At 41.8% G+C, this 461373-nt stretch carries 453 protein-coding genes, 1 tRNA gene, 1 other RNA gene, 3 pseudogenes, 2 riboswitches and 1 other annotated feature (1 of these 461 cut by a window edge); of the genes and pseudogenes, 128 read left to right on the forward strand and 330 right to left on the reverse strand.

Annotated features, from left to right (window positions below; translation table 11 throughout):
- Positions 1–35 precede the first annotated feature (35 nt).
- The 7 genes from malK (at position 36) to GKC25_RS14130 (ending at position 9021) form a co-directional block, all read left to right on the forward strand.
- Positions 36–1637: a malate sensor histidine kinase MalK gene (gene malK, locus GKC25_RS14100; RefSeq protein ID WP_187704120.1), complete on the forward strand. Its 1602-nt coding sequence runs from the start codon at positions 36–38 to the stop codon at positions 1635–1637.
- Positions 1630–2337: a response regulator gene (locus GKC25_RS14105; protein ID WP_034659808.1), complete on the forward strand. Its 708-nt coding sequence runs from the start codon at positions 1630–1632 to the stop codon at positions 2335–2337. Before malK ends, GKC25_RS14105 begins: the two co-directional genes overlap by 8 nt.
- 394 nt (positions 2338–2731) lie before the next feature.
- Entirely contained in the window at positions 2732–3814 is a 1083-nt protein-coding gene (locus tag GKC25_RS14110; protein WP_034659810.1) for a BMP family lipoprotein, read from the forward strand.
- Between the two features lie 159 nt (positions 3815–3973).
- Positions 3974–5509, forward strand: a complete 1536-nt coding sequence (locus GKC25_RS14115; protein WP_034659811.1) for an ABC transporter ATP-binding protein — start codon at positions 3974–3976, stop codon at positions 5507–5509.
- Positions 5502–6548 (forward strand): ABC transporter permease, encoded by a 1047-nt coding sequence (locus GKC25_RS14120; protein ID WP_003212654.1) that lies wholly within the window; start codon positions 5502–5504, stop codon positions 6546–6548. The genes GKC25_RS14115 and GKC25_RS14120 overlap by 8 nt, the downstream gene beginning before the upstream one ends.
- Entirely contained in the window at positions 6549–7508 is a 960-nt protein-coding gene (locus tag GKC25_RS14125) for an ABC transporter permease (RefSeq protein ID WP_187704121.1), read from the forward strand.
- A gap of 175 nt (positions 7509–7683) precedes the next feature.
- Positions 7684–9021 carry a 2-hydroxycarboxylate transporter family protein gene (locus tag GKC25_RS14130; RefSeq protein WP_003213451.1) on the forward strand — a complete coding sequence of 446 codons (1338 nt, stop codon included), beginning with the start codon at positions 7684–7686 and terminating at the stop codon, positions 9019–9021.
- 72 nt (positions 9022–9093) lie between these two features.
- Here GKC25_RS14130 and GKC25_RS14135 read toward each other — a convergent pair whose 3' ends face one another.
- Complete coding sequence (locus tag GKC25_RS14135; protein ID WP_012011099.1) at positions 9094–9303, reverse strand: hypothetical protein; 210 nt, start codon at positions 9301–9303, stop codon at positions 9094–9096.
- Positions 9304–9522: 219 nt separating this feature from the next.
- Here GKC25_RS14135 and GKC25_RS14140 point away from each other — a divergent pair, with 219 nt between their 5' ends.
- The 7 genes from GKC25_RS14140 to mnhG are packed head-to-tail and all read left to right on the forward strand — an operon-like array spanning position 9523 to position 15293.
- Positions 9523–11928 carry a Na+/H+ antiporter subunit A gene (locus tag GKC25_RS14140; RefSeq protein WP_342689834.1) on the forward strand — a complete coding sequence of 802 codons (2406 nt, stop codon included), beginning with the start codon at positions 9523–9525 and terminating at the stop codon, positions 11926–11928.
- Complete coding sequence (locus tag GKC25_RS14145) at positions 11925–12356, forward strand: Na(+)/H(+) antiporter subunit B (protein ID WP_034317176.1); 432 nt, start codon at positions 11925–11927, stop codon at positions 12354–12356. The genes GKC25_RS14140 and GKC25_RS14145 overlap by 4 nt, the downstream gene beginning before the upstream one ends.
- Positions 12356–12697, forward strand: a complete 342-nt coding sequence (locus tag GKC25_RS14150) for a Na(+)/H(+) antiporter subunit C (protein ID WP_003213576.1) — start codon at positions 12356–12358, stop codon at positions 12695–12697. The genes GKC25_RS14145 and GKC25_RS14150 overlap by 1 nt, the downstream gene beginning before the upstream one ends.
- Positions 12690–14168 (forward strand): Na+/H+ antiporter subunit D, encoded by a 1479-nt coding sequence (locus tag GKC25_RS14155; protein WP_034659818.1) that lies wholly within the window; start codon positions 12690–12692, stop codon positions 14166–14168. The genes GKC25_RS14150 and GKC25_RS14155 overlap by 8 nt, the downstream gene beginning before the upstream one ends.
- Positions 14169–14174: 6 nt before the next feature.
- Positions 14175–14654, forward strand: coding sequence for a Na+/H+ antiporter subunit E (locus GKC25_RS14160; RefSeq protein WP_034659819.1), 480 nt, complete (start codon positions 14175–14177; stop codon positions 14652–14654).
- On the forward strand, positions 14654–14935 hold the full coding sequence (locus GKC25_RS14165; RefSeq protein ID WP_008345849.1) for a Na(+)/H(+) antiporter subunit F1: 282 nt from the start codon (positions 14654–14656) through the stop codon (positions 14933–14935). The genes GKC25_RS14160 and GKC25_RS14165 overlap by 1 nt, the downstream gene beginning before the upstream one ends.
- Positions 14919–15293, forward strand: a complete 375-nt coding sequence (mnhG, locus tag GKC25_RS14170) for a monovalent cation/H(+) antiporter subunit G (RefSeq protein ID WP_003213369.1) — start codon at positions 14919–14921, stop codon at positions 15291–15293. The genes GKC25_RS14165 and mnhG overlap by 17 nt, the downstream gene beginning before the upstream one ends.
- Positions 15294–15399: 106 nt before the next feature.
- On the opposite strand, the gene GKC25_RS14175 is transcribed toward mnhG, so the two are convergent.
- The 6 genes from GKC25_RS14175 to degQ all read right to left on the reverse strand — a co-directional run bounded on the left by GKC25_RS14175 (position 15400) and on the right by degQ (position 20274).
- On the reverse strand, positions 15400–15789 hold the full coding sequence (locus GKC25_RS14175; RefSeq protein ID WP_034659822.1) for a hotdog fold thioesterase: 390 nt from the start codon (positions 15787–15789) through the stop codon (positions 15400–15402).
- 23 nt (positions 15790–15812) lie between these two features.
- Entirely contained in the window at positions 15813–16454 is a 642-nt protein-coding gene (locus GKC25_RS14180) for a response regulator transcription factor (RefSeq protein ID WP_058013793.1), read from the reverse strand.
- An 80-nt stretch (positions 16455–16534) separates the two neighbouring features.
- Positions 16535–18847, reverse strand: a complete 2313-nt coding sequence (locus GKC25_RS14185) for an ATP-binding protein (protein WP_095285837.1) — start codon at positions 18845–18847, stop codon at positions 16535–16537.
- Between the two features lie 56 nt (positions 18848–18903).
- The gene (comX, locus tag GKC25_RS14190; protein WP_081311380.1) at positions 18904–19071 is read right to left on the reverse strand and encodes a competence pheromone ComX; all 168 of its coding nucleotides are present in this window, start codon (positions 19069–19071) and stop codon (positions 18904–18906) included.
- Positions 19068–19982: a polyprenyl synthetase family protein gene (locus GKC25_RS14195; protein WP_034659828.1), complete on the reverse strand. Its 915-nt coding sequence runs from the start codon at positions 19980–19982 to the stop codon at positions 19068–19070. Before GKC25_RS14195 ends, comX begins: the two co-directional genes overlap by 4 nt.
- A 151-nt stretch (positions 19983–20133) precedes the next feature.
- Positions 20134–20274, reverse strand: coding sequence for a degradation enzyme regulation protein DegQ (gene degQ / locus GKC25_RS14200; RefSeq protein ID WP_003213123.1), 141 nt, complete (start codon positions 20272–20274; stop codon positions 20134–20136).
- A 505-nt stretch (positions 20275–20779) separates the two neighbouring features.
- Between degQ and GKC25_RS14205 the strand changes: the two genes are divergently transcribed.
- Positions 20780–21133, forward strand: a complete 354-nt coding sequence (locus tag GKC25_RS14205) for an inner spore coat protein (protein ID WP_095285836.1) — start codon at positions 20780–20782, stop codon at positions 21131–21133.
- A gap of 33 nt (positions 21134–21166) precedes the next feature.
- Here GKC25_RS14205 and GKC25_RS14210 read toward each other — a convergent pair whose 3' ends face one another.
- The 9 genes from GKC25_RS14210 to GKC25_RS14250 all read right to left on the reverse strand — a co-directional run bounded on the left by GKC25_RS14210 (position 21167) and on the right by GKC25_RS14250 (position 27543).
- On the reverse strand, positions 21167–22393 hold the full coding sequence (locus GKC25_RS14210; RefSeq protein ID WP_034659830.1) for an EAL and HDOD domain-containing protein: 1227 nt from the start codon (positions 22391–22393) through the stop codon (positions 21167–21169).
- Positions 22394–22531: 138 nt separating this feature from the next.
- The gene (locus GKC25_RS14215) at positions 22532–24001 is read right to left on the reverse strand and encodes a nicotinate phosphoribosyltransferase (RefSeq protein ID WP_034659831.1); all 1470 of its coding nucleotides are present in this window, start codon (positions 23999–24001) and stop codon (positions 22532–22534) included.
- A 17-nt stretch (positions 24002–24018) separates the two neighbouring features.
- Positions 24019–24570 (reverse strand): cysteine hydrolase family protein, encoded by a 552-nt coding sequence (locus GKC25_RS14220; protein WP_095285834.1) that lies wholly within the window; start codon positions 24568–24570, stop codon positions 24019–24021.
- A 60-nt stretch (positions 24571–24630) separates the two neighbouring features.
- Entirely contained in the window at positions 24631–25038 is a 408-nt protein-coding gene (locus GKC25_RS14225) for a YueI family protein (protein ID WP_034659833.1), read from the reverse strand.
- 27 nt (positions 25039–25065) lie between these two features.
- Positions 25066–25314 carry a YueH family protein gene (locus tag GKC25_RS14230; protein WP_034660684.1) on the reverse strand — a complete coding sequence of 83 codons (249 nt, stop codon included), beginning with the start codon at positions 25312–25314 and terminating at the stop codon, positions 25066–25068.
- 96 nt (positions 25315–25410) lie between these two features.
- The gene (locus GKC25_RS14235; protein WP_095285833.1) at positions 25411–25632 is read right to left on the reverse strand and encodes a spore germination protein; all 222 of its coding nucleotides are present in this window, start codon (positions 25630–25632) and stop codon (positions 25411–25413) included.
- Between the two features lie 98 nt (positions 25633–25730).
- Positions 25731–25952 carry a spore germination protein gene (locus GKC25_RS14240; protein WP_034659837.1) on the reverse strand — a complete coding sequence of 74 codons (222 nt, stop codon included), beginning with the start codon at positions 25950–25952 and terminating at the stop codon, positions 25731–25733.
- 66 nt (positions 25953–26018) lie between these two features.
- Positions 26019–27122, reverse strand: a complete 1104-nt coding sequence (locus tag GKC25_RS14245; protein WP_034659839.1) for an AI-2E family transporter — start codon at positions 27120–27122, stop codon at positions 26019–26021.
- 184 nt (positions 27123–27306) lie between these two features.
- Positions 27307–27543: a YuzF family protein gene (locus GKC25_RS14250; RefSeq protein ID WP_003213721.1), complete on the reverse strand. Its 237-nt coding sequence runs from the start codon at positions 27541–27543 to the stop codon at positions 27307–27309.
- A gap of 182 nt (positions 27544–27725) precedes the next feature.
- On the opposite strand from GKC25_RS14250, the gene GKC25_RS14255 reads away from it, so the two are divergent.
- On the forward strand, positions 27726–29210 hold the full coding sequence (locus tag GKC25_RS14255) for an esterase/lipase family protein (protein WP_106038223.1): 1485 nt from the start codon (positions 27726–27728) through the stop codon (positions 29208–29210).
- Here GKC25_RS14255 and GKC25_RS14260 read toward each other — a convergent pair.
- The 8 genes from GKC25_RS14260 to GKC25_RS14295 form a co-directional block, all read right to left on the reverse strand.
- A complete protein-coding gene (locus tag GKC25_RS14260; protein WP_060597222.1) occupies positions 29207–29740 on the reverse strand; it encodes an HD domain-containing protein in 534 nt (177 codons plus the stop codon). The genes GKC25_RS14255 and GKC25_RS14260 overlap by 4 nt on opposite strands.
- A gap of 287 nt (positions 29741–30027) precedes the next feature.
- Entirely contained in the window at positions 30028–30771 is a 744-nt protein-coding gene (locus tag GKC25_RS14265) for a (S)-benzoin forming benzil reductase (protein WP_034660685.1), read from the reverse strand.
- 98 nt (positions 30772–30869) lie between these two features.
- Positions 30870–31355: a type VII secretion protein EssA gene (gene essA / locus GKC25_RS14270; RefSeq protein WP_034659843.1), complete on the reverse strand. Its 486-nt coding sequence runs from the start codon at positions 31353–31355 to the stop codon at positions 30870–30872.
- Positions 31345–34257 (reverse strand): type VII secretion protein EsaA, encoded by a 2913-nt coding sequence (esaA, locus tag GKC25_RS14275; RefSeq protein ID WP_187704124.1) that lies wholly within the window; start codon positions 34255–34257, stop codon positions 31345–31347. The genes essA and esaA overlap by 11 nt, the downstream gene beginning before the upstream one ends.
- Positions 34254–38729, reverse strand: a complete 4476-nt coding sequence (essC, locus tag GKC25_RS14280; RefSeq protein WP_034659845.1) for a type VII secretion protein EssC — start codon at positions 38727–38729, stop codon at positions 34254–34256. The genes esaA and essC overlap by 4 nt, the downstream gene beginning before the upstream one ends.
- 51 nt (positions 38730–38780) lie before the next feature.
- Positions 38781–40094: a type VII secretion protein EssB gene (essB, locus tag GKC25_RS14285; protein ID WP_034659846.1), complete on the reverse strand. Its 1314-nt coding sequence runs from the start codon at positions 40092–40094 to the stop codon at positions 38781–38783.
- Positions 40095–40108: 14 nt separating this feature from the next.
- Entirely contained in the window at positions 40109–40348 is a 240-nt protein-coding gene (locus GKC25_RS14290; RefSeq protein ID WP_003213579.1) for an EsaB/YukD family protein, read from the reverse strand.
- A 95-nt stretch (positions 40349–40443) separates the two neighbouring features.
- Positions 40444–40737, reverse strand: coding sequence for a WXG100 family type VII secretion target (locus GKC25_RS14295; RefSeq protein ID WP_003213769.1), 294 nt, complete (start codon positions 40735–40737; stop codon positions 40444–40446).
- A gap of 406 nt (positions 40738–41143) precedes the next feature.
- Between GKC25_RS14295 and GKC25_RS14300 the strand changes: the two genes are divergently transcribed.
- From GKC25_RS14300 to GKC25_RS14310, 3 genes are all read left to right on the forward strand, one after another.
- The gene (locus GKC25_RS14300; protein ID WP_034659848.1) at positions 41144–42373 is read left to right on the forward strand and encodes a PucR family transcriptional regulator; all 1230 of its coding nucleotides are present in this window, start codon (positions 41144–41146) and stop codon (positions 42371–42373) included.
- A 110-nt stretch (positions 42374–42483) separates the two neighbouring features.
- Positions 42484–43620 carry an alanine dehydrogenase gene (gene ald / locus GKC25_RS14305; protein ID WP_034659850.1) on the forward strand — a complete coding sequence of 379 codons (1137 nt, stop codon included), beginning with the start codon at positions 42484–42486 and terminating at the stop codon, positions 43618–43620.
- Positions 43621–43734: 114 nt separating this feature from the next.
- Entirely contained in the window at positions 43735–44331 is a 597-nt protein-coding gene (locus GKC25_RS14310) for a biotin transporter BioY (RefSeq protein ID WP_187704125.1), read from the forward strand.
- Between the two features lie 69 nt (positions 44332–44400).
- On the opposite strand, the gene GKC25_RS14315 is transcribed toward GKC25_RS14310, so the two are convergent.
- The 3 genes from GKC25_RS14315 to GKC25_RS14325 form a co-directional block, all read right to left on the reverse strand.
- A complete protein-coding gene (locus GKC25_RS14315) occupies positions 44401–45177 on the reverse strand; it encodes a sporulation protein (RefSeq protein ID WP_034659852.1) in 777 nt (258 codons plus the stop codon).
- 177 nt (positions 45178–45354) lie between these two features.
- Positions 45355–46683 carry a Na+/H+ antiporter family protein gene (locus GKC25_RS14320; RefSeq protein WP_034659853.1) on the reverse strand — a complete coding sequence of 443 codons (1329 nt, stop codon included), beginning with the start codon at positions 46681–46683 and terminating at the stop codon, positions 45355–45357.
- A gap of 141 nt (positions 46684–46824) precedes the next feature.
- On the reverse strand, positions 46825–48315 hold the full coding sequence (locus GKC25_RS14325; RefSeq protein ID WP_095285826.1) for a leucyl aminopeptidase: 1491 nt from the start codon (positions 48313–48315) through the stop codon (positions 46825–46827).
- A gap of 327 nt (positions 48316–48642) precedes the next feature.
- Between GKC25_RS14325 and GKC25_RS14330 the strand changes: the two genes are divergently transcribed.
- On the forward strand, positions 48643–49119 hold the full coding sequence (locus tag GKC25_RS14330; RefSeq protein WP_034659857.1) for a divergent PAP2 family protein: 477 nt from the start codon (positions 48643–48645) through the stop codon (positions 49117–49119).
- A gap of 42 nt (positions 49120–49161) precedes the next feature.
- Here GKC25_RS14330 and GKC25_RS14335 read toward each other — a convergent pair whose 3' ends face one another.
- From GKC25_RS14335 to GKC25_RS14350, 4 genes are all read right to left on the reverse strand, one after another.
- Positions 49162–49806, reverse strand: coding sequence for a 3D domain-containing protein (locus tag GKC25_RS14335; protein ID WP_034659858.1), 645 nt, complete (start codon positions 49804–49806; stop codon positions 49162–49164).
- A 99-nt stretch (positions 49807–49905) separates the two neighbouring features.
- Positions 49906–50226 carry a YuiB family protein gene (locus tag GKC25_RS14340; RefSeq protein WP_034659859.1) on the reverse strand — a complete coding sequence of 107 codons (321 nt, stop codon included), beginning with the start codon at positions 50224–50226 and terminating at the stop codon, positions 49906–49908.
- A gap of 81 nt (positions 50227–50307) precedes the next feature.
- Positions 50308–50433 (reverse strand): YuiA family protein, encoded by a 126-nt coding sequence (locus GKC25_RS14345; RefSeq protein WP_159049984.1) that lies wholly within the window; start codon positions 50431–50433, stop codon positions 50308–50310.
- 137 nt (positions 50434–50570) lie between these two features.
- Positions 50571–51788: an NAD(P)/FAD-dependent oxidoreductase gene (locus tag GKC25_RS14350; RefSeq protein ID WP_161937191.1), complete on the reverse strand. Its 1218-nt coding sequence runs from the start codon at positions 51786–51788 to the stop codon at positions 50571–50573.
- A gap of 391 nt (positions 51789–52179) precedes the next feature.
- On the opposite strand from GKC25_RS14350, the gene yumC reads away from it, so the two are divergent.
- Positions 52180–53178 carry a ferredoxin--NADP reductase 2 gene (yumC, locus tag GKC25_RS14355; RefSeq protein WP_034659862.1) on the forward strand — a complete coding sequence of 333 codons (999 nt, stop codon included), beginning with the start codon at positions 52180–52182 and terminating at the stop codon, positions 53176–53178.
- 47 nt (positions 53179–53225) lie between these two features.
- On the opposite strand, the gene GKC25_RS14360 is transcribed toward yumC, so the two are convergent.
- Positions 53226–53432 carry a hypothetical protein gene (locus tag GKC25_RS14360; protein ID WP_012011136.1) on the reverse strand — a complete coding sequence of 69 codons (207 nt, stop codon included), beginning with the start codon at positions 53430–53432 and terminating at the stop codon, positions 53226–53228.
- A gap of 203 nt (positions 53433–53635) precedes the next feature.
- On the opposite strand from GKC25_RS14360, the gene GKC25_RS14365 reads away from it, so the two are divergent.
- Positions 53636–54040, forward strand: coding sequence for a hypothetical protein (locus tag GKC25_RS14365; protein ID WP_187704126.1), 405 nt, complete (start codon positions 53636–53638; stop codon positions 54038–54040).
- Between the two features lie 121 nt (positions 54041–54161).
- Here GKC25_RS14365 and erpA read toward each other — a convergent pair whose 3' ends face one another.
- From erpA to GKC25_RS14380, 3 genes are all read right to left on the reverse strand, one after another.
- Positions 54162–54524 (reverse strand): iron-sulfur cluster insertion protein ErpA, encoded by a 363-nt coding sequence (gene erpA, locus GKC25_RS14370; RefSeq protein ID WP_012011138.1) that lies wholly within the window; start codon positions 54522–54524, stop codon positions 54162–54164.
- Between the two features lie 73 nt (positions 54525–54597).
- Complete coding sequence (dapF, locus tag GKC25_RS14375; protein ID WP_187704127.1) at positions 54598–55452, reverse strand: diaminopimelate epimerase; 855 nt, start codon at positions 55450–55452, stop codon at positions 54598–54600.
- Between the two features lie 270 nt (positions 55453–55722).
- Positions 55723–55959 (reverse strand): YuzB family protein, encoded by a 237-nt coding sequence (locus GKC25_RS14380; RefSeq protein ID WP_003213414.1) that lies wholly within the window; start codon positions 55957–55959, stop codon positions 55723–55725.
- A 255-nt stretch (positions 55960–56214) separates the two neighbouring features.
- On the opposite strand from GKC25_RS14380, the gene GKC25_RS14385 reads away from it, so the two are divergent.
- Entirely contained in the window at positions 56215–57282 is a 1068-nt protein-coding gene (locus GKC25_RS14385) for an NAD(P)/FAD-dependent oxidoreductase (protein ID WP_034659868.1), read from the forward strand.
- A gap of 51 nt (positions 57283–57333) precedes the next feature.
- On the opposite strand, the gene GKC25_RS14390 is transcribed toward GKC25_RS14385, so the two are convergent.
- Together GKC25_RS14390 and GKC25_RS14395 are read right to left on the reverse strand one after the other, a co-directional pair.
- Positions 57334–57564: a hypothetical protein gene (locus tag GKC25_RS14390; RefSeq protein WP_034659869.1), complete on the reverse strand. Its 231-nt coding sequence runs from the start codon at positions 57562–57564 to the stop codon at positions 57334–57336.
- A 100-nt stretch (positions 57565–57664) separates the two neighbouring features.
- On the reverse strand, positions 57665–57994 hold the full coding sequence (locus GKC25_RS14395; RefSeq protein ID WP_034659870.1) for a YuzD family protein: 330 nt from the start codon (positions 57992–57994) through the stop codon (positions 57665–57667).
- A gap of 121 nt (positions 57995–58115) precedes the next feature.
- On the opposite strand from GKC25_RS14395, the pseudogene GKC25_RS14400 reads away from it, so the two are divergent.
- Positions 58116–58415 (forward strand): annotated as a pseudogene (locus GKC25_RS14400) (NifU family protein).
- A gap of 49 nt (positions 58416–58464) precedes the next feature.
- Here GKC25_RS14400 and GKC25_RS14405 read toward each other — a convergent pair.
- The 6 genes from GKC25_RS14405 to yutH all read right to left on the reverse strand — a co-directional run bounded on the left by GKC25_RS14405 (position 58465) and on the right by yutH (position 66136).
- A complete protein-coding gene (locus GKC25_RS14405; protein WP_187704128.1) occupies positions 58465–60435 on the reverse strand; it encodes a S9 family peptidase in 1971 nt (656 codons plus the stop codon).
- A gap of 103 nt (positions 60436–60538) precedes the next feature.
- Positions 60539–61471 (reverse strand): homoserine kinase, encoded by a 933-nt coding sequence (gene thrB / locus GKC25_RS14410; RefSeq protein ID WP_034659872.1) that lies wholly within the window; start codon positions 61469–61471, stop codon positions 60539–60541.
- Positions 61468–62529: a threonine synthase gene (gene thrC, locus GKC25_RS14415; protein ID WP_024423361.1), complete on the reverse strand. Its 1062-nt coding sequence runs from the start codon at positions 62527–62529 to the stop codon at positions 61468–61470. Before thrC ends, thrB begins: the two co-directional genes overlap by 4 nt.
- Entirely contained in the window at positions 62529–63830 is a 1302-nt protein-coding gene (locus GKC25_RS14420) for a homoserine dehydrogenase (protein ID WP_034659873.1), read from the reverse strand. Before GKC25_RS14420 ends, thrC begins: the two co-directional genes overlap by 1 nt.
- A gap of 208 nt (positions 63831–64038) precedes the next feature.
- Positions 64039–65022: a 2-hydroxyacid dehydrogenase gene (locus GKC25_RS14425; RefSeq protein WP_187704129.1), complete on the reverse strand. Its 984-nt coding sequence runs from the start codon at positions 65020–65022 to the stop codon at positions 64039–64041.
- 85 nt (positions 65023–65107) lie between these two features.
- A complete protein-coding gene (gene yutH / locus GKC25_RS14430) occupies positions 65108–66136 on the reverse strand; it encodes a spore coat putative kinase YutH (RefSeq protein ID WP_034659875.1) in 1029 nt (342 codons plus the stop codon).
- Between the two features lie 114 nt (positions 66137–66250).
- Between yutH and GKC25_RS14435 the strand changes: the two genes are divergently transcribed.
- Positions 66251–66751, forward strand: coding sequence for a phosphatidylglycerophosphatase A family protein (locus GKC25_RS14435; protein WP_034659876.1), 501 nt, complete (start codon positions 66251–66253; stop codon positions 66749–66751).
- A gap of 42 nt (positions 66752–66793) precedes the next feature.
- Here GKC25_RS14435 and GKC25_RS14440 read toward each other — a convergent pair whose 3' ends face one another.
- The 3 genes from GKC25_RS14440 to GKC25_RS14450 are packed head-to-tail and all read right to left on the reverse strand — an operon-like array spanning position 66794 to position 68315.
- Entirely contained in the window at positions 66794–67567 is a 774-nt protein-coding gene (locus tag GKC25_RS14440; protein WP_095285818.1) for a TIGR01457 family HAD-type hydrolase, read from the reverse strand.
- A gap of 18 nt (positions 67568–67585) precedes the next feature.
- On the reverse strand, positions 67586–68020 hold the full coding sequence (locus GKC25_RS14445; RefSeq protein ID WP_034659878.1) for a DUF86 domain-containing protein: 435 nt from the start codon (positions 68018–68020) through the stop codon (positions 67586–67588).
- Positions 68021–68039: 19 nt separating this feature from the next.
- Positions 68040–68315 (reverse strand): YutD family protein, encoded by a 276-nt coding sequence (locus tag GKC25_RS14450; RefSeq protein WP_003213192.1) that lies wholly within the window; start codon positions 68313–68315, stop codon positions 68040–68042.
- A 120-nt stretch (positions 68316–68435) separates the two neighbouring features.
- Here GKC25_RS14450 and GKC25_RS14455 point away from each other — a divergent pair, with 120 nt between their 5' ends.
- Positions 68436–69071: a YhcN/YlaJ family sporulation lipoprotein gene (locus GKC25_RS14455; RefSeq protein ID WP_034659879.1), complete on the forward strand. Its 636-nt coding sequence runs from the start codon at positions 68436–68438 to the stop codon at positions 69069–69071.
- A gap of 39 nt (positions 69072–69110) precedes the next feature.
- Here GKC25_RS14455 and lipA read toward each other — a convergent pair whose 3' ends face one another.
- Positions 69111–70007: a lipoyl synthase gene (gene lipA / locus GKC25_RS14460; protein WP_034660686.1), complete on the reverse strand. Its 897-nt coding sequence runs from the start codon at positions 70005–70007 to the stop codon at positions 69111–69113.
- 327 nt (positions 70008–70334) lie between these two features.
- Here lipA and GKC25_RS14465 point away from each other — a divergent pair, with 327 nt between their 5' ends.
- Entirely contained in the window at positions 70335–71279 is a 945-nt protein-coding gene (locus tag GKC25_RS14465) for a M23 family metallopeptidase (protein WP_226509505.1), read from the forward strand.
- A gap of 35 nt (positions 71280–71314) precedes the next feature.
- Here GKC25_RS14465 and yunB read toward each other — a convergent pair whose 3' ends face one another.
- The 4 genes from yunB to GKC25_RS14485 all read right to left on the reverse strand — a co-directional run bounded on the left by yunB (position 71315) and on the right by GKC25_RS14485 (position 74814).
- Positions 71315–72079: a sporulation protein YunB gene (gene yunB, locus GKC25_RS14470; RefSeq protein WP_034282711.1), complete on the reverse strand. Its 765-nt coding sequence runs from the start codon at positions 72077–72079 to the stop codon at positions 71315–71317.
- 75 nt (positions 72080–72154) lie between these two features.
- Positions 72155–72460: a YunC family protein gene (locus GKC25_RS14475; protein ID WP_034659881.1), complete on the reverse strand. Its 306-nt coding sequence runs from the start codon at positions 72458–72460 to the stop codon at positions 72155–72157.
- A 67-nt stretch (positions 72461–72527) separates the two neighbouring features.
- On the reverse strand, positions 72528–73901 hold the full coding sequence (locus GKC25_RS14480) for a bifunctional UDP-sugar hydrolase/5'-nucleotidase (RefSeq protein WP_342689835.1): 1374 nt from the start codon (positions 73899–73901) through the stop codon (positions 72528–72530).
- Positions 73902–73962: 61 nt separating this feature from the next.
- Positions 73963–74814, reverse strand: a complete 852-nt coding sequence (locus tag GKC25_RS14485) for a DUF72 domain-containing protein (protein WP_034659883.1) — start codon at positions 74812–74814, stop codon at positions 73963–73965.
- 321 nt (positions 74815–75135) lie between these two features.
- On the opposite strand from GKC25_RS14485, the gene GKC25_RS14490 reads away from it, so the two are divergent.
- Positions 75136–76296, forward strand: a complete 1161-nt coding sequence (locus GKC25_RS14490) for a PucR family transcriptional regulator (protein WP_268496153.1) — start codon at positions 75136–75138, stop codon at positions 76294–76296.
- Between the two features lie 60 nt (positions 76297–76356).
- Positions 76357–76497, forward strand: a pseudogene (locus tag GKC25_RS14495) (oxalate decarboxylase); the annotation flags it as partial.
- Between the two features lie 56 nt (positions 76498–76553).
- Here GKC25_RS14495 and GKC25_RS14500 read toward each other — a convergent pair.
- Both GKC25_RS14500 and GKC25_RS14505 read right to left on the reverse strand, forming a co-directional pair.
- Positions 76554–77744 carry a tetracycline resistance MFS efflux pump gene (locus tag GKC25_RS14500; protein WP_034659885.1) on the reverse strand — a complete coding sequence of 397 codons (1191 nt, stop codon included), beginning with the start codon at positions 77742–77744 and terminating at the stop codon, positions 76554–76556.
- A 157-nt stretch (positions 77745–77901) separates the two neighbouring features.
- Positions 77902–79137 carry a pyridoxal-phosphate-dependent aminotransferase family protein gene (locus tag GKC25_RS14505; RefSeq protein ID WP_095285817.1) on the reverse strand — a complete coding sequence of 412 codons (1236 nt, stop codon included), beginning with the start codon at positions 79135–79137 and terminating at the stop codon, positions 77902–77904.
- A 169-nt stretch (positions 79138–79306) separates the two neighbouring features.
- On the opposite strand from GKC25_RS14505, the gene GKC25_RS14510 reads away from it, so the two are divergent.
- Positions 79307–80185: an endonuclease I family protein gene (locus GKC25_RS14510; RefSeq protein WP_187704132.1), complete on the forward strand. Its 879-nt coding sequence runs from the start codon at positions 79307–79309 to the stop codon at positions 80183–80185.
- Between the two features lie 15 nt (positions 80186–80200).
- Here the strand turns inward: GKC25_RS14510 and GKC25_RS14515 are convergent, their stop codons facing one another.
- From GKC25_RS14515 to GKC25_RS14545, 7 genes are all read right to left on the reverse strand, one after another.
- The gene (locus GKC25_RS14515) at positions 80201–80944 is read right to left on the reverse strand and encodes an IucA/IucC family C-terminal-domain containing protein (RefSeq protein ID WP_187704133.1); all 744 of its coding nucleotides are present in this window, start codon (positions 80942–80944) and stop codon (positions 80201–80203) included.
- A 21-nt stretch (positions 80945–80965) separates the two neighbouring features.
- Positions 80966–82003 (reverse strand): FecCD family ABC transporter permease, encoded by a 1038-nt coding sequence (locus GKC25_RS14520; protein WP_034659892.1) that lies wholly within the window; start codon positions 82001–82003, stop codon positions 80966–80968.
- Positions 81996–83012, reverse strand: coding sequence for a FecCD family ABC transporter permease (locus GKC25_RS14525; RefSeq protein ID WP_034659893.1), 1017 nt, complete (start codon positions 83010–83012; stop codon positions 81996–81998). The genes GKC25_RS14520 and GKC25_RS14525 overlap by 8 nt, the downstream gene beginning before the upstream one ends.
- A gap of 71 nt (positions 83013–83083) precedes the next feature.
- On the reverse strand, positions 83084–84040 hold the full coding sequence (locus tag GKC25_RS14530) for an iron-siderophore ABC transporter substrate-binding protein (RefSeq protein ID WP_342689836.1): 957 nt from the start codon (positions 84038–84040) through the stop codon (positions 83084–83086).
- 296 nt (positions 84041–84336) lie between these two features.
- Entirely contained in the window at positions 84337–84765 is a 429-nt protein-coding gene (gene psiE, locus GKC25_RS14535) for a phosphate-starvation-inducible protein PsiE (RefSeq protein WP_034659895.1), read from the reverse strand.
- Between the two features lie 37 nt (positions 84766–84802).
- A complete protein-coding gene (locus tag GKC25_RS14540; RefSeq protein ID WP_342689837.1) occupies positions 84803–86110 on the reverse strand; it encodes a HAMP domain-containing sensor histidine kinase in 1308 nt (435 codons plus the stop codon).
- Positions 86097–86792 (reverse strand): response regulator transcription factor, encoded by a 696-nt coding sequence (locus GKC25_RS14545; RefSeq protein ID WP_034659899.1) that lies wholly within the window; start codon positions 86790–86792, stop codon positions 86097–86099. The genes GKC25_RS14540 and GKC25_RS14545 overlap by 14 nt, the downstream gene beginning before the upstream one ends.
- A 252-nt stretch (positions 86793–87044) precedes the next feature.
- On the opposite strand from GKC25_RS14545, the gene GKC25_RS14550 reads away from it, so the two are divergent.
- Positions 87045–88250, forward strand: coding sequence for a DUF418 domain-containing protein (locus GKC25_RS14550; protein ID WP_187704135.1), 1206 nt, complete (start codon positions 87045–87047; stop codon positions 88248–88250).
- A 71-nt stretch (positions 88251–88321) separates the two neighbouring features.
- Here the strand turns inward: GKC25_RS14550 and GKC25_RS14555 are convergent, their stop codons facing one another.
- A complete protein-coding gene (locus GKC25_RS14555) occupies positions 88322–89254 on the reverse strand; it encodes a helix-turn-helix transcriptional regulator (RefSeq protein WP_187704136.1) in 933 nt (310 codons plus the stop codon).
- An 84-nt stretch (positions 89255–89338) separates the two neighbouring features.
- Here GKC25_RS14555 and GKC25_RS14560 point away from each other — a divergent pair, with 84 nt between their 5' ends.
- Complete coding sequence (locus GKC25_RS14560; protein WP_187704137.1) at positions 89339–89989, forward strand: FMN-dependent NADH-azoreductase; 651 nt, start codon at positions 89339–89341, stop codon at positions 89987–89989.
- A 169-nt stretch (positions 89990–90158) separates the two neighbouring features.
- Here the strand turns inward: GKC25_RS14560 and GKC25_RS14565 are convergent, their stop codons facing one another.
- The 23 genes from GKC25_RS14565 to GKC25_RS14675 form a co-directional block, all read right to left on the reverse strand.
- Positions 90159–91775, reverse strand: a complete 1617-nt coding sequence (locus tag GKC25_RS14565; RefSeq protein ID WP_187704138.1) for a type I restriction-modification system subunit M — start codon at positions 91773–91775, stop codon at positions 90159–90161.
- A gap of 18 nt (positions 91776–91793) precedes the next feature.
- The gene (locus tag GKC25_RS14570) at positions 91794–93023 is read right to left on the reverse strand and encodes a restriction endonuclease subunit S (protein WP_187704139.1); all 1230 of its coding nucleotides are present in this window, start codon (positions 93021–93023) and stop codon (positions 91794–91796) included.
- Between the two features lie 41 nt (positions 93024–93064).
- Entirely contained in the window at positions 93065–96121 is a 3057-nt protein-coding gene (locus tag GKC25_RS14575; RefSeq protein WP_187704140.1) for a type I restriction endonuclease subunit R, read from the reverse strand.
- 4 nt (positions 96122–96125) lie between these two features.
- Complete coding sequence (locus GKC25_RS14580) at positions 96126–96698, reverse strand: restriction endonuclease subunit S (protein ID WP_187704141.1); 573 nt, start codon at positions 96696–96698, stop codon at positions 96126–96128.
- A gap of 429 nt (positions 96699–97127) precedes the next feature.
- Positions 97128–98525: a Fe-S cluster assembly protein SufB gene (sufB, locus tag GKC25_RS14585; protein ID WP_034659904.1), complete on the reverse strand. Its 1398-nt coding sequence runs from the start codon at positions 98523–98525 to the stop codon at positions 97128–97130.
- A gap of 17 nt (positions 98526–98542) precedes the next feature.
- Positions 98543–98989, reverse strand: coding sequence for a Fe-S cluster assembly sulfur transfer protein SufU (gene sufU / locus GKC25_RS14590; protein WP_008347017.1), 447 nt, complete (start codon positions 98987–98989; stop codon positions 98543–98545).
- A complete protein-coding gene (locus GKC25_RS14595) occupies positions 98979–100199 on the reverse strand; it encodes a cysteine desulfurase (protein ID WP_095285806.1) in 1221 nt (406 codons plus the stop codon). The genes sufU and GKC25_RS14595 overlap by 11 nt, the downstream gene beginning before the upstream one ends.
- Positions 100199–101512 carry a Fe-S cluster assembly protein SufD gene (gene sufD / locus GKC25_RS14600; protein ID WP_187704142.1) on the reverse strand — a complete coding sequence of 438 codons (1314 nt, stop codon included), beginning with the start codon at positions 101510–101512 and terminating at the stop codon, positions 100199–100201. Before sufD ends, GKC25_RS14595 begins: the two co-directional genes overlap by 1 nt.
- A gap of 18 nt (positions 101513–101530) precedes the next feature.
- The gene (sufC, locus tag GKC25_RS14605) at positions 101531–102316 is read right to left on the reverse strand and encodes a Fe-S cluster assembly ATPase SufC (protein ID WP_003213654.1); all 786 of its coding nucleotides are present in this window, start codon (positions 102314–102316) and stop codon (positions 101531–101533) included.
- Positions 102317–102527: 211 nt separating this feature from the next.
- Complete coding sequence (locus tag GKC25_RS14610; RefSeq protein WP_162839378.1) at positions 102528–102665, reverse strand: hypothetical protein; 138 nt, start codon at positions 102663–102665, stop codon at positions 102528–102530.
- 215 nt (positions 102666–102880) lie between these two features.
- Positions 102881–103249 (reverse strand): carboxymuconolactone decarboxylase family protein, encoded by a 369-nt coding sequence (locus GKC25_RS14615; RefSeq protein WP_003212803.1) that lies wholly within the window; start codon positions 103247–103249, stop codon positions 102881–102883.
- Between the two features lie 103 nt (positions 103250–103352).
- Positions 103353–104174, reverse strand: coding sequence for a methionine ABC transporter substrate-binding lipoprotein MetQ (gene metQ, locus GKC25_RS14620; protein ID WP_342689838.1), 822 nt, complete (start codon positions 104172–104174; stop codon positions 103353–103355).
- 14 nt (positions 104175–104188) lie between these two features.
- Entirely contained in the window at positions 104189–104857 is a 669-nt protein-coding gene (locus tag GKC25_RS14625) for a methionine ABC transporter permease (protein ID WP_099727008.1), read from the reverse strand.
- Positions 104850–105875 carry a methionine ABC transporter ATP-binding protein gene (locus tag GKC25_RS14630; protein WP_268495244.1) on the reverse strand — a complete coding sequence of 342 codons (1026 nt, stop codon included), beginning with the start codon at positions 105873–105875 and terminating at the stop codon, positions 104850–104852. Before GKC25_RS14630 ends, GKC25_RS14625 begins: the two co-directional genes overlap by 8 nt.
- 154 nt (positions 105876–106029) lie before the next feature.
- Positions 106030–106138, reverse strand: a riboswitch (SAM riboswitch).
- Between the two features lie 102 nt (positions 106139–106240).
- Positions 106241–106582 (reverse strand): SCP2 sterol-binding domain-containing protein, encoded by a 342-nt coding sequence (locus GKC25_RS14635; RefSeq protein ID WP_034659911.1) that lies wholly within the window; start codon positions 106580–106582, stop codon positions 106241–106243.
- A 120-nt stretch (positions 106583–106702) separates the two neighbouring features.
- Positions 106703–107005 (reverse strand): thioredoxin family protein, encoded by a 303-nt coding sequence (locus tag GKC25_RS14640; RefSeq protein WP_187704144.1) that lies wholly within the window; start codon positions 107003–107005, stop codon positions 106703–106705.
- 12 nt (positions 107006–107017) lie between these two features.
- Positions 107018–107362 (reverse strand): toprim domain-containing protein, encoded by a 345-nt coding sequence (locus tag GKC25_RS14645; RefSeq protein ID WP_034660691.1) that lies wholly within the window; start codon positions 107360–107362, stop codon positions 107018–107020.
- Between the two features lie 128 nt (positions 107363–107490).
- On the reverse strand, positions 107491–107727 hold the full coding sequence (locus GKC25_RS14650; protein ID WP_034659913.1) for a YusG family protein: 237 nt from the start codon (positions 107725–107727) through the stop codon (positions 107491–107493).
- 43 nt (positions 107728–107770) lie between these two features.
- Positions 107771–108154: a glycine cleavage system protein GcvH gene (gene gcvH, locus GKC25_RS14655; protein ID WP_008347039.1), complete on the reverse strand. Its 384-nt coding sequence runs from the start codon at positions 108152–108154 to the stop codon at positions 107771–107773.
- A 66-nt stretch (positions 108155–108220) separates the two neighbouring features.
- The gene (locus GKC25_RS14660; RefSeq protein ID WP_034317446.1) at positions 108221–108577 is read right to left on the reverse strand and encodes an arsenate reductase family protein; all 357 of its coding nucleotides are present in this window, start codon (positions 108575–108577) and stop codon (positions 108221–108223) included.
- A gap of 111 nt (positions 108578–108688) precedes the next feature.
- Entirely contained in the window at positions 108689–110470 is a 1782-nt protein-coding gene (locus tag GKC25_RS14665; RefSeq protein ID WP_034659914.1) for an acyl-CoA dehydrogenase family protein, read from the reverse strand.
- A 14-nt stretch (positions 110471–110484) separates the two neighbouring features.
- A complete protein-coding gene (locus tag GKC25_RS14670) occupies positions 110485–111660 on the reverse strand; it encodes an acetyl-CoA C-acetyltransferase (protein WP_034659915.1) in 1176 nt (391 codons plus the stop codon).
- Between the two features lie 12 nt (positions 111661–111672).
- On the reverse strand, positions 111673–114060 hold the full coding sequence (locus tag GKC25_RS14675) for a 3-hydroxyacyl-CoA dehydrogenase/enoyl-CoA hydratase family protein (protein ID WP_187704146.1): 2388 nt from the start codon (positions 114058–114060) through the stop codon (positions 111673–111675).
- 199 nt (positions 114061–114259) lie between these two features.
- Between GKC25_RS14675 and GKC25_RS14680 the strand changes: the two genes are divergently transcribed.
- Genes GKC25_RS14680 through GKC25_RS14690 form a run of 3 tightly spaced genes read left to right on the forward strand, consistent with a single transcriptional unit; the run spans position 114260 to position 115034 of the window.
- Positions 114260–114397: a YuzL family protein gene (locus GKC25_RS14680; protein ID WP_003212904.1), complete on the forward strand. Its 138-nt coding sequence runs from the start codon at positions 114260–114262 to the stop codon at positions 114395–114397.
- Between the two features lie 26 nt (positions 114398–114423).
- Positions 114424–114675 carry a hypothetical protein gene (locus GKC25_RS14685; RefSeq protein WP_223249598.1) on the forward strand — a complete coding sequence of 84 codons (252 nt, stop codon included), beginning with the start codon at positions 114424–114426 and terminating at the stop codon, positions 114673–114675.
- A gap of 11 nt (positions 114676–114686) precedes the next feature.
- Positions 114687–115034 carry a spore coat protein gene (locus GKC25_RS14690; RefSeq protein ID WP_034659918.1) on the forward strand — a complete coding sequence of 116 codons (348 nt, stop codon included), beginning with the start codon at positions 114687–114689 and terminating at the stop codon, positions 115032–115034.
- 32 nt (positions 115035–115066) lie between these two features.
- Here GKC25_RS14690 and GKC25_RS14695 read toward each other — a convergent pair whose 3' ends face one another.
- The 3 genes from GKC25_RS14695 to GKC25_RS14705 form a co-directional block, all read right to left on the reverse strand.
- Positions 115067–115318 carry a YusU family protein gene (locus GKC25_RS14695; RefSeq protein WP_066030425.1) on the reverse strand — a complete coding sequence of 84 codons (252 nt, stop codon included), beginning with the start codon at positions 115316–115318 and terminating at the stop codon, positions 115067–115069.
- Between the two features lie 72 nt (positions 115319–115390).
- Positions 115391–116221 carry an ABC transporter ATP-binding protein gene (locus GKC25_RS14700; RefSeq protein ID WP_003213584.1) on the reverse strand — a complete coding sequence of 277 codons (831 nt, stop codon included), beginning with the start codon at positions 116219–116221 and terminating at the stop codon, positions 115391–115393.
- A 147-nt stretch (positions 116222–116368) separates the two neighbouring features.
- The gene (locus GKC25_RS14705; RefSeq protein ID WP_187704584.1) at positions 116369–116815 is read right to left on the reverse strand and encodes a YusW family protein; all 447 of its coding nucleotides are present in this window, start codon (positions 116813–116815) and stop codon (positions 116369–116371) included.
- A gap of 113 nt (positions 116816–116928) precedes the next feature.
- Between GKC25_RS14705 and GKC25_RS14710 the strand changes: the two genes are divergently transcribed.
- Positions 116929–117771 carry an oxidoreductase gene (locus GKC25_RS14710; RefSeq protein ID WP_106038198.1) on the forward strand — a complete coding sequence of 281 codons (843 nt, stop codon included), beginning with the start codon at positions 116929–116931 and terminating at the stop codon, positions 117769–117771.
- 45 nt (positions 117772–117816) lie between these two features.
- Here GKC25_RS14710 and GKC25_RS14715 read toward each other — a convergent pair whose 3' ends face one another.
- Positions 117817–119187 carry a S1C family serine protease gene (locus tag GKC25_RS14715; RefSeq protein WP_034659926.1) on the reverse strand — a complete coding sequence of 457 codons (1371 nt, stop codon included), beginning with the start codon at positions 119185–119187 and terminating at the stop codon, positions 117817–117819.
- Positions 119188–119523: 336 nt separating this feature from the next.
- Between GKC25_RS14715 and GKC25_RS14720 the strand changes: the two genes are divergently transcribed.
- Both GKC25_RS14720 and GKC25_RS14725 read left to right on the forward strand, forming a co-directional pair.
- Positions 119524–120201 (forward strand): response regulator transcription factor, encoded by a 678-nt coding sequence (locus GKC25_RS14720; protein ID WP_034659928.1) that lies wholly within the window; start codon positions 119524–119526, stop codon positions 120199–120201.
- Positions 120198–121529 carry a sensor histidine kinase gene (locus GKC25_RS14725; protein WP_034659929.1) on the forward strand — a complete coding sequence of 444 codons (1332 nt, stop codon included), beginning with the start codon at positions 120198–120200 and terminating at the stop codon, positions 121527–121529. Before GKC25_RS14720 ends, GKC25_RS14725 begins: the two co-directional genes overlap by 4 nt.
- Positions 121530–121549: 20 nt before the next feature.
- On the opposite strand, the gene spxO is transcribed toward GKC25_RS14725, so the two are convergent.
- The gene (gene spxO, locus GKC25_RS14730; RefSeq protein ID WP_095285802.1) at positions 121550–121714 is read right to left on the reverse strand and encodes an anti-adapter protein SpxO; all 165 of its coding nucleotides are present in this window, start codon (positions 121712–121714) and stop codon (positions 121550–121552) included.
- A gap of 192 nt (positions 121715–121906) precedes the next feature.
- Here spxO and GKC25_RS14735 point away from each other — a divergent pair, with 192 nt between their 5' ends.
- On the forward strand, positions 121907–122785 hold the full coding sequence (locus tag GKC25_RS14735; RefSeq protein WP_034659930.1) for a TetR/AcrR family transcriptional regulator: 879 nt from the start codon (positions 121907–121909) through the stop codon (positions 122783–122785).
- Positions 122786–122863: 78 nt separating this feature from the next.
- On the opposite strand, the gene fumC is transcribed toward GKC25_RS14735, so the two are convergent.
- Both fumC and GKC25_RS14745 read right to left on the reverse strand, forming a co-directional pair.
- The gene (gene fumC / locus GKC25_RS14740) at positions 122864–124258 is read right to left on the reverse strand and encodes a class II fumarate hydratase (RefSeq protein WP_034659931.1); all 1395 of its coding nucleotides are present in this window, start codon (positions 124256–124258) and stop codon (positions 122864–122866) included.
- 89 nt (positions 124259–124347) lie between these two features.
- Positions 124348–124515, reverse strand: coding sequence for a YvzF family protein (locus GKC25_RS14745; protein WP_003213147.1), 168 nt, complete (start codon positions 124513–124515; stop codon positions 124348–124350).
- Positions 124516–124628: 113 nt separating this feature from the next.
- Here GKC25_RS14745 and GKC25_RS14750 point away from each other — a divergent pair, with 113 nt between their 5' ends.
- Genes GKC25_RS14750 through GKC25_RS14765 form a run of 4 tightly spaced genes read left to right on the forward strand, consistent with a single transcriptional unit; the run spans position 124629 to position 128658 of the window.
- Entirely contained in the window at positions 124629–126053 is a 1425-nt protein-coding gene (locus GKC25_RS14750; RefSeq protein WP_034659932.1) for a spore germination protein, read from the forward strand.
- Complete coding sequence (locus GKC25_RS14755; protein ID WP_034659933.1) at positions 126040–127134, forward strand: GerAB/ArcD/ProY family transporter; 1095 nt, start codon at positions 126040–126042, stop codon at positions 127132–127134. The genes GKC25_RS14750 and GKC25_RS14755 overlap by 14 nt, the downstream gene beginning before the upstream one ends.
- On the forward strand, positions 127131–128249 hold the full coding sequence (locus GKC25_RS14760; protein ID WP_187704147.1) for a Ger(x)C family spore germination protein: 1119 nt from the start codon (positions 127131–127133) through the stop codon (positions 128247–128249). Before GKC25_RS14755 ends, GKC25_RS14760 begins: the two co-directional genes overlap by 4 nt.
- A 40-nt stretch (positions 128250–128289) precedes the next feature.
- Positions 128290–128658, forward strand: coding sequence for a hypothetical protein (locus tag GKC25_RS14765; RefSeq protein WP_034659936.1), 369 nt, complete (start codon positions 128290–128292; stop codon positions 128656–128658).
- Positions 128659–128705: 47 nt separating this feature from the next.
- On the opposite strand, the gene GKC25_RS14770 is transcribed toward GKC25_RS14765, so the two are convergent.
- The 20 genes from GKC25_RS14770 to GKC25_RS14865 form a co-directional block, all read right to left on the reverse strand.
- A complete protein-coding gene (locus GKC25_RS14770) occupies positions 128706–129341 on the reverse strand; it encodes a response regulator (protein WP_034659937.1) in 636 nt (211 codons plus the stop codon).
- Positions 129338–130402, reverse strand: coding sequence for a two-component system sensor histidine kinase LiaS (liaS, locus tag GKC25_RS14775; RefSeq protein WP_034659938.1), 1065 nt, complete (start codon positions 130400–130402; stop codon positions 129338–129340). The genes GKC25_RS14770 and liaS overlap by 4 nt, the downstream gene beginning before the upstream one ends.
- Entirely contained in the window at positions 130399–131190 is a 792-nt protein-coding gene (liaF, locus tag GKC25_RS14780; RefSeq protein ID WP_187704148.1) for a cell wall-active antibiotics response protein LiaF, read from the reverse strand. The genes liaS and liaF overlap by 4 nt, the downstream gene beginning before the upstream one ends.
- A 3-nt stretch (positions 131191–131193) precedes the next feature.
- A complete protein-coding gene (gene liaG / locus GKC25_RS14785; RefSeq protein ID WP_034659940.1) occupies positions 131194–132063 on the reverse strand; it encodes a LiaG family protein in 870 nt (289 codons plus the stop codon).
- A 111-nt stretch (positions 132064–132174) separates the two neighbouring features.
- Positions 132175–132837 carry a stress responsive protein LiaH gene (liaH, locus tag GKC25_RS14790; RefSeq protein ID WP_034659941.1) on the reverse strand — a complete coding sequence of 221 codons (663 nt, stop codon included), beginning with the start codon at positions 132835–132837 and terminating at the stop codon, positions 132175–132177.
- A gap of 15 nt (positions 132838–132852) precedes the next feature.
- A complete protein-coding gene (locus GKC25_RS14795; RefSeq protein ID WP_034659942.1) occupies positions 132853–133245 on the reverse strand; it encodes a membrane protein in 393 nt (130 codons plus the stop codon).
- A 166-nt stretch (positions 133246–133411) separates the two neighbouring features.
- Positions 133412–133981: a cob(I)yrinic acid a,c-diamide adenosyltransferase gene (locus tag GKC25_RS14800; RefSeq protein WP_034659943.1), complete on the reverse strand. Its 570-nt coding sequence runs from the start codon at positions 133979–133981 to the stop codon at positions 133412–133414.
- A 124-nt stretch (positions 133982–134105) separates the two neighbouring features.
- A complete protein-coding gene (locus GKC25_RS14805) occupies positions 134106–135392 on the reverse strand; it encodes a heme ABC transporter ATP-binding protein (protein WP_187704149.1) in 1287 nt (428 codons plus the stop codon).
- Positions 135389–136447, reverse strand: a complete 1059-nt coding sequence (locus GKC25_RS14810; protein ID WP_187704150.1) for a FecCD family ABC transporter permease — start codon at positions 136445–136447, stop codon at positions 135389–135391. Before GKC25_RS14810 ends, GKC25_RS14805 begins: the two co-directional genes overlap by 4 nt.
- The gene (locus tag GKC25_RS14815; RefSeq protein ID WP_187704151.1) at positions 136413–137363 is read right to left on the reverse strand and encodes an ABC transporter substrate-binding protein; all 951 of its coding nucleotides are present in this window, start codon (positions 137361–137363) and stop codon (positions 136413–136415) included. The genes GKC25_RS14810 and GKC25_RS14815 overlap by 35 nt, the downstream gene beginning before the upstream one ends.
- Before the next feature lie 176 nt (positions 137364–137539).
- Positions 137540–138928, reverse strand: a complete 1389-nt coding sequence (locus tag GKC25_RS14820) for a glycoside hydrolase family 28 protein (RefSeq protein ID WP_034660694.1) — start codon at positions 138926–138928, stop codon at positions 137540–137542.
- 20 nt (positions 138929–138948) lie between these two features.
- Positions 138949–140442: a UxaA family hydrolase gene (locus tag GKC25_RS14825; protein WP_187704152.1), complete on the reverse strand. Its 1494-nt coding sequence runs from the start codon at positions 140440–140442 to the stop codon at positions 138949–138951.
- Positions 140439–141896, reverse strand: a complete 1458-nt coding sequence (locus GKC25_RS14830) for a tagaturonate reductase (RefSeq protein WP_342689839.1) — start codon at positions 141894–141896, stop codon at positions 140439–140441. Before GKC25_RS14830 ends, GKC25_RS14825 begins: the two co-directional genes overlap by 4 nt.
- Before the next feature lie 59 nt (positions 141897–141955).
- Positions 141956–142966 (reverse strand): LacI family DNA-binding transcriptional regulator, encoded by a 1011-nt coding sequence (locus GKC25_RS14835; protein ID WP_034659952.1) that lies wholly within the window; start codon positions 142964–142966, stop codon positions 141956–141958.
- A 68-nt stretch (positions 142967–143034) separates the two neighbouring features.
- On the reverse strand, positions 143035–144471 hold the full coding sequence (gene uxaC / locus GKC25_RS14840; RefSeq protein WP_187704154.1) for a glucuronate isomerase: 1437 nt from the start codon (positions 144469–144471) through the stop codon (positions 143035–143037).
- A 137-nt stretch (positions 144472–144608) separates the two neighbouring features.
- Positions 144609–146363 (reverse strand): HAMP domain-containing sensor histidine kinase, encoded by a 1755-nt coding sequence (locus GKC25_RS14845; protein WP_066030418.1) that lies wholly within the window; start codon positions 146361–146363, stop codon positions 144609–144611.
- Between the two features lie 3 nt (positions 146364–146366).
- Positions 146367–147089 carry a response regulator transcription factor gene (locus GKC25_RS14850; protein WP_034659958.1) on the reverse strand — a complete coding sequence of 241 codons (723 nt, stop codon included), beginning with the start codon at positions 147087–147089 and terminating at the stop codon, positions 146367–146369.
- A 176-nt stretch (positions 147090–147265) separates the two neighbouring features.
- Complete coding sequence (locus GKC25_RS14855) at positions 147266–148081, reverse strand: ABC transporter ATP-binding protein (protein ID WP_060597288.1); 816 nt, start codon at positions 148079–148081, stop codon at positions 147266–147268.
- 19 nt (positions 148082–148100) lie between these two features.
- Positions 148101–149123: a FecCD family ABC transporter permease gene (locus GKC25_RS14860; RefSeq protein ID WP_034659961.1), complete on the reverse strand. Its 1023-nt coding sequence runs from the start codon at positions 149121–149123 to the stop codon at positions 148101–148103.
- Positions 149124–150176 carry a FecCD family ABC transporter permease gene (locus GKC25_RS14865; RefSeq protein WP_034659963.1) on the reverse strand — a complete coding sequence of 351 codons (1053 nt, stop codon included), beginning with the start codon at positions 150174–150176 and terminating at the stop codon, positions 149124–149126. It abuts the gene before it with no gap.
- Positions 150177–150435: 259 nt separating this feature from the next.
- Here GKC25_RS14865 and GKC25_RS14870 point away from each other — a divergent pair, with 259 nt between their 5' ends.
- Complete coding sequence (locus GKC25_RS14870) at positions 150436–151374, forward strand: iron-hydroxamate ABC transporter substrate-binding protein (RefSeq protein ID WP_342689840.1); 939 nt, start codon at positions 150436–150438, stop codon at positions 151372–151374.
- Between the two features lie 35 nt (positions 151375–151409).
- Here GKC25_RS14870 and GKC25_RS14875 read toward each other — a convergent pair whose 3' ends face one another.
- From GKC25_RS14875 to GKC25_RS14885, 3 genes are all read right to left on the reverse strand, one after another.
- Positions 151410–152816 carry an amino acid permease gene (locus GKC25_RS14875; protein WP_034659967.1) on the reverse strand — a complete coding sequence of 469 codons (1407 nt, stop codon included), beginning with the start codon at positions 152814–152816 and terminating at the stop codon, positions 151410–151412.
- A 192-nt stretch (positions 152817–153008) separates the two neighbouring features.
- Positions 153009–153187, reverse strand: a riboswitch (Lysine riboswitch).
- 121 nt (positions 153188–153308) lie between these two features.
- Complete coding sequence (sspJ, locus tag GKC25_RS14880) at positions 153309–153452, reverse strand: small acid-soluble spore protein SspJ (protein WP_034659969.1); 144 nt, start codon at positions 153450–153452, stop codon at positions 153309–153311.
- Between the two features lie 82 nt (positions 153453–153534).
- Positions 153535–153963: a MarR family winged helix-turn-helix transcriptional regulator gene (locus GKC25_RS14885; protein ID WP_034659971.1), complete on the reverse strand. Its 429-nt coding sequence runs from the start codon at positions 153961–153963 to the stop codon at positions 153535–153537.
- Positions 153964–154134: 171 nt separating this feature from the next.
- On the opposite strand from GKC25_RS14885, the gene GKC25_RS14890 reads away from it, so the two are divergent.
- From GKC25_RS14890 to modB, 4 genes are all read left to right on the forward strand, one after another.
- Positions 154135–154626, forward strand: coding sequence for a metal-dependent hydrolase (locus tag GKC25_RS14890; protein WP_187704157.1), 492 nt, complete (start codon positions 154135–154137; stop codon positions 154624–154626).
- Between the two features lie 125 nt (positions 154627–154751).
- Positions 154752–156602 carry an LTA synthase family protein gene (locus GKC25_RS14895; RefSeq protein WP_187704158.1) on the forward strand — a complete coding sequence of 617 codons (1851 nt, stop codon included), beginning with the start codon at positions 154752–154754 and terminating at the stop codon, positions 156600–156602.
- Between the two features lie 151 nt (positions 156603–156753).
- Positions 156754–157530, forward strand: a complete 777-nt coding sequence (modA, locus tag GKC25_RS14900) for a molybdate ABC transporter substrate-binding protein (RefSeq protein WP_034659976.1) — start codon at positions 156754–156756, stop codon at positions 157528–157530.
- Entirely contained in the window at positions 157530–158195 is a 666-nt protein-coding gene (gene modB, locus GKC25_RS14905; protein WP_106038192.1) for a molybdate ABC transporter permease subunit, read from the forward strand. The genes modA and modB overlap by 1 nt, the downstream gene beginning before the upstream one ends.
- Positions 158196–158224: 29 nt before the next feature.
- Here modB and GKC25_RS14910 read toward each other — a convergent pair whose 3' ends face one another.
- From GKC25_RS14910 to GKC25_RS14955, 10 genes are all read right to left on the reverse strand, one after another.
- Positions 158225–159187: an ABC transporter permease gene (locus GKC25_RS14910; protein ID WP_095285786.1), complete on the reverse strand. Its 963-nt coding sequence runs from the start codon at positions 159185–159187 to the stop codon at positions 158225–158227.
- The gene (locus GKC25_RS14915; protein WP_095285785.1) at positions 159162–159824 is read right to left on the reverse strand and encodes an ATP-binding cassette domain-containing protein; all 663 of its coding nucleotides are present in this window, start codon (positions 159822–159824) and stop codon (positions 159162–159164) included. Before GKC25_RS14915 ends, GKC25_RS14910 begins: the two co-directional genes overlap by 26 nt.
- Before the next feature lie 110 nt (positions 159825–159934).
- On the reverse strand, positions 159935–160438 hold the full coding sequence (locus tag GKC25_RS14920; protein WP_095285784.1) for a hypothetical protein: 504 nt from the start codon (positions 160436–160438) through the stop codon (positions 159935–159937).
- Positions 160439–160667: 229 nt separating this feature from the next.
- On the reverse strand, positions 160668–161513 hold the full coding sequence (locus GKC25_RS14925) for an aldo/keto reductase (RefSeq protein WP_034659979.1): 846 nt from the start codon (positions 161511–161513) through the stop codon (positions 160668–160670).
- A 69-nt stretch (positions 161514–161582) separates the two neighbouring features.
- Complete coding sequence (locus tag GKC25_RS14930) at positions 161583–162452, reverse strand: ROK family protein (protein ID WP_034659981.1); 870 nt, start codon at positions 162450–162452, stop codon at positions 161583–161585.
- Positions 162453–162515: 63 nt separating this feature from the next.
- Positions 162516–164531, reverse strand: coding sequence for a Na+/H+ antiporter (locus GKC25_RS14935; protein ID WP_034659982.1), 2016 nt, complete (start codon positions 164529–164531; stop codon positions 162516–162518).
- A 322-nt stretch (positions 164532–164853) separates the two neighbouring features.
- Positions 164854–165465, reverse strand: a complete 612-nt coding sequence (locus tag GKC25_RS14940; RefSeq protein WP_003212961.1) for a trimeric intracellular cation channel family protein — start codon at positions 165463–165465, stop codon at positions 164854–164856.
- Between the two features lie 146 nt (positions 165466–165611).
- Entirely contained in the window at positions 165612–166025 is a 414-nt protein-coding gene (locus tag GKC25_RS14945; RefSeq protein WP_003212957.1) for a disulfide oxidoreductase, read from the reverse strand.
- A complete protein-coding gene (locus GKC25_RS14950) occupies positions 166022–166708 on the reverse strand; it encodes a DsbA family protein (protein WP_034660697.1) in 687 nt (228 codons plus the stop codon). The genes GKC25_RS14945 and GKC25_RS14950 overlap by 4 nt, the downstream gene beginning before the upstream one ends.
- A gap of 142 nt (positions 166709–166850) precedes the next feature.
- On the reverse strand, positions 166851–168950 hold the full coding sequence (locus GKC25_RS14955; RefSeq protein ID WP_095285782.1) for a heavy metal translocating P-type ATPase: 2100 nt from the start codon (positions 168948–168950) through the stop codon (positions 166851–166853).
- A 428-nt stretch (positions 168951–169378) separates the two neighbouring features.
- On the opposite strand from GKC25_RS14955, the gene GKC25_RS14960 reads away from it, so the two are divergent.
- From GKC25_RS14960 to GKC25_RS14970, 3 genes are read left to right on the forward strand one after another with little or no spacing between them, the layout of a single operon-like run.
- Complete coding sequence (locus GKC25_RS14960) at positions 169379–170122, forward strand: metal ABC transporter ATP-binding protein (protein WP_034659984.1); 744 nt, start codon at positions 169379–169381, stop codon at positions 170120–170122.
- Positions 170122–170994: a metal ABC transporter permease gene (locus GKC25_RS14965; protein WP_034659985.1), complete on the forward strand. Its 873-nt coding sequence runs from the start codon at positions 170122–170124 to the stop codon at positions 170992–170994. The genes GKC25_RS14960 and GKC25_RS14965 overlap by 1 nt, the downstream gene beginning before the upstream one ends.
- 13 nt (positions 170995–171007) lie before the next feature.
- The gene (locus tag GKC25_RS14970) at positions 171008–171946 is read left to right on the forward strand and encodes a metal ABC transporter substrate-binding protein (protein ID WP_034659987.1); all 939 of its coding nucleotides are present in this window, start codon (positions 171008–171010) and stop codon (positions 171944–171946) included.
- Between the two features lie 239 nt (positions 171947–172185).
- On the opposite strand, the gene GKC25_RS14975 is transcribed toward GKC25_RS14970, so the two are convergent.
- Positions 172186–172734 (reverse strand): hypothetical protein, encoded by a 549-nt coding sequence (locus GKC25_RS14975; protein WP_034659988.1) that lies wholly within the window; start codon positions 172732–172734, stop codon positions 172186–172188.
- 89 nt (positions 172735–172823) lie between these two features.
- Between GKC25_RS14975 and GKC25_RS14980 the strand changes: the two genes are divergently transcribed.
- Entirely contained in the window at positions 172824–173432 is a 609-nt protein-coding gene (locus tag GKC25_RS14980; protein ID WP_342689841.1) for a TetR/AcrR family transcriptional regulator, read from the forward strand.
- A gap of 16 nt (positions 173433–173448) precedes the next feature.
- On the opposite strand, the gene GKC25_RS14985 is transcribed toward GKC25_RS14980, so the two are convergent.
- The 20 genes and pseudogenes from GKC25_RS14985 to GKC25_RS15080 all read right to left on the reverse strand — a co-directional run bounded on the left by GKC25_RS14985 (position 173449) and on the right by GKC25_RS15080 (position 192723).
- A complete protein-coding gene (locus GKC25_RS14985; protein ID WP_034659991.1) occupies positions 173449–174381 on the reverse strand; it encodes a response regulator in 933 nt (310 codons plus the stop codon).
- A complete protein-coding gene (locus GKC25_RS14990; RefSeq protein WP_095285779.1) occupies positions 174378–175694 on the reverse strand; it encodes a sensor histidine kinase in 1317 nt (438 codons plus the stop codon). The genes GKC25_RS14985 and GKC25_RS14990 overlap by 4 nt, the downstream gene beginning before the upstream one ends.
- A 116-nt stretch (positions 175695–175810) precedes the next feature.
- A complete protein-coding gene (gene aspA / locus GKC25_RS14995; RefSeq protein WP_034659994.1) occupies positions 175811–177256 on the reverse strand; it encodes an aspartate ammonia-lyase in 1446 nt (481 codons plus the stop codon).
- A gap of 16 nt (positions 177257–177272) precedes the next feature.
- Positions 177273–178550, reverse strand: coding sequence for a cation:dicarboxylate symporter family transporter (locus GKC25_RS15000; RefSeq protein ID WP_003213370.1), 1278 nt, complete (start codon positions 178548–178550; stop codon positions 177273–177275).
- A 175-nt stretch (positions 178551–178725) separates the two neighbouring features.
- Complete coding sequence (locus GKC25_RS15005) at positions 178726–178860, reverse strand: hypothetical protein (protein ID WP_262417031.1); 135 nt, start codon at positions 178858–178860, stop codon at positions 178726–178728.
- Entirely contained in the window at positions 178857–181292 is a 2436-nt protein-coding gene (locus tag GKC25_RS15010) for a heavy metal translocating P-type ATPase (RefSeq protein WP_342689842.1), read from the reverse strand. The genes GKC25_RS15005 and GKC25_RS15010 overlap by 4 nt, the downstream gene beginning before the upstream one ends.
- 81 nt (positions 181293–181373) lie before the next feature.
- The gene (copZ, locus tag GKC25_RS15015) at positions 181374–181580 is read right to left on the reverse strand and encodes a copper chaperone CopZ (RefSeq protein ID WP_095285778.1); all 207 of its coding nucleotides are present in this window, start codon (positions 181578–181580) and stop codon (positions 181374–181376) included.
- A gap of 84 nt (positions 181581–181664) precedes the next feature.
- Positions 181665–181970: a metal-sensing transcriptional repressor gene (locus tag GKC25_RS15020; protein ID WP_034659999.1), complete on the reverse strand. Its 306-nt coding sequence runs from the start codon at positions 181968–181970 to the stop codon at positions 181665–181667.
- A gap of 101 nt (positions 181971–182071) precedes the next feature.
- Complete coding sequence (locus GKC25_RS15025; protein ID WP_034660001.1) at positions 182072–182527, reverse strand: DUF6376 family protein; 456 nt, start codon at positions 182525–182527, stop codon at positions 182072–182074.
- 254 nt (positions 182528–182781) lie between these two features.
- On the reverse strand, positions 182782–183753 hold the full coding sequence (locus GKC25_RS15030) for a diguanylate cyclase (RefSeq protein WP_342689976.1): 972 nt from the start codon (positions 183751–183753) through the stop codon (positions 182782–182784).
- Positions 183748–184381: pseudogene (locus tag GKC25_RS15035) on the reverse strand (histidine kinase N-terminal 7TM domain-containing protein); the annotation flags it as partial. The gene GKC25_RS15030 and the pseudogene GKC25_RS15035, both read right to left, overlap by 6 nt.
- Before the next feature lie 1113 nt (positions 184382–185494).
- Entirely contained in the window at positions 185495–186415 is a 921-nt protein-coding gene (locus tag GKC25_RS15040; RefSeq protein WP_034660005.1) for a terpene synthase family protein, read from the reverse strand.
- Between the two features lie 256 nt (positions 186416–186671).
- Positions 186672–186851 carry a tryptophan RNA-binding attenuation protein gene (locus GKC25_RS15045; RefSeq protein ID WP_080869546.1) on the reverse strand — a complete coding sequence of 60 codons (180 nt, stop codon included), beginning with the start codon at positions 186849–186851 and terminating at the stop codon, positions 186672–186674.
- A gap of 519 nt (positions 186852–187370) precedes the next feature.
- Positions 187371–187733, reverse strand: a transfer-messenger RNA (tmRNA) gene (gene ssrA / locus GKC25_RS15050).
- Positions 187734–187909: 176 nt separating this feature from the next.
- Positions 187910–188380: an SsrA-binding protein SmpB gene (gene smpB, locus GKC25_RS15055; protein WP_060597311.1), complete on the reverse strand. Its 471-nt coding sequence runs from the start codon at positions 188378–188380 to the stop codon at positions 187910–187912.
- Between the two features lie 139 nt (positions 188381–188519).
- A complete protein-coding gene (gene rnr / locus GKC25_RS15060) occupies positions 188520–190862 on the reverse strand; it encodes a ribonuclease R (RefSeq protein WP_095285776.1) in 2343 nt (780 codons plus the stop codon).
- 19 nt (positions 190863–190881) lie between these two features.
- Complete coding sequence (locus GKC25_RS15065) at positions 190882–191628, reverse strand: alpha/beta hydrolase (protein ID WP_034660008.1); 747 nt, start codon at positions 191626–191628, stop codon at positions 190882–190884.
- Between the two features lie 124 nt (positions 191629–191752).
- Positions 191753–191986 carry a preprotein translocase subunit SecG gene (gene secG / locus GKC25_RS15070; RefSeq protein WP_003212746.1) on the reverse strand — a complete coding sequence of 78 codons (234 nt, stop codon included), beginning with the start codon at positions 191984–191986 and terminating at the stop codon, positions 191753–191755.
- A gap of 186 nt (positions 191987–192172) precedes the next feature.
- A complete protein-coding gene (locus GKC25_RS15075) occupies positions 192173–192463 on the reverse strand; it encodes an AbrB/MazE/SpoVT family DNA-binding domain-containing protein (RefSeq protein ID WP_003213714.1) in 291 nt (96 codons plus the stop codon).
- A gap of 26 nt (positions 192464–192489) precedes the next feature.
- Positions 192490–192723, reverse strand: coding sequence for a helix-turn-helix domain-containing protein (locus tag GKC25_RS15080; RefSeq protein WP_024426059.1), 234 nt, complete (start codon positions 192721–192723; stop codon positions 192490–192492).
- A gap of 152 nt (positions 192724–192875) precedes the next feature.
- Here GKC25_RS15080 and GKC25_RS15085 point away from each other — a divergent pair, with 152 nt between their 5' ends.
- The 3 genes from GKC25_RS15085 to GKC25_RS15095 all read left to right on the forward strand — a co-directional run bounded on the left by GKC25_RS15085 (position 192876) and on the right by GKC25_RS15095 (position 194215).
- Positions 192876–193280, forward strand: coding sequence for a helix-turn-helix domain-containing protein (locus tag GKC25_RS15085; protein ID WP_034660010.1), 405 nt, complete (start codon positions 192876–192878; stop codon positions 193278–193280).
- A 130-nt stretch (positions 193281–193410) separates the two neighbouring features.
- A complete protein-coding gene (locus GKC25_RS15090; protein ID WP_106036510.1) occupies positions 193411–193812 on the forward strand; it encodes a helix-turn-helix domain-containing protein in 402 nt (133 codons plus the stop codon).
- An 82-nt stretch (positions 193813–193894) separates the two neighbouring features.
- Positions 193895–194215, forward strand: a complete 321-nt coding sequence (locus tag GKC25_RS15095; RefSeq protein WP_034660013.1) for a winged helix-turn-helix transcriptional regulator — start codon at positions 193895–193897, stop codon at positions 194213–194215.
- Positions 194216–194296: 81 nt separating this feature from the next.
- Here the strand turns inward: GKC25_RS15095 and GKC25_RS15100 are convergent, their stop codons facing one another.
- Genes GKC25_RS15100 through GKC25_RS15115 form a run of 4 tightly spaced genes read right to left on the reverse strand, consistent with a single transcriptional unit; the run spans position 194297 to position 197754 of the window.
- Entirely contained in the window at positions 194297–194986 is a 690-nt protein-coding gene (locus tag GKC25_RS15100) for an ABC transporter permease (RefSeq protein WP_034660014.1), read from the reverse strand.
- Positions 194987–195007: 21 nt separating this feature from the next.
- Positions 195008–195925 carry an osmoprotectant ABC transporter substrate-binding protein gene (locus GKC25_RS15105; protein WP_034660015.1) on the reverse strand — a complete coding sequence of 306 codons (918 nt, stop codon included), beginning with the start codon at positions 195923–195925 and terminating at the stop codon, positions 195008–195010.
- A gap of 13 nt (positions 195926–195938) precedes the next feature.
- The gene (locus GKC25_RS15110) at positions 195939–196592 is read right to left on the reverse strand and encodes an ABC transporter permease (RefSeq protein WP_003213477.1); all 654 of its coding nucleotides are present in this window, start codon (positions 196590–196592) and stop codon (positions 195939–195941) included.
- A gap of 13 nt (positions 196593–196605) precedes the next feature.
- On the reverse strand, positions 196606–197754 hold the full coding sequence (locus tag GKC25_RS15115) for a betaine/proline/choline family ABC transporter ATP-binding protein (RefSeq protein WP_034660016.1): 1149 nt from the start codon (positions 197752–197754) through the stop codon (positions 196606–196608).
- A 269-nt stretch (positions 197755–198023) separates the two neighbouring features.
- Between GKC25_RS15115 and GKC25_RS15120 the strand changes: the two genes are divergently transcribed.
- Positions 198024–198560: a GbsR/MarR family transcriptional regulator gene (locus GKC25_RS15120; protein ID WP_034660700.1), complete on the forward strand. Its 537-nt coding sequence runs from the start codon at positions 198024–198026 to the stop codon at positions 198558–198560.
- A gap of 56 nt (positions 198561–198616) precedes the next feature.
- Here GKC25_RS15120 and GKC25_RS15125 read toward each other — a convergent pair whose 3' ends face one another.
- Positions 198617–199249 carry a MarC family protein gene (locus GKC25_RS15125; protein WP_106036509.1) on the reverse strand — a complete coding sequence of 211 codons (633 nt, stop codon included), beginning with the start codon at positions 199247–199249 and terminating at the stop codon, positions 198617–198619.
- 154 nt (positions 199250–199403) lie between these two features.
- On the opposite strand from GKC25_RS15125, the gene GKC25_RS15130 reads away from it, so the two are divergent.
- Both GKC25_RS15130 and GKC25_RS15135 read left to right on the forward strand, forming a co-directional pair.
- The gene (locus GKC25_RS15130) at positions 199404–199793 is read left to right on the forward strand and encodes a hypothetical protein (RefSeq protein WP_223249907.1); all 390 of its coding nucleotides are present in this window, start codon (positions 199404–199406) and stop codon (positions 199791–199793) included.
- A 49-nt stretch (positions 199794–199842) separates the two neighbouring features.
- Positions 199843–200307 (forward strand): GNAT family N-acetyltransferase, encoded by a 465-nt coding sequence (locus tag GKC25_RS15135; protein WP_080869547.1) that lies wholly within the window; start codon positions 199843–199845, stop codon positions 200305–200307.
- A 22-nt stretch (positions 200308–200329) separates the two neighbouring features.
- Here the strand turns inward: GKC25_RS15135 and GKC25_RS15140 are convergent, their stop codons facing one another.
- The 13 genes from GKC25_RS15140 to GKC25_RS15200 all read right to left on the reverse strand — a co-directional run bounded on the left by GKC25_RS15140 (position 200330) and on the right by GKC25_RS15200 (position 213844).
- On the reverse strand, positions 200330–200611 hold the full coding sequence (locus GKC25_RS15140) for a hypothetical protein (RefSeq protein ID WP_034660018.1): 282 nt from the start codon (positions 200609–200611) through the stop codon (positions 200330–200332).
- Positions 200608–200976 (reverse strand): hypothetical protein, encoded by a 369-nt coding sequence (locus GKC25_RS15145; RefSeq protein ID WP_106038187.1) that lies wholly within the window; start codon positions 200974–200976, stop codon positions 200608–200610. Before GKC25_RS15145 ends, GKC25_RS15140 begins: the two co-directional genes overlap by 4 nt.
- On the reverse strand, positions 200973–202370 hold the full coding sequence (locus tag GKC25_RS15150; protein WP_106038186.1) for a hypothetical protein: 1398 nt from the start codon (positions 202368–202370) through the stop codon (positions 200973–200975). Before GKC25_RS15150 ends, GKC25_RS15145 begins: the two co-directional genes overlap by 4 nt.
- Positions 202342–203109 (reverse strand): ATP-binding cassette domain-containing protein, encoded by a 768-nt coding sequence (locus GKC25_RS15155; protein WP_034660021.1) that lies wholly within the window; start codon positions 203107–203109, stop codon positions 202342–202344. Before GKC25_RS15155 ends, GKC25_RS15150 begins: the two co-directional genes overlap by 29 nt.
- Positions 203110–203167: 58 nt before the next feature.
- On the reverse strand, positions 203168–203437 hold the full coding sequence (locus GKC25_RS15160) for a hypothetical protein (RefSeq protein ID WP_034660022.1): 270 nt from the start codon (positions 203435–203437) through the stop codon (positions 203168–203170).
- A gap of 257 nt (positions 203438–203694) precedes the next feature.
- Entirely contained in the window at positions 203695–204987 is a 1293-nt protein-coding gene (gene eno, locus GKC25_RS15165) for a phosphopyruvate hydratase (RefSeq protein WP_003212752.1), read from the reverse strand.
- A 29-nt stretch (positions 204988–205016) separates the two neighbouring features.
- Entirely contained in the window at positions 205017–206552 is a 1536-nt protein-coding gene (gene gpmI, locus GKC25_RS15170; RefSeq protein ID WP_095285774.1) for a 2,3-bisphosphoglycerate-independent phosphoglycerate mutase, read from the reverse strand.
- Positions 206545–207306 carry a triose-phosphate isomerase gene (gene tpiA / locus GKC25_RS15175; RefSeq protein WP_034660024.1) on the reverse strand — a complete coding sequence of 254 codons (762 nt, stop codon included), beginning with the start codon at positions 207304–207306 and terminating at the stop codon, positions 206545–206547. Before tpiA ends, gpmI begins: the two co-directional genes overlap by 8 nt.
- Positions 207307–207336: 30 nt before the next feature.
- The gene (locus GKC25_RS15180) at positions 207337–208521 is read right to left on the reverse strand and encodes a phosphoglycerate kinase (protein ID WP_034660025.1); all 1185 of its coding nucleotides are present in this window, start codon (positions 208519–208521) and stop codon (positions 207337–207339) included.
- Between the two features lie 213 nt (positions 208522–208734).
- Complete coding sequence (gene gap, locus GKC25_RS15185; protein WP_012011304.1) at positions 208735–209742, reverse strand: type I glyceraldehyde-3-phosphate dehydrogenase; 1008 nt, start codon at positions 209740–209742, stop codon at positions 208735–208737.
- 31 nt (positions 209743–209773) lie between these two features.
- Positions 209774–210811, reverse strand: coding sequence for a sugar-binding transcriptional regulator (locus GKC25_RS15190; protein WP_034660026.1), 1038 nt, complete (start codon positions 210809–210811; stop codon positions 209774–209776).
- 314 nt (positions 210812–211125) lie between these two features.
- Positions 211126–212511, reverse strand: coding sequence for an amino acid permease (locus tag GKC25_RS15195; RefSeq protein WP_060597718.1), 1386 nt, complete (start codon positions 212509–212511; stop codon positions 211126–211128).
- 139 nt (positions 212512–212650) lie between these two features.
- Positions 212651–213844: an ornithine--oxo-acid transaminase gene (locus GKC25_RS15200; protein ID WP_066030356.1), complete on the reverse strand. Its 1194-nt coding sequence runs from the start codon at positions 213842–213844 to the stop codon at positions 212651–212653.
- A 209-nt stretch (positions 213845–214053) separates the two neighbouring features.
- Here GKC25_RS15200 and GKC25_RS15205 point away from each other — a divergent pair, with 209 nt between their 5' ends.
- Positions 214054–215496 (forward strand): sigma-54 interaction domain-containing protein, encoded by a 1443-nt coding sequence (locus GKC25_RS15205; protein WP_106038184.1) that lies wholly within the window; start codon positions 214054–214056, stop codon positions 215494–215496.
- Between the two features lie 27 nt (positions 215497–215523).
- On the opposite strand, the gene GKC25_RS15210 is transcribed toward GKC25_RS15205, so the two are convergent.
- Both GKC25_RS15210 and rpoN read right to left on the reverse strand, forming a co-directional pair.
- Positions 215524–216261 carry a FadR/GntR family transcriptional regulator gene (locus GKC25_RS15210; protein ID WP_106038183.1) on the reverse strand — a complete coding sequence of 246 codons (738 nt, stop codon included), beginning with the start codon at positions 216259–216261 and terminating at the stop codon, positions 215524–215526.
- Between the two features lie 172 nt (positions 216262–216433).
- Positions 216434–217732, reverse strand: a complete 1299-nt coding sequence (rpoN, locus tag GKC25_RS15215; RefSeq protein ID WP_187704163.1) for an RNA polymerase factor sigma-54 — start codon at positions 217730–217732, stop codon at positions 216434–216436.
- Positions 217733–217802: 70 nt separating this feature from the next.
- Between rpoN and yvfG the strand changes: the two genes are divergently transcribed.
- Positions 217803–218018, forward strand: a complete 216-nt coding sequence (gene yvfG / locus GKC25_RS15220; protein WP_003213121.1) for a protein YvfG — start codon at positions 217803–217805, stop codon at positions 218016–218018.
- Between the two features lie 24 nt (positions 218019–218042).
- On the opposite strand, the gene GKC25_RS15225 is transcribed toward yvfG, so the two are convergent.
- The 19 genes from GKC25_RS15225 to GKC25_RS15315 all read right to left on the reverse strand — a co-directional run bounded on the left by GKC25_RS15225 (position 218043) and on the right by GKC25_RS15315 (position 238344).
- The gene (locus tag GKC25_RS15225; protein ID WP_187704164.1) at positions 218043–219368 is read right to left on the reverse strand and encodes an MATE family efflux transporter; all 1326 of its coding nucleotides are present in this window, start codon (positions 219366–219368) and stop codon (positions 218043–218045) included.
- Between the two features lie 62 nt (positions 219369–219430).
- Positions 219431–220246 (reverse strand): ABC transporter ATP-binding protein, encoded by an 816-nt coding sequence (locus GKC25_RS15230; RefSeq protein ID WP_187704165.1) that lies wholly within the window; start codon positions 220244–220246, stop codon positions 219431–219433.
- A 13-nt stretch (positions 220247–220259) separates the two neighbouring features.
- Entirely contained in the window at positions 220260–221075 is an 816-nt protein-coding gene (locus tag GKC25_RS15235; protein ID WP_187704166.1) for an ABC transporter ATP-binding protein, read from the reverse strand.
- Between the two features lie 4 nt (positions 221076–221079).
- Positions 221080–221913, reverse strand: a complete 834-nt coding sequence (gene nikC, locus GKC25_RS15240) for a nickel ABC transporter permease subunit NikC (RefSeq protein ID WP_034660032.1) — start codon at positions 221911–221913, stop codon at positions 221080–221082.
- On the reverse strand, positions 221910–222854 hold the full coding sequence (nikB, locus tag GKC25_RS15245; protein ID WP_095285770.1) for a nickel ABC transporter permease subunit NikB: 945 nt from the start codon (positions 222852–222854) through the stop codon (positions 221910–221912). The genes nikC and nikB overlap by 4 nt, the downstream gene beginning before the upstream one ends.
- An 18-nt stretch (positions 222855–222872) precedes the next feature.
- Positions 222873–224495 (reverse strand): nickel ABC transporter substrate-binding protein, encoded by a 1623-nt coding sequence (nikA, locus tag GKC25_RS15250; RefSeq protein ID WP_187704167.1) that lies wholly within the window; start codon positions 224493–224495, stop codon positions 222873–222875.
- A 149-nt stretch (positions 224496–224644) separates the two neighbouring features.
- Positions 224645–225823: a DegT/DnrJ/EryC1/StrS family aminotransferase gene (locus tag GKC25_RS15255; protein ID WP_187704168.1), complete on the reverse strand. Its 1179-nt coding sequence runs from the start codon at positions 225821–225823 to the stop codon at positions 224645–224647.
- The gene (locus GKC25_RS15260; RefSeq protein WP_106036505.1) at positions 225823–226509 is read right to left on the reverse strand and encodes an acetyltransferase; all 687 of its coding nucleotides are present in this window, start codon (positions 226507–226509) and stop codon (positions 225823–225825) included. The genes GKC25_RS15255 and GKC25_RS15260 overlap by 1 nt, the downstream gene beginning before the upstream one ends.
- Positions 226472–227065 (reverse strand): sugar transferase, encoded by a 594-nt coding sequence (locus tag GKC25_RS15265; protein ID WP_034660037.1) that lies wholly within the window; start codon positions 227063–227065, stop codon positions 226472–226474. Before GKC25_RS15265 ends, GKC25_RS15260 begins: the two co-directional genes overlap by 38 nt.
- 20 nt (positions 227066–227085) lie before the next feature.
- Positions 227086–228600 carry an MATE family efflux transporter gene (locus GKC25_RS15270; protein ID WP_187704169.1) on the reverse strand — a complete coding sequence of 505 codons (1515 nt, stop codon included), beginning with the start codon at positions 228598–228600 and terminating at the stop codon, positions 227086–227088.
- Positions 228601–228628: 28 nt separating this feature from the next.
- Positions 228629–229657: a polysaccharide pyruvyl transferase family protein gene (locus tag GKC25_RS15275; RefSeq protein WP_080869549.1), complete on the reverse strand. Its 1029-nt coding sequence runs from the start codon at positions 229655–229657 to the stop codon at positions 228629–228631.
- A 5-nt stretch (positions 229658–229662) separates the two neighbouring features.
- Positions 229663–230685: a glycosyltransferase family 2 protein gene (locus GKC25_RS15280; RefSeq protein WP_095285765.1), complete on the reverse strand. Its 1023-nt coding sequence runs from the start codon at positions 230683–230685 to the stop codon at positions 229663–229665.
- Positions 230686–230712: 27 nt separating this feature from the next.
- A complete protein-coding gene (locus GKC25_RS15285; RefSeq protein WP_034660042.1) occupies positions 230713–231816 on the reverse strand; it encodes an EpsG family protein in 1104 nt (367 codons plus the stop codon).
- Positions 231817–231830: 14 nt separating this feature from the next.
- Positions 231831–232961 carry a glycosyltransferase family 1 protein gene (locus GKC25_RS15290; RefSeq protein WP_187704171.1) on the reverse strand — a complete coding sequence of 377 codons (1131 nt, stop codon included), beginning with the start codon at positions 232959–232961 and terminating at the stop codon, positions 231831–231833.
- The gene (locus tag GKC25_RS15295) at positions 232954–233793 is read right to left on the reverse strand and encodes a glycosyltransferase family 2 protein (RefSeq protein WP_095285763.1); all 840 of its coding nucleotides are present in this window, start codon (positions 233791–233793) and stop codon (positions 232954–232956) included. The genes GKC25_RS15290 and GKC25_RS15295 overlap by 8 nt, the downstream gene beginning before the upstream one ends.
- Before the next feature lie 2 nt (positions 233794–233795).
- Positions 233796–234935 carry a glycosyltransferase family 4 protein gene (locus tag GKC25_RS15300; RefSeq protein WP_034660045.1) on the reverse strand — a complete coding sequence of 380 codons (1140 nt, stop codon included), beginning with the start codon at positions 234933–234935 and terminating at the stop codon, positions 233796–233798.
- Positions 234901–236775 (reverse strand): polysaccharide biosynthesis protein, encoded by a 1875-nt coding sequence (locus tag GKC25_RS15305; protein ID WP_034660046.1) that lies wholly within the window; start codon positions 236773–236775, stop codon positions 234901–234903. Before GKC25_RS15305 ends, GKC25_RS15300 begins: the two co-directional genes overlap by 35 nt.
- Before the next feature lie 164 nt (positions 236776–236939).
- Positions 236940–237623: a CpsD/CapB family tyrosine-protein kinase gene (locus GKC25_RS15310; RefSeq protein ID WP_034660048.1), complete on the reverse strand. Its 684-nt coding sequence runs from the start codon at positions 237621–237623 to the stop codon at positions 236940–236942.
- Positions 237613–238344: a YveK family protein gene (locus GKC25_RS15315; protein WP_342689843.1), complete on the reverse strand. Its 732-nt coding sequence runs from the start codon at positions 238342–238344 to the stop codon at positions 237613–237615. Before GKC25_RS15315 ends, GKC25_RS15310 begins: the two co-directional genes overlap by 11 nt.
- A 258-nt stretch (positions 238345–238602) precedes the next feature.
- On the opposite strand from GKC25_RS15315, the gene slrR reads away from it, so the two are divergent.
- Positions 238603–239073 (forward strand): HTH-type transcriptional regulator SlrR, encoded by a 471-nt coding sequence (gene slrR, locus GKC25_RS15320; protein ID WP_034660051.1) that lies wholly within the window; start codon positions 238603–238605, stop codon positions 239071–239073.
- 88 nt (positions 239074–239161) lie between these two features.
- Here slrR and GKC25_RS15325 read toward each other — a convergent pair whose 3' ends face one another.
- From GKC25_RS15325 to GKC25_RS15340, 4 genes are all read right to left on the reverse strand, one after another.
- Positions 239162–239386 (reverse strand): phage holin, encoded by a 225-nt coding sequence (locus GKC25_RS15325; protein ID WP_034660052.1) that lies wholly within the window; start codon positions 239384–239386, stop codon positions 239162–239164.
- Positions 239387–239525: 139 nt separating this feature from the next.
- On the reverse strand, positions 239526–240431 hold the full coding sequence (locus tag GKC25_RS15330) for an iron-hydroxamate ABC transporter substrate-binding protein (protein WP_034660709.1): 906 nt from the start codon (positions 240429–240431) through the stop codon (positions 239526–239528).
- Between the two features lie 17 nt (positions 240432–240448).
- Positions 240449–241450, reverse strand: a complete 1002-nt coding sequence (locus tag GKC25_RS15335; RefSeq protein WP_034660053.1) for a FecCD family ABC transporter permease — start codon at positions 241448–241450, stop codon at positions 240449–240451.
- Positions 241447–242475 carry a FecCD family ABC transporter permease gene (locus GKC25_RS15340; protein ID WP_170938418.1) on the reverse strand — a complete coding sequence of 343 codons (1029 nt, stop codon included), beginning with the start codon at positions 242473–242475 and terminating at the stop codon, positions 241447–241449. Before GKC25_RS15340 ends, GKC25_RS15335 begins: the two co-directional genes overlap by 4 nt.
- Before the next feature lie 322 nt (positions 242476–242797).
- Here GKC25_RS15340 and GKC25_RS15345 point away from each other — a divergent pair, with 322 nt between their 5' ends.
- Entirely contained in the window at positions 242798–244207 is a 1410-nt protein-coding gene (locus GKC25_RS15345; protein ID WP_034660057.1) for a polysaccharide deacetylase family protein, read from the forward strand.
- 15 nt (positions 244208–244222) lie between these two features.
- Here GKC25_RS15345 and abc-f read toward each other — a convergent pair whose 3' ends face one another.
- From abc-f to GKC25_RS15390, 9 genes are all read right to left on the reverse strand, one after another.
- Positions 244223–245782 carry a ribosomal protection-like ABC-F family protein gene (gene abc-f / locus GKC25_RS15350; protein ID WP_342689977.1) on the reverse strand — a complete coding sequence of 520 codons (1560 nt, stop codon included), beginning with the start codon at positions 245780–245782 and terminating at the stop codon, positions 244223–244225.
- A 334-nt stretch (positions 245783–246116) separates the two neighbouring features.
- A complete protein-coding gene (locus GKC25_RS15355; RefSeq protein ID WP_034660059.1) occupies positions 246117–246887 on the reverse strand; it encodes an ABC transporter ATP-binding protein in 771 nt (256 codons plus the stop codon).
- Positions 246881–247699 carry an ABC transporter ATP-binding protein gene (locus GKC25_RS15360; RefSeq protein ID WP_342689844.1) on the reverse strand — a complete coding sequence of 273 codons (819 nt, stop codon included), beginning with the start codon at positions 247697–247699 and terminating at the stop codon, positions 246881–246883. The genes GKC25_RS15355 and GKC25_RS15360 overlap by 7 nt, the downstream gene beginning before the upstream one ends.
- Positions 247662–248549 carry a nickel/cobalt ABC transporter permease gene (gene opp1C / locus GKC25_RS15365; protein WP_095285780.1) on the reverse strand — a complete coding sequence of 296 codons (888 nt, stop codon included), beginning with the start codon at positions 248547–248549 and terminating at the stop codon, positions 247662–247664. The genes GKC25_RS15360 and opp1C overlap by 38 nt, the downstream gene beginning before the upstream one ends.
- 5 nt (positions 248550–248554) lie before the next feature.
- Entirely contained in the window at positions 248555–249484 is a 930-nt protein-coding gene (gene opp1B, locus GKC25_RS15370) for a nickel/cobalt ABC transporter permease (protein ID WP_034660061.1), read from the reverse strand.
- Positions 249485–249499: 15 nt separating this feature from the next.
- Entirely contained in the window at positions 249500–251131 is a 1632-nt protein-coding gene (gene nikA / locus GKC25_RS15375) for a nickel ABC transporter substrate-binding protein (protein ID WP_095285759.1), read from the reverse strand.
- Between the two features lie 122 nt (positions 251132–251253).
- The gene (locus GKC25_RS15380; protein ID WP_342689236.1) at positions 251254–252423 is read right to left on the reverse strand and encodes a macrolide family glycosyltransferase; all 1170 of its coding nucleotides are present in this window, start codon (positions 252421–252423) and stop codon (positions 251254–251256) included.
- A gap of 168 nt (positions 252424–252591) precedes the next feature.
- On the reverse strand, positions 252592–253482 hold the full coding sequence (locus GKC25_RS15385) for an ABC transporter substrate-binding protein (protein ID WP_223249916.1): 891 nt from the start codon (positions 253480–253482) through the stop codon (positions 252592–252594).
- Positions 253483–253854: 372 nt separating this feature from the next.
- Positions 253855–253930: transfer RNA gene (locus GKC25_RS15390), tRNA-Arg, on the reverse strand.
- Between the two features lie 252 nt (positions 253931–254182).
- On the opposite strand from GKC25_RS15390, the gene clpP reads away from it, so the two are divergent.
- The gene (gene clpP / locus GKC25_RS15395) at positions 254183–254779 is read left to right on the forward strand and encodes an ATP-dependent Clp endopeptidase proteolytic subunit ClpP (RefSeq protein WP_034660066.1); all 597 of its coding nucleotides are present in this window, start codon (positions 254183–254185) and stop codon (positions 254777–254779) included.
- A 59-nt stretch (positions 254780–254838) separates the two neighbouring features.
- Here the strand turns inward: clpP and GKC25_RS15400 are convergent, their stop codons facing one another.
- Positions 254839–255417, reverse strand: a complete 579-nt coding sequence (locus GKC25_RS15400) for a TIGR00730 family Rossman fold protein (protein ID WP_034660067.1) — start codon at positions 255415–255417, stop codon at positions 254839–254841.
- Positions 255418–255554: 137 nt separating this feature from the next.
- Here GKC25_RS15400 and GKC25_RS15405 point away from each other — a divergent pair, with 137 nt between their 5' ends.
- The gene (locus GKC25_RS15405; protein WP_034660068.1) at positions 255555–255896 is read left to right on the forward strand and encodes a MazG nucleotide pyrophosphohydrolase domain-containing protein; all 342 of its coding nucleotides are present in this window, start codon (positions 255555–255557) and stop codon (positions 255894–255896) included.
- A gap of 28 nt (positions 255897–255924) precedes the next feature.
- Here GKC25_RS15405 and GKC25_RS15410 read toward each other — a convergent pair whose 3' ends face one another.
- Positions 255925–257547 carry a SulP family inorganic anion transporter gene (locus tag GKC25_RS15410; RefSeq protein ID WP_342689845.1) on the reverse strand — a complete coding sequence of 541 codons (1623 nt, stop codon included), beginning with the start codon at positions 257545–257547 and terminating at the stop codon, positions 255925–255927.
- Positions 257548–257584: 37 nt separating this feature from the next.
- Positions 257585–258166, reverse strand: coding sequence for a beta-class carbonic anhydrase (locus GKC25_RS15415; protein ID WP_034660712.1), 582 nt, complete (start codon positions 258164–258166; stop codon positions 257585–257587).
- A gap of 553 nt (positions 258167–258719) precedes the next feature.
- Between GKC25_RS15415 and GKC25_RS15420 the strand changes: the two genes are divergently transcribed.
- Positions 258720–259697 (forward strand): D-glycerate dehydrogenase, encoded by a 978-nt coding sequence (locus GKC25_RS15420; protein ID WP_342689846.1) that lies wholly within the window; start codon positions 258720–258722, stop codon positions 259695–259697.
- 184 nt (positions 259698–259881) lie between these two features.
- Positions 259882–260370, forward strand: coding sequence for a ribonuclease (locus tag GKC25_RS15425; protein ID WP_034660072.1), 489 nt, complete (start codon positions 259882–259884; stop codon positions 260368–260370).
- 50 nt (positions 260371–260420) lie between these two features.
- Here GKC25_RS15425 and GKC25_RS15430 read toward each other — a convergent pair whose 3' ends face one another.
- The 17 genes from GKC25_RS15430 to GKC25_RS15510 all read right to left on the reverse strand — a co-directional run bounded on the left by GKC25_RS15430 (position 260421) and on the right by GKC25_RS15510 (position 276115).
- Positions 260421–261164, reverse strand: a complete 744-nt coding sequence (locus tag GKC25_RS15430) for an arylamine N-acetyltransferase family protein (protein ID WP_034660073.1) — start codon at positions 261162–261164, stop codon at positions 260421–260423.
- 39 nt (positions 261165–261203) lie between these two features.
- On the reverse strand, positions 261204–261461 hold the full coding sequence (locus GKC25_RS15435) for an HPr family phosphocarrier protein (RefSeq protein ID WP_034660075.1): 258 nt from the start codon (positions 261459–261461) through the stop codon (positions 261204–261206).
- 26 nt (positions 261462–261487) lie between these two features.
- Positions 261488–262438 carry a DNA-binding protein WhiA gene (whiA, locus tag GKC25_RS15440; protein WP_034660076.1) on the reverse strand — a complete coding sequence of 317 codons (951 nt, stop codon included), beginning with the start codon at positions 262436–262438 and terminating at the stop codon, positions 261488–261490.
- Positions 262439–262455: 17 nt separating this feature from the next.
- Positions 262456–263415 (reverse strand): gluconeogenesis factor YvcK family protein, encoded by a 960-nt coding sequence (locus GKC25_RS15445; RefSeq protein WP_034660077.1) that lies wholly within the window; start codon positions 263413–263415, stop codon positions 262456–262458.
- A complete protein-coding gene (rapZ, locus tag GKC25_RS15450) occupies positions 263416–264303 on the reverse strand; it encodes an RNase adapter RapZ (RefSeq protein WP_034660713.1) in 888 nt (295 codons plus the stop codon).
- 39 nt (positions 264304–264342) lie between these two features.
- On the reverse strand, positions 264343–264807 hold the full coding sequence (locus tag GKC25_RS15455) for an 8-oxo-dGTP diphosphatase (protein ID WP_003213484.1): 465 nt from the start codon (positions 264805–264807) through the stop codon (positions 264343–264345).
- 357 nt (positions 264808–265164) lie between these two features.
- Positions 265165–266115 (reverse strand): thioredoxin-disulfide reductase, encoded by a 951-nt coding sequence (trxB, locus tag GKC25_RS15460; protein ID WP_034660715.1) that lies wholly within the window; start codon positions 266113–266115, stop codon positions 265165–265167.
- Between the two features lie 233 nt (positions 266116–266348).
- Positions 266349–267731 carry an NlpC/P60 family protein gene (locus tag GKC25_RS15465; RefSeq protein ID WP_034660078.1) on the reverse strand — a complete coding sequence of 461 codons (1383 nt, stop codon included), beginning with the start codon at positions 267729–267731 and terminating at the stop codon, positions 266349–266351.
- A 363-nt stretch (positions 267732–268094) separates the two neighbouring features.
- Positions 268095–269555 carry a tetratricopeptide repeat protein gene (locus tag GKC25_RS15470; RefSeq protein ID WP_034660079.1) on the reverse strand — a complete coding sequence of 487 codons (1461 nt, stop codon included), beginning with the start codon at positions 269553–269555 and terminating at the stop codon, positions 268095–268097.
- Between the two features lie 130 nt (positions 269556–269685).
- On the reverse strand, positions 269686–270315 hold the full coding sequence (hisIE, locus tag GKC25_RS15475) for a bifunctional phosphoribosyl-AMP cyclohydrolase/phosphoribosyl-ATP diphosphatase HisIE (RefSeq protein WP_034660080.1): 630 nt from the start codon (positions 270313–270315) through the stop codon (positions 269686–269688).
- Positions 270312–271070, reverse strand: coding sequence for an imidazole glycerol phosphate synthase subunit HisF (gene hisF / locus GKC25_RS15480; RefSeq protein WP_034660081.1), 759 nt, complete (start codon positions 271068–271070; stop codon positions 270312–270314). Before hisF ends, hisIE begins: the two co-directional genes overlap by 4 nt.
- Positions 271067–271804, reverse strand: a complete 738-nt coding sequence (hisA, locus tag GKC25_RS15485) for a 1-(5-phosphoribosyl)-5-[(5-phosphoribosylamino)methylideneamino]imidazole-4-carboxamide isomerase (protein WP_034660082.1) — start codon at positions 271802–271804, stop codon at positions 271067–271069. The genes hisF and hisA overlap by 4 nt, the downstream gene beginning before the upstream one ends.
- On the reverse strand, positions 271801–272439 hold the full coding sequence (gene hisH / locus GKC25_RS15490) for an imidazole glycerol phosphate synthase subunit HisH (RefSeq protein WP_034660083.1): 639 nt from the start codon (positions 272437–272439) through the stop codon (positions 271801–271803). Before hisH ends, hisA begins: the two co-directional genes overlap by 4 nt.
- Positions 272439–273023, reverse strand: coding sequence for an imidazoleglycerol-phosphate dehydratase HisB (gene hisB / locus GKC25_RS15495; protein WP_034660084.1), 585 nt, complete (start codon positions 273021–273023; stop codon positions 272439–272441). Before hisB ends, hisH begins: the two co-directional genes overlap by 1 nt.
- Positions 273020–274309: a histidinol dehydrogenase gene (gene hisD, locus GKC25_RS15500; RefSeq protein WP_034660085.1), complete on the reverse strand. Its 1290-nt coding sequence runs from the start codon at positions 274307–274309 to the stop codon at positions 273020–273022. The genes hisB and hisD overlap by 4 nt, the downstream gene beginning before the upstream one ends.
- The gene (gene hisG, locus GKC25_RS15505; RefSeq protein ID WP_003213329.1) at positions 274306–274947 is read right to left on the reverse strand and encodes an ATP phosphoribosyltransferase; all 642 of its coding nucleotides are present in this window, start codon (positions 274945–274947) and stop codon (positions 274306–274308) included. Before hisG ends, hisD begins: the two co-directional genes overlap by 4 nt.
- Positions 274940–276115, reverse strand: a complete 1176-nt coding sequence (locus GKC25_RS15510; protein WP_034660086.1) for an ATP phosphoribosyltransferase regulatory subunit — start codon at positions 276113–276115, stop codon at positions 274940–274942. The genes hisG and GKC25_RS15510 overlap by 8 nt, the downstream gene beginning before the upstream one ends.
- A gap of 233 nt (positions 276116–276348) precedes the next feature.
- Here GKC25_RS15510 and GKC25_RS15515 point away from each other — a divergent pair, with 233 nt between their 5' ends.
- A complete protein-coding gene (locus GKC25_RS15515; protein WP_034660087.1) occupies positions 276349–277143 on the forward strand; it encodes a C39 family peptidase in 795 nt (264 codons plus the stop codon).
- A gap of 217 nt (positions 277144–277360) precedes the next feature.
- On the opposite strand, the gene GKC25_RS15520 is transcribed toward GKC25_RS15515, so the two are convergent.
- From GKC25_RS15520 to hprK, 7 genes are all read right to left on the reverse strand, one after another.
- Positions 277361–278002, reverse strand: coding sequence for an NAD(P)-dependent oxidoreductase (locus GKC25_RS15520; protein ID WP_106038163.1), 642 nt, complete (start codon positions 278000–278002; stop codon positions 277361–277363).
- A gap of 85 nt (positions 278003–278087) precedes the next feature.
- Positions 278088–278516, reverse strand: a complete 429-nt coding sequence (locus GKC25_RS15525; RefSeq protein ID WP_003213266.1) for an Rrf2 family transcriptional regulator — start codon at positions 278514–278516, stop codon at positions 278088–278090.
- A gap of 69 nt (positions 278517–278585) precedes the next feature.
- Positions 278586–279104 carry an acyltransferase gene (locus tag GKC25_RS15530; RefSeq protein ID WP_034660089.1) on the reverse strand — a complete coding sequence of 173 codons (519 nt, stop codon included), beginning with the start codon at positions 279102–279104 and terminating at the stop codon, positions 278586–278588.
- 1 nt (position 279105) lies between these two features.
- The gene (ppaX, locus tag GKC25_RS15535; protein ID WP_342689847.1) at positions 279106–279756 is read right to left on the reverse strand and encodes a pyrophosphatase PpaX; all 651 of its coding nucleotides are present in this window, start codon (positions 279754–279756) and stop codon (positions 279106–279108) included.
- Entirely contained in the window at positions 279753–280697 is a 945-nt protein-coding gene (locus GKC25_RS15540) for a nucleoside recognition domain-containing protein (protein WP_034660091.1), read from the reverse strand. Before GKC25_RS15540 ends, ppaX begins: the two co-directional genes overlap by 4 nt.
- 19 nt (positions 280698–280716) lie before the next feature.
- Complete coding sequence (lgt, locus tag GKC25_RS15545) at positions 280717–281541, reverse strand: prolipoprotein diacylglyceryl transferase (RefSeq protein WP_034660093.1); 825 nt, start codon at positions 281539–281541, stop codon at positions 280717–280719.
- 11 nt (positions 281542–281552) lie between these two features.
- Positions 281553–282485 (reverse strand): HPr(Ser) kinase/phosphatase, encoded by a 933-nt coding sequence (gene hprK, locus GKC25_RS15550; RefSeq protein WP_003212943.1) that lies wholly within the window; start codon positions 282483–282485, stop codon positions 281553–281555.
- Positions 282486–282662: 177 nt separating this feature from the next.
- Here hprK and nagA point away from each other — a divergent pair, with 177 nt between their 5' ends.
- Genes nagA through GKC25_RS15565 form a run of 3 tightly spaced genes read left to right on the forward strand, consistent with a single transcriptional unit; the run spans position 282663 to position 285328 of the window.
- Positions 282663–283853, forward strand: a complete 1191-nt coding sequence (gene nagA, locus GKC25_RS15555; RefSeq protein WP_342689238.1) for an N-acetylglucosamine-6-phosphate deacetylase — start codon at positions 282663–282665, stop codon at positions 283851–283853.
- Positions 283853–284578, forward strand: a complete 726-nt coding sequence (gene nagB / locus GKC25_RS15560) for a glucosamine-6-phosphate deaminase (protein ID WP_034660097.1) — start codon at positions 283853–283855, stop codon at positions 284576–284578. Before nagA ends, nagB begins: the two co-directional genes overlap by 1 nt.
- A gap of 24 nt (positions 284579–284602) precedes the next feature.
- On the forward strand, positions 284603–285328 hold the full coding sequence (locus GKC25_RS15565) for a GntR family transcriptional regulator (RefSeq protein ID WP_187704176.1): 726 nt from the start codon (positions 284603–284605) through the stop codon (positions 285326–285328).
- Between the two features lie 33 nt (positions 285329–285361).
- On the opposite strand, the gene GKC25_RS15570 is transcribed toward GKC25_RS15565, so the two are convergent.
- From GKC25_RS15570 to GKC25_RS15590, 5 genes are all read right to left on the reverse strand, one after another.
- Entirely contained in the window at positions 285362–289219 is a 3858-nt protein-coding gene (locus tag GKC25_RS15570) for a metallophosphoesterase (protein ID WP_342689848.1), read from the reverse strand.
- A 93-nt stretch (positions 289220–289312) separates the two neighbouring features.
- On the reverse strand, positions 289313–289699 hold the full coding sequence (locus tag GKC25_RS15575; RefSeq protein ID WP_024423577.1) for a phage holin family protein: 387 nt from the start codon (positions 289697–289699) through the stop codon (positions 289313–289315).
- On the reverse strand, positions 289700–289894 hold the full coding sequence (locus tag GKC25_RS15580; protein ID WP_034660102.1) for a PspC domain-containing protein: 195 nt from the start codon (positions 289892–289894) through the stop codon (positions 289700–289702).
- 6 nt (positions 289895–289900) lie between these two features.
- Positions 289901–290992 carry a DUF4097 family beta strand repeat-containing protein gene (locus GKC25_RS15585; protein ID WP_034660104.1) on the reverse strand — a complete coding sequence of 364 codons (1092 nt, stop codon included), beginning with the start codon at positions 290990–290992 and terminating at the stop codon, positions 289901–289903.
- An 11-nt stretch (positions 290993–291003) separates the two neighbouring features.
- Positions 291004–291339 (reverse strand): DUF4870 domain-containing protein, encoded by a 336-nt coding sequence (locus GKC25_RS15590; RefSeq protein ID WP_034660105.1) that lies wholly within the window; start codon positions 291337–291339, stop codon positions 291004–291006.
- Between the two features lie 195 nt (positions 291340–291534).
- Between GKC25_RS15590 and GKC25_RS15595 the strand changes: the two genes are divergently transcribed.
- Positions 291535–291765 (forward strand): hypothetical protein, encoded by a 231-nt coding sequence (locus tag GKC25_RS15595; RefSeq protein WP_034660106.1) that lies wholly within the window; start codon positions 291535–291537, stop codon positions 291763–291765.
- Positions 291766–291991: 226 nt separating this feature from the next.
- Here GKC25_RS15595 and uvrA read toward each other — a convergent pair whose 3' ends face one another.
- The 3 genes from uvrA to GKC25_RS15610 form a co-directional block, all read right to left on the reverse strand.
- Positions 291992–294868 (reverse strand): excinuclease ABC subunit UvrA, encoded by a 2877-nt coding sequence (gene uvrA / locus GKC25_RS15600; RefSeq protein ID WP_342689849.1) that lies wholly within the window; start codon positions 294866–294868, stop codon positions 291992–291994.
- A gap of 7 nt (positions 294869–294875) precedes the next feature.
- Positions 294876–296861 (reverse strand): excinuclease ABC subunit UvrB, encoded by a 1986-nt coding sequence (uvrB, locus tag GKC25_RS15605; protein WP_034660110.1) that lies wholly within the window; start codon positions 296859–296861, stop codon positions 294876–294878.
- Between the two features lie 294 nt (positions 296862–297155).
- A complete protein-coding gene (locus tag GKC25_RS15610; protein WP_012011392.1) occupies positions 297156–297401 on the reverse strand; it encodes a CsbA family protein in 246 nt (81 codons plus the stop codon).
- A 284-nt stretch (positions 297402–297685) separates the two neighbouring features.
- On the opposite strand from GKC25_RS15610, the gene GKC25_RS15615 reads away from it, so the two are divergent.
- From GKC25_RS15615 to GKC25_RS15640, 6 genes are all read left to right on the forward strand, one after another.
- Positions 297686–300217, forward strand: a complete 2532-nt coding sequence (locus GKC25_RS15615; protein WP_034660114.1) for a PEP/pyruvate-binding domain-containing protein — start codon at positions 297686–297688, stop codon at positions 300215–300217.
- A 90-nt stretch (positions 300218–300307) separates the two neighbouring features.
- Positions 300308–300880: a TetR/AcrR family transcriptional regulator gene (locus tag GKC25_RS15620; RefSeq protein WP_034660115.1), complete on the forward strand. Its 573-nt coding sequence runs from the start codon at positions 300308–300310 to the stop codon at positions 300878–300880.
- Between the two features lie 40 nt (positions 300881–300920).
- Entirely contained in the window at positions 300921–302255 is a 1335-nt protein-coding gene (locus GKC25_RS15625) for an MFS transporter (RefSeq protein WP_095285737.1), read from the forward strand.
- 277 nt (positions 302256–302532) lie between these two features.
- Positions 302533–303516, forward strand: a complete 984-nt coding sequence (locus GKC25_RS15630) for a YncE family protein (protein WP_034660118.1) — start codon at positions 302533–302535, stop codon at positions 303514–303516.
- Positions 303513–304199 carry a response regulator transcription factor gene (locus GKC25_RS15635; protein ID WP_034660119.1) on the forward strand — a complete coding sequence of 229 codons (687 nt, stop codon included), beginning with the start codon at positions 303513–303515 and terminating at the stop codon, positions 304197–304199. Before GKC25_RS15630 ends, GKC25_RS15635 begins: the two co-directional genes overlap by 4 nt.
- Positions 304196–305611, forward strand: a complete 1416-nt coding sequence (locus tag GKC25_RS15640; protein WP_034660120.1) for a HAMP domain-containing sensor histidine kinase — start codon at positions 304196–304198, stop codon at positions 305609–305611. Before GKC25_RS15635 ends, GKC25_RS15640 begins: the two co-directional genes overlap by 4 nt.
- Positions 305612–305822: 211 nt before the next feature.
- Here the strand turns inward: GKC25_RS15640 and GKC25_RS15645 are convergent, their stop codons facing one another.
- Positions 305823–307172: an amino acid permease gene (locus GKC25_RS15645; RefSeq protein WP_034660121.1), complete on the reverse strand. Its 1350-nt coding sequence runs from the start codon at positions 307170–307172 to the stop codon at positions 305823–305825.
- 75 nt (positions 307173–307247) lie between these two features.
- Positions 307248–307472 (reverse strand) — a binding site (T-box leader).
- A 90-nt stretch (positions 307473–307562) separates the two neighbouring features.
- Positions 307563–308237, reverse strand: coding sequence for an NAD(P)H-dependent oxidoreductase (locus GKC25_RS15650; protein WP_034660122.1), 675 nt, complete (start codon positions 308235–308237; stop codon positions 307563–307565).
- Positions 308238–308466: 229 nt separating this feature from the next.
- On the opposite strand from GKC25_RS15650, the gene GKC25_RS15655 reads away from it, so the two are divergent.
- Complete coding sequence (locus tag GKC25_RS15655; protein ID WP_034660123.1) at positions 308467–308832, forward strand: winged helix-turn-helix transcriptional regulator; 366 nt, start codon at positions 308467–308469, stop codon at positions 308830–308832.
- A gap of 10 nt (positions 308833–308842) precedes the next feature.
- Here GKC25_RS15655 and GKC25_RS15660 read toward each other — a convergent pair whose 3' ends face one another.
- The 3 genes from GKC25_RS15660 to GKC25_RS15670 all read right to left on the reverse strand — a co-directional run bounded on the left by GKC25_RS15660 (position 308843) and on the right by GKC25_RS15670 (position 312245).
- The gene (locus GKC25_RS15660; RefSeq protein ID WP_034660124.1) at positions 308843–310030 is read right to left on the reverse strand and encodes a PDZ domain-containing protein; all 1188 of its coding nucleotides are present in this window, start codon (positions 310028–310030) and stop codon (positions 308843–308845) included.
- Between the two features lie 68 nt (positions 310031–310098).
- Positions 310099–310452 carry a swarming motility protein SwrAA gene (locus GKC25_RS15665; protein WP_007500014.1) on the reverse strand — a complete coding sequence of 118 codons (354 nt, stop codon included), beginning with the start codon at positions 310450–310452 and terminating at the stop codon, positions 310099–310101.
- A gap of 344 nt (positions 310453–310796) precedes the next feature.
- Positions 310797–312245: a S41 family peptidase gene (locus GKC25_RS15670; RefSeq protein ID WP_034660125.1), complete on the reverse strand. Its 1449-nt coding sequence runs from the start codon at positions 312243–312245 to the stop codon at positions 310797–310799.
- A 153-nt stretch (positions 312246–312398) separates the two neighbouring features.
- Between GKC25_RS15670 and GKC25_RS15675 the strand changes: the two genes are divergently transcribed.
- Positions 312399–313139, forward strand: a complete 741-nt coding sequence (locus GKC25_RS15675) for a sulfite exporter TauE/SafE family protein (RefSeq protein ID WP_034660126.1) — start codon at positions 312399–312401, stop codon at positions 313137–313139.
- A gap of 50 nt (positions 313140–313189) precedes the next feature.
- Here GKC25_RS15675 and GKC25_RS15680 read toward each other — a convergent pair whose 3' ends face one another.
- The 5 genes from GKC25_RS15680 to GKC25_RS15700 all read right to left on the reverse strand — a co-directional run bounded on the left by GKC25_RS15680 (position 313190) and on the right by GKC25_RS15700 (position 317743).
- On the reverse strand, positions 313190–314455 hold the full coding sequence (locus GKC25_RS15680) for a murein hydrolase activator EnvC family protein (RefSeq protein ID WP_034660127.1): 1266 nt from the start codon (positions 314453–314455) through the stop codon (positions 313190–313192).
- Between the two features lie 111 nt (positions 314456–314566).
- The gene (ftsX, locus tag GKC25_RS15685) at positions 314567–315457 is read right to left on the reverse strand and encodes a permease-like cell division protein FtsX (protein ID WP_034660128.1); all 891 of its coding nucleotides are present in this window, start codon (positions 315455–315457) and stop codon (positions 314567–314569) included.
- Entirely contained in the window at positions 315450–316136 is a 687-nt protein-coding gene (gene ftsE / locus GKC25_RS15690) for a cell division ATP-binding protein FtsE (protein WP_034660129.1), read from the reverse strand. Before ftsE ends, ftsX begins: the two co-directional genes overlap by 8 nt.
- A gap of 380 nt (positions 316137–316516) precedes the next feature.
- A complete protein-coding gene (gene cccB, locus GKC25_RS15695; RefSeq protein WP_034660130.1) occupies positions 316517–316846 on the reverse strand; it encodes a cytochrome c551 in 330 nt (109 codons plus the stop codon).
- Between the two features lie 48 nt (positions 316847–316894).
- A complete protein-coding gene (locus GKC25_RS15700; protein WP_342689850.1) occupies positions 316895–317743 on the reverse strand; it encodes a YitT family protein in 849 nt (282 codons plus the stop codon).
- Positions 317744–317932: 189 nt separating this feature from the next.
- Here GKC25_RS15700 and GKC25_RS15705 point away from each other — a divergent pair, with 189 nt between their 5' ends.
- Positions 317933–318667 carry an alpha/beta family hydrolase gene (locus GKC25_RS15705; RefSeq protein ID WP_034660132.1) on the forward strand — a complete coding sequence of 245 codons (735 nt, stop codon included), beginning with the start codon at positions 317933–317935 and terminating at the stop codon, positions 318665–318667.
- A 16-nt stretch (positions 318668–318683) separates the two neighbouring features.
- On the opposite strand, the gene GKC25_RS15710 is transcribed toward GKC25_RS15705, so the two are convergent.
- The 24 genes from GKC25_RS15710 to GKC25_RS15825 form a co-directional block, all read right to left on the reverse strand.
- The gene (locus tag GKC25_RS15710) at positions 318684–320477 is read right to left on the reverse strand and encodes a M3 family oligoendopeptidase (protein WP_106038111.1); all 1794 of its coding nucleotides are present in this window, start codon (positions 320475–320477) and stop codon (positions 318684–318686) included.
- A gap of 124 nt (positions 320478–320601) precedes the next feature.
- Positions 320602–321703 (reverse strand): peptide chain release factor 2 gene (prfB, locus tag GKC25_RS15715; protein ID WP_106030559.1). Its coding sequence is split into 2 segments (ribosomal slippage): positions 320602–321630 and positions 321632–321703, totalling 1101 coding nucleotides; the frame shifts between segments, so codons are not numbered across the junction.
- 67 nt (positions 321704–321770) lie between these two features.
- A complete protein-coding gene (gene secA / locus GKC25_RS15720) occupies positions 321771–324296 on the reverse strand; it encodes a preprotein translocase subunit SecA (protein WP_342689851.1) in 2526 nt (841 codons plus the stop codon).
- A gap of 186 nt (positions 324297–324482) precedes the next feature.
- A complete protein-coding gene (hpf, locus tag GKC25_RS15725) occupies positions 324483–325046 on the reverse strand; it encodes a ribosome hibernation-promoting factor, HPF/YfiA family (RefSeq protein WP_034660135.1) in 564 nt (187 codons plus the stop codon).
- Between the two features lie 190 nt (positions 325047–325236).
- Positions 325237–326922 (reverse strand): methyl-accepting chemotaxis protein, encoded by a 1686-nt coding sequence (locus GKC25_RS15730; protein WP_187704182.1) that lies wholly within the window; start codon positions 326920–326922, stop codon positions 325237–325239.
- Between the two features lie 33 nt (positions 326923–326955).
- Positions 326956–327336, reverse strand: coding sequence for a hypothetical protein (locus GKC25_RS15735; RefSeq protein WP_034660137.1), 381 nt, complete (start codon positions 327334–327336; stop codon positions 326956–326958).
- A 13-nt stretch (positions 327337–327349) separates the two neighbouring features.
- Entirely contained in the window at positions 327350–327691 is a 342-nt protein-coding gene (fliT, locus tag GKC25_RS15740) for a flagella biosynthesis regulatory protein FliT (RefSeq protein ID WP_034660138.1), read from the reverse strand.
- Entirely contained in the window at positions 327688–328092 is a 405-nt protein-coding gene (gene fliS / locus GKC25_RS15745; protein WP_106036481.1) for a flagellar export chaperone FliS, read from the reverse strand. The genes fliT and fliS overlap by 4 nt, the downstream gene beginning before the upstream one ends.
- A gap of 17 nt (positions 328093–328109) precedes the next feature.
- Entirely contained in the window at positions 328110–329624 is a 1515-nt protein-coding gene (locus GKC25_RS15750; protein ID WP_187704183.1) for a flagellar hook-associated protein 2, read from the reverse strand.
- A gap of 20 nt (positions 329625–329644) precedes the next feature.
- Complete coding sequence (flaG, locus tag GKC25_RS15755) at positions 329645–329986, reverse strand: flagellar protein FlaG (protein WP_034660141.1); 342 nt, start codon at positions 329984–329986, stop codon at positions 329645–329647.
- Between the two features lie 153 nt (positions 329987–330139).
- Complete coding sequence (csrA, locus tag GKC25_RS15760; RefSeq protein ID WP_003212955.1) at positions 330140–330364, reverse strand: carbon storage regulator CsrA; 225 nt, start codon at positions 330362–330364, stop codon at positions 330140–330142.
- The gene (gene fliW / locus GKC25_RS15765) at positions 330358–330792 is read right to left on the reverse strand and encodes a flagellar assembly protein FliW (protein WP_034660142.1); all 435 of its coding nucleotides are present in this window, start codon (positions 330790–330792) and stop codon (positions 330358–330360) included. Before fliW ends, csrA begins: the two co-directional genes overlap by 7 nt.
- 28 nt (positions 330793–330820) lie before the next feature.
- Positions 330821–331399: a DUF6470 family protein gene (locus tag GKC25_RS15770; protein WP_034660143.1), complete on the reverse strand. Its 579-nt coding sequence runs from the start codon at positions 331397–331399 to the stop codon at positions 330821–330823.
- 48 nt (positions 331400–331447) lie between these two features.
- Positions 331448–332359 carry a flagellar hook-associated protein FlgL gene (flgL, locus tag GKC25_RS15775; RefSeq protein WP_034660144.1) on the reverse strand — a complete coding sequence of 304 codons (912 nt, stop codon included), beginning with the start codon at positions 332357–332359 and terminating at the stop codon, positions 331448–331450.
- Between the two features lie 9 nt (positions 332360–332368).
- Positions 332369–333889 (reverse strand): flagellar hook-associated protein FlgK, encoded by a 1521-nt coding sequence (gene flgK, locus GKC25_RS15780; protein WP_095285727.1) that lies wholly within the window; start codon positions 333887–333889, stop codon positions 332369–332371.
- Positions 333890–333904: 15 nt separating this feature from the next.
- A complete protein-coding gene (locus GKC25_RS15785; RefSeq protein ID WP_034660146.1) occupies positions 333905–334387 on the reverse strand; it encodes a flagellar protein FlgN in 483 nt (160 codons plus the stop codon).
- Between the two features lie 18 nt (positions 334388–334405).
- Positions 334406–334669: a flagellar biosynthesis anti-sigma factor FlgM gene (gene flgM / locus GKC25_RS15790; protein ID WP_003213252.1), complete on the reverse strand. Its 264-nt coding sequence runs from the start codon at positions 334667–334669 to the stop codon at positions 334406–334408.
- 79 nt (positions 334670–334748) lie between these two features.
- Entirely contained in the window at positions 334749–335168 is a 420-nt protein-coding gene (locus GKC25_RS15795) for a TIGR03826 family flagellar region protein (RefSeq protein ID WP_034660147.1), read from the reverse strand.
- Between the two features lie 56 nt (positions 335169–335224).
- A complete protein-coding gene (locus tag GKC25_RS15800; RefSeq protein WP_187704184.1) occupies positions 335225–335911 on the reverse strand; it encodes a ComF family protein in 687 nt (228 codons plus the stop codon).
- Positions 335908–336201: a late competence development ComFB family protein gene (locus tag GKC25_RS15805; protein ID WP_060597398.1), complete on the reverse strand. Its 294-nt coding sequence runs from the start codon at positions 336199–336201 to the stop codon at positions 335908–335910. The genes GKC25_RS15800 and GKC25_RS15805 overlap by 4 nt, the downstream gene beginning before the upstream one ends.
- A gap of 66 nt (positions 336202–336267) precedes the next feature.
- Positions 336268–337647, reverse strand: a complete 1380-nt coding sequence (locus tag GKC25_RS15810) for a DEAD/DEAH box helicase (protein ID WP_316250400.1) — start codon at positions 337645–337647, stop codon at positions 336268–336270.
- Positions 337648–337767: 120 nt separating this feature from the next.
- Positions 337768–338610 (reverse strand): DegV family protein, encoded by an 843-nt coding sequence (locus GKC25_RS15815; RefSeq protein ID WP_034660152.1) that lies wholly within the window; start codon positions 338608–338610, stop codon positions 337768–337770.
- A 217-nt stretch (positions 338611–338827) separates the two neighbouring features.
- Positions 338828–339517: a two-component system response regulator DegU gene (gene degU, locus GKC25_RS15820; protein WP_008348273.1), complete on the reverse strand. Its 690-nt coding sequence runs from the start codon at positions 339515–339517 to the stop codon at positions 338828–338830.
- Between the two features lie 64 nt (positions 339518–339581).
- Positions 339582–340757, reverse strand: a complete 1176-nt coding sequence (locus GKC25_RS15825) for a sensor histidine kinase (protein ID WP_003213166.1) — start codon at positions 340755–340757, stop codon at positions 339582–339584.
- 221 nt (positions 340758–340978) lie between these two features.
- Between GKC25_RS15825 and GKC25_RS15830 the strand changes: the two genes are divergently transcribed.
- Both GKC25_RS15830 and GKC25_RS15835 read left to right on the forward strand, forming a co-directional pair.
- Entirely contained in the window at positions 340979–341647 is a 669-nt protein-coding gene (locus tag GKC25_RS15830; protein ID WP_012011434.1) for a YigZ family protein, read from the forward strand.
- Positions 341632–342723 carry an LCP family protein gene (locus tag GKC25_RS15835; RefSeq protein ID WP_034660153.1) on the forward strand — a complete coding sequence of 364 codons (1092 nt, stop codon included), beginning with the start codon at positions 341632–341634 and terminating at the stop codon, positions 342721–342723. Before GKC25_RS15830 ends, GKC25_RS15835 begins: the two co-directional genes overlap by 16 nt.
- Positions 342724–342758: 35 nt before the next feature.
- Here GKC25_RS15835 and GKC25_RS15840 read toward each other — a convergent pair whose 3' ends face one another.
- The 14 genes from GKC25_RS15840 to GKC25_RS15905 form a co-directional block, all read right to left on the reverse strand.
- On the reverse strand, positions 342759–343826 hold the full coding sequence (locus GKC25_RS15840; RefSeq protein WP_034660156.1) for a glycosyltransferase family 4 protein: 1068 nt from the start codon (positions 343824–343826) through the stop codon (positions 342759–342761).
- 134 nt (positions 343827–343960) lie between these two features.
- The gene (gene tuaH / locus GKC25_RS15845) at positions 343961–345151 is read right to left on the reverse strand and encodes a teichuronic acid biosynthesis protein TuaH (RefSeq protein ID WP_034660717.1); all 1191 of its coding nucleotides are present in this window, start codon (positions 345149–345151) and stop codon (positions 343961–343963) included.
- A gap of 25 nt (positions 345152–345176) precedes the next feature.
- Positions 345177–345932, reverse strand: coding sequence for a teichuronic acid biosynthesis protein TuaG (gene tuaG, locus GKC25_RS15850; protein ID WP_045210160.1), 756 nt, complete (start codon positions 345930–345932; stop codon positions 345177–345179).
- Positions 345933–345956: 24 nt separating this feature from the next.
- Positions 345957–346634, reverse strand: coding sequence for a teichuronic acid biosynthesis protein TuaF (gene tuaF / locus GKC25_RS15855; RefSeq protein WP_095285725.1), 678 nt, complete (start codon positions 346632–346634; stop codon positions 345957–345959).
- 72 nt (positions 346635–346706) lie between these two features.
- Positions 346707–348164 (reverse strand): teichuronic acid biosynthesis protein TuaE, encoded by a 1458-nt coding sequence (gene tuaE, locus GKC25_RS15860; RefSeq protein ID WP_342689852.1) that lies wholly within the window; start codon positions 348162–348164, stop codon positions 346707–346709.
- 39 nt (positions 348165–348203) lie between these two features.
- A complete protein-coding gene (locus tag GKC25_RS15865; protein ID WP_034660160.1) occupies positions 348204–349133 on the reverse strand; it encodes an NAD-dependent epimerase/dehydratase family protein in 930 nt (309 codons plus the stop codon).
- 14 nt (positions 349134–349147) lie between these two features.
- Positions 349148–350485, reverse strand: coding sequence for a UDP-glucose 6-dehydrogenase TuaD (gene tuaD, locus GKC25_RS15870; protein WP_034660163.1), 1338 nt, complete (start codon positions 350483–350485; stop codon positions 349148–349150).
- A gap of 79 nt (positions 350486–350564) precedes the next feature.
- The gene (gene tuaC, locus GKC25_RS15875) at positions 350565–351749 is read right to left on the reverse strand and encodes a teichuronic acid biosynthesis protein TuaC (protein WP_034660165.1); all 1185 of its coding nucleotides are present in this window, start codon (positions 351747–351749) and stop codon (positions 350565–350567) included.
- Positions 351746–353197, reverse strand: a complete 1452-nt coding sequence (gene tuaB, locus GKC25_RS15880) for a teichuronic acid biosynthesis protein TuaB (RefSeq protein ID WP_034660166.1) — start codon at positions 353195–353197, stop codon at positions 351746–351748. Before tuaB ends, tuaC begins: the two co-directional genes overlap by 4 nt.
- 18 nt (positions 353198–353215) lie before the next feature.
- A complete protein-coding gene (locus GKC25_RS15885; protein WP_034281119.1) occupies positions 353216–353875 on the reverse strand; it encodes a sugar transferase in 660 nt (219 codons plus the stop codon).
- Positions 353876–354074: 199 nt separating this feature from the next.
- Positions 354075–354647 (reverse strand): hypothetical protein, encoded by a 573-nt coding sequence (locus GKC25_RS15890; RefSeq protein WP_034660168.1) that lies wholly within the window; start codon positions 354645–354647, stop codon positions 354075–354077.
- A 233-nt stretch (positions 354648–354880) separates the two neighbouring features.
- Complete coding sequence (locus tag GKC25_RS15895) at positions 354881–356371, reverse strand: N-acetylmuramoyl-L-alanine amidase (RefSeq protein WP_034660719.1); 1491 nt, start codon at positions 356369–356371, stop codon at positions 354881–354883.
- Between the two features lie 23 nt (positions 356372–356394).
- Positions 356395–358503, reverse strand: coding sequence for a SpoIID/LytB domain-containing protein (locus tag GKC25_RS15900; protein ID WP_106038102.1), 2109 nt, complete (start codon positions 358501–358503; stop codon positions 356395–356397).
- 24 nt (positions 358504–358527) lie between these two features.
- Positions 358528–358851: a hypothetical protein gene (locus tag GKC25_RS15905; RefSeq protein ID WP_024423640.1), complete on the reverse strand. Its 324-nt coding sequence runs from the start codon at positions 358849–358851 to the stop codon at positions 358528–358530.
- Between the two features lie 182 nt (positions 358852–359033).
- On the opposite strand from GKC25_RS15905, the gene GKC25_RS15910 reads away from it, so the two are divergent.
- Complete coding sequence (locus GKC25_RS15910) at positions 359034–359954, forward strand: LytR family transcriptional regulator (RefSeq protein WP_034660171.1); 921 nt, start codon at positions 359034–359036, stop codon at positions 359952–359954.
- Between the two features lie 123 nt (positions 359955–360077).
- Here the strand turns inward: GKC25_RS15910 and GKC25_RS15915 are convergent, their stop codons facing one another.
- Together GKC25_RS15915 and wecB are read right to left on the reverse strand one after the other, a co-directional pair.
- Entirely contained in the window at positions 360078–361430 is a 1353-nt protein-coding gene (locus GKC25_RS15915; protein WP_106038609.1) for an IS1182 family transposase, read from the reverse strand.
- Between the two features lie 128 nt (positions 361431–361558).
- Complete coding sequence (gene wecB / locus GKC25_RS15920) at positions 361559–362698, reverse strand: non-hydrolyzing UDP-N-acetylglucosamine 2-epimerase (protein WP_034660172.1); 1140 nt, start codon at positions 362696–362698, stop codon at positions 361559–361561.
- A 272-nt stretch (positions 362699–362970) separates the two neighbouring features.
- Between wecB and galU the strand changes: the two genes are divergently transcribed.
- Complete coding sequence (galU, locus tag GKC25_RS15925) at positions 362971–363852, forward strand: UTP--glucose-1-phosphate uridylyltransferase GalU (RefSeq protein ID WP_034660174.1); 882 nt, start codon at positions 362971–362973, stop codon at positions 363850–363852.
- Positions 363853–363878: 26 nt separating this feature from the next.
- On the opposite strand, the gene tagH is transcribed toward galU, so the two are convergent.
- Positions 363879–365480 carry a teichoic acids export ABC transporter ATP-binding subunit TagH gene (gene tagH, locus GKC25_RS15930; protein WP_034660175.1) on the reverse strand — a complete coding sequence of 534 codons (1602 nt, stop codon included), beginning with the start codon at positions 365478–365480 and terminating at the stop codon, positions 363879–363881.
- A gap of 19 nt (positions 365481–365499) precedes the next feature.
- Complete coding sequence (locus GKC25_RS15935; RefSeq protein ID WP_034660176.1) at positions 365500–366327, reverse strand: ABC transporter permease; 828 nt, start codon at positions 366325–366327, stop codon at positions 365500–365502.
- 309 nt (positions 366328–366636) lie between these two features.
- On the opposite strand from GKC25_RS15935, the gene GKC25_RS15940 reads away from it, so the two are divergent.
- Positions 366637–369174, forward strand: a complete 2538-nt coding sequence (locus GKC25_RS15940) for a glycosyltransferase (RefSeq protein WP_342689853.1) — start codon at positions 366637–366639, stop codon at positions 369172–369174.
- A 127-nt stretch (positions 369175–369301) separates the two neighbouring features.
- Here the strand turns inward: GKC25_RS15940 and GKC25_RS15945 are convergent, their stop codons facing one another.
- The 3 genes from GKC25_RS15945 to tagD form a co-directional block, all read right to left on the reverse strand.
- Positions 369302–371557: a CDP-glycerol glycerophosphotransferase family protein gene (locus GKC25_RS15945; protein WP_187704191.1), complete on the reverse strand. Its 2256-nt coding sequence runs from the start codon at positions 371555–371557 to the stop codon at positions 369302–369304.
- A gap of 48 nt (positions 371558–371605) precedes the next feature.
- Entirely contained in the window at positions 371606–373072 is a 1467-nt protein-coding gene (locus tag GKC25_RS15950; protein WP_095285716.1) for an alpha-glucosyltransferase N-terminal domain-containing protein, read from the reverse strand.
- A 97-nt stretch (positions 373073–373169) separates the two neighbouring features.
- Positions 373170–373559, reverse strand: coding sequence for a glycerol-3-phosphate cytidylyltransferase (gene tagD / locus GKC25_RS15955; RefSeq protein ID WP_008343212.1), 390 nt, complete (start codon positions 373557–373559; stop codon positions 373170–373172).
- 369 nt (positions 373560–373928) lie between these two features.
- Between tagD and GKC25_RS15960 the strand changes: the two genes are divergently transcribed.
- Positions 373929–374699: a WecB/TagA/CpsF family glycosyltransferase gene (locus GKC25_RS15960; protein WP_034660181.1), complete on the forward strand. Its 771-nt coding sequence runs from the start codon at positions 373929–373931 to the stop codon at positions 374697–374699.
- 11 nt (positions 374700–374710) lie between these two features.
- The gene (locus GKC25_RS15965; RefSeq protein WP_342689854.1) at positions 374711–375898 is read left to right on the forward strand and encodes a CDP-glycerol glycerophosphotransferase family protein; all 1188 of its coding nucleotides are present in this window, start codon (positions 374711–374713) and stop codon (positions 375896–375898) included.
- Positions 375899–375915: 17 nt separating this feature from the next.
- On the opposite strand, the gene GKC25_RS15970 is transcribed toward GKC25_RS15965, so the two are convergent.
- From GKC25_RS15970 to GKC25_RS16025, 12 genes are all read right to left on the reverse strand, one after another.
- Positions 375916–378546 (reverse strand): glucosaminidase domain-containing protein, encoded by a 2631-nt coding sequence (locus GKC25_RS15970; RefSeq protein WP_342689855.1) that lies wholly within the window; start codon positions 378544–378546, stop codon positions 375916–375918.
- 125 nt (positions 378547–378671) lie between these two features.
- The gene (gene manA / locus GKC25_RS15975) at positions 378672–379622 is read right to left on the reverse strand and encodes a mannose-6-phosphate isomerase, class I (RefSeq protein WP_342689856.1); all 951 of its coding nucleotides are present in this window, start codon (positions 379620–379622) and stop codon (positions 378672–378674) included.
- 146 nt (positions 379623–379768) lie between these two features.
- A complete protein-coding gene (locus tag GKC25_RS15980; RefSeq protein WP_106038253.1) occupies positions 379769–380590 on the reverse strand; it encodes a carbohydrate ABC transporter permease in 822 nt (273 codons plus the stop codon).
- Positions 380587–381558, reverse strand: coding sequence for a carbohydrate ABC transporter permease (locus tag GKC25_RS15985; protein WP_170938414.1), 972 nt, complete (start codon positions 381556–381558; stop codon positions 380587–380589). The genes GKC25_RS15980 and GKC25_RS15985 overlap by 4 nt, the downstream gene beginning before the upstream one ends.
- Before the next feature lie 55 nt (positions 381559–381613).
- Positions 381614–382879 carry an ABC transporter substrate-binding protein gene (locus GKC25_RS15990; protein ID WP_034660188.1) on the reverse strand — a complete coding sequence of 422 codons (1266 nt, stop codon included), beginning with the start codon at positions 382877–382879 and terminating at the stop codon, positions 381614–381616.
- Between the two features lie 101 nt (positions 382880–382980).
- Positions 382981–384399: a response regulator transcription factor gene (locus GKC25_RS15995; protein ID WP_095285710.1), complete on the reverse strand. Its 1419-nt coding sequence runs from the start codon at positions 384397–384399 to the stop codon at positions 382981–382983.
- On the reverse strand, positions 384393–385835 hold the full coding sequence (locus tag GKC25_RS16000) for a sensor histidine kinase (RefSeq protein ID WP_095285709.1): 1443 nt from the start codon (positions 385833–385835) through the stop codon (positions 384393–384395). The genes GKC25_RS15995 and GKC25_RS16000 overlap by 7 nt, the downstream gene beginning before the upstream one ends.
- On the reverse strand, positions 385832–386809 hold the full coding sequence (locus GKC25_RS16005) for a sugar-binding protein (RefSeq protein WP_187704586.1): 978 nt from the start codon (positions 386807–386809) through the stop codon (positions 385832–385834). The genes GKC25_RS16000 and GKC25_RS16005 overlap by 4 nt, the downstream gene beginning before the upstream one ends.
- Before the next feature lie 91 nt (positions 386810–386900).
- Entirely contained in the window at positions 386901–387356 is a 456-nt protein-coding gene (locus GKC25_RS16010; protein ID WP_034660191.1) for a GNAT family N-acetyltransferase, read from the reverse strand.
- Between the two features lie 118 nt (positions 387357–387474).
- Positions 387475–388074 carry a bifunctional 4-hydroxy-2-oxoglutarate aldolase/2-dehydro-3-deoxy-phosphogluconate aldolase gene (locus GKC25_RS16015; protein ID WP_034660192.1) on the reverse strand — a complete coding sequence of 200 codons (600 nt, stop codon included), beginning with the start codon at positions 388072–388074 and terminating at the stop codon, positions 387475–387477.
- Positions 388046–389062, reverse strand: coding sequence for a sugar kinase (locus GKC25_RS16020; protein WP_187704196.1), 1017 nt, complete (start codon positions 389060–389062; stop codon positions 388046–388048). Before GKC25_RS16020 ends, GKC25_RS16015 begins: the two co-directional genes overlap by 29 nt.
- An 85-nt stretch (positions 389063–389147) precedes the next feature.
- Positions 389148–390158, reverse strand: coding sequence for a LacI family DNA-binding transcriptional regulator (locus tag GKC25_RS16025; RefSeq protein WP_034660194.1), 1011 nt, complete (start codon positions 390156–390158; stop codon positions 389148–389150).
- A 262-nt stretch (positions 390159–390420) separates the two neighbouring features.
- Here GKC25_RS16025 and kduI point away from each other — a divergent pair, with 262 nt between their 5' ends.
- The 5 genes from kduI to GKC25_RS16050 all read left to right on the forward strand — a co-directional run bounded on the left by kduI (position 390421) and on the right by GKC25_RS16050 (position 395844).
- On the forward strand, positions 390421–391248 hold the full coding sequence (kduI, locus tag GKC25_RS16030; RefSeq protein ID WP_066031644.1) for a 5-dehydro-4-deoxy-D-glucuronate isomerase: 828 nt from the start codon (positions 390421–390423) through the stop codon (positions 391246–391248).
- A gap of 4 nt (positions 391249–391252) precedes the next feature.
- Positions 391253–392026 (forward strand): 2-dehydro-3-deoxy-D-gluconate 5-dehydrogenase KduD, encoded by a 774-nt coding sequence (kduD, locus tag GKC25_RS16035; protein WP_106038255.1) that lies wholly within the window; start codon positions 391253–391255, stop codon positions 392024–392026.
- A 105-nt stretch (positions 392027–392131) separates the two neighbouring features.
- Positions 392132–393598, forward strand: a complete 1467-nt coding sequence (locus GKC25_RS16040; protein ID WP_034660198.1) for a spore germination protein — start codon at positions 392132–392134, stop codon at positions 393596–393598.
- Between the two features lie 3 nt (positions 393599–393601).
- Positions 393602–394702, forward strand: coding sequence for a GerAB/ArcD/ProY family transporter (locus GKC25_RS16045; RefSeq protein ID WP_034660200.1), 1101 nt, complete (start codon positions 393602–393604; stop codon positions 394700–394702).
- Positions 394699–395844, forward strand: coding sequence for a Ger(x)C family spore germination protein (locus tag GKC25_RS16050; RefSeq protein WP_034660201.1), 1146 nt, complete (start codon positions 394699–394701; stop codon positions 395842–395844). Before GKC25_RS16045 ends, GKC25_RS16050 begins: the two co-directional genes overlap by 4 nt.
- 12 nt (positions 395845–395856) lie before the next feature.
- Here the strand turns inward: GKC25_RS16050 and GKC25_RS16055 are convergent, their stop codons facing one another.
- Together GKC25_RS16055 and GKC25_RS16060 are read right to left on the reverse strand one after the other, a co-directional pair.
- The gene (locus tag GKC25_RS16055; protein WP_106038351.1) at positions 395857–397254 is read right to left on the reverse strand and encodes a bifunctional glycosyltransferase family 2 protein/class I SAM-dependent methyltransferase; all 1398 of its coding nucleotides are present in this window, start codon (positions 397252–397254) and stop codon (positions 395857–395859) included.
- Between the two features lie 137 nt (positions 397255–397391).
- Entirely contained in the window at positions 397392–398756 is a 1365-nt protein-coding gene (locus tag GKC25_RS16060) for a sugar porter family MFS transporter (RefSeq protein WP_095285705.1), read from the reverse strand.
- Between the two features lie 271 nt (positions 398757–399027).
- Here GKC25_RS16060 and GKC25_RS16065 point away from each other — a divergent pair, with 271 nt between their 5' ends.
- Both GKC25_RS16065 and GKC25_RS16070 read left to right on the forward strand, forming a co-directional pair.
- Positions 399028–399993, forward strand: a complete 966-nt coding sequence (locus GKC25_RS16065) for an LCP family protein (RefSeq protein WP_034660205.1) — start codon at positions 399028–399030, stop codon at positions 399991–399993.
- 256 nt (positions 399994–400249) lie between these two features.
- A complete protein-coding gene (locus GKC25_RS16070; RefSeq protein WP_170938413.1) occupies positions 400250–401131 on the forward strand; it encodes a Cof-type HAD-IIB family hydrolase in 882 nt (293 codons plus the stop codon).
- 56 nt (positions 401132–401187) lie between these two features.
- Here GKC25_RS16070 and GKC25_RS16075 read toward each other — a convergent pair whose 3' ends face one another.
- The 5 genes from GKC25_RS16075 to pgsB all read right to left on the reverse strand — a co-directional run bounded on the left by GKC25_RS16075 (position 401188) and on the right by pgsB (position 405516).
- Positions 401188–402411: a C40 family peptidase gene (locus GKC25_RS16075; protein ID WP_034660208.1), complete on the reverse strand. Its 1224-nt coding sequence runs from the start codon at positions 402409–402411 to the stop codon at positions 401188–401190.
- A 106-nt stretch (positions 402412–402517) separates the two neighbouring features.
- The gene (locus GKC25_RS16080) at positions 402518–402688 is read right to left on the reverse strand and encodes a hypothetical protein (RefSeq protein ID WP_003213661.1); all 171 of its coding nucleotides are present in this window, start codon (positions 402686–402688) and stop codon (positions 402518–402520) included.
- Positions 402685–403851 (reverse strand): CapA family protein, encoded by a 1167-nt coding sequence (locus tag GKC25_RS16085; protein WP_034660209.1) that lies wholly within the window; start codon positions 403849–403851, stop codon positions 402685–402687. Before GKC25_RS16085 ends, GKC25_RS16080 begins: the two co-directional genes overlap by 4 nt.
- A gap of 18 nt (positions 403852–403869) precedes the next feature.
- A complete protein-coding gene (pgsC, locus tag GKC25_RS16090) occupies positions 403870–404319 on the reverse strand; it encodes a poly-gamma-glutamate biosynthesis protein PgsC (protein ID WP_012011488.1) in 450 nt (149 codons plus the stop codon).
- Positions 404320–404334: 15 nt separating this feature from the next.
- Complete coding sequence (gene pgsB, locus GKC25_RS16095) at positions 404335–405516, reverse strand: poly-gamma-glutamate synthase PgsB (protein WP_034660210.1); 1182 nt, start codon at positions 405514–405516, stop codon at positions 404335–404337.
- A 747-nt stretch (positions 405517–406263) separates the two neighbouring features.
- Between pgsB and GKC25_RS16100 the strand changes: the two genes are divergently transcribed.
- From GKC25_RS16100 to rbsB, 9 genes are all read left to right on the forward strand, one after another.
- The gene (locus GKC25_RS16100) at positions 406264–407745 is read left to right on the forward strand and encodes a spore germination protein (protein WP_034660212.1); all 1482 of its coding nucleotides are present in this window, start codon (positions 406264–406266) and stop codon (positions 407743–407745) included.
- Complete coding sequence (locus GKC25_RS16105; protein WP_034660213.1) at positions 407735–408832, forward strand: GerAB/ArcD/ProY family transporter; 1098 nt, start codon at positions 407735–407737, stop codon at positions 408830–408832. The genes GKC25_RS16100 and GKC25_RS16105 overlap by 11 nt, the downstream gene beginning before the upstream one ends.
- Positions 408822–409964, forward strand: a complete 1143-nt coding sequence (locus GKC25_RS16110; RefSeq protein WP_034660214.1) for a Ger(x)C family spore germination protein — start codon at positions 408822–408824, stop codon at positions 409962–409964. The genes GKC25_RS16105 and GKC25_RS16110 overlap by 11 nt, the downstream gene beginning before the upstream one ends.
- Before the next feature lie 117 nt (positions 409965–410081).
- Positions 410082–411068 (forward strand): LacI family DNA-binding transcriptional regulator, encoded by a 987-nt coding sequence (locus tag GKC25_RS16115; protein ID WP_034660215.1) that lies wholly within the window; start codon positions 410082–410084, stop codon positions 411066–411068.
- Positions 411065–411943: a ribokinase gene (rbsK, locus tag GKC25_RS16120; protein ID WP_095285702.1), complete on the forward strand. Its 879-nt coding sequence runs from the start codon at positions 411065–411067 to the stop codon at positions 411941–411943. The genes GKC25_RS16115 and rbsK overlap by 4 nt, the downstream gene beginning before the upstream one ends.
- On the forward strand, positions 411940–412332 hold the full coding sequence (gene rbsD / locus GKC25_RS16125) for a D-ribose pyranase (protein WP_034660217.1): 393 nt from the start codon (positions 411940–411942) through the stop codon (positions 412330–412332). Before rbsK ends, rbsD begins: the two co-directional genes overlap by 4 nt.
- Before the next feature lie 15 nt (positions 412333–412347).
- Positions 412348–413829, forward strand: a complete 1482-nt coding sequence (locus tag GKC25_RS16130; RefSeq protein WP_034660218.1) for a sugar ABC transporter ATP-binding protein — start codon at positions 412348–412350, stop codon at positions 413827–413829.
- 1 nt (position 413830) lies between these two features.
- Positions 413831–414784, forward strand: coding sequence for a ribose ABC transporter permease RbsC (rbsC, locus tag GKC25_RS16135; RefSeq protein ID WP_034660219.1), 954 nt, complete (start codon positions 413831–413833; stop codon positions 414782–414784).
- Between the two features lie 13 nt (positions 414785–414797).
- On the forward strand, positions 414798–415715 hold the full coding sequence (gene rbsB, locus GKC25_RS16140) for a ribose ABC transporter substrate-binding protein RbsB (protein ID WP_060597459.1): 918 nt from the start codon (positions 414798–414800) through the stop codon (positions 415713–415715).
- A gap of 37 nt (positions 415716–415752) precedes the next feature.
- On the opposite strand, the gene GKC25_RS16145 is transcribed toward rbsB, so the two are convergent.
- Together GKC25_RS16145 and alsR are read right to left on the reverse strand one after the other, a co-directional pair.
- Entirely contained in the window at positions 415753–416370 is a 618-nt protein-coding gene (locus tag GKC25_RS16145; protein WP_151275716.1) for a flavin reductase family protein, read from the reverse strand.
- 54 nt (positions 416371–416424) lie between these two features.
- Positions 416425–417321 (reverse strand): acetoin biosynthesis transcriptional regulator AlsR, encoded by an 897-nt coding sequence (gene alsR / locus GKC25_RS16150; RefSeq protein WP_034660223.1) that lies wholly within the window; start codon positions 417319–417321, stop codon positions 416425–416427.
- A 150-nt stretch (positions 417322–417471) separates the two neighbouring features.
- Here alsR and alsS point away from each other — a divergent pair, with 150 nt between their 5' ends.
- From alsS to GKC25_RS16175, 5 genes are all read left to right on the forward strand, one after another.
- A complete protein-coding gene (gene alsS, locus GKC25_RS16155) occupies positions 417472–419172 on the forward strand; it encodes an acetolactate synthase AlsS (RefSeq protein WP_034660224.1) in 1701 nt (566 codons plus the stop codon).
- A 35-nt stretch (positions 419173–419207) separates the two neighbouring features.
- A complete protein-coding gene (gene budA / locus GKC25_RS16160; RefSeq protein WP_034660225.1) occupies positions 419208–419978 on the forward strand; it encodes an acetolactate decarboxylase in 771 nt (256 codons plus the stop codon).
- A 153-nt stretch (positions 419979–420131) separates the two neighbouring features.
- A complete protein-coding gene (locus tag GKC25_RS16165; protein WP_034660226.1) occupies positions 420132–420608 on the forward strand; it encodes an Lrp/AsnC family transcriptional regulator in 477 nt (158 codons plus the stop codon).
- 7 nt (positions 420609–420615) lie between these two features.
- On the forward strand, positions 420616–421206 hold the full coding sequence (locus tag GKC25_RS16170) for a chromate transporter (protein ID WP_034660228.1): 591 nt from the start codon (positions 420616–420618) through the stop codon (positions 421204–421206).
- Positions 421206–421739, forward strand: coding sequence for a chromate transporter (locus GKC25_RS16175; RefSeq protein WP_060597737.1), 534 nt, complete (start codon positions 421206–421208; stop codon positions 421737–421739). Before GKC25_RS16170 ends, GKC25_RS16175 begins: the two co-directional genes overlap by 1 nt.
- Before the next feature lie 35 nt (positions 421740–421774).
- Here the strand turns inward: GKC25_RS16175 and GKC25_RS16180 are convergent, their stop codons facing one another.
- Together GKC25_RS16180 and GKC25_RS16185 are read right to left on the reverse strand one after the other, a co-directional pair.
- Positions 421775–423094 (reverse strand): UDP-glucose dehydrogenase family protein, encoded by a 1320-nt coding sequence (locus GKC25_RS16180; RefSeq protein ID WP_034660229.1) that lies wholly within the window; start codon positions 423092–423094, stop codon positions 421775–421777.
- A 116-nt stretch (positions 423095–423210) separates the two neighbouring features.
- Positions 423211–423354, reverse strand: coding sequence for a hypothetical protein (locus tag GKC25_RS16185; protein WP_003214884.1), 144 nt, complete (start codon positions 423352–423354; stop codon positions 423211–423213).
- A 186-nt stretch (positions 423355–423540) separates the two neighbouring features.
- On the opposite strand from GKC25_RS16185, the gene GKC25_RS16190 reads away from it, so the two are divergent.
- Together GKC25_RS16190 and GKC25_RS16195 are read left to right on the forward strand one after the other, a co-directional pair.
- Positions 423541–425148 carry an SWIM zinc finger family protein gene (locus GKC25_RS16190; RefSeq protein ID WP_095285696.1) on the forward strand — a complete coding sequence of 536 codons (1608 nt, stop codon included), beginning with the start codon at positions 423541–423543 and terminating at the stop codon, positions 425146–425148.
- Complete coding sequence (locus tag GKC25_RS16195) at positions 425135–427912, forward strand: DEAD/DEAH box helicase (protein ID WP_187704201.1); 2778 nt, start codon at positions 425135–425137, stop codon at positions 427910–427912. Before GKC25_RS16190 ends, GKC25_RS16195 begins: the two co-directional genes overlap by 14 nt.
- 70 nt (positions 427913–427982) lie before the next feature.
- Here the strand turns inward: GKC25_RS16195 and GKC25_RS16200 are convergent, their stop codons facing one another.
- The 3 genes from GKC25_RS16200 to GKC25_RS16210 all read right to left on the reverse strand — a co-directional run bounded on the left by GKC25_RS16200 (position 427983) and on the right by GKC25_RS16210 (position 430542).
- Positions 427983–428771: a PAS domain-containing protein gene (locus tag GKC25_RS16200; protein ID WP_034660232.1), complete on the reverse strand. Its 789-nt coding sequence runs from the start codon at positions 428769–428771 to the stop codon at positions 427983–427985.
- A gap of 152 nt (positions 428772–428923) precedes the next feature.
- Entirely contained in the window at positions 428924–429784 is an 861-nt protein-coding gene (locus tag GKC25_RS16205; protein WP_216454710.1) for a Cof-type HAD-IIB family hydrolase, read from the reverse strand.
- Between the two features lie 401 nt (positions 429785–430185).
- Entirely contained in the window at positions 430186–430542 is a 357-nt protein-coding gene (locus GKC25_RS16210; RefSeq protein WP_034660233.1) for a hypothetical protein, read from the reverse strand.
- 117 nt (positions 430543–430659) lie between these two features.
- On the opposite strand from GKC25_RS16210, the gene GKC25_RS16215 reads away from it, so the two are divergent.
- Positions 430660–431070 (forward strand): YwpF-like family protein, encoded by a 411-nt coding sequence (locus GKC25_RS16215; protein WP_003215215.1) that lies wholly within the window; start codon positions 430660–430662, stop codon positions 431068–431070.
- 27 nt (positions 431071–431097) lie between these two features.
- Here GKC25_RS16215 and mscL read toward each other — a convergent pair whose 3' ends face one another.
- Together mscL and fabZ are read right to left on the reverse strand one after the other, a co-directional pair.
- Positions 431098–431493, reverse strand: coding sequence for a large conductance mechanosensitive channel protein MscL (mscL, locus tag GKC25_RS16220; RefSeq protein WP_187704202.1), 396 nt, complete (start codon positions 431491–431493; stop codon positions 431098–431100).
- Positions 431494–431619: 126 nt separating this feature from the next.
- Positions 431620–432054, reverse strand: coding sequence for a 3-hydroxyacyl-ACP dehydratase FabZ (gene fabZ, locus GKC25_RS16225; protein ID WP_012011512.1), 435 nt, complete (start codon positions 432052–432054; stop codon positions 431620–431622).
- Positions 432055–432272: 218 nt separating this feature from the next.
- Between fabZ and GKC25_RS16230 the strand changes: the two genes are divergently transcribed.
- Positions 432273–433328, forward strand: a complete 1056-nt coding sequence (locus tag GKC25_RS16230) for a tetratricopeptide repeat protein (RefSeq protein ID WP_034660235.1) — start codon at positions 432273–432275, stop codon at positions 433326–433328.
- A gap of 14 nt (positions 433329–433342) precedes the next feature.
- Here GKC25_RS16230 and GKC25_RS16235 read toward each other — a convergent pair whose 3' ends face one another.
- The 4 genes from GKC25_RS16235 to spoIIID all read right to left on the reverse strand — a co-directional run bounded on the left by GKC25_RS16235 (position 433343) and on the right by spoIIID (position 436620).
- The gene (locus tag GKC25_RS16235) at positions 433343–434161 is read right to left on the reverse strand and encodes a flagellar hook-basal body protein (protein ID WP_034660236.1); all 819 of its coding nucleotides are present in this window, start codon (positions 434159–434161) and stop codon (positions 433343–433345) included.
- Between the two features lie 30 nt (positions 434162–434191).
- Positions 434192–435031 carry a flagellar hook-basal body protein gene (locus GKC25_RS16240; RefSeq protein WP_034660237.1) on the reverse strand — a complete coding sequence of 280 codons (840 nt, stop codon included), beginning with the start codon at positions 435029–435031 and terminating at the stop codon, positions 434192–434194.
- A gap of 124 nt (positions 435032–435155) precedes the next feature.
- Positions 435156–436157, reverse strand: coding sequence for a cell shape-determining protein Mbl (gene mbl, locus GKC25_RS16245; RefSeq protein ID WP_012011515.1), 1002 nt, complete (start codon positions 436155–436157; stop codon positions 435156–435158).
- 184 nt (positions 436158–436341) lie between these two features.
- Positions 436342–436620, reverse strand: a complete 279-nt coding sequence (gene spoIIID / locus GKC25_RS16250; RefSeq protein ID WP_008343327.1) for a sporulation transcriptional regulator SpoIIID — start codon at positions 436618–436620, stop codon at positions 436342–436344.
- Between the two features lie 338 nt (positions 436621–436958).
- Here spoIIID and GKC25_RS16255 point away from each other — a divergent pair, with 338 nt between their 5' ends.
- The 3 genes from GKC25_RS16255 to GKC25_RS16265 all read left to right on the forward strand — a co-directional run bounded on the left by GKC25_RS16255 (position 436959) and on the right by GKC25_RS16265 (position 439279).
- Positions 436959–437372, forward strand: a complete 414-nt coding sequence (locus tag GKC25_RS16255) for a MarR family winged helix-turn-helix transcriptional regulator (protein ID WP_034660239.1) — start codon at positions 436959–436961, stop codon at positions 437370–437372.
- A 15-nt stretch (positions 437373–437387) separates the two neighbouring features.
- Positions 437388–438575 carry an MFS transporter gene (locus GKC25_RS16260; RefSeq protein WP_342689857.1) on the forward strand — a complete coding sequence of 396 codons (1188 nt, stop codon included), beginning with the start codon at positions 437388–437390 and terminating at the stop codon, positions 438573–438575.
- A gap of 104 nt (positions 438576–438679) precedes the next feature.
- Positions 438680–439279: an undecaprenyl-diphosphatase gene (locus GKC25_RS16265; protein ID WP_034660243.1), complete on the forward strand. Its 600-nt coding sequence runs from the start codon at positions 438680–438682 to the stop codon at positions 439277–439279.
- 37 nt (positions 439280–439316) lie between these two features.
- Here GKC25_RS16265 and GKC25_RS16270 read toward each other — a convergent pair whose 3' ends face one another.
- Positions 439317–440705 carry an MFS transporter gene (locus GKC25_RS16270; RefSeq protein WP_106038268.1) on the reverse strand — a complete coding sequence of 463 codons (1389 nt, stop codon included), beginning with the start codon at positions 440703–440705 and terminating at the stop codon, positions 439317–439319.
- Between the two features lie 177 nt (positions 440706–440882).
- Here GKC25_RS16270 and GKC25_RS16275 point away from each other — a divergent pair, with 177 nt between their 5' ends.
- From GKC25_RS16275 to GKC25_RS16295, 5 genes are all read left to right on the forward strand, one after another.
- Complete coding sequence (locus GKC25_RS16275) at positions 440883–441770, forward strand: transporter substrate-binding domain-containing protein (protein WP_187704203.1); 888 nt, start codon at positions 440883–440885, stop codon at positions 441768–441770.
- A gap of 40 nt (positions 441771–441810) precedes the next feature.
- Positions 441811–442488 (forward strand): amino acid ABC transporter permease, encoded by a 678-nt coding sequence (locus GKC25_RS16280; RefSeq protein WP_078061638.1) that lies wholly within the window; start codon positions 441811–441813, stop codon positions 442486–442488.
- 10 nt (positions 442489–442498) lie between these two features.
- Entirely contained in the window at positions 442499–443239 is a 741-nt protein-coding gene (locus GKC25_RS16285; protein WP_034660250.1) for an amino acid ABC transporter ATP-binding protein, read from the forward strand.
- Between the two features lie 193 nt (positions 443240–443432).
- A complete protein-coding gene (locus tag GKC25_RS16290; RefSeq protein ID WP_034660251.1) occupies positions 443433–444641 on the forward strand; it encodes an ammonium transporter in 1209 nt (402 codons plus the stop codon).
- Between the two features lie 18 nt (positions 444642–444659).
- Positions 444660–445007, forward strand: coding sequence for a P-II family nitrogen regulator (locus tag GKC25_RS16295; RefSeq protein WP_034660252.1), 348 nt, complete (start codon positions 444660–444662; stop codon positions 445005–445007).
- A gap of 81 nt (positions 445008–445088) precedes the next feature.
- On the opposite strand, the gene GKC25_RS16300 is transcribed toward GKC25_RS16295, so the two are convergent.
- The gene (locus GKC25_RS16300; RefSeq protein ID WP_095285690.1) at positions 445089–445985 is read right to left on the reverse strand and encodes a peptidoglycan DD-metalloendopeptidase family protein; all 897 of its coding nucleotides are present in this window, start codon (positions 445983–445985) and stop codon (positions 445089–445091) included.
- Between the two features lie 116 nt (positions 445986–446101).
- On the opposite strand from GKC25_RS16300, the gene GKC25_RS16305 reads away from it, so the two are divergent.
- The gene (locus GKC25_RS16305; protein WP_186314900.1) at positions 446102–446611 is read left to right on the forward strand and encodes a GNAT family N-acetyltransferase; all 510 of its coding nucleotides are present in this window, start codon (positions 446102–446104) and stop codon (positions 446609–446611) included.
- A gap of 32 nt (positions 446612–446643) precedes the next feature.
- Here GKC25_RS16305 and GKC25_RS16310 read toward each other — a convergent pair whose 3' ends face one another.
- Genes GKC25_RS16310 through GKC25_RS16320 form a run of 3 tightly spaced genes read right to left on the reverse strand, consistent with a single transcriptional unit; the run spans position 446644 to position 449526 of the window.
- On the reverse strand, positions 446644–447174 hold the full coding sequence (locus GKC25_RS16310) for a TlpA family protein disulfide reductase (protein WP_060597477.1): 531 nt from the start codon (positions 447172–447174) through the stop codon (positions 446644–446646).
- On the reverse strand, positions 447171–447725 hold the full coding sequence (locus tag GKC25_RS16315; protein ID WP_187704204.1) for a MauE/DoxX family redox-associated membrane protein: 555 nt from the start codon (positions 447723–447725) through the stop codon (positions 447171–447173). Before GKC25_RS16315 ends, GKC25_RS16310 begins: the two co-directional genes overlap by 4 nt.
- Position 447726: 1 nt before the next feature.
- The gene (locus tag GKC25_RS16320; protein WP_095285689.1) at positions 447727–449526 is read right to left on the reverse strand and encodes an ABC transporter ATP-binding protein; all 1800 of its coding nucleotides are present in this window, start codon (positions 449524–449526) and stop codon (positions 447727–447729) included.
- Positions 449527–449623: 97 nt separating this feature from the next.
- On the opposite strand from GKC25_RS16320, the gene GKC25_RS16325 reads away from it, so the two are divergent.
- A complete protein-coding gene (locus GKC25_RS16325) occupies positions 449624–450133 on the forward strand; it encodes a thiol:disulfide interchange protein (RefSeq protein ID WP_034660262.1) in 510 nt (169 codons plus the stop codon).
- A gap of 45 nt (positions 450134–450178) precedes the next feature.
- On the opposite strand, the gene GKC25_RS16330 is transcribed toward GKC25_RS16325, so the two are convergent.
- On the reverse strand, positions 450179–450583 hold the full coding sequence (locus tag GKC25_RS16330) for a hypothetical protein (RefSeq protein ID WP_034660263.1): 405 nt from the start codon (positions 450581–450583) through the stop codon (positions 450179–450181).
- Between the two features lie 527 nt (positions 450584–451110).
- On the opposite strand from GKC25_RS16330, the gene GKC25_RS16335 reads away from it, so the two are divergent.
- From GKC25_RS16335 to rpsN, 4 genes are all read left to right on the forward strand, one after another.
- Positions 451111–451533, forward strand: a complete 423-nt coding sequence (locus GKC25_RS16335) for a DUF5362 family protein (protein WP_034660265.1) — start codon at positions 451111–451113, stop codon at positions 451531–451533.
- A gap of 143 nt (positions 451534–451676) precedes the next feature.
- Positions 451677–451826: a 50S ribosomal protein L33 gene (gene rpmG, locus GKC25_RS16340; protein ID WP_003214771.1), complete on the forward strand. Its 150-nt coding sequence runs from the start codon at positions 451677–451679 to the stop codon at positions 451824–451826.
- An 82-nt stretch (positions 451827–451908) separates the two neighbouring features.
- Positions 451909–453105, forward strand: a complete 1197-nt coding sequence (locus GKC25_RS16345) for a GTP-binding protein (RefSeq protein WP_034660726.1) — start codon at positions 451909–451911, stop codon at positions 453103–453105.
- Positions 453106–453121: 16 nt separating this feature from the next.
- Positions 453122–453391, forward strand: coding sequence for a 30S ribosomal protein S14 (gene rpsN / locus GKC25_RS16350; protein WP_025093900.1), 270 nt, complete (start codon positions 453122–453124; stop codon positions 453389–453391).
- A 253-nt stretch (positions 453392–453644) separates the two neighbouring features.
- Here the strand turns inward: rpsN and moaA are convergent, their stop codons facing one another.
- Entirely contained in the window at positions 453645–454652 is a 1008-nt protein-coding gene (gene moaA, locus GKC25_RS16355; protein ID WP_034660268.1) for a GTP 3',8-cyclase MoaA, read from the reverse strand.
- A 10-nt stretch (positions 454653–454662) separates the two neighbouring features.
- Entirely contained in the window at positions 454663–455451 is a 789-nt protein-coding gene (gene fdhD, locus GKC25_RS16360) for a formate dehydrogenase accessory sulfurtransferase FdhD (protein WP_106030610.1), read from the reverse strand.
- 134 nt (positions 455452–455585) lie between these two features.
- Between fdhD and GKC25_RS16365 the strand changes: the two genes are divergently transcribed.
- Positions 455586–456851, forward strand: a complete 1266-nt coding sequence (locus GKC25_RS16365; RefSeq protein ID WP_309416082.1) for an L-lactate MFS transporter — start codon at positions 455586–455588, stop codon at positions 456849–456851.
- Between the two features lie 82 nt (positions 456852–456933).
- Positions 456934–459282, forward strand: coding sequence for an FdhF/YdeP family oxidoreductase (locus GKC25_RS16370; RefSeq protein ID WP_268495916.1), 2349 nt, complete (start codon positions 456934–456936; stop codon positions 459280–459282).
- 52 nt (positions 459283–459334) lie between these two features.
- Here the strand turns inward: GKC25_RS16370 and GKC25_RS16375 are convergent, their stop codons facing one another.
- From GKC25_RS16375 to spoIID, 3 genes are all read right to left on the reverse strand, one after another.
- On the reverse strand, positions 459335–460009 hold the full coding sequence (locus GKC25_RS16375) for a VWA domain-containing protein (RefSeq protein ID WP_034660275.1): 675 nt from the start codon (positions 460007–460009) through the stop codon (positions 459335–459337).
- Between the two features lie 82 nt (positions 460010–460091).
- On the reverse strand, positions 460092–460790 hold the full coding sequence (locus GKC25_RS16380) for a VWA domain-containing protein (protein WP_080869567.1): 699 nt from the start codon (positions 460788–460790) through the stop codon (positions 460092–460094).
- A 323-nt stretch (positions 460791–461113) separates the two neighbouring features.
- A protein-coding gene (gene spoIID, locus GKC25_RS16385) for a stage II sporulation protein D (RefSeq protein WP_034660277.1) crosses the window boundary here: on the reverse strand, positions 461114–461373 show its 3' end. It continues 766 nt past the right edge of the window; only the last 260 of its 1026 coding nucleotides appear in the window; the start codon falls outside the window, past its right edge — the gene reads right to left on this strand; it ends in the stop codon at positions 461114–461116.

Consider the following 461373-nt stretch of genomic DNA (forward strand, 5'->3'; position numbering starts at 1 on the left):
CTATTACGAAAAAATCGTGCGTTAGGGGTATACTCGTGAAAAAAACATTAAGACTGCAAACACGGCTGACGATTTTTGTTTGTATCGTTGTCCTGATCTCCCTTTGTATCACATTCTTTACGATCTGGTCGGAAACAGCTAAGAACATTCATCAGCAGGAACGTGACATCGCCCTCTCCACTGCCAAAATGGTCGCAGAGGCTCCGATCACAGCGAAATCATTAGAAGAAAATCGATCATATTCAGCATTGCGTCAATATACAACAAGTGTTCAGCGAATCACCAAAACCGAATTCGTTGTCGTGATGGATATGAACGGTATTCGAAAAACCCATCCAAATCCGCAGAAGATCGGGAAGCGGTTTGCTGGCGGTGATGAAAAACCAGCATTACAGGGTAAAGAACATATTAGTACGGCTTCTGGAACACTTGGCAGATCCATGCGTGCTTTTGTTCCTGTTTATGATCAAGATGGAAAGCAGCTCGGGGCTGTGGCAGTAGGGATTACGTTAAAGGAAATTGACTTGATTATTCATCAAAGCTTACTTCCGCTCTACTTCGTCATATCGCTCAGTCTTCTTTCTGGTATCATCGGAGCACTCATTGTGGCACGAAAAGTGAAGAAGATTATGTTTGGACTAGAGCCAGATGAGATCGCCACACTATTAAAAGAACGAAGCGCCATGCTAGAATCAACAAAAGAAGGGATTCTTGCCGTCGATCAGCACGGTAAAATCAAGCTAGCCAATGCTGAAGCCAAACGGCTCTTTCATAATATGGGCATTATGGTTGACCCTAGAGAACAAGATGTTCAGGCTCTCCTCCCTTCAAGCGGTTTAAAGCAAGTCATTGAAACACGCAAGCCGCTGCTTGACCGCGACGTGAGAATGAACGGACTGGAGCTTGTCTTTAACGAGGTCCCGATTACGGTAAAAGGCGAGATTGTCGGGGCAATCGCCACCTTCCGTGACAAAACAGAAGTCAAACACTTGGCTGAGCAGCTGAGCGGGGTCAAAATGTATGCAAATGCCCTCCGTGCCCAGTCACATGAATTTATGAACAAGCTTCATGTCATTTTAGGATTGGTTCAGCTCAAAAACTACGATGACCTTGGCACCTATATCAAAGATATTGCGATATATCAGCAAACGGAAACAAATGAAATCATCAACCATGTGAAAAACTCTGTTTTAGCAGGATTTTTACTAGGAAAACAAAGCTACATCAGGGAACAAGGCGCGACCTTAGAAGTCATATGCAGCACACAAGTCCCAAATTCAGAGGACCCAGCAGTGACGCATGATCTCATTACCGTGATTGGCAACCTGTTAAATAACGCACTCGATGCTGTTTCTCATACTGAGACGAAAAACATCTCAATCTCATTCCGATACGTCCAGGAGCAGCTTCATATTGAGATTACGGACACAGGTGTTGGTCTCACAAAAGATGAACAAGACATCATGTTTGATCAAGGCTTTTCAACTAAAGGAGAAGACAGAGGATTCGGTCTCTACTTTGTTGACCAAAGCATCAAAAAAATGAACGGACACCTGATTGTCACGAGTGAAAAAGGAGAAGGAACGACCTTTAGTCTCCGCATTCCGTATAAACAAAAGGAGGATTCACATGATTAATGTGTTAATAGTAGAAGACGACCCAATGGTTGGGGAGCTGAACAAACGCTACCTGACCCAAATCGACGGCTTTGAATTAAAAGGGATTGCCACCTCTTTTCAGCAGGCACTGGACATCTTAAAAACAGAAGCCATTCACCTTGTACTGCTCGATATTTATATGCCTGGACAAAATGGACTGGTCCTATTATCAGAAATACGCAAGCAAAATCATTCTGTTGATGTCATTGTCATTTCAGCTGCCAATGAAGTCGACGTGATCCAGCAAACGATGCGAAACGGGGCTGTTGATTATTTAATCAAGCCATTTGAGTTTGAACGTTTCCAATCAGCGCTCTCAGAGTATAAACGTAAACACGCCTTGTACCAAACGATGAACAGCATCTCGCAAAATGATTTAGATGCGAAGCTCTTTCATAAAAAAGCAGAGACAGAAAAAGTCCTTCTGCCAAAAGGCCTGACCAAAAGCACACTCAAACTCATCTGGACAAGTATTCAATCATTCGGTCATCAAGCTTTCACGACCGAAGACCTAGCGAATCATACAGAAATCTCTCAAGTCTCCATTAGAAAATACTTGAAATTCCTTGAGGACATCGAAGTAGTTGATGTCGAAATGGCATACGGGACAATTGGACGTCCTGTTTTCCAATATAAACTCAGTACAACAAATATGAATTTGATTCAGCAATATCTATAATTTGACACATCTGACCTTTTACAGAGGCCAGATGTTTTTTTATGGCACACGATGTCACAAACCCCTTGATATCAGCGGTTCCACTGTAGTAGAGCACATCACAAAAGCGGCATTATATCATATTTCAGCAGATAAAAAGACATCGTATTTAGCCTTTTAACATTTTTTTAAAAATAAAACAAATTTCTATTTATTTATTCGATTGGAAATGATAAATTATGATTGATTAGTTCAACGAGATATAAGTCTGATGTCTTACATCTTCTCTCCTTCCCTCCATAAGTTTCAGGAGAAAGCAGGATAAAATACCCTATTCAGAAGGGTGAGAAGAGGTAGAACGGTCTTTTTTCGCGAGACTTTTCTGAAACTTTTAAATTTTATAGGGGGTTATGTTTTGAAGAAGCGCAAAATTGGACTAGCATTGTCCTTAGTCGTAGCAGCAGGAACCATCCTTGGAGCATGCGGCAACTCTGGCTCAAACAGCGGTGAAAGCAAAAAAGATAAAGATCAATTCACTGTTGCAATGGTAACTGATGTCGGTGGTGTCGATGACAAATCGTTTAACCAATCAGCTTGGGAAGGTTTACAAGCTTTTGGGAAAGACAACAATTTAAAAAAAGGTAAAAACGGCTTTGATTACTTACAATCTAAATCAGACGCTGACTATACAACGAACTTAAACACACTTGCTCGTGAGAAATTCGACCTGATTTATGGAATTGGTTTCTTAATGCAAGATTCTATTAGTGAAATCGCAGATCAACGTAAAAATAATCACTTTGGTATTGTTGATGCAGTTGTGAAAAAAGACAACGTAGCCAGCATTATGTTTAACGAAAATGAAGGATCATTCCTTGTAGGTGTTGCGGCTGCTCTTTCTACAAAATCGAACAAAATCGGTTTTGTTGGCGGCGTTGACTCTGAATTAATCAGAAAATTCGAAGTTGGATTCCGTGCAGGCGTTGAAGCAGCTAACCCGAAAGCAAAAGTGGAAGTGAAATATGCTGGTGCATTCGATAAAGCAGACATCGGTAAAGCAACAGCTGAAAGCATGTACAAATCTGGCGTCGACATCATTTATCACGCAGCTGGCGGTACTGGAACTGGTGTCTTCACAGAAGCGAAAAACCTGAAAAAAGCTGATCCTAACCGTAAAGTTTGGGTTATTGGTGTAGATAAAGACCAGTATGACGAAGGAAAAGTACCTGGAACAAAACAAAGTGTCACTCTTACTTCTATGATTAAGAAAGTAGACACAGCGGTACAAGACTTAACGACGAAAGCAAAAGAAGGTAAATTCCCTGGCGGCGAAGTGATCACATACGGTCTGAAAGAAGGCGCTGTTGACATTTCTCCATCTCAGGACAACCTTGACAAAGATGTATTGAAGAAAGTAGAAGAATGGAAACAAAAAATCATCAAGGGTGAAGTCAAAATCCCTGCAACACGTGATGAACTAAAAGATTTTAAAGCTTAATTTGAGCATCGGGATAAGCGCGCCTTATCCCCTTGCCTCTCCTTTACCTCCTCTTTATTCGTAAAAGGTGGTAAAAGAAAAGCTGCAGCCTCGTTTTGCAGCTTTTCTTTTGCTAGTTTTTATCTTCATCAGCACCCTAAAAAAGGAGCGGTTAAACCTGTGGATTATGTCATTGAAATGTTGAATATACGCAAAGAATTCCCTGGCATTGTAGCAAACGACAACATTACGCTGCAGCTGAAAAAGGGCGAAATTCATGCGCTGCTTGGTGAAAACGGCGCTGGAAAATCAACGCTTATGAACGTGCTTTTCGGTCTTTACCAGCCTGAAAAAGGTGAAATCAAGGTTCACGGAAAACCTGTAACCATTTCTAGCCCAAATGATGCAAGTGATTTAGGCATCGGTATGGTGCATCAACACTTTATGCTCGTCGATACATTCACCGTCGCTGAAAACATCATCTTAGGAAAAGAGCCTAAGAAGTTTGGAAAGATCGACAAAGAACAAGCCATACAGCAAGTACAAGAGCTTTCTGACCGCTATGGTTTAAAAATAGACCCTGCCGCAAAAGTATCTGACATCTCTGTCGGCATGCAGCAGCGTGCAGAAATCTTAAAAACACTTTACCGCGGCGCTGACATTTTGATCTTCGACGAACCAACAGCCGTCTTAACACCTCAAGAAATCAAAGAACTCATACAAATTATGAAAAACTTAATCAATGAAGGCAAATCCATTATTTTAATTACCCATAAGCTGAAAGAAATTATGGATGCCTGTCACCGTGTGACCATTATCCGAAAAGGCCAAGGCATTCGTACACTTGATGTGGAAAGCACAAATAAAGATGAACTTGCGAGCCTCATGGTCGGTCGTGAAGTTTCATTTAAAACAGACAAAAAAGACGCCTCCCCTGCTGAGGAAGTGCTTCAAATTCAAGACCTTACGGTAAAAGACGCGCGAGGAATTGAGGCAGTCAAACATCTCAACCTCTCAGTGAAGGCTGGCGAAATTGTCGGAATTGCTGGAGTAGATGGCAATGGTCAATCTGAATTAATTGAAGCCATTACTGGTCTAAAAAAATCAGAGTCTGGCACGATCATGCTAAACGGGAAAGCCATTCAAAACCTTCCGCCTCGGAAGGTGACCGAATCTGGAATTGGACATATTCCTCAAGACCGTCATAAACACGGACTGGTGCTTGATTTTTCAATTGGAGAAAATATTTCCTTACAAACGTATTATCAGCGCCCATACTCAAAATTTGGCTTGATGAATATGAAAAATATTTACCAAAAAGCAAAACGAATCATTGCTGAGTATGACGTAAGAACACCGAGTGAATATACAGAGGCACGCGCCCTGTCAGGCGGGAACCAGCAAAAAGCCATTATTGGCCGAGAAGTTGACCGCAATCCTGATTTATTAATTGCCGCTCAGCCGACACGAGGACTTGATGTTGGTGCAATTGAATTTGTTCATAAGCGTCTGATTGAGCAAAGGGACTCAGGGAAAGCCGTCCTGCTCATCTCCTTTGAGCTTGATGAAATTATCAATGTCAGTGATAAGATCGCTGTTATTTTCGAAGGCAGCATTATTGCCATCGTTGATCCAAAAGAAACAACAGAGCAAGAGCTTGGTCTATTAATGGCTGGAAGTACGCAACAGGAAGTGGGGAACGAAGCAAATGTCTAATCGCTTAACAAATCTGCTAATTCCGCTTATAGCCATTGTACTTGGTCTTTTTGTTGGGGCCATTATTATGCTGGCAAGCGGTTATAGTGTCATCGAAGGCTATGGCGCCCTTTGGAATGGCGTCTTCGGTGAAACCTATTATATGGGAGAAACCATCAGACAAGTTACACCTTACATTTTATCAGGACTTGCTGTTGCTTTTGCATTTCGGACTGGTCTCTTTAATATCGGTGTAGAAGGTCAAATGCTGATTGGCTGGGTAGCTGCTGTATGGATCGGTACAACTGTCCATGCACCTATGTATATCCATCTGCCGCTTGCCCTCATCACCGCAGCTGCTGCTGGTGCATTATGGGGCTTTATTCCTGGGTTTTTAAAGGCTCGTTTTTATGTTCATGAAGTGATTGTCACGATCATGATGAACTACATTGCCCTTCATGTTACAAATTATCTGATCTCAAATGTCTTAACAAATAATAAAGATAAAACAGAAAAAATCGATGCCACTGCCTCGCTTCGCTCTGGTTTCTTTGAACAAATCACCGATTTCTCCCGGATGCATAATGGTATTTTTGTTGCCATTATTGCTGCGGTCGTGATGTGGGTCATTATTCAAAAAACCTCTAAAGGCTTTGAATTGCGGGCTGTTGGAATGAACCAGCAGGCCTCCCATTATGCCGGTATGAACGTTCGCCGCAATATCATTTATGCGATGCTCATTTCAGGTGCTTTTGCAGGTCTTGCAGGCGCAATGGAAGGTCTTGGTACATTTGAATATGCTTCAATTAAAGGCTCTTTTACCGGTGTAGGTTTTGATGGAATCGCCGTCGCTTTATTAGGTGGAAATACTGCTGTTGGTGTTGTTCTTGCTGCGCTGCTGCTTGGTGGATTGAAGGTCGGTGCTTTAAATATGCCGCTTGAATCTGGCGTACCGACTGAGGTCGTTGATATTGTCATAGCGATCATTATTCTTTTCGTCGCCTCAAGCTATATTATCCGTCTTGTGATGAACCAAATGAAGAAAAAGGGGGGAAAATAAGTGGGATTTCTGCAAATTCTTGAAATCATCGTCCCAGCAACACTTGTCTATGCTGCACCACTTATTTTAACCGCTCTTGGAGGCGTCTTTTCAGAAAGATCAGGTGTTGTGAATATCGGTCTTGAAGGTTTGATGGTCGTCGGAGCATTTTCTAGTATTATCTTTAACTTATTTTATGCTGATACGTTTGGGGCCTTGACCCCGTGGCTTGGGCTCCTCGTCGGTATGGCAATTGGCGGATTGTTCTCTTTGATTCATGCAGTTGCGACCATTACATTCCGGGCTGATCAAACGGTCAGTGGTGTTGCTATTAACATGCTGGCACTTGGCGCTACACTGTTTGTCGTGAAACTCATTTACGGGAAAGCACAAACAGATAAAATTACAGAGCCTTTCTATAAAGGTGATATTCCCCTTTTAAGTGACATTCCGATAATTGGCGATATATTCTTTAAAGATGTTTATTATACGTCCATACTGGCATTAGCGCTTGCGGTTGTTGCTTGGTTTGTTTTATTTAAAATGCCGTTTGGTCTTCGTCTTCGTGCAGTCGGAGAACATCCAATGGCTGCTGATACAATGGGAATCAAAGTGTACTGGATGCGCTATATCGGCGTCTTTATTAGTGGACTGTTTGGTGGTCTTGGCGGAGCTGTTTATGCGTCGACCATCGCACTTGATTTCTCACATGCTACCATTACTGGACAAGGCTTCATCGCACTAGCTGCGCTTGTCTTCGGTAAATGGCACCCATTCGGCGCAATGGGCGCTGCTTTATTCTTTGGATTTGCTCAAAGTTTAAGCATCATTGGCTCTCTCCTGCCGCTATTCCAAGATATACCGAACGTGTATATGCTTATTGCACCATATGTGCTTACCATCCTAGCACTCACTGGCTTCATCGGCCGGGCAGATGCACCGAAAGCACTTGGGACCCCTTATTTAAAAGGAAAACGATAAATACGATGTATGATCAATCCTCTGAAGGACAAACTACCTTCAGGGGATTTTTGTATGATAAAAACATAAAAACTCCTGTTTATTTTACTTTTATTACACTTAATTTAGTTTAATAAATAGATGAGTGTCACAGAATCTTCTACAATTGAGTCAAATAGCATTTGGGGGTGTTTATGTGGCTAATACACAACAATTGAAATCGATTACAGACGATTCTGACAATAATAAAAGCGTTTTCCGTAAGATCATGTCTTGGAAAATTGGTGTTATTGACTTACCTGTGTATTTAGTACTTGCAGCGATTATTTTAACTGCCGCTTATTTTAATAAAATTCCAGCAAATATGCTTGGTGGTTTCGCTGTTATTATGATTTTGGGGATTTTCCTTGGAGATATAGGACAACGTATTCCGATCTTAAAAGATATTGGTGGACCGGCGATTCTTTCTTTATTCGTACCATCGTTCCTGGTCTTTTTTCATGTTCTGAATCCGAACTCGTTGGAAGCGGTTACGTCTCTTATGAAAACGTCGAACTTCCTTTACTTCTATATTTCTGCTCTTGTAGTAGGTAGTATTCTTGGGATGCAGCGAACTGTATTAGTACAAGGCCTTATTCGTATGTTTGTTCCTCTTGTTGCAGGTACAATTGCAGCTGTGACTGCTGGAATTCTTGTTGGTCTTTTAGTTGGTTACACACCGCATCATTCGTTCTTCTTTATTATTGTTCCGATTATTGCCGGTGGTGTTGGTGAAGGAATTTTGCCATTATCTATTGCTTATTCACAAATTCTTGGTGTATCAGCAGAGTCATTAATTTCTCAATTAATTCCTGCTGCCGTCATTGGAAACGTCATTGCCATTATCTGTGCTGGCGCAATGAAGAAGCTTGGTGAAAAACGTCCTGAACTAAACGGGAATGGCCGTCTTGTAAAATCAAAAGAGGCAAATGAAATTTTTGAACAGCCTGATATGGATCCAAAAGTTGATTTCGGGTTAATGGGTGCTGGTGTACTCGTTGCTTGTACAACGTTCATTTTTGGTGGTTTGTTAGAAAGCTTTGTTCATATTCCAGGTCCAATCTTAATGATTGTTCTTGCCGCTTTAATCAAATACTTAAACGTGATGCCTCAGCATCTGCAAGATGGCTCACAGCAGTTCTACAAGTTTGTATCAAGAAGCTTTACATGGCCGCTTATGGTCGGTCTAGGGATTCTATACATTCCACTTGATGATGTTGCAACAGTGATTTCTATTCCATTTGTTTGTGTATGTATCGCTGTCGTTCTTGGAATGGTTGGTTCAGGTTACTTCGTTGGGAAATTGATGAACATGTACCCAGTAGAATCTGCGATTGTGACAGGCTGTCACAGCGGACTTGGCGGTACTGGTGACGTTGCGATCCTTTCAGCTTCTGGAAGAATGGGTCTGATGCCTTTCGCACAAGTATCTACACGTCTTGGCGGAGCAGCAACTGTGATCTGCGCAACAATCTTACTTAGAATGTTTACTTAATCAAACAATAAAAAGCATGGGCTCTATTACGGGCACATGCTTTTTTTATATTTCTTTTCTCCTATAAGGGTTTTATTCTTCGGCAGAGACCACGCGTATATATTCTCTTGGCTGGAATGGATATTGTCTTGCCTCTTGATAGGTCATATAGAGAAGATGTTCTGAAAACAACGGCCATTCACTTTCCGCCTGCCACCTTTTTTGATCATTTCGTTCTATGAAGAATGCTCCTCCTAAAATCGTGCAGAATATGCTTAAGCTGATGCCCGCTTTTAGTTTCATGTAATCAGCTCCTTTAAGAAAAGCATGTACGAAATACAAAACAATATACAATGAGTTTCATTTTTGATAAAATATTTTTTGTGGTCAAAAGAACTCAAAACAAATACAGTTTGCTGTAAATCAGTTCAAACCAATGCACTATGTCTGTATTTACGCTATAATTTTATTTACCAGTTCTTTAGAACGTGAATTTATATTGATTGAAGGAGGTTTATTTTCTTGCAGCTTATTCACTTCGCCATCCTATCGCCTTTTTTGCTTGCGTTTGTTGTGCCTTTTCTTTTTAAATACGTAAAGCGTATACATACAGGGTGGTTTGTTCTTATCTTGCCTATTCTATTATTTAGCTATTTTGTCCAGATGATTACGATGACATCAAATGGACGAACGTTATTTTCACAGGTCGAATGGATTCCTTCTCTAGGAATGAATTTCACTGTGTATGTAGACGGTCTTAGTTTGTTATTTGCGCTATTGATTACAGGTATTGGCGCACTTGTCGTCTTGTACAGTATTTTCTACTTATCAAAAGAAAAAGAACAGCTTGGCTCTTTCTATACGTATTTGTTAATGTTTATGACCGCTATGCTCGGTGTCGTTCTATCTGACAACATGGTGGTTCTTTACTTGTTTTGGGAGCTGACGAGTATTTCTTCCTTCCTCTTAATTGGGTATTGGTATAAGCGGGAACGCTCTAGATATGGAGCAACCAAATCACTGCTGATTACCGTTTTTGGCGGATTAGCTATGCTCGGTGGTTTTATCCTCCTCTATTTGATTACTGATTCATTTAGTATTCGTGAAGCAGTCAATCAGCTTCAGCTCATTATGGCATCACCTTACTTTATCCCTGCCATGATTCTGATCTTACTTGGTGCCTTTACGAAATCAGCGCAGTTCCCATTTTATATCTGGCTGCCTGATGCAATGGAAGCACCTACCCCTGTGAGCAGTTATCTGCATTCTGCTACGATGGTGAAAGCTGGTATTTATCTTGTTGCCCGCTTCAGTCCAATCTTTGCTATTTCAGAGGTGTGGTTTTGGACCATATCCATCGTTGGACTTGTGACATTATTTTGGGGATCATTCCACGCCGTTCGTCAAAACGATTTAAAAGCCATTCTTGCCTTTTCTACCGTTAGTCAGCTCGGGATGATTATGCTTATGCTGGGTGTAGGAGCAGCTGCAATCCATGAAAACAACCCCGCCTTTTTCGGCGCGGCCGTTCTCGCTGCGATCTTCCATTTAATTAATCATGCCACGTTTAAAGGCAGTCTCTTTATGGCGGCTGGTATCATTGATCACGAAACAGGCACTCGTGACATTCGGAAATTAGGCGGTTTAATGACCATCATGCCGATTACCTTTACGATTACGTTAATCGGTACATTCTCAATGGCTGGACTCCCGCCATTTAACGGCTTCTTAAGTAAAGAGCTGTTTTTCACAAGTATGCTGCGTATTTCTGAGATTAACTTTACAGATATTTCGACATGGGGCGCTATTTTCCCAGCGATTGCTTGGCTCGCTAGTGTCTTTACGTTCATTTACAGTATGATGCTTCTCTTTAAAACATTTAGAGGCAATCTTCAGTTAGATCAATTAGAAAAAAAGCCGCATGAAGCACCGATTGGTATGCTCATCCCGCCAATTATCCTTGCTGCACTTGTGGTCACCTTTTTCTTCTTCCCAAATATTCTAGCTTATTCTGTCATTGAACCTGCGATTGCAGCCATTATTCCCGATGCGATTGATCCAGGAAAACAGTTTGTTGTCAAAATTGAAGCATGGCACGGCTTTCAGCCAGAGCTTTATATGACAATAGGTGTTGTAGCTTTAGGGATTATCGGATATTTGACGTTGTCGAAATGGCGTCCAATGTACAACATATTTAAGGAGAAATGGTCATTTAACTCCTTATATGACCGTTCACTGATCGGCTTAGAAAAAGGCTCCTATCGCCTGACGAACAGTTATATGACCGGTTTCCTTCGTGATTACCTTGTCTATGTGTTTGGGTTCATGATTATCGTGCTTGGGAGTGTCATGTTTTATCAGAATGCCTTCTCATTTAATATGGAGCATGCTGCTCCAATCGGCACGTACGAGGTCATTCTGTCATTAGTGATGATAGCAGCAACCCTCACGACTGTGTTTGCTCGTTCTCGCTTAACAGCCATTATCGGGCTAGGTGTCATGGGGTATACGCTGTCACTATTTTTTGTTATTTTCAGGGCACCTGACCTTGCCCTCACCCAGTTAATTATTGAAACAATTTCTGTGGCACTGTTTTTACTTTGCTTCTATCACTTGCCAAAGCTGAGCATGAAGCAAAAAACAAGGAAATTTAAAATGACCAATCTCATTATTTCAGTAGGTGTTGGTGTCATTGTGACATGCCTTGCTTTCGCTTCAACAAGCAATCAGTCACTTGATACGATTGCGTCTTACTTTATTGAAAACAGCTACAAGCTTGCAGGCGGAGACAACATTGTCAATGTCATCCTTGTTGATTTTAGGGGCTTTGATACACTCTTTGAAATTACCGTACTTGCCATTGCGGCACTCGGTATTTATGGATTATTAAAGGCACAAGGAAAACGGAAGAGAGGCGTGCGGCGATGAGGAAGATTGATACGAATGATATGCTCTTACAAGTCACAACAAAAATCACAGCATTCATCATCCTGCTTTTTTCCCTTCACTTATTTCTTGCGGGACATAACAATCCTGGCGGGGGGTTCATTGGCGGCCTGATGAGTGCTGGGGCTGTCGTTCTTCTGCTTTTAGCCTATGATCTGAAAACAGTGAGACGTATTCTGCCCTTTAACTTTATTTATGTTGCAGCGACCGGGCTGCTCGTCGCGATCCTGACGGGTATGGGATCATTTCTATTCGGTGCACCTTTTCTATCCCATGCATTTGATTATTTCCAACTGCCGTTTTTAGGGAAAACAGAACTGGCGACAGCCGTACTGTTTGATATCGGTGTGTATTTGGTTGTTGTCGGTGTCACCATGACCATTATTCAAACGATTGGAGAGAAGGAATAATGGAATTTCTAATGTCTATTATCGTCGGTATAATTTTTATGGCGGCGACCTATTTAATGCTTTCAAAAAGCCTTCTGCGGGTCATCGTCGGTACTGCTGTTTTGAGTCACGGCGTCCATTTGCTTCTTTTAACAATGGGCGGCTTAAAAAAAGGAGCTCCTCCTATTTTAAAAGAGGGGCTCACATCCTATGTAGATCCATTACCACAAGCATTAATTTTAACAGCCATTGTCATTGCTTTTGGTGTGACATCCTTTTTACTTGTCATGGCCTTCCGTGCCTTCCAAGAGCTGCGAACAGATGACATGGATCAAATGAGAGGAAATGATCAGCATGAATAATCTCGTGATCCTGCCTATTTTAATTCCATTATTAGCTGCTACACTATTGATCTTTATGAATAAGAACATCATGCTGTCAAGAGGCTTTAGTGTGTTTGCTTCGCTCTCAGCCATTGTCTGTAATGTGTATTTAGTCCAAACCATTTTTACAAATGGGATTCAAACCCTCTATTTAGGAGGCTGGAAAGCACCATTTGGGATTGCCCTTGTGGCCGATCAGTTTGCTGCGCTCCTTGTGCTGACCGCTTCCGTCGTTGGGCTAGTGACAGTTCTTTTCTCCTTTCAAACGATTGGGAAGGAAAAGGAGCGGCTGTTCTATTACTCTGGCGTGCAGTTTTTGTTAGCTGGCGTAAGTGGGGCCTTTTTAACAGGCGATATTTTCAACCTGTTTGTATTTTTTGAGTTACTGCTAATGGCGTCTTACATGCTCATTGTGTTAGGCGGTTCAAAGCCTCAGCTTCGTGAATCACTCAAATACATTGTGTTTAACATCATCTCATCGGCTTTATTTATCGTCGGTGTCGCTTGTTTATATGCAGTCACTGGTACACTGAATATGGCTGATTTAAGTGTGAAGATCGCTGAATCAGGGCAAACAGGATTAATCACTGTCATTTCCATTCTGTTCCTCATTGTATTTGGCTTAAAAGCTGGGATCTTCCCGCTTTATTTCTGGCTGCCAGGATCATATCATGCACCGCCAGCGGCTATTTCTGCTCTATTTGGCGCACTGCTGACAAAGGTTGGCTTATATGCGATTGCCAGAGTCTTTACGTTAATTTTTATACATGATACAGGGTTTACACATACACTCATGGCTTGGTTTGCCGCTCTAACAGTGATATTCGGTGTGATTGGCTCTATTGCTTATTCTGATGTGCAAAAGATCGTGATCTATAACATTGTCACAGCCGTGGGGGTCATTTTGTTTGGGATTGCAGCCAATACACCTGCCTCACTCCAAGGGGCCATTTATTATCTCATTCATGACATGGTGATTAAAGGCGCTTTATTTATGCTGGCAGGTGCACTCTTCGTGTACGCTGGCACAAACCACTTGAAAAAGATGGGCGGGCTGATTCAATCTCAGCCTTTACTAGGGTGGATGTTTTTCATTTCGGCTTTATCACTGGCAGGAATTCCGCCGCTGAGTGGTTTTGTTGGAAAGCTAAAGATTGTAGAAGGTGGTTTTTCTGCTGGACACATGACCTTTTCTATCCTTGTCTTACTGTCCAGCCTTCTTGTCCTTTATTCGATTATGAGAATCTTCATGCTCGCATTTTGGGGCGAGGAACAAGATATGCGAAGAAGGAAACCGTCGATTAAAGGAATGGTGTACCCTGGCGTACTGCTTGTGATCTTGTCGCTTGCCATTGGGTTAGGGACAGAGTTCATTGCCCCTTATATCAATCAAGCAGCGGAAATGCTATCAACACCAGAAAAATATATTCAAGCTGTGCTGAAGGAGTAGATGAACATGGCCTTTCAAATATTACTAAACGCTCTCCTCGCCTTTACATGGATGTTTATGAATGATACTTACAGAGCCGCAGACTTTGTATCAGGCTTTGTACTAGGGATGGTCGCCATTTTTATGTTTCGGCGATTTTTCCCGCAGCGTTTTTACGGCTATGCCCTTTTTGCGATTTTCAAGCTCGTATTGATTTTTATTCGGGAGCTGCTTCTTGCCAATTTAAGTGTATTAAAGACCGTATTATCTCCAAAGCTCACAATTAAGCCCGGTATTTTCGCCTTTCGTACGGACTTGAAAACGGATTGGGAAATCACCATACTGGCTAACATGATTACATTGACACCAGGTACACTCGTCATTGATATTTCTGATGATCGTTCAATTTTGTACATTCATGCGATGGATATTGAAGATGCAGAAAAAGCCATTCACGATATCCGGGTTTCATTTGAAAAAGCGATTCAGGAGGTGAGTGGTAAGTAATGGAGCTCATATTACAAATGTCACTTGGCATTCTTGCACTGTCCACCCTTCTTTTTGTTATACGGGTTATCAAAGGTCCCTCTATTCCTGATCGTGTAAGTGCACTTGATGCGATAGGAATCAATTTAATTGGGATGACAGCCATCGTTTCCATTTTGCTGAAAACGACAACGTTCTTTGAAATTATTTTACTGCTCGGTATCCTTGCCTTTATCGGCACTGTCGCTTTTTCCAAATTCCTTGAGAAAGGGGAAGTGATTGAAAATGATCGTCATCGCTAAAGCTATTGTCATTTTCTTTATCCTGCTTGGCGCCATCCTTTGTCTCATTTCAGCCATTGGCGTTCTTCGCCTGCCAGATGTTTATACACGAATGCATGCTGCATCAAAAGCATCGACACTTGGTGTTGTCCTCATATTAGTTGGGGTATTCTTTCACGAATGGTTTCTTGCAGGCATTATTTCTGCGAAGATTCTACTTGGGATTGTCTTTATCTTTTTAACAGCTCCGGTCGGTGCACACTTGATCGGAAGAGCCGCCTACAATACTGGAGTCAAGATGGACAAACGAAGTGTACAAGATGATTATGGTGGTTTTCGTAACTTCGTGATTAAACGAAAAGAAGACTCGTACTTATAAACCGAAAGAAGGACCTCACATGTGAGGTCCTTCTTTTATTTCTATAAAAAAACATTTTATGGATCAATCCAACCTAAAAAAAGCTTCCGCTGCACCGGGAGCTTTTTTATATGCGATCAATGACAGCAAGTGTGCATCTTGACGTACAGATGTGCCGGTCCCGATCATCTTTAATATCAATTTGAAATACCATTGTACGGCGCCCTACATGTACAGGAACAGCCGTCGCTGTCACTACTCCATCACGTACAGATTTTAAATGATTGGCATTGATTTCAATCCCTGAGCAAACTTGCTGAGTTAAGTCTAAATGAGCCGCAGCCCCCATGCTTGCCACTGTTTCTGCTAGAGCAGCAGATGCTCCTCCGTGCAGCAGTCCAAATGGCTGTTTTGTTCTGTGATCGACTGGCATTGTCGCCACGCATCGTGACTTATTACACTCTACAATCTCAATCCCAAGTGCCTCAAGCAGTGTATTTGATCCACTCACTTCCATCAGGGTTCTCTCCCTTCACACTTTTACAGCACACTTTCAGATTTTGCAATTAACACCGCTTCGGTTCGAGAGCCAACATTCAGCTTATTAAAGATGGACGTCAAGCTGTATTCAATCGAGCGTTTGCTCAAATGAAGCACATCGGCAATCTCTTGGTTCGTGTATCCTTTTTCCACTTCTCTGAGGATCAAACACTCTCGCTCTGTTAACAGCTCATGATCGGTCTGCTGCGCCTGTTCTGGCTTTTCTTGCTGCTGTGAAATTAATTTCTTTAAATAGGATAGCTGAATGACAACTTCTCCTTGCAATGTGCGGTGTATGTATTCAATAATTTTGTCTTTTGTCTCTGTTTTACTAATTGCACCGTGCAATCCAGCCCGAATGGCCTCTTCAAAATAATCATCTACTTCATACCCTGTATAAATGATAATTTTCACTTGCTGGTTGGTTTCTAGAATTTGTTTCGCAATGTCCATTCCATTGATATCCCCGAGATTTAAATCCATCAAAATCACATCATAGATGGAAAAGTCATGCGTCTTTAAAAAGGCGGCTTCTGCATCAGGACTTAAACAATCGACTGATAGCTGCTGATCTGATTCTAATATGCTTTTTGTCCCTTCCATGACAGCCGGATGATCATCAATGACCAATATCTTCTTCATGTCTTCCTCCCTTTAAATCACTCACTTCCATTTTATATAAAAGACTTGGCAGATGCCAAGTCTTATTCCTTAATAAATCGTTACAATTCCATTTCAATTTTCACCTTCAGTCCTTTTTCTGGGGCTGTGTGAATGTGAAGCTTCCCATTTAACGCCTTGACTCGTTCTCTGATTCCCGAGAGGCCCATGCTCATGGTGTGCTGATCAAGATGGCTTGCATCAAAACCGACTCCATCATCCTCGTAGTGAAGAACAACCTGATCTTTAATACAAATCAGCATCACTAACACTTGAGTGGCTTGGGAGTGCTTCAGGGCATTGGATAACAGCTCCTGAACAATTCGGTAAATATTCAGCTGTGAATCAATATCAATGTCCAGTTCTTTATCAAAGCGTGTTGTATTCAGCCGGATATGAAACGGTGCTTCCTCCTGAATTTGAGAAGTCAGCTTCGACATCGCCTTGACTAAACCTAAATCGTACAGCAGCTGCGGCCGAAGTTCATGACATGTTTCTCTCGTGGTTTGAATCACCTTAGACATTTGTTCATTCCATGAGATAAGCGATTGTTCAATAGACGTTGGGCATTGATCGTTTTGGAAATTCGTTAAAAACATCTCTGACTGTCTTTTCAGCGATATCAAATCCTGCAGCACGGAATCATGAAGATCCCTCGCTAAATCGGAGCGCTGTTTTTCTTCCATCGCAAACATGACTTTTTTCAGCCAAGCAGGATTCGCTTCACGCTGCTTCAAATCTTCAAGATGCTCCATCAATTCTTCGATCTTGACGACATTTTCTAAACTGACACTTGTATAAAAAGCCAATGTTTTCAGCCAAGAAATCTCATCACGCGTCAATTTCGGTGTCTGTAAATTGGATAAACAGCAAATCATAAACGAGTGACCGCCCCGCTCGCCAATTTTCATCATAAACCCTTTATCAAGCTCAATGATTTTCCCGACTTCCCCTAAAATATCCTGAAATTGATCCACATACTCTTTCCATAGATTGCTATCACCTGAAGATTCATCAATCTCTTCAATCTGTCCATCTGGCTTCACTTCAAGCACAAAGGCTTTATTAACAACAAGCACTTCTAAAATGGTGTATTTCAAATGATACAGCACTTGATGAAGTGATGACGCCTCACGAATAAGCTGCGTAAATTTAAACACGCTGTCCTGGTAATTATGCTTCTCTGAAAAACGCTTCAGACGAAAACGGAAATCTAGAATTTCTTTGAAATAGAAAACAGCCAGCATGAGCGCGTAGGTGATTAATGCGAGCTTCAGTGTGTACTTCAAATCTTCTGGTTTTTGCAGAATATAAAACGTGACAACAACAAAAATGGTCGGTGTGATGGCTAGAAAGCCATAGTACCTCAGTCTGCTAATCAAAAAATCCATATTGTAAAGTTTGTTCGTCATGAATTGGTAGACGAGAGAAAAAGGAATTAACAAAACGATTGATGTCAGAATAAAAGGATCAATCAAATACTTATCAAAAAACACATAGGGAATAACAAAAAAGAGAATGAATGGACTGAACGACAAAACATTCATAATGGCAAAAAACTTTAAAACTGAACCATGTGCTGTTTTTTTATATTTCTTCATTCCTCTGACTATTAAATAAAGAGCTACTAAAACTGTTCCGAAAAAAAACAGCAAACTGATACTAGGAACATATTTTCTCAATTCAGATGACACCGAAACCCCGCTATGTACGGCAAGGTTAAAAATAGGGATCAAATATAAGTACCTGATGAGCTTTGGATTCGTTAAATGCACATCAAATTCCTTGAAATATTGATAGATAAAATGAATATATAAGATAGACACACTTGATAAACACAATAAGAGAACATAATGGCTAAATCTATCACCAATTCCTGACGTACCTGCACTCAGATACCCAATACAAATTGACAATAAGAATAAAATTAATAAAAATGCAGATTTTCGTTGCGGTTCTTTGTTAATTTTAATAATAAAAAAGATACAGAATAAGCATATTGAATATAGAAGAAGAGGGATTAAATAGACAAATAAGCTTTCGCGACCAATCAACGTCTTATTTTTAAGTGATATGATTTGGTTGCCTCTTTGTATATCAATTCTTTGTACATTTCTAAGCTTACCATTGATCATGTGGTCTTGAATTAAATTAGATTGTCCGTTTATCTTTAGTATAATATCTCCTTCTTTTAACCCCGACGAATAAGCTAAAGAAAGATATTCAACGTCAACAACTTCCGTTTGACCGTTTTCATTCTTTTCTACACGTGCACCATTAAAAATATCAAATACATAGATATATGAAATATAGATCACAAATAAAAAAGATAAAAATACAAGAAACGTGGACAATTTTGTATAGGTAAGCTTCATTTTTAAAACATCCTTAAGAAAGATCATTAAATCATCATACAGGTTTGAACTTTAAATTAATACTCCCAGATGTATTTTGCATTCATGTATTCTTTTTTTACCCCCTGTATAATGGCTGCAGTTGTTTGTGCATCAGCATGAATTAAGCTTGCATTTCCAGATATCAATTCATCGACCACACCTGGGTTTTTTATTAGATATGCAATGATATTTTGAATGTTCAATCATTGCCCTCCTTTGTCATAAATGCATACAATTGTTCCTTATTTGTTTTAGGTAAATCAAGTTGTTCAATCCCTTGCCTCATTTTTAACAGCATAATCTCTCTCATTGATACCATGTACTGAGTCAAACCAGCTTCAAGTAATTTCTGCTTCAGCTGAAATGACTTTTGTTCTGACTCATCTAAACGACCGGAAAAGAACGTAAGAAGCTCTTGACTGGCATCGTTAAAACCTCTTTGTAAATAGCTAAATGCCAGCGTTTGTTTTTTTAGAAAATCTCCGTTTGTTTTCGAAAATAACGCAAAAAAATCGTTACTGATCTGTTCAGCAACACCATAACATATTGAATATGATTCCACAGTTGAGTTGATTTTTCTCGTCGCTAAATAAACACCCAGTACACTAGAAAGAGCTGTTAATGATCCTGATTTTTTCCTTAACACCTCTACACACTCTTCTTCTGTTTCATGCATATGACGCAAATCCTCATGTTGTCCTTCCATTGACCATTTGATGAGTTGGAACAGTTTCTCAATTAGTTGAGAATCATTTTCACCTATTGATATGATGAATTGGGTACTCAGCGTATACAAATACGTAGAAGCATTGATGGCCACTCCTTGGTCGACGTTCATCCAAGGATACGAATCATTGTCCTGATCTTCAATATCATCTAATATATCGGCTGATAAGATGAGAAGTTCAATCCCTGCTGACAATTGTGTAATCGCTTGCTTGTCTTGTCCGCCAAATGCCTCATAATGCTTGTAAGCCAATTGCCCAAAGGGAAATTCATTCTTTCTATCTGTAAATTCTAGAAGCAGTTGTTGTAAATCCTTCTGCCTGACTGCATGTTGAATAAAATCAGACATATTCTGCTTGATTTTTGTATTCTCTAGATAGTTTAGCATACTCGCTCTTGTACCTCACCCTTCCGCCTTTTATTTTACTAAAAAGACATGAGCAAATGTCCACTGACATCACTATTTAACAATTATATAATAATATATCCTTTTTTTGTATGTATTTGGATAAAAAAAAGACTTGATGATTATCAAGTCTTTAAGAAATTTTCACATATTCATATTTGTCGTATTGATCAATGCTTTTGTTAATGTTATGAAGAGAAGCCGTTGTTTCTCTAATTTCGTTTTCAAGTTTCCATAATAATTGTTTAAGTTCTTCGATTTCATACTTTTCCATCGATTCCACTCTCCTTTTTTGGAAGATCAATGTATTTGTGTATGGTGATTGGGTCATAAGTATTTGATCTGCTACTAACAGTGTAAATGTAATTGAGTATTTTTTCACCGAAAAGTATGCACAAAATGTGTGCGTGATACCGCAAAATTCAATAGGTCTTTTTTCATCATTTTCTGACTTTTCAAATCATACTTTTATCTCAATTTCAAAGGAACTGCGTCATTTTTGCGACAAGAATAGGCATCATTCGTCACACTTTTCTCACATCAGAACGTATGATCCCATCCATATCCTCGGTTTTGCGTGTTATAGGTCAGACGACAGACCCTATTGTGGACACCGCAATTTTTTGGCGACATTCACCGAAATTGACCGCAAAAGTACCTATTTTTATGTTGGATTTATAAAGATAGAAAGATCATTTTGATTCTTTATTCTGATTTTCTACATACATTTAAAACAGATATCCGTCCAATTTCACGTCAATGAGAGAAGAGGTGACCATATGTTTTACTATGTTCCTTATCCTGCTTTGCAGGTCCCCGCAATGAGCCATGCATCCCCGCGCACACCTATGACTTTTCCTCCAGTAGATGCCCACTCGTTTCAACGAGCCGCAAAAGAATCAGCCCGACTTGTTGCTGATGCTTCACTCATTACACAGCAGATTTCCAGCTCGCTTTCATTTGCACAGCGCATCATGGAGGCTGCTGAGCGCTCTGATTCGACAAGTGTCATCCGAATGCTGAAGCAAATCGGTGTGAAAAGTGGCATTGACATCCGCTTTAGTCCAGAAGGCATTCGTATCTACTTGTCTCTCGCCTCTAGCAGACTTTTTCTTCTTTTACAGTGGGCATAACAAAAAAAGCCGCTCTGACGTGAGCGGCTTTTCTTAAGATTCAAACATTTTATGACACCATTCAATGGCTTCTATATAACAGCCGTAGGCTTCTTGCTTCGGGAGTTCCCCATTTAACATCTCATCATCCCATTCATTTCGTTCAATCCGTTTGGCTACACCTAGCACAAATGAATAATCATTTTCATAGCCAAGCAGTGCCTCACCAACTTCATCAGAAAGCGGCAGCTCTTTCACAAGTTCTGTAATATCTGCCCTGACAAGCGTATCAATGAGAGAAAACATACCTGTCAGCATATAAGAGGCTGGGTGCTCTCGTTCAGTACGACTCGCAATCAGTTCACACGTTTTCGCCCGAATGAATGACATTTTGATAATTTCTTTTTGGCTTGAGTTGGCTTGGACATTCAGTTCTTTAAATGAAAGAATAAAGATCCAGCGCCGAATTTCATTAAACCCAAGCAGGATAATCGCCTGCCGGATACTTTTGATTTGATAAAGACGTCTCATGCCGCCTGAATTCAGCATTTTTAATAATTGATATGACAGCGAAAGGTCACTTTCAATAAAATGGGTCACGACCTGGATATTCGGCTGTTCCTTGCTCAGCTCATTTAAGAGCTGGTGGTACGCATGGAAGCTGGTCGATAATGCTCGTCCTGATATGACACGAGGCTCGCTAAAGAAATACCCTTGAAACAAATGGAAGCCGGCTTCTAGCGCTTCTTCATACTCTCTTCGCGTTTCCACCTTTTCTGCAAGGAAGCGAAGTCGATATTTTTTATACGTATGTAGAATATTTCTTCGTTCTTCCGATGTGGTCTTCAGAAAGTCAATTTTTAAAATATCAATGCAATAGAGGAGTTCGTCAAGCAACTTGTCACTAAAATGTGTTCCGCTTAGAAAAAAATCATCAAGTGCAATCGTATATCCCCATTTTTTTAACTGCTTACATCTCATAATAAGTGCCGGGGTAATCGGTACATTTTCTAATATCTCGATTACAAGCTGATGTGGATCAAAATAGGTGAGCAGATCAGACGAAAGTAAGCTTTCGGTGAAATTAATGTAGCATCGTTTGCCCTCTGTCAATGTTTCGATACCGATATTTAAAAAGCTATTTATAATGAGGTCCGTTGTCGCTTGGTCACCGTCTTCAGCGCTATATGTATTGGTTTCACTATCTCTATAAAGCAGCTCATATGATACGACTTGTTCTTTTCTGTTAAAAATAGGCTGTCTCGCAACAAACACCCTCAACTGCTCCAATCCTCCTTTATGCAATGACAAACAAGATGTGCTTTCAGTATACCAAATGATTGTGCTTATGGTTCACTTTGAATCGGTCAAAAAATAAAAAAAGAGATCACCCGGCTTGATGATCTCCTTTTCTTCCAATTAGCTTTCATAAAGCTCTTTTTTAATTTTATTTTTCACGTCATGGATAAACTGCATCTTGTTATCCCAGCATTTTTGACTCAAATCGACTGGATATTCTTCTGGTTTGCTGATTCGTTTATATTCCTCCCAGAAAAGTCCGAGGCTATCCTGCACATAGGCTTGAATCGTTTGAATATCCGGATTGTCATATACAAGTTTTCCTTGTTCGAAAATAGGGACATGAAGATCCTTAGCCACAAAGTTTGTAACAAATTTGCTGATAAATGTATGCACAGGGTGGAACATTTTCAGTTTATCCTCACTATGAACATCTTCCTCTTCGAGCGCAATGTAGTCACCCTCAGAATGATGATTCAATTGATTGATGATGCGGTACACACGTTTACGTCCTGGTGTTGTCACTTTCTCTGGGTTAGACGAAATTTTAATGGTATCGTTCATTTTTCCATTTTCTTCAATAGATACGAGTTTATACACTGCACCAAGAGCTGGCTGATCAAATGCTGTGATCAGCTTTGTCCCAACACCCCACACATCAATTTTGGCACCCTGTGCTTTTAAATTCATGATGGTATGTTCATCAAGATCGCTCGATGCAATGACTTTTGCATCATGGAATCCTGCATCATCCAGCATCGTTCTAGCTTTTTTAGACAAGTATGCAAGGTCACCGCTATCAAGTCTGACACCAATAAAGTTGATTTTGTCTCCGAATTCTTTCGCTACCTTAATGGCATTCGGAATACCGGATCTCACGGTATCATACGTATCGACTAAAAAGACACAGTCTGTATGGGTTTCAGCATATTTTTTAAATGCCGTATATTCATCGCGGTATGCTTGTACAAGCGCATGGGCATGAGTTCCTGACACTGGAATGTTGAAGCGCTTCCCAGCACGAACATTACTTGTCGCCTGGAAGCCGCCGATGAGTGCCGCTCTTGCTCCCCACATCGCTGCATCCATTTCATGCGCACGTCTTGTTCCGAATTCTAGTGCTGTCTCATCTTCAATGATTCCTTTAATCCGAGCCGCCTTTGTTGCGATCAGTGTTTGGAAATTCACGATATTCAGCAAGGCTGTTTCGATTAGCTGCGCTTCTACAAGCGTTGCCTCGATGCGCATAATCGGTTCATTTGCAAAGACAATTTCGCCTTCACGCATTGAATGAAGTGTTCCTGTAAAGGACAACCCGCTTAAATAATCAATGAAATCGCTTTTATAACCGAGTTCATCTTTTAAATACGCTAGATCACTTTCGGTGAAGGAGAAGTCCGATAAATATTCAATCGCTTTCTCTAAACCAGCAAATACAGCGAAGCCATTGTCAAATGGAAGCTTTCTGAAGAAGAGTTCAAAAACTGCCTTCTTCTCATGAATGCCGTCTCTCCAATACGTTTCTGCCATGTTAATTTGATAAAGATCTGTATGTAGTGATAAACTGTCGTCAATAAACCGATGCTCCAACTTCCATTCTCCTTCCCTTACTTAACCACTTTCGCACCAAGCGACTGCTCAAAGTGAGAAAGTGCCCACTCGTGCCCCGCTTCATTAAAACTCGCTACAGCATTCTGGTGAATCACAAGTTCGAAGCCTTTATTGTACGCATCAACAGCTGTATGAAGTACACAAATATCGGTACATACGCCGGCTAAATGAAGTTCAGTGATGCCGCGTTCGCGCAGTTTCATTTCTAATTGAGTGCCTGCAAAAGCAGAGTATCTTGTTTTTTCCATATAGTAGACATGTTTTAAATGTTTTGACGTGTGAAATAGTGAACTTAGTTTGCCATAAAGTTCAATTCCCTTTGTCCCGCGAATATTATGGGGCGGAAATAACTTTGTCTCTGGATGATAAGGGTCTTGCTCTTCATGATGATCGACTGCAAAGACGACAAAGTGTCCTTCATCAATAAACGAAGAAGTGATCTCTGTGATCTTAGGCTCAATCGCCTGTCCAGGCTTTCCGCATGTCAATTTTCCATCGTCTGCAACAAAATCAACGGTATAATCAATACAAACCAATGCTTTGCCCATCCGCATCTCTCCCATATGCTCTTTTGACTCATTATAGCCTATTCATTTCACTAGGGAAACCTATTCAACAGATTCGTGAGAAAAAGCCTTCTGAAACAGCTCATCTTCTATATAGATGTGCTCTTGATTGACCGCATTTGATAGCTCTATCACAAGACCAAAAGGAGAATGCGCCTCATAATGATTCACCACTTTAAAGGAACATCCAGCGGCATTAGCCATTTTCACATATTGAGAATAAGATGCATAGGACAACTCACCATTTAAAAGAACAGTGGCCTGACGGTTGGACTTTAATACTTGTTCGACCTCTTGATACGGTTTATTTCGTAATACCTGTCCCTTTGTCAGGGCGAGAAGCGCTCGTTCCCTTAATGAACCGAGAAACATTCTTCGTTCATCGGGTTTTGTTTCAGCATGTCCAAATATTCCTTGCTGCAAATAAAAGTCTACGGATTCTTCTTTCATCGCTGTTTTCACTCCTGGTTTTAAAATTTACATTTCTGTGACCCAGTGCACAATCTTTAGTGCAAGCTCACGGGCTTCGTCTGTTTCTGCTCTTTCCATTAAGGATTGCTCGAGCGTATGGATCAGCTGCTCTTTTTCGTCCTCGTACGCAATGGATATACTCCATTCAATGTCAGGTACGGCAACAAGCGTTTTATATTCTTTTTTATTTTCATGTAAATATACATTGTAGGTCTTTGGTTGCCGGCTTGTGATGTGTGCTTTTCTAATTTTCATTTGACTCTGTTCACACCTCTTTTTTCTTCTTACATCCATATCCATTGTACCATAAAAAAAGACAGCTTCTGAAAAGGAAATCCCTTTCAAAGCTGGCTACGCATTGAAGCTCTTTTGCTGACTAATAAGATTTAAATCCCAAACAAATGTGACGTTTGGACTGTTAAAAAATTGGACGAGGTCCCCTGCATGATAGGTACCTGAACCACCGGCGGAGTAATCAACACTTTTTGGCGAAATGGGAAAAACACCGCCGAAATGTGCCGCCCCATTTCCGTACACACGATCTATATGAATAGGTCCAACAATCGCTGGCATTGTCCACCACCTTTTCTATCCACATCATTTGCCCAGCTCAACAATACGTGTATCACAAATAAAAAAAGACAGCTGATATTTGATCACCAGCTGTCTTTCTATGCATTAAATGATTGAGGCTGGTCAAACAATGTGAAGTCCCAAAGCATCGTCGCATTAGGATCACTTGTAAGAGACATATAATCACCTGAATTAAAGGCTCCCGCCCCGCCAGTGGAGTGGTTTACAGCCAAAGGGGCAATGGCCAGTACATCACCGAAAGTAGCTGCACCGTTTCCTCCTAATGACTCGATATGAATAGGTCCAACGATTGCAGGCATCAGAATCTCCCCCTATCTGCTTATGTCAACCATCTTATGCAAAAAGGGAAAAGTTGTGCATCTGCCCTATACGTTTAAATGCTGTTCTTTACGAGACCGCTGACGCAGCTGAACCAATCTGACAATATTTAGGGTGATCGCTTTGAGCAGTGCATAGACAGGGACTGCAAAGATCATGCCAAGGATTCCCCCAAAGCTTCCTGCACCAATTAACAGCAGGATAATGGTCAAAGGGTGTGTGTTAAGGCGTTTCCCAATGATCAATGGAGAAATGACATTTCCGTCAATTTGCTGAACGACAAGAATCACAATCACTGTCACCACTGCTTTTCCAGGCGAATCAAGAAAGGCAATCAGCACAGCTGGTGCCGCGCCAAGATATGGTCCAAGGTACGGAATCACATTTGTGACCGCAATGATAATGCCAAGAATAAGCGCATATTTCACACCAATTAATAAGTATCCGATAAAACAAGCCACTCCAACAAATAAACAGACAACAATCTGCCCCTGTATGTAAGCCGCAAGTGTGTCGTTTAATTCTTTAAAAATTTTCAACCCTTCCTTACGGTAAGGCATTGGCAAAAATTGAACGAGCTTGTCCGGAAACTTATGCCCGTCTTTCAGCATATAAAACAAAATGAACGGAACTGTGATGACGGCTAAAGCGATATTGGCAATCACGCCAAACACAGCAGACATACTTGAAGCGATATTTTCCGGCAAATCTTTTAATGTCGAAACGATCGTCTGTTCAAATTTTGAGACAGACACATAATCTTGGTTCATCATCCAAGTAAATGTTTTAGAATGCGAAAAGTCATTGATAAACTTCTGCATGTCCGTCACATAACCAGGGAAGCTTTTGACAAGTCCACCGACCTGCGAGACAATCACCGGTCCAGCAGCATTGACGATGAACGTGATGAGTCCAATGAACAAGAGATAAATGATCAGGATAGCGAGTGTCCTAGGAATTTTCTTGGACAAAAATCGAACAATTGGATTAAAGATGAAAAAGAGAATACCCGCCAGTAAGATGGGGACAAACAGTGTTGATGCAAATAAAATAATCGGCTGAAATAAAAACGAAACCTTAGTTGATACATAGACAATGAGTAAAACAAGTAATATTTGGAATGTCCAAAAATGAACTTTAGATTTTAACAAAGATGCTCCTCCTGTTACGTATTGATCTTATTAAAAAACTACTATTCAACCCACCTTCTGTCAACTGCTTCTTGTTTTAGAACCTCATTTTTTGAAAAAAAAAGAACAATTGGTATATCATGCACTTTTTCCAGATATACATTCTATAAGCATGAAAAAAAGCAGACATCTATGCGTCTGCTTGTTACACTCTTTCACTGTGATCAGGCATCACCGACACGATTTGCTGGATCCGCACATAAAAAACTGATTTCGCCCCCGCTTCAATCACAATATGATCCGGCATAACTTCCTTCAATTTCCCACGCACCGTATCTTTCACTGTTTGCACAATTAATCTCATACCGACCACTTTCTGCAATGTTTGATAAACATATGGATCAACTAATGAAACAAGCTGTGGACTTCCTTGTTGTGCCATCCTACCTGCCCCTTTACTTGTGTATTTACCCACAGCGTATGCATGAACCCATGTGAATGTCACTCAGGGCAAACCCACAACATTAATACCATATTTTTACAAATAGTGCGTTTTTACATTTTTTAGAAGTATAATAGATTGGTGCTGCCAACAATTTAAATCATTCGAAGAGGTGAATTGTCTTGAAAAAACTCATCTGTATTGTTGCTGTCATGCTCTTTCTATCCTCTGCAAGTTATGCGTATGCAGGCACAATTGGAGATCCACCTGGGACGCCGGGGAAGTGGTTTAAAGGAGAAGAGCCCGTTCAAAAAGACGAATCAAAACCACCACTTGTTTTTGTTCATGGCATTAACAGCTCCTCCTCCACTTGGTCCGATCGAAACGATATGGCAAAGCAGGCTGTTCTGAACGGATACGAAAGCGCATTCATAGATTTGCATCCAGATCAGGACATGAAAAAGAACGGCAAACTATTAGCAGAAAAGCTCAAAGAAATCTATGATGCGTTTGATAGAAAACTCATTGTGATTGGTCATAGTAAAGGCGGGGTCGATACACAGTCCGCACTGGTGTATTTCAAAGCCCATCCCTATGTGGAAAAGGTCATTACTCTCGGCTCTCCTCATAACGGGACACCGCTTGCGGATCTAGCGTATAGCAAGGGCGGAAGCTGGCTCGCGCAAATTCTTGGACAAAAAAGCGACGCGCTTTATTCTTTGCAAACCGGTCTGATGGCGGCTTTTCGAAGTGAAACCGACCAGCTGGAGGCGTTTCCCAATAAATATGTCACCTACTCTGGCTCGGAATGGGGAACATTTGGCGGTGTGCTGTATTTAGGCGGCATGTATTTAAAGAGCTTTGGTGCAAATGATGGCGCCGTCACGGTAAACAGCACAAGACTATCGTATGCAAACAATATTTTAACAGGAAAATGGGATCATCATTCAATCAAAAACGGCACAAGTATGTTTCCTGTGTTCCAGCATCAGCTTCTGGCAAATGTCGCAAGCGCTGAAAATGAAAATAAAGAGGAACAAGAGCCCGTTTCTGCTGAGCTGAATACAGATGTTTATGTGAAAGGTGGAGAAAGTGAAAAGGATAAAACAGAAGCGTTCTATGTAGAGGAAGGAACGAATGGCTTATCGATTCAGTGGTTAAATGAAAGGCAGGAGACGCGGCCAGAAATCATCGCCCCAAATGGAGACGTCTTAACAAACCTTAAGACATCGGAAGCATCTTTCCCATATGAAGGCGCATATTCACACCATGTGCAAATCAATAAGCCCGTTCCTGGAAAATGGACGATTCGATCGAATTCAGGAAAAAAGGCTCCTTATCTGCTGCTTGTATCCTTTGATTCACCATTAAATGAAGAAATTAAAGCAGCTGCATCGAAGTCAGGGGATGCATCAACCCATTCAAGCGGTCTGATTAAACGGTTAAGCAAATCAGTGGAAACCAATTACTTTAAAGATGCACAAAAGGATCATCCACTGAAAACAAGTACCTCATCAGCCATTCAATTGAAAAAAGAAGGTGCTTATTCCGTCACGGTGCATTACACCGGACTCACTACGTCAGGAACATCTGCGTTTAACCGTACCGTTATTCGCACGTTGTATGTCGATCAGCACGGAACGATTCATGGAGACATTCCATACTAAACAGAGCGTTTCATGGGCTGGAGTGCCTGCTGCACTTTCTGATCCAAATCGGCAATCTTTTTCATTGCCAATGATTCGTCTATTTGTCTGTAATGGTGGTGTCCGCCAGGCTCTTCATCCATTTCATCTGCTTTCTTCACAATTTGCTGGAGTGTGTCCTTATGGAGGTCGCCCTCTGGCAAATATGAATCCGTATGAAGCAGAATCGCAAGTGCAATATCTTTGGCTGCTTTTGGTTCCTCCCCGAGCCGTATGAGCAGTTTGTGTGCCCGCTCTGCACCTTTAATGGCATGAATATCATTTCTTCTATATGTCTCGTAATCCCATTCTCCGCCGGCTGTATACCATTCATAGTGGCCGATATCATGCAAGAGTGCTGCTTTCACAGCCAGATCTGGGTTAATTCCCGCCTGCATCGCCAGCTTGAATGCGTGATAAGCACAAGCAATCGCATGGGCTTTTCCTGAACGATTTAAATACTTTTGAGCAACTGGATGGGTGTAAACATCCATTAATGTAACCTTTCTCATGGAAACCCCTCCTTATCTATATTTTTAGCATCCTAACATATTCTGAAAAGAAACTCAAATGTTCTGTTATATTTTCTATGAGTCTCAAGATTAGCTTATGTCAAATCAGCTGGTTTTGCTTGTACAAGACGAAAAAAAGCAGTCGTGATGACTGCTTTTTTCTTCTTTACAGTGTGATATGAAAACCCTTGAAGTCTAGCTGGCGCGGAGCGAATTTGAGATTCGTGAGCACCGGCATGCAGGACTGACACCGAATGCGAGGGTTTGTCTTCACGCTGCTACAGTCGTTATGACTGCTTTTTCACATACTCACGTGCATCGTATACGCATCCGCCAGCTGGATCATCCGCTAAAAGATCGAGCAAAATACCTGCGACTTCATCTGGACTCTTCAGCGTGCCTGTTTCATATAATTGCTGAAAACGGTCAATTTGTTCGAAGTCCTGTTTTGATGACTTCCGAATCTCCCCCTGCATATCTGTATCAATGGTGCCGGGGGAAAATGAAAACGTGTTGATTGGATACGCCTCGTCCTGCTGTTCCTCATGCAAAGTCCTCATAAACATATCAAGTCCTGCCTTTGAGCTGCAATACGCACTCCAGCCTTTATAAGGGTTTTTCGCCGCTCCAGAAGAAAGGTGAACGATCGTTTTCTTTCCGCTATATGATTGAGTCTGCTTGGTAAAAACATGGCTCAGCAAAACAGGGATGACAAGATTCAACGTATAATGCTGATGAAGCGTATCCTGTCCGCCTTGCCCCACACGTTTGATAGGTGTCACCATGCCTGCATTATTGACGAATAAGATGTCATCAGCAGCTGCCAGTGTTTGCGGCGTGAGACTATCTTGAAGCCATTTGGCTGCTGCTTTCTCATCTGTCAGGTCGACCTGTGTATGTGTGAGCTCCGGATGGTAAATCGGCGATGCACTTCTTGCTGCCGTATACACATGGTCCCCGCGTGAAAGCAGCCGGTTCACAAGTGCTAGACCAAATCCTTTTGATCCGCCTGTAACGATTGAAATTCGAATGACAATCTCCTCCCTTGATAACACTATTTTACGTAGTGGAACGGTATGACATCAAGCAATCTGCATAAGAAAAGCCTGCCTCTTTTCAAAGAGACAGGCTATTTCTTTTCAGCCTTCACATTCACCTTAGGAATCAGAATGAACATCACGACAATGCCAAAGACGATTAAGAAACCAAAGATGATCGGAAGCAGTGCTGATGTCTGCTTCTTGTGATCATCGCCAGAAGGTGCTGATACAGCGGCATCACGAAAAGAGATATTCATCTCTTCCATCATGTGAGCTGATGTTTTGGGCGGGTTCTCTTTTAGATCACTGAAAAGCTGCGGAGAAAGAGACCCTCCCGGAGTTTTAGGCGGTTCAGCAAAATGAATGTCTGTTTTGACTGTTGATGTCTTTTTGCTTTGTTCGTATTTCGTTTGATCCCTCAATATACTTGAGTTAATATTGAGTTCTTTTTCCTGATATTCATTCGGCTTGACATTTGTATCCGTATCTTCACCAGCAGCGAAAGCAGCAGGAATGAGGAGAAAAAGAGACATGACACCAAGTGCCACCCCTTTCACGAACAGATTAAGCCTCATGAGTCATATCACGTTCCTCCGTTTTATCTTTCCATAGCTTTGTCACAAGCGGGATGGCCATGAAGAGGACAGTTAAAATCACTAATCCTATAACACCCATTCCAAAGTGATCTCCATTTCCATATTGGATGGACAGGTACACGTCTGTCACTGGATTTATGAAATGGAAATTCGGCATCACCAAATCAATTAATGGTGCGACAAAGAAGAAAATAAGCGCCGTTGCTGCCATCCATCCGGCAATAGAGCCGAAAAGGAACGCCGTGCGAATAAAGGCGGAACAAGCCACTAATAGTAAAATCGTGAAAATGGACCACTGAATCGCTTGATCATCTGCAAGCTTGTAAATGTTCAGTCCAAACAAGCTGATCATGAGTCCGACTAATAGATTTAAGATGCCAAACAGTGCACCTTTAACCAGCATCGGAGCTGCCGCATAATACGAGCTGAAAAAGCCAATTAACAAACTGCTGATCATCACAATGACCAAAATGACCACTGGCGGTACAGTCTGCGTTTTTTCTTCCGGCACATCACCGCTGATTTTCAGCGGATTGGCTAAGTGGTTATACACATAGTTGCTGTTGCCTTGATCACTCAATGTGTTTCCTAAAATACCCTTCAAATCTTGCTGAACAAGCTTCGTAGAGTTGACATTCTTGCTCCAGTTTTCATTCAGCGTATCCGCTTTTTCTTGAACTGTTGTCACACTCTCTTCAATGTTATTCGTATAATCCGCCACCCCTTTTTGGCGGTCGGTTAACGAACTCATATTTTCAGAAAGACGAAGCACTTCCTGACCAATTGAATCCTGTGCACTGACAACAATTGAACTGCCTGCAAGGTCTGCCGTATACACTGCATCTCCTTGATCAGCCATTTGCTCCGCAACATTGTCCGCACTTTCAGAGATTGTATTTAATTCCTGTTCCATGCTTGCCTGCTGAGTCGAAATGTATTCTGCATAGCCATCTGAAAACTTCTGCATCTCATCAATAAAAGTAGACACATCATCGTTTGACGTCAGCATTTGTTTTTTGAGCGTATCCCAGTTTTCTGTTTCCTCTTTTTTGATGGAGAGGATGGATTCGATTTCATCTGATTTGGTATCGACCAAAGATGATGGCTCCTTCTTTGGATAGAAGCTGTTAAGTAATGCTTCATACTGCGCTAATTCATTTGAATACTTTAATAACTCAGATGCATTTTCTGAATTTGTATTAAAATCCTCAAGTTTATCCATTTTCGATGTATATTGATTTAATGGAGATTTAGTTGTATCTATTCGTTCTAATTTTCTTGTAATAGCAGATTCTTGTTTGATAATGGTTTTCTTTATATCGCTTATGTTTTTATTGTTGCTAGTTTCTATTCTTATTATTTTTTCTTCTAGTTTGTCTATTTTACCTGTTAAAGATTTTAATTCTTTACTCAAAAGATCGACTTTTCCTTGTAATTGATCATTATGAGCTGTAGTTTTCTCCTCAATATTCTTTTTCACTTCTTCTAATTTTAGGGATAGTGCTTTTAGTTGCTCTTTTGATTGAACTGACGTTGATTTGGTTTCCCCAGTTTGTTTTGGATTTTCTTCACTATTTTCTGGAGTAGGTGTTATCGTTTCTTCATTTTCTGACAACTCATCTGCCACTTGATTTATTTCTGTTGAGATTTCAGTTAATTTCATAGTCTCTTCTTCAAGATCTATTTTCAAATCGTCTGTCGAGTCTTGAGGGTCTTCATCTTGATTATTCGAATCCTCATTCGGATCCTCTGAAGGTTTCTCTGCATTAAGCAGTGCATTTCTTGAAGCTTTCAATTGCTCTTGCAACGGAGTAATTTTATTCCCTATGTATGCAAGATATTGAGCTTCATAATTAATAATCAGTTCTTCCTGAGACGTCTTCACAAGTTCCGTTAATCCCGTTGATTGCTTAGGAATAGCGTCTTCTCTCGACTTTTGAACAGATTGAATGGCGCTGTCAGTTGTGTTCAGCTGACTTTGTACCCCGTTGATGTCTGTTTTTAGTCCACCCATTTGATCACTAAAGCGGCGGGCATTTTGGTTTTGAATATCAGCAAGCTGTTTGAGCCCTTGCTGGATTTGTTTTTGACTTGTCGATTGCGCTTTGATCAAGAGATCCTTTTGTTTGTCTTGATACTGCTGGTATTGATCGACTGCTTTCACAAAGTCCTTTAACTGGTTCTTTGCTTCTTCTGTTGTACTCAAACCGTCTTTATACTGTTTCTGTGAATCGGTCATCGCATTTTTTAATTCTTCTATTTGTTTCTTCTGCTGCTGAACGGCATCTGATAGTTTGTTTGAGTTCGGCTTATAGAAATTATACATTGTGTTTTGGAATTCGACTTCTTTGCCGACAATATGCTCAAACTCTTCTCTAACATTGCCGATTTCCTGTGATACAAAACTCCAGTATAACGTTGACATCTGTTCATTCATTTTCTTTTGCGCATTTTCCAGCTCTCTTTGCACTTTCTCTTTATTGACTGAATTGAGCTGGTCTTGAATAGAAAATTGAATGGATGCCTTTTCAGGGTGGTCTTTATCATAGCTGAGCACATTTTTAGAGAAATCAGACGGAATATAGAGGACAGCGTCATACTTTCTGTTTTTCAGTCCATTTTCCGCCGCACTGCGATTCACTACGGTCCATGTATAATCTGGACGCTCTGATAATGCTGCCACGACATCCTGTCCGAAACGAGCGGTGTTTTCACTTTCGCTCGCTCCCATATCTTCATTGACCACAGCAATATTACGTGTGGCATTCTTTTTCTGTTTTGCCGGGTCATCTCCAATGAGGTGGAAAAATAAAACCGGCAGAACAAGAATCAATATCATGGTCGATACGATTTTGATGGAGCTTTTTTGCTGCTCTGTCATTGAACACTCTTCCTTTCTACCGCACATAAAGGAACCTGGATTTTCTTCTCTTTCCCGTTTTCAACCAAATACCCGAACCCTGGCTGAATGTCTGGTTCTTGTCTTGCATATGGAAGCGGTATGATGTTTTGCTCTGATTTTTTCATGAGTAACATGGCATGACGAACTTGTTTAATTTCGTTTGTGAGTGCATCATAGCCTTTACTGAATTCGGTATGATTCCCTGATGCGATCAGGCTAAAGCCTAGGTGTGCATATGACTTCATGAAATCAGCCAATTGATCTTGAAGACGCGGATCGATCGTCTGCTGAAAACGCGTAATGCCATCAATCACAAGCACAATTTGAGGGAACGACAACTGATCGGTCTCTCCCCTGCGTACAGCTTCGACGTACATCTCTTCCCGCACCTTGAATAAACGGTCTATTTCCTCTGCCCATTCAGTGATATCATCTTTTGTTTCAAGGTAATCGATATTCTCTTCCTTTGCATAATGGGAAAGACCCCGATCAATCGAATCAAACACGGCCAGCTTCTCAGGTCTTGCTGCTAAAAGCTGATCAAGCATCAGTTTTGTCACATTTGTTTTCCCTCGCTGCGTTTGACCGATGATGAGGCAGTGTTTATTCTTTTTCAAGTCAAAGTAAACAGGTGCAACAGATTCCTCATCTAGTCCGACTGGAATGTCATACGGCTGTTTTTGTTCTTCTAAACGACTCTCCAGCTCCCAAATGGTCAGTTTATCAGGAAGCATTGGCACAGGCTTTGGTTTTTCAGCTGATTCAAAGCGATCATGAAGAAGCTGTATCTCTTCTTTCAAATGCTCAAACAGTTCGAGATCGTTCTCTCCTTCAACTGGCAGGAACATTTGCGCAAAGTAAAGCTCTTCTTTATTGATAATGACTCGTCCTGGAATCGGTTCTAAGCTGAATTTCGGTCTGCCAATAATCGAATACGCCTCTCCTTGATCCATTAAGTAATGAACAACCTTTGTTTTCAGGTTATTCATAAGAGATTGGCGGACTGCGTTTACCCGAGTCGCTGTAATCAAGAAGTAAATTCCTAATGATTGTCCATCACGGCTCAGCTGGATAAATTCAGATTCAAGTTCATGCATTTCGTCTTTGACAATGTCAAAGTTGTCGATCACGATGAAAATGAACGGGAGCTTTTTCTCGTTTAAGGCGTTGTACATTTTGATATGACTCATTTCTTGCTGCCTGAATAACCGCTTGCGGTATTCAACCTCTTCCCGCAAACGCGTCATTGACTTTTGAATCTTTCTCATTTGATCCATTAAGAAATAATCCGCCGTGTGCGGCAGCTTGGCTAACGGAAGCAATGTCCCGTTTCCGAAGTCATAAATATACGCATGCCATTCTTCAGGTGAATATCTCTCCGCAAAGCTCATGAGCAGTGTTGTCGCAGCAAGTGATTTGCCGTAGCCGGAGGAACCGAAGATGCCAATGTTCCCATCTTCCATCATTTGATAAGAAAGTGGATGCTGGCTTTGCTGATCTGGCTCATCGACAAGCGCAAAATGGAAGACATGCTCTTCACTCGACGCATAACGTGTTTTTGGAATCCGTTCTTCAAGCGGTGGAAGCCATGGACTTGGAAGCTTCTCAATCCCAAGCTCCTGCTGCATACGTTCAATTTCATCCACAACAGCAGAAATCTCCGATACTGTCTCTTTCTTCACTGCCGGCTCTGTACTTACCCCTGATAACGGAATGAGTCCAGTATCTGTCACAATGGCAATGTCATCTTCTGATCCGTAGCCATCTTCCATATATGGCGCACCGCTCCAAGCTGATTGGAACAATTCATAAATTTCATTGTTTCCCACTTGTAAGTAGCCGCGGCCTGTAACGGTAATGGACGCCGCATCACTATTTTTCAATATTTCCTTACTGTCTGACGCATCTTGTACTTTTAGTGCGACCTTAAAGCGGGAGTTACTCCAAATCTGATCATCGATGACCCCGCCTGGCTTTTGGGTAGCCAAAATGAGATGGACCCCGAGGCTTCGGCCGATACGTGCAGCACTGACAAGCTCCCTGATAAAGTCCGGCTCTTCACTTTTTAATTCAGCAAACTCATCAGAGATTAAGAATAAATGAGGCATTGCCTGTTCAGCCTTTTTCTCCTTATAGAGCTTCGTATAATCATTGATGTGATTCACATGATATTGATCAAACAACCGTTGTCTTTTCTTCAATTCACTTTTAATTGAGGCAAGCGCTCTTTCACTAAAGTTTTTGCTGCCTTCAATATTGGTGATGGTGCCAAGTAAATGAGGAATATTTCGGAACGGCTGCGCCATTCCGCCTCCTTTATAGTCAATCAGCAGGAAAGCGACTTCATGCGGGTGAAAGTGTACAGCGAGCGATAAAATGTACGTCTGTAAAAATTCACTTTTCCCTGATCCTGTTGTTCCCGCCAACAGGCCGTGCGGACCGTGTGCTTTTTCATGCAGATTCAGATCCACAATGTCATTTTTCCCTTTATAACCGATTGGCACAGATAGTGATTTGGCCGTTTCTGATGTGAGCCATTTTTCACGAATACCAATCTCGTCTACCTGTTTGGCATGAAAAAGGTCAAGGAAGGAGACCGTTTCAGGAATCGAATTGGTCATGCCAACTTGATGATCTAATGTTCTCAGCGTTCTGGCAAACAGCTCATTGTCCCCGCGCTCATGTGTATCAAGCTGAAATGGAATTCGGACGGCTTTCTTGTGCTGAATGAGAATGTCTCCTTCTTCTTCGTTAATATAACGGACAAGCGTCGAGATATTTTCAGCTAAGCTTTCCTTTGTTTCAGCAGCAAAAATAATTGAGATGCCAAGGTCTGTCCGGCTGCCTTCTAAATATTCTAAAATCACATGTTCAGCAATAAGCTCGTGATTTGTCACGATAAACACAAAGTGAGGCGTAAAGATTTTTTTCTCTTTTTCTTCTTCTAAATCACGTTCACGTAAAATTTCATAAATCGAGGACAACAGCTGATCGCGTGTTTGTTCGTTGTAAATAAACCCTTTGCCGTATGTATGAGGCAGCTGGAAATGCGGAAGCCACTTCATCCATTCCCAATTCTCATACTCCTGCTCATGAAAGATAAAGACAAATCTCAAATCGTGATAGCTGTGCGAGAAAGCAAGCTGTCCAACAAGCTGATGAAGCTCCTTTTTCACAATCGCTGGCTTTCCAATCAAGCCTGTTGGGCCATCTGCAAGACCAAATGTAATGGGTACATCCTTCACTTCACGATAGACCTTTTGCATGTGCTGCGTTTGTTCCATTAAGTCATCCATGTCACGATTGGCCATATCGCCGCCGCTCATCGATAATTCATAGCTTGATGGGACTGCACCCGTCCCAAGACGCAGCTGCAAGAAATCGTCACTCACAAGTGTTTTTTCCCAAATTCGGCCGCTAATTTCTGACGTTAAGTACTTCATTTGTTCAAATGACGGATAATGATACGTCAAAATATATTGCTGGCGGTCGTAGAGCTCTTGCAGCTCTTTTCGTTTATTTTCTAAGTATAGAGAATAGACTCGCTGCCGTTTCTCTTCCCGTCTTTTGCGTTGTGATTTCTCTTTAAAGTATTGAACGGACGATGTGATTAATGTCATGATAAACATCGCCATCGACACGACGATAAAGATCCCGCGCGGCTGGACAAGAGCGACAATCCCCATCACAAGAAGCATCACAAGCGGCGGAAGGACAACAAGCCAAAGCCCTCTGCTGTTATTTTCACTCTCCTGCGAAGGAAAGCTAAAGGATACCCGGTCATCTGGCAGGTCATAAATTAAACGAGGTGTTCGTCTATATAAAGGATATTTTTGTTTTGTTTCTGTGCTTGGTGCTCTTGTTTTTTCCAAACGTGTTTGAAATGGTTCATATGCAGTCACCTGCAATAAATCATCATCTTTCAATGTCACCGTTAGAAAGTTCCAGAACAGTTCATCTCCAGTATAAACCTTCTCTGGACCATGGATTTTTTTCCCGTTCACATAAATCGTCTCGTCCTGAGGCATGACATACCAAGTTCCTTCGATCTTCTCCAAAGTAAACTGGCTCGCATCTTGAAACATGGAATGCGCTTGTTCTTTCCACACATCGATCTCATCTTTGTTCTCACGTGAAAAAGACAGCTCGACTCTATTTCCTAGGTAATAAATGTGTTGGTCATGATGTGCTTCCATTAACATAAGTGTAAGTGATCCAAGTTTATATGGTTCATGTAGAAGTAATGTGCCTTTCTTCCCTTCACCCTGATAAATGGAAAAGCCATCATTCGGTTCATCGGGAGATAAACGGATGACCCCTTCATCAAACGAAAGTGTAGGGATTGTCACCGTATGCTCTATTTCAGGTCCAATCACAGCTTCTCGATTGAACTGCTCGTCTAAACGGACGGTTTGATAATCCTCCTCATAAAAAACCCAAAGAAGACTCAAACGCTCCACCTCCTCATGGGACAGCAGCAACTGTCAGTTGTATCGAAAGAATTATTTTTTCTCATCTTTTTTCGTCTGAGAGGTTTTCTTTTTCGCTTCAGATTCTTTCTCTTTTTTCTCTTGATCGGCTTTTGACTGCTCTTTTTGTTCAGCTGTTTCATCTGTTTGGCTTGCGCCCGAGGAGTCGTTGGTGCTTGTCTCCGTTGTTTCTTTTTCTTCATATTTCGCCATTTCCTTAATAATCGGGTCTAGCTGTTTTTGTTTTTCTTCTGCAGTAAGACTGTCATCGTTTTGAATGTCATTGCGGTAGGCGACGAGTGCCGTGAATATGTACCGGTCGTCTCCAAGTACACGTGCAATATCAAGTGCTTCCTTGCTATTGCCTTGTCCAATATGAATCCAGAAAAGGAAATATTGAGGATCAGTCTGTAATGTGTATGTATCTGTGATTTCTTTTTTATGCTGATCGAGTAACAGGTTGCCTTGATTCGTTTGTACATACGAAATGGCCAGTTCATATTGAAGAGAGACCGGCATTTGATTGGCTGAATATTTTTCTAACGTATCCACCACTTGGCTGTACTGTTTGTTGAGATAATATTTGTTTGCCTCGACATACGCTTCGTGTTTCGGCATCGCAAAAAAGAAGGTGTATATGGTGTACACCAAAGCAGGGATTAATAGGACAAGCAGACCTAGCCCGATATATCGTTCGATCTTCCATTTCTTTTTCGGAATGGTTAATAGCGTTTTCTCTTTCGTTTCAATCGCTTCGATTTTTTGCTGAGTGAGGGCAGACAATTCTTCCAGCGACTGCGTTTCAACGATTTCTTTTGCCAGTTCAGATAATTTCAGCGTCTCACTGTATGCCACATATTCCTGAAACTGATATTCATGGTCCACCACTCGAAGAATGACGGCTTTGACTTCTTTTAATAAACGATGGTCATCCGTTTCATATGGCGGGATGCTTTCTTTGACCCCGTAATGCAAAAATGCAGGAGCTAAGCCTTGATGAAAAACAATGTTTTCAGGAGAAACAATAGGATGCAGCCGCTTCACGTCGTGTTTGCAAACTGCATCGACAAGCTGGTATGAAAAAATCCATTTGCTTTTTTCATCCTTTGCATGGATGAAACGAAATTCCTGATAGGCAGGAGGCGGTTGAATAGAAATGATGACCTCATCTTCAGTTAATTGAATCTCTTTTTTGAATGAAGGATTGATGTCTTTGATCGGTGCCGCTTCTAAACCGTCTAAGAGTTTAATTGTCTCTCTTTGAAAAATGAAGCTGTAGGCGCCACCCTCTTTTTTCATAACTGCTTCTAATTGTTCTTCTAAATAGGAACTCTTTTTATCTGCCATTTACAAAAGTCCTTTCATAGTATTTCCAGCCTGTCTCCTGTGGTGATTCCACAGTCTGACAGCTTATATTCGCCTGAAAACACAGCTTTCTTATTGACTACTCGCACCCAGCCGCCTTCTCGCTTAGGAAGTGAGATTTGTTTTGCCTGCCAGGCGATATGGATGACTTGTTTAATATGTAAATAATTTGATAGTCTCAAATCAAACACACTGCCATCATAATTTTTTAAGTCGATGGTAATATCGATATACACAAATTTCCACCTCACAAAATAGAAAGAGCGCCGGCATCCATTGACACACTCGGCGCTTTTTCTGCTTTTCACACTTAGAAAGGAAATCCCTTTGATTAGCCGCGGATTTGGCTTGCGATGTCTTGGTCAGTGCTTTCAAGTGTATTTGCCGTTTGATCAAGCTGATTGCTGACATCTGTTAGTAGATCAGACATTTTGATGAATGAAGGCTTTAACTGCTCGTATTGATCAGCAAATGCTTCACTAGAAGCACCTTCCCACATTCCTTTTAAATCAGAGATCATTCTATTTAGACGATCAACTTGGTTTAACACTTCTTGACTTTCAACACCATATTGCTTAGCGGTCGCTCTTAGTTCTTCTGGGGTTACGCGAATAATTCCTGACATATTCCTCATTACCTCCCGTGCATAGCCGCCATATAATGGGCTAATCCACTTATTTTTTGACGTTATTATTATAAAAACAGAAATGATACACAGTCAAACAAATCTGTTTTTATTTTACAAAATGAGTCTATAGAATTACTGTTTTTTCGCTTTTTATCTAGTATTTAACATTTTTTTGGTCATATATTCTTAATAAGTGTAGACACACTTCACTGAATCTTTCCGCCTATTGATTTTTTACTACGTTATTATTGTACTATTTCTTTTTCGCCTTCATTCAGCATCGATGTGCTTGCTTCTCTGGGCTTTCTCTTTTTTTAAATTTATGGCATTTTGTTATTGATTTACGTACCTCTTTCTCTTCATAATGTAAGTACGTGAAATATTCGAAAAAGCAGGGGTTTTTATGACAAAAAAGACAGATCCATTCAAGTATAGTCTTGATCGTTTAGAGGATGTGGCAGACCAAATTAGTGATGTGCTCAATTGCCCTATTACTATAGAAGATACGCATCATCGATTGTTGGCCTATAGCACTCATAATGATTTTACTGATCCCGCCAGAACTTCAACCATTATCTCCCGCCGTGTACCGGAAAAAGTCATTAATCGGCTTTGGAAGGACGGTATCATTCCTACACTCCTTAAAACAGACGAACCGCTTCGTGTCCCTCAAATTGCAGAGGTGGGTTTATCTAGCAGGGTTGCCATTTCAATCTGGAAGGACAAAGAAGTACTCGGTTTTATCTGGGCGATTGAGTCCACACAGCCTTTTTCAGAAGAAGAAATGGACCTTCTGAAGATGGCAGCACATGCTGTTAAAAACAAATTACTTAACTTACAAATTCGCAAAACGAAAACAGAAGAACGCAATCAGGAGCTTTTCTGGAAGATGCTCACAGGTCATATTCATGAAAAGGATGAGATGCTAGACCTATTTTTAAGACTTGGCATCAGATGTCCAGACACGTATGCCATCATCATCTTCCGCCTTCGTGACGAACTCACAGAAGACACAGAAAAAAAGCTATCTTACCTGCTTGAAACAACGCAGCAAGTCCAAGTGCTGTTAACAACTGTTGATTTTCACGAATTCATTATTCTTGTCTCACCCAAAACGGAACACCCGCTGCACGATATTAAACAATTCACAAGCGGCATGCTGCAGCAGCTGTCTGACCGTTATCATATCCATCACGTTCAAGCAGCGATTGGTGGAATTTACGATAACATCTCTTATATTCAGCCTTCCTATAAAGAAGCACTGGCTGTATTAAAAACAAAAGAGCGCTTTCCTGTTGAAACCGAACGTTTACACAGTTTTTCTGAACTTGGTATTTATCAATATTTAGATGTCCTCGCTGAAAAACGAAGGGGCTCATCTTACTCCAGTTATTCTTTATCAAAGCTGGAAGATTACGACCTGAGGCATCATTCCAACCTAGTCGAAACCCTTGAACGATTTATTGACTGTGACAGCAATGCCAATATTGCCGCAAAGCAATTAAACATCCACATCAATACATTGAATTACAGATTAAAACGTATTACAGACATTGCAGAAATAGATTTAAAAAACATGAATGAGAAAATGACCATATACCTTGATATGAAGCTAAAAAACGTCCATTTGTGAAATTTCACAAAGAGGCGTTTTTTTATTTTTTATTTCAACCGAAGCATTTTTTAAACATTCAGGATACACTAGACATACAATATGAATAGATAAGCATGGGAGGAATAAACATGATCATCGGCATTCCGAAAGAGATTAAGAACAATGAAAACCGAGTGGCATTAACACCAGGAGCAGCTTCTCAATTACTTTCAGCTGGACATCAGATTTTAATTGAAACAAACGCTGGTTTTGGAAGCGGATTCACTGATGACGATTATGTATCTGTTGGTGCAGAAATTCTTGATCAAGCGAAAGATGTGTGGGCATCTTCTGATATGATCATGAAGGTAAAAGAACCATTACCTGAGGAATATTCATATTTCAGAGAAGGACTCATCTTATTTACGTACCTGCATCTTGCCGCAGAGCCCTCCTTGGCTGAAGCTTTAAAACAAAAAGGCGTCACAGCTATTGCTTATGAAACAGTAACGGACGGAACATCACTCCCTCTCTTAACACCTATGTCTGAAGTGGCGGGCAGAATGTCCGCTCAAATCGGTGCACAATTTTTAGAAAAGCCAAAAGGCGGTAAAGGCATCTTGCTCGCAGGCGTACCAGGGGTATCAAGAGGGAAAGTCACAATTATAGGCGGCGGTGTTGTTGGAACAAACGCAGCGAAAATGGCGATTGGGCTTGGCGCAGATGTCACTCTTATTGACGTAAACGCAGAACGCTTGCGTCAGCTGGACGATCAATTTGGTCATCAAATGAAAACGTTAATGTCTAACCCAGTAAACATTGCTGATTCAGTCAGTGAGGCAGACCTTCTCATTTGTGCGGTGCTGATCCCAGGTGCCAAAGCACCAACGCTTGTGACGGAAGAAATGGTGAAGCAAATGAAGCCTGGTTCCGTCATAGTAGACGTAGCGATTGACCAAGGCGGCATTGTCGAAACAATAGATCATATCACAACACATGATCAGCCTACTTATGAAAAACACGGTATTTTACATTATGCAGTTGCCAATATGCCTGGAGCAGTTCCACGGACATCAACTGTTGCTTTAACGAATGTCACCGTTCCCTACGCACTGCAAATTGCTAATAAAAGCGCTGCAAAAGCCATTCAAGAAAACAAAGCCATCGCAGAAGGTGTCAATGTCATGAACGGACATATCACATATGAAGCCGTCGCTCGTGATCTCGGCTATGATTATGTGCCTGTTCATCAAGCGATCGATGCGTCTTCTATGACAGAAGCTTAATACAGACCCGCCCTTTTCATGGGTGGGTTTTTTGTTAACCAATAATAAAAACAGGTTGACAAATACTTCTCATCCCCTTAATCTATTTGTACAGATAAGACAGGGGGAAACATCATGCAACAGAAAACAAGAACCGCTGATTTTGTGCTAGTCGGAATGTTTGCTGCACTCATGGCTATTGGAGCCAATATCACATCCATTGTGCCGTTTTTGCAGGTCGGCGGAATTCCACTTACAATGCAGCCGTTTTTTTGTGTACTTGCTGGTCTCTTGCTCGGCAGACGGCTTGGCGCATTGGCTATGATTGTATATGCCTTAGTTGGAATTGCTGGTGCACCTGTATTCGCACAGTTCTCAGCGGGCTTTGGGGTTATTTTAGGCAAAAGCGGTGGTTTTGTATTATCGTATATTCCTGCTGCCTGGCTAGCTGGATTCATTTTAGAAAAAAGAAAAAATCCTGGCTTTGGCCGCTTTTTGCTTGCATCTATTGCAGGTACGACCGTCATGTATGTGATCGGAACGACTTATACGTACCTCGCATTAAATGTGTGGCTGAATGCACCCATTTCCTATCAAACCACATGGTTCTTTATGATCTGGTTTATGGTGAAAGACTACGCATTGACCATATTACTTGCGATGCTGGCACCTAAAATTTATCGCTCTGTATCAAAAGCCACATCCTTTCGAAAACAACAAGCTGCGTCATAAGTGCAGACATCATCTTCAAGTGGATCATAGAAAAAAGAGCCTGTCTTCCTTCAAGCTCTTTTTTCATCATTACTCAGCGTATTGATCTATGATTTCTTCTAGCATTCCTTCAAGCGCTTCTACATCTTCAAGATCTGATTGACTGAAGCGGTAGCGTACAAGCTGTTCTCCGTCATTATACATTTCCTCCAGCCACCCTCGCAGGCCTCTTGCTCTGCGGTCGACTTCGAAAATAACGTCTAATCCATTCTCATCTATCAAAAAAATCAGCTCTAACTCATCAAGCATATAGCGATAGTAGTCTGATGTCGGAATAAACTCAAATTCTTGAACAAATGGCAGACGACGCTGGAAGTAAGGTGCTTGTTCACAGTCCGCTTCGTTCAAGTGGAAGCCTAGATTTCTAGTGGCTTCCAGTATATTTTTCACCCAAGGATGTGCTTCAACAAAAATACGGTCATAGTCAGATTTATCGATTCCGCCTTGGATATCAAGGTCTGTCACCACTGCAATTTCTACTTTTCCGATAGTCATCGGGGTATCAATAGGAAGAATAAATGAAAACGGAAATTCATGCTTTTCGCCAGGCTGGATGATGAAAGAATCCGTCACCCGTAAAGAATAGATGTTCACATATTTTCTACGCTCTTCATCATCTTGCACAATCACATATTGCGTTTGAATCTTGACATCGATATAGCGGATGTCCTGAGAGATTTTCCCGCCCTTTGCATGGACAGTTCCCCTTACCTCTTGTCCTGGATAATAAGCGTTTTTCTCCAAAATGGTATCTACTTTCGCTGCACCAATCCCAGCACTTGCCGCTAGCTTTTTAAAAAATGACATCTCTCATCTTCCCCTTTTCATTTTTATCAGCATATATACGTAAGAAAGAGGAAGAAAGATTCATTTAATTCATACTTTTATCCTAATTATTTTTTCACCTTTGGACAGCAAAAAAATGGAGAAAACATCACAAAAAAGCTTATAGAAAAAACAACGTTTTTCTACAAGCTTTTTATGTTAAAGAATAATTGCCGCAATCCAGCCGAACAGGACAAGCGGTACATTATAAAATACGAATGTTGGAACACAAGTACCCCAAATGTGGTGATGCTGTCCATCCATATTCAATCCAGATGTCGGTCCAAGCGTACTGTCACTTGCAGGAGAACCTGCATCCCCAACAGCCGCAGCTGAACCGATAATTGCAATTGTCGCCATTGGGCTAAACCCTAGGTGTAAACAAAGTGGAACAAAGATGGTCGTAATAATTGGAATCGTTGCAAATGATGATCCGATCCCCATTGTAACAAGCAGACCCACAAGCAGCATTAAAATTGCCGCGAGGCTCTGGCTGTTGCCGATAAATTGTGAAGATGCTTTAACAAGCGTTTCAATGTCTCCTGTTTTGGTTAAAACGTTGGCAAATCCAGCCGCAACAAGCATGACAAAACCGATAAATGCCATCATATTCATTCCAGATGTAATCAGTTGATCTGCTTCATCGCGTTTCATCATTCCGGTCACAAACAAGACAAGCAGTCCTGCAAGTGCACCGAAGATCATACCTTCCACGCCAAGGCTTTGAGACAGATAAAGCTGGACAATCAATGACACGAGGATGGCAAGACCAGCAAAGAATAGACTTTTTTTCGTATACGCTGATTTCTCTACATCTGTAATGTCGCGATCCTCATATACTTTTGGCTTACGATACACGAAAAGGGAGACGATCAATCCTAGGACCATCCCCCCAACAGGGATCAGCATTGCATATGGAATATCTGCTAAATTCACAGCTAGACCTGCATCCTTCATATTATCACGGAGCATTCCGTGGAAAATCTGTCCAAAACCGACTGGAAGTAAAATATATGGTGCAGTGAGTCCGAAGGTCATGACACACGCTAGCAGTCTGCGGTCAATTTGAAGCTCGTTAAACACTTTTAATAATGGCGGAATTAAGACCGGAATAAAGGCAATGTGAACAGGAACGACGTTTTGTGAAAAACAAGATACGATCAAAATCACAAGAATGATCAGTACTTTTGATAATGTTTTTCTTCTTGAGTCGCCTTCTTTTCCTAGAAGCTTCACCGCTCCTTCAACCATGGCATCTGGAAGACCCGTTTTTGTCAGCGCCGCAGCAAATGCCCCTAAAAGTGCATAGCTAATGGCAACTGTCGCATTTCCTCCGAGCCCGTCAGTAAAGGCTTCCACTGTTCCTCCCAGGCCTAACCCACCTGCAAGTCCGCCAGCTAAAGCACCGAGTGCCAGCGCAATCACGACATTGACCCGCAGCAAGCTTAATATCAACATTAAAACAACCGCTAAAACAACTGCATTCATGGTGAAACCCCCGAAATCCTTTAGTTTACTAATGTAGTAGATAATTAAAGTACCAACGTATGTTACCATAGAAAATTTTCTTCGTCAAATGGCGTATGTCCTACATAAAAAAAGCTCCGCCATTTGGCAGAGCCTGATCCTTTATTTCTTTCCTTCAAATCGTTCCACAAATGTGGCCAATGACCGTACCATCACACCTGTCGCCCCTGTTGGCCCAAAGCATGAAGGCTTTTCTGTTGTTGCTGTTCCTGCAATATCTAAGTGAACCCAAGGCGTATCCTCAGCGAATTCACCAATGAATGCTCCTGCCATGATCGCATGACCATCGCGGCCTGGTGAGTTATTGAGATCCGCCATTTTGCTGTTTCGTACGCGCTTTTTATCTTTTTCAGTGATTGGCAGCTGCCAAATCATTTCACCGCATTCTTCTGATGCCTCTTTAAACTGAGCATATAGTTCATCGTTATTCGTCATGACGCCTGTTGTCTCATTTCCAAGTGCCACAATGACCCCGCCTGTTAATGTCGCCACGTCTACAAGGACAGAGGCACCGTGCTGCTTCGCATATGTCACCCCATCTGCTAAAACAAGACGGCCTTCTGCATCCGTGTTCAGCACTTCGATTGTTTTACCGCTAAGTGACACAATGACGTCATCCGGTTTCATTGCGTCAGCTGAGATCATATTGTCTGTCGAGGCAATGACAGCAATGACATTTTGCTCTGGGCGCAGTTCACCGATGATTTCCATGGCGCCTAAAACAGAGGCTGAACCGCCCATATCTGTTTTCATCCCAACCATACTGGCTCTTGGCTTTAAAGAATAGCCACCAGTATCATACGTGATACCTTTACCGACAAGCCCGATGACGTCTGTCCATTCTTCCTTGCCTTGATATTTCAATACGATGAGCTTTGGCGGTTCGGTTGAGCCTCTATTGACGGCTAAAATACCGCCCATTCCGAGCTCTTCCATCTGTTCTTTATCTAAAATTTCAATCTCAAATTCGTATTTATACGCAAGCTCTGCCGCGTACGAAGCCAGATCAGAGGATGTGAGCATGTTCGGCGGCATATTCACAAGAGTACGGGCCGAATTGACGGACTGTCCGTAGACCTCGCCCACTTTCAGACTCGCCTGAATTTCAGCTGTATCATGCTCCGTCGTCGCATAAACAAACTCGATAAAGCGATCCGGTTCATTTGTTTTATGTTTAAAATCTTGTAATTCATATGTAGCTAAAAGGCAGCTTTCAGAAAGGGCATGGGCTGCATCTTGGGCAGGCAGATCCTTTCCAATAAACGTGTCCAGCAAGACCGAAACCGCTTGCTTTTTATCTTGATGGAGCTTTTTAAATAAATGGGCAAACCCTTCTTTTGCCTCTTCAAACGTGTAATCTGATTCCTTCCCAAGTCCGACAAAATAAATGCGTTTGATGCCTGTCTCAGGGGATGGGAAAAACTTCGAAAGCTGATTTCGTTTAGATGAAATATCGCCTTCTTTTAATAATTCAGTGATTCTTCCTTCAAGTAATTCATCCATTTCTTTTGCTTTTCCTGATAATTGGCTCTTTTGAAAAAGTCCGATCACCAGTGTATCTTTATGCTGCAATTCATTTGTCGAGAAAAACATATTTATCACACGCTCCTTCAATGAACTCCATTTTTCACATTGGAACTTCTATTATATCAAAATTTACGTGCCTATACGATCATTGCCAGTCTGTCTTTACTTAATGAACATTTATATTTTCACACGCGGAAGGGCATCATGAAAAAAGCGATGAAAATTTGTGCAGCCCGCCTGCATTCTCCTCGTTCCACATCTACTTTCTTTAATGTTATAATTGAACATGGACTTGGCAGCATTTGATACTGCTATCATTTTTTCATCTTACTAGGGTACACAGTCCATCATTTCGCACCATATTTTTTCTTACAGAGAGGATGTTTCTTGTTCATGAGCGTACTGATGAATTTTCCGCTGCTTGCCAGCCTTGCAGCCATCTTTTTTGCTCAATTTGTAAAAGTACCGATTCAATTTATCATTTCTAGACGACTAGATTGGTCGCTCATTACAAGCACAGGCGGAATGCCAAGTTCACACTCCGCAGCCGTAACAGCACTCTCAACAGCAGTGGCTTTAGAGCACGGGCTAGATACATCTATCTTTGCCATTTCCGCCATCTTTGCCATTATTACCATGTTCGATGCGACAGGTGTGCGCAGACAGGCAGGAGAACAGGCGACTGTACTTAACAAGCTGGTGACAGATTTTAACCGATTTGTTTCTGAAGCAAAGAATTTCCCGAGTGCGGAAGAAAAAGAAAAGCAAAAGAAATTAAAAGAGCTTCTTGGTCATAAGCCGATTGAAGTCTTCTTTGGCGGCTTAACAGGGATCTTACTGACACTCATCTTAGATTATTACTTCATGTAGAAGCGAAAAAAGCTTTGGACCTAAAACTTGTCCAAAGCTTTTTTATTCTTTATTGGCTTGAAACTGCTGACGGAACACTTGCATTGATTCTGCTTCATTGAGCTGGTTTAAGTCTTTTTCCGTTAACGTCCCTTCGCCCTTTTTGATGATATACACATCAAGCACTTTTTTACCCCATTCTCTATACACATCATCTACGGTTTCATAGTATAAATCAAGCTTATGACCTTTAATGGCTTTTCCCGTATCTGCGACCACTCCGTAGCCATAGTTTGGGATAAACAGCACGGTTCCAATCGGAAAGACTGATGGGTCTGCTGCCACAGTTGAATATAAGTCACGTTTCACTTTGACGCCTGAATATGTAATGCCATATGCATGGTGTTCCTTCGTTTTACCTGTTGATTCCACACCTGCTGTATAACCTGTGGCGACAACCTTTTGCTTCGGGTAATCGTTCCAATTAAACGCTTCTTCGAGAGAAACAGCCCGCAAGTCATCACTTTTGAGTGCCATCGTTTCCCTTTTTTGCTGTTGGAAAAAAGAAGATACTTGCTTAACAGGATCAGTCTCTTTCACCCAGACAGCTAAATCACTTGGTTCAACTCCAGATATGCCCGTAAAGCTTGTCAAGAGAGCAAGCATGAAAAGGGCTGTCATGAACAATCGTTTCATCCATGTTTTCATCTTTATTTGTCACTCCTCTACCCATCTATTTGTTTCCAAACAAAATGGAAACTATGCAAAGGAGAAACAAAAAAACCCACTTGCATGTCTACAAGTGAGTTAAAACATTTGATACCCTCTTTTTCGAAGTGCATTGATGACAAAACCTGATGCAATTGCACCAATCAGACCGCTTAACAAGATAATGATATCTGCCGCAGCGAGAGAGACAATGCGTTCTCCTATCCCTGAAAAAGCAATGCCCGGTTCTCTGACATAAGCGATCATCTTTTGATTATTGATAATGAAAAGGCATACAATTGGATATAAAATAGCCATAATCCATGACATTCTCAGCAGCATATTGAGCAAAAAGCCAATGCCGAAGAATAACACGAAAAATAAAATAACTGAAATGATAACGACTGGTAAACTGATCACTTCATCTCCACCCCCAAATATCCCATCATTAGTTTAACTTGGAAATAGAGATGAAGTCAATCAATGGAAAAAGCAGATGGATTAAAGCTTCTTTCCTGTCCCTTTACATTCCTCACATGTTTCAGATCCGCCGAGCAATAGCTGAAAATACCCTTTCCCCGAACAATATTGACAGGTGGATTTTTTTTCTTTTGTTTGTGCATTCATATTGCTCACTCCCTTAATCTAAATTTTCTGATAATTCATCATAACATACTTTGCTGCCGATGACCAAGTAAGAAAATATGCCATACGTCATAAAAAAAACGTGTATCACGAGGATACACGTTTTTGTCTATTAAGGTTTAGAAGAACTTGAATTTTCCTTTTTTCAGAACAAGTCCTGGGCCGCCAACCATGAATAAAGAACGGTTGTCGATGATTTTCTTCATTGCAGAAGCTTTTGTTCCTTGAAGTTTTTTACCAAACGCAACACCTACAGCGTCGTGTTCACCAAGAGAAGCAACTGTTCCTTTGATGTCTGGCTTAAAGCTTTCAAGAGAACCACCTTTAACTAGTGCTGCAAGGTTTTTCGCTACTGTTTCACCTTGCTGCATCGCGATTTGTGCAGTTGGTGGGTATGGACGGTTGATTTCTTCATTGATGATCAATGAACAGTCACCGATGATGAATACATCATCATTTTCTGGTACACGAAGATCTGGAGACACTTTTACGCGGCCGCGCATGTTTTCAAATCCAGCTTCTTCAACGATTGGGTTACCGCGTACACCAGCAGCCCAAACAACAGTTTCAGCTTTGATTTCTTCTGTATCATCGTCTTTTCCAACAATGATGCCTTCAGGCGTACATTCTTTGATCGCTGTACCAATTTTGAACTCAACACCTTTACCTTGAAGGTAGTTCATTGCATAGTCGATCAATTCAGGATCGAATCCTGGAAGAGCTGTTGGTGCAGCTTCTACACAGATGATACGTACGTCTTTTTGATCAATATCATACTCTTTGCAAAGCTCAGGCACACGGTTTCCAAGCTCACCTAGGAACTCAATACCTGTGAAGCCTGCACCGCCGACAACGATTGTCAAGCGCTCTGGACGTTTTTCAGCTTCCGTATTATACGTCGCAAATTGAAGCTCAATGTGCTCACGAAGCTGACGAGCAGAGTTGATATTAGAGATTGAGAATGCATATTCTTTCAGTCCTGCAATACCAAATGTTTCAGGAACAGCACCAAGTGCAACAACAAGGTAGTCGTAAGAAAGTTCGCCATCTGATGTCACAACTTTCTTTGCTTCCTTATTAATGCTTTCAACTGTTGCTTGTACAAAGTTGACACGGGAACTGTTAATCACATCTTTGATTTGATAACGACAGCGGTCATGATGAAGTGTACCTGCACTTGCTTCATGTAACCATGTTGTTTCGTAATGATAATTATGCTTGTTCACAAGAGTAATGTCCGCATCATTTGTGCCAAGCTGTTTTGTTAATCTTGTTACAGTCATTAATCCGCCATAACCTGCACCTAATACAACGATTTTCGGTTTATTCACTGGAATCACATCCACCTTTTTTAAATTTGCTGTAAAACGGATAAAGAATTACATATTGCTATTCTCAACCGCTTTCCGGCATTTTATGAAATTTAAACAAAAAAATAAGTATGTGAAAATCTGAACTTTCACCTACATAAAACGAAAGCATTTGACCGTATCCGACAAAAATTCATAAAAAATTAATATTTAGTTCCCTTAACAATAATAGCGAGTTCTGCTCCAATTTTCAAGGCTTTAAACTGAAAATCCTTATGATAAACGGTCTTTCTCGCTTTTTCCTCTTTTTCAAAGCTTCGGCATCAAAAAACGACAAGTTTTTCAAAACAAGTCAAACGACGATATGTGGTATGATATGATATAGTGATAACAATTTTCATTTGGGAGGATTAAAGGAATGCAAGAAGATTCTAAGGTATATGACATTACCGTTATCGGGGGCGGCCCAGTTGGATTGTTTACTGCGTTTTACGGAGGCATGAGACAGGCAAGTGTGAAAATCATTGAAAGCCTTCCTCAGCTCGGCGGTCAACTATCCGCTCTTTACCCTGAAAAATACATTTATGATGTGGCTGGTTTTCCAAAAATCCGCGCACAAGAATTAGTTGATAACTTAAAGGAACAAATGGATAAATTTGATCAAACCATTTGCTTAGAGCAAGCAGTTGAAACAGTTGAAAAGCAGGCAGATGGTATCTTTAAACTTGTGACAAATCAAGAGATTCATTATTCTAAAACGATCATCATTACAGCTGGTAACGGTGCATTCCAACCGAGAAAGCTTGAGCTAGGTGCAGCAGAATCATTTGAAGGAAGCAACCTGCATTACTTCATTAATGATCTGAACCAATTTGCTGGCAGACGTGTGGCCGTTCTTGGCGGCGGAGACTCTGCAGTAGACTGGGCACTAATGCTTGAACCTATCGCAAAAGAAGTATCCATTATTCACCGCCGCGATAAATTCCGCGCCCATGAGCACAGTGTAGAAAACCTGCACAATTCGAAAGTCAATGTAGTGACGCCATTTGTGCCAACTGAGCTCATTGGTGAAGACCGCATTGAACAGATTGTGCTCGAAGAAGTCAAAGGCGACAAAAAACAAGTGCTTGATGTAGACGACGTGATCGTCAACTTCGGTTTTGTTTCCTCCCTTGGTCCAATTAAACAATGGGGTCTTGAAATCGAAAAGAACTCGATCGTCGTGAAATCCACAATGGAAACAAACATTGAAGGCTTCTATGCGGCAGGAGACATCTGTACGTATGAAGGAAAGGTCAAATTGATTGCAAGCGGATTTGGTGAAGCACCAACGGCTGTCAACAATGCGAAAGCCTACATGGACCCGAAAGCCCGTGTACAGCCTCTTCATTCCACAAGCTTATTTGAAAACAAATAAAAGCGGATCAAAAAAAGGAGTTCCCACTAGCGGAACTCCTTTTTCGTTTATTTAAAAACCCCAATATAGGCATTCGCCATTCCAAGTACCATTGCAGCAAGCAGCACCACAACAATCCCTGCCACAACCAAAATCACCCGATCCTTCACACGTTCCTTTTTCGGAAGCGGCTTCTCAATCCCGCAAGCTGGACACGTTTTGGAACGATACGGAATCAGTTCATGACAGTTCCTGCAATTGATTTGTTCACTCAAACCTCAGCAACCTCTTTTCTACCTACAGTTTATGTTTGGTTCTCATGATACTCTTTTCCAGTGGAAATAGCCAGTTGTGAGAGCAAGCTGTAACAAAATTGAGCGATTTATAAATTGTTGAAGAGATAATGGCATCAATGAAGGTTTCATCTGATCAACCGATATAGGAAATAAAGAAGATCATATGAAGGATAGGTAGAAAGATGTTAAAGCGTTTATTGATCATCAGTTTGAGCTTATTACTGATGATTAGTGGCTCAGTAGAACTGTTTGCAAAAGACTATAACAAACATTATGCTCAGTTCGCAGCAGGATTGAATATTGATGTTGATCAACTAGGACCTTTTTTAAAGCATGTGCCCACTTCAATTTTAGATTCTGGTTTGAGTGATGAAGAAATCAAACAGATACTCTCCAAAGTTCAAAAAATGAATAAAAACAATGAAACGAAAAAAATGGGCACTTTTGAAGTGATGTACCATGAAAAACTCGCAAATATTAAAATTGTGATTGAAGTCCATGTGGAAGATGGCAATAAAGTGTTTAGCACCCAAGAGTTGGTGGATGGCCTGGATAAAGAACTGTTGAAAATAGAAGAAGCAATATGAGAAAGAGACACTGAATGAGTGTCTTTTTTTGGTTGATTTTCCTCATCAAAAAAGCCTCCTCGATCGTGTTGTTTACAAAAACAAACGAACAAGAAGGCTTATCTTAATCCATGATCAGTTGTTAACACTCTTCCGGCGTACCGGTATTCGTTGCTGTTCTGAAAGAAGAACCGCATCCGCATGAAGCAATGGCGTTCGGATTGTCGATGGTGAAACCGCCGCCCATTAGTGATTGTTTGAAATCAATGATGGTGCCGTTCATGATATCAAGGCTTTCGGAGTCGACAAGGACCTGGATGCCTTGCTGTTCGAACTGCGTGTCTTTCTCTGAAACTTCATGGTCAAAGCCCATGCCGTATGAAAGACCGCTGCATCCGCCGCCTTTTACGCCCACTCGCAGGAACGCATTTTCTTCTTCATGTTCTTTCATCATATCTTTAATCTGCAGTGCAGCAGCTTCTGTAATGGTTACTGGTGTACTCATGATCATCCCTCCTTTTGACTGGATGTTTCTTTTCAATTATAAACGTGATGGTGCCTTTTCTCAAATAAATGGTTTACAGATAAAATGTGCCGTCACAAATCGTTTCAGCAGGCCCTGTCATGAGCACATGGTCGTTGTCTTTCCAGCGAATGATGAGATCTCCGCCTGCTAAGTGAACCGTCATGTCCGTTTCTTTTTTCGCCTGTCCATTCACAATCGTGGATACAGCCGCAGCGCAAGCTCCCGTTCCGCAGGCTTGAGTAATGCCAGACCCTCTTTCCCACACACGAAAATGCAGTTCTGTTTCACTGACCACTTCTACAAATTCTACATTGACGCCTTCTGGGAACATGTCATGCTTTTCGATGATTGGCCCAATTGTATCAAGCGGTGCCTTTTCAATGTCCTCTAAATAAAAAACGATGTGCGGATTTCCCATTGAAACAGCCGTTCCATTTAAGGTTGTCGTGCCAAAATCAAGCGTTTCATTAATCGTTGTGCTGGCTGGTTCACCAAGCATCGGCATCGCTTCTTTTTCAAAACGAGGTTTTCCCATATCTACTGTCACTAAATGAACGTAATCATCTTGTACATGAACGGTCGCTTCAACAAGTCCTGACAATGTCTCAATCTGGAACGTTGTGTCAGTTACGATTTGATGCTCATACACATACTTTGCGACGCAGCGCAGACCGTTGCCGCAGTTTTTTCCCTCTGATCCATCATTGTTGAAAATGCGCATTTTCACAGGTGCAACATCTGATGGGCAAATAAGGATCATTCCGTCTGAACCGATTCCAGTATAAACAGAAGAAACCCGGATCGCTATCTCTGATAGCTGCTCTTCTGGAAGCTGTTCCTTCATCTGATTGACGTATATATAATTATTTCCTAATCCGTGCATTTTCGTGAATTGAAATGATGTCATGAGCTTCCTCCAAAAATGTTGTTTCTTTATAGTATAAAAGGAGTCGATTCAGGAGACAATCTTATCATCCCCCGTTTTTCATACATAGAAGCTCTTTGCTGCCATGGCAAAGGGCTTTTATTATGCATATGCCTCTTTTTCTCTCGTGTGATGCTTCATTTTGATGATATTTTATTAGCATAACATATTGGATGCGCTTTCTATTTATTCTCCTTAAAAATGGAAGCTTAAAGTGTGAAAAAAATGCACCTCATGACCCATGTGGTGCATTTAAAACATCTCATTTTCCTCTATAAAAGCATAAATACGCTCGACTAGCTGCTCTGCATTTTCTCCTGAAACAAATTCTCCATTCACGAGTGCAAATGGGGAGTCCATACATTTGCCGCAATAGCTTAAACAGCCGTATTCCATAACGTCTAGGTTTGGGTCTTTATCAAGCTTCTCTTTTGCTTCTTGAGACCCTTGTGCAAGATTACTTACACAAAATTCGATCAGTGGGAACACTTTGCTTCACCTCACATTGCCTTACCATCCTACCGAAATTCCTTCTATTAGTCAAAACATGAGCTTCATCTGTATCGTTACGCCTATTCCTCGTAAAATGTTTTACTATTTAGGACTAACTAATGAATATGTAGGTTATTTTGAAACAATTATTGTGGTTTCACAGTAAATTCGATATAATTTTATTTGGTATTTTAACTTAAAGTTTTTTAGTATAAGTGTTTTTCAATGTCTACGGGGAAAAGGAGAATCGTCATGAAAAATTTAGTCTTGATCGGCGGAGGTTACGGGAATATGCGGGTTCTCCACCGCTTATTGCCAAATCAATTACCTGATGATGTTACTATCACATTAGTTGATCGAAATCCTTACCACTGTTTAAAAACAGAATATTATGCACTCGCTGCTGGAACAATCTCTGATCATCACATCCGAGTATCTTTTCCAGAGCATCCGAAGCTGGATATTCAATATGGGGAAGTAGAAAAAATTGATATTGAAAACAAACAGATCTTATTCAGCGACCGTGAACCCATTCCTTATGACGACACGGTGATTGGACTCGGCTGTGAGGACAAGTATCATAATGTCCCTGGTGCGAAAGAACATACATACAGTATTCAAACCATTGATCAGTCAAGACATACGTATAACAAATTAAACAATTTGGGTGCAGGTGCAACGGTTGGTATCGTCGGTGCTGGACTTAGCGGGGTAGAGCTAGCCAGTGAATTAAGAGAAAGCCGTGCTGATTTAAACATTATTCTTTTTGACCGAGGAGAGCTGATTCTATCAAGCTTCCCAAAAAGATTAAGTTTATATGTGCAAAAGTGGTTTGAAGAAAATGACGTAAAGATCATTAACTGTGCCAATATTACGAAGGTTGAAGAAAGTGTTGTTTACAACCATGATGACGCCATTGAAGCAGAGGTCATCGTATGGACAGCAGGCATTCAGCCAAGCAAAGTGGTACGGGAGATGGATGTTGAAAAAGACGCACAAGGCCGCGTCGTATTAACACCTCATCACAATCTCCCTGGAAATGAGCATGTCTATGTCGTGGGTGATTGCGCAAGCTTGCCGCATGCCCCAAGTGCACAGCTTGCCGAGGCGCAGGCAGAACAAATTGTCCAATCTCTGCAAAAACGCTGGAAAAACGAGCCGCTTCCTGAGGCTTATCCTCAGTTTAAGCTAAAAGGTGTCTTAGGATCTTTAGGGAAAAAAGCCGGCTTTGGCTTAGTAGCAGATCGTCCACTTATTGGCCGTGTACCAAGACTTCTAAAATCCGGACTCCTTTGGATGTACAAGCATCACAATGGCTAACATCATGTGAATTTTTTCTCAAAGCTCCTTCATGACGAGGGAGCTTTTTTTCTATGAAACGGCATGTGCCGATGAACGGGTCAATTTGATCGGAGCAAGGGCAAGGATGCTGTCTTTACGAAAGGTTCTCATCGTCTTTTTCGATAAACAATACGCTTGGATAAGCTGGTCTGTTTGACGGTGGACAATGATTTTACGCTTCGTGCACTCTCCGTTTTTCTTCATATAAATCATCTCAATTGGTAATTGCTGATGAAGAGATTGTTTCAGTAAATAATTCATAATGCTCACGCTCCTTTCATTTGATTATAATCGAACAAGCGTTCCTTTTCAACCTAAAAAGGAACGCTTGTTCTGTTTGTTTTCTCAAAAAAAGAACAGTTTATTCACTGCTCTCCTTGTATCCGTATTTCTCCATTTCTTGATAAATGTCTTTTAATTTTGGATTGCCCTCTCCAACAATTTGATTCTCCACTAAGACAAGCGGATAAAAGAATTCATCATCAAGAATTCGTTCAGATAATTCTTTTTGGCGTTCGTTTTCTGGCGGGTGCTCAATATCAATATATGTGATGCGAAACGGCTGATTCGGATATTTTCGTTTTAACGCTGCATCTAACCACTCAAATGTGTCTTTTGAAGAAGGCAGATTCACGCAGCTAGCGCACAGTACATCTCTTCCATATACATAAAGATCAACGGTTTGATTCATTTGGCAAGCCCCCTATTCTTTCTTTATTTTAGCTGAATTTTCTGTATGAAAAAAGTCAAAATCACTTTTTGTTTCAAGATGAGATTGTGCTATAATGAGAAGGAAACTTTGAAACCAATCAATAGATTTTTATCGTCCAGATGAATATAATGGTGATATGTTGTGAAAGGAGCGATTATATCTAATGACTGAAGTCGAAATGAAAGACCAAGTACAGGAAGTACTGGACAAACTTCGTCCATTTCTATTACGTGATGGTGGAGACTGTGAGCTTGTAGACATTGAAGATGGCATTGTGAAATTACGTCTTCTTGGTGCATGCGGCAGCTGCCCAAGTTCAACCATTACATTGAAAGCCGGTATTGAACGCGCATTATTAGAAGAAGTGCCTGGCGTTGTAGAAGTTGAACAGGTTTTCTAATTCATATATGACATGAAAACGACCCGAATTCGGGTCGTTTTTTTCATTATTAACTTAACTTCTCTCTAAACCAGTCCTTCATAAAGGTCAGTCTTTGAATACGCTGCCCCGGATGGCCGCTTCTGGATAAATCATGAGATGCCTTCGGGAATTTGACGAGCCTTGTGTCTTTCCCAAGCTCCTTCAGTGCTACAAAAAGCTGTTCTGCTTGATCAACTGGGCAGCGATAGTCTTCATCGCTGTGCAAGATGAGAAGCGGCGTCTTCACCTGCTTCACATACTTTAGCGGCGAACGATCCCATAGCTTATCGGCCGAATCATAAATATCCCCATCAATCTGCCATCTTGTGAAGTAATAACCGATGTCACTAATGCCATAAAAGCTAATCCAGTTTGAAATGGACCGCTGTGTGACGGCTGCGCGAAAGCGGTCGGTTTGCCCGACAATCCAGTTGGTCATAAAACCGCCATAGCTGCCGCCTGTTACTCCGAGCCTCGTTTCATCAAGGAAATCATAGGCTTTGAGCACATGATCAACAGCCTGCATGACATCCTTATAATCAACGCCACCATAGCTTCCTCTCACACGGTCGCTAAACATCTGTCCGTATCCATGACTGCCATGAGGATTGATATACACGATGGCATAGCCTTCAGCAGCGAGCATTTGAAATTCATGAAAATACGTATAACCATACATCGCATGCGGTCCACCATGAATCTCTAAAATGAGCGGATATTTCTTCCCGTCTTCCATTTGGGAAGGCTTCATAAACCAGCCATGCACCTCATCACCTTCTTTTGACTGAAACGAAAATGGCTCTGGTACCGATAGGACATGCTCCTTAAGAAAGGTGTCATGCTCGAACGTGATTTGCTTTAGATCCGCCTCCCCTAATGTCAGCTCATACAGCTCACTTGGTGAAACGTGCGTAAGCCGGCTGAGCAGCAATTTGGATTCATCTGGATGAAGGCTGAAGTTTGTAATATGTTCTTCCTCTAATCGAACAGGATAGGCTAAGCCTTCAACGGAGAAATAATAAATCCCTGTACTGCCTTGATCAGAAACAAGCGCATAAAATCCCAGGCTATCCTTTGTCCACTGCGGAAGCTGATTGGCTTCGCCCATGACGCTATCTCCTGCCATACAGTTGCCCACATACATATCAAGCATTTCTGACAGCTGAACTACTTTTTCTACCTTCAGATCATACAGCCATAATGCTGGGAAGGTAGCATTTTGAAATTCGCGCTCATGTCCGATATACACGAGGCTCTCTCCATTTGGAGAAAAAGACACGGTGGAATAAGCGCCAGCTGATTGTGTGATTTTCTTTGTCGTACTGTCCTCTAATGACAGGAGGCACACGTCACTTATGTAAGGTATCTGAGGATTTGATTGAATATAGGCAAGCCATTTCCCGCACGGAGAGACCGTGTGACTCACATGATGATGATGCCCGCTCGTGACAGCCTCTACCTCTCCTGAGTGGGTATCCACTTGAATGATCTGCGTGAAACGCCCATCTAAATAACCTCTGCCATCAGCTTTATAGGTCAAATCATCATATACCGCAGGAGCGAAATCATCTCGCTCTTCCTTTTTTTCATCATGAACAGATTCTGATTGTTTCAGTGACACAGCCGCATAAATGAAAGCTCCATCTGGTGAAAAGACAGGATGAGATACCCCGTATGGAATCGCCGTTAAGGTGCGCACACCGCCTCCCTGACTCTGAATCAGTGCCAGCTGAGGAACTTCCTTTGGCTTTTGCAAAATAAAAGCAAGCTGCCTGCTGTCTTTTGACCACACTGGCTGATGATGCTTTCCATCCTCAAATGTCCATTGTGACAGCTCCTCTGTCTCTTCATCTCGAACCCATAAATGGATGTTGTAATCATCTTTTTTCTCATTCACCGTGACTTTTGTAAAAACCGCCTTTTTTCCATCTGGTGAATAAACCGGATGAGAAACAGAAACAATCTTCGTTAAATCTTCTGCCGTCATCAATTTCTTCATGAATGTATCTCCCCCTTTTACGCATAAAAAATAGTTCGATCCTCTAAATAATAATCCCTGCTTCATCCTATAAAAACAAGGATAAAAAAAAGAACGTGCATTTTTACAGCACGTTCTTTACTTGATTGACAGGATCATGCTCCACGACAACACCTTCTACCGGTACCGTCAGCAAATCTACTTCGCAATGCGGGAAGTTTTGGGCAAGCTGCTTTTTCAGCGCTTCTCCCTTCCCTTTTTCAACTAAGGTTAAGATCGTCGGTCCAGCACCGCTTAATGCCGTTCCATACGCTCCTTTTAGCGAAGCGACATGCTCTACCTTCGACAGCTCTGGGACGAGCATTGTGCGGTAAGGCTGATGAAATAAATCCTTATTCATCATTTCTCCAACAAGCGGCCAGTTCTGCGTCATTAATGCCGCTACAAGCACGTTGCTCACAGCACTCGCACTGACAGCATGTTTATAGGAAAGATCCTCTGGCAGGACATCACGGGCATCCTTTGTCAGCACTTCATAAAAAGGAATCACGACGACAACATCTATATCCACATGCTGCACTTTGACGGCATGTGTCTTGTCTTCTTCATGAAGACCAATCAGTAAACCGCCGAATAAAGAAGCACCCGCATTATCTGGATGACCTTCTACCTCACTTGCAAAAAAGAGCTTTTGATCATCTGTCATATTTAATTCGAGAAGCTGATTGGCCAGCTCAATGGCTGCCACAATTGCAGCAGCACTGCTTCCCAGCCCCCGTGCCAATGGAATATCACTCCACACTTTGACATAAACAGGCGGGAGTGTTTTTCCAAAGTGATCTGCGACCTTTTTGGCTGTTTGATAAATTAGGTTGTCGGTGCCTGATGGAATCCCGGACACGACATCTGTTTCTGCTTCAAACAGCCAGCTATCATGGTCATAGACCGATAGCTTTAAATAGCGGCTGAGCGCCATTCCAACTGAATCAAAGCCTGGTCCTAAATTGGCAGTGCTTCCCGGTACTGTGATTGTAAAAAGCATGGAGGCTTTACTCATACGCGCGCGGCCTTTTCTAAGTGTTCAAGAATTTGATCTTCATCTGCATCGAGTGTGACCGGCTTGATTTGTGAAATATCAATTGCCGTATTCGGATCTTTCAATCCGTTGCCTGTTAATACCGCAACAACTTTACTGCCTGGCTTGATTTCTCCGGATTTCACCTGCTTTAGCACACCTGCGATAGACGCACAAGAGCCCGGTTCTGCAAACACGCCTTCTTCACGTGCAATCAATTGATATGCATGAAGAATTTCCTCGTCAGTCACTTCATCAATCTTTCCGTTTGATTCATCTGCGGCTGCCACAGCTTGCTTCCAGCTCGCTGGATTTCCGATACGGATGGCAGTTGCCACTGTTTCTGGCTGTTCAATCACTTCATTTCGTACGATTGCTGCTGCACCTTCTGCTTCAAAGCCGCGCATGACTGGCAGTCCAGTTCCTTTTTTCTCATGGTATTCCTTGAAGCCTTTCCAGTAGGCGGTGATGTTCCCTGCATTTCCAACAGGAATCGCCAGTACGTCCGGGGCCGAGCCTAGCTGCTCACAGATTTCAAATGCCGCAGTTTTTTGTCCTTCAATTCGGTACGGATTGACAGAGTTAACGAGAGCAATCGGCGCTTTTTCACAGATGCTGCGGACGATTTTCAGCGCATCATCAAAGTTGCCGTCAATCGCAATGATCTCTGCTCCGTACATCACAGCCTGTGCAAGCTTCCCGAAGGCAATTTTCCCGTCTGGAATGATGACGATACATTTCATATCAGCACGGGCTGCATAAGCCGCTGCCGCCGCAGAGGTATTCCCTGTCGAAGCACACATGATCGTATCATTGCCTTCTTCTTTTGCCTTTGCAACAGCCATGACCATTCCACGATCCTTGAAAGAGCCTGTTGGATTGACGCCTTCTGTTTTCACATGAAGCTCAATCCCCAGCTTTTCCGAAAGTTTGGCAAGGTGGATCAGCGGTGTATTCCCTTCATTTAATGTTAGTTTTGGTGTTGATTCGTTTACTGGTAAGAATTCTTGGAATTCCTCAATAAGTCCATTCCACTTCATCAGCTTAAACCGTTCCCTTCTACTCGGTACGTGCTCTTCACTTGAACCACCACGTCGAGATCGTTTAATTTTTGCAGGATATTTGAGAAATCTTCTTCTGAGGTCCGGTGTGTAATAATCACAATTTCAGCCAGCTCATCATGCCCTTTCACAGGAAGCTGAAGGATCTTTTCAAAGCTGATGCCTCTTTCAGAAAAAATAGATGTAATGCGGGAGAATGCCCCGACTTGATCTCTGACATGAATTCTTAAGAATTGCTGAGCAAATACTTCCGATGGCGATTTGATCTTTTTCTCAAACTGCGGTGCGATAAATCCGCTTCCGTTCACGCCAAGGCGCATGTTTTTCATCACTGCGACTAAGTCTGATACAACAGCTGTTGCCGTTGGGAGACTTCCTGCTCCAGGGCCGTAAAACATCGTTTCTCCTACAGCACTTCCATAGACATACACCGCATTGAATTCATTGTTGACCGATGATAGCGGATGGTGATCAGGGAGTAAGGTTGGCTGGACACTGACTTCCACTTTCTCTCCGTCCCGCTGGGCAATTCCGATCAGCTTCATTGTGTAGCCAAATCGTTTACTGAAATTAATGTCTTCATCAGAAACGTCAGAGATGCCTCTGACCTTCACATCCTCTAATTCCACATTCATGGAAAAACCGAGTCTTGCAAGAATCGCCATTTTCCTTGCTGCATCAAGTCCTTCTACATCAGCTGTCGGGTCTGCTTCTGCAAAGCCAAGATCCTGCGCTTCTTTTAAGACATCTTCATATGCGCTTTTATCGACGTTCATTTTCGTTAAAATAAAATTCGTTGTACCGTTCACAATCCCCATCATCTTCGTAATTCGGTCAGAGGCCAATCCTTCCTCCAGCGTACGCAGAATCGGAATTCCTCCGGCGACACTTGCTTCATAATAAAGATCACAGCCATTTTCTTTCGCAACATGTAAAAGCTCTGTTCCGTAAAGCGCCATTAAATCTTTATTGGCTGTAATGACATGCTTCTTCTCATTTAACGCATCTATTAAATATTGTTTTGTCTCTTCAATGCCGCCCATCACTTCAATAATGACGTCGACCTCTGGATCTCTAATCACATCGTATACTTCAGTTGTGAAGACCTCTCTTGCCACATCCACATCTCTCTTTTTATCGGGATTGCTCACAAGCACTTTTTGTATTAATACCGGACAGCCGATCTGGTGCATTAATTTATCCTGGTGATCTTGGATAATCTTGACGACACCGCTCCCCACTGTTCCTAATCCTAATAGTCCAACTCGAATTGCCTTCACCTGAAATTCCACCTTTCTCCGTCAATGTCCTCTCTAAAAAGACATTTGTTAACCTAACACAGACATTCAATGTACACACATTATAAAGGGGTATCCTCATTTTGACAAGGTAATAAAATAAGAGATTGTCAGAATGAAACCGCTTAACAGCTATTTATATCAAGATTCTATATTTTCAAAATATTTTTGTCAGAAAAGCTCCCGAAACTCAGGGAGCCTTATATGATGAACGAACCGGCGTTTTGGCTTGCTGACCTTGTAAGATAAGCGCAATATTTTCAGCACACAAACGCATCATCGTTTTTCTCGTTTCGACACTTGCACTTCCAATATGAGGGAGAACCGTGACGTTAGATAATGTTGTTAACGGATGAGACGGGCTGACAGGCTCCTGTCTAAATACATCCAGACCGGCTCCGGCAATTTTTCCTGTCGTGACCGCCTCATATAAAGCATCCTCATCCACAGTCTGTCCTCTTGATACATTAATAAAATAGGCTGAGTTCTTCATCAGATCAAATGCTTTTTCATTAAACATGTCTTTTGTTTCCGGGGTTAAAGGGGTCAGACAGACGATGAAATCAGACTGCGTAAGCAGTTCCTCAAATGGCGCATAAGTCACGCCGAGCTGCGCTTCTGCCTCTGGCTTTCTTGACCGGTTATGGTACAGCACCTTCATGTCAAAGCCTGCTGCCCGCTTGGCAAGCGCTGTTCCGATGCTGCCCATGCCAACAATTCCAAGGGTTTTGTGATGAATATCAGCGCCGGCAAGAAGAAGAGGCCCCCAGCCTGTCCAATTTCCTTCCTTAATCCAATCACTCGCCTCGACAATCCGTCTAGCTGACGCCATCAGAAGGGCAAAGGCTAAATCAGCCGTGGATTCTGTTAATACATCCGGTGTATGACAAATAGTGATATTGCGCTTTTCAGCGGCCTCAAGATCAATATTGTCATAGCCAACAGCAAGGTTTGCGATCACCTTAACATTTGGAGTTTTTGATAAAAGGGCTTCATCTACTTGATCTGACAGCATGGTGAGAAGCGCATCCGCTTGAGCTGCTTGTTTTTCTAATTCTTCTCTTGGACATGGCTCATCCTCGCTCGGCCACATCTCAATATGAGCGACTTCTTTTAATGGTGTAAGTGATGCTTCATCCAGCTTTCTTGTGATATAGACATAAGGTTTCGGCAAGAAGAACACTCCTTTGATTGATTTCTTTAAGCATAACGAAAAACGCCTCAAGAGAAAAGAGACGTTTCATCTGTTCACTGAAACTTCAAATCCGTGGACCTGTGATCCAGCCAACTGCCGGTATCGGGCTCTCGCCGCTTCGCATGGCACTCATTTCTTGAAAGACCTTCAGAAAGTATTCATAGCGATTGGCATCATTTAGGACGTAATCTAACCGCTCTTCATAATATGATTTTTCATTTTCTCCTGACATGTAGTAGCCTTCCACAATTTCAAAATAATGAAGCGGGAACAACAAGCGGCTGTATAACAAACGCTTAGAAAAGGAAGAAAGAGGTGTCACCTGCTCATATTGATGAAGAAAGGAGAAGCCTTCTTCAATTAAATCTTCCTTATGCTGCACAAAGGTTTCTCTTAAGTATTCGGCAATATCTCGGGTTGGATGATCAAAGACCCAATCTACAGGTAAACGAAGCGGCTGCTCATGCGGCCAAGTCCTCCGCGAAAAACGCTGGTGGCAGACAGTGCCCGAGTCACATTCCCTCGGTTCATCATCCAGCTCAGTATCCACTAAATATTGAATGGCGTTTTCCGTTAATCCAAGATAATACGGAAAGGATTCGATGAATTTTTTTTCAAATCGTTCCAGTGGTTTTTGGTGCATTTGCTGCATCCAAAAGCCTTCAAGCTGATCTAACCGTTTTGCCCACAATTCCTTCCAGGCTCCCACACGTTTTGTTTCAGATACCTCATATGGAAATCCTCTTCCCCTGACATGAAAGGCCGCCAGCTCTGATGCCTGCTGAAACGATCTGCTTGAGATCGGCGGTGCTGCCTTTAATAAAGCATACAGCTCCTTTCCATGAGTAAAGGTGGGCTTCTCTTCATTTGTTAATTCAAACACAGCGACGTATGGGTCTCCGGCATTCAGTAAATACTGACTGATATGATACAGCTCTGTGAGTTCTTCTTCTCGCAAATGAGACACAGGAACAATGATAAAGAGAGCCTCCGACGTTTGAAAGCTCTGATAACTGCCATATGGCATAAATTGACGCACATCAATACCAAATGTGTGATAAATGGTTTCTTTCATGTTTTCACCTGCGTTCATATGATCGTCTCTTATCATATCGTAGTCGCAGGTTGAGGGATTTATGAATACTATTTACTATCCGAAGCTTTTTACACGTTGTGGACCAAATTACGAGGATTGGGTGAGGAATATATGCCGCATCATCATGAGATGAACGAAGTAGAAAAAACAGCAAGACGCCGTTTACAAGAACGAGGCGTATCCATTCAAGATATAGCAGACCTTGTCTACTTTTTACAGGAAAAATATCATCCTGGCTTAGACATGTCAGAATGCATCCACAATGTGGAGCGTGTCATCGCAAAACGAGAAGTCCAAAATGCGATATTAACAGGCGTCGAACTAGACGTACTAGCCGAGCAAAAAAAGCTAACCGAGCCGCTTCAGTCCATTTTAGAAACAGACGAAAGCCTGTATGGTGTTGATGAAATTCTATCCTTTGCTATCGTCAATATTTATGGTTCGATCGGCTTTACGAATTACGGATATATCGATAAAGAAAAACCAGGGATTCTCGGGAAACTCAATGATAAATCCACAGGCGAGTGCCACACCTTTTTAGATGACATTGTCGGCGCCATTGCTGCTGCAGCATCAAGCAGGCTTGCACATAGTACGAGAAATGCGGAATAAAGCAAAAAAGAGGACGCGCGCGTAACGCTTGTCCTCTTTTTTTTATGATAATCGCTCAATCCACTCGGTTAATGAATCAATGACATAGGTTGGCTGTTTGTCATACTTCTGAAGCAGTTCTTTTGTTGTCACGCCTGTATGAACGAGTAATGTGTCCATTCCTGCATTCATCCCTGCCATAATATCCGTATCATAGTTATCACCCACCATAAGCGTCTCAGACAGATCGGTCCCGAGCACCCTCATCGCTTGTTCCATGATGATGGATTCTGGCTTCCCGATAAACGTTGGCTGGACCGTAGTGGTGACGGTCAGCACAGATGTTAATGAGCCGTTCCCTGGCAGAAGCCCTCTTTCTGTTGGTATGGCGATGTCTCCATTTGTTGAGACAAATTGTGCGCCTTGACGGATGGCAATCGCACCTACTGCGAATTTTTCATATGTAATGTCTCGGTCAATTCCAACAACAACGAAATCAGCGTCTTCCTGACCGAACATTAGCCCTTTTTCTTCAATGGCCTGCTTGATTCCTTCTTCACCGATGACGTAAACAGACGCGTCTTTCTTTTGCTCGGCAATATAATTGGCTGTCGCCATACTTGTTGTAAAGACTTGTTCTTCAGTTGCTGGAATATCGAATGAAACAAGCTTTTCTGCTACCTGCTTCGGCGTGCGTGACGAGTTATTCGTGACAAACAAGTAAGGAATGTTTAGCTCATTTAACTTTTGAACAAATTGACCTGCTTCTTCGATCTTTTCTGTTCCTTTATACATTGTTCCGTCTAAATCAATTAAGTAGCCTTTGTATTTCATGATGCTCACAACTCCAATGGATTATTTAAACGCTGATACTGGGCCAAGCTCCTGCTCCAAGTAGGTACGGATGCGGCTTGGGAAAACCTCTAGCGCATGCTCAACCTCGCTGATCACCTGCAGCAAGTCGTGATGAACCACTTCCTGGTATTGCTGCACAAGTGTTTTGCGGCACGAGACAAGCTTTTTCAGCTGACTGCCTTCCTCTTCGGGTACAACCTTTTCATCAACAAGAATATCCATGATGTCATCATAGCTTCCTGGATCACGCATAATAAAGCCATCAATCATATCATTTCCCGTATCAAGAATACATTCGACAAGCAAATGAACAATTCGTTCCAGCGCTTTTTTCTCTAGTGGACTTGTCCATGTTTGATGACTGCGCATCAACTCATATTGCTCCTCGAAAAAACGCAATGTCTCTTCAATTTTTTTTCTGTCTACGAAATACATCATGACGCTCCCCTTTGCGTTATTTTCTGATTCGTTTTAAGACAAAATAGGCACAGCCAAAATTACAGTATTCATAAATGTATTCATCGAGTGTGCTGATTTTTGTATCAAATGTGGCCTTTTGGTTTTGGTCATCAAAGAACCCCTTCAGTCTCAGCTGATTGTAGCCCCAGTCCCCCACAATATAATCATACTTATTTAAAATATCTGAGTACCTTGCTTTAAACGCTTCTTCATCAAAACCGTCTTTAATATCTCTTACAAGATCAAAAGTAGCATTCTGAATGACGATCATCTTCTCACCTCTTTTTAAACGATCCATCTTTAATGATAATTCATTGGAAGAACTCCATCAATTGCTAAAGCATGTTTTTTCCGTTTTAGCCGAAGCTAAAGAAAAAAGGAGGTCACATTTATGAAGAAACAACTGACAGCCGCGATTCTCCTCAGCATGCTTTTAGGCGGGTGCGGCTTTCAATCAGGTATGAACCGGCAAGTGGATGAAGATTCTTCAAGTAAAACCATCCGTCTATCGGATCGTCATGAAGGAAATAATTCCAACATGCCAGAAGCAGACACAAACAGAGCAGGATATGTTCGTTATCAGCGCCAGCAAGTAACGGATCAGAAAGAAAGAACACCTGCTTTAAATCGCGAGCATCTTGCCCACGTCATTACAAGTTTAACTGTGCAGCTCCCAAACATCAAAGATGCAGCCACACTTGTGACAGATGAGGATGCACTGATTGTATATCGAACAGGAAACAAAAACCGGGATGAATCTGCCGATCAAGTAAAGAAAACGGCGGTTTCTGTACTCCCTCGTTATTATCATGTATACGTCTCTGATAATCCAGAGCACTTTCAATCCATTGCCAATTTTTCACGTCTTCAAACCAATTCACGTGATTTTGATCAAATTTTAACCAAAACGATTCAACAAATGAAATATTCCCCTCAAGGTGGAGATATTTCTACGAAAGAAGATGCAAATGGTATGACGAATTCCGACCGTACCATGAGAAGAAACGCCCCTTACGGCCAAAATTAATATGAGAAAAAACGCCAGAGAGCTCTGGCGTTTTCTTTGTTATGCTTGCGCCTGACGCTTTTTAGACGCTTCGTTTACTTGTTCATCTGCATGGTAGGAAGAGCGCACAAGCGGCCCAGCTTCACAATGGCTAAAGCCTTTTGACATCGCAATTTCCTTCAGCTCTGCAAACTCATCCGGATGGTAGTATTTTTGAACTTTCAAATGCTTTTTCGAAGGTTGTAAATACTGACCAATCGCCATAATATCCACGTTGCTCGCAAGAAGATCATCCATGACTTCAATGATTTCTTCCTTCGTTTCACCTAGTCCAATCATAATGCTTGATTTCGTTGGAATGTCGGGCTGCATTTCTTTTGCGCGGCGCAAGAATTCTAATGAACGATCATATGTAGCACGCGCACGAACCCTTGGCGTTAATCTGCGAACTGTTTCAATATTGTGATTTAAAATGTCAGGACGTGTGTCCATTAACGTCTTCAAATTATCGTAATTGCCGCCCATGTCTGAAGGGAGAACTTCAATTGTCGTAAATGGGCTTTTTCTTCTAATTGCACGAACGGTTTCAGCAAACACACCTGCTCCGCCATCCTTTTGGTCATCCCTTGCAACCGCTGTTATGACAGCATGCTTTAAGTTCATCAAAGCCACTGAATCTGCCACGCGTTCTGGCTCTTGCAGGTCAAGCTCAGTTGGGAGTCCAGTTTTTACCGCACAGAAACGGCATGCGCGCGTACAAACAGATCCAAGGATCATAAATGTAGCGGTTCTTCTCACCGCCCAGCATTCATGAATATTCGGACATTTTGCTTCCTCACAAACGGTATTCAGGTTGTTTTCCCGCATCATTTTTTTCAAACCGGTATAGTTTTCATTCGTATTCAGCTTAATTTTAAGCCAGTCCGGTTTTCTTACGTGCTCTTCCTTCTTTGCCAATTCCATCATCTCCATATGAATTCGTTAAAGGTGCATCTACAAAAATCTTCCTGCTATATACGATGGATGCAGCTAAGAAGCTGCAAAAAATTGAATCTTCGGCCTAAAGCCTTTTCTTTAGACACTTTAACATAGTACAGATTGAACAACAAGGGAATGAGCTGCAAAAATACCCAAAAGCCTCCTAAAAAAATCAGAAGAAAATTACTAACATTTTCTTCTTATGAAATAGGGTGATCTAACCACACTAAACGGTAGAAGACGATGCTTGATGAAAGGAGATGGACGTTTGTGAAAGTGGTTTTAGCCATCATGATCGCTCTTTCAATGCTCCCTTTACCTGTTCATGCACAAGGGGAAGGCAAGCAGCCAGATGTACTGAAGCAGCGAATGGCACTATACGAAAAAGTCGCCATCACGACACAGGTTCCATGGTATGTACTTGCTGCGGTTGATCAGTATGAGCACAATATTCGAAAAAGCAGAAGAGATTTACCGAAACAAAAAGGCATCATTGGTATCTACATTCCCCGGGAAATGTGGATCGGCCCTGAAAACCCGAATCAGCAGGATACCTCTCCTTTAAGCATTAAAGTGTTTGATGGAATTGGACTTGATGGAAACGGGGATGGAAAAGCGAACAGCGATGACGATGAGGATGTATTATTCACGTTTGCTCAATACTTGCTTCACTACGGCAGCAGCATTGATCAATTAAAAATTGCTTTATGGGACTATTATGGACGAGATCAAACCGTTGGAATTATTTCATCTTTTATGAAGCTATTTCAGCACTACGGCCATCTTGACCTCGGAAAGCATGCCTTCCCTCTTCCGGTCGGAGCTGACTACAGCTACCGGAGTACATGGGGAGATGCGAGAGGGTTTGGCGGCAGAAGAATTCATGAGGGCACGGATTTATTTGCCCATTATGGACTTCCCGTTCGTGCGACATCGTATGGCGTGATTGAAATGAAAGGCTGGAACCGCTTTGGCGGCTGGCGGATTGGTATTCGAGACATTCATAATCATTATCATTACTTCGCTCATTTAAATGGCTTTGCAAAAGGACTCAAAACAGGTCAAATTGTTGAACCCGGACAGGTCATTGGATCTGTCGGAAGCTCCGGTTATGGCCCCCCAGGCACAGCAGGAAAATTTCCGCCGCATCTTCACTATGGCATGTATAAAGACAACGGCAGAACTGAATGGTCATTTGATCCATACCCTCATTTAAGGGCGTGGGAAAGAGCTGAGCGGAAACGCAAATAAAAAAACAGCCCAATCATTCCTTGGGCTGTTTTTCATTATTCTTTCTTCTCCTTTTTCTCTGGGAGAACAATCGATGGAGCGCCTGAGTTTGTTCCGCTGCCATTGTAATAATCTGGTACGTCCCCTTGAACGGCTTGTATGGAGACGGGAACTGAGTTCTTGACCACGATTGTTTCAGATGCAAACGGGATGATGACTCTCACCTTGACTTCGATTAGAACACTAATATCAATTAAGGCATTATTGATGCCATAGGGCTTAATGTTTTTTTCAACGTCCGTATGCGGGTCACCAATGACACTAAAGCGTACAGGCACTTTTGGCCCTAGATTGGCGATGAGTGCATTTCCGGACGCTTGCCCAAGCGGAATGTTATATATAATGCCGTCATGTCCATCTGTTTGATCCTTTAACGCTTCTTTTGCCTCTTTTTGAAAGTTCCCCTTTTCAATGTCCTCTAAATTTTTTTGAAGATGACGTGACAGGTCAGCCATTGCTTTCGATGTTGCCTGCGCATTAAAATCGATGGTCGTTACTTTTCCGTTCTCACTTGTATTCATGACCACCATATCCTTCATATTCTCCTGATCGTCTGCAAAGTCTTGAACAGAATATTGGATCAGATGATTAGCGATACGCTCTGTTTCTAGTTCAGCAATGTGAATAAGGGTTGGTTTAATTGAACGGTTAATAAAAAATAGACTAATGACGGTTGAGAGTACAAAGAATAAGATTGCAAGCAGCATGACGTATCGAAATGGCAAAGGGCCCTTTTTATAGGGGCGATAACGGCGGTTCATTCTCAATAAAAAATCCCCCCTTCTCCACTACAAGTGTATGCAGACAGGCGGGGGGATAGGAATCATCTATCCATTTTATTTCACCATTTTTAATAATGCGTCTCTTCCATTGGTTCCAGCTGTAATGCCTAGCGCTTCTGCGGCGTATGTCACAGATTCTAAAGGGGCATCAAGCAATTGCTCAATGGTTCTCACACCAACTGCTCTCCCTGCGATAATTCCTCTATCTGCAAGCTTTTCATTTAAGAGCCCGACATCCAGTGCACCGCACATAATATACCCATGTTCATTTGTTACCGCCATAAAATTCGTCTTCGGCAGTTTGACGGTGACGGCTGTAAAGGAATGTCCATCAATTTTAATAGGTGTTAAATTCACCAAATCCCTTCACTCCTCTCATCACAATCTATGTGACAAGAGGGCGAGTGTTGTTAGGCTAAAGCGGATTTCATGTGGTTTCCTTCAGGCGCCAAGTAAGCACATCACGTAGAAATTCCGGCATGAAATATTCAATGTGTTCATGGTCACGGATATGAGGAAATAGAGAGCCTAATGTATACATATCGACTGTGCCAACCGTATAGGAAGCGTCCTTTTTGATCAATTGATCATGTACAAAGACATCCTTTACCCGTTTGGTTTCGCCTTCTTCTACTGTATAGGTGAGGCCGCTATACAGCATTTTCCCCATCAGCTCACCTCTAAAGCCGAAGCCCTTGATGCGCAGCTGTTCCATTTTTTCTTCACAGGCACGCCGAACGGTTTCGATGAGCTGTTGACCGGTAAGCGTCACCCGAATGGGATTAATGGGATGCGGGCAGATTCGGTGGACTTCTTCTCTTGTCACGATTCCTGCCTCTAATGAATCAAGCACCATACCTGCATTCATCATGCCGATATCTGCCCCGCACCAATCTTTAATGGCATCTGTTAAGAGCTGCGGAAGCGGGGATTCATCAAACCACTTCGTTTCTAACCTTGACTCAATCGCTGTTACTTTTTCCTGCATGAGGGCTTTGGCTCTTCTTTCTGCTTGCTGTAAGGTAGTGATGGCTTCATCTGATTCACTGATCAGCTGATCCACTGACTGCACCGTTGCTTTTTTCTCGATCAGCTCTTTGCGCGCTATGTCAATTGTCAGCTCGACACAGCCAATATAATGCCCATACTTTTCAGCGCATGCAAGCAGCACCCCATTGTCCATTTCACCCTGCTCTAACAAATGATGCGTGTGTGAGCCTAGGATGATGTCGATGTCAGGAAAATCACGGGCGACCTCCCGATCATGGATGATACCAAGATGGGATAAGAGTACAATGACATCTGCCTGTCCCTTCACTTCCTGCAGTATGTCCCGTATGCTGTCAAACGGATCTGTAATGTCCCAGCCCAGCTTTTCATAGACGGGTGTATACGCAATGGTCACGCCTAAGAGACATATTTTCAGTCCGTTTTCCATTTGGATCATATGATAGGGCTTTGCCCACGATGGCCTTTTGCCTTTCTCAAATAAATTAGACAGAACCACTGGAAATTGTGCATGCTCGTACAATTGATCGAGTTGATCATGAGGCAGCGTAATGCCTTCATTATTTCCAATCGTGACCCCATCATAGCCAAGTTGATTGAGAAGCTTGACGTTTACCTTTCCAAAATCAGCTTCTGACACAAGGTTCACTCGGTCCATATGGTCGCCAATATCAAACAAGAGCATCTGATCGTGAACTTGACGCTTTTCCTCAATATAAGCTGCGATTTTTGGCCAGTTCTCAAAGTGGCTGTGCAAGTCGTTTGTATGATATAACCATAGCTTCTGCAGCATGTTGATCTCTCCCTCAAGTTGTCACTGAACCGTCATTCAGGTTGAAAGCCGCAGCTCTCAATTAACTAAATAAATCTAACTGCTTCGGAGAAAGGCTTGAATACGTAATATCCAGCAAATCAATCATCTGCTGGCCATTCGCCGCTGCATCTCCGCCGGAGTTATTATTAAACACGACATAGACATCTTTTGATTGCTGATGCAGAATGTCGAGATTCTTTTTCCACTCTTTTAATTCAGCTTCATTATATAAATATAAGTATCGCACTTCACGCCAATTCTCATGGTCTGCTGGGTGAAGCCAGCCTTGTTTATTTCTTCCGTGAAAACGGACCAATGTTTTATCACGGTGCGTAGCTTGTATGACTGGCGGAATGGAGCCTTCTCCAACTTGCGGCTCATCACAAACAGAATGAATCCATCCTTCTTTTTCCATAAAGGACAAGGTCTGCTCATAAAATTCATCTGAGAACCATGTGCGGTTACGGAATTCGAGGGCACATGGAATGTCACCCATCTTCTCTTTACACCATCTTAAATAGTGGACGTGCTCTTTTTTGCAATCAAACCATGGTGGAAATTGAAACAAAACCATGGCAAGTTTCCCTTCTCGAATGAGCGGAGTTAATGAAAGAATAAATGCGTCAAACATCTCTTCCTTCGAAGCAAACGGAATTTCGCCCCTCTGATGCCCGGTCATTCCTTGATATGCTTTCACGACAAATTGAAAGGTATCTGGCGTATCCTTGATCCACTTTTCATGATTACGCTCAGGCTGAACCGCATAAAAGCTGGCATCCAGCTCCACAATGGGAAACGTTGACGAATAGTGAAACAGCTTTTGAGCGCTGCCGATTTTCGGCGGATAAAGACTGTCATGGTCTCCCCAGCCAGTTAATCCGATATAAATCATGTTTCTCACCTCTTGCCACTCTCATGTATAGACGGCTTCCTCACATGAAAGCCTTTTTCTCTTGTGATACCCATATTTCTGAAAGAAATTCTTCTGTCTACAACATATCATATTTGCCCGTAATTCTGAATGAAGATGACTGACGGTACGTGATTTTGTCCTGACGCTCTGTTTGTTTGTGATATTAGTTGACAACTTTCTATCTAAAATGATTTGAGCTGATAACATAAATTGCATATCAGAGAAGTTAACAGTGATTGTCCATTTATTTATTCATCTTCACCAAGAGCTTTAGTTCTCAATAAAGGAGACTTAGTGGATATGAACATAGACGATAACCAGTTTGAAGCATTGCAAAAAATCGCCGAAAGGATTCACAAGCCTGTCTATTTGTGTAACCAGCATGGACGTATTCTCTGCAACTCGCACACCATGATCACGAGCCCAGATTGGATTCGCATTCTCCCCTTTTTCCAAAGAAGGACACCCCATTATTTTTCGATGATATATGCGAAGCAAACCTTTTCCGTCTTTCCGATTGATCTAACCGAACAAACATGTGAGTATGTGGTCATCCCTTCCTTCATTCCTCCGCTGGATGAAACACTGCAAGTCTTCATTGCACAAGCAGTAAACGAAATCTCAATTGCGCGAATGAGACAATATACTGCCCAGCAAACGGCCAAGCGTGCAAGAAATGAAGGGTTTCGCAGATGGATAGAGGGTGCATCGTATTCTCAGCAAGACGCTGCATACATTGCGAAGACGTTTGGATTAAACGTAGAAAACAGCTATCTATGTATGATCTGTCAGCTTGATCATTGTCATGAGACCACTCATTTTTTGAACCAGCAACTGATGTTAGATCAAGTCGTTGATCTACTTGACAGCGCACTTCCAAGCTCTCCTTTTCCTTCCTTTCTGTTTGTCAAAGGTGATATGGGCATTGTATTAATGGAAGAGACAGGCAGTTGGTCAAAGATGAGTGGCAGACTCCTCTCTTTTTTGAAACAGTTGCAGATGCTCGTTAGCATACAAGCGAATCACACCATTTCCTTTGGCGTGAGCTTGACTAGTTGTCGCACCACCCATCTGTCTGAGGGCTACAGTGAAGCATTAGAGGCTCTTCAAGCCGGACATCTCTCGTCGCAGGCGGAATATATTCAGTTCTATCAGGCAAAGGATGTGCCAGATTTATTGAAGCTTATTCCAAGAAAGGATTTAGTCACGTTTCACCAGATGCACCTTCACCCGTTATATGAAGCTGGTCAAAACCTCCTCCACACCTTATCTGTCTATTTAGAAACGCATTGCCACATTTCAGAAACAGCGAAACGTTTGTCTATTCATCGCAACACGGTCATTTATCGATTGGAGAAGTGTGAGGAGCTGCTTCGGATCAGCTTAAAAGACCCTGAAGCCACATTAAGGCTGCGCTTAGCATTACGTATTCAGATGCTTCTCTCACCCCATCCTGATTGAATGTTTTCTTCCGAAGCTTCATATAGTTTGGAGGAGAAAAGTGATACACGAGGAGGCAAAAATCGCTTTGCAGATATTTCGTTGAATCAGTGGATGGCCTTATCCCCTGCTCAATTAGTGAAAGAGCATTTACATGTAGATGATGCCATGATTCGTGCGCTTCATAAAGAAAAATCACCTGTCGTTACATATAAAAGGTGATGACCATTATAATAAAACCGATCAATCTGTGCTGATCGGTTTTTTATAAACAAATTTTAAGAAATTGCAGAAGTATGCTGCACTTTTTTCCCCCACACGATGGATGCAATGAAGCTTATGCAAAGCACCAATGTTCCGAGCATAAAAGGAAACTCAATATTCACATCAAATAAAATCCCAGCAAGGCTCGGTCCGACAATATTGGCAAGGCTCATAAAGGATGTATTAAGGCCGCCAGCTACTCCTTGCTGATTACCTGCCATTTTGGACAGCAATGTATTGAGAGCTGGACGAACAAATGAAGTAGCCGACAAAAATAAAATAGAGCCTGTAAAGATCAGCCAAAAGGACGGTGCAACACGGCAGACGATGAGCATCAAAGCCGCTCCTAGCAGTGCATAACGCACGACGCGCATTTCACCAAATCGTTTCACACAGGCATTCACCAACGCACCTTGGACAAGCACGCCAGCAAGACCCGCAACCGTAATCACAAACGCAATATCCTTCGGTGTAAATCCATGTTTTTGGTCTACATATAAGCCGAAAATCGATTCAAAGTGAATGATGCCAAAATTGAGGACAAACGCCAATATAAACAAAAAACCGTAGGATGTCTTTAAAGCTTGCATCATTTGTACAAAAGGGTTGAAATGAATGTCTTTGTTTAACCGCGCTTCTTCCTGCTTTTCCTTTGTTAAAGTTTCAGGTAAAAACAGGATGGATAACAGGGTAGAAAGAGCTGCAAAGGAACCTGCGATGAGAAAAGGAAAAGCGATCCCATACTCGACCAAATAGCCGCCTACGCCTGGTCCAATAACAAAGCCTAACGTCATTGCTGCACTAAATAGCCCCATTCCTTTCCCTCGGTCCTTCTCACTTGTGATATCAGCAATGTATGCAAACATGGCTGGCATGAGTAAAGCTCCGGCCGCACCGCCTAAAAAACGTGATACAAACAGCATCCACAGCTGATCAGCAAATGCAAAAATAAACTGGGCAATGGTAAAGCCGGCAATCCCGGCAATGATCAATTTTCTACGTCCAAATCGATCGGTCAGTGCGCCTGCAACCGGTGATAAAGCAAATTGTGTAAGACCTGTTGCAGCGACAAGAAAACCGAGTGTTTTTCCTGTTGCGCCAAAGGCTTCAATATAACTTGGCATGACAGGGACAATGAGGCCAAAGCCAAGCATGGCAATAAAAATATTGAGCATCAAAATGTATAATCTGCCCATTTTCTTCATATCAAAAAACCTCTTTCTGCAAAATAAATGAAAATGATGTCAAAAACTCAGAACTTCTTCAGTATAGCGATATCACTGTCTATAAGTCTAGTTTTACAAAAATTAGTTTTCTTTTCCAAATAAAAAATACCCGCAAATAGCGAGTATCCGTATGACTTTATTCACCTTGTTCATAGATAGAAAGAGCCGCCTGAAGCCCTGCTCCGCAATGGATGGATGCACCGTGTTTGATTAGAATCGCTTCCAGTCCTGCTAACACAAACAGCACGTTTTCTTTTCTGCAGCTATAGCCCATTGTGCCAATTCTCCATATACGTCCGGCTAGCGGTCCAAAGGAGCTTGCGATTTCAATGCCAAAATGCTTAAGCAGATCGGCACGTACCGCTTCTCCATCAATACCACTTGGAATCTCAATACATGTCACAACTGGCATTTTACAATGTGGATCCCCGAACAATTCAAGTCCCATCGCTTCAAGACCTTTCATCAAGGCTTTCTCGTGATATGCGTGCCTTTGAAAACGCTCAGACAGTCCTTCTTCCAGCACAACACGAACCCCTTCACGAAGTGCATAGAGCATCGTTGTCGCTTCTGTATGATGATTTAATCGTCTAGGACTCCAATAATCCTGGAGCTGGCTGAGATCAAAGTAATTGCTTTTAATTGGAGAAATATCCATTTGCTCCTGCAATTCATCCTGTGTCGCAATTCCCTTTTCCACTTTCTTTCTCGATTCAACGACAGCTGCAACCCGGTCATTATACGTGATAGGTGACATGCCTGATGGAACAGACAAGCACTTCTGCGTACCGCCAATCGCCGCATCAATCTTCCATTCGTCCACTTTCACCTGGGTACCGCCAATGGTTGCTACAGCGTCTACAATGAACAGTGCATCGAGTTCTCGGCACGCTTCACCAATTTGCTCAAGCGGCTGCAACCGCCCCGTGGATGTTTCACCATGGACCATCGCGACGATTCTAGGCTTGACCTGCTTCATTTCCTGAATGATATCGCTAGGATCAAAAACCGTTCCCCATTCACATTCCATTGTATGTACCTCAGCACCATAGCGCTGTCCTATTTCAATGAGCAGATGACCGAAGCGGCCAAAGACAGGCACAAGCATCGAATCTCCCGGCTCAATGACACTGGCAAGCACAGCTTCAAGCCCTGAACGAGACGTGCCGTCAATCGGAAAAGCCCATTCATTTTCTGTTTGGAAAAGCGACCGCAATAAGGTCATCGTTTCATTCATGATATGTGTAAATGCTGGATCAAATTGACCGAGAATTGGGGTACTCATCACACGGAGCACTCTCGGGTCTACTTCAACAGGTCCTGGTGTCATAATCGTTCTTGAAGGTATTTGCAGTTCTTTCACGTTATCCATCCTTTCCCTTGCTGCCATCCTATATGCCCACTTATACAGTAATGCTGTTAAAATAGCAATCTCTTTTCCTACGAATTCATTACATGAAATTTACGATAAATCCATTTATTTCTTTCTGACAATATGATAGAAATAAAGAGAATACATTCCCTATTAAGGAGGAAATCGAATGAAGAGAACCTTATTTGGAACTGTGGCTGCCGGAATCATGATATTCGGCACGTTAGCCGCCCCGCTGCCTCCAGCTGCGAATGCTCAAAGCTTTACTCTGAATGAACCGAGCCAAACCATCACATTTTCCCCGTTACAGCTTCAAAACGAAACATCTGCACAACAAGCGAAAACAGCCGCTACAAGTCAAATCGATTCCTATTATCAATCTGCTAATGGCAAATCAGGACCCGCTCTAAAGAAAGCTTTACACGATATTATTGATGATCATAAGCAGCTATCCTACAGCCAGGTTTGGGATGCCTTAAAGAAAACAGATGAAGACCCAAAGAATCCAAGCAATGTGCTCTTGCTCTATAGCGGTGTCTCTCGCTCAAAGCAAGCGAATGGCGGAAATGTTGGCCAGTGGAACCGGGAGCATGTCTGGGCTAAGTCACACGGCAATTTGGGGACAAGCCAGGGTCCAGGTACAGATCTCCATCATCTGCGGGCAACAGACGTACAAACGAATAGCACACGAGGAAATTTAGATTTTGATCTGGGCGGAAATGAATACAAGGGAGCACCGGGTAATTTCTACGATAGCGACTCATTCGAACCTCATAGCCGGGTGAAAGGGGATGTGGCAAGAATGCTCTTTTATATGGCGGTGCGGTACGAGGGCGATGACCGCTTTCCAGATTTAGAATTAAACGACAAAGTGAATAATGGAAGCGCCCCTCTCCATGGCAAAATGTCCGTACTTCTCAAGTGGCACAAACAAGATCCAGTCGATCAAATCGAACGGAACCGCAACGAGATCATTTATGAAACGTATCAGAACAACCGCAATCCCTTTATCGATCACCCAGAATGGGCAAGCGCGATTTGGGAATAAAAAAGAAAGGCACTGCTATGAACAAGCAGTGCCCTTCTTTTTTTCAAGCGGACAGACAAGACAATAATCGAGACTCTCCGATTTTTTCTCGAGCTTATAATACATACAGCAGGTCTTTCGGTCGGATGTTTCTAGTAAACTGTCATCTAAGTTTAAGCTGTGATGAAATGGATTTTGTTTTGCTCCGAATACATCACCAGCCGCTTGCTTCAGATACAGATAATCCTCCCGCACGCGCTGCTTCACCGCAGACTCTTCGGCTTCCCGCATCATGCTGCGATAAAGAGAATTGATACGAACCGCTACATTTTCCCACAAAATGGAGTACGGAAGTCTTGAAGTGCGCTTCAGCACGTCTAAAAGAGGTGTAACACACTCCGTAAACAGCGCATGCACAGCCTGCTCTCTCCATTCATGCCGATCTCCTTCTAGTGGAACAAACGAACACAATGACTCATCAATTTCAATTTTCCGATCCTCTCTAAAGGCACATGCCTCCGGTGAAAACTGATAGACACCGTCATACAGCGTCATCATGTACAAAGAGGAACTGACGGCTAAGTAGGCATAACGCTTTGAAAACATCGACGCTGCTACCGCCACATTCGGTGCATGCATGGCTTCCTTTTCAGCCTCTAATAAACGCAGGACAGATGCTTCTGAAAAAAGCGCAGCAAGTGTGCGGTCAGATGTCATTGGTCCATTTGTGATGTGTACCCCGAAATCAAGTAATTCTCTCTCAACCCACTCTGGCCTCATATCAAAACCTCCATCTTTCGTTTATCGATTTCGCTGCTGGTATAACAAATAAATAAAGAACGGTGCACCAATTGCAGCCGTGAATACACCTGCTGGTACATCTAACGGTAGAAAAGCCGTTCTAGCTACTAAATCTGCCAGCATCACGAGAATACTCCCAACAAGCGCAGATGCCGGCACCAGCGCAATGAAGGAGCGGCCGATGATCATCCGTGCGACATGCGGCGCCATCAGTCCAACAAATTCAATGCCGCCTGCAAAGGCAACAGCAATCCCCGCCAATGTCACACTCATCAGCAGAAAGAATAACCGTTTTGCCTGCACTTTTACCCCGAGACCTGTTGCGAGATCATCTCCAAGCTCCTTCACATTCATCGTTCTTGCTAACACCATGACAATCGGTAAAATGATCATGACCCAAGGAAGCATCGACGTGACGTCCTTCATCGTAGAACCATATAAACTGCCCGTCAGCCAAATATATGACTTTGTCGTCGTCATCGTATCACTAAGAACAAGAGTAAACGTCACACACGCCTTCATTATGGCAGAAATCCCGATGCCCATTAGGACAAGTGTGATCGGCTTAACCCCTTTTTTCCATGAAAGCAAATAAATCAGACACGAAACAGCAAAAGCCCCTGCAATCGCCCATAAGGATTGATACGCAATAGGCACAGTGCCCATCCAAAAAACAATAAACATAATCGCCCCGAACGAAGCACCACTCGTAATCCCAATGATGTCAGGCGATGCAAGCGGATTGCGGATTAATCCTTGCAAAATAAGCCCTGATACCGCAAGCGCGGCCCCCACTAAGACAGCCAGCAGTGTTCTTGGAATCCTCAGCGTATTGAGCACAAAGGTGTTTCCCTCTCCCTGACCGATTAAATGAAGCAGCACATCCATCGGCTGAATAAACCGGCTGCCCATACAGAGACTGAGAATAAATAATCCAAAAGCAACGGCCGTCAATAAAAGTAAAATCAAAAACGTCCGCTTTGAAAATTGAAATGAAATGCGCCCGCCCTTTGAACGCACTGTATATGTTTTAGCCACCTGTCTTCAACCCCTTGCGCACGAGATAAACAAATAGAGGCGCTCCTGCTACCGCCGTCATGACACCAATCGGCACTTCCTGCGGCATGATCAGAAAACGAGCCGCAAGGTCTGCGACAAGTAAAAGCGACGCCCCCACAACGGCACAATACGGCAGTACCCAGCGGTGGTCAGGTCCAACAAGCTTTTTCACAATATGCGGCACTAGAAAACCAACAAACCCAATCGATCCTGCGACAGCGACGGAACCACCCGCTAAAAAGACGACGAGAACTCCCATCGTGATTTTCAGCACCAGCGTACGCTGGCCAAGTCCCTTCGCAATATCATCTCCTGACAAAAGGACATTGATGGAGCGTCCAAGAAGCAGCGCCACAACTGTTGCACCTAAAATATAAGGCAAAACAGGCAGCAGCATATCAATGCTTCTTCCAGACACTGAACCCGCCATCCAGAACAGGATGCTTTGAATCGACTGTTCATTCACGATTAAAAGACCTTGTGTAAAGGACGCAAACAGTGCAGATATCGCCGCACCTGCAAGGACAATTTTGACCGGTGTCAATCCATCTCTTCCAATAGAGCCCAAGAGAAAAACGAGCATCCCTGCAATCGCAGCACCTAAAAAGGCTGTCCACATATAGCCTGTTAATGACTCTGTTGAAAAGAAAACAATTGAAATGACGATAAAAAATAGTCCACCTGCATTAATGCCTAACAAATCTGGCGCCGCAAGCGGATTTCTCGTTAATGCCTGCATCAGTGCACCTGAAATGGCTAGACTTGATCCAACAACCGCTGCAATTAAAGCTCTTGATAATCTGGATGTCATGACAATGACACTGTTTGGATCCGATTCATCAAAATGAAGAAACGCATGGATGGTGGCTTTGAGGGAAATAGAGGTTTGCCCAAGAGAAATGCTGAGCATAAAAAAGACCAACATCAATACGACGAATCCAGCAAACAGCAGCGCCTTGCTCGAATCCTTTTTTAGTAAACTTCTCATCTGATTCCCGCTTTCAATCTGTTATGGAAAAAAGGAGAAAATGGTTTTTCACATTTTCTCCTCTGCTATCCTTATTTATCAATTCCTAGACGATCATAAATATCATCAAGCATCATGTTTGCAGCAGTGATACCGCCTGCCATGTTCCAAGTGATTTCATCAACTTTATGCACTTGTTTCGCTTTCACTGCGTCAAGCTGCTTCCATAAAGGATGACTTGTCCACTCTTTATATGCTTTTTCAACCGCTTTATCCTGATCATCCATGAAGTAATAGATCACATCTGCATCCATTTGCGGAATGCTCTCTTTGTCTGTAAGTGTAATGATGTCTTGCTTTTTATCTTTGACATTCTTAGGTCCTTCAAAGCCTAGCTCTGTTAAAATCGACCCTGCGAATCCAGTTTGATAGATTCTAGCATGATCTGCACGGAAGTTCACCACAGACACACTCATTGGCCAGTTTTTGATGTCTTTTTTCGCTTTTTCTTTGAAGTCAGCGACGCGGTCATCCCACTTCGTCAGCAATTCTTTTGATTTGTCTTGCTGGTTTAACGCTTCACCCATTAATTTCACTGTATCTTTAAATGTGAACACTGTTTCTGTTGCAACAGTTGGAGCGATTTCTTGCAGCTGATCAAAAATTTGCTCGTGGCGGACTTTTGATGCAATGATCAAATCAGGCTTGAGCTTTTCAATTTCCTCTAAGTTTGGCTGTGTTTCCTGCCCAACAATTTTGACATCCTTTAGGTCATCTCTTAAATATTTATACGTAGGTGCTTCAAGCCATGATTCAACAACACCCACTGGTTTAATGCCCATAGCGACTGCTGCATCGGTTGCTCCTTGGTACAGCGTCACAATGCGCTTTGGTTTATCCTTAATATTGTCAGTTGAACCGATAGCGCTTTCAACGGTTCTTGTTTTTTCTTTACTAGCTGACTTGCCTTCACTGTTATTGTTCCCGCAAGCTGCAAGTAAAACGATGGAGAGCACAACTAGCAACGACCAAAAAGATTTTTTGAACATGTACCTCACCTATCCATTCTATATGTAGTCATATCGTTTGATAACGATTCTCATTATCACACTATGATTTTATCATAGAAAGGGATGGTGTCAATGTAAATTTTTAAGAAAAGAGGGAGAGTGTTGACTAGTTGTTCTCATTATGGGAATGATTGGCCTCTCTTCGTTCCTCTGGATAATCATTTACATTGAATTCCTTTTTCGTACTCTACTCCATTAATGACGACTTATTGTTCATAATCAGACTTTCTCTATCAACCTAAAAAAGACGAACGGCAATCGTTCGTCTTCTTCCCTCACTTCACTTCTTCATGCTCCTGCGCGGTATGTCGTTTATTGGCGATAAAGAGTGCACAAGTCATCGCAAGAATGGCCAGCGCCCACCAGAACGTCGATACAGCCTCTTCATGATCGATGATAATCAATCGGATGACAGCTGTGATGCCGATATAAATAAAGTAGCGAAGCGGAAAATGAAAGTTTGATTTAAAGTATTTAATAATTAAGGCTATAAACTCAAAATACATAAAGAAGATCAGCAGTTCTCCAAGCATCCCATAATAGCTTTCTCCTTTGTTAAACAAAGTCTTGTAGACGAATTGGACAATATACCAAGTTTCACTAATTAAGAGGACGCTTAAAGCAATGGCTAGAAAGAACAGACAGATATTCAGAAGGCCTTGCAAGAGATCGGGTACCTTTTGGAAGTTGTTGAATCGTTTCATTGGGTAGTCTCTCCATTCCATATTATTCATTTGTGGTCTATATTTTGATGTGCCAGAATCGCAGCACGATGTAGTATACAGCGTTCCTTTCCATCCTTTCAAACTGCCCGTGCATGCGGGACATCATTCGTTTTATGCTTCGTTCACCAAGTCTAGTGCTTTCCTGCGTGTCATCTGTCTCTTTTATCGCATTGCTGACGTGAATCTCAAAGATTTCTTGATCGGATAAAAACGTGAGATTGATGTCTTTTTTGGGATCGGCGTATTTAAGTAAGTTGGACATCAAATTATCAAACACTCGGCCAAGCTCCTCGACATTCACGTTGATATAGCTGTCGGGCAGCTCTCCTAACAGGTGTACTTTGAATTTCTCTTGATGCAAGATCGCCACCTGATCTGATAAGAGATCGTAAATGACCTCTTTGACTGCAACGGTCTCAAGCTCAGGTTCATGTTCTTTATCAAGTAGAAAATAGGCAAACAGATTATCAGACAGATTTTTCAATTGCAGTGCTTTCTCATAAGCATTGGCTATATATTGATCTTTGCGGGTATCCGCTCCAGCCTCCTCTTTTTTCGCAAACTCCAAATTCATCATCAGCGACGTCAGCGGTGTCCTCATATCGTGTGACATTTCAGTAACCAGACTGCGGCTCTCTTCTTGCAGTTCGTCGATGGCTTGAAGCTTGTCCAGAAAAGCTTTTCGCAGATCCTCAATACTTTTGGCAATCATGGCTAATTCATCGTGCCCTTTCACCGTCATCTCATGGTCCAGCTCACCGCCTTCAAGAATATGAATCTCTTGGTGAATCGTTTGCAGATAGCATAAACTTTTACGGATGCCAAGAAGAACAATGATGAGAAAAATAAGCGTCGCCCCGAGCAGCTCGAGTGTAAAGGCAAGATCGTGATAACGAAATGAATAGAAACCATCCACCATGACCCGGCCTTTACCGTCGCTAAACTGAATCGGATACGAATGATGCTCAGCGTACTGGGTCACCTTTTCTTTTCCGTACGCCGATTCATCAGCAGCGGAATAGATGGAGTCATATTGCAGCACTTCATCCTTGAAGATGGTCAAATTAATGTAATCCTCTTTTTTCACCCACTCACCAAACGCTTTTCGATCTGTTGAAGACAGCTCATTCTCAGACACATAGCGGCTGAATTTTTGAATATACCTGGCTGACTCCTCCTCGTAATACTCGTCCGAACTCAAGTATCCATCAATCAGGTCATTGGTGATCTTTTGCAGCGTCAAAAAGACAAGTCCGCTCACGACCGCAGCTGTCAAAATCAGCAGTGCCAGCTTTTTGGCTAGTGTATATTTACGATGTGCCAAATCGGTATCCTCTTCCCCATTCCGTTTTGATATATACAGGGCGGGCTGGATCATCTTCAATTTTGGCACGCAGCTTTCGAATATGCACCATCACCGTATTGTTGGAACAATAGAAATAAGGCTGTCCCCACACGCTCTCATAAATATTTTGGGCTGAAAAGATTTTGTTTCGCCTGCTCATGAGCAGCTTCAACATTCGATATTCTAAATCAGACAGCTTGATTTGCTGACTTTCTTTCCACACTTCATTAAATTCTTCGCTCACCCTCAGCTTGCCCCCAACAAGAAAAGTTTCTTCCTGCTCCTTCTTTTCCTGATAGACGGTATACCTGCGTAATTGTGCAATGACTCTAGCATGGAGCTCCTCTTCTGAAAAAGGTTTTGTCATATAATCATCCCCGCCGGCAAGTAAGCCTTCGGTTTTATCGAATGTACTTGATTTGGCTGTCAGAAATAGAATCGGGACGTTAGAAGACGCTCTCATCTGCTGGCACGTTTCGATGCCTGATATACCTGGCATCATCACATCCAAAATCACCAAATCGAGCGAATCGTTCACAAGCTTCAATGCTTGCTCGCCATTCATCGCTCTCAGCACCTCATATCCAGCACGTGTAAGGGATTCCTGCAAAAGGTCTCCAATATCCTGATCATCTTCTACGACTAATATTCGATGGTTCATATCTCTCTCACCTCATGATACGTGATGTACTTTCTTTTATGTCTTTACTATATTTCATCTAGCTATGTGAAAAGATACAGCATAAATCTTAACAGTTTATGAATTTGACCCTCTGCCATCAATTCGTCACATTTATTTTCAAAAAATTGGATCTTCATAAATTGTTAAGAATTGGGACGTATATTGATTCATTGTAAGGATCGATGAATTGATCCGAATGACATTTATCATAACAAGAAAAGGAGCATGGATATGAATGCAAACAAAGTAGCACACGGACAACCGATGAGTCTGCGGGATCGGGTTCATTTCTTAGACATCGTACGGGGATTTGCCTTAATGGGGATTATTCTGGTCAATTACTTTTTGATCGTGGATTCGGCGAAGGGGTTCGATATGGAAGCAAATGATGTTTTTCACAACTTGGTGAATTGGTTTGCCTCAGGGAAATTCATTACGCTGTTTTCCTTCCTATTCGGGGTTGGTTTTATGATTTTTATGGATCGAGCTGCTCAGAAGGTGGACAGCCCAAACAAGCTGTTTGCACGCAGGTTAACCATTCTCTTAGGAATTGGCCTTCTGCATGTCACCTTTGTTTGGATTGGTGATATTTTAACCCATTATGCTGCCGCTGGCTTTTTGTTACTTTTCTTTTACAAACGTAGAGCTAAAACCATCCTATACTGGCTGATCACACTCTTTGTCATACAATTGCTCACTCCTTTTTTCGCGATGCTGTTCAATATCATTAACACAGTATCATCAGGCAAGCCGGTTTTTGCTGATTTCGAGCTGGCCAGCCACAACAGCCTGACTTATCTAGCATCTATTGGTGACCGGTGGACAGATATGGTCACAATGGCTTCTGGTTCATTTTCTATCATCTATTCTATGTTCCTCATGTTTTTGCTTGGTGTGTATTTTGTGAAAATGGAGTTTTTCAAAAACATGGAGGCAAAAAAAGCGATTTGGAATCGCATTTGGATCATTTTCACTATCGCGTTTATGATTACACAGAGCAGTACGATCATAGCAGCGGTCAATCCTGTTGAAAATACACTGTGGATGGACATGGCCTCTGCCCTTGAACAAAACGGTGGATTAACGGGCAGTATGTTCTATATGAGTACACTTGCGATGCTGTTTCTGCATGTTCCTCAGCTGCGAGGTGCTTTGATGATCTTTACCAAAGTCGGACGGATGTCACTGACCTGTTATTTGCTTCACTCCATCATTGGGACAATGCTGTTTCTGAAATATGGAGCTGGGCTTGCCGATCATCTTCAGCCGGCTGGTACGTTCTTCATGGCTATTGGCGTGTATGCCTTCCTTGTGCTTTTCAGTACATTATGGTTAAAACGGTTTAAGTATGGACCGATGGAGTTTATTTGGCGTCAGCTGACGTATGGGAAGGTTCATGATAAACCGAAAACCAACACATTCCATGCGGCGAAGTAACTCACCGTGATAAAAACAGATAAGAAAAAGGCGAACTGTAGTGGTTCGCCTTTTCTGAAGTCTTTTATGGTTCAATACTGGTCGACCATTTCTTGCAATTGATTCAGATAACTTTCTTTTAATTCATCAGGGTATTCAATTTTCACATGTTTCCCAAATGAGATCAAATAGTGAGTCATATACGATAATTCTTCTTGGTTGTATCCACCCACAATATAAGGAGTATTCTCAATGATCTCCAATCTCATATTTGGGTAATGATTCTTCAAAAACTTTTCTTTTCCTTGTTCCGTTAATCGACATTTAAATGAGATATCATGATAAGTTTTTTCGTACTCGAGCTGCAGTTCTTTTAATTCTTCCTTCGTAAAGGTGTCTCTGATTTCTTCTTCAATCATCACGTCCTTCATAAAGTCACATCTATAGATGCCCCACTTTTTATTTCGAACATCATATGCTTTGGTGAACCAAATCCCATTTCGATAAAACAACTCAAGAAATTGCAGCCTGATCCTTTTATTTTCATTTTGAGTATAAGTCATCTTCACGATTTGATCTTCCATCATCGCCTGTAAAATCAATTCCAATTGATTTTGTTCACTGACTGGTGCGACATTATAGTAATGAATCACATCCAAAGTCTCCGTGATCATTTGTTTTCTCTCATCAGACATTGTGGCAAACAGCTTTTGCCGAATTTGTGAGTAGGATTTTTTAAATGGTGTTGCTGACACCAAGTCTAAAGCTTTAAGCGCGAAAAAAATAGCTTGAACTTCATCGATATTGAAATAAATAGGAACCAATGGAGATTGATTCACCAGTCGATATCCCCCATGTCTTCCATTTTCAACATAAAAAGCTAAGCCCATCGACTCTAGCTCTTCCATATCTCTCAAAGCCGTGCGTTTAGATATGCCAAATTCAGTTTCTAAATCCTTTAGCTGAAATGAGTATTTATCACTTAAAAAAATAAGCTCTTGGTTTAATCGTTCTGATTTTTTCATTTTGACTTTCCTTTTGAAAAAGGTGACATGTTTTGTCACCTTTATATTTTATACTCAGTTTATCAAAAGAAAAGGAGCATGTATATGCAAACATTAATCATTAACGCGCACCCTGATTTCACTCATCGAGAAAGTTATTCAAACAAACTGCAAACACTATTTTTAGAACAGTTTAAAGAAAGGTTTCCTCATGAGGAACCAACGATTTTACATTTATATGGAACTGAAATTCCTCGTATCGAAAAAGAACAGCTGCTACGTATTTGGGATAAGCAAGCATCTGAACAAACATTAACAGCTACGGAAGAAAAAATTGCTGCTGCTTCTTCTGCTTTATTGGCTCAATTCAAAGCACATCATCGAATTGTGATTGTGTCACCTGTTCATAATTTCAATGTGACTTCACGTATGAAAGATTATATAGATAATATCTTAATTGCTAGAGAAACGTTCAAATATACAGAAGCTGGTTCAGTTGGTCTGATGACTGACGATTATCGTGTACTTTTGCTTCAAGCAAGCGGCTCAATTTTCACAAATAACGATCGATATACACCTCTGGAATTTTCACATTACTACCTAAAAGAAATATTCCAAAACTTGATGGGCTTTCAACAATTTCATATTGTCCGAGCACAAGGAACAGCGATTTTAGAGAAAGAAACGATCTTGTCATCTGCAGCTGATGATTTGTCTAAAGCTTTTGATGCGTTTTACTCGCATGGCGAGATATGAATTGGATTTTTTCAAAAATAAAAAGACCAAAAACGTTTGATATCACGTTTTTGGTCTTTTATTATTAGCCGATAGAACATTCCATTTCGAACTTGATTAATACGGAAATAAAGAAATTTTCAAGCCAAAAAGAGCCATGAATTAAATCCAATGCTCTTTTTTAAGACTATTATTTACCTAAAAGACTGATAAATTTACTCAGTTCTTCTTTGGCTTCATCTGTTGTCCCTTCCAGCTCATTCATTAACCCAAACAAATTATCATATGAACTCGCAATTTCCGCTTTAACTTCTGCCAACTCTTGAGCCACTTGTGATAGTGGAATAACTTCTTCTTCTTCAAACGTGTCGACATAACGTGGAATGTTTAAATTGTAATCATTTTCTTTGATTTCATCCAAAGATGCCACATGAGCATATTTTTCAACGTCTTTACGGTTACTGTATGTTTCAATAATTTTGTCGATGTTTTCAGGAGAGAGTTTGTTTTGGTTCTTTCCTTTTACAAACTCATTTGAAGCATCGATAAACAAAATATCTTTATTCTTACGAGCTTCACGACCTTTGAATACCAAGACACAGGTTGGGATGCTTGTGCCATAAAACAAGTTAGCGGGCAATCCAATAACAGTATCTAATAGATTATTATCGATGATATTTTTGCGGATTTTACCTTCAGAAGCACCTCGAAATAGTACCCCGTGCGGCAATACGATAGCCATTGTTCCAGTTTTATCTAAATGGTAAAGTCCATGCAGTACAAAAGCATAATCTGCCTTAGATGCAGGTGCTACACCATAACCCTTGAAACGTGTATCCTTTTCTCGATCAACGTCTTTTGTATCCCATTTATGAGAATATGGTGGGTTTGATACGACGGCGTCGAACTTCAAAGGAATTTGTGTTCCATCTTTTTCGGCAAATGGCCAGTCAGCATCCAGTGTGTCTGCACGTTTCAACTCCATATTGCGATAATTTACCCCATGCATCATCAAGTTCATGCGAGCTAAGTTATAAGTCGTCGTATTCAACTCTTGCCCGTAAAACTCAACACTTCCTTCTTCATCACCATTTGGTAATTCTTTTTGGACTGTTAAAAGAAGTGAACCTGATCCCATTGTAGGGTCATAAACACGGAATTGACCGCCAGTACCATCTGCATCATTCGTGACAATTTTCGCTAAGATTTGACTAACTTCATGTGGTGTATAAAATTCCCCTCCTTTTTTACCAGCATTTGCAGCAAATTGTCCAATTAAGTATTCATAAACGTCACCCAAAATGTCGTGCCCTGAATCGTCTTTGAAAGTGAACTCGTTAATTATCAACACGATATCATTCAAAGCCTTTGCACGTTCATTTGTACTTGAACCTAGACGTGTATCCCCAAGGTTAACATCTGAAAATACATTAGCAAAGTCCGCTTCTGCAATTGCGTTACGTTTTGCATTTGTATTGAATGAGTCAAACATATCTTGGAAGTCACTAGCTTTGATTTTATGATTTTCAATTTTTGATACGATTTTGTCCCAAGTGTAAGCAGGATCAATCGCATATCCGATACCTTTACTGATTTCTTCAAGATAATCTTCTTTTTCAGTGTCATCTGTCACTTCGTAGAACTCTTCCAGATCATTGACTTTCAAGTATTCATCTTGATTTTCTGATAAGTAGCGATAGAACATAAATGGCAAAATATAATTCTTGTACTCACTTGCATCCATAGTCCCACGCAGTTTGTTAGCCATTCCCCATAGCTGTGATGTAATATGTGTTGCATTACTCATTTGTGTAATCTCCTTTTCTTATATAAACATTTGTTGAAGTAGTGATTTTTTTAAATTTTCAAGCGAATTTAACTCACGCTGATGAAAAATGATAAGGTTGTCTATGTTCTTAAAAAAAGAACCAATTTTCTCTTGCTCTGCTCTGTCAACTGGAAACTTGATTATATACTTCAATACGTCAGATGGTGTAATACGCTTTTGACTGTTTGATGTACCAGATGAAATTGACTCTAAATCTCTTGTTGTCTTATCCGATAGCATTAGCTGTTCCAAAAATGCCAAGTCGATTTCAGTTGAAGTAAATGGCATGAATTCACTTGATGCAACAGCATTGCTAGGGGCGTCCTCCACAAACCAAATTCGTTTCTGACGAACATTAAGCTTATTAATTAGCAACACATCACCTGAAACTTTGAGACGTATACTCTGCATAGAGTCGCCAAAAACAACTTCAGGCTTTCGTCCGTTGTCATATGAAGGCATACTATATTCAACAAATGAAGCATGGGGAGTTGCTTGTGGATCAACACTTGTTCTTACAAAATCACCAACCTTTGACAAAGAATGCTGTTCCCAAGCATCCGCAAATCCTGCAAAGCGAATTTCAGGAACATTGGCTCCATCTTTCGGAAACATTTTTTGCAGTAGACTCTTTTTCATATCCTTCAGCAGTTCCAAGTTACGCTGATGAAGGGTGAGAAGGTTGTCTATATTAGTGAAGAATGTGCCGATTTGTTGTTGCTCTTCTAATTTTGGATAAAGTAAATTAATCTCTTTCAAATCTGAATTATGCAAATGAACCACAGATTTCCCTTGAGCACGTTTTGACATTTCTTTTTGTTGTGTTCCATTTGATATTGTCAAAGCTAGAAACGTTGAATTTACTTCCTGTTTAGGTTTAATAATGTTCAAGTCTCCACCAAGGATAAGCCCAGGTTTACCAATAACAGATGCTCTTGAAATGTCTTCTGCAGATTCTCCAGACGCAGGCACAACAACTTCATTTCCTTCACTGATTACAGATTTGTCTTTCATTTCAACAAACGTGTCGACATTATTAATAATAGTTTCATATTTTGTATAAAGGCGGCCATATAAAACAACTGGAAATCCAGTATCCCTCAAATCATTCTTGGTATACCCATTCCCCTTAGAAAAATCAGCCACACTCCCTAACCTACACTGTTCCCAAGCATCCGTAAATCCTGCGAATCTGATTTGAGGTGATTTTGTTATTTTATCACTCATATCTAATCTCCTTTTGTAGTCTTCATAATTTTATCGCTGTGCTATTCCGCCTTCTTAATTTCGTCGGCCATTTCGTAAAATGCTTTACGAAATTCAATGCGATACCGAACCCAGCTTAACGCTGCAATCTCTTCAACTGCGATTTCTTTATAATCAGCTCTTGCGTCATTCATAATAGCGGTTAATTCCCCTTGTTTATCCATATCCTCTTGACCTAATCGGTGTTTTTTAATCATGTTTTCAAGTTCCTTAGGCTTAGTACTGTTATCTAGTCCCCAAGTCCGGATGAAGTTCGTTACAAGTTGGATATTCGTATCCTTTTGTGCTTGATCCATTGCTTGGTTCATTTTTTCAACACTTCGAGGTGCTGGATAATGATCAAATTCAAACTCTTTGGTGAAAATCTTAGATACAAAATGACTCACCTTAGATTTTTCTTTTTCATTGTCAGACTTGGCGATTTCAACTTGGATTTCATCACGTGTACTTTCCGCTTTTGACATTTCGTTCGCGTGAACTTCGTCAGCCATTCGGGCGATCAAATCAATCAAATAATCATAGTTGATGGTCACATCGTGAATATGAACCATCGAGAGATTGACTTGCGAAATATCAATGTCTTCTCGTTTCGCACGTCGTTCTTTCAACTCACCAGCAATGACAGTTGTTAAAATGACTTCCTGCTCTTCAGTAATACCTAAACGTTCATAGAACTCTTCAGCATTATCATAAGCGGATATAGGATTTTTGTCATCATCTTCGGTATATTGTTTCAACTGACTCAACAAACGATTATACTCTTTCAAATTCTCAAAGACTTCATCCTGTGCTTTTTCACTTGGTGGTAATTGTACAAAATCGTCTGTGAGCGTGGAAAGCTTGTTGATGACTTCTTGCATCTCAGCTTGGACCTTGCTAAATGGTTTGGAAGTGATACCAGACTCTTCGTTGCCTTTCTTCAATTCTTCAAGTGAAAGCTGTTCGTCGGCAGATGCACGATTTGAATAAATAGCAAAAGCCTTATTCATTTCATACTCGTTTTGCTCCGGCCAACGATAATTCACGACATTTCCCCAAGGCTTATGGACAGCGTTATGTATTCGATTTGTACGTGAGTATGCCTGAATCAAGTTCCCACCCTTAAGCGTTCGATCAATATAGAGCGTATTCATCTCAGGCGCATCAAAACCGGTTAAAAGTTGATCCACAACGATAACCAAATCTAAATACTTACCATCATCAGCTGTCTTATTCAAACGTCGTGCTAAGTCTTCTGTGTAGGCTTTAACTGTCGTCATATCAAAAGCTGTGCCAAACGTTGCGTTATAAGCTTTGATGGCTCTATGTAAGTTTTCGTTCGTTTTCAGTTGATGAACACTATTGGATGTATCTGCCGAGAAACTCACCGCAACTTTTAATCGTTGATCTACTGGACGATTCGCATTCTCTTCTGCAAACTTATCGAAATATTCCATCGCTCTTGGTGTACTTGGTTTATTACCACCAACGTGAACTGTAAACAAGGCATTATATTGACGCTCATTTGAACGTTTCTTCCAGTTATCGAAGATGTCTTTCACTACTAAGTTCACATGTTCTGGACTATAGTCGTAAACACTACCACGAATATTATCATCAATATCATCTTCGGTAGGATCTTCGGGAGCCTCGATTGTTTCCTTAAATTCAACGTTAAACCCTAATACATTTTTATCCGCAATCGCTTCTTTAATGGTATATGCATGTAATAGTTCTCCAAAGATTTCTCGTGTTTCCGGGAATTTTGGTGTACCAGTATAACCAACCCAAGCAGAATTAGAAATTGCTTTTCGAATCGTTTCAAGCATCCCTTCATTTTCGCTACCATTCCCAGTTGAACGGTGGGCTTCATCCACGATAAAAAGAATATTTTCATTCAGTGGCTTGAAGCTGTCCCGCGCTACATAACGTGACATTTTTTGGATACTTGTCACAATGATGTTCTTATCGCTTTTCTTCGTTAGTTTGCGATGAAGGTCTGAAATATTAGCTGTGTCACCCACCACACCAGTTTTCCCTTCAAAACCAGCAACAGGATCATAGGCTTTATAAGCATCTGCTGTTTGGTTGGTAAGTGCGATCCGGTCAACCAAGAAGATCACTTTATCTACATTAGATAGACGGCTTGCAAGCCACGCTGTCTTAAAACTTGTGATTGTTTTACCTGATCCAGTTGTGTGCCAAATGTATCCTAATTTACCACCATCATATTTAAAGTCAAACTTTCTAACTTTATCAAGTACACGCTTTGTGGCATAGACTTGATAAGGACGCATGACTTTGATACTTTCTTTGTTTTTTGTACCATCTAGTATCATGTAACGTGTTGCCAAATCATGAGCCATTGGAATGGATAACACTTTATCTGCAAACGTCTTCCATGATCGAATAGGGCGAGCATCATCTTCATTTTGCCAGTTGAAAGCAAAAGCTCGGTTAAAGTTTTCAAGTGGCGTATTTGCCATATAACGAATATCAAAAGGTGTCATCGCGATTAAAATCTGCAAAGTTGAAAAGATACCGCTGAATTGTTTTTCAGCTATATACTGTTCCATCTGATTTAAAGATTCCGTAGCGCTATGAAGTGCTTTCTTTAGTTCAATTTGAATAATCGGCAAACCATTAATGAGCAAAGTCACATCAAACCTGCGAGTCGTTTTACCATCAACAACTTTTGGCCGCTTAATTTGATTTACTACTTGATAAACGGTATTCCCGCCACCGACTTGGGCTTGGTCGAATACTGTCAAGAACACATGTCTACCATTATCAAGGTCAACTTCAATTTCAGAAACACCATTAACGCCATACAAAAACTGTCCGGCCTGATAAGGTGATTCGATACTAGTGATGATTTTCTTCACTTGGTTAAATTCAGTAACAGACAAGGGCTCATCTAATCGTGCGCTATTGTTTTGTTCTAGGATTATTTTAAAGTTATCCCAAAGTTGTTCGGTTGTTTTAATGTCTTTTTTGTATTCCCATTGTTTTACTCCACCGATTTTGGTCAAATAATCGATAACTTCATTTTCAAATGCTAATTCCGATTGACTTTTCATTTCATTACTCCCCCTTTAATGTTCCTTCTATTACCGAGCTCGTAAACTGCCCTATCAAGTCTGCGTATTGGCTTAACTTATTTTGTAGCTTCATTGTTTCTACGTAAATAGTGCCTATTTTCTTCTGTTCCTCAATCGGAACAATTGGAACGATCATTTCCCCAAGGGCACGAAGCGGAATTCTTAGAATAGGGCCACTCCCCTGTGCCCCCCTTTCTTTTTGCTGCTTCACATCTTTATGAGCATTAAACAAGTAAAGAAAATATTTCTTATCAAGTTGTTCACTATCAAACTCTATTTTCGTAAAGTTGAGGGACAACACTTTACCAACATTATTTTCACCAACAATTGTGGCTAGCTGCAATGAGTTACTGATAACAACATCACCTTCATTTAACGATAGGTTATTTTGAGGTTTTGCCTTTTCTTCAACAGCTACGTCCTCACGATGATAATCAGCTTCAAAAGACGCTTGGTCATAATACTTTATTTCTTGAGTTTCAAATTGCTTTTGTGCTCTTGTTGGATTAATACCGGGAACGAACGTTACGAATTCATTTAATTTACTTTTCTCCAATTAAATCGCCCCAAATCATATATATGATTTTTCGAAATATTATCATATTACAAATTAAAACACATCCAGATTGTTTCGTCAACGATAATATGAAATATTTCTATATTACATATTATCGTTTTTAAAAAAACATCTAGAAAACTATACCATAAGCGATTTTAACATTTATATAATTTTCTATTTTTATCATATGTTTGTAACTGGTGTGCTTAAGGTATCATCTTCAGACATAGTAATATGTACAAATAAAGGCACTCATGATTTAACCTACACATGCGCAATACTGCTTCTTTAATGAGGTTGTGGGGCATAAATCGATTAAAAAAACAGAGGACATTTATCTAGATATTACTGAAAAATAAAAGAAGACGAACTTCAAAAGTTCGCCTTCTACACTATTCAAACCCTTGTAAATAAAGGTTTTTAAATTTAACCAATCGAACCTTCCATCTCAAACTTAATCAAACGGTTCATTTCAACGGCGTATTCCATTGGCAATTCTTTTGTGAATGGCTCGATGAAGCCCATGACGATCATTTCTGTTGCTTCTTCTTCAGAAATTCCGCGGCTCATCAAGTAGAATAGCTGTTCTTCTGATACTTTTGATACCTTCGCTTCGTGCTCTAATGAAATGTTGTCGTTTAAGATTTCATTGTAAGGGATCGTATCAGATGTTGATTTGTTATCCATGATGAGTGTGTCACACTCGATGTTTGAGCGTGCACCCTCTGCTTTACGTCCGAAGTGAACGATTCCGCGGTATGTGACTTTACCGCCTTGTTTGGAAATCGATTTCGATACGATCGTTGAAGATGTGTTTGGTGCAAGGTGAATCATTTTCGCACCTGCATCTTGGTGCTGACCTTTACCTGCTAGGGCAATACTTAATGTCATACCTCGAGCACCTTCACCTTTTAGGATGACCGCTGGGTATTTCATTGTCAGCTTAGAACCGATGTTTCCATCAATCCATTCCATTGTCGCATTTTCTTCACATACTGTACGTTTCGTCACAAGGTTGAAGACGTTGTTTGCCCAGTTTTGAATCGTTGTATAACGGCAGTAGCCGCCCTTTTTAACGACGATTTCAACAACCGCACTGTGAAGTGAGTTTGTTGTGTAAACTGGTGCTGTACAGCCTTCTACGTAATGCACATGTGCGCCTTCATCAACAATGATCAGTGTACGCTCGAACTGACCCATGTTCTCAGAGTTGATACGGAAGTATGCTTGAAGTGGTGTATCTACTTTTACGCCCTTTGGTACGTAGATAAATGAACCACCAGACCATACAGCCGAGTTAAGCGCAGCAAATTTGTTGTCAGTCGGAGGAATGACTTTTGCCCAGTGCTCACGGAAGATGTCTTCGTTCTCTTTTAATGCGCTGTCTGTATCTTTAAACACAATTCCTAGATCTTCAAGGTCCTGCTTCATATTGTGATACACAACTTCAGATTCATACTGAGCAGATACACCTGCTAAATACTTTTGCTCTGCTTCTGGGATACCAAGCTTATCAAAGGTTTGTTTGATTTCTTCTGGTACTTCATCCCAAGAACGCTCAGAGCGCTCTGATGGCTTTACGTAGTACGTAATTTCATCAAAGTTTAATGCATTTAAATCTCCGCCCCATTGTGGCATCGGCATGTTGTAAAAGTGCTCAAGAGATTTCAAACGGAAGTCGAGCATCCACTGAGGCTCTTCTTTCATACGAGAAATTTCTTCAACGATCTCTTTTGTCAGTCCGCGCTCTGAACGGAAAATGGAAACGTCTTTATCAGAAAAGCCGTATTTATATTCACCAACATCTGGCATTTTTTTAGCCATCCATTTTCACTCCAATCTTATGATTTGCCGTTATCTTCGGCAGATGCGCCTTTTTCAAGCGCCTTCCAGGATAATGTTGCACATTTGATGCGGGCTGGGAATTTTGCCACTCCCTGCAGCGCCTCAATGTCACCAAGATCAATGGAATCGTCGTATTCTTTTCCTAGCATCATATCGGAGAAAATCTGAGACATTTTCAAAGCTGTTTCAATATCTTTCCCTTTAATTGCCTGCGTCATCATAGAGGCAGATGCCATCGAAATAGAGCATCCTTCTCCTTCAAATTTCGCATCAATGACTTTTTCGTCTTCGATTTTCATCGTGAGACGAATGCGGTCACCACACGTTGGGTTGTTCATATCGACGACAATGCTGTCGTTTAACACACCTTTGTTTCTCGGATTTTTATAATGATCCATAATCACTTGTCTGTACAGTGTGTCTAAGTTTACATTAAAAGACATTCGTAAAATACTCCTTTGTCTTACGGAGCGCTGCGATGAGCTCGTCAATCTCTTCTTCTGTATTGTACAGATAGAAGCTTGCTCTTGCAGTTGCTGATACACCAAGCCATTTCATGAGCGGCTGTGCACAGTGGTGTCCAGCACGAATGGCGACACCTTCCGTATCCAGAACAGTTGACGCATCATGTGGATGGACGTCGTCTAAGTTAAACGTCACAAGTCCAGCTCGGTGCTGCGGTCCATAAACAGTCGCACCATCAAACTCCTTAAAGCGCTCAAGCGCATAAGTGGCAAGCTGATGCTCGTAACGGCTGACTTCTTCCATACCAATGTCATTTAAGAAATCAATCGCTTTTCCTAGTCCAACTGCTCCGGCAATAATCGGTGTTCCCGCTTCAAATTTCCACGGCAGCTCTTTCCAAGTAGAATCATACAGATCCACAAAGTCGATCATTTCACCGCCAAACTCAGCAGGCTCCATATTATTCAAAAGGTCCTTCTTCCCGTAAAGTACACCGATGCCAGTCGGTCCACACATTTTATGCCCAGAGAATGCGAAAAAGTCACAATCTAGATCCTGAACATCAATTTGCATGTGCGGCGTGCTTTGCGCACCATCGACGACAATGATTGCCCCATGATCGTGGGCAATTTTGGCGATTTCTTTAATCGGGTTGATGGTTCCTAATACGTTTGAGACGTGTGTGACAGCGACGATTTTCGTTTGATGTGTGACCGTTTGCTTCACATCTTCAAGCGATAGCGTGCCGTCTTCCTGTAACGGAATGTATTTCAATGTGGCGCCAGTTGCTTTTGCTGCTTGCTGCCAAGGGATGATATTCGCATGATGCTCCATGTGCGTAATGACAATCTCATCGCCTTCTTTGAGGTTTGCTCTTGCATAGCTGATCGCCACTGTATTCAGTGCAGTTGTTGTGCCTCTAGTAAAAATAATCTCCTGGACAGATGAAGCACGGATGAATGCACGAACTTTCTCTCTCGCACCCTCGTATGCGTCCGTTGCTTTTGTGCCAAGGGTATGAACACCCCTGTGGACGTTCGAGTTGTAAGACCGGTAATACTCATTCATTGCATCAATGACCACTCTTGGTTTTTGAGAAGTCGCTGCACTGTCCAAATACACCAAATCATGTCCGTTCACTTGCTGATGAAGGATTGGAAACTGCTCACGAACGTCTTTGATATTCATTATTTTACTTTCCTTTCAATCACAGAAACGAGCTGCTTTTTAACTCCTTCAATCGGCAGTTCTTTGACGACTGGATTTAAGAAGCCATAAATCACAAGTCTTTCTGCATCTTCTTTGGATATCCCGCGGCTCATGAGGTAATACAATTGAATTGGATCGACACGTCCAACAGAAGCAGCATGCCCTGCTGTGACATCATCTTCATCAATTAATAGAATTGGGTTTGCGTCACCGCGTGCTTTCTCACTCAGCATGAGAACACGTGATTCCTGCTCTGCATTTGACTTCGTTGCGCCATGCTCGATTTTACCAATTCCGTTAAAGATAGAGGATGCTTGATCCTTCATCACACCATGCTTCAAGATATACCCTTCAGAGTTTTTACCGAAGTGGATGATGCTTGTTGTAAAGTTTTCTGTTTGATTGCCCCGGCCGACAACAACTGATTTTGTATCACCGAATGTACCGTCGCCCATGAGCTTTGTGATGTTTTCAGACACGACGTCTCCATCATTCATCAGGCCAAGCGCCCATTCGATTTTACTGTCACGGCCATTTGCCATACCGCGTCTGTTCACATAGACTGTGACGCCTTCTGCAAGGTTATCTACTGCACCGTAAGTGACGCGGGCATTAGCTCCTGTAAACACTTCAGACACGATATTGAAGATCGCTTCTTCTGGCTTTGCCGTACTGATGTAGTTTTCTACATATGTCACAGCACTATGGTCGTCTGCTACGACGATGACATGGTTGAACAAAGTCGTGTCGTCATTTTCATGCAGGTAGACGGCTTGAATTGGTGCTTCAAGTTCTACATTTTTCGGTACATAGAGGAAAGCTCCGCCATTGACTAAAGCAGCATGTAAAGCTGTTAGTTTATGCTCTTCTACTTTTACTGCATCTGTCATGAAGTATTTCTGCACTAGATCTCCATGTTCGCGAAGCGCTGTATGAAGGTCAGTGAAGATCACGCCTTTGTCTTTCGCTTCCGTTGAAAGAGACAAGTATGCTGGCGTTTGATCACGCTGAATGTAGACTGTCTTATCCGTGTCCTCTAAATCAATGAGAGATTTCACTTCTTCAGGAAGCTCTTCTAATGATCCAAATGGCGCACTTTCGACTGTATGCTGTTTGAAATTGGTTAAATTCCATTTAGAAATATTCGTTTTGTCAGGCTTTGGCATTGGAAGGTCTTCTGCTTTTTCAAGAGCCTGTAAGCGAAGGGAGCTCATCCATGCCGGTTCCTGATGCTTCTCGGAGAAGCTTTTGACATAATCTTGATCTACTGATAATTTCGTTTCTAATGTCATCAATAATCCTCCTAACGCTTACGCTTCTTGACCAACAGTTTCGTCTTCAATCCCTAACTCTTTTTTAATCCAGTCATAGCCTTCTGCTTCTAAACGCTGCGCGAGCTCTGGTCCGCCAGATTTCACGATACGTCCTTGCATCATGACATGAACGTGATCTGGTGTGATGTAGTTCAGTAGACGCTGATAGTGAGTGATCATTAAGCAGCCGAAGCTTTCGCCACGCATTCTGTTAATTCCTTTAGAAACCACTTTCAACGCATCGATATCAAGACCAGAATCGATTTCGTCAAGAATCGCAATTTTTGGTTCAATCATCATTAATTGAAGAATTTCATTGCGTTTTTTCTCCCCGCCTGAAAAACCTTCGTTTAGGTAGCGCTGCGCCATGTCTGGGTCCATTTCAAGGAACTCCATGTTTTCGTCCATTTTGCGGATGAATTTCATCAGAGAGATTTCATCGCCTTCTTCTCTGCGAGCGTTAATAGCAGAACGAAGGAAGTCCGCATTTGTGACACCACTAATTTCAGATGGGTATTGCATCGCAAGGAAAAGACCTGCTTGAGCGCGCTCATCTACTTCCATTTCAAGTACATCTTCGCCATCTAGCAAAATGCTGCCTTTTGTTACTTCATATTTAGGGTGTCCCATAATTGCAGCAGATAAAGTTGATTTACCTGTACCGTTTGGTCCCATTACTGCGTGGAATTCTCCACCTTTTATCTCGAGGTTTACACCCTTTAAGATTTCTTTCCCTTCAATCTCAACGTGCAAGTCCTTAATTGTTAATGTCGAAGCAGTCATATATCGATACCTCCAAAATAATCATTATTCTCAATTTATTCTCATTCTAATTTTATAACAAATTAAAAGTGAATACAACACATTCACGATATACGTGAGAGGATGCTCTCAAAATTCTAACAAAAAAAGCCGGTAGATAAAAGGATTTATGTCGAAAAGACTGTTTTCATAAAGAAAGGACGGGAAACTGTTCTCCCCGTCCCTGAGCTATTTAATAGCCTCGTATATTCATTTTTGCGAGCTGTCTTTTCTCATCTCGATAGGACTGCTCTCGTTTATATTCCACTTTCATCCGTAAGTCATGGTCTCTTTCGTACTCTGCATAGCTCATGCCATGAGCTTTATGCATGGCCTTTTCCATCTCGGCGGTATAATCCAATCCCAGTGTACTATGGTCCGAACAAATAATAAACCATTCCCTTCTTTGAGTGTAGCTTTATTATATCAAAGACATGCGGCTTCACTCAAAAGGGATATGACGTTCTATGCTGGCATATTTTCTCTCACAATCGGCTGAGAACGACTCAACTCCCTGTTATGGAAAAATACCGTCTTATCCTTCCCTTAATGCGTCTGTCCTCCAAATTCATCTATACATTGCTGAACGACAGTAATCCCTTGACTCAGTGCTGCCCCGCCGCCAAATGCTGCCGCCACGCTGACAACCTCCAGCAAATTCTCTTCTGTCGCGCCTTGATCGAGCGCTCCCTTTGTATGATAAATCATGCAGTATTCATCCTGTGCATGAATACTGATGCCAAGGGCAATCATTTGCTTTTCCTTTTGCGTTAATGAATCGCTCTGAAAGCATTGCTCCGTAAATTCATTGAATTTCTTCCCAAACACCGGCATTTTCTTCTGAAATTCACCCATTGCCGTTTTATAATCCGTCAGTGATTGCTGCATAGATCCGCTCATATGCTGTTCATTCATCTTTATTCCATCCCTTCAGGTCATTTGTTCGTTTTTATTATGAGCGAGATTTGAAAAAATACACAAAAAACCTCGCTTTGATGAAAGCAAGGTTGAATCGTTGTTATTCAGATACCGGTAGAACTGCACCGTCGTATTTTTTGTCGATGAATTCTTTAATTTTATCAGAGTGAAGAACTTCCATTAATGTCTTGATCTTCTCTGATTTTTCTTCACCTTTGCGAACAGCCACGATGTTTGCATACGGGTTGTTCTTTGTTTGCTCAAGTTCAATTGAATCTTTTTTCGGATTCAATTTATTTTGAATCGCATAGTTGACGTTGATAAACACAGCATCACCTTCACTGTTTTCATAAGCTTTCGCTGTTAGTTCAGGAGCGATTTTTTTGAACTTTAGGTTCTTTGGGTTTTCTTTGATGTTCTTGACCGTTGAGTTGATTGTATCAACCTTTGGATCAAGCTTAATGACACCGGCATTTTGTAATAGAGCAAGCATACGTCCTTGCTCAGCTACGTTGTTTGTCATGATGATGATGCCGCCATTTGGAATATCTTTTACTGATTTGTATTTCTTAGAGTAGATACCGAAAGGCTCAAGGTGAACCGCACCAGCACTTACTAGGTTATAATCTTTGTTTGATTTGTTCTCTTCGTTCAAGTAAGGGATATGTTGGAAAAAGTTTGCATCCACTTCTTTTTCAGCTAACGCTTTGTTGTACATTTTATAATCACTAAGTACTTTCACTTTGAGATCGTAGCCTTTTTCTTTTAGAAGTGGTTTTGCTTCTTCAAGAATCTCGGCATGTGGTGTTTTTGAAGCCGCAACCGTAATGGTTTTGCTATCACTTGCGTTATTAGATGAACCGCATGCAGCTAAAATGCCTGCAAATGCTAGAAATAGTGCACTTAAAATCAATTTCTTCATGAATAAATCCTCCCTTAACGTTTATCAATTTTATTTGTAATCAAATCACCGATTATTTGAATAATAAAGACGATGATGAGAATAAACACAGTGGCAACAAGTGTGACATCTGTATTACCAGATTGGTATCCCTCTACATAAGCAAGGTCACCAAGTCCGCCTGCTCCAATTGCACCTGCAATCGCAGTTGAGCCAATTAGAGCAATCGCTGTTACGGTAATACCTGAAATGAGGGCTGGCAATGATTCTGGCAGCAATACTTTGAAAATGATGGTCGACGTTTTCGCTCCCATTGATCGTGCTGCTTCAATGACTCCTTTGTCTACTTCACGCAGTGCAATTTCGACAAGGCGTGCATAGAATGGAGCTGACCCTATGACAAGGGCAGGGAGGGCTGCATTGGGACCTAGAATTGTGCCCATAATAAGTTTTGTAAACCCTAATAATAGAATGATTAAAATGATAAAAGGAATCGATCTAAAAATGTTGACGACTGCCCCGATAACGGTGTTAATCGGTTTATTTTCCCAAAGACCGCCTTTACTAGTCAGAAAGAGCAATAGCCCAAGGATGATACCAATAATAAAAGCAAATGCTAGTGAAATGAGTGTCATGTACACCGTTTCACCCGTTGCATTCCAAATGACATCTAAATCAACGTTCGGAAACCATTTCTCAAACATGTGTCATCACCTCGATTTCAACCTGTTTGCTTTGGATATAGGCGATGGCTTTTTCTACCTCGGTCTCTTCTCCATTAATATGGATAAAGAGTGTTCCAAACGCGCCTTCCTGCGTTTGAGAAATCTTCCCTTGAAGGATGTTCACATCGACCTTGAAGGATCGAATGATTTCAGTGATCAGCGGCTGCTCGGCAGAATCGCCAATAAAGGACAACCGTACGACCTGACCTTCTTTTACTCGCTCTAAGACGTGCTCGATTGTTTCTTTCGCTTCCTCTGGTTCAGCAAGCTGTTTCACAAATCGCTTCGTCATTTCTTCCTTTGGCTGTCTGAACACGCGTAATACTTCGCCTTCTTCGACAATACGTCCATTCTCCATGACCGCCACGCGATGACAAATTTTGCGAATGACGTGCATTTCGTGTGTAATCAGCACAATCGTGAGCCCTAGTCGTTTATTGATATCCGCCAAAAGCTCAAGGATGGAATCGGTTGTTTGCGGATCAAGCGCAGACGTCGCTTCGTCACAAAGAAGAACCTTTGGATCATTTGCTAATGCTCTCGCAATCCCCACACGCTGCTTTTGTCCGCCGCTTAGCTGAGACGGATACGCATTTTCTTTTCCTTCTAAACCGACTAATTTAATCAGTTCATTCGCACGTTCTCTCCGTTTTGATGCCTTTACACCTGCGATCTCAAGCGGGAACATAATATTTTGTCTCACCGTTCTTGACCAAAGTAGGTTGAAGTGCTGGAAGATCATACTGATTTCTTGTCTTGCTTTCCGAAGTTTCGCATTCGATACTTCATTGATCCGGTTGCCTGCCACTTCAACAATTCCTGCTGTTGGCAGCTCCAGACCGTTTAATAGGCGAATAAGCGAGCTTTTTCCGGCACCGCTATACCCGATAATTCCGAATATTTCACCTTTATCGATATCCAAGTTAACTTCTTTCACGGCATCAACATTTCCGCTTTTAGAGTGGTACGTTTTTGATACATTCTGTAAATGGATCACAGTCTGTTCACCTGCTTTCTTGCTGAATCTATAGGTTGCCATCACATACGTTATTTATTCTTCCTGCTGTCATGCCTCTAGCCTGACACCAGGTCAGTAAAAAAGACCTAACTGCAACGCAAGCAGAAAGGCCTTTTATGTTCAATACGCCTTTCTCTCATCTTTCAAAGCATTGCGGCTTTGAGTGAATTGGCACCAATTTCAGCTATGCTGACGGTTGCCGGGTTTCATAGGGCACGTCCCTCCACCTCTCTTAATAAGAGAAAATATGTTGTTTTATGTGATGTTCATGTTTTTACTAACGTAGAATATCATGCTACCCGAGATATGTCAACGCTGTAAATCGCTAATTTCCAAGTAAACGACTACGTTATCATTTTTCGAAAAAAACCGTTCGTCAGCCAAAGCACAGCCTCTAGTCTTAAGAGCGCACGGAATGACCCTTTTACTTTTACTTGTCCTCTGCTAATTAACTGCTGTAAGGACATATCTCCATCTAATAATTGAAGTATTTCTTTTCTCTCACCATAAAAGATGAGATCCGATAACTCAATTGCAGGTAGTTTCTTCACTTCACCACGCTCATCCACAATCAATGTACAAGAGTCAGTTTCCGCCTCAAATGTAATCTTCAAGGATGATGATGAGAGCAGCGGTTTTAATAATAAACGCTGCCCTGTGTTCCCATGGGTTTTCACATTTTCCACATGTATAACCTCCCTGTCATTTGGTTATACATAACATTTCTCTACAAACATTGGCTTGTCCTTTATAAATAACTCGACAAATTTTCAGACGAATTGCTTGAAATATGACAAAAAACCGCTTTATTTAGCGGTTTCAATCATTTCATGAAGATATGGAACGGAGTGAAAGGCATAGCCTTTTTGCACCAGCTCACCTTTTTTAAACAGTATAAAGCAAGGAACGCTTTCGATCTCAAAAGCTTTTGCAAAGCCTGGTGAGTAGTTTAAATTGTTTTCATAAAATGGTACATCCGGCTGCATGGTGTCTACGACTGTCAGCATTTTCTTTGCCAGCTGACATGTCCCGCAAAACGGTGTATATAAATATAAAAGAAATAAATCGTCCTTTATTTCCTTGAATTCGTGTTCTTCAATCTCTTTCATATACGTCCACCCTCATAAATATTTCGAATGAACATCAATGTTTGCAGCTAATAGGATAGATGCAATGTGGGCTGACGGTGAAGCGGCCACTTCGCGGTATGTTCTGTCGACAAAAAGATGAAGTGCTTCAGGGAATTCTTTTCGAAATTGCTTCCGCAGTTTGTCGCCTGCATCGTCACTGTCTGCTAATATGTAAACGTCTTTCCCCAATAATTCGTCTACGAGCTGATCCAGCTTCGATGTACTGATCGTGCCATTGGTGCAAATGATGGTAACAGGTTCACTTATGACTTCTTTTAGCTTTTGTTTGTCTGTTTTACCTTCTACAATGATGACCTTTTCTACCTCTACATTCAACACGATCACCCGGCCCTTTTGACATTGTTCACTTCTCCCTTAGATTACAATCTTTCATCGAGGTTGTAAAGATTGGGCACTTGCACTAAAAAGACTGCAGCTTATGCTCACTGCAGCCTCATCTGTGATTAGCACCAGCCATTTTCATCATCACAGTCTACATATTTTTCTGTCCCGTGGGTCAATGTATCCGTCAGACGATAAAAACGATTTTGATCATAGGAATAACCTGATTTTAACTCATATTGGTTTTCACTAATCATCGTGCCAATCTCTTCATTTTGATGATACAGCACCATGCCGCTTTCTTTGAATCGTCCAGTGACATGATCTGTTATATCCACCTGTTCTTTTTGAAAAGACAAATTGGACACCCCCATAAAGGTAGAGTGTCCAATTTCACGTGAATTAGTCTTCTTTTGTCATTTCTTCATATTGCTCAGCAGTCATCAAGTTCTCGATTTCAGATGCATCAGCTGGCTCTACCACGATCATCCATGCTTTTTCGTATGGAGAGTCGTTGACGAATTCAGGGCTGTCATCCAGCTCATCGTTCACTTCGACGATTGTGCCGTTGATCGGTGCGTAAAGCTCAGAAACTGTTTTCACTGATTCTACACTTCCGAAAGGCTCGTCCGCTGTGATTTTGTCTCCTACTTCAGGAAGCTCAACGAACACGATATCGCCTAGCTCAGATTGAGCAAAATGCGTAATACCGATACGCACCTTATCCCCTTCTACTTTGACCCATTCATGTTCTTCTGAATAACGTAAATCTTTTGGTGTGCTCATTCAATACCCCTCCAGTCTTTTCTTTCAATCTATATTGAAGATACCACAATCTGAATGAAAGTTACATCATTTCCAGACGCTTTTAAATGTATCTTCATTAAATCCAACTGTGACTCGTTTACCGTCTGTTGTAATCGGACGCTTGATCAGCATTCCGTTAGACGCGAGTAATTCTAGCTGCTCGTCCTCTGACATTGCAGGAAGTTGATCTTTCAGCTGTAGCTCCCGGTATTTCTGTCCGCTTGTATTAAAGAACTTCTTCAGCTCTAAGCCGCTTTTTTCGTAAAGGGCTTTTAATGTTTCTTTATCAGGCGTCTCTTCGACGATATGTATGCTGTTGATGTCTTTATTGTGTTCTTCCAGCCATTTTTTTGCTTTTCGGCATGTACCGCAAGATGGGTATTCATAAAAATCTAAAGCCACCATTTTCACCTCCTGCAAATTGTGAGAACATTTTATCACAAAATATTTTAAAAACCTAAATGTATGCTTACAAAAAGGTGCGGATATCACTCCGCACCTTTTAAGCTGTCCTTATACGATATATTTCTCTGCTTCAAAGATTCGTTTCGCCACTTCGCGCTTTTTGGCGATGACATTGATCGGGGTGAATCTTGTCAGTTTGCGAAGAGCTGACAGACTCATGCGGAGTGAATCTCCTTCTTCCATCGCGATCAAGGATTCTTTTGCATGGGCTTCAATTTTTAAGAAGGCTTCCTGCGTGAAAATTTGTGTGTAGGCAAGCTTTTGAGCGTTCTTTTCTAGCCCTGATGAAGCGATTGCCTTTTCGGTACGCAGAATCGCCGATTCAGCAGCAAAAATTTCATTGACGATATCCGCTATGTTCACAAGGATTTCTTGCTCTTTGTCTAAAGCTTTTCCATACTTCATCGCTGCCATACCAGATACCATAAGGGCGGTCTTTTTCGCATGGGCGAGTAAATATTTTTCTTGATCGAGCGGCTGATCACCCGGCTCTTCCGGCATCATCATCATGAGCTCTTCCTGTAAGGTTTGCGCTTTTTGAAGCAGCGGAAGCTCCCCTTTCATCGCTTTCTTCAGGAATGTGCCTGGTACAAGCAGACGGTTGATTTCGTTTGTCCCTTCAAAAATACGGTTAATCCGCGAGTCACGATAGGCTCTTTCGACCTCGTATTCTTGCATGAATCCATATCCGCCGTGAATCTGCACGCCTTCATCTGCAATATAATCTAAAGTTTCAGAGCCAAGCACTTTACAAAGAGAGCATTCAATCGCATATTCTGCAATGGACTGGGCAATTTGTTTGCCGTCCTTTTGCTCTTCTTCACTTAATAGACCCATGCGCTGTTCAAATAATCCGACTGTGCGGTAAACAGCACTTTCCATCGCATAGAGCTTTGCCGACATGTTGGCTGCTTTTTCACCAATTAAGCTGAATCGAGAAATTGGTGTTTGGAACTGCTTACGCTGGTTTGCATATTCTGCCGATAATTGAATGACACGTTTTGACGCACCAATTGTCCCGACTGCCAGCTTGTAGCGTCCGATATTCAAAATGTTAAAGGCAATGACATGACCTCTGCCAGCTTCACCTAGTAAATTCTCCTTTGGCACTTGAGCATCTTCAAGAATTAACGTTCTCGTCGAGGACCCTTTAATGCCCATCTTTTTCTCTTCAGGTCCAGTTTTGACACCTGGAAAATCCTTTTCTACGATAAAAGCAGAGAAGTGTTCACCATCAATCTTCGCATATACGACAAAGACGTCGGCAAATGCGGAGTTTGTAATCCATTGTTTTTCCCCATTAAGCACATAATGGGTTCCAGCTTCATTCAGGACTGCCGTCGTTTTTGCTCCAAGAGCGTCAGAGCCTGATCCTGGCTCAGTTAGGGCGTACGCCGCAATCGTTTCTCCAGAAGCGAGTCCAGGCAGGTATGCTTCCTTTTGCGCTTGATTTCCAAACAGCACGATTGGCAGAGATCCAATGCCGACATGGGCGCCATAGGAAAGTGAGAAACTCCCTGCTCTGGAGAATTTCTCGGTAATGATGGCTGAACTGATTTTATCTAATCCGAGTCCGCCGAATTCTTCAGGCACATCAGCTCCTAGAAGTCCAAGCTCTCCAGCCTTTTTGAGAAGCCTGACGGAATGCTCGAATTCATGATTTTCAATTTGATCTATATATGGAACAACGTCTTGTAAAATATAATCCTCTGTTGTCTTTCCAATCATTTGATGCTCATCAGAGAAATCCTCTGGTGTAAAGATATGCTCATAATTCGTCTCATCAATTAAGAAGCTTCCACCCTTTTTTACATCTTCCATTGCTTTCATCCTGATTTCCCCCTTTAGATCAATTCAAAAATTCCTGCTGCTCCCATGCCCCCGCCGATACACATTGTGACGATGCCAAATTGCTCGTTTCGCCGTTTCATTTCATGAATGAGTGACAGTGTAAGTTTCGTTCCTGTACAGCCGAGCGGATGCCCTAGCGCGATTGCCCCGCCATTGACATTCACTTTCTCTTCATCGATCCCTAAATGACGAATGACTTGAATTGCCTGAGAGGCAAACGCTTCGTTTAATTCAAACAGCCCGATATCCTTCAGCTCAAGTCCAGCGATTTTCAGCGCACGCGGAATGGCTTCAATCGGACCGATTCCCATCACCTCAGGCGGTACACCGCCAACAGCAAACGCCCGGAACTTGGCGAGCGGCTGAAGGGAGAGTGAGGATGCTTTCTCACGGTCCATCATCATCACACACGCAGCGCCGTCACTTGTTTGAGAAGAGTTCCCTGCAGTCACCGTGCCTTTTGTTGAGAAAGCCGGACGCAAAGTGGAAAGAATCTCCTCCGTTGTGCCCGCTCTCACGCCTTCATCCTGTGAGAAGGTGAATGAATGCTCTTCTAATTGATATTGCTCCCCTACCCGCCGCTCTGTTACATCAACGGATACGATTTCATCTGAAAATTTCCCTTCCTGCAATGCTTTGGCTGCCTTTTGATGACTTCTTACCGCAAAGGCGTCCTGATCTTGACGTGTGACCTGATACTTTTGCGCCACTTGCTCTGCCGTGTGGCCCATGCTCATATAATATTCAGGCGCTTGCTCTGCCAATTGAGCATTCGGACGAATGGAATGACCCATCATCGGCACCTGTGACATCGATTCGACTCCTCCGGCTAAGATCGTTTCTGCCTGGCCGAGCATAATCCGTTCACCCGCATAAGCGATTGACTGAAGACCAGATGAGCAGTAGCGGTTGATGGTGATGGCAGGTACTGTATACGGAAGCCCTGCTAACGCCCCAATATTCCGAGCCACATTTAACCCCTGCTCTGCTTCTGGTGTTGCACACCCGATGATCAAATCATCTATCTGTCCGTCGTAATTACCGGCACGCTTTAATGTTTCTTTTACACACAATGCGCCCATATCATCAGGCCGAACATGTTTTAACGATCCTTTTTTCGCCTTCCCTACTGGTGTTCTCGCGCCAGCGACAATGACTGCTTCTCTCATTTTGACTCCCCCTTAGTTACGTAAAGGTTTTCCTTTGACGAGCATGTGCTGCATGCGTGCCTGTGATTTCACTTCTCCTACAAGACTTAAAAAGGCTTCCCTTTCAAGCTCTAATAAGTATTGCTCCTCTACCTCTGTTCCAAATGGCAGTTTCCCGCCGGAAATGACATGAGCTAATTTTTTGACAATGGTCATGTCATGCTCTGAAATGTATCCAGACAGTCTCATATTTTCAGCAGCCAATATCATTGCTGCATAGCCTGTTTCTCCCATGACGGGCACCTTCTGCTTGAGCGGTGCACGATAACCCGCTTCATCAAGAGAGAGCACGAGTTGTTTCGCATCATAGATCAGGTGGTCCCCGTTCATACTGATTCGGTCACTCACGCGGAGCATGTTCATATCCCGCGCTTCCTCAGCCGAAGTGGATACTTTAGCCATTGCAATCGTTTCAAATGTTTTCAGCGTGGCATCTTGTATAGCGGTCTGCGTCGGCTTAGCTGATCCTTGCAGATGGCGAAGGTATAATTCTTTGTTTCCACCACCGCCCGGAATCAGTCCAACTCCCGCTTCAACAAGACCCATGTATGCTTCACTGGACGCTTGAATAGCTGCTGCCGGCAGACAAACCTCTGTTCCGCCTCCGAGTGTCATGCCAAACGGTGCAGCAACGACTGGACGGTCGCTATATTTCACCTTCATCATTGCCTGCTGGAAGCGGCGGATCACAAAGTCAATTTCAAAGAAATTATCGTCCTGAGCTTCCATTAAAATCAGAGCAAGGTTGGCACCAACACAGAAGTTCTTCCCTTGGTTTCCGATGACAAGCCCTCTATAATTCTGTTCCACCTCATCGACAGCGCGATTGATCATGTCAATGACATCTAGTCCAATGGCATTGCTTTTGGAGTGAAATTCGAGCAAGGCGACATCATCACCGATATCAATCAAGCTCGCACCAGAATTTTTAAAAATCACGCCCTGCTTCTTTTTCAATTTCGCTAAAGAAATATTCTTTTCGTTTCCTTTTTCCTGTTCATAAGCCCCATTGTGATAAAACGCACGCTCTCCATCAGCATTCACTTGATAGAATGTGTCGTGTCCTTCTGACAGCATGTCTTGCACCCACTGCGGGATGCAGTGACCTTCTGCTTCCATGCGCTCAGCTGCTTTTTTCACACCGATTGCATCCCAGAGCTCAAATGGACCGTGCTGCCAGCCAAATCCCCATTTCATTGCGTTATCGATGGACTGAATATCATCCGCAATTTCACCTTTTAACTGAGCTGAATAAAGGAGCACAGGTGCCGTCATGTTCCAAAGCAATTGTCCTGCACGGCCATCTTGATAAATAAGCGCTTTCAATTTCGCTTTCGTCCCCTTTTGCTGCTTCGCCATCTCAATGCCTGGATCTTTAAGCTTCGTTCGTTCTCCATACGTGAGCGTCACAGGATCAAGTTCTAAAATGCCCTTTCCATTTTTTTGATAAAATCCTTGCCCTGCCTTGCTGCCAATCCATCCTTTTTCAAGCATTGTTTCAATAAACTCAGGCAGCTGGAAAATATCTTTTTCCTTTCCTTCTACTTGGTCATATACGTTGCGGGCTACATGGGAAAACGTGTCGAGCCCTACGACATCAAGTGTACGGAAGGTCGCACTTTTCGGTCTTCCAATGAGGGGTCCTGTGACCGAGTCCACCTCTCCAATGGTGTATTTGTTTTCAAGCATTTCACGCACTGTCACAAGGAGTCCATAAGTACCAATACGATTGGCAATAAAGTTCGGCGTATCTTTCGCTTCAACGACGCCTTTGCCAAGTACATCCTCACCAAACGTTTTCATGAATGCAAGTACTTCTGGATCTGTTTCTTGAATAGGAATGATTTCTAAAAGCTTTAAATAACGGGCTGGGTTAAAAAAGTGTGTGCCTAAAAAGTGGCGTTTAAAATCATCTGATCGGCCTTCTGCCATTTTTTCAACCGAAATACCGGATGTGTTACTTGATACGATGCTGCCTTCTTTGCGGTGTTCGTCGATGAGAGAGAATACGTGTTGTTTGATGCTGAGTTTTTCAGTGACGACTTCAATGATCCAGTCAGCATCATGTAATAAGGAAAGGTGATCTGTGAGATTTCCCGGTGTGATGTATGATAGGTTTTTTGCTGATGTAAGAGGTGCTGGCTTTTGCTTTAACAATTTTTTCATCGCTTCTTGACTTAATCTATTCCGAACACTAGGGTGATCAAGCGTTCTCTTTTTCGCCGTTTCTTCCTTTGTCAGTTCGTTTGGCACAATATCTAGCAATGTTACTGGTATCCCGATATTGGCTAGATGCGCAGCAATGCCTGAGCCCATGACACCTGAACCAATGACAGCCGCCTTGCGAATATGTTTGCCCATAAATATCCCCCTAAACATTTTGAATGAACAGTCATTCATTTTTTGTCCAAAAAAAAGCAATGCCTCTTTCTTTATCTTAAAAGATTTTCCGAAACAGTTCAAGAGCGGATTTCAAAAATTTACACATTCTGATGTGCCTTACTTTGCGGCGTATGAATTAAAGATGAGAGGGCATTGTAAGAATGGAGGTGATGTCCACATGTCTCGTTTGAAGAAAAACCCATCGAAAGCAGGCGTAAGTGCTGCAAGTGTAAAAGGAAACGCAGGTCCATCACAGGAAGCAGACCTAGGCGGTAAAAAGACCAGTCAAAATCAGCAATATAAAAAGAATCAGTAAGGAAACAAAATCGTAAGGAGGAACACATCTTGAACAATCAGCAAATGAATATGCCCCCGCAAGTCATTTCAGTGAAAGATTCCTTGTACTTAGAGGATATGCTGAATTGGAACTTGATCGCTATGAAAAAGGCTCACTTTATGGCCGAGCACTGCCAAGACCAGACTTTGAAACAAGAATTAAATCAAGTGGGCCAAATGCATCATCAGCATTACACACAAATTCTTCAGCATTTAGGCAGCTCAGGGCAAGGCCAGTCTACTGGCTTTATGCAATAGGAGGAAAAAACATGGAACAACAAAACCAACAAAAAATCGGGAATCCACAAACTCCGGTTCCCACGACAACAAACATGAATGATCGCGATTTTGTCACAGACCTTTTGTCGACTGAAAAATATATGACAAGCGGTTACAACACAGCGCTCAATGAATTCAGTCATGAATCTCTTTACCAAGATATTCAGCGAATTGCGCTAGAAACTCAGAAAACCCAAAGACATTTATATGATGTCATGTTCCGATATGGCTGGTATTCTGTTGAAGCCGCTGAACAGCAAAAGCTCCAGCAGGCACACCAGAAATTCCAGCAAACACTGACAGATCAATCTCCATACGGACCATCACAGATGTCATAAAGAAAAACTGCCAGTGTAGTGCTGGCAGTTTTTTAACGGTCTTGATTGGCTCGATGAGCTTCGTTCATTTGTTTGATCCGCTGAATTGTTTCTTTGATTTCTTCCTTCGCTTCTGGATACGTTTCATTAAAGTGCTTGGCTAGAGGCGGCATGCTTTTTGCAATATGAGAATAGATCACCCACTGTTTCACATCTTGTTTCAGTGCGTCTGTTGATTCACCAAGCAGCAGCTCTGTATATTTATCAAGCAAGCCCTCAAGCTTTTCATCTAATTCATTTCCCATTGAGTTTCCGCTCCCTTTTTAAGAAAAAAGCCTGACTCTGTGCGTAACAGATGTCAGGCTTTTGACATACGATTATCTTGCAGCAAGAAATGTCTCCGCTTGCGCTTGCTGTACAATACAGCGTCCTCTACCGTGCGGAATACATAATGGTGTCCCGAATAAAGGATCTGTCGTCACTTGGCAGTTCATATCAAAGACATTTTTCACAAGATCACAATTAATGACTGTTTCTGGTCTTCCTTCTGCATAAATCGTCTTGTCTTTAATCGCCACAAGGTGATGAGCATATCTGCATGCGAGATTCAGGTCATGAAGAACCATGACAATCGTGCGCTGCTCTTTTTCATTTAAGTCAAACAGAAGGTCTAGAATTTCAATTTGATGCGTCATGTCTAAATACGTCGTCGGCTCATCTAACAAGATAATATCCGTCTCCTGTGCTAACGTCATCGCAATCCATGCACGCTGCCTTTGTCCACCTGATAATGAATCGACCGTTCGATCAGCGAGGTCTTCCATCTTTGTTGACTTCAGTGCGCGATTCACCGCTTCCTCGTCTTGCTTCGACCACTGCTTCAGCCAATTTTGATAAGGATATCTGCCTTGCTTCACTAATTGATGCACCGTCAATCCTTCTGGCGCTTCTGGTCCTTGCGGAAGAATGGCGAGCTGTTTCGCTACTTCCTTTGTTGGTAATTTGGCAATGGAATGACCTTCAAGCAGGACAGAACCACCCATTGGCTTCATGAGACGGGCCAAAGAGCGAAGTAGCGTGGATTTACCGCATCCATTGCTGCCAATAAATACTGTGATTTCACCCTTAGGGATTGATACATTTAGTTCATCTATGATCATTGTTTCTCCGTAGCCTAAGCTTAAACCTTCAGTAGAAATGGCACTCATTCCGCTCAAACGCTCCTTTTCTCATGCAAATTTTTATATGAAATATCGTCTATGTATAGACGGAAAAGATCACTTATCTCAATTTAGTGTATCAGATTTAAGTGATCTTGAAAATCATTTTCAATTAAAAAATGAGAAAGTCTCGTTTTACTTCTTCTTTTGGAATGTACGTTTGGTCCCATCTTCAAGCTTAATATTGACCTGAATCCGCTGATAATCATCGTCTAGATTAAAAGCGGCTAATAGCTCATTTACATACGCATCATTGATCTTCTCACTAGGAATAGACATATCATTTAGCTTCATCTTCATCTCGCGTAATGCTTCTTCACCTTCATAGCGGACACCGTTCATATGATCACGGATAAGTGCTTCTTCTTTGCCTTTCGCCTGACGATAGGTGGCTTCGTATAATTCGCTTTTCTGCCCGTATTGAACATGCAGGTGGAGATGCTCAAATGGAAGTTCCTTCATTTGAACCGCTGAGAGACTCTCTGCTTCTGCTTCCTTTGTTTGCTGCAGCGGTTCGATTGATTGGCAGCCAGACAGCATAAAAAGCAGCACTCCTATTTGTCCCGCCTTCTTCCAACACATCATGTGCTTCCTCCTATTTCTTATCATCGCTTTTTATTCTTCTCCATCCTGCTTTTCGTTATTCAATAAAACAGCGGACTATGGTAGATTGAAACAAAAAGGAGAACGAGATGATGAAAAGAACAGCCATTGTAACTGGCGCCAATAGCGGCTTTGGCAAGCTCATCACGATAGGTCTCGCCAAGCAAGGCTATACAGTGATTGCAGGGGTCAGGCAGGAAGCCAATGCGAAAAAGCTTGCCGAAGAGATCAAGCAAGCCTCTTTATCCGAAGCGATACATATTGAAGCATTAGATGTGACAGATACGCAGTCGATTCAAGCATTTCAGAAAAAGCTACATGCTTACGCCCTCATTACCTTGCTTGTCAACAATGCGGGAACAGCATATGCGGGTTTTGCTGAAGAGGTTCCTGTTGACACGTACCGCCAGCAATTTGATGTAAACGTCTTCGGAGTCATGGAAATGACACAAGCCGTCCTTCCGTTTATGACAAATGGTGCAAAGATATTCAATATGAGCAGCATCAGCGGATTAATGGGAATGCCCGCGCTTTCTCCATATGTATCCTCCAAGTTTGCTTTGGAGGGCTATACAGAGAGCTTGCGCATTGAACTGGCCTCGTTCGGTATACAGGCAGCCTTGATCGAGCCAGGCTCTTTCCAAACAAATATTTGGAACACGTCTATGAACGAGCACATGTTGCAGCCAGGGGAAGGATCGAAATACACAAGCATCTATCAAAAGATGATGGTTTATATCAATGCCCAGAAAACCAACTACGGTGACCCGAGTGAAGTCGCAGAGCTTGTGATTCGATTAGCCGAGAAGAAACGGCTGAAAAAGTTGAGATATCCGATTGGGAAAGGGGTGCGACTTTCATTCACAGCAAAGCAGCTCTTGCCTTGGAGCATGTGGGAAAAGATCATATTACGTACACTCTCTTCAAAAAAATAAGCATAAAAAAACAGGTAGACCTTTAACGTCCACCTGTTTTTTCATTTATTCGGTTTCAGACTGTCCAAGGGTAATGTCTAGATTTTTATTTTTCCCTTCACGAATGACAGTCATTGTCGTTTTATCGCCGACTTTTGTTTCTTTGTACAAAATTTCTTTCAGCTGAGAGCTGTTTGCCACGTTTTTCCCTTTGAATTTGATGATGACATCTCCAGATTTCAAGCCTGCTTTTTGTGCAGGTGATCCTTTTGATACATCTTTTACATAAATCCCTTTGCCGATTTGTTTATCAAATAAGCCGAGCGTATTTTCTTGATACGTTTCAGGCACTTGCTCAAGGTCAATCATTTGTACGCCAAGGTAAGGACGTTCAACCTTTCCATTTTTCAACAGCTCATCTACAATCGGTTTGACATCGTTACTTGGAATCGCAAAGCCAAGTGATTCCACACCGCTTTCGCTAATTTTTAAACTGTTGATGCCAATGACTTGACCATCTGTATTGATAAGCGGTCCCCCGCTGTTCCCGGGGTTAATCGCTGCATCTGTTTGCAGTACATTCATTTCCACCGTACCAGATGATGTGTTCGCTTCAACTGTACGATCAAGACCACTAATAATCCCTTCTGTCACAGTACCAGAGAACTGTGCACCGAGCGGGTTCCCAATTGCGATCACTTTGTCTCCAGCACGGAGCTTAGAAGAATCACCAAAGCTCGCCACTTTATCAATGCCGTCTGCATTGATTTCAACAACAGCTAAATCTGTCATCACATCATTGCCGACCAGCTTTGCGTCTTTTGTTTTCCCATCATAAAGTGTGACCTTCAGTTTATTGGCACCCTCGACTACGTGGTTATTTGTAATAATGTACGCTTTTTTGCCATCTTTTTTAAAGACGACACCAGAACCCGTTCCAGCTTCAGCTTCTGTTGAGTCACCGCTAAGGCCAAACGAATTTTGTGTAGATTGATAGTTTGAGACTCCTACAATGGTTGGCTCTAAATCTTCTACCATATCAGCGACATTCGTGGCATTGGTGATTTGTTTTGTTGAGAAATTATCAGAAGCTGCCGGCTCACTTGAAGCTGTTTGCGTTTGTGTGTTTGCAGCTGTGTCCTGTGACTGCGGCAAAAGCGGTGTAATGCCAAGCACAAGGCCTCCGCCAATAATCCCTCCAAGGATCGGACTGAGCCATGCCGCTTTCCGCTTTTTCTCCTTTTTCGACGCACGGTCATCCTCCATTTGAGGAGAATGGTTTGTCACACTCTCCTGAGTGGCAGATGCTTCGTTTTCATGAGGTTGATAAACGAGTTCCTTTTCTTTTTCTGGTTCGTCTATTTGTTTCTCATTCTCTTGATGCACATCTTCTTGATGATTCATCTTCTTCTCTTCATCTTCTCTTCGGAAATCCATCGCTTGCACTCCTTTACATCGTGTTCATGACTTGCTTGATTCATATGTTTAGATAGGACTCATGTCCTCTTAATGGCAATATCATTGAAGATACTTCATGACAATATGTCAAATTATATAATACTTATTGATAGAAAAAAAGCAAGGTGCGCACATTCGTGAAAAGCACCTATTTATCTACCTTTTGTCTATGCCCTTTTTTCCCTTGAGCTTATCATAAACAAACATTATGGGATAATGATGAGAAGAATATGTGAAATTGTGAAAAAAGCATGTGATTGTTGACATGCCGCCTTTGTATCCCGTTATAATGACGTTGAGAGGATGTGGAAGACTTTGTCGTACACCATTTATTTAGTGGAAGATGAACAAAACTTAAACGAACTTTTAACCAAATATTTAGAAAGTGAAAATTGGAATGTCTCCTCTTTTTTAACCGGAGAAGCGGCACGCCGGGCAATGAACAAGCCGCCGCATCTATGGATTTTAGATATCATGCTGCCTGATACAGATGGCTACACACTCATTAAAGAAATCAAAGCCGCATCACCTGATATACCGGTCATTTTCATTTCGGCACGCGATGCAGATATCGACCGTGTCCTCGGCTTAGAGCTGGGAAGCAGTGATTATATTGCGAAGCCATTTCTTCCGCGCGAGCTGATCATTCGGGTGCAAAAGCTGCTTGAGCTTGTGTACAAAAATAGCGATACTCCGCAGCAGAAAAGCGTCACACCCGTCTCCTCCTATGTCATTCATGAGGATGTAAGAGAGGTGTATGAAGGAGATCAGCTGATTAACTTAACTTCTAAGGAATTTGACTTGCTGCTTTTATTTACACATCATCAGGGACATGCTTTTTCTCGTGAAGATATCCTCGTCAAAATTTGGGGACACGATTACTTCGGAACAGATCGTGTGGTCGACGACCTTGTCAGACGGCTACGCAAAAAAATGCCCGACTTAAAGGTCGAGACCATCTATGGATTTGGCTATAGGATGCTAAAAGGATGAAGAACAAACCGCTCGCTTTTCAAATTTGGGTCGTCATCTCTGGTATTTTGCTCACGATCTCGATTGTCCTGATCATCCTATTTTCTAATACATTACGAAACTTTTTCACGAATGAAATTTATAAAAATATCGAAAATGAACAGCAGGTGCTCACAGAATATCCGTTGAACCGAGACGGCTCGCCAAAGTCGACACCGGAAAACCGCTCGGTGCAGCACATTCTGATTCCGTCAGATGAATTAAACCAAATGGCGCAGTTTTTCCCGCACGCCTTTATTGAGAAAATCCAAGCCTTTGTGAAAAAACAAAAAAGTGCAACGAAACGCTATTCTGAAGAGGTGAATGGCCAGCACATCTTTTTTGTCATCAAAAAAGTATCAACAGACAATACACAATATATTCTTCTGTCCTATGCACCAGACTCTTATCGAGACGACCTGTCCTTTACGCTGTTTAAACAGCTGATATTTATCCTTGGCACCGTTATTTTATTAAGCTGGATTCCATCGATTTGGCTTGCCCGCTACTTATCCCGTCCAATCGTTGCGTTTGAAAAGCACGTGAAGCGGATTGCGCAAGAGGACTGGGACGACCCTGTCATCGTTGACCGGCAAGATGAGATCGGGAAGCTTGGTCATACCATTGAAGAAATGAGACAAAAGCTCATTCAAAAGGATGAAACAGAACGGACTCTTTTGCAAAATATATCACATGACTTAAAGACACCCGTCATGGTCATCCGCGGCTATACGCAGTCGATTAAAGATGGTATTTTTCCTAAGGGAGATCTTGAACAAACGGTGGAAGTCATTGAAGGTGAAGCGGAAAAACTTGAGAAGAAAATCAAGGATTTGCTGTACTTAACAAAGCTTGATTATTTATCAAAACAACACCCCGCACATGCTTCCTTCCTACTCAGTAATACGATGCTGGAAGTGGTCGACCGAATACGCTGGTCGAAAAATGAATTGCAGTGGAACGTGGACTTAGATGATGAGGCTGCTCTTGAAGGCGATCCAGAACAATGGAGCAAATTATTTGAGAATGTACTAGAAAATCAACTCCGCTACGCAAAAAGTAAAATTGATATCCAAATGAAACAGGAAGAGGATCAAATACGCATTGTCATTCGTAACGACGGTCCTCCCATTGAAGAACATATGCTATCCAACCTATACGAACCTTTTAGTAAGGGAAAAAAGGGCGAATTCGGTATTGGATTAAGCATTGTCAAAAAAATTCTCTCCATGCATCAAGCGTCTATATCAATTGAAAATGATGATCTAGGTGTACGTTATACGATCACGGTTCCAAAGAAGAGACTGTAGGTTTTTGACCGCAGTCTTTTTTAGATGAATGAATACCCATTGAAATCACGGTATGTGGCTTTGATTTTCTTGCCAGCTTGATACATCCATTTCTTTTCAATGGTTGTCTCTTTCGGCATTTTGACTTTTTCTACTTGTATTCCTTTTGTTCGCAAGCGTCTCATCATATCATCGATTTCTCTCATGGAACATCATCCTTTCACATTTTTTGACCAGTTGGTCACCTTACTTTATAATATAAAGAATTACACTGTAAAAAACAAGTTACAATCTGATTAATTTTTGAAAACTTTCGTCGTTTATGACCGATAAGTCACATCTCTTTGCGCACGTTTCCTAAGACATTTGTCTCTCGGTAAGAAAGGATGACATTCATATTGAAAAAGAAAGAAAAAATGATCATTGAGGCCGGCATGAAATTGTTTGCCAGCAAAGGCTACAATACAACGTCTGTTCAGGAAATTGCGGATGAATGCCACATGTCAAAGGGTGCTTTTTATCTTTATTTCAAATCAAAGGAAGCACTGCTCATTTCAATCTTGCACTACTATTATGATAAGGTATTTACCCGGATTCACGAGGTTCAAACAGAGGGCGGCACACCAAAGGAAGCCTACCGCAAACAGCTCACTGTCTACTACGATAATATTTTGCAGCAAAAGGATTTTATTAAAATGCAGCTGAGCGATCGAGCACTGCCAATGAATGAAGAAACGCAGCAGCTCGCAAAACAAATCAGACTTGCCACCATTCAGCTTCACATTGATAACATTAAGCAGGTATATGGAGATGCAGCGATTCCTTATATGGCTGATCTTTGTTTGACGATTGAGGGCATGAGCCACGTTTATTTCGAGCTTGCGATTTTATATGATTTTCAGCTGGAGGCTGAGGAGCTAGCTGCAACGATGATTCACCGTATCGATGATTTGATGGGCGGTATGATGGAGCGAAATGATTTTCCGCTCATCTCTGTAGATCAAGCGAGCGATTGGTTTGGTCCTATTTACGAACGGTCATTCGACCCGCTGACAGAATCTCTTTTAAAAGAATTAAGAGAGCAGGCTGAAGCACACTATGAAGTGAAAGATGAGCCAGATTTATTTGAAGCGCTTGGCATTTTAGAAAATGAATTAAACAAACAAAAACCAAGACAAGTCATCGTAAAAGGCATGCTGTATCAATTAAAATTATACGCACCGCTCCAAACCAACTCTGAATCACTTATGCGTATTTTGAAAGAGGATCATTTGTAGAACCCAGGGCAGTCCCTGGACTTTCATTTTGTTCGATACTCTCAATGAAAAAAACCAGGGGCTGCTGCCCCTGGTTTCTTATTTTGCTTTCGGTGTCACCATTTCTTCTGGTTTCACAAACTCTTCAAACTGCTCTTCTGTTAGCAGCTCTAATTGAAGTGCTGCTTCTTTTAATGTTAAACCTTCTTTGTGAGCAAGCTTTGCAATTTTCGCTGCATTTTCATATCCGATGTGCGGGTTGAGTGCCGTCACAAGCATCAATGAATTGTTCAAGTTTTTCTCGATTGTTTCTAGATTTGGTTCGATTCCAACTGCACACTTGTCATGGAATGAGTTCATGCCGTCAGCAAGTAATTCAACTGATTGTAAGAAGTTATAAATGATGACCGGCTTAAATACGTTCAGCTCAAAGTTTCCTTGGCTAGCGGCAAAACCGATTGTTGCATCATTCCCCATGATTTGTGCTGCAATCATTGTTAAAGCTTCACTTTGAGTTGGGTTGACTTTACCTGGCATAATGGAGCTTCCTGGTTCATTTTCAGGAATGATCAATTCACCAATTCCGCAGCGCGGACCACTTGCCAGCCATCTCACATCATTGGCAATTTTCATTAAATCAGCTGCAAGTGCTTTTAGGGCACCGTGTGCATACGTAATTTCATCATGGCTTGTCAGCGCATGGAATTTGTTTGGTGAAGAATTGAATGTTTGACCTGTCAGTTGGCTGATTTCCTCAGCGACATATTGTCCGAACTCAGGATGTGCGTTAATCCCTGTACCAACAGCTGTTCCGCCAATCGCAAGCTCTCTCATTTTTTCAGTTGATTCTAGGATCATTTCTTTTGAACGATCCAGCATGTACACCCAGCCGCTAATCTCTTGACCTACTGTCAGTGGTGTTGCGTCTTGTAAGTGCGTACGGCCGATTTTAACAATCTCTTGATACGCTTTTGCTTTTTCATCAAGAGTGGCTCTTAATTGATCAATCGCCGGCAATAATTTTTTGTACACAGCTAAAACAGCTGCCACGTGCATAGCAGTTGGGAATGTGTCGTTTGAGCTTTGGCTGCGGTTGACATCATCATTCGGATGAATGCTGAACTCACTATTTTTATCTTTCAAGTAAGCAGTTGCTCTATTTGCAACAACTTCGTTCATATTCATGTTACTTTGCGTTCCACTGCCTGTCTGCCATACAACAAGCGGGAAATGCTCGTCATACTTTCCGCTGATGATGTCATCACATACAGCAGCAATTGCTTCTGCTTTTTCGCTTTCAAGGTTGCCAAGACGTTCGTTGGCAATCGCTGTGCTACGTTTCAAAATTGCAAACGCATTCACAACTTCCTTTGGCATTTTCTCAGAACCGATTTTGAAATTTTCTTTGCTTCGTTGTGTTTGTGCACCCCAGAACTTGTCCTTTGGCACCTTGATTTCGCCCATTGTATCTTTTTCGATTCTAAATTCCGTCATTATGTATCCCTCCATAGCTTCTCATCACTCAACTCTATTCTATACAAAAAACCAAAATCCTTTAAGCGTTTTCAATTAAAATTTTATCTTTATTTTAATTTTAGTTCAATATAAACGCGGACATCTTTCGAATATTTGTATTTTGGGTTCGTTTTTCCGTAATCCTTTGATGTATATGTCACTTCATAATGCTTGTCAAACGACTGTAGAATACGGTCAATCTCCTCTTTTGTTCCTGCTAAACGAATTTGCGCCATCTTGTTTCCTCCAAAACCCTCATTCTTTCTTTTACCACAAAATAATGTAACACAGAATATTGTTTTTTCAAGCAGGTAATGCTAAGAAAAAGTTATTGAGGCGGGTGATCCTTTTGAATCAGACTCCATTGAAAGAGCACTTATACGATAATCTCTCCGTCATTCTCCCGCAATTAAAGGAAATGGACGATTTGGTTCATGAGAAAAAAACGCTGCCTCACGGGCAAGTCGTTTACTATTTATACATAAAAGAAATGAACGAAAAGATGGAGATTCAAACCTTTTTGAAGCTGCTTCTCCAAGATCATACGTCTCTCACAAAAGAGAAGCTGGAATCCAATTTATCGATGATGACCACACGTTCGGTGAAGACCTCTGAACAATTGGTCGATGCGATTTTTGAAGGGCATTGCGTGGTGCTCATTAATGGATTTCAGCATGCTTATATTTTAGAAACGCATGGAACGAAGAAACGCAGTTTAGGGGATGCTACCTCTGAAACAGTCGTAAGAGGACCAAAAATTGGCTTTATTGAAGATTTAAATACGAATTTAGCGCTTGTAAGACAGCGCTTGAAAAACCCCGATCTTAAAACCGTCGATATGAAGATTGGTCTACAGAAATACACTCAGGTGACCATCATGTACATCGACGGTATCGTTCAAGTGCCTGTTTTAAAGGAAGTCAAAAAACGGCTCAAGCAAGTCACCATTGATGATATACAAGACTCTGGTGTTCTTGAGGAGCTGATTGAAGACAATGTGTATTCTCCTTTTCCACAAATTCAAAACACAGAACGGCCGGATAAAGTGGCGTCTGCTTTAAATAATGGCCGGGTCGCCATCTTTGTCGATCATTCACCTTTTGTGTTAATTGTACCTGCATCCCTTGCGACGATTATGCAATCACCCGATGATTATTATGAAAGATGGATCGCCGCCTCTCTTATTCGTTTGCTGAGATTTACCTCGATCTTTCTGACGTTATTTTTATCAGCCATTTATATTGCGCTTGTGTCGTTCCATCAAGGTCTTTTGCCAACCACTCTGGCTATTACGATCTCGAGCACAAGGGAAAATGTCCCGTTTTCACCCATTGTCGAGGCACTCATCATGGAGATAACCATTGAGCTGCTGCGGGAAGCTGGCTTAAGGCTGCCAAACCCGCTCGGTCAAACGATCGGACTTGTTGGCGGGGTTGTCATTGGACAGGCTGCCGTTCAGGCACATATTGTCAGCTCAATCATGGTGATTATCGTTAGTGTCATTGCACTTGCATCCTTTACTGTTCCTCAATATGGGATGGGCATGTCCTTTCGTGTGCTCCGCTTTGTGTCCATGTTTACTGCGGCTACCTTTGGTTTATATGGGATTGTGCTGTTTATGCTTGTACTCCTTACTCATCTCACGCGGCAAAAAAGTTTTGGCACGCCTTATTTCTCACCAGATTTTGTGTTCAGCTATAAAAACGAAGACAATTCCATTATTCGATTGCCTTTAAAAAATCAAAAGAAAGGAGAACGACATGGTCAATCATAAAGAGTCGATTACCAGCTATCAGGCAAGTGCCATTATTGCCAATACAACACTAGGCGCAAGTATGATGATTCTACCAAGATCAATGGCTCAGGCTGCGGCTACACCTGACGGCTGGATTGCACTCTTACTCGTGAGTGTCATTTACATTGTGTTTATTTTTGCAAATGTCCTCATGATGAAAAAAGTCCCCTTCTCCTCTTATTATGATTATACGAACGAGGGGCTTGGAAAATGGATTGGCGCTCTTGCCAACCTCTTGATTATTATTTATTTTCTTGGCGTCGCCAGCTATGAAGTACGAGCGATGTCGGAAATGGTGAAATTCTTTCTGCTTCAAAACACGCCTGTAGCGGTGACAATGATCAGCTTTATTATAGTTGGTTTTTATCTTGTGATTGGCGGGATTGGTGATTTAGCCAGGCTTTTTCCTTTTATTTTGATTGTGACGCTCATCATCTTATTTGTCGCTTACGGACTTAGCTTGCAAGAATTTAAGTTAGATAACCTCCGGCCCGTTTTAGGAGAGGGGTTCTCCCCTGTCTTCAATTCCTTTAATGCATCAGCCATATCGTTTGTCGGCATTGAAATGATGCTGTTTATGCCTGCTTATATGAACACGCAAAAACACACTTTTGCTTATGGAACAGTCGGCTTTTTGATTCCTGCGATTATTTATATTTTCACTTATATTCTTGTGATAGGTGCGCTGACGGTCAAAGAAACGGCGGCTTTGACTTGGCCGACCATTGCCTTATTCCAATCGTTTGATATTCAGGGGATTTTTATTGAACGAATTGAATCATTTTTGCTTATCGTTTGGCTGGTTCAGCTGTATACAAGCTTTGTCGGATATACATTTTTTGCCGCAATCGGGGTATCCAGACTGACCAAGTTTCCTAAAAAGGTAGTCGTCGCTCTAATGGGAATTGTCATTTACTTTGCAGCGATTTTCCCAAAGGATGTCGATACAGTGCGAGATTATTTAACCTATGTGAACAACCTCTTTTTCCTGCTGTTCGGCATTCTCCCGTTTCTCTTATTTATAATCGTTTTTTTCAAAAGGAGGCGGAAAACAGCATGAAAAAGAAGGCAGCTTGTGCTCTTTTGATGCTGGTTCTATTAAGTGGTTGCTGGGATAGTACAAATATTGAGGAGCTCAACATGGCGATTGGGTTTGCAGTAGATAAAGGGGACCAAGGACATAAATTAAAGGTGTCTATGCAAGTCCTCGTTCCTCAAAAGATTGATCAGGAAGCAAGCGTCAAAGACCCTACGAAAATCATTGAAACAAGCGGGGATTCTATGCATCAAATTTTCCGCACAACGGCGCTGAAAAGCCACCGCATTTTCGCCCAGCAGCTAAGGGTGTATTTGTTTTCTGAGGAGCTCATCAATGAGAATAATTTCGACCTCGTCATTAATCAATTCATTCGAGACAATGAAACGCGGAGAGGAAGCCTCGTCTTTATGACCTCTGAGAAACCTGGGGACATGCTGAAAATCAATGACGACGGACAGCCAGCCTCTTCGACCTTATACGATCTTTCAGAAAACAGAAAAACGACCATTTCCCTGTTCAAGACGGTCTCATTAGGAGATATTTCTTCTGCCATGCAAAACAATGTATCTTTTGCTCTTCCGAAAGTCAGCGTCGATCAAGGAAAATTAATACTCGACGGTGCCTCTATTATTAAGAATAGACGATTTCTCACCAATATCTCTCCGTCAGCAGTGGAGTCATATAATTTGTTAACAGGGGACGGAGAAGGCGGAGTCATACAATTTGAATATGATCACAGCCTCTACTCTTTTGAGATTTTCAAAATCAAGCACCATATCAAAACGCATAAATCAGCCAGTGGAAAATATCAATTTGATGTGTCAGTGGAGCTTGATGGGCGATTGTCTGAGGATTGGAATGAACGCGAAAACGCTTTTAATGAAAAGTATCTCAGAGAAATCGAAGGCGCTGTCAAGCGTCGATTAGAGAAAAGCGTTAAAGATTTCATCGAGGAATTACAGCATGAGATCAAAGCAGATATTTGCGGGTTTTATCAAAAGGCGAGTATTGCCTACCCAAAGGACTTTCGAAAAGAAGCAAAACATTGGGATGAGATTTTTAGTGAATCAGATATTCGTTACAAAGCAAATGTGAAAATCCGTGACTTCGGGACTAAGGGCGCAACACAATCCTGATAGAGTATGTTAAAATGGTAAGAAAAAAAGGGTGTCAATCATGAAACGAGCTTTACTTTCGGCCGGCATTCTATTTTTGATTCTAGGAATACTCCTGTTAGTCGTTGTATTCATGCAATCAAAAGAAGATTTCTTCATTGAAGCCGACAGCTTTTCGAGCACATTTTTGATCGTGATTTATTATGGACAAACCCCTGCGCTCCTTCTTATTGGAGGCGGTTTATTCGTCGGACTTTCACAGATCATTGGTTTGCAGGAGAAAAAAGCAGCAGTGGCAAAGGAGAGCGTACAGCTATTATCCGAGATGAAGAAAGCCCTAGAAGACAAATCGGCCGAGGAGCAGGAGGCTTTTCCAGTTCCTGAGCTCCATCAACTATCCGAACGTCCGATCACAGGACAGAAGGACTAATTTTACGCATGTTCTAGCAGCTTTCATTTGAAAGCTGTTTTTTTATTTTATTGAATCAGCTTATGACGATGCGCATACACAGCCGCTTGCGTCCGGTCTTCTACATCGAGTTTGGAAAGAATGTTGGTAATGTGTGTCTTCACTGTTTTAATTGTAATAAATAGTTCCTCGGCAATGACCTTATTCGATTTTCCATCCGCAATCAGCTTCAAGATTTCCATTTCTCTTGCTGTTAATGCATCATGAAGGATCGATCCATTTGAGGAATGACGGAGTTTATTCATGACCTTTCCAGCCACTTTTGATTCAAGTCTTGGTTCGCCGATACTTGCAGACCGAATGGCATCCGCAATTTCTCCTGCCTTGGATGTTTTTAATAAATAGCTTAAAGCACCTGCCTCAATCACTGGATAGACTTTATCATCGTCAATAAAGCTCGTCAGAACGATAATTCGAGCATCTTCAATTTCTTGGCAAATTCTTTTCGTTGCTTCGATGCCATCCATTCCTTCCATGACAAGATCCATTAAAATCACATCTGGCTTTAATTCAACCGCAAGCTCTACACCTTTTTGTCCATCTGACGCTTCACCAATGACTTCAATATCAGCCTGCGCCTCTAAAAAGGCAGCAAGCCCCATTCTCACCATTTCGTGATCGTCGATTAAAAGTACTCGAATCATCGAACGTTCTCTCCTTTTCCTTCATCAAAAATGGGGACCTTCACATCGATTTGTGTTCCTTTTCCCTCAAATGACATAATCTCTGCGACACCGCCTACTTCACTTGTTCTTTCACGAATCGATTCAAGTCCGTAGGAAGCTGTCTTCACATGATCTGTTTGAAAACCGATCCCATTGTCGATAATCTTCAGCTGCACCTGCCGATTTCGAATGAGCAGACGTACCGTCACCTTTGTCGCCTTTGCATGCCTGAACACATTTGACAGGGCTTCCTGTACAATTCGGAAGAGGTGATCCTCTACTCCTTTAGACAGCGGAACATCATCTTCTATTTCCCAATCAATATCAATCGGCTGCTTTGCTTGAAATTCATTTAGGAGTTCAATCAAGCCTTTTTTCAAGTCTTTTCCTTCAAGGGTGATCGGTCTTAGATGAAGCAAAAGCGCACGCATTTCATTTTGTGCATCGCCAGCCATTCGTTCGACTAGGCGCATTTGCTTTAAAATCTTTTCATCCTTTTCCTTCATGCCTTCAAGAATCGCAGAGGTCATCATCGAAATCGCAAACAACTGCTGGCTGACCGCATCATGCAGTTCTCGTGCTAGACGCTGGCGTTCTTCTGAGACGACGGATTTCTTCATTTGCACCTGCCATTCAGCCCGTTCATTCGAGAGCTTTTGCAAAGAAGCTACTTGCCCTTCAACTCGTTTCGCCATTTCATTTAATTGATCTGCCGCTAAGCCAATTTCATCGTCGCCAAGAGACGGCAGTCTGTATGCAAAGTTCCCATTTTCAAACTTTAAAATCGACTCTACAAGCTGATCGAGACGCTTCTTATGCTGATAGCCAAATACATGCGAGGCAGAAACCCCAATGACAAGACTAATGATCAGTAAAATACAAAAAAACGGAATGCCGAACCAGCGGGTAGAGAGGAGAATCATCGGATCAAGCTGATAATAAAAAAACATGGGCAGCATCGTCATGATGACAACACCAAGCGAGATCCCTACTCCAAGACGAATAGATTGCCACTGGATACCTAGATGGAGTTTCCTCATAAGTATCTCACATCCACATCTCCAATCAGTAAAGAGATGGAGATTTTCACTTTTCGTTTGCTCTCATCGTAATTGTTGGTCATCACATACACTTTACTGCCGAATCCGCTTCTTTTTTCATCAATAATTTTCATATCACCAATTGCAGCTGAAGCACTCACACATACTTCAATATCCTGCGGTACGTAAATATCCACATCTCCGATGAGCCCGCTAATCACGATCGTGCTCTCTTCTTCTGCGATAATGGCCTTTGATAAGTCGATTTTGACATCCCCGATAAACCCTGAAATCGTCAAATCACTTAATTGAAACGGCTTTTTCATCAGCCTGACTTCACCGATAAAAAAGTCATGCTCTTTGCGCGGCTTTGTCTGGCTCTTTGTTTTCTTTTGCTCGCTCTCTTTATCAAGATTGACTTTCAGTGAAGGCTTTCCATCGTCCGATGCTTCCTTTTTATCGACATCAAAAACAGGTTTATTCTTCAATAAGCGATAGCCGGCATATATCAAAAAGGCCGCAAATAAATATCCTGTGAGACTAAATGTAATATTGAGCAGGAATTTTAAAAAGAGAAAGCCGGCAAAAATATAGGAAACTGAACCGAGCCAACGTTTGGATCTTGAGTGCAGCCAATAGCCAGCCAGCGCAAAAAATACAGGCCAAAACAAATCGGCTCCGATCCCAATAATTTTGAGAAATAGATTAATACCAAAAATCACGACAATGATGCCTAAAATTTGATTCCTTGAAAAACGCAGTTGACTCGCCTCCTTCCTTTCTTCCATTCATTACCGCAGCTTTAAGTTTCCACTTGTCATTTCAATATCGACTAAGTGTGTTCCTTTTCCCCGCGTGCCTTTAAAGCCTCGCCCTTCACTATCCGCTTGATCAAAGTGATAGGAGTGATCGACACTTCCACTTGTTTTTTTCACTTGGACGTTAAAGTCTCCTTCATCCGGCAGGTTAAGTTTTGCACTGCCTGATGTCATATGGAAGGAGACAGGTGATGCAATGGTATCAAAACTTGCCGTTAATCTACCGCTTGTCATGCCTAGTTGCAGCTCCCCTTTGACATCTTTAATATCGGCACGTCCCGAGGTTGCCCCAATATCACTATTTTTCGCATCGATTTGAGACACGGAGAGTCTGCCCGATGTCGCTTTGATTTCTACATTTTTTGCTGAAAAATTCTCGGCTTTGAGGTTTCCGCTTGTTGATTTGAGCGTCACATCTTGAAGAGACAGCTTCCCTTCACCATCCACCTCACTGACCCCGCTTCCACCTGTAATCTTCACATTTTTATGATAATCTGTTGGAATTTTGACTAAGAGCTCTCCTTTTTCAAATGAGGAGAAAAATAAGAATCCTTTATTTTCAGCACGGACGTTGAATGTACTGCCTGTTTGGTCCGCATACATTTTCCCTTTTCCATTAACGACAATCACGGAAATATCGGAACGATTTTCAGGCTTTACCTTCACGCGAAACCCAGAAAGAGAGATATCTAATTGATCAATTTCATCTTTTTTCGCTGAAGCTGTTGTGACTGCTTTTTCACGGGAGAAACTCAAATGAAAGAGATCTTCATTTTTGAAAAGCATCCCAATCATTAAAAAGACACCTACAAGTATACAAATTAGACCGATTAACCGCTTCATTCGTACCATCCTTTTATCTTCTGACCTTTTCATTATAAGGAAAAGCGAAACAGAAAGAAATCAAATATCGGAAGAAAAATCCTGCTTTTCTTCCGATCTGACATCGATTCCTTAGTTTGCTTGCTGCTCAGGCTTCTTCTCCAGCTTGAGCTTCTGCCATTCTTTTTCAACCTCATCCGCATAGTCTAGATGAGCATATGCTCCTTGATCGGCAAATTGTGCATAGCTGCCCGCTTTTGTCTCCATTTCTTCGATACGGTTCTCCATTCGAAGAAATTCCTTATATGCACTTTCACTATCTACTTTGTTCATGGATTCGTTCATATGCTGCTTTGCCTGTGCAGCATTTGCTCTTGCAATCAGAGCCTGCTTCTTGTCTTTAATATCACGCAGCTTCGTTTCTAACTGCTGCAATTGCTCTTTCAGCTCTTTCAATTGTTTCACAGAGTGCTGATAAGCTTCCTGATATTCCTGGTGCTTTTCTTCAAAATACTTCATTTCTGTGAGCGCTTTTCGTGCTAATTCTTCTTCTCCTGCATGAAATGCCAGCTCAGCCTGCTTCTTTCTTTTATCAGCAAATGCTTCTGTCTCTTCTGCTTTGTGCAGGAAGCCTTGTTGAATCGTTTGCTGTTTGATGATCGCATGTTTCGCTTTGGCAATATCGTCCTCCATATCACGAACGTACTGATTCAGCATGACACGCGGATTCTCCAATTTATCTAAGCCTTCATTGACCGTTGCAACAAACATATCTCTTACTCTTCTGAATACCATTTGATATTCCTCCTCTTATTTTTTCTTTAAAAAGTCTTCCCATTCTTGATCAAATGACGTGTGAATAGGTTCTTCCATTTTCGGTGCCGTGTTTGGCTCCATATATGATCTGCTTGATGATTCTTTTGCCTGTTCACCATTGATCATTGTCCAGCCGAAGTAGAGAAGCCCTCCAGCCAATGCGATTCCAAGGATAAATGGCAGAGATTGCACAACAATCAGTACACCAATGACCGCTAGAATGACACCGAAGGTTTGACTGCCTTTCTCATATTTCTTTACACCTACATAGATGAGCCACGCCCCAATCAGAATCGGGATCAGCCCTCCTAGTGAACCACCGAAGAAGATGGATAGACCGACAAACATTAAAATCGAACCGATGATGGTTTTACTTGTTATTTTCATCTTCATGCCTCCTTTCTTGCTCCTTGCTTTTACTTTAGTCAAAAAAGAGAGCTGGCAAAACGTGTCGCAGATTGATCTTTCATTGCGACCAGAGTCGTAACTTCACTCAGACTAAGCGATAGAACCCAATAAAAAAGCACTCTTCTCATTCGAAGAGTGCTTTTCTTTATTTAGACCGAAACACGTCTGCGCTTCGTTCATATTCAACATCAGCTTCACCGAGCCGATGATTCACGACTCGTGCGGCTGCAAATAAATAGTCGGATAGACGGTTCACATAGGTGAGTGTAACCGGTGGAATCTCCTCCTGCTTCGCAAGCGTCACAATATGCCTCTCTGCTCTTCTGACGACTGTCCGCGCCACATGTAAGAGAGCAGCGCCTTCCTGGCCGCCCGGCAAAATAAACTTTGTGAGAGGCGTGGCTTCTTCTACATAGACATCCATTCTTTGTTCAAGGACTGCTACAGAAGCATCAGTTAATTTGCCTTCTTTCCGTGGTTTGACTGCTGCCAAATCACCGCCGCAGTCAAAGAGCTCGTGCTGTATCACAATCAGCTCTGACAAAATGTCTTGAAACAATTCGCCATGCTGACGTAAATTTGCATGTGCGAGTCCAATGAAGCTATTCGCCTCATCTAACGTGCCGTATGCCTCTACTCTCACATCATCCTTATCGGCTCTCCCGCCGATCAAGCCTGTTTGACCTTGATCCCCTGTTTTTGTATAAAGTTTCATCGGTTTTCCTCCTAGTCTATTGCTTTGTCCTTTTAGTATAACCTGAAGTGGAAATGATGTATTTGTTTAACTAAAGCACTGTGATTTTCATCGCATCATAAACAAAAAAAGCGAACCCCTTGGTTCACTTTTGAATGGCATTCAGTGTATAAAGAAGACGGTGCACTTTCTGCCTTAATCTTTCGTGTAAATGCTTATCATCTTCTGTTTCTTTCATATTGGCAGCAGCGATACAAAGATGATGAATGGACATGCTCGTCTCCTGTTTAATCATGTGGGCAAGCTGCCCCATGAGCTGAACAGACGATCCGTCTGATAAAGATTCTTTCAGTACAAGCCAAATGGTCAGCTCTTCTTGATGACGCATGCCGTAAAGCACCATGTCGTTTTCTGTGTCTTCAGCAGCAAATTGGTTTGGTCCACTCGGTTGGTCGTAAAACAATATTCCTTCACAATCATCCAGCTCGTCACGAAGTATCTCAGTTCCTGTTCTGAGAGATCTTTTCCAAAAGAAGCCGCCCCTTTTCTGATGTGAGGAAAGGACGCGGAGCGGCTGTTTGAGGGAAAACGTCATTCCTTCTGAGCCATACGTTTTCCAGCCATCCGCTAACTTTGTATTTGATGCTATAGAAGCCCCCGCAGGCTCAATGATCAGCTGAGGGTTTGCTCTTCGCGGGTGTTGGAGCGGCGTTACCTCTGTTTCATACACACGGTTGATTCGCTCAGGCGTCAAGACGTGATGCGGCAGTCCTATCATTTCCGTCTTTCCTTCATCAAGCAGCAGCAGCCGGTCACAATATAAACTGGCGATGTTCACATCATGAAACACGCCGATCACCGTCAGCCTAGAGGAAGTGGTCTCTTCTTTAATTAAATCAAGCAAGTCTTTTTGATAGGCCAAATCAAGAAAACTGGTTGGTTCATCCAGCAATAAATATTCAGGCTGCTGGGCTAATGCCTGTGCCAAGTACACACGCTGCTGTTCTCCCCCGCTCAACTCATGAATGGATTGATCCTTAAATTGTGCAACATCCGTTTGTTCCATTACTTTGTTTACGACCTGCATATCTTCTCGCGTAACAGATTGCAGCCATCCTTTTTGATATGGGTAACGACCGAATTGAACTGTTTCTTCCACTGTAAATGAGAAGGCTTGGTCCGTTTTCTGCGGTAGAACAGCCATTTTTTGCGCAAGCGCCTTTGGACGGTAGGATTGAACCAGTTGGCCGCTCAGGCGTACCTCGCCACTGTCAGGTGCCAGCATCCCAGAAATCATTTTAAGCAAGGTCGACTTACCGCTCCCATTTGGACCAAGTATACCGAGAAATTCTCCTTGCTTTACCTCAAGGCTGATGCCACGTATGACCTCTTTCTCTCCATATCCACCTCTGATTTCCTTCACTTGAATCATAGATGCGTCCCTCCTCTATATTTACGGATGAGGATGATGCCGAATACAGGGGCACCAATTAACGCAGTAATGATGCCAATCGGTAATTCAGTCGGTTCAATGATCGTACGGGATAACACATCTGCTAAAACGAGAAAGGAAGCGCCGTTCAGCATAGACAAAGGCAGGAGGTGCCGGTGGTCTGTGATGGCTAAGAGGCGAATAAAATGCGGAATCACAAGTCCCACAAATCCGATCGTCCCTGACACCGCTACCGCACTACCAGTCAGAATCGAGCCAGCAAGCAGCACTATATATTTGCTCCTTCTCACATGAACACCTAATAGCTTTGCCTTCTCCTCGCCATACGTCATGACATTCAAATCTCGTCCCATCAGCATTAATGCAAAGGTCCCGACAAGAAAGAAAGGAAGGAAAAGCGCAATATAGCGCCAGCCCCTCATGGACACACTGCCGAGTAGCCAATGAATAATCTCTTTTAGATCATCACCTGTTAAAGCAATCATCAATGATATAAGCGCACCCAAAAAAGAGCTGAAAATCACCCCTGTTAAAATTAAAGAAGAGATGCTCATCCCCCGATGAACAAGACGCGCAAAAAAGAGGACGAGACATAGGGTCACAAGCGCTGTTGCCATACTGAAAAAAGGCAGTGTGAAACTGCCGAGCAAAGGGAGCTGCAAGCTGAAAAATAGTGTGGCGACGGCTCCAACTGATGCCCCTTGAGATACACCCAGCGTATATGGGTCAGCAAGGGGATTTTTTAATAAACCTTGAAAGGCTGCACCTGATAACGACAGCGCTGCTCCGACTAGTGCCGCTAATATCACTCTCGGCAGCCGGATATTCATCATAATATTGCGATCAATTGAATCTATTGTGCCAATCTGCACCCCGAATAGTTCATGAACAAATATACGGAGAATAGAAGGAATGGGAATCCCTAAGCTTCCAAAGGAGATTCCCATTCCAATGCTCACCACAAGAAGTAAAACACTTAGTGTGTATGCGATGATGAATTTATTTGAACGTGTCAGGATAGATGCTTTTCGCAAGAGCCTCGACTCCTTCAACCAATCGCGGTCCCGGTCTTGATGCGAGATCCGTATTCAATTGAAAGACTTGTTTTTCCTTCACTGCTTTGATCGCATTCCAGCCGTCTCTCTTTTTCAGATCAGCTAAGCTGGAACCATCAATTGTGACGATCACATCAGGATTTCGTTTGATAATCGCTTCTTCTGTCATTTGCACCCAGCCAGTTTGATCGCCAGCAGCATTTTTCGCATGGATAACAGAAAGCATTTCGTCCATAAATGTATTTGTACCTGTTGTATAGATTTCAGGCGCACCTGATACTTCGACAAAGACTGTTTTTTGTTCGTCTTTGGAGATCGCCTCTGCTTGTTTCTTGATGTCATTCAATTTTGTTTTCATCTCATCTACAAGCTTTGTTGATGCTTCTTTTACACCTGTTGCTTCACCGATCATATTGATCGATTTGTACACATCCTTAAAGGAGGTGGCATCATTTACAGTCAGTACTTGAATTCCTGCATCTTCAAGCTGTTTAAATCCATCTTTTGATCCCATCTGCGATGCATGAGCTAATACTAGATCAGGCTTTAAGGAAATGACCTTCTCGACATTGAATTCAAGTCCGCCAATCTTCTCTACCTTTTCAACTTCCTTTGGATAATTGTCAAAATCTGATCGTCCAACCATTTTATCGCCAAGACCAAGCGCATAGGCAACCTCTGTATTACTTGGAATTAATGAAACAATACGCTTAGGCTGCTCTTTGATTTCGACTGTTTTACCAGCTGCATCTTTAATCGAGACAGGAAATGCCGCAGCCGCTGTTTCGTTATTTTGTGAACTCTTTGCTTTATGATCTGTCTCAGCACCTGTACATCCTGCTAAAACACCCATCACAAGCAATAGCGATAGCCAAATGGCCGTTAACTTTTTCATGAATGAACCCCCTGGTTTATGTACTGCTTGACGACATCTCTTCCGTCAATTCTTTTCTAATTTCGGGAATATTATACTACAGTGCAGATAGGTTGTATATGTGATTTCTAAAAGCGTCTTTTTCGTTCTTACTAAAAGAAAAACAGCCTCCGAAAAGACTGTTTTTCACTCATCTATCAATTGATTTGTTCCCCATTGATGACGACTTTCTGAAAAGAAGGAGATACTGCATGCTCCAAAGAAAGTGGATACGTCACATGATCTATGACACAATTTTTCATATTGAAGTGTGTAACGGGGGAATGTGAGTAGGCGGCTATTTTCACACCATATCGTCCGCCGCTGCTTTTCAATCCTTCTACTTCAATATGACGCACAACAGGACGATGTGGACCCGCATCCCCTTCCTCATACATCATGTCGATACAGACCACTTCATGCTTTAAGCTTTTGACTGTGTTGTTTTTAAAGTAAATATGTTCAATGGTACCGCCTCTGACAGAGTTGGTTTTAATACGCAGTGCCCGGTCAAGGTTCGGACTATCCATTACATTATTCTCTGCATATACATACCTGACCCCGCCAGAGATTTCACTCCCGATCGTCACTCCGCCGTGTCCATCACGCATCTCATTTCTACGAATGACAATGTTTTCAGATGAAACCCCTATTCTCCGCCCGTCCTCGTTTCTGCCAGATTTGATGGCAATACAATCGTCTCCATTATCAAAATAACAATCTTCAATGAGCACATTCCGGCAAGACTCCGGATTAACACCATCTGTATTTGGTCCATGCCCGATGATATGGACTCCACGGACGATGACATTTTCACTTAGCACAGGATGAATTTGCCACATCGGTGAATCCTTCACTGTCACTCCTTCAATGAGAACTTGCTGGCATTGGTAGGGCTGGATAAAGCTTGACCTTAAATAATGGCCTTCTCCAAACACTCTTTCTTCTACTGGTATCCTCTTTTCAGCCATTTCAAATAGAAGCTGCCGATCCCGGTCCTGAGACGGCTGGCCATTCGTGCCATACTTCCAAGGCCACCAATGATGTTCATCCCCTCTGCCATCAAGCGTTCCAGCTCCTGTGATGGCGATATTTTCTGCATGGTGTGCATAAATGAGAGGTGAATAATTATAAAGCTCAATCCCTTCATATCTTGTCAGTACAATCGGCAGATAATCCTTTGGATCTTGGCTGAATGCCACATAGGCTTTCTCATGCAAATGCAGCTCTACATGACTCTTCAATTCTAGAGCACCTGTCACAAACGTCCCTTCTGGAATCAGCACACGTCCCCCTTTCAAACGGTGCGCATCATCAATCGCAGACTGGATAGCATCTGTTGAAAGCTCTATCCCTTTCCCATCTGCACCATAATGAACCACATTAAATTCACGATCAGGGAACAGCGGCGCTTTTATCTGCTTTAACACTTGATCGATTCCGTTTGCTTTTTTGTCTTTCTTCTCTTGCCTTGCTAAACGCGTGAGTCCGATTCCTGTGAGTACCGTTCCTGCTGTGATATACATCAAATCCCGCATTTTAAACACGTTCTCATCCCCCAGTCGCCTTAAAGTGTGACACCTGTTTTGAAAATAGCCAGCTCTCTAAAATTGTTTTTTTCATGATTTAATAGCTTTCCGCTCGCCACATCAATGACAGTTGAAATGAATTTTTCTAATACAACATCTTCTGGTACATCTTCAAGCAGTTCTCCCGCATTAAAGTCAATCCAGTGCTTTTTTGTTTCATATAAGGCTGTATTCGTCGAGACTTTCATTGTAGGGACAAACGTACCAAATGGTGTCCCTCTGCCTGTTGTAAAAAGGACCAACTGACAGCCGGAAGCAGCAAGTGCGGATGAAGCAACCAAATCATTACCTGGCGCACTTAATAAATTCAGGCCCTTTCGCTTCAGCAATTCCCCGTATCTCAATACATCTTGAATTTCAGAAGTCCCTGCTTTTTGTGTACAGCCGAGAGATTTATCCTCTAATGTCGAAATTCCACCAGCTTTATTTCCCGGGGAAGGATTTTCATATACTGGCTGTCGATGATCCATGAAGTATTGTTTAAAGTCATTGATCATTTGCACAATATTGTCGAAAGTCGCTTCTGATTCCGCTCTCTCCATTAAAATCGTTTCAGCTCCAAACATCTCGGGCACTTCTGTTAACACTGTCGTGCCGTCTTGAGCAACAATAAAATCGGACAGCCTTCCTAAAAGCGGATTTGCGGTAATGCCGGAGAATCCATCTGATCCTCCGCACTTCAAGCCGATTTTCAGCTCAGATAACGGGATCTCTTCACGGTGATCTTCTTTCGCCGCATCATAAATTTCCTTGAGTAAAGCGACTCCCGTCTCAATCTCATCTCCTACTTCTTGGCTTCTTAAAAATTTCACTCTCTCACGGTCATATTCACCTAATGTGGACTGAAAATCTTCAATATCATTATTTTCACAACCAAGTCCAAGGACGAGCACCCCTCCAGCGTTAGGATGCTTCACGGCATTTTGTAAAATGGTTTTTGTATTTTCATGATCGTCCCCAAGCTGGGAGCATCCATAATTGTGCTTTAATACGAGAGCTGTTTCAAACGGATGGATGTTTCCGCCCATTTCAGCGGTGAATATTTGGATGATTTGATCGGCAATGCCATTCACGCATCCAACGGTTGGGACAATCCAAAGCTCATTGCGAATCCCGCTTTCCCCATTTTTTCGTTTATATCCTTTAAATGTAAGATTCGTTTTTTCATAGGGGTTGTCTGTGAATGAAGGCTCGTATTCGTAATCGAGCTTTCCTGATAGATTGGTTTTGATATTATGCGTATGCACCCATTCTCCAGCAGAAATAGCAGTCGTTGCATGCCCAATGGGGTAGCCATATTTCATGATATTCTCTCTTTGCTTGATATCAGCCAAAGCAAACTTATGACCTTTGGGAACGTTCTCTTTTAAGACAACAGAGTGTCCTTGATGGCGCAGCTCATCCCCTTGCTCAAGCACTTTTAAAGCAATACCGACATTATCTGAAGGGTGAATCACAATAAAATCTTTCATGCCTTCTCCCCCTGACTTTCATATTGATGATGCAGCATTCGTTGAACAGCCGCTCTCATCCCTTGCTCCTGTATGAAGGTAAGCTGATCAGCTACAGCGTGACTCAAATCATCTACATCCGTTAAATTTCTCCCCCATAATGGCTCACATGATAGAATCCTGGCTGCGATCGCTTCATTGGATTGGTTCTCCCCTTCCCAGGCTTCCTTCATGAATGCCATTACTGTCTCATCATCCTTTATCCTTTCTGCATATGCTCTGTAAAAATAAATGAGACTGCTGAGTGAAAACACGAGTTTCATTGGCAGCTGTTTCTTTTGCTCAACATAATCAAGCAATGACGGAAGAACTCGGGTTCGGAACTTGGATATACCATTGAGCGCAATATCGAGCAATTGATGCTTCACAAATGGATTGCAAAAACGATCCCAAACCGATTGTGTATAAAGAAGAAGCTCATCTTGAGAGAGCTCAAGCCCTGGCAGTACTTCCTCCTCCAGCATACGCCGGATGAACGGACCAACATGCTTGTCATCCACAGCTTCTTTTACAGTTTCTATACCACATGAGTAAGCGATTGGCACCATTGCTGTATGTGCACCATTTAAAATTCGTACCTTGCTCATGCGATAAGGCGCAATATCTTCTACAAAAAGGACATTTAATCCTGCTTTTTGAAAGGGAAGCTCTTTTTGTACGAAGGCAGGTGCTTCAATAACAAAGAGGTGATAATATTCTGCCGTGACAAGCAACTCGTCGATATACCCATCTTCCTTTTGGACAATTTCAGCTGCTTCCTTAGAAAACCCAGGAACAATCCGATCCACAAGCGTATTACAAAACGTGTTGGCTTCCTTGATCCATGTGATAAACGCAGGCGGCAGGTTCCACTCAGCTGCCATGTCTATCACATATTCCTTCAAGCGGTCACCGTTAAGTTCGACCAGTTCACATGGAAGGATGATCAGCCCTTTTTGTTCATCTCCAGTAAATGCTTTAAACCGGTGATATAAGAACGCCGTCAGCTTTCCTGGAAAACTGGCTTGCGGTCGATCCTCCAAGCGATCCTCCTTTCTGAGCATAAGTCCTGCCTCTGTCGTGTTTGAGAAGACAAAGCGGAGATCGGGGTTTTCAGCTACGTATAAAAAACCATCGTAATCCGTATACGTACTGATTCCTCTGCTGATCGATTGAATGATCATGCGCTCATTCATTTCTTGCTGGTCATGATAGCCCTGTATACATAAAGTATATAAGCCATCTTGTTCATTTAAAGCCGCAACGGATCCTTTTCGCGGAGGAACAACAACAGCTCTTCCTTTAAAATCTGTGCAGTCGTTCAGCTTCTGGATGTGCCAATTAATAAATCCTCGCATAAAATTCCCTTCACCAATCTGTAAAATCGTTTCCGGATATTCAGGCACAGGGTACATGGCTTTTGATAAACGTTTCAAATGGATTCCCCTCTCTTCGTGATATGCACACGTGAACATTTATCTTTAAAAGGTGCTGATTACTGCACCTTTTTGACTGAATCTCTGATCATCAGCTCTGTGTGGACATAGATTTTTTCCATATGATCTTCTTCCTGCTCTTCACCGTTTATGACTGATAGGATGGCTTCTGCTCCAAGTGCACACATTTTTTCGATAGGCTTTTTTACCGTTGTCAGTGCAGGCGTGGTGTAGGATGAGAATGCTATATCATCAAAACCGATAATAGAGATATCACCTGGACACGTCTTGCCTTTTGCATATAAAGCATTCATCGCACCAATGGCCATGTCATCGTTAGAGCAAAAAAGCGCTGTTGGCGGATGATCAAGGGTCAGCAGGGATTCCATTGATTCATAGCCGCTTTTCATGTGGTAGTCACCTGTGATCATATATTCTTTCTTCATAGGAATATGGTGATCAATTAACGCTTGGAGAAAGCCGGCTTTTCTCTCCTGAGTCGATTTAAAGCCTTCTTTTCCTTCAATGATGGCGATTTGATGATGGCCTTGCTGAATGAAATAGTGCGCTGCCTGATATGCTCCTTGACTATCATCTGCTAATATATTCATCACTTCATTACTTTCTACACGGCGATTCAGCACAATGATTGGAATGCCCTGTTTCTTGACATGATGGATAAACGCTTCATCGTGCTCGCTTTGACTCATAAGCAAAATGCCATCGTAGCGCTGTTTATGAATGGTTGTGTAATCGTGAAAGTCGTCAATTCCCCTTACAAACAGATTATAATGCTCAGTCATCACGCTATTGACGCCCTTTAACGCATCTACAAAGAAGCTTGAAGATGTGCCTTCTGTTAAACTCGTAAAAAACAGACCGATTGTAAACGATTTTTGTGATACAAGGCCTCTGGCATGGACATTCGGTGAATAATTCAGCTGTTTTGCAATCGACAAAATCTTTTGTTTTGTCTTCTCTTTAATAAAAGGACTATTATTCAAAGCCCTTGATACCGTAGTATGAGAGACGTTTGCCAATTTTGCTATGTCTTTAATTGTGACTGTCATGCTATTCCGCCTTTTATGATTTTTTTCCATCTTATCATAAAACCGCTTTCATTTTCTTACCTTTTTCCTCATGTGATTTTACTTTGATGCTGGAGCTGCTTTGCCCGGTCAAATTGAAAATATTGCTTGGCATTTTCATAGCTGATTCCTTTCACGATCCCCCCTAACAGCTCAAGGTCATAGGGGACTTCTCCTTTTTCTACCCAATCTCCGATGATATCACAAAGCAGTCTTCGGAAATATTCATGCCTTGTATACGACAAAAAGCTTCGTGAATCAGTCAGCATCCCGATGAAACGGCTGATCAGTCCAATACTGGAAAGAGCCATCATCTGCTCTGTCATTCCTTGCTTCGTATCATTAAACCACCAGGCTGTGCCGTGCTGCATCTTCCCCGGTGTCTTCCCGTCTTGAAAGCTTCCAGCCAATGTTGATATCACCACATTGTCCCTAGGATTCAAGGAATAGAGAATGGTGTTTGGCAAAGCATCTTCTTGTTCTAAACGATCTAATATTCGGCAAAGCGGCTTTGCAATGTCCTCATCATTCATCGCATCATACCCCGTATCTGGTCCGAGCCGCTCAAACATTTTTGTATTGTTGTTTCTAAGCGCATTGATATGAAGCTGCATCGCCCAGCCACGCTCACAGTATGCCTGACCTAGCATAATGAATGTCTCTGTTTTAAACTTGATCTTCTCTTCTTCCGTCAATGGATGACCAGACATTCTTTTATGAAAGATGGTCTCCACTTCTTCTTCTGTCGTTTCTTCATATGTCATTTCATTTATAGCATGATCTGAGATCAAACAGCCGTGTTCATGGAAGAAATCAATTCTTGCACGGAGTGCTTTTAAGAAGTCTTGGTAGGATTGTATTGGAGTAGCTGAAACCTCTGCCAGCTCGTGAACATATTTTGCAAACAGATCATTCGCTATATCGAGTGCTTTATCAGGTCGAAACCCTGGGAGCACTTGTACAGAGAATTCCTCTTCCCGCAGTTTTTGATGATAGTGAAGCGAATCGACCGGATCATCTGTTGTCACAACGGTTTCAACGTTTGATTTCACAATGAAGTCCCTCGCACCAAATCCCTCTCCTTGCAGCTTTTCATTGACTTTCCGCCAAATAATGTCTGCGTTTTTTTCGTTTAATAGGTCTTCGGCTTCAAAATATCGTCTCAGCTCTAGATGAGTCCAGTGATAGAGTGGATTTCCAATGGTCATGGGTACGGTCTTCGCCCACGCCAAAAATTTCTCATGATCTGATGCATCCCCCGTAATGTGCGTTTCAGGGATGCCATTTGCTCTCATGGCACGCCATTTGTAATGATCTCCATAAAGCCATGCTTCGGTGATATTTTGGAAGGTTTTATTTTCATAGATGTCTTTAGGACTTAAATGACAATGGTAATCTATAATTGGAAGGTCCTTTGCAAACTCATAGTAAAGCTTTTCCGCCGTTGGACTGTTTAGTAAAAACTGCTCATCTAAAAAGGCTCTCATCAAACTCCCCCATCCCTCTTATCGTATGAAAAATAATTTGTTCACGTTAACAATTTAATTGTAATCGTTTACAAAGTTGATTTCAATCCTAAAACAGGAAAAAACGATCTCCTTAAGAAAGGAAAATCGTTTTTTGCCTATTTTACAGAAGGTGATTTTTTTAGGATAATCGCAATAGTTGTTCCAGCACCTAGTTCGCTTTCCACTTGAATATCACCGTCATGCAGCAAAACAAGCTCTTTTGCTATTGCCAGCCCAAGTCCTGTTCCATTCGTTGGGTCATTTGTATTTGTCCCTCTGTAGTAGCGGTTAAATAAGTGATCTACCGTTTCTTGTGCCATTCCGCATCCGTTGTCTTTCATTTCGATCCGAACTTCTTCATTTGTTTCAGATAAAACAGCTGTAATATGAGTGCCTTTTTGGTTATGCTTGACTGCATTCGCCAGCAGGTTCTCAATCACTCGTCTGAACCAGGCTTTGTCGATCTCAAACATGACACCGTTTGTTTGATCTTCAAAAGAGGATGAAAAATCCTCAGAAAAGGAGCTTCTTGAAAACTCGTCCATAATAGAGGCTAAAAATTCACCCAGCTCGACCGGCTTTCGATTAATAGGCAAGGCCCCATTTTTCAATCTGTACGTGAGGTTTAAATCCTCAATCAAGGTCGACATGTATTCTGATTTCTCACGAATCACCTGTCCCATTTCCATGACTTCTTCCTTGGACCATTGATATTGATCAGATTCAAGCATGAGCCCATAACCGTAAATCGTACTAAGAGGTGTTTTCAAATCATGCGACAATCCTGCAATCCATTCTTCCCTTGTGGTTTGAATTTTTCTTCGGTTTGCTTCATTCTCTTTTAATGTAAGCGTGAGCTGATCCATTGTTTTTAGGATATCCTCAAATAATCGGTATTCCCGCTTAATACGACCTTTTTTATTTTTACTGATTGGAATTCCTTTTCTATTTGTTGGTTCCTGCAATTTATTTCTAGATAAGAAAATCAGCCAGCGGATAATGTGATAGATCGGCAGACCATAGCGATACGAGTACCATAATGTCATGACGATAATAATAGTGAGTGCAAGACCTGCAATCAAGATGGTTCTATATTGATTTAAAGCATCTGTCTCTTTATCATACAATTCGTCTGGACTATATACTTTGTTTGGTACCGAAACGATCAAATATAGACTTTTATTCACTCTGATATAAGATAGGTCACTTCTAAACTCCCAAGGCTTCGATTGGTACTTAAGCAATTCAACATCTGTTACGTTATGTTTCAAATCGTTTTTGGCTCGAATGCCTTTTAAGTATTTTCCTTCTTCATTAAACAGGTGTACCGATCCATTCATTCTTTTCAAGAATTCTATCGTTTCAAGCGAATATTGAGAAAGTGCAGCCAGATTTTTCTCATGCTGCTTAAGATAATTGGCTACCTTTGTGCTGTTCGTTTTGAACCCATATAACACGATAAAGCTTTCTTGATCAATCTCAATTGGCCAGAAGTACATCTTGTAATCTTTAAATTGTCTTTTTTCAAAGATCTTGATCATTTCATCCTTTTGATAGGATGTCGGAATATTTTTAGGAAGGTGATAGCTATATACGTTATGTTTTTTTGAATCAATCACTTGCAGCCAGCCGTCACGTTTTTTCACTGCTTGCTTGAGTTGATCTTCGGCTTCCATTTTGCCATCCTCGTTAAAATAGAGCCAGCTCATGAGTGTGTCCCCATCAGCCTTTGTTAAACCAGTTTCGGTCATATTCTCATAGTATTTTTTATAATATAGATTCTCAGTAAACGTATTCCCGATCAGCAGAATCGCAATGACGATAAACATCTGTCCGACAAAGTGAAAGAAAAGTTTTGTTCGTAAATTCATGAATTAATTAAGAACCTTCACAGGGTGCGGAATAAATTTATATCCCATACCACGGATGGTCACAATATATTCAGGCTGACTTGGATCTAATTCAATCTTTTCTCTCAGCTTTCGAATATGAACCATGACGGTGTTGTTATCACCATACGACGGGACGCCCCATACTTTCTCATAGATTTGATCTTTTGAAAGAACCACATTCGGATGATCACAAAAGTACTTCAGCAAGGATAGAAGCTGAGCTGAGCATGCCGTCATCTCTCCTCTCACTTTCAGTTCGGCTGAATGAGGATGATATGAGAAATGGGCATATTCATATTGGTTTTGAGCCTCTTCTTGCTCTTCCTGTAAGGAGATATATGTTCGGTTTAAGTGAGCCTTAATTCTAGCCACAAGCTCTAGCGGATTAAATGGCTTTGTAATGTAATCATCTGCCCCCTGCGCAAAGCCGGTCAGTTTATCTACATCAGACGTTCTTGCAGTTAAATAGAAAATGGGTGCTTTCGTATATTTTCTCATTTCAGGAAGAACATCAAAGCCAGACTTACCGGGCATCATCACATCTAGAAGTAAGAGGTGGATGTCCTCGTTTTTGACAACATCTAATGCTTCATCTGCATGGTAGGCTTTATAAATATGCTTGAATCCTTCTTTTTTTAATACGCGTTCAACCATTTTTACAATTGCTTCTTCGTCATCTGCAATCAATATTTTTGCTGTTTCCACGCATCTCTTTCCTTTCTAGCTATGATCTCTAACCGTATATTACCATTGTCTAAAGTAAAAAAGTACCTCTTTTCTGCATAAAAGCGAAAAAATATCAACTGGAGAAAATGGCAGTACTAGGAAGTTTCAGAGACGCAAAAAAACTCGGCTATTCCACCGAGTTCCTTTTACTTCTATTATCCATTCACAGCTTCTAGCTTTCTTTCATGATTCATTAAGTCATATGTTAAACAGATCGGCTTATTTGTTCTAGGATCAAGTACAATTTCTGCATCAATGTGGAATACCTGACCAAGCACCTCTTTGGTCATGACCTCATGAGGCGTCCCATCTTTGATGACTTTTCCTTGATTGAGGGCAATCATGTAATGAGAAAAACGTGCCGCATGATTCAAATCATGAATGACCATCAACACAGTTCGTCCCTGCTCTCTGTTTAACCGTTCTAACAGCTGAAGAATCTCGAGCTGATGTGCAAGATCCAAATACGTCGTTGGCTCATCTAATAGAAGCAGTTCTGTTTCCTGGGCAAGTGCCATCGCAATCCATACACGCTGACGCTGTCCACCGGAAAGTGCTTCAATTGGCCTATCATGAAAAGCGATCATGCCCGTTTCCTCAAGTGCCCATCTGATGATTCGTTTATCTTCATTTGATAAGCGCCCAAATCCATTTTGATGCGGAAAACGTCCATATGACACAAGCTCATACACTGTCAGTCCGCTTGGTGCTTCGGGCGTTTGCGGTAAGATCGCCATTTGTTTTGAAATTTCTTTTGTAGGCGTTTGATGAATAGCCTGGCCATTTAAGTAAACAGCTCCTTGATGGGACTTCATGATCCGGGACATTGTTTTTAAAATCGTTGATTTCCCGCATCCATTCGGCCCGATCAGTGTTGTCACCTTGCCTTTTGGGATACTGATATTTAAATCATCTACAATCAAACGGTCCTGATAACCGATACAAAGTTTTTCTGTTTCGAGCGATTTCATATGTTTTTCTCCTTCCTCATTAGTTCGTTTTCATCAATAAGTAAATGAAGTAAGGTGCGCCTAAAGCAGAAACAACAAGACCAACTGGTACCTCTGATGGTGCAAGTATGACGCGGCCAAGTGTATCTGCCAGTAATAATAACAGTGCGCCAATCAATGCGGAGGCCGGTATCATTCCTTGATGCTTTGGCCCAACAAGCTTTCTCGCCAAGTGCGGTGCGGCTAACCCTAGGAACGAGATACTACCTGCAACAGCGACACTTGCACCTGCTAATGCAACGGCAATCAGCATCAGAAAGCTTCTTTCTTTATGAACCGAAATCCCTAAGCCATAGGACAGCTGGTCACCTAAATTCATGATATTTAAGTAGCGTGCTCTCACAAGCGCTAACACAAGGAAAATGAGCATCCATGGCAGAACAGAAAGGACATACGTCCAGCTTGAGCCCCAAATGCTTCCTGATAACCACACGATGGCTTGGTTAAAATCATTTGGGCTCATTTTTAATTGAATGACCACAATTGCTGCTGAAAACGCAGCATTAACGCCAATTCCCGTTAAAATCAATCGAACAGGTGTGATGCCTTTTTTCCACGCTAACACATAGATGAGAAATGCAGCAAAGCCTGCACCTGCAAATGCGAAAAGCGGCAGTACAAAAATCGTCAAATTACCTAAGTTCGACATCGTGCCTTGGAATGCAAAGATAAAGAGCACAACGGCAAATCCTGCGCCCGCATTCACACCAAGAATACCGGGATCAGCCAAGCCATTTTGAGAAACACCTTGCCAGATAGCTCCTGATACAGCGATGGAAGCACCAACAAGTAAAGCGATGATCATTCTTGGAAGTCTGAATTCGAACAGCACCAGCTCATCCATTTCACTTCCGAATCCAAAAAATGTTTTCAATGTATCTATCGGAGAAATACGAATTTCTCCGGTATTTAAACTAATCAGAAATACCGCGACGATGGCTAAAAAGATCATGAGCATCGTTCGTTTATATTTCTTTTTCTTTGCCTGCTGCACCATTTCCATTTAAATTCCGCTCCTTTCACGTCTAGCTAAATATAAGAAGAAAGGAACGCCTATAATCGCAGTAATGGCACCGACTGGCGTTTCAAATGGAGCATTGACCAGCCTTGCAGCAATGTCTGCATAAATTAACAAAATGGCACCTAAAATAGCTGAGCAAGGGATAATCCATCGATAGTCCACTCCGACCAAGAATCTAGTGACATGGGGAATGACAAGCCCGATAAAACCAATTGAGCCTGCCACCGACACAGCAGCACCGGTTAAAAGAATTACGACCAATATTCCTAGCACCTTGACCGTTTTCGTATACTGCCCGAGCCCTTTAGCCAATTCATCACCTAAGCTCAGTACAGTGATCGAGCGAGCAAGGATCATCGCAATCAAAAGTCCTGCAATGGCGACTGGAATAATGACCTGAATGTTGCTCCAATTCACACCTGCCACGCCGCCCGCATACCAAAAGCTCATGTCCTGAGCGACGTCAAACCGGATGGCAATAGCTGAAGAGATGGAGCTTAAAAGTGCCCCAACCGCCGTACCCGCTAGTGCGAGCTTCACTGGGGTCAGTCCTCCCTTAGACAGAGTACCGACACCAAACACAATAGATGCACCGAGTGCGGCTCCAGCAAATGACCAAAGAATTAATGTGAAAGAAGATTGGCCTGGGAAAAACGCAAATGCTATAGCAATCGCAAATGCAGAGCCATTTGTCACGCCCATAATTTCAGGAGACGCAAGCGCATTTCTTGTCATCCCTTGCATAATGGCACCTGATACGGCTAAAAAGGCACCGACGAGTGCAGCCCCAACTGTACGCGGCAGCCTCAATTCCCGGATGATTTGATGTGAAGTTTTCTGTGGATCAAAATGAAAAATGGCTTCCCATACAGTGTGTAGATGAATGTTTGCCGCTCCTAATGATACCGATAAAAAAAGACCAAATGCTAAAGCGACGATTCCTATGATGACAACAGCTGCTGTTCCAAAGGGCTTCGTGACAATATCCATTGCATCGTCCTTGGCTGGCAGCTGTTTATTCGATTGTGAGCCCAAAACCAGTCTCTTCCTTTCCGTTCATATCTATTTCTTATCAGTGATAATGATTATCAATCTCGAAGTCTAGTATATCATTTTCTTTTCTTTTTGAAATCATTGTTCTGAACATTTTCTTTATTTTCATCAAAAAACCGGGAGAAATTCACCATTTTTCTTTAGGTCCTAAAATAGCCGATGCAATTTTCATCCCATCATGTTACGATATAATTGAAATTGAGAATCATTATCAAAAGAAAGTGAATAGGAGAGAATCTTTGTGAAAAAACGATCTGGATTTCTTTTGATTTCCTTTGCCATTCTTATGCTTTTTACAGCTGCTTGCGGCAGCACTTCAAATAAAAAATCTGGCGCCAACCAGAATGACACAATCACCTATCAGGATGTCAAAGGTGAGGTCAAACTCCCTAAAGATCCGAAACGAATTGTGCTTCTGGCAGAAAGCTACTACGGAGACCTCGTGACACTTGGCAAGACGCCAATTGCTGCAACTGCACCCATCTTTAAAAACCCTTTCTATAAGGGAAAAACGGATGGTGTCAAAAACCTTGGAACAACCCCTTCTGTCGAAAAGGTAGCCGCTTTGAAGCCAGATATGATTATCGCTTGGGGAGAAGACGAGAAATTTGATCAATACAAAAAAATTGCTCCAACCGTTGCAATTAAATACAATCAATATTCCTTTAAAGATCAGCTAAAAGAATTCGGTAAAATGACAGGGACACCGAAAAAAGCAGCAGAATGGATCACAAAATGGGATACAAAAATAGCTGAGGTAAAGCCTAAAGTAACAAAAGCAGTCGGCAGCAAAACCGTTTCAATCGTGTCGCCTTTTGATAAAGGTATTTATATCTTTGGAAACACCTTTGCGCGCGGAGGCGAAATCATTTATGACGAGCTGAAATTACGTGCGCCAAAGGCAGTTAAAAAAGACGCTATCGACAGCGGTGTCGGCTATGCAAATATTTCCCTTGAAAAGCTGCCAGAATACGCAGGCGACTATATTTTCACTAGTCCATGGAGTGGTTCAAAAAGTAAAGGAGACCAAGTGTATGAAAGCAGCATTTGGACATCACTGCCTGCTGTACAAAATAAACACGTATTTGAAATCGATCCTGTCGGGTACTTCTTTAATGACCCAGTGTCACTAGAAGGACAGCTTGAGTTTATTGTGGACCGATTAACATCCGCATCATAAAAAAACGTTTCTCCATATGTGGAGAAACGTTTCCCTTATTCCGTTCCTTTGGCGAATCCTTTTGACATGAATGGATAAAGCAAAATACCTACTAAGAACAGACCGATGCCAAGTCCAAATGTTTTCAAATCAGCTGTGCCTGAAATAATGACCCAAGCGGAATACCCCATCGCAACAAGCGCAATGATTCCGTCTCTTGTTCGCTTCCCTTTTTGAAGATCATACGTGTCACCTTGCATGATGACCTTAAAACTATAGATCGAAGACACAATATACGGAATGAGATACGCAAGTGTCGCTGATGTCGTTAAAAAGGTAAAAGCTTCATTAATCGTACGGGACATCACTGAGAAAATAAACAGTTGTGACATGATATTTGTAACCGTCAAAGCAAAAACAGGACTGCCTTTTTTGTTTGTTTTTGCAAATACTGCTGGGAAATCGCCAGCCTTTGCTGCTTGATACGGTACTTCTGAACCAAGTAAGATCCAGCCAAGCATCGAGCCAAATAAACAAATGATCGCAAGCAGTGCCATGACTATTCCGCCCGCCGGTCCAATAATGAGCTGAAGCACGTCAACGAATGGTTTATCTGAGCCTTGCAACTGATCATGCGGCAGGACGCCCATTGTAATCAATGTAATAATCATGTAGATGGAAAGTGCGATTAAAAGACCTGTAATCGTTGCACGTTTCACATCGCGCTGCGAGGATGCTCTCCCTGATAAAATCACAGCTGATTCGATGCCAATAAATGCCCATAGTGTGGAAATGGCCGCATGATGAATTTGGCCTCCAAGTCCGAGCACTCCTTCGCCTTCTGCTGAAACTGGGAAGTAATAATGTTCAAATAATGCCGTTTGGAATGCAAATAATCCCGCAACAATAAAAAGGACGAATCCAAGTACCTTTGAAAAGGTCGTAATAAAGTTTAATTTACTTGCAGCACTTAAGCTTGTAATTAAGATCGTATGTGTTCCCCAGAGAAGAATGGTACATACAATAAAGGTTGTCAGCTGACCAAGTGTGATCGCTTCTTTTCCAAAGGTGAAAATCTCCGTCTTCACGGTGAGAATAGGGAAAAATGTCGTTAAATAACCGGCAAGACTCGTAATAATTGCGACATTACTAATCCAGCTTGCCACCCAATATCCCCAAACCATTGTAAAACCGGCTGCTTTCCCTTTTTTCGGATCGTTAAAAAGCGCTCTTGCATAACTTTGTGGTCCAGCCGTCAGCTGCGGCTTATGAATGGACAAATGCCCAAAAACAAGTGCAATCATCAGCACACCGCCACCTGTGACAAGCCATGCCATCGTCACACCTAAAGGACTGGCATGCTGGGCAAGTGTACTTGGCAGCATAAAGATGCCTGACCCTACCATATTTCCGACGACAAAAGCCGTCAATAACCAAAAACCCCATTTTTTTGTCTGTTCCATTTCCGTACCTCCGTTATATTCACTTCGGACCAGACCCGGCAGTATCTTCATTGATATATTTGTGAAGCAATGACTTGTATTCTTTATGTTCATCATGGGTCACTTTCTTAACAGCATACCCTTATCTTAGATACTCAGAACATAAAAAAAAGCCTGAACAACAGTCCATGCTTTTCAAAACATACACCTTGATCTCCGGATAGCCCTCCACGCTTCAAAGACGTGGCAGTCCTGCATTTATTCAATGCAGACCCAGCATAAAGAAAGTTGGAGCTCTCTCTACACTTCGGCGCTGATGCCTTTTTTCTCATGATCTTCGATTCCATCTCTCCCATGAGTGACTCATCATCCGCGCAACCTCTACCTCACTGAGACATAGCGTGAGGATTTCTATTCATTTTTACTACACGAAGGTTATCAAACATTCTCACATCTGTCAAAGGGAAAAACATAGAAAAAAGGCAGAGGATCATTTCTCTGCCTATTACCTGCTTATTGATCGTTGTTTTTCTTCTTTTGTACAGCTTCCTGAAGCGGATCGCCTGCTAGCTCTTTGCTTGCTTCTTCTAACAGCTGATCTACTTGCTTGTGGTCTTGCTCGCTTTTCGCCTTTTTATCCTTTTGGAAAAATGACATCGCTGTTTCCTCCCTTTTCATAAAATGCGGTTGCCTGTATAATTTGTGCTACAGTGCGCCGCATTATACAAGGTGGAAAGGCTCAATCATCATGAAAGGTCTGTCTCATTTTTTGCAAATACGTCAAAAAGGTCTTTAAGTCTTCCTTTGTGAAGTCTGACATCATATGCTGAATCACCTTTCCGAAAAGACGTGTATGCTTTTCATAAATCGCTACCCCTTTTTCCGTAGCTTCTAACCGGACTAGCGTGGGGTCGTCTTTGTCACGTTCTCTCTGAATATAGCCCTGCTCACATAATTTATTGAGTGCAATGGAGGCTGCACCTGGGTTTAAGGAGAGTCTTTGTTTCAGCTCTTCGGCATGTGATACTTTGCCTTGTATCAAAATAGAAAGAGCATATATCTGCGGTGGCGTGATGTCTTTTTCTAACTCAAGTAACTTGCGGTTTAATTTACGGCTGACTTCATAATGTACGAGAACAATTTCTTTTAAAATGTCTGCATTACTCATCCGAATCGCATCCTTATCGTTAGTATCAACATGACTTCCCCCTTATTATAGAATGTTTTTCCAATCAGCCAACCCTTTTGTCCTCTTTTTCTTTAGAAATAAGCCTTGCTGAATGAATTGACCCTTGATATAGTGAGTACTTGAACAAAAGATAGAACAGGAGTACGCATCATGACAGGAAAAACACACATTATGGGCGGAATCGCCGCCTCAGCGGCCGTCGCCTACTACTACGGACTCGACCCAGTCATCATGGCTGCAGCTGGATCAGCAGGTGCTCTGATCCCCGATCTTTGCCATACAAAAAGTAAAATCGGCAGAAAATTTCCGCTGCTCTCGGCACTGATCAGCAGCGTGTTCGGTCATCGCACATTTACACACAGTTTATTATTCCTACTGATCATTTATTTTCTCGCGACAACATACATTCCAAATGACAGCTTAAGTACCGGTTTACTCGTTGGAATGGCGAGCCACCTTATCCTTGATGCAGGAACAGTGAACGGCATTAAATTTTTATTTCCAGCTTCCATTAAAGTGCGTCTCCCCTTCTATGTCAAAACAGGCAGCACAGGAGAACAAGTCGTACTAGCTGCTCTCACCGTCGTCACCTGCTATTACATCGCCGTCATCTGCGGCATATCCATCCCAATCCAGTTCTAACAGAATAAAAAAAGAGTTTTGCGAAAAAGACAGGATATGAATTGATCATTCCTCATTTTTTTAGTAGGTTTAAGATAAGTGTTTTTGCCTTGCAGCTGAATACAGAATGGTGAGGAGATACATAAATGAAAGCGTTTTTCAAAAACCACTGGTTTTTAGTGTATTCCATCCTTTTCATGTGGATGAAAACATACATCATTTATCAATTCGGATTTCACATACGAACGGCCAATCTGTTTCATGAATGGCTGCTTTTGATCAATCCACTTAGCTTTTTGCTCCCTTTGTTTGGGATTGCTCTTTTTTTAAATGAAACCAACCAAAAGTTTTTTTTATTGACCGCAAATTTTATTCTAACGGCGATTCTCATCTCGAATACGATCTTTTATGGTTTTTATATTGATTTCATTACCATTCCCGTGTTATTCCAAGCGAAGAACATGGGAGATATGGGCAGCAGTATGACGGAATTATTCCACCCGCTCTTTGTGCTGATGCTCATTGATTTTGTGGTACTGGCATGGCTGCTCAAGCGCAAACCATTAGCCCCAAAAGCGTCATTCAAGACGATCAAAACGTATTATGCGGTCTGCTGCAGCTTCTTATTGTTTCATGTCAGCTCAGCTATGATGGATCACCCTCGATTTCTGACAAGCTCTTATGATCGTGAAGTCATTGTCAGAAACCTCGGGCTTTTCCAATTTCATCTGTATGACGGTGCTGCCCAAACGGCACGCATTGGACAAAAGGCCTTTGCAGATGAAGATACGCTTTCTACTGTAGCAAACTACACAAAGGCTGATTACAGCGCACCAAACGAAGAGTATTTTGGACTTGCTAAAGGCAAGAACGTTGTGTTCATTTCACTTGAATCGACGCAGCAATTTGTCATGAATCAAAAGGTGAATGGACAATCCATCACTCCCTTTTTAAATCAACTGGCTAAAAAGAGTTTTTATTTTGATGAATTTTATCAACAAACAGAGCAGGGGAAGACGTCGGATTCAGAGTTTATTGTCGCTAATTCCCTCTACCCTTCTAGCAGCGGCGCTGTCTTTTTCACAGCGAGTGACAACGAATATGACACGTTATACAAGCAGTTGAAAAAGGAAAACTATCAAGCCGTCCAATTTCATGCGAATAATAAAACGTTTTGGAATCGTGATGTGATGTATGAATCGCTGGGAATTGATCGTTTTTATGATGTCGATTCATATCATGTCAATGAACGGAATTCAACTGGCTGGGGCTTAAAAGATATCGACTTCTTTGATCAATCCATTGATCATTTAAAAAAGTTGAAGCAACCTTATTACAGCACATTCATTACACTGACCAATCATTTTCCATTTGAAATTGACCCGAAGGATCAGTTTATTGATGAATATGATTCGTCCAGTACCATTTTAAACCGCTATGTGACGACCGTCCGCTATCAAGATGAAGCGATTAAGATGTTTTTTGACCGTATGAAAGAAGAAGGATTGTATGACAATACGATGTTTGTCCTTATGGGTGACCACTATGGCATCTCAGAGGCACATCATGAGGCAATGGCACAGCTGCTCAATAAAGAGGAAATTACGCCGTTTGATGCGGTCAAACTACAGCGGGTACCCTTTTTGATTTACATTCCAGGTGTCACGGATCAAGCACCGCAGACCATTTCTGAAACAGCTGGTCAAATGGACGTAAAGCCGACACTTCTTCACTTACTTGGGATTGAAACGAAGGATGCCATTCAATTCGGCAATGATTTATTTTCAAATGAACGGACGCCTTTCGCTGTACTGAGAAACGGGAACTTTATTACAGATGATTATCTCTATACAAAGAACACCTGCTATGATCAAAAAACAAAAGAACCCGTGAAGCAGGATGAGGTATGTCAGCCTTATATAGAAAAAGCCAATAAAGAGCTCTCCTTATCAGACAAGTTGATCAATGGGAATTTGCTGCGTTTTTATCAGAAGTAAACAGGATAAAACGATCCCTTTTATCTTCACGCTGAAAGTCGCCATTTGGCGGCTTTTTCTTTTCTCTTTTTACTGAAAGCCTATGAATGCTCAAATAAGTTTGCTTATAATAAAGGGAACCACATGATATTGAATGATAAGAGGTGTGAACATGAAGTATACATTCTTAGCCTTCATCTCCATATGTTTGCTCCTGAGTGGATGCCAAACAGAGATGAAGCCATCTAATTCGAATAAAAAAACAGAGCTTGTGATTTCAGCAGCGGCAAGCCTTCAGGATGCACTAAAGGAAATTGAAGCCTCCTTTCACAAGCAGCATCCGAATGTGACCTTAACGAATAATTTCGGGTCATCTGGCGCATTGAAGCAGCAAATCGCTCAAGGAGCAAAAGCGGATCTTTTTTTCTCAGCAGCTGAGGAGCCCTTCGATGAACTTGTTCAATCTGGAGACATTGATCAAGATTATATCAAGGACGCTATACAAAATGAGCTAGTCCTTATTGTGCCAAAAGATGGCTCTTCCTCTATTAAAAGCTTTCAAGACGTCCGGCACGTAAAAGGAAAGATTGCTCTTGGCACACCTGAATCGGTTCCTGCTGGTACATATGGCAAAGAGATCTTCACACAACTGAACATATGGGACCAAGTGAAAAAGAATGCTGTCTACGGCAAGGATGTGCGGCAAGTCCTAAGCTACGTCGAAACAGGAAATGTAGAAGCAGGTGTTGTGTATAAAACAGACGCCCTCGTTTCCAAAAAAGTAAAGATTGCAGCTGAGGCAAATCCGGACATGCACTCCCCGGTTATATATCCAGTAGGGATTGTAAAAGGGACAGAACATCTAACGGAAGCCAAGACCTTTTTTCAATTTCTTCAATCAGATACAGCCACATCGATTTTTAAGAAATACGGCTTTCAAGTGTCATAATGCTTATGCTGACTGAAGAATTTCTATCTCCCATTTGGCTGTCCGTTCAAGTTGCCATCGTCAGCGGGCTGTTGGCCACTGTTTTTGGCACAACGGTCGGCTTTTGGATGGCGCGAACAACTTTTAAGGGGAAAATGATTGTGGAAACGTTCCTGATGATGCCACTCGTTCTCCCGCCAACAGTCGTTGGCTTTTTATTGCTCGTCGTATTCGGAAAGCATAGTGTAATAGGGGGCGCGATTGAATGGATCTTCCATCAGCCGGTCATTTTCACATGGTGGGCGGCGGTCATTGCATCGACAGTTGTGGCATTCCCGCTCATGTATCAATCAGCAAAGGCTGGCTTTTCTACGATTGAGTCAGATATAGAAGGGGCTGCAAAAGTAGATGGTGCACATTCATTCCAAGTCTTTGCCTATATTACGGTACCTCTTGCCCTGCCTTCCCTGCTGTCTGGCAGCGTCCTCAGCTTTGCAAGAGCCCTTGGAGAATTCGGAGCGACCTTAATGTTTGCCGGCAACATCCCAGGAAAAACTCAAACACTCCCAACCGCTATCTATGTGGCGATTGATTCAGGACGAATGGAACTTGCTTGGTCCTGGACGATTTGTATTGTGATCTTATCTTTTATTATGCTTTTGGCTGTGCGAAGAAGCAGTACATAAAAAATCCCTCTATGTGAGAATAGGGGGATTTATACTACATATTTACTTTGCCGTTTTACCATAGTATAAGTCAGCAAGGATGACAAGCAGATAAGCAATGAAATGCAGATTAGAATTGTGGTTATATTCATGGGAATAGGCACAAATAATTGGTAGTTCCCTTTAAAAGAAAACAGATGCAAAGCTAAGTTGGCGATCATGTTTTTTAAATCAAAGACACCTAAGTTTGGGATCAATAAAAAATAGACCATATAGATAACCACAGATAAAATAAAACTACGACATAAACTACCTAAATAAAAAACAAGTGTACTAAATAACCAGCTTGTACATACAACAAACATTAATTGAAGCAGTATAGAATGTTCGGTACTATCTTTATATGTAAACAATTGAACAGATATATCTTTTGATATTACAGAATAAAAGATATGGCTAGCCATATATGAAATAAGAGAAAGAATTGGAATTAAAAATAGAATGATTACATAAAGAGACAGTTGCTTTGAAAACAAAACATCGTTCCACTGATATTGAACCGCTTTAATTTTCATCGTTTTATATTTCACATCATATGTCGCTAAATAGATCGCATATAAACCAAATACAAGTGGATAAAAGATAAAACCCATCCATTCTAAATTAGTTGAAATGACTTGAGTTGGCTCCATCAAATGAAGTGATTGAATAAACTTCTCATAATCATATTTTAAGACATTTTCTACGACTTCTCCTTCAGCACCTGCTAATTCTCCTTCTTCTATGTTAACTGGCATCGTCAAAGCCTTTTTTATATCAATGCCGAGCTCCTTATATTCACTTTCTGTTTTTACATATTGGGCATAGTTGGATTTTGTTGTTTCATATTGTGCATAAACATTCCATAACGAAATCAGCATCAATGGAATAAACAAGATAAGAAATGTTTTAGCATAATATTGATATAAAAGCTCTTTTTTCATTAATTTAAAGATATGCTTGATAAATGTCACCCAAATCCTCTCCTTTTTCCTGAAAGTCATGGATTTGAATCATTGATTTGTCTTTTAAAATAAACAATTCATCAACAATGGATGAATAAAATTCAAACTGATGACCTGTAGCTATAATGGTCATGTCTTTAGACCACTTCTTAATCATTGCTTTTAATTCCATCATTGTTCCATAATCTAAACCATTTGATATCTCATCTAAGAACAAATAAGTTGGTTTTGTTAATGCAATGAATATGAAACTCAATTTCTTTTTTTGACCATAAGAGTAATGTTTGACCTTCTTTTTGAGGATCTCATGTGGTAGATATTCCCTTGCCAGTGTATCACACTTTTTTTGGTCAAAAGGGCTATTTAACAATAATCGTATATTTTGATAACCGTTTAGATTCAAATAGAGTGGTGAATCATCATACATAACCTGAATTTCATTTCTTACTTGATCAATTGGCTGATGATTATACAAGATCTCCCCTTCATAATGTTCTAACTGGAGTAAACATTTCATAAAAGTTGTTTTACCAGATCCATTCTTCCCCATGATGAAATTTATTTTTTGATGTTTTATTTGAATATGTAAATCTTCAAATACAGGCTGATGTCGATATGTTTTTGTCAATCCTTTTACATGGATCATTTTCCAAAAACTCCTCTTACTATTTTTTGAGATTATTTATAATATTTAAACAGCGCTACTATGATTTGTAAATAGTTCTTAAGTAGCGCCTTTTCTATTAATCTATAATATTAATCCCAACCATGTTTCCCTTTTCCATTAACCCAAACTCGATCTGTAAAAGAGTTACTCACAAAGGTAACATCTCCCCACGGAGTGGGTGTTCCAAATTTAAGGGTTGTTTTATGTGCCCATTTATGAAGTTTAGATCCCTTATAGTATCTTTTAGAACCATTTTTTACTACTTTGTTAGGGAAGACATAGCCCGCATCTTGAGAACCAGAACTCGATTTGACTTTACCCGAAGAATATTTCCAATCAACATATGATTTTGACCATGCCATAAAGCTCCCTCTAGATGTGGTTAGCCTTTTCGCATACACTTTCGATGCACTTGTAGACATCACACCTTTATTCGTTTCCTTTATTGTTTGTACATACATGGTACTACTAGAATAATCTTCTTGAATTACTTTTTGCTCCTTACTTAAATCAACATTTGTTGCTTCGGCAAATGTCGTAGGTAGGATCGTGGCACCCAAAGTTAACGACAAGCCAAGAATGAATTTTTTCATATAATTAACCTCCTTTTATTTACAATTAATAATTTACCATCTAATTCTTTATTGTCCCATGAATTTCATGATATTTAAGGTAGATTTAAGGAGTTCTTCTCCTTTTTCAAGATAACTTAGGATCATAGAATGTCTTTCATTAATAGAAAAAACACCTTTCCATTAGTCATAGAAGTGTATCACTCCTACGCCTATCGAAAGGTGTTCTTATAATTATTCTATTTCATTATTATTCAAACCCAACCGTCATCGTCTCTGGATTCGAGCCGACGCGCTCGTTGTTGTTTAATGCATCGATTTTTTCCATGTCTTCTTTGGATAGTTCGAAATCAAAAATATCTGCATTTTGTTTAATGCGTTCTTCGTTGATTGATTTAGGAATCGTCACGACGCCGCTTTGCAGATCCCAGCGCAAGATGACTTGCGCAACAGATTTGTTGTAGCGTGCAGCAATGTCTTTCAATACGTCATGATCTAATAGCTTTCCTTGCATCAGCGGAGACCATGCTTCAATTTGAATGCCTTTTTCTTTTGCGTATTGACGCAGTTCGACAAGTGTCAGTTTCGGATGAAATTCAACTTGGTTCACGGCTGGAACAACCTCAGCATCTTTTAACAGCTCTTCTAAATGCTGAATGTAGAAGTTGCTGACGCCTATGGCTCTAACTTTCCCATCCTTGTAAAGCGTCTCAAGCGCACGCCATGTGTCTTTAAATGTATCTGCATTTGGGCCAGGCCAATGAATCAAATAGAGGTCTAAGTAATCAAGACCTAATCGATTCAAGCTTGCGTCAAACGCAGCCAGCGCTTTGTCATAGCCTTGATCCGTGTTCCATACTTTAGACGTAATGAACAAGTCTTCTCGTTTCACGCCAGATTCTTTAATCGCTTTGCCTACGCCTGTCTCATTTTTATAAACGGCAGCTGTATCAATACTGCGGTATCCGTTTCGTATGGCTGCTTTTACGGCATCTACCACTTGATTGCCGTCCTCCACTTTGAATACACCTAAACCAAACCAAGGCATTTCCACTCCGTTATTCAGTGTTACGGTATCATTCAAGCTTTTGACCATTTTAACAACCACCTTTTTCATAGATTCCATCTTTTTCATTATCTCACGTTGTCCATTAAAACTCTATTATCAGGCATTTTTCTTCGCTTCGATGGCTAACAGCAAAGCACCTGTCATGCCAGCCTTGTCCTCAAGTCCAGGAGAGACAATGTATGTATCAAGCGGCGGCAGGTCTACATAATCATTGAGATAAGCAGCAAGCTTCTCTCGAATCAGTGGAAACAGCTGTTTTTGCTTCATGACGCCCCCGCCCATCATGATGCGCTCTGGGCTTAAAATGAGCGAGTACTGCATCAGCGCCTGCGCCAAATAATCAGCTTCAAGTGCCCAAACTGATTCTTCCTCCGTGAGCTCTTTGGCAGATTTCCCCCACCTTTTCTCAATCGCTGGGCCAGCTGCCAGTCCTTCTAAACACGTCCCATGCGCTGGGCAGACTCCTTCAAACGGGTCTGATTCATGCTGCCTGACAAGGATGTGCCCCATCTCTGGGTGCGAATGACCGTGAAGAAGTTCGTTTTTTACAACAGCGCCAGCACCGATACCCGTACCGACCGTGATATACATACAGCTATTCAGCCCTTTGGCTGCTCCTTTTGTTAATTCACCTAAGGCTGCCGCATTAACATCTGTTGTAAAGGATACTGGGACCCGTAATTGCTTCTCTAGCTCTGGAATGAACGGGTAATGCTTCCACTCTACTTTCGGCGTGTTCATGATATAACCGTAAGAAGGATCGTCTTTTTGAACACAGATTGGTCCAAAGGAGCCGACCCCTAATGCTTCAATGTCATGCTGCTCGAAAAATGGAATGAGCTTTTGTAATGTTTTTTCTGGGTGCTCTGTCGGAATCGTCATTTCCTCGAGAATGTCCCCATGCTCATTGCCGATTGCACAACAAAACTTTGTACCGCCAGCTTCAATTGCTCCATAATACGCCATTATTGATCTCCCCCTGCTCGTTCTCTTTCCTCATCATAAAACATAGGGGAAAAGATGACAACATTACGTATTGGTCAGGAGAACAGCTTCCATGTCATTGATATACTCCCTTAAATGATGGGCAATGTCACGATTGATTTCACCATCTTCATACAAAGTTTGAATTTCATTTCGTATTGTCTGTACAGCTTGGAAGTTAAGCTCTTTTTTCTTCCGGTCAAATGAACGGTCTTTTTGCTGAAAGAAGCTTGGACCGTGTTCACATCGATAAATGACTTGGTTGTAAAAACCAATCACTTGATGACACGTTTGTTTATTTTCATCGGTCATATGCTGTTTGATCGAGTCCACAGCAGCCTCAGCCGTTTTCTTACGGATTTGTTTGTACGAGCCCTCGTTTTCTAAAATGCCGCTGGAAACGTGCTGATTCGGCCGCCATAATTGGAGCCATTGAAGCAAGCGCAGAAACTTCACTTTTGAAAAACGGATTTTGAAGGAGTTTGAATACAGCATTTCGAGCTCATGAAATCTTTCTTGCAGCTCATAGGCTTCTTCTTTATCGATTTTCTCTTCCTCAATGAGCTGTTGCAGCTTCATCTGCTCAGCTTTGATTCCGTGCAGCCTGATTTTTCTCTCTTGTTTTCTCATCCCGAATTGATACGGTTCACGCTGGATATTGCGCAGCTTCATTCGGTAATCATTGATGAGTGCAAGAGACACTTCCCTGTTGTCTTCATTCATCCCTTCTCTTAAGGTTTTAATGGCACTTCTTAGCAGCTTCCGTTTCGCATGCTGAATCTTTGTATCCAAGTCCACGGCGATTTGCTTGTCTTTTTTCTCAGATAAAAGAGGCAGTAGCACACTAGCTAAAATGAGTGTACATAAGATGACGCCTGCTGCGAGGAAAATAATCAAATGCCGTTCAGGAAACGGTGATCCGTCCGCAAGTGTAAATGGGATGGAGAAGGCACCGGCTAATGTCACAGCCCCACGAACACCAGAGAATGTCATGAGCATCGAGGCGCGAAGCTTCGGTTTTTTCACGTTTTGCTTTTTCGTTGCACTCCAATTCCCTGCCCAGAACAGCCATACCCATAAGAACCTCAGGATCATAAGACACAGCGTGATGATTAAGATGTAACTGATGACCTGCATATTATTAAAGGCTTCATCCTGGAAAATGACCGTCGATACATCAGGAATCTGCAATCCAAGGATAACGAAAACAAGTCCGTTTAAAATAAATAAAATAATATTCCATGTGTTTGACGAAGCAATTTGCAGTTTGGCTAAATTTGCTTCCATTCGATCCTGCTCAATGGCATGTGTCACACCGCCAGCAACAACCGCTAAAATACCGGATACACCAATTTCTTCCGCTGCTAAATAGATGACAAATGGTGTAAGAATTTGCAGGATGATGTGCATCGTGACATCGTCCATTCCTAGACGGCGGAGGAAATAGCGAAAACGAATGATAAAAAAGGATAGAATAAATCCAGTCAATAGACCACCTGCGGCAATCAGGACAAAGCTAAAGGATGCCTCAGCAATTGAAAAAGCGCCAGTTACTGTTGCTGCAATGGCAAATTTAAAGGCAACAAGTCCTGATGCATCGTTCATCAATCCCTCGCCTTCCAGCAGCCTCATGATACCCTTTGGCATGTTCACACGGCTGGAAAGAGCACTGACTGCTACCACATCTGTCGGTGATAAAATCGCTGCAAGCGCAAATGCGGCTGGAAGCGGAATGCTTGGGATCATCCAATGGATGGTATATCCTGCTACAATGACTGTCGCAAATACTAACCCTAGGGCTAACAGAAGAATCGGCGCTCTTAATTTCCACAGCTCGTCCCTTGGGGTACGCTTCCCGTCATTAAATAACAGCGGCGCAATGAATAAAACGAAGAATAGTTCGGGATTTAAAGAAATATGTAAACCTGAAGGAAAAGCTGCCACCAATATTCCTAAGCCCACTTGAATTAACGGGACTGGAATAAAGGGGACAAAACGATTGATAATATTAGATGATGCGATGAGTGCTAGTAATACGAGCACTGCCAAAAAAATCTCCACTAGTACGTGTCCCTCCTATTTCAATTTTTTCGTCAAGTTTTGCTTACATGTAAAGATGTGTTCATTCCATGTTGATTCATCCGTCCGATCATAGGTGCTTCTTTAGTATTCCGCAAAATGTGAAACCAACACATAACAATCCATCTAGGCAAAAAAAGGCTGAATCCAGATATTCAGCCAGCTGACAAAATTTTCATCACATGTATTGTTCTAATGATGAACAAAAAGACCCTGCTTTTATTTTACACGAAAACTCCATTACCTGCTGACATCCAGCTCGTATCAAACACAAAAAAAAGAGCGAAACCGCTCTTTTCTCGTTTTACCCTTTATTTAAAAAATAAGACCTAGCGGGAAGCCGCCATTTGAATAGGTAGGAACAAACCCTGCATACGACAAGGATGAGAAACAGCAAATACAAAGCAATCTCTCCTTGTGCTAAACCGAGTCCTACGAGTAAGCCGCCAAGTGCTGCCCAAACTGCGTAAATCTCCGCTTTTAGCACAAGCGGCTTTCGCCCTGCCAATAAATCACGCACAATTCCGCCTCCGCTTCCAGTCAAAATGGCTGCCACAATGACCGCACTGAGCGGAAGCTCTCTTTGCACAGCAAATAATGCACCTTGAATCGCAAACGCTGCTAAACCAATCGCATCCGAGAAATTCCCCCATGTGCTCCAGTGCTTGAGCAAAAGCTTTGGAAAAAGAAACACAATCGTAATGGATACAAGAGCAATGGTAAACATTTTGCCCTGTGACCATAAAGCAGACACCGGAAGACCGATTAATAGATTTCGAATCGCTCCACCGCCAAATGCTGTCACAATCCCTAAAATGTACACACCAAGAATATCGTACTCTTCCTCCATTGCTACTATCGCACCACTAATGGCGAATGCGATAATACCAATGATACTTAAGACTTCCCATGCCATTTTCCGCTTATCTCCTTACATGATCTGATCATCTAACACTACTCCCTTAATGTATATCTGACATAAGCGAAAAGCAATACAAATTTTCTTTAAATTTTATCTTTTTGCAAAAATAAAAAATAGCCCGCTTAAAAGCAGGCTATCTCTCAATCTTCTTTTGCATTTAACAGCAGCATACTGATGATGATAAGAATAAATGCAATGAGAGCCAATAGTGGAATGGTAATAAAACCAAACCAGTTCAGATAATCAACGGAACAAGGAATGCCGCTTAGGCAAGGGCGAATCGACGCAAAGCCCGGGATCTTTTGTTCCATATAATGATAGATGGAAAAGCCAGCACCAATCACAGCCAAAGGCAGTACGTAATACTTCACTTTGACATCGCCCCGGAACGTAGCAATTCCAAGTAAGAGCACGAGCGGGTACATGAAAATGCGCTGAAACCAGCACATATCGCATGGGATAAACTTCTTTATTTCACTTAAATACAGGCTGCTCATCGTCGCAACGATAGAGACAATCCAAGCACTGTATAAGTAAATGAGCTTATTCTTCATGATTTTTTCCCTTTGAGCTCTTGATCAATTAATTCTTTGATTTCATCATAGTCATAAAAGTTTTGAACTTGTTTATTGTTAATCAAAATCGTTGGTGTTGAATTCACTTTATATTTGTTCACAAGCTGATCGTCTGTGTTCAGCTGCGGCTGATACGTTTTCTTTGATAAATTATCTTTGAGTTTATCCGTATCAATTTTTGTTGTCTTTTTCGCTAGTTCAGTCAGCTTAGCAGGCGTAACCCATTCTGCTTCACTATCTGGCTGTGCTTGATAGACAGCTTCATGGAATGCCCAGAAGTTTTTTGGATCTTCTTTCCACACTTCTTCAGAAGCTAGTGCTGCTAATACTGCGCCATCTCCATGAACAGGCAGTGGTAAATTAATAAATGAAAAGGATACATCGCCTTTATCTATGTAGTCTGCTTTCAGTTTTGGGAAAATGTCTGTTTCAAATGATTTACATGACGGACATTTATAGTCCCCAAACTCGACGATTTGCACCGCTGCGTTTTTGTCTCCTATGACAGGCTGTCCTTTAATCGAAGGCTTACTGTCAACTGTTTGTGCTTCTTGGCTGTTCTTGTTCCCAATCACAACAAATAGACCGATGAGAAGAGCTGCGATGATGGTTAAAATAACAGCAAATTTAATGGATGAAGATTGATTATTTTTCTTACTCACATAAGCACCTACCTTATCTTTTTCATTCCTTAAAAAAGAAAAAGGATAATAGCTTAGAAAAATGCCATTATCCAACTTCTTCTATTTTAACAAGAGGGGGTCCATTATGAAAGATGGTATTCATGAAATTTTCCTTACAATTTTATTTCATGACCCTCATGGCATTTAAAACAGCGAGTACGGTGACACCGACATCCGAGAAGACGGCTTCCCACATGGTCGCAATACCGAATGCACCGAGTATTAGGAAAATGCCTTTGACACCAAGGGCAAATGCAATATTCTGCCATACAATCCTTCTTGTTCGTTTTGCGACAGCAATGGCTTCTGCTACCTTTGATGGCTGGTCCGTCATGATGACGATATCAGCCGCTTCGACAGCTGCATCTGATCCAAGCCCGCCCATTGCAATTCCTATGTCTGCTCTTGCTAATACAGGTGTATCATTAATGCCGTCCCCAACAAATAACAGCTTTTCTTGAGGCGCTTTTTTCTGATCAATTTCTTCTATTTTCGTTACTTTATCCTGCGGCAATAATTCTGCATGTACTTCGTCGATGCCAATTTGCTTGGCGACCGCAGTTCCGACTTGCTTAGCATCACCAGTAAGCATGACAGTTTGAATCCCAGACGCTTTTAGAGCAGAGACGGCTTCGATTGCATCTTCCTTCAATTCATCTGCGATCAAGATCGATCCAGCAAACTCACCGTTAATCGCCATGTACACAACGGTTCCGCTTCTTTTTTCTTTTTCATACGCAATGCCTTCTCGCTCCATCAATCGATGATTTCCCGCTAAGACATGGGAACCGCTGATGGTCGCTTTAATTCCATGTCCCGCGATATCCTCATATGCTTCAATCTGGCTTTCATCAATCGGCGAGCTGTATGCCGCTTTAATCGATTCTGCAATAGGGTGTGAGGAATGGGCTTCTGCCAGTGCTGCAAAAGAAAGCAGCTCCTCTTCTGACCACTTGTCACTGGTTGTGACAATATTGGTCACCGTAAAGTTTCCTTTTGTGAGTGTGCCCGTCTTATCAAATACAGCATATCTCACAGAATTCAATGCTTCTAGATAGTTACTGCCTTTCACAAGGATGCCTCGTTTAGAAGCTGCCCCAATTCCCCCGAAAAATCCTAATGGAATGGACACAACAAGAGCACAAGGACAAGAGATCACGAGAAAGACAAGTGCCCGGTACACCCAGTCAGACAATTGTGCCGATGGAAAGAGAAGCGGCGGCATAAAGGCAAGCAATAAGGCAAGCAAGACGACAGCCGGTGTATAATATTTTGCAAACTTTGTGATGAAATTTTCTGTCTGTGCTTTTCGGCTGCTCGCATTCTCAACCAAATCTAAAATCTTCGTCACTGCCGATTCACTTAGCTCTTTTTGCACTTCAATTTCAAGTATACCGTTTTGATTCACAAATCCTGCAAGAACTTCTTTTCCCGCTTCTACATCCCGCGGCACCGACTCCCCTGTTAATGCAGATGTATCTACGAGCGAGAAACCTTCAACAACGAGCCCATCCAGCGGAATTTTTTCACCTGGCTTCACGACAATACGGTCACCGGCTTTTACTTCTTCCGGATTCACTTTTTTCGTTTCATTTCCTACTTTTAGATTCGCGTATTCTGGACGTATATTCATTAATTCACTAATTGATCGTCTTGAACGGTTCACTGCCGCCCCTTGGAAGAGCTCTCCAATTTGGTAAAACAGCATGACAGCAAGCGCTTCTGGATATTGCTGAATGACAAAAGCACCAACCGTTGCAATCGTCATTAAGAAGTTCTCATCAAATACTTGGCCGCGCACGATATTTTTCAGCGCTTTAAAAACCACATCACCGCCGACTAGTAAATATGCTGCGAAGAACATAATGAACTTTAATACACCATCTTCAGGTATAAAGAAAGCTGCTGTTCCAATGACTGCACCGCCAATTAATTTCACCACAATCGTTTTTAACCTTTTCGTCCCATGCTCATGATCGTGATGATGTCCTTCTTCTTTCGGTGATACACTCACATGAGGTTCAATGGACTGAACGGTTTTTTCAATGCGCCTTGACATCGTTTCTTGCTTATCTGCATGCGTAACAGTCAATGTGCCTGTCGCAAAATTAACAGAGCAAGCTTCAACACCATCCATTTTGCTGACACCTGTTTCTATTTTACGTGCACAGTTGCCGCAATCAAGACCGCTTAATACGTATTCATCCTTCATCTTTTTCATGTTCTCACCTTTTTCTATATAAGTAGCCTTCCCTGATTCAATCAAACCTATCAGCTGCTGTGATTATTATATATGAGCACATATTCATATATTGAATTATCTTTATTATATGAGGAGTTCTGATCAGCTGTCAATCATTTATGAGCAAATGTTTGGTTTTTTTATGCCCAATCCTGCCACATGGATTTTCAATAATCCAAGCTCATGTCCCCCGCTCCCCGCATAACATAAAAACGATCGTTTGACCTCTGACAGAAAAAGTGCAGCTTTTCTCTTTACAAAAGAAGGACATACACTTAGAATGAAATAAAAGTTTCCTTGAGGAAACAAATTAGCATTAGAGAATCATTTCATCCTTTAGTCAAAATTATTTAATGTATGCATATATCTTTAGGAAGTGCAATGATGATTGAAAGGGGCCGCAAGAGATGCCAAATGCTTTAACAATCGACCGTCTTCATGTCTCATATCACGGGCAGGATGCATTAGAGAACATCTCTCTTTCCATACAGGAAGGAACGATGACAGGAATCATAGGTCCAAATGGTGCCGGTAAATCGTCTTTACTCAAGGCATGTTTGGATTTAATTGAAAAAGACCAAGGGGATATTCGCTTTTTTGAACAGCCCTTTAAACAAGTCAGAAAACAGATCGCCTATGTACCACAAAGAAATGATCTAGACTGGACGTTTCCTATTCATGTGCTGGATACCGTGCTACTTGGAACATATCCGAAGCTTGGCCTGATGAAACGTCCGAAAAAAGAAGACCGGGCATATGCGTACCACTGTTTAGAAAAGGTCGGTATGCAGGACTTTGCCAAAAGACAGATTGGTGAGTTATCCGGCGGTCAGCAGCAGCGTGTCTTCCTTGCAAGAGCACTTGCGCAAAACGCACAGCTCTTCTGTTTGGATGAACCGTTTGTTGGGATTGATATGGCCAGTGAAGAAACGATGGTTCGCATTTTGCAAGAATTACGGGATGAAGGAAAAACCATTTTGGTTGTCCATCATGATTTAAGTAAAGCCGATGATTACTTCAGCCACCTCGTTCTGTTAAATAAAAAACTCATCAAAGCTGGACCTGTACACGACATACTTCGCCCAGAGGTCATGCTGGAGGCATATGAAACGCAGCTACCATTCTTAAAAACAGCAGGAGGAGACGTGTAATGGAATTTTTAACCGGACTCTTTGAATATGCGTTTTTACAAAAAGCGTTATTTACATCCGTCATGGTAGGCATTATTTGCGGGGTCATTGGCTGCTTTATCATTTTACGGGGCATGGCCCTGATGGGAGACGCCATTTCGCATGCAGTGCTGCCAGGTGTCGCCATCTCTTATATGCTGGGAATTAACTTTTTCTTCGGGGCCGTTTTAACTGGAGTGTTAACAGCGATTGGGATCGGATACGTGAGTCAAAACAGCCGCATTAAAAATGACTCTGCCATCGGCATTGTCTTCACCGCCTTTTTCTCAATCGGAATCATTTTAATCACATTTTTGAAAAGTTCCAGTGATTTATATCATATCTTGTTTGGAAACGTCCTAGCTGTTCGGTCATCTGATATGTGGATTACACTTGGCATCGGCATTTTTATCCTGCTGGCTGTTATCGTTTTCTACAAAGAACTGCTCATTAGTTCATTTGATCCGGTCATTTCTTCGGTTTACGGTTTACCGAATCGAATGATCCATTATTTTCTCATGACCTTGTTGACCCTTGTGACCGTTGCGTCACTGCAAACTGTTGGGATTATTCTTGTCGTTGCCATGCTTATTACGCCGGCAGCCACTGCTTATCTCTTAACAGACCGGCTATGGATCATGATTTATTTATCTGCTTTTTTCGGTGCAGTTTCTGCCGTCGTGGGACTTGGGCTTAGTTTTACGTATAACTTGTCGTCTGGCGCTTCTATCGTGCTGGTCGCGACCATTTTATTCGGGAGTGCCTTTATCTTTTCACCAAAGCAAGGAATTCTATGGAGATCATTAAATTCTAAACGAAAACGAACGCAGCTAAAAAAGGAAGCGTCTATGTAAAAGGAGGACATATATGAAGAAGGTATTTGCAATCCGTTTGATCGCAGTATTCATTGCCCTTGTGGTCATCGCAGGCTGTTCTACTAAACAAAATAATTCCGGCAAAGATGACGGCACATTAAAAGTCGTCACGACCTACTCCATTCTTTATGACATTGTGAAGGAAGTAGGCGGAGAGCACGTCTCTATTCACAGCATTGTTCCCATTGGTACAGACCCACATGAATTCGACCCACTGCCAAAGGATGTTCAGCATACAACGGATGCAGACCTTGTTCTATATAATGGCTTAAACCTTGAGACAGGGAACGGCTGGTTTCAAAAGCTGCTCGAATCGAGTGGCAAGGATGGGGATGATGCACCTGTAGCCGAACTAAGTAAAGGCGTCAAAGTAAAGCACTTGTCTTCAAAAGGACTCGAAAGCCAGCAGGACCCCCACGCCTGGCTGAATGTCGAAAATGGGATTCTTTATGCTCAAAATGCCCGGGATGCGCTTATTGAAGCGGACCCTGAGCATCAAGAGGATTACGAAAAAAATACAGAAGCCTATATCAAAAAGCTTCAAGCGCTTCACGATGAAGCAAAAGACAAGTTTGATCAGCTGCCAAAAGACAAAAAGCTCCTTGTGACAAGTGAGGGAGCCTTCAAGTATTTTGCAGATGCCTATGGACTGAAAGCAGGCTACATTTGGGAGATCAACACAGAAAGTGAAGGAACACCTGGACAAATGAAGCGCATCATTCATTTTGTCAAAGATCATCAAGTTCCTGCGCTCTTTCTTGAAACAAGTGTCGATCAACGCAGCCTTGAAAGCTTATCTGAGGAAACCGGGGTTCCGATTAAAGGAAAAGTATTCACTGACTCTATTGGAAAGAAAGGTGAAGACGGAGACAGCTACTATAAGATGATGAAATGGAATATTGACACCATTTACAAAGGGCTTTCATCATAAGAAAAGACAGGCGGAGTGATTCTGCCTGTCTTAGATTGTTGACAAAGGGCTAAAATGATGTTTATTTTAGCCCTTTGTCTTCTTTTCAGCGTGATAGAAAACCTTTGCAGTCTAGGAAGGACGAGCACTGGCGCGGAACGAATTTGACATTCGTGAGCACCAGCGCGCAGGACTGACAACGAATGCGAGGGTTTGTCTTCACGCTGAGACAGGCGGAATGAATCCGCCTGTCTTTTTTGTTAGCTGGCTATATTTTGCGGGTGTTTTTTCGGCCAAATGACATAGCTAATGCTAATGACGAAATCAATGGCTAAGACCATCCCCCACACACCGGCGAGCTGCATCAGTGATTCCGTTCGTTCTGGTGCTTGTATGAGATAGGATAAACCAAATAGCAGACCAGCTCCGATGACATAAGAGACGAAATGCCGCGTCCAGCTGACCATTTCATACACTGACCGTTCCTTCCCGTACTTAGGTCTTCCCTTCGGCTTAGGGCCTCCTGCAAATCGATAAGCAAACCGAGCATCTGCCCATTTCACCATTTGATGTCCAAAGGCGAGACTCACCCCAATATAAACAGCCGCAAGCCCGTGGATGACACTCGCCACAGCCCCTTGCCTTAAATCCATATAAGTAGCCGCAAGAAGGATTAGATCCAAAATCGGCGTACAGACCAGAAAGAAGGCGCCCCACTTTTTCTGTCTAAACACATAACGCAGTGTTAAACCCACCAGAATAAACAGCCAAAAACCAATTTCACATGCCACAATCAATAACCCGACCAATATTCCCCACATCCTTTTTAACACAATTGTATTAAATAAAAAATAACACAACTGTGTTAAAAAAACAATAGCTGTGCTAAAATCAATGTATGCCAAAAATCGTCGATCACCATAAACAAAAACAAAAAGTCGCTCAAGCTGCCATGAGAGTGATTAAACAGGATGGATTGGAAAACGCTTCTGTACGAAAAGTAGCGGTAGAAGCTGGCATTTCTGCGGGTTCTATGCGTCATTATTTCTCCACACAGCAGGAGCTATTTCTTTTCTCTATGACATTGATTCAGGAAAGAGTCAAAGAGCGGATGACAGGACTTCAGCTGAACGGTTCAACGGAAGAAAATGTCCTCACGTTATTGGAACAGGTTCTTCCACTTGATGAAGAACGAAGATTTGAAATGGAGGTGTGGCAGGCTTTTACGGTCAAGTCGCTGACTGAACCAGATTTACAGCCGCTCAATGCAAAGATGTATGACGAGCTTTTCCAAACGACCCAATATTGTTTAATGAAATTAAAAGAGGATGGGCTTTTGCTTGATCATATCGATCTTTTAGTCGAAACTGAGCGGCTTTATGCGGTCATCAATGGGCTTGCATTGAATGGAATCTTGCAGCCTCATCGTTTACCGCCTGAGCTCATACGCTCCGTGCTGCAGATGCACCTGCAATCCATCACCAAAAAAGACATGTCTCCCTCATGAGGGAGCATGTCTTTTTTTAATCTTCCATAAAAATACGTTTTGCTTCGTAGTAGAGCACCTGCACAAATTTCTTCACATTGATACGGGTGTGTTCTTCTCTCCCGCTCGTCTCTTTTGTTAATTCACTCATTTTCTTTCGCACGATGGTGAAATCAAAGAATTTAGATGCATAATTTTCAAAGGTCGGATGAGAAAAATCAGTTAACCCAAGTGATGCGATGTGTTTCAAAGATTGGTTGATCGCACGTCTTACCCGCTGTTCCGCTGCCTTCGCTTCTCTTGCAATGTCTGCTGATGTGTACGGCTCATTTAATTTATCCTCCGTGATTCCGGTAAAAATGACCTTTAAAGAAGGAAAAGAATCGTGATGATCGGTATGCAGCGCTACATACTGATCTGTGAAGAGAATCATATCTAATAAATCTTTAGACCCCTTCTCACCCACAATCCCAAGCTCTGCCAGCAAGAACTGACCTGCCTCTGCAAGACTTTTCCCCCGCTGCTTCGTTTTCGTCTGACCGCGCTGCTGAAACTGCATGACGGATTTGAGTGAGTGCTGAATGTTTTCAATTGAATGCTCTAAATGAAGACGTTCAATCATGAGATGGAGCACACTTAAGACCTCTACACGATTGATTGGCTTTGTCACATAATACTCAACACCAAGCGTATACGCCTGGCCGATTAATTCCTTTGTTTCTACCTGCGACAGCATTAAGTATTTCCCATGAAACTCATCCTTAATGGCTCGAATCGTTTCAAGACCGTCTCTTTCCGGCATCAATAGATCAATACATAAGATATCAATGTGCAAATCATTTAAGTAGCTTGCCGTTAACTCTGCGCCATCCTCTGCTTCCCCTGCGACAATGCCAAGCTCTTCATCTTCAATGAGCTGAGCCAGAGAAGAACGCACGGCTTCATCATCATCAACAATAAAAAATCTCATCTCCCAATCCCCTCTTTCCTACTGACTTGATCCACTGGTATCGTTAACGTGAAAATCGTTTGTTTATTTGGGATACTCTTCATCTCAACACTTCCGCCAAGCTTCTCCGCTGTATCCTTCACATAGGAAAGCCCGATACCGCTTGATGGATTCCCAGCCTGGTCGTATTTTAAAGTAAAACCGGGTTTAAAAATAACATGATGATTACGCTCTTTAATGCCAGGCCCGTTGTCACTGATTTGAAAGATCACCTGGTTCTCTTTCTGTGAAATAGAGAGTGACACCTCTCCATCCACTGGAATGGCTTCGACAGCATTGGAAACAATATTATTTAACAAAGATAGAATGGTATACACGTGATAGGCGGGATGCTGCCCATCTTCATCATAATGAAAGACAATGTTTTTTTTAAGAGATTCTGCGTAATTTTCATGGATACGAATCACAAGCCCAGCAATATGGGCAGGACTTGCATAAGCCTGGAAATTTTCTTCATGAATCAGCTTTGATAATGCAGAAAAAATCCGCTGGTTATCCTTTTTGATCTCATGTACCTCTCCTGCAATTTGCAGGGCTGTTTTTCCGAGCTTTTTCAAATCCAATGACTCCGCATCGTTTGCGTGGTGCAGGGATTGATACAATTGATAGGATGTCGCTGTAATGTGCTCAGCATGTGCAAGTGTTTTATGAAAGTATGTAGATTCCGTGTAAAGGTTAGACAGAAGCATCAGCAGATGTTCCTTTTCCTTTTTCATCTGACGCTCTCTCGCCTGCTCTTCATATAATCGAATCATTGTATAACAAGCCAACACGAAAAAGCTTCTAAAAATCGCCAAAACAAATAGTTGAAACAGCGTCCGCATCGTTAAGATTTCATCAATGGTGCCACGAAGTGCAATCATTTCAACAACGCTCGCACACAGTTCCATGATGATGCCTGTCGCACCAATGAGCCAAGGCTGATCGCGGAAACGTCTGACCTGTAATAAATAAAAGAGCGTGCCATAGACGACATAATAAAGAAGGGAAGGAAATCTTAATGAAACCGCCTCTTCCAGCGGAAGATGACCTGTGACGGCTGTATCAAGAAGCACGCGAAACGCAAAAACAGATACCCCTGCAATAATACCGCTTGCCCATGCCGGGAATTTTTTCATTTGAAGCAGGATAAAGAAAAAGACAACGGTTCCAAAACTGACCCGAAAGCTGTCCTCAAATGGATAAAATTTGAACTCTCCGCCAATCGGTGTCAGTACAATGAGCAACACAATTAAATAAGGCTCTGTATTCAGCCATTTTTTCAGTAGATTCAAACGCAGTCACATCCCTAATAATTGACGATAGTATACTATGTGAGCTTGAGAAAAACAAACATCCATGAAAAAGCGCACACCGGAACTTTGTCGGTGTGCGCTTCTCATGATGCCGCTTAATCTTCTAAACGATCCTTTTCTAAAAGTGATGCGCCAGCAATACCTGGTTTGGTCATTTCAAAAGGATTCAAGATGACGTCAAGCTCTTCTTCTGTTAACACATCATTTTGCAGACAAAGCTCACGTACAGATGCGCCTGTAAGAATCGCTTCTCTTGCAATTCGTGCAGCAGCTTCATAACCAATATGCGGATTCACCGCTGTCATGACACCAGCACTTTTTTCTACATATTCTTTTAATCTCGTTTCATCTGCTTTTAGATCACGCAGGCAGTTGTCCATGAAGGACTCAAACACATTTTTCATCATGCTGAGAGATTGTAGTAAGTTGAATATTAAAACTGGTTCCATGACGTTCAGTTCAAGCTGACCAGCCTCTGATGCAAGACAGATCGTGTGGTCATTTCCGATGACTTGGAATGCCACTTGGTTCATGACCTCAGGCATCACTGGGTTGACTTTCCCTGGCATGATGGATGAACCTGGCTGTCTCGGCGGCAAGTGAAGCTCACCAAAACCTGCTCTTGGCCCTGAAGCCATCAAACGAATATCGTTCGCCATTTTGGACATATTCATCATACATACTTTAAGTGCAGCAGATACTTCTGTATAAGCATCCGTATTTTGCGTGGCATCTACTAAGTCTTCAGCTCCAACTAACGGTAATCCGCTAATGTCAGATAGATAGCCTACCACCTGACGAATATATTTAGGATCAGCATTCAATCCAGTTCCGACTGCTGTTGCTCCCATATTGACTTCATATAAATGCTGTCTAGACTGCTTGATACGTTTAATATCACGAGCAAGAACCTTTGCATAAGCACTAAACTCCTGACCAAGTCTGATTGGAACAGCGTCCTGAAGATGCGTACGTCCCATTTTGATCACATGATCGAATTCCTGCGCTTTTTCCGTCATGACTTGATGCATGTTTTCCATCGTATAAAGTAGTTTTTCAATCATATTCAATGTTGAAATATGAATCGCTGTTGGGAAAACGTCGTTTGTTGACTGCGACATGTTCACATGCGTGTTTGGACTTAGCTCAGTATAAGCGCCTTTTTCCTTTCCTAGTAGTTCAAGCGCTCTATTTGCAATGACTTCATTGGCATTCATATTCATTGAAGTGCCAGCCCCGCCTTGAATTGGATCGACAATAAATTGATTGTTCCATTTTCCTTCAATAACCTCATCTGCGGCTTGAACAATTTTTTCTCCAAGACCAGAATATAGTCGTTGTGTATCCATATTTGCAAGTGCGGCTGCCTTTTTGACAATCCCTAATGCTTTGATGAGTTCCTCATGAACATGGTAGCCAGTAATTGGAAAGTTCTCTACTGCACGTAATGTTTGAATTCCATAATACGCTTGAGTGTCTACTTCCTTTTCACCTAGAAAGTCTCGTTCGATTCGAACTTGCTTGTCCTGTAGCTTCGTCATTTGAAAAGATCTCCTTTTACGCTGCTTTTGTTTGTTGTTTTAATTCCTCAATATACTTCTTCGATTTCTCTTGATCAAAAACTTTTTCCCACTTAGACATGACAATGGCGGCAAGTGAGTTACCAAATACGTTAACAGTTGTACGAACCATGTCAAGTATACGGTCGATCCCAACGATGAAGGCAAGTCCTTCAAGCGGCAGTCCCATTGCACCAAGTGTTGTGATGACAACAACGATTGATGCACCTGGTACACCAGCCATTCCTTTAGATGTCAGCATCAAGATTAATAGTAACGTAATTTGCTCATAGATGGAAAGCGGCATGCCGTACATTTGTGCAACAAATATGGCGGCAATGGATTGATAGATGGCACTTCCATCTAGGTTAAAGGTGTAGCCTGTTGGGATAACGAACGACGTGATCGCTTTCGGGCAGCCGAACTTCTCCATTTTATCCATAAGTCTAGGCAGTACAGCTTCTGAACTTGCTGTTGAGAATGCAAGAATGATTTCTTCTTTTAGCACTCTAAATAGTGTAAAGACGCTTGTTCCAGCTAATTTTGCGATAATGCCAAGTACGACAATAACGAAGAATGCCATTGTACCGTAAACGACAAGTACCAGTTTACCTAGCGGGAGAAGCGCTCCGACCCCGAATTTGATCACCGTCACACTGATGAGCGCGAATACACCAAATGGTGCAAACTTCATCACTTTATTGGTCACCCAGAACATGGCTTCGAGTATACCCTCAAAGAATCCTAATACTGGTTTCCCTTTGTCTCCTACTGCCGCAATTCCTAATCCGAATAAGACTGTAAAGAAGATCGTTGGTAATAGATCACCTTCTGCAATGGATTGGAAAACGTTTGTTGGCACTAGATGCACAATGGTTTCAGAGAAACTCGCTTTTTCGGAAGAAGCTTTCGATGTCTCTTCATATTTAGAGATATCGCCTTTTTCCATGTTGCTCATGTCAATTCCTGTACCAGGATGGAAGACGTTTGCTGCAAGCAGTCCCACTGCTAATGCAATCGTTGTCACAATTTCGAAGTAAAGAATGGTTTTTCCGCCGAGTCTTCCGATGGTTTTCATATCCCCTACACCAGCTACTGCTACAATCAACGCAGCAATAACAATTGGAAGAACGATCATTTTAATTAAATGGATGAATATATCGCCAATCGGCGTTAACACATTAATAACGGTTTCATTTTGATAAAACAGCGCTCCCACGATAACACCCAGAACAAGTGCAATGAGTATTTGAGAAGCTAACCCTAACTTTTTCATACGTGAACCCCCTTTTTTTGATAACGCTTTCTTTGTTGCTTAATCGCATCTTAACGATGAACCTACAAAAAACGACAAAAAGGAACAAAAAGAAGTGAATTTTTTATGAAAAATCTTTTAAAAGGTGGGTTTTTCCACAAAATTGTTAAAAAAAGACTTCGCTTTTGGCGAAGTCTCAATGATCTTGCATATGTTCACTTGGCGGTTCTTGCTTTGGATAAAATTCATCATACATAGCATATCCAATAAGAACAAGAGCAACATAGAACAATGCACTAATCGTCCAAATCCATTTGACATTCAGCTTCATTGTGCCACTCCCTCTCTAACCGGTTTCAAACGCTGCAAACTGAGCGCATTCAATACAACCGACACGGAGCTAAAGGCCATTGCTGCTCCTGCAAGCCATGGCGCAAGAAGACCAAAAGCAGCTATCGGTATCCCAATGCAGTTATAAGCAAGCGCCCAAAATAGATTTTGCTTGATGTTTCTCATTGTTTTTTTACTAAATTCAAGCGCATCTGCAATGGCATGGAGGTCTCCTGTCATGAGCGTGATATCTGCTGCTTCCATGGCAACATCTGTCCCTGTTCCAACTGCCATCCCAATATTCGCTGTCGCAAGAGCCGGGGCATCATTGATGCCATCTCCGACCATGGCGACTTTCTTTCCTTGTTCCTGAAGCGCCGCAATGTGAGCAGCCTTTTCCTCAGGCAGGACTTCCGCAATGACATGATCAATGCCCGCCTGTTTCGCAATCGCGTCTGCCGTCAGCTTGTTATCACCTGTCATCATCACAACGTGAATCCCTTGCTCTTTCAGACGCTTGATAGCTTGAGGTGAGGATGATTTGATCGTATCTGCCACTGCGACAATGCCGGCGACTTCGCCGTCAATCGCGACAAGCATAGCTGTTTTCCCTTGCTGCTCCAGTAGTGTGACGGATGCTTCGACTTGATCATATGGGATATGATGTTTCTGTAATAGCTTACGCGTTCCAATCAAAAGCTTGTGTCCTGCGGCCTTTGCTTCAATTCCATGGCCTGGGTCTGCTTGGAAGGCTTCGATCTCGACCGCTTCAAGACCTTGTTCCTTCATTCCGTCTGTGATCGCTCTGGCAAGCGGGTGTTCCGACTGCTGTTCTGCCGATCCTGCTAGCTGAAGCAGCGTATCTTCTGTCCAATTGTCAGATACCATCACATCTGTCAGACTCGGCTCCCCTTTTGTCACAGTCCCTGTTTTATCTAAAACCACCGTGTCAAGTGATTGGGTCACTTCTAAATGCTCCCCGCCTTTAAACAAAATGCCTGATTCAGCTGCACGGCCGCTGCCAGCCATTATAGAGGTTGGTGTGGCAAGACCGAGCGCACACGGACATGCGATGACGATGACTGCGATAAACGTTTCAAGGGCTGACGTCACATTTCCTGGGTCAATAAGGAAAAACCATATCAGGAACGTGAGCACAGCAATTCCTACAACGATAGGAACAAATATCCCTGATATTTGATCTGCCATCCTTTGAATCGGTGCTTTTGAGCCCTGTGCTTGTTCTACGACTCTGATAATCTGTGAAAGGGCGGTCTCTTTCCCAACCTTTGTCGCTTTCACTTTCACAAACCCATTTTTATTGATGGTTGCCCCGATGACCGCATCACCAGCCGTTTTATCAACAGGCAGACTTTCTCCCGTAATCATGGACTCATCAATTGCGGTTGTTCCCTCCACGATCTCTCCATCTACCGGCACTTTCTCACCCGGTTTGACAAACACAAGATCATTCACTTTTACTTCGGAAATAGGCACGGTCATCTCTTTTCCATCTCGCTCGATGACCGCTTCTTTCGCTTGTAGGCCCATCAGCTTTTGAATCGCTTCTGATGATCTCCCTTTTGCTCTTGCTTCCATTAATTTTCCGAGCACGATCAACGTAATAAGCACAGCACTTGTTTCATAATAGAGGGCTGCCTCACGTGTGCCTTGAACCGCTGACTGAATGCTTTCGTATAAACTATAGAAAAACGCAGCTGATGTCCCAAGTGCGACAAGAACATCCATGTTGGCACTTTTATTACGTAAAGCTTTATATGCTCCTACATAGAAGGGCCAGCCGACAATGAACTGAACCGGCGCTGCTAAAGCCAGCTGAACCCATGGATTCATGAACGCTTCTGGCAGCCAAATAAAAGACGTGAAGGAAAAATGGCTGACCATTGCCCAAAGAAGCGGCAGTGACAGGATCATTGAAAATAAAAAGCGTGCCGTCTGCTTCTCTATTGCTGCTTGGCGATGATCTTTCTTTCCTTCTTCTGCTTCGTCTGCAGCTGGTTCAATTAAAGAATATCCAATGGACTGAACCGCCTCCTTTATATCACTTGTAGACGTTTGGCCAGGGTGATACGTGACCTGAAGTGTCTCAAGCGCAAAGTTCACAGATCCGTGATCAACACCATCCATCCGGTTAATTTTTTTCTCGATTCGGTTGGCACAAGCCGCACACGTCATTCCCTCTATATCAAACTCTGCTTGCTCCATCACCACACCGTAGCCAAAGGATTGAATTTTTTGCTTCAGATCATCTGGTGTTAGTTGTTCTGTTTCATACACAATATGAGATGTTTCCAGCGCCAAATTCACATTGGCATCCTCCACACCTTCCAGCCTGTTCAATCCCTTTTCGATGCGGCCTGCACAGGCAGCACAGGTCATCCCCGTAATTTGAAAGTCGATTTCCTTTTTCATTGATCTCACCTCTCCACATACTCCATAGGGGTATCTTTTTTTGAAAAAAATACGCGCTGACACATGCAGCACGTATATCATTTATACGACATCATATCCCTGTTCTTCAATCACATCAGAGATTCGGTGTAACGTGACTTGATCAGGATGAAATGAAACATCCACCTGTCCCTTGTCTAAATGGACTTTCACCGATTCAACACCTGTTAATTCTCCTACATTTCCTTCGACTGCTTTCACGCAATGTCCACAAGACATGCCCTGCACTTGAAGTGTTGCTTGTTCCACTTCTCATCGCCTCCTTCAATCATTTACTACAACTTACTATACCCTAGTAGGGTATCGATGTAAACATAAATAATTCTTAATGTGCTACGATTTTGCCAGTTTCGTAAAGACGTTCATTAACTCTTCAATGGCTTCATCCCCGTTGCCGCTCTTAATGGCATCCGCTACGCAGTGATGTGTATGCTTTTCCATCAATTGAAGACTAACTTTTTTCAAAGCCGCATTGACAGCGGAGATTTGATTGACAACATCTATACAGTAACGATCGTTTTCAATCATTTGCTGAATCCCGCGCACTTGTCCTTCCACTCGTTTCAACCGATTGATCAATTGATCTTTATCCTTCTCGGCTCTAGGCGAAGCCATATGTCTTTCTTCATGTTCTGTCATGTAATCACCTTTTTTCTAATAAGACTTGTTTTTATTTAAATTAAAGCATATCTTCACCGGAAAAGGCAAAGATATGCTGAACACACTCTCTAGTGTTTGCCTTAGTTTGTTAATTGTTCAATGTCCTGCAATAGATTGACGGACTGCTGAAGCTGCTTGATCAACCCTTGCTGGTCCTCAAGCATAGCAGCAACGTCGATGTTGTCCGCTTTCAATTGCTGTAAATACGTTTGAATTTCCTCTGACAGCACCTTATTTTTTTCAATGATCTGCACATGCAGGTCTTCTGCTATTTTTGGTGCTGTCAGTTCATTAAATTCTTGAATGTCTGCTTTCAATGATTCAAGCTGCTGGGTTAATTCTGCTTTTTTGGCGGCGTTTTTTACAGCTTCTTCTGCGAGCTGTGGAAAGTCCTCCGTAAATTGCTGAATGTCCGTCACATACTCATTTGCCTCTGTGACATATGTCGTTGTATCACTTACTTGGTCAAGCAAACCGGAGCATCCACTTAATACAAGCGTGCCCGAAAATAACAAAGAGATCACATATTTTTTCAAGATCGATCATCCTTTCATCTGCGGTATTGAAAACATCATTTGTCCCGCTCCCCCATCACACAGATGCAATAAGACCTTAAAAAAGCCAGACCTTTGCCTCATGTGTGATAGGCAAAGGTCTGGCTAACATGTTCATGCCGGAATGGCCGAGAAACAACGTGAGTTTCTGTAATGACGACCAAACCGTAAAAGCTACTCCCCTTTAGGAAACCGTTCAAATGTTATGTTTATCATATCGAATGTCAGGACAACAGTCAATGAGAAGCTGGCGGTAGATCATGCTCTTCATACAGCATATAGTCCGCTCCAGTTGACGCATAAATCCGGTTGCGCCCTTGGCGTTTTGACATATACAAGGCTTGGTCCGCTTCAAATAGAAGAGTTTCTAATACATTTGGATCATAAGCTGTATGAGCGATTCCAAAGCTCGCTGTCACTCGCACTTTTTCCTCATCAGTCTCAAAGAAACTCGTCTCAAACGAATGTCTCATTCGCTCCGCAATATGACATGCCTCTTCAAATGAATGATGCGGCAGACAAATAGCAAACTCTTCTCCGCCATATCGTCCGAATAAATCGTCCATCTGTAAATGCTGCTGACAAATGGTGACAACATGACGCAGCGCCTCGTCTCCAATATGATGTCCATGCGTGTCATTGATTTGTTTAAAGAAATCAATATCAAACAGCAAGATCGCCGTATCCTGCGCATCCTCTTCCAAGATCATCTGCGTTCGTTCAATAAAAGAAGAACGATTGAAGATATTCGTCAACCCATCAATATACGCACGACGCTCCAGCTCTTCCTGCAGCAAACGCTGCTCTGTTACATCACTGATCACAATTTGCCTGCCCTCGATCTCTCCTCTTCTATTAAATAACGATGAAGCGGTCAGGTGATAATAGCTGGACTGATCTTCTTCCTTTTTCCACATTAAATCATATTGCGAATGATCCTGCGGAGAACGCAGCCACTGAATGAACGCGGTATCTTTGATGATCCCTGAGAAAATATCGTCAATTTTATAGCCAATGCCCTTTTTATTAGAAAGTGCTGGAATGATCGATGCAGCAGCGGGGTTGTAATCTATGAGTGTCCGGTATCGATCTAAAATGAGAACCCCTTCAGACATATGCTCAAACACACGCTCCATTGCAATGGGAGAGAGCTTAAAGAGCTGGAACGACATAATCGCCCATAAGTAGAGTGCATTGGTTAAAAACATCACCACAGGGACCGGGTCAATATGAAGAGGCGTAACGCCTAATAAATAGATAAAAGATGTCGTGATTGGCAGTAACATTCCCACTAGCAAAATGAGGATCTGCTTTAAATATTCTTTTTTTGTGACACGTAAAAACCAAACCAGCATAAAAATAGCGAGCATCGAACAGCCAAATGTATAGACGCCATGAATGATATACCAATAGCCAATCGTAAAATCAGCCAATAAAAAACCGTCTACTGGATTCATCGTGATGCTACGATAAAAGAGTGAATGAAAAGACCATAATGGTGGTGAGAGTTGGAATCAGTAAGATGAGAAGCACGCGGCGCTTTGTGAAATATTGATGGAATCCCGTAAATTGCAGCACAATCATCAGACTGAATGGTGCGATGAACGGAAGACCTATGTATTGAAAACAAACCCAGAACATGATCTGTCCAGGTGTACTTGCCAATAATTCAAACGTGTGCCCAAAGATATAAATCGCAGTTGCTCCAGACATGTACATAAACAATTGACAGCCAATATACCGGCGGCGGTTCGCATGAGCAATGATTGATAATATCACGGACAGAATGCCAGAAACACTCATGATCACAATAAAATGTAAAACAATCGAATCCATGTAAACGCCCCAATTTCAGTTATTTAGAACTAGTCTAATCTTACTATATATGAGGACGTCGCAAATGGGAAGGTGTGAATTTGATTTGGTTGGAGGTTTTTTGTAAAGTTTCGGTCGTTATCTGTTCGTGATCCCTTATATTTTCACTACTTTTTGCTTAATTTGAGGGAGAAGTATGTTGCGGTAGGTGAAATATCTGTACAATGTGGAAATCGGGGATCAATGACGAGGAGGCTTACAAAGTATATGACTTTTTTGATTATTATGGCGGGGCTATTTATGCTGATTCTCTTAGAGAAGCCATTTGAGAAGAGAAGTTCTGGGTTGATATTTTTGGTGAGTTATTTACTACTGATTGCAGTTTATGTGATTCAAACAACGTTTGTGGAACTCTTATCTAATCAGCTCTTACTCATTATTGCTATTATAGTTGTTTGTCCTTTGTTAATTCGATTTTTACAGTTGTTTCGGGGAACATAAGTTGACCAATACATTAAAAAAAGATGCTGGCTATCGGCATCTTTAAGTTTTCCGAGAAAATCTCGTCAGTCTTATTTTCTTCTTAATTCCATCCATTTTATAATAGAGAAATTTCTCGTTAAAGCAAGGTGTTGTTCTCATATTCCACTCTAGAAATCCTTCTCAACACAAAGCCGATTTTGTATTGCTAGATTATTCCGATTAATGGCTTGAAGAATAATTTCATTGAAAATGTCCTGGAAAATCGTTGTATCTTTAAATCGAGTAAGGCGATGCCAAATGATAAGGAACGGGGTCATTGATGCTCAAACCTAAAAACATCAATATTCTATGCTATGCCAATTGATCTAGTGGTAGAGGCCACGTTCTTTTAAACCGATTCACCCCAACTTAAAGAAATGCAAACAACATCAATAAATATCCACGACCCTGTTCCTTATCATGAAGCATTGGTTCTAAAACGTTTTCATATATTAGTCGTACAAAACCTCCCTCATATTAAACATAATATAACCTCTTTTTATAAAGCGGAGCCACATATATAATGAGGGGTAATAGTCATCATAAATATACAGTATATATTTTTATTTAATAGCACTATAAGGGTAGCAGTTATCATTTAAGAATAATAAATTAGAACCTTTTAGTCTTCATACTCCATTCATAATGTCCTCGAACACCATTCTCCAACCTAGATATGAATTTAATCATACCACTATCAAAAGGCTCATTACTGATAAAGACTTTATTTTTAAGTTCAATGAATGTATTAATTTCTATGTTTAACATTTCCTTTGCTCTATCTAAAGCTGTCTCTATTGAACAATTTTCTTGTTTTTGCAGAATGATAACCAAATTATGAATTTCATCATTCTCAAATTCTTTTTTAAAAGATAATAAATCATTTGTCCAATTTACTATTTTATTGATAGAGTTAATTAAATCTCTCAGTAAAATACTACGACTAGAAGCAGGAATAAAACTTCTACCTCCTCTTTCTATTAGATCAAAACAGACAAAAACACTTCCACTATGCATCCTATGATTGACGTACTCTTCTAGAGTTGGTATGCACTTTTCTTTTTCATTTTTAATTTCCCATTTAATAGAATTAAAACAATTTTGAATACTTTGAATAATTCTTTTTTTCCATTCATCAGGCATTCCTATACTAAGACGTTTCCACCAATCATGCCACGCATATAAAAAAGTATCATCATCATAAAATGCTCTTTCATTAAGAATTTCAATTATCTTTTTAGAATATATATCATATAACTTTTGATTGTTCAAATTGTCGCTATAATCATCCAATATACAAAACAATAAAAGATAATCAGAAGACAATCTTACACTGTCGTAAGAGTCATAAGGTTGAGAACGTCCTGCCAAGTATGAAATTTTTTGTCTTTCATATCTTTTTATGTTTGAATCATTCATTAAATTATTAATTTTAGCCCAATTAACTGTGTCTTCATGTACTTTTTTAACATAAGGATTGATAGAACTTTCGAAACATTCTTCTATTTTCGGTATGTTTTTTACTTCTAACATTTCGTCCTCCTAAAAATTATTTTCTTTTTTATGTATTTACCCTGTTTAAATTTTCAAAAAACGCAGTTAATAATCTTGTTTTTCTGTCTAAAAAAAGGTAAACAGAAAAATGCTTATCTCAACAGAATAATTAACAAAAAATACCATTTACCTGTTTCCGCAGGGTAAACTATAAAAAGAGACTTGAACAATATTCCATTATTAAACAAACAGTTGGTTCAACTTTGTTCTTGTCTTTGTACAGAATCTCTTTGAATTAATTGCGTATATGCTTCTTCATAAAATGAAGTAATGTTTGGCCTAAAGCAGTTAGGATAACACCTTTCCCATCACATTTTGGGCATATTTTTTCTTCGTTCTTAATAGAAATATGACTTGTCCCATTACAATTAGGACAAACATGCTCTAAATCGTCTGTTGATATAATGACTGACATCTCTTTCACCTCAACTTATAGAATAATGATGTTTCTTGGCCAAACCTTAAATCTAATAAGATCCATAAACATACATTTTGTTAAATAAAATTTCTATTTGGCAATAAAGATATCATATTATACATAATTAAAGTGCTCAATGTTTGAGTGACAAATTAATCTATTAAGGAGGCTTTAAGAGAGCTGCATTGTGCAAACCATTAATTGAGCGACCAACATAAAGCCCTGAACAATTAAGGAATCTCAATACACCACAATGATTAAGGATGTTTTTAGCGAAGTAATTAAATATTTATCATTTTTTGCTCCTCTATAAACTGCACCATTAGATTCTGCTCCGACATACGCTTCACAAAGTCTGTCAAATCAAGTGATGGATCTATTAAAGGGCATAAAAAAAGACGCTCAAAAAATAGCGTCTTTTAAAAATAATGATAGAGTTTTGGAACTTCTAAAATGATGCCAAACCCGTATCAAGGGCTTTCAAACCCTTGATACCCGACTGCATTCTAAAAGTTTTGATGGAGACGGTGGGAGTCGAACCCACGTCCAGAGACATCGATTACTTAAGCGTCTACGAGCGTAGTCAACATATTTCGTGTTCACTCATCCGCATGCCTGCTGACGGGCGCTTGGAGAGCTAGTCTGATGGATCTCTTCTTACGTCCTCAGACGGAAACGTAAGCGTAGCCTACTTCATTGGGCTCCTCACAGACACATAGGCGATGTCAGGAAGAGCTCGCTGCACTTATTAGGCAGCTAGTGCTAAGTTTTGGTTAAAACTTTTAGTTTTGCCAGTTACATTTAAGTGCGTGTTAACGAGATCGCCTCTCGGCTCGCAGCCTAAGCTCGAACCATCCCTGTCGAATCCGTAACGTCCCCTTGTAAAAGGGATATACGGGATGGAAACGTTCAGCTTAACTGCTTCCGTATATAACTATTATAACAATCTCTTCGCTTGAAACAACTGGTGGTTTCTGTAAGAAAAGCAATGATTGTTTACTGCATAACATATTGTAGCATAATGCTTCCGCTCTCAGCAAGACATCTGCATGAATCTAGAATTGCTTTTGGCGATCACGGAAAGCACGCTCGATTTCGCGTTTTGCATCTTTTTTCTTCAGATCGTCACGTTTATCATATTTCTTTTTCCCTTTACCAATTCCGATCAGCACTTTGGCAAAGCCATTTTTTAAATAGAGTTTCAGAGGCACGAGTGAGTAGCCCTCTTCCTTTGTCGCACCAATCAATTTACTGATTTGCTTGCGATGAAGCAGCAGCTTTCTCGTTCTCAGCGGATCATGGTTATAACGGTTCCCCTGCTCGTATGGGCTCACGTGCATGTTGTGAAGAAACACTTCTCCTCGCTCGATTTTGGCAAAGGAATCTTTTAAATTCACTTTTCCTGCACGAATCGATTTGATTTCAGTTCCTTGTAACACAAGGCCGGCTTCATACGTTTCTTCTATAAAATAGTCATGATTTGCTTTTTTGTTTTGGGAAACAACCTTTCCCTCTCCCTTTGGCATTGGCGTACACCCTCCTTTTGACACAAACACGGTCCAAATCGTACGGATTATTTTATCAAACAATCCAGCTTTCGACAATGCTCACGCCATATGGTCAAAAAGCAAATAGAGCGTGACGCCCTATTTGCTTTTTGGCACGTTACTTTTTCTTTTTGCGCTTTTGTTTTGGCGCGTTATCAAATACGCGTTTTTTCTTTTTTTTCTTCTTACTGCCTGTGAACCAGTCACTTCCGCCTTTATCTTCCTTTGGTTTATCCCCAGAGGCATTTTGACCTCCGCGTCCTTTTTTCGCTGGTGAATCTGTCCGTTTTTTGAACTTAAAATCTTTTGGCGATTTACGGCGGGTGCCTTTCATGCCAACGATTTCAAAATCAATGGAGTGCTCATCTTTATTAACACTAACCACTTTGACAGTGATTTCGTCACCGATGCGATATACATTTCCTGTGCGCTCACCGATCATGGCAAAATGCTGTTCATCAAAACGATAATAGTCGTCTGTCATGTAGCTGACATGGACAAGACCTTCAATTGTATTCGGCAGTTCAACAAATAGCCCAAAGTTCGTCACGGAACTAATCATGCCATCAAACTCTTCACCGATTTTATCAAGCATAAATTCTGCCTTCTTGAGGTCATCTGTTTCACGCTCTGCATCGACTGAACGGCGCTCCATAGTAGACGCATGATCTGCAATTTCAGGCAGCAGCTGGCCCCACTTTTCTAAGGTTGCTTCGTCTGTCTTTTTCTGAATCAAATAGGTTCTGATCAGTCTATGCACGATTAAATCCGGATAACGGCGGATCGGTGATGTAAAGTGCGTATAGAATTCCGTTGATAACCCAAAATGGCCGATGCTTTCTGGATCATACTTCGCCTGTTTCATCGAACGAAGCATCACGGTTTGTATCACAACTTCTTCTGGTTGATCCCTCACAGCATCAAGTACACTTTGAAGTGCACGCGGGTGGATGTTTGTCGACGTTCCTTTCACAATGTAACCAAACGTTGTCACGAACTCTAAAAAGCGCTGAAGCTTCTCAGGATTTGGTTCTTCGTGAATTCGATATATGAAAGGTACATTCAACCAGTGAAAATGCTCTGCAACCGTTTCGTTTGCAACAAGCATGAATTCTTCAATTAATTTCTCTGCGACAGATCGCTCACGAACGACAACGTCTTTCGCCGCTCCTTCATCATCTACAAGCACTTTTGCTTCCTTGAAGTCAAAGTCTACTGCCCCGCGCTCCATTCGTTTGTCGCGAAGAATCTCTGCAAGCTTCTCCATCTCTTGGAACATTGGCACAAGCGGCTCATATTTGTCTAAAAGCTCTTCGTCTTGGTCGACTAAAATCTTATTCACATCAGAATAGGTCATTCTTTCCGTCGTTTTGATCACACTTTGGAAAATCTCATGTTTGACGACCTTCCCATTTCGATCGATGACCATTTCACAAGACAGGGTGAGACGATCGACCTTCGGATTCAATGAGCAAATACCGTTTGACAGGCGGTGCGGGATCATCGGAATGACGCGGTCTACGAGATACACACTCGTTCCACGCTCATAAGCTTCCTGATCAATCGGGGAGTTCTCTGTGACATAATGAGAGACATCTGCAATATGCACCCCTAGCTTATATTTGCCATCATCCAGCTTTTGCACCGTAACGGCATCATCTAAGTCCTTCGCATCTGCTCCGTCAATTGTTACAATCGTTTCGTTGCGCAAGTCACGTCTGCCTTCCAGGTCTTTTTGATCAATCGTTTCAGGTGTGTCTACTGCCTGCTGAAGCGCTTCTTCTGGGAACTCACCTGGCAGGCCGTGTTTATGAATGATCGATAAAATATCAATGCCAGGGTCATTTTTATGACCGAGGATTTCAGTCACTTCGCCCTCTGCACTCATTCTTCCTTCTGGGTAGCTTGTCAGCGTCACGACCACTTTATGCCCTTCGACCGCTCCATTTTTAGCGGATTTCGGGATGAAGATATCGGTTGTGATTTTTTTATCATCAGGAATGACAAAGCCAAAGCTTTTCGTTTCTGTGTAGGTACCGACAACCGTCTGAGTATTACGCTCCAGAATTCGGATGACAGTTCCTTCTTTTTTTGTGCCGTTTGATTTGTGGCTGACACGAACCATGACCGTATCACCATTCATCGCTGTGCCTAGCTCATTAGGCGGAATGAAAATATCATCCTGTCCAAACTCTTCTGGTGTCACAAATGCAAAGCCTTTTGCATGAGCAGACAGCTTTCCTTTTACCAAGTTCATTTTTTCTGGTACACCGTAGCGATCGCTGCGCGTGCGAACGATGAGTCCTTGATCTTCCAGCATCACAAGTGCTTTGACGAGCTCTTTATAATCATCAGGATTGGTAATCTCCATCATCACTTCCAGCTCTTGAACGGTTAACGGTTTATAAGCTTCATCTTTCATAAAAGCGAGTAATTCATCCATAAATTCTTCTTTTTGCACACTCTAACCCCCTATATATTTAAATTGACCAATTAAGTGATTCTAAGAATGCATATACATCCTGATGAACCTTCTCGCGCTCTTTATCAAGCGTGATCACATGGCCTGATTCTTCATACCATTTCAAATGCTTTTGATCTGTCTCTACTTCGTTATAAATGATATTCGCACTGTCTGTATTAATCATATGATCATGACGTGCCTGAACAACAAAAGTAGGTGAATAAATCATGTCGACATTGTTTCTGACATCTGCAATCAGTTCTTGCAGGCTCCTCAGTGTACCCATTGGCGTTTTCTTGAACTCTTCCATTTCCTGTTCAATCTGCTCCTCTGACTTACCCTCGAATTTCTTATAGTTACGGGCATATTCTAGTACACCCTGGTACATGACTTCTTCACTTTTTATGTACATAGGTGCACACATAGGTACAATTCCCTTTACAGGTACAGTGTAACCTAATTTCAATGAAAAAACTCCTCCGAGGGATAGTCCGCAAACCGCAATTTCCTCATAGCCTTCATCTTTTAAGAATTGATAGCCCTCTTCTACATCTTTCCACCAGTCAGCCGGGCCAGATTGGACAAGCTCTTCTGGCGGCACACCGTGGCCTTTATATTGAGGTGCATGGCATGTATACCCTCTTTCGTTCAAATAACGGCCTAGCATTCGAACATCGGCTGTATTCCCAGTAAAACCGTGAAGAAGAAGCACCGCCTTTTCTCCACCTTTAAACGTAAATGGTTTCGGTGTAACAACTTTCATGATGTGACTTCCTTTCCTTCTGATATGGTTTATATTTTCCACTTGTATGTATGAAACAAACACAAAAGAGTGCTGATAATAAAAAAAGGTCTGAAAAAAGATCAGACCTTCTGTTACTCGCGCCTTACACGCCTAGATATGCCAATGCAAGTGTTAAGATGAAGAAAAGCACTGACAAAATAACCGTTAATCGGTGAAGTATCAAGTCAAGGCCTCTCGCTTTTTGCTTACCGAAAAGCTGCTCGGCTCCACCTGAAATAGCGCCTGACAGTCCAGCACTTTTACTTGATTGTAACAATACAACGATGATAAGTGCGATACTGACAATTACGAGTAATGTGATAACAAATGCGTGCATGAAAACACCTCCAGACAAACTGGTACACATAACTTTATTTTACATGAAAACAAGGTGCATGTCACGAAACATCAAAATAAAGATTCCCTCTATATTGTCGACTTTATTCGTTATTTTGATTCAATTTCATTCCAAAGAGTAGTATGCAGCATTTTTTATATGCAATTTTCGGTTAAAAACACGTTTTTAACGGGTTGCTTCTTCTTTCAATAGCTGTTTTAATTCTACTAACAAACGTTCAGCTCCTTCAGGACTCAGCATCACTTTCCCATTTCCATAGCTTTTGTTGTACTTCGTCACTTGTCCAGTTAACAGGCAGCTCTTATCTGCATCATATTTTTTTAGCATAATGGTTTGATCTTCAATGAAAATTTCTAACAGCTGCTCTTCTTTAATATTGAGTACCTTGCGCATTTCTGAAGGCAGAACAATTCTGCCTAGTGAATCAATATGTCTGACCATCCCAGTTCTTTTCAACGACATTGCCTCCTTGATAATTTCATTCATTGACTTTTGTCAATATCTTCATAGTAAAATAGATCTTCAAATTTTTTATCAAAGTAATGAATCATTTTGCCAATGACAAGCTGGCCTGGTTTCCGATGACCATTTAATACCCTGCTGAGTGTGGCAGGAGAAATGCCAATTTCATCAGCGAGCTGATTTAAAGACATATCGTTTTCGATCATATACTGCATGACAAAAGCCCGCCTGATCTGAATCTTTTCGACCATCATTACAACCTCCTATGGAATCAATATGTACAACGTGCAGGTGCTCACTTGAAACAGACCATTAACTTAAGTCAACACTTTTACCCCTCTGCTATTTCCTTTGGTCAATGATCATACTAAAATAAGTCATATACTGAAATGTGAGGTTCGATGTCATGAATCACTTTGGTGAACAATTACGCATTTTAAGAGAAAATAGAAAAATGTCTGTCAATCAACTCGCCATGTATTCAGGTGTAAGCGCTGCTGGAATTTCTCGTATTGAAAATGGAAAGCGCGGTGTGCCAAAACCTTTGACTATCAAAAAATTAGCACATGCCTTGAAGGTGCCTTATGAGGATTTAATGCTGCTTGCCGGTCATATTGAACAGGAGCAAGTTCATGAAATGAAACCAAAATATGAATCCATGTTGAAAATCTATCAAACGGCGCTTCAAAAGGATGTAGAACATCTTCCCATTTTTGATGGGGACAAATGGGAAAGGCTCTCCGCACAAGACATCAGCCAGCTGAATGAATACTTTCTCACGCTCATCAACCAAAAAAAGGCGAACAAATAGCGGGGCATAAACCTAATGTACATCCACTATTAACTAATGTCAATATTTTCATGGTATACTTGTTGCCAATAGTCAACAAATCAGGTAAAATAGACATATCTAATCTATAACCATGTGAGGTTTTGCCTTGATGAACTTTGGTGCATATTTAAGAGCATTACGTGAGGAAAAGAAGCTGTCAGTGAACCAATTAGCGATGTATTCAGAGGTCAGCGCTGCTGGTATTTCTCGTATTGAAAACGGGAAACGCGGTATTCCAAAGCCTCCTACGATTAAAAAACTAGCCGGTGCATTAAAGGTCCCTTATGAGGAAATGATGCAGGCTGCGGGCTATATTGAGGAAGCCTCTTCTGTCCATCAGTTGAAGGAAGAGGAAATAGCATTATCCAAAATAAAGGAAGCTGCAGCGCAATATGAACTTGGTGATCTCGAAATATTTGATGGAGATATTTGGTCAACTCTTTCGAAAAAAGAAATAGAGGATCTTAACCGCTATCTGTTATTTATGTTAAACAGCCGTTCGTCATCATAGAATGTTTTGAGCATTGACAAGCTTTTCGAGCTGATTTATGACAGATTTACGGTATAATGAGTTCAGATTGGAGTGAAGAAAGATGAATCAATCTGACATGTGCCCGCGGTTTGAAAAAGCAGTTGAGTTATTGAGTAAACGCTGGGTCGCACTGATTGTTTTTCAGCTTCTCTCAGGTCCGCAGCGCTTTAGTGAAATTGAGGCCGCTCTGACAAATTTAAGCGGAAGAGTATTATCTGAGAGATTAAAAGAGCTGGAAGCAGCAGGCATTGTAAAACGGGAGGTTTTTGCTGAAACACCCGTGCGCATTGAGTATTCTTTAACTGATATGGGGCGTTCCCTTGCACCCGTTTTTGAGGAAATTTCGAAGTGGTCCTCTGAATGGATCACGCTTGAATCATAAAATACCTGCATGTGAACCCGCCTGATCATCATAAAACAACCTCCCTTACAGATGTAAGGGAGGTTTTGTCTTTTTAACCGCTTAAGCAGATGTGATGTTTTTTGCAGCTAATGCTTTTCTTTCTTTTTTCTTGTTCGTTGGGCTTAAATAGCGTTCGAGCCAGCCCATGACTAGGTCAGCGATAATGGCCATGAGCGCAGTTGGAATAGCACCTGCTAAAATGATGGCTGTTCCGTTTGTGGCGTTTGATCCTCTGATGATGATATCACCTAGACCTCCCGCACCAACAAATGTCCCAATCGCTGTAATGCCGATGGCGATGACAAGGGCGGTTCTTAAACCAGCCATAATGACCGATAAAGCAAGCGGTAATTCAACCATTCTCAGCACTTGCCATTTCGTCATGCCCATCGCTTTACCCGATTCTAAATAAGCATGTTCAATGCTGACAATCCCTGTATACGTGTTGCGGATGATCGGCAGAAGCGAATACAAAAAGAGTGATAAGATGACTGTATTTGCGCCAAGTCCTAATACAAGCATCAGCACGGAAAGCATCGCTAACGCCGGTATGGTTTGTATAACATTGGTAATGGCGAAGATCCAATTGCTCAGCTTACGGTAATGCGCCACAAAGATGCCTACTGGAATTCCGACAATCGCCGCAAACAGCACCCCATACGCTGACATGAGAAAATGCCGATAAAATTCTTCTAACACATATGAACCGTTCTGCTGATAATACGTCCATAATTGCTGCAGTGTGTCCATCAGCCGTGACACCTCCCCATCTTACTCAAAGTAATTGTGCTTTTTTAGGAAATTTTTCGCAACGGTGGCTGGTTCTTGAAGCTCCCCGTCGACTTGATAGTTAAGCTCTTGCATTTGCTCTGTATCGATTTTTCCGATCAGCCTGTTGATCACCTTATCAAGCCCTGGGTTCTCTTTTAGGACTTTTTCCGGGACAACTGGCGATGCATCATATGGCGGGAAAAACCGCTTATCATCTTTTAAAATTTTGAGGTCATAGGCTTTAATTCGTCCATCTGTTGAATAGGCAAGCACAATATCCATTTTTTCATTTTTTAATGCATCATAGACTAAACCAATCTGCATTGGATACGTGCTTCCAAATTCAATTCCGTATGTTTTCACGAATCCTTCGTAACCGTCGCCTTTCTTTTTGAGCCAAATATTATCGACACCGAACCGGTAATTTTTCGCATTCTTTTTCAAGTCAGAGACGGTTTCTAACTTGTTTTCCTTCGCCATCTTTTGCGTCACGGCAAAGGCATACGTATTATCAAAGCCATAGGAATCAAACCATTTGTAATCATAGCGTTTCTTAAATTCTTTTTGGACGATCTCCATCGCACGCTCCGGGTCTTTTTCCGCATCCATTCCAAGCGTACTTGTCAAATCTGTCCCTGTATACCTTGTGGCAGAAATGTCGATATCTCCGTTTTCCATTGCTTTCTGCTGTACGGTATTAGAGCCTAGGTTTTTCACAATGGTTGTCTTTTTATCTGTGTAATGTTCGATGATATCGCTAACCATGTAGGCCATAATTTCTGATTCGGTAAAGTTTTGTGCTCCAATTCGCAGCGTATTGCCTGAGGAGCCGGCTAGTCCAGGAAGTGAACAGCCGCTTATCAATAGCAAGCATCCGGCAAGCAGTGCACTGATCCATCTTGTTTTTCGATTCTTCACATAAGCCAACTCCTTATGAAACTTCCTTCAATCCTTTTAAGCCTTCTGGTGTTACTTTTTTCTCCAGCTTCATCAATGTAAAGTCAATGATGACCGCTAAAATAGTGACTGGGATGGCACCCGCAATAATGTATTCCGGCTGATATAACTGAAGTCCAATTAAAATGTAGTCACCAAGACCTCCCCCACCGATAAAAGCAGCAAGTGTTGTCCAGCCGATTAAATAAATCGTTGACGTTCGGACGCCTGCCATAATGATCGGTACAGCAAGCGGGAGCTCAACAAGACGAATTTGCTCCCATGTGGTCATACCGATCCCTTTACCGGATTCAAGCAAGTTTTTGTTTACACCTTGGACGCCGGCATACGTATTTCTCAAAATAGGCAATACCGAATAGAAAAAGAGCGCAACGATTGCAGGTATTTTCCCCACCCCCAAAATAGGAATAAAAAATGCAAGAATCGCTAAACTAGGGAGTGTTTGAAAGATATTCACGACACCGATGACAAAACCTGCGCCTCGTTTCATTCGTGTGAGAACGACGCCTAAAGGAACGGCAACGATAATTCCTAGCACGACGGCAATTAAGGAAATATATAAATGCTCCCACATTTTTGTGAGGAGTTCCCCACCATTTTTCTCTAGAAAATCGATGATTTGATCCATGTGTCCACCTCCCTTAGTTCATTTCAATGGCAGACGCCGGCGTATCGTCTCCCCAAATAGAGTCGTACACAACATCTACAAGACTTGCCCGTGTTACAATGCCTTTTAAATGCCCTTTGGCATCCACAACCGGTACATATTTAATACCGCGTATTAAGATTTTCCGAACGGTGTCTCTTAGAAGTGCGCCTTCTTGTACAGTATAGAACTCTGTATTTAAGATCTCACCAACGAAAGCCGCTTTTCTGCGGTTCGCATCGATTGTTTCAATATCGATATAGCCTTTTAGCACATGATGTTCATCTACTACAAGCAAAGAATCGACACGCTTTTCTCTCATGATGTAGATAGCATCAGTCAACGTTTGTTCGACTGTAATGGTGACTGGTGACGTGTTCATCATTTGTTCTACACGTTCCATATTCGGATTTGATTGAAGCAGGCGCTCTTTTCCGATGAATTCTTCTACGAACTCGTTGGCTGGGTTACGCAAAATATCTTCAGGTGTGCCTACTTGGACAATCTCCCCATCTTTTAAAATCACAATTCGGTCAGCGAGTTTAATGGCTTCATCCATGTCATGTGTGACGAATACGATGGTTTTATTTAACGTTTTTTGCAGTTTCTTAAATTCTTCCTGCAATGTATCTCGTGTAATTGGATCAAGTGCACCAAATGGTTCATCCATGAGGATCAGAGGGGGTTCTGCTGCCAGTGCGCGAAGAACTCCGATGCGCTGCTGCTGTCCTCCACTGAGTTCATGAGGATAGCGCTCTAAAAATTCCGGGCCCATGTCGACGAGCTTCAGCAGTTCGCGAGCTCGTTCCTTCCGTTTTTCTTCCGGCCATTTTAAGAGCTTCGGCACAAGTGAGATGTTTTGCGCGATGGTCATATGGGGGAACAGTCCAATTTGCTGAATCACATAACCGATTTCTCTTCTTAATTGAACTGGATCTTTTTTCATAATATTTTCTCCCTCGATGAAAATGTTTCCTGAGGAAGGTTCAATGAGTCGGTTGATCATCTTCATGGTTGTTGTCTTACCACAGCCACTCGGTCCAATAAAACAAATAAATTCTCCTTTTGCTATTTCTAAATCAATATTTTTGACAGCTTTTTTTCCGCCTTTATACGTCTTAGATACATTCTCTAGTTTCAGCAAATGAGACACCTCCAATTAGTTGGATCTTTATATTCAGAAAATTTACACCTTATTCATTATAGTGCAAACTTTATAAAATAAAAAGTTTATGATGTGTTTGTATTGCATAAGATTTATATAAAATTTTCAGTTAACGCTGTAATATCTAGAGATCTCTCCTTTTTCCTTCAAATTACTAGCAATTACTCAATATTTATTGTTTTCATCAACAAACAGGTATATGATATATTGTGTTACAAATTGTCAGTCGTGAAGGGATGAAGCGGGGAGTGGACAAGCAAGCGTTAGGCGCCATTCAAAAAGCACAGGATCATTATATTGAAAAAGCTGCGGAGAACATGAATGCCTTTGGTCTTTCTTCTACAGTGGGTAGAGTGCTTGGTATCATTCACATGAACCGTAAACCAATGACGCTGGAAGAGCTATCAGAGGCGACCGGCATGAGCAAAACGAGGATGAGTCAAGTCGTTCGAGAAATGCTCGATTTGAATATTGCGGAAAAGGTTTATGAAAAAGGAATACGTAAAGATCTTTATGAAGTTGAGCAAGATCAATACCAAACGTTTATTTCATTGTTTGCAGCCAATTGGTCCCGAGTTGTCAGCAAAAACCGTAAAGCACATAAGAAAACGTGCAAGGAATTGCAAGAGCTGCTTGAACAGGACGACTTACCTGAAGAAACAGAGGATAAAATCAATCTGCTTCTTTCAGAAATCAAGGAAAGTCTTGATTACTATGATTGGATTAGCCGCTTAATTGAATTCTTTGAAAGTGAAGAAGTATTTAAGCATGTGCCGAAACCTTAAAAAAAGCTGTTTTATTTTACATCATTGTAGAAAAAAAACAGCTTTTTTATATACACTTATGACATAAACATCGGAAACATCCCTTTTAAGCCTGCGCCGATCATCTCAACTGCCACTACAGCAAGAATTAATCCCATCAAACGCGTCACAACATTCATCTCTGTTTTCCCCATTTTCCGCATAATGAAACTGGAATAATGAAAGGCATAATACGTCATGGCAAGAACAATGATAATGCCGATTAGAATCGAAAACATGTGGAGCATCCCTTGACTTCCCGGGGTTAAACTCATTACTGTAGCGATTGTACCGGGCCCAGCGATGATCGGGATTGCCAGCGGCGTAACGGAGATATCTGCCTTCTCTTTGCTTTCTGCCTTTTCCTCCGAATGAGGATTTTGGACGTGTGATTCTTTTGCATTCAGCAAATTGTAAGCGATACCAAAAATAAAAATACCTCCGGCGATGCGGAGTGCATGAATATCGATCCCAAACAATTTGAATATGAGCCTGCCTGCCAATAGAAAGGCAATCAAAATAATGAAAGAGACCACGATGGCTTTTTTGGCTGTCTGAGCGCGTTCTTTCTCTGTATAGCCTTCTGTTAAGGTGATGAAAAGAGGCACGTTTCCAATGGGGTTTGATACAGCAAATAATGAGACTACAACATGAATCATAAAGGCAATCAACAGACACCCTCCTTTTTTCATAGTGTCTGCCAATCTGATGTGAATATTCCCTTTGATGTTAAAACCTGTTTATCTTTAACCGATGGTAATAGAGGTTTAAAGAAAGGGGTTCACACTTGAAAAAACCATTACGATCATTCTTCTGTCTGTTGCGGTGTTAGGCGCAGCTGGCTGGATTGTTTGGCAGCAGACTAACAAAGCAGCAAAAGAAAAACATCAGCAAGAAAGCAGAACGAACGATCAGCAGCTTTCCCAGTTAAAATCAGATCAAACGGATATGAAACATGAAAACGATGAACAAAAAAAGCAAATAGCCACCGTCACAAAAAATCTCAAAAAAGAAAAGAAAGCCTATGAAAAAGAGGTCAAACAGCGTAAAGCGCTTGAGGTGAAAGTCGACCAGCTTCAAAAAGAGCTGGCAGCAGCAAAAACTGCTGCTCAAGCGAATAAGCAGACCGCACAGGCTACAAGAAAACCAACTGACAAAAAAGACCCGAATGTCACTCATCACCCTCCCTCTCAGGTGGGTACAGGACCAATATGATTGGGGCGTGAAACAAGGGTATATGAAAGAATAGAAAGGATGAAAAAATGTGATACAAATTCGGCCATTGTCTCGTGATCAATCTCTCCCTATGGATCTTTTACTATTAGCTGACCCTTCAAAGGAAAAGGTTCTCGCTTATGTGCAATCCGGCTCTTGTTATGCCGCCTTTCATGAAGAGGATGTGATTGGTGTTTATGTTCTATCATCGCTATCTCAGCATACAGTCGAAATCATGAATGTTGCTGTGAAGGAGTCATGGCAAGGAAGGGGAATTGGGAAGCAGCTGATCCGCCATGCGATCGCTGAAGCGAAAGCCGCTGGTTTCCATACGATTGAAATCGGCACAGGCAACTCGAGTATTCAGCAGCTCGCACTTTATCAAAAATGCGGCTTCCGCCTGACTTCGATCGATCGCAATTTCTTCCTTAAGCATTATGATGAACCGATTTATGAAAACGGGATTCAATGTATGGATATGGTACGGCTGTCTCTCACTTTTCAAGCAGACTGACTATTTGCTCAGCCTGCTTTTTTTATGCTCTTCGCTTTTTCACAGCTTGAATCACATATTGAATGAAAAAGTAGAGCACAGCGCCAGCTAAAAAGCAGACAACGCATCCAAAAAGCGTCGCCTCTGAGCTGAATTGATACTCTTCAATTTTCATGATATAAAATGGCATGCCAAACAGTGTCGGACTTGATTCAACATGATTGACTTCTAGCAGCATTAAAAAGACAGGGGTCATAAACACAGCAAATATATACAGCATCGCAAGTGTTAAGCCGCTAGAAAACGAATGAAATACTTTGATCATCTTTTTCTCTCCTTCATCTCTTTTAAACTGGCTGTGATATTTTTCCCGTCTGGGCAAGCTGGATGCAGCATCACAGTGTTCAGTAAAGAAAAAAACAGCAGCTGATGACTCACCGGATGCTTCCACATCAAAAAAAGCACACTCGAGCAGAGCACCGGAAACAGCGGACCCGCAAGTGCCACCATCAGATTAAAGCTCGGCCGGTCAAATGTCTCATGGACGATCGCCACATGCTTCCAATCAATCGTTACCACAAAATCAAAGAGCTGCCTTTTTTCGAGTTTGTTACACACCATGATCATCAGCATATGACCGAGTTCGTGAATTAGTACAACCGCTAGTAAACTAATGACAAGCCCCATCATCGCAATACAGGCCTTTTTAACATCGCAGCATATATACAACTGAAAAAGGCAAGTGAACCAAGCAGATAAGCGGTGGCGAGAAGAGACACATCAGATGAAAGCCATTCTAATAAAAGCATATCGATAAAGCTGAATACAGCAATCATCAACACGATCACAAACAGCTTATTAAAATCACTGATTTTCACGACAAACCCTGTACAGGCCGCCATGGCGGTAATCAATAAAATGGACAAACTCGCCAATCCATGACCTTCACTTTCAATACCGATCACCAAATAGGCAAGCCCAATATACACAAAATATGTCAGCAGATTAATGGTGTAATAAAATAACATTCTCGACATTAAATAAGCGCCCTTTGATGTATTTAACATAAAGATGGCCCTTTGATTGATATGATATTCCCTGCCAATCATCAGCGGAAGCATGATCAATATTTCCTTTAACGCAAACTGCACAATAAAGGCATACAGCCAGCCAGTTTCTGCCGGTGTAAAAACAAATGGCAGCCCCACCGTCAAACAAATGAGAAAGAGAAACAAAATGCCTTGCTCTTTAAAAACAGCTGATCGGCTGAAATAGACCAATTCCTGCCGCAGATGTGTCAGAAAGGAAGAGTGCGTTCTGATTTTCTGGTAGGAAAACGACTTCACCTCTGTTTTCAGCTGCAAAAACATCTGATGAACATAGCAAGCTGCTAAACCCTTCACCCATAGCCATCCAGCGCTTAGGATGATGACAAGTAACAACAGATAGACAGCCGGCCATACATGGATCATCTCCACCGCTTTTTGAAAAAGGAGAAATATTAGTACATGAAGCGCCCCAAAGCCGATCGTTTGAAGCAGCAAATGCTCTTTTGTTTTTGATACGAAATGGCTCACACCGATCCGCAGCAGCATCCAAGAAGCGAGCGTATACAGCGCCAATATGCAGCAAGTGATGCAAACAACGATGATCCAATACAGAGATGGGGTGACACCCGTGATCAAAAGACCTAATACAATCGGTAAAAAAAGCAGTCCAGCCATGAGGAAGCAAAAGAGCACTGGAAAGAAATACACGCAAAGGATAAATGGCACACTCTGAATCGCACTGTTTAAAAAGTAGAATTGATATTCTTGGCGCTTCAATTTATTGCGGGATAACACAATACCTGCCCCTAATAGTAAGAGCGACATTTTGACAAATTGGAGGTATAGCGCAGCTGGCTCGTTTTCACCTGCCTGCATGAAAAAGCGCAGGCTAATGACGACGTATATCGCATAGATCAGTAAGAGAAAAACGGCAGCTGCGAGAAGCTGTAAAGGATATTTTTTTCCAAGCTGTTTTCCTTTCGTTGTCAGCATGCCCCATTCTAGTTTATGAAGAACGTGTCGTGTCCAAATCATTGAGTAACCTCTCCACCTGCATATAGTAATCTCGATTCACTTCTTTATAAATCTCTTCAAGTGCCTGATGAGGAAATGTCTGAGTCGTTTCTTGGCGGGACATATTCAGCTTGACGTCACCATTTCTTAAGATCATGAGATGGTCATATAATGTATCACCAAAGCTCAAATGATGAGTTGATATAAGAATGCCAGCGCCTTGATCTCTCAGCTTCATGAGCACCTTTTTTAAGATGATCATCATATCTGGATCAAGTCCGTTTGTTGGCTCGTCGAACACATAATAATCACATGGTCTGAGGAGCTGCGAAATGATCTGTGTTTTCTTTTGATTGCCATGGGACAGCTGAGCGATTGGCTGATCCATATATGGACTCAGCTCAAACAAATCGGTGAATGTCTCTTCTCGTGTGACATCTTGCTCATTTGGCAGCTGAAGTAATTGAAAGTATTCCCTCGGTGTTAAATAATCGAACAACGCATGATCGTCAGGAATATAGGAAACATGTTTTTTCAAAAGGGAAATATGAGCTGAGGATTGAAGGTTCAGCTGTTCGCCATGTAAGGAAACGTACCCAGTAAATGGCGTCAGCCCAAACATGGCTTGGATCATCGTTGTCTTTCCTGCACCATTATGCCCTAAAAGAAGCATCGTCCGGCCTTTCTCCACGTTCATTTGAATATTGCGGAGAGAGAAGGTGCGGCTATACGTTTTTTCTTGTAATTGTAATGTCAGCATCATATCCCTCCGTTTGTTTCAGATGGAACAGATGACCTTTCATCTGTTCTCATCCCTGTTAGAACCCGCATTGGATTTTAACGTACATGCCTAATAATTTGAACTCTCCTAAAAATTTGGAGCCCTTTCCAAAGGTCTTACATGCCCAAATCAATGCTCCAAGTGAAATAATGCCCAATATAGCGGCAAGGACATAAATCCAAAATGCGTTTTTCTGTACATTCTTAGAAGTCAGAATTCGTTGCTTCCTTTCATCATATGCCGCCAATAGGTGAAGGACATACATATACACACCTACTGGAAAACGAAGGCTAAAAGGATTCAGCATCTCATCACCCCCTAATATATGTAAAATGATACCACCCCCTTACAGAAAGCATAAGTTCATTTCAGATCATATTTTTAGTCGATTTTTCATGATTTAGTGCTTATAAATGGAGGGGATTTTGACTTCTTCTCTAACTGAAGGAGGATTTTTTACAAAAATAGGATAAGACAAATGAATTAGCTATCGGATTTCGCTCAACAAAAAAAAACGCTGCGTCCCGCTCTCATGAAAGAGCGGGACGCAGCGAGTAGCTGGCATTATTTATTCAAGTTATAGAATGTTGCAATGCCGTGATATTGTGCTGTTTCAGCCAATTGATCTTCGATGCGAAGTAATTGGTTGTATTTCGCCACACGGTCCGTACGAGACGGAGCACCTGTTTTGATTTGTCCAGCGTTTGTTGCAACAGCGATGTCTGCAATTGTGCTGTCTTCTGTTTCACCAGAGCGGTGAGAGATGACTGCTGTGTATCCTGCACGTTTTGCCATTTCGATTGCATCAAATGTTTCAGTTAATGTACCGATTTGGTTTACTTTGATCAGGATAGAGTTACCGACACCATTTTTAATACCTTCAGAAAGCTTCTTCGTGTTTGTAACGAATAAGTCATCTCCTACTAGCTGAACCTTGCTGCCAAGGCGTTCAGTTAATAGTTTGTGACCTTCCCAGTCGTTTTCATCAAGGCCGTCTTCGATAGAGATGATAGGGTATTTCGATACCATATCTTCATACCAGTCAACCATTTCAGCAGATGTTTTCACAACACCTTCGCCTGATAAATGATATTTACCGTCTTCTTTGTTGTAGAACTCAGAAGATGCAGCATCCATTGCAAGTTTCACTTCTTCACCTGGTTTGAAACCAGCTTTTTCAATCGCTTCTACGATTGTTTGAAGTGCTTCTTCGTTAGAACCAAGGTTTGGAGCGAATCCGCCTTCGTCACCTACAGCTGTGTTTAAGCCTTTTGCACTTAATACAGATTTCAGGCTATGGAAGATTTGTGCGCCCATGCGAAGTGCTTCACGGAAGTTCGGTGCACCTACAGGCATAATCATGAATTCTTGAATGTCTACGTTGTTATCCGCATGCTCTCCGCCGTTGACGATGTTCATCATTGGCACTGGAAGCGTTTTGGAGTTGAATCCACCAAGGTATTGGTAAAGTGGAATTTGTAAGAAATCAGCAGCCGCACGTGCTACAGCGATAGATACGCCAAGGATTGCGTTTGCGCCTAATTTCCCTTTGTTTTCTGTTCCATCAAGTTCGATTAACATTTTGTCAATCGCTACTTGTTCTGTTACATCAAAGCCTAAAAGTTCTGGTGCAATGATTTCATTTACGTTGTTTACAGCTGTCAGAACACCTTTTCCAAGGTAACGGTCTTTGTCTCCGTCACGTAGTTCTACTGCTTCATATTCACCAGTAGAAGCACCACTTGGTACTAATGCACGGCCAAAGCCGCCAGATTCTGTGTAAACTTCTACTTCAACTGTTGGGTTACCGCGAGAGTCTAATACTTCGCGTGCATATACGTCAACAATGTATGGCATCGTTATTTCTCTCCTTTTGAATCAATTTGTTATTTCTGAATCAATGATGTTCCTGTCATCTCTTTTGGTTTTTCAAGACCAAGTAAGTCTAAAAGCGTTGGAGATAGATCGGCTAGAATGCCGCCTTCTCTAAGCGTTGCATCTTTTTTCGTTACGATGACTGGAACAGGGTTTGTCGTATGTGCAGTATGCGGCTTTCCTTCTTCGGTAATCAGCACGTCTGCGTTACCGTGGTCTGCCGTGATGATGGCATGTCCGCCTTTTGCTAGGATTGCGTCGACAACAGCTCCTAAGCACTCATCTACTGCTTCAATGGCTTTGATTGTTGGCTCGAGCATACCTGAATGACCAACCATATCCGGGTTAGCAAAGTTCAGGATGATCGCATCATGCTTGTCAGCATTGATGTCTGCAACAAGTGCATCCTTTACCTCATAAGCGCTCATTTCTGGCTTGAGGTCATAGGTTGCCACATCTGGCGAATTGATCAAGATGCGGTCTTCACCAGGAAATTCTTCTTCACGTCCACCGCTCATAAAGAACGTCACATGAGGATATTTCTCTGTTTCAGCAATCCGCAGCTGTTTCAATCCATTTTGCGCTAGCACTTCTCCTACTGTGTTATCCAAATTCACTGGTTTGAAGGCAACATAGCCATCAACCGTTTCACTGAAGTGTGTAAAGCAGACGAAGTGTAAATCCTTCGGATGTGCTTCCCCGCGATCAAATGAGCGGAAATCTTCATTTGTGAAGGTGTTCGAAATTTGGATCGCACGGTCTGGACGGAAGTTATAGAAAATCACAGAGTCTCCGTCGTTTACTTTTGCAACTGGCTCACCATTTTCTCTCGTGATGACAGATGGAATAACGAATTCATCGTAGATTCCATTTTCATAGGAGTCATCAACGACATCATAAATGTTTTGATAACTTGGGCCTTCACCATACGCCATCGCGCGATATGCTTTCTCCACACGATCCCAGCGTTTGTCACGGTCCATTGAGTAATAGCGTCCAGAAAGTGTTGCCACTTCTCCGACACCGATTTCTTTGATTTGTTCTTCAAGCTGTTTTAAGTACACTTTGGCTGTCTTTTGACCAACATCACGTCCGTCTAAGAAGCCATGAATGTATACCTTTGTTAAGCCTTCTTTTTTCGCCAGCTTCAGCAGGGCAAAGAGATGCTGGATGTGGCTGTGCACACCGCCGTCTGACAAGAGACCGAATAAATGAAGGGCCTTGTCGTTCTCTTTTGCATAAGTCATTGCCTCTAGGAACGTTTCGTTTTTCTCAAATTCCCCTTCACGAATGGCAACATTAACTCTTGTTAAGCTTTGATACACAATGCGTCCTGCACCGATGTTCAAATGCCCAACTTCAGAGTTCCCCATTTGACCTTGCGGGAGGCCTACTGCCTCACCTGAAGCCGTTAAGGTTTGATGCGGGAATTCATTCCAGTAGCGGTCGAAGTTCGGTTTCTTTGCTTGGGCAACAGCGTTACCGACTGTTTCGCCTCTTAAACCGAATCCATCTAAGATGATTAATGCAGCTGGTTTCTTACTCATATTGACCTTCCTCCAATAATTGAACGAAAGACTGAGGTTCTAAGCTTGCGCCGCCTACCAAAGCACCGTCAATATCGGATTCTGCCATATATTCTTTAATATTCGCCGGCTTCACGCTTCCGCCATATTGAATGCGAAGGCTGTCTGCCGCTTCTTGACCATATTCGCTTGCAACGGTTTGACGGATATGCGCGCAAACGTCGTTTGCATCTTTCGCTGTAGAAGATTTCCCTGTACCGATCGCCCAGATTGGCTCATATGCAATGACAGATTCAGCGACTTGTTGAGTCGTTAAACCAGCTAGTGCTTTCTTCACTTGATCAGCGACAAGTTCATTTGTTTTGCCAGCTTCACGCTCTTCAAGCGTTTCACCTACGCAGATAATTGGAACGATGCCATGCTTGAATGCAGCATGTGCTTTTTTGTTCACTGTTTCATCTGTTTCAGCGAAGAATTCACGGCGCTCTGAATGACCGATCACTGAGTAGCCGATGCCAAGATCTTTTAGCGCAGCAGGGCTGATTTCACCAGTGAATGCACCATTTTCTTCAAAGTGCATGTTTTGTGCACCAATTTTAAGGTCTGTTCCGTTAGAAAGGCTGTTTAGCTTTTCAAGGAAAAGTGCTGGCGCACAGACAATTGCTTCCACTTTGTCAGGAGATGGAATGGATGACTTGACTTCTTCAACGAAGCTAACTGCTTCGCCAAGTGTTTTGTTCATTTTCCAGTTCCCAGCTATAATTGGTTTTCTCATGATTGACACTTCCTTATAGCAGTTTTGGTCTTATTTATCGTTTAATGCAGTAACACCTGGAAGCTCTTTGCCTTCCATAAATTCAAGTGAAGCGCCGCCGCCTGTAGAAATATGGCTCATCTGATCAGCAAGACCAAATTTCTCAACAGCTGCTGCTGAATCTCCACCGCCAATGACAGAATATGTATCTTTTGCTTCTGCCAGTGCTTCTGCGATTGCTTTTGTTCCTTTAGCGAATGCGTCGATTTCAAATACACCCATTGGTCCGTTCCAAACAACAAGTTTGCTGTTTTTAATAACATCAGCGTACTTCTCTCTTGTCTCTGTTCCAATATCAAGTGCTTCTAGATCACTTGGAATTTCAGAGATTGGCACAATGCTTGTATTCGCATCATTTGAAAAGTCGTCGGCTACCAGAACATCTGTTGGAATCAGGAAGTTCACGCCTTTTTCTTTTGCACGGTCCATAAAGGATTTCGCTAAATCGACTTTGTCTTCTTCTAATAAAGATTTTCCTACTTCGTGGCCTAGTGCTTTCACAAATGTGTAAGCAAGTCCGCCGCCGATGATGAGGTTGTCCACTTTATCAAGAAGACTTTCAATCACACCGATTTTATCCTTTACTTTTGCGCCACCAATAATCGCTGTAAATGGGCGATCAGGGTTTGAAATGGCTTTTCCTAGAACCTCAAGCTCTTTTTGCATGAGGAAGCCCGAAACAGCCGGAAGATATGCTGCAATACCAGCAGTGGATGCATGTGCACGGTGTGCAGCACCGAACGCATCATTGACATACACATCGGCTAAATCAGCAAATGCTTTTGATAGTTCAGGATCGTTCTTTTCTTCACCAGGATAGAAACGAACGTTTTCAAGCACTAGCACATCTCCTTCTTTTAAGTCAGAGATTTGCTTTTTCACGTTGTCACCGTAAGCTTCATCCGCTTTTTTCACTTCTTGTCCAAGAAGCTCTTGCAGACGTTTTGCTACAGGTGTCAGACGCAATTCTTCAGTAACTTGACCCTTCGGACGACCCAAATGACTAGCTAGCAGTACCTTTGCGCCTTGTCCTGTTAAATACTCAATCGTTGGTAATGCTGCGCGAATACGAGTATCATCCGTCACTTCTCCGTCTTTCATTGGAACGTTAAAATCTACGCGGCAGAACACAACTTTACCTTTTACGTCAATGTCTTTTACTGATTTCTTATTCATGCTCGTCAGGAGATCCTCCTTTATTCTGGTTTCCTTACGCATTGGACAAGTCTCTCTTTATCCTTTTCCCATTTTGCCCTCATCAAAACGAGAAATCGTGCAGAACGGATAAAAACAGAGAAAAAGGGAAAGGGATGCTTCCCCTTCCCTTGTCCGTCTTCATTATATCGTGTCTCTAGGAAAGAACCAAGTGAGTTCCTTCAGTGTGACAAATTAAAGACCTTGTTTTGCAATGTAAGCTGCAAGGTCAACAACGCGGTGAGAATATCCACTCTCGTTATCGTACCAAGAAATGACTTTCACCATGCTGCCTTCCATCACCATTGTAGAAAGAGCATCGATTGTTGAAGAGTTTGCATTACCATTGTAGTCACCAGATACTAATGGCTCTTCGCTGTAGCCAAGGATTCCATTAAGTTCTCCTTCAGCTGCTTCTTTAAGTGCTGCATTTACATCTTCAGCTGTTACATCTTGGTTTAATTCAGCCACAAGGTCAACTAAAGAAACGTTAGGTGTTGGAACACGCATAGCGCCACCGTTTAATTTACCTTTAAGTTCAGGCAATACAAGTGAAACAGCTTTCGCAGCACCTGTAGAAGTTGGGATGATGTTTTCCGCAGCTGCACGAGCACGACGGTAGTCTTTGTGCGGAAGATCAAGAATTTGTTGGTCATTTGTGTATGAGTGAACAGTTGTCATCATACCGCGTTTGATACCAAATTTATCGTTAAGTACTTTTGCAAATGGAGCTAAGCAGTTTGTTGTACAAGATGCATTAGAGATGACATCGTGGCTAGCTGCATCGTATTTGTCTTCGTTTACACCCATAACGATTGTGATATCTTCTTCGTTAGCAGGAGCAGAGATGATGACTTTTTTAGCGCCAGCTTCTAAGTGTTTTGCAGCGTCTGCACGTTTTGTGAAGAATCCAGTAGATTCAACAACGATTTCTACGCCTTGTTTACCCCAGCTTAATTTCGCAGGGTCACGCTCAGCTGATACTTCGATTGTTTTACCGTTCACTACTAAGTTTGTACCGTCTACAGAAACCTCTGCATCTAGTTTTCCGTGAACAGAGTCATATTGTAAAAGGTGTGCAAGCATGTTAGCGTCTGTTAGATCGTTAACCGCTACTACCTCAACTTCAGGATTGTTTAATGCTGCACGAAATACGTTACGTCCAATACGTCCAAATCCGTTAATACCGACTTTTACTGCCATGATGTTTCCTCCTTTTATAGGTAACAATGTTTTATATTGAGGGATCAATTGACTCCCTTAATAACTCTTTTGCGGCTCCTTCGTCTGTGACGAGAACCGTTCGGCGGGGTTTTTTGAAATAAGCTTCAATGGCCCCTGCCTTTGATGATCCACCTGCAACAGCAATGATGTGTGGAATGCTTTCTAAATCATCTAGCTGCATGCCGACGGAGTGCACTTTGTGGACGACCTCACCATCACGATTAAAGTAATAGCCAAAGGCCTCTGTCACTGCGTCATGCTCATCAATCTTTTTTAAATCTTCAGCTGGTGTATTTCGTCTCATCGCCATTGTTTTTGCTTCACCGATCCCATGAATGAGCATCGTGGATGATTTAATCGTGTGAAGCACTTCTTTGACTGACGGCTCTTCAATAATAGAAGAGTAAGCACCTTCTGACAGCTGCCCTGGAACAAACAGCAGTTTGTAAGTACCGGAAGCTTTTTCAGCCATGTGGGCACAAATGGTGTTTGCCTGATTTTTTACATTCTCCCCAAGACCGCCTCTCGCAGGGACAAACATCATGTCTCTGTTTTTGGCATCAGGGGTCATCATTTCGGCAACGGCTTCCATCGTCGTTCCGCCAGTGACGGCGACGATATTATTTCCAGTAAACCTTTTTTTCATACATTGGACAGCAGCTCTTCCCATTTCTTGCTTCACCCACGGGGATTCGTCACTGTCACCAGAAACGATGATGACTTCTTCTAGGCCTAACTTCCTCTTTAATGTATTTTCCAAAAAGGTTAAACCTAAAACGTCCTTCATCATTCCTTCAAGCATTTCAAGCAAAGCGTGGCCTTCATTCGTCAGCATCATGCCGCTCGTTTTGACATCCAGCAGGTTTTGTTCTTTTAGAAACTGAACTTCAGCTCTTAAGATGCGCTCACTGAGACCTAGGCTCGTCGCAAGGCTTCTGCGGCCGATTGGTTCAGCTAACCTGATGTATTGCAAAATGTCGTAGCGTTTTTGCATAACGATGAGAAGATCTGGCAATAATTTTTTTTGAGCTTCCAATAAACGATTCATGGCTAACGACCCTTTCTTTTCACGTTGGACTAAAAACGTCCCACTGTGACAAAAAACGTCCCGCCACAGCCAAAAAAAATCAATCCCTGCTTTCTTTAATTATTTTAACAGGATAATCTTGCATTTTCAACTCTTACAAACACATTTAGACAAAAAATAGACACATTTTCACCGATAACCTGCTTGTCATCAAGGTTCTTGCTATGATATTTCTTTTCAAAATATTTATTTTCTTCTATATTCAATGAATTCACCATTGAAAATGTGCATGCGTGTGAGATCCGCATGCACATTTTGTTGATATAGTTGGTCTTTTATGTTTTTGGGATGGTTCCTTCCTCTTCGGCGAAACGCTTTGCCTCTTCCTTCGGTTTGATTTTGAAATAATAAATGATGTAGCAGACAGCCATGAACGGAACGCCGCAATAAAGGCCAATCCGCTGATCCTCAATAAAGAATAGGCTGATGAGAACGATGCCAAATGCGATGAAGCCTGCCAATGGCACAAATGGATAGAGCGGTGTACGGAAGACGAGATCCTTTACATCTCCACCCGCTTTTATGAATTGTTTTCTAAAGAAATACTGAGACAAACAAATGGACATCCACACCACAACTAGAACCATTCCGGAAATCGAAATGAGCCACACATACACCGTTTTTGGTGCCACAACACTTGTGAGCAGGGATAAAGCGGATACACCCATTGTCACCAATAATGCATTGATCGGGATTTTACGCTTGGACAGCTTTTTCGTAAAGCCAGGTCCTTTCCCGTCCTTTGAAAGCGACCAAAGCATACGTGATGATGCATATAATCCAGAGTTTGCTACAGATAAGACAGCTGTGATGATAATAAAATTCATGATATCTGCAGCATATGGGATGCCGACCTTGTCCAGCACGACCACAAACGGACTGTCAACAGTGCCTGCTGTCTGCCATGGAAGAAGCGCGGCAAGAACCGCAATTGATAAAACGAAAAAGACCATCGTTCTCCAAATAATATTCCGTATCGATCGAGGCAATGTTTTTTCAGGGCTTTCACTCTCACCTGCTGCAATCCCTACAAGTTCTGTTCCTTGAAAGGAGAAATTGACCGTGACCATGGTTAATAAAATAGCAAAAACACCATTAGGAAATAGTCCGCCATGATCCGTCAAATGACGAAATAAAGGGGCTGGTTCTCCGCCTTTCAAATGAATCATTCCGAAAATTGCGCCAATTCCGATGATAATAAACAATAGGATGGCTGCAACCTTAATGGCTGAAAACCAAAATTCTGTTTCAGCGAAGCTGCGAGCTGAGATGGCATTCACGGCAAATAATATCACGCTAAATGCTAGGCACCAGAGCCAAACCGGGATATCTGGGAACCACCTTTGGAGCAATATGCCTGCTGACGTAAACTCCAGTCCAATCGTACACGCCCAGCTAAACCAATACAGCCAGCCGATCATAAAGCCTGTGGATGGACCTATATATTTGGTTGCATACTCCTGAAAGGACCCGGCTGTCGGCATCGCCACTGCTAATTCTCCAAGACACAGCATGACCAAATACATTAACAGTCCGCCAATGATAAACGATAGAATGGCTCCGCCAGGTCCTGCCTGATGGATAATCAATCCTGATCCAAGGAAAAGGCCCGTACCGATGACGCCGCCTAAGGCAATCATAAAGAGATGTCTGCTTTTCATGGAACGCTCTAGTTCATTATGCTGTTCTTGCTTCAAATCCACTTCCCCACTTTCCTTCTTCTATTCATCATCCTTTGACAAAATTCGCTGTTCGTTGAAAAAGAAAGGGAGAAAGTGAAGGTTCCTCCCCCTTTGGCATTTAGGCTTGAAACAGTGCTTCAATATGACCAATTGCCCAGTCTAAATCTTCTTTTGAAATGGTCAGCGGCGGTGCAAAACGGATAACTGTCTCATGGGTTTCTTTACATAACAATCCTGCTTGCTTCAGCTTTTCACAATAAGGTCTAGCTGCCTCTGTCAGCTCCATTCCTATAAATAATCCGCGGCCGCGCACTTCCTTAATCACAGGGCTTTGAATGCGTGATAGTTTGTCTTTGAAGTATTCGCCAAGCTCCATGGAACGTGCTGCAAGCTTTTCGTCGATTAAAACATCCAGTGCAGCAAGCGACACCGCACACGCAAGAGGATTTCCTCCGAAGGTAGACCCATGAGAACCAGGGTTAAACACGCCTAATATATCGCGGTTTGCTACGACACACGAGATTGGAAAGACGCCGCCGCCTAAAGCTTTCCCGAGGATCAGCATATCTGGCTCAATGTCTTCCCAGTCACACGCAAACATCTTACCTGTTCGTGCTAACCCCACTTGAATTTCATCCGCAATGAACAGCACATGTTCTTTCTCACAAAGCGCCTTGGCATCTTTCAAGAAGCCTTCTGGCGGCATGACAATTCCCGCTTCTCCTTGAATCGGTTCTATGAGGAAAGCCGCTGTCTGTGGTGTGATAGCTTCACGTAACGCTTCAATATCTCCGTAAGGAATCAGTTTGATTCCGGGAAGCATTGGACCGAAGCCTCTTTGGTATTCTGCTTCAGAGGAAAGAGACACAGCCGTCATCGTTCTCCCATGGAAATTGCCAACACACGCAATGATTTCTGCACGATTCTCTTCGATTCCCTTAACATCATAGCCCCAGCGTCTTGCTGCTTTTACAGCGGTTTCTACAGCCTCAGCACCAGTATTCATTGGCAGTGCCATGTCTTTATTCGTCAGTTTGCAAATTTTTTCATACCAAGGACCAAGCTGATCATTATGAAAAGCTCTCGAGGTGAGTGTCACACGGTCTGCCTGTTTTTTGAGCGCTTCAATAATGCGGGGATGGCGATGTCCTTGGTTCACTGCGGAATACGCACTGAGCATATCCATATATCGATTGCCTTCAGGGTCTGTCACCCACACTCCCTCAGCCTCTGAAATCACAATTGGCAGCGGATGATAGTTTGCCGCTCCATATTGTTCTGTTTGTTGAATCAATTCATTTGTCTGTGTCATCATCTATTCCTCCTTCTGTAAGGTAGCTTCTTTCAATTGGGTTCATCTTCATCCATATGTTATGCAAGGATCGTGCCAACTTTCTGACCGCTTGATCATGAGGGTCTACCTCATTATTTACGCAAAATTTCTTTGCGCATGCCAAATTTTTTAGAGGAAACCGCAAAATTTTTCATGTAAAATAGAGGTAACGTCAGGAGGGGGCACAAGTGAAAAAAGATCTGCATGCCGCAAAGCTTGAAAATGAGATTGATTTATATAAACAAATGCTCGATTTAATTGATGTCGGGGTTCATGCAATTGACGAGAATGGCCATACGGTTGTTTATAATAAAAAAATGATGGAGATTGAGTCTTTAAAACGCTCTGATGTTCTCCATAAAAATGTACTCGACTTCTTCACCTTTCAAGATGAGATGCACAGTACACTTGTCCAAGCGCTTCGTACCGGGAAACAAACCGTTCATGCCAAGCAGACGTATCATAATTACAACGGAAAAGAAATCACAACGATTAACCATACATACCCGCTCATTCGAGACGGCCTCATTCAAGGGGCAGTTGAAATTTCAAATGATGTGACCAAGCTGGAACGGCTGATTCATCACAATATGAAGAAAAAAGGAAGCACTCGCTTTACCTTTGATTCCATTATTGGACAAAGCCCTGCATTTTTAGAGGTGATTGAACATGCGAAACGAGCGACACGCACCTCTTCCTATGTGCTCATTGTTGGCGAAACAGGGACTGGGAAAGAACTGTTTGCTCAAAGCATTCATAACGGCAGCAGCCGGTCATCTGGACCATTTATTACCCAAAATTGTGCGGCACTGCCTGATAATCTGATTGAAAGTCTGCTCTTTGGTACACAAAAAGGGGCTTTTACGGGGGCAACTGATCAGCCTGGTTTATTTGAACAGGCGCAAGGAGGAACATTGCTTTTAGATGAGATCAACTCATTAAATCCTCCTCTTCAAGCAAAACTGCTGCGCGTCTTACAGGAGAAACGCGTGAGAAGGCTAGGCAGCACAAAAGAAATCGCTGTTGATGTAAGAGTCATTGCCAATATGAATGAGGACCCTGTGGATGCGATCGCAGGTGGACGCATGCGCAAGGATTTATTTTATCGGCTCGGTATTGTCACCTTATTTATCCCGCCGCTTTCTGAGCGAAAAGAGGACATTCCTACGTTTGTGAATCATTTTATTCAAAAATATAATGAGCTGTTTCAAATGAAGGTGAAGACGGCTGACGAAGAGGTACTTGCCCTTTTCCAAGCGTATCATTGGCCAGGCAATGTAAGAGAACTGGAGCATGTGATTGAGGCGGGGATGAATATGATGATGGATGAAGACGACTTAAGCATGCATCACCTACCCTATCATTTTAGATTTAAGCACGGGGAAGGCCGTCCTAAGGCGCAATTGCAAACAAATTCTCTGCAGCAAACCGCAGCTGCTGACACCTTTGTCTATACAAGCCCAGAACAGACGACTGATTTCCAAACCCAAATGGAGCGATTCGAAAAACAATACATCGTCCATTACTTAGAAAAAATGGACGATAATATTTCACAGACTGCAAAGTTATTGGGCATGAGCAGGCAAAGTCTGCAATATCGAATGAAAAAGCTACATATTTCTCGTCAATAATAGAGCTGTGCCATCATTCGGCACAGCTTATTGTGTATCTGACTGTTCTGCTGGTTCTTGCAGCACATCACCCAGCAGATTTTCTACATTTTTCAAATGCGTAAGCATCGCTTTCTCAGCTTCTTCTGGCTGCCTTGCCATGACGGCTTTGTAAATTTGTTCATGTTCTTCGTGAAGCTGCCGAATGGAGGCTTTCGTTGAGAATAATACGACTTTTCTCGTTTCCCGCATCGTTTCTACTAACAAGGTTGAGACTTGATTCATTAACACCTTTAATACATCATTCTTCGAGGCTTTGGCTAAGGCGAGATGGAAGGTGAGATCTGCCTCTTCACCAATTTCTTCATGTGCTTCTGCCAGCTTCATTTGTTCGAGTGCATCACGCAGCTGATGAATGTCATCGTCCGTCCGAAGCAGCGCCGCCTTTTTAACAGCACCTGTTTCAATGATGGTTCTCACTTCAAGGAGCTGCCTGACATCATGCTGCTTCATTAAAAATGCAGGAGATAAAGAAAATGCGAGCTGTTCAGGATCGAACTGCTTCACATATGTGCCTTCCCCTTGCTTCATCTCTATTAATCCGATCGCTTTGAGAGCAGACAGCGCCTCTCTTACAGCGGAACGGCTGACTTGAAAGCTTTCTGAGAGCGCTTGAACCGAATCTAATTTTTCCCCCGGAAGAAGCTCACCTGTACGAATGAATTCGATTAATGCATCCGCAATTTCTTCATATATTTTTTTGGTTTTGATTTGTTTATATTTCAATTGGTCTCACCTCATCACTGTTGTCTATCCTTATCGGCTCATGCCCTATCTTATACTTTACCCCAAAATTTCCGTTCAGACGTCTCCCCGATTTAATTTCCAAAAAATCTTCTGTGTGCCTTGCTTTCAACAAAAAAGAAGCACCTGCCTTGTTTCTGGCAAGTACTTCTTTTCAATCATAGCGCTTCCGCAGTGTAGATGATGGAAGATTCATTTGTTCACGATATTTCGCAATGGTTCTGCGCGACACACGGATACCAAAGGTTTGCTGAAGCTGCGTCATCATTTGCTGATCCGAATACGGTTTTTTCTTATTTTCCGTTTGGATCAGCTCTGCGATGTGCGTCTTGACTGTGTAGCTGGACGCCTCTTCCAGCGAAGGTCCTTCTAGTTTTGCTTGGAAAAATTGTTTCATTTCCATGAGACCATAAGGGGTTTGCACCATTTTCCCTTTCACCGTTCGGCTGACTGTTGACTCATGCACTTGCAATATATCTGCGATCCGCTTCATCGTAAGCGGTTTCATTTTATGTTTCCCTGTAAGGAAAAAATCTGTCTGATGGAAGATAATCTCACGAACGACATGGGTCATCGTTTGTTTTCTTTGCTTCAGCGCTTGGACAAGCCAATTGTATTGCTGCTCTTTTTCCTTTAGATACACATATGCTTCATGCCGCTTCTGGTCTTGAATCATGGCGAAGTATCCTTCATTCATTTCAACGTCTGGAAAAGCGCGCTGATTCAGCTCAAATGTGATGTGGTCCTGCACGACAGTAATCGTCACATCTGGCTCTATATACACAGGGTCCTCTTCATATGAGAAATGTATGCCCGGTCTTGGTTCCAGCTGCGACACCTCATCTTGTACCGCTTGAAGTGTTTTAATTGAAACGCCTGTTTTCGCCGCGATTTCCTTCCAAGCCTTTCTTGCAAAGAGAAAGAAGTGCTCGTCGATGATCAGCTCGGCTTCATACCAGCGCTCCTTTTTTCTTCTCAGCTGAAGCAGAATGCATTCTTGTAATGATCTTGCGCCAATACCGGCAGGCTCTAGCGATTGAAGCTGATGAAGGACGGCTTCTACTTCTTCAGCTGGCACCTCTAAGACAGCTGCCATCTCGTCAACCGGTTCATTTAAATAGCCATTGGAATCAATGGACTCGATCATAAAGTCAAAGATCCTTTGATTCTTTTCACTTAGATTCAAATCAATAGCTTGTTTCTTTAAATACATTTGCAGGCTTTCTTTTTGATGCGTTCGATACGGCTCTGTCATTCGATCTTGAGATTTTTTATGATAAACTGGTTGATAGCTGTCCGTGTCTTTCCGCTCAATCAGAGGGTTCTCAAGCGCTAACTGGTCAAGATACTCGCCAAGCTCAGCGCTATTCAGCTGGAGCAGCGTAATGGCCTGCCTGAGTTCTTGTGTGAGCACCTGCTTTAATACTTGTTCTTGTTGCAGATTAAGGCTCATTGTCTCCCCTCCCTCTCATCATTTTACATGAAGATTGACGGACCGTATATACGAAATAGGAGTGATTCCCATGTCTGAACTTTTTTCCGTTCCATACTTTGTTGACAACTTGAAACAGCACATCGCCATGAATCAAAATGAAGACAAGATTCATGCCATGAATGCCTATTACCGCTCAGTGGTGTCCACGCTTGTACAAGACCAGCTGACCAAAAACGCTGTGGTCTTGAAGCGTATTCAGCATCTTGATGAAGCATATCAAAAAGTGAAAAAAGAAAGCGAATGAATGAACGAAAAAGAGCACCCTTTGTCATGATGGCAAAGGGTGCTTTTCATTTGCGAAAAGCTTCTGATCCAGCCTTGATTTGTACATCATCAAAAAGCCAGACCGTCCGACAGTATAGATGATAAAGGCAAACCATAGTCCGTGATTGTGCCAAATAGGCGTGACTGCTGCTTGAACAACGATAAACAAGATCATCGCAAACAGCATCGAATTTCTGACAGGGGCAATTTCTGTCGCACCTGTAAATACGCCGTATATGACCAAACCGAAACAAGCGGCAAACGGATAGAGAACGAGCCAGTCTGCATAGCCTAAAGTCACATCAAGAAGCCGGGGAAGATTTGTAAACAAGCTCAAGATCGGCTCTTTTAAGAGAAAATAAACCGACGCAATGACGCATGCCATGACAAGTGCCCACTGTCTCGAAAGAGTTAAAGTTCTTTCATAAAGGGTACGGTCATTTGCACCAACTGATCTGCCCACAAGGATGCTGGATGCATTGGCAAAACCATCGAACAAATAAGCCATGATGTAGTGAATTTGAAATAAGATGGCATTGGCCGCCAGCATCTCTGTTCCAAAAGAAGCACCTTTTGCTGTAAACATGTTAATCACCACTAGCAGACAAATCGTCCGAATAAACAAATCTTTATTCACATGAAACATTTTCTGAACTGCCTGTGTATCCATGATTTTCTTAAGAGAAGGCATCTGGAACCCGTTTTTTGAATGCTTCATGATGATCCATGCGCCTAGCACAAAGGCGGTTAATTCAGATATCAATGTCGCAGCCGCCACCCCTTTGACTGCAAACGAAAACACATGAACAAGCAGAAGGGCAAGGACCATATTCATGACATTGATCAAGATTTGTAAAGAGAGGGCTTCTTTCATTTTTGCCATTCCCACCAGCCACCCTAATATCACATAATTCATCAAGGTAAACGGGGCACCCCAAATACGAATATGAAAATAATCTGCTGCAAATTGCCGGACATCCGCAGCGGGAGAAATCACTAGAAAAGCAGATTGAATAATTGGCCATTGCAGGACAATAAAACAAAGGCCGACAATGATGGCGATTAAAAAAGGTCTTAGAAAAGCAAGTACGCCCTGCTCCTCACTCTGCGCCCCGTTTGCCTGGGCGGCAAAAGCAGATGTACTCACCCGCAAAAAACCAAAGAGCCAATATAGTGTACTGAAAATGAGACTGCCAACCGCGACGCCTCCAATATAAGCGGGATTGGCGAGCTGACCGACAACTGCTGTATCAACAGCTCCAAGTAATGGAGTGGTCATCGTTGAGATGGTTAAAGGAATGGCCAAAGCTAAATACGCTCGATGGTTCACGATGCCACCTGCCTTTCATGAAAAATAGCCTCTTCTAAAAGAGGCGTTGATGAAATGAAGATTTACCGAACCGGTCTGCCAATTGTTCGGGACAAAGGATGGTCTGCGAGCATTGCATCTCTCATTTTCTGCACCGCTGTCTCTTCTGATGAAAAGAAATCATCCTTTGATTGAAATTGAGCAACAAGTTCACCTTGATCCAATATCGCCAATTGATCACTTACATGATAGGCTGCCGTCATATCATGTGTAATAAATAAGTAAGCGACATCCAGTTCCTTCTTTAATTCTACTAATAAATCTAAAATGACAGCCTGTGTAACCATGTCTAAGCTGCTGACGGATTCATCCAGTACGACGAGCTTTGGCTGCAGCAATAAGGCTCTTGCGATGTTGATCCTTTGCAGCTGGCCGCCGCTGAATTGATGCGGATATTTAGACAAGTCCTTTTCACTGAGCCCGACTCTTTCCAGCCAGTGAATCAACACGTTTTTGCGTTCTTGTCGGCTCATAGCTTCATAGTTTTCAAGCGGCTCGGATAAAATTTGTTCGACTGTCCACCTTGGATTCACCGCCGAATATGAATCTTGAAACACCGCTTGCACATGCCGGCGATAATGTTTGCGTGTTCGCTGATCTGCACAATATATATCCTGCCCTTCAAAAAGGACCTGACCGGCTCTTGGTTTCTCTAGACCAAGTATGATGCGGCCTAGTGTACTTTTCCCTGCGCCGCTTTGCCCCAGCAATCCGAGGCATGTGCCTTCTTCAATGATTAAATTGACGCCGCTTAAGACTTGGTCTGCGCCTTTTTTTCTCATCAGAAAAGACCGGCTGTTGTATGAATGACTAACTGCTTTCACTTCTAATAAATGCAAGGGCCTTCTCACCTCAAATCGGGCAAACAGCTGGGATGGATGGACGAGCTGCTAATAGTTTCTTTGTATAATCATGCTTCGGGTTTTCAAAAAGCTCAAGCACTTCTGCCTTTTCAACCATTTCTCCTTGTCTCATGACGACAACCTGATCTGCCATTTCTGCAATGACGCCAAGATCGTGAGTAATGAGCAAAATGGCAGTTCCATACTCATGACGAATTTGGTTTAGGTGCTCAAGCACCAGCTTCTGCGTGTGTACATCTAAAGCAGTTGTTGGTTCATCTGCTATGAGAAGAGGCGGGTGCATGCAGGCAGCCATGGCAATCATGACACGCTGCAGCATACCGCCACTTAGTTCAAAGGGATACTTGTTTAACAGCTTATCTGGCTGCGGCAGATTCATCTGCGCTAACGCATCCATCGCCTTCGCTTGTGCCTGCCTTTTACTGACAGCGGTATGCCGGCGGATGGTTTCAATCAGCTGATGACCGATCGACCATACTGGTGTAAAGCTGTTCATTGGATTTTGCATAATATATGAGATGTCTTTGCCCCGAATAGAGCGCATATCCTTTTCACTCATACCGATCAATTCTCGTCCTTGTAATGTGATGCTGCCAGTGACTTCCGTTGTTTTCCGGTCAAGCATATGTAAGATCGACATACTTGTCACCGTTTTCCCGCAGCCGCTCTCACCTATTAATCCAACGATTTGACCACGCCCTACTTCAAACGATACGTCCTGAATAAGAGAGGTTGTCCCATGAGCCGTTTTCGTCTGCACATGCAGGTTCTCTATTTGTAAAATGGACTCTTGCACATCGATCATTCCTTTACACACGGCGTTTGATACCATATTTCTCTGAGAGGGCCTCTCCTAGTAAATTAAAGAGGACCACGACAGCCATGATCACAAGACCTGGGTACAGCATCAACTGAGGATTCGTTTGAATGTACGACTTCCCTTCATGGATCATCGCTCCCCATTCAGGCATAGGAGGCTGAACGCCTAATCCGAGAAAGGACATCGCAGAAATGTCCATAATCGCCCAGCCCATTTCGAGTGTACCTATGACCGCGAGTGGCGGCAGGACATTTGGAATCATATGCTTTCTCATGATGTTCCAGTGGGACGTCCCGCTGATTTTTGCGGCAGCAATAAAGTTCTGTTCTTTTAAACTCAGCACCATTCCTCGAAAGACGCGAGCATAGTATACCCATTGTACCAGCATCAAGGCAAGCACTACTTGAGAAAGTCCAGGACCGAAGATGCCGACTAATCCAAGAATCAGCACCAGGTTCGGGAATGCCATGATCCCGTCACAGATTCTCATCAAGACGTGATCGATCCAGCCGCCTTTATAACCTGACAACAAACCAACGATTAACCCAATCAATAAAGAAGAGAGAAAGATTAATAACGCACAGCCTAGTGAAACACGTGCACCATATAAAATTCGAGATAAATTGCATCGGCCTAATTGATCTGTCCCAAGAGGATACTCCCACGAAGACCCCTTTAGCTTCATCGCTAGATTGACAGCCGCCGGATCATGTGGAGCGATCCACGGTGCACATACTGTCACAATCAGCAATAGACCAAGAAGCACCACACAGATCGAGATCATCTTTTGATGAGAGAAGAGATATTTTCCTTTTGTCATCATGGGTGGCGGCCTTCCTTTCTGGAAATACGGGGGTCAATGATCAGCTGGAGCAAGTCCACAATCAAGCTGCTCAAGATAAAGATACATGCTGCCATGAGGACATAGAATTGAATGACCGGCAGATCCCGGTTAAAGATCGCTTCAATAAAGAAGCGCCCAAACCCCGGCCATGAAAAAACCGCCTCTACGATAATGGTTCCTGTCAGCAGCTTGCCAAGATTCACCCCAAGCCCTGTCAGCATTGGCGATATAGCGATTCTCAATACATGCTTGAACATGATCGACCGTTCCTTTAATCCTCTGATTCTCGCATATTGAACAAAAGGCTCTTGAAGCGCCTCACTCACACTTGATCGTAATAGCCTTGTATACGTAGCAATTAAAGGGACGGCCAGTGTGATCGACGGCAGGATGAGATGCTCCCATGTTCCGACCCCTTCAACTGGTAAAAGATCGAGCTTCACTGAAAAAAAGAAGATGAGCAAATACCCCAAGACAAACGTCGGGATAGATGCTCCTAAAAAAGAAATAAGCCGGCTCATATGATCAACGACGCCATTTTTCCTCATGCCGCTGAAAAAGCCGAGCGGAATGCTGACACAAATAGCTATCAGCAGACTAGTCAGCGCCAATTGAATCGTCGCTGGTATTCTATAGATCACCTCATTGAGCACAGGCTGGTTCGACATATACGACTGGCCAAAATCAAGGTGAATGACTTTTTCAATGGTGTGAAGATACTGCATATAAAACGGTTGGTCTAAACCAAATTCACTTCGTTTTTGCGCTAAAATTTCATCCGTAGGCTGGATATGAGCCGCTGCTAAATATGCCTCAGCCGGGTCAACTGGTGAAAGGTGAATCATACCAGTCGTAAAAAGTGTGGCTAATAAAAATACAGGGATGATTGATAGCATGCGTTTGACGATATAGCGGCCCATTTCCTTACCTTCCTTCTATTACTTCAGCTTAATGCCTGTGAATGGATGTTCATCGCGATTTGCTGGGAACTCAAAGTCCTTCACATTTTTTTGATAAACGGCTGTCTTTTTAAAATAAGAGATTGGCACAATCGCCCCTTGATCCTGTAATGAAGATAACACAGACGAATAAAGTGCTTTTCGTTTGTTTTCATTGGTTGTTGATGGAATTTCGCTCATTTCTTTGATCAGCTTGTCCTTATTTGGATAGGCTGAGATGGCTTCTTTGAATCCAAAACCATCTGATGAGACGACATTCATAAATGTATGCGGATCATAAGGCGCTCCGTAGTTGCTAAAGAAGTTCATATCAAATTTGTTGGCTTTAAAGCGCTGCACCTGTGTTGCCAGCTCCACACCTTCAAGTTTGACGCCAACGCCAATGGCTCCCCATTCTGCTTGAAGCGTCTCAGCCATCGCTTTTTGAATCGATTCTGCTGAGTCATACATCATACTAAATTCAAGCGCTTTTCCATCTTTTTCACGAACGGTTTTTCCTTTTGGAAGTGTCCAGCCTGCTTCATCCAGCAATGCTTTCGCTTTGTCTACATCATACTGGAAAGACTTCACCTTAATATCAGATGTGTAAGGCATGTTGGTCGGCAATATGTGATCTGCTTCATCCTCTAAGCCAGAGGTGACACCTTCTACCATTGATTTCTTATTAATAGCATATTGAAGGGCATGACGCACTTTCTCATCTGACAACTGATCCACTTTTGTGTTCATGACAAGCTGTCTCGTTGCTACAGGCTCTGACATTTTTGTTTCATACTTGCCGCTCGCCTCTAGCTGTTTGTAGGCATCAAGGCTAATGGTTCCTTCTCCGTAAAGGACATCTACATCGCCTTTTTCAAATGCCATGACTCTCGTTTCCGCATCTGGGATCACCTTGACTTTAATTTCTTTAACCTTTGGTTTTTCTCCCCAATAATGATCATTTCGTTCGAAAATGGCATAGTCATCTTTTTGGTATGTTTTTAATACCCAAGGGCCTGTCCCCACTGGTTTTTCAATTCCTTTTGACGTATCTCCGTTTTTAGGGAAGCCTGCTTCGCCTAAGAAACGAACCGGGCGGACAACTGCTAATTCTTGAACAGTTGGATAATATGGCTCTGTTAATGTGAGTTTAAACGTTTTCTTGTCTACTGCTTCTGTCTTTTTGATTTTTTTTATAACACCTAACCAGCTATGTATATCCTTGTTTTTTAAGATGGAATCAAAGTTCTTTTTCACAATGTTAGCATTAAACTCAGATCCATCTGAGAACGTCACATTGTCTCTTAAATGAAAAGTATACACCTTGCCATCCTTTGAAACATCCCATGATTTCGCTAATTCAGGTTTTAGCTTTCCATTCTTTTGATAGCTGACCAATGGCTCATAAATCATTGATTGTGCAAACAATTGTGATGGGTTGTATACGTGCGGATTCATTTCGCCAATATCTCTCGGCCAAGCCATCGTGATCATGTCAGGATGATCCTTGTTTCCACCTGCTCCATTGTTTGCTTGAGAGCAGCCTACTAATAAAAAGATCAGCAGGAAAGGTAATACTGTATTTATTTTAATTTTCGGAAAAAAATGACTCCAAATAGACATAAGATGTTCCTCCTAATTGACGCTGATAATCATTTTCATTTTAAGGAGGAAGGACCCCTTTGTCAATATCATATTTAAAACGAATTGACAATACATATACCTATTTATTCCATTAATTGATGAATTTGATAGAAAGAGAGACAGGCTGCTTACGAATGAGCAGCCTGTGAAGAGGTGAATGTTTTTTCTCGCAGGGCATTACGAAGTGTGTCAATGATACGATCCTGTTCAGCTTCTGTCATACTTGTTCCAGAGGGGAGACAAAGCCCTGTTTCAAATAACAACTCAGATACGGGAGTGCCTTTCGCCGCTGAATAAAAAGGACAATCACGAAAGAGCGGCTGCTGGTGCAGTGGCTTCCATACACGCCTTGCTTCGATCTGTTCTTTTTCTAGTGCAGCAATGATGTCCACTGGATACATTTGCTTATCACGATCAATGGTCAATGTGGTCAACCAGCGGTTGGACTTGGTGTCTTGATATTCTGGCATCAAATAAAGACCCTCTACTTCAGATAACGCTTCCTGATAATGCTTGAAAATGCGGCGTTTTTGCTCAACACGCTCCTCCAATATTTCCATCTGAGCAATCCCGACACCTGCTAGCAGGTTGCTCATGCGATAGTTGTATCCCATCTCTTGATGCTCATAATGCATAGCGCGCTCTCTTGCCTGTGAAGCGAGAAAGCGGCAGCGTTCGATCGCAACTTCATCATCACTCACAAGCATTCCACCCCCGGATGTTGTAATGATTTTATTTCCATTAAACGAATAGACACCGAACCTGCCCATTGAGCCGCTTTTTTTCCCTTTATATAGAGCACCTAACGATTCAGCCGCATCCTCAATGACTGGTACATCATATGCTTCACACAACGCCAGAATCTCGTCCATTTTTGCGCTTTGTCCATATAAATGCACGACAATAACAGCACGGGGTCTTTTTCCAAGTCGTTTTGATTCCACAAAGGCTTTCTCTAAAGCAAGCGGGCACATATTCCATGTATCTCTTTCAGAATCAATAAAAACAGGCGTCGCTTGTTCATATAAAATCGGATTTGCAGTTGCAACAAATGTGAGGGTTGAACAAAAGACAACGTCCCCTTTTTGAACACCAATAAGCTTTAAGGCGAGGTGAATCGCTGCTGTTCCTGAAGATAAAGCCGCTCCTGTCTTCACTCCTGCATAGCCCGCGACTGCCTGCTCAAATTCATTCACCAGAGGTCCAAGCGGCGCAATCCAGTTGCTCTTGAAGGCTTCCTCTATTTTCAGATACTCTTTTCCGCTCATATGCGGAGGCGATAAGTAAATTCGTTTCCTTTCTTGCATCATTTCCCACCTTCTCTCCGATCTTTGATTTCTATTGCAGGAATGCCTACAGCGACTTTCTGATCGTGTATATCTTTTGTTACTGCGGCTCCTGCGCCAATGATTGTCCAGCTTCCGATCGATATCCCGGGTATCACAACAGCACCTGCCCCAATATGGGTACCCATTCGTACAGACACACAGCCAGTTAACACTGCTCCTGGTGATAGGTGCACAAACGATTCGAGTATACAGTCATGCTCTACGATAGATCCTGTGTTGATAATCGCATGTTCACCGATTGCTGCATCTGCTTGAACTACTGCCCTTGCCATCACGACAGTTCCCCCTCCAATGACCGCTGATGGACTTATGACCGCCTCTGGATGGATGAGCGTGGCAAACGCCTTGTTTTCAAATGAGAGGCGTTCCTTTACTAGCTGTCTCATCTCATTTTGCCCAATAGCAATCAGCCATTTCATATGAGGCATTGTCTCTCTCAGCTGTTGACTCATGGAGATCGGTCCATACAAGATGCCGCTTTGAGTGACCTCCTCTTCAAATTGATCATCTAATACGGCACATAATGAGTAATCGGGATGTGCAACAATCATATCCTGAATGACTTTGCTATGCCCGCCAGCCCCAATTAAACCTATGGGCTGCTCTTTACATATCGGTTCCTTTGAATTTTTCAGCTGTGGCATGATGCGGCTGCTGCACCCCCTCTGTTTTGATGACTTTCAGCAAGGTCATCCATAAAATTTTCATATCAAGCCAAAATGATTGATGCTCGACATACCAGAGGTCATAGGTGAATTTCTCCTCCCAGGAGATCGTGTTCCTTCCATTCACCTGTGCCCATCCAGTAATGCCAGGCTTTACAAGATGGCGCCTTGCTTGCTCCTCTGTATACATCGGCAGATACTCCATCAGAAGAGGCCTTGGTCCAACGAGACTGAGCTCTCCTTTTAGGACATTGACTAATTGCGGCAATTCATCAAGACTGAGCTTGCGAATCAAGGCGCCGGTTTTTGTTAATCGAAGATGATCTGGCAGGAGCCCCCCGTGCTCGTCGCGTTCATCGGTCATCGTCCGAAATTTATACAGCATAAATGGCCGGCCATACAGACCAGGCCGCTTCTGCCGAAACAACACAGGCGTCCCAATTTTCCACCGAATCAGTCCATAAATCAGAAGAAAAAGAAGACTGCCTGCGATGAGCAGCGTCAATGCCACCATCACATCTAACATTCTTTTCATCATTAAATCTCCTTATCTCACTAGCGGGAAACAGCTTGTTTTACCTTATGCACCAGCTGCTGCCGCTCTCGTTTTGTTCCTGCAAATTGATACAAGTAGCCCATATAAAGAATGAAACAAAGACCACCAATACAAAACAGCTCCCACCATGAGGTCACGTCATAAATCGCTTGAATCCCTGCACAGACGCCCCAAATCATGAGCGCTCCTGCAAGTGGAACCAATGTATGTTTGTAAAAGATGGTGCGTTTCTGATTCGTGATGCGGGCCGTATAAAATGGCAGAAACACGATATTTTTCATCAATAAAACTATCGCTCCTGCTGATGCAATGCCATATAAGCCAAGCTGAAGCATATGAGTCAATCCATAGGCAAAAAGCACATTGGATACTCCTAATATGAGCGTGACCACCGCTGGAACTTTCAATCGATTAAAAGCGGTCGGCACATATGTCAGCGGTAAAAACATCAAGGTCAAACATAAATAAGCTGCATGTATCATGAGAAGCCATTTCAGCTCTTCAAAGGCAGGTCCAAGCCATAAAAGCATGAGCGGACCGGCGAGCCCTCCTAGTAGAGCGGCTGGGAACGCGACAAATAAACCGCTCCATTTAATGGCACTGGCTGCATATTGGATGAGACCTTCTTTGTCTTGATTCGAGTAAAATTTCGTGATCGTTGGGGCAAATACAACCGCCAGTGTCCCTGCGAGTGTGCGTAATAATAATGGGAACTGTAAAATCGCTGCATACTGTCCCGTCGCTTCCGCTCCAATGAGCAGGTTGGTCATCAATAAGTCAATTTGTAAAAACAACAAAATTCCCATTTGCTCAAAAGAATGCCAGACCCCTGATCGAACAAGTGTGAGACTAGAAGATAATGAGACGTGCCGCCACTTAAACGAAAACCAAGGAATGAGTTTTTTAAAATAATAGATACCGATTCCCATAGCCGCCAAGCTTCCTATGACGGCCGCAAGCGGAATATGCCAGATGGCTGGTGCCGTCCATGTAAACAGCATCACAATCATAAATGCCCTCAAAAACATCTGAATGGCCTGACCAACACTTGATACATATAACTTATTCGCATAAAACGGCGCAGCCCCAATGCCGGACATGACAAAATTGAGCATAAATAAAAGACCCCCTAATATAAAAGCGGTCTGTGTGTCTTTTGCGAGATGACCAGGCACATGAAGCCACTCTACCAGCTGGCGGGACATGAACAGACAAAACAGAAAAAGACTGATCGATAAAAAAATGGAACTAACGAAATAAGATGAGAGATAGCGCTGCGCCTTCTCCATTTCTCCTTTATGAGCCGCCACAGAAAAAAAGCGCACCACAACAGCACTTAATGAAGCCGTAATAACCGATAAATAGTTGATCATATTTTGCGTCAGATGGATTAAGCCGAATGCTTCCACTCCAAGTGTATGAACGATGTACGGTGTTAAACAAACAGACATAAGCATCATCAAGACAAACGTCATGAAGTTTGCACTGGCATTGTAAAGAAACGCTCGATTCATTTTGTTTTCACGCAGCGTTTAAAAGCTTTCATCCAGCTTCCTCTCCCTTTTGTCCGCTCGTTTTCATCAGCTGATGAATCGCCTCTTTCACAGCCGCCTCATTCGGTTCTTTTAATAGCGTCAAAAACGGAAGATGAGCCACCCATTCATACCCTTCCATCACCTTATGATCAAACGACCTGAGGACAACACATGGTGTATGCGTAATCGCACAAAAGATCATGCCATGAAGCCGATCTGTCACGACGACCTGCGCCTTTCTTAACTCTGTCCATAAGGCAGATAATTCATCTAAGCGAGTCGTTCGATCAACTCGTTTGCCAATTGTCGTTGTGATGAAACCGACTTGATCATACGTCTCTTGAATATGCTGCTGCAGCTGCTGCCGGCTCTCCTTGGTGAGATACGCTTCCTTATCCTCACGCAGACAAAGCAGAATCCCTTCACGTTTTTGTTCCTTTGATGTTTCGTCTAATGTCAGCACCATATCAGGCTGTTTCCACACATCTTGATCAGGGAAGTGCTGCTTCATCCAAGTATAGGTTGTTTGATCTCTTGCCATGAGAAGCAGCCTTGGATGATGTTTGTATGTTTGAATGGCGCGGCGTTCCTCTCTTTTTCCTCTCTTTGTTTCTGTAAAATGGGCAGTGGCCGGCAGTTGAATCACCGGATAGGACTTGAAGGTCTTCATGATAAATTGTCTCGTCCATTCTTCATAACGGTATAAGTCCCCCATATTGCCCCCACCGATGATACAGACGATGTCTTCTGGGTGCCGCATACGCTTTAACGGACGGGCGAGGCGATAAATCTCTTTCATGTCCACTTCCATGATGTCGTAGGCGGGAAAGTGCTCTTTTAAAAAACAATAACTCGCATAGGCAATCGCATGATCCCCTAAATTATCATGCCCTGGCAGCAGCGTGAGAATGATTTTCTTCTGATGACTCAGCTCTGGCAGGCTTTGGCGGCTCAGTCGATACTCAAGCGGATATTTAACCTTTAAAAGCAGCCACTCTGCGGCGTGCGCCTTCAATTGCTGCAATGTCAATCTCATCACCCCTATTTCCTTGTTTGATATTCGATCCATTTTTGATAGCTTGAAGCGGCGGCAGAAAGCGGATAAACCAGCCGGCACTTAGCAAGGAATAAAATCATTCGCTTTCGAGCGGTGAGCTTCGATGGTTCCACTTGTTTGACGGCATGCAGAAAGGCCTCGTGTGTCACCATTTCCCGCATGTGATCAAGCTTTTCCCGAATAGAGAGGGCATTTTGGCTCTTCCATTCGTTGAGCATACAATGAAGAGTATGATTGACAATAAAAAAATCAAGTGCCTTCTCATACAGAGAGATGTCATCATATTCTTTCAAAAACAAGCGCTGCGCATGATAAAAGGTCAGTCCATGATGAAAATACTGCTTCTGATATCGCTGCACAATAGATGACAGATGAACCCTGTAGTAATAAAGAGGTTCATGAACAAAGGCGATGCTGCGTGATAAAGAAAAACAGCGCAGCGTCACATATTGATCTTCTATGTTCTCAAGTTCCCCCCGCAGCGGAAATCGAATGTGATGTTCTTCGATAAAGGCACGCCGATACAGCTTATTCCATGAAAACCCCGTGATGTCTCCGTGCAATAACGCTTCAATTAAACTCGTCTTTTCGGCTGATCGCTCGGCTAACAGCGTCGTTGGTATGGTTCGCTTTGACTGTTCAAATTGAATCCAGTACTCACTGACAACAAGATCTGCGCCGGTCATTTCAGCTTTTTCATACAAGGCTTCACAGTAATGAGGCGCGAGAATATCATCTGAATCAATAAAGGCGATATACGTCCCTTTTGCTTCTTCGATGCCCCGGTTCCTCACAGCGCCTAACCCTTGATTGGTTTGATGAATGACCCGAAAGCGCTGATCTTGCGCAGCAAACGCTTCAAGACATTCTCCGCTGTGATCCGTCGATCCATCATTCACGAGAATCACTTCTATATCTGAAAAACTTTGATCTGCAATTGATTGAAGGCATTGCTCCACATATTGACTCGTATTGTAGACTGCGACCAATAGACTGATAGCTGGCATTACAACATGCCCCACCTTTCTCCAAATCTACTTTGTAAATATCGTCCTGTACGGTAAAACAGATGAATCGAACGGCATCAGCATGATGCTGTACAGAATATAGCAAACAGCAATCCCTACATAGATAAAGACATTAGACCGCTGATCAAAAATACGTGTGAAATATGGCAGTAAAATAAGCTGATACAAGCCAAAATAGATATGAAATCTTGCATAAATGACATCCTTTGTAGCAAGGATGCCAAACAAGAAACCGAGCAAACAAAAATTCACAATGTAATCACTCTCAGGCGTCAGCTCACGAAGTCGTTTTCGATAAAGGAAAGCAAGTAAAAGCGGCAAAACCAACACACCAATTTTTGTCACATTCATTCCATTCGTATTCGTTGTGAGCCATTCCTCGTAATGCCCATATGAACTGCCTTGCAGCATCACGACAAACACGGAAACAAAGCGGTCATAAAGAGCAGTTAACCCTAAGAAAATCATGCATAAGACCAGCATCATCCAAGACCATGCTTTTGTTCTCACGATAAAATACACAGGAATCATGATGAGAGCCGATGAATGAAACAATGAACATACGAGGACAAGCGGAAAATACAATTTCCACTGACCATTGATCACAAGACGGATAGCATAAAAAAGAACCGCAGCCACCATATACTGACGCATGCCATTAAACGAAGCGTAATAATGAAAAGTGCCGAGAAAAAGCAGCATACTCAGCTCAAAGGGACGGCCATATTGAATGAGCGTCTTGATGATAAAAAAATAGGTGATCGCCCCAACCGAGATATACATGATTTGCGGATCACGGGACAGTTGATTGAGCATCCATAAAATAAACGTAAATCCTGGGTCAGTGGCCGCCTTGTCCACACCAAATCCGAATATATGCCAAGGCTTTTCATAATTGACGGAGAACTCATACATCTGTCCATATGTGACAAAATCGGTTCCTACTTTGTACCGAATACCAGCGACAATACAAAGAAACAAAAACGGAAATAACACCAGAATCTTGTTAGGCCGCCATCCGCTTTGAATGGTATCATCACGCCTGCCGTAAAATGCGGCAAAGCTCGACCATAAATAGACCAAAATCATGTTCACCAAATAAACCGCCATCTGCCATTCCTTCCTTACAGTCCATATCCATTCATCACACGTGTGATGTTCTGTTTGACATCAAATCCTCTTTGTTCAAGCTGGGACGTAATGGTCTCTTGAAGAGGAGGCTCTGCATGATATGCTTCAAGCACCGCCTTCATCCATTCATGCGCAGAATCCCGCAGCGACATTCTTTTCACAAGTCCGCAGCCTAAATCCACTTCCTCTGTAATATGATCTGAAATCACACAAGGCAATCCAGATGCCTGTGCTTCCACTAATACAAGCGGAAGTCCTTCAAACAAGGACGGCATCACAAATACATCAAATGCTTTCATATACTGCGGAACGTCTGATACGACGCCTGTAAAGACAATGTCGTCTAACAAGCCTGCCTTCTCCGCATATGATTCAACCACCTGTCTCAGCGGTCCATCCCCTATAAGGACAAGTTGAAATGAGACCCCCTGCTTCTTTAAGGTCTGTGCCAGTTCCATAAAAAAAACGTGATTTTTTTGTTCATGAAACCGGCCAATATGACCAATAATCATGCTCTTTTCGTGAAGACCCAGCTGCTTTTTGATCTTCACCTTTTCGTCTGGATCAGGCTGAAAGAAAAGGGATAAATCAATCCCATTCGGCAGCACCTCAACTTGTCCATTCTTCATTTTTTTCTGCCCAAATAAAAAGGAACCGGCATCCTCACCGCATGCAACAAGCTGTGTAGAAAATGCAAAGATCAGCTGGCGAAACCCTTTGAGCATCATATGGTCTACCCAATTTGGCGACTGTTTCCAAGCTGTATTATGAGAATGACAAATACGCACCTTCACACCCGCCAGTTTCGCAGCAAGTGCGGAGAAGCCTGTTTGAAAATCCGTATGGGCATGCACTGCCTGATACGGTCCTGTTCGTTTGATTGTCTTTGTCAATGTTTTCACAAATGCCAAAGGAGAGGATGCCCCGATACTTGGGACGTAGAAGATACGTCCCCCGAGCCTCTGAATTTCCTCATCATAATCACAGACATCCTTTCGGTGGGTAATGAAGTCAAATTGAAGGACATTTCTATCGAGTGCACGATAGATGTTCATGATCATCGTTTCAGCCCCGCCGCGGTTCATCCCGCCCACAATATGGAGTACACGCTTTGGCTCACTCATCCCGAATCGTCCTCCTTTTCAACAAAGACGCCTCCAGCTTCCGCCGGTGATAAAATTTCATGATCTTCGGTGATAAACAGGCGCGAACCACCGGCTTTATTGCAAACAGATAATGAACCGGCGACAATTTTAATAACCAGCATGCTTTTAAAATGAGCCAGGCATTATCCATCGAATATTGAAACTTACGGCGCTGAAAGGCCGCTTCATCCTCTCTCACAAGGTATAACGGCTCTTGTAAATTAAAGCCTTTTCTCCCCGCAGCAAAAAAACGGATCCAAAGATCGATATCTTCCATCCGCCTTGTTGTTTTCACAGAGCGATACCCATGTAAAGCCTTGTATGCAGCAGCCCTCATCATAATGGTTCCATGACAAAAAGGAGTCCCTTTTGCCAGCACCTTCCGATCAGGCTCTGAAATAAGTGCACGTACACCTTTTGTACCCGATTCATCAAACACCGTCATCGCCGTACCGACCACATCATATTCAGGATGTGTTTCTAGGAAATGAACCTGTTTTTCTAAACGAACTGATACTGATACATCGTCGCCATCCTGCCGTGCAATCAAGTCTCCCCTTGCTTCAGCTAGACAGCGATTCAGACTGGCAGCAAGCCTTTGATTATGCTCATTGCGGATAAGGCGAATTCTTTCAGGGTCTCGTTTTGTATAAGACAGCACTTTTTCATAGGTGCCGTCTGTTGATGCGTCATCACATATGATGAGCTCCCAATTGTCATATGTTTGATGAAGAATGGATTCAATACTTTCTTCTACTGTGTCTTGGCAATTGTAGACGCCCATGATGATAGACACCTTTGGCTTACGCATGCTCACATCACCTTCTCTGCTTGATCCATATAGGTTGTATAAATTTCTTCCATAGCACTCACCGCCTGCTCCTGTGCAAATGCATGCGCTAAGGAGCGTCCCGCTTTCCCCATGAGGGGCAGCTGATCCCTTTTGTGATAGAGCTGGTGCAAATATTCAGCCAAGCCATTTACATCATGCGGTTTGACTAAAAAACCATTCACGCCGTGTCTGATCAGCTCACAGTGTCCTCTATTCTCCGTTGCAATGACTGGTTTTTCCGCAGACATCGCTTCAAGCAGATTCATGCCGAGCCCTTCTCTCAGACTAGTCGACACACATACATCACTCATATGCATCCATTCCTCGATTTGTTTGCAAAAACCAGCAAAGTGGACATGCTTTTCAAGATGGAGCCCGCAAACCAGCTTTTCATACATCGGCCTCATTGTGCCTTCCCCGGCAAACACGATCTTCACATTTGATATTTTCCTATATAGCTGTGCACATGCTTTGATGAGCATCCCTTGGTTTTTATTCGCATTTAATTCGCCAGCACACAGCACAATAAAATCTTCCGAGGAAAAGCCATAGACTGCACGAAGACGCTGCTTCTCTTTTTCATCAACTGGGGCAAATCGCTTCATATCCACCCCCGTACCGGGAACATAATAGACAGATGCCCGCTCTTTTGATAGACGATCTGCTCTTTTAAAATCCTCTCCATTAATGGTGATCAGAGCGTCTGTATGGCGGGCGAGCCATCGCTCAATTGGATAATAGAGCAGCCAGTTTTGAAGCGGCGCCCCCTGCCAAAAGTGAAAGCCATGTGCTGTGTAAAGAACCTTCGTCCCTTTTTTGCGCGTGCTTTTGGCTGCAAGTCTGCCAATGACACTTCCCATTGGTGTGTGACAATGGATGAAGTCGTAGTGCTCTTTCGCTAACAGCTTCTTCAACTCCACATACGCAAACCGGTTGTGCACATGAAAAGGGGAGCGCTGAATCGGAATTGAGTGCGCTTGATCCACATAGGGCAGCTCCAGCTGACCATTTGCTGCTGTATGCACTTCCCATCCTTGTTCCTGAAACCACCGGAAATAGGGAAGGTGAAATGCCTTAAAATGATAGTCAACCGTTGCGCAAAACAAGACTTTTTTCTTCATTGGCAAGCGCTTCCTCCTCTCTGGTCATCTGTTCAGACAACAAATCATGCGATTCGATGGCAGCAAACAATGCTTCTCTCATTTGCTCTTCACTCATCATGTCAAATTCATGGATAAAGCGGTTCAGCACATATGGATCACCATCCAGCGCATGGCCGATATGAATTTTCGGAAAAATTTGTTCCTGTGCTTTTTCATGCTGGTTGAGTAATTCTTCATACATTTTCTCCCCAGGACGAATGCCTGTGAACGTGATCGGAATCTGGTCTGTGGTATAGCCTGAGAGGTGAATGAGGTTTTCTGCGAGGTCAACAATTTTCACTGGCTCCCCCATATCTAATACAAAAATCTGTCTTCCTTCTGCCAATGCACCCGCCTGAATGACAAGCCTTGATGCTTCTGGAATGGTCATAAAATACCTTGTCATCGCTGGGTGCGTGACCGTGACCGGCCCGCCTTGTTCGATCTGTTTCTTAAAAATAGGGATGACGCTTCCCCTGCTTCCGAGTACATTTCCAAACCGAACCGCTACAAATTTTGTTTCACTGCCTGCCCCCATTTGCATGATCAGCATTTCAGCAAACCGCTTTGTGGCGCCCATCACATTGGCAGGATTGACCGCTTTGTCAGAGGAAATGAGGACGAATGTTTCAATGCCGTGCTCATGTGCAGCTTCTGCGACATTTTTTGTCCCGATAATATTGTTTTTCACTGCTTCTTTTGGACTGATCTCCATGAGCGGGACATGCTTATGTGCCGCGGCATGATAAATCATATCCGGCTGAAACTGACCAACGATTTCACTCATTTTCTGTTTATCTTGGATATCTGCAATTTGTGGATAGAGACTGATGGTGTCCCCATAAATTTCTTTCAGCTCTAGTAAAATAGAATGAATGCTAAATTCCCCGTGTCCCACAAGCACAATCGCTTGAGGAGCAAACACACAAATTTGACGACAGATTTCTGACCCAATCGATCCGCCTGCCCCTGTGACCATAATCGTTTTCCCCTTTAAATGGACAGATAGACGGCTTGAATCTAATTGAATCGGTTCTCTTCCGAGTAAATCCTCTGGCTGTACATCCCGTAATTGATTCAGCGCATGAGTTCCTTTTAAAATCTGCTCCATCTCTGGCATGATCTGCGTTTTGACCCCAGTCGCTACGCATTCCTTATACAGCCCTTTTAAGGTATGGCTGCTTTTGGACGGAATGGCGATGATGATCTTTTGAATATCCATCATCACAACAGCTGTTTGAATCTGTTCTTTTCCCCCTAGAACAGGCAGTCCCATGATTTCAAGCTTATGCTTCGTCTTGTCATCATCTATGAAGGCGACTGGTTCAATATGTACATCACTCGATTGCTGAAGCTGACGAACGATGATGGTCCCGGCTGATCCGGCGCCAATGATTAAGGCCCGCTCCTTTTCTACCTGCAGCCGCTTTGCACCATCATGAAATAGCCGGGAGGCCATTCGAGATGCACCGATGAATAATACGTGGAAAAGCCACACAATGAACAAAAACCGAAAGGGCCATGTCTGCACGAAAAGGTACAGCATTGCCATTGAAAATAAAAAAGAACACACAAAGGTCTTCATTAAAGAAAATAGCTCTCTTACCCCTGTATAAGCCCATACTTGCTTGTACACGTGAAAAATATACGAAAACAAATGGTGCCCAATGAGCAGACTGAGCGAAGAAATGACGAGCATTTCAAATGTATAAACAGTTAACGCCGCTTCTTGGACAAATTGAAAGCCAAAAAAGACAGCAACTAAGATGAGATATGAATCTAGTGCCACGATGATTGATAATCTTTGGGCGTAAGTCAACGCTCCTCCCCCTTTTTCAACATCACTATTCTTACGTAAAATGGGCATCAAACCCGTCCTCACACCCCACTATTGATGACGAGCATCTAAGGCATTTGTCATGCCCACAGCAGGATCGAGTGCCTCCATTGTTAAAGATTAGGAGACATCACCTATCAATCTTGTTAATACATATACAGCCTTCCCTTTTTCTCTTTCTTGCCATTTAGCATAGCCCCAAGCAGTTTACCTGTTGTTCCTTCTAACACTTCTTTTGATTTCTTCACAGCCGCTATCTTTGTTTTGCCGCTTAAGACAACAAGAATGCTCCCATCGGTCCGGTTCGCCAGGATCTTTGCATCGGCCACTGGCAGAAGCGGCGCGGAATCAACAATCACCATGTCATATTGCTGTTCAATTTCATAAAACAGCTGCTTCATGACAGAAGAGGAGAGCAGCTCAGCTGGATTCGGCGGAATGGTTCCGCTCGGAAGCAGCTCTAAATGCTCAATGGGTGTAGGCAAAATAGCTTCCTCCAAGCTGCAATTATTTAATAGTACATTGGTCAAGCCCGTGTGATGACTCAGGTCAAAATATTCATGAACAGACGGCTTTCGCAAATCAGCATCCATCAGCAGCACCCGCTTTTTCTGCTGTGCAAAAACAGCTGCTAGGTTTGCAGCCGTAAATGATTTCCCTTCCTTCGGCAAGGAGGATGTCACCAATATGGATTTCAGCCTTGTTTGGATTGATGTGAATTCGATGTTAGTTCGGATTGTACGGAATTGTTCTGCAATGACAGAGTGAGGATTTAATACAGAAATACAGGATAAATCTCTCTTTTCTCTTTTCTTCCTCTTAAAGATCAATGTTCTGTCCTCCCGTTATGACGGACTGCTTGTCTTTTTTTGCCCTCCTGTCTGCCTGCATCTGATAGACACTTCCGAGCGACGGCAATCCGATCTCTTCTCTTATTTGATGTGTTCGTTTTACAGTATCATCGAGTAAATTCATTAAGAAAATGAGTGTCACCCCCCCTAATAAAGAGGCACCTAGTGCCAGAACGATATGAACGAATTTTCTGGAATTCATGAGAATCGTATTGGACAGCTTGGCTTCAGACAAAACATTAATGCGATCCATATTCATGGTTTTTTTGATTTCTTCTTGCAGCACCTCTGTTGCGGTATTCGCAATGGCGACTGCCTTTGCGCGATCCTCATCTTGTACAGAAATATTGATGACCTCAGACTCATTTTCTGTACTTGTGGCAATTTTGTGTTTTAATCCTTCAGCTGATTCTGTGAGGTTGAGTGTTTCTTTTACTTTTTCAATGACGATCGGACTTTTTAATAAAACTTGAAAGGTACGTGTATATTGAAGGTTCATCTGAATATCGTTTAAGTTTGCTTGTGCGTCATTGCTGCGTTTATGAACAAGAATTTGAGTGGTTGCCTGATATACAGGAGTCGAGACATAGAACTGATAGTAGGCTGAAGTGCCCGTTACGATCAGGACAATCAGGATCAGAAGGGCCATTTTCTCTTTAATGACAGAAAACAGCTGCTTAAAACCTATATTCTCATTCATAGATACCTCCCGATTTCATCATAAAAAGGTTATATATGGTTTCTTTTTGTTAATGATTGGATTATAAAAGATAATACCCGCAAAGAAAAATGTCATAATAGGTCTTATAGTTCTTTTTAAAGAACGAAATCGTTCGTTTTCTTTTGTTTACTTCCTGTTTCTTACGTTTTTGAATTTTATAAAGAACAATTTATTTCTTATAATGAACGAAAAGGTCGCAGTACGATTCGCCAGGGAGAAGGGAGATCATTGATAAGAATGATAGGAAAGGTGATACGCATTTACCGAAAGAGGAAAGGATACTCCATTCAGCAGCTGGCTGAAGATGCCCATGTCTCTAAGTCGTATTTGAGTAAAATTGAGCGTGGTGTCCACAGAAATCCATCTGTCCAGTTTTTAAAAAAGGTATCCTCTTCACTAGAAATTGATTTACAAGAGCTGTTTGATGCAGAGACGATGATGTTTCATTACTCTGAGGGTGGTGAACACGAATGGCGGGAGCATATCGTCAATGCCGTCCAATCCGGCATGCCGAAAGAAGAACTCTATCAGCTGCTCCAAACGTACCGAAAGGAGCAGGAAGAAAAGACGTTACATGTCACTCATAGAAAGCTGACTGATTCGAATATATCAGAGTGGAAGCGTCTGATGAGTGAGGCGAAAGCTATCGGCTTAAGCATTGAGGAAGTAAAAGCATTCCTCGCCAACATGGGAGAACGACGGGCGTAAGCCTTTCAGGAAGAGTCAAATTGCGGGGAGAGGCGTTTGACGCTTCGCTGAAAAAGAGCCTTTTATCATGAAAAGGCTCTTTTTTCTCTTATTCTTCTTTTTTTGTTCGTGCTTTTTTCGTTATATCATTGTTTTTCCAATAGGCCCATAGTGATGTAATCCCAAGAAAGGCTAACGTGATAAATTGCTGAATACCTTCTTCATCAATAGGAATTGGGCTTTTTCCCGCAGCGGTTAGAGCACTGTTGACAAGCGCGAGCAAAAGCAGCACAAGCCTTGCGATTGTACCTGCACTAATTTTTTGAACCTTCAACTGTATCCCCTCCCTTTCTTCCCCTTCACGGGCGGTACTGCTCGTTCTCTCTCATATGTATGCAAAAACCGAATGAATAGAAGACCAGATCAAAAAAAGAGACATCATTCCCATATAAGGAATGATGCCTGATTTCATTTTATTTTGATGTAGAAAACATCTCTTTTGCTTCATCCAATGCCATTTTATTGCCTAGTGCTGAGTAATCGAGCCATGGCTGATCGGCAATCGGATAGACTTGATTTTTCTTCACGGCTTTTAGACCCTTCCAAATCGGAGTCTTTTCTAATTGCTTGAATGCCTGCTGCGCTTTATCATCACGATTCACGACGACAAAGATAGCATCTGCATCATAGTCAGGAAGAACCTCTTGAGAAATCACTTCAAATGGCCGCTTGCTGTCCAGTTTCTTCACACCATCGACAGGTGTCAGACCTAAATCCTCGTATAAAATAGGACCCATTGGGCGCTTCATGCTAAATACTCGAAGCTCCTTTGCCGTCACACGGATCGCCATTACTTTCCCGTTTCCAATCTTTTGTTTGATGAGCGATTTGACTTCTTTTGCTTCTTGATTGTAATCCTGAATATATTGATCGGCTTCTTTTTCTTTATTGACGAGCTTGCCGATTTTTTTCAAATGATCACGCCAAGTGCCGTCATTTAAATTAAACACTTCCGTTTTGGCGATTTTCTTATATTTCGATAAGTCTTGTCCAGCTAGTTCTTCATCGACATAAATGACATCTGGTTGTAATGCAAGCAGTGACTCCATATCGGGATCGGCTGCGATGCCCAGCTTCTTCGTACCACTCAGCTGCTTTTTCGCATGTGGAAGGAAATCTTTTAAGTCCCCTCCTACAACAGATCCTGCCGGCTTGATACCGAGTGCTAATAAGTCATTGGTTAAATGGATAGACAAGGAAGCAATTTTTGGTGTTCCATGATCATTTTGAGTTGTTGTATTCTTTGTTTCCTGTTGACCACAAGCGGCAAGCATAATGAAACAGAACGTTAAAACAAGCACAAGTAATTTTTTCATGATGAGTTCCTCTTTCACGTTTATTTCGTTTTTGTTAATAAATAGAGAAAATAAGGTGCCCCAATAAAAGCCACAACCACACCCGCTGGTATGGAATTTGGGGCAAAGATGGAACGTCCGATTGTATCGGCACTGACCAAAATCAACAAGCCAAGCAGCGCACTAACCGGTAAAAAATACTGATGCAGCGAGCCGACAAGCCGCCTTGCCAAATGCGGGGCGACAAGACCAATAAAACCAATACCGCCTGTCATCGAAACACTTGCACTCGCCAAACCAACAGCCAAGGTCAGCAAAAGGAGACGCTGACGCTGGACACGTACACCTACACTTGAGGCGACAGCATCTCCTAATGTCAATGCATTGAGCGTGCTTGACTGCATCAGCGTAAGCGGCACAAGGCATACAATCCAAGGCAGAAGCGCTAACACATGAATCCAGTCTCTCCCCCAGACATTACCGACAAGCCATCTTGAAGCAAATGTGTAAGTATCTTCATCCAGCTTCAATGACAAATATAACGTCAAAGCACTGAATCCCGCCGCAACCGCAATTCCTACTAGGATCAGCCGGATGGGAACAAGCCCTTCCTGCCGGTCATACGCCAGAAGCACGATGACCGCTGCCGCAAGAAGCCCTCCGCCAAATGTAAAGAGCGGAATAAGAAGAGATGGATTGCCTTCTAGTGCATGGAAATACGTCACAAACACGATTAAGCCAAATGCTGCTCCTGCATTCAGTCCAATAATTCCTGGATCGGCCAGCGGGTTACGAGATAAGCTCTGCAAAATGCCGCCCGCAATGCCAAGACCAATTCCCGCCAGCATCGTCACCACGATTCGAGGCAGACGATAGTCAAACAGCACCGTTTCACTTTGAAAATCCCCAAAGCCGAATAACGTTTTGACGACCACAAGAGGACTTAGTTTCAGCGTGCCGGTATTTAAGCTATACAGCACAACAGCCGCAGTCAAACAAAGCAAAACGACTGTCACGACAAGAGCCCGCTGTTTCTCTCTCATGACAGGTTCCTCCCTTCTTTTCTGGCAATATATAAGAAGAAAGGAACACCGACAAGTGCCACCATCACGCCAATGGCAAGCTCTCGGGGCGGATTAACGGTGCGGCTGGCAAGGTCAGCAAAGACTAGCAGCACCGCGCCTAATATCGCCGACATCGGAATGACGAAACGATAGTTTACACCAACCAGCTTTCTTGCGATATGCGGGATGACAAGACCGACAAATCCAATCGATCCGACTGCTGATACAGAAACCCCTGCTAATAATACGGCAGCTGCCATTCCTAGTATTCGCACTTGTCGTGTTTTCACCCCTAAATTTGCCGCTACATCTTCACCGAGCGACAGCAGCGACAGTGAACGCCCTAATAGCATCGCCCATACGATCACTATCAGAATGACTGGGGCAAGAATCGTCAGCTGCGGCCATTTCACACCAGCCACACCGCCTGCATACCAAAACGCAAGGTCCTGACTCAAGTCAAAATAAATCGCGATCCCAGAGCTAAGTGCATGAAGCAATGCAGCCACAACGGCTCCTGCTACAGTTAAACGCAGCGGTGTCAAAACGCCACCAGCCGCCCCAATCGCAAAGATCAGCAGCGTACTAAGCACTGCACCAATAAAGGAAAAAAACATAAGTGCCGAATAAGGCATTTCTGGGAAAAAGGCAAAACAGAGAGCGACCACAAACATCGCACCGCCATTAATGCCCAGAATCCCCGCATCTGCCAGCGGGTTTCTTGTGATGCCCTGCATGAGCGCACCTGCTACGGCAAATGCCGCTCCGACAAGAGCTGCTCCTAAAACACGAGGAAGTCTTAATTCATGGATGATCTGCTGCTCTGTGACATCTGACTGATAGTCAAATACAGCTGTCCAAACCGTTTGCAGAGACAATGTTTTGGCACCATATGACACAGCCAAAAACATGGCAGCCGCCAAACCAATGACGGCGAGAAAAAATATCAAAAAGAACAGAATATGTGATGATCGTTTTTGTTGAGGTGTTCGCTTATCCTGCAAAATCGGTGTCATCCTTTTCTTCATTAAAAGTCAGTTTGAAAATGAGAATCATAATCATCAAAATTATAGCCGTCTGCCTCTGAAAAATCAATGTACGCCCTATTTTTTAATTAATGAAGGTATGTGCGTGGCAGCAAAATGAGGTGTCTTTTGCTCGTTTGGAATGGCCTATCATTTTTTCTCATAGTTTAATAGGAAAATAGTTGACATTCCGCCTGAACATCCTCTAAAATTACAAAAGTAAGTCAAATATTATAAAAATATTACAAACAGATGTCAAACTGATAAAGAATGGCCCGTCATGAGAGGAGATTTGAACGTTGTGTCATTAAAGGGAAAATGGAGTATCAGCCTATTTGCACTTGCGATCATCATTGGAGTCGTTGCTTTCTTTCAAAATCAACAAGCAAGCGGTACAGAGAAGAAAAATGTAAAGCAGGATACGAACTATAAAAATGTCGAAATCGTTACTCTCGTAAATGACGGGAAATTTATGAGATATGCAGTCAACTATCCTCTTTTTCATCAAAAACAGCTAGATGACAAGATTCAAAGCTACGCCAATTCAGCATTAGAGCATTTCAAAAAGACTTTTAGTGAAGCCAAGGACATCGATGAAAACAAACGCTTTGAACTGAATATTGATTATGATATGGTGCATTATGCGAAGCAGTCTGCTGCTATTCGCTTTACGACTTATACCTATACAGGTCAGCAAAATGGGATCACCAATCATCTCACGATCAACTATGATTTTCAGAAAAAAACCTTTCTTGACACAAAAGATTTATTTCTGCCTAAAACCAACTTTTTGAAGAAATTATCCTACATTACATATTCAGAGCTTCTAAAGGACAAAACCTTATCTAAGGATCAGACTCTCCTTCAGAAAGGAACAGCCCCTACTGCTCAAAACTTCAGTCAATTTGCCTTGAAAGAGAAATATGTAGAATTTTATTTCCCAGCATCTCAAGTAGCCGACAAGGATCTTGGTCCGCAAACACTCGCGATTAAAAAGACGCTGCTGAAAGATATATTAAAGCCAGAATATATGAATAAAACCAATAACCAAAATGAAATGAAAGAACCAAATCCGAAAAGAAAAGCCGTCAAGCTGCCGCAAAAATCAAAGCTTGACCCTAATAAAAAAGCCATCGCCCTCACATTTGATGATGGTCCGAACCCAGCGACAACATCAAAAATTTTAGATGCATTAAAGGCAAATAAAGGACATGCGACCTTTTTCGTATTAGGCAGCAGGGTGCAGTATTATCCTAGTATGCTTGCAGATATTCTAAAAGGCGGGAATGAAATCGGAAACCATTCTTACAGTCATCCTTTATTAACAAGACTGCCTTTAAAGGAGGCGGTGAAACAAGTGAAGGACACCCAGCAGTTGATTGAGAAAGCGAGCGGGTATACACCTACGCACTTTAGACCGCCATATGGTGGAACAAATCAAGACATCAATCAAGCGGTTGGGATGAAGGTCTCTTTATGGGATGTTGATCCAGAGGATTGGAAAATTCGCAACAGTCAGCAGATCACAAACCACGTTCTCTCACATGCAGCAGATGGCAGAACAGTGTTAATGCACGATATTTATGACAGCTCAGCTCAAGCAGCAGTGAAGATCATCCATGAGCTCACCAAACAAGGCTATCAGCTGGTCACAGTAAGTGAACTTGAACAATTAACAAAAGAACGGCATGAACAAGCCCCTGTGCAGTAAACACAGGGGTTTTCTTTATGACTCCAAAGACTTCTTTTGTTTCAATAATGCTTGAAATGTCTCTTCCAGCTCCTGAGACGGCTCAATACTTAAACGGCTGAGCACTTCAGACAGCTGCATATCAATTAAAAGAAGCTCCTCTTCTCTTTGTGTAACAGCTGGTTTGTCGTCCTTTTGTTTATACGCTTCATATGTGCTGTCAAATGCTTCAATTCGTTTTTCGTGAACATGGAAAATACGAGTGGCCACCTTCTCAATCAGTCTGCGATCATGGGATACAAACACAACGGTACCCGGGTAATCCTTCAATAGACCTTCGAGCGCTTCAACTGCCGACAGATCTAGAAAGTTCGTCGGTTCATCCAGCATGAGGACATTGGCATCGCTGACAAGCAAGGACGCAAGCATGGTCTTCACCCGTTCTCCCCCGCTTAACACCCTAACAGGTTTATGCACATCATCCCCTCGAAATCCGAGTCTCGCTAAAACCGTTCGTACCACTGTCTCATCTTGAACAGCCTCTTTCAGCGCATTTTGTAAAATCGATTCATCTACCTTCAATCCTGAAAGATCCTGACGAAAATAGCCGAGCTTGACAGCTTCTGAGCGAGACACTCCGGGATGCCCATTCACCAGCATTCGGAGAAATGTCGTTTTCCCGCTCCCATTCTTGCCGATAATGGCGACTTTGTCCCCGCCTCTCACTTCCACATTTGCCTGCTTCCAAAGCAATTGATCGCCCGCCTTGCCATCTACATTTTTCACTCGCAAAATAGTACGGCTCGCTACTTCCTTCATTGTATGCTGAGTCATTTGAATGGGCTGAATGTCTTTTACTTTCTCAACCTTTTCTAATTTCTCCATCCTTGTCTCAATGGATTTGGCTGTTTTTTGCAGCTTTTTTTGCTTATTTGCATAGTAGGGCTTTGCAATTTTTGGCCCTGAGGATTTCAGCTTTTGGGATGGCTTTGTTGCTTTGTCGGCTTTTTTCTTTTTCTTTTCAAGCGCATGCTCTAACTGTTTCTTCTTTTGTGTATAAGCTTCGTACGCTTCCACCTGCTGACGATGCGCCAGCTCTTTTTGCTGTGCAAATTGCGAGTAGTTGCCTTTGTATTGATTAAGCCGTCCATGATCCAGCTCCCAAATCTCCGTACATACCGCATCTAAAAAAGCACGATCATGTGAAACGACAATGAGGGCCCCTTGATAATGATGCAGCTTCTCTTCCAGCCACTCAATGTGCTCTGTATCTAAATGAGTCGTCGGTTCATCTGCTAATAAAAGGGCAGAAGGACGGTTTAACGCTCTTTCAATATAAGTCTGGGTCATCTCACCACCGCTCTGTGTGCCATCCGCTTGTTTCAGCTGAGGAAGCAGTGTACAAGTTGTTGTGGCAGCAAACGTGCCACTGTCTGGTTTCTCTTGCCCCGCCAGCACATGCAATAAAGTCGTTTTCCCGCTGCCATTTGTTCCAACAAGGCCGATGCGGTCATCTTGATGGATGGCAAGCTCCTCAATATCAAATAACAATCGATCTTTTCGAAAAATCTTTAACTGATTGGCTTTTAATAACATCCAACCCTCTCCTTTCGTATCAGGAGACATGAAAAAGCCTCCCATTCTCAGAATAGGAGGCAAAATGGTGTACAAAAATAAGCAGATCAATCCAGGATGACGTGCCGCGTTCCTATCTGAACACACACATCCCCCGTATCAATCACCTCATTCTTTGATTCCCAAGCTGTACCATCCTATTCCGAAGCTAAAAAATGAAAACGCAGCAAACATGGCAAACCAATCGTTTGCTCACTGCCTTCGTTTTTTCATTTTGCTTACAGGTCATAGGATTAGTACTTCATTGCATTGGGTCACCCTTCCGTCGTTTGTTACGTATACGATAAAAGATTGGTTATTTTTTGTCAAGCTGAAATGGCATAAGTGAGTCCATTAATTTCAGCGTAAATGGGTGGACCGCATCAAGCAGTTCATCCTTTTTGCATTCTTCCACTATGCTTCCTTCATGTAAAAAAAGGAGACGATCACATAGATACACCGCCGCTTCTATATCATGAGTAATCATAAGGATGGTCATGTCTAGCTCTTGTTTTAATGTCTCGAGCAGCTCCAATAGTTGCACCTGAACAGAGACATCCAGTGAGCTCAGGACTTCGTCTAGTATGAGAATGGCTGGATGCGTTGATATGGCTCGTGCAATGCACACTCGCTGGAGCTGACCGCCGCTTAGCTGATGTGCATATTGATACAGCAAAGAAGAGGGTAGTCTGACTTGTTCAAGCAACGATAAAACCTTCTGATCCACATTTTTTTCCTGCTTTAACAATCGCATAGGCTCAGCAACGATTTCTTTCACCGTAAAGGAGGGGTGAACAGAAGATCGATAATCCTGAAAGACAACACTCATTTTTCCTCGGTTCATCTTTCGCCATGTGTCAGCTGGCTTTCCATCAATCTGTACCTTGCCGCCATCTATTTTTTCTAAACCGAGCAGAATTCTTGCCAATGTACTTTTGCCGCTGCCGCTTTCACCGACTAACCCGGCACATTGTCCTTTTTCGATTTCAAACGAGACGTTTGATATGCGTGGTTTTGACTGCATTTGTCGAGAGAAGAAACCTTTCTTCTCTCCATGCTTGATGAGGCTATCAGCTGTAATCAACATGGAAATGCCCTCACTCTCTGCTGCTGCCGCAGTGCTTCAAGAGGCACAGATAATCGGCGCCTCGTCTCAAGTAAATGCTTCGTTTGAGGATGCTCAGGCGATGTGAATACCTTATCAGCTGGGCGATGCTCAAGCATCTCGCCTTGATGCACCACCAACACCTCGTCAGCGATCGCCTGAACGACGCCTAAATCATGCGAAATGATGATCAAGGCCGCGCCTGTTTCTTCTTTCAGCCTCTGTAATTGCATGATGACTTCACGCCGATTATATGCATCAAGCGACGCCGTTGGCTCATCGGCAATGATCACATTAGGAGAAAGCATCATCGTGATCGCAATCATCACTCGCTGAAGCATACCGCCAGATAATTCATAAGGATATTGCTTCAACAATTCATTTGGATTTTTTAAATGAACACGCTCAAGTCCTGCGATAGCATGTGCTTTCCCTTCTTTTCCTTGTAAGCCCAAATGACGCTGGAACGTTTCCATCATTTGATGACCAATGGTTTCGATGGGATTGAACGCATTCATCGCATCTTGTGAGATGAAGCCAATTCGTTTGCCTCGCCACTGCTCAGCTGTCTGAGTTGTCAATGTTTCGCCGTCAAACATGATCGCTCCCTCCACTTCTAGCGAAGAAGGAATCAAGCCAATTAACGCTTTTGCGACGGTTGATTTTCCGCTTCCACTTTCTCCAATAACAGCTAAACAACGTTGTTGCTGTAGGGAGAACGTTATGTTCGCCACTAAATCCTTTTGCTGCACTGGATCATGTACGGACAGATTTTTTACGTCGATGAAAAGCAAATGGTCTCCCTCCCTTTTGATTGTTGTGATGCATGGCAGGGGTCGTGGCCTGCTGAAGGCTGTCTCCTAAAAAGTTCAGCGCCATGACCACAAATAAGATGGCAAGGCCAGGCACAAGCATATGGGCTGGATGTGTCACCATGACATTCTTCGCTTCGTTGAGCATCATCCCCCATTCCGGTGTAGGTGCGCTCACGCCTAACCCAAGAAAAGACAGAGCAGATATATTTAAGATGACCCAGCCCGCATCAAGTGTCGCAAAGACAGCAATTTCTCCTGAAATGCGAGGAAATAAATGCTTCCTCAGTATGTAAAATGGGGAGCCGCCAGACACTTTTACATACTGAACAGATGGTTCATTCGCATACTGCAGAACGGACGAACGAATCATTCTTGTATACCAGGCCCATTTCGCTAGGACATTCGCCAAAATAATATTGAATAATCCAGGCCCCAGTATCCCCACAACAGCTAGAATCATCACTTCTGCTGGGAAGGAGAGCATAACATCACACAGTCTCATCAACACGCCATCCACTTTTCCTCGGAAGAAGCCCGCCATGAGTCCAAGTGTGCTGCCAATGAGCATCGTGATACACATCGTCAGCATGGCCGCAAGCATCGTAGTCCGAATGCCATATAAAAGCCGTGACAATACGCATCTCCCGAGCTGATCCGTTCCGAGCGGATAAGTCAGGCTGATGCCGGCATATTTTTGAAGAATGTTCGTTTCTGTTGGATCATGTGGTGCTAACACTGGTGCAAACAGTCCTGCTAAAGCGACAAGTGCTAACAGCCAGATAGAAACAACCGCCATACGGTCTTTTCTTAATTGATGCCATCCTATCATCATTCTCAGACCTCCTTTCGCAACTGCGGATTCATGGTCATTTGCACAACATCAGCCATGAGGTTACACACAACAAAAAGGAACCCCATCACAAATAAATAGGCTTGAATCATAGGGAAATCGGCATGGAAAATAGCTGTTACACACAACCGGCCAACCCCTGGCCAAGCAAAAAGATTTTCAATAATAACTGTGCCAGCAATGAGTTTTGGGATAGACATGCCAAGTGCTGTCACAGCTAATTGAAGTGCATGTCTCATCACTTTCAGTTGAACAGCCCGTTCCTTTAAACCGCGAGCTCTTGCATAAAAAACAAAGGGCTCGTGCTGAAATTTCAGGATTTGATTGCGGATCAGTCTCACATAGGTTGATAAGTACCCAAGTGATAGTGTGACAGCTGGTAGAAGAATTGATTTGAATCCTTCCATTCCACTCGTATTGACCCAATTGAATTTGACAGAAAAAAGCCAAATAAACAAAATCCCTAACCAAAAACTAGGCATTGAAGCAGCGATAAACACAAAGGCTCTCAGTACTCGGTCTACCCATGTATGAGCAGCATATGCACAGATCACTCCGAATAACAAACTCAATACAATGATGAAAAAGAGCGCTGCTCCTGCAAGCTGCAATGTGGCAGGCAGCGCCTCCATGATGAGATCAAAAACTGGCTCTTGTGTAACATAACTCCTGCCAAAATCACCTGTTAATCCATCTTTAAGCCATGTGGCATATCGTATAAGAAATGGCTGATCTAAGCCTAGCTCCTGCCGCATCGATTCAATCATGTCTTCTGTTGGAGTGACTTGATTCACCCGCAAAGCGACCTCAGCTGGATCACTTGCCCGCATCGTCAGCAGTACAAAAGCAAAGAAGGTGATAAAGATCATGAGTGGGAAAAGCAGTAATATTCGTTTTAAGAGATAGCGTGTCATCTTTCTGCCTCCGCTTTATGAAGAAAAATACATACGGTCAAAGGGAATTTCATACTGTGACACATGAAAACCTATGCCTTTCAGGCGCTTATTATAAACAGCCTTTGTCACAGAATAAGAAATTGGGATGTAGACATTTTCATCATGGATATACATCAAGATGTCTCGATACATTTGTTTCCGCTTTTGCTCATCTGGTTCTACCAATACTTTCGTAATCGTCTCGTCCAGCCACTTTTTCTTCTTCAATCCTAACTGGGCTTGATAATCAGCATGCGATGCTACGCGGAACGAAGAAACATAGGTTTGTGGATCATAAGGAAGTCCCCACGATAGCGAGTACATCAGATCGAATTTCCCTGTTTTTTGGCGATCTAAAAACGCCTGTTTTTCTTCTCCTCTAATATCCAGCTTGATCCCCACTTGCTTGAAATCTTGTTGAATGGATTCACTTATCGTTCTTTCACCTGCATTATCGGAATTATAGTAAATGGCGACACTCAGCCTTTTGCCATTTTGATAGCGGTAGCCGTCTTCTTTCAGCTTCCAGCCTGCCTCATCCAGTAATGCCTCTGCTTTCTCTTTTTGATAGGTTTTCTTTTTCAGCGGGATATCTGCGTAAGGAACGGACGGGGCAAGCAGCGTATGTGCCACCTGTTCCGTTCCATTTAAAATGCCTTTTGTGATCATCTCTTTTTGAATGGCATATTGAAACGCTTCTCTGACTTTCGGATCTTTTGTCATTGGCTGGTTTGAATTGATGACGATCGATCTTGAACCAACAGGAGGACTCACGGTCACACCGTATTGACCTGCTTCCTTTAAAGCCTGGAATGAGTCTCCGTCGATCATGTCGCCATCTGCTCCAAATAAGAGATCAATCTCTCCTTTTTGCAGGGCAAGTAAAATCGTTTGGTGATCCGGCATGACTTTCCACTTTACTGTTGAAATTTTTGGCTTTTTCCCCCAGTAGTGGTCATTCGCTTTAAAAACGGCATATTGATTTTTTTTATGTTCCTTTAGCACATAAGGACCTGTGCCTGCATAGCTTTGAACTCCTTTTGCTGTCGTTCCATCAATGAAGCTTTTTGGAGAAATAAAACGGAAGGGGCGTGTTAAGCCCAGTTCTTCTAACGTAGGGTAATAAGGCTCCTTTAACGTAAGAACAAATGTATCGTCATCCACCGCCTTTGTGGATTTGATTTCGGATACGAGATTAAGCCAAGCGTTCTTTTCAATATTTTTGACGACAGCGTCCATGTTCATTTTCACTGCCTTTGCATTAAAAGGCTCGCCATCTGAAAAAGTCACGCCTTTTCGAAGGTGAAAGGTGTAGGTCCTTCCATCTTTTGAAATATCCCAGCTTTTCGCTAAGGCAGGCTGAACGCCTTTCTCGGTATTGACGACAAGCGATTCAAACACCATATTTTGAGCGGCCATCTCTCCACCATATAAATGGGGATTGATGTCCCTTATATCTTTTGTACTTGCATACACCAGCTCATCTTCTTCTCTGTCATTCATGCTGGAAAATGCTTTATTATCAGAGCATGATGCCAATAAAAAACATGCCATGACTGAAAACAGCATCAAGGTGTATGTTACATAGGATTGCTTTTTCTTTATGTAAACAGGCTGATCACTCATATGTACTTCCCCCAAATTTATATTATCGTAATCATTACGATTATTAATCGAAATGATTACGAATTGAATAATATCATACAGAAATGGGGAATACAATCTCTTTTTTTATCAAAAAAACAGACTCACGATTGAGTCTGTTTCGTTTGCAACAATTGATCGATCACCCGCAATGCTTTTTCTGTTCTACCTGCTGTTTGGAAGCTTTCTTCAATTTTTTCAATCCCAGCACGGTACGTGTCACTTCCCAGAACAGATTCCACGGTTTCTCTTAGCTGCTTTGCTGTCAGCTGATCTTTATCAAGTGCACGGGCAGCAGATAGCTCTGTCAGTCTTTGTGCGACCATCGGCTGATCTTTGTCGATCGGAATGACGACCATCGGAACGTGATAATGAATGCCTTCATTGACACTGTTCATTCCGCCATGGGTCACAAACACATCTGTCAGCTCAAGCACTTCAAGCTGCGGTACATAAGGTTCTATCAGAAAATGAGACGGCGCCTCTTTCAAGAGAGACCGATCCACTTTTTCACCTGTTGCGAGCACCACTTTTCCGTCAAAGTCGGCAAAGGCATCAATACACATATTAAAAAATGCTTCTGTATCCCCAAGTACGGTGCCCATCGAAATAAAGACGACTTTTTCTTGCTCAAGTGCTTCCAGCGGGAAATCATGCTGATCTGCCCTTTTTAGAAAGCTCGGTCCAATGAAAACAAACGAGTCGTTCACTGCATCGACAGACGGCTGGAAATATTCACTTGTATACACGATATTGAGCTCTCCGCGGTTTTTCATGAATTGCATCAAACGCGTTGGCTGAACGCCAAAACGCTCTTGTATGTTTTCTAACAGATGACCGGCTTTCTCATCCTTTCTGTATAGCGGTGTATCAAAATGCGCCTCTTGCAGCACAAAAGATGGGTTTGAGCCGATCCCTGGAATTTGTAAGTAATCTCGAACAAGCTCCCCTGCCCCAAACATATCAAAATAGACAAAATCAAATGAATGCTGCTGAGAAAGTGTTTCCACCACCTCTAAAATATCAAATGATGTTTGCAGCATGGCATGAAAGAACGGCTGCATGGAATCGAGATTTCCTTCATCCACATGTAATGTACGAATATAGTCTGGATGTTTATGTACGTGAGCTCCTAAGCGTTTGATTCGCTGCTCATAATGTACAGTTGTGACCGCATGTACTTCATCTCCTCGATCCGCCCATGCTTTGATGATCCCTAACATAGGGTTCACATGCCCTTCAGCTGGAAATGTAATCAATAAAATCTTCGCCACAAGAAATCCCTCCTCATTGTCAATTCTCTTCCATGTTAATCATATACAGCCAGCAGGCTCAACAAATACGCCTGTAAAGGGAAGAAATGAGTCTTATGGCCAGTATTTTAAGAGATGACAAGAAGAAAAAAGACAAAGCCCCATGTTATGTGCTTTGTCTTTTTTCTATTATTTTTTGAGCAGCATTTGTTTAAACGCAGCAGACTGTTTTTCAATTGAGATCGGATCTGCATAGATAAATTCGTTGATTGAATAATAAAGAACATGTCCCTGCTTCACCGCTCGATTCTTTTTCCATACACCGCTGTTTGTGATATCAAGATTCGGTGCTTTTCCATCCTTTGTGGGTACAAGTAAATAGTCACCTGTATACTGGTTCATCTCTTCTAATGAAATACCAAGATAGCCTTCTTTCGGAAGAGCTTTTTCTGCCTTTTCAGGCAAGCTGAACCCATAGCCTTGATAGATGACTTCCCCGCCGCGGCCAAAGTCTGTACCAAATAAGTAAACTTGCTTTGGCTGCACGTCCATAATGGAGAACGTCTTGTCATCACCAATTTTTGCTTTGACCTCTTTGCCGTCTTTCTTCAGCTGCTCGTCCATTTCTTGTATTTGTTTTTTCGCTAACGCTTCTTTTCCAAGAATCTTTCCGATTTCAATATGCATCTCTTTGAAGCTGTGTTCACTTGTCGTAAACGTGATCGTTTTGGCAATCTTTTTATACTTTTCAATCTGTTCGTTTTGGGAATATGCAATGATCAAATCAGGCTTTAGCTTGGCAATCGCCTCCACATTTTCGATCGGTACACGCTTCACACCTGATTCATCTAAAAACGACGATTCTGGGTAAACATCTGTCATGCCAACAGGTGTCACACCTAACTTTTTAAAATTTCCAAGCTGCGCTGTTAACACAACAACACGCTTCGGCTTGGCGGGAATGGTGATCTTTTCACCCGTTTCAGTTGTATATGTACGTGTACTTGCTGCTTGCTCTTTATTCTCTTTCTGCCCGCATGCCACTAATAATAATGCCAGCAGACTGACCAGCCAAATCATTTTTTTCACTAGTGAAACCACCTTTAATTGAGAATGATTATTAATTATAGCATAAATGGCTAGTCATAAATGAAAAATTTTAAAAGTGAAGGATATATATGTGTAAACGAAAAAACCCTCTCAAAGGAGAGGGTTTCAGCGTGTAGACAAACCCTCGCATTCGGTGTCAGTCCTGTGCGCCGATGCTCACGAATGTTAAATTCGCTCCGCTTCGGTGCTCGTCCTTCCTAGACTTCAAAGGTTTTCTATCATGCTGAAAAGAAGACAAAGGGCTAAAATAAAGATCATTTTAGCCCTTTGTCAACAATCTGAAAACCCTCTCAAAGGAGAGGGTTTCATTGGACCTTTATCGGTCGTGAACAAGATCAAGTACGCGCTCGGAGGGATTCGAACCCCCGGCAGACGTGGTACCGGAAACCACCGCTCTATCCAACTGAGCTACGAGCGCACGATATGTTTTTGAACGTCAGCATATCAAATTATAAGGGAAATGCTGCAAGAAAGCAATGATTAATCATCAGTCCTGAACATGTATTTTCTTCTTTTGGATACATAGACTAATATGATGGTTTGAAGTGGAATGAGTTTGGGGAAAATGGATAGGGGTATTTGAATTTAGGTCAGCGTTTTGTTTGACCTTTATTGACCAAAAATGTATCATTGAATTACATACTTACCTAAAAGGTGAAGGAGGAACATTATGAATTTAATACCTACAGTCATTGAGCAAACAAATCGTGGGGAAAGAGCTTACGACATTTATTCTCGTCTTTTAAAAGACCGTATTATCATGCTTGGTTCTGCGATCGATGACAATGTTGCCAACTCCATCGTGTCACAGCTGCTTTTCTTAGAAGCTGAAGATCCAGAAAAAGATATTTCTATCTACATTAACAGCCCTGGCGGTTCGATCACAGCTGGTATGGCCATTTACGATACGATGCAATTTATTAAACCAAAGGTATCAACCATTTGTATTGGTATGGCTGCATCTATGGGTGCGTTCCTGCTTGCTGCTGGTGAAAAAGGTAAGCGTTATGCCCTTCCAAACAGTGAAGTCATGATTCACCAACCACTAGGTGGTGCCCAAGGTCAAGCAACAGAAATTGAAATTGCGGCAAAACGAATCCTTTCTTTACGCGATAAACTGAACCAAGTACTTGCTGAACGTACTGGTCAGCCAATTGAAGTGATTGAGCGCGATACAGATCGTGACAACTTCAAAACAGCGGAAGAAGCACTTGAATACGGACTTATTGACAAAGTCTTGACCCGTAATTCAGAAGAACAAAAATAATATGACAAAACAAACCGTCTGCTCCTTGAACAGACGGTTTTTTGTGATTCAAAAACGCTTTAAGACAACTCTGTCCATTTCTGCTGAAGAGATGGTGTTTGATAAGAAGCCATCTGCGTGATTAATTCCTCCGGTTCGCTGGAAGCATGTAACAATTGAAGGTGTGATTCATTCGAAAAACCTTCCTGTACACTAAACTTCACCATGTCAATGAGCGGATTGAAATACTCATTCACTTGATACAAGCCGATTGGCTTTTGGTGGATGCCGATTTGTGCCCAGCATAGCACCTCAAATAATTCTTCATATGTACCAAAGCCGCCGGGCATCGCAATAAATCCATCAGCCAGCTCGCTCATTTTCGCTTTTCGTTCATGCATTCCTGTTACCTCGATTAATTCTGTCAGCTCTTGATGCACAACTTCTCCTCTAAAAAGCCCTTTAGGCATGACCCCAATCACTTGCCCGCCTTGTCTTAAAACCTCATCTGCAATGGCACCCATTAATCCAATTCGTGAACCGCCGTATACAAGACGGATGTCTTGCTCTGCCATATAAGTCCCCAGCTCTACAGCCTTTTGTTTGTAGACGTCCTTCACGCCTGGATTCGAACCAGCAAACACACAAATCGTTTTCATCAGAACAGCTCCATCTCTCTCTATGATTTCTTCTCCCCACTCATTCTACTATAATTAATTGTAAAAAAACAGCCGATCTATCTATATATAGTGTAAAATCAAAAGGCAAACACCATATAAGGAGCTGTATAAAGAAAATGCAAACAACGGAGATGGAGAAGTGGATCAAGGATTTTTATGAAATGAGAAATTGGACAAAATACGGGCCGTTTATCCGGTTAGGCTTCCTCATGGAAGAAACGGGAGAACTCGCTCGTGCTGTTAGAGCAATAGAGATCGGACGTGACCGGCCTGATGAGCAAAGACAAAAATCATCCGAGTTGAAGAAAGAACTCGTTGAAGAAATGGGTGATGTGTTAGCGAATCTACTTATTTTAGCCAATCTCTATGATGTCACAGTAGAAGAGGTCTTCTCCTCTCATCAACAGAAACTCACAAAGCGTTTTTCAGAAGAAATAGAGCAAGTGAAAAGCACGTGACCACATTGTCACGTGCTTTTTTTCCACCTTATAACTGCTGTGGCGAGATATCATCTGTTCGTTCAAAGAAATGCTGCTTTCCAATATGATGAAAAAGACCCGTTCGACGCAAAAGCTCTTTAGGCTGTGATTGAAGTCCGACAATCATCAGCTTTCCATTATGATGCTTTAAACGATTGGAGATATTCATCAGAACCGCTTCTGCTGATGTGTCCATATAATTGACTTTATTCATGAGCAGAATGAGCGTTTTCGGCTTTGTCTGAACATGGTCCAAAATCGAATTTTCCAATGAATCTGTTGTTCCGAAAAACAGCGGCCCTTCAATGGAGTACATACTGATACCTCGCTGGTCTGTCTGTTTTTCTAAAGCAGCTGCCGTTTCCATTTGGGGAACCGCAACATTAGTATGAATGCTGGTAGTCTGGCTCATTTTTTTGATAAAAGCGATAAATGCTAAAATGAGACCTGCGGTGACGCCAATAATCAAATCACCGATGACCGTCAGCAGGAAGGTCACAACAAGTACAAGTGAATCCGCATTTTTCACTTTTACAATATTGATAAACTCTTTTTTCTCACTCATATTCCAAGCAACAAACATTAAAATCGGTGCCATCGCAGCAAGTGGAATCATCGACGCATATGGCGCAAATAGCATTAAGATGAGCAGCACGACGACGCCATGTACCACACCAGAAATCGGGCTTGCTCCGCCATTTTTGATGTTTGTTGCCGTACGGGCAATCGCCCCAGTCGCCGGAATTCCTCCGAACAGCGGTGCCGCCATATTGGCGATCCCTTGTCCGACAAGCTCCTTATTGCTGTCATGCTTTGAGCCTTTCATATTATCAGCAACCATAGCTGACAAGATTGACTCCACTCCGCCTAAAAGTGCAATGACAATCGCTGGAGGCAGGAGGTATATCATTTTTTCAATTGTTAATTCAGGAAAAGCGAAGCTTGGCAGCTGACGAGGAATTTCCCCATATGCCGAGCCGATCGTTTCAACTTGTCCTTGGAAAAAGAGAACAGCTAGAAACGTTGAAGCCAATAGACCTAATAGAGCACCAGGTATTTTGGGAATGTATTTTTGAGCCGCCACAATCACGATGAGCCCAATAACGGCTGTGATGATGGCAAGACTGTTTGCGGTACCGAGATGGACCACAATTTCTCTCATATTGAGGAAAAAGCTTTCATGTTTTTCAACACCCTTTAATCCGAGGAAGTTGGCAATCTGCCCTAAAAAAATAATGACAGCAATGCCAGCAGTAAAGCCGATGATAACCGGACGAGGAATAAATTTCATGAGCTTCCCTAGTTTGAATATTCCGAATAATACAAGCATACAGCCTGCCATAAAACCGGCTATGAGTAGGTTTTCGATACCATACTGGCTGACGATACCAAATAAAATCGGAACAAACGCCCCAGTCGGCCCGCCGATCTGATACTTTGAACCACCAAACAATGAAATCAAAATGCCGGCAACGATGACTGTGTATAATCCATATTCTGGTCCGACACCAGATGCAATGGCAAAAGCCATGCCTAAAGGAATTGCCACAACGCCCACGACAAGCCCAGCGATTAAATCGCGTCTAAACTTTGATGAATCATATCCTTCAAATCTTCCATAAAAACGCATGGTATGTGTTGGCCTCCTTCAAGTATGTGTAGATGATTTAGGTATACTGCGCGTCAATCTGTTTATCTTTCACAACAACATCCAGCTTTCCCGTTGCTGGATGAATGACTAGTCCATGAACAGCCACATCACTTGGCATCAATGGATGCTCTTTGACCAATTTCACACTTTGGGACACGCTCTCTTCAACCGAATCAAAGCCTGTCAGCCACCCCTTTAAATCAACTCCTGAGTTTTTCACAATGCTCAAACATTTCTCTTCAATGCCGCGTGCTTTCGCCTTTTCAAGTAAAGGATCTGCCGCAAGACCTGCCATTCCGCATTCATGATGTCCTACAATGCATACCTCTTCTGCCTTTAGCTCATAGATGGCTAGTAGAATACTCCTCATCACACTGCCGAACGGATGAGTTACAATGGCGCCCGCATTTTTAATGATCTTGGCATCACCGTTGCGCAGCCCCATGGATTGCGGCAATAATTCCAAAAGACGTGTATCCATACAAGTTAATATGACCAGTTTCTTTTCGGGAAATTTCCCCGCTTTGTAAGGCTCATAATGTCTCTCTTGTACGAACTCTGAATTGTGCTGAAGAATCTGTTCTAATTTTGATCCCATCTTGCCATCTCCCATCTTTTTTTAAGTCACGTAAGTCCCTGCCTGTCCCCCTTTTCTTTCGTGTGTTCTCAAGCATAGAGAAGAAAAATGATAGAAAAAAAAGAAAAAAATGAGAAAACGATGAGAAAAAAAGTCATCATTTTCTCTATTTTCCGCTTCATCGTAAGAGAGACGCGGTCTTCCTTTCAATCTATCGTTCTCTGATCGCCAAAAGACGATGAAATGGTTTAGTAGAAAACGACCTTCCCGTTTAATACGTTTCAAATATAATCATTTTTCTATCAAAAAATCTCGATCTATTTTCCAGTTTGTCAGATAATCTCTCAAAAAATCAGGCTTTTTCATATGTCACATCACCCATTAGCTGACTCTTATCTTTGTAAAAAATGAATCAGATGGCATATGAATATACTTTTTCACTAAGAAAATGTCTCTCTTTTCCGTTATTTTAGTATATTAAATATTGAGCAGATAACCTTCAAACGTGTTCAGCCGAAATGGTTGCTTTATAATAAAAGGAGCAAGATAATCATGTGAAAGGAGCGAGTAGACTGTGACACCACACATTTTTGTCGCCAAACCATTACCTGCCTCTTTTGAGGAAATACTAAAGGAACATTGTACATACGAGGTGTGGCAATCCAAAGACCCCATTCCAAAAGGTATTTTGTTTCAAAAACTGCAGCATGCTGATGGTCTTTTAACGTCTGGAACGAAAATCGATCAAGAGCTATTAGATCACGCACCAAAACTCAAAGTAGTGAGCAATAACTCTGTTGGCTATGACAACTTCGATATAGAAGCGATGAGGCAAAGAGGCGTAATCGGAACGCACACGCCTTATACACTCGATCATACTGTTGCTGACCTTGCATTTTCACTCATTCTTTCCTCTGCGCGAAGAATTGCCGAGCTTGATCGTTTTATCCGCGAGGGGAAATGGACGAAATTTGTACAGGAAGAAGATATCTTTGGCATCGATGTCCATCATCAAACGCTTGGCATTATTGGCATGGGACGAATCGGAGAGCAAGTAGCCAAACGAGCCGCACATGGTTTTGATATGAATGTCCTGTATCATAACCGCAGCCGGAATGAAAAGGCTGAATCAGCATATGGCGCTTTATATTGCACACTTGATGACCTGCTAAAGCAAGCCGATATCATTGTGTTGATTACACCGCTGACCAATGAAACGTATCATATGATTGGAGAACGGGAATTGAAGTTAATGAAGCAAACGGCTTTATTTGTAAACATCTCACGCGGGAAAACAGTGGATGAAAAAAGCCTCATTCAAGCGCTTCAGGAGGGATGGATCAAAGGCGCAGGTCTTGATGTGTTTGAGCAGGAACCGCTTCAGGAGAAACATCCTTTCAAAGAAATGAACAATGTCACACTTGCTCCTCACATCGGTTCTGCTACTGAAACAACACGGGATCTTATGCTGAAACGAGCCATTCATAATGTGATTCATGGAATTGATGGCAAAGCCCCTGTTGATATTGTGAAGGAGCTTGCTTCATCTTAATCGGAAAAGACGCAGGATTCGGAGCTGCGTCTTTTTATTTATTTCATCAGAAGGTTATCAGGAAAAAAGCCTCATTTTAGCAAAGAACCTGTTTCTTTACATTTCCTTCATGTTCGGGTGCTATAATATGAGGTAGACAAGCATCAAGAGGACAGCATCCGATTTCCTTAATAGGAGGATGAAGATGAAAAAAATCAGTTCGGTTTTTACTATGTTTGCTCTGATCGCTGCTATTCTGTTTTCTGGTTTTATTCCGCAGCAAGCCTATGCCGAAACACCTCTTACACAGACCGCCACAAATGAAACAGCTACTATTCAACTTACATCAGATGTTCATACCCTTGCCGTCATTAATACGTTTGATGGTGTAGCAGATTATTTAATTCGCTACAAACGATTGCCTGATAACTACATCACAAAATCACAAGCAAGTGCTCTTGGATGGGTGGCATCAAAGGGAAATCTAGCAGAGGTTGCCCCAGGTAAAAGCATCGGTGGAGATGTTTTCTCTAACCGGGAGGGACGTCTTCCTTCAGCAAGCGGCCGAACATGGCGTGAGGCAGATATCAACTACGTCTCTGGCTTCCGAAATGCTGACCGCCTCGTGTATTCAAGTGACTGGCTCATTTACAAAACAACAGACCATTATGCAACTTTCACACGTATTCGATAATCAATCAAAAAACAGCCCCATTTGACGTAGGGCTGTTTTTTTGATGCTGCTTACGGCAAAAGAGTTTTCACGTATTCCTCAAAAGGCAGAGGCAGCGGTTTTTTCGACACTTCTTCATGTTCATGTGTGGTGACATGATCCTCGGTGACGACTACACGTCCTGTTGGTGTGAGCTTTGACGCAAGCGGTCTTTTGTTAAAAGGAGAGGCTTCATTTTCATAAATCTCATGTCTCATTTGGACCAAAGTAGGCTCGCTCACCTCTTCCAATGTGAAAGCATAGCCTGTTTCAGCGCCTTCCCCCTTATCTAATTGGAGCAGATGCGTTCCTTTTTCGGTTTCCTCTTCTTTGACTCGAAACCGAATAGACGCTCCTTCCACCCATTCTTCTGTAAAAGGTACAGGCTGAAGAGGTAAATTCACACCAAATCCCGCATCAATAAGGAAGCGTTCGTTGTGATGGTTCAACGTCATGGCTACGTGCGTGCCATCAATTGCCCATGTGCACGCTTCTTTGTTATACACGGTCCCTTGAACGAGCTGTACAGCAAGCCCTGCCTCTTTTAACACATAATATAAGAGAGGATTGAGATCGTAGCAAAGACCTCCTCTTTCTCCTTCAAGAAGATGCTGCTTCAACCCCTCTTGATTCAAGGCATAGGATTGTTTGTTCAGCACAGATCTATTTTCAAATGGAAAGGTGTAGGCCATCTTTTTTAATAATACAGGCAGATCATCAAAGGTGATGGACTGGCCTTCGTATCCGATCTTCTGTAAAAATGCTGATTGCATCATATTCATTCCCTTCTAAAAAAACTGAGTCTGTGAAGAGACTCAGTTTTCTTGATTGATAAAATCCGTTAACGCATCAATGGCTTCTTGTTCATCCGCACCATCTGCTATCAGTGTGACAGTGACCCCAGAGCTGATCGCAAGGCTCATGAGACCCATAATGCTCTTCGCATTGACTTTTTTTCCGTCCTTCTCTAGAAAAATTTCAGCCCCAAAGCGATTGGCTTCTTGTACAAACAAAGCAGCGGGACGTGCCTGCAAGCCTGTTTTTAACTGGATGGTGACCGTTTTTTCCACCATATGATCTGCCTCCCTTTTTCATTCTCCTATTTGAGTGTAACAGCTTGTCCGTTTCGTAATTGTTCTGCAATTTGATCTAGCTTTCTTAAGCGGTGGTTAATGCCTGATTTGCTGATCTTGCCGCTTTCCACCATTTCTCCCAGTTCCTTTAGCGTAACCTCTTGATAGTCGACTCGCAGTTTTGCAATTTCACGCAGCTTATCCGGCAGGGCATCAAGTCCAATTTTTTCATCAATGAATTGAATGTTCTCGACCTGGCGCAGTGATGCACCAATCGTTTTATTCAAGTTTGCTGTTTCACAATTGACGAGCCGGTTCACGGAATTTCGCATATCACGGACGATCCGAACGTCTTCGAAGCGAAGAAGTGAATTATGCGCACCTACAACGCTTAAGAATTCGGTAATTTTTTCGGCTTCTTTCATATACGTGATGTATCCTTTTTTACGCTCAAGTGTTTTACTGTTGAGTTGAAATTGATTCATCAGCTCACAAAGGGCATCATTGTGTTCTTTATATAGTGAAAAAATCTCAAGGTGATAGGAAGACGTTTCTGGATTATTCACAGAACCGCCTGCTAAAAAAGCACCTCTCATATAGGAGCGCTTGCAGCATCTTTTCTTTACAAGCTCTTCTGAAATATTGCGCTCAAATACAAATTGCTCACCTAATATTTTCAAATCCTCTAAAATGGTTTTCGCTCGTTCTACCAGTCTGACAATATACACATTATTCTTTTTTAATCTCATTTTCTTACGAACGAGCAGCTCGACTGTGACATCATATTTCTTTTTCAGCAGCGTATAAATCCGTCTTGCGATGGCTGCGTTCTCTGTCTGTATATCTAGAATTAATTTTCGATTAGAGAAAGATAATGAACCGTTCATACGGATGAGGGCAGAAAGCTCTGCTTTTGTGCAGCAGTCCTTCACGTCCAGATTAGTCAGCTCTTTTTTTGTTTCGGATGCAAATGACATCCTTGCCACCCCCATTCCTATTTTTTCTTATGCAGCAGGTCGACAAGCAGCGAGGCTACTTTCAGCGTGTCGTGACGAATCACATGCTGGTCATATGTAATGATTTCCCCAGGGATGACTTCCAGTCCCATTGCCTTGAGTACATCTGTGTCGAACTGTACAGGCTGTGCCTGTTCTTCTGCATATTTTGCTTTGATCTCTTCTGGAATTTCTTTATTGTTCACAAAAATGGTATCGATAAATGGACGAACCATATGATCATTTAATGCCTGCACATGATCAGCTGCACTGTAGGAAAGCGTTTCCCCTGGCTGCGTCATGACATTGCAAATATACACTTTTTTCGCCTTCGAGCGAATCACTTCTTCGCCAATATGCGGTACAAGCAAGTTTGGCAGGATACTCGTATACAAGCTGCCTGGCCCAATGACGATCAAATCAGCTTCACGAATGACTTGAATCGATTCTGGGAGCGGTTCAATCGTATCGGGTGTGAGGAACACTCGTTTAATTCGCTCACCGTAGGTTGGGATTTTTGATTCTCCTGTCACCACTTGCCCGTTTTCTAATTCAGCATGAAGAACAACACTTGAATTCGCTGCTGGCAAGACTTTTCCTCTCACATTTAAGACCTTGCTCATTTCTGTGACGGCATGAAAAAAATCACCGGTTATATTTGTCATGGCCGCAAGAATGAGGTTGCCAAGAGAGTGGCCTGTTAAGTCATTCCCTTTGTTAAAACGGTGCTGAAATAAGTCTTCTACAAGCGGTTCAACATCAGAGAGAGCTGCAAGGACATTTCGAATATCGCCTGGAGGCGGAATATTCAAATCATGCCGCAGTCTGCCTGAGCTGCCTCCGTCATCAGCAACCGTTACAATAGCGGTAATGTCCACTGGCTTTGTTTTTAGCCCTCTGAGCAAAACAGATAAGCCAGTGCCCCCACCAAGAATGACCACCTTTGGAAGTGTCGTCATCTATTTTCTGCTTCTCTTTTCAATGTCCCGGTGAGTGACATGAGTGTAGTAGTCATTTTTAAAATACTCCGATAAGTAGTTAGCTAGCGTCACTGATCGGTGCTGTCCGCCTGTACAGCCAATAGCGATCACAAGCTGGCTTTTTCCTTCTCGTTTATAGGACGGAAGCATAAAGCTGAGAAGGTCAATTAATTTCTCTGTGAATTTTTGTGTCTCGCTCCATTTCATTACATAGGAGCGCACTTCTTCATCGTTTCCAGTCTGTGGACGCATGCTCTCAATATAGTAAGGATTCGGCAGAAATCTCACATCAAATACAAGATCAGCATCAATCGGCAGACCGTATTTAAAACCGAAGGACATCACATTCACTGTAAACACCTGCCCTTGGTTCGTGGCAAAGTGCGCGACAATTTTTTCTCGAAGCTGTTTTGGTTTTAAATCCGATGTATCAAAAATCATTTGAGCCCGGCCTTTTAACTCTTCTAACAGGTCGCGTTCCATTGCGATTCCTTCGAGGGGCAAACCTGTTGTCGCAAGGGGATGCGAACGTCTCGTTTCTTTGTATCTTGAGACAAGCACCTTATCGTTTGAATCTAGAAATAATATTCTTGGTGTGATCCAGCCAAGATCACTCATTTCATCTAAAGCTGCAATTAAGCTGTCAAAGAATTCTCGTCCGCGTAAATCCATCACAAGGGCGACCTTGCTCATCTTAGAATTCGATTCCTTCATGAGCTCTAGGAACTTCGGTAAAAGTGATGGCGGCAAGTTATCTACACAGAAGTAACCTAAGTCTTCAAAGCTTTGAATGGCAACGGTTTTCCCCGCACCTGACATTCCTGTAATAATCACAAGCTGAATATCTTCTTGTTTGTTCGTATTCATGCCTGCTTCCTCTCCTTCTTTATGAAAACGGTTCATGTATTAGTCTCCTTGAGGATCTAACCGATAAGCAATCAATTCAAAATCAGGTGTATACGTAAAAGTACCGTGCAGAAGTCCTTTTCCCTTTAGCATGAAATCAAGAATATGAGAATCTCCTGGTGCCATCGGTAAATGAGGCACATCCTTTACTTCATGCCACTTTAAAATGCCTTCCTCTGACTCTGTCACGTTTTTTCCAGTAAATGAATCTGCCATAAAGGTGAACATCATCCACTCTTGAACGATTTGATCGCCTTCTTTTATGATAAAGGTAAAAACACCTTTTAACTGTGGATTTAAAATATAAATTCCTGTTTCTTCTCTATACTCTCGAACGACTGAATCCTTGACCGATTCTCCGCTTTCCATTTTGCCGCCCGGCGCTACCCACCAGCCCCGTCTTGGCTTTTGCAGCAAGAGAACTTGATCTTCGTGATGCAGCACACAATTGGTTACTCGTTGCATCAGCTGTCACCTACTCTTTTATGTCTTTAACTTATTATACAGGTTCATCCTGACTCTCACAATGAACATGCCCCTTCTTCACCGAAAACAGACCGGATTTCGTCTGAAAGAGGTGGCGGGCAATTTCTCTACTCTTTATTTTACAGCATCTAATGGTTCTCCATGCGTCATTTGTGAACATCTCATGAATTTCTGATTTTAAGCAAAAAAAAGGACACGGATTCTCATCCGTGCCAAACATGTATTCCTTATAAAAGGGGGTCAATTACTAGTTTTATCATAACGGATAATTATTTCACCCGTGTTACATTCCAGTTAAAAGCCCATGACGCTATATTAAGGATTTACGACAGCCATTTATTTCGCTGCTTTCAGCTTTTCAGCAAGCTCTTCTACATAATGCTGTGCGCTTTGTGCGGCAATACTTCCATCACCTGTTGCTGTCACAATTTGACGGAGTGTTTTTTCACGAATGTCACCAGCGGCGAAAATGCCTTCCACTCTTGTTTCCATTCTTTCGTTTGTCTCGATATATCCTTCTTCATTTGTAATGCCGAGATTTTCAAATGGTTTAGATAGTGGGAGCATCCCGATATAGATAAAGACGCCGTCTGTTTTAAAGTCTTCTTCTTCACCAGTCACCGTATCAATCAAGGTCACACTGCCGACTTTACCGTTTTCTTCATTAATTTGTTTAACGGTTTTGTTCCACATGAAGTCGATTTTTTCATTATCAAAAGCACGCGCTTGTAAAATGCTTTGTGCACGAAGTTTATCGCGTCTATGAACGATCGTTACTTTTGACGCAAAGCGTGTGAGGTATACACCCTCTTCTACCGCAGAGTCTCCACCGCCAATGACCACGAGCTCTTTGTTTTTAAAGAAAGCACCGTCACATACTGCACAGTAAGAGACGCCCCGGCCGCCAAGTTCTTTTTCACCTGGTGCACCGATTTTTTTGTATTCAGCACCTGCCGCAATAATGACAGAGCGTCCTTTGTATTCTTTTGAACCGGCTTTGACGATTTTGTACTCTTCACCGTCTACGATTTCTTTGATATCGCCATATGCATACTCAGCACCGAATTTCTTCGCATGCTCAAACATTTTATTTGAAAGTTCTGGCCCTAAAATGCTTTCAAAGCCAGGATAGTTCTCGACATCTTCCGTATTTGCCATTTGACCGCCTGGAATCCCTCTTTCAATCATCAATGTTGAAAGATTTCCCCGTGATGTATAAACAGCGGCTGTCATTCCGGCAGGTCCCGCTCCAATGATGATCGTATCGTAGATTTTTTCTTCTGACACAACTGTCACTCCCTCTTCAATTGCTGCTAGCATTTCTTATTAGAATGCCCTTGGGTGATGCTTCCATTCATGACAGAGAGCATCAATTCCACTCTTACTTTTATTCCTTACCCATATCCTATTAAATCTGCGGATAATAAGCGAATCATTTGCTCATATCTTCAAAAAAAGAAAAAGCTTCCTTAAACTGCTGTTTAAGGAAGCCTGTTTACGGTTATATAGTAAGTAACGATTTATTCAACGACTCTTCTCACAACGCCATTGAATGCTTTTTTCCAGTAAACATTGCTCATAGAGTCAACTGAAACACCGCGAGAGCTGTTATCGTTCAAGAATGTACCGTTTCCTAAGTAAATACCAACGTGTCCATTTACTTTATACGTATCAAAGAACACAAGGTCTCCGCGTTTCATGTCAGATGCACTTACAGCTCTTCCTTTACCTACAAGCGTATCTGTTGTTGTACCGCCAACTGGTCCAAGGTTGATGCCTGCTGATGCGAATGCCCAGCGAACGAATGAAGAACAGTCAAAACGACGTGCATCAATATCGGCTTGTGATCTGCCGCCGCCCCATTTATACGGAGATTGTCCAACGATGGTAGAACCTGTGCTGATTGCACCTTCGATTCCGCCTACGTTACTGCTGACAGGTGATCCACCGCCAGAAGATGGCTTCTTGCTTGGTGAACTGCTGTTGTTATTATTATTTGAAGATCCACTGTTACTGTTATTTGAAGACGGGCTGCTGTCGTTAGTTGAGCTGTTGTCTTCCGCTTGAACACTCGCTTGACGCTGCTGTTGTCTTTGTGCTTTTTCTTCTTTTGCTTTTTGAGCTGCTTCTCTCGCTTCTTTTTCAGCTTGTTTTTGAGCAGCGATTGTTGCGTCTTTTTCAGATGCAATGCTGTTAGCCTCACTGTTTAACTCGCTGATTTCAGAAGATGCACTTCCCTTTTGCTTTTTCACTTGCTTGAATAGCTTGTCTTTTTCATCAAGCTGTTTATTCAAGTCTGTTTGAAGCGTTTCAAGCTTTGCAAGTGTCTTTTGAACATCTTCAAGCTTTGTGTTTAATTCGTTTTCAGACTTTTGAAGCTCAGCTTTGTCTTTTTCTTGCTCTTTAATGATTTCGCTGTCTGCGTTGATGAGTGTAGATACTGCACCTGCACGGCTGATGAAATCGCTAAAGCTTTTCGCTCCTAGTAATACATCTATGTATTTCGTAGAACCGCCGCTTTCTTGAAGCGCACGTACACGCTTTTTCAAGAATTTGTTTCTATCTTCAATACGTTTTTCAGTATCAGCAATTTCTTGTTTCAGTGCTTTGATTTCTTTTTTCGTTTGTTCATTTTCTTTTTGTTTTTCTTCGATTTGATCACTTGTTTTTAAAGCTTTCTCGTCAATTTCTTTTAGCTTTAGTGCAAGTGCCTCTTGTTTTGCTTCAAGCTTTGAAAGCTCATCTTTTTTCTTTTGAAGGTTTTTGTTGACCTCAGATTGCTTGCTGTCCAGCTCTTGTTTCTTTTGTTCAAAGTTCTGTGCGTTTGCTTCATGAGTAAATGGGATAAATAAACCGCTCGCTCCGATGACCGAAGCTAAACCGAAAGTAATAAACTTTTTCACGAATAGTTCCTCCTTTGACAATTTCCAAGCGACATGAGAAAGCAGCAAATTCTCTGCGGCCAATCTGTGCTATCTATGTCTTTCTTCCTGATTGATCAGTCAGATGTTGACCAGATTGTTTCTATCACTAGGTGTTTCATTATGTATAGTAAAATATCTAAATATATGTCTTTGTTTTAATCCACGATTTTCATTATACATGAGACATCGACAAAATGAGCTAATATTTTTATTACATTTATGTTTCAAAAACATGTCGTGATTGTCATACTTCGCCAAATCCTTGCAAATCCCACCTTTTTATCCAAGAAAAAAGCATGACCTTTTCGGCCATGCTGCAATCTGCTGAATCTATTTACCTATTTAATCGATTAACGCACAAATGACTTGTTCATATTTAGACAGTGTTTGAACGCTGATTTGAAAAGAGGCTGCAATCTCTTTTTTGCTCACAGCTGATTCTTCTTGCTCCTTCATCCATAAATAATAAGATGCTGCTGCCCATGCAGGCGCATTTTTCTTATCTACGCCAGAAGCACGTGCCTGCTGAATAATATGGAATAACCAAAAATAAGGCATATGGCTGTCAGGCTGAACAGCTTCTTCCAAGCTGGATGCCGCCTGTTTTGCGAAAACCGCATCTTCTGAAAACGACCGCACTTCCATTTCATCTTCGTATAAGAGCAGTTCGATGAATTGCTGTTCGAAGGCTGTTTTCGCTGCGTGTGCATCAAGGACAGATTGAAGAACGTCACGTTCCCCTTTTTGTTTGCTCACATAGTACGCAGTCAGCCGCTCCTCAATGGAGACCATTGGCTCAGTCTCCTCGGGTTTATCCTGCCACGGCTTGATTTCATCTGCATCGATATCTTCTTCGACCATCTTATTCCAAACCGTCTGTGCAAGCGTTTTGTGGCCTGTATAATAAGCTGCGCTTGCGAGCCAGTATAAAAATGTACTATCTCCCTGAAAGCCTGTTTTGTACAAAGAATAAAGCCATTTAAAGGCCCATTCAAATTCTCCAACTAGGGCAAATGTTGCGCCAAGCTTATAACGCTGTTCACTTAATATTGGATACACGTGCGTTAATTGCTTCGCTAACGTATTGACCTTTTCTTCTTCTTTTTCATAATGATAGAAGACAAGCTGGTTGCAAAGGGCATGCAGATTACCCGGATTTTCATGAAGAACCCGGTTCAACATCTCTTTCGCCTGATGGATTTGACCAGAATAAAAATAGGCCAAAGCGAGATTATTATACGCTGACCAAAATTCTGGATACTCAACAATCATCTGTTCCAGCATTTCAATGGCTTCATCAAGCCTGCCGCTTTCTAGCAAGTGATTCGCTTGATCCTGCTTGACAATCAGGTCATCCTGATCGTAAGGAAAATCTTCGTCCTCTTCGTCGCTCATATCGAGCAGGTCGAGGAGATCGTCATTTTCATCTGCAAATTCCCCGTTCTCTTCCAATGAAGCATAGGCAGTAGCTGACTTATATGCCTCTTGAAAGAGTCCTAGGTTCGCATAATTATTGGCTTTAAAATAGTGACACTCAGACATGTTTTCATCGATATGTTCAAGTATGAAATCAAGCAGTTCATTTGATTGTTGGTAATGACCCATTTCAGTATAAATAATGGCAAGCTGTGATAGCATTTCTACATTTTCAGGCTCAAGTACGATAGCCCGCTGTATCAGCTTACTCGCTTTAGATAGATTTCTTTCTCTATAAGCTTTTAGACCTTTATGAAAAAAGTAATGCCCATCTTGGAATAGCTGGACGACTTGTGTGTGATTATTTTGAGAAGTGTATTTACTCACCGATACCCTCCATTTCGAACAGTGTACCGTGTGTAGTATAACATACTTCACGAGTCGTCACATAGAACAAAAGAAAAGGAAGGATTTGTTTTTCACTCAAAAACAAAAAGCCAGAGGTGCCCCCGGCTTTTCACTCACCTTGATGACGCTTTTTTAATACTTTTAATACCTCATCAAGCGGCAATTGCTGTTCACGTAATAACACAAGCAGATGATACAGGAGATCGGCTGTTTCCCATTTCAATTCTTCTTGATCCCGGTTTTTCGCTGCAATGATGACCTCTGACGCTTCTTCCCCTACCTTTTTTAGGATTTTATCGACCCCTTTTTCAAATAGATAGGTTGTATAAGCGCCTTCTGGCATTTCTGTCTGACGTTTTGCAATCACCTGTTCAAGTTCATTTAAAATCGCAAAACGATCCTGCTCTTCCGTTTGAAGCTTCACGCCTTCTTCCGAAAAGCAGCTATAGCTGCCAGTATGGCAGGCTGGTCCACTTGGTGTGACAAGAACAAGCAGAGCATCTTTGTCACAGTCATATCGAATGGATGTGACTCGCTGAGTATGCCCAGATGTGGCGCCTTTGTGCCAAAGCTCGTTTCTCGACCGGCTGTAAAACCATGTTTCCCCTGTCTCCAGTGTTTTTTCATAGGATTCTTGATTCATATACGCCAATGTCAATACTTCCTTACTTTGAGCATCCTGTACAATCGCAGGTATCAGGCCTGCCTCATTAAAGGATAATTCGTTTGCCTGTTTCATCTGACCTTCACCCCGTGTTCTCTCAAGTATGTCTTTACCTCTTGAATTGAAGTCTCTTTATAATGGAAAATGGAGGCTGCTAATGCTGCATCAGCTTCTCCTTTTGTAAATGCCTCCAGCATATGCTGGGCATTGCCAGCGCCTCCCGAGGCAATGACAGGCACGGTGACGGCTTCTGACACAAGCTTTGTTAATCGATGATCAAAGCCTGTTTTCTCACCGTCAACATCCATACTTGTCAGTAAAATCTCTCCTGCTCCCCTCAGCACGGCTTCTTTTGCCCAATCGCTGACCTCTATATCCGTTTGACGGCGCCCTCCGTGTGTGTAGACCATGTACTCTTTTTTCTCTTCATCGTACTTTGCATCTATTGCGACGACGATGCACTGGGAACCAAAGAAATCGGCGCCTTCTGAAATCAGTTCTGGTCTTAAAACTGCCGCTGTGTTCACAGATACTTTGTCTGCACCCGCTCTTAATAAGCGCTTCATGTCATCAAGGTGGTTAATTCCGCCGCCTACCGTAAAAGGGATGGCAAGAGTGGACGCCACTTGCTTGACCACATCCACCATCGTTTTCCGGCCTTCATGAGAGGCAGAAATATCAAGAAAGACAAGTTCATCCGCACCTTCCTCATCATACATCTGCGCTAATTCTACCGGATCACCAGCATCCTTTAAGCCGAGGAATTGCACCCCTTTGACCACACGCCCTTCCTTCACATCGAGACATGGGATGATTCGTTTTGTCATCATACGCGGTCAAGCCCTTCAATTGCTTCAGCTAAAGTAAACCGCTTCGTGTAAAGGGCTTTTCCGATGATCGCACCAGAAACACCTGACTGTTTTTGTACTGACAGCTTTTGAAGATCAGCTAGCGCGCTTACACCACCTGAAGCAATGACTTGTTTGCCAGTAGCTTCTGCTAAACGAACTGTACTTTCCACATTGGGTCCAGACAGCATGCCATCCATTTGAATATCCGTGAAAATAAAGACCTCCGCACCTTCCTTTGCCAATTCTTTGCCGAGTTCCTCCGCCTTCACTTTCGACGTTTCAAGCCACCCCTCAGTCGATACAAAGCCATTTCGCGCATCGATCCCAATCGCTATTTTCTCCCCATATTGCGCCAGCATTTTTTTCACAAAGGCGGGATTAGAAACAGCGGAGCTGCCAAGGATGACTCTAGCTACACCTTTGTTTATATAAAAGGCAACGTCTTCTTCTGTCCGAATGCCGCCGCCAATTTGTACATTCACATCTAAGGATGAAGCAATCGCCAGTACATGCTCATGATTGACGCGATTCCCTGCTTTCGCACCATCTAAGTCAACGAGATGAATCCACTTTGCTCCTTCATTTGCAAACCGCGCAGCCATATCAAGCGGCGAATCTCCATAAATGGTTTCTTGATCATAATCTCCTTGCACAAGCCGTACACATTTGCCATTTCTCATATCAATCGCTGGATACAATGTAAATTCACTCATTTGTTCACCCTCTGTTCGTTTGCTAATTGAATAAATTGTTTGAGCAGCGCCATTCCCGTTGTACTGCTTTTTTCAGGGTGAAACTGTGCGCCAAGCACATTCCCCTTGCCGACAACTGCTGGTACTTGAACGCCATAATCCGCACTTGCTAATTGCTCTTTTGGATTCATATCACTTACATAATAAGAGTGAACAAAGTACGCAAATCCTTCCGGTACACCATCAAACAATGGGGAGGGCTGATGAAATGTGAGCTCATTCCACCCCATATGAGGCACCTTCAGCCTTTGCCCATCCTGGTCGCGATCCTTTAAAAGAACGACACGCCCTTTTAACAGCCCCAAACCTTTCGTACGTCCTGCCTCTTCACTTTCTTCAAATAACAGCTGCATCCCAAGACAAATACCAAATAGCAGCTTTCCTTCCTGCACAACTTGGTGGATAAACTCTTCAAGTCCTGTCTGTTTTAACAGCTGCATCGCATCACGAAACGAACCGACCCCAGGCAAAATATAAGCATCTGCCTTTTTGAGCTCCTCCACATCAGAGGAGACGATATAACTGGCACCTGCTCGTTCCAATGCTTTTGATACGCTGAACAAATTTCCCATTCCGTAATCAATGACTCCGATCATTAGAGCATCCCCTTTGTCGAAGGAATCCCTTTCACACGTGGATCAATGGTTGTTGCCTCATCTAGGGCACGTGCCATCGCTTTAAAAATGGCTTCAATCATATGGTGCGTATTGGTTCCGTAGTGAACAATCACATGAAGATTTATACGAGCTTCTAGCGCAAACTTCCAAAGAAACTCATGCACAAGCTCTGTATCAAAGGTACCGACCTTTTGACTTGGAAAGGCCGCTCTCATTTCCAAATGAGGGCGATTGCTTAAGTCGACCACGACCTGGGCAAGCGTTTCATCCATCGGAACAAAGCTGGAGCCATACCGCTTAATTCCCTTTTTATCACCTAACGCTTCCTTAAACATTTGCCCAAGCACGATGCCGATATCTTCTGTTGTGTGGTGATCATCAACATCCGTATCTCCTTTCGCATCGACGGTCAAATTAAAGTGTCCATGCTTCGTAAATAAATCAAGCATGTGTGTCATAAAAGGGACATCTGTTTGAATATCTGCTTTTCCTTCCCCATCAATCTCTAACGCTAACGAAATATTCGTTTCATTTGTTTGTCTCGCTGTTTCCGCCTGTCTCATGACGATTCCTCCCGCTTTCTCGATTCAATCGACCTTGCATGCGCTTCGAGCCCTTCTAATCTGGCAAAAGCCGCAATGCTATCCCTGTGTGTCTCAAACGCTTCTTGACTATATGAAATAATGCTCGTTTTCTTTTGAAAATCGGTCACACCAAGCGGGCTGGAGAATCTAGACGTTCCGTTGGTTGGCAGCACGTGATTTGGTCCTGCAAAATAATCTCCCACCGGCTCAGGGCTATAACGCCCTAAAAAAATCGCCCCTGCATGCTTGATTTGACCAAGAAGTGATTCTGGATATGCTGTCAGCACTTCTAAATGCTCTGGCGCTAACTGGTTGACGACGTCTACTGCACGATCCATGGAATCTGTCACGTATATACGGCCATGATTTTGTATGGATTGTGCGGCGATTGATTTTCTTGGCAAGGTATCCAGCTGCGTTTTCATCTCAGCCTGCACGTTTTCAGCAAGTGTCTTAGACGGTGTCACCAAAATACTAGATGCCAGTGCATCATGCTCTGCCTGCGAAAGTAAATCGGCCGCCACCTCACGTGCCATTGCTGTATCGTCTGCTAGAACAGCAATTTCACTTGGACCGGCAATCATATCAATGTCTACCTGGCCAAATACTTCCCGCTTTGCCAGCGCTACATATATGTTGCCTGGACCTGTGATTTTATCAACAGACTGGATGCTTTCTGTTCCATAGGCAAGTGCCGCAATCGCCTGCGCACCGCCCATTTTATACATCTCAGAAATACCGAGCTCCTTTGCAGCAGCCAGTACAGCGTCTGAGAGATGGCCATCTTTCCCTGGAGGTGTGACAAGGACAATTCGTTCAACACCAGCGACAAGCGCCGGAATCACATTCATTAAAACAGATGAGGGATAAGCAGCTGTTCCGCCGGGGACATACACACCGACTGCATCGAGCGGTGTCACCTTTTGTCCAAGCATCGAGCCATCCTGCTGGTGATAAAACCAAGAGGATGTCAGCTGACGCTCATGGTATGTGCGAATATGACGGATAGCCGTTTGGATCACCTGAATCATGGCTGGGTCCATGCGTTCGGAGGCTTTTGTCATTTCCTCCTCTGTGACAAGCGGATCTTCAAGCAGCACTCCATCAAATTGCTTTGTAAAAGATTGTACCGCTTGATCACCATTTAGCCTCACTTCTTGTATAATCCGCTGAACAGCCAGGCGCTGCTCTTCCGTGCCTGTATCTAAAGTCCGCTTGAGTGAGAGTGTCTCTGTCTCACCTTCTTGTATGTAGGTGATGTTCATGATGTTTCCTCCCCTTCAATGATTCTTGCAAGGCGCTGCGCCATTTCATCGATCACCGCATCCTTCATCCGATAGCTCACAGGATTGACAATAAACCGTGACGTAATATCACAAATATGCTCCGTTTCAACAAGTCCATTTTCCTTGAGTGTTTGACCTGTAGAGACAATGTCAACAATACGATCGGCGAGTCCGATGAGCGGTGCTAATTCAATGGAACCATTCAGCTTAATGATCTCCACCTGCTCCCCTTGTTCTCTAAAATAGGAAGATGCGACATTTGGGTACTTTGTTGCCACACGCGGCGCGACACCGCCCCAGCTGGCTCCCGGTAATCCGGCAACCGCTAAATGGCATTTGCTGATGTTTAAATCGAGCACTTCGTACACATCACGAGCTTCTTCGAGCATGACATCCTTCCCTGCAATGCCAACATCCGCTACACCGTGCTCGACATAAGTTGTCACATCCATTGGCTTCGCTAAAATAAAGCGGAGGTTTTCTTCCGGTACATCAATGATTAACTTTCTTGAATCCTCGAATTCCTCTGGCAGCTGATATCCCGCCTGTCTCAACAACCCAGCTGCTTCTTCAAATATCCGGCCCTTTGGCATCGCCATCGTCAACACTTTACCCATTTGACTCTCCCTTTCTAGCGCCGATAAAATAAGTCACCTGCTCAAATGCCTTGGTCATCGCGTCAATATTTTCAATCCCTGCTAAGTCTTGCAGGACGATCTTTTTCCCTTTTGACCGCTCCTTTTCTGCAAAAGCAAAAGCCTCCAGCCGTTGTTCTTTACTAAAAATCACTGCCTCCTGCGGCTCATTGATTTCTTTTGCATCAAGCGCTTCAAGCAGACGGTCTAATCGAAGTCCGAATCCTGTAGCTGGTGCAGGTGCATCAAAATGAGCCAGCAATTGGTCATATCTGCCGCCACTTCCGATGACTGACCCAACATGATCTGCAAATACTTCAAACAAAATGCCCGTGTAGTAGCTCATATGACTCACCATGCTTAAATCTAAACGGATATATTCTGTACAGCCGTAATCTTCAAGTGTCTCCCAAAGCGATTTTAACTGTGTGAGCACCTCTTTTCCCTCTTGTGAAACGACGATTTCCTTTGCCCGCTCTGTGACTTCCTGGCCGCCTCTTAACTCTAAAAGCTGTAACAGCCTCGTTTTATCGATGGAGGAGAGTGGCAATTGCTTCACATGCTGGCGGTATCCTACATAATTCTTTTCATATAAGAATCGGCGGAGGACGTTTGCACGCTCTGTATTTCCCAATACATCTACAAATAACGTCTCTGCTAAAGCGACATGCCCGATCGCGATTTTGAAGGACTTTAGCCCGGCATTTTTTAATGCAAATACGACAAGCGCGATCACTTCAGCATCTGCACTAATCGACCCATCACCAATCAACTCAATTCCGACCTGCTCAAATTCTGATGGCCTTCCGCCTTCTCTTTCCTGCGCCCGGAACACATTGGCCGCATACCCAACGCGAAGCGGATACGCCTGTTCATGAAGCTTTGAAGCCGCCACTCTCGCAATAGGTCCCGTCATATCAGGTCTGAGTACAAGGGTTTGCCCGTTCTGATCTAAAAGCTTAAAGAGCTGTGTATCTGTAATCGCCGATTGAACACCGACTGTATCGTAAAATTCAAGCGTTGGTGTCTCCATCAAACGGTAACCCCAGCCATTCATGACCTCTGTTAATGAATGTCTCACTTTTTTCTTCGTCTCATACAATCCTGGTAATGAATCCCGCATACCATATGGTTTCTCAAACATAAACATGCTCTTCTGCACCTCCAACACATTAAAACAAAAAATTCCGAATCCTTTAGTTCGCTAATATGATAATATGCTAACAAAATAAAGTAATTAAATCAATCATTTTTATTTTCTCTCTATTTTCATGAAAAATTTGTGGAATTATTACATTCAAGTGACACCTGTCCCTTTTCTGCATGTTTGATAAAAGAACGTGCTATAATACTTAAAAATATTGAATAACACAGGAGATTACAGTGAAGTTCATCCAGACATTAATCTTAACTTTGTTGTGCGCATGCCTTGTTTATTTCGGCTTTATATACGTGACACAAATCGACCAAGTCAAGAAGGCAGCTTCACCACACGAAGCAGCCAAAGAAAAAGAAAACGATACGGCACTCGCAGCTGAAGAAACACGATCAACGAAAAAAACAGACAACACATATTCTTCTTTAAAAGGAAGTAAAAAAGCCATGGACGTCATCCTCTACAATCAAATGGATGCCCCAAAGCTTTATAATGGATGCGAAGTCACAAGCTTAGCGATGCTTCTTCATTACAGCGGTTATGAGCAAGTGACGAAAGACGCATTGGCAAATGAAATCAAACGTGTTCCGCTCAATTATGAAAATGGCTTAAAAGGAGACCCGCATGACGGGTTTGTAGGCGATATGGAGAATGGACCAGGTCTTGGTGTTTACCATGAACCTATTTATCAGCTTGCGAAAAAATATGCGGGCGCTCAAGTCGTCGACTTAAGCGGAAAACCTGTCAAAAAAGCCATCTATCAATCACTTGAAAAAGGGTATCCTGTTTGGGTGATTACCACATCCACCTTCGACAAAATAGATAACATCGAAACATGGAATACCCCGAATGGCAAAATAGATGTGAGCTTTAATATGCATAGCGTGGTCATCACGGGCTATGACAAGGAACATGTCTACCTAAATAACCCATACGGTGAAAAGAATCAAAAAGTCGATCGCGATCAGTTTGAGGATTCTTGGGAACAGATGGGCCGGCAGGCGATTATCATTAAAGCGTAGAACACCTTTCTCATTGAAAACATGAAAAAACATCCTCTAGCCGTATAGAGGATGTTTTTTCATGATGATCTTTCTAGTATTTCCTTCAGGCGGTCTTCAAGCTTTGCAGCTGTCATTACTCCTCCGCCTACAATGAAGTATTCAACCTTTTTTTAGTAAAAATGAGAGATAATTCGTTAGACTTCTCACTCATGGTTTTTAGCAGCAGTGAAACGACTTATTCTGCTTCAGATACAACGGTAAAACGTTCTCCAACATGGGCAGCCTGCTCAATTTCATCGACAAGGGCAATGGCGTAGTCGGCATAGCTCACATAGCTGTCACCTTTAGAATTGACAATCAGCTGGTCTTTCCCTTTCACATAAGAACCTGTGCGTTTGCCTGCTGGGTCAAAGAATGCAGCAGGGCTGAGGAAAGTCCATTTTAATCCTTCGGTCTGTTGAAGATCTTTTAGGTTTTCACCTTGCTGTGAAGCAGTCGCCACATACTCCTTTGGAAATTCTGGTGTATCAACAAGTCTTGTTGTTTGAGCCTCATCAACAAATAGACTGCCTGCTCCGCCCACAACGATTAAACGCGTATCCGATATCTCTTTCAAAATATCAATAAGCTTTTTCCCAGCCTCTACGTGAAGGTGCTCTTGTCCAGCAGGTGCACCAAATGCATTGACGATGACATCAAAGCCTTTGATGTCTTCTGCTTGTAAATGAAACACATCCTTCTCGATAACAGCTACGGATGAATTAGTCACCTTTTGTGCATCTCGAACGATGGCTGTCACTTCATGTCCTCTAGATTGAGCCTCTTTTACAATTTCCTGTCCTGCTTTACCTGTAGCGCCAATAATACCAATCTTCATATGAATTCCTCCTGTAAAATGATTTTATTTGATAAATAAAGGTGTAACCAGTATAGTTACAACAGAGGTAAAAAAAATTGAATAATCATCCAATTTTTTTGATTAACACCTGCGTTAGTTCACTTAATTTGATCTCAGCAAGCACTTGCTCCATCGCACTTTGAGCGCGGCACAAGATTAACTCAAGCACAGCCTGGATATTCGCACCGATCGGACAGTCAGGATTTGGGCTTTCATGGATTTGAAACAACTCTCCCTCATCCACCACTTCAACCGCTTTATACACATCCAGCAGCGTGATGTCGTCTTCACTGCGGTTCAGCTGAGAACCACCTTTGCCAAGACTCGTTGAGATTAGGCCTGCTTTTTTTAATTTACTCATAATGCGGCGGATGACCACTGGGTTTGTATTCACACTTCCCGCGATATCCTCCGATGTCTGTAATGATCCTTTTTCAAGTGATAGCAAGGCCAGAATATGGACAGCGACAGTGAATCTGCTGCTGATTTTCATGTTTTCTCACCTCTGTTGTAATCATTATAGTTACACCATAACATATTGTCAACAAAAAAGTCTGCCGAGCTACTCAGCAGACGTAGATTGACGTGCTTTCATTTCTTCTTTCGTATAAATCATGCGCATTGGATTTCCTCCAACAAATGAGCCTGCTGGAACATCCTTATGAACAAGTGTACCAGCCGATACGATCGCCCCATCCCCAATGGTTACACCAGGTAAAATGGTTGAATTAGCTCCAATTAAGACTTCGTCACCAATATAGACTTCCCCAAGTCTGTATTCTTTAATCAAATACTCATGGGACAAGATGGTCGTGTTATAGCCAATCACACTATTTCGACCGACCTTGATTTTCTCAGGAAACATGAGATCCACCATGACCATTAAGGCAAACGCCGTATCCTCGCCGACCTTCATACGAAGAAAGGTTCGGTATATCCAATTTTTCATTCCCATAAAAGGCGTGTACCGTGCTATTTGAATGAAAATAAAGTTTTTCACCACTTTGAAAAAGGAAACCGTCCGATAGACTTGTCGTAACGAATTGACCCCTTTTACAGGATAACGATCTGTTTTTCTCAACTCAATCAGCTCCAACAATCGCCAGGAGATCACTCATTTTCTTCAGCATGAAATCAGGGCGATGCTTTAAAAGGGCCTCTTCTCCCTTAATCGACCAAGCAACACCTGCTGTTTTTGTCCCTGCCGCTTGACCAGACAAAATATCGTGATAATTATCGCCGACCATCACCGCTTCATGTGGATCACTGCCAAGCTTGGATAATGCCAGCTGGACAGGTTCTGGATGCGGCTTCTCATTTTGGACATCATCGAGCGTCACAATCACCTCAAAGAATGGCTCTAAACCTGTCAGCTTCAAACCCATTAAAACCGTATCACGTATTTTTGTTGTGACTATCCCAAGTTTAAATCCTTGATCCTGCAGGACTTTTAATGTGTCTAAAACAGTCTCATATTCAGTCACAAGCAGATCATGCTGTTCATGATTAAACGTTCGGTACATCTGAATCATATCATCCGTTAGCTCAGGGTCCATCGCAGAGAATGTATCAAACAATGATGGACCAATGAAATGAAGGATCTCTTCACGGCTGTACTGACCAGGATAATAATGATCAAGCGTATGTTGAAATGAAGCAATAATTAATTCATTCGTATTGATTAATGTGCCATCTAAATCAAATAGCACGGTGTTAATAGTTGATTCGTTCATATGGCTTCCTTTCTAACAGCTGCAAGCTCCCGCTTCCGCCAAATATAGCTAATGGCAGCTGTTAATAAAATAGCAGATATCAGACGGATGACAAGAAGCGGCCACACAGGAATCCCAAGTGGAATAAATATCAGCGTATCTTCGACCACTGCATGGCAGGCAACAAGGAAAATAAAGGCAAGGGTTAAATCCTTTTTACTCACGCCGTCCTCTTCCACTGCCTTCATCATCACGCCGGCTCCGTATGCCAGACCGATGGTTAATCCAGCTACCATTGTCATCGACGTATTTTCTTTCATTCCAAGCATTCTCGTAAATGGAGACAGCCACTTAGACAGCGTATGGAGCCATCCTAAATCTCTCATGAATTGAATGATGATCATGAGAGGGATGACGATACAGGCGAGCTGGAGCACACCGAGTACGGCTTTTTGTAAAGCGACAAGGACAATCATGTACCAGCTGGAAGGCACATCAGCCGTCTGAGCTGCCGTCAGCAGTCCATATTGTGCCGGCTCCTGGCCTCCCTGCCAAACGAGATGAATGACAATAGCCGAAATAACAGCAAGGCTGATTCTGACCAGCAAAATGACAGACACTCTGAGTCCAACCTTTGCTGCCACTGTCGATTCGATGATCAGGTTATGGCAAAAGGACAGCATCACGGCCAAAATGAACACTTCCTTCACAGGAAGATCTAGTGTCAGAATGGCGGCTATGCCCGCATACAAGTTCAGCACATTTCCTAATACAAGCGGAATGGCCGCTTCTCCTGAAAGACCAAACAACCCCATAAATGGCCGTATGAATTGTATGATCCAATCCATAACAGGCGTATGCTGCAAGATACTGACGAGAATGGTAACCGGAAAGATGACTTTTCCAAGTGTCCAAGTTGTCGATAGCCCTGCTTTTAAGCCGTTTTTCCATGTCTCTCCCATCTCTTCTGATCCCCCCTGCTTAATTCGATGAGGTGTTCTCTTTATAAGGAATCGATGCGTATCCTTTCATTCTTCTAAAGAACATCAGCAGAACAGCCACTGCAAAAATGGCAATCGAAATCATTTGAGCGATTCGTAGATGTTCTGTCAGCATCAAGCTGTCCGTTCTCATCCCTTCAATGAAGAAACGACCGATTGAATACCAGATTAAATAAGACAAGAAGATTTCGCCTCTGCGCAGCGATGTTCTGCGTAATAAAATCAAGATCACAACACCGGCAAGATTCCATAATGATTCGTATAAGAACGTTGGGTGATAATAGGTCCCATCAATATACATTTGATTAATGATAAACTCTGGCAAATGCAAATTCTCTAAAAAGGCTCTTGAAACCGCCTCACCATGCGCTTCCTGATTAATAAAGTTCCCCCAGCGACCAATCGCCTGCCCTAGTAAAATACTAGGTGCTGCTACATCGGCTATTTTCCAAAAGGATACCTTTTTCACTTTTGTAAAGACGATCGCTGTCAGCACAGCACCTATCAGCCCGCCGTGAATAGCAATTCCGCCATTCCAAATCTTAATGATTTCATTTGGATGCTGCTGATAGTAATCCCATTCGAAGGATACATAATAAATTCGTGCACAAATAATGGCTATTGGAATCGCAAATAAGATTAAGTCAATAAACGTATCTTTATTGATTCCTCTCTTCTCACATTCTCTCAGTGCGAGCCAGAGTCCCAGCAAGGCTCCGACCCCAATGATCACACCATACCAATGAACCGAAAGAGGTCCGAGCTGAAAAGCAATCGGATCAATTGGCTGAATCGCTTCGTTCATATAGACAACTCCTATTCATCCTGGCCATTGTCTTCAATGACATCGGCAAGTTTACTTGTAAATTGTTCCGCCGCATTATGTCCCATGCGTTTTAACCTGAAGTTCATCGCAGCCACCTCAATGATTACCGCTAAGTTTCGTCCTGGCCGGACAGGGATGGTCAGCTTCGGTACATCTGTATCGATGATTCGCATCTTCTCTTCTTCAAGTCCTAAACGATCGTACTGTTTGCCTTGTTCCCAAAGCTCAAGGTTCATCACAATCGTAATTCTCTTATAGCTTCTGACAGCACCGGCTCCAAATAAGGTCATCACATTAATGATGCCTAATCCACGGATTTCTAAAAGATGTTCAATCAGCTCTGGTGCGCTTCCAACTAACGTATCCTGATCCTCTTGACGGATTTCCACGCAATCGTCTGCGACCAGCCTGTGTCCCCTCTTCACTAGTTCTAAGGCTGTTTCACTTTTTCCTACTCCGCTTTTTCCAATTAACAATACACCTACACCATATACATCTACGAGCACGCCATGAATGGCGGTCGTTGGTGCAAGCTTACTTTCTAAAAAGTTGGTCAACCGACTCGAAAGTCTTGTCGTTTTTAGGCTTGATCGTAACACAGGGACGCCATTTTCATTTGAAGCTTCAATTAATTCCTTCGGCACTTCACGATCTCGTGACAAAATAATTGCAGGGGTAATATCTGTACAAAGAGACATCATTCTCTGCTTTCGTTCGCGTTCTGGGAGTTGTTCAAAAAAAGAAAGCTCTGTTTTCCCTAAAAGTTGAACTCTTTCTTTTGGGTAATATGTAAAATAACCAGCCATTTCAATACCTGGTCTGGAAAGATCACTGATTGTAATGGGACGATTAATCCCTTCTTCCCCACTTACCAGTTCAAGATGAAATTGTTCCATTATGTCCTTCGTACGAACTTTCGGCACGCTTCTTCCTCCTTTTATCACAGGCGATTCAGAAATACAGCTCTATTTTATCACTTTCAATCATGATCCCAAAACAGTATTTTATCCTGATCCTGTTTCATCTGTTTCACTGGTATAGACAACTATACTTAAAAAGGGTAAACTAAGTCAAAGACAATGACTAAAGGGGGCACAATCATGAGCAGCTCTTTATTGCTCTCCAATATTCATATTGTGACAAAGACTGAAATGATTGCAAACGGTTTTGTCGGTTTACGCGACGGCAAGATTGACTATATTTCAACATCACCACCGACAGGAAATTATGAAAAAGTATATATTTCCCGGGAAAACTTTTATTTACTTCCCGGAATGATTGATATTCACATCCATGGCGGATATGGAGCAGACATGATGGATGCGACATCAGAAGCCATGAATACACTCGCTAACAACTTACCATCAGAAGGAACGACAAGTTTTTTAGCAACAACCATCACTCAAAACCATCATGAGATAGAGCAAGCACTTAAAAATGTCTCTCAGTGGAAACATTATAATGAAGAACAAGCAGGAGTTCAGGCACAATGTTTAGGTATCCATCTTGAAGGTCCTTTTATTTCTAAAGATAAAGCAGGGGCACAGCCTGTTCAATGGATAAAGCAGCCCGATCTCCCTCTTTTTGAAAAATGGCTGGATGCTTCTCAACAGCTTATTCGAATTGTCACGTTTGCACCTGAGGAAGACCCTGACTTTGCTTTTCTTTCTCTGTTGCAAGAAAAAAACATCATTCCTTCTATTGGACATACGAATGCTCGTCATGACATGATTGAATTAGCAGCAAAGCATGGTGCACGCCATGTCACGCATCTTTATAATGCACTGAGTTCGTTTCAGCATCGTGAACCAAATGCTGTGGGAGCTGCTCTTACGAACGAGAATCTTCATACCGAGCTGATTACGGATGGAATACACTCCCATCCACTTTCCATTAAGCTTGCATATTTAGCAAAAGGAAGTGATCGTTTGATCATGATTACAGATTCGATGCGCGCAAAAGGACTCGGGAATGGGACGTACGAATTTGGCGGTCAAACAGTCACAGTCAGCGGCGAAAAAGCATTACTCTCAGATGGTACACTTGCAGGATCGATTCTGAGAATGAAAGATGGCGTCAAACGGATGAAACAGATTACACATTGTGAATGGACAGAGATAGCGAAGATGACCTCAACCAATGCAGCCATTCAGCTAGGACTTGACCAGCAGCTCGGTTCTATCGAAGTTGGAAAACAAGCAGACCTTGTGATTTGGGATGAGTCTGGCGAACTAATGATGACGATCTGCCGTGGACAAATCGTCTTTGAGAAAAAGGAGGCCAATCACTAATGAAGATCATCGAATTTGAAGATAAAGAACAATTAGGAAAAGAAGCAGCAGCCCTTATCGCACGCACAATCGCTTCTAAACCAGATGCAGTACTTGGCCTAGCAACGGGCGGTACACCTCTTGATACATATCAAGAGTTAATTCACCTTCATCAAGCACACCAATTGTCTTTCAAACAAACAAAAACAGTCAATTTAGATGAATATGCAGGACTTGATCCAGATCATGAAAATAGTTATATGACCTACATGAAACGTCATTTATTTGATCATATTGATCTCCCTCAGGATCAGTATTTCCTTCCAAATGGCGCTGCACCTGATTTAGAAAAAGAATGCTTAAGATATGATCAGCTCATTCAAGATATAGGCGGCATCGACCTTCAGCTTCTTGGAATCGGTCAAAATGGACATATCGGGTTTAACGAGCCCGGTACCCCGTTTAACTCAAAGACTCATGTCGTGCAACTAGATGAAAACACCCGGCAGGCCAATGCAAGATACTTTTCTTCTATTGATAAGGTGCCTACACATGCCATTACCATGGGCATTGCAAGCATTCTTTCAAGTAAAAAGATTCTCCTTCTTGCATCAGGAAAATCAAAAGCGAAAGTGATACAATATTTAGAACAGACTGAGATACATCCAGACTTCCCAGCATCTGCTCTGAAACTTCATGAAGATGTGACAATTTTGATTGATCGAGAAGCTGGTTCACTACGCTAAAGCTAAACACGAGAGGATTTTCACATGTTTATTGATAAGCAGTCACCTATTCCGATGTACCATCAGATTATGGAGAACTTGAAAAAACAGATTGAGGATGGAACATTAGCACCTGATACACTCATTCCTTCTGAAAGAGAATATGCCGAACGCTTTGGTATAAGTCGAATGACTGTCAGACAAGCCTTATCGAACCTTGTGAACGAAGGATATTTGTATCGACAAAAAGGAAAAGGCACCTTTGTTAGCCGAAAAAAATTTGAACAGCCGCTTCAAGGCTTAACAAGCTTTACAGAGGATATGCGCCAGCGTGGGCTTAAAGCTTCAAGCCAGCTCATTGACTTTAAAAAAACCGTATGTCCAGAGCACTTACTGCCTGTCTTACAACTGTCAAATAGCGATGCTATATTTGAACTCAAACGGATACGCCTTGCAAATGATGAACCGATGGCGATTGAAACGAGCTATATCCCTGAAGCATTTGCAGGAGATTTAACAAAGGAACATTTAACTGGCTCTATATATGAATATATAGAGACTCAAACAGGCCTTGCAATTGCTCATGCAAAACAAGAGCTTGAAGCGAATGTAGCTTCAAAGGAAGAAGCACACGTGCTGTCTATTTCAACAGGCGATCCCGTGCTCTCAATCGCAAGAACGACTTATTTTCAGAATGACATTCCATTTGAGTATGTTCTCTCCGTGTATAGAGGGGATCGTTACAAGCTCATTCATACAATGGAAAGATAAACAGTGCCCTCATAAAAGGAGGAGCACTGTTTTTTATTTCCTAAGAAATGTTGCTTCACGATCATCTTTTGTATGAATTTTCCATATAGGCGAAATTGCTTTTCCTTGAAAACGATCTTTTGCTACAGTGTACCAATAATAGTCTTCATTTGGCCTTAAGCCTTTCCACTCAAAGCTTGCTTTTTTGCCGCTTTTTACACCGCGTGCCTCTCCTATCAGGACATTTGTGTAGACATTAAGTTCAAAATAATTGGTTTTGACAGATTTCATTTTCGGCGTCAAATCCACATCAATTGAAAATTCATCCTGATCTCCATACGTTTTAGGATCATAGAAATGCTCTTGATTCATATAAGGTGAGTACGTCGTAAAATGAAGCTGGTTTTTTTCTTGATCGGCTGTTATCAGCCTCATAAACCCTTGTCCACCTTCAGGTCCTGACTGATAATCAGCGAGTATTTGATATACTTTCCGGTCTACTTTGCCATCCTGGTCATCGTCAAGCTCATCTACTTTCCTGCTTGCTCCGTGATAATGGCCGCTAAATACTGCCACAATATTGGGATGGCGTTTCACCACCTGATGGAAGATGAGGTCGCCAATCGGGCTGCGGTTGCCACTCACCAACAAATACTCATGGAAATTTAAAATGACGATGCGATCTGGATGCTCAGAAATCACACGGTTTAACCAATCAATTTCATCTTGCTTAATCCCCCAGCCCATGTATACCATCATATAATCATTGCCACCGGCAGAGATGAGATCATAATGACCTCGATTGTTTTGATAGGATTCACCATAGTAAGGTTTATTTGCAAAGCGTTTCTCCCCGAAATATTTCCCATATTCCGCATATAAGCCGTCCTTATGTCGAACATCATGATTTCCTGCTAAAACACCGTATGGAATCTGATGCTCATCTAACACACGCATAAACGTATCGGCACGATGCCATTGTTTATCCTTTGAATCATCCACAATGTCACCTGTATGGAACACATATTGAATGTTTAACTTTTCTCTCTGGTCTCGAATCCACTCGACCATTTGTTTAAAGATATGCGGATAGCTCTTTGCATAATATTGTGTGTCAGACATCCAAACCATCTTATATGGCTTTTGCGCTTTGCTGATTTCATCCTGTACAAGCAAATCAAACGTATGATTCTTCATGTACTGTCTTACTGATAGCAGTCCTTTCAGGTAAAATTCTTTTTGATCTTCAGCAAAATGATGAGTGATTTTATCCCACTTTTCTTGCTGATGATTCCATGCATACATGGTCACCTTTCTCCCTGACAATGAACTCCCTTTCCACATCGCTTCGACGACATCCTTTTCACGTACATCTTGATGAACCTTGATTTGAAAACGATGATAAGGAAAACGATGTAAATCCTTCGTTTCAACTGACTTACCATCAGCAAATGCAATGCGATTCCTTTCTTGATTAGAAAAGATCATTTCTCCTTTTTCGTTAAAGCTTTTTGGCGGTTCTGTCTCCGCTGCATATTTCAAAATCTTCATTGATGGATGCAGCGATGTATATTGATAGGCACGGTAAAAGGAGTAATCCAGCTTATCATTCGTTGGATCCTTGGTGAGCACAGTTTGCTTAGACGATTTCATTTTCGTCTTATCTGCTACTCGTTCTGGTGTCTCAGGGTGTTCATGTACCGTTTTGAATTCTTTTTTCAACGTCGACATGTTCCCTGCGGCATCTTTTGCTTTAATTGTCAACGTGTGCTCACCCGGGTTTAATTCGCTAGAGGACGTCTGATATGGCAAGGAAATTGGCTTGCCATCTACATATGCCTTCATCTCCTCTATGTCACTCCAACGATCCGTTACCTTTGCTTTTAACGTAAAGGCTCCTTTATATGGATCCTTTGTTTGAACGTTGGTCTTGATTTTCGGACCTGTGTTATCAACGTTCACATGTACAGATGCATGCTCGTCTGAGGTTTTGGCCTCAATCAAATGCGGCCCCTCTTTCAGCCTTCTTGTGTCCCACTTCATATAGGTTGAAACATAAGCTTCTTTTGGAATTTCAAATTGAAATGTTCTTACCTGTTTGGCGTTACCGCTGTCTCCCATTTTCCATTCTTTTTGCGGCTTTGCATTGATTGGAGGAATTTGTGTTCCATTCGACAGGATCATCCGGACGTTTTTTAATTCAAAATCATCGTGATTCTCTCCAGGCAGCCGATCTACTGGAGAAGACTTCGTTCCAGCATGGAAGGAGATCGTTTGGAGACCTGCTTTTTTCATCTCTGCTTCTGGTATTGGCATTGTATAGGTACGATACACTTTTGTCGAATCATCAAAAATAGAAAGTAAGTGCTTACCTATGGACACACCATTTTTAAAATATAAATTTGTCCCTTTGACATCAAATGCGATATATGGATCTGCTTCAAGGGCAGAAAATACTTGCTGATTCCGCTTTCCATCTATCAATAATTCAATGCTTTTTTTCCGATCAGACGTTGCCTTTAATGGAAATAATCCTGAAACCGTATCTCCTTCTTCTACATTGAATCGAAGACCGTGGGCTTTGCTAACCTGCTCCACATCAATCATTTTTTTCATCGTCATTGCTGTATTTTCGCCGTCTGACGCTTCAAGCTGATATTCCAATTGTTCTTTACCAATCAACTCAGGTGAGTAAATAATATGATGAAATAACCGGTCGTTATGATCTTTTTGAAGCAGTATTTCCTTGAAATCATCTTTCCGATTTGTTCGATAGCGAAGCTTGACGGTTTTGACGGCCTGATCATCCTGTACATCCGCTTTAATCTCTATGCTTTCAGTTGGTTTCACTGGTTTCCTCACTGTCATATCTTCAATCACAGGTTTATGGATATCTTGAGACATTTCTTTTTTCTCAGATGGAATTTGTGCTTTTAGCACTTTTCCAGGCGTAGGCTCTTCTTCAATTTTCGAGATCAGCTTCATTTGCGAAGTACCGTCCATTGGATATTTAAACAGCAAAGATTTATGCTCACTAAACCATGATGGCTTCAAACGAAATGCTGCTGAAGAAATCTCCTCCCCTATATTTGTTGTGATTGAAACAAGACGAGATTTAGAGTTGGACAGCCCTTTGCTCTCGATGACAGATACATGCTCTCCCTCTTTTAATTGACTTTTGTACATGGCATTGAAGTCCGCTACAGTTAAATGCTCCTGCCCTTTTTTCCTCAGCCAGAAAACATAAGGTTTTCCAGGTGAAATGGTGACTGGATTTGCGTGAAAGGAATACACATCATCCATTTCAGTTCCTTGTGCAGGATTGCGGTAGCGAAGTTGATAATGTTTAAGAGAGATTGGCTCATGTGTCGTGTTATACACCTCGATAAATTCAAATGCATCTTTGCCTTTGCGATTCTTTGAATTGACGACAATTTCCGTGATGACTAAGTCCGGAATGCGAGAAAGATCCTCTTCAAATCCATTTAAGTGTACAGATTGTTCTGCCGTTTTGATCACGGACTTTTGCGTAAGAAACTCTGTATAGTAACGAACGGTTGAATTCCATAATTGATCTGGCGGAATTTTCGCTGTAAATTCTGGCTTCATACCTGGTAACCGTTCCATTGGAAGCAAACGGTACCCCAGTTCATCACTTTGTTTATAGTACAAGTTCGCAGACAAAATTTGTTCCGGATCCGTAATAGACGCACGAAACTGGAGATCACGGCTTTTTTCCCCTAGAACTGGACGGACATCCACATGAAATCGATCAAAGATAAAAGGAGAAAAAGGCTTGTCCGGTATATTGACTTGTGTTTGAATAAAAGGCCCTGCTGAAGCAGGCTGATTGAAACAAAAAAGAATGATAAAAAAACATAAAAGCATGATTTGTCTGCTCACGTTCACCATCGTGCACCGCCTCCTTGGGATATTGTGTCTCCTGAAGGAAGTTTTTATGTCAGATGAAACGGAGAAACGATACAAAATGGTACAAAAAAACCGTTAGCTTTTTTTCGCTAACGGCTCCACAATTCCTTTTTGTATCAACAGATGGAAAATGGATAAAATGACAGCCATCCAAATGGCCGTTCCAAACCCATCAATGTTAAAACTATCACCCATAAAGCTCGATGTCATCATCAATGTGATGGCATTAATCACAAACAAGAACAATCCTAGTGAAAGGACGGTTACTGGAAGCGTTAAAATGATCAAAAACGGCTTCACTAAAATATTGAGCAAGGATAAAATGATACTTGCGACAATGGCTGCCCCAAACCCTTCAATATATACGCTTCCGAGCCCTGGCAGAATGCCTGAATCAAAATATCCAGCAATGACGATTAAAAGTAATGCATTTACTAAAATACTGACGATCCATCTAAGCATTTATTTAGTGCCTTCTTCCGGAACAACAAAATACCAGATGAAGTAGACCAGGAAGATAGGCATAAATGCTGTCAAAAATCCGATGATGACTGTTAAAATGCGAAGCAGGGATGCATCGACACTTAAGTATTCGGCAAGTCCACCAACAACACCCGCTATTTTTTTATCTGTTGCTGAACGATAAAGCTTCTTCATGTAGAATCACTCCTTGTCTGATTGGTGCTTTACTTGAATTGAACCTGTTTTTGTTTCTGCAAAAATGGATATACTGTTCACTGCCTGTTGATTGGCTTTGATCATTTTCTCTTTTTGTAATGTTTCATTTTTCTCTTTAATCATCTCTGCATCAAGCAAATCATGAGAAATAGACCCAAGATTGCTTTTCAGTTCAGCGGTCACTGCACACGCACGCGGGATCTGGACGTCCACACTGCCTGTTGTCGTTTTCGCATAAATGGAACGGCACTTTTCATCCGACAGCTGAACAGCAATGTTTCCGTTAAAGCTTTGGGCATCAATTGATTCACTTTTCCCGCGCAGGTCAATGAGCCCATTGATGGTTTCTACTTCAATCATACCACACTCGTGATCCGCCAGTTTAATTTGTCCGTTTGCTGTTTCAATTCCGACCTTTTCTGCCTGTAACGAGGCAAAAGAGACAACACCATTGGTGGTTTTCGCAGCAAGTTCTTTTGTCTTTAGCTTTTCCCCGCGAATCGGACCATTAAACAGTTTAACCTTGATTTTATCGTATTGGATACGAGGTACATATAAAGTGACATTGACTTTCATCGTCTTCTTTTCGGTCCGTATAAAAAATTTATCCCCTTCCAGGCCGCAGTCCAATTGATTGAGAAATTGCTGTCTTGCCTGCTCTCCGTCCTCTGCACGGTAGATTTTCGCATGGCACTCTGCACGAATATCCCCATCGTCCCAAGGCATCACATTGAGACTGCCGTTCGACAATTGAATATCTAAATGAGAGAGCGTGGCGTCTTTGAACTGAAAAATGTGCTCAACGTCGACCGACTGTCCAAAGTTTAAATCAAGATCTACGTCTTTCACCTTTTTCACCGCAGAATCTAACCAGCCAAACAGCTTTGCACCAAGATTTTCAGTACCATTTCCTTTGCTCTCTGTGCCAGCTTTTTCTTCATGAAAGGTGTGATTAGCTGTAGACTTTTCTAATGAAACAGACTGACTTTCTTCTAGTTTTTCAAGCAGCGTAATCGCTTCTTTTGCCGATAATGTCCCGTCTTCTACTAATTTTAAAATGCGTTCTTTTTCATTCATACAAAGCCCTCCTACGATTTGATGGATTGAAGTACTTTAATACCTTGAATGATATTCCAAATGACAGAGATCAAAAAGCCAATGGCGACTAAAAAGGACAAGATGAGCATCGTGATCACTGGAATAAGTGAGTCACTTGCCTGTGTCGCCAATAAAAATGGGATAGATCCAAAAACCAGTATCACGCACGCTGCAACTGGCAAAAGGTGTGACCACAATGCCCGCATCGCGTGCCGTTTCGTTTCCTTTTGATCAACTACAAAATATGCCACGATCGGTACAATAAACGGCATAAAAAATACACTAAAATAACAAATAGATGCAATGATCGACTGATCTCTATTCATATATTCGCTCCTTCATGATGAAAATTCCTTTCTAACTCATACGTTTATTGCGTATCAAAAGTTTCAAAATCATTCGAATTACATATGACCTTAGACACAAATTATATCTTTTTGCACCTAAGTATAGATTCTTCACGGATTACCCTTTAAAATATGTTGAAAAGATGGTGATTATCATTATAGGGGGTAATTATTTTGACAGATCATCATAATACTAACCACACGGCTCAAACGCTTTTAGACCTTATACAGAAACAGAAAAGCATGAACAGCGATATGATCAGGGAGCTTGAGACCATTCATCCGTCTCATCCAAAGTATGGTGATATCCGTTATTTAAAAGTACTGCTCGACAGCAGCAGCACACATATTTTAAAGGATTTAACGCAACTCAGTCATTTAATGCCAAAGGAAGATGCGCAATAAAAGAAAACCCCTCTTAACGAGGGGTTTCAGCGTGTAGGCAAACCCTCGCATTCTTTGTCAGGACTGCGCGCTGGTGCTCCCGAATGTCAAATTCGCTCCGCGCCAGTGCTCATCCTTCCTAGACTTCAAAGTTTTTCTATCACACTGAAAAGAAGACAAAGGGCTAAAATAAACATCATTTTAGCCCTTTGTCAACAATCTGAAACCCCTCTTAACGAGGGTTTTTTTATGATGAAGTTACACTTTCTGTTTCTTTGACCAACTGTTTCATTCGTTCACGGTCACGTTCTAAAATAGGCTTCAAGTATCGACCAGTGTAAGAAGCTTCTTCTTTTGCAATCTGCTCAGGAGTCCCAGATGCAATGATCGTTCCGCCGCCTGCACCGCCCTCTGGTCCGAGATCAACGAGGTAATCAGCAGCCTTGATAATATCAAGGTTATGCTCAATCACTAGTACCGTATCTCCGTTTTCGACCAAACGCTGAAGCACTTTTAATAAACGGGCAATATCATCCACATGCAGACCTGTTGTCGGCTCGTCTAAAATATAAAGAGACCTTCCGTTTGAACGGCGGTGAAGCTCAGATGCTAATTTCACACGCTGCGCCTCTCCCCCGGACAATGTCGTCGCAGGCTGTCCAAGTGTAATGTATCCTAGCCCAACATCAAAAATCGTTTGAAGCTTCCGCTTAATTTTCGGGATATTCTCGAAAAATTGGAGTGCGTCCTCCACAGTCATTTCAAGGACATCGGCAATGTTTTTCCCTTTATATGTGACCTCAAGTGTCTCGCGGTTATAACGTTTCCCGTGGCACACCTCACAAGGCACATACACATCAGGTAAAAAGTGCATTTCGATTTTAATAATGCCATCTCCACGACACGCCTCACAGCGTCCGCCTTTGACGTTAAAGCTGAATCTGCCTTTTTTATAGCCTCGTATCTTTGCTTCATTGGTTTGTGCAAACACATCCCGCACATCATCAAATACGCCTGTATACGTAGCTGGATTGGATCTCGGCGTACGGCCGATTGGAGATTGATCAATATCAATCACCTTATCTAAGTGATCCATTCCTTTGATCTCTTTGTGCTGTCCTGGCTTCGCCTTCGCTCTGTGCAGTTTTTGCGCAAGTGATTTTAATAGAATTTCATTCACAAGCGTACTTTTCCCTGAGCCGGACACACCGGTCACAGCTGTAAAGACGCCTAGAGGAAACTTCGCATTGACGTTTTTGAGGTTGTTTTCTTTTGCACCTTTGATCTCAATGTAGCGGCCGTCAGGCTTTCTTCTTTCGATCGGCAGCGGAATAAATTTCTCACCCGATAAATATTGTCCTGTTAAAGATTTCTTGTCCTTCATGACTTCTTCCGGCGTCCCAGCTGAAATCACTTCTCCTCCATGAACTCCTGCTCCAGGTCCAATATCAATCAAATAATCAGCGGCCAGCATCGTATCCTCATCATGCTCTACGACAATGAGGGTGTTCCCGATGTCACGCATGTTTTTCAATGTCCCGATCAACCGGTCATTATCACGCTGATGCAGACCAATGGATGGTTCATCTAATATATAAAGAACACCTGTCAGCCTTGACCCGATTTGAGTCGCCAGACGAATCCGCTGCGCCTCTCCGCCGGATAGTGTGCCCGCTGACCGGCTCAATGTGAGGTAATCTAATCCCACATTATTTAAGAAAGACAAGCGTTCTTTGATTTCACGTAAAATGAGCTGGGCAATCTGCAAATCTTTCTCAGACAACTCGATTTCACCATATAAATCAAGGGCATCAGAGACAGACAAATCAGTGATTTCTCCGATATGTTTTCCATTGATCAGAACCGCAAGCGTTTCTTTTTTCAGACGATATCCTTTACATGTCGGACATGGCTGATTAGCCATATATTTTTCCATTTGCTCACGAATATAATCAGAGCTGGTTTCCTTATAGCGTCTCTCAATGTTACGAAGAACGCCTTCAAATTCAATTTCATTTTCACGTACCTGACCAAAATCATTTTCATATTTAAAATAAATCCGTTCAGAGCCGCTGCCATATAAAATTATATCAAATAAATGCGACGGTATATCCTTCACTGGAATGTCCATGTCGATGCCGTAATGTGTACATACTGCCTCAAGAAGCTGAGGATAGTATTGTGAGCTTTGCGGCTCCCATGGGGCAATAGCATGCTGTCGTAACGTCAAATCCTTATTAGGGATGACGAGCTCAGGGTCAACTTCTAGTTTAGAGCCAAGCCCGTCACAGCTCGGGCAGGCACCGAAAGGACTATTAAATGAAAACATTCTCGGCTCAAGCTCACCAATAGAGAATCCGCAGTGCGGACAAGCATGATGTTCACTGAATAACAGCTCTTCTTGTCCAATCACGTCAATCATCACACGGCCTTCACCTAGTCGCAGCGCCGTTTCAAGGGAGTCAGACAGCCGAGCCGCAACGCCTTCCTTCACCACGATTCGGTCAATCACGACTTCAATGGAATGCTTCTTGTTCTTTTCAAGCTCGATCTCTTCTGACAGATCTTCCATCTCTCCGTCGACTCTTACTCGAACATAGCCCTGCTTTCGAATTTGATCAAGTACTTTGACATGTGTTCCTTTGCGACCAGATACAACCGGAGCAAGCACTTGCAATTTCGTTCTTTCTGGATATTCTAAAATACGATCTGTCATCTGCTCAATCGTTTGGGACGTAATTTCAATCCCATGTATCGGACAAATAGGTTTCCCGACTCGAGCATACAAGAGACGTAAATAATCATAGATTTCAGTAACGGTTCCAACCGTTGATCTAGGGTTCCGGCTCGTCGTCTTCTGGTCAATACTAATCGCCGGAGAAAGACCTTCAATGGCATCTACATCCGGTTTATCCATTTGACCGAGAAATTGGCGCGCATACGCTGAAAGAGATTCAACGTATCGGCGCTGACCCTCTGCATAAATGGTATCAAAGGCAAGAGACGATTTTCCTGAACCAGATAAACCCGTGATGACCACTAGCTGGTCACGCGGGATATTCACATCAATATTTTTAAGGTTGTGGGCTCTAGCACCTTTCACCTCTATTCGTTCCATAGCCATCAGGCAATCATCCTTCCGCTTTTAGCTCTAGCAATAGATCTCTTAATTCTGCTGCTTTTTCAAAATCAAGCGCTTTTGCTGCATCTTTCATTTCCATCTCGACCTTTTCGATCACTTTTTCTCGTTCTTTTTTGCTCATTTTTGACAGCTTTGGTGCTGCATTTGTTTCATATTCTTCCGATTCCTCATGTATCTTTGTTGCCTTAATGGCATCTCTGATTTTCTTATGGATGGTTTGCGGAGTAATCCCAAATTTCTCATTATACGCCTCTTGCTGCTCTCGTCTGCGCTTCGTTTCTTGAATCGCAATATCCATTGATTTGGTCATTTTATCTGCATACATAATGACCCGGCCTTCTGAATTTCTCGCTGCACGGCCAATCGTCTGGATGAGGGATCTTTCAGAGCGTAAAAAGCCTTCTTTATCCGCATCTAAAATCGTCACGAGCGACACCTCTGGAATATCCAGTCCTTCACGAAGAAGGTTGATTCCCACAAGCACATCATATTTTCCGAGACGTAAATCTCGAATAATCTCAATCCGCTCAAGGGTTTTAATTTCTGAATGCAGATAATTGACCTTGATTCCGATCTCTTTTAAGTAATCTGTGAGATCCTCAGACATTTTCTTCGTCAGCGTAGTCACGAGCACACGCTCATTTTTCTCAATTCGCGCATGAATTTCTCCAATTAAGTCATCAATTTGACCTTCAATCGGACGCACTTCAATGATTGGATCAAGTAAACCTGTTGGACGAATAATTTGTTCTACAACCTCTGGGGTTTTCTCAAGCTCATAAGGACCAGGAGTGGCAGATACATGCACAATATGGTTGATATGCTTTTCAAACTCATCAAAGGTGAGCGGTCTGTTATCAAGTGCTGAAGGCAGACGGAATCCGTGATCAACCAACACTTGCTTTCTTGCTTGGTCCCCGTTGTACATCGCGCGGATTTGCGGGATCGTCACGTGTGACTCATCGACAACAATCATAAAATCATCTGGGAAATAATCAAGCAATGTGTAAGGTGTTGAACCAGGAGGGCGCAAGGTCAGATGCCTTGAGTAGTTCTCGATTCCTGAACAAAAGCCCATTTCTCTCATCATCTCAAGGTCATATCTTGTCCGCTGCTCAAGGCGCTGCGCTTCTAGCAATTTTCCATTATCTCGAAGCTTTTCGAGCTGCTCCTCAAGCTCTTGTTCAATATTAATAATTGCTTTTTCCATTTTTTCTTCTCTTGTGACGAAGTGAGATGCTGGGAAAATAGCCACATGTTCACGATCACCGAGTATTTCTCCAGTCAATGCATCCACTTCACGAATACGTTCAATTTCATCACCGAAAAACTCCACTCTGATACAATGCTCATCACGTGAAGCAGGAAAAATTTCAACGACGTCTCCTCGTACTCTGAAGGTTCCGCGCTGAAAATCTATATCATTACGAGAATACTGAATGTCCACCAGCTTACGAAGAAGCTGATTGCGTTCAATCTCCATTTCAGTACGTAAAGACAGCACAAGCTCTCGGTATTCCTCTGGCGAACCTAAGCCATAAATACAGGACACACTGGCAATGATGATGACATCTCTCCGCTCAAATAACGAGGACGTAGCGGAGTGTCTCAGCTTATCAATCTCATCATTGATGCTGGCATCCTTTTCAATAAATGTATCAGTCTGAGGCACATACGCCTCTGGCTGGTAATAATCATAGTAACTCACAAAATATTCGACAGCATTATTCGGAAAGAATTCCTTGAACTCGCTGTATAGCTGACCGGCAAGTGTCTTGTTATGCGCAATGACAAGTGTCGGTTTGTTCACTTCTTTGATCAGGTTGGATACAGTAAAGGTCTTTCCCGTACCTGTAGCACCTAACAGCGTTTGATGCTGTTTCCCCTGATGGATCCCCTCAACAAGCTTTTCAATCGCCTTCGGCTGATCTCCTTGGGGCTGATAGTTAGAAACTAATTCAAAGCGGTCACTCACATCAAAGCCTCCGTTTCGTTACGAAATCTATCTAATGAATATATTATCATAAAAGAACACAAAAATACGAACTAAAGTTCGGCTCTTGCTTGATTTTTATTTCCAATACAGTCATACCCTCTCTTCAATGGCAAATAACCCTCTTACGAAAACCTTCCTTTCAGTATGGAACATTTTGGTGAGAGATATTCGATGAGCAGAAAAAGAGCACAAAAAGAAAGCTGCACTCACTAGAATTCGTAAGCACAGCTTAAAAACGTCACCTTTCGGCCTATCACGCTCTTAATGATGACATCAATGATGTTTTTCAGCCTTTTCTCTTTTTTCAATTTCTTTTTTAGCCATATACAATGCCCCAGCTACTAAAGAAATTATATCTAATCCCACAATAAAGTAGGTTTCTGTATAGCCCTTCATGTACGAGGCAAATAAAAGCGCTGCTGTTAATGCAATGCCCACATAATGATTATAAGTAACCTTTGAAAATAAAATAACGAGCAGGAAAGGAAAAACAAGTGCAAATATGGCTTTTGTAATCACAAAAACCCTCCCTCTTCTTGGTCTACTTCCTTGATTATAGTAAAGATTGGCATATTGAACAATTCACAGTTTTCAATTTCACCTATTTTTCTTTCTGTTCGGAGACTTTTGATATAGATATGGAAGGAAATTAGTGAGAATGTCCCCTTTGTAAAGATAGGTCTTTCCGTCTTTGACAGTAACATCCAATAAATCCTATGATTAAAATGATAGTGCGCACTATCATTTTAAAAACTATAGAGAGACATACAAACCATTGGCTATTTGGATAAGGGGGCATTCCCATGTATTCAGTTTTATTTCATGCGGCTGAAGAATCCGCAGCACTCGCAGGGGCAAAAGGCTTGAATTTAATTAAATTAAACAATCACGGACTGCCAGTCCCAGATGGATTTATTATCAAAACCAACAGCTTTTCCAGCTTTCTTTCATATCACAACCTGCATCCAACTGAACAAAACCTTGCTCACAAAATCAAAGAAGCATCGTTTCCTTCTCAAATGGAAGCAGAACTCCTTTCGTCCTTTCAATCATTGCGGAAGACTTATCCCTCAGTTGCAGTTCGATCCTCTTCTGTTGCTGAAGATCTCGAAGGCGCCTCATTTGCAGGACAGTACGAGACCTATTTAAATATCAAAACAAATGAAGAATTCCTACAGGCTGTCAAAGAATGCTGGTCTTCTTATTTTGCAGCGAGAGTGACAGAATATAAGGAAGAGATGGATGAAAACGGGGAAGAGATGCCGCTCATGGCTGTTGTCGTGCAAGGATTGATCCATTCTGACGTCTCCGGAGTCATCTTTAGTGAGAATCCCGTATCGGGAAAAACAAATGAAATGATGCTGACAGCAAGCTACGGACTAGGAGAAGCAATCGTCTCTGGGCTTGTGACACCAGACACATTTATTGTAAACAAAGAGACACTTTCTATTGAAAAATCACTTGGAACGAAAGAGCTGCAAATTGTTCCTTATCAAGAGGGTGTCATAGAACAAGCAGTAACGGAGGAAATGGCTGGGCAATTTTGCCTGAATGATGATCAATTAGAAGAAATGACGCAAATCACCAAACAAGTAGAAGCACTTTATGGACATGGAGTCGATATCGAATTTGGAATAACAAATGGCACATTTTATTTACTTCAAGCCAGGCCGATTACCGCAGCTCTCCCAAAAGCAGCAGATGAAACAGCAGGTGTTTCTTTTCAAATGCAGCCAGATGAGCTGCAGGATTTCTGGATCTCAATGGACGATCATATGCCGGGCCCAACAAGTCCTCTCTTCTCAAGTCTGATCATCCCAGCATTAAAAAGCGGAATGAAGAAAAATGGTGAAAAATATCAAGTACCTGATCTGAATATTAAAAATATCAAGCTTTATAGAGGCCACCTGTACTCAGCACCGTCACTGCCTGAAGCGAGTGCAGAAGCTCCTCCAGTTTTTGATGAGCGCATATTTGAGTTATTTCCGCATTTAAGTGAACGTATGTATGAGATTTTAGAGAAAAATTTCTTTCCCTTTTACGAAAAACTCGATCGCCAAATGAAGGAACCTATGACCATTGAAGAAGCCATCATCGGCTTCGAAGAATTAAAGGCTTTTTATATACAAGCCTACGATGATCATTTTGATATTGTCATACCACAAGTTATTCTATCGGCTATGATCGAAGACATGCTTGTGACATATACTGGTGATCAAACACAAGTGGTCCTGCTGCATGAGATGTTGATAGGCGTGATGAACAAATCTCTTGAAACAGACAAGAAGCTTTCTGATTTTGCAAAGAGTGTCCTTCAAGATCCTGAACTTCATCAAGCATTTATGAACAATGAAAAGGACCCAGAGCTGCTTGATGCACTCAATCACTCGGAAAAAGGCAGACACTTCATTTTGGAATTAGAGGAATTTCTTCAAGTCTATGGCTGGCGATCTGTTAAAAGTCATGACCTTACGGAAGAGACATGGGTGGAAAACCCTGAGTTTATTTTAGATATCATCAGAAACAACATTCAGTCCCAATGTGATTTTGATGAAGAATTTGTACAAGCCGTCATCAAAAGACAAGAGACATATGAACATTTTATGAGCCAAGTGAAGGATGAAGCGTTTAAAACAAAATTTGAGACACTTTATCAATTTGCCCTACAGGCCGCTAATATCCGTGATGATCATCACTTCTACATTGATGCCATGTTAGATGCTAAAGCCAGGGTATATCTATTAAAAATTGGTGAACTTCTTGTACAAAAAGGAGCGATTCCCCATCAAGAAGATCTATGGTATCTCTACGATGAGGAGGTACACACAGCGCTCACAACGTCTACAACATTCGACACGGTCATCGCACAAAGAAAAATTGAAATGAAAGAAAATGAAGCCATTCAACCACCAGCTTATATGGGCACCCCCACTGAAGCTGAATTGCAGCAAGTGGAAAGAATGCTCGGTTCATTAAGAGAAAATGAAAATAACACAAACGATATGATCTATGGAATTGGCGCATCTAGCGGTATTGTTTCTGGAAGAGTAAAAGTCATTACATGTGCTGAGGAATTCTCACAATTTCAAAAGGATGATATTTTAGTTTGCAAAACAACCACACCTTTATGGACGAGCTTATTTAGAGATGCAAAAGCAGTCATAACCGATGCTGGCGGCATTTTGTCTCATTCAGCTATTATCGCTAGAGAGTATATGATGCCAGCTGTCCTAGGTACCCGAATAGCGACTGAAACACTTCAATCCGGTGACCTTGTGACAGTAGATGGTAGCAATGGACGCATTCAGATATTAAAACAGCATTCACGTGTCTAACTTTATCGTTTTGGGTCATATTGGCGGTCATAGGTTTTATCGGTATACTTACTTTGTTGCAAACACATTCATAACCTGAGGTGAGTATGCTTGTTAAAATCTACAAATCAACGAATCATTCGCGCAACAATGGATTTATTAACTGAAAAGGGCTATCAAAAAACCACAACCAAAGAAATAGCCACAAAAGCGAATGTCAGTGAAGCGACTATTTTCCGCAACTTTAAAAACAAACGCGGCGTCATTACTGCCATTATGAAAATGAAATCGACACCGACGAAAACCTTAGAAGCAGAATTTAAAGGCGATTTATACACCGATTTAAAGTTTCTCGGTTCCTATTTCCTTGAAGATTTAACTTCAAAAAAAGAATTTATTTATATCAGCATGCGAGAACCAGCTATGTTTAAAGATTTGACCAGTCATGAAAAAATTTATCCTCAAGAACTAAGGGAAATGCTGATACAATATTTCAAAAAGATGAGTGCTCAGCATCATGTCTTAAAAGGAAAAGAAGACATTTATGCAGACATTTTCATTAGTACGTATTTCGGTTTTTTTATTCAGCAGCTAGAGCAAGACTTCCAACTCGTTTTAACACAAAAAGATGATTTTATTGAGACATACACACACATTTTCATGAGAGGAATTTCTCCCGTTTAAAGGGTGGAATTCTTCTTTTTTACAAAAGGTGGTATACACATTGAGGTTACAAAAAGAGAGCTTGATCATCTATTCTTTGTTACTTGGAGCTATACTAGTTCCGGTCAACTCAACGATGATCGCAGTCGCTCTATCATCCATATCAACTTATTATGATCAATCCATTTCAAACATTACTTGGGTTGTCACGATTTATCTTATTGTCATGGCGGTCACTCAGCCTATCGCTGGTAAGTTAGGAGATATATACGGACACCGCCGCATGTATTTAACCGGAGTGACACTCTTTTTAATCGGCTCGATTGGCTGTGCTTTAGCACCTAACCTAGCATTTCTCATCATCTTTCGATCCATTCAAGCAGCTGGCGGGGCTATTTTAACACCGAATAGCATTGCATTGATTCGTGCAACAGTATCACCCGAAAAACTGTCTAAAACAATGGGTTACTTTGGATTTGGTGCTGGTATTGGTGCTGCACTTGGGCCTTTTATTGGATCGATTCTCATTCAGAGTTTTGATTGGCATTCCATATTCTTAGTGAATATCCCATTTCTGTTTCTTACACTTGTCACCGGTATTTTACTCATTCCAAACATAAAGCATACACGCCTACAAGCAAGGGTAGATATCATCGGTTCATTTTATTTAACCATCGGAATTGCCACAATCATTCTATGCACAAAAAGCCAGTTACTAAATGAATATTTAATTTATGGCATTTTAGCATTGATTGTGATTCCTTTATTCTTTAAACATGTACGGAAAGTAAAGAATCCGATCATCGATTTGTCCCTATTTAAAAACAGTTCATTTACAAATGCGAATCTGTCGATCATGCTAAGTAATTTTGTCATGTACGCCATCCTTCTTATTATGCCGCTGTTTATGGAACAACAACTTGCCCTTTCTCATACACAAGGCGGTATGATTCTATCGGTATTTTCGCTTTGTATGTCTCTTAGCGGTTTGCTAGGGGCTAGACTTCATCCGAAAAAAGGCGCGAAAAAAATGATTCGCTTTTCATTTCTCTGCCTCACTTTATCAGGCATCATGTTAATTACATTGAGTCAGTACCCCTCCTTACCACTGCTAATCGTGACACTAATCGCAGGTGGAATTTCATCAGGGATTGGTATGACCAGTATGCAGATGGCTTCTTTAACTGCTGTTGATCAAAGCTTATCTGGTTCGGCATCTGGTATTTTCTCTACCTTTCGATACTTTGGCAGTATCATTTCATCGACATTGATTGGTATCATGAGTGGTTTCCAATCTTTATTTATTGTATTAATGGGCGCAGGAATCCTTGGTTTCCTTTTATCTCAACGCGTCAAAACAAGTTCCACCTCTCCATCATCGGGGCATTCCGCCTAATGACTCCCTGCGCTCTATGTTGATTTAGAGCGGGGGAGTTTTCATCATTTGTATCACTGTAAGCTAGAGCGGGTACAGTAATCAAATATTGAAAATCCTTTTTTAAAGATGAAAAAAAGCCATATGACTAGACAAAAAAGGAACTTTCGATCGAAATTGTCCCCGTTCACCCACCTAAAAGCTGTTTTTCATCTCTTCCAGTACTGATAACTTCGATTTTTTTTCACAATTTTTGTGGTATGCTTTTTGAAAATATAGGACGCAAAGGAGCGGAAGAATGGAACGTGCAAAATATGTTTTGATCTGTTTATCAGCTCTAATATTATTCCTGTCAGGCTGTGGCAAAGACCAGCAATTTAATCCACCTGGCAGCTCTCAATCGATCGCGGTCATCTCTCAATTAAAAAAAGCTTCCTTTTCAATAGTTGATTTACAAAAGAATAAAATGATCTCTTCCGTTGATTTAAAACATCCGCTCACTGACCTTATCCAAATCAACAAAGACGTCATCATTGCAACAAGTAAAGAAGGAGAATCGCTTATCGAAATTAATTTAAAAAAAGGTACAGCAACAGATTATATGGATGTGAATAAAGGGCTGACTTCTCTTACATATGATGCAGCTTCTCACACCTTAATTGCAGCGGATACACAGAAAAATGTCGTTTATTTTATTGATACGCAGCGTAAAAAAATAAAAGCAACTGTGAAGACCGGAAAGTTACCTTCTTCTATGACATTTTCTTCTTCAGGTACTTTATTTGTTTTAAATGCAGAAAGTCATACTGTCTCCGTCATAGATATTGAGAAGCAAAAACATATACGTACGTTCTCTGTACTTGAACGGCCTTCTGGTATTCATTTTGATGGAAAGTCCATTTGGGTCGGTGGACACGGTAAACAAGGTACCTTAAATAAAAGCATTTTTTCTTACGACCCAAAAACAGGTAAAAAGCAGCGAGAAATGAAACTAGGCGTTATGCCCGTTGCATTCTTTTCAGAGAAAAATTCTTCTACTTTATATGTACTTTGTCATGGAGATCATACGCTGTACAAAGTAGATACAGAGACAAATAAGCAGCTTGCTTCTGTTGAAACTGGTCAAAACCCGAATTATATCACCGCTGATACCACATCAATATATGTGAGTAACTTAGATGACAATTCAGTATCAATTATCGATAAACATACATTCATGATGAAAAATCGACTGAATGTCCCATCAGGACCTTATGCTATCGTGTTGGAGGAAAAGAAATGAAAGAACAAATGCATATTTTAATCGTAGACGATGAGTTCGATATGCTTGAGTTAATCGGATCCTTTTTAAAGAGACAAGGCTTTCACATCATCACAGCTAATAATGGAATGGATGCCTTACGCCAGCTTGAAAAGGAACCCGTTGACCTTGTTGTACTGGATATCATGATGCCTGATATGGATGGATTTGAAGTCTGCCAGCGTATTCGGCAAACATCTCAAATCCCCATTTTATTCTTAACAGCTAGAAGTAATGAGGAGGATCGAATTAGAGGTCTAGAAATTGGTGCGGATGACTACATCATGAAGCCTTTCAGTCTACGTGAGCTTGCAGCAAGAATTGAAACAACCTTGAGACGAATTAGAGGTCTTTCGCTAAAGCGCAGCCGAATACAGATTGGCAACATGGAGATTGATCAGGATGGCAGACAAGTCTATATCCATCAGGAGCCCATTAATTTAACTAGAAGAGAATTCGATTTACTCATGTTTCTTTTACTCAATCAAGGCCAAGTGTTTTCACGAGAACAGCTCTATCAAAAATTGTGGGAATCACACTCCACGAGCGGCTCTTTACGAACAGTCGATACACATATCAAAACGCTGCGACTGAAATTAAAGGGAGCGGAACGGCATATTAAAACCGTTTGGGGTGTCGGCTATAAGTTTGAGGAGGAAGAATGAAGCCTTTATCGATTAAAAAGAAAGTGCTCTTCTTAATCCTTGTAGTGACCGGAATCGTTGCTGCCTCAGCTCTTGCCCTTACCTATTACTTATACCAGCACTTATATATTGATAAACAGATCGATTCCTTAAGTTTACAAGGTAAAAAGCTGGCACAAATCTATCATAAACACGGGAAAGATACGTATTTTACCGATAGAATAAAATGGGCAAACGACTCAAGTCAGGCGAACATTATTTTTACAGATGACCCAATGGAGCTTTCAAGTGGTCTTCCTTTTGATACGAACACAAATGATAATCTCATTACGTTCAAGGAACGCCAAAAGCTCCTTCAAGGGGAAACCGTCGTGCTGATTAGAGAACACTCACAGTTTCATCAAGATATTCTTGGCATCGCCATCCCTGTTTTCTCAAGCAAAGATGAGCTATCGGGGACAATTTTTCTATCCATGCCCTTATCGGATGTGTATGAACCCTTTGTCCAAATCAGATTGACACTTGGCATATCCATTTTATTGATCCTGCTCCTGATTTTTTTTATCGGATATAAAAGCTCCAATAAAGTCGTGCGGACAATTAATCAAATGAAAGAAATTGCTATGGAAATGGAATCTGGTGATTTTTCAAAACGTATGGCAGTGACCAAAAACGGAGATGAGTTAAACCAGCTGAGCCGCTCCTTTAACAAACTGTCTTCTACCCTTGAAAAAGTTGAGCAGCACCGCAGGGAATTTCTTGCGAATGTCTCTCACGAACTTCGGACTCCGCTAAGTTATATGAAAGGATATGCTGAAGGAATTGAAGAAGGGATCATTGATCAAAAAAAAGGAATGCACATCATCCAGGATGAGGCCGCACGTTTAAGCCGGCTTGTGCACGATCTTTTAGACCTTGCGCAGCTAGAAGGTGATTCTTATCCACTAACGATGGAGCCAATTGTCTTTGCACAGCTGATTCATGACGTTCTTGATCAAATGGCATTTATCGCTAATCAAAAAGGCATTTATCTGAAACGAACACTTGATGAGGATTGTATTGTGTATGGCGATAGCGATCGGCTGCAACAAGTGGTTCGTAATTTACTGGACAATGCCATTCATTACACTCCCTCTGGAAAATCGATCTCGATTGAATTACTAGTTCACCAGCATATGGCTGAATTGAGAGTGACAGATGAGGGCAACGGCATTCCAAAAGAAGACCTTCCACATGTTTCAGAGCGATTTTACCGAGTAAATAAGGCACGTACGAGAAAAGATGGCGGCTCCGGTCTTGGACTAGCCATTGTCTATCAAATCATGAAAAAACATCATGGCACGTTCGATATTCAATCTGAGCCAGGATGCAGTACGACAGCCATCATTCAGCTGCCAAATACTCCGATCGATGAAGACCTGCCTACGACATAACAAATTCGATTTTAAAGGTAGGGTCATTCGCTTGATCCATATATACGCATCAGTCGTCTAAATTCGAACAGCTATTTTCAGCCCCTTTTTGATCATCTACTTTTATGCATCAATTCCTTTCAAAAGGAGAGTCGATTGCTTCAGTTCAAACAATAAAACTACATTAAAAAAGCGTGCCAGACCTTCTTCAAAAGTCCTGCACGCTTTTAAATTAAACAACTGTTTCAAACCGCTTTCTATTGATGAAGAAAGAAAGAGTGATGATGAGATAGATACCCATTGTGACCAAGGTTTGGACGATCGGAGTTGTTGATACTACGCCAATAAAAATGGCAATGATCGCAATGACAGAAAACCATGTCGTGAAAGGATACAGCTTGACGCGATATCCTCCTGGTGCTGTTACGCTTCGAGACTTTAGATGCCCGACAGCAATAATAAACCAGATGAATAAGACTGTGTAGCTTAAAGATCCCATTAAATAATTAAAGGTTTGACTTCCTACAAAAAGAGAGATTAATACGGCTGCATACAAAGTAGATGTACATACTAGAATCGCTCTGACTGGCACCTGCTGTTTCGACAGCTTAGAAAAACCCTTCCATACACGGCCATCCATCGCCTGTGTAAATAGTACCCTTGAAGAAGCATACAGACCAGAGTTCATAGAAGACAAGATCGCTAGTAAAATAATCCCGTTCATGATATCACTTGCATATGGCACACCAATCGTTGCAAACACCGTGACGAATGGACTCACTTGCTCATTGTTTACTTGATTCCAAGGAATCAAGCTGACGATGATGAAGAACGGAAGTACATAAAAACCGATGATTCGTACAAATGTACTTTGAATGGCCTTTGGGATGACTTTTTCAGGGTTTTTTGTTTCTGCTAATGTGACCCCAATCATTTCAGTTCCCCCATATGAATACACGACCACCAGCATTGCCGCAATTAAGCCGCCCGTTCCATTCGGGAAAAATCCCCCGTGGTCGGTTAAGTTGGATAATCCCGGTGCTGCATGCTGTCCGAATGAGACAAACAGCATCGTTAACCCAATGATAATAAATAAAAGAATGACAGCAATTTTTATAGAGGCTAACCAGTATTCTGTCTCAGCAAACATTTTGACTGAACAAACATTGATCAATGTCACAACAAGTGAAATGATTAACACAAGTGTCCATATTGGTACTTGCGGGAACCAGTACTGAATAAAGATTGCAGACACGATCGCTTCTGCTGCAATGTTCAGCACCCACATTTTCCAATAGATCCAGTCTAAGAAATAGGCGGGGTATTTGCCTAACACAGGTTCAATTAAATCACGAAATGTTCTAGCGCCAGGTCGTGCAACCGTCATTTCGGCAAGTCCTTGCATAATAAATAATAAAATAAGACCACCAATCATATATGCCAAAATGACAGCAGGACCAGCGATATCAATGGCAGAACTGCTTCCTTTAAACAGACCAGCACCGATGGCACCGCCAAGTGCGAGCATCATGATATGCCTTGACGTCATTGTTCGTTTTAACTGCACATGTTCCTTTTCCATTTTCTATAGCTCCTTTAAATTTGAATCTTCAGACAAATATAAGATAAAAGCATATAAAAAGGCCAGTCATCTCCTTGAAGAGACGACTGACCTTGCAACCGCGTTACCACTCTTATTGATTCAGACATAGCTGAATCCAACTTGAAACCCGATAACGGAGGTCACACGTAAAGACTTACTATTCATTCAGTCTTGCCGCTCCTTGAGCGAGTTCAATGATTCGTTTTACTGCGTTGCACCACCCCGCAGCTCTCTTAGAAAACGGATATTCATTTACTATTCTCAAGTCAAAGCGTTTTATAGTCAATTTGTCTATTTATCAAAGATTTTATTTTTTAAATATACTGACTAACCACGCAATTGTCAACAGCCTTTTTCAGACATTTTCTTTTAACGAATCCAAACGGCTACTTCATCCATCGGACGACGCGTTTTGCCGCGCTTTGGCTCAATGACTCGATACCCAAAGGCTGCCATGACAGAGATGTCGTACTGACCACCTTCAAGTAATTCTTCTTCCTTAAGAATACGATGAATCTCATCGTAGCTGAATCCCTCAACAGGGCATGAATCAATGCCGATTTGTGCCGCGGCTGTCATCATATTTCCAAGGGCAATATATGTTTGTTTGGAAGCCCAATCGAAGAGCGTACGGTCATTTTCCATCAAATGAAGATCATTCTCTTGGAATTCTTTGTAGCGTTCTTTTACCATTTCAAACGTTTCGTCTGTCATTCCCTTGATTTCCTTGTTGATGTATTCTGCATATGCTGAATCATACCGGGCGTCTGTTCTTGCCAAAATGATCACAAAATGGCTGGCAGTTGGAAGCTGCTTTTGCGCACCCCATGTATATTCTTTTAATTTCTCTCTAAATGCTTCATTTTGAACGACGAGAAATTTCCAAGGCTCAAACCCGACAGAGCTTGGGGAGAGTCTTCCTGTTTCTAAAATGAACGCAAAGTCATCTTCTGGAATCTTTTTCGTCGGGTCAAACTCTTTTGTCGCATGACGGAATTCATACGCCTCAATGATTTCTTTTTTTAATTGCTCTTTGTCTCGCATGGTATTCATCCTTTCTAGTGAACGATTAGGGTGAGAAGTTTCATCAATCCAATTTCTTTCCATTCCCATATAGAAATTGTTATGATAATAAAACAAACAGCCCGAATGTGTGATGTGATATCTCTATGGTAAAAGAAAAGCTTCCATTGATTCAAGTACGCACATTTTTGTTCGTTAGGTACAATCATGTTCGTTTATCACCCATTTCGTCTTAGAAAGGAGTGTAAAGATGAGTGCACCATCCAATCCAGTCAGTATTGTCAATCATGGCTGTCCCGTTTCAACCACAACGAGTGTAATAGGAGGAAAATGGAAAGGAGTGATCCTTTATCATTTGACTTGCGGTCCAAAACGATACAACGAATTACGCCGGCTTCTGCCAAGGATTTCTCAGCGTGTTCTCACGCTGCAATTGCGCGAGCTAGAACAAGACGGCGTTGTTCACAGAAAAGTCTATGAGGAGGTCCCTCCTCGTGTCGAATATTCACTCACTTCTCTTGGAGATACTTTAAAACCCATCATCTTCGCTATGCGTGAATGGGGCGAATCCTATGGAAAAGAAGCTCGCCCAAAAGAAAAAAGCTGCCATCTCTAGCAGCTTTTTTTTATGATGAAATCGCCGTTGATTCTTGCTGTGGATCATCCTTCACAAACAGGATGCCAAGCTGATGATGCTCCCCTTCGTAAGAAGCGCGTTTCTCAAACCTTGTCTGACCATTCAAGCCAATGATCTCAAGCTTTGTCAGAGCACGATTGGTTTGAAGGGCTTCGTAAAATTCCGAAACGGTTTTGACTTCAATTCCATTCACCTTTGTAATGACTTCTCCGATCTCAAGCTTTAAATCAGCTGCAGGTGTATTCGGAATGATTCCCAGCACCATCAGCCCTTGATTACGCTTAGAGAAGTAGAATGGAGCCGCATTGTCATTGACTCTCTGTTTCCATGAGAGGAAAGCTCTTCCGACAATCGCTATCAATACAGCTCCCCATGCAATCGGCTCAAACCAAATACTTGCAGCACCTAGTAAAGCAACAGCGAGTCCAAGCATAAGAATACGCCGTGCCGTAATTTGAATGCTCACAATTGGCAGTGATCCTTGAATCCGCTGCCCGAAACCGATGATGTATGGAATCAAAATAAATGAAAAGCTTTGATCGTGTACTTGAAGCACCGGCCACCATGGCAGAGAAGAAGTAAATTCACCTGCCGGCATCAGCAAAACAAGCGGTAAAAGCCACAGGCGGTTTGCCCGCTGCTGGCCAATCAAAAGTCCTCTCGCACTCATCACCATTGCAGGCGATGTTCGTAAATGTGCCGTTCGATAGGCTAGAATCCCCTCGGTCATTAATAAAAGACCTAGCAAAATAACAACGGCTGATGCATTCATCATTGAGAGCTGCGGCAGCCAAGAATGGCTCACTTGGAAAAACATCAGTCCAAGTGCCGCAATAAAACTGAAACCGAGTGTGTATGCAGACGAAAGCGCACTCGCCTTAAAGAATAAAGAGCAAACGATGGTCATCGCTGCAATCAGCACGATGAATCCAGGCGGGAGGGCAATCCCTAAGCCTACTGAAATGATGGATAGGCAAATCCCTAGAATCCATCCCTTTGAATATGTAAATTTAAGTTCATCGTATACATCTTCTATTCTTGTTTGAAACGCTTTTCTCTCCCGCTTTACGCGGATGTAGCCATGTAACAGGCTGATTAATATCATGAAATAAAAAAGAGGGTGGATTAAAAACAGACCGACCGCTTTTAATCCAGCTCCCATCCACTCCGAGCTCATTATCGTTCACCGCCCAAGTCAAGCATTTTCTCTTATTCTATCAAATAAATCGATGCTTGACACCAGGTTTATTTCTCCTGATTCATCCAAAGTGTGACATTCGACAGTGAAAAATCTTTTAAGTAGTGATTGACATCTACATCTAGTATGCCGCCGAGCAGCTGCATCGACCTCTTGATGTCGGTTAAGTTTATACCAAGTCTCTTATGATTATCCATTAAATAATTGAAGTATATCTCAGCACAGTCTTCATCGATTTCGTCGACTGATTCTACCGTTGTGTAATTGACCAAGTACCTGCTTAACAGCATGAGCAGACTTAATGCCTTTGTAGCGGAAAACGTCACATCTTTCGTACGACTCTTAAGCTCCTCTACCAACTCGTAATATTTTTTCTCTCTCACAATACTTGCCCTTTTCAATTGTGTACCCCCATTTACTAGTTCTTTTAAGAAAAGCGCAAACCTCGGTACAGCTTAATGCTCAAGCTGAATATCCGCAAAAAATAAAATATTTAAAATGAGTGCTACTTTATATTGTAAGAATTATTTATGTAACATACAACTTTCAAAAGTTTCATTTTCATGACATGTTTAAATCAACAGAAAGTCTCTTATATAAATATGTTATCGGGTAAAATCGAAGGAATGTTATGTTTTTTGTAAAATAAATGAATATATTTCTCGATATAATTTATTTTTAAGAATAAACTATTACATGTTCGTGACACTTATGAACCAAAAAAAAGAGGCATTTATTCGCCTCTTTATTTTTTAAGATATAGTGCTTTTAGTGCAGTCTGCAGTTGAAGATCATTTTTCTCATAGGATTTCACTTCATCCACCATTTTGTTCATCATTTTTGCTGTCTTCAGATCAATCACACCTGATTTATCGAGATTGTATGTGCTTTGGAAGGCTAGCACCGCCTTTTTCGTTTCTTCATCAAAGTAGCCGTCTACTCTGCCGGGGTCAAATGACAATCCCTTTAACAGCGTCTGTGCTTGTCTCACTTCTTCATTGTTCATATCCAGCTGAAGCGGTTCTTTCAGTTGAAGTGGGCCTACGGTAAAGTAATCTGGCTGATGAATCGCAATTGTCGGTACGACACCTTTTTTGTGAATCCAATTCCCTTTTGGCGTGAGCCATTTATACAGCGTTAATTTAATGTTACTGCCGTCACCCATTGGAACCGCCTGCTGCACAGTGCCTTTCCCAAAGGAGACATCACCGACGACTTCATATTTTCCGGCTTCTTTCATAGCACCAGCAAGTATTTCAGAAGCGGATGCACTGCCTTTATCGATTAAGACATTAACTGGGTAAGGCTTCTGTTCTTTCCGTTTTGAAAAATATCGTTTCCTGTCGCCGTTCCGTTCTGCAATTTGAATATAAGGCTGATCCTTCGTAATAAAATGCTTCAAAATGTCTTCTACACTTTGCAGATAGCCGCCAGGGTTCCCTCTCACATCCAGCACAAGACCTTCTATGCCCTTTTTCTCGAGCTGTTTCAGGCTTGACGTGAAATCCTTCGCAGTATCTTCAGAAAAGCTAGAGATCGCGATATAGCCCGTTTTATGACCATTTACCTCTTTCACAGAAGAAGTTACGGTTTCAAGCGGAATTTCTTCTCGTTTGATATGGAATGTTAACTCTTTTTCAATCCCGTTTCGTCTGATTTTCAGAGCGACAGATGTTCCCTTTTTTCCTCTGATTTTCAGTACAGCATCGTTTAAGCTTTTATCTTTCATCGGCTCACCATCAATGCTGATGATTTCATCTTTCGGCTTTAGACCTGCTTTTGCCGCAGGGGATTTTTTAAAGGCAGAGACGATAATGATTTTTCCTTCATCCATTCCCACTTCTGCCCCAATTCCCTCAAAAGAAGAATCAAGCGAATCAGAAAATTGCTTGGCGGTTTGCTTGTCCATGTATACTGAATACGGATCATTTAAAGTTGAAAGCATTCCTTGAATGGCGCCTTCAAGCAGCTTTTGGCGATCCACTTCCTCTACATATTCATTCGATATCAGGTCATAGGCTTTCTCGATTTTCTCCATCCCATTCTCTTTCGCCTTATCACTTGATTGAGCTTGTCCAGCCATTGCAGCAGCTGCTTGCGGTGACTCTGCATGAGTTCCTTCTTTATGCGTCATCACCCCTGCACTTATTAATAGAACGACACTTGCCATAATAGATGCGATTTGTTTTTTCATATTTGGCCTCCTTCTTCAACTCTTCCTGATGACCTGAGTTATTATATGCCAGAAGAAGGGATTTCATGTAAAGACATTCTCCCGCGAAGGCTTGACTAATCATTTCATTAGGTGTAATTTTTATTTTGTTATGATCGAGAAGGAGTCTTCGCTATGTATATTATATTGACGATGCTTTTATTAGGAATTTTATTAGGATTTGTAGGAGCAGGCGGGGCTGGTTTTGTCATCGCATTGCTTACGTTAATTTTTGATATCCCTATCCATACCGCACTCGGGACGTCTTTAGCCGCAATGGCATTTACGACGTTATCAGGTGCATACAGCCACTACCGGGAAGGGAATATTCAGCTGAAATCTGGTTTGATTGTCGGAGCTTTGGCTTGTGTTGCTTCTTTTGCAGGAGCTAAGGTTGCTCCTTTTATTCCAGAAGAAAGTCTGCACTATTTAACAGCTGGAATGCTCTTTTTATCCGCTGTGTTTATGATGATCAAATTATTTGTTCTTAAGGAAGACACTGAGCATCAGCCGCTTTCTTCACGTCAGCTGCTCATAAGGGGTATTATTTTAGGACTTGTATCCGGATTGCTGTCAGGTATGTTTGGTATCGGGTCTGCACCATTTATTCAAGTAGGACTTTTGATTTTACTGAGACTTTCCATTCGACAGGCAGTTGGCACGACAATGCTTGTCATTATTCCGATTTCCATTGGTGGTGGAATTGGATATATTACAGAGGGCTATGTTGATTTTATCTTGCTGATTCAAATTTTAATCGGAACAGTATTAGGGGCATTTATTGGCGCAAAATTCACACGCCTTGCACCGAAGCTCTTATTGAAGTCGGCTGTACTATTAACACCTATTATTGCCGGTTTACTGCTGTTATTTTAATTTCATTTAGAATAAAAAAGGCCGATAACATGATGTTATCGGCTTTTTGATTAGCGGATATATTGCGCTGGATTGACTGCATTTGATTTAGCGCCATTCCATAATCCTTTATGAATTTCAAAGTGGAGATGCTGACCATGTGATTGGCCTGTATTCCCCATATATCCAAGGAATTGTCCTTGCTCGACTCTCTGCCCTGTGGACACACTTCTTGTAGACAGGTGGGCATATACCGTTTGATAGGTCTGTCCATTGATATTATGCGTAATGAATATCACATTCCCGTAGCTCGATGAGTAGCTTGAGTTCGTGACTGTTCCAGCTGCAGCTGCGACGACAGATACTGTGCCTTTTGCTGCAATATCTAAACCGTAGTGCTGTCCGCCTGAACGTCCGCCAAAGCCAGATGAGAATCGGCCAGCAGCTGGTTTAATAAAGCCGGAGCTGCTTGCTGGTGTATCAGATACTTGATCCGAGCCGCCGCTTTGAGGTGCAGGTGCACTTTTTTCAGCAGCTGCTTGTTCTGCTCTCTTCGCTTCTTCCTTTTGGCGGCGTGCTTCCTCAGACTTCACAGCCGCTTTTTGGTTCGCTAGAATTTCTTGTTCATTTTCAAGTTTGCCTAATTCATCATGGGCATGGTTCTTTTTATCTGTGACATCCCCTAAGATTTTCTCTTTTTCTTTTTGCTGTTTAGACAAATCCTTTTTCAGCTCTTCTAGCTCTTTCAGAGATGTTTCAAGTCCATTTAGCTGATTATTTAGCTCTGCTTCTTTTTGCTCCACCAGCTTTAAATCATTTTCATGTTCTGTAATCATGTCTTTGTCTGCTTCGACAATGGTTGTGACAGCTCCAACACGACCGACAAAATCACTAAAGCTGCGAGCACCCAGCAGCACATCTAAATAGTTGATCGTACCGCCGCTTTTTTGCATCGAACGAATTCGATCTTTGAATATAGCTTTTCTTTTTTCAATTCGATCATTGATGACTTGAATGTCTTTTTTTAGTTTCTTGATCTCTTGCTTCGTTTGTTTGACTTCTTTTTCTTTTTCAGCGACTTTTTCAGTTGCAGCACTTACCTTGTGGTCAATCTTTTCAATTTCTTTTTTGAGCTTGGATTCTTTCTTTTCAAGCTTAGCCAGCTCTGATTTCTTTTTCTTCAAAGTTGATTCAGTCTTTGATGTTTTCTCTTCGATTTGTTGACGTTTTTGATCTAGGTCTTCGTATGCGAATGCACGATTCTCGTTCCCTGGAATGTATAGCCACGTTGTTCCAATAAACGCTGCCATTCCAGCCATCATCAGCTTTCTTTTCAAAACGATATTCCCCTCCTATGACAACTGCCTGCATAAAGAGTCGACCGGATGAATCGGTTCAACCGGTCACACCTTCTATCAAATTCTCGAGTGCTGCCATCAAAAATAGATTTATACTTTTAAGAATTTACGGATGGACGTCAAGCTTCCCCATACACCAATGATTGCACCGATCAATAGAAGGACCAGTGAAACTTGATAGACAAACGGGTTATATGGAAGCATGGAAATAAATGAGCCTTGTACTCTCGGTGCCACCCAGCCCACTGCATATTGATATGTGCCAAGCAATAGAGCGATTGGTATAATGGAACCAAATACACCAAGCAGTAATCCTTCAATAAAGAATGGCCAGCGGATAAACCAGTTCGTTGCACCTACGAGTTTCATAATCTCGATTTCTTTACGTCTAGCAAAAATCGTAATTTTGATCGTATTAGAGATCAAGAACATGGCTGTAAATAAAAGCCCAATAATGAGCGCAATACCTACATTTCGCGCCACTCCGACCACATTAAAGAGTCGGCTGACTTCTTCTTTTCCATAGGTTACTTTATACGTACCCTTTAAGTTTTCTAATTTCTTCGCTACTTTTGGTGTATCGTGTGGATCTGATGTTTTCACAATAAACGCATCGTTTAATGGGTTTTCTTGATCAACAAGTCCCATGGATTGTCCATTTTCACCAAAGCTTTTAATCAGCGCTTTTAGTTCGTCATCTTTAGATGAGTACTTCACATCACTGATTTCAGGAATCTTCTCAATTTCTGCTTTTAATTCATCCTGCTGCTTTTGATTCGCCGTTAATTCGATTAACACTTTTACTTCTACTTCTTTTTCAGCGTTCGATGCCATGTTATTCAAGTTGAGCATAATCACAAGAAAAACCCCAACTAAAATCAATGTGACAGTGACCGCACTAATTGATGCAAATGTCATCCACGTGTTTCTTCCAAGTGAACGGAAGCTCTCACGTAAATGCCGCGAGAGAGTTTTAATCATAAATGCCGTACTCCCCTCTTGCTTCGTCACGCACAATCATTCCATCTTCGATTGCGATGACACGTTTCTTCATGCTGTTTACAATTTCTTTGTTGTGTGTCGCCATGACGACTGTTGTTCCGCGGTTATTAATCTCTTCGAGTGTCTTCATGATTTCCAAAGATGTGTCTGGATCAAGGTTTCCTGTCGGCTCATCTGCAATGACAACCTCAGGACTATTCACGATCGAGCGAGCGATAGATACACGCTGCTGTTCACCGCCAGACAGCTGGTCAGGAAATTGTCGTGCTTTGTGCTTGAGCTGTACCAAATCAAGTACATCCAGCACCTTTTTCTTAATGATATGAGGCTGTTCCCCAATGACTTCAAGAGCAAATGCCACATTCTCAAACACCGTGAGGGTTGGAAGTAGTTTGAAATCTTGGAATACTACGCCAATTTCTCTTCTTACGTAAGGAATTTCTTTTTCCTTAATTGAGGCTAAATCTCTGCTATTAATTAAGATTTTCCCTTTGGTTGGCTTCTCTTCACGATACATCATTTTGATGAAAGTGGATTTACCAGCACCACTGGGACCAACAACATACACAAACTCTCCTGGGTGGATAGAGACATTGATTCCATTGATCGCCTTTACACCGTTAGGATAGATCTTGTAGACTTCCTTCATTTCAATCATGTAATCACCTAATCTTTTCTTATTGCTGACTAACAGCTTATCATGATGTTTTGACACTTATCGTCAAAAAACGTTATGTATGGTCACGCACATACCCTTCGATACGTACAAGCAATTTATGTCCTTTTCATCCAAAAAGATGAAAAAAATGAATCGTCTAAATTTCAACAACTCCAATTATACGTCATGAATCGACGCAATGGTATTACATTTATATTTCAAAACTTATAGTTAAAAGGTAAAAGGAACAATTAAAACCGATAAACATGTCTTTCTACCCTTATTTTTTTAATAAAATTTAATATAATACGTTTTCATATTATTCAAAAATCTTTTTCTACATATAAAAACAAAAAAACCTTGTCGATTAGACAAAGGTTTTATTTTTTCTCTGCAAGCCATTTTGCCACTTCTTTTGCTTGCTTCTCATCTACCATTCCGCTTGGCATAGAGCCTTTACCATTCTGTGCAATATCTGCGATTTGGCTTTCATTATATTTCTTCCCTACTTCTTTCAGGCTTGGTCCGCCTCCACCAGATAGGTCTTTCCCATGACAGCCAATACAGTTTTGCTGATAAATTTCCTCACCACTGCTCACAGTTGAAGCACTTTTGCTGCCTTCTTTGTCACTGCTGCCTGAATTTCCTCCACAAGCCGCAAGAACAAGAAGCATCACTGCAAACAGCATCATTAATCCGCTTTTTTTCATCAATTTCCCTCCCTTACAATCATTTGGTCAACGCTATTATATCCTTGTTTACGCCCTTTTAAAACCCTCACCAAGCACCTCTTTTGCATCCATTACGATGACAAATGCTGATGCATCGATTGCTTTCACCACTTGTTTCAACTTTGTGAATTGTGACTGCCCAACGACACACATCAGAATTGGACGGTCATGGTCGGTATATCCACCGACTGCTGAGATCTTTGTGACACCACGGTCAATTTGATCAAATACTGCCTGCCTGACCTCATCCTCATGCCCTGTAATGATCATCGCCATTTTCGAATGACTGAAGCCGGCCTGTACAACATCAATCGTTTTACTTGAAATAAACACACCAATGACAGCGTACAGTCCCTCTTCAATCCCAAAAACAGTCATCGCAGCCAGGACAATTAGGCCATCCATCATCGCTAAACAGGTGCCAAGCGTGAGGCCTGTATATTTATTGATGATTTTGGCAGCGAGCGCCGTTCCACCTGTTGATCCATTTCCAAGGAACACGAGCCCTATTCCGATCCCAATCACCACTCCGCCAAAAATGGCTGCTAAGAGCGCTTCATGTGTCACAGGTGCAATATGTCTTGTGACAAACACCATCGAAGGTAAAAAAATAGAGCCAACGAGCGTTTTCAAGCCAAATGTCCCGCCTAATAAATAAAAACCAGCGATAAACAGCGGAATATTGAGTCCCCATTGCACATACGCCGCCTCAAAGCCGAATGACTGCATAATCGTACTAATACCGCTCACTCCACCTGCAGCAATCTGATTCGGTAATAATAACGTATTAAATCCAATCGCCACAATGGCTGATCCGATTAAAATGAACAAGTAATTTTTCGCTTCAATCCATAATTGTGAATGTCCCTGCTTCATGTCTTTCTTCCTCCGTTACTTCTGAATGCACACCTATTTTAAGCCCTCCTAAAACGAATGTAAATAACAGCCAAATGCAGTGCTAATGGATTAATACTTTATCACACAAACGGATCAGCGTACTTGCCGTTTGGCATAGGAGCAAATGATGGTATATTTAATATGTACATGAGAAAGAAGGGACATGCGATGAAGAAAATACTGAAGATAACAGGCATGACATTACTTGCACTGATCATCTTGGCTTTTGGTGCTTTCTATACATGGAGCCGCTTTACATACGGACCATCCGCCGCATTAAAAAAGCAAGTGAACATCGAGCAAGTGGAACATAAAAACGATGTGTATACATTTGCATCAGCAAAAAGCGATACTGGTATTATTCTCTATCCCGGGGCAAAGGTAGAACCACTTTCGTACGCCAATATCGGGAATGAACTGATGAAAAAAGGTTATTCTGTCTTTATCCCTGACATGCCATTTTCGTTTGCTATTTTTAATACAAACAAAGCACACGATATTATGAAAGTTCATCAAACGATCAAACACTGGTATATTGGCGGTCATTCACTAGGCGGAACAGCTGCCGCTATGTTTGCAGAAAAAAACCAGCGCAAGCTCGACGGTCTCTTTTTCCTTGCGTCTTATCCAGCATCAGATAACTTGAAATCATCGTCCTTGAACGTACTCTCTATATCAGGTGAAAAGGATGGGCTTGCGACACAAGAGAAAATCAAGAAATCGAAAACAAATCTGCCGTCTCAAACCGTTTACCATGAAATAAAAGGCGGGAACCATGCTCAGTTTGGCATGTACGGCAAACAAAAAGGTGATCAGCCTGCGGACATTCCAGCCCTCACGCAGCAAAAGGATATCATTCAGACCATGCTTGAATGGCTAAAACCAGCAAAAAAGCTCCCGTAATAGGAGCTTTTCATTTTTACTTTTTCGTCGCTTCTAAAAACTCTTCAGCGTCTGCTACAGCTAAACCAATGGCTTCCTCCCAAAAGTCTTTTTGGGTAAGATCGACGCCTAAGTGCTTATAGGCCAAATCTTCTACTGTCATTGAAGCTGTATCCTTTAGTAATGCAATGTACTTCTCTTCAAACGAAGTACCAGCCTGCAAGGCTTTTGAATAAATCCCTAGCGAGAACATGTAGCCAAATGTGTATGGGAAATTATAAAACGGTACACCTGTGATATGGAAATGCAGCTTAGACGCCCAGAAATGTGGATGGTATTCATCTAAAGAGTCACCGAAGGCTTCCTTCTGCGCTTCTACCATCAGCTCATTCAACCGATCCGCCGGCACTTCTCCTTGTTTACGCTCTTCATAAAAACGCTGTTCAAATAAGAAACGAGATTGAATATTCATGAAAAATGCTACACTCCGCTGCAGCTTATCCTCTAACAAGCTGAGACGCTCCTCTTCATTTGCCGCTTCTTTTAATGAAGCATCAGCCACAATCATTTCTGCGAATGTCGACGCCGTTTCAGCTACATTCATCGCATATTTGCGATTAAGAATGCGAACATCCTGCATCACTTCCTGATGGAACGAATGACCAAGCTCATGCGCGAGTGTCGCCACATTGGATGGACTTCCTGAGAAGGTCATAAAAATGCGTGACTCCCCGCTGTCAGGGAAATTTGTACAAAATCCGCCTACTCGTTTGTTTGGACGATCTTCAGCTTCTACCCAGCGTTCATTAAAGGCTTTTTCTGTAAAGGCAGCAAGCTCTTCTCCAAATCCAGCGAAATGTTTCACAATAAAAGCAGCTGCTTCTTGATACGGATAGATCTTGGTCTCACTGCCAATAGGAGCCCCAACATCAAACCAGCTTAGCTTATCCACTCCAAGCATGTCAGCTTTTCGATGTAAGTAGTCAATGAATGGCTGCTTATGTTCATCAATCACAGACCACATTGCATCAAGGGTTTCTTGTTTCATGCGGCAAATATCAAGCGGCTCTTTTAAAATATGATCCCAGCCTCTTGCTTCATATACTTGTAAACGAAAACCTGCCAGATGGTTTAGGGTGCTTGCAAATAGATGTTCATCCTGCGTCCATGCGTGCTCTAAGTTATGATATACGGCCTTTCTGACTTCACGATCTGAATCATCCATCGCATTTTCCGCTTGGCCGACAGAGATCATCTGCGTTACACCATCTTGTTCAAATGGAATCATAATCTTATTCACCAAGCTAGAATAAAGCTCATCCCACGCATGGTAGCCATCTACAGCTAATTTTTGTATCAATGTTTCTTGTTCAACAGGCAATTGATCCTTCACGCGCTCTCTTCGTTCATTTAATATGTAGCGCACATCTGAAAAGGCTTCTGAATTCATGAGATCTTCCCATTTGCTAGGAGAGATGGCAGCAAGCGCTTGATCAAACAGCGCAAGAATGGTACCTAAATCAGCTTCCAGCTTGGCAATCGTACCTCGAAGACTGCCAGCCTTCATATCCTTTGTATTTTGAGATTGAAGACAGGAAACAAATGAACCTGCTTGAGACAGTTTTTTATATGTCGTTTCATACGTGTCAAAGACAGACGTTAACCTGCTTTCAATGTGTGTATCTTCTTTTGAAAAGGCATCGACCTTTTGTCGTAATTCATTTAATAGCTGCTGAATGTGTTGCAGGTATGTTTTAAATTCTGGTGAAGAACTGCCTCCTTTAAAAAAGGCATCTAAATCCCACGTCTCTTGTAATGGTGTTAATCCCAAAATATTTCCCCCTTTATTTGCTAATTTCATCATACAAAGGATATAGAGTCAGTATGGCGTATGTATTCCTTTATATTCATTATATTTTCTCACAATTAAAAAAACCCAGCAAGAAGCCGAGTTTTTATGATAATTTCGAACGTAAGTAAGCATCGATAAATGAATCTAAATCTCCATCCATGACCGCTTGAACATTTCCCATCTCCGTATTGGTTCGATGGTCTTTCACAAGAGAATACGGATGGAATACATAAGAGCGAATTTGGCTTCCCCAGCCAATTTCTTTCTGCTCTCCTCTAATTTCATCCAATTCAGCCTGCTGTTCTTCGATCCGTCTTTGATAAAGTTTCGATTTCAGCATTTTCATCGCACGTTCTCTGTTTTTGATTTGTGACCTTTCTGTTTGGCATGTGACCACAACATTGGTTGGTATGTGTGTGATACGAACGGCAGAGTCAGTCGTATTGACGTGCTGTCCACCTGCGCCGCTTGCACGATACGTATCTACCTTGATATCTTCTGTCCGAATATCAATATCAATTTCTTCATTGAACTCTGGCATGACATCACAGGAAACGAAGGACGTATGCCTGCGGCCAGATGAATCAAAAGGAGAAATACGAACCAAACGATGGACACCTTTTTCTGCTTTTAAGTACCCGTATGCGTTATGCCCTTTGATGAGCAATGTCACAGATTTAATTCCTGCTTCATCACCAGGAAGATAATCAAGCGTTTCAACCTTAAAGCCTCTGCGCTCTGCCCAGCGAGTATACATTCTCAGAAGCATAGAACCCCAGTCCTGTGATTCAGTACCGCCTGCACCAGGGTGAAGCTCAAGAATGGCATTGTTTTTATCATATGGTTCACTTAAGAGAAGCTGCAGCTCAAACTCGTTAAACTGCTTGGTTAAGTTCTTCAGCTCTTTTTCAAGCTCTGCATGAAGCTCCTCGTCATAATCTTCCTTTAATAGGTCATGTGTCATTTGCAGCTCTTCATGAGATTCACTGAGCTCATGGTATGCATTCACATTATCCTTTAGTGCATTGGCTTCATTGATGACGCCTTGTGCCTTTTGCTGATCATTCCAAAAATCAGCTTCTGACATTGTCGCTTCGAGTTCTGCAATTTTGGCTTCTTTTGTTTCGAGGTCAAAGAGACCCCCTAAAATCAGCTAGCCTGCTAGCCATATTTTCAAGCTCTTGTCTAATTTCTACTAATTCCATATCCTTCACCTCATAGATGTATGGGGGCTGACATGAATAGAAAGAGGTTTTCACCTCTTTCCATTACTTATTCTGTCTTCCCATGACAATTTTTATATTTCTTGCCGCTACCGCAGTGACATGGTGAGTTTCGTCCAATGTCTACGACTTTACGTACCGGCTTCTTTTTCACTGTCTTCTCCTCATCACCCTCTTGAGGCTGATGAGCTGTTGTTTGACCTTGAACGACTTCTTCACGTTCTAGGTTGTTTTGGATTTCTGATTTTAAGACATATTTGGCTACATCATCTTCGATTGAAGCAACCATATGCTCAAACATCGCAAATCCTTCCATTTGATACTCACGAAGCGGATTCGTTTGTGCATACGCGCGTAAATGAATCCCTTGGCGCAGCTGATCCATTGCATCGATATGATCCATCCACTTTGAATCCACCGCACGAAGAACGATGACTTTTTCAAATTCTCGCATTTGTTCATCGCCATATGTTTCTTCTTTTGCATCGTATTTTTCTTTAATACGATCCATGATGAAGGAGGTGATTTCATCTGCTTCTTTGCCATAAATATCTTTGACCGAAATAGCTCCTTCATCTAAATAGTTCGTGTTGATTAATTCAACAAGCCCATCTAGTTTCCATTCTTCAGGAAGCTCTTCTTTCGGCGTATAAGAACCAACAGCCCGCTCAATTGAAGATTGAATCATATTGATGACAATCGATTTTAAGTTATCAGAATCGATGACTTCAAAGCGTTGTTTGTAAATCACTTCACGCTGCTGACGAAGTACATCGTCATATTGCAGAAGCTGTTTACGGGAATCAAAGTTGTTCCCCTCGACGCGTTTTTGAGATGATTCAACGGCTTTAGACACCATTTTACTTTGGATAGGTGTAGAGTCATCCATGCCAAAGCGGTCAAGCATCGCCATCGTGCGCTCTGCACCAAATCGGCGCATCAATTCATCTTCCATGGAGAGATAGAATTGAGTAATCCCTGGGTCTCCTTGACGACCAGAACGTCCGCGAAGCTGGTTATCAATACGTCGTGATTCATGACGCTCTGTCCCAATTACAGCTAGACCGCCAAGCTCTTTGACGCCTTCGCCAAGCTTGATGTCCGTACCACGACCTGCCATGTTTGTCGCAATGGTGACGGCTCCTTTTTGACCAGCCTCTTCAATAATTTGTGCCTCACGCTCATGGTTTTTCGCATTTAACACTTGATGAGGAATCCCTTTATTTTTAAGCAGCTTAGAAATAAGCTCAGATGTCTCAACCGCTACTGTTCCGACAAGAACTGGCTGCCCTGTCATATAGCGCTGCGCAACATCCTCAGCCACTGCTTTAAATTTACCTTCCATTGTGCGGTAAATTAAATCAGGTCTGTCATCACGAACCACTGGTTGATTGGTCGGAATTGTCACAACCTGCATGTTGTAAATGTTACGGAATTCTTCTTCTTCCGTTTTCGCTGTACCAGTCATACCAGATAGCTTTTCATACATACGGAAGTAGTTCTGGAACGTAATCGTTGCAAGGGTCATACTTTCGTTCTGCACTTCGAGACCTTCTTTTGCCTCAATAGCTTGATGCAGACCTTCACTATAACGGCGTCCTTTCATTAAACGTCCTGTGAAAGAGTCAACAATAACGACTTGGCCTTCTTCAACGACATAATCCACATCTTTTTGCATCGCAACATGTGCCTTCAGCGCCTGAGCGATGTGATGGTTCAGCGCAACATGCTTAACATCAAATAAGTTCTCGATGCCGAATGCTTTTTCCGCCTTCGTCATTCCGCTTTCTGTCAGCTGTACACTTTTTGTTTTAATATCATATGTGAAATCATCTTCTATTTTTAATGTACGAACAAATGCATTGGCTTGTACGTAAAGCTTTGTAGATTTCGCAGCTTGTCCAGAAATGATAAGAGGTGTTCTCGCTTCATCAATTAAGATGGAGTCAACCTCATCGATCACGGCATAATGAAGCGGTCTTTGAACCATTTGCTCTTTGTAAAGCACCATGTTATCTCGTAAATAGTCAAAGCCCAGTTCATTGTTTGTTGAATACGTGATATCAGCGGCATACGCTTCTCTTTTTTCATCTTTGTCTAAGCTGTTTAAGTTTAAGCCAACCGTTAAGCCAAGAAATTCAAAAATCTTGCCCATTTCCTCTGCATCACGGCTTGCCAAATATTCGTTGACTGTCACAATGTGGACGCCTTTTCCAGAAAGAGCATTTAAATAAACAGGCATTGTTGATGTCAACGTTTTACCTTCACCTGTTTTCATCTCAGAGATGTTGCCTTCATGAAGCGCGATCCCCCCCATGAGCTGCACCTTAAACGGGTACATTCCTGTCACGCGGCGTGATGCCTCGCGAACCGTTGCAAATGCTTCAACCAACAGGTTATCCACGGATTGTCCTTTTTCAAGTTTTTCTTTAAATTCAATCGTTTTATTTCGTAAAGCCTCGTCAGATAATTTCTCGAAATCTTGTGCGAGAGCTTCGATTTCATTTGCTTTTTTTTCATATTTGCTGATCGTACGTTTCGTAGGATCAAACACTTTGTTTAAGATTCCAAGCATATAATAACGCTCCTCTATTTCATGCAATTTTTCGGCATGTCCAAAAGATTGACAGGTCCATATTTACCTGCATTTATCATACCATACCTTCCTTCATTTCCAAAGAATTTGCAATGATTTCGCACAAAAAACCCGCCCCTTATGAAGGGAACGGGTTTACTTTTTTTAGGTTGTTTTTAGATGAAATTAAGCGTTTGGCTCAATGAGTCCATATTTTCCATCATTTCGGCGATAGACCACATTGGTCAAATTTGTCTCAGCATTTGTGAAGACGAAGAAACTATGACCTAACATGTTCATTTGAAGAATGGCCTCTTCGCTATCCATCGGTTTTAAATTGAATCGTTTTTGTCTGACGATTTCTGTTTCATCAATTTCTTCGTCATCTTGAACAGCTACATCAGGCGTCCCATTTCCTCCAGCAAATAAGTGTTTTTTGGCACCTTGCTCGCGGAATTTACGGTTTACTTTTGTTTTGTGCTTTCGAATTTGACGTTCTAATTTACTGGCTGCTAGGTCTACTGCATTGTACATATCTTCATTATGCACCTCAGCTCGAAGTGCTAGATCAGTCATTGGAATGGTAACCTCAACTTTAGATTCTTGATCATTGTAAAACTTCAAGTTCACGTTGACTGAAGCATCTACGTCTGTTTCAAAATAACGCTCCAGCTTTCCAATTTTTTTCTCGACATGATCTCTTAGTGCAGGTGTTACGTCGATGTTTTCTCCTCTGACATTGTAATTCATGTAAAGAACGCCTCCTTTAAAATTAAGGATATGTAAACCTATTTCTACTTTTCCCTCCTTTTCTCCTGCTCAAACGTAAAAAAAATGTGAATATTCATTGAAATTTGTCAAAATTTTGCGGTGCTTCAACTGTTGCTTGATAGGTGATGAATATATATTCGGCTCATTCTTGAAAAAGACCAGCTCACGTTTAAATCGTGAAAGATGAAATGGATGTTTTCAGCGAATGAGATAAGGTTTTTAAATCTTCCGCCGCTGCTTTCATCTCTTCATTTGCCGCCAATGATTCTTCAACAGCCGCAGACATGTACTCCGTCTCTTCTGAATTGCGTTTGGCTCCTTCTTCAATGACCCCAACCGTCTGAGATATTTCCTCTGTACTAGCTGAAATTTGCTCTGCAGTGGCTGAAAGTTCCTCTGCTTTCATTGAAATATCACGAATAGATTCCAGAATTTCATGAAAGCTCTGTTCAGACAATTGCGATACTTTCACACCTTCTGCTACATCCTGCTCAACCTTTGTCATCGAATGTGATGATTTTTTAGTATCTTTGTTCACGTTCGCGAGTAATTGACTAATTTGATCTGTCAGCTGACTAGATTCTTCCGCCAGTTTCCTCACTTCATCTGCTACAACCGCAAAGCCTCTTCCATGTTCTCCAGCTCTTGCCGCTTCAATAGCAGCATTTAAAGCAAGCAAGTTCGTTTGGTCAGCAATGGCATGGATATGACCTAACAAATCTTCAATGCCAGTAAACTGGCCTTGTACATGAGCCATTGTGGAATGGTGTTCATTCACAGACGCTTTTATAGAGTTCATTTGTTTTACGAATTGCTGAATAAGCGCTGCACCCTCTTCAGCCTTTTCAGTCACTGAAATTGAGTGACCCGAAACATCGGATGTGTGTTCAGCTGCATTTTGCATACCAGTCGAGACTTCTTGAATCGCAGAAGCTACTTTTCCGACCGCGTCTGATTGTTCACGTGAAGCTTCACCGACCTGTTCAATCGAACTAGACGTCTGCTCACTTGCCGATATTGTTTGATGAATGGTTTCCTCAAACTGAGCAGCAGAATCAGCTAATTGTCTTGATCCATTTTGCACCTGTAAAATGAGCTGACGTAAATGAGTCGTCATTTGATTAAAAGCGGTACCAAGTTGGCCAATCTCATTTTTAGAGGTCACTTCAATCTCTTCAAGTGTAAGATCACCATCTGCCATCCTTCTCGCGGCATTTGTGACAGAAACAATCGGCTTTGTCATACGATAAACGAATCTTGTCCCAATCACCAAAAAGCCAACAATAATGACCGCACTAACTAGAATGAGTGTGAACACTAATTGGTTACTGTCTTGATTGAGCTGATTGATTTTCTGGTCACGTTGCTTCAACTGGGTTTGAGCAAATTCTTTTGTAAAGGTATGTATTTCTTGTTCGATAGGCTGTAATTCTTGACTGAGGCGGGTGTTGAATTCTTTTTGATTTTGCATATTCAATGAATTAAATAGTCGGTTCGTTGAGGTGTAGTAGAGATAATTTTTTTCTGAGATTTGATCTAATAGATTTTTTGCTTGTTTGACAGCGCTCATTTTTGAAGCTTCCGTTGTTTTCTTATTAATCTCTTCATATGTTTGCTCAATTTTCTGTAAATTTTCAGCATCTTGCACGACAACATAGGTTTTGATTTGCGCTTCCTGCTTTTGCAAAAGCACCTCTAATTCCAGTGAGGTCTGATAAAGCTTCACTTCTTTGCTGAGAAGCGTCTTGTAGGATTGATCTGTTTTGTAATAGATAAAGCTTGAGACCCCTAAAATACTGACAAACAATACACATATGACAATAAGCCCAAACAAAAATTGATTTTTTAGTCTCATAATTTCCTCCGAATGGTCTGAATTGAACAAAAATTAATGAATGACATACGGCCTCATACAGGCATGTATTTCATCCATCCACTTTCTATATTCAGGTATAAAATATGATGTAAGGAATGATTGGAAGTGTATTGAAGGGAATGTATAGAAAGCTAGTATATCAAAACTTAAAAAAATTTGATCAAACGAACGAATCGTTTTGGCAAAGTGCTCATTTTCTATAATTGAAAGCAGAAGGGGATGCGTTGTCTCTAAATGAAAGAAGGCATGGATCAGATCATTAAAGATCCGATCCCCTTCAGTTTTAGCAAAATCCTTCTCAATTTCATCTAAATATTTTAGACTCTCTTCTATCGTATATAGAAGTTCATAATATGTGGTTAATAAAATATAGTCATCTGAACGATACGCCACAGGTCTCACCTAATTATTTCCGTTTATCGTAATATACGCCGTCACTCGTCATAGGCTGGTATGGATTTTGATAATTCAGCTGTTTTGTTTTCTTTCTTTGAATGGCTTGAATATCTGCTCTTATCCCATTTTGGATCACAGTTAATTGCTTCGCCATCTGTTGATCTGTTTGGATGATTTCTTTGATTTTCTCTTTTTCTTGATCCGTCAGCTCATGCTGAATATCTCTCATTAATTCGTCTCTCTCAATCAAAAAGGCATCAAAGTCTTCAACCAAGGTGTCACTTTGCGGATTTGCCGCTATTTCGGCTGCCATTTTTAATGTTTGGTCATGCAGCTGGTCCACAATACTCATAGAGATCCCCCGATAGAGTGATGGCGCCCTTTTCGATCGGTTTGAATAACTTCCTTCCATGCATCACGAAAATCAGTTACGTATTGCTCTACTTCATTCAACATCTCTTCGTCATTTTGAAGATTGGCTTCAATCAGTCTGCGATAAATGTAATCATACATACTTGCCATACTCTTTGATACGTCATAAGAACGATTTAAGGTGACATTTAATTCTTGAATGATGTTTTGAGCCTTTTTCAGGTTCACATTTCTCGTTTCTGCATCCTCTTTTTGAATGGCATACTTCGCTAGTCTAATGAACTTTAAGCAGCCTTCATAAAGCATAAGCGTCAACTCAGCAGGTGTTGCAGTCTCAATAGAATTTTTCTGATAGGCGGCATAAGGGTTCTTTATTGCCATATGTTATAAACCTCCAATTATTGTCCAAGCAGTTGAGAAAGATAGCCAGATTGGTTGTTTAGCTTTTGAATCGCGCTATCCATGGCGCTAAACTTTTTGTAGTAGCGGGTTTCAACCATTTTTAAACGATCTTGGAATGTATCCATTCGTTTTGTTAAAGAATCAAGGTCCTTACCAAGTCCGTATTCCTTTAATTGCATTGTTGTGCTGCCAGCTTTAGTTTGAATGCTCTTCGTGAAGGCTGATAAGGAATTTTTGATACGATGAATGATTCCTTGTTCTTGATATTGCTGCTGCGCTTTATCTTTATCTTTTGAATCCACATTTAGCGAACCTGACATAAATATTTGACTGATCTTCTGCGGATCTTCTTCAATGGCTTTTCTTAGTTTCGGTTCATCAATGACAAGCTTTCCGCCATCTTTATATTTATCTGAAGTGGTAATTCCGATTTGTGTCATGTGAATTCTATTCCCATCACTTGTCGTAATATCAGCATAAAAATCACTTCTTATTTTAGAGGCACCACCTCGTAAAATGGAATCACTTCTCAGCAAGCCAGACTTCGCTGTCGTTTCCCATAGCTCCACTTCTTTGTCAGACATTGCTTTTTTCTCTTCAGCTGTTAAAGGATGATAGTCCCTATTTCTTTTTTCATTGACTTTGCCATTGACCTGCTCAACAAGTTCATTGTATTTATCAACAAATTGTTTAATTTTATCAAAGATTGTATCGACATCTGTTGAAACGTTTAAGCTGACAGGCTTATCGGTTGTCCCTTTAAGCTCGTACGTAATACCAGCTTGCTCAAATGTATTGTTGTTATTTTCCATTTTCAGACCATTAATCTCGTATTGTGCTTTTTGCCCTTGAGTGGTCGCAACTAATTTGTTATCTCCATCCACTTGGAAGCCTAATTGAGTGAAGAATGAAGCTGAATTACCATCAGCTGCTTTAATACTGACACCTTCTCCCGTTGTCCGTGAAGTGAGAGCGACCGTATCGACATAGTTTGATCCGTCAAAGATCTGTCCTTTGTAAGCCGTCACACCTAATTGCGAGTTGTTCAGCTTTTTCACGATGTCATCAATTGTATCGGTATCAGAAGTATTGATCGTCACCGTTTTCGGTTTTGTCGAATCTGGTGTCGTCACTTCGAATGTAAACGTGCCATTTGTTGGTGTAAATCCAGATGTACCAGATGATTTGAAGACGGAAGCTGTCGCTAATTGGGTGACATTGATTGAGCCAGAAGTAGCATTAGTTGAGCCAGTTGCTGTGACAGCAGATTCATTTGAGCTTGTCACCTTTTTTGCGCCATATGTACTTGGACGCGTTAAGTTTAAACTGTTGATCAAATCATCTAATTCTTTGACTTTCGAGTTCACCTCGCGATAGCTGTCTCTTTGCCATTCAAGTGTTTGTTTCTGGCGTGTCATTTTATCAAGTGGTGCTTGCTCAGTTTTCATTAGCTTTGATACGATTTCATCAATATCAAACACATTTGAAAATCCAGTAATTCGATTGACCATTTTTTATGTTCTCCCTTCACTTACATTCTTTTATCTACAAATAAACCGACAATTTCTGTCATTGCCGCATAGAAATCAAGCCATTCCTTGGAAGGAATTTCTCTAATGACTTCTTCTGTTTGGTTATCTACGACTTTGACATAATATTCATTGAGTTTTTCATGTAATTCAAATTGCAGATGAAATTGAGTGGGTTCAATCAGCTTGTTTGCTCCTTGAAGCGTTTTTTCAATTTCTTCTTTTGAAACGACCTTGCCATTTGCTTGTAAATTAGAGTTTACATTGTCATTCTGGTTATTAGAAACACGGGTTTGAAATGCATCGATAATTGGCTCTAGCGATGTCACCTTACCAACAGACATAGTTATTCAGCTCCTGTGCTTTAATCTACCTTTTATATCGGCTTTGAATTTTCAAATTAAATATAGATGGACCGATTTGTTAAAGTTTCATATAGATGGTGAACATCCACACAGAAACGTGGAGAAGGATAGCTGAATCAGATAAAAAAATCCTCACTTTTTTTGTGAGGATAATTGAGAGAGGAGATCTACAGATAAACTCGCAGCACGACTGTTCTCTTCTTGAATAGACAGGTACACTTCTTTTCTATGAATATCAATGTGCTTAGGAGCCTCAATCCCGATTTTCACTTGATCGCCTTCGATTGAAATAATCTTGACTTCAATATCATCGCCAATTTGAATCGACTGGTTTAATTTACGCGAGAGAACTAACATGAGGATGCCACCTCTAACAAATGTTTTGTATGATAGGCTGAATCATGCAAAATCACCTGCTTGGCTTTCATGTTTTTCCGGTTCACAATAATAGGCGCTCTTAAATTGGCTGTCGTTTTTTCAATAGAAGATTCCATTGTTAAGATCACCATGACTTCCACATCATTGGCATCTTCTACTTCTAGAATATCTACGACCGTTTCGTCTAGATCGAATTCATATTGATTGAAGAATAAAAACGGACTGCTGACAATAAAGCCTAACTCTGCGTTTTTCAATGATTGAAGAACTAAAAATGGAGACTCTTCTGATAAAGGTAAAATGACAAACTGTTGTTGATCTAGAAATCCTGGTATTCCATTAGAGAAGTTGATGATTTGCTCCTCTTTGATTGTCATTTCACCATGGTATTTTGTTTGAATGATCATAATTCACGACCTTTTTCATTTTTCTTAACTATACCTTATCACCATTTTGGCCCGTTTCGTCAACTTCTATTTTTAAATCTGGGTATTGTAACATATCAATATTGACCTTACCTGGCTGGTAGTTAACGATTGGTTTATGAGGCGTTGCCTCTATAATAGCTTTTTGAGGCTCCACATCAATTTGAAGCTCAGATGGCTGATAGTGAATTTTGACACTAAAGAATGAAGGGATCACACCAATGGTGAATTGTTTGGCTGGAGGGGTGCCATTGATTTTGGCAAACTCGGCAATTGCATTCCCACCATTCTCGATCTTGATGAGTTCACTGCCTTCTTCCGCTCTTCGGCCCATTCCCTCTCCAACAGCACGTTTCCCCTCAGCTGCCCATTCCTCAGATCGTCTAAAAATCGACTTGATATCCATATCGGCAAATGCTTCGGTTTGATCTATTGTTAATTTTGACGGTGTCCTTGTCATATTCATGACGGCTCTGGGCTGCTGAATCTCAAGGTCTGCTCTTGGCTGCTCTACTTCTTGCCGAGAAGGAGTTGTCGACATTTGCAGCTTTGCATAGGTTTGTTGCATTAACAATCTAGGGATTTGCATATAGGTACACCTCCATGATGCAAAAAAGCACCCAACGGATGCTTTTTATTATCTTAAGAAATCGACAAGGGATGGCTGAATAACTTTAGCCGTCGTTGCTAAAGCAGCTCTATTCACAACCTCTTGTTGAAGAAGATCAATAATTGCTTTTTCACTTTCTACATCTTCATTATCTGATTTGGCATTTTTCAGTACTTCGAATTGTGAAGTCAAGCGACTGCCTACTAAGTCAACACGATTTGAACGGGCTCCTAGGTCCGAGCGCTCAGCACTCATCACTTCTTTAAACTGATCGATACTTCCTAACGCATCATCAGAATTTGCGAACGTTCCATTTTTCAATGAGTTTTCTAAATCCGTCAGCATTTCAATGACATTTTGACCGCTGGCAGACTGTCCACCAAACGCTGAAATTGGATTTGAGTTCACATTTAAAGTGATACCATCAGAAATGTTCGACTTAACAGAATTTGCATCTGTATAGTTTTCAAAGTTAAACGTAAACGTACCATCTGCGTTCTCAACAACTGGTTTGACATTTGTATTTGTTCCATTAAATACGAACTTACCTAACATCTGAGTGTTCATCGCGTCAATGATTTGTTTCTTCATCTGGCCAATTTCTACTCCGACAGCTGCTAAATCTTCTGGCTGCTTTGTTCCATTAGCCGCATCAAGCACTTTATCTCGTACATTTGACATAATATCAATGATTTCAGTGACACTTGTTTCAGATGTATCAATCCAGTTCTGTGCTTCATTTAAGTTTTTTTGATATTGTTCATTTCGAAACATTGCTGTGCTATATTGAAGGCTTTTTACTGCTGCAACGGGATCATCAGACGTTTTTGTGAAACGTCTCCCTGTTTGTGCCTGCTCATTTATTTTAGAAAGTTTTTCATAACTTTTACTAATATTACGAAGTGAGTTTTGAGAAATCATACCTTGTGTGACTCGCATCAGTTATACCTACCTTCCCACGACACCCATGCCGTTTATTACTTTATCCAATATTTCATCCTGTAATGTCACAACTCTCGCAGCTGCATTATATGCATGCTGAAATTGGATCATATTCGTCATTTCTTCATCAATGGAAACAGCACTCGTCGACATCCTACGTTCATTGGCTGAATTGACAAGAGCGGCTGAACTGCTTTCTAGCGTCATGTTCTTTTTCCCTTGGATCCCCATCTCAGCAATGACATTTTGGTAGTAATCCTGGATCGTCGTTGTATTGCCGCCGATTGGTACCTTTAAGTCTTGAATACCAGCTAATTTCGTAGCATTCGAACCGTCACCTTGTGTTTGATTGAGAGATGCTGCAATATTATCTGTTGATGCTAAAATGACATCACTCACTTTGATACGAGCTGCTAAGCCTTTATTCAATTCATTGTTATTCTCAATATCAAAGAAGTCTTGTCCACTTGTGCCATTTAACGTGTACCCCTGCTTATGCACATCGTTAAATGTATCCATAAATACTTGTGCTACTTCATCCAGCTCTGCAAGCATGTCTGGATACATGCCTTTTTCAGCACCATTTGACATGTAGCCATAAGCCTCAACAAGTGCTTTTACTTTACCATTCACTTGAAGCTGATCTGCTGCAATGGTTGTTGTTCCGAATTGAAGTGAGTTAACAAGTCCCGTTGTGTTATCATAGGAGATTTGCAGTTCAGATTTTTCGCTCGTAATGCCATTCAAAATCGTTCCAGCAGATTGTCCATTTGCACCGATAATTTCGATGTTGACAGTTCCTTCAGCAATTTTGAGTGCATTCCCACCAGATGGATTATAGCTCACTTTAATATCAACAAGTGAGGATAATTGATCTACCAACGCATCACGCGTATCATATAGATCATTTGGAAGATACCCGTTTGGTTCAACTGCTGCAATTTGTTTGTTCACTTCATCTATTTGAGATAAAATCGTGTTCACATTTTTGGCTGTTGAATCGAGTTCTGTTTTTAAATTCTTTTGTATCGTTGTTAAAGACGAATTAAGTAGACGGAATTGATCTACTAAAGCCTGTGCACTTGTTTTAACAACTGTACGCGCAGACGCTGTATCGGCATTTTTTGTTTCGGATAGGACCTGTAATGATTTCCAAAGGTTATCAAAAGCTCTGTTTAAGCCTTCATCCGTCAAATCATTCATAACTCCCTCCATTTGCGAAAGGGCATCAGATTTTGTTGAGTAGTAAGACAAGTTATTGTTATGATCTCTGAATTGCAGATCTAAAAAGCTGTCTCGAATTCTTTCCACGGTTCCAACTTGAACACCTGTCCCCATTTGGCCATAATTCTTGCCGTCATAAACAGAAATGACTGGATAAGGATTATCTGCTTTAAAGGTAACTCTTTGTCTTGAGTAGCCATCTGTATTTGCATTGGACACGTTGTTTGATGTGACATAAAGCCCTGCACGCTGGGCTGTGATTCCTCTTTTTGCCGTTTCTAGACCCATGAATGTAGAACCCATTGGTATCCTCCTTGTTTACGCCTTTGAATCAAACAAAGCCCTCTGCTGTTTAGGCTTTGAACTCTCAAGACCATTTTGTCCGTAATTCATATTTTCTTTATTAGGGTTAACGAGATCGAATGTCAGTGAAATAAATTGAAGCGACTGCTGAATGAGCTGTTTGTTCAGTTCATTTACATCTTTCAGTTCCACCATGATGTCATTTAATTTGTCATATAATGAAATGAGCTCTTCTTGATCCGAACCTTCAGCCTTTTCGATACACGCGGTGATGGTTGGCGGTTCATCACTTTGTAAAAATTGAACTGTGGCTTCAATTCGTTTTTCTTCTAATTGAGAAATGGCTTGAATATATTTTTGCTCTAAATTCAGAACCTCTGAAAGAGCATCAATCTCATTGCTTTTCAGCATTTCTGTTTTATCCTTCGACAGCTTCAAAAGCTGTTCATGCAATCCATAGAGACGATGCAGCTCTTCAATGATTATTTTAACTGACATTCACGCTACTCCCTTTTGTTATTGTTGTTTATAAAAATTCAGCATTTTATCAGCAATGCCTTTTGTATCTACTTGATATGTTCCGGCTTCAATGCTTTTTTTAATTTGGTCTATTTTATCTTGGCGTTCTTTCATGATATTCGGCACCTTTTGCATTTCGATTGCCTTTTTAGAAATTTCGACTTTATCAGTTGATTTTGCTTGATTTGATTGCAACGTTTGTTTCTCATATGTTTTCTTGTAAGGATTTACTGGTTGTGTTCCATATCGATTAATTTTCACGGGATTCCTCTCGCTTTCCGTTACAGTCTGTCTTGATTCTATCCATTTTATCGACCAAACTGCAACTTAGTTTAGGGAATCAATCGTTTTTAGGATTAATGGCATAATAGGTGTCTTTTTTCCTAGATTCAATCTCCCTTTTACGCTCTTCTTCTTGATTCATTTGACTCATTTGCGAATGAATATCCTGTTCACATTGGCTGCACAGCTTGTTTTTTCTAATCGGTTGGCCACATCTTTCACAAGGATAGTTGATATTCGGAAATTGACTAATTTGAAGTCTTTTCAAACGGATAAATTTCAAGATTAATTCTTCATCAACTTCTGTTGCATCTACTATTTCAGCAATGGTTGATTGTCTATTACTTTGCTTTCGCAAGAATTTATAAACGATATCAAAAGAACGTTCTTCTTCTTCGAAGCATTTGTTACAAACCGTTTGGATGGTGGTTTTTAAAAACAGCTGATTACATTGTGGACAGTTTGCCAATTGATTCATAACCAAAACCCCTTACGTTATTTTCTCTTCTTATTATCGGTTAATTATCCTGAATTTTAACTACGGATCAACGTAAAAGAGGAAACACTTTTGACACCTGCTTCTTTTAAAATTCTTGCCGCATCATAAATGGTGGCCCCCGTTGTATAGATGTCGTCAATTAAGATAACATCCCTTTGAACGATCGCATCTGTCTGCTTGATTTGAAACATTCTTTTTTGATCTAAACGTTCATTTTTCTTTTTCTTAGACTGCTTGCTTTGATGTATTTTCACAAGCGGCTGCAGGATCGGCTGACCAATCAAGGAAGCAAGTATGACTGACTGATTAAACCCTCTTTCCTTTAGCCTTTCTTTACTTAAAGGAATCGGGATCAGCACAGGTTCTTTAATTGAAAAGGAGCGCTTAAATACTGCTTGGACATCTTGTTTAAAAAGCTCAGCTAAAGCTGTATCACCTCGAAATTTAAAGCGGGAAAGGACATCTTTCATCAAATCGTTGTAAGCATAAACAGACCTATTTTTCACAAGTACTGTAGTAGAATCAGGGCGTTCTTTCCACCTGGAACAGTCTTGACATAATTGATCATTCGACTGTGCTCTCCCACAAGCTGGACAAATCGGGCGTTGAATTTTTTCTAGGTGATGCTTACATGCTATACATATATGATCATCATTTAATAGAAGTAATGATTTCCATGTAAAAGCAGCGACAAAATGCCCCTCACAAATTAGGCAGATCAATTGTTATCCTTATTTATCGGCAGACGATTTTCGCATCTTGGAAATGTGGTGACCTTTGAAGCAGCTTCTGTCAGAATGACCAGCATGGCCGTATTCTTCTGTTTATCCACCATCTCGGATTTACTGTAAGATATTTTATCGATATCTGTTATATACTGAGGCTTCACTTGATTTAGTGAAATCGCTAATACATCTTCTATACACTTTTCACAGTGACAAATCATGTTTAATTGGTTGAGATATTGATAGAGGATTTCCTTGAGTAGTATTTCTTTTGCATTGAGTAGCATATTTGTCTCTCCTGCCATTTGTGTATTGTGAATATAAATGTACCATGAAATTTAGTTGAACCCACATTATTTTTCAGAAAACTCTTTTGCAGCTGTATCATTCATTTTTACGATATGCTTCTTTGCTTGTTTCATACTTCTCGTTAAACCAAAATGAAAAAAGATAACATCTCCTTTAAAAAAATCGGGATGTCTACCTGCTCTACCAGAAATCTGAACAAGTGCACTCTCTGTAAAGATAGTAGATTCCGCACCTAGTACCCCCACTTGAACATTTGGAATGGTTACGCCTCTTTCTAGAATGGTGGTTGTAACTAGTACATCGTATTTATAATCTCTGAAGTGCTGGACCTTTTGTTTCCTGTCTGGATCATCAGCAGACACCCCTTCTACATTTAAGCGGTGTTCTCTAAGAACCTTCGTTACCTTCTTCATGGTCGAAATAGAAGGAACAAAAAGTAAAATCCTTCTCTTCTTTGTGATATGTTTCTGCATCCAATTCATTACTTTAGGTGGGAGCTGGTTCTTTTTTAATTTCTTCTTCCAATGTCCAATCCATTGAAAGGACGGGACAGGTAACGGTTGTTTGTGAAAGCGCAGAGGAATTTTTATGGCTTCTAGTTGTCCACGAGATACATCTCTTTTCATTTTCTTAGAGGGCGTCGCACTTAAATAAACCCTAACCCCTTTCTTTCTCATTGCCTTTAAAACAGCAAATTGGAGACGTTCATCGATTGAATAAGGAAAGGCGTCGACTTCATCTATAATAAGCACATCAAATGCATGTTTGTATCTCATCAACTGATGAGTTGTGGCGATCACTAGCGGTGCTATTTGGAACCTTTGAGGGCTTCCTCCATAAAGAACAGCTATTTTCATTCCTTGAAATGCTTTTTTAAGCCGCGGCTCTAGTTCAAGGACAACATCTGTTCTAGGTGTCGCAATGCAGACACTCATTCCTTGATGTAAGGCATATTTAATTCCGTAAAAGAGCACCTCTGTTTTCCCTGCCCCGCAAACTGCCCAGATGAGTAGGTCAGATTTTTTTTTTATCGCTTCGATCAATTTTTCGGACGCTCTTTTTTGTCCTTTAGACAGGTTTCCCTGCCATGTTAATTCCGTATGACATGTTTCTTCCATTTGTGGACCCGTCCATTCATAAAGAAAGCCACATTCCGTTGTTTTCCCCATCATGATGCATGATCTACAGTACACACAATCTTTTTGACACATGTCACACGGAGTGTGGGCAAAGTACCGCTTTTTTGATACACCACATCTACAGCAAGTAAGACCATTTGCTTTCCTCTCAATAGCAGGTGTTCGGATGACGAACCCTTTCTCCTCCAGCCAATCCAAATCGGACTGTGAGCATCTTGTTTCAGCGGTAAGCAGGTGGCGTGACTGCAGTTGCTGCCTTAGTTCCATTGCTTTGTCCATGTTCAATTTCACCAAACACCTTTCAACTGATGTTTGCCTATTATGCGCAAAGACATGACCTTTCGTCCAACAGCTAAAATAGAAAAACAAAACCCCTTTTCTATTAGAAAAGAGGTTTTTTAAGATTTATCTAATCACCCAGCCAAGAGCTATAGAGCCTTCGCCTAGATGAGTGCCAATCACGGCACCAAAGTAGCTTTTATAAAATTCAACATGAGGATACTTTTCTGATAAGTGCGCAATTAAGTCGTCTGCTTCTTCTTCTCTATTACCATGTATCAGTGTTGCTCTCATCGGGACACCACGTGATGCATCTTCGTCAAATAATTCAAAAATACGTGAAATGGCTTTTTTCCGTGTACGAATCTTCTCAAAAGGGACAATTAGCTTGTTGTCAAAATGCAGTATAGGCTTTACCTTTAAGAGGCTCCCAATAAAAGCCTGAGCACCATTTAATCTGCCGCCTCTTTGTAAATGAGTTAAATCGTCTACCATAAAATAAGCTCTCTGATTCTCTTTCAGATAATTGAGATGGGCTAACACTTCTTCTAGAGAAGCACCACCTTGGATTTTTTCAGCAGCTTCTATCGCATAAAAACCTTGCGCCATACAGCTAGTTTCTGTATCAAACGGATAAATATCAATCCCGTCAACTAGGTCATTTGCTGAGGCTGCACTATTATATGTTCCACTAATTCCGCTTGAAAGGTGAATACTAATCACGGCATCGTATGTTTCACTTAGTTTTTCATATAATTCTATTAACTCTCCGAAAGCAGGCTGAGAGGTGGTTGGAAGGTCTTTATGCTTTTTGACTTCTTCATAATATGTCTTCCAATCCATTTCTATTTCTTCACGGTATGATTCGTTGCCAAAAATGACATTAAGAGGGATCATATGAATATGATGTTTATCACGCAGCTCTTGTGGTATATAAGCAGTACTGTCTGTTACAACGGCTATTTTCATTCTTAAATACCTTCCTTATCCGTTAAGTTGCTCTTTTTTATTTTCAAAGAATGATCATTGTTATTCATTAGATTTATAATAGTAATCAAAAAAGCCTGCCTAATCAATAGGCAAGCCCGTTATATCCGAAAAAGACTCCTTATCTACCTATCATTTCTCTCCAGTTAACATGTGAGAGAACCAAAAACAGGCGAAAAAGGAGTACTTGTCCGGAACATTATCTCATTTCTACCCAGCCGTTTTTAATTGCTACAACAACAGCTTGTGTACGGTCGTTTACATTCATTTTTTGTAAAATGTTACTCACGTGGTTTTTGACTGTTTTCTCACTAATAAAGAGCGACTCACCAATTCCTCTATTGCTCTTTCCGTCAGCTAACATTTGAAGAACTTCGCACTCACGTCTCGTTAAGATATGAAGTGGTCTGCGAATTTCAGGATATACCTCGTGCTGCGGATGTGCTGAAACGCCACTAGTCGCTAGGCGTCGGAATTCATTTACTAAGTTATGAGTAACTTTCGGATGTAAATAAGATCCTCCGTCAGCTACGACTTTCACTGCTTCAATGAGCGTGTCTGCATCCATTTCTTTTAACAGGTAGCCTCTTGCCCCTGTTTTCAATGCATGTGTCACATAGTTTTCATCGTCATGAATAGATAGAATAATGACTTTTGATTCGGGATAAAGCTCAACTAGCTGCTTTGTAGCCTCTACACCATTTACATTCGGCATATTAATGTCCATAATGACAACATCCGGATGATAGTGTTCTACGATACGTGCAGCTTCGTCACCGTCGTCTCCTTCTGCAACTACTTCAAAAGTAGGTTCAAAATCTAAAATCCGTTTGACACCTTCACGGAATAATTGGTGATCATCAATAATTACAATATTTACTTTAGTCACAAGCTACGCCTCCCCATGTTTATTGTTCTACACCTGAACTTTATGGTCAATATGTCTTTTGTCTCTATTTTACAATTTTATTTTGCAATGTTAATGGCACGCGAATCATGATGAATGTCCCTAGACCTATTTTTGAGTCTATGGTCATTTTACCTTCCAGTAAGTCTACGCGTTCTTTCATGCCAAGTAAACCGAAGGATTTGTTTTTGTTTGTTTTCACATCTTTCATATCAAAGCCTTTTCCATCGTCTTTGATAATTAACGTGACAAAGTCTTTCGTCACTTCTACTTTTACAGAGATTTCTTCAGCTTCGGAATGCTTTAGTGAATTTGTGACAGCTTCTTGGGCTAGTCTAAACAGTGCCACTTCAAATTGAGAAGCAATTCTTTCGCTTTCTGTATCCCCTAGGCATTGGAACGTAATCTTGGTTTTTCCATCATACTCTTCGATTGTGTTTAAATATTTTCTTAGCGTCGGAATGAGACCCAAATCATCTAAAGCCATTGGTCTTAAATCATAAATGATTCTTCTCACTTCGTACAGAGCATTTCGCACATTCTGTCTGAGACTTCTAATTTCTTTAAAGCCTTCTTCTGTCCCACGGTCTCTGAAAATCCGTTCAATTAATTCGGAACGCATCATCACGTTTGCCAGCATCTGGGCCGGACCGTCATGAATTTCCCGGGACACCCTTTTGCGTTCTTCTTCTTGGGCTTCAATAATTCTTAGTCCAAAATCTTGTTTTGCCTGAGCATCTTCAAGTAACACGCCAACTTGACGTAAGTCCTGATTGAGATAGTTGAGAACAACTGTGATCTGACTCACAAGCGTTTCAGAGCGTTCAATGACGTCTTGCAGGCTTAACAATCGTCTTTCCAGATCGTCTCTTCTTTCTCTCAGCTGCTTTTCGCGTTGCTGGATCATGGTGAGTTCCACTTGCAGATTATGTGCTTTTTCGTAGGCCTCCCGTATTTCTTCTTCGCTAAATTTGTTGAAGTTTCTGCTGACCTCAGATAAGCGATTTCTAGCATGTCTCGTATGGACTTCGAGTTTATCCCCAAAATCAATTACTTCGTTTACTTGCTGCTTGATTTGCTTCAGCTCTTCTACTAGGCTTTCATATTGTTGACGGGACTGTTCGCCTATCCTAAATACTTCGTCCTTGCTGCCATCAACTGTACTTAGCATTTTCATGATGATTGAATCCAATAATTTCGGATCCATTTTAGGTGTTGTCATGGCTTTTCCCTCCCGTAACAGTGATGTCATCTTTTTTTATTATAAATGTCATTGATCTGCATTTTATGTCGAATTATAATGAAAGAATGCGTATAAATCATGAAGTTTTTATGACGACCCTTTTTCCGCCCCTATCATCATAACAAAATACGCTGTAAAATTCTAAAACGAATGCAAATTTTCTCTAGTCTTACAATTTGCTTGTCAGGAGGGTAAGTCTTTTGCTGAATCGCTATCTTACAGTAAAAAGTCGTGGCGAGCATGAGATCGTCATTGAAAAATCACGTTTTATTTGTCATATACAGCGTGCTGTCTCAGAAGAAGAAGCACAAGCATTTATACAATCCATTAAAAAACAACATTGGAATGCCACACATAATTGTTCTGCCTATCTCATTGGAGAACATGACCTGATTCAAAAAGCGAATGATGATGGTGAACCAAGCGGTACAGCAGGTGTGCCAATGCTTGAAGTGTTAAAAAAACGGAAGCTGAAAGATACAGTCGTAGTGGTCACTCGTTATTTCGGCGGTATTAAGCTAGGCGCCGGTGGATTGATTCGTGCCTACGGAAAATCTGTATCAGAAGCCATCAACCATGTTGGTATGGTAGAACGCTGTTTAATGCGTACGATGCACACAACAATAGATTATACATGGCTTGGAAAGGTAGAGAATGAGCTTAGAGCCTCATCTTTTCAGCTAAAAGAAATTCATTATGCAGAAGATGTTATTTTTGAGACGTATGTAGAAGAAACACAAACAGAGCAGTTCATTGAATGGATGACTGAGCTGACAAATGGAAAGAGTGTTACAAAAGAAGGCGAACTGATTTATTTAGAAAAGGACATTGGTCCGATAAAGGAGACAGATGAATGGCACAACGAGTAAGAGTGCGTGTACGAAAGAAAAAGAGTAAGAAGAAGAAAATTTTCAAACGTATCCTGGTCTTATTTTTGCTTCTTATCATCTGCATGGGCGGATTTGCAGTATATAAAATAGTCAATACACTTCAGGCTGCTGACAAAACATATGATGAGCTAGACCGAGGAGAGAAATCGAAGCTTCGTGATGCGGTCATTGATATTAAGAAGAAACCTTTCTCTGTACTATTTGTCGGAATTGAGGATTATGCCACAGATGGTGATCATGGCCGTTCAGATTCACTCATTGTCGCAACGATTAACCCTCAAGACAAAACGATGAAAATGGTTAGTATCCCTCGTGACACACGCGTACAGCTTGCAAGTGACACGACAGGAAATAAAGAAAAGATCAATGCAGCATTTGCTAAAGGTGGAAAAGACGAGACGATTGAAACTGTCGAACAATTCTTGCATATTCCGATTGATAAATATGCAACCGTTGATTTTGACGGATTCAAGGATGTCATTGATGAAGTCGGCGGAATTGATATCGATGTTCCATTTGACTTCAATGAAAAAAGTGATGTGAAAAAATCGAAAAAGATTTACTTCAAAAAAGGCAATATGCATTTAAACGGGGAAGAAGCACTTGCTTACGCTCGGATGAGAAAACAAGATCCACGCGGTGATTTCGGACGTAATGATCGTCAGAAACAAATTTTACGCGCAATGATTGATCAAATGTCGAAGGCAAATAACATTGCGAACGTCGATAATATCGCTAAAGAAGTAAGTGATCACATTACGACCAACTTCCGTATCACAGAAGGTCTTGCACTTCAGCAAATCTACAGCGGATTTAAAGGAAACGACACAGAAACACTTTCTATTAAAGGGTCAGATCTTTATTTAGGACCAAATCGAACGTATTACTTTGAGCCAGATCAAACCAATCTAGCTAACGTACAAAATGAATTACGGACGCATTTAAAGCTTCCTGCTGAATCTTCGACTGAAACAGATTCACAAACCAATCCACCCTCTGGTGAAACAGGGTCAAGTGATACAGCTAATCCTTCGACCAGCACACCAGGACAATAATAAAAACAGCCCAGTTCCTAGGAACGGGCTGTTTTTTATTGTCTTTTGACCATTCGTTTATAGAATTTCGTAAATGGTTTGAACTCTTCGTTGACCAAACCCGTGACTTCCGCAATCACTTGCATAAACATTACCAGTAAAAAGATAATGATGAGCGATAACCAAATGGTCGCGCTTGTCAGCAAAATCGCACTTAAGCTAAAGACTAAGCCAATCATGTAAATGACGATGACCGCCATGCGATGGGACAAGCCAAAGGCCATTAGTCTATGATGAATATGAGATTTGTCTGGCGCTGAAATCGGCTGTTTGTTTAATATGCGTCTAATGATTGCAAAGGTCGTATCAAATATAGGAACACCTAGAATGATCACAGGAACAACAACACTAAACAAAGTGACACTTTTGTATAACCCTAAAAGTGACAGCACCGAGATCATATACCCTAAAAATAGCGAACCGGTATCCCCCATAAAAATCTTCGCCGGATGAAAGTTGTAAAAGAGAAAGCCGATCGTACTGCCAATGACGACAAGAGATAAAGAAAGAATCAGAATCTTATCAGCAGAAAATGCCATCACTGCAATCGTTGATAAACCGATGACAGAAATACCGGCAGCTAGTCCATCAAGGCCGTCAATTAAATTTATGGCATTTGTGATGCCGACAATCCATAGCACGGTGAGGGGATATGCCATCCAGCCTAACTCAATTCGATCTGTTAAAAAAGGAACAGAGAAAAAGTCCATTTTTAAGCCCGTGCTCACAATCAAACAAGCAACAAGAACTTGTACGAGAAATTTAAATTTTGCACTTAAATTATATTTATCATCAAATATACCTAAAATGACGATGAGTACGGCACCAACTGAAATTGCTGTAATTTTATTATGTAGAAACAGCCCGCCTGCTAATGCTCCAGCCGCTACCCCAATAAAAATTGCCAAACCACCCATTCGAGGCATTACTTTATCATGAACTTTTCGTTTATTCGGCTGGTCCACTGCACCAATCTTAATTGCAAACTTTTTGACGATTGGTGTCACAATTAAAACTGTAGCCAGAGAGACAAAAAACGCTAATAAGGCGCGTTCGTAATCCATAGGTCAGTCTCCTTCTAAATTGAAATCTGTATTTTGTATATTGGCCGCTCTTTCCATTATACAATTGAATAGAGGATGATCACAAGCTCCCCCGGTGAAGAAGAAACAAATAAAAACGCACAATCCCGAATGAATTATGCGTTTTCTTTAATATTCGTTAGTTCCACCATGTTTGTGAACAGCGCGTGCCAATCTTTTTTCTTCGCACGGCTTTGTCTTAGATGTCTATAGGTCGTGTCGTCTTTTTTGCTGATCACTTTCAGGCAGGCTTCTACGAAGAGCGCAGGATCATCGCCCTCTAAATATTCATACACATCCTTCTCTTTTAGCCTTTCCGTTGATGGGAGATTTAAACCGACAACCGGTATTCCAGCTGCTAAAAATTCATAGAGCTTGAGAGGGAACACCGCTTGATTGTAAGGGGATTGTTTGTATGGCATCATGCCTACATCAATCAGCTTCATATAAGCAGGTACTTCTTCTGGTGCAACAGCTCCTGTCCAAATCACATTTGGCCGTTTGAGTGCATGCTGAAAAGATGGATCTCCATTCGTTCCATCCGGACCGACAAATAAAAATGTCCAATCAGGCCGCATGCGAGCAGCTTCAGCCATCATGTCAAAATCGAGCTTTGGCTTGATTCCTCCGATAAAACCAAGCACGGTTCCTTCTCTTCCTTCCAGCACATCTTCTTTACACGGAAGATTGCTTTTCGCAAATACATCGTACTCGACGCCATTTTCCACAGTAAACACATCTTTCGGTTCTCCCATAAGACGTTTTTTGATTTGATCGTGTAAATATTGAGAAGAGCATGTAATGCTGTGTGCGTATTTAATGATTCGATTTTCTGCTTTGACAATGACACGCTGCCTCATATAAGAAAGAATGTTGTGTTTGCCGCTTATCGGCTCTCCCCACAGGTCACTGCAATCATAGACAATGTGTTTCCATTCAAATAAGGAAGATAAGAGCGGAAAGCCCGGAAACGTATACCATAAACAAACAGCAATCCCCTTCTTTTCCTCCTGCCGCAAATGTTCAAGAAGAGGGGACAATTTATGAATATAGAACATGTCTTGATATCGGCCAAAGCGAAATAATTTACTCTTGAGCACATCAGGAATGGTCAATTGCTTCATTCGATCTGTTATGGGCTGAAAGGGAGCTGTATGACGAGATGATGACGGGCATACCCAGATGACCTCTTTTGTTTCTGGATCAGATGCTAGAAATTCGGCCAGCCGATGCCGTCTGTACCTCAGTCCGTCCTGTCCCCATTCTCCCGTCGCTACGACAACATGTATGATCGAGTCTGCTTTCACCTTTATCACCTTTTTTCCCTTCTGTTTATAAGCGCTTCTTCACAGCATTTGTCGCATAGTGCATAAAACACCAGGACGCTTTGACAAAATGAAGCTGCTCAATTTCTCTGTAGACAAACCACGTTTTTTTCGCTGCTTTCCACTTGTTACTAGAGATGGAGTTCCCAACGATGCGATATTCACTGAGCGGTTCGCTCATACCATAGGCTGTAAATCCTCTTTTTAATATAGACAGCCATGTAGCTAAATCCTGCCTTGTGCGAATGTTCGGCATTTCCACATGTCCTACCTTTTTAAGATCAAGCATGACCGTTAAACAGCCGATAATGGTATTTTTCAAGGCTTCATTATAATCTAATTTCGCTGGCGCAGTGACGGTTTTTTCTAACGGTTCTCCATTTTCTGCAATGATGTCATATGCCGTAAATGTAAAGGCATAATCATTTGTCAGCATGAAGTCTACCTGTTTTTCAAGCTTCGTCTCTTTCCACTTATCATCGCTGTCTAAAAAAGCAATAAAGCGCCCTTTTGCCTGGTTGATGGCTGCGTTTCTAGCAATGGCGGCTCCCCCATTTTCCTCTAAATAAATGACGTTGATTCTGTCGTCCGCTTGACTTAAATCCCCTAATAGCTTTCTCGTTCCATCTGTAGAACAATCATCTGCAATGATCAGCTCCCAATTGGAATAGGTTTGGGCAAGGACGGAATGAACTGTATCCGTTAAATAACGTTCCGCATTATACGCCGGTGTAATGATGGATACTAACGGTTGATTGTTCACCTAAGACTCATCTCCAGTTCATCATTAAGATTCTTTGAACACTTCGGGTAAGACCACAAACATGAGCGAGATGCTAAAGCCAATGACAAGCCCAAGCAGTGCACGTTTTTTGGCTGACATGCCTTTATTGCCCTCATCAAGTACTTGTGCAGGATCGACAATCTTTGCCTGCTTCATTCCAAGCTTTGTCGACTCCAATTCATATAAGAATCGTTCTTTATCGACTTTGGAATCATTGCTGACAGATTCGTCTTCAAGAGCAGCTAATCTACTTTCAATCACCTGCTGCCTTTTTGTAAATAATGCTTTGTCTTGCTTAAGAAATGTCTCCGACACCTGCTTCACGACAGCCAAAGCGCGATCCTTATCGGCATCTGTGAAAGACAGCTGTAATTGTGTATCTGATTGATTGGTAAGGATGAGACGGGTTTTCACATCCTGCCTTTCTTCTTCTTTGACATCACTGAGTGCTTCGTTTAGAAATGCATCGCTTTTTAATAGAGATGTCACTTCTGCCATATTGTTATACACCCCATCATCATATTTACCAAGAGTGAGGGTAACAGCAGCTGTGTAACTGGACTGCTGCGTAGTTCCTTTAGCAAAAAAGAAACCAAAGGCGCCTAATATGACAGGCAGCAGGATGAGCCATACGATGTACTTTTTGATTCGCTTCCCTATCCTAGATATGAAACCAGACATGTTCATTCTCCCAACATTGACGTATTTGCTCTTTCACTAGTGTAGCCATACACACGTAGCATCACACACGGTTTACCACAGCTTGAGTCGTTGTTTGTTTTTCAACATATTCACCGCTGCGATCACCAGTCCTAAAAATACCCAGTGGAAATATAAATTCGAGACGGAGCTAGGACTGATACTTGAAACGAGAAAGCTCAGCATGGCTGCAAACAACCCTTCAATGATCATTTTTGCAGATCTTGTGTCAGCCCATTGGTATTGTTTGTACAGTGTGAACATGAGATAGGCGTATACTGAGATATAGCCCAGCATGACCGCTAACCCAAAGTTCGTCATCAATTCCAGCAGCCAATTGTGCACTTCTACGACCTGGTCTGTATCAAAGATCGAAAAGTGAGCTAAGTAGTAAGACACATTCCCCGCTCCAACCCCGAATCCGTATGAATTCGTAAAGAAGTGCCAAGCATTTTTGATCAAATTCGCTCTCGCGATGTTAGACGGGAGTGGTTCACTAAAAGAATGCGCGACCTGAGAAGCGAGAAACAAGTCATAAAAGACCGAATAAATCTTGGCTGAAAAGACAGCGATACAGATAACAACAAGTCCGCCTGCTGCAATGATTGACCACTTTTTGAGAAATCGCGGCAGCAGCAGCCACACATAGAGCGCCACTCCTGCAAATATGCCAAGCAGACTGGCTCGGGATTCGGTTAACAATATAAGATACAGTGCGGCGATTGCCCCTAATAATCCAAACGCTTTGATATAACCGTTTTTCATTTGACGCATGCACGCTAGATATAAAAAGAAACTAATCGATAAAAACGTCGCAAAGTCATTTTGATTAAAAAAGACAGATGTAGGATAGTGCTGTTTATACGCTGGTCCTAGATACAATGAGGTATTCGGTAAATGGTTCAATGTAAAGTGATTATAGAACCCAATCCCCATCACAAACACAGTCATGACCAGCCAAATGCTATAAAAGGTCACCACTTGATCCATTCGCTGAATGAACATGACGACAAGAAAGACAAACCCCATCCCCATTGCAAGCAGGGACATATATTTCAGGCCGTCTGTGACCGAATGACCCCAAAGCAGTGAGATGAGCCCGTAAAGAAACCATGCAGCGAAAAAACCAAGAATTCCTTTGACACGAATCTGCTGCCACTGCGATATGTACGTCCCCTTATCTCTCATCCGCCATATGAATAAAGCAAAGACGGCGATAAGCATAATACGGTAGAGAAAAAGACTAAAGAATCCGGCACTAATAGAAAAGAAAGCGTTGTTGAGAAAAGTCAATGCAATCAAAAGATAGATGGCTGACATGAAGATTTGCTCACCATTCATGTATAGCTTCATCAACACGAGAGCAGCCGACAGGATCAAAAGTATAACCGGAACAGCCACCATCTTCTTTAACCCGACGGGCTGGGCGGTTGCCATTTGTACAAGCCCGATCCCTGCTGCAAACAAAATACATCCAATCATGATTTGCCATGCTGTTTGTTTCACACTCATACCCATTTTCCTCCTAAGCAACCCATCCGATTTGAGGGATTAAGCCTTGACTTCCTGTTCATAGTAGGAAATGGTACGAGCCAAACCTTCCTGTAAACTCACAACAGGCTCCCATGCTAAGACTTGTTTCGTTTCCTCATTTGCCAATGTACTATGCACAATATCTCCTGCACGCTGCGGCTTGTAAATTGGTTCAAGATGCGATCTCGTCACCCGCTTCATCGTTTGAAACAGCTCATTCACAGTGATCGAATCACCACATGAAATATTTAAACAAACGTTTGATTGAGCTGTTAAAGCCGCAACATTCGCTGCTGCTAGATCACCTACATAAATGAAATCTCTTGTTTGTTCCCCGTCTCCGAAAATGAAAGGAGCCTCATCTTTTGCAAACTTATCAGAGAAAATAGAGACAACTCCGCCTTCGCCAAGTGCGTCTTGTCGCGGACCATAAACATTGCTGTACCGAAGAATACAATAGTCCACATCATACAGTGATTTTGCCATTTCTAAGTATCGCTCTACTGTGAGTTTCGATAACCCATAAGGCGAACCAGGCTTTAGCCGGTGAGCGGTGTCTACTGGCAGATACACTGGATCTCCATAGACAGCTGCTGATGAGGCAAATACCACTTTCTTGACACCAGCCTCTGAAGCCGCTTTGATTACATGCAGAGATCCTTTAATATTCACTTCTTCGTCATAAACGAAATTCTGAACGGAAACGGCTACACTCACCTGTGCTGCAAGGTGAATGATATAATCCGGTCTCATTTGTTTGATCAAATCAACCGTTTCTGATTTTGTGACATCTGCCTCAATGCATTGAACGGAAAGATGGGCAATATTTTCCCGAGATCCAGTTGAAAAGTTATCAAGAACGATGGGCTCGTAGCCTTTTTCTAGTAAAGCCTCTACCGTGTGTGATCCAATAAATCCGCTTCCCCCAGTAACCAATACTTTCTTCATCCAAGCTCCCCCTGTTATTGTGCCTTTGATACCAATTCTGCTTCCCATACGCCTGGGCGGCCGATAGACTGGTAAATAAATCCTCTCTCTTTCATTTCTGCTGGATCAAACAAATTCCTTCCATCAATTACAATCGGTGAACGAAGCAGCTGCTTGATCTGATCTTTATCCATCTTCTGTACGTCATCCCATTCTGTTAGGATGAGACAAGCATCCGTATCTTTTACTGTTTCATACAGGTCATTACTGAAGACAGCCTGCGGGCCAAGCTCTCGTTCTGCTTCTACATAAGCAATCGGATCATAGGCCTTCACAAAAGCACCCAGCTCTCTCAGCATGGGGATAATGTCTAATGCAGGCGCAGAACGCATATCATTTGTATTCGGCTTGAATGCGAGACCTAAGACAGAGATGGTTTTTCCTCTAATATCACCGAATACACTCATCAGTTTGCTGACAAGGTGAGCTCTTTGGTGATTGTTCGTTTCAATCACGGACTCGATCAGCTTGAACCGGTAGCCGGCTGTTTCGGCAATTTTGAGAAGAGCCATCGTGTCTTTCGGGAAACAAGAACCCCCAAATCCAATGCCCGCTTTTAAAAATTTATGCCCGATGCGGCTGTCTAATCCAACTCCTTCGCTGACTTTTTCAACATCAGCGCCCACCCGCTCGCAAATATTTGCAATGTCATTGATGAATGAGATTTTTGTGGCAAGCATGGCATTTGCAGCATACTTAATCATTTCAGCACTTTCTAAGTTGGTCTCCACAACCTCTGTTTGAAACGGATCATGCAATCTTTTGATGATGGTTGACGCATGGGTGCTTGTCGAGCCTATTACTGCCCGCTCCATATTCATCGTGTCTTGGATTGCAGAGCCTTCTCTGAGGAACTCTGGATTGGATACGACATCAAAAGGATATTTACTGCGGGATGCTTTTTCGACAATGGCTTGAACGAGCCGGCCTGTTCCAACGGGCACTGTGCTTTTATTGACGATGATTTTATAGCCATTTAGATGTTCACCAATTGTTTGAGCGACGGCTTTCACGAACGTTAAATCTGCTTCCCCCTGTGCTGTCATCGGTGTCCCTACAGCAATATAGATAATCTCTGATTCCCTGATAGCGGCAGGAATATTGGTTGTAAAAAACAGTCTTCCTTCCTCCGTATTCTTTTCAATCAATTCCTTTAAACCCGGTTCATAAATGGGAACGACACCACTTTTTAAGCTGTTGATTTTTGATTCATCGATGTCACAGCAGATGACACGATTTCCGATATCAGCAAAACAAGTACCCGATACTAACCCGACATACCCTGTTCCAATCACAGCAATTTTCTTCAACATTTTTCATCCTCTCAGTAAAAGCATATTGTCCGTTCCAAGCTGTTTATCTATCTATCATTCTTTGCACATTTCATCTTGTTTAAACGATGGATATTGATTGATTAAGCACCTTTTCATATTGCTGTATGAGATGCTTCGCATTATTTGCTGATGAATATTCTGTATGAACGATTTGATGAAGATCGTTCTTCACTTGCTCATTCCATCTGTTTTCATAAAGATAGGCGTGAATGGCCTCTTTTAACTGATTCGTCGAACGCGGATCAACGAGCAGGTGTTGATAGCTAGAAAATAAAGATGGAAGACCACCGACTCGTGTCGCAATGACAGGTACTTTTAAAGCAAGCGCCTCTAGGACGACGGTAGGCATTCCTTCACTATAGGAAGGAAGTGCAAACAGATCAGCTGCCATTAAGTAGTCTTTCACCTGCTCATTCGGCACCTGTCCTGGGAGTACAATGGATGCTCCAGCCCGTTCTTCCACCCCCTTTGCAAGGGGGCCTTTTCCAACAAAGACTGCTTTCACACCATCCATGCCGCTGACAGCATCAGCTAATTCAAGTAAGCCCTTCTCTTTGACTAATCGCCCGACGAAGACAACGAGCTTGTCGTGAAGGGGTAAGCCTAACTTTTTCCTGATGCCTTGTTGATCTTCTTCCGTTTTAGAAAATGACTGAAGCGGAATACCGAGCGGGAGACATTGCGCTTCCACCTTTGTCATGTCATTTGTCTTTTTAGCAAGCTCCTCGCTCACCGTCAGAACAGCAGATGCCTGTTTCACCGCCGTTTCAAAGGCTGCATGTGCCCCTTTGCTATAGCCTGGATACACGTTCACATCACTGCCATGTAAGGTCAAAAGATAAGGAATTTGCGTTTCTTTCTGAATCACAGCCGCCGCTCCGCCAGACGGCATCGCAAAGTGCGCATGGATAAAATCTGGTGACAGCTGATAACGCTGCATGGCGCCTAGAACAGAAGCCGCTATTCGTTTACTCGGCTGTGCCCATTTCAGCTGTCCAGGGATCGCTGTATAGGGCGGCCTGTATACTGTCACTCCGTTTCTTACTTCCTGTTCGGGCATATCTTTTTTCTGCCGATAGGCCGCCTTCAGCATCCGCAAAACCGGTAAATTTACTGGATTGGGACAAATGACAGTCACTTGTATTCCTTGTTTGAGCAGCTCCTGCACTTGCGTTTCATGGAATACGCCTTCACTTGGATGTTTTTCACTAGGATATACACTTGTCAGCCATAGCACCTTCATGACGAACGACCTCTTCTCAATAATTTACCTGCCACCTGCGGATACATTTTGATGAACAGCAAGCCATACAGTGCAGCACTGACACAAATCGTCAATCCTAATTGAAGTAAAATATCCGCTGACGTCAGCTTCATGCCTTGATGCAAGAAAACCGCACAGGCGGCCATCAACAGCGTCATGACAGCAGGCTTTCCAAGTGATTTTAAATACACCTTCATATCAAGCTGAATGACATACGCCATGAGCCACCTGCCGACAATAAAGTTGAGCAGACTGACACCTGAGTAAACCCAAGCTACTGTGAGCAGACTTCCTGTGCTGACACCTGCATATAAGGCGCATCCATACACGATGAGCATCCCCGTATCCCAATAAAAGGCTAAGTCCGCTCTCCCTTTGGCAAGAAGTATTGAACCGTTTGGATTCATCAGCACACGCAGAAGGCCGACAATGCACAAAATGTTAAGAACCGGAACGGCTACGAGCCATTTCTCTCCAAACACTACTTCTATAAAGCTATCTGATACGGCAGCAAGACCGATTAATAATGGAAAACTAATCAATGCGAGCATATTCGTCATACTGAGGAAGCCCTCTCGCAGCATGGAGTGATCACGCTGACTTTTTGCGAAAACAGGGAAAGCCACTCTCGTCACGATTGGGTTAATCTTCAGCACCGGGATCGTTACAATTTGATACGCCAAGCTGTAAATACCTAATGCTTCCGCTCCAAGAAACCGGCCGATTAAAATCATGTCTATGTTCGATCCTGCTCGATTGACCAGTCTGGATGCGAGCTGGAATGCACCAAATGAGAAAAATTCTTTCACTTCCCCTAATGCAAAAACAGGTGCTGGGCGCCACTTCTTCCAATAAGCTGCGGCATACATAAGCCCTTTTCCTGATTGCAGCAGCACTTGAGAAATGACATAGGCCACAATCGGATTGATGAAAAAGGCCAGAACGAGTAAAACAAACAGCGATATCATGGTTGCAATGGCTTCAATGGTACTTAATGTTTTAAAGGCTAAGTCCTTTTGCATCATGTATTGGTATTGCTGGCCAATTGGTGCAATCAGAAACATGATGGATAATAGTTTGAGCAAACCCTCCAGCTCTGGCCGGTTATAAAAGGCGGCAATCATTGGGCTTACTAGAATGAGTAAACAGAATAAGACAATTCCAGTGAGCAAATTGATCCAATATAATGTAGATAATTGACGTTCTGTTGTTTGTTCCTTTTGGATGATCGCTGCCCCAATCCCTAGATCAAGTAAAATCTGCGTAAATATTGTGACAGTTGTGATCATGCCAACGAGTCCAAACTCCTTCAGTGACATCACGTTCCCTAAAAAAGCGAACTGTGCGATTTGGATAATCGTAATGATGAATGCGGACAAGCTTGTCCATTTTGCCCCGCCTAGTATGCGTTTTTTCATACTTGCCATTTCTCTTCCCTACTTTACTTATCTGGCTCCGTCACCCGTCATGATGACTTTTAACGTTTTTACCATAATCTTCGTGTCGAGAGAAAATGTCAAGTTTTGAATATACTGTAAGTCGTGTGTTAATTTTTCACTCGGACTCATTTCATATCCTCCATTTACTTGAGCAAGACCTGTCAGTCCCGGCTTTACTGCTAATCTTTTCGTAAAACCTGGAATCGTCCGATTAAATTCTGCGGTAAACATCGGTCTTTCCGGCCGCGGACCTACGATACTCATTTCTCCTTTTAACACGTTGATAAATTGCGGGAGTTCATCGATTCTTGTTTTACGAATGAAGGCTCCCACTTTGGTGATACGCGGGTCATTTTTTTGTGCCCATTTCGCTCCTCCGCTTTCAGCGTCGGTTCTCATCGATCTGAGCTTCCATAATTTAAAGTAAACACCGTCTTTCCCTACCCTCTCCTGCATATAAAAGGCTGGTCCCGGTGTTTCCAGCTTAATCAAGAGAGCAAACAGCAAAATGATCGGCGTACTCAACATCAATCCGATGAACGAGAACATTAAATCTATGAAACGTTTTGCAAATAAATAACGAACCATATGTTCTGTTAAGGCAAAAGAGTGGTTTCGTCTCACTTCATATTCTCTATAAAGATTCATCGCTTTCTCTGCACTCACTGACCTGCACCTCACCATCTAAAGTAGTTGTTGTGTAAAGAGATGTTCTATGAAAGTCAGTTTATCAGAGCAACATTAAGCAAATGTAAATGCGCTGTTAAGTCTTGTAAAACTGTGTTAAGAATGTGCACTTATATAAAGTTATGCCCTTTTCAACGTAAAAAAGACCCGCAATTCTGCGGGTCTTTGGGTCTTTTCTTTATTTTGCTTTGACGGATTCGATGGTTTTTAATCGAAGGGTTCCGTTTGCATCTTTTGTATAGGTTACTTTCACTTTTGATTCTTCTTTTAAGCTGTTCACTTGTTTAGAAAACGCATTTCCGAACTGAATAGCTACTTCTTTGCCATCAATGTTCACAGCAATGGTATGTCCATCAGCCAAACCGACATATGTGCCTTCTTTGGTGACTTCATTTTTCTTATTTGTTGTTGATTCTTTCTTTGTTTTAGAATCAGCTTTTGATTGATCCTTAGCAGGTTCTTCTTTTGTGATTTCTTTACTTGAGCTGTCTTTTGCCGCTTCATCAGATTGACCAGCTTGCTCTTCTTTTTGAGCAGCTGTTTCTTTGCTTTGATCATCTGCTTTTTCATTAGATGACTGATCTTCTGTTTTTTCCTCTGAAGCATTTTCTTTCTTTTGATCAGCCGCTTCGGTTGTTTCCTTTTTGCTGTCATCCTTATTGTTGTCGCTTGATTGATTTGTTGTGCCGCATGCTGTAAGTACTACACCTAGAAGCAATACTAGAAACGGCATTGTGATTAATTTTTTCAAGATCGTCACCTCTTCATGATTTGTCGATTTGCTGTCGCTTGAAGATTCATGCGTAAACCATTCACCTTCTATGTTTCAATTATAACAAAGATAACCAAAAATGAAATGTATTTTTAACTTGACACATTATTGATTACCCGATCACTTCATAGACTTTTGAAAAAAGGCTGCCGAGAGACGTTCTCGAGCAGCCTAAGAGGAGTATCTGAGGCACCCCTCATGTTTGTATTTTCTTATCTAAAGTAACCTGACACACCGCTTGAAATGCCTGACGCTAAACGATCTTTATACGTAGCAGATTTCAAGATGTTTGAATCAACTGGACTGGACACAAAACCAGTTTCTAAAAGAACACTCGGCATTTTAGAATATTTAATCACGTAGAATCCAGCTGTTTTCACACCACGGTCTCTTGTACCAAGTGCACTGACCATTTTAGGCTGAATGTTTTGCGCAAGCTTCAAGCTGTTTGCAGACGCATAGGTTTTGTCATAATACGTTTCTGTTCCGTTTGCACTGCTGTTATCATTTGAGTTGGCATGGACACTAATGAAGATATCTGCTTTCGCATTCGCACCTTTGCTCACTCGTGTTTGAAGACTGTCAAATGTGTCTGATGTTCTTGACATGGTAACAAGTGCACCAGCGTTGTTTAATTTCGTATTTAAACGTTTTGCTACATCTAAATTCAAGTTCTTTTCATATAAACCGTAGCCTACAGCTCCTGAATCATGTGCACCATGACCTGGATCAATGAATACTTTTTTCCCGACGACAGGATTTTTTAATTGATTCACAACAGTTGGTGTCACCGTATTTGTACTGCCTACGACAGTAAATTTGGTGATTTTTTTACTGCTGATTGTTGCTCTTGTTACTTTTGGTAATGTCTTTTCATTCGTTAGAAGCAATGCTTTGTTTTGCTTCGCTGCGATCCCTGCAGCAGAAGATGAAGTGGCATAGCCAAATCCTCTTCCTACATAGGTATTATACGTGCTCATATTATACTTTTTCACAATATTAGCGGCAACGTCATAACGAGTGGAGCCTTTGATTCGTGTTGGAGATTTCAATTGATTATAAGCTGCTTTTGTGACGTAATTTTCTCCGCCGACTACAATGGTTTGTTTGACATTGCTTGCTTTTGCAACAGAAGCGATTTCAGAACGAAGTCCCTTTTTATCTGTGTAGAGAATCGGGAATCCTTTTTGTGCTGCTACCGGTGCAATTGCAATCCCATGAGCATAGAAGGAACCTTCAACGACAACGACGCCTGCTGGCTTTTTCATTTTTTTCGCGATATTTGCAGATAGCTCATATCGATTTTTCCCTGAAATACGTTGTGTAGAGATGCCCATTTTCTTCACTTCGTTGACTACGTTGTTTGACACACTTGATGTACTGCCTAAAACGATAACTGTCTTTGTTTTTAAAGCCTTTAGGGCTTTTTTCGTATCACCCGAAAGACTCTTACTGTTTGTATAAAGAACTGGTCCATTTTTTTGGTGTGCAAGTGGAATCCCTGCTGTTGCATCTGCATACGCAGTTTTCCCTACTAAAACGACTGTACTTGCAGTTCCCCATCCCTTTTTCGCTACGTTTGCTGCTACAGCATATCTGCTCCCGCCATCAATTCGTGAGACGGAATTATCTGCTGAAGCTGTCGGAACAATAACGAAAATGGCGATAAGGCTGAGGATGGCTGTTTTCATGATTGAGCGCATCATCTATGTCCTCCTTTAACCCTTTAATAGTTTGTTAGTTTTGTACCTGGATAGTAGAACGAAAGTATGGAAGAATATGAGTTTCCAGATTCTGCTCTAGCTTTGGCTCCGTATTGGCTCATGCCAATGCCGTGACCATATCCTTTTCCTGAAATCGTAAAGTCATTTGTATTGTTTTTGACAGACGCAAATGTGCTTTTCACCTTTGTTGCGCCCATGACGGATCTAAACTCGGTCATCTTCATACTTGCCGTTGTGCTTTTGTTTACTGCATACGTGCCTGTTTTATTTTTCAGATGATATGTCAGCTTGATCGATACCGTCTTCGCACGCTGGCCTTTTGTTTTTCCTGAGAATGTCAGGCTTGAGATGGATGCAATCTTCATATCAGATGCAGCAGTTTCTTTGTTTTTGAGCAGCCATGATTTGAGACCAGCAAGGTCCGCTGCATTTGTCTCTTTTGTCTTAGACCACTGAGATGCTGCTGTGCTAGCAGTCAATGTTGTGCCTAGTTGTTTTTTAGAGAGTTTTAGCGTCCATGCATTGACCGGATCTTTTGTATCCTTTTTGGCCACTAAGTACGGCAGTGCATTTGCCCACACTTCTTCACTTGCCTCTGTATAACCGCCATTACTAGAATAATAGGTTGCTGAAATGAGCTGATTGTTGTATTTCAGTACCTTCCCTTTTGTGGCATCGACAGCTTTTGTCGAATTCGTGTACCAGTTATATCCTCCATATACTTGGAAGGCAGTTGTATCAGGTACGACTTTTCCAATACTTTTCACTGAATACGTTCTAGCGGCAACTGCCTGTGCTTTTAGCGCTTCAACATGCCAGCTTGCAGGCATTTCATTTGGTACTACGCCTTTTAGATAGTCTTCAAATGGAATATTTTCGAGAGTCGGCCTGATATAACCTGATTCAATTGCAAAGTTGACGCTGCCTAAGTACGGCTTCCCTGCAATTTGAAGGACATTTTTCGTTGAATATTTCTCAGGAACAACTCTTAATGTGTTATACGTCTTTATGCCTTTTAATGAAATTTTTCCGTTAGAAATATCCAATTGGTAGTTTTGATTTTTTTTCAGATAGACTTGTTTAGCTAATGAGTTTTTCAAGCTATCTTTAATCGCACTTGTGCTACCAGCAAGGTGATAAGCATATGTACCCTTTTGTTTCAGCAGTGCTTTTAGTGACGCTGTGACAGAATCTGGTTTCACATACACAACGGTACTGTTAGACTTTGCAGCCAATTGAGACAGCGGCATAGCATAAATATAGCTAGAGGCTTTTGCCAAATAAACTTTATCTGCATTGATATTTAATTTCTTAATAATATTCACAGATAGTTCATAGCGATTGGCACCACTGATTCTTGTCACCTGTGACGTTTTTTTAATTTGATTCTCTACTTTTTGTCCCGTACTTTTCGTACTGCCGATGATGATGACTTTACTTGGCAGCTTGTAAGACGGAATGGAATCTTTTTTTGTTAACAGGATTGGATATCCCTTTCTCGATGCATAGGATGCAATCGCAATCCCATTCATAAATGAGTTTCCGCCGACAACGACAGCTTGCTTATAGTTACCCATTTCTTTAGCGATTTTTTGAGAGATTTCAAACTTGTCTTTTCCACTAATACGTCTGACTTTGCCATACTTTTTAATAGATTTCTCAGCAGCTGTGGAAATACTTTTCGTGTTACCGATGATCAGGATGTTATCCGGCTTCATTTTCTTCAGCTGGTTTTCAGTTGTTTTTGTCAGTCTTTCAATGTTCGTATACAAAATGGGTGCGCCTAGTTTGTAAGCTAACGGTGATACAGAAATGGCGTGATCAAATGCATCACGGCTCACAATGACAACAGTTGATGGATTCTTCCAGCCGGCAGACGCGATGCTATTAGCAACTTCGTATCGATTTTTGCCATCATATCTTTTCGTGACAGCCACATTCGATCCTGACAGCTTGTATTCTCCAGCTGTGGATAGATCCATCGTTTTTTTATTTCCGATATAATTAGACAATTTCACTGAAATTGTCGAGCTAGCCATGGCAGACTGAAAGGGTGCGACTAGTAGAGTCAGTGTCATGAGAACAATAAGTGTAACGCCTGTTTTCTTCAATTTTGTTCATCCCGCCCATCTTTTTTACTTCTGTTTTTCAATCTTTTGAATTTCCTTTTGACCACTGTCATTGATAAAGTAAGAGATTTCTACTGTGTCTCCTGGTTTGAATTCATTTAACACATCTTTAAAATTATCCGTAAATTCATAGCTTAAGGTCGTATTCACTTTTTTCACTTCGACTGTATGTGCATCAGCCATTCCAATAAATTCAGCTTTTTCTTCCAGCACCTGAGGAGTTGAACTGCTTGTCTTGTTTTCTCCCGAGGACTGCTCAGCCGTTCCACATGCTGTGAGCACGATACCAAGTAGTAGTATTAAGAACGGTAAAACGACGATTTTCTTCATTTTTTTCACCTCATGTCTTTGTATCGTCTTATAACTTAATATTTTAAGGTAAATTTAAGGTTTTTTGAAACCTTTTTTTTGTTACAACGTCTATATCTAGGTTCAGAGTAAAAAAATAACTTGTTTATCAAGATTCGTAAACCTATAATCATGGAAGAATCATAGAAAAGGTGAGGGACATTATGAGAGCTGAAAGAAAACGAAAGAAAAAAAAGGTTCTTTGGATTGTTTTATCGATTATTGGCTTATTCGTATTAGCAACTGGCGGATATGCATATCATCTTTGGAATACAGCAGCATCAACCGTGGCAGGCATTCAGGAGAATTTAAAGAAGTCAGATAAGCGTGACAAAGATGTCGATTTAAATAAGAAAGACCCGATTTCTATTTTAGTCATGGGTGTTGACGAAAGAAAAAATGACCGAGGCCGTGCGGATACATTAATATACATGACCGTTAACCCAAAAACCAAAACGACCGAGATGGTGAGTATCCCGCGTGATACGTATACAAAAATTGTCGGAAAAGGCACAATGGATAAAATCAACCACTCCTATGCATTCGGCGGCACACAAATGGCAGCAGATACAGTAGAGGAATTGCTTGATGTACCTGTTGATTACTTTGTGAAAGTCAATATGGAAAGCTTTAAGGATATTGTCGATACACTTGGCGGCATTACAGTTAACAGCACATTTGCTTTCAGCTATGACGGCCATTCATTTGGTACAGGAGAAATTAATCTAAATGGAGATCAAGCCCTTGCCTACACAAGAATGAGAAAGCAAGATCCAAAGGGTGACTTTGGACGTCAGCAAAGGCAGCGCCAAGTCATTGAAGGCATCATTGCAAAAGGGGCAAACATTTCATCTATTACGAAGTTCGGCGATATGTTCAAAGTCGTGGAAAACAATATGAAGACCAACATGTCATTTGATGATATGTGGACGATGATGAATGACTACCGTGATGCAAGACAGCGTGTGGAGCAGCACGAGCTGAAAGGAACAGGAGCACGCATCAATAACATCTATTATTATCAGCTTGATGATAATAGTTTGGCTAAAGTGAAGAAGGAATTGAAGGAAAGTTTGGAGCAGTAAAAAAGAAGACTACATGACTGTAGTCTTCTCAGATTGTAGAGAAACTCATGTTTTTCTACAATCTTTTTTATTTTCATCGTAATTATGATGGATGGGATTTAATGAAAAAGGCCTCCCACACACCTAGCCTAGCTTCGCTAGGTGTGTGGCAATCTTCTTCATGTTCTGGCACGCAGCTGTGAGGAGAACTTGCTCACTCACGTTTTGTTTTCCCCTCAACCGACAGTAGCGAAGCCCGTGCAGTTGTTTTGAATCTGCAAAGCTTCGCTCTATTTTTTCTTTTCTTTTTTTATATAGCTCTTTTCCAGAGGCAGACAGACGATTTTGTCTGATCTTTTCTTTGTGTTCCTCCCATACATGTCTTGAGATCACTTTTTGATGATTTTTCGATCTTGTACAGCTCTCAAGGAAAGGACACGATACGCATTTTTTAGGGTCTGATTTGTAGAACCTATAACCTTTTCGATCAGTTGTCGTATATAATAGCTTCTCGCCATTTGGGCATATGTAGTGATCAGATTCAGAATCATACTGAAATTTCCACTTCTCAAATAATCCTCTTGTTGGATGAAAGCGTCTATGTGCGATGACACCAAAAATATGGCGATCCGATAAACCTTTACAGATTGAGGTTGTCAAATAACCAGAATCAAGGGCAACAGCTTCTACTTGAAAACCAAATCGGGCGATTTGGTGATCCAATCGATCAAGATACGGAATAGAATCATGGATATTGCCGGGCGTGACATGGGCATCCGTGATGATATTGTACTTCATATCCGTTGTACGGTGGTCTAGGTAGAAAAAGCCTTCCGGTTTATTTTCACGATAAAGATAGCCACTCTCAGGGTCAGTCATACTTTGACGAATGTCTTTTTTCGTTTTCACCTCCTCTTTTACCTTTAAGGGCTTTTTTCCGTGTGCCACCCGATCTTCTTGGATCGCTTCTTCTAATTCATTTATATAGTTCTGGGTATCTTGTTCAATCGTTTTTCTCGTATATTTATGTTTATTGGCATTGGCTTTAAGATGAGTTGAATCAGTAAAAAGAACGCGGCCTCCTACCATATCATGATTGATGGCTTGAAGCACAATTTCATCAAAAATATCTTGAAAAATCGTTGTATCTTTAAATCGAGTACGACGATTCCAGCTAATGGTCGAGTGATGAGGAACGGGGTCATTGATGTTCAAACCTAAAAACCATCTATACGCCATGTTATAGTAAATTTCTTTTTCAAGTTGTCTTTCAGAACGGATACCGTACAGGTATCCGATAAACATCATTTTGAACAAAATAAGTGGATCAAGAGAAGGGCGACCTTTATTCTCACTATAATACGGTTTTACTTTATCTACGATAAATGAAAAATCAATGTACTGATCAATTTTACGAAGCAGGTGATCCTCTTCGACCAGTTGATCTAGCAATACAAATTCGGCTTCGTGCTGAGAAGAATTTCTAGTGTGGAACATGAGAAAAACACCTTCCTTAAGTGGGTTTTTCTCTATTATAAAATGAGGAGATGGAAAGTTTAAGGAAAAGATAAAGCTGTCGAGATTTTCTCGACAGCCTGAGACTACATGACTGTAGTCTTCTTTTTTTATGATTTGAATGGGGCAGGTTTTTCTTCACTTAATCCAAATCGATGGAGGAGCTCTTCGACAATTCGTCTCGAGGCTTGTCCGTCACCATAAGGGTTAGACGCCTTCGACATATTGTCATACTCTTTCTGATCTACTAGCAGCTCTTTTGCCATTTTGTAAATGGTCTCTTCATCTGTACCTGCAAGCTTAAGCGTGCCGGCTTTCACGCCTTCTGGACGTTCTGTTGTATCACGCAGCACTAATACTGGCTTCCCTAGAGAAGGCGCCTCCTCTTGTACACCGCCAGAATCCGTTAAGATAAAGTGTGAAGCGGCAGCAAAGTTATGGAAATCAACGACTTCAAGCGGTTCAATTAAGTGTACCCGATCGAGACCGCTAAATTCTGTCTGAGCTGCATCACGTACAGCAGGGTTTAAATGAACAGGATAAACGACCTGAACATCTTCAAACTCTTCTACAACACGTCTAATGGCTCTAAACATGTTTTTCATCGGCTGTCCGAGATTCTCTCTGCGATGGGCCGTTAACAAGATCATTTTATCCGTGCCTATTTTCTCTAAAATAGGGTGCTGATACTGCTCAGTAACCGTTGTTTGCAGGGCGTCAATCGCTGTATTCCCTGTCACACATATGGTCTCTTCTTTTTTATTTTCAATTAAAAGATTCTGCTTCGCTTCGTCTGTAGGTGCAAAATGAATATCGGCAATAGTGCCTGTCATTTGACGGTTCAATTCCTCTGGGAACGGCGAGTACTTATTGTGTGTTCTCAATCCAGCTTCGACGTGACCGACTGAAATTTGGTGATAAAATGCTGCCAAGCTTCCTGCAAAGGTTGTTGTAGTATCCCCATGGACAAGGACAATATCAGGTTTTTCTTCTTGGAATAATTGATCTAGCTTTAACAGTGCATTTGATGTGATTTCAGATAATGTCTGGCGTTCTTTCATAATATTTAAATCATGATCCGGTTGAATGTCAAAGGCTTTCAGCACTTGATCAAGCATTTGCCTATGCTGAGCAGTCACAGTGACAGAGGATTTGATTTGCGGATGTTTTTTTAGTTCAAGGACAAGGGGGGCCATTTTGATCGCTTCAGGTCTCGTCCCGAATACAGTCATTACATGTAATGTTTTCAATAGTCGATGCCTCTTTCCTTCTCATTTATCATATGTTTATTATACAAAAGAATAGAAACGAATCCTAATCATTCAATTTTCAATCTTTACATCGCCTTTACCCTTTTCAACATAAAGATTTACACGGACTCTTTACAATAGATGTTGTATCAGATCATCATACATTTATCGTAAATCATTTGTCATTTCTATCATTTGTAAGTTACACTTTATGAAAGATGAAAAATGAAGTCAAATCATTTTTTCAATATGTAAGGAAGGTGCAAAGTTCATTGAAAAAAGTACGTAAAGCCATTATCCCAGCTGCAGGTCTTGGGACACGTTTCCTCCCTGCAACAAAAGCTATGCCTAAAGAAATGCTGCCAATCGTTGATAAACCAACCATTCAATATATTATTGAAGAAGCTGTTGAATCAGGAATTGAAGACATTATTATCGTCACTGGAAAAGGGAAAAGAGCCATTGAGGATCATTTTGATTTTGCACCAGAGCTAGAGCGCAACCTGGAGGAAAAAGGGAAGAGCGAGCTTTTAGAAAAGGTGAGAAAATCCTCTAACATTGCTGACATTCATTACATACGTCAAAAGGAACCTAAAGGACTTGGACACGCCGTTTGGTGCGCACGCAACTTTATCGGTGATGAACCTTTCGCCGTTTTATTAGGTGATGACATTGTTCAAGCCGAAACACCTGGACTTCGCCAGCTGATGGATGAATACGAAAAAACGCTTTCATCTGTGATCGGTGTTCAGCAGGTAGCAGACAGCGATACACATCGCTACGGGATCATTGATCCTCTTACACAAGAAGGACGCCGCTACCAAGTGAAAAACTTTGTTGAAAAGCCGCCGCAGGGAACAGCACCATCAAATCTAGCCATCTTAGGGCGATACATTTTCACACCAGAGATCTTTATGTACCTTGATCAGCAAGAAATTGGTGCAGGCGGAGAAATTCAACTGACAGATGCCATCCAAAAGCTGAATGACATTCAGCGCGTATTCGCCTATGATTTCGAAGGAAAACGATACGATGTCGGTGAAAAGCAAGGCTTCATCGAGACGACTCTAGAGTTCGCCCTTCAAGATGAGGATCTGAAAAAGAAACTCATTCCATTTATGAAACAGCTTCTCGAAAAAGAAGAAGTGAATTAAAAAAAGCTGCCGGGATCGGCAGCTTTTTATTTGATCACTGAAATCGTCAGTGTATGCTGTTCATTATCAATGACAAACAAGTTGTTTTCGCCCTTCACTGCGAATTTCGTTTGTTTCTCATTCATCCAAACGTTCTGTTCTGTCAGCCCAAGTGTTGAAGGAGAGATTGACATGATCTCACGGAATACCATCGTATTCGCTTGACCATTTTGAATGACATAGTCGGCTTTCTCTGTGGTCAATCGTTCAATCATTCCGCCTTGATTACTTTTGATCGAGCTCAGCGTTTGCATTCTTTGCTTAAGCACAGATTCTTCTTTTCCAAGGAAAGAAAGTAAATACTCATACGAGCCTGCAGATGCGGGCGATACATAGGAATTGAACTGACCTGGTTCAATGGATAGTGGCTTTAATTCCTCTGCATTTTGAAGCGCAGCAGGTTTGACAAAATACGTTTCTGAGGCTGTTTTAATTTTAACGGCTTTTTTATTTTCAGCCACAGCCTGCACTTCTTGTCCAAAGGGCAAAGTGACATCCGCCTTTTTTTTCATGGCTTGATCTTTGTAAACCGTGAGTGGATCTGCCGTGACAATCAGCTGTTGATCCACCTTCTTCATATCAGGCGCCCCTTTCATCTGCGGGTTCTTAGTCTGAGGCGCTTCTGTCTTATCTGATGACATTGCACCAAATGTAGCCAGTGTACGAAGTGGGCGATCTGAAAACATGGATAAGGCAAGCAGAATAGTTAAGACAGCTAAAATTGTCACTTGAAATGCGGGGCCGAAAAATGAACGACGTTTCCCATTTTCTTTATAACGTGTGACCTTTTCCGTCTTTTGTACACCTTTTCTACCTTCCTTATGTTCCAATTGGTATTTTTGTTTCTCTTTTTTGGAGAGCTTATTAAACCAGTCAACAAACTCCTTATACTCTTTCACAACCTTTTTCGTATCATCAAACATACGAAGCTCCCCATAATGCATCCAAGCCACCCGGTCACAGATTTTTTGGATTTGGCTAATGGAATGACTAACAAAAAAGATCGTTTTCCCTTGTTCCTTGAATTCTGTAATTCGATCCACACATTTTTGATAGAAGGTTTGGTCTCCAACAGACAATGCTTCATCAATAATCAAGATATCTGGATCGATATGCGCTGAAATGGCGAAGCCAAGACGTGATTTCATTCCGCTTGAGTAGCTCTTCACAGGCTGATCAATAAAGTCACCAATATCTGCAAACTCTACGATTTTTTCATAAAGTTCGTCTATCTCTTTATTCGTCAGCCCCATCATTAAGCACTTGAGGCGAATGTTGTCTTTCCCGCTTAATTGGTTGTTCAGCCCTGCCGCAATGGCAATCAATGAAGGCTGGCCGTCCATATCAATTTCACCACTTGTCGGTGGAATGATTTTCGCAAGAAGATTCGACATCGTTGATTTTCCAGATCCATTGATCCCTACAAAGCCAATCGTTTCACCTTCATATACATCAAAGGACACATCACGAACAGCAAAGAAACCTTTTTCATTTTTATTAGGTAAAAACAGTCCTTTAATCTTATCTGACTGCTTTTTATATAGGACGTATTGCTTGGATACGTTTCGAAACGAAACCTTTAGTTTCATCGTATAATCTCCTTACTTTTTAAAGAAAATCGACAAATTTATCCCTAAATTTCATATGAAGCAATGAACCGACTGTTAAAAGAAGTAGCGTGATCAGCCAAAAATAAAGCGTATATTTCACATCATGGAAGAACCATTCTCCCTTTAACAAGCTATTTCTAAAACCATCAATAATGTAGAAAAGAGGATTCAATCTTAATATATCCCCGATCCATGCTTTGTCTCCAGTGAGCTTCTCTGAGATATTCCAAAAAATCGGCAGCAAAAAGAAAAGCAATCGTGTCACTGATTGTAAAAGAAATTGATAGTCTCTCACGAGTACGCTAATCGTGGAATTAAACAAACTAAACGAAAACATAAACGCGATCATACAAATAAGATAGTATATATATTGCAGCCAGTGCGCATCAGGATATATGCCATAGGAAATGAGCACAATCAGATAGACACCCATCATCACAAAGTAGCTGAACAAGTTGGACATAATCACTACAGACGGCAGCGCACTAATCGGAAAATTCATTTTCGATACCATATTAATGCGTTTAAACACACTGTTTGATCCATCAAGTATCGTCGGACTAATGAAGAACCAGGGGATTAATCCAGCAAGCATCCAGATGATAAATGGAACTCCCATCCCCCCAATGTCAATTGGCTGTCCTCCGCGAATTCCCATACCAAAAACAAACCAGTAAGCCAGCATTTGCATTAATGGATTTAAAAACTGCCATAAAACACCTAAATAATTCATCTGATATTTTGATTTTGTTTCATAAACAGCAAGGCGCATAATCAGCGGAAATGAGCTGATTTGCTCCCTTAATATCGTAAACAATGCATTCATTCTAATCTTCCTTAGATATAAGTTTTTGGAATTGCCTCTTCTAAAAAAATCACCGTTCATAATTGTAACAGATGTTGAGAAATATTTCACTTTTCAAATCTATTGAGTATATTAAATGGTAGGGGAAACCGATCAAATTAAATGCTGGTATTTTCAGCTATTATAGGTTACTAATTACCTTATTATATCATTGCTTTATATTTGCCATTAGAATATAATTATCAGGATAATTGCATTTCAACTTAACTCCAAAAAATAAATATCATTTTCTTTCAAATTATATATACCAAATGAAGGGGCTTAACATTAATGAGAATAAAGAACTTCAAAAAAATCGTTACAAGAAAGATTAAATTTATTTTGAATCCACTAATAGAGTTTTCTAGAGATTCACGACTTCGTATGAGAAGTAAATACACCTCTTATTTAGAGAAAAAACCTGTTAGAGATAATTATATTCTATATGAAGCTTATCATGGTAAAAGTATATCTGGAAATTGTTATGCAATCTTTCTAGGCTTAATGAAAGATAATGCCTTTAAAGATTTACATCATGTTTGGGTCATTAATGATTTTAGTGATCCAATGATTGCTGAATTAAAGCAGAAATCACCTAATATTTCCTTTGTTAAAGTTGATAGTAACGAATATCTTAAATATTTAGCAACATCTAAATATTTAGTTAATGATACGTCATTTCCTTTTTATTTTATTAAAAGAGAAGAGCAAATTTATATCAATACATGGCACGGAACCCCTTTAAAAACTTTAGGGAAGGACATTAAAAAAAGATCAATGTCTGGCCATAAAAATATCCAAAGAAATTTTCTTCATTGTGATTACCTTATCAGTCCGAATACTTTTACGTATGAAAAGTTACTGAAATCAAATGATGTATTTGGGATATTCACCGGAAAAATAGCAAATATCGGATATCCTAGAGTAGATTTAACATTAAACACTAGTAGTGAAAGTGTGAAAGAAAGATTAGATTTACCTTTTAATAAGAAAATTGTACTTTATGCTCCAACATGGAGAGGAACAATAGGTGCTGAAGAGGATACTTGCTATACATTGCATAGTGAAGTTGTGAAAATTCAGCAGGCGCTTGGTGATGATTACTTAGTACTTTTAAAATCTCATTACTTTTCTTATAAATTCTTTAAACAGAGTGGACTTGAACATCTTTGTGTTCCAAACTGGATTGATACAAATGAACTTTTAGCTGCCATAGATATTTTAATTACAGATTATTCTAGTATCTTTTTCGATTTCCTTCCTTTAAAAAGACCTGTTTTTTTCTATATGCCTGACTTAAGAGAATACGAATCAGAGAGAGGTTTTTATTTAGACATAACAACACTTCCAGGACCTATCAGTGAAAATATAGTTGATTTAATTAACAACTTAGCTCAACTAAACAGTCTAAATAACTTCAATAAACAATTTGAGAATCAATACAGGGAGTTTTTAGATGAATACTGTTTTTATGATGATGGAAAAGCTACAGAGCGATTCATTGACATCGTATTCAAAAAAAATAATCAAAATGAATTAATAAAGGTTGAAAGCAATAAACAAAAATTACTTTTTTATTGTGGAGGATTCTATAATAACGGTATTACAGTTTCAGCAACTAATTTATTTGACCAAATTGATTACAATAAATATGAAGTTGTTGTAATTGATAACTCAAATTATCATAAAGATAAATGGGTGAACATACAAAAGCTACATCCTAATGTCCATATTATTTATAGACCAGGCTTTGTTAATAGAACCTTAATAGAGACATATAAACAGAACATAATTTTCCGCCGTGGTATATATAATAACAAAATGTTAAAGTACACTCCGGTAAATTCATACAAAAGAGAATTAAAGAGAATTATTGGTAATGCGAAGTTTGATGTAGGTATAGACTTTGGAGGTTATAATAAATTTTGGACTCTTCTTTTCGCATTTGGAGATTTTAAAGTCAAAAGTATTTTCCTGCATGCTGACATGATGAAAGAGTACAATAAAAAGGTGAACCACAAATATAAACATCGTGGTAACCTAAAAGTAATTTTCTCACTGTACAAGTTCTTCGATAGAATTGTTTCTGTCGCCGAATCGACTAATATTGAAAATCACTTGAACTTAAGCCCTTATGTTCCTAATGCTTTAGAAAAAATGGTTTTTGTAAATAATGTTATATCGCCAAACAAAGTACTTCAAATGAAAGAAAATAAAAATATTATAGAATTTAATAATGAAAGATATTTAATTACTTATCAAAACGACAAAACCGAATCCATCGGTCTTAATCTATCTGGGATTCCACTTCCAAATAAAGAGTATATCAACTTTATAACTATAGGAAGATTATCTCCTGAAAAAGGGCAAAAAAAATTAATTTCTGCTTTTTCGCAATTAAACAAACAATACCCAAATACAGTATTGTATATTGTGGGAGAAGGACCTTTAAAAAGGGAATTAAAGGATCATACAAAGAGATTACATTTAGATCACTGTGTGTTTTTTGTTGGGCAACTCGAAAATCCATTCTCTTTGCTAGATGAATGTGATTGTTTTGTATTATCTTCAGAATATGAAGGACAAGGTTTGGTTCTCATGGAAGCAATGATTCTAAAAAAACCAATCATAGCTACCGATGTAACTGGAGTACATTCCGTCTTAGAGGGTGGATACGGATTATTAGTTGAGAATAATGAAACTGCTCTGTTTAATGGTATGTCTGATTTTATCCAGAATAGTATGAAACAAGAATCCTTTGATTATGAAAAGTATAATAGCGAGGCACTAGAGCTCTTCTACAAAAACGTATGTACAAAAGCTGATTAATACCTTATATACAGAATAAAATTACATGTATTTAAAAAAACACCTTTGGATAATGGTCAAGTATTGAACTTGATACCTTCCAAAGGTGTTTTTAATTCTCAACTATAAGAAAATATACAAAGCATTGCTAATCAAACACCACTTCCACCACACGCTTCGAAGACTCCCCGCTCTCTAGATAGCAGAATCTTTCATAAAACGGTGCGAATGAAGCCGGTAGTGTAAAGGTTGGCTGTTCTGTTTCTCTTACCCAGTCAATGACGCTGGCTGTTTCTTTCACAAGAGGTCCAGGTGCTTCCTGTTCAAAGTCGAAGTAGAAGCCTCTCAGCTTGTCACGATATGTTTCGATGTCTGGCACATAGAACAGCATCGGACGTTTAAGGTTTGCATAATCAAAGAACACAGATGAGTAGTCAGTGATGAGCAGATCAGATATCATATACAGGTCTCTAATGTCTTCGTAATGAGAGAAGTCATAGGCAAAGCCTTTATATGGTCCTAAATCAAAGTTTTCAGCGACTAGATAGTGCATACGCAAAATGATGATATATTCGTCTCCGATAGCGGCTCTTAGCTCATGCAGATCAAGGTCTAAATCAAATTTGTACTGCCCTTTTTTATAAAATTGATCGTCTCTCCATGTCGGTGCGTATAAGATCAATTTTTTATCAAGCGGCAAGTTCATTTTTTGTTTGAGTGCTCTCATCGTTTCTTCATTGTTTTGATTATGAAGGAAGTCATTTCTCGGATATCCTGACTCAATCATGGTCTTTTGAAATTGGAATGCACGTGTAAAGATTTCAGTCGAGTAAGCATTTGGAGAAATGAGATAGTCCCAATTCGATGCTTCTTTCGTGAAATTCTTTTTGTATTTCTTCGTGTTTGTTCCAGGCATATGCACCTCGTCCATATCCATCGCAAGTCGTTTTAACGGCGTACCGTGCCATGTCTGCAAGTATGTTGTATGCTCTGGTTTTGGAATCCATAGCGGCAAACGGCTGTTGACGACCCAATACTCGGCTCTTGCCATCGCAAAAATCCATTTCAATGATAGACGGTTGATATAGTAGATGTCCTTTTCCTTGAACGGTGCTTCATGCCCTTTTTTCACACTCCAGATCAACGTATATTCAGGATGATTTTCTTTCATATACTCATAGATCCCACGCGGATTACAGCTGAATTGTTTTCCATTAAAGCTTTCAAAAACAACCGTTTTCTTTTTCACAGACAGCTTACTTGCCAGCTGAAAGGTCGTTTGGAAGGTCCTTGTTACAAGGCGGTTACGGACTTTTTTTATTTTGCCGATTTTCTTTTTGAACTTCTTCCACTTGCTTTTGACGTAGTACTTCGCTCGTGTTTTCATTGTATAATCATTAATTCGAATGCCAAGCGTTTGTCTTTTTTTCTTTCGATACACCTCATATCGAATCGGTACATCGTTTCGTTTATGAATTTGAACAAGTCCTTTGAGTTTGTTCGAGCGATCTCCAAGCACTAAAGAAGCGGTCGTTAACGTCTCCTCTACTCCATCTACATCACAAATAAATTCAAGATAGAAGCGATATACAAGGCGGTTGTTTAACGAATAGGTCAATTCCTTTAAAGGAACTTCTGCTAGAAATTGATAAAGCTGTGGTACTTGTTGATCATCACGGTATTTGACCACTTCATCTTTTATTGGGGTCATATTTACCGGAAAGCGATGCTCAATTGGTTCTTCACCATTTCTCTTCAATAGAAGCTTTACTTCTTTGATCTCATAAGGATGCTCTGCACTGAGAACGCCTGTATACCCAGTTAAAGATAACGTACATTCTTTGTTGAGCTCGATATGATTGAACTTCACAACCTTTAGCTCACGCTTGATTTTAAACGATGCATTCCCTTTATCCGTACGATACGGGATGACATACAGCATCGCATCTTTATTTTCTAAAAAAGTCAGCTCTGGCTTGTCTATTTCCATTTTTAAACGACGTTTATAGTATGGCGTCTTCTCTTCTACTTCGGCGTTATCCGTTTCTTTTAATTCGTCTTCCTCTTCTTCTGTATCAGAATCATAGGCTGAGTCCTCAAGCTCGTCTTCATCCTCTTCTTTGTTTGCGCTGAGATAGTCTGAGACATACAGGTTATATGTCTGGCCCTGCTCTAATGCAAGCGGCAGCGATGATTCACTCAATACGAACTTGAATAGATTCTCTTCTTGATGAACAAGCGGAAGGAAAAGCTCTTGTTTTGATACCCTTTCCCTCATAAACAAATAAAATTCTCTATCTTTTAATGGCATGTCATCGTCGATGCGAATAAGCATTTCTAGTTTCTCATGATGATTTTTTAACCCTTCAACGACACTCTTCTTATGAATTCCCTCTTCAATCATTAATCGTTAATCTCCTCTGTTCAGAAATCTTACCGTTGTGTTGTCACGTTATTTCACTTTCCAAGAATAGTTTCCTTGTTTCGTTTGATACGACCACCCATCGATTGACGATGGTTTATTGGTGAGCAGCTCTCCCTCTACTTCTAGACGCTGCAAAACTTCCTGAAGTTCTTCTGTTTTAAAACGAATGTAAAAATCAACGTATTTTGTTTGGTTGGTTTCAATGTTTTTCTTTGTTTGAAAATGACCAATTGGAAAGCTGACTTGATGGTTTTCATCGATTGTTTGAGATATGATTTCAGCTCCATTGCCTCGATCATATCCTGCGAAATCGATTTGCACATGATCCGCATGGCTCATTTCGTCCTTCAACTCAAGCTGAAGATGAAGAACATGATGTTCAGAGCTTAGATCACGCAAAACCCATTTCGTACGGTCCACGATCCTTCTCAGTTCATCTTTTCGCTCACGATTTTCGAGCATATGATGAAGTGCTGTATTCCAAAGAGACATTTCATCAGAAGGCACAAGATAAAAATAGGTTTGTTCTCCCAATACCTTCTCAACATCTACCTTATGCTTAGTATCTCCAAAGAAGACGGCATCCACTTGCTGTTTTCTTATTCGTTTAAATAATTCTCCGTAATGAGAATAGAGTTGATGAGGATCTTCTTCATAATGTGCGTCATGTACAAATGCAGCGTAATACGTTGTTTCAGGCTGATCGATTTTAAACAGGTGGCGGTCCTGATCCCGGTCTTCTGTGATCATTAGTTTCAAACGGTCATTTTGTGTTTGAATACTGGATAACCATAGTTGCTTTATATCCGTTTTCTTTGTAAAAGTTTGAATTCCTGTTTTTTTATACCAATTAATATGCCGAACTGGATTCTTTTTTGCATCTCCTGAGTAGATGATCTCCATATAAATGCCGCCATCGTCATTGATTAGTTCCTCCAAGTATAGAGCACCTGTATGAGGAACAAAGCTTTGTACTCTGCACAAAACGCCCTGCCAATTGTATTCTTCCCTCTTCACTAATTGCTGCTCTTCATTATATTGATCAATATAACAAATAGGGGAAGAAGGCAGTTCATATCTCGTCACCTGTATCATTGATTCATCTACTGGCATCACTGCTTCATTGATCGAATGAAATGATGTACCGATGATAAATTCCGAGTAACGTCTTTTACTTCCGCTTTCTGGTAGAATATAGTGTTCAAATACATTCAAGATGTCAACTTGGCGAAGAAAGGTCTCCTCCATGCTATGAATATGTTCTTTCACATTTGCATCATAATTCAAAGTTAAAATGGCATTACGTTTATGTTTGTCAGCCAATGGCTTTAATCTCGCTTTTAAAGACTTCGTTGAGCTCTCATCCTGTTTTGGTACATCACCCATGATAAAGTAGTAGTCCATATCAGGCATGTCAACTGATGTCATTGTTTCATGTTGTTGAGGTTGATCCAATGTGTGTTCAACTTTTTTCTTCATCCAATTTTGAAACAAAGGAAGCTCTCCTTAAAAATAATGATAACTTGCTCATTGTATTTTACATGAAAAAGTACTTCTCACCAAAAGATAAGAAGTACTTTTTTTCGATCTATTAAAGTCCAGCAATTTCTTCCTTAATTTGTGTTGTCGAGATGCCTTCTGTTCTCTTCAAGTACACGACTTCGCAATGCTCTTTTAAGAAATCGAATTTACCTTCCCAGTCATCTCCCATGACAAACACATCAATATCGTGCTCTTGCACATCACGGACTTTTTGATCCCAGCTGTTTTCTGGAATGACTTCGTCTACGTAACGAATGGTTTCAAGAATCAGCTTTCGATGCTCGTAGCTATGATAAGCCTTTTTTGATTTTTGTAAGTTAAACTCATCTGTCGAAATGGCCACCACTAAGTAATCTCCAAGCTGCTTTGCACGTTCGAGCAGCTTAATGTGCCCCCAGTGTAATAAATCAAATGTACCGTAAGTAATAACTTTCTTCATTGCAAACATGAACTCCTTTCTTCATTCCTTATTTGACTGCTTTCATGCAGTAATGTTTATCCGTAATCCTATAATCATCGATCATTTTTTCGCTCTTCGGAACCTAATTATATCACAATGCCTATGAAAGGTTAAGAAAATGTAAAGACAAACTATTTCCAATTTATTGGGCACAGAAGGGAAAGTCCGAAGAATCAATGTTTCTCGCAGCATCCTCCTTATGAATTGATGAAAATGTCATGAAATTTAAAGGTTTGTAAAGTTATTGTTAATATTTCATGGAGCATCTGTGATAAAATGATGAGTAGACGAAGAATGAATTTACAATGAACGTTCATAGATAACAAGATGAAAAAGGAGGTCTAAACAATGCAAACAGAAGTGGTCTCTAACCTTTCTTATGTAAACGGCGACCTAGATGAATTTATCAGCTATATGAATCACCATCATATTTCTCAAAGAAGAGGCGCCATGATTGCGACTGTCAATCCAGAGATTGGCTATGCTGTTATGAAGGATCATGCGTACCATCAAGTCGTCTCTTCTGCGGATTATGTTCTGCCGGATGGTGTAGGCGTCGTCTTGATGTCACGTTTGACACAAAGTCCGCTGAAGTCAAGAATTGCTGGCTTTGATGTCTTCATGTCTATGCTTGATCTAGCAAACAAGCAGTCTAAAAGTATCTTTTTATATGGGGCGAAAAAAGAAGTGCTTGAGGCTGTTAAACAGCGAATTGATACGGAATATCCAAATGTGGTCATCGCGGGCAGCTGTGACGGCTATCAAGCCGATAAACGTTTCGTAGCGAAGCAAATCGCCCGCTCGAAAGCAGATATGGTGTTCGTTGCTTTAGGTTATCCAAATCAGGAGAACTTTATTTATGAATACCGTCATTTATTCCCGCAGGCTGTTTGCATCGGTTTAGGCGGAAGCTTTGATGTATTTAGCGGAACGGTGAAGCGTGCACCACGATGGATGATTAAGACAAATACAGAATGGCTGTACAGACTGATTGTGAATCCGTGGAGATGGAAACGAATGCTGAACATTCCTAAATACGCTTTTGCCGTATTGAAAGAAAACAAAGGGAAAAAACGTTACTATCCTGAGCAAGTAAAGGATCAGACGAAGCAGCTGTGAGAGACTGACCAATGATGAATATACGCTCAATGATCATTTCATGCTATGCAGCTTTCGTTTCTTTAATTGGATGGCTGATGAGCGGCGTGAAACCGCGTGAAAACCAGGTGACGCTGCTTGTTTCATTTCAAGAGAATGCAGCTGCTCTCATTGATACTTATCAACAACAGGCGAACATGACGATGAAGGTTACTGTCCTCTATACGAAGCATGCTTCTGCGATAGAAAAGGACGGGTCTCATCTGTCATTTCGCTATTTTCATGAAAAAAATCCTCTCCATCTCATTCAATGTATTTATACGATGTTTAAAAGCAAGGTTGTCGTGACAGATAATTACTTTCTCATGACAAGTGTACTCAGAAAACGCCCTTCTACCACATGTATTCAAGTATGGCATGCCAATGGGGCGTTGAAAAAATTCGGTCTTGAAGATGCATCAAATTCGGAACGAAGTCCACGTGATATCGAACGCTTCAAACGAGTCTATGCGTCTTTCGATTATATCGTTACAGGCTCAGATCACATGCGCGAGATTTTTAAGTCTTCGTTTGGGGTCAATGATGAACGTTTTTTACCAACAGGTGTACCGATGACGGATGTGTACTATGATCAGTGCCTGCCTTCCTTGAGGCCATATGATTTTCCTAAAGGGAAAAAGCTCCTGCTTTATGCACCGACCTATCGAGACTTTGCAATGGACGATCTTGTCCTGCCTTTTTCAAAAGAGCAATTGCAAACAGAGCTAAATGGAGACTATATTCTGCTCGTCAAGCTTCATCCTTCGGTCAAACATTTAGCAAAGGCGGAAACAGACGGTGAATGGATATTTGATGTGTCCGATCAGCCGCTCTATCCATTGCTTTGTACTTGCGATGTACTGATGACAGATTATTCGTCGATTGTGTTTGAATATGCGCTGCTTGAAAAGCCTGTTTTGTTCTTCACTTATGACTTAGACACTTATCGAGCGAAACGCGGCTTAGTCGATCGGTATGAGGACATCATTCCTGGAAAGGCTTGCGTCACTCAAGACATGCTCTTGAAGGAGCTGCTTCATCTAAACGAATCAGATCACAGAGAACGAATCAAAACCTTCGCTGAGGAATGGAACCAATATTCAAAGGGCGAGTCTAGTCAGCAGCTCCTATCATTTATTGAACAGCAGCTCTTACACAAAAAACGTCCGGCTTCTCATTAGGAAGCACGGACGTTTTTTTATTTGTTATAAACCGGGATGTCGTAATACAGCGTATAGTTATCAAGTAAGTTATACAAGCTATACATACGAGTGACTTGCTTATAAGCCCAGCCAATATCTGTTGCATATTGATGAGTCGCTGCACTAGACCAGCGCATTTTATAAATCGTATCTTGCTTGTATGTGGCGTGATTAATATAGCTGTTGCCAATGAATTTTGCCCCGCCAATAATCGCTGCCTCTGGCGTGAACCATTGCTGTTCATACGCATACTTTGCACCGAGGTAATTCGGATTGCTGTCGTATGCGCCAATGCCATACATGTTATATACTTTCTTCCCATTAAACATCGTACCATTCGCTAAAATCGAACTTCCGTTACCCGTTTCAAGCAACGCATGAGAAATGAGATAAATTTCGTTGATATGATACGTTTTCGCTGCCGTAATAAAGGCTTGTCCTTTACCTGCAAGAATCCCTTTACCTGCTAGAATCTTGGAATTGACTTCTGCCGGATTGAGATTCGCAGCTTCAGAGAGTTTCAGAAATTGAAAATAAGATTGAGTGCCCTCAGCAATATTGGCTGGGTCTACGTATTTTTGCACCTCTGCTGAACTTGCATTTCTCCAGCCCAAGCTGATCTTGATCCAGTTTCCTTCTTTCCCAAGCTGTCTTACTTTTGTTCCTTTGTTCAACTGCGCCACGATGTTGCTCGCAGAGCTCGAATCAGGTGTAGAACGAACATTTAAGCCGTCTGTATTCACAGTTGACGTCGCCGGGTCTACATATGCTGCATAGACATAGGCTGCACCGTCTGTCTGCGGTGACACCTTCATTTGCTTGTTCACCATCTCATTGACAGTGAGGTTGTAGTTCGTTTGCATGACCATTGGGCCATTTTTGATTTTTACGGCTGTGGCTGTCCAGCCATATTGTCTTTTCACAAAGGCAATCGCCGCATTTACAGTTGGTAATCCTGTGAATTGCTGCGTAATGTTGATTTTGTAGGTTGGTTTCGTTGTTGTTTTATAAGCAGCTGGTTCATTCCGTTTTTTGAAAAATGCCAGGCCTTGGTCGCGCAATGCAGCTGTGGAAATAACACCAGTTTTAATCTGATATTGACCATAATCAGTTGTACCTGTTTTTTGTGCAGCTGCTTTCATTTTTTGTTTCGTTAAATAGCTTAACGCTTGATTCAGTTTTGTCTGATTCACCGTCGGCTCTGTCGTGATCCGGTATTGCTTAACCGCTTCTGTCAGCGTTTTTGTACTGCTGGCAACGCCATTTTTCTTGATAATCTCTTGAGCCTGTTTGACTTTACTTTGCTCATATACAGGTGTTGTCTTGAGACTATACGTTTTGCTGACAGCTTGTCCCTTACCTGTTGTGATGCTGCTTGTCACCTTCTGCGTTTTTAAATATGCGGCACCTTTATTCATTTTCGCTTGGTCTGCTGATTGATTGACGACAAGTCGATACGTGCTGTCAGATACCTTACCTGTTTTTTTCGTTGTCGTATATACCTTTTTCTTTTGGAAGAAAGCCGCTGCTTTTTTCGCTTGAACATCTCCTAATAGGTTTCCAGTCACTACTTGATATGGCTGTGTAGAAGAGATCTTTTTGGATGTGTAGCGCCATTTCTTTTTCTTGAAAAAGGCTACCGTTTTTCCGTATGCTGTATCGTTCAGTTGATTGAGTTTCACGATATAATTTTTTGTTTTTCCCACTCGCTGCACAGTCCCTGCAGCGCCGGTTTGTTTCTTGATCTGAGCCGCAGCTGAGGATGCTTGTTTGTTGTCTTTGAAATAGCCTGATTCCAAGCGATAAACATTTTTTAAAGCGCCTGTCTTTTGAATCTTCCCGCTGATCTTTGCTTCTCTTTGCAGCTGGGTAAGGAGCGTCTGTGCTTTTGACTGGCTGGCTTGTGCAGCTGATGTGACGATGTAATATGGCTTGCCTGCTGTCACCGTTTGAAGCACTGCTTTTAAACCAGACTCCTTTTGAAAGCCTTGCAGGATGGTATTCGCTTTACTTTGTCCAACGATACCGCCTGAAATCAGCTGATACACAGTGCCAGCTTTGTTTTCAGTTTGGTATGTACTGGTGACACCGGCCTGCTTTTGTAATTCGGTTTGAATATTTTTGACTTTCGTTTCAGAATCAATGGTTCCTGATATGACCTGATAAGAAGGTCTGCTTTGATTGATGACTTCATAGGTGCTATTGAGCCCTGATGTTTTCGTTAGCTCGAGCGAGAGCTTTTTTGCCTGAGCTTCATCATTGACTGGGTCAGATACGACCTTTTGTAAAGGAAGGCGGTCACCTACTGGAGACACCGTACCGCTCATGCCCGTCTCTTTTTTTAATGCAGCTGCACTTGCACTCGCTGCTGTTTGCGACTCATATCCTGAGGCAGTGAGCTGATAGGTCGACGTGTTTCCTGAGGTTTGATAAGTGGCTGTCCACTTTTTGTCCTTCTTCAATGTTTCCACTGCTTTTTTCACTTCTGATTCTGCTGTAAATACCTTTGAGGTGTTCATCGTATAAATGGATTGATCGACATAGGAGGCTGCTTGCGCTTCTTTGCCCGTCTGTACTGTCATACCAAAGGCAGCTGCGAGTAACATAATCTTGATGGTTTTTTTCACGTTCCCTGTCCCTCTCTTAACTTTGCATAATAGTCTACTAATCTCTTTATCGACAAAAACAAGTACTCTTTCAAGTCATTTATGCAATAGAAAAATAGAGGACCCCTTCGAAGTCCTCTTTTCCTTTATATATGCGACACAATCAGTTCACAAGTTCCTTCAATTGAGAAGCTCCCTGTTTCAGCCGGCAGGATAAAATGAGTTCCTTTAGGCAGTGGATATGTATGTCCATCATGCGTTAAAGACCCTTCTCCATGAATTACACTGCACAGCAAAAACGGATATTCTTGCGAAAGCTCTACTGTTTGATCAATTTCCCATTTATACACAGAGAAATACTCTGCTTCAACAAAAGTTCGAATGGTCAGCCCACGGCGTGTTTCAACTGATTCATCTGTATAACCGTCTACATGAGGAACCGTTGTGACATCAATGGCTTGCACAAAATGAAGTTCACGTTCATTGCCATCCTGATCTTTTCGTTCATAATCATATACCCGATAGGTTGTATCTGAGCTTTGCTGCGTTTCAAGGACAAGCGTTCCTTCGCAGAGCGCATGAATGGTTCCGCTTGGCACATAATAAAAATCACCAGGCTTAATCTTCACACGACGCAAAAGACCTTCCCAATCTCCACTGTTCATCATGGTCACAAGCTCAGTTCTTGTTCTTGCATTGTGCCCATAGATCATTTCTGCTCCTTCTTTGCAGTCAATGATATACCAGCACTCTGTTTTTCCAAGCTCGCCATTTTCATGTCTTTCCGCATAATCATCATCCGGATGAACTTGAACGGACAAGTCTTGGTTTGCATCTAAAATTTTGGTTAACAGCGGGAATCGATCGCCTTCTATTCCCCCGAACAATTCTCTGTGATTGTCCCATAGTTCGATCAGCGTTTTCCCTTTATATGGACCGTCTTGCACGACACTTGGTCCGTTTGGATGAGCAGAAATTGCCCAGCATTCTCCCGTTTGATCAGAAGGAATATCATAGCCAAATTGATCCCTTAAGGCTGTACCTCCCCATATTCTCTCCTTCAATTCAGGCAGTAAAAAAATTGGTGACTGCTTCATTCAGGATGACTCCTCCCTTTGCTACCCTTTGATAATCCTTGCCAAGCTTGATGAAAACTAGCAAGTCTCAACTTTTATTATGACGCTATCTAAAGAGAAGTCAATCCTTTCAGTACACCAAATGAAAACGATAACACAAAAATATTTCATCCTTTGACAGAGCCTGCGAGAAGCCCTTTGACAAAGTATTTTCCGAGCAGAATATAGACCAAAAGTGTCGGCAGTGCGGCCAATATCGCCCCTGCCATTTGGACGTTCCATTGCACAATTTGACTGCCTGATAGATTTTGCAAGGCGACCATCACCGGCTGATGCTCCGCAGTGGTCATCGTGACTGCAAATAAGAACTCATTCCACACATTTGTGAACTGCCAAATGGCGACCACAACAAACCCTGTGATCGAAAGCGGAAGAATCATATGTCTGAAAATCCCGATAAACCCTGCGCCATCCATTTTTGCCGATTCAATCATTTCATCAGGGATGCCCACATAGAAGTTTCGGAACATGAGCGTTGTGATCGGGAGTCCATATACGACATGGACAAGCACCAGACCTGGAATCGAATTATACAATCCGATTTCACGCAAAAATTGAATGAGTGGTATGAGGATACTTTGATATGGAATAAACATCCCAAACAGCATCAGCGTAAAGACCACTTCTGACCCTTTGAAACGCCATTTTGATAGGACATAGCCATTCATCGCTCCTAGTACAGCTGACAATAAGGTAGCCGGAATGACAAGATAAAGTGAATTCATTAAATTGGGCGCTAGCTTTTCAAATGCGATTTGATAGCTTGAAAAATCGAGTGTTGATGGCAGCGCCCACATTTTCTCAAGGGTCACTTCACCTAATGGCTTCAAGCTTGTGACGAGCATGACATAGACTGGCATCAGAAAAAAAAGACTGCACAAAATCAATAAAGCATAAAGGACTGGACGGACAAACCATCTAGCTGTCATGATGACGCCCCCTTCCGGCTCGACAGGAGATACGGCACGATAAAGACCGCAACAGAGATCAGCATAACAATCGCAATGGCGGCACCGCCTGCATAATGGTTTCCTCTAAAGGTCATTTCAAACATGTAAACGCCAGGAACATCTGTGACAAAGTTTGCACCCGGTCCTGTCATCGAGTAAATCAAATCGAAAATCTTTAACGAAATATGAGCCATGATGATAATGACACTTGCAGTAATCGGTTTTAATAGAGGAAAAATAATCTTCCGGTAAATCTGCCATTCAGTTGCGCCATCCATTCTAGCAGCCTCTCTTACTTCCTCTGGAATTCCTCTCAAACCCGCCAAATACATCGCTAGAGAGAAGCCAGTCATCTGCCAAACAGCTGCAATCACGACTGCAATCATTGCGGCAGGGACACCAAACTCAATTTTCCCCCAGACAAATCCGGCTAAAATGTTCGTATCCGTGTACCACTTAGGCTGGATACCAAGCGTTTTTAAAAACAGATTCACCCCAGTGGACGGGTTTAAAACCCATTGCCAGACGACCCCTGTCACAACGAAGGAAAGGGCCATCGGAAAGAAAAATAAATTCCGAAATAGAGATTCACCCTTGATCTTCTGATCTAGTAAAATCGCAAGTGCAAGTCCAGAGGCAATGACGGCTCCAATAAAGAATAGAGTAAAAAAGACCGTATTTCGAAGATCTGACTGAAAACGGAAATCTTGAAACAGCATGATATAGTTTTGAAGACCTGCAAAAGAGAAATTCGGAACAAGCGAGGTCCAGTTTGATAATGACACATACCCTGTCCAGCCAATAAAGCCGTAAACAAAGATGAATAATAAAACAGCCGACGGGGCTAAAAATAGCAGCGCAAGCAGCTGATCCCCATTCCATTTTTTCCGAACACGTTTGACTTTAGGTGTTGCTGCTTTTGTGATCGGCGATGTGTCCATGCGCATGAAGCTACACTCCTTTTCAAAAAAGAGGCGGTGCTTAGCCGCCGCCTCCTCGTCTTTATTTCATTGAATCTTTTAAAGATGAAACAAACTGGCTGCTGTCTTTTTGCGTGACGAAGATATTTACGGCTTGATTCGCTTTTGTCACAAACCCTTCTTCAGCAGCTGAACCATGTGCGAGAGACGGCGCCAGCTTTGATTCTTTAAATGCTTTCATCGCCGATTTTCCGTATTCATCATATTTTGAGACATCTGCATCTACACGTGCCGGTATCGACCCCTTCAGCGGATTAAATGCATCCTGTCCTTCGACAGATCCTAAAACAGATAAGAATTTCTTCACGTTTTCTGGCTGTTTCACGCCCTTTGGCAGTCCGAATGTATCGGTGATCACCATAAAGCTTCCCTCTGTTCCAGGAGTCGCCGCGTATCCAAAGTCTTCATTCACCTTCAGATCGAGATCATTCACAAAGTACCCCTTCGCCCAGTCGCCCATGACATTCATTGCTGCTTCTCCTTTTGCCACGAGCTGCGAGGCATCCTGCCAGTTACGTGAGCTGTGGTCATCATTGACATATTCAAGCATACGTCCAAAGATGTCTGCCGCTTCCTTCACTTTTGCGTCATCCATTTTCATGTCGCCAGCCCAAAGTTTTTGATATCCGTCAGCGCCTAAAACGCCGAGCAGCACACTCTCAAACAAATGCGTCGCTGCCCAAGGCTCTTTATCACCAAGTGCAAGCGGTGTAATGCCTTTTTTCTTTAAGGCATCTGCTGTTTTGAAAAATTCATCAAAGGTCGTTGGCGGCTCTAAGCCTGCATCATCAAATACCTTCTTGTTATACCAAAGCACATTGCCTCGGTGAATATTCACTGGTACTGAATAGATTTTCCCATCTTTGCTGACAAGGTCGATGAGTGATTCCGGAAATTTGTCCTTCCAGCCTTCTTTTTCATATAGATCATCCAGCGGCTCCATTTTGCCTGCTGCGACCCAGCTCTCATTCAGCTCCGCTCCGCCATGTACTTGGAACGTAGCTGGCGGGTCATTCCCTTGCATCCGGCTAGTCAGAACAGCCTTTGCATTTGTACCAGCACCACCTGCGACGGCTGCATTTTCAATTGGGATGTCTTTATTTTTCTCTTCAAACAATTGAATGAGTGCTTTCAGTCCGTCCTCCTCACCTGCTCCAGTCCACCAAGAGAAAATGTCTAGTTTCTCTGCTCCGCCCTCTTTTTTTGCATCTGAGTTGGTCGATGAACTACAGGCAGTGACGATAAGCATACAGAGCGCTAACAGCGTAAAACCTAATTTGAACTTCATGATTGATCCCCCATCCCTATTTTGTAAGCGTTATCAAAATAAGTATAATGGCAGATCCTCGCTTTTTTTCAGCAAACTTCTTCACTTTTTTATGAAATTCTTCACTTTTTTACGGTTTGTTTTCGATATTCCTTCGGTGAACAGCCGACCATCTTCTTAAACACACGGCTGACGTAATTGGGGTCTGTATATCCTGCCTGATAGGTAATTTCTTTTAAACTAAGCGAGCTGTCTTTGAGAAGCTTTTTGATTTTATCCAGCCGGCAGGTTGTCACATACTCTTTAAATGTCAGCCCTGTCTCGTCTTTAAAGCGCTTTGTGAAATAGGTTGGACTTAAATCAACATAGGCGGCAGTCTGCTCAAGCGTGATCTGTTCACAAAAATGCGTTTTGATGTAGCGTTTTGCCCGCTCAATGTCATTCACGGTCTGGGTTCTCGCTTCATACACATCAAATAAATGTTCACAGCACTCACGGCATTCAGCTGCGGTGCTGATCGTTAATATTGGCCAGTCTGCTCGGAGCCGTGATTTAAATAAAATCAGCAGCTCTTTTAGTTGTGAAATGGTCGCTCCCTCCAGTTCAAAGGCATCGAATAAAGCCAGCGCATCCTCTCTTCTCCCTTCTTCCAGTGCCTGCATCATATCGTCTGCAAGCTCCGGCAGATGGATCAATGGATGGGACTGTTCTTCTGTTTGGTAAAAACCATAACGAACAACGCCGGGACTCTTTTTCCGCTGATAATAGGAAAGCTTCGCCTCTGCTGCACTTTTCTGAAGATAAAGCGGGTTTGAGACCGGGTGTCCCATGCCAACGACAGGTGAAGGCTGATCGTTTGTTGTGGCAGTTCGAATCGCATGCAGCACATCTGCCTTTAACTGACCAGGCGCTTGGTGGCGATAAATGAGACATGTAAACAGCTCACCACTCACCTGAATCGGTACCGTATGAAAAAGGGGAGATGTCTGTAAATCAATCAACAGCTGATCCCCGATTGTCCGCTGAACAGCGATGACAAGACCTGCTTCATATTCGTGAAACATTTGTTGAAACTCCATGGAGGTATAAGACTGACCATTTATGACATGAGCTTCGAGCCACTTTGACTGCTGACCGGCCGCCACCGCCTGCCGCTGAGACGCCTCCTGCTGAATCTCTGCCGCAACCGTTCGAATGGCGGCGATGGTTTCATCTTTGTCAGCCGGTTTAACGAGATATTGCTTCACCCCTTCCTGCATCGCTTGCTTGGCATAATCGAACGTATCGTACGCTGTCAGCATAATGAATTTTGTATGAGGACTGCTCGCTTTGATCTGCTTGATCGCTGTCAATCCGTCCATTCCAGGCATCTGAATATCCATGAGCACAAGATGAACGGGCTCAGTTCGCACGAATTCAACCGCCTTCTTTCCATTTTCAGCTTCTCCTGATATATGACACTCTGGAAGCCAATCGGTCATGAATTTCCGCATCGCTAGTCGTTCTATTTTTTCATCATCCACAATCAGCACGTTCAGCATGCCGATCCCTCCTTCATCGGAATAGCCAATTGAATGGTGGTGCCTTCGTTTGGCTTTGAGTCAATTTGCAGGGCATCTTTTACCCCGTAAAACAAATGCAGCCTTGACATCACATTTCGAAGACCGATCCCTGTCGAGTGCCCTTTACTTAAGGTGTTTGGACTTTCCTCTTCTTTTTCTGATAGCAATCTCCTTATCTCTTGTTCATTGATCCCCATCCCATTGTCCCGAATCCGAATCATCACATAGCCGCCTTCTTGATAGATCGAGAGTTCGACAAGCCCGTCTTCCTCCTTTGGTTCAACGCCATGAATAAAGGCATTTTCGACAAGCGGCTGTAAGGTGAGACTTGGGATATGTACAGATAAACATGATTCATCTATGGTCGTTTTGCATGTAATACGATCGGCAAATCTTGTTTCTTGTATATGAAAATATTCTTTGACCACTTTTACTTCTTGCTCCAACGTAACAGATGCACTCAGAGCTGACAGCGAATACCGCATCAGCGTGGAAACGGATTGGATCAACCTCGATGTGGCATCCGCTGATTCTAAGTAAGCCATGCGTGAGACGATGTTTAATGTGTTAAATAAAAAATGTGGATTCATTTGGTTTTGCAGCGTTTTCAGCTTCATGTCTTTGATTTTTTGATCTAAGGCTGCCTTTTGTTTCATCTCTTCAATCATCATTTTCATCTCTTGACGCATTCGCTGAAAGGCCTCATTTAATACAGAAATTTCATCCTTTGAGGTGACATGCAAGTCCGCTCCATCAAAATTCCCTTCTGATACTTCCTTTACGCTTCGAGACAGATGGACGATCGGCCTTGATATCCCTCCAGCAATCATATACGCCATCCATAATGCGACCCCAATGGACAGCGTAAACAAACATAAGGTAAAGAGTGCATAGGTTTGGTGTCTTTTTTGCAGAGATTGATAGAGTACTTGATACTCAGACAATTCATCATCAAGCAGGGTCATCGTTTGCTCTTGTATGTAGGAGGAGACGGTTCTCACCTCCTTTACACTTGCTGCATATTCTTTGATTTTCCCTTCTTTTACATGTGTCATGGTCGCATCACTTTCATTGATGAGCGTCCGCATCATATATTGGTATTTTTCAATAGAAGGAATCGCCGCATGAAGCCCCGCATCCTTTCGCAATGCCTGATCATAGGATTTCATTTTCTGTTTTGAGGCCAGATATTCTTTGGCAAACTGCCGATCCTTTTCAATCGCATACGCATTGACCTTTTCATACATCGTTTTTGCCTCTGTCGATATATCATTGAGCAGGAGAAAGGAACGAAAGCTTCTGCTATATTCTGATGTGATGTTCGAGCTGCTCCAATAGACGAAAAAAGCGGCCACGTTGCCAAGGAGCACAAGGATTAAAAATGCCAATAACAGCTTACTTCGAATCCTTCTCATGGCTGCACACCCTGCTTTCTGTCTGTTTGCTGCAGAGGCAGATCCTCGCGCCGAATCACACTCGTTCCTGTGTACTGGAGTGGTTCTTCTTTTTCACCTTTCTGCAAACGTACAAGCGATTTTACTGCTTGATAGCCCATTTCATAAGGATGCTGAACAACCACTGCATCAATCTTTCCATCATCGAGCGCCTGAATCGTATCTGGCAATGTGTCAAATGCGAGCACATAAAAATCTGTGGACGATCGATATTGTGCTGTTGCTTGAATGATGCCTGCACCATCTAATGCACTCGTGCCGTAAAATGCGGTGAGCTTCGCATGATTGTTTAATAGTTTATACGCGGCACCGGAGGCCCCTGACTTCGTAATGGCTGATTCTTCTATTCCAGCAATATGAATACGTTTTTCAGCGGCGACGGCATCTCGAAATCCTTTGACACGCTGCTTTTGATGAACGGCATCAAGCCTGCCTGTGACAATTCCTACATACTGTTCGCCTTTTGTATCTGCGATGAGTGCCTGTCCTGCGATAAAGCCTGAATAATAATTGTCCGTGCCTACATACACTTGACGCTTGCTCCCCTCTGCATCCGTATCGACGGTGACAACATCAATGCCTTTTTCCCTCGCCTTCTGAAAAAGCGGTTTGTATTTTTTCGCATCAAGTCCCTGCGTCATAATGCCATCGACATGCCCTGCGATCGCCATATCAATGGTTTTCAGATGATCGTCTATATCTGCTTGCTTCGGACCCAAATATTCTAGATACACGCGATGAACGGCTGCCGCATCAGCAGCTCCCCTTTGTACCAGCTGCCAATATTCATTATCAAGTTCCTCCGGTACAAGGACAAAGTGATATTGATAGGTTGATGACGCTTTTTCGGAAGCGCTTTCAATTTTAAATAAATCTTGACCTAATAATGTTAAAAAAATAACAGATACGACACAAAAAGTGAGAAAGGCGCCCATCCCGATCCACTTTAATCTTTTCACCACATCCTCCCCCTTTCAAATATTGCGCATAAAAAAAGAGCTGCTTATAAGCATACTCTCTCGACCTCTATAATTCCTTTGTCATAAATAAACTGTTTGGATCTTCTTGATATGAATCGAAAGGCGGGCAAATATAAAAACCAACACTCTCATATAGTTTTCTTGCTGGCTCAAAGAAAGACATCGCACCTGTCTCTAAGCTGACACGTGAATAGCCGCGCCTTTTCGCCTCTTGGAGAAGATGGTTCAGCATATACCTTGCTACACCTTTTCGCATATGGAGAGCTGCGGTCCTCATTGATTTGATTTCGCCGTGATCACTTGACAGCTCCTTTAACGCTCCGCAGCCAAGAAGCTCCTCTCCTTCCCGCACACTCCACACTGTGACATCTTGCTTTTTCAAATCAGCTAACGGAAGGGCATGAATGCTTTCTGGCGGGGAATGCTCTTTCATTTCTTCTATATGAGCGGTAATCAGCTGCTCTATTTGTCCATCCGTGAGTGTATCTTGTTGAATGTACATGTCTATCACTCCTTCACGATCATTGTACGTGAAGAGTCAGCATTCACCTGCTGTTATGTCAGATAAACGAACAAACAACCGGCATCCATCCGCCAGTTGTTCTTTTGATATCAACTATTTATGAAGAAAGTACCGCTTGTAACTCTTCTGCTGTACTGCTTTCAAGCTGACTTCCGACTCCTACTGCCACTGCACCTGCTTTCAGCCATTTTGGCACATCGGCTGGATGAATACCGCCCGTTGGAATAAATTCAATCTCTGGAAACGGACCTTGTAAGTTTTTCATATAGGATAAACCGAAGGAACCGCTTGGAAAAAGCTTGAGCAAGCAGTAGCCATCTGCTTTTGCCTGCATGATTTCACTTGGGGTGAGGACACCTGGTACATAGAGTGTGTCGTGAAATGAGAGATGCTCTCCGATCACAGGGAGATATCCTGGACTGACAATAAATTGTGAGCCTGCGTCAATGGCTGATTGTGCCTGCTCAAGGGTTGTGATTGTGCCTGCTCCTACAATCAGATCTTGCTCATGCTGAAAGGACGCGATGATGTGTTCAGCATTAGGCGTGGTATACGTCACTTCAATGGCTCGAACGCCTTTTTTCTTTAAACGCTCAATGGTCTCAATGCCTTCTGCTTCACTCCCCGCTCTCACCACTGCGATCAGCTTACAAGCCGCGAGCTGCTCTTTAACGCTCAAACTTGCTGACTTGCCCATATCCTTCATCTCCCTTCATATATTCTCGTCTGTGATATCGTTTGGCTTCTTTCATAAAAGCCTGAAGCTCTTCCCGAGTAGGCAGTCCGTCTTTATCGCCAGGAGACATCACCGCAAGAGCTCCTACAGCATTGCCTCTTGTCACAGATTTTTCATATGATAAACCGTCCAATAAGCCGCTGATGACCCCCACGGCAAATCCATCACCGGCACCGACTGTATCAACGACATCTGGCACATAAAATCCACTCACAATCCCCTGGCTGGCTGCACTTTTATAAAAGGCACCTTCTGCACCGAGCTTTATGACCACAAGCTTGACGCCTTTTTGCAAATAAACATCGGCAATCTCTTCCGGCTCGTGACAGCCTGTGAGCCTTTGCCCTTCTGCAAGCCCCGGAAAAAACCAATCCACTTGAAAAGCCATTTGATTCACCGTATGGATCATATCTTCCTCCTCTTCCCATAGCTGCAGCCGAAGGTTTGGATCAAATGAAATGGTTTTGCCTGCATCTTTCATTTTTTGAAGAGCACAAAAAGAAAACGCTCTCATTTCACTGGATAATGCAGGCGGAATGCCTGTCATATGGAGGTGTCCTGCCTGTTTGAAATAGCTGGCGGGAAAGTCGCTTGGACTCATTGTGCTCGCAGCAGAGCCTTTACGATAATACGTGACGTCAGGGTCTCCATCCATCACTTTTGATTTAAGTAAAATCCCTGTTTGAGACCCATCATTTGAACGGATCACTGCACTTGTATCGACCCCTTCTTTTTGAAGCTCTTCTAAAATAAATGTGCCAAGTGAATCTGCTCCGACTTTGCTCATCCATCCCACATCAAAGCCAAGCCTTGCCAAACCGACTGCCACGTTACTTTCGGCACCAGCAAGCGCCTTTTGAAATGTCTGCACTTGATGAAGCTCTCCGGCTTCTTTTGCGTAAAACATCGCCATTGATTCCCCAAATGTGACCGCATCCAATGCTTTCACTCATTTCTCCCCTCTCTTGGTACCGGTTTCAAATCAGCTGAAAAAGAGAGAGCATGCACGTATGTATACTCTTCTCTTCTATCGTTTATAAAGATTTTCTTACGATGATTTCTCCATCAAGCTGAATGGTTTGGGGCGCACTTTCATCCCCTTCAAGCCGTGTCTTGATTTTTTGCATTGCGGCTTTCCCCATTTCATGAGATGGCTGGGCAACCGTTGTAATTCCAGGCCCAATCAGCTTATACCATTCTGTATCATCAAACCCTGCAATGCCTATCTCCTCTGGAATCTTTATCCCAAGCTCTACAAGTTCACTTATCAGCTTCAGCATGAGTAATCCATTGGCTGCTAAAATCGCTTTTTTCTGTTGGTTTAGTTGTACAAAACGGACAAGCTCTTCTCGCAATTGCTCCTTTTTCTTCAAATCAATTTCTGCAATAATGGACGGCTTATGTTTACTCATAGCTGTCTGTTCATATGCTTCTTTTCGTTCTTCACGAGGACTGATTCCATCGACCGGCTCAGTAAAGAAGCCGATGTGCTCATAGCCTTTCTCATACATTTGTTGAAGTAGCCGGATCGTGATATCACGGTTATTCGTTGTCACTGTGTCGACTTTTAGTTCAGGTAACTTCCGGTCAACAAGGACAATCGGTACACCGTTTTTCTTAAAATCCTGCAGAATGTCATTGTTCTGGCCTGTCGTATTGATGATGAGCCCTTCAATATAATGCGCATTCAGCTTGAGGAGCATTTCTCGTTCTTTTTCTGGACGGTTATCTGTGTTGCACACCATGATGCTGTATCCATATTCATCACAAATTTCTTCGACACCGCGAAGTGTCGCTACAGAGAATGGATTCGTAATGTCGGCTACAATAAACCCAATGACCTTGCTTTTTCTTACTTTTAATCCTTGAGCGAGCTGACTCGGACGATAATGGAGTTCCTCAATGGCTTTCTTGATTTTTTTTACCTTATCAGCAGAAATTTCATTTGTTCTGCCATTGATATATCTAGATACAGTTGATTTTGAAACACCTGCATAAGCGGCCACTTCGTTGATGGTGACTTTCGTTTGCTTTTTCTCTTTCATTCAAAAAACTCCCACAATCGATATCTTCTCATTTGTTTCGAAACCGATTTCAAATAACTTAAAAAGAGCATATCATAATTTCTTGTATTCCAGAAGATTTTTTTGCATGAAGAGGGCAAAAAATCATCTAAATAAATAAAAAGAAAACGATTTCAAAATAACGGTTGACGGCGTTCTCTTTTTCCTCTAGAATTTTCCTTGAAACCGATACCAAATAAAACATCAATATTTTGTTTCAGATGGAAAGGGAGGCTTATCTCAAATGGAAAATCGTTATGCTGTACACCCTGAGCAGGTCAAACGTTTTACAACAGAGGAACTTCGTCGTCATTTTCATATTCCTACGCTATTCGTCAGTGGTGAATTAAAGCTCTACTATTCGCATGAGGATCGCGTGGTGATTGGCGGAGTCATGCCGGCAGCAGAGCCGCTCAAATTAGATGCCGGAGACTTTTTACGTACGGAATATTTCCTTGAAAGACGAGAGATCGGCATTGTGAATGTCGGCGGACAAGGAACGGTTACTGTCGATGGTGAGGCCTTTGTGCTGGAGCATAAAGATTTCTTATATATTGGGCTTGGACACGAAGATGTACAGTTTGCTAGTTCATCAGGCGAAGAGGCCAAGTTCTATCTTGTATCAGCCACGGCTCATCAAGCGTACCCTACACAAAAAGCAGCCATCGCTGAATTAACACCAAATCACTTAGGGGAAGCGTCTGCTTCAAACGTACGAAACCTGTATCAAGTCATCCACGCAAACGGTATCCAAAGCTGTCAGCTCATGATGGGAATCACTCAGCTGGAAACAAATAACACATGGAACACGATGCCCGCTCATATTCATGATCGGCGTATGGAAGTGTACTTATATCTTGATATCGAAGAGGATGCTCGTGTCTTTCATTTTATGGGAGAGCCATCTGAAACAAGACATCTCGTTGTCGCCAATGAGGAAGCGGTCATTTCTCCTGCCTGGTCCATTCATTCAGGATCAGGTACAGCGAATTATTCATTTATTTGGGCGATGGCAGGCGAGAACTATACGTTCAAAGATATGGACTTTGTCCCAATGGACCAGCTGAGGTAATGTGATGACGTCAGCATCCTATGTAGCGTCCCTCTTTTCTCTTGAAGGCAAAACAGCCCTTGTGACAGGTCCTGGAACCGGCATTGGGCAGGGCATTGCTGTGGCGCTTGCCAGATCAGGCGCAGATATTATCGGCACATACCACCACACACCGCTTGAGGAAACGAAAGCGCTAGTCGAACAGGCGGGCCACTCATTTCATGCGGTTCAGGTTGACTTTTCCGACCCTCAAACGGCAAAGCAGGCTGTCGATGCCATGTTACAAAAGCATACGATCGATATTTTAATCAATAATGCTGGCACCATTAAAAGAGAGCAGGCCGCTCATTATTCAGAGGAAGATTGGCATACGGTCATGGATGTGAATATCAATAGTCTCTTTTTCCTCACCCAAAGGGTTGGACAGCAGATGCTGAAAAACAGGCAAGGGAAAATCGTCAATATCGCCTCCCTTCTTTCGTTTCAAGGCGGCGTCTTTGTCCCCGCTTATACAGCAAGTAAACACGCAGTCGCAGGGCTGACGAAGGCCTTTGCAAACGAATGGGCGAACCAGCATATACAAGTGAATGCGATCGCTCCTGGTTACATTGCGACCAATAACACGCAAGCCATTCGAGACGATGGAAATCGAAATGAAGAGATACTCAAACGAATCCCCGCCGGGCGCTGGGGTAAGCCCGAGGATCTAGCCGGCGCTGCTGTTTTCCTTAGCTCACCAGCCTCTGATTATATGAACGGTCATATTTTAGCTGTTGATGGCGGCTGGCTTGCCAGATAAACACACGAGAGAATTCCTATTTGCAGGGATTCTCTTTTTTCTATTTGCATAATTCTCCTCCTATCGAGTCACTCTATAAAAAACATGACATGAGGGTGAGGTATTATGAAAAGTCGTATTGAACAAGATATAGCGTCCGTCATCAAGCGTGTCAAAAGCTTTGCCGGGAAAAGTGATGATATCGTGTTCCACTCATTTTCATTTGGCCCTTCTGCTATCTCTGCATGTCTCATGTACGTTGAAGGACTCACAGAATTTGAGATGCTTTCCAAGCAAATCATTTCACCCATGCAAAAGGAACTGGACATCACCGAGGTTGATTCTACTACGCTTCCGTCCCTGTCTAAAACGTTCTTTGGCATTCAAAATGACGTGCTGGAAGATATGAACCTTGCCATCGAGCAGTTATATAACGGCAGGGCTATTTTATTTGTAAATGGAGCAACGCAAGCACTTGCGCTCCAAACGAACCTTTTTCAATTTAGAGAAGTAGAAGAGCCGCAATCGGAAGTCCTTGTAAGAGGGCCGCGGATCGGTTTTATTGAAAATCTTGAAAAAAACACAGCTTTAATCCGTGAGCGGGCAAACGACCCTAACCTTGTCATTCAAAAGATAAATGTAGGTACTCGCAATAAAAAGTCTGCTGCCCTTGTGTACGTTCGTGATATTGTTGATCCCAAATTAGTAGAAGATATTTTATCACGCATGACCGAAATCAAAATGGATGACATCCCTGAAACCGGCTATATTGAACAGCTGATTGAGGACAGCCATATCTCCATTTTTCCGCAGATTCAAAATACAGAACGTCCAGACAGGGTGATCGCATCCGTGCTTGAAGGCAAAGTCTCCATTTTGCTCGACGGCACACCTTTTGCCCTCATCATGCCTATGACACTTACAGCCTTGATGCAATCACCGGAGGATTATTACCAAAGATGGACAAGTGCGACTCTTTTGCGCCTACTCCGTTATTTTGCCGTACTGTTAACGATTTTTTTACCAGGGCTCTACATCGCTCTTGTCTCATATCACCCCGGTTTATTACCAACACGAATGGCACTCACCATTGCAGGCAGCAGGCAGAATGTTCCGTTTCCTCCTGTTGTCGAGGCGATTCTTATGTCTTTTACGATTGAGCTGCTGCGAGAAGCTGGACTTCGGCTTCCTAGAGCCATCGGGCAGACGATTGGGCTCATTGGCGGCGTCATCATTGGTCAGGCGGCTGTCCAAGCCAATATCGTCAGTGCGTTAATGGTGATTATCGTGTCGCTGACCGCATTGGCCGATTTCACTGCCCCTTCGTATGACTTTAGTTTCCCGCTGCGCATCTTGCGTTTTATGGCCATTTTCAGTTCAGCGATGCTTGGGTTATACGGCTTGATCATGTGTTATTTATTTGTGCTTTGTCACCTGATGCAATTAAAGACCTTTGGTTTTGACTATTTCACACCTGTTTTATCTTCACCGTTTTCAGATTTAAAGGATACGTACGTACGTTTACCAATTGGGCTATTTAAATCGAGACCGAAAACAGCAAAAATAAAAAATCTCAAAAGACAAGGAGATTAAACGATGTACAGAGCTGAGAAGCTATCATTGTTACAAGTCACCATTCTGTGCAGCTCTACAATGATAGGCGCTGGAATTTTAACCATTCCACGCAGTTCTGCCAATTCAGGGTTCCCTGATGGCTGGATCATTGTATTAATACAGGGAGTCATCTTTGCTTTCGTTGCTTTTTTGTTAGGATGGATTGCTGAAAAAAATGCGCCGGACACCATTTTTGAGTCAAATAAAAAAGGAGCCGGTGCATTCTTTGGCACGATCTTTAATTTAATGCTGATCGCTTATTTACTAGGCATTGTCGGCTTTGAAGCGCGTGTCCTCGGGGAAGTGGTCCAATTTTTCCTGCTGGAATCGACTCCTATGGCAGTGATTGTGATGATTTTTCTTCTTGTGGCGATCTATCATTTGAAAAGTGGTATCTTTCCAATAGTGAAAATGGTGACATACATATATCCGATGACGATGATCATTTATATTGGGCTCATGCTGTTTAGTTTGAAAATATTCGATTTTGATTACTTACGCCCGGTGATGGCGAACGGGTTTAAAGATTTCAGTAATTTGTTCTCTCAAACATTTATTCAATTTACAGGCTTTGAGGTCATTTTGTTTGTTGTACCACTCATTTATAAAGACAAATGGTCGAAGGCGAAATGGGCCGCTGCGATCGGGGTCGGAATTACCTCACTTATCTATTCTCTCACGCTCTTTATTGTGATTGGTTCCATGACCGTTGGAGAAACGAAATCCCTCACCTGGCCCACTGTCTCCCTCATTCAAGCACTAGAACTTGAAGGGGTCTTCATTGAACGGTTTGATATTTTTTTACTGACGATCTGGACTTGCCAGCAGTTCATTTGTATGCTTGGCTTTTTCCAATTTGCCATTAAAGGGTGCCACACAGTCTTTAAGACGACCAATGTAACGAGACTGCTTTGGCTGCTGTTTTTGATTACCTCTGCCCTCTCTTTATTTCCGAGAAATATCAATGAAGTTTTTTACTACTCTACTTTACTCGGCTACGCATTGTTCGCGGTTTTAGCCATTCCTTTTATTACAGCTGTTCTGCTGATGATACGTAAAAAATGGGGAGGTCGTTCTGCATGAGAGGAAGGCGTGTATTGTTCATCTTTTTATCCTGCTGTCTTATCCTTTTATCATCAGGGTGCTGGGATTTAAAGGATATTGAAAAACTATCGTTTGTACGCGGTGTTGGTATTGATGAGGAAGATGAGAATGGAGTTAAGCTGACCTACCAAAACCTTGTACCGAAAACAGGCGGAACACAAGAAGCCGATTCTCCTGGCTATGTGAATGTCGTCTCAAAAGGGAAAAATGTGCTGGAGGCTGTCAGTAATGTCGCCTTAAAGGACCCGCCGATCTATAGTGATCATCTGAAAATCTTCTTGTTCGGCAAAAATCAAGCAGAGCATCACGATATTCAAGGAACGCTCAATCACTTTATACGAGATGATGAGGTTAGGCGAAGCAGCTATCTTCTCGTGTCACGAAATGATGCGTCAAAAGTGATCAACCAAAAATTGAAATCTCAGCAAAAGGTTCCGGTTGAGAATATCTTTGAAACATCTAAAAACCGAAGCTTTAATGGGAAAATTTTGCTGCCAACACGTATTGGCCGGGCGTCCGATTACTTTCAGATGGGCATTAGCTTCCTTGTACAAAGTGTAGATGCGATAAACGGTGAACTTATTTATGATGGGGCAGGAATTATAGATGGAAAAACACGAAAACTGATTGGCTTCATCCCTTCGAAGGATGTCCAATCTTTAAACTGGGTGATGGACCGGATATCAGGCGGTGTTGTACCTGCCACCTACAAAGACTTTCCGATCACGTATGAAATTAAGAAATCAAAAACCAAGGTTGAACCCTATCTGAACAATGGGAAAATTTCCTTTAAAATTTGCATACAAACAAATGGAAAATTATCAGAGGATCAATACCCTCCTGAAAATTCATACGATGAGCAGTACATCAAACGATTTGAGCAGATTTTCTCTAAGAAAATTAAAGGACACATTCAAAAAGCAGTGAGTCATATGCAAAATGAAGTAGGCGTTGATCCTATCTTTTTAAGCAAGCATTTCCGTATTAAATACCCTGACTATTGGGAAAAGCATCGAAACGAGTGGGATACGCTCTTTCAAGAAGCGGATATCGAATATGATGTCAAAGTCAGCATTTTAAACTTTGGGGCAGAAGGCGCAACAAAAAGCTTCAAATGGTAATGCAAAAGGCGGTTATCCCGAAGGGGAGCCGCCTTTTTTACGCACGACAATTAAAAGCTGATATAGAGTCACTTGATCAGACAACGCTTTTGTTTGAAAGCCAAGTGACGCTCCTACTCTCGCCACCTCGTCAAAAAACAATTGGACGTTTTGATCAATCTGAACATTGATCCGCTGCTCGATCACCCGTTCAAACAAATAGTCTGGGAAAAGTGCACGCATCGTGTTTAGTGTGAAGAACCTCAGGTGGCCTCGGTCTAAAATCCCTGCATCTTGATACGTAAAATCCCCTGTCATTAACGGGAGAAGCACCTCCGCATGCATCATGTTTGGCAGGCAGCAAATGACCACACCGCCCGGTTTTAAAGATGCGTGCGCTTGTTCAATGATGTGCCAAGGATCTGACACATGCTCTAAAACATCAGAAAAAATAATCGCATCAAAAAAAGCTTTTTTCTCTAACCACGGGTATTCATCTGCTTTTGCCTCGATGACTTCTTCATAATATGCCTTTGCAATGGCTGCTTTTAATGGATCTTTCTCTACCCCGTACATTTCAACAGACTGCCGATTCATTAGTTCAAGCCCTGTGGCCCCTGCACCGCATCCCACATCAAGCACACATACAGCGTCTTCAGGCAGCAAAGCCGCAAAGTACGGATGGGGGGTCATCAGATTGAGATCAATGCCCCATTTATCTAAAAACCGAAGCCTGTTCTCAGCAAACAGTGTAGAGATGTTCGTTTCTTGATTCGCACGAAAGGTTGCATGACCGTGATGATGCACAAATGAATCGTGGACGATTTGCAGCTGATATCCCTTTAGCAAGGATCTCAAACAAAGATCGTCATCCTCAAAAGATCCATACACGAACCGCTCATCAAATAACCCCACCTCTTCAATGAGCTCTCTTTTCACAAGCAGACAAAACCCCACAAGTCGATGTACATAAGTTCTCTGACCTTTTTTCGCAGCCGTATAATTCTTCGCAAATACTGAGAGCTCCTTCACATCTGTATACGATGGCTCGACCATTTGAGGACCGCTCACATAATTGGAGACTGGTCCTACCATCCCAATACGTTCTGATGCAAATAACGCCTCTTTTAATGGAGAAAGCCAGTTTTCCGTTACGATCGTGTCGTTATTTAAAAAGAGAATGCTATCTCCTGTCGCTTTTTTCGCTCCTTGATTACATCCCTTTGCAAAGCCTTGATTCTCTGTGTTTTCAATGAAAATCACATCTTTCAGTTCTCTCACATATTCCTTCGTACCGTCGGTTGACGCATTATCAACGATGATGAGTTCATATTGGTCACTTCGGGTATGGTGCTTGATGCTGTCGATACATTTTTTCGTTAAATGCAGTTCATTGTACGTCAGCATGACAATGCTCGTTTTCCCTTTCATCTCATTTCCACCTTTCGCTCGCCTGTTCCATATGTATGTCATATGCAGCACGTTCAGAAGATGAGAGATTGTCCTTTCTTGATTAAACGTTTGTTTAACAAAGAAAAACCAGCTGCATGCGGGCAGCTGGTCGTTGTTCACACCGTTTTTCCTTCCTCACCTGTGACGGCACGGTTCCTCTTTTTTAAATCTTCTTCAATTTCTTCAAGACTTTTCCCTTTCGTTTCAGTCACCATATATTTCACAAACAAGAAGGCGCCTACGCCGATGACCGCGTAAATGAGAAAAAGATTACTGATACCCATCGCGCTTAATAGAGCTGGGAATGTAAGCGAGATGATTAAATTCCCTGTATGAAGGAGGAAAGTAGAGACGCCTGTACCGATTCCTCTTACATGTACCGGGAACAGCTCCGGAAGCATCACCCAAACGACTGGACCCCAGCTGACAGCAAAGATGACGATGAAGAGTCCTAAACAAATAATGGTTGTCCATCCTGCAGCTGTTGACCCCTCGAAAAATCGATTGACCACTGACAGGACAATTAAACTTAGGACCATGCCAGCATTTCCAAATAAGAGCAGCGCTTTACGCCCTACACGGTCAATGATTTTAATCGCCACAAACGTCATGACGACATTCACTGCCCCAATTCCGACGGTTCCTAAAATTGCCGCTGAATTACCAAAGCCAACGCTTGTGAATGTTTTTGGTGCATAGTAAATAATTGTATTGGTTCCGATAAACTGCTGCAGAAAGGCAAGACCGACACCAGCAATTAATGCTGGGCGTACCCATGGCTCAAATAATTCCTTAAAACCGCCTTTTTCTTCACTTTCTGCCTGTTGAATATCTGAAATTTCTTCTTCAACTTCTTGCTTACTCTTTCTGAGTTTAGATAATATCTCTTTCGCACGGTCTGCCTGTCCATGGACAAACAGCCAGCGGGGACTTTCCGGCATAAACAAAATCCCACATAATAAAAGCACAGAAGGCACGACCGCAATTCCAAGCATCAGGCGCCATGCCTCTGCATCCGCTAAAGCGTAGTTCACAATATAGGCGAGAAGAATACCAAATGTGATCATGAGCTGGTTTAATGAGGACAGTGCACCTCGAGATTCCTTTGGAGCAAGTTCAGATAAATATAAGGGAACAATCGTTGTCGAGCAACCGACAGCAAGCCCTAGTACAATTCGGAATAAGACCATCACTTCCGTATTCGGAGCAAGGGCTGTACCAAATCCGCCGATAATAAACAAAATCGCTGCGGCGATGATGGCTTTTTTCCGCCCGAATTGGTCTGTCAGCTTTCCAGAAAGAGAGGAACCGAGCATCGCCCCGATTAAAATCGAGCTGACAACAAGTCCCTCTGTAAACGCGTTTAACCCTAAATCCTCTTTCATAAATAAGATGGCGCCAGAAATGACACCTGTATCATAGCCATATAAGGCGCCGCCAAGTGCGCCGAAGAAATAAAGCCATCCATTCCGATTTTTCATGTTCATAACCCCTCTTTTGTTCTGTATGTACTGGATGTTTCTCTTTGGAAAATCATTTTCCTCACTTCCTGTCATTTCAAACATTTCGATGTTTTATGACAAATATATTTCATTTGCGTATCATTGAAACTTTTTAAGATAAGAAAACGTCAATTAAGCGTTAGTGAAAAAAATGTCGCACTATATCCCGTTTTAAGGTATATTTGTTTTAGTTTGTAAGCAAAAAGAAGGACATCTTTACTATAAAAATCATAGCGAGGGTTTAAAATATATGGATCAATCAAGAAGCAAACGCAAAGGAAAAAAGCGTTTAAAGCCATGGGTGAAAGTCACTCTATTTATAGTCGGTATTCTTTTACTGACAACCGCTTCTGTCACAGGCTATGCCTACTATAAAGTGACAAGCGCTGCCAAAAAAGCGCAAGTATCTTTAGATCGCGGCGCTCAATCTGTCAAAAGGATTGAAGCATTCGATCCTGGGAAAGACAGCTTTTCTGTCTTGCTGCTTGGCATTGACAGCAGACCGGGCGAAACAGTGAAACAGGCACGAAGCGACGCAATGGTCTTAGCAACAGTCAATCGTACAAATAAAACCGTGAAATTATTAAGCATTCCAAGGGACTCATATGTGAATATTCCAGGGCATGGCTATGACAAAATTACACATGCACACGCATTTGGCGGTGCAGATTTAACCTTGAGTACAGTCGAAGATTTACTAGATATTCCGGTTGATTTTGTGATCCAAAGTAATTTCAAAGCATTTAAAGAGATCGTCAATGAACTAAACGGAGTCTCTATTAACGTCAAGGATGAATATGTGGTCAAACAGGTTCTAAAAGATACAAAGGGCAAGGTACAGCTTCAAACAGGAACTCATACACTAGACGGTGATCAAGCTCTCGCATATGTGAGAACAAGAAAGGCAGATAGTGATTTAATGCGCGGACAGCGTCAAATGGAAGTATTAAAAGCCATTTTTGATAAATCAAAATCGTTAACGTCTATTCCGTCATATGACAATATCATTGATACACTTGGTGAGAATGTCTCAACCAATCTTTCAATGAAAGAGCTAGTCGGGCTGTTCCCGCTTCTGACGTCATTGAAATCGGTTGATACCATTCAGCTAAAAGGCTCTGATTACCAGCCAAACGGGGTTTATTATTACCAATTGGATCAAAACCAGCTAAACGAAGTGAAGACTGAATTGAAGAAACAGCTTGAATTATCATAAACAGAAAGCGTCCCTAAGGGGGCGCTTTCTGTTTGTTGACAAAGGGCTAAAATGGTTTTTATTTTAGCTCTTTGTCTTCTTTTCAGCGTGTAGACGATGATGTAGATTTTAACCCTTTGGCTTATTCCCTTGATCATTCGATCATTTTTGTTTAGCCTTGATAGAGAGGAACAAGCATCCCATTGCTCATGAGAATGAAGGAAATCGTACATACTTTAAAAAGGCTATTGCATGCATGAAGGAGGATTTGACAGCGATGAAAAAAATGATTGCGATTGATTTAGACGGTACACTTTTAAATACAAAAAGTGAAATATCTGTTCAAAACCGGGAGGCATTGATTCGTGCGAAGGAAGCGGGATATATTGTCACCATCTGTACAGGGCGGGCGACTTTTGATGTAAAGGAACTGCTTGGCGATTTGGACATCCCCATTATTGCAGCAAACGGCGGAACCGTTCATACCGAAGGATACGAACTTTTCAGCCGTATCACACTTGACCAAGAAGCAGGAAAACAAGCGGCTAAGGCATTAGTAGAACGAAACATTTACTTTGAGGTCTATACGGACGATGCGCTCCTCTCTCCTTTTGATGGAAAAGAGAAGCTGAAAGCAGAATTTGATGTCATCAAAAGTGCGAACCCAAATGAGGATGTAGCTGATTTATGGGAAGGAGCGATGACTCAATTCAAACAATTTGGCATCAAACCAGTAGATGATATTCGCCAGATTTTTGAGTCGAATGAAGCGACCTATAAATTACTCTGCTTCTCATTTGATATGAACAAACTACAGGAAGCACGAAATCTTCTAGCGGAAATGCCTGAGCTTTCATTGACCTCTTCTGGAAAACATATCATTGAGGTACTGCCAAAAGAGTCTGGGAAAGGACATGCTCTCAAAAAGCTCGCAGCTCATTATGGCGTAGACCGCTCACATATTTATGCGATTGGCGACAGCCCCAACGATCTATCCATGTTTGAGGAAGCAAGCCACCGCATTGCAATGGGAAATGCCGTAGATGTTATTAAAGAAAAGAGCACCTACATCACAAAAGGCAATCATGAAGACGGTGTTGCTTACTTTATTGATCTGCTTTTACAAAATCAATTCCACGAAAAAAAGACGCTAGTCTGATCAGCGCCTAGAGAGAAGTCTAGAAGTCCGATACGAGCGTGGATCGGGCTTTTTCTTTATTTTTTGATTCTAACAGCCGTCTCATACTTATCCTTCCAGTACGTACTTGTTTTCATATTCGTAAGCACGACACCATTTGAGACGGTCACATGAATGACTTGATTTGACCCTGCATAAATCGCCGGCACCAATGACGTTCCACTAAAGAAAACGAGATCTCCTGGCTTCAGCTCCGAACGTTTCACAGGCGTACCTGTCTTGACTTGACCTGACGCATAGCGAGGCAGATCAATACCAAGCACTTCTCGATACACGTATTGTGTGAACCCTGCTGTGTCAAATCCCTCTTCTGGATTCGTCCCGCCTTTGACATAAGGGACTTCCCCAATATACGTTGCCGCTTTTGATACAACCGGATCTTCTTTTGATAATTTCAGGTCCGTTAATCGTTTCGCACCTGTCCATTTCTCGCGCCAATACGATTCAGACAAATAAGAAATCGTGACACTTTCCGAACGGCTCGCATGAATAAAACGATCGCCCCCAATATACATCCCTACATGAGAAATACCTCGCTTATATGTGTTGCTAAAAAAGACAAAATCCCCTGGACGTATATCCGCTAATGCCACTTTTTCTCCAACTATCCACTGCTGTTCAGCACTTCGAGGTAAATAAATCCCTAGTGATTTTTCAAATAAATATTGTAAAAAGCCTGAACAATCAAAGCCAACCTTAGGGTCTGCTGCACCAAATACATAAGGAATACCTAAATATTTCATCGCATCTTTCACAAGACGGTCATCAGAGATTTCCGGTGTACCGGGCAGTCGTTTGACTGCATAAAATCGGTCTGTCCAGTATTTGCTTTTGCTGACATCTGTTTTCACCACACCTTGACTGAGCGTGATGTGGATGATCTGATCGTTACCAGCGTACAACGCCACATGTGTCGGGATATCCTTTGTTTCTTCAATGCTGCGGAAATATACAAGGTCACCGGGCTGCGCTTTGTCCCATGATACCTTTTCCCCAATCTGATACTGGTCGATCACCTTCCGCGGCAAATCAAATGCTCCTGATGTCTTGTACACATATTGAATCAATCCAGATGCGTCAAAGCCCGTTTTTGGATCGGTTCCTCCTTTATGATAAGGTGTTCCGATCAGCTTTTCCGCTTGCTCCAAAGGAGACGCTGTTTGAGCAGATACTTCTGATTGAGACATGAACATCAGCCCTACGAGCGCACACCCACCAATCAATATTTCTTTCCATTTCATGATCTTTCCCCTCCTTTCTTCTATAGTTTCGGCATGACACCTTTCATTTTACACCTTTTTTCGACAAAAAAGAGCACGCAATGCGCGCCCTCTATGCTCTTTAAAATTATTTACTTGCTTCCGTTTTTGACTGCTTTTGCTGTTCGATTTTCTGCATTTCAACCGAGATCTTTTGTTTTTCATGATCTGTGAGGCTGTCACTAAATTTAAAAGCAGACATAAAGACAAAGACTAAAATTAACGCAACAAACGGCCAGCTTGCTTTTAGGAATTTCATTTCTTCTCTTTCCCTCCGTTTTCTTTTAAGTGTTTAACTTTATCAGCGTGATCTACTTCAAAGAAAATGTGTCCGTCTTTTTCTTTCCAATCCGCATTCGTACCATTTGTCAGCATACGGATAATGGATTTTGATTCAAAAGATCCTGCTTTAACCGGAGCAGGTGTTGCTTCCTTGATGTACATTGGGACAACTTCAAATGTCGCTTTTCCATCTTCATTCAGATGATACTGAACAAGTGCAGAATCACGTGTTCTTGACCAGCCTTGGTCAAAAATAAAGTTCCCTAAGCTATAGAAGATCGCCGTACCGTTATAGACTTCCATTGGCTCAAGAACGTGCGGATGAGCACCGATAATGATATCAGCACCAGCTTTTGACATCGCTCTTGCCAATTCTCTTTGTCTATCGTTTACCTCATTGTTGTACTCCTGTCCCCAGTGAGCATGAACAACGACGATATCTGCCTTTTCAGCAGCCTGCGAGATCATCGGAATAAAGATAGATGGATCGGCTGGCAAGATACCCGCCTGGCGATTCGTTGCTTTAAAATCTTTCCCATACACATCAGTAAAACCAAGTGTAGCGATTTTGACACCATTTACTTCTTTGTACGAAATGTTCTGCTTCGCATCCTGAAGGTTACGGCCTGCGCCTGTATAATCCATGCCAGCATGTTCAAAGGCATCAATCGTGTTGTTCAGCCCTTTTTCACCATAGTCTGCCGCATGGTTATTCGCAAAGTTTAATACAGAGAAATTCAAATCCTTCAATGCTTTGACAGAATCTTCGTCTGTTTTCAAATGAATATTCTTTTGTGCCGCTTGTTCTTTATCTGATGCGACTGGATGCTCAAAGTTACCAGTCACATAATCTGACACATCAAAATATGGCTTGGCGTAACGAAAGAGATGCTGTTTTCCATAACGGTCTGTTACTTTCTCTACGTTTCTTCCAAACATAATGTCACCGACAAACGAAGCGGTCAGGATGTTTTCTGGATTCTTTTGTACAGTTGGCACTTGTGCTTTCCCGATAAACGTAAATAGAAATGTACAAGCAATGACAATCGGTAAAGCAATCAGTACGTGTTTATTCGTCTTTTTCTTTTGGTTCTTTGTGATTTTCAGCAGCTTTTCCTGAAAGCTCAATTTTTTATTCATCATTGGACACACCTTATCTTAAAATAGATAGTAAACATACATGATGGCAAATGTTGCACCACTTAGAAGTAACGTGCTTCCAAGGGTAATCGTAAGACCTTGCTTTTGAATCGTATTTGCAATCAATCCAGGAACGATAATACCGATTCCGCGGAATTCTGCTATTTCAAATGGAACCACTGGATAGAAGAAATCAAATACAAGCTTTAAGGCGATCCCTGTAATCAGCATCGCAGCAAACTTTCTGCGTCCGTATAAAATCATAAATTTCGATAGACCAAAGCGAACGATGACATACGTAAGCAAGCTGACAGATAAGACGACTAAAATAAAGACTGGCTGGTTAAATACAAGCGCCAGATAACCTGGGACAACAAGTCCAGCTGGTACGATTCCTGTTTTTTCTGCAAAGATTAAACTAAGTAGAACACCTAAAATTAACGAGATATAAAGATCTGATCCGAACATTTTCTATATTTCCTCCTAGCTGACAAGCTGCTTAATTTTGTATTCTTGAATTTTTTCGATTAACGGTTCAGCGGCACCATGAATATTGCCGACTCCATAAACCACTCGATTATGAAGCTTTTTCTCAAGCATATTCATAATTTCTTCTGTAGATTGATATTCAAGGTTGTGTAAGTGGTCAGCCGGAATTTTCCCATCCTCATATGCCTTCACAATTGGATCTGTTGTTTCACCAATCAAGACAAGATCACTTGCTTCAATATAAGGAAGTACATCCTCCGCAAACTGGATCGTTCTATCTACACGATCCGCACGGCAGTTCATGATAATAATCGGTTCATCTGTTGGATATCCAATCTCTTTCACACGCTTCCAAATGTTCAATGTAGATGATGCGTCATTTGCCGCAAAACCATTTACAAAGTGTCCAGGTGTTTTCGCGTCCATTAATGGAAGAATTCTCATCGCTCCTGGATCAGGTGGCGCATTTAACATTCCTCTGAATGCCGTATCTTCATCAATTCCTAATGCCTGTGCAACACCAAGTGCAAGTGAGGCATTATCTGGGAAGACCATGTACTCAAATTTCCGTAAATACTCATCAGAAATCTTGGAATTATCTGCAACAATGACTTCTGTGTTGCGTTTTTTCGCAATCTCTTTAAAGAATTCCGTATATTCACTATCCGTAATAACCAAGTGTCCATTGTAAGGAATTGTCGCTGTAAAGGCTTCTGCTATTTCATCAAGTGTCGGCCCCATTACGTCCATATGATCTTCAAGAACGTTTACGATCACGCCAATATTCGCTTGAAGCAGCTCTTCCTGAAAGATAATTTGGTAATCTGGATTTACTGCCATACATTCACTGACGATGGCATTTGCTCCTCTTTCAACGGTTTCTCTCATAACTTCCTTCTGCTCACCGATATTCGGTCCTTGCGGTTTCCTTTTAATCGGTTTCTCCTCTGGCGTATCCCAATAAATCATTCTTGCATCTGTTCCCGTTGTTTTGCCGACAGTTTTATAACCTGCCTCCATTAAGATACCGGTTGTCAATCTTGTAACGGTAGACTTTCCGCGAATACCATTAATATTGACGCGCACCGGCAAGGCATCGATATTTTTCTGGTGACGCTTCTTTTCAATAAAGCCAATCCCTAACATGATGACACAGGCTATAACGATTAACCACATCGCTTATCTACATCTCCTTTTTTTATGAGTGTGATATGTAAATTCAATCAACAGTATATAGGTTCAGCATAAAATCACAATCGGTATTATGTAACATAATCTTTCACTTCCTCGTATGCCAAATTCCTCTAATCAGAAGGCGGATTTGCCTAGCTCTTCTTTAAATGAAAAGGCCAAAAGGCGGACAAAAATCGGTATGAATTTCGGCTTCAATCAAGAGAAAGCGTTACCATCAAGCATCGGAAAATCTTTTGTCCTTTTCTCCCTAAATTTTTTGACAATTATTAAGATGTATTTTGAATCAATGTTTTATAGCCCTTTAAACTCTATAACATCAGTCATATCAGCGCTTTAAATGAATAGTGTGTGTTTTGGAATGTTTTCGATTTTTGAAGGAACAGGTTAGAAAGTCATTCTCATCGGTCAGAATGCTACGCGTTGACCTATGACAAAGGTCACCTCTAAAAAAATCAAGTCATATGCTTATTTATGAGTCACAAAAAATTGGGATAAGATGTAAACTATTGATCATTTCGAAATACCTGCTTTTTACGATATTCGCTCCTTATGACCTAAACAATGAAACATTATTCATTTGTTTTTATCAAGATTCATCATTTCTTAACATTTTTAATATGATTTTAGTTGAAAGTTGTCAATTCATGTCATGCTTTCCCCAAAGATGACGAATAAAATCAGCTTCTCCGCTTACACTATGGTTAAAAAAACTGTGAGAGGAGGCTAAAGATGCCAAACTCCAATGAGCAAACACGCTTGCATTTTTTATCAGGCAGCTTCGAGGAAAAAATCCGGATTCTGAAAAAGACATTTCAGCAAAGCGGGGATTTTGAATACCGAGAGTTAATGGTGAATGAAACGAAATCTGTCCTGTTTTTTATTAAAACAAGAGTAGATGAAGGCAAACTAAATGATTTCATTATCGGCAACTTGTTAGGTCCTCCTGGAAAGCAGGAATATACGAAATCTCTCAGCACACTCGAAACAGGTGACTTGACGCTGATCACTGACAGTATTATTGCTGGAAGCATTGCGTTTCTTGATGAAAATTCCTCACAGATCAAATTGTTTTCTGTCGGTCAGCCGCCGCTGCGCTCTATTTCTGAACCTTCATCTGAAAGTATTATTGCTGGAGCACATGACGGATTTGTTGAAAGTCTTGATACCAACATCTACTTACTGCGTTCGCATTTAAATGATCGAAAGCTCGCCATTCAGTATCATAAGATCGGTACAAAATCAGAAACAAAGCTTGCGACTGTTTATATATCTGATATCGCTAATCAAGAAAAGGTAGAAGAGGTAAACAAACGGATTTCTTCTATTAAAGTAGACACGCTGCTAAGTCCTGGCTCTATTGTTGAGGCGATTGAGGATGATTCATTTTCTATTTTCCCGCAGCTTATTGATACAGAGCGCCCTGATAAGGTGAGATCTGCAATCCTTGAAGGGCGAATTGTGGTGATGATGGATGGCAGTCCGATGGCCATCATTCTTCCTGTCACCTTCTTTAGCTTCTTTCAATCACCAGATGATTATAATAGCCGCTGGATACCAGCAACGTTTATCCGTATGCTTCGATATCTTGCCTGTATCATCGCAGTCATATTGCCATCTTTTTATATTGCTGTTATTGGGTTTCATTATGAGGTTGTCCCAGATGAACTAGCTATTACGATGAAGAACTCTATTATTGGAATTCCCTTTCCTCCATTGATTGAAGCGATGCTGATGGAAATTACCATTGAACTCATTCGTGAGGCAGGGGTGCGTCTGCCTAGACCAATTGGTCAAACCATTGGTATCGTAGGTGGTTTGGTCATTGGGGATGCTGTTGTACAAGCAGGACTCATCTCAAATGTTCTTGTCATTGTAGTCGCTGTGACCGCTGTCGCTTCATTTGTACTTCCGTCATTTGAAATGACGGCCACGATTAGGATGCTGCGTTTCCCGCTCATGTTCATGGCATCAATGTTTGGTTTTATTGGCATTTCATTTGGATTATCCATCATTCTCATGAATTTATGCCGCCTTGAATCACTAGGGGTACCATACTTATCACCTGTTGCTCCATTTAACTGGCAGGATTTAAAAGATACTGTAATTCGCCTCCCAATGTGGATGTACAAAAATCGCCCTGTTTATTTAAATCCGCAAAAGAAAAAGCAAATTGAACATTTGAGAGGATGGAAAAAGAAAAATGAAAAATAAAATATCTCCACCTCAAGCTGTCTTTTTTCTCATTCAATCTCAAATTGGTGTCGGTATTTTATCGCTCCCCCACTTTTTGATGAAAGACATGGGACACGATGGCTGGATGGCGATCATTGTCGCCTGTTTTTTTATCCAAATCATCAATACCATTTTCATTTACATCATTCATAAATATCCAGAAACATCATTCTTCCAAGCATTAATTGATGTATTTGGTCAATGGATTGGGAAATTATTGATTGCACTGTATATACTGTATTTTGCCTCCGTCTGTATTGTCGTTTTATCCATTTTCACCAGAATTATTGGTATGTGGGTTCTGCCGCTGACGCCAAACTGGGTCATCAATCTATTACTCATTACTTCCATTGTTTATATTGCGAAGGAGCAAATTACAGCTATTGTCAGGTTTAACTTTATCTTAACTCCCCTTCTCCTTTTGCTTTCCTTGCTGATGTTCTATTCATTAAAAGGGACCAATATCGATTATCTGATGCCTTTTTTTCAAACAGACATTTCTCAGTTTCAGCTTGGGCTGAAGGACGTCGTCCTATCGATGAATGGATTTGAGATGATCCTTATTCTTTCTCCCTTTATGAAAGGCACTATTAAGGAACGGTATAAAATCATGACCATTTCAAATATATGCACGACGCTTTACTACCTATTTATTACATTGATTTGTTTTATGTTTTTTAGTCCAATTGAGCTTGATGTGATTCCCAACCCTGTTCTTTACTTATTAAAAACCATTTCCTTCGGTATCATTGAGCGGACAGATTTAATTTTTCTTAGCTTCTGGGTGTTTATAATTCTTGCCACATTGAGTAACTATCTGTACTTTTGTGCAAATGGCATTTCCAGTTTACTGAAGAAAAAGGATCACAAAAAATATGTTTATTGTTTCGCCATTCTGATATATGCGTCTAGCTGTTTTTTGGCAGTCGATAACTTTCGCATTCAGCGTTTCAATGATTTTACAACGATTGCTCAGTATTCGTTCATTTACACACTTCCAGCATTCATGGCGATCATTATCTTTATCAAACAACGTAAAAAGAAGGTGAAATCACATGCGTCATAAATATGTCCTGACTCTCCTCATGTGCGTGTCTCTCACCATGATGCCTGGCTGCTGGGATCAAAACCTATTAAAAAACATCTCCCTTGTCCTTACTTCCGCCATTGATCAAGGGGAAGATGATAACGCAAAAGTATCGATTACCTACCGAAAAGTACAACAGTCTCAAAGTATGCAGCAAGGAAGTTCAGGTACTTATTCAACCACTGTACTGACAACCAATGCTCCCACTTTACGAAAAGCGGGAACAGACTTCGGCCGAATGGTTGACCAAAAGATTGATATGTCAAAAATGAGGATTTTACTGATCGGTGATGAATTCTCTCAAAATCAACTTCTCCCCTACTTAGACATGTTCTATCGCGATCCGAAAAGTCCTTTGCTTGCCAATTTAGCCGTTGTGAAAGGCGGTTCAACTATTGATGTGATCAACAAACTACTAAAAGAACAGCTCATTGTCAGTGACTATTTAAACAATCTCATTACAACTGCATCAAGAGGTTCACAGGTAACTGCTGGAAATATTCAAAGCATACGATCAAAGATGCTCCAGACTGGCGAAGATTTTACCCTGCCTTTAATTGTATTTGATCAGTCTAAACAACTAATCAAAGTAGCAGGTGTGGCTTTATTCGATAATGAGAAAAAAACAGGCGAGCTATATGGTCAAGATGCCATGCTTCTCAATCTCATGAATAATAAAATCGGGAAATATGCAAATTTCACTAAAAAGATCAGAAATGATATGGAGTTGAAGGGAAATAACTACATTACCATCCAGGTCACCGACTCAAAACGAGATATTCGTATTCTTAATTCTGATCATCGAAACGTGACAATTGGTCTCGATTTCGAATTCAACACAGCTGTCGTTGAATATCCGAAAGACAATTTAGATAGTACGAAAAAGATCGATGAACTAAACAAACGATTATCAGCTATTTTCACAAAGGAAGCAGAAAAAGTTATCTCTGTCTTACAGCAATCAAACTCTGACGTGTTAAGTCTTGGAAGAAAATATCGAGTCAAACATTACGATGAGTATGTAAAAATGAATTGGAAAACTGATTATCCAAATGTAAAAATCATCCCAAAAATCAAAGTGAACATTACAGAAACAGGGATTACTAGTTAATAAAAGGAAGATAGCATCTTTCTTTTATTTTTTTATTTTTTTAAGATTGTCATTTTAATGCTTTCATGATAATCTATCTGTGTAAACGGTTACACATTCACGAAGGGAGGCACTCCATTGGCTACAATTAAAGATGTTGCAAAAGCTGCACAAGTGTCTGTTGCCACTGTTTCACGCGTGCTTAACGATACTGGATATGTCCATACAGATACGAAAACCCGCGTGACACAAGCGATGCAGGAGCTGAACTACTTTCCCAATGAAGTGGCTAGATCCCTTTTCAAAAGAGAATCACGCTTAATCGGTTTGATTTTACCTGATATTACGAATCCCTTCTTCCCTCAGCTCGCTAGAGGCGTTGAGGACGAAATTCATGCGCATGGTTTTCGGTTACTATTCGGAAACAGTGATGAAGATCGAGAGAAGGAAATGGCCTATTTACAAACCTTTAAACAAAATCAAGTGGTCGGTGTCATCGCTGTCACAAACGAACCTGAATCAGATATATACAATGATGAAGAATTACCGGTTGTGTTCTTAGATCGAACCGTTCCGCATGCACCTTCTGTGTTTGCAGATGCTGCAGCTGGCGGGAAAATGGCCGCAATGGAATTAATCAGACGCGGCAGCCGGCAGATCACACTGCTAAAAGGACCTGCCCACCTTCAAACAGCGAGGCAGCGATTCAAGGGCGCACTCGATGTACTGACGGAAAAAGGAGTCGACTTTCATGTGATGTCTAATGCTTCATTTTCCTTTCAAGAAGCCCGCAAGAGCGCCAAGGCTCTTTTCCAGCTGTACCCTGAAACAGATGGCATCATTGCCAGCAATGACATCGTCGCAACAGCGGTCATACACGAAGCGCTTCGGATCGGAAAAGCCATTCCAGATGATGTTCAAATCATTGGGTTTGATGATATTCCGCAAAGCGAGCTGCTCTTCCCTTCCTTATCTACGATTAGGCAGCCTGCCTATGAGATGGGGAAAGAAGCGGCACAGCTGTTAATCAAAGCGATTCAGAAACAACCTATAGATCAACCAGTTATCCAAATGCCCGTCTCTTTTATTGAACGAGAGACCACAAGAAAGGTGGATTCACAATGAGTCATATTGTCGTAGTAGGAAGCTGTTCTATGGATTTAGTCGTCACATCGGATAAACGGCCAAATGCCGGTGAAACAGTTTTAGGCGAATCATTTAAAACCGTCCCAGGCGGAAAAGGCGCCAATCAAGCAGTCGCAAGTGCCAGACTCGGTGCAGATGTATACTTGGTCGGCCGGGTCGGTGATGACGCTTATGGTCAGGATATTGTCAGCAATCTACAAGACCAAGGGGTCCGCACCTCATATATGAAACCGGTTACCGAAATGGAAAGCGGCACCGCTCATATCATTTTAGCAGAAGGTGATAACAGCATTGTCGTGGTCAAAGGGGCAAATGACGAGGTCACTCCTGACTATGTTAGAGAGGCACTTTCTACAATAGATGATATTGGGATAGTTCTCATTCAGCAGGAAATACCTGACGAAACAGTCGAAGCTGTATGCGCCATTTGCAGCGACAAAGAAATCCCTGTGATTTTAAACCCTGCACCTGCCCGCAAAGTATCGCAGCAGGTTTTAGACCAGGCTGCGTATATTACACCGAATGAGCACGAAGCTGTTCTCATGTTTGATGGACTCCCAATTGAAGATGCCTTGCGTCAATACCCTAACAAATTACTCATCACAGAAGGGAAAAATGGGGTTCGATTTTTTGACGGATTGAAAGAAGTGCTAGTTCCAGGCTTTCCTGTTGAAGCAGTTGATACAACAGGAGCAGGCGATACCTTTAACGGAGCCTTGGCTGTAGCCTTAACAGAGGGCAAATCTCTCTATGACGCACTTGCCTATGCCAACCTTGCAGCATCAATGTCTGTCACAAAGTTCGGTGCACAAGGCGGCATGCCAACAAGAGAAGAACTGGAGAAAAAGAAATGAAAAAAAACGGCATCTTAAACAGTCATATCGCCAAGGTACTTGCTGACCTTGGTCATACAGATACAATCGTCATCGCAGACTGCGGTCTTCCTATTCCAGAAGGTCCAGTCAAAATCGACCTGGCGTTATCAATCGGCACACCGTCCTTTCAGGAGGTCACCTCCCTCCTTCTTCAGGAAATGGCGGTTGAACACATTACTGTGGCTAGTGAAATCAAAGAAGCCAATGAGCGAGATCATCTATTTCTAAAGAGAGCGTTCTCACAGCCATTACATGATGTAGACCACGAGACGTTCAAAAACATGACCAAACAGGCAAAAGCAGTCATTCGCACGGGTGAAGCCACCCCATACGCAAACTGCATTCTTCATGCCGGTGTCATCTTTTAAAAGGAGGAGCCAGATATGAACATTGAGATGCATAACATCCATAAGGCCTTTGGAAAAAACAACGTTCTTTCCGGGGTCTCCTTTGACCTCGTCACAGGTGAGGTCCACGCGCTCATGGGCGAAAATGGCGCAGGAAAATCAACTTTAATGAACCTGCTCACAGGTCTTTATTCATTAGATCAAGGAACGATTCATATCGATGGAAAAGAAACCGCTTTCAAAAATCCAAAGGAAGCGGAACAACACGGCATCGCCTTTATTCATCAGGAGCTCAACATATGGCCGGATATGACCGTCTTGGAAAACCTATTCATCGGGAAAGAAATCTATACGAAGTTTGGATTGCTAGACACAAAGAAAATGAAGGTTCTTGCCCAAAGCCAGCTGGACCGATTGTCTGTGAACCTCTCGCTTGATCAAGAGGCAGGCAGCTGCTCTGTTGGACAAAAACAGATGATTGAGATTGCAAAGGCATTAATGACTGATGCGAAGGTGATCATCATGGATGAGCCAACAGCAGCTTTAACAGACCGTGAGATTGAAAAGCTCTTTCAGGTCATTGAATCTCTCAAAAAAGAAGGCGTATCCATTGTCTATATTTCTCACCGTATGGAGGAAATCTTTGCGATCTGTGACCGGATTACCATCATGCGCGATGGGAAAACAGTCGATACGAAAGCCATACCTGAAACGAATTTCCATGAGGTCGTCAAAAAAATGGTCGGCCGCGAATTAACAGATCGATACCCTGAGAGATCGCCTTCTCTAGGAGATATTGTCCTTGAGGTGAAGCAAGCGACAAGAAAAGGACAATTTCATGATATCAGTTTCTCAGTCAAAGCTGGAGAAATCGTCGGTGTTGCAGGCTTAATGGGCGCTGGCAGAACCGAAATGATGCGGTCGCTGTTTGGTCTTGATCCTCTTGATCAAGGTGAAATCTGGGTCCATGGGAAAAAGGCTGTCATTAAAAAACCAAGTGATGCCGTCAAGCTCGGCATCGGCTTTATCACAGAGGATCGCAAAGATGAAGGACTCATGCTTGATGCATCCATCCGAGAAAACATTGGTCTGCCAAACTTAGAAAGCTTCTCTCCAAAAGGACTGATTGATAAGAAAAACGAACAGGATTTTGTCGACCTGCTCATCAAAAGACTGACGATTAAAACGGCTTCCTCTGAAATCTCTGCTCGAAATCTCTCTGGTGGAAATCAGCAAAAAGTCGTCATCGCCAAATGGATCGGCATCCAGCCGAAGGTCTTAATTTTAGATGAACCGACAAGAGGTGTCGATGTCGGAGCGAAACGAGAAATCTACCAGTTAATGAATGAACTGACTGATCGAGGTGTTGCCATTTTAATGGTCTCCTCTGAGCTCCCAGAAATTCTAGGGATGAGCGATCGAGTGCTTGTCATTCATGAAGGAACCATCAGCGGAGAATTAAATAAAGCAGACGCAACACAAGAACGAATTATGACACTAGCTACAGGAGGGAAGTAACATGAAACCACTTACTTCAAATGGACGATTTGACAACATCATGCAAAAGCTTGGGCCATTCTTAGGACTCATCATCCTTGTCGCCATTGTTTCTATTTTAAACCCAGCCTTTTTAGAGCCATTAAACATCTTAAACTTACTGAGACAAATCTCCATTAATGCCCTCATTGCCTTTGGAATGACGTTTGTTATTTTAACCGGAGGAATTGATTTGTCTGTCGGTGCCATTTTAGCACTTTCTAGTGCGCTGACTGCCGGATTTATCGTGTCTGGTATGGACCCGATTTTAGCTATTATCGTTGGCAGTATCATCGGCGCTATTCTTGGGATGGTCAACGGTCTTTTAATCACAAAAGGAAAAATGGCTCCTTTTATCGCAACACTTGCCACGATGACGATTTTTAGAGGGTTAACACTTGTTTATACAGACGGAAACCCGATTACAGGACTCGGTTCTAACTATGCCTTTCAGTTATTCGGCCGCGGGTATTTCTTAGGCATTCCTGTTCCAGCAATCACGATGCTTCTCACCTTTATCGTACTTTGGGTGCTGCTTCATAAAACACCTTTCGGCAGAAGAACGTATGCCATCGGCGGAAATGAAAAAGCTGCGTTCATTTCAGGAATCAAAGTACCGCGCGTAAAAATTATGATCTATTCATTGGCAGGTTTCATGTCTGCTTTAGCGGGTGCCATTTTGACCTCTCGCCTAAACTCAGCTCAGCCAACAGCTGGCACATCCTATGAGCTTGATGCGATTGCTGCTGTTGTACTTGGCGGGACAAGCCTGTCTGGCGGAAGAGGGCGAATTGTCGGCACACTGATCGGGGTGCTCATCATCGGTGTCTTGAACAATGGTATGAACTTACTTGGTGTATCATCATTCTATCAATCTGTTGTGAAAGGGATTGTCATCTTGATTGCAGTCCTACTAGACAGAAAGAAATCTGCTTAAGGAGGCAGCTGCTATGAAAAAATATCTCATTCTCATTCTGACTCTCTCATTATTCATGCTTTCTGCCTGCTCGCTAGAACCGCCAGAGTGGGCCAAATCAACAAAAGATGGAAAGAAAAAAGACATCAAAATCGGGCTCTCGATCTCGACCTTAAATAATCCATTTTTCGTTTCTCTCAAAAACGGTGTGACGAAAGAAGCGAAAAAGCTCGGCATCGAAGTGGTCATTGCAGATGCACAAAATGATTCAGCTAAACAAACCAGTGACGTAGAAGATTTAATTCAGCAAGGGGTCGACGCATTACTCATCAACCCAGCAGATTCGTCTGCTATATCGACTGCTGTTGAATCAGCAAATGCTTCTGATATTCCTGTCATCACATTAGACCGCTCAGCTGAAAGCGGAAAAGTAGAAGCACTTGTTGCCTCAGATAACGTCAAAGGCGGCGAAATGGCAGCTAACTTTATCATCGACAAGGTCGGTAAAGGAGCAAAAGTCGCTGAATTAGAAGGTGTACCAGGCGCTTCGGCTACACGTGAGCGCGGAAAAGGATTCCATCAAATAGCGGATAAAGATCTAAAAGTGACAGCAAAACAAGCGGCTGACTTCGACCGGACAAAAGGACTGAATGTCATGGAAAACCTCCTTCAAGGAAACCCTGACATCAAAGCCATTTTTGCCCACAATGATGAAATGGCACTTGGCGCATTAGAGGCGATCCAAAGCTCTGGAAAAGACATTCTCGTCGTTGGCTTTGATGGAAACGAAGATGCACTCAACTCGATCAAAGCAGGAAAACTATCTGCCACAGTCGCCCAGCAGCCAGAGCTGATCGGAAAACTGGCAGTCGGCGCTGCAAACGACGTCCTAAAAGGGAAAAAAGTAGAAAAGAACATCGCAGCTCCACTGAAACTAGAACAGAAAAAATAAACACAAAACCCCCGATAGCTCTCGGGGGTTTTTCCTATTATTCTGGTCTTTTCAGCACAAATGACGTCCCTAAATAGGCATAATCATTTCCCGCTAAACGGGCGACTGGCTTTAGTTCATGAGTCGAAACATATCCTTTTTCTGCATCATACACATCCTCATCTAAATGCGCACACACAACCCGGCCAATGATATGATCGACCGTGATCTCCCCTTCATCATTTTGAAAGGTCAGATGTTTTTCCAGCTGACATTCAAAGCGAATGCGCGCTTCCTTGATTCCCGGCACTGAGACCACACTGCTCTTCACTTGATGAAGACCGGTGCGATTCAGCTCACTCTCTTCCTCTGGCAAAGTAGCAGCTGTTTCATTAATATCTTCAATCATCGCTTCATCACTCACATGGACAACAAATTCTTCCCTGTCGATGATATGTTTTGCTGTATCTTTCATCTCTCCTTGACGCCGTCCGATGGAAACTGCGATGAGCGGCGGATGTCCGCTGATGACATTAAAGAAACTAAATGGTGCGGCATTGACGACATCGTCTTTAGACAGACTTGTCATAAACGCAATCGGTCTTGGAACAATAGAGCCAGATAATAATTTATATGCTTCTTTTCGTGACAGCTGATCCATTTGCAACGTAATCAATTCAGACACGCCTCCTTTTAGTGTAAGACATCATATCATACCATACCCCTTTTTCTATGCCTCTGATTCCGGCTCGGTGCGATGCAGGATATGGTGGACAAGATGAAATAAAGCAGGATTATGATTCTCTCGTCTATAGGAAATCGTCCATTCCGCCAGAAGCTGTTCACCTTCAATGGACCGATACACAACATCTAGATTAAATAAACGCCGGGCTGATTTTGGAATGACCGCAATACCGATACCAGCTGTGACAAGGCCAATAACCATTTGATATTCCGCTGCTTCCTGCACAATATTCGGAGAAAATCCGTACTTTTCACATAGCAGGACAAAGTGTTGATAAAGGGACGGCCATGATTCCTTTGATAAAGAAATGATCGGTTCATGACGGATATCTTCGATCGTGACCGCCTCTTTTTTCGCCAGCGGATGATTTTTCGGAATCGCAAAAATACATTCACTTTGCTTCATCAAACGGCTGACAAGTTCTTCATGCGGAGATGTAGGATGTAAAAAACCGATATCAATCTCCCCATTTAAAAGCGCCCCTAGCTGCTGCGGAACAGAAAGCTGCTTCAGCTCAATACTGACAGAGGGATACAGCTCTCTGAATTCGCGTACAACTGGCGGCAGAATATCATACGTCGCTGTTCCAACAAACCCTATGATGATTTTCCCCAGCTCTCCTCTTGCTGTATGCCGGGCATGATCAACGGCTTTATCAAGCTGATGCAGCACACCACGCACCTCATGTAAAAAGACCTTTCCAGCAGCTGTTAACTCCACCACTCGCTTCGACCGGTGAAACAAAGGAAACCCCAATTCTTCTTCAAACTGCTTAATTTGCTGACTAAGTGGAGGCTGTGTCATATTCAACCGTGCGGCTGCTCTGCCAAAATGCAGCTCCTCCGCTACTGTGACAAAATACTGCAAATGTCTCAGTTCCATCCTTTCACTCCTCGCACACTTATTCGTGAAACATATTAAAACCACGTTAAACATATATTGGAAAATTTTCTTTTTGAAATGTATAGTAAATCATATCATGAAAATATATTTTCATAAAAAATTTTACTTGCCGAAAGGAGTGCGGGGTAAATGAATTCTCAAGCACAACCCCTAACAAGACGAGGAGCAGAATTGATTGTCGATACGCTGATTGCTCAAGGTGTGACCCATGTTTTTGCGATTCCAGGTGCAAAAATTGATGCCGTATTTGATGTATTAAAAGACAGAGGTCCAGAACTTGTCCTATGCAGACACGAACAAAATGCAGCCTTTATGGCAGCCGCTGTCGGCCGCTTAACCGGCAAACCAGGTGTTTGTCTCGTCACATCAGGTCCTGGCGCATCTAATTTAGCAACAGGTCTATTAACAGCCAATACAGAAGGTGACCCTGTTGTCGCAATCGCTGGAAACGTCATTCGTGCGGATCGGCTGAAACGAACACATCAATCACTCGACAATGCGGCATTATTCAAACCAGTCACAAAATACAGTGTTGAAGTACAAGACGTTCATAATATACCTGAAGCCTTAACAAATGCTTTTCGCGCGGCACAAAAGGGGCAGGCTGGAGCAGCATTTATCAGCTTTCCACAAGATGTCGTGACAGAACACACCACACAAACACCAGTGTCTGCTCACCCTTCTCCAGAACTAGGTCCTGCACCGGATGCTCTCATCAGTTCGGCCATCGCCAAAATTCAAAATGCACACTTACCTGTTGCGATTGTGGGAATGAAAGCAAGTCGTCCAGCTGCTGCAAACGCCACTAGAACATTATTGAAAACACTTGGGATTCCATTTGTCGAAACGTACCAAGGAGCCGGCGTTCTCTCAAGAGAGCTTGAGTCTCAATATGTAGGCAGAATCGGCTTATTCCGGAATCAGCCGGGGGATCTACTCATTGAACAAGCAGATGTCCTTTTGACCATCGGCTTTGATCCAATCGAATATGATCCGAAGCATTGGAATATTCAGCCGCAGCAGCGCCAGATCATCCATGTGGATGACATGCAGGCAGATATTGATCATTTTTATGAGCCAGCGCTTGAGCTTGTAGGCAATATAGCTAAAACCGTTAAACATCTAGCCCATGACAGTGTTCCACTTTCTCTATGCAAAGAACAAATTGATTTAGTCACTGAATTACAGGAGCTGTTAAGCGACATTGAAAAAGCACCAGAAAGAGACAGTCATCTATCTCACCCGCTGAATGTCATTCATACATTAAGACGCCTAATTCCTGATGACACGAAGGTCACGTGTGATATCGGATCTCACGCGATTTGGATGTCGCGTCACTTCCGCGTCTATGAGCCGAACACATTCCTGGTGAGCAACGGAATGCAAACATTAGGCGTCGCCTTACCATGGGCAATTGCGGCTTCCATACTAAATCCAGATGAAAAGATCATTTCGGTCTCAGGTGATGGCGGTTTTCTCTTCTCTGCAATGGAGCTTGAAACAGCCGTCCGCATGAAAACAAATCTCGTTCACCTTGTTTGGAATGACAGCACATACGACATGGTGGCGTTTCAGCAGGAAATGAAATATGACCGCACATCCTGCGTTGAATTCGGACAGATCGACTTAGTGAAATATGCGGAAAGCTTTGGAGCGACTGGATTACGGGTTAACTCACCTGAAGAGCTTTCAACTGTCCTTCAAAAGGGTATAAACATAGAAGGACCCGTTATTATTGATATTCCGATTGACTATCAAGACAACCCAGACCTCGCCAGTCAAAAATGGCCAGAAGTCTTTCGTGAAAAACACACATTGAACGTCAGATAAGATGTCCATACATTACATCAAAGGAGTGAGCGGATATGGGTATGATGCACCCAATGAATCAACAGAACGACACAAGACAACATGACAAACAGCAAGAGGTTTATCAAGTATCGACGATGACCTCTTTGCTGGAAGCCGTATATGATGGAGATTTCTCCCTTGCACATATTCCCAAGCACGGTGATTTCGGCATTGGTACATTCAATCAATTAGATGGAGAGCTGATCGGCTTTGACGGCGCATTTTATCGACTGCGCTCGGATGGAACAGCGACACCGGTTACCGATCAAGACTATTCACCATTCTGCTCTCTAGCATTCTTTGAAACAGATATCGTTCATCGAATTGATGCAGCCATGACGTCCAAAGAGCTAGAAGAAGAAATTGACCGCATTTTACCTAGTAAGAATGTTTTTTATGCGATCCGCATTGATGGATCATTCAAAAAGGTTCAAACACGTACGGTCGAAAAACAGAAAAAACCTTACGTTCCGATGGTGGAAGCAGTCAAGTCACAGCCCATCTTCGATTTCGAGGATATTCAAGGAACGATCGCTGGTTTCCGTACACCGCAATACGCACATGGTATTGCGGTGAGTGGATATCATCTTCATTTCATTGATGACGATCGGAGTGTCGGCGGACACGTATTTGATTACACCGTTGATCAAGTGACCATCCGCATTTCTCAAAAACGTCATATGAATTTACACTTGCCAAATACGCAGGAATTCTTCCAAGCAGACATTGATCGAGCTGACCTTGCACAACAAATTGCCAGTGCGGAAAGCAGCCCAGATCAATAAAATGAAGACACCCCGTTGATTCCGGGGTGTCTTTTTATGCAAAAAGATTATTTATCACTCCATGATATTTCATTTCGCTAGTAAATTGAAATTCATTCATTCTATTCGTAATGAAATATGATAAAATACCAACAGAAGAAAGGTGGTTATACGGTGTCAAACGACTATAGCATTCCGAACCTAACATTAGATGAAAGGGATAAACAAATTTTATCTCTATTACACGAGGACGGGCGTATGTCCTATACAGATCTCGGGAAACAAGTCGGTCTTTCACGTGTAGCTGTGCAAGCCCGCATTCAGCAGCTGATTGAAACAGGCGTCATTGAACGATTCACCACTGTGATTAACCCTGCTAAGATCGGCATTCACGTCTCTGTCTTCTTTAATGTAGAAGTGGAACCGAAATTTTTAGAAGCAGTAGCCCTTCAGCTTGAGCAGGAAACAGCTGTCACAAGCCTTTATCACATGACAGGGCCAAGCAAGCTGCATATGCATGGCATTTTTCAAAATGAACAGGAAATGGAGGCATTCCTGACAAAAAAGCTATACCCGCTAGAAGGCGTCGTGAGTGTGGACTGCCAAATGCTCATTAAACGATACAAAAGCCGAATGGGCATGAAATTGTAGACAGGAGTTGAAGCACTTGCAATCATATATCGAACTCATCATCGCTATGGTGCGAACCGGTATTCTCGGTTTTGGCGGAGGTCCTTCCGTCATACCGCTCATTCGCCATGAGGCGGTGGTGAAATATCACTGGATCAATGATGACGAGTTTGGAGAAACACTCGCCATTGCCAATGCATTACCAGGTCCGATCGCAACCAAAATGTCGGCATATCTCGGCTATCAATTGAAGGGCGTATCCGGCGCAATTGTCGCAACAGCTGCTCATATTTTACCAACATGTCTCGCCATGGTGGCACTCGTCACACTTGTCAGCGTCTTAAGCTCCTCACAAATCATTCAAAATATGATTGGCGCCGTAACACCAGTTATTGCCGTTCTGCTAGGCATCATGGCATATGAGTTTGGACAAAAAACGCTGAAAGGCTTCGGAACGATCTTCGGTATCGCTCTATTCCTTCTTGCCTTTATCGGACTGCAGGTGCTGTCCATTCATCCAGGAATCATTGTCATCATCTTTTTATTCTATGGCGCCTTTCATTTCAAACTGAAACAACGCTGGAATCGAACAAATAAAGAGAAAGGAGTGTCTTCATGATGCTGATTCTCTTTTTATTCTGGGCATTCTTCTTGTCCAATCTATTAGGATATGGCGGAGGACCTGCATCCATCCCGCTCAATTATGAAGAAATCGTCAATCATTTTCATTGGATGACGAACGAAGGGTTCTCCAATATGCTTGCATTAGCCAATGCACTGCCAGGACCAATTGCTACGAAGATCGCGGCATATGTCGGCTATGACGTCATGGGCTGGCCGGGCTTTATCGTGGCATTGCTTGCAACTGTACTGCCATCAGCCATTGGATTGATTTTATTGCTCAAGCTGATTGACCGCTTTCGCCAATCCCCTGTCGTAAAAGGCATGACCTTATCCGTACAGCCCGTCATTGCGATGATGATGCTTTTATTAACATGGGAAATCGGCGGAGATGCAGTGAAAGCCATCGGCTGGACGCAATCATTCGCCATTGCCGCGATCTCCTTTTTCTTTATGACCAAATTCAAAATGCACCCCGCCTTTCTCATTGTGGCTGCCTTTTTATATGGCGGATTCATTCTGCCGCATTAAAAAAACCGATAACATGACCTGTTATCGGTTTTCTTTTACATATAAATTGGAGAAATTGGTCTGCGCCCAATCGAATGATACTCGACCCCTGCTTGTTCTGCCGCTTCAAGCGTGTGACAGTTTCGCCCATCAAAAATAAGCGGCTGTCTCATCCATTCCTTGTAGGACGTGAGCGGAAACGTCTGAATCTCCGTCCACTCTGTTAATATACAAACTGCATGGACATCCTTTATCGCTTCTTCAATCGTTTGAGCAAACAAGACTTGATCCGGCAGTTCACGAGGGGCATGGCGTGCGGCAACAGGATCATAAGCTACAAGCTCCGCACCTAATTGATGGAGTGCATGAGCAATCGGAACCGACGGCGCCTCCCTCATATCGTCTGTATTCGGTTTAAAGGCAAGGCCAAGAAGTGCAATTCGCTTCCCTTCAAGATTTGCCCCCAGTCTCTCCTGAATACTTTGGATAAAACCGGCTCGCTGCTCATTGTTTACTTTAATCACAGCCTTTAGCAGTTCAAAATCGTGGGACACATGTCCTGCGATTTGGACAAGTGCATTTGTATCTTTTGGAAAACAAGAACCTCCGTAGCCAATTCCCGCCTTGAGAAACGAAGAACCGATCCGCTGATCGAGCCCCATTCCCCGCGCAACCCATTCAACATCAGCACCTGTTTTTTCACAAATGGAAGCAATCTCATTCATAAAGCTGATTTTAGTCGCAAGAAAAGCATTTGATGCATACTTGATCATTTCGGCACTTTTTCGGTCTGTTTTGACCACTGGCAGGTGGAAATCAGCATACATCTCCTCTAGCTGGTCTAATACGGCTTTTGTTTCAGCCCCAATGACAAGCCGATCTGCCCTCAAAGTATCTGAAATGGCAGAGCCTTCCCGTAAAAATTCTGGGTTAGATGCAATAGATAACGGCTCATTCCGTCCTAATTCTTGATGTATCATCTGTTCGATTTGATCACCCGTTCCGACAGGCACCGTACTTTTCACCACAAGAATCGCACCTGATTTCGCTTTTGTGCCCATCTCCTTTGCAGCCTGAAACACATACTGTAAATCAGCTTGGCCGTCTGCCTGCTGCGGGGTGCCGACCGCAATCATTAACACATCAGCCCGCGGGTAGGCTGCCGCTCCATTTATGTAAAATTGAATTCGTCCTTGCTCAAGATTGCGTTTCAGCAGTTCTTTTAATCCTGGCTCATACATTGGTGGATGTCCTTGTTTCAGCTGCATGACCTTTTTCCGGTCAATATCAATACACGCCACATTGTGCCCTGCCTCCGCTAAACACACACCTGTGACCAGCCCCACATATCCACAGCCTGCAATTGCAATATTCATGACACCATCAGCTCCCCATACGCCTTATGCTTGTAATGACATCGTATGCCGAGAGCTTTCGTTCCATTCATAAAAGCATACAAAAACCCCCTGCCATCACTAGCAGGGGGTCACTTTTATGAAACAAGACCATTTCGAATATGAGCAATCAGATTTTCAAGCATTTCTTTTGTGGTGACATCATTTGAATTCTCACCAATATCATGAGCGTACATCAAAATTTTTAAAAACTCTTCTTGATTTAAACCCTTATTGTCCATGTCTGTATCCTTTCGATTCCACTAATTTCATTATTATATGCTGTATGGTTGGTTTATGCAATACTCTAATACATCATTCGACAGCTTTTGAAATTTATGACCATTTTCATGAAAAACTTTTTTATAAATCACCATTGAGCTATAATAAAAGAATTGGAATCTTTTACTTGGTTAGGAGCGGATCAAATGCTTCAGCACAACATCAACGAAGAAGAAATCAAACAAACAGCCGAACAGATCAAAGAACTTCTTCCTGCAACAGATGAAAACAAACAACTCATCAAAAAAGCATTGATTACTTATAGACAGGACAGTGTATATCGTCTCAAGCAAGAATCTGATACGGAATGGTCAGCTTATGTACATGATGTCGTGGCAGCAAGAGTCCACCTTCATGTGCTGTTTCCTGTGAGAAGCAGCTGCTCATGTCCGGCAGATGGACTTTGTAAACACATTCTCGCTGTCTTCTTTTCGCTATACGCTCAAGTAGAGAGTGTGACCGGATTTACAGAAAATTGGTCAGAAAAGGATGAATTACAACGCAGCAAAGAATTGATTCGCCAGCACTTCCAAGTGAAGCGCCCAGACGAACAATCACTCCAAAGCTGGATGAATTTTTTCCAAGAGGAATTTAACCTCTGGCTGAAACGGACACCAAAGCACCAGCAAACACCGCAGCATTTGTATTACGGCTATTTATCAATCCTAAAAAAACACGCACCTCATTCACCTGAATTCAAGAGTTTGTATGCGATTCATACCTCAATCGATGTGTGGTTAAGGATTCATGAATTGATCGACCTCGGCCGGCTTGATGCCGAGAAGGACTTTTATTCCATGAATCCATATGTAGAACAGCTCATGAACACCATTTTCGATTCAGTGGATCACTTGAAGACATACGCTCTTTCCTTTTCCCTCGATCCGTTTCTTGAAAACACACCAACTGCCGTTCGGGCACTTCTTCAAATAAACGGACCTTTCCAGCATGAACGAGTAGCGGTCTTTATGGAGATTTGGGGCACCATATTAAATAGAGGGAAATGGGTTAAAAAAGAAACAGAATTACTGAAGAACGCTCAGCAGCAAGAACAAACGGTTGAACGTACCATCGGGCTGATGCACATGGATTATTTACAGAAAGAAGACGAAAGCCTCTTTCAGCAATTACAGCTGCTCAATGCAGATATGCTGCCAAATGTGCTCAATTGGCTGAAGGATCTCACAAACCGCAAGGACTGGAAGCGGCTCAAGCTCTGGTATCATGAGATTACCTATATTTTAGAGGAATATTGCCAGCTCGACCTTTCCTATAGAGAACTGCGAGGAGCCGTCAGTGATTTCTTCTTTTATTTAGACGCATACTTTAAGCAGACGAAGGATCATCATTTATATGAACGCTACCTCCAAATCTGCATGCCCTATGCGTTTACTGAATATAGTCAGCTATTATATGCACAGCAGCGTTATGCAGAATGGATTGAGATTCACAGCCTTGTTGGTTTCTCCATCAGTGAACTGGAGAAGGATCTGATCAAACAAATTGCAAAAGAGGAGCCTGAAGCGCTCATTCCATCGTACCACCGTGAAATCTCACTGCTTCTCGATCAAAAGAATCGAAGTGCTTATCGAGAATCTGTGAAAATGCTAAAAAAACTGCGCACGCTTTATCATAAAACGAAAAAAACCGCAATTTGGGAAAGATATGTAAAGCAGCTGCAGGATTCAACGAAACGGCTGCGTGCGTTCCAAGAGGAAATGAAGAAAGGAAAATTAATTGATGACACGCCATAAACAAATTGTCATTCATGCAGAACAAACAGAAGATTTCTCTTTCACCATTTCAGCGCAAGCAGAGGACGGACACCCTGTTCCACTTAATGAAATGAAGAGGCAGCTTTTCCAATGGCACGAATCGTCTTTTTACGGAACATTTTTAGAAGATGTGAGCTTTATTGGCACACCTGCCTTCCTGTTAAGCCCTTGGATGACCGTTGAATTGCTAGGAAAAAATTCATTTAATACCTTTAGTCATGTGACATTAACGGATGAAACGGAACCACTGATGAAGACAGCCTCCACCATTTACGAATTCATCGAGGACGAAGATTTCGTTCCCGATTACGAGGCGTGGACAGAAGGTGTGCTTCGGTTTAAAGACAAAGAAGGACTATTAGATGGCTATACGGCTGATTGGTTCTCCTTTGCCGTACAAGATTACATTCAATATGATGATGCCTTGCAGCACAAATGGAACCGCATGACAGCACAATCGCCTGCGCTCTCATCCTTCCAAGGACATTTTTTAGATGAGCAGGATTTCTTGGAGACGATTGGCTGGATTGATGACGAGACGCCTTTCACTGTCGGCTTGCGCTTAAATGAACCGGATTTCGACGGAGATGATTGGAAAATCGAATTGTTTTTGCGAGATAAGAAAAACAGCGACCTTCACTTTTTTGAGGGTATCCGTTCATTGAAAAGGTCTTGGCATCCGTATCAAGATAAAATCTCAAGAGAGCTGGAGCGATTCAGTCAAATTGTACCTTGGCTCTCTTTCACATCTGGCACCACGCTCATGTCAGAAGATGAAGCATGGCTCTTCCTGTCTGAAGCAAGTGAAACACTTGTGAATATGGGCATTGAGATCCTGCTCCCATCGTGGTGGCAAATCGTCAAAGAAAGCACCATGATGCTAAAAGCAAGGATTTCCTCTACCCCGCGAGGCGAGTCGCATGTCGGAATGGATGCCTTGATGGACTTTAATTGGCGCTTTGCTACAAACGGCATCGAGCTGACAGAAGATGAGTTCAACGAGCTTGTCCAAAGTAAACGGCGCCTTGTCAACATTCGAGGGCAATGGATCAAAATCGATCCAACCTTCATCCAGCAAATGAAAAAATGGATGGAGCGCGCCGAAAATGAAGGGCTGCACATGTCTGATATTTTGTCACGCGAGCTGGCAGATCAAGAAGCATCCTCTGAATCGATACCAGAACTGCTAGACAGCTCAGCATTTGCACATATTCAATTTGAACTTTCGTCTCAATTAAGAGGGCTTGTCCATCAGTTAAATGATACGCATGAGCTGCCTTCCTACGAAATGAGTGAGTCCTTCAAAGGCACACTAAGGCCGTATCAGCAGCATGGTGTCAACTGGCTGTTATTTTTAAGATCTCATGGATTCGGGGCTTGTTTAGCAGATGATATGGGCCTTGGAAAAACGATTCAAATGATTGCGTATTTCACATATCTGAAAGAGCAGAAGCAAAATGCCGCTCCATCTCTCATCATTGCGCCGACCTCTGTTTTAGGAAACTGGCAGCGAGAGCTTGAAACCTTCGCACCACATTTGAATGTCGCTCTGCATTACGGGCCATCGCGCCCTCAAGGGGAACACTTTACAAAGGCATACGAGTCAACAGATATTGTCCTGACGTCTTATGGACTCTCACATTCTGATCGTGATGAATTAACGTCAGCAAAGTGGGATACGATTTGTTTAGACGAAGCCCAAAACATCAAAAACGCCCATACGAAACAATCGAGAGCGATCAGACAGCTCAAAGGGCAGCATCATATTGCCCTTAGCGGGACACCTATGGAAAACCGTTTGACAGAGCTTTGGTCCATTTTCGACTTCGTCAACAAAGGATATCTCGGCAGCCTGACGAGCTTTCATAAGAAGTTCGTCCTGCCGATTGAAAAAGACCGCGATGAAAAAAGAATTGAACAGCTGCAGCAGCTGATAAAGCCCTTCCTATTAAGAAGAACAAAGCAAGATGAAGAGGTCGCCCTGAACCTGCCTGAGAAACTCGAAGAAAAAGAATTCATTCCGCTATCCGCTGAGCAGGCTTCTTTATATGAACAGCTCGTGAAGGATACATTCGAACACATGGCTTCGTTAACAGGAATGCAGCGGAAAGCCATTATTTTAAGTATGCTTGGCAGACTCAAACAGATTTGCGATCACCCGGCTCTCTATTTAAAAGAGAGTGGAACAGATGTGAAACTGCTGAAACGTTCATTAAAAATGGATAAACTCGCAGAGCTGTTAAAAGCAATACATGAGCAAGGAGAAAGCTGCCTCATCTTTACGCAGTATATTGGAATGGGGAACATGATCAAGCAGCTGGCGGAAAAGATGTTTGGAGAACCAGTTCAATTTTTAAATGGCAGCCTGTCAAAACAGGAGCGGGATAAAATGGTGGATCGCTTCCAGAAGAAAGAATTCAACATCTTAATTCTCTCTTTAAAAGCAGGAGGAACAGGACTTAACCTAACTGCCGCAAACCATGTCATTCACTACGACAGATGGTGGAATCCTGCTGTGGAAAACCAAGCGACAGACCGTGCTTATCGGATCGGACAAAAACGATTTGTTCACGTCCATAAGATGATCACAACGGGCACGATTGAGGAAAAAATCGATCAAATGCTCGAAACAAAACAAACGTTAAATGATCAAATTATCCAAAGTGAAAGTTGGATTACTGAGCTATCGACGAACGAACTAGAAGATTTATTCACATTAAGTGCGGCCGCTCAATCATCTTAATCCCAGCAAAAAGAGGACTTTTCTCAAACATGATGAAAAGTCCTCTTTTTTCATTTCATATGAACATAGGTTAAATGTGCAGCTTTTTCAATGCAGATTTCACGTTCATATACGTATTCAATTCACGGAAGTCCTCTCTCATTTCTCCCATTTTCATCGCAAGATTCGGTTTAATTCCTGTCACAATGAGTTCAGTACCAGTCATTAAAATTAAATCGTTCAGCTTAAAAATTGCATCTGCCACAAATGAATCCACTTCTAATAAACCAGACAGATCGACAATAAAATAATCGTCCTTGGATTGAGAGATATAGGTGGAGACTGTTGAGATAATTTTATGAAATCTTGGCGCTGTTAACGTACCAATGATCGGTAACACAGAAATACCATCTTTCACAGGAACAATTGGAACAGAAATATTCAGCACTTCATCAATCGATTGCTCAAGAAGCTCCTGCTGTTCCTTCTCTTTCGTGACATCTTTTTGCAGACCAACGAAATAAAGACGTTTTCCTTCATTTTCGTCAATCCAAAGAGGAGCCACACTTAACTCATTCCAAAACATCTGTCCAGATTTTTTATAATTTTTCAGCTGAACAGTGACAGCCTCTTTGTTCTCAATAGCTGTTCTAATTTGATTGAGAGCGATTTGCTCGGTTTCATTTCCTTGAAGGAAACGACAATTCTTCCCCAATACCTCGGGTTCTTGATAGCCTGTCATATCTAAAAAGCCCTTGTTCACATATATTAAAGGATTATCAGGTAAAGACGGGTCCGTCACCGTCAGGCCAACCTGAGTATAATCTAAGGCTTCCTTGATTAAATGCAGATTTTCGGACTTATAAGATTCCAGCGCCATTCGTTTACTCTCCTTAATTTCTTACAAGCGGGTTATGTTCATAATTAAATTATATGATGTTCCACATCAGGTGTAAATAGAAGTAGTTCTGAATTCCTCTTTTGTAGAATGCGCTTTATCCTATGTGATTTATACAACGTCATCCGATTCATCTATTTCAAAAGGTGTCGAATCATATGCGCCACACCATGTTCATCATTTGTTAACGTGACATGATCAGCGATTTCCTTCATATCCTGTCTCGCATTGCCCATCGCAACCCCAACACCAGCTGCTAGAAGCATCGATTCGTCATTTAAACTGTCTCCTACAGCCGCTGTCTGGCTTAAAGGAATACCAAGTCTTTCTGCCAGCCTTGTTAATGCCTGCCCTTTAGATGCTTCCTTTGAACCAATTTCAAAGTTATGATCGGCTGAACTAACCATTGTGACATCTGAATCATCACCAAACATATCCCATCCTGCCTTCAATCTGTCTTCAAAGAAAGAGAAACCTAAGATATTGTAGAATGAAAGCTTTCGATCCTCACGGAACAATTCTTTATATGTATCAATATAAGAAAAACCTGACTGACTGTATTGAACTTCTGCCGCTTGTTTTAAAATATTTCGATCCGTTTTTGGATTAGCACTTTTTAAGCGGTCCATTTCAATCGCAAGAAGCTCTCTGCCGCGATTCGGTGTGAAAATGGCTTCGTTTGTAAAAACTTCATAATAATAGTCACGTTCTTCAAGCCATGACAATATATGTTTGGCCTTTTCTTCGTGTAAAACAGCTGAATGGTACACTTGTCCAGCCGGATCATGAATCACAGCTCCATTGGCACTAATCACCCATGTATTCATACCAAGCTGATCAAAAATAGACCTCACATCAAAATACGCTCTTCCTGTTGAAACGACAACTTCCATTCCATTCGCCGCTGCTTCCTTTAATGCCTGCTCATTTTCCCGACTCACTTTGTGTTCACTGTTCAATAAAGTTCCGTCTAAATCCGTTGCGATCAATTGAATGTTTGTCATCGTTCTCTCCTTTTTGTCTCCATTTTCGGCTATCATACCGCTGATAAAATCCATCATCATTATGAAATGAGTATCCACTATTTGCAAGAGGTGATCGGTTTATCAGTGAATAAAAGGGTACCCGGCCACGCTACATGACCGGATACACACAAGGGGATTTACAGGGGACACATGACCTATACAAAGAAGCTATGGTTCTATTACGCAGTGTTCTTATGCACAAGGCAGCGTCTATCAGCTTTAGCTAGAGGGGGGCTGTCAGATGCTAGACGTTACCTTTTGTTTCAGACCGTACCTCCTTTCCTTTCAACTGCCCTTAGTCTACTGAGAAAGGTCGTATGTGACAAAACATGAAAATGACAAAATGATCTCTCAAATTCTCTATTTCCTCTTTAATTTCTGTTTTTTACTGCTTGAGTATAAAACATCATCTTGTTTTGTTTGATGAAAAACTTATTTTTCATAAATTGATAAAAAACGTCTGAATGAATCCAATTACTAGAAGGCATGTGAATATAATCAGAACCGTCCCACGCAAACCAATAAAAACAAAGCTGCCCGTCATGAATCGACAATTGAAATTCAAAGCAGTCCATTTGATCCTCGGTGACGTATTGAAACGTGAGTGACTCGCCTTCTTCCATGTACACATCACAAAATGAAAGAATGTCTCCCCACGAATAAACGCGCATTGTGCTCTTTGCCTTCTCCTCGCCAATATGTATGTTTCGCAATTGATAGGACTCCATAAAACATCTCCTTTCACTCATATACAGCTCGTTCTAAGCAGGCAGCGGTTTCATTTATACAGATGTTGTATGCTATAATAATACTTACGAATAATGAACGCTTGTGAGGTGATAAATATGAAAACCTTTAGGCTGATTGATTTAAAAATCGAACTTGATCCAAAGCAAGATAAAATGTCCAGCATTCCCCTTCGTGACGGTTTAATCATTAATAAAGAAGATGGTGAAAATCACTGGATGATCGAGGCACTCATTCCAAAGAAACATAGACAGGTGTTTGAGGTGCTTTTTCAGCAGCACACTGAAGTGAAGATTCTTGTGACGATCACAAAAGAAAACAACCGCCCTGTTCATCTATCTGTCCAAGTCAAAAACATTGTTGCTTTAGAAGAAAACATTTCTGTGCTGCTCGATGGTAAAATGATTACAAACCGTTACAGAACAGAAACCGAAGAAGTACTAAAAGACCTCGTCAAAGAGGGGCTTTCCGGAGAAAAACTGCTGGATGCATTTAAACAAAACACATAAAAAAGAGCGGGATTAGCCGCTCTTTTTCTATTGCACATCTTTCGATTGGCTTTGATTTTTCAATAGATCTCTAATTTCAGTTAGTAAAACTTCCGTTTGACCCGGCGTTTCTACAACCTCTTCTTCCTCTACCTTTTTCCGTTTTAATTTATTCAAATAACGAATAAAGATAAAAATGGAAAACGAGATAATCAAGAAATCAATCACTGTTTGAATGAAGCTCCCATATAAAATTTGAGCAGATCCAATCTTAATAGATAGACTGCTAAAATCATGTCCCCCAATAATAATACCGACGAGCGGCATGATCAAATCATTCACAAGAGAAGTGACAATTTTGCCAAATGCCCCCCCAATGATGACACCTACAGCCAAGTCAATGACATTTCCCTTGACTGCAAATTCTCTAAATTCTTTCAGCATCTTTTATCACCTTCATCTTTTTTTGTCTAATATGACGTTTTTTTGTCAAAAATGCAAGTCCTGATCCGTTCAGGCTGGGCGTTTCCATATAAAAAGCGATTCATCCTTGATGAACCGCCAGGCAAATCATGATACTTTAGGACCGATAGAAAATGTTAGTTCTGCTTCACATGCAACTTCGCCATCTACTGTAGCTACTGCTTTTCCTTTTGCAACCGGACCTCGGAGACGCGTCACTTCTACCTCTAAACGAAGCTGATCGCCAGGCTTCACCTGTCTTTTGAAACGGCAGCCGTCAATTCCTGCAAACAAACCAATTTTTCCTTTGTTTTCTTCTTTACCTAACATAATCACCCCGAACACCTGTGCAAGTGCTTCTACAATAAGCACACCCGGCATGACTGGGTATCCTGGGAAATGACCATTAAAAAATTCTTCGTTCACTGTGACATTTTTAATCCCAACCGCTCTTTTCTCTCCCTCAACCTCTAAAATACGGTCGACCAATAAGAATGGATAACGGTGTGGAATAATGTCTTGAATTTGCTGAGCATCAAGCATATCTTGATCTCTCCTTTTTTCTATATCGATGATCTTCATTTGATTCCTATAGAAGTATATTATGAATGCTCGTATTTTTCAACGTCCGCTCTGCATATATGGTAAAAAATAGAATATATCATTACCTATTGTCATCAAATATAATCCACACTACACTCATTGTTTTTTCACAAATATGGTAATATATATTACATCATTGATTGAATAAGAGGGTAAAAATGAATTTTATGAGTGATAAATCCATTAAAAAACTTCTCCATTCGTGGTATACAATGCTGAAGCATCGACATTTTTCGAAGGCTGAAGAAATCAAAACAACTCTATTAAAGCATAAACGTAAAATATCAAAAAAACAGGAACTCTATTTACATTATCAGCTGATGCTTTTTCGCCATCAGCTCTGGATGAATCAGACAGAGGACCTAGAAAAAATCAAACATGAACTAATGCAGCACAAAGATGATATGAACGAAGAACTGGCCTATTACTTTTACTTCTTTCTAGGGCTCTACGAAGCTTTAAACAGCGATCAAAATGATGCGATCTACTATCTCGAAAAGGCGGAAGAACGCCTGTCATTCCTTAACGATGAGCTGGAGGAAGCAGAGTTCCATTTCCGTACAAGTGGTGTTTATTATAACAACCGCTATTCGTTGTTATCAATTCGTCATATTCAAAAGGCCATGGATATCTTTGCAAAGCATGGGGATGATCATAGCCTCTATCGTTGTAAAATTGTGCTCGGCCTTAATTATAGCGATCAAAAAAAATATGAGGAAGCAGAAGCTATTTTTATTGAGATCATCGAATACGTGAACATCATTGATGATCAAGAATTGCTCGGTATCGTTTATTATGACGCTGGCTTTATTCAGTCGAGACAAAATCGTCACAAGAAAGCGCTGGAATACTTTAAAAAAGCACTTCGTCTCCCAGCATACCGGAAGGCAGCACACTCCTATGTATCGTGCCTCTACGAAACGGTGCGTTCCTGTTATAAAGAAAATTTAACCGATGAAGGAATGAAGTATATTCAAAAAGGATTAAAAGAGGCCGTTGCTTCTCAGTTTGATATTTTAAGAATCAAGTTCCAAATCTTATTTCTTCTCTACAGCCAAACGCCAAAGGCAGATGAGCAGATCGCAAGGCTCGTCACATGTCTTGAACGAAAAGAAGCTTGGATTGATCTTGAGGATCTGCTTGCCGATGTCTCAGATTTTTATAAAAAAAAGGGCGACTTTGAGCGAGCCGCCTTTTTTATCATGAGAGGCTGATGTCAGCCTGCTCATTATCGAATTGTATTCACTAATCCCAGCATCTGATCACCCATTGTAATCGTTCTTGAGTTCATCTGATAGGAGCGCTGTGTTGTCATGAGATCTGTTAATTCTTTAGACATGTCCACATTCGACGTTTCAAGTGCACCTTGCTGAAGCTGAATCGCTTGGCGGTTTGCTCCATTTAGTGCCGTTAATGCGCCTTGATAAGTACCGTCAACTGAGAACAAATTATCTCCTTCAGAGACGAGTGCTGAAGAGTTATTGACTTGTACAACACCTAGATTCACCTGCTGATTCGGTTGATTATCTCTTGAAATAGCCGTAAGACGTCCATTTTTATCAATTGAAATATCACGGAAATTCGCATTTAAGACGATTTCATTTCCGTTTTCATCAAGAATCGGATAGCCTTCGCTAGTGACAAGCTGCACTTGGTTACGATTATTGCCTGGCTGTAAGTAAAGAGAACCATCTCTTGTATAACGGATATTACCGCCGGCGTTGACCTGCATATACTGAGATGGCGCTCCAAATGCAACATCAAGATCACGTCCTGTTTCTTTAATAGAACCTTGCATCGAGTTAATGGACGCATTGACCATAGTACCCGTTCCAAGCCTTAGCCCATCAGGTGTCAGACGACTGTTTGCCACCTGCTCATTTTTTTCATCTACCTGATTGAACTGTTGTCTGATCAGCTCTGAGAAGCGGGTATTTTTCGCGCGGTACCCTGTTGTTTCACTGTTCGCAATGTTATTGCTGATCATATCAAGCTGCTTTTGCACTTCGTTCATCGATACAGCTGCATTGATCATCGTTCTAAGCATGAGAATCCTCCTTTCTTTTTCATTCCTTGATTAGTACACTCTGCCAATTTCATTTACTGCTTTTTCTAAGCTTTTATCATACGCCTGAACCACTTTTTGGTTTGTTTCAAATGCTCGATAGGCAGTTGTCATTTCTGTATATGATTTCGTCACATCCACGTTCGACAGCTCCGATACACCTTGACTTAACGTATATGACATTTGACCATTATTGACTGCACTTGGCAGTGGCTGGTTATCAGCTGTACGGTATAAATCATTTCCTTCTCTCGCTAAGTTCCTTGTATCCATCGCAACACGTACATCGATTTGTCCGAGATTTTGTCCATTTTCACTCACAGTTCCATCTGCATTCACTTTGAAATTCTCACTCTGAACCGTAATCGGCTGACCTGTCACGGAAAGAAGGGCACGGCCACCAATGGTCAACTGATTTTGTGCATTCAATGTAATGGAGCTGCTTTTCGTATAACGAACGCCTTCTGGTGTATTAACCGCATAAAAGAGCGCTGATTTCTGATTGGTCTCCGGGTTGATCGGCACATTATTTTCGACTAGTGCGACATCCGTTGTTTGATCTGTTGTTTTTAAAGTTCCCTGTGTAAATTGAGGGATCAGTTCCTGCATATATGTCCCCGTATTAATGCCGCCAATCGGCGTTTGCTGCGGAACACTAAAACCTTTGCCTGAGGATGTTTGGAAACGTCCTGATTCCATTCGGCTTAGCAGCATTTCCGGAAATGCCCGCATGGTCCCCTCATCCGCTTTATAACCTGGCGTATTCGCATTTGCGATATTATTTGAAAGCATTTCTGTCCGCCGCTCTTGAGCGATCATGGCAGATGTTGCGGTGTATAGTCCTTTTAACACGTGCTCACCTCATTAAAATTCTTTCACATGACCTAAACACAATCTTCTATGAAATATATCGGCATATTTGCAGGGTTCTTTAATAAAAATCCCCCATTCTTTCGAAAAAGAATGAGGGACATCATTAGCTGAGTTTACGCTTTGGCAGCTTGTCCATATTATCAAGCATGACGCCAGTACCAACAGCTACACAATCCATTGGATTCTCGGCAACGAAAACTGGTACTTTCAGCTCTTCTGCAAGCAATTGATCAAGCCCGTTTAGAAGAGCTCCGCCACCTGTAATAATGACGCCGCGATCAATAATATCAGCTGATAATTCAGGCGGTGTTCTCTCAAGAACTTGCTTCGCAGCCTGAACAATCGCAGATACAGATTCACGCAATGCTTCTTCTACTTCTTTGCTTGTGACGGTAATCGTTCTTGGTAATCCTGTCACCATGTCTCGTCCACGAATTGAAATCTCTTCGTGACGTGCGTCTGGGAATACCGTTGCAACTTGGATCTTAATATCCTCAGCCGTGCGCTCACCGATCAACAGCTTGTACTCTTTTTTAATGTAGTTGAGAATTTCCAGATCAAATTTGTCTCCAGCCATTTTAATAGAAGAGGCGGTTACAATGTCACCCATTGAGATGACAGCGATATCTGTCGTTCCGCCTCCAATATCTACGACCATGTTTCCACTCGGCTGAAAAATATCCATACCAGCACCGATAGCTGCTACTTTTGGCTCTTCTTCAAGAAATACATGCTTACCACCGCTTTTTTCAGCAGCTTCTTTGATCGCCTTCTGCTCAACAGATGTAATGTTTGTCGGGCAGCAGATGAGCATACGCGGCTTAGAGAACAGCCCTTTCACATTTAATGAGTTAATAAAATGCTTGAGCATCGCTTCAGTTACTTCAAAATCAGCGATTACGCCATCTTTTAATGGACGAATCGCAACAATATTCCCAGGCGTACGTCCAACCATACGTCTAGCCTCTTCTCCAACAGCCAAAACTTTCCCGCTGTTTTTGTCAAGAGCTACAACAGATGGTTCATTTAACACAATTCCTTTTCCTTTGACATGAATCAGTACATTGGCAGTACCAAGATCAATTCCAATATCCCTAGCAAACATCTATATATATCCTCCTTGAAAATCTGTTTCCATAGCAAATACCACATTCTGCCCTAATTATATATTCTATCATAATTTGCAGAAAAAAAGATATTTCTTTACAAAAGTCTTTACAAAATTTGTGGTTAGAAACTACCGATAAGAGGAAGATATATATGTCATGTTTATGAACAAAGAACTAAGCTTACTGTTTCACAGGCTCGCCTTCTAAAATTTCTTCTTTTTTATACTTTAATTTAGTGGCTTCTCCTCCTCGCAAGTGGCGGATTGATTTATGATAATCCAGTATCTCCTTCACTTCATTAGCCAGATCTGGATTAATTTCTGGCAGTCTTTCTGTTAGATCCTTGTGTACAGTACTTTTAGAGACTCCAAATTCTTTCGCAATTACACGAACGGTTTTCTTTGTCTCCACGATATACTTTCCTATCTTGATTGTTCGCTCTTTGATGTAATCGTGCACACCACTCGACCTCCCTAAAATGGATGTGAGAAGTGTGAAATGAGATCCGTATAAATATTATCCATTTTCAGCAGCGCTTGTTCGTCTTAATTTCTCATCCATTAGGTAGTAAATGCCAAACACGATCCCTCACCTCAAACACTCTCTTTGTCAGGTTTGTAACAGTGTATTAGCATTGCATAGGGAATATGCTAAAAATGAAGATGGGACAAGGGATTTATCAGAAAATGCAATCATTTCGAGTGGCGAAAATTTTTACTTTACAAGGATGGGTCAAGCACGTAAAATAGAAAAGGTGATTTTATTTACCTAGCTAAATATTTAATAAAGGTGAGCATATGGATACGTTAAATAGAGAGTGTTTACATCAAATACATCAAGGCGCACGACTGATGTCTAAAAAGGCGAACGAAGCGCTTGCTGCTTATGACTTGTACATGTCCCAATGGACTGTACTTTTTTGTTTGGATACATTCGGCCCGAAAACCCAAAAAGACATTTGGACATATTTGAACGTCGAAGCCCCAACCATTACCCGAACCGTCACCCGTCTAGAAGCAAATGGCTGGGTGAAACGTGTACAAGGAAAAGATAAACGTGAAAATCTGATCGTGATGACAGATGATGCTAAGGCCCGATTTGAAGAAATCAAACGCACGATGGAACAATTTGAAGAAGAATGTCTATCAGATTTCACCTACGAAGAAAAACAACTCCTCCATACACTTTTACACAAATTATCAACTGAATAGGAAGTGACATACATCATGAACGAACGCATTTGGACGAGAGACTTTATCATGATTGTCCTGGTGAATTTATTTACGTTCACCTCTTTTTATGCCCTTTTGACATTGCTGCCCATTTACACAATGGATGAACTAAATGGAACAGAATCACAGGGCGGCCTCCTTGTGACGGTCTTCTTATTGTCTGCTATTGTGACAAGACCGTTTTCTGAAGCCATTATTGAGAAATTCGGCAAAAAACGGATGGCGATTTTCTCATCAACGGCATTTGCCTTACTCACTTATTTATACATTCCGATTGATCAATTCCATACGCTTCTCATGCTGCGTTTCATGCAGGGAATCTTTTTTAGCATTTTGACGACAGTAGCCAGTGCCATTGCGGCGGATATGATCCCGAAACATAAACGCGGGGAAGGACTCGGCTACTTTGTCATGTCGATGAACCTTGCTGTTGTCATCGGTCCATTTATCGCACTGAATCAAGTAGGAAAAGTAGGATTCCATTCTTTATTCCTTCTCTTTTCCATTATCGTTACCATCGGGGCTGCTTTTACGATGCTGATTAGACAGCCGGAGCCTGAAAACGGGGGAAGCGTCGTCTTCCGATTTACTTTTTCTCACCTGTTTGAAAAAGGCGCATTAAAAACAGCGGCAGTCGGCATCATTATTTCCTTCTGTTATTCGCCGATCATTTCATTTATTTCAGTCTATGCCAATTCCCTTCACTTGATGGGTGCAAGCAGTTATTTCTTTATTGTGTTTGCGGCAGCGATGCTTGGATCACGTCCATTTACAGGCAGACTTTTTGACCGAGTAGGACCTCACATTGTGATCTATCCTTCCATTGCTCTTTTTGCGATTGGTTTATGGATGCTGACAGCTACACATTCAGCGACAATGCTTCTTCTATCAGGTGCTGTCATTGGTCTTGGATATGGATCTCTAGTGCCATGTTTACAAACACTTGCCATTCAGCACTCACCAGCTCACCGTACAGGCTACGCGACGGCTACTTTCTTTACCCTATATGATACGGGTATTGCTGCTGGCTCATTTGTATTTGGTCTTCTTGTCAGCTTCACAGACTTTTCAAATGTATATCTCATTGCAGGTATTGTTGTCTTGCTAAGTATGATTGTTTTTTATTGGAGCGAACGAAAGCCACAAGAAGCAAAAGCACAGAAGGTCTCCCTATCAGAATAGGATACTATTTTAAACTTCATCGGAAACATGCTAAAATATAGGATATTTCAAATAGACGATTATTTGAAAAATAGTTGGCATTAAGCGAAGGTATAGGTGATGTTTTGAATTACGAATTGTTTAAAGTCATACACGGGATGGCTCATCATTCTGAGTTTTTAGATCAAGCCATGATTTTCATTACGAAAAAGGCCATTCTTGTGTATGCCCTTGTCTTATTGATTTGCTGGTTTTTAGGTAATCACAAATTTAAGAAGCATGTCTTCTTTTCCGGTGTAACGGGCATCGCGGCACTCATCGTCAATTTTGCGATTACACTGTTTCATTATGAAGAGCGGCCGTTTGTGGCGCATAAAGTCGACACACTCATTCCGCACTCAGCAGACGCTTCCTTCCCAAGTGACCATACAACAGGTGCACTGGCTCTTTCACTTGCCATTAGATCTCGTAATAAAAAGCTTGGCAACATCTTGCTCGTCTTTGGATTACTCACAGGATTCTCCCGCATTTGGGTCGGTCACCATTATCCATTAGATGTCTTAGGCAGCTTAGTCGTATCGATCGTGGTTGTCTTTATCATGAATAAATTATGGAAGTTCTTTGACTCTCCAATTGACCGCATTGTCACTTTCTATGAGACAATTGTAGGGAAAATATTCAGAAGGAAGCAAAAGGATCAGGGCTCTGACCTGTCTAACTCTTAAGCGGCTTGCGATAACGTGATGAAGAATCTTCTTCCACTTATCGCGCCGCTTTTTTTATTGGCTGTCCTCCTCTGACCTTGTTCGAAAAATAAAGACTGACACCGATGCCGGTAAGGGAAATCATGATCAACGTCCAGCCTAACTGCTCAAAATGAGGACCAGCAATTTCATCCCCAAACAGCATACCGAGGACAGCAGACGACAGAATGGAACCAAGGTAACGGCATGTTTGAAAAAGCCCGGAGGACGTGCCAATCATATGCTGAGGACTTGCCTTGAGCATCGCCGCTTGCAGCGCAACATTCCCAATCCCGTAACTCAGTCCAAGCAGCGCTAGAACCACCCCTTTTCCCCATAATGGTGCCGGAATAAAAAAGAAGGTCATCGCAGATGCTCCAGCCAGCATCAATACCGCACTGGCTAATACCGGATGGCGTTCATCCCCGCGGTCCACCCACTTTCCTGTCAGCGGCGACACAATGATGCTCACCCCAGACATGCACAGCATAAAAAGACCCGTCATTTCCACACGCCAGCCTAATTCATCCTGGAAATAGCTCGGCAAACCAAAGAAAAGACAATAGAAAAATATATTTAAAATGATAAATTGCACATACACAAGTGACAGCCGCTGCTCCTGTCTGAACATTCGAATTTGAATAAACGGTTCATCCACCTGATACTCCCACCAGATAAAAGCGCCTGCACTCACGAGACAAAGAATCCCCTGTACATATTGAATCCCATCACCTAGTGATAATAAAAACGAAAGCAGAAGGACAATACAAACTGTAAAAAGAAGCATCCCTGGCAAATCGAGCTTCCGTACCGTTTCACCTATACGAAGCTTTCTCTTTTTCTGCTCCTTTGGAAACAAAGTTAGTCCAAGAAAGAAGCTGATCAAAATAAAAGGCAGGTTCACTAAAAAGATAGCCGGCCAGCCGCCGATTGTCATCAAAAAGCCGCCAAGAGTCGGTCCAAGTGCCGTCATCGCCGAAGCAAAAATGGACAATACCGCTAACGCCGAAGCCTGCTTTTCCTTAATATGATCCCGAATGAGTCCGACACCAGAAGGATAAATGGCACTGCTCCCAATCGCCTGCAGCAGCCGGATCACAATCAGCACTGCAAACGTTGGGGCAAACGGCGCACAGATGGCTGAGACCGCCACAAGACCTAGCCCGAATAAAAATAATGTTCTCCGGCTCATCACATGATCCCCAATCCGGCCGCTCACCGGCTGCGTCACCGCACTGGCTAAATAAAAAGACGAAATAAGCCAAGATACAGTCGTAAATGACAAACCGAATTCATGCTGAATTTGATGCAAGGCCAAAGAAATCATCGAGGAATTCAGTGGATTTAACATCGTTCCAAAGGCAATAGCAGTTAAAAAAACCTTTCGGCTGTCTCTCCACTTGTTCATACACCGACCCCCTTTTTGTGATCTGGCATGTTTTTTGCCAATCCTTCCGTTATTATGAGATTGATTTCCCTTTTTTACCCTAATCAATTCAAGTTCTCTCTCAGAAAAGCAAGACATACATTTTAAAAAGGGCGAGTGTTGGAAAAACACATATAAAATTGAGAATATGAGGAACAAATGGTAAGATGCTACACATATTTAAAAGCCTACTTTCTCCTTATATGGAGAACGGCTGAAAAGGAGGAGAAGCTTATTATTAAAAAAAGACGGTTTTGGGTCCCAGCCCTTTTCTCGGTTGCAGTATTACTTCTGTCTTCGTGTGGTTCAAATGAAACAAATGGGAACGGAGATAAACGTAATTCTACAGCGAAAGGGTCGCCAATTTTGGAGGATGGAAAATTTATATTTGCAGCATCAGGTGAATTTCACCCGTTCAGTTATATGGATGGAAATCAGATGTCAGGCTTTGATATCGATGTAGGCAATGCGATTAGTGACAAACTAGGCCTCGAGCCTATACAGAAAAAATATAAATTCGCAGGCATCGTCGAAGGTGTGAAAGCAGGAAAATTTGATGCGGCAGTTGCAAGTCATACCATCAATGAGGAACGAAAAAAACACGTCCTTTTATCTAAGCCCTATTACTACTCTGGTCCGCAAATTTTCACAAGACCTGGAGCAGACATTCAACATGCTGATGACTTAAAAGACAAAGAAATCGCTGTATCAAAAGGCTCGTCCTACGCTGATATTGCAAAGGAACATAACGGGCAGGAACCAAAATATTACGACAGTGATGTAGTCGCTTTAGAAGCACTGGCCAACGGAAAACACGATGCAGTCGTGACGGATTTCGCCACAGGTGCGGAAGCCATGAAGAAAAAATTAAAAATCGAAGCGCAGGAAAGACTCGGACTAAGTGAGCAGGCAATCGCTGTATCAAAAGAAAATAAACAGCTCATAGAAGAGATCAACGATGCGATTGACGCACTAAAAAAAGACGGAACATTAAGACAAATTAGCGAGAAATACTTTGACGAAGACATCACGGTCAAACAAAATTAAAACCACGATTGTGCGCCTTTCTTAGGCGCACTTTCTTCAAATGGAGATGATTGTTTTGCCTACTCTATCACATTTTTTTCAGACGCTGATTGATTCTAGAGGTATTTTTTTAGAAGGAATGCTGCTCACCTTACAGCTCACTGTGATCAGCATCTTCATCGGCATGTTCATCGGACTCTTCTTTGCTTTATTGAAAATATCACGCGTGGCTGTCTTCGGTTATATCGCCAACGCCTATATCTTCCTTGTACGCGGAACACCACTGATTGTTCAAATTTTCATCCTATATTTTGGACTGACCGAATTAAATATCCCCGACTTCTGGGCTGCTTCCATTGCGCTCGCCTTTCATAATGGAGCATATATAGCAGAAATATTCAGAGGCGCCATCCAATCGATCGATCAGGGGCAAAAAGAGGCAGGACGCTCTCTTGGCATGGGACGTTTCCTAACAATGAGACGCATCATTCTCCCGCAAGCAATGCGGCGCGCACTCCCCCCTCTTGGCAACCAGTTCATTATCGGCTTAAAAGATTCATCACTCGCCGCCTTTATTAGCGTCAATGAACTATTTAACGTCGCCACGACCCAAGGCTCCAACAGCTTTGACAATATGACCTATTTACTTGTTGTAGCCGTCTATTACTTAGTTCTTGTCCTGCTGTTAACATTCGCTGTCCAAACCTTTGAGAAGAAACTATCGGTCAGTGACCATTAGGAGGAGAAGCATGACAGAATCAAAGGAACTCATTCGTGTTGAAAAACTCAATAAATACTTCGGAGAGCTGCATGTTTTAAAGGATATCGATCTCACCGTTTATGAAAATGATGTAGTCGTCTTAATTGGTGCCAGTGGCTCTGGAAAAAGCACCCTGCTCCGCTGTATGAACTTTTTAGAAATAAAAAATGATGGCCAGATCATCATTGATGGGAATCCAGTACATCCAAAACGAGATCAATTAAACGAGATGAGGCAAAAAATAGGCATGGTGTTTCAGCATTTTAATCTCTTCCCGCATAAAACTGTGCTTGAAAACATCATCGAAGCGCCTGTCATGGTGAGAAAAACAAAAAAGGCTCAAGCTGTATCAGAAGCCAACGTCCTGTTGGAAAAGGTCGGACTTGCGGATAAGGCCAACGTATATCCTTCTAAATTATCAGGTGGTCAAAAGCAGCGTGTGGCCATTGCAAGAGCTCTCGCCATGAAGCCAGATGTCATGTTATTTGACGAACCTACGTCGGCCCTCGATCCAGAGCTTGTAGGCGAGGTACTGCAAACAATGAAAAGTCTCGCAAAAGAAGGCATGACGATGGTCATTGTCACACATGAAATGGGCTTTGCGAAAGAAGTCGCCGATCGTGTCGTCTATATGCACGAAGGCCGCATCGTCGAAGAAGGCACCCCATCAGAATTGTTCGATTCTCCTCAAGAGGAACGAACCAAGCTGTTTCTCAGCTCCATTTTATAGGTCAAACGCCCTTTATTTTTCGTGCTCAATGCACGTTTTTTCTCTTTTTTTACGAACTTTTCATCCATTTATATTGAATATAACCAAAAACCATGTAAGATTAACTCACACGGTTATGTTATATATGACTTTTCTCTCTATAATGAAGAATTAAGAAATCAATTAATTCTGAATGATTCAGGGGGAATGCAGCATGCAAATGGCTGATACAGTATTTATGTTCTTCTGCGCACTACTCGTGTGGTTAATGACACCGGGTTTAGCCTTATTCTACGGAGGACTCGTGAGAAGTAAAAACGTCTTAAGTACAACCATGCACAGCTTAACTTCACTAGCAATCGTCTCCATCGTATGGATCATGTTTGGCTATTCCTTGGCTTTTGCGCCAGGCAATGCATGGATCGGAGGCTTAGACTGGATTGGACTAAAAGGCGTTGGCTTTGAACCTGGTTCCTACAGTGAGACCATTCCACATTCATTGTTCATGATGTTCCAAATGACCTTTGCCGTCTTAACAACAGCCATCATCTCAGGTGCCTTTGCTGAACGAATTCGCTACTCAGCGGTCGTCGTGTTTACACTCCTTTGGGTCACATTTGTATACGCGCCAGTCGCACACTGGGTATGGGGCGGCGGTTGGATTGGCGAAATGGGTGCACTTGACTTTGCTGGAGGAAACGTGGTTCACATTTCATCTGGTGTTGCGGGTCTAGTCGTGGCGATTGTGCTCGGGAAGCGTAAAGAAGCAGCAAACTCTTCTCCTCATAATTTGATCTACACCCTTCTTGGCGGAGCTGTCATTTGGTTTGGATGGTTTGGCTTTAACGTTGGAAGTGCCCTTACATTAGACAGTGTCGCGATGTATGCCTTTATTAACACCAATACAGCTGCTGCTGCAGGAATCATCGGCTGGCTGTTAGTAGAGTGGATGATCAACAAAAAGCCTACTATGCTCGGCGCGATTTCTGGAGCCATCGCAGGTCTTGTCGCGATTACACCTGCCGCAGGTTTTGTCACCCCATTTACTTCTATTATCATCGGAATCATCGGCGGGATCGTGTGTTTCTGGGGAGTCTTCTCACTCAAAGCCAAATTTGGCTATGATGATGCACTGGATGCATTCGGGCTTCACGGAATTGGCGGGACTTGGGGAGGTATTGCAACTGGACTTTTCGCAACAACCTCTGTCAATGACGGCGGAGCCAATGGCTTATTTTACGGAGATGCCAGCTTACTTTGGAAGCAAGTAGTCGCTATTGTTGCCACCTACGCCTTTGTAGCCGTTGTGACATACGTGATCATCAAAGTGGTCAATCTCTTCTTCAAGATTCGTGCAACCGAAGAAGAAGAATCAGTGGGCCTTGATTTAACCATGCACGGTGAAAAAGCCTATCAAGATTAAAGAAAAAGGGGTGTCTCGATGAGCAAAATGTATAAAGTGGAGATTGTCACACGTCCAGCCAATTTTGAAACATTAAAGGTGGAGCTTGGAAAGATTGGTGTCACCTCAATTACCTTTTCGAATGTGCACGGCTGCGGCCTACAAAAGGGACATACAGAGCTATACCGCGGCGTCAAAAAGGAAAGCAATGTGTACGAACGATTAAAGATTGAAATCGTCCTAAGCAAAGTACCTGTCGAACTGGTCGTTGAAACAGCTCAAAAGGTACTTCGTACAGGCGAACCAGGGGATGGGAAAATTTTTATATATGAGATAGAAAATACAATCAACATTCGGACAGGTGAAGAAGGGCCTGCCGCCCTATAAACCATCCCCCGCCAAGTGCGGGGGATTTTTTTAAGACAGAAAAAAACCTCTGCATAATTCATACACAGAGGTTGCAAGGCTTTAAGATTGTTTTGTTTCTTCAGATTGACTGCTGTCTTTAGAGGAATCAGAAGACTTTTCTTGATCAGAGGATTTCCCCTTCTCATCAGACTTTTCTTCAGATTTTTCTCCAGCAGGCTCTTTGGTCTTATCTTCAGCAGCAGGTTCCTTTGTTTTTTCATCAGCTTTTGGCTGAGCAGGTTCTTTTGCTTCTTCCGTCACTTCTTGCGCGGCCTTTTCAATAGTCGAAACAGGCTTGTCAATGAAGCTAAGTGGATTAAGCGCTAAACCTTCCATACGAATTTCAAAATGCACATGGTTGCCGCTTTCAGCACCATAAAGATTTTTACCAGAAGCACCGATGACATCATTCTGCTTAACTTCATCGCCTTCTTTGACACTCACTTGTGACAACGATTGATAAACAGTCGATAATCCATCTTCATGTTCAATTTCAACGACGTGACCGAGAACTGGATCTTTTTTCGCTTGAACCACTGTTCCACTAAGAGCAGCTGTGACATCAAACACTTTGCCATCTTTATCTGCAAGATCAATACCTTTGCTCAAGGTATAGGTGTTATTATAGTTTACAAGTGCTGCTTCTTTTTCTTTTTGATCAGCATCTGCTTCATAGAACTTTTTCACGACAGAAACATTATCAGAATTCTGGACCGGCATTGCAACATTTTCAATTGGCTTTCCAACTTCAACGGCATCATCACGCTGTTCTTGCCCTGTTTGATTTCCATCAGATAGTTGGTCTTTCACATCTTTTGATACAGCTTGGTACCAAAGAACGGCTGTTAACACGACCGCTGCGCTGACCAAGTAAATAGCAGGGAATACCCAGCGCTTACGGAAAAATTGCTGAACTTTTGTGATTTTGGAAGTACGTTTCTTTTCTTCCTCTCTCATTTTTCATCACCTCAGCAACATTCTGAACACTTTTCAAAAAATATATACACACGAAATCATTTTTCTTTTTATTTTGCGCAATCGCACCAATAATATGTATGATGAATGAAAAAAAGATGGGGGACTTTATTGTGAAAACTTTCAACCGCATAGCAACAGAAGATGATCTCAAAGCGATCGTTGATATTTACAATTCAACCATTGCTTCAAGAGAAGTAACCGCCGACACAGAACCAGTTTCAGTTGAAGACCGCCGGCAATGGTTTTTGAATCATTCAGAGAAAAGACCTCTCTATGTGAAAACAGATGAGGATGGACATATCTACGGCTGGCTCAGCTTTGAAACGTTTTACGGAAGACCTGCATACAACGGGACCGTTGAAATGAGTATTTACTTAAACCAAGACGATCGAGGGAAAGGCTTAGGGTCACTTTTCTTACAAGAGGCCATTGAGTTGGCACCTTCATTAGGCATTCGAACGTTACTTGCCTTTATTTTCGGGCACAACGAAGCCAGCATTCGATTATTTAAAAAGCACGGCTTTGAGACATGGGGTCACCTGCCACGTATCGCAGAAATGGACGGCAGCAGGTACGATTTAGATATTCTAGGAAAAGAATTATAAAACGAGCGTCTCTCCAACAAAGAGACGCTTTTTTATGAAGCATGTAACAGCTGTTCAAACTGTTTCGCATTTTGAAGAGATTTTCTTTGCAGGATGATCCCATGTTCATCCATCAGAATCGCTTGCGGAACAACAGTTACCCCATACAGCTCCATGATTTGCGAAGAGCGCACATACACAGCTTGATCAGGCAGCAATTGAAGAAGCGACGCATCATCTCCTTGTTCATCTCCATTGATCAAAATGAATTGAGTATCGTCGCTAGAGATGTGCTGCTTCATATCAGACAAAATGCTTTTGCATGTCATACAAGTAGAGTTCACAAATAACAGCATCACGGCTCTTCCGCTCTGCAAATATTCCTTTAAAATGACCTTATCCCCTAAATGTGTATAGCTTCGAAATAACGGCGCCGCATCACCAACATCCGCTTCCTTTAATTCAATCCCATCAAGGGTTTTGATTTTATTCATAAATTTTCCGATAAAGCGGGCAAGCAAAAACACCACAGCCAGCTGAGCAATGACAATGAATAACACAATAATCAGTAGAATATCTGTCATTTCACTTGGTCTCCTTCTATAAATGATTCAAATTGATTCCACTTTCTTTTGAACATCATGATGTCTTTTCCCACCGCTATAATGAAACAGACAGCCACTGCAATCAGAAAACAAATAATGTGAAATTGCCATGGAATTGTTTCTACATAGGAATGCACATAAAACAAGCCAATCACAAGAGCCAGCATCGACACATTACGAATCACAATTCCCCAGTGAAGACGGTCATTTTCAAGTAAACCTCCACAGCCGCATGAAATGTTACGATGTCCTCTCAATAAATTGAAAGTGACCGCTCCAGTATAGGTAAATAAAAGTGCTGTAAGACCAATCGCAGGTACAAGAGACATGTTCCATACGAACAATAGACCAGTACAAGCCAATTCAATAGTCAAAAACAAATAAAACATTGGCGCCGTGAGCGCAGAAGGCAGCAGCCGATAAGCATTCATCTGTTGCATATGCGCCGTTTGTTTTCTCACTTTATCAAGCCATGCACCTGCAAAGATGATTCCTAAGAAATAGACACCTATAAAATAAAAGACACTCACCTTACGCCATCTCCTTTTGTTGAAATAGTTGAGATTGTGCCTCATAAAGCCTTTTGTACTCTCCACCTAGCGCCATCAGCTCTTCATGGTTCCCCTCTTCAACGAAAGCACCATCTTTCATCACGATAATGCGGTCTGCTAAGCGGGCCGCTCCCATACGGTGTGTGATAAACAAGACCCCTTGATCCTGCGTATGATCGAATAGCTTTCGAATGAGTGAAATCTCCGATAGCGGATCAAGAGCAGAAGTCGGTTCATCTAAAATGATAAAATCACTTTCTCTAAAGAAGGTTCTCGCCATCGCAAGCTTTTGCCATTGTCCACCAGACAGTTCATGACCTTCTTCAAAAAACCGGCCAAGCTGCGCATCGTATGTTTCTTCCATTTGATGAATTCTTTTCTCTATGCCTGCTTGCCGCGCAGCTGTCACCATGCGCTCTTCCTCATCTATTTCGTCGATACCGCCAAATCCAATGTTTTCTTTCACAGTGAATTCGTACTTCATAAAATCTTGAAAAAGGACAGCCATTCTCGCATGATATGATTTTTTATAAATGGTCGAAATAGACTCACCATTGACCTTTTGCATATTCGGCTTGTCTGGATCATATAAACCGGTCAAACATTTAATCAAGGTCGTCTTACCTGATCCGTTATCCCCCACCAATGCAATGCGTTCACCTTTATTGATATGAAAATGTATATGCTCAATAGCAGGCGTTTTCATATTCGGATAGGTAAAAGAGAGGTTTTCTAGCGTAATGGACCGAATACACTCAATCCTCCGAAGCGATGCCCCTTTCTCTGTCTGTTCATCAATTTCTTCTTCTCTCTTTTGAAAAGTTCTCATTTCATCAATATAGAGACTCGTTTCATATAAACTAGAACATTCCCTCGTTAAGTCTTGAAAACCACTTTGAATATTTTGCACAGCTTGGAGCACAGCGACAAACGTACCCGCTGCTAATTTCTTTTGAAAGATAAGAAAGACAATAAAAAGACCGCAACACACATAGGCAAATGTCATAAGCAATCCGCCTGCCATCTCCCAGCGAACCTGACGTTTTAGTAATTTATATTTTTCATCAGCACTTTTTACATAATGACCTTTCCATTTTTGAAGAAGATAATGTCCTATTCCATATAAACGGATTTCCTTCAATGAATCTCGCTGTGCAACAAGGTCGGACACATACATTTCTCTTCGATCATTGGCCGTTAACATACGGTTTAATTGATACCGCGCGCCTCCAAAGAAGAGCTCAATCCACAAGACAGGCAGGGTAAATAAGATCAGAATGACCGCCAAACCCCAATGGATACCGATCATATAAATGAGAAGTGATACAACAGTAATCAATGCGCTCATGATTGTAAAAATACTTCTAACCATACTCAGAACATGCTGATGACTGTTCATCACACGTTGACTTTCATTATAAAAAGACGGATGTTCAAATGTAATATATGGCAGCCTGATTGCCTTTTGAAGCAATTCACCCTTCAAATGCAAACCAATCATATTTGTCGCTTTTTGCTGACTAAGTTGAAGAATGAATTGAAGCCCATATCCTAAAACCACAATGACCATTTGCAACCCAAATAACCTTAAGACCTTTTGAATGTCTCCTGAAGAAGTCATGAATAAAATAATTTCATTAATCAATGTTTGAATAATCCAGACACTAGCCAAAGGCATAAAACCAACGATCACTTGGATCAATAGAGTTAACAGCAGATATGATCGACTTCTTTTCCAAGTATAGGAGATTGCATATAAACAATGGTTCACTGTACTCATCAAACGCTCCACCTTACACCATTTAGTATAATTGACATATTTTTGATATTTATATTATGATAGCTCTGCGTAACTTCATTCTGAGAGGACGATAACGATGAATTCAATCTTACTTTTACAGCTCACTCTTATTCTTTGCAGTCTTTTATTGACGATCGGAATCATCATCTATTTAAAACACCAGATGGAATTAATCATCTTACCGATCCAGCATGTCGGACAAAAACTTGTTCATCCGCTAATTGAAAAACCATCACCTATTCAAATGAATGATTTGCTGCAAACCAATCACAAGCAACAGCTGCTTATATTCACTGACACAGCATGTCCGCACTGCATCCCATCACTGGAACAATTCCTAGAAACGAAAAGGCAGCGTCAATTAGACATTTCTTTTAGTATTTTGCTAAAGAATGGGCAAGAAGAGGATCAAGAATTATATCGTGATAACCAAACCAACATGCAAATTATCTCAGTGGACGAACAAATGATAGGCGCCTTTCATATTGAAGAGTTTCCATATTACATCTTGGTAGAAGAAGATGAAACAATCTCATATGCAGCCCCTTTTCCGGATGGTCTTTATTCAAGGATTTCTGCAAAATAAACATAAATGAGGCATGTGAAGACAACAAACACACGCCTCGTTTTTTTATTGGTGTGGATCTGCCTGAACATCCTGATCCTTTTCCCTTGCTGCGATTTCACTCGCTCCACTTGAAGCTGTCGCTTGTTCCTCAGCTTGTTCAAACTCACTGCGAGCCTCATTTGAAATGTCTACTTGGTCACCATGCTGATTCACAGTAACAGACGAAGAAGACGATTCTTTTTGAACCTCTTTCTCTAGTTCCTTTAATTTAGACACATGAAGCTCTAAATCTTTTCCTTGCTGAACTAGAGTCAGTTGTTGAAATAATGCCTTTCTCTCTTCTGGAGAATGGTCGCCTTGAACAATTTTCGCAGCTTGGTTTAAAAAAGAATTTGATGTTTGACCCGCTTGACGACTGTTTGACGTCTGCACAGCATTTGTTAAAAATGAAATTGAAGATATGCTCATGCGTTCACATCCTATTAAATAAAATCCTTGAATTTAGCAGCCACATCTAACGCGTTCTTGGCTAGTACATATCTCACCTGTATCACGATCCACGTAGTAACGGAAAGTTCCAACACCTTGAAGGAAACAAGTTGGCGCTGATTTACATGAAGTGACTAATTTTTGTAAAATACATCTTGAAGCTGCAGGTTGAACATTGGTCATTTTGTTTAAGAAACGATCTAACATATGAATTCCACCTTCCAATTTTTAAGGTAATACAACACAATAATAACCAATTAAAAGACAACTAACAACATATTTTGATAAATTTACTAATTATTTTTAACTACTAATCTTATTTATGACATAAACTGTCGTTAAAATTTATAGTAAATGTTACTTTTTTCTTATTTGAAGATAATTTATTTATCCATAAATAGTAAAGTGAAGATAGAAATATTTTTTAATTGCTCTACATTCACTCTTCCTAAAGTACTACTTGCTCAAGTATGATAAAGAGTGAATACATAAAGGAGTGAACACCATTGCAACAAACTGAGAAAATCATTCAATCTCTTCATTCGATCACAAAGTGGGGAAAAGTTGGTAGTATATTTCTCTATATTTCAGGCGGCCTAGCTATTCTTATTGGTTTTTGGCTTGTTCTTCCTGCTGCCCTTGGCGTCTTCCTCATTATGATGGGAATCCATGTACAAAAATCTGTAAACGCAGCTGAACAATTAATTCAAGCTCCTGATACTTCTTATGAAGAGTTATTAGAACAATATGCTAAGATGATGAAAATGCAGACGCTATTTGCCATATCAAGTATTGTCACAGTCATTCTCTCATTCATCGCCATTATCTTGATGCTGATATTAGGTGGCCTAGCCTTTCTTCAAGAAATTCCTAGTGACGTCCAGCAATACGAAGGTGAATACGAACAAGAGCTTGGTGACTTTTATTAATGGAGAGGGGTATCAATGAACATTCGATACCCCTTTTGTTTGATCATTTGGCATTATTCATCCTACTAAGCTTGACATTCCGCCTTGATCATTTTAAAATACAAATCGTAACCATTACGAATTAAAGGAGGATCCTATTACTGATGCGCGTAAAAATTACCTTAGCCTGTACTGAAACGGGTGACAGAAACTATATCACAACAAAGAATAAAAGAACGAACCCGGACCGACTGGAGTTAAAAAAATATTCTCCTCGGCTAAAGAAATATACCCTTCATAGAGAAACAAAATGAATTTTTTAGGCATTAAATCGTAATCATTACTTTTTAAGTGAGGCGGAGATCAAAATGAGTATTGTCAAAAGGACAGAAAGAAATGAATAAGCGAATACCTGTTACAGTATTAAGCGGTTTTTTAGGAGCAGGAAAAACAACAATATTAAATCATGTCCTACAAAATCGTAAAGGGTTAAAAGTAGCTGTAATTGTCAATGACATGAGCGAAATTAATATTGATGCAGAACTAGTCAAACAAGGCGGTGAGCTCTCTCGATCAGATGAGAAACTAGTTGAATTGTCTAATGGTTGTATTTGCTGCACATTAAGAGAAGATTTGTTAATCGAAGTAGAACGCCTGTGTAAAACTGGTCATATTGATTATATTGTCATTGAGTCAACAGGTATTAGTGAACCAATTCCAGTCGCGCAAACTTTCTCTTATATTGATGAAGAAATGGGAATAGATTTGACACGCTTTTGCCGGTTAGACACGATGGTCACTGTTGTAGATGCGAACCGTTTCTGGACCGACTTCCAGTCAGGAGAAAGTTTATTAGACCGTAAACAAGCCGTTTCCGATGATGACGAACGAGAAATTTCCGATTTACTTATTGATCAAATTGAATTTTGTGACGTGCTGATTATAAATAAGTGTGATCTAGTATCAAACTCAGAATTAGATCGACTTGAGCGCGTGCTGACCACACTTCAACCAGAAGCATCTATCATCAGAACCTCAAAAGGGCAAGTAAAGCCAAGTGACATTTTAAATACTGGTTTATTCGACTTTGAAAAATCCAGTGCTTCTGCTGGCTGGATCAAAGAAATCAACGCCGGGCATTCTCAGCATACGCCGGAAACAGAAGAATACCAAATCTCATCCTTTGTTTATGAAAGAAGACTCCCCTTTCATACCGGCAGGTTAAATAATTGGTTAGATCAGATGCCGGAGCAAATAGTTCGCGCTAAAGGATTTACATGGCTTGCCACACATCATGATTTAACCATTTTAATTTCACAGGCCGGAAAATCTGTTGCGATTGAACCAATTGCATACTGGATTGCTGCCTTGCCTGAGCAAGATAAGGCACGGATATTAAAGCAAGAACCAGAGCTTCTTGACGAGTGGGACGCAGAATTTGGTGATCGGCATACAAAACTTGTGTTTATCGGCGTAGATTTGCCTAAAGCAGATATCATTCGCACACTAGATCAATGCTTACTCACACCTGAAGAATTTGATCAAGATTGGACTACATTTGAAGACCCCTTTCAATGGAAAATCCAACATTAAAAAAGGAGGGTTTTAAGTGGCAAAGAAATCTAAGATTGCTAAAGAAAAAAAGCGGCAGCAGCTTGTATTGAAATATGCAGAATTAAGAAAAGAGTTAAAAGAAAAAGGTGACTATGAAGCTTTACGGAAATTACCTAGAGACTCTTCCCCTACCCGCTTAAAAAACCGCTGTGAATTAACCGGCCGCCCTAGAGGTTACTTACGAAAATTTAAAATGTCTAGAATTGCTTTTCGTGAGCTTGCCTATAAGGGCCACATCCCAGGAGTAAAAAAATCGAGCTGGTAAAGATTGAGTTGATCTTATCACAGCTCTCATAAAAGTAAAGTAGCAAAAAATGTTTAAAATTCTATTTTCCAGGCATATCTAAACCTTTTTGAGCTACAAAATAACATTTTAAAAACCAGCAGAGTTTCTGCTGGTTTTTTATAATGACTGGATTCATAAGATGAATAGACCTATTTCAAAAAAAGATTGTCAACAATGATTATGACTTTTTCTCTTCTTTTCAAAAATACATGATCATGATACTTTGTTGTCACTACCCACCGATGTATGACATTTCAACTTTTTTCTGATCTTTCTTCTGTTCTCTCTCGGCTGAATATTGATCATGTCTATTCGACCATAGTTCCTTCAATATATTCTTTATATCTTCATTATCTTTAGCCGAGCGAATCACCCGTTTCAGATCAAAACCCGACGAGGCAAAAAGACATGTAAACAATTCACCGCGAGCAGAAAGCCTCGCTCTGTTACATGTTCCACAAAAAGCATCTGAAACAGAAGAAATAATGCCTATCTCTCCTGAACCATCTTTATAAAAGAATCGGTTGGCTACTTCACCTGGATATTGAGGAGGTTCTGGTTTGATAGGAAATGTTGAATCAATTAGACCAATGATCTCTTTCTTTGTCATGACATGCTCTAGATTCCATTTGTTCGTATTTCCAACATCCATAAACTCGATAAATCTGAGAACATGTCCTTCTTTTTTAAAGTAAGCTGCCATTGGTAAAACATCCTGATCATTCACACCTTTTTGAACAACCATATTGATCTTAATAGCAAGTCCAGCTTTTTTTGCAGCCTCAATCCCATCAAACACTTTTTGGATAGAAATATTCCTTCCGTTCATTTGCATAAAACGGTCAGGATTTAATGAATCCAAACTAATGGTGACTCTCTGAAGACCTGCTTTCTTTAACTTATCAGCATATAAAGGTAAAAGCGTTCCATTGGTTGTCATAGCAATGTCTTCGATTCCTGGAATTTTTGAGAGCTTTTCTATTAAGATAGGCAAATCTTTTCGCATTAAAGGTTCACCACCCGTGATGCGTATTTTCACCACACCTAAGTCCTTTGCAAAAAGGGTAGCAAGCTGTTCAATTTCTTCGAAACTAAGCAGTTCTTCTTTATTCAAAAAAGGATAATCTGGTCCAAAAATTTCAGCAGGCATACAGTACGTACATCTAAAGTTACAGCGATCTGTTACTGATATTCTTAAATCGCGCAATGGTCGATGTCTCTTATCCAATATACTGTCCATACTTTGCCTCCTATTCTGTAATACGCTGATGGTGAGTGTAGATATTAAAAGATTTTCCTCTGACGAATCCAACTGTCGTGATATTTAATTCTTCTGCCATATTAAGCGCCAGCTCAGTAGGTGCTGATTTTGAGATGACGATCGACACTCCTAGTTTGGCTGCCTTCAATAAAACTTCTGACGATATCCGGCCGCTAAACACAAGGATTTTATCTCTAAGTGGAATTCGATGAAGTAAACAGTAACCATAGATTTTATCTAAAGCATTATGTCTTCCTATATCAGTTCTAGTGATGAATAGCTTCTCTGTGTCACACAGTCCAGCATTATGCACACCACCAGTATGTTGAAATAATTGGCTTTCTTCTTGTAAACACTTCATTAGATGCATACAGGTTTCAGCAGAAATGTTGATTCGATCAATGGCTGTTTTTGCTGTTTTCACATCTTGGAGAAAATAAAAGTGTCTCCCTTTCCCACAACAAGAACCAATCACTCGCTTTGTAAAATCTGATGACTGAAATCCGCTTGGGTGAACTAAATCAACATATGCAAAGCCCATACTTTCATCTATTGTAAACCTTTTAATCTCATTTTCAAATCGAATGACTCCTTCTGAAGCTAAAAAACCGATAACCAATTCTTTCAAATGATCTGGTGAACAAACAAGTGTCACAAATTCCTCTCCATTCACGATCACAGTTAAAGGGAATTCTTCTACAACTTCATCTGTTTTGCAAGTAAATTGGCCTTCACTGTATTGGTGTATGACTCGTTTCTTTTTAACAGAAGGATTCATTGTATGATCTTCCTTTCAGCACAAATTTAGTTATATGATCCAATCAAATTATGATATTATTTTAAAAAGTCATAAAATTGTAACATATTCCTATCTTATCAAACTTTTTGATTGCTTTATATGGGGGGAACAAAATGAACAAATCGAAAAATCGCTGGCTCATTGCAACAAGTGCTGTAGGAATTCATTTATCTATTGGGTCTGTTTATGCTTGGAGTGTTTTTACGAATCCTTTACATCAAGCTTTTCAGTGGTCATTGACAGAAATAAGCTTGACCTTCAGTATTGCTATTTTATTTTTAGGATTATCTGCTGCTTTCATGGGGCATTTCGTTGAAAGGTATGGTCCAAGAGCATCGGGGCTTTTCTCAGCCATTTTCTTCGGTATCGGAATGACAGGATCAGGGTTCGCTGTCCACATGTCCTCACTCCCTCTCCTCTATTTATTTTATGGTGTACTCGCTGGGATAGGATTAGGGGTAGGTTACATTGCACCTGTATCAACTTTAGTGAAATGGTTTCCGGACCGAAGAGGACTTGCAACCGGCTTAGCTATTATGGGTTTTGGATTTGCTTCTCTTATTTGCAGCCCAATTATCCAATATCTCATTGAAAAAGTGGACATCGCAAATACCTTTTACATTCTTGGAATTTCCTATTTTATGATCATGGTGATCTCATCTCTTTATTTATCACCACCAACATCTGAAGACGTCAAACAGTTTGACGTGTTAAAAACAAATCAAAGAAAAATCCCTCAGGATTTATCACAGCTTACAGCAAATGAAGCGATCAAAACAAGACGTTTTTATTATTTGTGGCTCATGCTCTTTATTAATATCACATGCGGAATTGCCATTATTTCAGTTGCATCGCCTCTTGCTCAAGAAAGTGTTGGATTCACTGCAGGTGCTGCAGCTACCCTTGTTGGTATTTTAGGTGCTTTTAATGGTTTAGGGCGGATTGGCTGGGCATCCTTCTCAGATTATATCGGAAGGCCGAATACGTATACAATCTTCTTTAGTATCCAGCTCATTGCCTTTCCTTTACTCCCCTATTTAAAAGAACCGTTCGTCTTTTCAATCGTGATGGCGATCATTTATACGTGCTATGGAGGAGGGTTTGCTTCAATTCCAGCCTATATTGGGGATTTATTTGGCACGAAACAACTTGGTGCCATACACGGTTATATTCTGACTGCCTGGGCCGCTGCTGGTTTAGCTGGACCTTTATTTTCATCCTTTATTCGAGATATAACAGGTAACTACACGCAAAGTCTGATGGTGTTCTCTGGCTTATTTTTCATTGCTTTTATCATATCTCTTCTCATACGGAAAGATATTCAACAGCTTAGAGAAACAAACCTTACTGCTACTTCTTCTGTCTCAGCCCGACCTTAATTTGAATTTGACAGAATCACAATCTAAAGGTAATTTTTAGATATGAAAACGCTTTATAAAGTAATAGGAGGGTGATGATATCATGGGGAGAACAAAACATAAGGGGCCTATTAAGCTTAATAAAAAACCCTCACCAAAGCTATGGGCCTCTTTTGCGCCTATGGGGCTTGGAAAAGTAAAACCGAAACACATTCGAGATACGATGAAAGTGGCATGGGAAAACAAGGATAATCTCCCCTATGCATATCGTATTTTAACGCAGGGCGTGTGTGATGGCTGTGCCCTGGGTGTTTCAGGGTTATATGACCAAACGCTCGCAGGACCTCATATATGCACCACAAGACTAAATGTACTTCGTCTTAATACAATGCCAGCTATTGATCCAAAATGGTTCGAAGATATTCAACAGCTCAAACAAATGGACAGCACCTCTCTTCGCAAACTTGGCCGTATTCCTTATCCACTGATTCGAAAAAAAGGTGACAATGCCTTTACGCGTATTTCCTGGGATGATGCATTAGATCAAATCGCAGCTAAAATCAAATCAATTGATAAACGGCAGCTCGCTTTCTATTTAACGGCTAGAGGAATTACAAATGAAGTCTATTATACCGCTGCGAAGGCAGCTCGCTTTATCGGGACAAATCATATTGATAATGCGTCTCGCATATGTCATTCACCGAGCAAAACCGCTCTTAAACGATCCCTTGGTATAGGAGCCTCCAGCTGTAATTACAACGATTGGATCGGAACGGATGTCTTAATTTTTTGGGGATCTGTCGCAGCAAACAATCAGCCCGTTTCCACTAAATATATGTATGCGGCGAAAAAGAAAGGAACCAAAATTATTGTCATCAATCCGTACAAAGAGCCTGCCATGGAAAAGTACTGGGTTCCCTCTATTCCAGAAAGTGCTCTATTCGGCACAAAAATCGCGGATGATTTCTATCAAGTCAATATAGGCGGCGATATTGCGTTTATGAACGGCGTCATCAAACATTGGTTTGACATGGAGCAGCATGCTCCCCATTCCGCTCTTGATCATGAATTTATTCAAGCCCATACTACCGGCATACAGGATTTAAAGCAGCATGTCGCACAGTTGAAGTGGGGGGACCTAGAAGCATCATCAGGCTTATCAAAAGAAAGAATGAAGGAATTTGCGAACCTCCTTGCCAATGCCAATTCAGGCGTTTTTATTTGGAGTATGGGTCTTACCCAGCACCGCTTTGCAACTGATAATATATCACAGGTCGCCAACCTTGCTATGTTACGTGGATTTATTGGCAGGAAACATTGTGGTGTCATGCCAATTCGGGGGCATAGCGGCGTTCAAGGTTCTGGTGAAATGGGTGCTGATCCATTCGTTTTGCCGGGCAGTGATTTTGATGAAGAGAATATTGAAAGAATCGAAAAAATTTGGGGGTTTGACATTCCGAAATGGCATGGTGACACCATTGGGCAATCCTTTGAGAAAATGGCTCTCCCAAAAGAACATCCGCAAAAACTCAAAATGCTGTTTACGAGCGGCGGAAACTTTTTAGAAACGATGCCAAATCCAGATGCGATCGAAAAAGCTTTATCTGAGCTTGAACTCCGTGTCCATCAAGATATCATTTTGAATACCTCTACACTTGTAGAGGCAGAAGAGACGGTAATTGTTCTGCCTGCTATGACAAGATATGAACAGCCAGGCGGCGGTACATCAACTAGTACGGAACGCATGGTATATTTCAGTCCAGAAATTGAAGGACCTCGTATTGAGGAAGCCAGAGCAGAATGGGACATTTATATTGATCTTGCAAAAAGAGTCCGGCCAGAAGATGCTGAGCTGATTCATTTCGAAACAGCTGAAGACATTCGCCGTGAGATTGCGGTCGCAAATCGAAACTATGACGGCATCCAGCATTTGCGTCATAAAGGAGACGTTTTTCAATGGGGTGGCGCATGGCTATGTGAAGACGGGGAGTGTCCAACACCAGACGGCAAAGGACATCTTCTTCCTGCCCAGCTGCCTCAATACCGAAAAACCGAGGGACATTTTAATATCACGACAAGAAGAGGAAAGCAATTCAACTCCATGATCTATAGTGAAAAGGATGCCTTTAATGGTGGGAAGCGTCATTCTATCTTGATGAATAACGAAGATGCAAAAGAACTTTATGTCCAAGAAGGTGATCCAGTTGTCTTGTTTAATCAATATGGGTCCTATCAAGGAGTGGCTCAATTCGGGGATTTGAAACGTGGCAATATCGCTGTTTATTGGCCTGAAGGGAACGTTTTAATTCCAAAGGGTGTGTATGAGAGCTACTCACAGATTCCCGAGTATAATACGGCGGCAATATTAGAAAAAGCCGAAACTTTTCATGCAAGAAAAGATCAGCACTACGTGGAGAAACGAATTGATGAATTAGAAACCACTTTGAATTGATCTTCAACTAAAAAACAGCTGGGGAAAACAATCCCCAGCTCCCATTCACATCCTACTGACCAAAAGCGCTCGCTTCATTTTGTAGAATGTGATTCAATTCTTCGGCATTCGCAGCCGGTTGATATTGTCCACCACCCGCTTTGGCAACAGACTTTAGACTTTTTGCTTCTTTTTCATTCACGTCAAAGCCGATGATATTGACGATGGTGTCAATTCCGTCTTCATGTAATTCCTTTGCTGCTTGTGAAGGGCTTCCTCCACAAGTTTCTTTACCATCACTGACGACATAGACAATATTTTTTCCTTCAGCCTGGTGATCTTCAAAATCTTGTTTCGTATCTGTTAATGCTTTTGCAAGTGGTGTCCAGCCGGTCGGCTTATACACATTCAGTGCTTGCTGAAATGTTGATGGCTCATATGATCCAAATCCGTAAACGGCTTCAGAGCTTCCACAAGAAACTGCTTTTCCTGCATTTTTATTGGTTCCTTCATGACCAAACACACGTAGCAGGACTTGTGTATCTTCTGATAAAATACTTGCGAAGCTTTGAATAGAACGTTTGGCGATATCGATTTTCTTTTCGCCTTCAACTGATTGTGCCATGCTGCCGCTTAAATCAAGTAATATCACCACATGAGCAGGCTCCTGTTTTGTCACAGCATGAGCTGGTGAAGAAAGAAGCAGGACAAGACTAGCCAAAATGGTTAATACAATATTTCGTTTCATTCATAAAAACCTCCCTTTTTACATTTGTACAGAAAAAGAGAAACGATAGCATACATCAATCGTTTCCCTTTTGTTCAGCAAGTTATTCGTGTAGTTTTAATGATTCTGCCGACAAGATAGAACCCATTTCTTTACCAGTGCTTGCTTGGTAGTATTGGCCTTTACCCGCTTTGGCTACTTGCTTCAATTGACCTTCATAGCCATCGTTAAAGTCTAATCCGATCACATTAACAACAGTCGATCCTTTTGAGTTATGCAATTCTTTTGCTACTTTTACTGGATCTCCGCCACAAGTTTCTTCACCATCAGTGATTAGGTACACAATATGTTTTGTTCCACCATTAAGCTGTTCATCCGTTTGCTTTGCATTTTCAAGAGCACGAGCAATCGGTGTCCAGCCATTTGGTCCAAGTCCGTTTAAAGAGTTTTCAAAGCTTTCTTTTTCGTAAGGCTGTACGCCATAAACGCCTCTAATGACTTCACATGATTGAGCTTTACCTGAATTTTTGTTGTTACCTTCAGAGCCAAACAAGCTCATACGAATTTTAGCGTCTTTTGGAAGTGACTGAGCAAATTTAAATACCTCTTGTTTTGCGAGGTCAAATTTGCGTTCTCCCTCTACTTTTCTTGCCATGCTTCCACTTGCATCAAGTAAGATAGTAACTCTTACATCTTTGTTATGTTTTTTGACTGTAGATGCTTTTGCAAATACTGGTGAAGAGATTGACATAGATAATGTCAATACAGCTAAGGTTACGAGTGTAAATACTTTTTTCAACATCATTTTTCCTTCCTCCTTATGTATTTAATTGAAACATCTTAATCGTAAAATATTCTGTCTTGGAATGGTATAGGACTCGGTCCCTTTTTCTCTTTCATCAAAATCACTAAAAATCTGTCAGTTGTCTAGATATATTCACCTAACACATCATTTTTTCTTTTGTTTTCTCCTTCTTTCGAGGGGCTTTGTATCGGCCATCGGTTCTTGTCGGGACGTAAATGTTTAAGATTTCCTGAGGTGCGTCTTAAGTCGCAAATTGACACATTCTGTTCAAACCTCTTGGAACACAAAAAAAGATGCCCCATTTCTGAGGCAACTTTGCTTTATTTTTTAGCCATATACGTGTTGAGAAAACGTTCAGCTGATTCAATTTGAATCCCTTTATAATAATGTTTCACGATAGCCTCTACTTTTTTGCCTGACTGTGCCATATAGTGCGCACCATACTGACTCATTCCAACCCCATGGCCATACCCTTTTGTCGTAATGATAATTTGCTGGCCCTGTCGTTCCCATGTAAAGTCCGCTGAATGAAGTCCTAGTGACTCTCGAATGTCTCTGCCTGTCAATGTTTTACCGTTTA

The sequence above is a fragment of the Bacillus pumilus genome, from assembly GCF_038738535.1.
Lineage (GTDB): Bacteria > Bacillota > Bacilli > Bacillales > Bacillaceae > Bacillus.

What these genes read in the sequence shown, in the direction of transcription:
- GKC25_RS14105 (WP_034659808.1), top strand. Translation starts at nt 1,630, where the DNA reads ATGATTAATGTGTTAATAGTAGAAGACGACCCAATGGTTGGGGAGCTG.
- GKC25_RS14120 (WP_003212654.1), top strand. Translation starts at nt 5,502, where the DNA reads ATGTCTAATCGCTTAACAAATCTGCTAATTCCGCTTATAGCCATTGTA.
- GKC25_RS14135 (WP_012011099.1), bottom strand. Translation starts at nt 9,303, where the DNA reads ATGAAACTAAAAGCGGGCATCAGCTTAAGCATATTCTGCACGATTTTA.
- GKC25_RS14145 (WP_034317176.1), top strand. Translation starts at nt 11,925, where the DNA reads ATGAGGAAGATTGATACGAATGATATGCTCTTACAAGTCACAACAAAA.
- GKC25_RS14150 (WP_003213576.1), top strand. Translation starts at nt 12,356, where the DNA reads ATGGAATTTCTAATGTCTATTATCGTCGGTATAATTTTTATGGCGGCG.
- GKC25_RS14155 (WP_034659818.1), top strand. Translation starts at nt 12,690, where the DNA reads ATGAATAATCTCGTGATCCTGCCTATTTTAATTCCATTATTAGCTGCT.
- GKC25_RS14160 (WP_034659819.1), top strand. Translation starts at nt 14,175, where the DNA reads ATGGCCTTTCAAATATTACTAAACGCTCTCCTCGCCTTTACATGGATG.
- GKC25_RS14165 (WP_008345849.1), top strand. Translation starts at nt 14,654, where the DNA reads ATGGAGCTCATATTACAAATGTCACTTGGCATTCTTGCACTGTCCACC.
- mnhG (WP_003213369.1), top strand. Translation starts at nt 14,919, where the DNA reads ATGATCGTCATCGCTAAAGCTATTGTCATTTTCTTTATCCTGCTTGGC.
- GKC25_RS14175 (WP_034659822.1), bottom strand. Translation starts at nt 15,789, where the DNA reads ATGGAAGTGAGTGGATCAAATACACTGCTTGAGGCACTTGGGATTGAG.
- GKC25_RS14180 (WP_058013793.1), bottom strand. Translation starts at nt 16,454, where the DNA reads ATGAAGAAGATATTGGTCATTGATGATCATCCGGCTGTCATGGAAGGG.
- GKC25_RS14185 (WP_095285837.1), bottom strand. Translation starts at nt 18,847, where the DNA reads ATGAAGCTTACCTATACAAAATTGTCCACGTTTCTTGTATTTTTATCT.
- GKC25_RS14195 (WP_034659828.1), bottom strand. Translation starts at nt 19,982, where the DNA reads ATGCTAAACTATCTAGAGAATACAAAAATCAAGCAGAATATGTCTGAT.
- degQ (WP_003213123.1), bottom strand. Translation starts at nt 20,274, where the DNA reads ATGGAAAAGTATGAAATCGAAGAACTTAAACAATTATTATGGAAACTT.
- GKC25_RS14205 (WP_095285836.1), top strand. Translation starts at nt 20,780, where the DNA reads ATGTTTTACTATGTTCCTTATCCTGCTTTGCAGGTCCCCGCAATGAGC.
- GKC25_RS14220 (WP_095285834.1), bottom strand. Translation starts at nt 24,570, where the DNA reads ATGGGCAAAGCATTGGTTTGTATTGATTATACCGTTGATTTTGTTGCA.
- GKC25_RS14225 (WP_034659833.1), bottom strand. Translation starts at nt 25,038, where the DNA reads ATGAAAGAAGAATCCGTAGACTTTTATTTGCAGCAAGGAATATTTGGA.
- GKC25_RS14230 (WP_034660684.1), bottom strand. Translation starts at nt 25,314, where the DNA reads ATGAAAATTAGAAAAGCACACATCACAAGCCGGCAACCAAAGACCTAC.
- GKC25_RS14235 (WP_095285833.1), bottom strand. Translation starts at nt 25,632, where the DNA reads ATGCCAGCGATTGTTGGACCTATTCATATAGATCGTGTGTACGGAAAT.
- GKC25_RS14240 (WP_034659837.1), bottom strand. Translation starts at nt 25,952, where the DNA reads ATGCCTGCAATCGTTGGACCTATTCATATCGAGTCATTAGGAGGAAAC.
- GKC25_RS14250 (WP_003213721.1), bottom strand. Translation starts at nt 27,543, where the DNA reads ATGGCACAACAAGGAAGTCCACAGCTTGTTTCATTAGTTGATCCATAT.
- GKC25_RS14260 (WP_060597222.1), bottom strand. Translation starts at nt 29,740, where the DNA reads ATGAGAAAGGTTACATTAATGGATGTTTACACCCATCCAGTTGCTCAA.
- essA (WP_034659843.1), bottom strand. Translation starts at nt 31,355, where the DNA reads ATGAGGCTTAATCTGTTCGTGAAAGGGGTGGCACTTGGTGTCATGTCT.
- esaA (WP_187704124.1), bottom strand. Translation starts at nt 34,257, where the DNA reads ATGACAGAGCAGCAAAAAAGCTCCATCAAAATCGTATCGACCATGATA.
- essB (WP_034659846.1), bottom strand. Translation starts at nt 40,094, where the DNA reads ATGGCAGATAAAAAGAGTTCCTATTTAGAAGAACAATTAGAAGCAGTT.
- GKC25_RS14295 (WP_003213769.1), bottom strand. Translation starts at nt 40,737, where the DNA reads ATGTCAGGAATTATTCGCGTAACCCCAGAAGAACTAAGAGCGACCGCT.
- GKC25_RS14300 (WP_034659848.1), top strand. Translation starts at nt 41,144, where the DNA reads ATGACAAAAAAGACAGATCCATTCAAGTATAGTCTTGATCGTTTAGAG.
- ald (WP_034659850.1), top strand. Translation starts at nt 42,484, where the DNA reads ATGATCATCGGCATTCCGAAAGAGATTAAGAACAATGAAAACCGAGTG.
- GKC25_RS14310 (WP_187704125.1), top strand. Translation starts at nt 43,735, where the DNA reads ATGCAACAGAAAACAAGAACCGCTGATTTTGTGCTAGTCGGAATGTTT.
- GKC25_RS14315 (WP_034659852.1), bottom strand. Translation starts at nt 45,177, where the DNA reads ATGTCATTTTTTAAAAAGCTAGCGGCAAGTGCTGGGATTGGTGCAGCG.
- GKC25_RS14320 (WP_034659853.1), bottom strand. Translation starts at nt 46,683, where the DNA reads ATGAATGCAGTTGTTTTAGCGGTTGTTTTAATGTTGATATTAAGCTTG.
- GKC25_RS14325 (WP_095285826.1), bottom strand. Translation starts at nt 48,315, where the DNA reads ATGTTTTTCTCGACAAATGAATTGCAGCATAAAGATACACTGGTGATC.
- GKC25_RS14330 (WP_034659857.1), top strand. Translation starts at nt 48,643, where the DNA reads ATGAGCGTACTGATGAATTTTCCGCTGCTTGCCAGCCTTGCAGCCATC.
- GKC25_RS14335 (WP_034659858.1), bottom strand. Translation starts at nt 49,806, where the DNA reads ATGAAAACATGGATGAAACGATTGTTCATGACAGCCCTTTTCATGCTT.
- GKC25_RS14345 (WP_159049984.1), bottom strand. Translation starts at nt 50,433, where the DNA reads ATGAATGCACAAACAAAAGAAAAAAAATCCACCTGTCAATATTGTTCG.
- yumC (WP_034659862.1), top strand. Translation starts at nt 52,180, where the DNA reads ATGCAAGAAGATTCTAAGGTATATGACATTACCGTTATCGGGGGCGGC.
- GKC25_RS14365 (WP_187704126.1), top strand. Translation starts at nt 53,636, where the DNA reads ATGTTAAAGCGTTTATTGATCATCAGTTTGAGCTTATTACTGATGATT.
- erpA (WP_012011138.1), bottom strand. Translation starts at nt 54,524, where the DNA reads ATGAGTACACCAGTAACCATTACAGAAGCTGCTGCACTGCAGATTAAA.
- dapF (WP_187704127.1), bottom strand. Translation starts at nt 55,452, where the DNA reads ATGACATCATTTCAATTCACGAAAATGCACGGATTAGGAAATAATTAT.
- GKC25_RS14385 (WP_034659868.1), top strand. Translation starts at nt 56,215, where the DNA reads ATGAAAAATTTAGTCTTGATCGGCGGAGGTTACGGGAATATGCGGGTT.
- GKC25_RS14390 (WP_034659869.1), bottom strand. Translation starts at nt 57,564, where the DNA reads ATGAATTATTTACTGAAACAATCTCTTCATCAGCAATTACCAATTGAG.
- GKC25_RS14395 (WP_034659870.1), bottom strand. Translation starts at nt 57,994, where the DNA reads ATGAATCAAACCGTTGATCTTTATGTATATGGAAGAGATGTACTGTGC.
- GKC25_RS14405 (WP_187704128.1), bottom strand. Translation starts at nt 60,435, where the DNA reads ATGAAGAAATTGATGACGGCAGAAGATTTAACGAAGATTGTTTCTGTT.
- thrB (WP_034659872.1), bottom strand. Translation starts at nt 61,471, where the DNA reads ATGAGTAAAGCCTCCATGCTTTTTACAATCACAGTACCGGGAAGCACT.
- thrC (WP_024423361.1), bottom strand. Translation starts at nt 62,529, where the DNA reads ATGAAGTGGAATGGACTTATTGAGGAATTCCAAGAATTCTTACCAGTA.
- yutH (WP_034659875.1), bottom strand. Translation starts at nt 66,136, where the DNA reads ATGAACGCAGGTGAAAACATGAAAGAAACCATTTATCACACATTTGGT.
- GKC25_RS14435 (WP_034659876.1), top strand. Translation starts at nt 66,251, where the DNA reads ATGCCGCATCATCATGAGATGAACGAAGTAGAAAAAACAGCAAGACGC.
- GKC25_RS14445 (WP_034659878.1), bottom strand. Translation starts at nt 68,020, where the DNA reads ATGTATTTCGTAGACAGAAAAAAAATTGAAGAGACATTGCGTTTTTTC.
- GKC25_RS14450 (WP_003213192.1), bottom strand. Translation starts at nt 68,315, where the DNA reads ATGATCGTCATTCAGAATGCTACTTTTGATCTTGTAAGAGATATTAAA.
- GKC25_RS14455 (WP_034659879.1), top strand. Translation starts at nt 68,436, where the DNA reads ATGAAGAAACAACTGACAGCCGCGATTCTCCTCAGCATGCTTTTAGGC.
- GKC25_RS14465 (WP_226509505.1), top strand. Translation starts at nt 70,335, where the DNA reads ATGCTCCCTTTACCTGTTCATGCACAAGGGGAAGGCAAGCAGCCAGAT.
- yunB (WP_034282711.1), bottom strand. Translation starts at nt 72,079, where the DNA reads ATGAACCGCCGTTATCGCCCCTATAAAAAGGGCCCTTTGCCATTTCGA.
- GKC25_RS14480 (WP_342689835.1), bottom strand. Translation starts at nt 73,901, where the DNA reads ATGCTGCAGAAGCTATGGTTATATCATACAAACGACTTGCACAGCCAC.
- GKC25_RS14485 (WP_034659883.1), bottom strand. Translation starts at nt 74,814, where the DNA reads ATGATTTATATCGGATTAACTGGCTGGGGAGACCATGACAGTCTTTAT.
- GKC25_RS14490 (WP_268496153.1), top strand. Translation starts at nt 75,136, where the DNA reads ATGAACATAGACGATAACCAGTTTGAAGCATTGCAAAAAATCGCCGAA.
- GKC25_RS14500 (WP_034659885.1), bottom strand. Translation starts at nt 77,744, where the DNA reads ATGAAGAAAATGGGCAGATTATACATTTTGATGCTCAATATTTTTATT.
- GKC25_RS14505 (WP_095285817.1), bottom strand. Translation starts at nt 79,137, where the DNA reads ATGGATAACGTGAAAGAACTGCAAATACCTTCAAGAACGATTATGACA.
- GKC25_RS14510 (WP_187704132.1), top strand. Translation starts at nt 79,307, where the DNA reads ATGAAGAGAACCTTATTTGGAACTGTGGCTGCCGGAATCATGATATTC.
- GKC25_RS14515 (WP_187704133.1), bottom strand. Translation starts at nt 80,944, where the DNA reads ATGAGGCCAGAGTGGGTTGAGAGAGAATTACTTGATTTCGGGGTACAC.
- GKC25_RS14525 (WP_034659893.1), bottom strand. Translation starts at nt 83,012, where the DNA reads ATGAGAAGTTTACTAAAAAAGGATTCGAGCAAGGCGCTGCTGTTTGCT.
- GKC25_RS14530 (WP_342689836.1), bottom strand. Translation starts at nt 84,040, where the DNA reads ATGTTCAAAAAATCTTTTTGGTCGTTGCTAGTTGTGCTCTCCATCGTT.
- psiE (WP_034659895.1), bottom strand. Translation starts at nt 84,765, where the DNA reads ATGAAACGATTCAACAACTTCCAAAAGGTACCCGATCTCTTGCAAGGC.
- GKC25_RS14545 (WP_034659899.1), bottom strand. Translation starts at nt 86,792, where the DNA reads ATGAACCATCGAATATTAGTCGTAGAAGATGATCAGGATATTGGAGAC.
- GKC25_RS14550 (WP_187704135.1), top strand. Translation starts at nt 87,045, where the DNA reads ATGAATGCAAACAAAGTAGCACACGGACAACCGATGAGTCTGCGGGAT.
- GKC25_RS14555 (WP_187704136.1), bottom strand. Translation starts at nt 89,254, where the DNA reads ATGAAAAAATCAGAACGATTAAACCAAGAGCTTATTTTTTTAAGTGAT.
- GKC25_RS14560 (WP_187704137.1), top strand. Translation starts at nt 89,339, where the DNA reads ATGCAAACATTAATCATTAACGCGCACCCTGATTTCACTCATCGAGAA.
- GKC25_RS14565 (WP_187704138.1), bottom strand. Translation starts at nt 91,775, where the DNA reads ATGAGTAATGCAACACATATTACATCACAGCTATGGGGAATGGCTAAC.
- GKC25_RS14570 (WP_187704139.1), bottom strand. Translation starts at nt 93,023, where the DNA reads ATGAGTGATAAAATAACAAAATCACCTCAAATCAGATTCGCAGGATTT.
- GKC25_RS14575 (WP_187704140.1), bottom strand. Translation starts at nt 96,121, where the DNA reads ATGAAAAGTCAATCGGAATTAGCATTTGAAAATGAAGTTATCGATTAT.
- sufB (WP_034659904.1), bottom strand. Translation starts at nt 98,525, where the DNA reads ATGGCTAAAAAAATGCCAGATGTTGGTGAATATAAATACGGCTTTTCT.
- sufU (WP_008347017.1), bottom strand. Translation starts at nt 98,989, where the DNA reads ATGTCTTTTAATGTAAACTTAGACACACTGTACAGACAAGTGATTATG.
- GKC25_RS14595 (WP_095285806.1), bottom strand. Translation starts at nt 100,199, where the DNA reads ATGAATATCAAAGACGTTCGTGAGCAGTTTCCAATCCTTCATCAGCAA.
- sufD (WP_187704142.1), bottom strand. Translation starts at nt 101,512, where the DNA reads ATGACATTAGAAACGAAATTATCAGTAGATCAAGATTATGTCAAAAGC.
- sufC (WP_003213654.1), bottom strand. Translation starts at nt 102,316, where the DNA reads ATGACTGCTTCGACATTAACAATTAAGGACTTGCACGTTGAGATTGAA.
- GKC25_RS14610 (WP_162839378.1), bottom strand. Translation starts at nt 102,665, where the DNA reads ATGCATAAAGCTCATGGCATGAGCTATGCAGAGTACGAAAGAGACCAT.
- GKC25_RS14615 (WP_003212803.1), bottom strand. Translation starts at nt 103,249, where the DNA reads ATGAATGAACAGCATATGAGCGGATCTATGCAGCAATCACTGACGGAT.
- metQ (WP_342689838.1), bottom strand. Translation starts at nt 104,174, where the DNA reads ATGAAGAAATTGATTTTAAGTGCACTATTTCTAGCATTTGCAGGCATT.
- GKC25_RS14625 (WP_099727008.1), bottom strand. Translation starts at nt 104,857, where the DNA reads ATGTTTGAGAAATGGTTTCCGAACGTTGATTTAGATGTCATTTGGAAT.
- GKC25_RS14640 (WP_187704144.1), bottom strand. Translation starts at nt 107,005, where the DNA reads ATGAAAGAGATTGAAGAACACGAATTCAAGGAAATAAAGGACGATTTA.
- gcvH (WP_008347039.1), bottom strand. Translation starts at nt 108,154, where the DNA reads ATGAGCACACCAAAAGATTTACGTTATTCAGAAGAACATGAATGGGTC.
- GKC25_RS14665 (WP_034659914.1), bottom strand. Translation starts at nt 110,470, where the DNA reads ATGAAAGCAATGGAAGATGTAAAAAAGGGTGGAAGCTTCTTAATTGAT.
- GKC25_RS14670 (WP_034659915.1), bottom strand. Translation starts at nt 111,660, where the DNA reads ATGAGAGAAGCAGTCATTGTCGCTGGCGCGAGAACACCAGTAGGGAAG.
- GKC25_RS14675 (WP_187704146.1), bottom strand. Translation starts at nt 114,060, where the DNA reads ATGGGCAAACATATTCGCAAGGCGGCTGTCATTGGTTCAGGTGTCATG.
- GKC25_RS14680 (WP_003212904.1), top strand. Translation starts at nt 114,260, where the DNA reads ATGTCTCGTTTGAAGAAAAACCCATCGAAAGCAGGCGTAAGTGCTGCA.
- GKC25_RS14690 (WP_034659918.1), top strand. Translation starts at nt 114,687, where the DNA reads ATGGAACAACAAAACCAACAAAAAATCGGGAATCCACAAACTCCGGTT.
- GKC25_RS14695 (WP_066030425.1), bottom strand. Translation starts at nt 115,318, where the DNA reads ATGGGAAATGAATTAGATGAAAAGCTTGAGGGCTTGCTTGATAAATAT.
- GKC25_RS14700 (WP_003213584.1), bottom strand. Translation starts at nt 116,221, where the DNA reads ATGAGTGCCATTTCTACTGAAGGTTTAAGCTTAGGCTACGGAGAAACA.
- GKC25_RS14705 (WP_187704584.1), bottom strand. Translation starts at nt 116,815, where the DNA reads ATGTGTTGGAAGAAGGCGGGACAAATAGGAGTGCTGCTTTTTATGCTG.
- GKC25_RS14710 (WP_106038198.1), top strand. Translation starts at nt 116,929, where the DNA reads ATGAAAAGAACAGCCATTGTAACTGGCGCCAATAGCGGCTTTGGCAAG.
- GKC25_RS14715 (WP_034659926.1), bottom strand. Translation starts at nt 119,187, where the DNA reads ATGGATTTCCGAAGAGAAGATGAAGAGAAGAAGATGAATCATCAAGAA.
- GKC25_RS14725 (WP_034659929.1), top strand. Translation starts at nt 120,198, where the DNA reads ATGAAGAACAAACCGCTCGCTTTTCAAATTTGGGTCGTCATCTCTGGT.
- spxO (WP_095285802.1), bottom strand. Translation starts at nt 121,714, where the DNA reads ATGAGAGAAATCGATGATATGATGAGACGCTTGCGAACAAAAGGAATA.
- fumC (WP_034659931.1), bottom strand. Translation starts at nt 124,258, where the DNA reads ATGACGGAATTTAGAATCGAAAAAGATACAATGGGCGAAATCAAGGTG.
- GKC25_RS14745 (WP_003213147.1), bottom strand. Translation starts at nt 124,515, where the DNA reads ATGGCGCAAATTCGTTTAGCAGGAACAAAAGAGGAGATTGACCGTATT.
- GKC25_RS14755 (WP_034659933.1), top strand. Translation starts at nt 126,040, where the DNA reads ATGGTCAATCATAAAGAGTCGATTACCAGCTATCAGGCAAGTGCCATT.
- GKC25_RS14760 (WP_187704147.1), top strand. Translation starts at nt 127,131, where the DNA reads ATGAAAAAGAAGGCAGCTTGTGCTCTTTTGATGCTGGTTCTATTAAGT.
- GKC25_RS14765 (WP_034659936.1), top strand. Translation starts at nt 128,290, where the DNA reads ATGAAACGAGCTTTACTTTCGGCCGGCATTCTATTTTTGATTCTAGGA.
- GKC25_RS14770 (WP_034659937.1), bottom strand. Translation starts at nt 129,341, where the DNA reads ATGATTCGAGTACTTTTAATCGACGATCACGAAATGGTGAGAATGGGG.
- liaS (WP_034659938.1), bottom strand. Translation starts at nt 130,402, where the DNA reads ATGAGGAAACTCCATCTAGGTATCCAGTGGCAATCTATTCGTCTTGGA.
- liaF (WP_187704148.1), bottom strand. Translation starts at nt 131,190, where the DNA reads ATGGAAGAAAGGAAGGAGGCGAGTCAACTGCGTTTTTCAAGGAATCAA.
- liaG (WP_034659940.1), bottom strand. Translation starts at nt 132,063, where the DNA reads ATGAAGCGGTTAATCGGTCTAATTTGTATACTTGTAGGTGTCTTTTTA.
- liaH (WP_034659941.1), bottom strand. Translation starts at nt 132,837, where the DNA reads ATGGTATTCAGAAGAGTAAGAGATATGTTTGTTGCAACGGTCAATGAA.
- GKC25_RS14795 (WP_034659942.1), bottom strand. Translation starts at nt 133,245, where the DNA reads ATGAAAATAACAAGTAAAACCATCATCGGTTCGATTTTAATGTTTGTC.
- GKC25_RS14800 (WP_034659943.1), bottom strand. Translation starts at nt 133,981, where the DNA reads ATGAAACTTTATACAAAAACAGGGGATCAAGGTCAAACAGGCTTGATC.
- GKC25_RS14805 (WP_187704149.1), bottom strand. Translation starts at nt 135,392, where the DNA reads ATGATTCAAGTGAAGGAAATCAGAGGTGGATATGGAGAGAAAGAGGTC.
- GKC25_RS14815 (WP_187704151.1), bottom strand. Translation starts at nt 137,363, where the DNA reads ATGAAAAAGTTAACGGCCATTTGGCTATCGCTATTGCTTGTGATGGGT.
- GKC25_RS14825 (WP_187704152.1), bottom strand. Translation starts at nt 140,442, where the DNA reads ATGAAAGATTTTATTGTGATTCACCCTTCAGATAATGTCGGTATTGCT.
- GKC25_RS14835 (WP_034659952.1), bottom strand. Translation starts at nt 142,966, where the DNA reads ATGACAGTCACAATTAAAGACATAGCAAAATTGGCAAACGTCTCTCAT.
- uxaC (WP_187704154.1), bottom strand. Translation starts at nt 144,471, where the DNA reads ATGAGAGCCTTTTTAGATGAGCAGTTTTTACTAAACAGTCCAACGGCG.
- GKC25_RS14845 (WP_066030418.1), bottom strand. Translation starts at nt 146,363, where the DNA reads ATGAATTTACGAACAAAACTTTTCTTTCACTTTGTCGGACAGATGTTT.
- GKC25_RS14855 (WP_060597288.1), bottom strand. Translation starts at nt 148,081, where the DNA reads ATGAAATCGCTCGAAACAGAAAAACTTTGTATCGGTTATCAGGACCGT.
- GKC25_RS14860 (WP_034659961.1), bottom strand. Translation starts at nt 149,123, where the DNA reads ATGGAAATGGTGCAGCAGGCAAAGAAAAAGAAATATAAACGAACGATG.
- GKC25_RS14875 (WP_034659967.1), bottom strand. Translation starts at nt 152,816, where the DNA reads ATGGAACAGACAAAAAAATGGGGTTTTTGGTTATTGACGGCTTTTGTC.
- sspJ (WP_034659969.1), bottom strand. Translation starts at nt 153,452, where the DNA reads ATGTCATTTTTCCAAAAGGATAAAAAGGCGAAAAGCGAGCAAGACCAC.
- GKC25_RS14885 (WP_034659971.1), bottom strand. Translation starts at nt 153,963, where the DNA reads ATGAGTAATGCAGACATTTTAAAAGAAATTGTTCTCGTACATTATGAA.
- GKC25_RS14890 (WP_187704157.1), top strand. Translation starts at nt 154,135, where the DNA reads ATGACAGGAAAAACACACATTATGGGCGGAATCGCCGCCTCAGCGGCC.
- GKC25_RS14895 (WP_187704158.1), top strand. Translation starts at nt 154,752, where the DNA reads ATGAAAGCGTTTTTCAAAAACCACTGGTTTTTAGTGTATTCCATCCTT.
- modA (WP_034659976.1), top strand. Translation starts at nt 156,754, where the DNA reads ATGAAGTATACATTCTTAGCCTTCATCTCCATATGTTTGCTCCTGAGT.
- modB (WP_106038192.1), top strand. Translation starts at nt 157,530, where the DNA reads ATGCTTATGCTGACTGAAGAATTTCTATCTCCCATTTGGCTGTCCGTT.
- GKC25_RS14915 (WP_095285785.1), bottom strand. Translation starts at nt 159,824, where the DNA reads ATGATCCATGTAAAAGGATTGACAAAAACATATCGACATCAGCCTGTA.
- GKC25_RS14920 (WP_095285784.1), bottom strand. Translation starts at nt 160,438, where the DNA reads ATGAAAAAATTCATTCTTGGCTTGTCGTTAACTTTGGGTGCCACGATC.
- GKC25_RS14925 (WP_034659979.1), bottom strand. Translation starts at nt 161,513, where the DNA reads ATGGTCAAAAGCTTGAATGATACCGTAACACTGAATAACGGAGTGGAA.
- GKC25_RS14930 (WP_034659981.1), bottom strand. Translation starts at nt 162,452, where the DNA reads ATGGCGTATTATGGAGCAATTGAAGCTGGCGGTACAAAGTTTTGTTGT.
- GKC25_RS14940 (WP_003212961.1), bottom strand. Translation starts at nt 165,465, where the DNA reads ATGGCATGGGAAGTCTTAAGTATCATTGGTATTATCGCATTCGCCATT.
- GKC25_RS14945 (WP_003212957.1), bottom strand. Translation starts at nt 166,025, where the DNA reads ATGAAGAATAAGCTCATTTACTTATACAGTGCTTGGATTGTCTCTATC.
- GKC25_RS14955 (WP_095285782.1), bottom strand. Translation starts at nt 168,950, where the DNA reads ATGAAAAAGATGAAGGATGAATACGTATTAAGCGGTCTTGATTGCGGC.
- GKC25_RS14960 (WP_034659984.1), top strand. Translation starts at nt 169,379, where the DNA reads ATGCCAAATGCTTTAACAATCGACCGTCTTCATGTCTCATATCACGGG.
- GKC25_RS14965 (WP_034659985.1), top strand. Translation starts at nt 170,122, where the DNA reads ATGGAATTTTTAACCGGACTCTTTGAATATGCGTTTTTACAAAAAGCG.
- GKC25_RS14970 (WP_034659987.1), top strand. Translation starts at nt 171,008, where the DNA reads ATGAAGAAGGTATTTGCAATCCGTTTGATCGCAGTATTCATTGCCCTT.
- GKC25_RS14980 (WP_342689841.1), top strand. Translation starts at nt 172,824, where the DNA reads ATGCCAAAAATCGTCGATCACCATAAACAAAAACAAAAAGTCGCTCAA.
- GKC25_RS14985 (WP_034659991.1), bottom strand. Translation starts at nt 174,381, where the DNA reads ATGAGATTTTTTATTGTTGATGATGATGAAGCCGTGCGTTCTTCTCTG.
- aspA (WP_034659994.1), bottom strand. Translation starts at nt 177,256, where the DNA reads ATGACGAAGCTACAGGACAAGCAAGTTCGAATCGAACGAGACTTTCTA.
- GKC25_RS15000 (WP_003213370.1), bottom strand. Translation starts at nt 178,550, where the DNA reads ATGAAAAAGTTAGGGTTAGCTTCTCAAATACTCATTGCACTTGTTCTG.
- GKC25_RS15005 (WP_262417031.1), bottom strand. Translation starts at nt 178,860, where the DNA reads ATGAAGCTGAATGTCAAATGGATTTGGACGATTAGTGCATTGTTCTAT.
- GKC25_RS15010 (WP_342689842.1), bottom strand. Translation starts at nt 181,292, where the DNA reads ATGAAAAAGGAAATCGACTTTCAAATTACGGGGATGACCTGTGCTGCC.
- GKC25_RS15020 (WP_034659999.1), bottom strand. Translation starts at nt 181,970, where the DNA reads ATGACAGAACATGAAGAAAGACATATGGCTTCGCCTAGAGCCGAGAAG.
- GKC25_RS15030 (WP_342689976.1), bottom strand. Translation starts at nt 183,753, where the DNA reads ATGTTTTTAACCAATGCACTCTACTTATGGGCGATTATGTCGTTCCAG.
- GKC25_RS15040 (WP_034660005.1), bottom strand. Translation starts at nt 186,415, where the DNA reads ATGTTAGAAGTAAAAAACATACCGAAAATAGAAGAATGTTTCGAAAGT.
- GKC25_RS15045 (WP_080869546.1), bottom strand. Translation starts at nt 186,851, where the DNA reads ATGTCAGTCATTATATCAACAGACGATTTAGAGCATGTTTGTCCTAAT.
- smpB (WP_060597311.1), bottom strand. Translation starts at nt 188,380, where the DNA reads ATGCCAAAGGGAGAGGGAAAGGTTGTTTCCCAAAACAAAAAAGCAAAT.
- GKC25_RS15065 (WP_034660008.1), bottom strand. Translation starts at nt 191,628, where the DNA reads ATGAAAGTTGTTACACCGAAACCATTTACGTTTAAAGGTGGAGAAAAG.
- secG (WP_003212746.1), bottom strand. Translation starts at nt 191,986, where the DNA reads ATGCACGCATTTGTTATCACATTACTCGTAATTGTCAGTATCGCACTT.
- GKC25_RS15080 (WP_024426059.1), bottom strand. Translation starts at nt 192,723, where the DNA reads ATGATGGTCGAAAAGATTCAGATCAGGCGGGCTTTTGTCATGCAGTAT.
- GKC25_RS15085 (WP_034660010.1), top strand. Translation starts at nt 192,876, where the DNA reads ATGAATCACTTTGGTGAACAATTACGCATTTTAAGAGAAAATAGAAAA.
- GKC25_RS15090 (WP_106036510.1), top strand. Translation starts at nt 193,411, where the DNA reads ATGAACTTTGGTGCATATTTAAGAGCATTACGTGAGGAAAAGAAGCTG.
- GKC25_RS15095 (WP_034660013.1), top strand. Translation starts at nt 193,895, where the DNA reads ATGAATCAATCTGACATGTGCCCGCGGTTTGAAAAAGCAGTTGAGTTA.
- GKC25_RS15100 (WP_034660014.1), bottom strand. Translation starts at nt 194,986, where the DNA reads ATGGACACACTGCAGCAATTATGGACGTATTATCAGCAGAACGGTTCA.
- GKC25_RS15110 (WP_003213477.1), bottom strand. Translation starts at nt 196,592, where the DNA reads ATGGATCAAATCATCGATTTTCTAGAGAAAAATGGTGGGGAACTCCTC.
- GKC25_RS15140 (WP_034660018.1), bottom strand. Translation starts at nt 200,611, where the DNA reads ATGATCAAAGTATTTCATTCGTTTTCTAGCGGCTTAACACTTGCGATG.
- GKC25_RS15145 (WP_106038187.1), bottom strand. Translation starts at nt 200,976, where the DNA reads ATGATGGGGCTTGTCATTAGTTTACTAGCGGTTGTACTAATTCACGAA.
- GKC25_RS15150 (WP_106038186.1), bottom strand. Translation starts at nt 202,370, where the DNA reads ATGATTTGGACACGACACGTTCTTCATAAACTAGAATGGGGCATGCTG.
- GKC25_RS15155 (WP_034660021.1), bottom strand. Translation starts at nt 203,109, where the DNA reads ATGCTGACATTACAATTACAAGAAAAAACGTATAGCCGCACCTTCTCT.
- GKC25_RS15160 (WP_034660022.1), bottom strand. Translation starts at nt 203,437, where the DNA reads ATGCTGAATCCTTTTAGCCTTCGTTTTCCAGTAGGTGTGTATATGTAT.
- eno (WP_003212752.1), bottom strand. Translation starts at nt 204,987, where the DNA reads ATGCCATACATTGTTGACGTATATGCACGCGAAGTATTAGACTCTCGC.
- gpmI (WP_095285774.1), bottom strand. Translation starts at nt 206,552, where the DNA reads ATGAGTAAGAAACCAGCTGCATTAATCATCTTAGATGGATTCGGTTTA.
- tpiA (WP_034660024.1), bottom strand. Translation starts at nt 207,306, where the DNA reads ATGAGAAAACCAATTATAGCTGGGAACTGGAAAATGAACAAAACACTT.
- GKC25_RS15180 (WP_034660025.1), bottom strand. Translation starts at nt 208,521, where the DNA reads ATGAATAAGAAATCAGTAAAAGACATTGACGTAAAAGGTAAAGTTGTG.
- gap (WP_012011304.1), bottom strand. Translation starts at nt 209,742, where the DNA reads ATGGCAGTAAAAGTCGGTATTAACGGATTTGGACGTATTGGACGTAAC.
- GKC25_RS15190 (WP_034660026.1), bottom strand. Translation starts at nt 210,811, where the DNA reads ATGAATCGTTTATTGGAAGCTCAAAAAAAATTATTGCCAGATCTTCTC.
- GKC25_RS15195 (WP_060597718.1), bottom strand. Translation starts at nt 212,511, where the DNA reads ATGAAAAGCAGACATCTCTTTATGATTGCCTTAGGCGGCGTCATCGGT.
- GKC25_RS15200 (WP_066030356.1), bottom strand. Translation starts at nt 213,844, where the DNA reads ATGACACAGACAAATGAATTGATTCAACAAACAGAACAATATGGAGCG.
- rpoN (WP_187704163.1), bottom strand. Translation starts at nt 217,732, where the DNA reads ATGAGCCTTAATCTGCAACAAGAACAAGTATTAAAGCAGGTGCTCACA.
- yvfG (WP_003213121.1), top strand. Translation starts at nt 217,803, where the DNA reads ATGTCTGAACTTTTTTCCGTTCCATACTTTGTTGACAACTTGAAACAG.
- GKC25_RS15235 (WP_187704166.1), bottom strand. Translation starts at nt 221,075, where the DNA reads ATGATCGATGTGCAAGAGTCCATTTTACAAATAGAGAACCTGCATGTG.
- nikC (WP_034660032.1), bottom strand. Translation starts at nt 221,913, where the DNA reads ATGATGACAAAAGGAAAATATCTCTTCTCTCATCAAAAGATGATCTCG.
- nikB (WP_095285770.1), bottom strand. Translation starts at nt 222,854, where the DNA reads ATGGGCCGCTATATCGTCAAACGCATGCTATCAATCATCCCTGTATTT.
- nikA (WP_187704167.1), bottom strand. Translation starts at nt 224,495, where the DNA reads ATGTCTATTTGGAGTCATTTTTTTCCGAAAATTAAAATAAATACAGTA.
- GKC25_RS15255 (WP_187704168.1), bottom strand. Translation starts at nt 225,823, where the DNA reads ATGCAAGAAAGGAAACGAATTTACTTATCGCCTCCGCATATGAGCGGA.
- GKC25_RS15260 (WP_106036505.1), bottom strand. Translation starts at nt 226,509, where the DNA reads ATGCCACAGCTGAAAAATTCAAAGGAACCGATATGTAAAGAGCAGCCC.
- GKC25_RS15265 (WP_034660037.1), bottom strand. Translation starts at nt 227,065, where the DNA reads ATGAAAAGAATGTTAGATGTGATGGTGGCATTGACGCTGCTCATCGCA.
- GKC25_RS15270 (WP_187704169.1), bottom strand. Translation starts at nt 228,600, where the DNA reads ATGAATCGAGCGTTTCTTTACAATGCCAGTGCAAACTTCATGACGTTT.
- GKC25_RS15275 (WP_080869549.1), bottom strand. Translation starts at nt 229,657, where the DNA reads ATGAGATTGACATTGCAGCAATTGAAGGCGCACGCCGCAGAGTGGCTG.
- GKC25_RS15280 (WP_095285765.1), bottom strand. Translation starts at nt 230,685, where the DNA reads ATGCCAGCTATCAGTCTATTGGTCGCAGTCTACAATACGAGTCAATAT.
- GKC25_RS15285 (WP_034660042.1), bottom strand. Translation starts at nt 231,816, where the DNA reads ATGGCGGTTTATTTGGTGAACATGATTTTGGTCTATTTATGGTCGAGC.
- GKC25_RS15290 (WP_187704171.1), bottom strand. Translation starts at nt 232,961, where the DNA reads ATGAGTGAGCCAAAGCGTGTACTCCATATTGTGGGCGGGATGAACCGC.
- GKC25_RS15295 (WP_095285763.1), bottom strand. Translation starts at nt 233,793, where the DNA reads ATGCGTAAGCCAAAGGTGTCTATCATCATGGGCGTCTACAATTGCCAA.
- GKC25_RS15300 (WP_034660045.1), bottom strand. Translation starts at nt 234,935, where the DNA reads ATGAAGAAAAAAGTCTTGTTTTGCGCAACGGTTGACTATCATTTTAAG.
- GKC25_RS15315 (WP_342689843.1), bottom strand. Translation starts at nt 238,344, where the DNA reads ATGAATGAGAATATAGGTTTTAAGCAGCTGTTTTCTGTCATTAAAGAG.
- slrR (WP_034660051.1), top strand. Translation starts at nt 238,603, where the DNA reads ATGATAGGAAAGGTGATACGCATTTACCGAAAGAGGAAAGGATACTCC.
- GKC25_RS15335 (WP_034660053.1), bottom strand. Translation starts at nt 241,450, where the DNA reads ATGAGAGAGAAACAGCGGGCTCTTGTCGTGACAGTCGTTTTGCTTTGT.
- abc-f (WP_342689977.1), bottom strand. Translation starts at nt 245,782, where the DNA reads ATGTTATTAAAAGCCAATCAGTTAAAGATTTTTCGAAAAGATCGATTG.
- GKC25_RS15355 (WP_034660059.1), bottom strand. Translation starts at nt 246,887, where the DNA reads ATGTTGATTACAGCTGATAGCCTCATCAAGCATGGAGAGAAGAAAGGT.
- opp1C (WP_095285780.1), bottom strand. Translation starts at nt 248,549, where the DNA reads ATGATAGGATGGCATCAATTAAGAAAAGACCGTATGGCGGTTGTTTCT.
- opp1B (WP_034660061.1), bottom strand. Translation starts at nt 249,484, where the DNA reads ATGACACGCTATCTCTTAAAACGAATATTACTGCTTTTCCCACTCATG.
- nikA (WP_095285759.1), bottom strand. Translation starts at nt 251,131, where the DNA reads ATGAGTGATCAGCCTGTTTACATAAAGAAAAAGCAATCCTATGTAACA.
- GKC25_RS15385 (WP_223249916.1), bottom strand. Translation starts at nt 253,482, where the DNA reads ATGATTTGGCTGGTCAGTCTGCTGGCATTATTATTAGTGGCATGCGGG.
- clpP (WP_034660066.1), top strand. Translation starts at nt 254,183, where the DNA reads ATGAATTTAATACCTACAGTCATTGAGCAAACAAATCGTGGGGAAAGA.
- GKC25_RS15400 (WP_034660067.1), bottom strand. Translation starts at nt 255,417, where the DNA reads ATGAAAACGATTTGTGTGTTTGCTGGTTCGAATCCAGGCGTGAAGGAC.
- GKC25_RS15405 (WP_034660068.1), top strand. Translation starts at nt 255,555, where the DNA reads ATGCAAACAACGGAGATGGAGAAGTGGATCAAGGATTTTTATGAAATG.
- GKC25_RS15410 (WP_342689845.1), bottom strand. Translation starts at nt 257,547, where the DNA reads ATGCGTTTTTATGGAAGATTTGAAGGATATGATTCATCAAAGTTTAGA.
- GKC25_RS15415 (WP_034660712.1), bottom strand. Translation starts at nt 258,166, where the DNA reads ATGGGATCAAAATTAGAACAGATTCTTCAGCACAATTCAGAGTTCGTA.
- GKC25_RS15425 (WP_034660072.1), top strand. Translation starts at nt 259,882, where the DNA reads ATGAAAAAAATCAGTTCGGTTTTTACTATGTTTGCTCTGATCGCTGCT.
- GKC25_RS15430 (WP_034660073.1), bottom strand. Translation starts at nt 261,164, where the DNA reads ATGATGCAATCAGCATTTTTACAGAAGATCGGATACGAAGGCCAGTCC.
- GKC25_RS15435 (WP_034660075.1), bottom strand. Translation starts at nt 261,461, where the DNA reads ATGGTGGAAAAAACGGTCACCATCCAGTTAAAAACAGGCTTGCAGGCA.
- whiA (WP_034660076.1), bottom strand. Translation starts at nt 262,438, where the DNA reads ATGTCATTTGCATCCGAAACAAAAAAAGAGCTGACTAATCTGGACGTG.
- GKC25_RS15445 (WP_034660077.1), bottom strand. Translation starts at nt 263,415, where the DNA reads ATGACGACACTTCCAAAGGTGGTCATTCTTGGTGGGGGCACTGGCTTA.
- rapZ (WP_034660713.1), bottom strand. Translation starts at nt 264,303, where the DNA reads ATGAATACGAACAAACAAGAAGATATTCAGCTTGTGATTATTACAGGA.
- GKC25_RS15455 (WP_003213484.1), bottom strand. Translation starts at nt 264,807, where the DNA reads ATGCAACGAGTAACCAATTGTGTGCTGCATCACGAAGATCAAGTTCTC.
- hisIE (WP_034660080.1), bottom strand. Translation starts at nt 270,315, where the DNA reads ATGAAACAGGCAAACGAATTATCCTTTAATGAGGCAGGCCTGATACCT.
- hisF (WP_034660081.1), bottom strand. Translation starts at nt 271,070, where the DNA reads ATGATGACAAAACGAATCATCCCATGTCTCGATGTGAAGGAAGGGCGT.
- hisA (WP_034660082.1), bottom strand. Translation starts at nt 271,804, where the DNA reads ATGAGTGAATTTACATTGTATCCAGCGATTGATATGAGAAATGGCAAA.
- hisH (WP_034660083.1), bottom strand. Translation starts at nt 272,439, where the DNA reads ATGATCGGAGTCATTGATTACGGAATGGGAAATTTGTTCAGCGTATCA.
- hisB (WP_034660084.1), bottom strand. Translation starts at nt 273,023, where the DNA reads ATGAGACAGGCGGAAACAGCGAGACAAACAAATGAAACGAATATTTCG.
- hisD (WP_034660085.1), bottom strand. Translation starts at nt 274,309, where the DNA reads ATGAACATCACCTACATACAAGAAGGTGAGACAGAGACACTCTCACTC.
- hisG (WP_003213329.1), bottom strand. Translation starts at nt 274,947, where the DNA reads ATGGGTAAAGTGTTGACGATGGCGATGCCAAAGGGCCGGATATTTGAA.
- GKC25_RS15510 (WP_034660086.1), bottom strand. Translation starts at nt 276,115, where the DNA reads ATGTTTATGTTTGAGAAACCATATGGTATGCGGGATTCATTACCAGGA.
- GKC25_RS15520 (WP_106038163.1), bottom strand. Translation starts at nt 278,002, where the DNA reads ATGAAGATTGGTATTATTGGCGCTACAGGTAAAGCAGGACAGGAAATT.
- GKC25_RS15525 (WP_003213266.1), bottom strand. Translation starts at nt 278,516, where the DNA reads ATGAAAATCAGCAGCAGATTCACTGTCGCTGTCCATATTCTGGCCTTG.
- ppaX (WP_342689847.1), bottom strand. Translation starts at nt 279,756, where the DNA reads ATGAACGAATCAACTATTAACACCGTGCTATTTGATTTAGATGGCACA.
- GKC25_RS15540 (WP_034660091.1), bottom strand. Translation starts at nt 280,697, where the DNA reads ATGGGAGAGACATGGAAAAACGGCTTAAAAGCAGGGCTATCGACAACT.
- lgt (WP_034660093.1), bottom strand. Translation starts at nt 281,541, where the DNA reads ATGAACGAAGCGATTCAGCCAATTGATCCGATTGCTTTTCAGCTCGGA.
- nagA (WP_342689238.1), top strand. Translation starts at nt 282,663, where the DNA reads ATGAGCAGCTCTTTATTGCTCTCCAATATTCATATTGTGACAAAGACT.
- nagB (WP_034660097.1), top strand. Translation starts at nt 283,853, where the DNA reads ATGAAGATCATCGAATTTGAAGATAAAGAACAATTAGGAAAAGAAGCA.
- GKC25_RS15565 (WP_187704176.1), top strand. Translation starts at nt 284,603, where the DNA reads ATGTTTATTGATAAGCAGTCACCTATTCCGATGTACCATCAGATTATG.
- GKC25_RS15570 (WP_342689848.1), bottom strand. Translation starts at nt 289,219, where the DNA reads ATGGTGAACGTGAGCAGACAAATCATGCTTTTATGTTTTTTTATCATT.
- GKC25_RS15575 (WP_024423577.1), bottom strand. Translation starts at nt 289,699, where the DNA reads ATGCTTAGATGGATCGTCAGTATTTTAGTAAATGCATTACTTTTAATC.
- GKC25_RS15580 (WP_034660102.1), bottom strand. Translation starts at nt 289,894, where the DNA reads ATGAAGAAGCTTTATCGTTCAGCAACAGATAAAAAAATAGCGGGTGTT.
- GKC25_RS15585 (WP_034660104.1), bottom strand. Translation starts at nt 290,992, where the DNA reads ATGAATGAAAAAGAACGCATTTTAAAATTAGTAGAAGACGGGACATTA.
- GKC25_RS15590 (WP_034660105.1), bottom strand. Translation starts at nt 291,339, where the DNA reads ATGAATAGAGATCAGTCGATCATTGCATCTATTTGTTATTTTAGTGTA.
- uvrA (WP_342689849.1), bottom strand. Translation starts at nt 294,868, where the DNA reads ATGGCTATGGAACGAATAGAGGTGAAAGGTGCTAGAGCCCACAACCTT.
- GKC25_RS15615 (WP_034660114.1), top strand. Translation starts at nt 297,686, where the DNA reads ATGTATTCAGTTTTATTTCATGCGGCTGAAGAATCCGCAGCACTCGCA.
- GKC25_RS15630 (WP_034660118.1), top strand. Translation starts at nt 302,533, where the DNA reads ATGGAACGTGCAAAATATGTTTTGATCTGTTTATCAGCTCTAATATTA.
- GKC25_RS15635 (WP_034660119.1), top strand. Translation starts at nt 303,513, where the DNA reads ATGAAAGAACAAATGCATATTTTAATCGTAGACGATGAGTTCGATATG.
- GKC25_RS15640 (WP_034660120.1), top strand. Translation starts at nt 304,196, where the DNA reads ATGAAGCCTTTATCGATTAAAAAGAAAGTGCTCTTCTTAATCCTTGTA.
- GKC25_RS15645 (WP_034660121.1), bottom strand. Translation starts at nt 307,172, where the DNA reads ATGGAAAAGGAACATGTGCAGTTAAAACGAACAATGACGTCAAGGCAT.
- GKC25_RS15650 (WP_034660122.1), bottom strand. Translation starts at nt 308,237, where the DNA reads ATGCGAGACAAAGAGCAATTAAAAAAAGAAATCATTGAGGCGTATGAA.
- GKC25_RS15655 (WP_034660123.1), top strand. Translation starts at nt 308,467, where the DNA reads ATGAGTGCACCATCCAATCCAGTCAGTATTGTCAATCATGGCTGTCCC.
- GKC25_RS15660 (WP_034660124.1), bottom strand. Translation starts at nt 310,030, where the DNA reads ATGAGCTCGGAGTGGATGGGAGCTGGATTAAAAGCGGTCGGTCTGTTT.
- GKC25_RS15670 (WP_034660125.1), bottom strand. Translation starts at nt 312,245, where the DNA reads ATGAAAAAACAAATCGCATCTATTATGGCAAGTGTCGTTCTATTAATA.
- GKC25_RS15675 (WP_034660126.1), top strand. Translation starts at nt 312,399, where the DNA reads ATGTATATTATATTGACGATGCTTTTATTAGGAATTTTATTAGGATTT.
- ftsX (WP_034660128.1), bottom strand. Translation starts at nt 315,457, where the DNA reads ATGATTAAAACTCTCTCGCGGCATTTACGTGAGAGCTTCCGTTCACTT.
- ftsE (WP_034660129.1), bottom strand. Translation starts at nt 316,136, where the DNA reads ATGATTGAAATGAAGGAAGTCTACAAGATCTATCCTAACGGTGTAAAG.
- cccB (WP_034660130.1), bottom strand. Translation starts at nt 316,846, where the DNA reads ATGAAAAAAAGCGGATTAATGATGCTGTTTGCAGTGATGCTTCTTGTT.
- GKC25_RS15700 (WP_342689850.1), bottom strand. Translation starts at nt 317,743, where the DNA reads ATGAAGCAGGGACATTCACAATTATGGATTGAAGCGAAAAATTACTTG.
- GKC25_RS15705 (WP_034660132.1), top strand. Translation starts at nt 317,933, where the DNA reads ATGAAGAAAATACTGAAGATAACAGGCATGACATTACTTGCACTGATC.
- secA (WP_342689851.1), bottom strand. Translation starts at nt 324,296, where the DNA reads ATGCTTGGAATCTTAAACAAAGTGTTTGATCCTACGAAACGTACGATC.
- hpf (WP_034660135.1), bottom strand. Translation starts at nt 325,046, where the DNA reads ATGAATTACAATGTCAGAGGAGAAAACATCGACGTAACACCTGCACTA.
- GKC25_RS15730 (WP_187704182.1), bottom strand. Translation starts at nt 326,922, where the DNA reads ATGAGACTAAAAAATCAATTTTTGTTTGGGCTTATTGTCATATGTGTA.
- fliT (WP_034660138.1), bottom strand. Translation starts at nt 327,691, where the DNA reads ATGAGTATTGTGGACCAGCTGCATGACCAAACATTAAAAATGGCAGCC.
- fliS (WP_106036481.1), bottom strand. Translation starts at nt 328,092, where the DNA reads ATGGCAATAAAGAACCCTTATGCCGCCTATCAGAAAAATTCTATTGAG.
- GKC25_RS15750 (WP_187704183.1), bottom strand. Translation starts at nt 329,624, where the DNA reads ATGGTCAATCGAATTACTGGATTTTCAAATGTGTTTGATATTGATGAA.
- flaG (WP_034660141.1), bottom strand. Translation starts at nt 329,986, where the DNA reads ATGTCTGTTGGTAAGGTGACATCGCTAGAGCCAATTATCGATGCATTT.
- csrA (WP_003212955.1), bottom strand. Translation starts at nt 330,364, where the DNA reads ATGTTAGTTCTCTCGCGTAAATTAAACCAGTCGATTCAAATTGGCGAT.
- fliW (WP_034660142.1), bottom strand. Translation starts at nt 330,792, where the DNA reads ATGATCATTCAAACAAAATACCATGGTGAAATGACAATCAAAGAGGAG.
- GKC25_RS15770 (WP_034660143.1), bottom strand. Translation starts at nt 331,399, where the DNA reads ATGCAAATCCCTAGATTGTTAATGCAACAAACCTATGCAAAGCTGCAA.
- flgL (WP_034660144.1), bottom strand. Translation starts at nt 332,359, where the DNA reads ATGCGAGTCACACAAGGTATGATTTCTCAAAACTCACTTCGTAATATT.
- flgK (WP_095285727.1), bottom strand. Translation starts at nt 333,889, where the DNA reads ATGGGTTCTACATTCATGGGTCTAGAAACGGCAAAAAGAGGAATCACA.
- GKC25_RS15785 (WP_034660146.1), bottom strand. Translation starts at nt 334,387, where the DNA reads ATGTCAGTTAAAATAATCATTGAAGAGCTGCATCGTCTCTATGGATTG.
- GKC25_RS15795 (WP_034660147.1), bottom strand. Translation starts at nt 335,168, where the DNA reads ATGAATCAATTGGCAAACTGTCCACAATGTAATCAGCTGTTTTTAAAA.
- GKC25_RS15805 (WP_060597398.1), bottom strand. Translation starts at nt 336,201, where the DNA reads ATGCTACTCAATGCAAAAGAAATACTACTCAAGGAAATCCTCTATCAA.
- GKC25_RS15815 (WP_034660152.1), bottom strand. Translation starts at nt 338,610, where the DNA reads ATGAAAATAGCCGTTGTAACAGACAGTACTGCTTATATACCACAAGAG.
- GKC25_RS15825 (WP_003213166.1), bottom strand. Translation starts at nt 340,757, where the DNA reads ATGACAACACCTAAAATGGATCCGAAATTATTGGATTCAATCATCATG.
- GKC25_RS15835 (WP_034660153.1), top strand. Translation starts at nt 341,632, where the DNA reads ATGGCACAACGAGTAAGAGTGCGTGTACGAAAGAAAAAGAGTAAGAAG.
- GKC25_RS15840 (WP_034660156.1), bottom strand. Translation starts at nt 343,826, where the DNA reads ATGGATTACGAACGCGCCTTATTAGCGTTTTTTGTCTCTCTGGCTACA.
- tuaF (WP_095285725.1), bottom strand. Translation starts at nt 346,634, where the DNA reads ATGTCTGGTTTCATATCTAGGATAGGGAAGCGAATCAAAAAGTACATC.
- tuaE (WP_342689852.1), bottom strand. Translation starts at nt 348,164, where the DNA reads ATGAGTGTGAAACAAACAGCATGGCAAATCATGATTGGATGTATTTTG.
- GKC25_RS15865 (WP_034660160.1), bottom strand. Translation starts at nt 349,133, where the DNA reads ATGAAGAAAGTATTGGTTACTGGGGGAAGCGGATTTATTGGATCACAC.
- tuaD (WP_034660163.1), bottom strand. Translation starts at nt 350,485, where the DNA reads ATGTTGAAGAAAATTGCTGTGATTGGAACAGGGTATGTCGGGTTAGTA.
- tuaC (WP_034660165.1), bottom strand. Translation starts at nt 351,749, where the DNA reads ATGAAGGTGCTATGGCTGACAAGTGTATATCCTAGTGAAAAACATCCA.
- tuaB (WP_034660166.1), bottom strand. Translation starts at nt 353,197, where the DNA reads ATGGCAAGTATGAAAAAACGCATACTAGGCGGGGCAAAATGGACAAGC.
- GKC25_RS15895 (WP_034660719.1), bottom strand. Translation starts at nt 356,371, where the DNA reads ATGCGCTCAATCATGAAAACAGCCATCCTCAGCCTTATCGCCATTTTC.
- GKC25_RS15905 (WP_024423640.1), bottom strand. Translation starts at nt 358,851, where the DNA reads ATGAAGAAAATCGTCGTTTTACCGTTCTTAATACTACTACTTGGTATC.
- GKC25_RS15910 (WP_034660171.1), top strand. Translation starts at nt 359,034, where the DNA reads ATGAGAGCTGAAAGAAAACGAAAGAAAAAAAAGGTTCTTTGGATTGTT.
- GKC25_RS15915 (WP_106038609.1), bottom strand. Translation starts at nt 361,430, where the DNA reads ATGTTCCACACTAGAAATTCTTCTCAGCACGAAGCCGAATTTGTATTG.
- tagH (WP_034660175.1), bottom strand. Translation starts at nt 365,480, where the DNA reads ATGAAACTAAAGGTTTCGTTTCGAAACGTATCCAAGCAATACGTCCTA.
- GKC25_RS15935 (WP_034660176.1), bottom strand. Translation starts at nt 366,327, where the DNA reads ATGAATGCATTGTTTACGATATTAAGGGAGCAAATCAGCTCATTTCCG.
- GKC25_RS15940 (WP_342689853.1), top strand. Translation starts at nt 366,637, where the DNA reads ATGAGAATAAAGAACTTCAAAAAAATCGTTACAAGAAAGATTAAATTT.
- GKC25_RS15945 (WP_187704191.1), bottom strand. Translation starts at nt 371,557, where the DNA reads ATGATTGAAGAGGGAATTCATAAGAAGAGTGTCGTTGAAGGGTTAAAA.
- tagD (WP_008343212.1), bottom strand. Translation starts at nt 373,559, where the DNA reads ATGAAGAAAGTTATTACTTACGGTACATTTGATTTATTACACTGGGGG.
- GKC25_RS15960 (WP_034660181.1), top strand. Translation starts at nt 373,929, where the DNA reads ATGCAAACAGAAGTGGTCTCTAACCTTTCTTATGTAAACGGCGACCTA.
- GKC25_RS15965 (WP_342689854.1), top strand. Translation starts at nt 374,711, where the DNA reads ATGATGAATATACGCTCAATGATCATTTCATGCTATGCAGCTTTCGTT.
- manA (WP_342689856.1), bottom strand. Translation starts at nt 379,622, where the DNA reads ATGAAGCAGTCACCAATTTTTTTACTGCCTGAATTGAAGGAGAGAATA.
- GKC25_RS15980 (WP_106038253.1), bottom strand. Translation starts at nt 380,590, where the DNA reads ATGACAGCTAGATGGTTTGTCCGTCCAGTCCTTTATGCTTTATTGATT.
- GKC25_RS15985 (WP_170938414.1), bottom strand. Translation starts at nt 381,558, where the DNA reads ATGCGCATGGACACATCGCCGATCACAAAAGCAGCAACACCTAAAGTC.
- GKC25_RS15990 (WP_034660188.1), bottom strand. Translation starts at nt 382,879, where the DNA reads ATGAAGTTCAAATTAGGTTTTACGCTGTTAGCGCTCTGTATGCTTATC.
- GKC25_RS15995 (WP_095285710.1), bottom strand. Translation starts at nt 384,399, where the DNA reads ATGCTGAACGTGCTGATTGTGGATGATGAAAAAATAGAACGACTAGCG.
- GKC25_RS16000 (WP_095285709.1), bottom strand. Translation starts at nt 385,835, where the DNA reads ATGAGAAGGATTCGAAGTAAGCTGTTATTGGCATTTTTAATCCTTGTG.
- GKC25_RS16005 (WP_187704586.1), bottom strand. Translation starts at nt 386,809, where the DNA reads ATGGGCGCCTTTCTCACTTTTTGTGTCGTATCTGTTATTTTTTTAACA.
- GKC25_RS16010 (WP_034660191.1), bottom strand. Translation starts at nt 387,356, where the DNA reads ATGTACATTCAACAAGATACACTCACGGATGGACAAATAGAGCAGCTG.
- GKC25_RS16015 (WP_034660192.1), bottom strand. Translation starts at nt 388,074, where the DNA reads ATGGGCAAGTCAGCAAGTTTGAGCGTTAAAGAGCAGCTCGCGGCTTGT.
- GKC25_RS16025 (WP_034660194.1), bottom strand. Translation starts at nt 390,158, where the DNA reads ATGAAAGAGAAAAAGCAAACGAAAGTCACCATCAACGAAGTGGCCGCT.
- kduI (WP_066031644.1), top strand. Translation starts at nt 390,421, where the DNA reads ATGGAAAATCGTTATGCTGTACACCCTGAGCAGGTCAAACGTTTTACA.
- kduD (WP_106038255.1), top strand. Translation starts at nt 391,253, where the DNA reads ATGACGTCAGCATCCTATGTAGCGTCCCTCTTTTCTCTTGAAGGCAAA.
- GKC25_RS16040 (WP_034660198.1), top strand. Translation starts at nt 392,132, where the DNA reads ATGAAAAGTCGTATTGAACAAGATATAGCGTCCGTCATCAAGCGTGTC.
- GKC25_RS16045 (WP_034660200.1), top strand. Translation starts at nt 393,602, where the DNA reads ATGTACAGAGCTGAGAAGCTATCATTGTTACAAGTCACCATTCTGTGC.
- GKC25_RS16050 (WP_034660201.1), top strand. Translation starts at nt 394,699, where the DNA reads ATGAGAGGAAGGCGTGTATTGTTCATCTTTTTATCCTGCTGTCTTATC.
- GKC25_RS16055 (WP_106038351.1), bottom strand. Translation starts at nt 397,254, where the DNA reads ATGAAAGGGAAAACGAGCATTGTCATGCTGACGTACAATGAACTGCAT.
- GKC25_RS16060 (WP_095285705.1), bottom strand. Translation starts at nt 398,756, where the DNA reads ATGAAAAATCGGAATGGATGGCTTTATTTCTTCGGCGCACTTGGCGGC.
- GKC25_RS16065 (WP_034660205.1), top strand. Translation starts at nt 399,028, where the DNA reads ATGGATCAATCAAGAAGCAAACGCAAAGGAAAAAAGCGTTTAAAGCCA.
- GKC25_RS16070 (WP_170938413.1), top strand. Translation starts at nt 400,250, where the DNA reads ATGAAAAAAATGATTGCGATTGATTTAGACGGTACACTTTTAAATACA.
- GKC25_RS16075 (WP_034660208.1), bottom strand. Translation starts at nt 402,411, where the DNA reads ATGAAATGGAAAGAAATATTGATTGGTGGGTGTGCGCTCGTAGGGCTG.
- GKC25_RS16080 (WP_003213661.1), bottom strand. Translation starts at nt 402,688, where the DNA reads ATGAAATTCCTAAAAGCAAGCTGGCCGTTTGTTGCGTTAATTTTAGTC.
- GKC25_RS16085 (WP_034660209.1), bottom strand. Translation starts at nt 403,851, where the DNA reads ATGAATAAAAAATTGAGCTTTCAGGAAAAGCTGCTGAAAATCACAAAG.
- pgsC (WP_012011488.1), bottom strand. Translation starts at nt 404,319, where the DNA reads ATGTTCGGATCAGATCTTTATATCTCGTTAATTTTAGGTGTTCTACTT.
- pgsB (WP_034660210.1), bottom strand. Translation starts at nt 405,516, where the DNA reads ATGTGGTTAATCGTTATAGCCTGTGTCATCATGTTAGGGATTGGCTTT.
- GKC25_RS16100 (WP_034660212.1), top strand. Translation starts at nt 406,264, where the DNA reads ATGCCAAACTCCAATGAGCAAACACGCTTGCATTTTTTATCAGGCAGC.
- GKC25_RS16105 (WP_034660213.1), top strand. Translation starts at nt 407,735, where the DNA reads ATGAAAAATAAAATATCTCCACCTCAAGCTGTCTTTTTTCTCATTCAA.
- GKC25_RS16110 (WP_034660214.1), top strand. Translation starts at nt 408,822, where the DNA reads ATGCGTCATAAATATGTCCTGACTCTCCTCATGTGCGTGTCTCTCACC.
- rbsK (WP_095285702.1), top strand. Translation starts at nt 411,065, where the DNA reads ATGAGTCATATTGTCGTAGTAGGAAGCTGTTCTATGGATTTAGTCGTC.
- rbsD (WP_034660217.1), top strand. Translation starts at nt 411,940, where the DNA reads ATGAAAAAAAACGGCATCTTAAACAGTCATATCGCCAAGGTACTTGCT.
- GKC25_RS16130 (WP_034660218.1), top strand. Translation starts at nt 412,348, where the DNA reads ATGAACATTGAGATGCATAACATCCATAAGGCCTTTGGAAAAAACAAC.
- rbsC (WP_034660219.1), top strand. Translation starts at nt 413,831, where the DNA reads ATGAAACCACTTACTTCAAATGGACGATTTGACAACATCATGCAAAAG.
- rbsB (WP_060597459.1), top strand. Translation starts at nt 414,798, where the DNA reads ATGAAAAAATATCTCATTCTCATTCTGACTCTCTCATTATTCATGCTT.
- alsR (WP_034660223.1), bottom strand. Translation starts at nt 417,321, where the DNA reads ATGGAACTGAGACATTTGCAGTATTTTGTCACAGTAGCGGAGGAGCTG.
- alsS (WP_034660224.1), top strand. Translation starts at nt 417,472, where the DNA reads ATGAATTCTCAAGCACAACCCCTAACAAGACGAGGAGCAGAATTGATT.
- budA (WP_034660225.1), top strand. Translation starts at nt 419,208, where the DNA reads ATGGGTATGATGCACCCAATGAATCAACAGAACGACACAAGACAACAT.
- GKC25_RS16175 (WP_060597737.1), top strand. Translation starts at nt 421,206, where the DNA reads ATGCTGATTCTCTTTTTATTCTGGGCATTCTTCTTGTCCAATCTATTA.
- GKC25_RS16180 (WP_034660229.1), bottom strand. Translation starts at nt 423,094, where the DNA reads ATGAATATTGCAATTGCAGGCTGTGGATATGTGGGGCTGGTCACAGGT.
- GKC25_RS16185 (WP_003214884.1), bottom strand. Translation starts at nt 423,354, where the DNA reads ATGGACAATAAGGGTTTAAATCAAGAAGAGTTTTTAAAAATTTTGATG.
- GKC25_RS16190 (WP_095285696.1), top strand. Translation starts at nt 423,541, where the DNA reads ATGCTTCAGCACAACATCAACGAAGAAGAAATCAAACAAACAGCCGAA.
- GKC25_RS16195 (WP_187704201.1), top strand. Translation starts at nt 425,135, where the DNA reads ATGACACGCCATAAACAAATTGTCATTCATGCAGAACAAACAGAAGAT.
- GKC25_RS16200 (WP_034660232.1), bottom strand. Translation starts at nt 428,771, where the DNA reads ATGGCGCTGGAATCTTATAAGTCCGAAAATCTGCATTTAATCAAGGAA.
- GKC25_RS16210 (WP_034660233.1), bottom strand. Translation starts at nt 430,542, where the DNA reads ATGGAGTCCTATCAATTGCGAAACATACATATTGGCGAGGAGAAGGCA.
- GKC25_RS16215 (WP_003215215.1), top strand. Translation starts at nt 430,660, where the DNA reads ATGAAAACCTTTAGGCTGATTGATTTAAAAATCGAACTTGATCCAAAG.
- mscL (WP_187704202.1), bottom strand. Translation starts at nt 431,493, where the DNA reads ATGCTGAAAGAATTTAGAGAATTTGCAGTCAAGGGAAATGTCATTGAC.
- fabZ (WP_012011512.1), bottom strand. Translation starts at nt 432,054, where the DNA reads ATGCTTGATGCTCAGCAAATTCAAGACATTATTCCACACCGTTATCCA.
- GKC25_RS16230 (WP_034660235.1), top strand. Translation starts at nt 432,273, where the DNA reads ATGAATTTTATGAGTGATAAATCCATTAAAAAACTTCTCCATTCGTGG.
- GKC25_RS16235 (WP_034660236.1), bottom strand. Translation starts at nt 434,161, where the DNA reads ATGCTTAGAACGATGATCAATGCAGCTGTATCGATGAACGAAGTGCAA.
- mbl (WP_012011515.1), bottom strand. Translation starts at nt 436,157, where the DNA reads ATGTTTGCTAGGGATATTGGAATTGATCTTGGTACTGCCAATGTACTG.
- GKC25_RS16255 (WP_034660239.1), top strand. Translation starts at nt 436,959, where the DNA reads ATGGATACGTTAAATAGAGAGTGTTTACATCAAATACATCAAGGCGCA.
- GKC25_RS16260 (WP_342689857.1), top strand. Translation starts at nt 437,388, where the DNA reads ATGAACGAACGCATTTGGACGAGAGACTTTATCATGATTGTCCTGGTG.
- GKC25_RS16270 (WP_106038268.1), bottom strand. Translation starts at nt 440,705, where the DNA reads ATGAACAAGTGGAGAGACAGCCGAAAGGTTTTTTTAACTGCTATTGCC.
- GKC25_RS16275 (WP_187704203.1), top strand. Translation starts at nt 440,883, where the DNA reads ATGGTAAGATGCTACACATATTTAAAAGCCTACTTTCTCCTTATATGG.
- GKC25_RS16280 (WP_078061638.1), top strand. Translation starts at nt 441,811, where the DNA reads ATGGAGATGATTGTTTTGCCTACTCTATCACATTTTTTTCAGACGCTG.
- GKC25_RS16285 (WP_034660250.1), top strand. Translation starts at nt 442,499, where the DNA reads ATGACAGAATCAAAGGAACTCATTCGTGTTGAAAAACTCAATAAATAC.
- GKC25_RS16290 (WP_034660251.1), top strand. Translation starts at nt 443,433, where the DNA reads ATGCAAATGGCTGATACAGTATTTATGTTCTTCTGCGCACTACTCGTG.
- GKC25_RS16295 (WP_034660252.1), top strand. Translation starts at nt 444,660, where the DNA reads ATGAGCAAAATGTATAAAGTGGAGATTGTCACACGTCCAGCCAATTTT.
- GKC25_RS16300 (WP_095285690.1), bottom strand. Translation starts at nt 445,985, where the DNA reads ATGAGAGAGGAAGAAAAGAAACGTACTTCCAAAATCACAAAAGTTCAG.
- GKC25_RS16305 (WP_186314900.1), top strand. Translation starts at nt 446,102, where the DNA reads ATGGGGGACTTTATTGTGAAAACTTTCAACCGCATAGCAACAGAAGAT.
- GKC25_RS16310 (WP_060597477.1), bottom strand. Translation starts at nt 447,174, where the DNA reads ATGACAGATATTCTACTGATTATTGTGTTATTCATTGTCATTGCTCAG.
- GKC25_RS16320 (WP_095285689.1), bottom strand. Translation starts at nt 449,526, where the DNA reads ATGAGTACAGTGAACCATTGTTTATATGCAATCTCCTATACTTGGAAA.
- GKC25_RS16325 (WP_034660262.1), top strand. Translation starts at nt 449,624, where the DNA reads ATGAATTCAATCTTACTTTTACAGCTCACTCTTATTCTTTGCAGTCTT.
- GKC25_RS16330 (WP_034660263.1), bottom strand. Translation starts at nt 450,583, where the DNA reads ATGAGCATATCTTCAATTTCATTTTTAACAAATGCTGTGCAGACGTCA.
- rpmG (WP_003214771.1), top strand. Translation starts at nt 451,677, where the DNA reads ATGCGCGTAAAAATTACCTTAGCCTGTACTGAAACGGGTGACAGAAAC.
- GKC25_RS16345 (WP_034660726.1), top strand. Translation starts at nt 451,909, where the DNA reads ATGAATAAGCGAATACCTGTTACAGTATTAAGCGGTTTTTTAGGAGCA.
- moaA (WP_034660268.1), bottom strand. Translation starts at nt 454,652, where the DNA reads ATGGACAGTATATTGGATAAGAGACATCGACCATTGCGCGATTTAAGA.
- fdhD (WP_106030610.1), bottom strand. Translation starts at nt 455,451, where the DNA reads ATGAATCCTTCTGTTAAAAAGAAACGAGTCATACACCAATACAGTGAA.
- GKC25_RS16365 (WP_309416082.1), top strand. Translation starts at nt 455,586, where the DNA reads ATGAACAAATCGAAAAATCGCTGGCTCATTGCAACAAGTGCTGTAGGA.
- GKC25_RS16370 (WP_268495916.1), top strand. Translation starts at nt 456,934, where the DNA reads ATGGGGAGAACAAAACATAAGGGGCCTATTAAGCTTAATAAAAAACCC.
- GKC25_RS16375 (WP_034660275.1), bottom strand. Translation starts at nt 460,009, where the DNA reads ATGAAACGAAATATTGTATTAACCATTTTGGCTAGTCTTGTCCTGCTT.
- GKC25_RS16380 (WP_080869567.1), bottom strand. Translation starts at nt 460,790, where the DNA reads ATGTTGAAAAAAGTATTTACACTCGTAACCTTAGCTGTATTGACATTA.